This window comes from Agromyces sp. CF514, assembly GCF_900113185.1.
Classification (GTDB): Bacteria; Actinomycetota; Actinomycetes; order Actinomycetales; family Microbacteriaceae; genus Agromyces.
On record NZ_FOZD01000002.1, the window covers coordinates 57,117 to 516,198 of the forward strand.

At 70.9% G+C, this 459,082-nt stretch carries 401 protein-coding genes, 5 tRNA genes, 1 pseudogene and 2 riboswitches (2 of these 409 only partly in view); of the genes and pseudogenes, 234 read left to right on the forward strand and 173 right to left on the reverse strand.

The features are described from left to right. The 10 genes from BM342_RS13145 to BM342_RS13190 all read right to left on the reverse strand — a co-directional run. Positions 1-594, reverse strand: the 5' end (the start) of a protein-coding gene (locus BM342_RS13145; protein ID WP_092966976.1) for an MFS transporter. 1,035 nt of this gene lie to the left of the window's left edge; 594 of the gene's 1,629 nt are visible here — the first part of the coding sequence; its start codon is at positions 592-594; its stop codon lies off the left edge, out of view. Between the two features lie 90 nt (positions 595-684). Further along, positions 685-1,524 carry an anti-sigma factor gene (locus BM342_RS13150; protein WP_092966978.1) on the reverse strand — a complete coding sequence of 280 codons (840 nt, stop codon included), beginning with the start codon at positions 1,522-1,524 and terminating at the stop codon, positions 685-687. Continuing rightward, entirely contained in the window at positions 1,521-2,111 is a 591-nt protein-coding gene (gene sigK / locus BM342_RS13155; RefSeq protein ID WP_092968566.1) for an ECF RNA polymerase sigma factor SigK, read from the reverse strand. Before sigK ends, BM342_RS13150 begins: the two co-directional genes overlap by 4 nt. Before the next feature lie 241 nt (positions 2,112-2,352). After that, complete coding sequence (locus BM342_RS13160; RefSeq protein WP_092966980.1) at positions 2,353-2,982, reverse strand: response regulator; 630 nt, start codon at positions 2,980-2,982, stop codon at positions 2,353-2,355. Further along, entirely contained in the window at positions 2,975-4,231 is a 1,257-nt protein-coding gene (locus tag BM342_RS13165; RefSeq protein WP_218154940.1) for a sensor histidine kinase, read from the reverse strand. Before BM342_RS13165 ends, BM342_RS13160 begins: the two co-directional genes overlap by 8 nt. Further along, the gene (locus BM342_RS13170; RefSeq protein WP_218154941.1) at positions 4,228-4,947 is read right to left on the reverse strand and encodes an ABC transporter permease; all 720 of its coding nucleotides are present in this window, start codon (positions 4,945-4,947) and stop codon (positions 4,228-4,230) included. The genes BM342_RS13165 and BM342_RS13170 overlap by 4 nt, the downstream gene beginning before the upstream one ends. Before the next feature lie 38 nt (positions 4,948-4,985). Further along, positions 4,986-5,903, reverse strand: coding sequence for an ABC transporter ATP-binding protein (locus tag BM342_RS13175; RefSeq protein ID WP_092966982.1), 918 nt, complete (start codon positions 5,901-5,903; stop codon positions 4,986-4,988). A gap of 159 nt (positions 5,904-6,062) precedes the next feature. Continuing rightward, positions 6,063-6,719 carry a DUF305 domain-containing protein gene (locus tag BM342_RS13180; RefSeq protein WP_255368793.1) on the reverse strand — a complete coding sequence of 219 codons (657 nt, stop codon included), beginning with the start codon at positions 6,717-6,719 and terminating at the stop codon, positions 6,063-6,065. After that, entirely contained in the window at positions 6,716-7,399 is a 684-nt protein-coding gene (locus tag BM342_RS13185) for a DUF3105 domain-containing protein (RefSeq protein WP_255368794.1), read from the reverse strand. Before BM342_RS13185 ends, BM342_RS13180 begins: the two co-directional genes overlap by 4 nt. 107 nt (positions 7,400-7,506) lie before the next feature. After that, complete coding sequence (locus BM342_RS13190; protein WP_092966986.1) at positions 7,507-7,776, reverse strand: hypothetical protein; 270 nt, start codon at positions 7,774-7,776, stop codon at positions 7,507-7,509. Between the two features lie 180 nt (positions 7,777-7,956). Here BM342_RS13190 and BM342_RS13195 point away from each other — a divergent pair, with 180 nt between their 5' ends. The 8 genes from BM342_RS13195 (at position 7,957) to BM342_RS13230 (ending at position 16,234) form a co-directional block, all read left to right on the forward strand. After that, positions 7,957-8,619 carry a fasciclin domain-containing protein gene (locus BM342_RS13195; RefSeq protein ID WP_092966988.1) on the forward strand — a complete coding sequence of 221 codons (663 nt, stop codon included), beginning with the start codon at positions 7,957-7,959 and terminating at the stop codon, positions 8,617-8,619. Between the two features lie 101 nt (positions 8,620-8,720). Then, positions 8,721-9,137, forward strand: coding sequence for a DUF4383 domain-containing protein (locus BM342_RS13200; RefSeq protein ID WP_092966990.1), 417 nt, complete (start codon positions 8,721-8,723; stop codon positions 9,135-9,137). Between the two features lie 10 nt (positions 9,138-9,147). Further along, the gene (locus BM342_RS13205; protein ID WP_092966993.1) at positions 9,148-9,774 is read left to right on the forward strand and encodes a hypothetical protein; all 627 of its coding nucleotides are present in this window, start codon (positions 9,148-9,150) and stop codon (positions 9,772-9,774) included. Between the two features lie 338 nt (positions 9,775-10,112). Beyond that, positions 10,113-11,438 carry an extracellular solute-binding protein gene (locus tag BM342_RS13210; protein ID WP_092966995.1) on the forward strand — a complete coding sequence of 442 codons (1,326 nt, stop codon included), beginning with the start codon at positions 10,113-10,115 and terminating at the stop codon, positions 11,436-11,438. Between the two features lie 50 nt (positions 11,439-11,488). Then, the gene (locus BM342_RS13215; protein WP_218154942.1) at positions 11,489-12,463 is read left to right on the forward strand and encodes a carbohydrate ABC transporter permease; all 975 of its coding nucleotides are present in this window, start codon (positions 11,489-11,491) and stop codon (positions 12,461-12,463) included. Then, positions 12,460-13,365 carry a carbohydrate ABC transporter permease gene (locus tag BM342_RS13220; RefSeq protein WP_218154943.1) on the forward strand — a complete coding sequence of 302 codons (906 nt, stop codon included), beginning with the start codon at positions 12,460-12,462 and terminating at the stop codon, positions 13,363-13,365. The genes BM342_RS13215 and BM342_RS13220 overlap by 4 nt, the downstream gene beginning before the upstream one ends. A 5-nt stretch (positions 13,366-13,370) precedes the next feature. Continuing rightward, positions 13,371-15,044: a beta-N-acetylhexosaminidase gene (locus tag BM342_RS13225; RefSeq protein WP_092966999.1), complete on the forward strand. Its 1,674-nt coding sequence runs from the start codon at positions 13,371-13,373 to the stop codon at positions 15,042-15,044. Between the two features lie 65 nt (positions 15,045-15,109). Continuing rightward, positions 15,110-16,234: an ROK family protein gene (locus tag BM342_RS13230; RefSeq protein WP_177232188.1), complete on the forward strand. Its 1,125-nt coding sequence runs from the start codon at positions 15,110-15,112 to the stop codon at positions 16,232-16,234. A gap of 74 nt (positions 16,235-16,308) precedes the next feature. Here the strand turns inward: BM342_RS13230 and BM342_RS13235 are convergent, their stop codons facing one another. Beyond that, complete coding sequence (locus BM342_RS13235) at positions 16,309-17,316, reverse strand: YihY/virulence factor BrkB family protein (protein ID WP_092967003.1); 1,008 nt, start codon at positions 17,314-17,316, stop codon at positions 16,309-16,311. 82 nt (positions 17,317-17,398) lie between these two features. Beyond that, on the reverse strand, positions 17,399-18,436 hold the full coding sequence (locus BM342_RS13240) for an alpha/beta hydrolase (protein WP_092967005.1): 1,038 nt from the start codon (positions 18,434-18,436) through the stop codon (positions 17,399-17,401). Positions 18,437-18,756: 320 nt separating this feature from the next. Between BM342_RS13240 and BM342_RS13245 the strand changes: the two genes are divergently transcribed. The 6 genes from BM342_RS13245 (at position 18,757) to BM342_RS13275 (ending at position 29,700) form a co-directional block, all read left to right on the forward strand. Next, the gene (locus BM342_RS13245; RefSeq protein ID WP_092967007.1) at positions 18,757-21,039 is read left to right on the forward strand and encodes a DEAD/DEAH box helicase; all 2,283 of its coding nucleotides are present in this window, start codon (positions 18,757-18,759) and stop codon (positions 21,037-21,039) included. 140 nt (positions 21,040-21,179) lie between these two features. Beyond that, entirely contained in the window at positions 21,180-21,587 is a 408-nt protein-coding gene (locus BM342_RS13250; protein ID WP_092967009.1) for a DUF5684 domain-containing protein, read from the forward strand. A 188-nt stretch (positions 21,588-21,775) separates the two neighbouring features. Next, positions 21,776-22,615 (forward strand): hypothetical protein, encoded by an 840-nt coding sequence (locus BM342_RS19630; RefSeq protein ID WP_143109878.1) that lies wholly within the window; start codon positions 21,776-21,778, stop codon positions 22,613-22,615. 361 nt (positions 22,616-22,976) lie between these two features. Then, the gene (locus BM342_RS13265) at positions 22,977-27,944 is read left to right on the forward strand and encodes a family 43 glycosylhydrolase (protein ID WP_143109879.1); all 4,968 of its coding nucleotides are present in this window, start codon (positions 22,977-22,979) and stop codon (positions 27,942-27,944) included. 56 nt (positions 27,945-28,000) lie between these two features. Beyond that, on the forward strand, positions 28,001-28,636 hold the full coding sequence (locus BM342_RS13270) for a hypothetical protein (RefSeq protein WP_092967017.1): 636 nt from the start codon (positions 28,001-28,003) through the stop codon (positions 28,634-28,636). Between the two features lie 8 nt (positions 28,637-28,644). Next, a complete protein-coding gene (locus BM342_RS13275; RefSeq protein ID WP_092967019.1) occupies positions 28,645-29,700 on the forward strand; it encodes a DUF916 domain-containing protein in 1,056 nt (351 codons plus the stop codon). A 73-nt stretch (positions 29,701-29,773) separates the two neighbouring features. On the opposite strand, the gene BM342_RS13280 is transcribed toward BM342_RS13275, so the two are convergent. Continuing rightward, the gene (locus BM342_RS13280) at positions 29,774-32,020 is read right to left on the reverse strand and encodes a RecQ family ATP-dependent DNA helicase (protein ID WP_092967021.1); all 2,247 of its coding nucleotides are present in this window, start codon (positions 32,018-32,020) and stop codon (positions 29,774-29,776) included. 142 nt (positions 32,021-32,162) lie between these two features. On the opposite strand from BM342_RS13280, the gene BM342_RS13285 reads away from it, so the two are divergent. From BM342_RS13285 to paaZ, 7 genes are all read left to right on the forward strand, one after another. Continuing rightward, positions 32,163-32,978 carry a GDSL-type esterase/lipase family protein gene (locus BM342_RS13285; RefSeq protein WP_177232189.1) on the forward strand — a complete coding sequence of 272 codons (816 nt, stop codon included), beginning with the start codon at positions 32,163-32,165 and terminating at the stop codon, positions 32,976-32,978. A gap of 178 nt (positions 32,979-33,156) precedes the next feature. Further along, positions 33,157-33,387 (forward strand): hypothetical protein, encoded by a 231-nt coding sequence (locus BM342_RS13290; protein ID WP_092967025.1) that lies wholly within the window; start codon positions 33,157-33,159, stop codon positions 33,385-33,387. A gap of 219 nt (positions 33,388-33,606) precedes the next feature. Beyond that, complete coding sequence (locus BM342_RS13295) at positions 33,607-34,926, forward strand: MFS transporter (RefSeq protein ID WP_092967027.1); 1,320 nt, start codon at positions 33,607-33,609, stop codon at positions 34,924-34,926. A 220-nt stretch (positions 34,927-35,146) separates the two neighbouring features. Then, on the forward strand, positions 35,147-36,352 hold the full coding sequence (locus tag BM342_RS13300; protein WP_092967029.1) for a thiolase family protein: 1,206 nt from the start codon (positions 35,147-35,149) through the stop codon (positions 36,350-36,352). Then, complete coding sequence (locus BM342_RS13305; protein ID WP_092967031.1) at positions 36,349-37,131, forward strand: enoyl-CoA hydratase/isomerase family protein; 783 nt, start codon at positions 36,349-36,351, stop codon at positions 37,129-37,131. The genes BM342_RS13300 and BM342_RS13305 overlap by 4 nt, the downstream gene beginning before the upstream one ends. Next, a complete protein-coding gene (locus tag BM342_RS13310; RefSeq protein WP_092967033.1) occupies positions 37,128-38,015 on the forward strand; it encodes a 3-hydroxyacyl-CoA dehydrogenase family protein in 888 nt (295 codons plus the stop codon). The genes BM342_RS13305 and BM342_RS13310 overlap by 4 nt, the downstream gene beginning before the upstream one ends. Positions 38,016-38,160: 145 nt before the next feature. Then, positions 38,161-40,287: a phenylacetic acid degradation bifunctional protein PaaZ gene (gene paaZ / locus BM342_RS13315; RefSeq protein ID WP_092968588.1), complete on the forward strand. Its 2,127-nt coding sequence runs from the start codon at positions 38,161-38,163 to the stop codon at positions 40,285-40,287. A 35-nt stretch (positions 40,288-40,322) separates the two neighbouring features. On the opposite strand, the gene BM342_RS13320 is transcribed toward paaZ, so the two are convergent. After that, positions 40,323-41,165 carry an SGNH/GDSL hydrolase family protein gene (locus BM342_RS13320; protein WP_177232190.1) on the reverse strand — a complete coding sequence of 281 codons (843 nt, stop codon included), beginning with the start codon at positions 41,163-41,165 and terminating at the stop codon, positions 40,323-40,325. A 123-nt stretch (positions 41,166-41,288) separates the two neighbouring features. On the opposite strand from BM342_RS13320, the gene BM342_RS13325 reads away from it, so the two are divergent. From BM342_RS13325 to BM342_RS13335, 3 genes are read left to right on the forward strand one after another with little or no spacing between them, the layout of a single operon-like run. Next, positions 41,289-42,470, forward strand: coding sequence for an acyltransferase family protein (locus tag BM342_RS13325; protein ID WP_177232191.1), 1,182 nt, complete (start codon positions 41,289-41,291; stop codon positions 42,468-42,470). 31 nt (positions 42,471-42,501) lie between these two features. Beyond that, the gene (locus BM342_RS19960) at positions 42,502-42,888 is read left to right on the forward strand and encodes a hypothetical protein (RefSeq protein WP_177232192.1); all 387 of its coding nucleotides are present in this window, start codon (positions 42,502-42,504) and stop codon (positions 42,886-42,888) included. A gap of 8 nt (positions 42,889-42,896) precedes the next feature. Then, positions 42,897-43,529 carry a hypothetical protein gene (locus tag BM342_RS13335; RefSeq protein WP_092967037.1) on the forward strand — a complete coding sequence of 211 codons (633 nt, stop codon included), beginning with the start codon at positions 42,897-42,899 and terminating at the stop codon, positions 43,527-43,529. Positions 43,530-43,688: 159 nt separating this feature from the next. Here the strand turns inward: BM342_RS13335 and BM342_RS13340 are convergent, their stop codons facing one another. Beyond that, on the reverse strand, positions 43,689-44,318 hold the full coding sequence (locus BM342_RS13340; RefSeq protein WP_092968592.1) for a TetR/AcrR family transcriptional regulator: 630 nt from the start codon (positions 44,316-44,318) through the stop codon (positions 43,689-43,691). A 119-nt stretch (positions 44,319-44,437) separates the two neighbouring features. On the opposite strand from BM342_RS13340, the gene BM342_RS13345 reads away from it, so the two are divergent. Next, positions 44,438-45,115 carry a YdeI/OmpD-associated family protein gene (locus tag BM342_RS13345; protein WP_255368799.1) on the forward strand — a complete coding sequence of 226 codons (678 nt, stop codon included), beginning with the start codon at positions 44,438-44,440 and terminating at the stop codon, positions 45,113-45,115. Between the two features lie 69 nt (positions 45,116-45,184). Here BM342_RS13345 and paaK read toward each other — a convergent pair whose 3' ends face one another. Both paaK and paaI read right to left on the reverse strand, forming a co-directional pair. Continuing rightward, positions 45,185-46,516, reverse strand: coding sequence for a phenylacetate--CoA ligase PaaK (gene paaK / locus BM342_RS13350; protein WP_092967041.1), 1,332 nt, complete (start codon positions 46,514-46,516; stop codon positions 45,185-45,187). A 25-nt stretch (positions 46,517-46,541) separates the two neighbouring features. Further along, a complete protein-coding gene (gene paaI / locus BM342_RS13355) occupies positions 46,542-46,958 on the reverse strand; it encodes a hydroxyphenylacetyl-CoA thioesterase PaaI (protein WP_092967043.1) in 417 nt (138 codons plus the stop codon). A gap of 158 nt (positions 46,959-47,116) precedes the next feature. Between paaI and paaA the strand changes: the two genes are divergently transcribed. From paaA to BM342_RS13385, 6 genes are read left to right on the forward strand one after another with little or no spacing between them, the layout of a single operon-like run. Continuing rightward, a complete protein-coding gene (paaA, locus tag BM342_RS13360) occupies positions 47,117-48,106 on the forward strand; it encodes a 1,2-phenylacetyl-CoA epoxidase subunit PaaA (protein WP_092967045.1) in 990 nt (329 codons plus the stop codon). Next, entirely contained in the window at positions 48,106-48,411 is a 306-nt protein-coding gene (gene paaB, locus BM342_RS13365) for a 1,2-phenylacetyl-CoA epoxidase subunit PaaB (RefSeq protein ID WP_092967047.1), read from the forward strand. Before paaA ends, paaB begins: the two co-directional genes overlap by 1 nt. Further along, complete coding sequence (gene paaC / locus BM342_RS20070) at positions 48,408-49,283, forward strand: 1,2-phenylacetyl-CoA epoxidase subunit PaaC (protein WP_092967049.1); 876 nt, start codon at positions 48,408-48,410, stop codon at positions 49,281-49,283. The genes paaB and paaC overlap by 4 nt, the downstream gene beginning before the upstream one ends. Before the next feature lie 5 nt (positions 49,284-49,288). Further along, entirely contained in the window at positions 49,289-49,822 is a 534-nt protein-coding gene (gene paaD, locus BM342_RS20075; RefSeq protein WP_092968594.1) for a 1,2-phenylacetyl-CoA epoxidase subunit PaaD, read from the forward strand. Beyond that, positions 49,822-51,051 carry a 1,2-phenylacetyl-CoA epoxidase subunit PaaE gene (gene paaE / locus BM342_RS13380; RefSeq protein WP_092967051.1) on the forward strand — a complete coding sequence of 410 codons (1,230 nt, stop codon included), beginning with the start codon at positions 49,822-49,824 and terminating at the stop codon, positions 51,049-51,051. Before paaD ends, paaE begins: the two co-directional genes overlap by 1 nt. Before the next feature lie 52 nt (positions 51,052-51,103). Next, positions 51,104-51,889, forward strand: coding sequence for an enoyl-CoA hydratase/isomerase family protein (locus tag BM342_RS13385; protein WP_092967053.1), 786 nt, complete (start codon positions 51,104-51,106; stop codon positions 51,887-51,889). A 331-nt stretch (positions 51,890-52,220) separates the two neighbouring features. Here the strand turns inward: BM342_RS13385 and BM342_RS19635 are convergent, their stop codons facing one another. Then, the gene (locus BM342_RS19635; protein WP_143109881.1) at positions 52,221-52,805 is read right to left on the reverse strand and encodes a hypothetical protein; all 585 of its coding nucleotides are present in this window, start codon (positions 52,803-52,805) and stop codon (positions 52,221-52,223) included. Between the two features lie 161 nt (positions 52,806-52,966). On the opposite strand from BM342_RS19635, the gene BM342_RS13390 reads away from it, so the two are divergent. Further along, positions 52,967-53,464 (forward strand): DUF6882 domain-containing protein, encoded by a 498-nt coding sequence (locus tag BM342_RS13390; protein ID WP_092967055.1) that lies wholly within the window; start codon positions 52,967-52,969, stop codon positions 53,462-53,464. A 698-nt stretch (positions 53,465-54,162) separates the two neighbouring features. On the opposite strand, the gene BM342_RS13400 is transcribed toward BM342_RS13390, so the two are convergent. The 7 genes from BM342_RS13400 to BM342_RS13430 all read right to left on the reverse strand — a co-directional run bounded on the left by BM342_RS13400 (position 54,163) and on the right by BM342_RS13430 (position 61,293). Next, positions 54,163-54,597 carry a DUF4304 domain-containing protein gene (locus BM342_RS13400; protein WP_092967059.1) on the reverse strand — a complete coding sequence of 145 codons (435 nt, stop codon included), beginning with the start codon at positions 54,595-54,597 and terminating at the stop codon, positions 54,163-54,165. A 323-nt stretch (positions 54,598-54,920) separates the two neighbouring features. Further along, a complete protein-coding gene (gene mnhG, locus BM342_RS13405; RefSeq protein ID WP_092968596.1) occupies positions 54,921-55,301 on the reverse strand; it encodes a monovalent cation/H(+) antiporter subunit G in 381 nt (126 codons plus the stop codon). Continuing rightward, positions 55,298-55,570 carry an MrpF/PhaF family protein gene (locus BM342_RS13410; protein WP_092968598.1) on the reverse strand — a complete coding sequence of 91 codons (273 nt, stop codon included), beginning with the start codon at positions 55,568-55,570 and terminating at the stop codon, positions 55,298-55,300. The genes mnhG and BM342_RS13410 overlap by 4 nt, the downstream gene beginning before the upstream one ends. Beyond that, positions 55,567-56,232 (reverse strand): Na+/H+ antiporter subunit E, encoded by a 666-nt coding sequence (locus tag BM342_RS13415; RefSeq protein ID WP_255368800.1) that lies wholly within the window; start codon positions 56,230-56,232, stop codon positions 55,567-55,569. Before BM342_RS13415 ends, BM342_RS13410 begins: the two co-directional genes overlap by 4 nt. After that, positions 56,229-57,812, reverse strand: coding sequence for a Na+/H+ antiporter subunit D (locus BM342_RS13420; protein WP_092967061.1), 1,584 nt, complete (start codon positions 57,810-57,812; stop codon positions 56,229-56,231). The genes BM342_RS13415 and BM342_RS13420 overlap by 4 nt, the downstream gene beginning before the upstream one ends. Continuing rightward, positions 57,809-58,324, reverse strand: coding sequence for a sodium:proton antiporter (locus BM342_RS13425; protein ID WP_092967063.1), 516 nt, complete (start codon positions 58,322-58,324; stop codon positions 57,809-57,811). Before BM342_RS13425 ends, BM342_RS13420 begins: the two co-directional genes overlap by 4 nt. Further along, a complete protein-coding gene (locus BM342_RS13430) occupies positions 58,321-61,293 on the reverse strand; it encodes a Na+/H+ antiporter subunit A (protein ID WP_092967065.1) in 2,973 nt (990 codons plus the stop codon). Before BM342_RS13430 ends, BM342_RS13425 begins: the two co-directional genes overlap by 4 nt. A 139-nt stretch (positions 61,294-61,432) precedes the next feature. Here BM342_RS13430 and BM342_RS13435 point away from each other — a divergent pair, with 139 nt between their 5' ends. Continuing rightward, positions 61,433-62,281, forward strand: coding sequence for a sulfurtransferase (locus BM342_RS13435; RefSeq protein WP_092967067.1), 849 nt, complete (start codon positions 61,433-61,435; stop codon positions 62,279-62,281). Positions 62,282-62,330: 49 nt separating this feature from the next. On the opposite strand, the gene BM342_RS19970 is transcribed toward BM342_RS13435, so the two are convergent. Further along, on the reverse strand, positions 62,331-63,125 hold the full coding sequence (locus BM342_RS19970) for a class I SAM-dependent methyltransferase (RefSeq protein WP_218154945.1): 795 nt from the start codon (positions 63,123-63,125) through the stop codon (positions 62,331-62,333). Positions 63,126-63,279: 154 nt separating this feature from the next. On the opposite strand from BM342_RS19970, the gene BM342_RS13445 reads away from it, so the two are divergent. Continuing rightward, complete coding sequence (locus BM342_RS13445; protein WP_143109883.1) at positions 63,280-64,230, forward strand: FKBP-type peptidyl-prolyl cis-trans isomerase; 951 nt, start codon at positions 63,280-63,282, stop codon at positions 64,228-64,230. Positions 64,231-64,324: 94 nt separating this feature from the next. Here the strand turns inward: BM342_RS13445 and BM342_RS13450 are convergent, their stop codons facing one another. The 5 genes from BM342_RS13450 to BM342_RS13470 all read right to left on the reverse strand — a co-directional run bounded on the left by BM342_RS13450 (position 64,325) and on the right by BM342_RS13470 (position 70,324). After that, entirely contained in the window at positions 64,325-64,921 is a 597-nt protein-coding gene (locus BM342_RS13450) for an ECF transporter S component (protein ID WP_092968602.1), read from the reverse strand. A 24-nt stretch (positions 64,922-64,945) separates the two neighbouring features. Continuing rightward, a complete protein-coding gene (locus tag BM342_RS13455) occupies positions 64,946-65,815 on the reverse strand; it encodes a siderophore-interacting protein (RefSeq protein ID WP_092967071.1) in 870 nt (289 codons plus the stop codon). Between the two features lie 168 nt (positions 65,816-65,983). After that, positions 65,984-66,949 carry an energy-coupling factor transporter transmembrane component T family protein gene (locus tag BM342_RS13460; RefSeq protein WP_092967073.1) on the reverse strand — a complete coding sequence of 322 codons (966 nt, stop codon included), beginning with the start codon at positions 66,947-66,949 and terminating at the stop codon, positions 65,984-65,986. Beyond that, positions 66,946-68,781, reverse strand: coding sequence for an ABC transporter ATP-binding protein (locus BM342_RS13465; RefSeq protein WP_369823163.1), 1,836 nt, complete (start codon positions 68,779-68,781; stop codon positions 66,946-66,948). Before BM342_RS13465 ends, BM342_RS13460 begins: the two co-directional genes overlap by 4 nt. Before the next feature lie 151 nt (positions 68,782-68,932). Then, positions 68,933-70,324 (reverse strand): glycosyltransferase, encoded by a 1,392-nt coding sequence (locus BM342_RS13470; RefSeq protein ID WP_143109884.1) that lies wholly within the window; start codon positions 70,322-70,324, stop codon positions 68,933-68,935. Between the two features lie 194 nt (positions 70,325-70,518). Here BM342_RS13470 and BM342_RS13475 point away from each other — a divergent pair, with 194 nt between their 5' ends. Beyond that, positions 70,519-70,935, forward strand: a complete 417-nt coding sequence (locus BM342_RS13475) for a hypothetical protein (protein WP_092967079.1) — start codon at positions 70,519-70,521, stop codon at positions 70,933-70,935. A gap of 123 nt (positions 70,936-71,058) precedes the next feature. Here BM342_RS13475 and BM342_RS13480 read toward each other — a convergent pair whose 3' ends face one another. The 4 genes from BM342_RS13480 to BM342_RS13495 form a co-directional block, all read right to left on the reverse strand. Continuing rightward, positions 71,059-72,846 carry a carbohydrate-binding domain-containing protein gene (locus BM342_RS13480; RefSeq protein ID WP_092967081.1) on the reverse strand — a complete coding sequence of 596 codons (1,788 nt, stop codon included), beginning with the start codon at positions 72,844-72,846 and terminating at the stop codon, positions 71,059-71,061. Then, positions 72,843-73,736 carry a polyphosphate polymerase domain-containing protein gene (locus BM342_RS13485; RefSeq protein WP_092967083.1) on the reverse strand — a complete coding sequence of 298 codons (894 nt, stop codon included), beginning with the start codon at positions 73,734-73,736 and terminating at the stop codon, positions 72,843-72,845. The genes BM342_RS13480 and BM342_RS13485 overlap by 4 nt, the downstream gene beginning before the upstream one ends. Beyond that, positions 73,733-74,329: a DUF4956 domain-containing protein gene (locus BM342_RS13490; protein WP_092967085.1), complete on the reverse strand. Its 597-nt coding sequence runs from the start codon at positions 74,327-74,329 to the stop codon at positions 73,733-73,735. Before BM342_RS13490 ends, BM342_RS13485 begins: the two co-directional genes overlap by 4 nt. A gap of 120 nt (positions 74,330-74,449) precedes the next feature. After that, a complete protein-coding gene (locus tag BM342_RS13495; RefSeq protein WP_092967087.1) occupies positions 74,450-75,496 on the reverse strand; it encodes an LLM class flavin-dependent oxidoreductase in 1,047 nt (348 codons plus the stop codon). Between the two features lie 309 nt (positions 75,497-75,805). Here BM342_RS13495 and BM342_RS13500 point away from each other — a divergent pair, with 309 nt between their 5' ends. From BM342_RS13500 to BM342_RS13510, 3 genes are all read left to right on the forward strand, one after another. Then, on the forward strand, positions 75,806-77,374 hold the full coding sequence (locus BM342_RS13500) for an FAD-binding oxidoreductase (protein WP_218154946.1): 1,569 nt from the start codon (positions 75,806-75,808) through the stop codon (positions 77,372-77,374). Positions 77,375-77,626: 252 nt separating this feature from the next. Continuing rightward, complete coding sequence (locus tag BM342_RS13505) at positions 77,627-78,979, forward strand: DUF4407 domain-containing protein (protein ID WP_177232193.1); 1,353 nt, start codon at positions 77,627-77,629, stop codon at positions 78,977-78,979. Positions 78,980-79,077: 98 nt separating this feature from the next. Beyond that, positions 79,078-80,256 carry a baeRF3 domain-containing protein gene (locus tag BM342_RS13510; protein ID WP_092967093.1) on the forward strand — a complete coding sequence of 393 codons (1,179 nt, stop codon included), beginning with the start codon at positions 79,078-79,080 and terminating at the stop codon, positions 80,254-80,256. Between the two features lie 60 nt (positions 80,257-80,316). On the opposite strand, the gene BM342_RS13515 is transcribed toward BM342_RS13510, so the two are convergent. Next, entirely contained in the window at positions 80,317-80,709 is a 393-nt protein-coding gene (locus BM342_RS13515; RefSeq protein WP_143109885.1) for a hypothetical protein, read from the reverse strand. A gap of 127 nt (positions 80,710-80,836) precedes the next feature. On the opposite strand from BM342_RS13515, the gene BM342_RS13520 reads away from it, so the two are divergent. Further along, positions 80,837-81,838, forward strand: coding sequence for a TIGR03560 family F420-dependent LLM class oxidoreductase (locus BM342_RS13520; protein ID WP_092967097.1), 1,002 nt, complete (start codon positions 80,837-80,839; stop codon positions 81,836-81,838). A gap of 220 nt (positions 81,839-82,058) precedes the next feature. Here BM342_RS13520 and BM342_RS13525 read toward each other — a convergent pair whose 3' ends face one another. Continuing rightward, the gene (locus tag BM342_RS13525) at positions 82,059-82,334 is read right to left on the reverse strand and encodes a glutaredoxin family protein (RefSeq protein WP_092967099.1); all 276 of its coding nucleotides are present in this window, start codon (positions 82,332-82,334) and stop codon (positions 82,059-82,061) included. Positions 82,335-82,578: 244 nt separating this feature from the next. On the opposite strand from BM342_RS13525, the gene BM342_RS13530 reads away from it, so the two are divergent. Then, on the forward strand, positions 82,579-83,007 hold the full coding sequence (locus BM342_RS13530) for a YdeI/OmpD-associated family protein (RefSeq protein WP_092967101.1): 429 nt from the start codon (positions 82,579-82,581) through the stop codon (positions 83,005-83,007). Between the two features lie 168 nt (positions 83,008-83,175). Here the strand turns inward: BM342_RS13530 and BM342_RS13535 are convergent, their stop codons facing one another. The 3 genes from BM342_RS13535 to BM342_RS13545 form a co-directional block, all read right to left on the reverse strand. Continuing rightward, a complete protein-coding gene (locus BM342_RS13535) occupies positions 83,176-86,778 on the reverse strand; it encodes a TM0106 family RecB-like putative nuclease (protein WP_092967103.1) in 3,603 nt (1,200 codons plus the stop codon). Between the two features lie 82 nt (positions 86,779-86,860). Next, complete coding sequence (locus BM342_RS13540; RefSeq protein ID WP_177232194.1) at positions 86,861-87,877, reverse strand: zinc-binding alcohol dehydrogenase family protein; 1,017 nt, start codon at positions 87,875-87,877, stop codon at positions 86,861-86,863. 2 nt (positions 87,878-87,879) lie between these two features. After that, a complete protein-coding gene (locus BM342_RS13545; protein WP_092967105.1) occupies positions 87,880-88,533 on the reverse strand; it encodes a TetR/AcrR family transcriptional regulator in 654 nt (217 codons plus the stop codon). Positions 88,534-88,639: 106 nt separating this feature from the next. Here BM342_RS13545 and BM342_RS13550 point away from each other — a divergent pair, with 106 nt between their 5' ends. The 4 genes from BM342_RS13550 (at position 88,640) to BM342_RS13565 (ending at position 93,341) form a co-directional block, all read left to right on the forward strand. After that, positions 88,640-90,229: a purine-cytosine permease family protein gene (locus BM342_RS13550; RefSeq protein ID WP_092967107.1), complete on the forward strand. Its 1,590-nt coding sequence runs from the start codon at positions 88,640-88,642 to the stop codon at positions 90,227-90,229. Next, positions 90,226-91,260 (forward strand): agmatine deiminase family protein, encoded by a 1,035-nt coding sequence (locus BM342_RS13555; RefSeq protein WP_092967109.1) that lies wholly within the window; start codon positions 90,226-90,228, stop codon positions 91,258-91,260. The genes BM342_RS13550 and BM342_RS13555 overlap by 4 nt, the downstream gene beginning before the upstream one ends. Continuing rightward, positions 91,257-93,002, forward strand: a complete 1,746-nt coding sequence (locus BM342_RS13560; RefSeq protein ID WP_092967111.1) for an amidase — start codon at positions 91,257-91,259, stop codon at positions 93,000-93,002. Before BM342_RS13555 ends, BM342_RS13560 begins: the two co-directional genes overlap by 4 nt. A 111-nt stretch (positions 93,003-93,113) precedes the next feature. Further along, positions 93,114-93,341 carry an RNA-binding S4 domain-containing protein gene (locus tag BM342_RS13565; protein WP_092967113.1) on the forward strand — a complete coding sequence of 76 codons (228 nt, stop codon included), beginning with the start codon at positions 93,114-93,116 and terminating at the stop codon, positions 93,339-93,341. Positions 93,342-93,361: 20 nt separating this feature from the next. On the opposite strand, the gene BM342_RS13570 is transcribed toward BM342_RS13565, so the two are convergent. Further along, entirely contained in the window at positions 93,362-94,975 is a 1,614-nt protein-coding gene (locus BM342_RS13570) for a molybdopterin-dependent oxidoreductase (protein ID WP_177232195.1), read from the reverse strand. 94 nt (positions 94,976-95,069) lie between these two features. On the opposite strand from BM342_RS13570, the gene BM342_RS13575 reads away from it, so the two are divergent. Then, positions 95,070-97,346 carry an ATP-binding cassette domain-containing protein gene (locus BM342_RS13575; protein ID WP_092967115.1) on the forward strand — a complete coding sequence of 759 codons (2,277 nt, stop codon included), beginning with the start codon at positions 95,070-95,072 and terminating at the stop codon, positions 97,344-97,346. Positions 97,347-97,448: 102 nt separating this feature from the next. After that, positions 97,449-98,249, forward strand: coding sequence for an SDR family oxidoreductase (locus BM342_RS13580; protein ID WP_092967117.1), 801 nt, complete (start codon positions 97,449-97,451; stop codon positions 98,247-98,249). An 82-nt stretch (positions 98,250-98,331) separates the two neighbouring features. Here the strand turns inward: BM342_RS13580 and BM342_RS13585 are convergent, their stop codons facing one another. From BM342_RS13585 to thiM, 10 genes are all read right to left on the reverse strand, one after another. Then, positions 98,332-99,081 (reverse strand): alpha/beta hydrolase family protein, encoded by a 750-nt coding sequence (locus BM342_RS13585; RefSeq protein ID WP_092967119.1) that lies wholly within the window; start codon positions 99,079-99,081, stop codon positions 98,332-98,334. Further along, the gene (locus tag BM342_RS13590) at positions 99,078-100,199 is read right to left on the reverse strand and encodes a DUF2207 domain-containing protein (protein WP_092967121.1); all 1,122 of its coding nucleotides are present in this window, start codon (positions 100,197-100,199) and stop codon (positions 99,078-99,080) included. The genes BM342_RS13585 and BM342_RS13590 overlap by 4 nt, the downstream gene beginning before the upstream one ends. 9 nt (positions 100,200-100,208) lie before the next feature. Continuing rightward, positions 100,209-101,840 (reverse strand): alpha/beta hydrolase, encoded by a 1,632-nt coding sequence (locus BM342_RS13595; protein ID WP_092967123.1) that lies wholly within the window; start codon positions 101,838-101,840, stop codon positions 100,209-100,211. A gap of 9 nt (positions 101,841-101,849) precedes the next feature. Then, positions 101,850-102,776: a TspO/MBR family protein gene (locus BM342_RS13600; protein ID WP_255368803.1), complete on the reverse strand. Its 927-nt coding sequence runs from the start codon at positions 102,774-102,776 to the stop codon at positions 101,850-101,852. A gap of 125 nt (positions 102,777-102,901) precedes the next feature. Beyond that, positions 102,902-105,862 (reverse strand): aminotransferase, encoded by a 2,961-nt coding sequence (locus tag BM342_RS13605; protein ID WP_092967125.1) that lies wholly within the window; start codon positions 105,860-105,862, stop codon positions 102,902-102,904. Beyond that, complete coding sequence (locus tag BM342_RS13610; RefSeq protein ID WP_092967127.1) at positions 105,862-106,893, reverse strand: FUSC family protein; 1,032 nt, start codon at positions 106,891-106,893, stop codon at positions 105,862-105,864. Before BM342_RS13610 ends, BM342_RS13605 begins: the two co-directional genes overlap by 1 nt. 4 nt (positions 106,894-106,897) lie before the next feature. After that, positions 106,898-107,557, reverse strand: a complete 660-nt coding sequence (locus tag BM342_RS13615) for an NAD(P)H-binding protein (RefSeq protein ID WP_092967129.1) — start codon at positions 107,555-107,557, stop codon at positions 106,898-106,900. Between the two features lie 118 nt (positions 107,558-107,675). Beyond that, complete coding sequence (locus tag BM342_RS13620) at positions 107,676-109,205, reverse strand: bifunctional hydroxymethylpyrimidine kinase/phosphomethylpyrimidine kinase (RefSeq protein ID WP_369823164.1); 1,530 nt, start codon at positions 109,203-109,205, stop codon at positions 107,676-107,678. 107 nt (positions 109,206-109,312) lie between these two features. Next, positions 109,313-110,011 (reverse strand): thiamine phosphate synthase, encoded by a 699-nt coding sequence (gene thiE / locus BM342_RS20310; protein WP_092967133.1) that lies wholly within the window; start codon positions 110,009-110,011, stop codon positions 109,313-109,315. Next, positions 110,008-110,982 (reverse strand): hydroxyethylthiazole kinase, encoded by a 975-nt coding sequence (gene thiM, locus BM342_RS13630; protein WP_092967135.1) that lies wholly within the window; start codon positions 110,980-110,982, stop codon positions 110,008-110,010. The genes thiE and thiM overlap by 4 nt, the downstream gene beginning before the upstream one ends. Beyond that, positions 110,972-111,083: riboswitch (TPP riboswitch) on the reverse strand. Its footprint overlaps the gene before it by 11 nt. Positions 111,084-111,468: 385 nt before the next feature. Here thiM and BM342_RS13635 point away from each other — a divergent pair. The 7 genes from BM342_RS13635 (at position 111,469) to yicI (ending at position 120,734) form a co-directional block, all read left to right on the forward strand. After that, entirely contained in the window at positions 111,469-112,458 is a 990-nt protein-coding gene (locus BM342_RS13635) for a GlxA family transcriptional regulator (RefSeq protein ID WP_255368804.1), read from the forward strand. A gap of 134 nt (positions 112,459-112,592) precedes the next feature. Then, the gene (locus tag BM342_RS13640; RefSeq protein ID WP_092967137.1) at positions 112,593-113,612 is read left to right on the forward strand and encodes a GNAT family N-acetyltransferase; all 1,020 of its coding nucleotides are present in this window, start codon (positions 112,593-112,595) and stop codon (positions 113,610-113,612) included. A gap of 236 nt (positions 113,613-113,848) precedes the next feature. After that, complete coding sequence (locus tag BM342_RS13645; RefSeq protein WP_177232196.1) at positions 113,849-114,877, forward strand: LacI family DNA-binding transcriptional regulator; 1,029 nt, start codon at positions 113,849-113,851, stop codon at positions 114,875-114,877. A 135-nt stretch (positions 114,878-115,012) separates the two neighbouring features. After that, complete coding sequence (locus BM342_RS13650; RefSeq protein ID WP_092967141.1) at positions 115,013-116,305, forward strand: ABC transporter substrate-binding protein; 1,293 nt, start codon at positions 115,013-115,015, stop codon at positions 116,303-116,305. Positions 116,306-116,504: 199 nt separating this feature from the next. Further along, the gene (locus BM342_RS13655; RefSeq protein ID WP_092968608.1) at positions 116,505-117,416 is read left to right on the forward strand and encodes a carbohydrate ABC transporter permease; all 912 of its coding nucleotides are present in this window, start codon (positions 116,505-116,507) and stop codon (positions 117,414-117,416) included. Then, positions 117,416-118,420: a carbohydrate ABC transporter permease gene (locus BM342_RS13660; RefSeq protein ID WP_092967143.1), complete on the forward strand. Its 1,005-nt coding sequence runs from the start codon at positions 117,416-117,418 to the stop codon at positions 118,418-118,420. Before BM342_RS13655 ends, BM342_RS13660 begins: the two co-directional genes overlap by 1 nt. Positions 118,421-118,469: 49 nt before the next feature. Continuing rightward, positions 118,470-120,734, forward strand: coding sequence for an alpha-xylosidase (yicI, locus tag BM342_RS13665; protein ID WP_092967145.1), 2,265 nt, complete (start codon positions 118,470-118,472; stop codon positions 120,732-120,734). An 88-nt stretch (positions 120,735-120,822) separates the two neighbouring features. Here the strand turns inward: yicI and BM342_RS13670 are convergent, their stop codons facing one another. Beyond that, positions 120,823-121,851 carry a LacI family DNA-binding transcriptional regulator gene (locus BM342_RS13670; protein ID WP_092967147.1) on the reverse strand — a complete coding sequence of 343 codons (1,029 nt, stop codon included), beginning with the start codon at positions 121,849-121,851 and terminating at the stop codon, positions 120,823-120,825. Positions 121,852-122,016: 165 nt separating this feature from the next. On the opposite strand from BM342_RS13670, the gene BM342_RS13675 reads away from it, so the two are divergent. From BM342_RS13675 to BM342_RS13690, 4 genes are read left to right on the forward strand one after another with little or no spacing between them, the layout of a single operon-like run. Then, the gene (locus tag BM342_RS13675; protein WP_092967149.1) at positions 122,017-123,315 is read left to right on the forward strand and encodes an ABC transporter substrate-binding protein; all 1,299 of its coding nucleotides are present in this window, start codon (positions 122,017-122,019) and stop codon (positions 123,313-123,315) included. Continuing rightward, the gene (locus BM342_RS13680) at positions 123,312-124,214 is read left to right on the forward strand and encodes a carbohydrate ABC transporter permease (protein WP_092967151.1); all 903 of its coding nucleotides are present in this window, start codon (positions 123,312-123,314) and stop codon (positions 124,212-124,214) included. The genes BM342_RS13675 and BM342_RS13680 overlap by 4 nt, the downstream gene beginning before the upstream one ends. Beyond that, positions 124,214-125,188 (forward strand): carbohydrate ABC transporter permease, encoded by a 975-nt coding sequence (locus tag BM342_RS13685; RefSeq protein ID WP_369823165.1) that lies wholly within the window; start codon positions 124,214-124,216, stop codon positions 125,186-125,188. The genes BM342_RS13680 and BM342_RS13685 overlap by 1 nt, the downstream gene beginning before the upstream one ends. Then, the gene (locus BM342_RS13690; protein ID WP_092967153.1) at positions 125,185-127,185 is read left to right on the forward strand and encodes a glycoside hydrolase family 127 protein; all 2,001 of its coding nucleotides are present in this window, start codon (positions 125,185-125,187) and stop codon (positions 127,183-127,185) included. The genes BM342_RS13685 and BM342_RS13690 overlap by 4 nt, the downstream gene beginning before the upstream one ends. Positions 127,186-127,306: 121 nt before the next feature. On the opposite strand, the gene BM342_RS13695 is transcribed toward BM342_RS13690, so the two are convergent. Beyond that, positions 127,307-127,726 (reverse strand): MerR family transcriptional regulator, encoded by a 420-nt coding sequence (locus tag BM342_RS13695; protein WP_092967155.1) that lies wholly within the window; start codon positions 127,724-127,726, stop codon positions 127,307-127,309. A gap of 67 nt (positions 127,727-127,793) precedes the next feature. On the opposite strand from BM342_RS13695, the gene BM342_RS13700 reads away from it, so the two are divergent. Beyond that, positions 127,794-129,059 carry an MFS transporter gene (locus tag BM342_RS13700; RefSeq protein WP_092967157.1) on the forward strand — a complete coding sequence of 422 codons (1,266 nt, stop codon included), beginning with the start codon at positions 127,794-127,796 and terminating at the stop codon, positions 129,057-129,059. On the opposite strand, the gene BM342_RS13705 is transcribed toward BM342_RS13700, so the two are convergent. After that, on the reverse strand, positions 129,056-129,568 hold the full coding sequence (locus BM342_RS13705) for a GNAT family N-acetyltransferase (RefSeq protein ID WP_092967159.1): 513 nt from the start codon (positions 129,566-129,568) through the stop codon (positions 129,056-129,058). The two genes, BM342_RS13700 and BM342_RS13705, sit on opposite strands and share 4 nt — an antisense overlap. Before the next feature lie 128 nt (positions 129,569-129,696). On the opposite strand from BM342_RS13705, the gene gap reads away from it, so the two are divergent. After that, positions 129,697-130,692, forward strand: a complete 996-nt coding sequence (gene gap, locus BM342_RS13710) for a type I glyceraldehyde-3-phosphate dehydrogenase (RefSeq protein ID WP_092967161.1) — start codon at positions 129,697-129,699, stop codon at positions 130,690-130,692. An 85-nt stretch (positions 130,693-130,777) separates the two neighbouring features. Here gap and BM342_RS13715 read toward each other — a convergent pair whose 3' ends face one another. Together BM342_RS13715 and BM342_RS13720 are read right to left on the reverse strand one after the other, a co-directional pair. Then, positions 130,778-132,118, reverse strand: coding sequence for an MFS transporter (locus tag BM342_RS13715; protein WP_092968612.1), 1,341 nt, complete (start codon positions 132,116-132,118; stop codon positions 130,778-130,780). Then, positions 132,109-132,216, reverse strand: a riboswitch (TPP riboswitch). (Overlaps the previous gene by 10 nt.) 100 nt (positions 132,217-132,316) lie before the next feature. Further along, positions 132,317-132,700 (reverse strand): hypothetical protein, encoded by a 384-nt coding sequence (locus BM342_RS13720; protein WP_143109886.1) that lies wholly within the window; start codon positions 132,698-132,700, stop codon positions 132,317-132,319. A 122-nt stretch (positions 132,701-132,822) separates the two neighbouring features. Between BM342_RS13720 and BM342_RS13725 the strand changes: the two genes are divergently transcribed. The 3 genes from BM342_RS13725 to BM342_RS13735 all read left to right on the forward strand — a co-directional run bounded on the left by BM342_RS13725 (position 132,823) and on the right by BM342_RS13735 (position 134,608). Next, on the forward strand, positions 132,823-133,740 hold the full coding sequence (locus BM342_RS13725) for a DMT family transporter (protein ID WP_177232197.1): 918 nt from the start codon (positions 132,823-132,825) through the stop codon (positions 133,738-133,740). A 119-nt stretch (positions 133,741-133,859) separates the two neighbouring features. After that, positions 133,860-134,045 (forward strand): hypothetical protein, encoded by a 186-nt coding sequence (locus BM342_RS13730; RefSeq protein WP_092967167.1) that lies wholly within the window; start codon positions 133,860-133,862, stop codon positions 134,043-134,045. 140 nt (positions 134,046-134,185) lie between these two features. Then, on the forward strand, positions 134,186-134,608 hold the full coding sequence (locus tag BM342_RS13735) for a helix-turn-helix domain-containing protein (protein ID WP_255368807.1): 423 nt from the start codon (positions 134,186-134,188) through the stop codon (positions 134,606-134,608). Positions 134,609-134,623: 15 nt separating this feature from the next. Here the strand turns inward: BM342_RS13735 and BM342_RS13740 are convergent, their stop codons facing one another. Together BM342_RS13740 and BM342_RS13745 are read right to left on the reverse strand one after the other, a co-directional pair. After that, complete coding sequence (locus tag BM342_RS13740; protein ID WP_092967169.1) at positions 134,624-135,238, reverse strand: ClpP family protease; 615 nt, start codon at positions 135,236-135,238, stop codon at positions 134,624-134,626. Further along, the gene (locus BM342_RS13745; protein ID WP_092967171.1) at positions 135,235-135,918 is read right to left on the reverse strand and encodes a ClpP family protease; all 684 of its coding nucleotides are present in this window, start codon (positions 135,916-135,918) and stop codon (positions 135,235-135,237) included. The genes BM342_RS13740 and BM342_RS13745 overlap by 4 nt, the downstream gene beginning before the upstream one ends. 177 nt (positions 135,919-136,095) lie before the next feature. Between BM342_RS13745 and BM342_RS20200 the strand changes: the two genes are divergently transcribed. Continuing rightward, entirely contained in the window at positions 136,096-137,568 is a 1,473-nt protein-coding gene (locus tag BM342_RS20200; RefSeq protein WP_255368809.1) for a hypothetical protein, read from the forward strand. A gap of 36 nt (positions 137,569-137,604) precedes the next feature. Here the strand turns inward: BM342_RS20200 and BM342_RS13755 are convergent, their stop codons facing one another. After that, on the reverse strand, positions 137,605-138,498 hold the full coding sequence (locus BM342_RS13755; RefSeq protein WP_092967173.1) for a LysR family transcriptional regulator: 894 nt from the start codon (positions 138,496-138,498) through the stop codon (positions 137,605-137,607). A 196-nt stretch (positions 138,499-138,694) separates the two neighbouring features. Between BM342_RS13755 and BM342_RS13760 the strand changes: the two genes are divergently transcribed. The 4 genes from BM342_RS13760 to BM342_RS13775 are packed head-to-tail and all read left to right on the forward strand — an operon-like array spanning position 138,695 to position 140,995. Beyond that, positions 138,695-139,048, forward strand: coding sequence for a PadR family transcriptional regulator (locus BM342_RS13760; RefSeq protein ID WP_092967175.1), 354 nt, complete (start codon positions 138,695-138,697; stop codon positions 139,046-139,048). A 2-nt stretch (positions 139,049-139,050) separates the two neighbouring features. Beyond that, positions 139,051-139,434 (forward strand): DUF1048 domain-containing protein, encoded by a 384-nt coding sequence (locus tag BM342_RS13765; RefSeq protein WP_092967177.1) that lies wholly within the window; start codon positions 139,051-139,053, stop codon positions 139,432-139,434. After that, positions 139,431-140,234, forward strand: coding sequence for an ABC transporter ATP-binding protein (locus tag BM342_RS13770; RefSeq protein WP_092967179.1), 804 nt, complete (start codon positions 139,431-139,433; stop codon positions 140,232-140,234). Before BM342_RS13765 ends, BM342_RS13770 begins: the two co-directional genes overlap by 4 nt. Beyond that, positions 140,231-140,995 (forward strand): ABC transporter permease, encoded by a 765-nt coding sequence (locus BM342_RS13775; protein ID WP_092967181.1) that lies wholly within the window; start codon positions 140,231-140,233, stop codon positions 140,993-140,995. Before BM342_RS13770 ends, BM342_RS13775 begins: the two co-directional genes overlap by 4 nt. Positions 140,996-141,087: 92 nt before the next feature. Here BM342_RS13775 and BM342_RS13780 read toward each other — a convergent pair whose 3' ends face one another. The 3 genes from BM342_RS13780 to BM342_RS13790 form a co-directional block, all read right to left on the reverse strand. Continuing rightward, a complete protein-coding gene (locus BM342_RS13780; protein WP_092967183.1) occupies positions 141,088-141,795 on the reverse strand; it encodes a cation efflux transmembrane domain-containing protein in 708 nt (235 codons plus the stop codon). Further along, positions 141,783-142,115, reverse strand: a complete 333-nt coding sequence (locus BM342_RS13785; RefSeq protein ID WP_092967185.1) for an ArsR/SmtB family transcription factor — start codon at positions 142,113-142,115, stop codon at positions 141,783-141,785. Before BM342_RS13785 ends, BM342_RS13780 begins: the two co-directional genes overlap by 13 nt. Before the next feature lie 145 nt (positions 142,116-142,260). Continuing rightward, entirely contained in the window at positions 142,261-144,252 is a 1,992-nt protein-coding gene (locus BM342_RS13790; RefSeq protein WP_369823196.1) for an APC family permease, read from the reverse strand. Between the two features lie 254 nt (positions 144,253-144,506). On the opposite strand from BM342_RS13790, the gene BM342_RS13795 reads away from it, so the two are divergent. Beyond that, complete coding sequence (locus tag BM342_RS13795; protein ID WP_092967187.1) at positions 144,507-145,058, forward strand: dihydrofolate reductase family protein; 552 nt, start codon at positions 144,507-144,509, stop codon at positions 145,056-145,058. A 113-nt stretch (positions 145,059-145,171) separates the two neighbouring features. Continuing rightward, positions 145,172-145,870: a hemerythrin domain-containing protein gene (locus BM342_RS13800; RefSeq protein ID WP_092967189.1), complete on the forward strand. Its 699-nt coding sequence runs from the start codon at positions 145,172-145,174 to the stop codon at positions 145,868-145,870. A gap of 147 nt (positions 145,871-146,017) precedes the next feature. Here BM342_RS13800 and BM342_RS13805 read toward each other — a convergent pair whose 3' ends face one another. The 3 genes from BM342_RS13805 to BM342_RS13815 all read right to left on the reverse strand — a co-directional run bounded on the left by BM342_RS13805 (position 146,018) and on the right by BM342_RS13815 (position 149,912). Further along, a complete protein-coding gene (locus tag BM342_RS13805) occupies positions 146,018-146,827 on the reverse strand; it encodes an MOSC domain-containing protein (protein ID WP_092967191.1) in 810 nt (269 codons plus the stop codon). A 185-nt stretch (positions 146,828-147,012) separates the two neighbouring features. Then, entirely contained in the window at positions 147,013-148,779 is a 1,767-nt protein-coding gene (locus BM342_RS13810) for a S8 family peptidase (RefSeq protein ID WP_092967193.1), read from the reverse strand. A gap of 263 nt (positions 148,780-149,042) precedes the next feature. Continuing rightward, positions 149,043-149,912 carry an SDR family oxidoreductase gene (locus tag BM342_RS13815; protein ID WP_092967195.1) on the reverse strand — a complete coding sequence of 290 codons (870 nt, stop codon included), beginning with the start codon at positions 149,910-149,912 and terminating at the stop codon, positions 149,043-149,045. Positions 149,913-150,011: 99 nt separating this feature from the next. Here BM342_RS13815 and BM342_RS13820 point away from each other — a divergent pair, with 99 nt between their 5' ends. Further along, positions 150,012-150,395 (forward strand): winged helix-turn-helix transcriptional regulator, encoded by a 384-nt coding sequence (locus tag BM342_RS13820; RefSeq protein ID WP_092967197.1) that lies wholly within the window; start codon positions 150,012-150,014, stop codon positions 150,393-150,395. Between the two features lie 27 nt (positions 150,396-150,422). Here the strand turns inward: BM342_RS13820 and BM342_RS13825 are convergent, their stop codons facing one another. Then, positions 150,423-150,995: a TetR/AcrR family transcriptional regulator gene (locus BM342_RS13825; RefSeq protein ID WP_092967199.1), complete on the reverse strand. Its 573-nt coding sequence runs from the start codon at positions 150,993-150,995 to the stop codon at positions 150,423-150,425. Positions 150,996-151,160: 165 nt separating this feature from the next. Here BM342_RS13825 and BM342_RS13830 point away from each other — a divergent pair, with 165 nt between their 5' ends. From BM342_RS13830 to BM342_RS13865, 8 genes are all read left to right on the forward strand, one after another. After that, a complete protein-coding gene (locus tag BM342_RS13830; RefSeq protein WP_255368810.1) occupies positions 151,161-152,825 on the forward strand; it encodes a CocE/NonD family hydrolase in 1,665 nt (554 codons plus the stop codon). After that, a complete protein-coding gene (locus BM342_RS13835; protein WP_255368811.1) occupies positions 152,822-153,295 on the forward strand; it encodes a DUF3237 domain-containing protein in 474 nt (157 codons plus the stop codon). Before BM342_RS13830 ends, BM342_RS13835 begins: the two co-directional genes overlap by 4 nt. 71 nt (positions 153,296-153,366) lie before the next feature. Continuing rightward, a complete protein-coding gene (locus BM342_RS13840) occupies positions 153,367-155,016 on the forward strand; it encodes an ABC transporter substrate-binding protein (protein WP_092967202.1) in 1,650 nt (549 codons plus the stop codon). Positions 155,017-155,032: 16 nt separating this feature from the next. After that, positions 155,033-155,986: an ABC transporter permease gene (locus tag BM342_RS13845; protein WP_255368812.1), complete on the forward strand. Its 954-nt coding sequence runs from the start codon at positions 155,033-155,035 to the stop codon at positions 155,984-155,986. Then, positions 155,983-156,846: an ABC transporter permease gene (locus BM342_RS13850; RefSeq protein ID WP_092967206.1), complete on the forward strand. Its 864-nt coding sequence runs from the start codon at positions 155,983-155,985 to the stop codon at positions 156,844-156,846. Before BM342_RS13845 ends, BM342_RS13850 begins: the two co-directional genes overlap by 4 nt. Continuing rightward, a complete protein-coding gene (gene nikE / locus BM342_RS13855; RefSeq protein ID WP_092967208.1) occupies positions 156,843-158,528 on the forward strand; it encodes a nickel ABC transporter ATP-binding protein NikE in 1,686 nt (561 codons plus the stop codon). The genes BM342_RS13850 and nikE overlap by 4 nt, the downstream gene beginning before the upstream one ends. Before the next feature lie 5 nt (positions 158,529-158,533). Next, positions 158,534-159,016 carry a DUF3237 domain-containing protein gene (locus tag BM342_RS13860; protein ID WP_092968622.1) on the forward strand — a complete coding sequence of 161 codons (483 nt, stop codon included), beginning with the start codon at positions 158,534-158,536 and terminating at the stop codon, positions 159,014-159,016. Positions 159,017-159,060: 44 nt separating this feature from the next. After that, positions 159,061-160,713, forward strand: a complete 1,653-nt coding sequence (locus BM342_RS13865; RefSeq protein ID WP_092967210.1) for an amidohydrolase — start codon at positions 159,061-159,063, stop codon at positions 160,711-160,713. Between the two features lie 131 nt (positions 160,714-160,844). Here the strand turns inward: BM342_RS13865 and BM342_RS13870 are convergent. After that, a tRNA-Gly gene (locus tag BM342_RS13870) sits at positions 160,845-160,916 on the reverse strand. Between the two features lie 102 nt (positions 160,917-161,018). Beyond that, positions 161,019-161,846: a polyphosphate kinase 2 gene (gene ppk2, locus BM342_RS13875; protein WP_092967212.1), complete on the reverse strand. Its 828-nt coding sequence runs from the start codon at positions 161,844-161,846 to the stop codon at positions 161,019-161,021. A gap of 173 nt (positions 161,847-162,019) precedes the next feature. Here ppk2 and BM342_RS19975 point away from each other — a divergent pair, with 173 nt between their 5' ends. Then, on the forward strand, positions 162,020-163,189 hold the full coding sequence (locus BM342_RS19975; RefSeq protein ID WP_177232198.1) for a DUF2207 domain-containing protein: 1,170 nt from the start codon (positions 162,020-162,022) through the stop codon (positions 163,187-163,189). Positions 163,190-163,198: 9 nt separating this feature from the next. Here BM342_RS19975 and BM342_RS13885 read toward each other — a convergent pair whose 3' ends face one another. Further along, positions 163,199-164,806: a glycosyltransferase family 39 protein gene (locus BM342_RS13885; RefSeq protein WP_218154947.1), complete on the reverse strand. Its 1,608-nt coding sequence runs from the start codon at positions 164,804-164,806 to the stop codon at positions 163,199-163,201. A gap of 95 nt (positions 164,807-164,901) precedes the next feature. On the opposite strand from BM342_RS13885, the gene BM342_RS13890 reads away from it, so the two are divergent. Beyond that, a complete protein-coding gene (locus BM342_RS13890; protein WP_092967214.1) occupies positions 164,902-165,615 on the forward strand; it encodes a M23 family metallopeptidase in 714 nt (237 codons plus the stop codon). A 12-nt stretch (positions 165,616-165,627) separates the two neighbouring features. Here BM342_RS13890 and BM342_RS13895 read toward each other — a convergent pair whose 3' ends face one another. Then, complete coding sequence (locus BM342_RS13895) at positions 165,628-166,572, reverse strand: DUF1254 domain-containing protein (RefSeq protein WP_092967216.1); 945 nt, start codon at positions 166,570-166,572, stop codon at positions 165,628-165,630. 103 nt (positions 166,573-166,675) lie between these two features. Here BM342_RS13895 and BM342_RS13900 point away from each other — a divergent pair, with 103 nt between their 5' ends. From BM342_RS13900 to BM342_RS13910, 3 genes are all read left to right on the forward strand, one after another. Then, positions 166,676-167,140 (forward strand): pyridoxamine 5'-phosphate oxidase family protein, encoded by a 465-nt coding sequence (locus BM342_RS13900; RefSeq protein WP_177232199.1) that lies wholly within the window; start codon positions 166,676-166,678, stop codon positions 167,138-167,140. Positions 167,141-167,536: 396 nt separating this feature from the next. Next, positions 167,537-168,703 carry an RtcB family protein gene (locus BM342_RS13905; RefSeq protein WP_092967218.1) on the forward strand — a complete coding sequence of 389 codons (1,167 nt, stop codon included), beginning with the start codon at positions 167,537-167,539 and terminating at the stop codon, positions 168,701-168,703. Positions 168,704-168,843: 140 nt separating this feature from the next. Then, the gene (locus BM342_RS13910) at positions 168,844-169,323 is read left to right on the forward strand and encodes a VOC family protein (RefSeq protein WP_177232200.1); all 480 of its coding nucleotides are present in this window, start codon (positions 168,844-168,846) and stop codon (positions 169,321-169,323) included. 61 nt (positions 169,324-169,384) lie between these two features. Here the strand turns inward: BM342_RS13910 and BM342_RS13915 are convergent, their stop codons facing one another. The 3 genes from BM342_RS13915 to BM342_RS13925 are packed head-to-tail and all read right to left on the reverse strand — an operon-like array spanning position 169,385 to position 172,097. Next, on the reverse strand, positions 169,385-170,257 hold the full coding sequence (locus BM342_RS13915) for an NAD-dependent epimerase/dehydratase family protein (protein ID WP_092968628.1): 873 nt from the start codon (positions 170,255-170,257) through the stop codon (positions 169,385-169,387). A gap of 51 nt (positions 170,258-170,308) precedes the next feature. Continuing rightward, positions 170,309-171,547, reverse strand: a complete 1,239-nt coding sequence (locus BM342_RS13920; protein ID WP_143109887.1) for a hypothetical protein — start codon at positions 171,545-171,547, stop codon at positions 170,309-170,311. Beyond that, on the reverse strand, positions 171,537-172,097 hold the full coding sequence (locus tag BM342_RS13925) for an RNA polymerase sigma factor (RefSeq protein WP_092967224.1): 561 nt from the start codon (positions 172,095-172,097) through the stop codon (positions 171,537-171,539). Before BM342_RS13925 ends, BM342_RS13920 begins: the two co-directional genes overlap by 11 nt. 205 nt (positions 172,098-172,302) lie before the next feature. Between BM342_RS13925 and BM342_RS13930 the strand changes: the two genes are divergently transcribed. Next, a complete protein-coding gene (locus BM342_RS13930) occupies positions 172,303-174,078 on the forward strand; it encodes a hypothetical protein (RefSeq protein WP_092967226.1) in 1,776 nt (591 codons plus the stop codon). Positions 174,079-174,117: 39 nt separating this feature from the next. Here the strand turns inward: BM342_RS13930 and BM342_RS20205 are convergent, their stop codons facing one another. Continuing rightward, positions 174,118-175,218 (reverse strand): DUF2510 domain-containing protein, encoded by a 1,101-nt coding sequence (locus tag BM342_RS20205; protein WP_177232201.1) that lies wholly within the window; start codon positions 175,216-175,218, stop codon positions 174,118-174,120. Positions 175,219-175,630: 412 nt separating this feature from the next. Between BM342_RS20205 and BM342_RS13940 the strand changes: the two genes are divergently transcribed. The 4 genes from BM342_RS13940 (at position 175,631) to BM342_RS13955 (ending at position 179,758) form a co-directional block, all read left to right on the forward strand. Then, a complete protein-coding gene (locus tag BM342_RS13940) occupies positions 175,631-176,032 on the forward strand; it encodes a YciI family protein (protein WP_092967230.1) in 402 nt (133 codons plus the stop codon). Beyond that, positions 176,029-177,324, forward strand: a complete 1,296-nt coding sequence (locus tag BM342_RS13945; protein WP_255368813.1) for an RNA polymerase sigma factor — start codon at positions 176,029-176,031, stop codon at positions 177,322-177,324. The genes BM342_RS13940 and BM342_RS13945 overlap by 4 nt, the downstream gene beginning before the upstream one ends. A gap of 90 nt (positions 177,325-177,414) precedes the next feature. Then, complete coding sequence (locus BM342_RS13950; protein WP_092967232.1) at positions 177,415-178,761, forward strand: hypothetical protein; 1,347 nt, start codon at positions 177,415-177,417, stop codon at positions 178,759-178,761. 124 nt (positions 178,762-178,885) lie between these two features. Next, a complete protein-coding gene (locus tag BM342_RS13955) occupies positions 178,886-179,758 on the forward strand; it encodes a hypothetical protein (RefSeq protein ID WP_092967234.1) in 873 nt (290 codons plus the stop codon). A gap of 109 nt (positions 179,759-179,867) precedes the next feature. On the opposite strand, the gene BM342_RS13960 is transcribed toward BM342_RS13955, so the two are convergent. From BM342_RS13960 to BM342_RS13975, 4 genes are all read right to left on the reverse strand, one after another. Next, positions 179,868-180,239 (reverse strand): PH domain-containing protein, encoded by a 372-nt coding sequence (locus BM342_RS13960; RefSeq protein ID WP_092967236.1) that lies wholly within the window; start codon positions 180,237-180,239, stop codon positions 179,868-179,870. Further along, positions 180,239-181,465: a TM2 domain-containing protein gene (locus tag BM342_RS13965; RefSeq protein ID WP_177232202.1), complete on the reverse strand. Its 1,227-nt coding sequence runs from the start codon at positions 181,463-181,465 to the stop codon at positions 180,239-180,241. The genes BM342_RS13960 and BM342_RS13965 overlap by 1 nt, the downstream gene beginning before the upstream one ends. Positions 181,466-181,745: 280 nt before the next feature. Then, a complete protein-coding gene (locus tag BM342_RS13970) occupies positions 181,746-182,129 on the reverse strand; it encodes a type II toxin-antitoxin system VapC family toxin (protein WP_218154948.1) in 384 nt (127 codons plus the stop codon). A 38-nt stretch (positions 182,130-182,167) separates the two neighbouring features. Further along, positions 182,168-182,401: a FitA-like ribbon-helix-helix domain-containing protein gene (locus tag BM342_RS13975; RefSeq protein ID WP_092967238.1), complete on the reverse strand. Its 234-nt coding sequence runs from the start codon at positions 182,399-182,401 to the stop codon at positions 182,168-182,170. A gap of 209 nt (positions 182,402-182,610) precedes the next feature. Here BM342_RS13975 and BM342_RS13980 point away from each other — a divergent pair, with 209 nt between their 5' ends. The 5 genes from BM342_RS13980 (at position 182,611) to BM342_RS14000 (ending at position 189,298) form a co-directional block, all read left to right on the forward strand. After that, positions 182,611-183,738, forward strand: coding sequence for an ABC transporter substrate-binding protein (locus BM342_RS13980; RefSeq protein WP_092967240.1), 1,128 nt, complete (start codon positions 182,611-182,613; stop codon positions 183,736-183,738). Continuing rightward, positions 183,738-184,682 carry an ABC transporter permease gene (locus BM342_RS13985; protein WP_092968656.1) on the forward strand — a complete coding sequence of 315 codons (945 nt, stop codon included), beginning with the start codon at positions 183,738-183,740 and terminating at the stop codon, positions 184,680-184,682. The genes BM342_RS13980 and BM342_RS13985 overlap by 1 nt, the downstream gene beginning before the upstream one ends. After that, a complete protein-coding gene (locus BM342_RS13990) occupies positions 184,679-185,605 on the forward strand; it encodes an ABC transporter permease (RefSeq protein WP_092968658.1) in 927 nt (308 codons plus the stop codon). Before BM342_RS13985 ends, BM342_RS13990 begins: the two co-directional genes overlap by 4 nt. Next, complete coding sequence (locus tag BM342_RS13995) at positions 185,602-186,681, forward strand: ABC transporter ATP-binding protein (protein WP_092967242.1); 1,080 nt, start codon at positions 185,602-185,604, stop codon at positions 186,679-186,681. Before BM342_RS13990 ends, BM342_RS13995 begins: the two co-directional genes overlap by 4 nt. 184 nt (positions 186,682-186,865) lie before the next feature. Then, a complete protein-coding gene (locus BM342_RS14000; RefSeq protein WP_177232203.1) occupies positions 186,866-189,298 on the forward strand; it encodes a GmrSD restriction endonuclease domain-containing protein in 2,433 nt (810 codons plus the stop codon). A 41-nt stretch (positions 189,299-189,339) separates the two neighbouring features. Here BM342_RS14000 and BM342_RS14005 read toward each other — a convergent pair whose 3' ends face one another. Then, positions 189,340-190,113: a nuclease-related domain-containing protein gene (locus BM342_RS14005; protein ID WP_218154949.1), complete on the reverse strand. Its 774-nt coding sequence runs from the start codon at positions 190,111-190,113 to the stop codon at positions 189,340-189,342. Between the two features lie 103 nt (positions 190,114-190,216). After that, on the reverse strand, positions 190,217-190,720 hold the full coding sequence (locus tag BM342_RS19650; RefSeq protein WP_143109888.1) for a hypothetical protein: 504 nt from the start codon (positions 190,718-190,720) through the stop codon (positions 190,217-190,219). Between the two features lie 236 nt (positions 190,721-190,956). On the opposite strand from BM342_RS19650, the gene BM342_RS14010 reads away from it, so the two are divergent. Further along, positions 190,957-191,388: a DUF1761 domain-containing protein gene (locus tag BM342_RS14010; protein ID WP_092967248.1), complete on the forward strand. Its 432-nt coding sequence runs from the start codon at positions 190,957-190,959 to the stop codon at positions 191,386-191,388. A 144-nt stretch (positions 191,389-191,532) separates the two neighbouring features. Here the strand turns inward: BM342_RS14010 and BM342_RS14015 are convergent, their stop codons facing one another. The 4 genes from BM342_RS14015 to BM342_RS14030 form a co-directional block, all read right to left on the reverse strand. After that, positions 191,533-192,582: an Eco57I restriction-modification methylase domain-containing protein gene (locus BM342_RS14015; protein ID WP_092967250.1), complete on the reverse strand. Its 1,050-nt coding sequence runs from the start codon at positions 192,580-192,582 to the stop codon at positions 191,533-191,535. Then, positions 192,579-195,836, reverse strand: coding sequence for a DEAD/DEAH box helicase (locus tag BM342_RS14020; RefSeq protein WP_255368815.1), 3,258 nt, complete (start codon positions 195,834-195,836; stop codon positions 192,579-192,581). Before BM342_RS14020 ends, BM342_RS14015 begins: the two co-directional genes overlap by 4 nt. Positions 195,837-195,864: 28 nt before the next feature. Further along, the gene (locus tag BM342_RS14025; protein WP_143109889.1) at positions 195,865-196,515 is read right to left on the reverse strand and encodes a DNA methyltransferase family protein; all 651 of its coding nucleotides are present in this window, start codon (positions 196,513-196,515) and stop codon (positions 195,865-195,867) included. Positions 196,516-196,859: 344 nt separating this feature from the next. Further along, the gene (locus BM342_RS14030) at positions 196,860-197,450 is read right to left on the reverse strand and encodes an HNH endonuclease signature motif containing protein (protein ID WP_177232204.1); all 591 of its coding nucleotides are present in this window, start codon (positions 197,448-197,450) and stop codon (positions 196,860-196,862) included. A 183-nt stretch (positions 197,451-197,633) separates the two neighbouring features. Between BM342_RS14030 and BM342_RS14035 the strand changes: the two genes are divergently transcribed. The 9 genes from BM342_RS14035 (at position 197,634) to BM342_RS14075 (ending at position 207,321) form a co-directional block, all read left to right on the forward strand. After that, positions 197,634-198,722 (forward strand): C-terminal binding protein, encoded by a 1,089-nt coding sequence (locus BM342_RS14035; protein ID WP_177232205.1) that lies wholly within the window; start codon positions 197,634-197,636, stop codon positions 198,720-198,722. Beyond that, a complete protein-coding gene (locus BM342_RS14040) occupies positions 198,719-199,192 on the forward strand; it encodes a cupin domain-containing protein (RefSeq protein ID WP_092967258.1) in 474 nt (157 codons plus the stop codon). Before BM342_RS14035 ends, BM342_RS14040 begins: the two co-directional genes overlap by 4 nt. A 132-nt stretch (positions 199,193-199,324) precedes the next feature. Beyond that, positions 199,325-201,115 carry an ABC transporter permease subunit gene (locus tag BM342_RS14045; protein WP_092967260.1) on the forward strand — a complete coding sequence of 597 codons (1,791 nt, stop codon included), beginning with the start codon at positions 199,325-199,327 and terminating at the stop codon, positions 201,113-201,115. After that, positions 201,112-202,260 (forward strand): ABC transporter ATP-binding protein, encoded by a 1,149-nt coding sequence (locus BM342_RS14050; protein ID WP_092967262.1) that lies wholly within the window; start codon positions 201,112-201,114, stop codon positions 202,258-202,260. Before BM342_RS14045 ends, BM342_RS14050 begins: the two co-directional genes overlap by 4 nt. Positions 202,261-202,433: 173 nt before the next feature. Continuing rightward, positions 202,434-203,531 (forward strand): extracellular solute-binding protein, encoded by a 1,098-nt coding sequence (locus tag BM342_RS14055; protein ID WP_092967264.1) that lies wholly within the window; start codon positions 202,434-202,436, stop codon positions 203,529-203,531. Positions 203,532-203,687: 156 nt separating this feature from the next. Further along, on the forward strand, positions 203,688-204,650 hold the full coding sequence (locus BM342_RS14060) for a 2-hydroxyacid dehydrogenase (RefSeq protein ID WP_177232206.1): 963 nt from the start codon (positions 203,688-203,690) through the stop codon (positions 204,648-204,650). Positions 204,651-204,717: 67 nt separating this feature from the next. After that, complete coding sequence (kduI, locus tag BM342_RS14065; protein WP_092967268.1) at positions 204,718-205,551, forward strand: 5-dehydro-4-deoxy-D-glucuronate isomerase; 834 nt, start codon at positions 204,718-204,720, stop codon at positions 205,549-205,551. A gap of 106 nt (positions 205,552-205,657) precedes the next feature. Beyond that, positions 205,658-206,464 carry an IclR family transcriptional regulator gene (locus BM342_RS14070; RefSeq protein ID WP_092967270.1) on the forward strand — a complete coding sequence of 269 codons (807 nt, stop codon included), beginning with the start codon at positions 205,658-205,660 and terminating at the stop codon, positions 206,462-206,464. A 134-nt stretch (positions 206,465-206,598) separates the two neighbouring features. Next, positions 206,599-207,321, forward strand: a complete 723-nt coding sequence (locus tag BM342_RS14075; protein WP_304528494.1) for an SDR family oxidoreductase — start codon at positions 206,599-206,601, stop codon at positions 207,319-207,321. A 59-nt stretch (positions 207,322-207,380) separates the two neighbouring features. Here BM342_RS14075 and BM342_RS14080 read toward each other — a convergent pair whose 3' ends face one another. Next, a complete protein-coding gene (locus BM342_RS14080) occupies positions 207,381-207,719 on the reverse strand; it encodes a nuclear transport factor 2 family protein (RefSeq protein WP_092967274.1) in 339 nt (112 codons plus the stop codon). 101 nt (positions 207,720-207,820) lie between these two features. On the opposite strand from BM342_RS14080, the gene BM342_RS14085 reads away from it, so the two are divergent. Further along, the gene (locus tag BM342_RS14085; protein ID WP_143109890.1) at positions 207,821-208,441 is read left to right on the forward strand and encodes a hypothetical protein; all 621 of its coding nucleotides are present in this window, start codon (positions 207,821-207,823) and stop codon (positions 208,439-208,441) included. Positions 208,442-208,761: 320 nt separating this feature from the next. Beyond that, positions 208,762-209,244 carry a hypothetical protein gene (locus tag BM342_RS14090; RefSeq protein WP_143109891.1) on the forward strand — a complete coding sequence of 161 codons (483 nt, stop codon included), beginning with the start codon at positions 208,762-208,764 and terminating at the stop codon, positions 209,242-209,244. A gap of 84 nt (positions 209,245-209,328) precedes the next feature. Here BM342_RS14090 and BM342_RS14095 read toward each other — a convergent pair whose 3' ends face one another. Next, positions 209,329-209,721, reverse strand: a complete 393-nt coding sequence (locus BM342_RS14095; protein WP_092968660.1) for a DoxX family protein — start codon at positions 209,719-209,721, stop codon at positions 209,329-209,331. Between the two features lie 270 nt (positions 209,722-209,991). Between BM342_RS14095 and BM342_RS14100 the strand changes: the two genes are divergently transcribed. Next, entirely contained in the window at positions 209,992-210,375 is a 384-nt protein-coding gene (locus tag BM342_RS14100; protein ID WP_092967280.1) for a DUF2834 domain-containing protein, read from the forward strand. Between the two features lie 9 nt (positions 210,376-210,384). On the opposite strand, the gene BM342_RS14105 is transcribed toward BM342_RS14100, so the two are convergent. Next, the gene (locus BM342_RS14105; protein ID WP_092967282.1) at positions 210,385-211,434 is read right to left on the reverse strand and encodes a LacI family DNA-binding transcriptional regulator; all 1,050 of its coding nucleotides are present in this window, start codon (positions 211,432-211,434) and stop codon (positions 210,385-210,387) included. Between the two features lie 155 nt (positions 211,435-211,589). On the opposite strand from BM342_RS14105, the gene BM342_RS14110 reads away from it, so the two are divergent. Then, positions 211,590-213,563 (forward strand): discoidin domain-containing protein, encoded by a 1,974-nt coding sequence (locus BM342_RS14110; RefSeq protein ID WP_092967284.1) that lies wholly within the window; start codon positions 211,590-211,592, stop codon positions 213,561-213,563. A gap of 147 nt (positions 213,564-213,710) precedes the next feature. Then, a complete protein-coding gene (locus tag BM342_RS14115; RefSeq protein ID WP_092967286.1) occupies positions 213,711-214,235 on the forward strand; it encodes a methylated-DNA--[protein]-cysteine S-methyltransferase in 525 nt (174 codons plus the stop codon). Positions 214,236-214,275: 40 nt separating this feature from the next. Here BM342_RS14115 and BM342_RS14120 read toward each other — a convergent pair whose 3' ends face one another. Further along, on the reverse strand, positions 214,276-214,722 hold the full coding sequence (locus tag BM342_RS14120; RefSeq protein WP_092967288.1) for a GNAT family N-acetyltransferase: 447 nt from the start codon (positions 214,720-214,722) through the stop codon (positions 214,276-214,278). A 55-nt stretch (positions 214,723-214,777) separates the two neighbouring features. Then, complete coding sequence (locus BM342_RS14125; protein ID WP_092967290.1) at positions 214,778-215,047, reverse strand: hypothetical protein; 270 nt, start codon at positions 215,045-215,047, stop codon at positions 214,778-214,780. Positions 215,048-215,233: 186 nt separating this feature from the next. Here BM342_RS14125 and BM342_RS14130 point away from each other — a divergent pair, with 186 nt between their 5' ends. From BM342_RS14130 to BM342_RS14140, 3 genes are all read left to right on the forward strand, one after another. Next, complete coding sequence (locus BM342_RS14130; protein ID WP_092967292.1) at positions 215,234-216,685, forward strand: O-acetylhomoserine aminocarboxypropyltransferase/cysteine synthase family protein; 1,452 nt, start codon at positions 215,234-215,236, stop codon at positions 216,683-216,685. After that, positions 216,682-218,004, forward strand: a complete 1,323-nt coding sequence (locus BM342_RS14135; RefSeq protein WP_092967294.1) for an LLM class flavin-dependent oxidoreductase — start codon at positions 216,682-216,684, stop codon at positions 218,002-218,004. The genes BM342_RS14130 and BM342_RS14135 overlap by 4 nt, the downstream gene beginning before the upstream one ends. A gap of 78 nt (positions 218,005-218,082) precedes the next feature. Next, positions 218,083-218,769, forward strand: coding sequence for an NADPH-dependent F420 reductase (locus BM342_RS14140; RefSeq protein WP_092967296.1), 687 nt, complete (start codon positions 218,083-218,085; stop codon positions 218,767-218,769). A 10-nt stretch (positions 218,770-218,779) separates the two neighbouring features. On the opposite strand, the gene BM342_RS14145 is transcribed toward BM342_RS14140, so the two are convergent. The 4 genes from BM342_RS14145 to BM342_RS14160 all read right to left on the reverse strand — a co-directional run bounded on the left by BM342_RS14145 (position 218,780) and on the right by BM342_RS14160 (position 225,265). Then, positions 218,780-219,901, reverse strand: a complete 1,122-nt coding sequence (locus tag BM342_RS14145) for an epoxide hydrolase family protein (RefSeq protein WP_092967298.1) — start codon at positions 219,899-219,901, stop codon at positions 218,780-218,782. Positions 219,902-219,954: 53 nt separating this feature from the next. After that, on the reverse strand, positions 219,955-220,434 hold the full coding sequence (locus tag BM342_RS14150; protein ID WP_092967300.1) for a pyridoxamine 5'-phosphate oxidase family protein: 480 nt from the start codon (positions 220,432-220,434) through the stop codon (positions 219,955-219,957). A 90-nt stretch (positions 220,435-220,524) separates the two neighbouring features. Next, positions 220,525-222,726, reverse strand: coding sequence for a glycosyl hydrolase 53 family protein (locus BM342_RS14155; RefSeq protein ID WP_092967302.1), 2,202 nt, complete (start codon positions 222,724-222,726; stop codon positions 220,525-220,527). A 133-nt stretch (positions 222,727-222,859) separates the two neighbouring features. Next, entirely contained in the window at positions 222,860-225,265 is a 2,406-nt protein-coding gene (locus BM342_RS14160) for a beta-galactosidase (RefSeq protein WP_092968662.1), read from the reverse strand. A 262-nt stretch (positions 225,266-225,527) separates the two neighbouring features. Between BM342_RS14160 and BM342_RS14165 the strand changes: the two genes are divergently transcribed. The 7 genes from BM342_RS14165 to BM342_RS14195 all read left to right on the forward strand — a co-directional run bounded on the left by BM342_RS14165 (position 225,528) and on the right by BM342_RS14195 (position 233,915). Then, complete coding sequence (locus BM342_RS14165) at positions 225,528-226,838, forward strand: ABC transporter substrate-binding protein (RefSeq protein ID WP_092967304.1); 1,311 nt, start codon at positions 225,528-225,530, stop codon at positions 226,836-226,838. An 83-nt stretch (positions 226,839-226,921) separates the two neighbouring features. Further along, positions 226,922-227,896 (forward strand): carbohydrate ABC transporter permease, encoded by a 975-nt coding sequence (locus tag BM342_RS14170; RefSeq protein ID WP_092967306.1) that lies wholly within the window; start codon positions 226,922-226,924, stop codon positions 227,894-227,896. A gap of 3 nt (positions 227,897-227,899) precedes the next feature. Then, positions 227,900-228,844 carry a carbohydrate ABC transporter permease gene (locus BM342_RS14175; RefSeq protein WP_092967308.1) on the forward strand — a complete coding sequence of 315 codons (945 nt, stop codon included), beginning with the start codon at positions 227,900-227,902 and terminating at the stop codon, positions 228,842-228,844. Between the two features lie 158 nt (positions 228,845-229,002). After that, positions 229,003-230,019: a LacI family DNA-binding transcriptional regulator gene (locus BM342_RS14180; RefSeq protein ID WP_092967310.1), complete on the forward strand. Its 1,017-nt coding sequence runs from the start codon at positions 229,003-229,005 to the stop codon at positions 230,017-230,019. 236 nt (positions 230,020-230,255) lie between these two features. Further along, a complete protein-coding gene (locus BM342_RS14185; RefSeq protein ID WP_092967312.1) occupies positions 230,256-232,493 on the forward strand; it encodes a hypothetical protein in 2,238 nt (745 codons plus the stop codon). A 96-nt stretch (positions 232,494-232,589) separates the two neighbouring features. Continuing rightward, entirely contained in the window at positions 232,590-233,021 is a 432-nt protein-coding gene (locus tag BM342_RS14190; RefSeq protein ID WP_092967314.1) for a YybH family protein, read from the forward strand. A 51-nt stretch (positions 233,022-233,072) separates the two neighbouring features. Beyond that, positions 233,073-233,915: an SDR family NAD(P)-dependent oxidoreductase gene (locus BM342_RS14195; protein ID WP_092967316.1), complete on the forward strand. Its 843-nt coding sequence runs from the start codon at positions 233,073-233,075 to the stop codon at positions 233,913-233,915. 94 nt (positions 233,916-234,009) lie between these two features. On the opposite strand, the gene BM342_RS14200 is transcribed toward BM342_RS14195, so the two are convergent. Beyond that, positions 234,010-234,384, reverse strand: coding sequence for a DUF4406 domain-containing protein (locus tag BM342_RS14200; protein ID WP_255368817.1), 375 nt, complete (start codon positions 234,382-234,384; stop codon positions 234,010-234,012). Positions 234,385-234,440: 56 nt separating this feature from the next. Between BM342_RS14200 and BM342_RS14205 the strand changes: the two genes are divergently transcribed. Continuing rightward, complete coding sequence (locus BM342_RS14205; RefSeq protein WP_092967318.1) at positions 234,441-235,196, forward strand: DeoR/GlpR family DNA-binding transcription regulator; 756 nt, start codon at positions 234,441-234,443, stop codon at positions 235,194-235,196. A gap of 106 nt (positions 235,197-235,302) precedes the next feature. Further along, complete coding sequence (locus tag BM342_RS14210; protein ID WP_092967320.1) at positions 235,303-238,386, forward strand: DEAD/DEAH box helicase; 3,084 nt, start codon at positions 235,303-235,305, stop codon at positions 238,384-238,386. A gap of 81 nt (positions 238,387-238,467) precedes the next feature. Here BM342_RS14210 and BM342_RS14215 read toward each other — a convergent pair whose 3' ends face one another. Then, the gene (locus tag BM342_RS14215) at positions 238,468-239,895 is read right to left on the reverse strand and encodes a choice-of-anchor A family protein (RefSeq protein WP_092967322.1); all 1,428 of its coding nucleotides are present in this window, start codon (positions 239,893-239,895) and stop codon (positions 238,468-238,470) included. Between the two features lie 344 nt (positions 239,896-240,239). On the opposite strand from BM342_RS14215, the gene BM342_RS14220 reads away from it, so the two are divergent. Then, positions 240,240-240,758 carry a MarR family winged helix-turn-helix transcriptional regulator gene (locus tag BM342_RS14220; RefSeq protein WP_092967324.1) on the forward strand — a complete coding sequence of 173 codons (519 nt, stop codon included), beginning with the start codon at positions 240,240-240,242 and terminating at the stop codon, positions 240,756-240,758. After that, positions 240,755-241,615, forward strand: a complete 861-nt coding sequence (locus BM342_RS14225; RefSeq protein ID WP_092967326.1) for a 3-hydroxyacyl-CoA dehydrogenase — start codon at positions 240,755-240,757, stop codon at positions 241,613-241,615. Before BM342_RS14220 ends, BM342_RS14225 begins: the two co-directional genes overlap by 4 nt. A 133-nt stretch (positions 241,616-241,748) precedes the next feature. On the opposite strand, the gene BM342_RS14230 is transcribed toward BM342_RS14225, so the two are convergent. Then, entirely contained in the window at positions 241,749-242,765 is a 1,017-nt protein-coding gene (locus tag BM342_RS14230; protein ID WP_255368818.1) for a transcriptional regulator TrmB, read from the reverse strand. A gap of 83 nt (positions 242,766-242,848) precedes the next feature. Between BM342_RS14230 and BM342_RS14235 the strand changes: the two genes are divergently transcribed. Continuing rightward, a complete protein-coding gene (locus BM342_RS14235) occupies positions 242,849-246,805 on the forward strand; it encodes a S8 family peptidase (protein ID WP_092967328.1) in 3,957 nt (1,318 codons plus the stop codon). Positions 246,806-246,893: 88 nt separating this feature from the next. Here BM342_RS14235 and BM342_RS14240 read toward each other — a convergent pair whose 3' ends face one another. The 5 genes from BM342_RS14240 to BM342_RS14260 all read right to left on the reverse strand — a co-directional run bounded on the left by BM342_RS14240 (position 246,894) and on the right by BM342_RS14260 (position 253,563). Then, positions 246,894-248,285, reverse strand: a complete 1,392-nt coding sequence (locus BM342_RS14240; RefSeq protein WP_255368819.1) for an MFS transporter — start codon at positions 248,283-248,285, stop codon at positions 246,894-246,896. 93 nt (positions 248,286-248,378) lie between these two features. Next, positions 248,379-248,690: a hypothetical protein gene (locus BM342_RS14245; protein WP_092967330.1), complete on the reverse strand. Its 312-nt coding sequence runs from the start codon at positions 248,688-248,690 to the stop codon at positions 248,379-248,381. A 135-nt stretch (positions 248,691-248,825) separates the two neighbouring features. Further along, a complete protein-coding gene (locus BM342_RS14250) occupies positions 248,826-250,910 on the reverse strand; it encodes an ABC transporter ATP-binding protein (RefSeq protein WP_092967332.1) in 2,085 nt (694 codons plus the stop codon). Next, positions 250,907-252,640, reverse strand: coding sequence for an ABC transporter ATP-binding protein (locus tag BM342_RS14255; RefSeq protein WP_092967334.1), 1,734 nt, complete (start codon positions 252,638-252,640; stop codon positions 250,907-250,909). Before BM342_RS14255 ends, BM342_RS14250 begins: the two co-directional genes overlap by 4 nt. A gap of 242 nt (positions 252,641-252,882) precedes the next feature. After that, the gene (locus tag BM342_RS14260) at positions 252,883-253,563 is read right to left on the reverse strand and encodes a DUF998 domain-containing protein (protein WP_092967336.1); all 681 of its coding nucleotides are present in this window, start codon (positions 253,561-253,563) and stop codon (positions 252,883-252,885) included. Between the two features lie 135 nt (positions 253,564-253,698). On the opposite strand from BM342_RS14260, the gene BM342_RS14265 reads away from it, so the two are divergent. Beyond that, a complete protein-coding gene (locus tag BM342_RS14265; RefSeq protein WP_092967338.1) occupies positions 253,699-254,391 on the forward strand; it encodes a TetR/AcrR family transcriptional regulator in 693 nt (230 codons plus the stop codon). 12 nt (positions 254,392-254,403) lie between these two features. Here BM342_RS14265 and BM342_RS14270 read toward each other — a convergent pair whose 3' ends face one another. Continuing rightward, the gene (locus BM342_RS14270; protein WP_092967340.1) at positions 254,404-254,877 is read right to left on the reverse strand and encodes an NUDIX hydrolase; all 474 of its coding nucleotides are present in this window, start codon (positions 254,875-254,877) and stop codon (positions 254,404-254,406) included. Positions 254,878-254,997: 120 nt separating this feature from the next. Here BM342_RS14270 and BM342_RS14275 point away from each other — a divergent pair, with 120 nt between their 5' ends. Continuing rightward, positions 254,998-256,659 carry an acyl-CoA dehydrogenase family protein gene (locus tag BM342_RS14275; protein WP_092967342.1) on the forward strand — a complete coding sequence of 554 codons (1,662 nt, stop codon included), beginning with the start codon at positions 254,998-255,000 and terminating at the stop codon, positions 256,657-256,659. A 135-nt stretch (positions 256,660-256,794) separates the two neighbouring features. Beyond that, entirely contained in the window at positions 256,795-256,971 is a 177-nt protein-coding gene (locus BM342_RS19980) for a hypothetical protein (RefSeq protein WP_177232207.1), read from the forward strand. A gap of 85 nt (positions 256,972-257,056) precedes the next feature. Here the strand turns inward: BM342_RS19980 and BM342_RS14280 are convergent, their stop codons facing one another. From BM342_RS14280 to BM342_RS14300, 5 genes are all read right to left on the reverse strand, one after another. After that, positions 257,057-257,350: a DUF1905 domain-containing protein gene (locus tag BM342_RS14280; RefSeq protein ID WP_092967344.1), complete on the reverse strand. Its 294-nt coding sequence runs from the start codon at positions 257,348-257,350 to the stop codon at positions 257,057-257,059. Continuing rightward, the gene (locus tag BM342_RS14285) at positions 257,347-258,246 is read right to left on the reverse strand and encodes a CPBP family intramembrane glutamic endopeptidase (protein ID WP_092967346.1); all 900 of its coding nucleotides are present in this window, start codon (positions 258,244-258,246) and stop codon (positions 257,347-257,349) included. Before BM342_RS14285 ends, BM342_RS14280 begins: the two co-directional genes overlap by 4 nt. Before the next feature lie 81 nt (positions 258,247-258,327). Continuing rightward, the gene (locus BM342_RS14290) at positions 258,328-259,026 is read right to left on the reverse strand and encodes an NINE protein (RefSeq protein ID WP_092967348.1); all 699 of its coding nucleotides are present in this window, start codon (positions 259,024-259,026) and stop codon (positions 258,328-258,330) included. Beyond that, positions 259,013-259,885, reverse strand: coding sequence for a sulfite exporter TauE/SafE family protein (locus BM342_RS19985; protein ID WP_177232208.1), 873 nt, complete (start codon positions 259,883-259,885; stop codon positions 259,013-259,015). Before BM342_RS19985 ends, BM342_RS14290 begins: the two co-directional genes overlap by 14 nt. Before the next feature lie 20 nt (positions 259,886-259,905). Beyond that, positions 259,906-260,451 (reverse strand): VanZ family protein, encoded by a 546-nt coding sequence (locus tag BM342_RS14300; protein ID WP_092967350.1) that lies wholly within the window; start codon positions 260,449-260,451, stop codon positions 259,906-259,908. A 359-nt stretch (positions 260,452-260,810) separates the two neighbouring features. On the opposite strand from BM342_RS14300, the gene BM342_RS14305 reads away from it, so the two are divergent. After that, positions 260,811-261,014 (forward strand): cold-shock protein, encoded by a 204-nt coding sequence (locus BM342_RS14305; protein ID WP_055862240.1) that lies wholly within the window; start codon positions 260,811-260,813, stop codon positions 261,012-261,014. 78 nt (positions 261,015-261,092) lie between these two features. Here the strand turns inward: BM342_RS14305 and BM342_RS14310 are convergent, their stop codons facing one another. Both BM342_RS14310 and BM342_RS14315 read right to left on the reverse strand, forming a co-directional pair. After that, entirely contained in the window at positions 261,093-262,790 is a 1,698-nt protein-coding gene (locus tag BM342_RS14310) for a glycerol-3-phosphate dehydrogenase/oxidase (RefSeq protein WP_255368820.1), read from the reverse strand. Continuing rightward, the gene (locus BM342_RS14315) at positions 262,757-263,356 is read right to left on the reverse strand and encodes a TetR/AcrR family transcriptional regulator (protein WP_092967352.1); all 600 of its coding nucleotides are present in this window, start codon (positions 263,354-263,356) and stop codon (positions 262,757-262,759) included. Before BM342_RS14315 ends, BM342_RS14310 begins: the two co-directional genes overlap by 34 nt. 20 nt (positions 263,357-263,376) lie before the next feature. Here BM342_RS14315 and BM342_RS14320 point away from each other — a divergent pair, with 20 nt between their 5' ends. From BM342_RS14320 to BM342_RS14330, 3 genes are read left to right on the forward strand one after another with little or no spacing between them, the layout of a single operon-like run. After that, positions 263,377-265,098 (forward strand): FAD-binding oxidoreductase, encoded by a 1,722-nt coding sequence (locus tag BM342_RS14320; RefSeq protein ID WP_255368821.1) that lies wholly within the window; start codon positions 263,377-263,379, stop codon positions 265,096-265,098. Position 265,099: 1 nt separating this feature from the next. Then, positions 265,100-266,077, forward strand: a complete 978-nt coding sequence (locus tag BM342_RS14325) for a diacylglycerol kinase (protein WP_092967354.1) — start codon at positions 265,100-265,102, stop codon at positions 266,075-266,077. Continuing rightward, positions 266,074-267,726, forward strand: coding sequence for a GMC oxidoreductase (locus tag BM342_RS14330; RefSeq protein WP_092967356.1), 1,653 nt, complete (start codon positions 266,074-266,076; stop codon positions 267,724-267,726). Before BM342_RS14325 ends, BM342_RS14330 begins: the two co-directional genes overlap by 4 nt. Before the next feature lie 116 nt (positions 267,727-267,842). Here BM342_RS14330 and BM342_RS14335 read toward each other — a convergent pair whose 3' ends face one another. Further along, positions 267,843-269,960 (reverse strand): PhoX family protein, encoded by a 2,118-nt coding sequence (locus BM342_RS14335; RefSeq protein WP_369823166.1) that lies wholly within the window; start codon positions 269,958-269,960, stop codon positions 267,843-267,845. 186 nt (positions 269,961-270,146) lie between these two features. Further along, a complete protein-coding gene (locus BM342_RS14340; RefSeq protein ID WP_092967358.1) occupies positions 270,147-271,013 on the reverse strand; it encodes an NAD-dependent epimerase/dehydratase family protein in 867 nt (288 codons plus the stop codon). 211 nt (positions 271,014-271,224) lie between these two features. On the opposite strand from BM342_RS14340, the gene BM342_RS14345 reads away from it, so the two are divergent. The 3 genes from BM342_RS14345 (at position 271,225) to BM342_RS14355 (ending at position 273,193) form a co-directional block, all read left to right on the forward strand. Then, positions 271,225-272,292, forward strand: coding sequence for a fatty acid desaturase family protein (locus tag BM342_RS14345; protein WP_255368921.1), 1,068 nt, complete (start codon positions 271,225-271,227; stop codon positions 272,290-272,292). A 104-nt stretch (positions 272,293-272,396) separates the two neighbouring features. Continuing rightward, positions 272,397-272,603, forward strand: a complete 207-nt coding sequence (locus BM342_RS14350) for a cold-shock protein (RefSeq protein WP_055862244.1) — start codon at positions 272,397-272,399, stop codon at positions 272,601-272,603. A 239-nt stretch (positions 272,604-272,842) separates the two neighbouring features. Further along, positions 272,843-273,193: a TFIIB-type zinc ribbon-containing protein gene (locus BM342_RS14355; RefSeq protein WP_092967362.1), complete on the forward strand. Its 351-nt coding sequence runs from the start codon at positions 272,843-272,845 to the stop codon at positions 273,191-273,193. 283 nt (positions 273,194-273,476) lie between these two features. Here the strand turns inward: BM342_RS14355 and BM342_RS14360 are convergent, their stop codons facing one another. The 3 genes from BM342_RS14360 to BM342_RS14370 form a co-directional block, all read right to left on the reverse strand. Then, positions 273,477-274,184 carry a type 1 glutamine amidotransferase domain-containing protein gene (locus tag BM342_RS14360; protein WP_092967364.1) on the reverse strand — a complete coding sequence of 236 codons (708 nt, stop codon included), beginning with the start codon at positions 274,182-274,184 and terminating at the stop codon, positions 273,477-273,479. 81 nt (positions 274,185-274,265) lie between these two features. After that, a complete protein-coding gene (locus tag BM342_RS14365; protein ID WP_092967366.1) occupies positions 274,266-275,111 on the reverse strand; it encodes an aldo/keto reductase in 846 nt (281 codons plus the stop codon). Between the two features lie 41 nt (positions 275,112-275,152). Beyond that, the gene (locus BM342_RS14370; RefSeq protein ID WP_092967368.1) at positions 275,153-276,385 is read right to left on the reverse strand and encodes an MFS transporter; all 1,233 of its coding nucleotides are present in this window, start codon (positions 276,383-276,385) and stop codon (positions 275,153-275,155) included. A gap of 199 nt (positions 276,386-276,584) precedes the next feature. Here BM342_RS14370 and BM342_RS14375 point away from each other — a divergent pair, with 199 nt between their 5' ends. Further along, entirely contained in the window at positions 276,585-277,043 is a 459-nt protein-coding gene (locus tag BM342_RS14375) for a MarR family winged helix-turn-helix transcriptional regulator (protein WP_092967370.1), read from the forward strand. Positions 277,044-277,081: 38 nt separating this feature from the next. Here the strand turns inward: BM342_RS14375 and BM342_RS14380 are convergent, their stop codons facing one another. Then, a complete protein-coding gene (locus tag BM342_RS14380) occupies positions 277,082-277,495 on the reverse strand; it encodes a VOC family protein (protein ID WP_092967372.1) in 414 nt (137 codons plus the stop codon). 138 nt (positions 277,496-277,633) lie between these two features. On the opposite strand from BM342_RS14380, the gene BM342_RS14385 reads away from it, so the two are divergent. From BM342_RS14385 to BM342_RS14415, 7 genes are all read left to right on the forward strand, one after another. Continuing rightward, positions 277,634-278,053: an ArsR/SmtB family transcription factor gene (locus BM342_RS14385; protein WP_369823167.1), complete on the forward strand. Its 420-nt coding sequence runs from the start codon at positions 277,634-277,636 to the stop codon at positions 278,051-278,053. Beyond that, positions 278,050-278,532: an SRPBCC family protein gene (locus BM342_RS14390; RefSeq protein ID WP_092967376.1), complete on the forward strand. Its 483-nt coding sequence runs from the start codon at positions 278,050-278,052 to the stop codon at positions 278,530-278,532. The genes BM342_RS14385 and BM342_RS14390 overlap by 4 nt, the downstream gene beginning before the upstream one ends. 68 nt (positions 278,533-278,600) lie before the next feature. Next, a complete protein-coding gene (locus BM342_RS14395; protein ID WP_092967378.1) occupies positions 278,601-279,041 on the forward strand; it encodes a VOC family protein in 441 nt (146 codons plus the stop codon). Between the two features lie 167 nt (positions 279,042-279,208). Next, positions 279,209-280,114 carry a PhzF family phenazine biosynthesis protein gene (locus BM342_RS14400; RefSeq protein ID WP_092967380.1) on the forward strand — a complete coding sequence of 302 codons (906 nt, stop codon included), beginning with the start codon at positions 279,209-279,211 and terminating at the stop codon, positions 280,112-280,114. A gap of 96 nt (positions 280,115-280,210) precedes the next feature. Beyond that, complete coding sequence (locus BM342_RS14405) at positions 280,211-280,813, forward strand: hypothetical protein (protein WP_092967382.1); 603 nt, start codon at positions 280,211-280,213, stop codon at positions 280,811-280,813. A 187-nt stretch (positions 280,814-281,000) separates the two neighbouring features. Beyond that, positions 281,001-281,990 carry an aldo/keto reductase gene (locus BM342_RS14410; protein WP_092967384.1) on the forward strand — a complete coding sequence of 330 codons (990 nt, stop codon included), beginning with the start codon at positions 281,001-281,003 and terminating at the stop codon, positions 281,988-281,990. Positions 281,991-282,000: 10 nt separating this feature from the next. Next, a complete protein-coding gene (locus tag BM342_RS14415; RefSeq protein WP_092967386.1) occupies positions 282,001-282,921 on the forward strand; it encodes an AEC family transporter in 921 nt (306 codons plus the stop codon). Positions 282,922-282,924: 3 nt separating this feature from the next. Here the strand turns inward: BM342_RS14415 and BM342_RS14420 are convergent, their stop codons facing one another. Next, a complete protein-coding gene (locus tag BM342_RS14420) occupies positions 282,925-284,193 on the reverse strand; it encodes an MFS transporter (protein WP_092967388.1) in 1,269 nt (422 codons plus the stop codon). 50 nt (positions 284,194-284,243) lie between these two features. Between BM342_RS14420 and BM342_RS14425 the strand changes: the two genes are divergently transcribed. Then, positions 284,244-284,765: a gluconokinase gene (locus BM342_RS14425; RefSeq protein WP_092967390.1), complete on the forward strand. Its 522-nt coding sequence runs from the start codon at positions 284,244-284,246 to the stop codon at positions 284,763-284,765. 45 nt (positions 284,766-284,810) lie between these two features. On the opposite strand, the gene BM342_RS14430 is transcribed toward BM342_RS14425, so the two are convergent. Beyond that, complete coding sequence (locus BM342_RS14430) at positions 284,811-286,880, reverse strand: hypothetical protein (RefSeq protein ID WP_092967392.1); 2,070 nt, start codon at positions 286,878-286,880, stop codon at positions 284,811-284,813. Positions 286,881-287,021: 141 nt separating this feature from the next. Next, on the reverse strand, positions 287,022-287,315 hold the full coding sequence (locus BM342_RS14435; RefSeq protein WP_177232209.1) for a putative antibiotic biosynthesis monooxygenase: 294 nt from the start codon (positions 287,313-287,315) through the stop codon (positions 287,022-287,024). Positions 287,316-287,422: 107 nt separating this feature from the next. On the opposite strand from BM342_RS14435, the gene BM342_RS14440 reads away from it, so the two are divergent. Both BM342_RS14440 and BM342_RS14445 read left to right on the forward strand, forming a co-directional pair. After that, the gene (locus tag BM342_RS14440; protein ID WP_092967394.1) at positions 287,423-288,049 is read left to right on the forward strand and encodes a TetR/AcrR family transcriptional regulator; all 627 of its coding nucleotides are present in this window, start codon (positions 287,423-287,425) and stop codon (positions 288,047-288,049) included. A 215-nt stretch (positions 288,050-288,264) separates the two neighbouring features. Beyond that, a complete protein-coding gene (locus tag BM342_RS14445; protein ID WP_092967396.1) occupies positions 288,265-290,805 on the forward strand; it encodes a DEAD/DEAH box helicase in 2,541 nt (846 codons plus the stop codon). A gap of 30 nt (positions 290,806-290,835) precedes the next feature. Here BM342_RS14445 and BM342_RS14450 read toward each other — a convergent pair whose 3' ends face one another. Both BM342_RS14450 and BM342_RS14455 read right to left on the reverse strand, forming a co-directional pair. Beyond that, on the reverse strand, positions 290,836-291,414 hold the full coding sequence (locus tag BM342_RS14450; RefSeq protein ID WP_092967398.1) for a sugar O-acetyltransferase: 579 nt from the start codon (positions 291,412-291,414) through the stop codon (positions 290,836-290,838). Between the two features lie 24 nt (positions 291,415-291,438). Further along, positions 291,439-292,389 (reverse strand): EamA family transporter, encoded by a 951-nt coding sequence (locus tag BM342_RS14455; RefSeq protein WP_092967400.1) that lies wholly within the window; start codon positions 292,387-292,389, stop codon positions 291,439-291,441. Between the two features lie 149 nt (positions 292,390-292,538). Here BM342_RS14455 and BM342_RS14460 point away from each other — a divergent pair, with 149 nt between their 5' ends. The 8 genes from BM342_RS14460 to BM342_RS14495 all read left to right on the forward strand — a co-directional run bounded on the left by BM342_RS14460 (position 292,539) and on the right by BM342_RS14495 (position 305,934). After that, positions 292,539-293,891 (forward strand): DUF1254 domain-containing protein, encoded by a 1,353-nt coding sequence (locus BM342_RS14460; protein WP_092967402.1) that lies wholly within the window; start codon positions 292,539-292,541, stop codon positions 293,889-293,891. A 277-nt stretch (positions 293,892-294,168) separates the two neighbouring features. After that, entirely contained in the window at positions 294,169-298,758 is a 4,590-nt protein-coding gene (locus BM342_RS14465) for an ExeM/NucH family extracellular endonuclease (RefSeq protein ID WP_255368824.1), read from the forward strand. An 89-nt stretch (positions 298,759-298,847) separates the two neighbouring features. Then, complete coding sequence (locus BM342_RS14470) at positions 298,848-299,474, forward strand: hypothetical protein (protein WP_092967406.1); 627 nt, start codon at positions 298,848-298,850, stop codon at positions 299,472-299,474. Positions 299,475-299,609: 135 nt separating this feature from the next. Further along, positions 299,610-300,299 carry a YcnI family copper-binding membrane protein gene (locus tag BM342_RS14475; protein WP_092967408.1) on the forward strand — a complete coding sequence of 230 codons (690 nt, stop codon included), beginning with the start codon at positions 299,610-299,612 and terminating at the stop codon, positions 300,297-300,299. Beyond that, positions 300,299-300,913: a copper resistance CopC family protein gene (locus BM342_RS14480; protein WP_092967410.1), complete on the forward strand. Its 615-nt coding sequence runs from the start codon at positions 300,299-300,301 to the stop codon at positions 300,911-300,913. Before BM342_RS14475 ends, BM342_RS14480 begins: the two co-directional genes overlap by 1 nt. 191 nt (positions 300,914-301,104) lie before the next feature. Beyond that, a complete protein-coding gene (gene recQ / locus BM342_RS14485; protein ID WP_092968688.1) occupies positions 301,105-303,054 on the forward strand; it encodes a DNA helicase RecQ in 1,950 nt (649 codons plus the stop codon). A 116-nt stretch (positions 303,055-303,170) separates the two neighbouring features. Further along, complete coding sequence (locus BM342_RS14490; RefSeq protein ID WP_092967412.1) at positions 303,171-303,572, forward strand: DUF7144 family membrane protein; 402 nt, start codon at positions 303,171-303,173, stop codon at positions 303,570-303,572. A 232-nt stretch (positions 303,573-303,804) separates the two neighbouring features. Continuing rightward, positions 303,805-305,934, forward strand: a complete 2,130-nt coding sequence (locus BM342_RS14495) for an acyl-CoA dehydrogenase family protein (RefSeq protein ID WP_092967414.1) — start codon at positions 303,805-303,807, stop codon at positions 305,932-305,934. Positions 305,935-306,012: 78 nt separating this feature from the next. Here the strand turns inward: BM342_RS14495 and BM342_RS19655 are convergent, their stop codons facing one another. Both BM342_RS19655 and BM342_RS14500 read right to left on the reverse strand, forming a co-directional pair. Continuing rightward, entirely contained in the window at positions 306,013-306,183 is a 171-nt protein-coding gene (locus BM342_RS19655) for an HPP family protein (protein WP_143109892.1), read from the reverse strand. Between the two features lie 65 nt (positions 306,184-306,248). Beyond that, complete coding sequence (locus tag BM342_RS14500) at positions 306,249-307,259, reverse strand: malate dehydrogenase (protein WP_092967416.1); 1,011 nt, start codon at positions 307,257-307,259, stop codon at positions 306,249-306,251. Between the two features lie 48 nt (positions 307,260-307,307). Here BM342_RS14500 and pip point away from each other — a divergent pair. From pip to BM342_RS14515, 3 genes and pseudogenes are all read left to right on the forward strand, one after another. Continuing rightward, positions 307,308-308,258: pseudogene (gene pip / locus BM342_RS14505) on the forward strand (prolyl aminopeptidase); the annotation flags it as partial. Positions 308,259-308,642: 384 nt separating this feature from the next. Next, positions 308,643-308,852 (forward strand): hypothetical protein, encoded by a 210-nt coding sequence (locus BM342_RS14510; RefSeq protein ID WP_143109893.1) that lies wholly within the window; start codon positions 308,643-308,645, stop codon positions 308,850-308,852. A 145-nt stretch (positions 308,853-308,997) separates the two neighbouring features. Continuing rightward, positions 308,998-310,224, forward strand: a complete 1,227-nt coding sequence (locus tag BM342_RS14515) for a CDP-glycerol glycerophosphotransferase family protein (protein ID WP_092967420.1) — start codon at positions 308,998-309,000, stop codon at positions 310,222-310,224. A 10-nt stretch (positions 310,225-310,234) separates the two neighbouring features. Here BM342_RS14515 and BM342_RS14520 read toward each other — a convergent pair whose 3' ends face one another. After that, positions 310,235-311,503 carry an O-antigen ligase family protein gene (locus BM342_RS14520; RefSeq protein WP_092967422.1) on the reverse strand — a complete coding sequence of 423 codons (1,269 nt, stop codon included), beginning with the start codon at positions 311,501-311,503 and terminating at the stop codon, positions 310,235-310,237. Between the two features lie 4 nt (positions 311,504-311,507). Beyond that, positions 311,508-312,965 (reverse strand): Wzz/FepE/Etk N-terminal domain-containing protein, encoded by a 1,458-nt coding sequence (locus tag BM342_RS14525; protein WP_092967424.1) that lies wholly within the window; start codon positions 312,963-312,965, stop codon positions 311,508-311,510. Positions 312,966-313,098: 133 nt separating this feature from the next. On the opposite strand from BM342_RS14525, the gene BM342_RS14530 reads away from it, so the two are divergent. Next, on the forward strand, positions 313,099-314,922 hold the full coding sequence (locus BM342_RS14530; RefSeq protein WP_092967426.1) for a right-handed parallel beta-helix repeat-containing protein: 1,824 nt from the start codon (positions 313,099-313,101) through the stop codon (positions 314,920-314,922). Here BM342_RS14530 and BM342_RS14535 read toward each other — a convergent pair. The 6 genes from BM342_RS14535 to BM342_RS14560 all read right to left on the reverse strand — a co-directional run bounded on the left by BM342_RS14535 (position 314,873) and on the right by BM342_RS14560 (position 330,258). Beyond that, positions 314,873-316,093 carry an MATE family efflux transporter gene (locus BM342_RS14535; RefSeq protein ID WP_092967428.1) on the reverse strand — a complete coding sequence of 407 codons (1,221 nt, stop codon included), beginning with the start codon at positions 316,091-316,093 and terminating at the stop codon, positions 314,873-314,875. The two genes, BM342_RS14530 and BM342_RS14535, sit on opposite strands and share 50 nt — an antisense overlap. A 137-nt stretch (positions 316,094-316,230) precedes the next feature. After that, positions 316,231-320,103, reverse strand: a complete 3,873-nt coding sequence (locus BM342_RS14540; protein ID WP_255368825.1) for a LamG-like jellyroll fold domain-containing protein — start codon at positions 320,101-320,103, stop codon at positions 316,231-316,233. A 328-nt stretch (positions 320,104-320,431) separates the two neighbouring features. Beyond that, the gene (locus BM342_RS14545) at positions 320,432-325,441 is read right to left on the reverse strand and encodes a PKD domain-containing protein (RefSeq protein WP_255368826.1); all 5,010 of its coding nucleotides are present in this window, start codon (positions 325,439-325,441) and stop codon (positions 320,432-320,434) included. A 206-nt stretch (positions 325,442-325,647) separates the two neighbouring features. Next, positions 325,648-328,914 carry a LamG-like jellyroll fold domain-containing protein gene (locus BM342_RS14550; RefSeq protein ID WP_092967434.1) on the reverse strand — a complete coding sequence of 1,089 codons (3,267 nt, stop codon included), beginning with the start codon at positions 328,912-328,914 and terminating at the stop codon, positions 325,648-325,650. 122 nt (positions 328,915-329,036) lie between these two features. Beyond that, a complete protein-coding gene (locus BM342_RS14555; protein ID WP_092967436.1) occupies positions 329,037-329,729 on the reverse strand; it encodes a hypothetical protein in 693 nt (230 codons plus the stop codon). Between the two features lie 76 nt (positions 329,730-329,805). After that, on the reverse strand, positions 329,806-330,258 hold the full coding sequence (locus BM342_RS14560; RefSeq protein ID WP_092967438.1) for an FAD synthase family protein: 453 nt from the start codon (positions 330,256-330,258) through the stop codon (positions 329,806-329,808). A gap of 254 nt (positions 330,259-330,512) precedes the next feature. On the opposite strand from BM342_RS14560, the gene BM342_RS14565 reads away from it, so the two are divergent. The 4 genes from BM342_RS14565 to BM342_RS14580 are packed head-to-tail and all read left to right on the forward strand — an operon-like array spanning position 330,513 to position 334,788. Next, positions 330,513-331,688: a DUF1972 domain-containing protein gene (locus BM342_RS14565; protein WP_092967440.1), complete on the forward strand. Its 1,176-nt coding sequence runs from the start codon at positions 330,513-330,515 to the stop codon at positions 331,686-331,688. After that, positions 331,685-332,782 carry a Gfo/Idh/MocA family protein gene (locus tag BM342_RS14570; RefSeq protein WP_092967442.1) on the forward strand — a complete coding sequence of 366 codons (1,098 nt, stop codon included), beginning with the start codon at positions 331,685-331,687 and terminating at the stop codon, positions 332,780-332,782. Before BM342_RS14565 ends, BM342_RS14570 begins: the two co-directional genes overlap by 4 nt. Further along, on the forward strand, positions 332,779-333,684 hold the full coding sequence (locus BM342_RS14575) for a hypothetical protein (RefSeq protein ID WP_218154950.1): 906 nt from the start codon (positions 332,779-332,781) through the stop codon (positions 333,682-333,684). The genes BM342_RS14570 and BM342_RS14575 overlap by 4 nt, the downstream gene beginning before the upstream one ends. A 6-nt stretch (positions 333,685-333,690) precedes the next feature. Next, entirely contained in the window at positions 333,691-334,788 is a 1,098-nt protein-coding gene (locus BM342_RS14580; protein ID WP_092967444.1) for a glycosyltransferase family 4 protein, read from the forward strand. Between the two features lie 54 nt (positions 334,789-334,842). Here the strand turns inward: BM342_RS14580 and BM342_RS14585 are convergent, their stop codons facing one another. The 3 genes from BM342_RS14585 to BM342_RS14595 form a co-directional block, all read right to left on the reverse strand. Continuing rightward, positions 334,843-336,210, reverse strand: a complete 1,368-nt coding sequence (locus BM342_RS14585; protein WP_177232210.1) for a sugar transferase — start codon at positions 336,208-336,210, stop codon at positions 334,843-334,845. Between the two features lie 580 nt (positions 336,211-336,790). Beyond that, positions 336,791-337,486: an alpha/beta fold hydrolase gene (locus BM342_RS14590; RefSeq protein ID WP_092967448.1), complete on the reverse strand. Its 696-nt coding sequence runs from the start codon at positions 337,484-337,486 to the stop codon at positions 336,791-336,793. Then, positions 337,387-338,490 (reverse strand): EamA family transporter, encoded by a 1,104-nt coding sequence (locus BM342_RS14595; RefSeq protein ID WP_092967450.1) that lies wholly within the window; start codon positions 338,488-338,490, stop codon positions 337,387-337,389. The genes BM342_RS14590 and BM342_RS14595 overlap by 100 nt, the downstream gene beginning before the upstream one ends. 241 nt (positions 338,491-338,731) lie before the next feature. On the opposite strand from BM342_RS14595, the gene BM342_RS14600 reads away from it, so the two are divergent. Then, positions 338,732-339,775, forward strand: a complete 1,044-nt coding sequence (locus BM342_RS14600; protein ID WP_092967452.1) for a zinc-dependent alcohol dehydrogenase family protein — start codon at positions 338,732-338,734, stop codon at positions 339,773-339,775. A gap of 55 nt (positions 339,776-339,830) precedes the next feature. Here BM342_RS14600 and BM342_RS14605 read toward each other — a convergent pair whose 3' ends face one another. Beyond that, complete coding sequence (locus tag BM342_RS14605) at positions 339,831-340,709, reverse strand: KPN_02809 family neutral zinc metallopeptidase (RefSeq protein WP_092967454.1); 879 nt, start codon at positions 340,707-340,709, stop codon at positions 339,831-339,833. A gap of 87 nt (positions 340,710-340,796) precedes the next feature. Between BM342_RS14605 and BM342_RS14610 the strand changes: the two genes are divergently transcribed. Continuing rightward, entirely contained in the window at positions 340,797-341,810 is a 1,014-nt protein-coding gene (locus tag BM342_RS14610) for a PHP domain-containing protein (protein ID WP_092967456.1), read from the forward strand. 52 nt (positions 341,811-341,862) lie between these two features. Here BM342_RS14610 and BM342_RS20210 read toward each other — a convergent pair whose 3' ends face one another. The 7 genes from BM342_RS20210 to BM342_RS14645 form a co-directional block, all read right to left on the reverse strand. Next, the gene (locus BM342_RS20210) at positions 341,863-342,297 is read right to left on the reverse strand and encodes a DUF7882 family protein (protein ID WP_255368827.1); all 435 of its coding nucleotides are present in this window, start codon (positions 342,295-342,297) and stop codon (positions 341,863-341,865) included. Between the two features lie 168 nt (positions 342,298-342,465). Then, positions 342,466-343,302 carry an alpha/beta fold hydrolase gene (locus BM342_RS14620; protein WP_092967458.1) on the reverse strand — a complete coding sequence of 279 codons (837 nt, stop codon included), beginning with the start codon at positions 343,300-343,302 and terminating at the stop codon, positions 342,466-342,468. 98 nt (positions 343,303-343,400) lie between these two features. Further along, positions 343,401-343,736 (reverse strand): DUF3467 domain-containing protein, encoded by a 336-nt coding sequence (locus BM342_RS14625; protein WP_092967460.1) that lies wholly within the window; start codon positions 343,734-343,736, stop codon positions 343,401-343,403. A 79-nt stretch (positions 343,737-343,815) separates the two neighbouring features. Beyond that, complete coding sequence (gene nhaA / locus BM342_RS14630; protein WP_092967462.1) at positions 343,816-345,699, reverse strand: Na+/H+ antiporter NhaA; 1,884 nt, start codon at positions 345,697-345,699, stop codon at positions 343,816-343,818. A gap of 81 nt (positions 345,700-345,780) precedes the next feature. Next, entirely contained in the window at positions 345,781-346,770 is a 990-nt protein-coding gene (locus BM342_RS14635) for a hypothetical protein (protein WP_092967464.1), read from the reverse strand. Further along, positions 346,770-347,660 carry a hypothetical protein gene (locus tag BM342_RS14640; protein ID WP_092967466.1) on the reverse strand — a complete coding sequence of 297 codons (891 nt, stop codon included), beginning with the start codon at positions 347,658-347,660 and terminating at the stop codon, positions 346,770-346,772. Before BM342_RS14640 ends, BM342_RS14635 begins: the two co-directional genes overlap by 1 nt. Positions 347,661-348,034: 374 nt before the next feature. Next, positions 348,035-349,219 (reverse strand): DGQHR domain-containing protein, encoded by a 1,185-nt coding sequence (locus BM342_RS14645; RefSeq protein WP_177232211.1) that lies wholly within the window; start codon positions 349,217-349,219, stop codon positions 348,035-348,037. 762 nt (positions 349,220-349,981) lie between these two features. Here BM342_RS14645 and BM342_RS14650 point away from each other — a divergent pair. From BM342_RS14650 to BM342_RS14655, 3 genes are all read left to right on the forward strand, one after another. Continuing rightward, positions 349,982-350,710, forward strand: coding sequence for a DUF6338 family protein (locus tag BM342_RS14650; protein WP_143109894.1), 729 nt, complete (start codon positions 349,982-349,984; stop codon positions 350,708-350,710). 333 nt (positions 350,711-351,043) lie between these two features. Then, the gene (locus BM342_RS19660; protein ID WP_143109895.1) at positions 351,044-351,694 is read left to right on the forward strand and encodes a hypothetical protein; all 651 of its coding nucleotides are present in this window, start codon (positions 351,044-351,046) and stop codon (positions 351,692-351,694) included. Between the two features lie 141 nt (positions 351,695-351,835). Then, a complete protein-coding gene (locus BM342_RS14655; protein ID WP_092967472.1) occupies positions 351,836-352,639 on the forward strand; it encodes a tyrosine-type recombinase/integrase in 804 nt (267 codons plus the stop codon). Between the two features lie 37 nt (positions 352,640-352,676). Here BM342_RS14655 and BM342_RS14660 read toward each other — a convergent pair. The 3 genes from BM342_RS14660 to BM342_RS14670 form a co-directional block, all read right to left on the reverse strand. After that, positions 352,677-352,749, reverse strand: a tRNA-Phe gene (locus tag BM342_RS14660). A 68-nt stretch (positions 352,750-352,817) separates the two neighbouring features. Further along, positions 352,818-352,891 (reverse strand) — tRNA-Asp (locus BM342_RS14665). Between the two features lie 84 nt (positions 352,892-352,975). Continuing rightward, positions 352,976-353,048 (reverse strand) — tRNA-Glu (locus BM342_RS14670). Between the two features lie 251 nt (positions 353,049-353,299). Between BM342_RS14670 and BM342_RS14675 the strand changes: the two genes are divergently transcribed. Both BM342_RS14675 and BM342_RS14680 read left to right on the forward strand, forming a co-directional pair. Next, a complete protein-coding gene (locus BM342_RS14675; RefSeq protein ID WP_092967474.1) occupies positions 353,300-354,592 on the forward strand; it encodes a M23 family metallopeptidase in 1,293 nt (430 codons plus the stop codon). 25 nt (positions 354,593-354,617) lie between these two features. Then, on the forward strand, positions 354,618-355,904 hold the full coding sequence (locus tag BM342_RS14680; protein ID WP_255368828.1) for a C40 family peptidase: 1,287 nt from the start codon (positions 354,618-354,620) through the stop codon (positions 355,902-355,904). Positions 355,905-356,170: 266 nt separating this feature from the next. Here BM342_RS14680 and ppa read toward each other — a convergent pair whose 3' ends face one another. Then, positions 356,171-356,656, reverse strand: a complete 486-nt coding sequence (gene ppa / locus BM342_RS14685; RefSeq protein ID WP_092967476.1) for an inorganic diphosphatase — start codon at positions 356,654-356,656, stop codon at positions 356,171-356,173. A 119-nt stretch (positions 356,657-356,775) separates the two neighbouring features. Here ppa and tilS point away from each other — a divergent pair, with 119 nt between their 5' ends. The 17 genes from tilS to BM342_RS14765 all read left to right on the forward strand — a co-directional run bounded on the left by tilS (position 356,776) and on the right by BM342_RS14765 (position 374,476). Continuing rightward, complete coding sequence (gene tilS, locus BM342_RS14690; protein ID WP_092967478.1) at positions 356,776-357,825, forward strand: tRNA lysidine(34) synthetase TilS; 1,050 nt, start codon at positions 356,776-356,778, stop codon at positions 357,823-357,825. Positions 357,826-357,980: 155 nt separating this feature from the next. Beyond that, positions 357,981-358,532, forward strand: a complete 552-nt coding sequence (hpt, locus tag BM342_RS14695; protein WP_092967480.1) for a hypoxanthine phosphoribosyltransferase — start codon at positions 357,981-357,983, stop codon at positions 358,530-358,532. Positions 358,533-358,608: 76 nt separating this feature from the next. Next, complete coding sequence (gene ftsH / locus BM342_RS14700; RefSeq protein ID WP_092967482.1) at positions 358,609-360,627, forward strand: ATP-dependent zinc metalloprotease FtsH; 2,019 nt, start codon at positions 358,609-358,611, stop codon at positions 360,625-360,627. A 37-nt stretch (positions 360,628-360,664) separates the two neighbouring features. Next, a complete protein-coding gene (folE, locus tag BM342_RS14705) occupies positions 360,665-361,258 on the forward strand; it encodes a GTP cyclohydrolase I (RefSeq protein ID WP_092967484.1) in 594 nt (197 codons plus the stop codon). Positions 361,259-361,278: 20 nt separating this feature from the next. Beyond that, a complete protein-coding gene (gene folP / locus BM342_RS14710) occupies positions 361,279-362,070 on the forward strand; it encodes a dihydropteroate synthase (protein WP_092968696.1) in 792 nt (263 codons plus the stop codon). Beyond that, positions 362,063-362,449, forward strand: a complete 387-nt coding sequence (gene folB / locus BM342_RS14715) for a dihydroneopterin aldolase (protein ID WP_255368829.1) — start codon at positions 362,063-362,065, stop codon at positions 362,447-362,449. Before folP ends, folB begins: the two co-directional genes overlap by 8 nt. Further along, positions 362,446-362,931 carry a 2-amino-4-hydroxy-6-hydroxymethyldihydropteridine diphosphokinase gene (gene folK / locus BM342_RS14720; RefSeq protein WP_092967486.1) on the forward strand — a complete coding sequence of 162 codons (486 nt, stop codon included), beginning with the start codon at positions 362,446-362,448 and terminating at the stop codon, positions 362,929-362,931. The genes folB and folK overlap by 4 nt, the downstream gene beginning before the upstream one ends. After that, complete coding sequence (locus BM342_RS19990) at positions 362,928-363,401, forward strand: DUF3180 domain-containing protein (protein ID WP_092967488.1); 474 nt, start codon at positions 362,928-362,930, stop codon at positions 363,399-363,401. The genes folK and BM342_RS19990 overlap by 4 nt, the downstream gene beginning before the upstream one ends. After that, positions 363,394-364,083, forward strand: a complete 690-nt coding sequence (locus tag BM342_RS19995) for a PH domain-containing protein (protein ID WP_177232212.1) — start codon at positions 363,394-363,396, stop codon at positions 364,081-364,083. The genes BM342_RS19990 and BM342_RS19995 overlap by 8 nt, the downstream gene beginning before the upstream one ends. Continuing rightward, entirely contained in the window at positions 364,080-365,813 is a 1,734-nt protein-coding gene (locus BM342_RS14735; protein ID WP_092967490.1) for a PH domain-containing protein, read from the forward strand. The genes BM342_RS19995 and BM342_RS14735 overlap by 4 nt, the downstream gene beginning before the upstream one ends. Further along, on the forward strand, positions 365,810-366,565 hold the full coding sequence (locus tag BM342_RS14740) for a Rossmann-like and DUF2520 domain-containing protein (RefSeq protein ID WP_092967492.1): 756 nt from the start codon (positions 365,810-365,812) through the stop codon (positions 366,563-366,565). Before BM342_RS14735 ends, BM342_RS14740 begins: the two co-directional genes overlap by 4 nt. Before the next feature lie 5 nt (positions 366,566-366,570). Further along, the gene (panC, locus tag BM342_RS14745; RefSeq protein WP_369823197.1) at positions 366,571-367,494 is read left to right on the forward strand and encodes a pantoate--beta-alanine ligase; all 924 of its coding nucleotides are present in this window, start codon (positions 366,571-366,573) and stop codon (positions 367,492-367,494) included. Positions 367,495-367,530: 36 nt separating this feature from the next. After that, positions 367,531-369,057, forward strand: coding sequence for a lysine--tRNA ligase (lysS, locus tag BM342_RS14750; RefSeq protein WP_092967494.1), 1,527 nt, complete (start codon positions 367,531-367,533; stop codon positions 369,055-369,057). Positions 369,058-369,100: 43 nt separating this feature from the next. Then, positions 369,101-369,244: a hypothetical protein gene (locus BM342_RS20000; RefSeq protein ID WP_157415013.1), complete on the forward strand. Its 144-nt coding sequence runs from the start codon at positions 369,101-369,103 to the stop codon at positions 369,242-369,244. Between the two features lie 89 nt (positions 369,245-369,333). After that, entirely contained in the window at positions 369,334-369,531 is a 198-nt protein-coding gene (locus tag BM342_RS14755) for a hypothetical protein (protein ID WP_092967496.1), read from the forward strand. 4 nt (positions 369,532-369,535) lie between these two features. Further along, complete coding sequence (gene cls / locus BM342_RS14760) at positions 369,536-371,011, forward strand: cardiolipin synthase (RefSeq protein WP_092967498.1); 1,476 nt, start codon at positions 369,536-369,538, stop codon at positions 371,009-371,011. Between the two features lie 387 nt (positions 371,012-371,398). Continuing rightward, complete coding sequence (locus BM342_RS14765; RefSeq protein WP_092967500.1) at positions 371,399-374,476, forward strand: M14 family zinc carboxypeptidase; 3,078 nt, start codon at positions 371,399-371,401, stop codon at positions 374,474-374,476. A 100-nt stretch (positions 374,477-374,576) separates the two neighbouring features. On the opposite strand, the gene BM342_RS14770 is transcribed toward BM342_RS14765, so the two are convergent. Next, the gene (locus BM342_RS14770; RefSeq protein WP_092967502.1) at positions 374,577-375,632 is read right to left on the reverse strand and encodes a pirin family protein; all 1,056 of its coding nucleotides are present in this window, start codon (positions 375,630-375,632) and stop codon (positions 374,577-374,579) included. Positions 375,633-375,703: 71 nt separating this feature from the next. On the opposite strand from BM342_RS14770, the gene BM342_RS14775 reads away from it, so the two are divergent. After that, a complete protein-coding gene (locus BM342_RS14775; RefSeq protein WP_092967503.1) occupies positions 375,704-376,159 on the forward strand; it encodes a hypothetical protein in 456 nt (151 codons plus the stop codon). Here the strand turns inward: BM342_RS14775 and BM342_RS14780 are convergent. Further along, complete coding sequence (locus tag BM342_RS14780; RefSeq protein WP_092967505.1) at positions 376,152-376,394, reverse strand: helix-turn-helix domain-containing protein; 243 nt, start codon at positions 376,392-376,394, stop codon at positions 376,152-376,154. The two genes, BM342_RS14775 and BM342_RS14780, sit on opposite strands and share 8 nt — an antisense overlap. Then, on the reverse strand, positions 376,394-377,014 hold the full coding sequence (locus BM342_RS14785) for a hypothetical protein (protein ID WP_143109896.1): 621 nt from the start codon (positions 377,012-377,014) through the stop codon (positions 376,394-376,396). Before BM342_RS14785 ends, BM342_RS14780 begins: the two co-directional genes overlap by 1 nt. Before the next feature lie 234 nt (positions 377,015-377,248). Between BM342_RS14785 and BM342_RS14790 the strand changes: the two genes are divergently transcribed. From BM342_RS14790 to BM342_RS14810, 5 genes are all read left to right on the forward strand, one after another. After that, positions 377,249-379,774, forward strand: a complete 2,526-nt coding sequence (locus BM342_RS14790; protein ID WP_092967509.1) for an ATP-dependent Clp protease ATP-binding subunit — start codon at positions 377,249-377,251, stop codon at positions 379,772-379,774. Positions 379,775-379,923: 149 nt separating this feature from the next. Further along, on the forward strand, positions 379,924-380,133 hold the full coding sequence (locus BM342_RS14795) for a three-helix bundle dimerization domain-containing protein (RefSeq protein ID WP_092967511.1): 210 nt from the start codon (positions 379,924-379,926) through the stop codon (positions 380,131-380,133). A 95-nt stretch (positions 380,134-380,228) separates the two neighbouring features. Then, positions 380,229-380,741 carry an amino-acid N-acetyltransferase gene (locus tag BM342_RS14800; RefSeq protein ID WP_092967513.1) on the forward strand — a complete coding sequence of 171 codons (513 nt, stop codon included), beginning with the start codon at positions 380,229-380,231 and terminating at the stop codon, positions 380,739-380,741. Between the two features lie 76 nt (positions 380,742-380,817). Further along, entirely contained in the window at positions 380,818-381,450 is a 633-nt protein-coding gene (locus BM342_RS14805; protein ID WP_092967515.1) for a hypothetical protein, read from the forward strand. A gap of 275 nt (positions 381,451-381,725) precedes the next feature. Next, entirely contained in the window at positions 381,726-382,178 is a 453-nt protein-coding gene (locus BM342_RS14810) for a hypothetical protein (RefSeq protein WP_092967517.1), read from the forward strand. A 68-nt stretch (positions 382,179-382,246) separates the two neighbouring features. On the opposite strand, the gene BM342_RS14815 is transcribed toward BM342_RS14810, so the two are convergent. Beyond that, a complete protein-coding gene (locus BM342_RS14815; RefSeq protein ID WP_092967519.1) occupies positions 382,247-383,392 on the reverse strand; it encodes a fatty acid desaturase family protein in 1,146 nt (381 codons plus the stop codon). 49 nt (positions 383,393-383,441) lie between these two features. Further along, a complete protein-coding gene (locus BM342_RS20005) occupies positions 383,442-383,603 on the reverse strand; it encodes a hypothetical protein (protein WP_177232213.1) in 162 nt (53 codons plus the stop codon). 155 nt (positions 383,604-383,758) lie between these two features. On the opposite strand from BM342_RS20005, the gene BM342_RS14820 reads away from it, so the two are divergent. Next, positions 383,759-384,178, forward strand: a complete 420-nt coding sequence (locus BM342_RS14820) for an SseB family protein (protein ID WP_092967521.1) — start codon at positions 383,759-383,761, stop codon at positions 384,176-384,178. 131 nt (positions 384,179-384,309) lie between these two features. Here BM342_RS14820 and radA read toward each other — a convergent pair whose 3' ends face one another. Next, entirely contained in the window at positions 384,310-385,671 is a 1,362-nt protein-coding gene (radA, locus tag BM342_RS14825) for a DNA repair protein RadA (protein ID WP_092967523.1), read from the reverse strand. Positions 385,672-385,741: 70 nt separating this feature from the next. Between radA and BM342_RS14830 the strand changes: the two genes are divergently transcribed. Then, complete coding sequence (locus BM342_RS14830; protein ID WP_092967525.1) at positions 385,742-386,944, forward strand: flavin-containing monooxygenase; 1,203 nt, start codon at positions 385,742-385,744, stop codon at positions 386,942-386,944. Between the two features lie 101 nt (positions 386,945-387,045). Next, positions 387,046-387,135, forward strand: a tRNA-Ser gene (locus BM342_RS14835). A gap of 73 nt (positions 387,136-387,208) precedes the next feature. On the opposite strand, the gene BM342_RS14840 is transcribed toward BM342_RS14835, so the two are convergent. Next, complete coding sequence (locus BM342_RS14840) at positions 387,209-388,045, reverse strand: alpha/beta fold hydrolase (protein ID WP_092967527.1); 837 nt, start codon at positions 388,043-388,045, stop codon at positions 387,209-387,211. Between the two features lie 259 nt (positions 388,046-388,304). On the opposite strand from BM342_RS14840, the gene BM342_RS14845 reads away from it, so the two are divergent. Further along, a complete protein-coding gene (locus BM342_RS14845) occupies positions 388,305-389,069 on the forward strand; it encodes a YqjF family protein (RefSeq protein ID WP_092967529.1) in 765 nt (254 codons plus the stop codon). A 12-nt stretch (positions 389,070-389,081) separates the two neighbouring features. Here BM342_RS14845 and BM342_RS14850 read toward each other — a convergent pair whose 3' ends face one another. Continuing rightward, on the reverse strand, positions 389,082-390,530 hold the full coding sequence (locus BM342_RS14850) for an MFS transporter (RefSeq protein ID WP_092967531.1): 1,449 nt from the start codon (positions 390,528-390,530) through the stop codon (positions 389,082-389,084). A gap of 188 nt (positions 390,531-390,718) precedes the next feature. Between BM342_RS14850 and BM342_RS14855 the strand changes: the two genes are divergently transcribed. From BM342_RS14855 to BM342_RS14870, 4 genes are all read left to right on the forward strand, one after another. Next, positions 390,719-391,363, forward strand: a complete 645-nt coding sequence (locus BM342_RS14855; RefSeq protein WP_177232214.1) for a TetR/AcrR family transcriptional regulator — start codon at positions 390,719-390,721, stop codon at positions 391,361-391,363. Positions 391,364-391,412: 49 nt separating this feature from the next. Next, on the forward strand, positions 391,413-393,419 hold the full coding sequence (locus BM342_RS14860; RefSeq protein WP_092967536.1) for a hypothetical protein: 2,007 nt from the start codon (positions 391,413-391,415) through the stop codon (positions 393,417-393,419). Positions 393,420-393,422: 3 nt separating this feature from the next. Next, positions 393,423-394,889, forward strand: a complete 1,467-nt coding sequence (locus BM342_RS14865; protein ID WP_092967538.1) for a glycoside hydrolase family 43 protein — start codon at positions 393,423-393,425, stop codon at positions 394,887-394,889. Between the two features lie 95 nt (positions 394,890-394,984). Next, a complete protein-coding gene (locus BM342_RS14870) occupies positions 394,985-397,162 on the forward strand; it encodes an alpha-L-rhamnosidase (protein WP_255368833.1) in 2,178 nt (725 codons plus the stop codon). Positions 397,163-397,267: 105 nt separating this feature from the next. Here BM342_RS14870 and BM342_RS14875 read toward each other — a convergent pair whose 3' ends face one another. Then, positions 397,268-398,227, reverse strand: coding sequence for a LacI family DNA-binding transcriptional regulator (locus BM342_RS14875; protein ID WP_177232215.1), 960 nt, complete (start codon positions 398,225-398,227; stop codon positions 397,268-397,270). A gap of 179 nt (positions 398,228-398,406) precedes the next feature. On the opposite strand from BM342_RS14875, the gene BM342_RS14880 reads away from it, so the two are divergent. The 9 genes from BM342_RS14880 to BM342_RS14920 all read left to right on the forward strand — a co-directional run bounded on the left by BM342_RS14880 (position 398,407) and on the right by BM342_RS14920 (position 413,641). Next, positions 398,407-400,917 carry a glycoside hydrolase family 2 TIM barrel-domain containing protein gene (locus tag BM342_RS14880; protein ID WP_092967544.1) on the forward strand — a complete coding sequence of 837 codons (2,511 nt, stop codon included), beginning with the start codon at positions 398,407-398,409 and terminating at the stop codon, positions 400,915-400,917. Between the two features lie 89 nt (positions 400,918-401,006). After that, positions 401,007-402,404 (forward strand): MFS transporter, encoded by a 1,398-nt coding sequence (locus BM342_RS14885; RefSeq protein WP_255368834.1) that lies wholly within the window; start codon positions 401,007-401,009, stop codon positions 402,402-402,404. 114 nt (positions 402,405-402,518) lie between these two features. Continuing rightward, positions 402,519-403,754, forward strand: coding sequence for a glycoside hydrolase family 1 protein (locus BM342_RS14890; protein WP_092967546.1), 1,236 nt, complete (start codon positions 402,519-402,521; stop codon positions 403,752-403,754). Further along, complete coding sequence (locus BM342_RS14895; protein ID WP_177232216.1) at positions 403,751-404,728, forward strand: Gfo/Idh/MocA family protein; 978 nt, start codon at positions 403,751-403,753, stop codon at positions 404,726-404,728. The genes BM342_RS14890 and BM342_RS14895 overlap by 4 nt, the downstream gene beginning before the upstream one ends. A gap of 67 nt (positions 404,729-404,795) precedes the next feature. Next, a complete protein-coding gene (locus BM342_RS14900) occupies positions 404,796-407,093 on the forward strand; it encodes a glycoside hydrolase family 3 N-terminal domain-containing protein (RefSeq protein WP_092967548.1) in 2,298 nt (765 codons plus the stop codon). A gap of 20 nt (positions 407,094-407,113) precedes the next feature. Continuing rightward, positions 407,114-408,247: a family 43 glycosylhydrolase gene (locus BM342_RS14905; protein ID WP_092968717.1), complete on the forward strand. Its 1,134-nt coding sequence runs from the start codon at positions 407,114-407,116 to the stop codon at positions 408,245-408,247. Further along, the gene (locus BM342_RS14910) at positions 408,244-410,880 is read left to right on the forward strand and encodes a family 78 glycoside hydrolase catalytic domain (protein ID WP_092967550.1); all 2,637 of its coding nucleotides are present in this window, start codon (positions 408,244-408,246) and stop codon (positions 410,878-410,880) included. Before BM342_RS14905 ends, BM342_RS14910 begins: the two co-directional genes overlap by 4 nt. Before the next feature lie 182 nt (positions 410,881-411,062). Next, positions 411,063-412,205, forward strand: a complete 1,143-nt coding sequence (locus BM342_RS14915; RefSeq protein ID WP_092967552.1) for a DUF998 domain-containing protein — start codon at positions 411,063-411,065, stop codon at positions 412,203-412,205. Further along, on the forward strand, positions 412,202-413,641 hold the full coding sequence (locus BM342_RS14920) for a DUF2252 domain-containing protein (protein ID WP_092967554.1): 1,440 nt from the start codon (positions 412,202-412,204) through the stop codon (positions 413,639-413,641). The genes BM342_RS14915 and BM342_RS14920 overlap by 4 nt, the downstream gene beginning before the upstream one ends. A 39-nt stretch (positions 413,642-413,680) precedes the next feature. On the opposite strand, the gene BM342_RS14925 is transcribed toward BM342_RS14920, so the two are convergent. Then, positions 413,681-414,046, reverse strand: coding sequence for a DUF2255 family protein (locus tag BM342_RS14925; RefSeq protein WP_177232217.1), 366 nt, complete (start codon positions 414,044-414,046; stop codon positions 413,681-413,683). A 126-nt stretch (positions 414,047-414,172) separates the two neighbouring features. Here BM342_RS14925 and BM342_RS14930 point away from each other — a divergent pair, with 126 nt between their 5' ends. The 4 genes from BM342_RS14930 to BM342_RS14945 are packed head-to-tail and all read left to right on the forward strand — an operon-like array spanning position 414,173 to position 418,238. Further along, on the forward strand, positions 414,173-415,219 hold the full coding sequence (locus BM342_RS14930; RefSeq protein WP_218154951.1) for a zinc-binding dehydrogenase: 1,047 nt from the start codon (positions 414,173-414,175) through the stop codon (positions 415,217-415,219). Between the two features lie 8 nt (positions 415,220-415,227). Next, positions 415,228-416,742 (forward strand): MFS transporter, encoded by a 1,515-nt coding sequence (locus BM342_RS14935; RefSeq protein WP_255368835.1) that lies wholly within the window; start codon positions 415,228-415,230, stop codon positions 416,740-416,742. A gap of 58 nt (positions 416,743-416,800) precedes the next feature. Further along, positions 416,801-417,787 (forward strand): aldo/keto reductase, encoded by a 987-nt coding sequence (locus BM342_RS14940; protein ID WP_092967562.1) that lies wholly within the window; start codon positions 416,801-416,803, stop codon positions 417,785-417,787. 46 nt (positions 417,788-417,833) lie between these two features. Continuing rightward, complete coding sequence (locus tag BM342_RS14945) at positions 417,834-418,238, forward strand: (R)-mandelonitrile lyase (RefSeq protein WP_092967564.1); 405 nt, start codon at positions 417,834-417,836, stop codon at positions 418,236-418,238. 182 nt (positions 418,239-418,420) lie between these two features. Here BM342_RS14945 and BM342_RS14950 read toward each other — a convergent pair whose 3' ends face one another. Then, the gene (locus BM342_RS14950; protein WP_092967566.1) at positions 418,421-419,317 is read right to left on the reverse strand and encodes a helix-turn-helix transcriptional regulator; all 897 of its coding nucleotides are present in this window, start codon (positions 419,315-419,317) and stop codon (positions 418,421-418,423) included. A gap of 198 nt (positions 419,318-419,515) precedes the next feature. Between BM342_RS14950 and BM342_RS14955 the strand changes: the two genes are divergently transcribed. The 3 genes from BM342_RS14955 (at position 419,516) to BM342_RS14965 (ending at position 422,275) form a co-directional block, all read left to right on the forward strand. Continuing rightward, positions 419,516-420,055, forward strand: a complete 540-nt coding sequence (locus BM342_RS14955; RefSeq protein WP_255368836.1) for a GNAT family N-acetyltransferase — start codon at positions 419,516-419,518, stop codon at positions 420,053-420,055. Positions 420,056-420,140: 85 nt separating this feature from the next. Beyond that, positions 420,141-421,613, forward strand: a complete 1,473-nt coding sequence (locus BM342_RS14960) for an aminopeptidase P family protein (RefSeq protein WP_255368837.1) — start codon at positions 420,141-420,143, stop codon at positions 421,611-421,613. Beyond that, positions 421,610-422,275: a GntR family transcriptional regulator gene (locus BM342_RS14965; protein ID WP_255368838.1), complete on the forward strand. Its 666-nt coding sequence runs from the start codon at positions 421,610-421,612 to the stop codon at positions 422,273-422,275. Before BM342_RS14960 ends, BM342_RS14965 begins: the two co-directional genes overlap by 4 nt. Positions 422,276-422,412: 137 nt before the next feature. On the opposite strand, the gene BM342_RS14970 is transcribed toward BM342_RS14965, so the two are convergent. The 7 genes from BM342_RS14970 to BM342_RS15000 all read right to left on the reverse strand — a co-directional run bounded on the left by BM342_RS14970 (position 422,413) and on the right by BM342_RS15000 (position 427,081). After that, on the reverse strand, positions 422,413-422,895 hold the full coding sequence (locus tag BM342_RS14970; protein ID WP_143109897.1) for a hypothetical protein: 483 nt from the start codon (positions 422,893-422,895) through the stop codon (positions 422,413-422,415). Between the two features lie 114 nt (positions 422,896-423,009). After that, positions 423,010-423,543, reverse strand: a complete 534-nt coding sequence (locus BM342_RS14975; protein WP_143109898.1) for a hypothetical protein — start codon at positions 423,541-423,543, stop codon at positions 423,010-423,012. Positions 423,544-423,635: 92 nt separating this feature from the next. Continuing rightward, on the reverse strand, positions 423,636-423,962 hold the full coding sequence (locus tag BM342_RS14980; RefSeq protein ID WP_092967576.1) for a hypothetical protein: 327 nt from the start codon (positions 423,960-423,962) through the stop codon (positions 423,636-423,638). 98 nt (positions 423,963-424,060) lie between these two features. After that, a complete protein-coding gene (locus BM342_RS14985) occupies positions 424,061-424,546 on the reverse strand; it encodes a DUF1801 domain-containing protein (protein ID WP_092968719.1) in 486 nt (161 codons plus the stop codon). A gap of 149 nt (positions 424,547-424,695) precedes the next feature. After that, on the reverse strand, positions 424,696-425,796 hold the full coding sequence (locus BM342_RS14990) for a class I SAM-dependent methyltransferase (RefSeq protein ID WP_092967578.1): 1,101 nt from the start codon (positions 425,794-425,796) through the stop codon (positions 424,696-424,698). Between the two features lie 194 nt (positions 425,797-425,990). Next, positions 425,991-426,491 (reverse strand): hypothetical protein, encoded by a 501-nt coding sequence (locus BM342_RS14995; protein ID WP_092967580.1) that lies wholly within the window; start codon positions 426,489-426,491, stop codon positions 425,991-425,993. 134 nt (positions 426,492-426,625) lie between these two features. After that, positions 426,626-427,081, reverse strand: coding sequence for a GNAT family N-acetyltransferase (locus BM342_RS15000; protein WP_255368839.1), 456 nt, complete (start codon positions 427,079-427,081; stop codon positions 426,626-426,628). Between the two features lie 396 nt (positions 427,082-427,477). Here BM342_RS15000 and BM342_RS15005 point away from each other — a divergent pair, with 396 nt between their 5' ends. Further along, the gene (locus BM342_RS15005; RefSeq protein ID WP_092967584.1) at positions 427,478-428,023 is read left to right on the forward strand and encodes a hypothetical protein; all 546 of its coding nucleotides are present in this window, start codon (positions 427,478-427,480) and stop codon (positions 428,021-428,023) included. A 77-nt stretch (positions 428,024-428,100) separates the two neighbouring features. Continuing rightward, the gene (locus tag BM342_RS15010; RefSeq protein WP_143109899.1) at positions 428,101-428,421 is read left to right on the forward strand and encodes a hypothetical protein; all 321 of its coding nucleotides are present in this window, start codon (positions 428,101-428,103) and stop codon (positions 428,419-428,421) included. A gap of 70 nt (positions 428,422-428,491) precedes the next feature. Here BM342_RS15010 and BM342_RS15015 read toward each other — a convergent pair whose 3' ends face one another. Next, positions 428,492-429,232 carry an endonuclease/exonuclease/phosphatase family protein gene (locus BM342_RS15015; RefSeq protein WP_092967588.1) on the reverse strand — a complete coding sequence of 247 codons (741 nt, stop codon included), beginning with the start codon at positions 429,230-429,232 and terminating at the stop codon, positions 428,492-428,494. Between the two features lie 245 nt (positions 429,233-429,477). On the opposite strand from BM342_RS15015, the gene BM342_RS19670 reads away from it, so the two are divergent. Further along, complete coding sequence (locus BM342_RS19670; protein ID WP_143109900.1) at positions 429,478-430,272, forward strand: hypothetical protein; 795 nt, start codon at positions 429,478-429,480, stop codon at positions 430,270-430,272. Between the two features lie 88 nt (positions 430,273-430,360). On the opposite strand, the gene BM342_RS19675 is transcribed toward BM342_RS19670, so the two are convergent. Then, positions 430,361-430,696, reverse strand: a complete 336-nt coding sequence (locus BM342_RS19675) for a hypothetical protein (protein ID WP_143109901.1) — start codon at positions 430,694-430,696, stop codon at positions 430,361-430,363. A gap of 206 nt (positions 430,697-430,902) precedes the next feature. Here BM342_RS19675 and BM342_RS15030 point away from each other — a divergent pair, with 206 nt between their 5' ends. Further along, positions 430,903-431,331: a hypothetical protein gene (locus BM342_RS15030; protein ID WP_092967594.1), complete on the forward strand. Its 429-nt coding sequence runs from the start codon at positions 430,903-430,905 to the stop codon at positions 431,329-431,331. Between the two features lie 91 nt (positions 431,332-431,422). On the opposite strand, the gene glsA is transcribed toward BM342_RS15030, so the two are convergent. Beyond that, the gene (gene glsA, locus BM342_RS15035) at positions 431,423-432,694 is read right to left on the reverse strand and encodes a glutaminase A (protein WP_092967596.1); all 1,272 of its coding nucleotides are present in this window, start codon (positions 432,692-432,694) and stop codon (positions 431,423-431,425) included. A gap of 131 nt (positions 432,695-432,825) precedes the next feature. On the opposite strand from glsA, the gene BM342_RS15040 reads away from it, so the two are divergent. The 9 genes from BM342_RS15040 (at position 432,826) to BM342_RS15080 (ending at position 441,147) form a co-directional block, all read left to right on the forward strand. Then, positions 432,826-434,025 carry an NAD(P)/FAD-dependent oxidoreductase gene (locus BM342_RS15040; RefSeq protein ID WP_092967598.1) on the forward strand — a complete coding sequence of 400 codons (1,200 nt, stop codon included), beginning with the start codon at positions 432,826-432,828 and terminating at the stop codon, positions 434,023-434,025. After that, positions 434,022-434,345 (forward strand): (2Fe-2S)-binding protein, encoded by a 324-nt coding sequence (locus tag BM342_RS15045; RefSeq protein ID WP_092967600.1) that lies wholly within the window; start codon positions 434,022-434,024, stop codon positions 434,343-434,345. The genes BM342_RS15040 and BM342_RS15045 overlap by 4 nt, the downstream gene beginning before the upstream one ends. Next, on the forward strand, positions 434,342-435,952 hold the full coding sequence (locus BM342_RS15050; protein ID WP_092967602.1) for an FAD-dependent oxidoreductase: 1,611 nt from the start codon (positions 434,342-434,344) through the stop codon (positions 435,950-435,952). The genes BM342_RS15045 and BM342_RS15050 overlap by 4 nt, the downstream gene beginning before the upstream one ends. Beyond that, positions 435,949-436,866, forward strand: coding sequence for a dihydrodipicolinate synthase family protein (locus BM342_RS15055; RefSeq protein ID WP_092967604.1), 918 nt, complete (start codon positions 435,949-435,951; stop codon positions 436,864-436,866). Before BM342_RS15050 ends, BM342_RS15055 begins: the two co-directional genes overlap by 4 nt. A 28-nt stretch (positions 436,867-436,894) precedes the next feature. Next, a complete protein-coding gene (locus BM342_RS15060; protein ID WP_092967606.1) occupies positions 436,895-437,896 on the forward strand; it encodes a proline racemase family protein in 1,002 nt (333 codons plus the stop codon). A gap of 49 nt (positions 437,897-437,945) precedes the next feature. Continuing rightward, a complete protein-coding gene (locus BM342_RS15065) occupies positions 437,946-439,430 on the forward strand; it encodes an aldehyde dehydrogenase (NADP(+)) (RefSeq protein WP_092967608.1) in 1,485 nt (494 codons plus the stop codon). A 72-nt stretch (positions 439,431-439,502) separates the two neighbouring features. Continuing rightward, on the forward strand, positions 439,503-439,769 hold the full coding sequence (locus BM342_RS15070) for a GlsB/YeaQ/YmgE family stress response membrane protein (RefSeq protein WP_092967610.1): 267 nt from the start codon (positions 439,503-439,505) through the stop codon (positions 439,767-439,769). Positions 439,770-439,923: 154 nt separating this feature from the next. Further along, positions 439,924-440,214, forward strand: a complete 291-nt coding sequence (locus BM342_RS15075) for a DUF6412 domain-containing protein (protein WP_092967612.1) — start codon at positions 439,924-439,926, stop codon at positions 440,212-440,214. A gap of 102 nt (positions 440,215-440,316) precedes the next feature. Next, positions 440,317-441,147: a YidC/Oxa1 family membrane protein insertase gene (locus tag BM342_RS15080; protein ID WP_092967614.1), complete on the forward strand. Its 831-nt coding sequence runs from the start codon at positions 440,317-440,319 to the stop codon at positions 441,145-441,147. On the opposite strand, the gene BM342_RS15085 is transcribed toward BM342_RS15080, so the two are convergent. Together BM342_RS15085 and tatA are read right to left on the reverse strand one after the other, a co-directional pair. Further along, positions 441,078-441,707 (reverse strand): twin-arginine translocase TatA/TatE family subunit, encoded by a 630-nt coding sequence (locus BM342_RS15085; protein WP_092967616.1) that lies wholly within the window; start codon positions 441,705-441,707, stop codon positions 441,078-441,080. The two genes, BM342_RS15080 and BM342_RS15085, sit on opposite strands and share 70 nt — an antisense overlap. Before the next feature lie 10 nt (positions 441,708-441,717). Then, entirely contained in the window at positions 441,718-442,074 is a 357-nt protein-coding gene (tatA, locus tag BM342_RS15090; RefSeq protein ID WP_092967618.1) for a Sec-independent protein translocase subunit TatA, read from the reverse strand. 466 nt (positions 442,075-442,540) lie between these two features. Between tatA and BM342_RS15095 the strand changes: the two genes are divergently transcribed. The 4 genes from BM342_RS15095 to BM342_RS15110 all read left to right on the forward strand — a co-directional run bounded on the left by BM342_RS15095 (position 442,541) and on the right by BM342_RS15110 (position 449,854). Continuing rightward, positions 442,541-446,014 (forward strand): PQQ-dependent sugar dehydrogenase, encoded by a 3,474-nt coding sequence (locus BM342_RS15095; protein ID WP_143109902.1) that lies wholly within the window; start codon positions 442,541-442,543, stop codon positions 446,012-446,014. 84 nt (positions 446,015-446,098) lie between these two features. Next, positions 446,099-447,142 (forward strand): sugar phosphate isomerase/epimerase family protein, encoded by a 1,044-nt coding sequence (locus tag BM342_RS15100; protein ID WP_255368840.1) that lies wholly within the window; start codon positions 446,099-446,101, stop codon positions 447,140-447,142. A 29-nt stretch (positions 447,143-447,171) separates the two neighbouring features. Beyond that, a complete protein-coding gene (locus BM342_RS20010) occupies positions 447,172-448,443 on the forward strand; it encodes a hypothetical protein (RefSeq protein WP_092967620.1) in 1,272 nt (423 codons plus the stop codon). 76 nt (positions 448,444-448,519) lie between these two features. Continuing rightward, on the forward strand, positions 448,520-449,854 hold the full coding sequence (locus BM342_RS15110; protein ID WP_092967622.1) for a COG1361 family protein: 1,335 nt from the start codon (positions 448,520-448,522) through the stop codon (positions 449,852-449,854). Between the two features lie 822 nt (positions 449,855-450,676). On the opposite strand, the gene BM342_RS15115 is transcribed toward BM342_RS15110, so the two are convergent. The 3 genes from BM342_RS15115 to BM342_RS15125 all read right to left on the reverse strand — a co-directional run bounded on the left by BM342_RS15115 (position 450,677) and on the right by BM342_RS15125 (position 454,498). Further along, the gene (locus BM342_RS15115) at positions 450,677-451,858 is read right to left on the reverse strand and encodes an ROK family transcriptional regulator (RefSeq protein ID WP_092967624.1); all 1,182 of its coding nucleotides are present in this window, start codon (positions 451,856-451,858) and stop codon (positions 450,677-450,679) included. 106 nt (positions 451,859-451,964) lie between these two features. Next, entirely contained in the window at positions 451,965-453,026 is a 1,062-nt protein-coding gene (locus BM342_RS15120; protein WP_092967626.1) for an ABC transporter permease, read from the reverse strand. Continuing rightward, on the reverse strand, positions 453,023-454,498 hold the full coding sequence (locus tag BM342_RS15125; protein ID WP_092967628.1) for a sugar ABC transporter ATP-binding protein: 1,476 nt from the start codon (positions 454,496-454,498) through the stop codon (positions 453,023-453,025). The genes BM342_RS15120 and BM342_RS15125 overlap by 4 nt, the downstream gene beginning before the upstream one ends. A 320-nt stretch (positions 454,499-454,818) precedes the next feature. On the opposite strand from BM342_RS15125, the gene BM342_RS15130 reads away from it, so the two are divergent. The 3 genes from BM342_RS15130 (at position 454,819) to BM342_RS15140 (ending at position 458,153) form a co-directional block, all read left to right on the forward strand. Continuing rightward, entirely contained in the window at positions 454,819-455,865 is a 1,047-nt protein-coding gene (locus tag BM342_RS15130; RefSeq protein ID WP_092967630.1) for a substrate-binding domain-containing protein, read from the forward strand. A gap of 89 nt (positions 455,866-455,954) precedes the next feature. Further along, entirely contained in the window at positions 455,955-457,100 is a 1,146-nt protein-coding gene (locus BM342_RS15135; protein ID WP_092967632.1) for a Gfo/Idh/MocA family protein, read from the forward strand. Positions 457,101-457,148: 48 nt separating this feature from the next. Continuing rightward, positions 457,149-458,153: a sugar phosphate isomerase/epimerase family protein gene (locus BM342_RS15140; protein WP_092967634.1), complete on the forward strand. Its 1,005-nt coding sequence runs from the start codon at positions 457,149-457,151 to the stop codon at positions 458,151-458,153. A 108-nt stretch (positions 458,154-458,261) separates the two neighbouring features. Here BM342_RS15140 and BM342_RS15145 read toward each other — a convergent pair whose 3' ends face one another. Together BM342_RS15145 and BM342_RS15150 are read right to left on the reverse strand one after the other, a co-directional pair. Then, the gene (locus tag BM342_RS15145) at positions 458,262-459,005 is read right to left on the reverse strand and encodes a glutamine amidotransferase (protein ID WP_177232218.1); all 744 of its coding nucleotides are present in this window, start codon (positions 459,003-459,005) and stop codon (positions 458,262-458,264) included. Continuing rightward, positions 459,002-459,082, reverse strand: the 3' portion of a protein-coding gene (locus BM342_RS15150) for a LysR family transcriptional regulator substrate-binding protein (protein WP_092967636.1). 639 nt of this gene lie beyond the right edge of the window; only the last 81 of its 720 coding nucleotides appear in the window; its start codon lies off the right edge, out of view; its stop codon occupies positions 459,002-459,004. The genes BM342_RS15145 and BM342_RS15150 overlap by 4 nt, the downstream gene beginning before the upstream one ends.

A 459,082-nucleotide genomic window follows, 5' to 3' on the forward strand; every position in this document is an offset into this window, starting at 1 on the left:
GTCGCCGCGGTCCGAACGAAGCCCGAAGCTCAGCGCGAAGACCGCGATCGCGAGGGCGAGCGTGATGAAGAAGATCGGACGCCAGCCGACGAGCGTTCCGAGCGTGCCGCCGATGAGGAAGGCGCTGATGCCCGAGAACGCGCGCGCCGAGCCGAGCGAGCCCACGGCGGTGGCCTGCTGCGTGCCCCGGTAGTTCTCGGCGATCAGGGCGACGAGCGACGGAACGATGATGGCCGCGGCCGCACCCGCGAGCACCTGCCCGGCGATGGCCCAGCCGATCGTGGGTGCGAGGATCATGATGAGCGAGGATGCCGCGAACACCACGAGCACGCATCGGAAGATGAGCACCCACCCGATGCGCTGGCCGAGCTTGGCGCCCGTCATGACGAGGGCCGCGACTGCGAGGCCGTAGACGACGATCGTCGTGCTCGCGACGGTGGGCGGCACGCCGAAGTCCTCGACCATGCCGCCGAGCGAGATCGGCAGCGCCGCGACGTTGAACGACATCAGGACCTGGGCGAGGAAGAGGCCCACCATCGGCGCCCAGGAGCGCCGCTCCTCGGTGGCCGTCGTCTCGGGTGCGTGCTCGGTCATCGTGCGGGTCCCCTCGCTCCGGCGCCCCTCGCGCCCGGTGCCAGCATGGCGCACGGCGGCGGGGCGGCGCGGTCACCGCGCCGAAACGGGTCAGGTCTGGATGACCGCGACGGGTTCGGTCGTGGGCTGCGGCGAGCCGCCCGCCGGCTCCACCGTGATGCCGACCGCGAGGCCCTGCGCGAACTCGCCCTCGAGGATTCGCCAGGCCTCGTCGCTGCCCGTCACGTCGAACGTGCCCGCCGACACGGCACCGCTCTCGTCGATGTACCAGAGCTCGTACGTGTGCTCGTCGCCGAGCTCGGAGAGCCCGTCTGCGACGATCGCGCTGCGACCCTGCTCGGCCGACGACACGAGGGTGACCTCGCCGCCGCCGGTCACCTCCGCAGTGGTCTGCTGCGCATCGGATGCCGCGGCCAGCGACGCCATCTCGCGCTGCGCGCCCCAGCCGTTCGGGCCGAACCAGTTCGCGCCGATGAAGGCGCCCGCGACGAGCAGGACCACGGCTGCGGCCGACGACCAGGCGATCGCGATGCGGCGGCGTGCTCGACGTGCGGCGAGATCGACGGCGGGGGCCGCGACGAATTCGGGGGCGGTGTCGGAGGCCGGCGCAACCTCTGGAGCGGCGGCGGGTTCGGACTGCGGAGTGACGGATGCCGCGGCATCCGCCCGCCGTTCCTGCGGAGCCGCATCGAGCTTGTCGAACAGGCTCGCCTTGAGCGAGGCGGGGGGCGCGACGGGTTCGACCCCGTCGCCGAGGCCGGTGGCGATCGCACGGAACGACTCGACCTCGGCCTGCAGTTCGGGGGAGTCCGCGAGCGCGCGCTCGAACCGGGCGCGGTCCGACTCGTCGAGCGCATCGAGCGCATACGCCGCAGCGAGGTCGCGGAGGTCGTCGCCGGCGCCGTTCGCCGCGTCATCCGCTCGGTTCATGTCGTCACCCCCAATACGTCTCGCAATCGGATCATGCCATCTCGAAGCCGCGTCTTCACCGTGCCCAGCGGCACCTCGAGCCTCGCCGCGATCTCGGACTGCGTGCAGCCCCCGTAGTACGCGAGCGAGATGCACTCGCGCTGTGCTGGGCTGAGCTCGGCCAACGCATCGGCGACCCGCTCGTGCTCGATCGCGATCTCGGCCGCCTCGGCGACCTCGTCGACCGGCACGTCGAGATCGCGGATGCCGGTCTTCAGGTCGCGTTCGCGCGAGGCCTGCGACGCACGCACGCGATCGACCGCTCGCCGGTGCGCGAGCGTGAGCAGCCACGGGACCGCCGAGCCCCGCTCGGGGTCGAATCGCGCGGCGGTCTGCCAAGCCTCGAGGAACACGTCCTGCGTCACCTCCTCGGCCTGCGCGGCGTCGACGAGCACGCGCCGGACGAGTCCGAACACCCGTGCCGACGTCGCGTCGTAGAGGAGGCCGAACGCCTCGCGATCGCCAGAGGCGGTGGCCACGAGCAGGTCCTCGAGCGCGCGCGGGTGCTCCCCGGCATGCTCAGCGACGTCGACCACGATCCCAAGCATGTCAGAGCCGTGGCGGGCGAACCGCCCCTTGCGGAGCGGCGCGGTTCGTGGAAGGAGGGCATGGGTCATCCGTCGGGCTCGGAGTTCGGTTCGTGCCGACCGGTGCCCTGGCCGGCACGGAGTCGGGGAGCGGTGGTCACCGGGGCACCTCGTTTCGTGTGTCACCGGGTATTCGGAGCCGACGGGCGATCCGATTGGGTCGCGCGGCGGTCGGGCAGACCCGCCTTCGCGGTCGCTCCCGCTAGTCGAGCAGTCCTCGCTGGAATCCGACGGCGACCGCGGCCGCGCGATCGCCGACGTCGAGCTTGGCGTAGAGGTGCAGGAGGTGGGTCTTCACCGTCGCCTCGCTGATGAAGAGGCGGCCTGCGATGTCGCGGTTCGTCGCACCGGTCGCGATCAGGCGCAACACCTCGCACTCGCGGGTGCTGAGCGGCGAATCGGGCCGGCGAACGCGGCCCATCAGGCGCATCGCGACCGTCGGAGACAGCACCGCCTCACCGCGGGCGGCTGCCTCGACGGCGCTCATGAGCTGGTCGCCGGCGGCGTCCTTCAGCAGGTATCCGGTGGCGCCCGCCTCGATCGCGGGGAGCACCTCGCTGTCGGTGTCGTAGGTGGTCAGCACGAGCACGCGTGTCGCGAGGCCGAGCTCGGCGAGCCGCTTGATCGCGGTGACGCCGTCCATGCGGGGCATCCGGAGGTCCATGAGCACGACGGCGGGTTCGAGCGCACGGGCGAGGGCGACGGCCTCCGCGCCGTCGGCTGCCTCGCCGACCACCTCGAATCGGGGATCGCCCGTGAACATGCCGCGGAGCCCGTCCCTGACGATGGGGTGATCGTCGGCGATGAGGATGCGGATGGCGGTCTCAGTCACTCGTGCTCCTCGGTGAGGTCGTGATCTCCTGCGGCAGGATCGGTACGCTCGCCGACACGGCCGTGCCGACGCCCGGCTCGGATTCGATCTCGAGCACGCCGGCGATGCGCTCGACGCGCTGACGCATGGACGTCAGGCCGAATCCCCCGCCGTCGGCCGCCAGCGCGGGGTCGAAGCCGGTTCCGTCGTCGCGGACGTCGAGGGTCGCCAGGTCGTCCATGTACGAGAGCGTGATGCCCACGCGGTTCGGGGAGGCGTGCTTGCCCGAGTTCGCGAGCGCCTCCTGCGCGACGCGCAGGAAGGTCACTTCGACCTCGGGATGCAGTGGGCGCACGTCGCCCGTCGTCGAGACCTCGACGGCGACGTCGTGCAGGCGGCCCCATTCGGTCGCGACGGCCGCGATCGCGTCGGGCAGCCGGTCGGCGTCGAGCTGCGACGGCCCGATGGCGTGCACCGAGCGCCGCGCCTCGGCGAGGCTCTCGCGGGCGAGCTTGGCGGCGTTGCCGAGGTGACGGCGGCGGACCTCGTCGCTGCCGAGCTCGTCGGCGCGTTCGGCCGCCTGGAGCTGGGTGATGATGCCGGCCAGTCCCTGGGCGATGGTGTCGTGGATCTCGCGGGCGATGCGCTGCCGCTCGTCGAGCACCCCGGCCTCGCGGGCCTGCACGAGCAGCTGGGCGTGGAGCCCGGCGTTCTCCCGGATCGTCTCCTCGAGCTGGGTCACCATGCGCTTGCGCTCGGCGCTGTGCGCACTCGGGGTGTCGCCGATGCTGCTGAACAGGCCGACGGCGGCCACGATGGCGCCGATGAAGAACAGGTACGTGAACACGGCGACCGGCGTCGGATCCGGGAGGCCGCCCATGAACGTGGTGATGCTGATCGTGGCCGTCGCGGTCAGCCCGACGAAACGCCAGCCGGAGCGGAGGTACTGCCAGGAGTGCAGGTATCCGACGAAGCCGAAGAATCCCGCGAACCACACGTCGCGGGTGCAGAGCACGGCGATGAGCAGGATGAGGCCGGTGACGTACACCGCGCCCGGCGGGCGGCGGCGGCCCATGAACCACATCCATGCCGCGGTGAGCAGCACGAGCCACAGGGTGATCAGCCGATCGATCCACGTGTGCGCCCCGGTGAGCAGCGAAAGCAGGGCCGAGGTCGCGAGGAGCAGGTAGGGTGCGACGGCCATCACGCGCAGCAGCCGCTGCTCGCGCAGCTCGAGCTGCCTCGCCGTCGTCCCCGAGATGCTGCTCACTCCCAACGGAAGAACTTGGCTGCCGCGAGGCCCACGACCACCGAGTAGGCGGCCATGACCCCGAGCAGCAGCGGGTCGGGCGCGGCTCCGGTCCAGACATCCTGCAGGCTCTGGCGGAAGGCGCCGAGCGGGGTGAACTCCCCGATCCTGACCAAGATAGCGGGCATCTGCGAGGCCGGCTGCATGAGCCCTGCGAGATAGGCCATCGGGAAGTACAGGAGCACGCCGATGCCGTTGGCGGCGCGACCGCTCGGCGCGAGTGCGGCGATCAGGAGGCCGATGGAGAACATCGAAGCCGTGCCCAGCAGGAACACGGCGGCGAAGCCCATGGCGTTCGCCGGAAGGGGTGCGCCGAGCACCGCCGCGGCCACGACGAGCAGTGCGCCGCAGCTCACGAGCACGAGCACGAACTGCAGGATCAGCTGTACGGCCAGGAGGCTCACCGGCCGCACCGGTGTGGTGGAGAGCCTGCGCAGGATCCCCTTCTCCCGGTAGGTCGCGAGTGCCGTGGGCATGAGGTAGAGCCCGACGAGGCCGATGGCGATCGCGATCGCCATCGGGAGCAGCGTCGTGTCGTCGGGGCCGATCGAACTGCCGAAGACGATGAGGATGAACAGCGGGATCAGCACGGTGAAGAGCGAGCCCGGCTCGCGTACGAGCAGCTTGGACTCGACCGCGGTGAGCTTGACGGTCGCGGGCATGGCGATTGCGGACATGACGGTCTCCTGAGATGTGGTGGGCGGATGCTTCGTGGTCAGACGTCGGACTCGCGCCCGGTGAGGGCGGCGAAGGCGTCGTCGAGGGTTCGCTTGTCGATGCGCAGATCGGTGACGAGCACCTGCTCGCGGGCCAGCATCGACGTGACGGCCATGGCGAAGTCGCCCCTGCCCGACACGGTCACCGCCGCACCGGCGCGTTGCACCGTGGCGACCCCGGGAAGGTCGCGGATGGCCTCGAGGCGCCCGTCGGAGGCATCCGAAGCCAGGGTGAACCGCATCGCGTGCTCGGCGTCCACGCCGTCGATCAGTCGGGCGGGCGAGTCGATCGCCACGATGCGACCCTGGCTGAAGACCGCGACCCGGTCGCACAGCTCCTCGACCTCGTCCATGAAGTGGCTCACGAGCACGACGGTGACTCCGGTGTCGCGGATCTGCTTGATGAGCGCCCACGTCGCTCGGCGCGCCTGCGGATCGAGCCCGGTGGTCAGTTCGTCGAGGAACGCGACCCGAGGATCGCCGACGAGCGCGAGCGCGATGATGAGTCGCTGCTTCTGGCCGCCCGAGAGCTTGGCGAACCGCACGTTGCGCTGCTCCGAGAGTCCCCATTCCACGAGGAGCTCACGCCAGTCGCGCGGGCGGCGGTAGAACGAGGCGTAGAGGTCGAGCGCCTCCCAGACCTTGAGGTTGTCGGGCAGGTCGGTGTGCTGCAACTGCACGCCGATGAATTCGTGCAGTTCCCGGCCGTCGACGACGGGATCGAGACCGAGCACGCGGACCGACCCGGAATCGGCGGTGCGCAGTCCTTCGATGATCTCGACCGTGGTGGTCTTGCCGGTGCCGTTCGGCCCGAGGATGCCGAAGATCTCGCCCTCCTCGACCGAGAAGGAGACCCCGTCGAGCACGGTGCGGCCGGAGTAGCGCTTGGAGAGTTCGGTGACGTCGATGACTGGCATGACTCGAGCCTCGCCGGTATCCGCTCGCCGCCCATCGACTGGGCGGGCGCCGTTCGGTCGGCTCCGGTGGATTCCGGAATCCACCGATCGGTTGATGCGGGCGGCTCGACCCGGTCCGCCTCGCGGCAGGCCGGCGCCCTTCGGTGGGGCCAGACGCGGTCAGGCGCGAGCGGCGAGCAGCTCCTCCATGAGGGCGATCTCCGCGTTCTGGCTCTTCACGACCGACGTGGCGAACGGGGTGACCAGCGTGTTCGTCGAACGGTCGAGCACCGCCTCGGCCATCTCGACCGCACCCTGGTGGTGCGCGATCATCAGCTCGAGGAAGATCCGCTCGGCGTCGACCCCGGTGGCGGCCTGGAGTTCGGCGATCTGCTGCGGGGTCGCGAGGCCGGGCATGGGCTCGCCGGGCTCGTGCGCGCCGCTGCCGTGCGCGTCGTGCGCTGCTGCGCCCGCCGGCGCCGTGGTCATCCAGGTCATCGAGGGCTCGGACGCCGCCTGCGGGAGACCCCACGCTCGCAGCCACCCGTACAGCTGACCCGCCTGCTGCGACTGGGTGTTGGCGATGTCGTACGCCAAGAGGCGGATGTCGGGGTCATCGGTCTCGTCGCGGACGATCATCGCCAGCTCGGCGCCCTGGAGGTGGTGCACCTGCATGTCGCGGGAGAAGCCCGCCTCGGCGCTCGAGTCGGTCGGCGTGGGCTCGGCGAGCGTGCTGAGCCGACCGATCGAGAAGGCGACGACCGCGACGACCACCAGGGCGACGGATGCCGCGATGAGCACCGACATCCGCGCGACGGAGCCGTTCCGAGCGGTCATGCGACCTTGCCGGGGCCGTCCACGGCACCCGTGCACGGCGCGCCGGGCTCGGGCACGTCGCCGCTCTGCCAGTACTCCTCGATGAACGACTCGATGCGCGAATCGGCGACGTCGTCGACGGCCAGCTGCGTGTTCCATCCGCTCAGCACGATCGGTGCGGGCAGGCTCGCGAACGGCGAGAGGATCACGTAGGTGGACGGGAGCTTCGCCCGCAGCGCGGCGACGTCCGACTCCGACAGCGATCGGTCGTAGGTGACCCAGAGCGCTCCGTGCTCGAGCGAGTGCACGGCGTTCTCACTCGGCACCTGCTCGGTGTAGACGCCGCAGTTCAGCCAGGCCGGGTTGTGCGCTCCGCCGACCGGAGGGGTCTGGTCGTAGACCACGCGGCCGTCGACGTGCGCCGATTCGTTCTCGAACGTCGCGACGCCCTCGATCTCGGCACCGTCGCCACCGGCTGTGTAGGTCTTCGGCTGCGGGGTCAGCACGATCGCCGTGATGACGAGGGCGACGACCACGGCGCCGCCGACCGCAGCGGACCAGATTCCGATCCGGCGGTTGCGCTTCGAGCGGGCTTCGCGTCGCCGGTGCTCCTCGAGCTTCCTGGCGCGTTCCTCCGCCCGTTCCTGCTTGAGGCGTGCTGCCTGCTTGATCTTCGGGGGAACGGGCGGGGTCGCGCTCACGCGGGGGCCTCTCTCGTAGGGTCGGGAGTTCCATCCGACCGCACGTCGCTGGGAGAACGCCCCGGCCGGACGGTCACCCGCCGAGACGGTGCCTCGGGCCGGCCGGGCTACCAGACGATTCCGCCGCCGACCGAGATGCCGGCCCACGTGAGCGCGATGAAGATCGCGGCGAACACGACGGGCGCGATGCCCTTTCCGCTGCGCGCGAGTCCCTTGAGGAGCGCGATGACGGCGAGGATCGCGGCGACGATCGAGAGGCCGCCGCCGAGGATCAGCCCGATGAAGAGCGGGATGGGCATGAGCAGCAGGCCGGCCAGCGCGAACCAGAACGCGGCCCAGGCAGTCGGGTTGGAGCGGCGTTCCACGGAGGATGTCATGCCTCCAGTATTTCGTGCCGGCGGGCCGCGGTCCGCCGCCCGGTGCCGGCGGGCCACGGCCGGCGGCCGTCGGCGCATCGCACGGAATCGGATGCGACATCCGTCCAATCCGATCCCGCGCGGCCTCCGAACCCCCCGTGTCGACCCGCTCAGGGCCGGCCCCTACGAAGGAGGAGATCCATGCGATCGATCCGCAGCACCCGTACCGCGCTCGCCGTGTTCTCGATCACGGCCGTCGCCATGCTCGGCCTGGCAGGCTGCAGCTCGGGCGACAGCAGCTCGTCGGAATCCGACGAGCCCACCACGTCCGAGGAATCGATGGCGCCCAGTGACGAGGCCATGGACCCGGCAGCCGACCTCGTCGGCCCCGGTTGCGCCGCCTATGCCGAGGCCGTGCCCGACGGCGCAGGCTCGGTCGCCGGAATGGCCGAGGACCCGGTCGCCGTCGCGGCATCCAACAACCCGATGCTGACCACGCTCACCGCGGCCGTCTCGGGTCAGCTGAACCCCGACGTGAACCTGGTCGACACGCTGAACGGCGACGAGTTCACCGTCTTCGCGCCGGTCGACGAGGCGTTCGCGAAGATCGACCCGGCCACGATCGAGTCGCTGAAGACCGACTCCGACACGCTGACGTCGATCCTCACGTACCACGTCGTGCCCGGCCAGCTCTCGCCCGACGAGGTCGTCGGAACGCAGACGACCGTGCAGGGGGGAACCGTCGAGGTGACCGGTTCCGGCGATGACCTCATGGTCAACGACGCGAAGGTCATCTGCGGTGGCGTGCACACGGCCAACGCGACCGTGTACCTCATCGACACGGTGCTCATGCCCTCGATGTAGTCCCACCGACGCGGGGCGCCGCGCGGCCGATCCGGCCCACGGCGCCCCCGCATCGAACGACCCGAGTCGCGGCATCCGCCGCGCAACCTGAGGAGGACCCCATGTTCAGCACTGTCAATCGCGCCGTCGCGACCATCTTCGGCGCCGTCTACCTGCTCGTCGGCCTGCTCGGCTTCGCCGTCACCGGCGGCGTGGGCTTCATCGCGACCGAGGGCGGCCTGCTGCTCGGGCTGTTCGCCGTGAACCCGCTGCACAACATCGCGCACCTGCTGATCGGCGGAGCGCTGCTCATCGCCGGCCTCGCGAACGTGCGCGCCGCGAAGACGGTCAACACCGTCGTCGGCGCCGCCTACCTGCTGCTCGGCATCGTGGGCTTCTTCCTGGTCGGGACCGCGGCCAACATCCTGGCGCTCAACACGGCCGATCACTTCCTGCACCTGGCGAGCGCGCTCGTGCTCCTGGGCGTGGGGCTCGGGGCCGATCGCACGGTGCCCGCGAACCGCACGGCGATGGCGTAGGGAGCCGGCCGTGTCGGCACTGGCGCACCTCACGCGGACCTGGCCCGTGTTCGCCGCGCTCGGCGCGGGGCTCGTGCTGCTCGCGGTGGGCGCCGGTGCCCTGGGCGACCAGGCCTGGGGGAACGCAGCCGGAGCCGTGCTGATCGGGAGCGGCGTCGCCGCACTCGGCTGGGCGGTCGCGGCACTGCGGACCGGCCGGGCGCCCGCCCCGGGTGCCGTGCTCGCTGCGGCCCTGGTGCTCATCGCGGCGTCCGGGGCGGTCTTCGCCTCGGGCGCCGCTCAAGCCGTGGGCATCGCGGTGCTGCCGCTGCTGACGGCCGACGCCTTCGCGCTCGTCGTCGCGTTCGGCGCAGCGGCGGCGGTACGCGCGCGGCGCGACGTGCGAGCAGGGCGGGCAGGGCTCGCAGGGCGAGCGGATGCCGCGGGCGACCGCGTCCGGCAAGGCGCCGCCGTCGCGCGACCCGTAGAGCGGTCCTCCGCTCGCCGCCCCGCCGTCTCGGCCGTCGGCCTGGCGATCGGCGCCGCACTGGTCGCCGCAATCGCGACGCCGGCGCTCGCCGGCACCCGGGCGGGAGATGCGGCCGTGCCGCACGGGGAGCTGCACGGCGTGGTGTCCGACACCGGGCACCGCCACTGACTCCGTCTCGCCGCGTGCCGGCGACGCGCGCGGCGAGGCGGACCCAGAAGGCGGCCCCGGGCTCGGCCCCCGACCCGGGGCCGCCGCATATTCGAAGAGAGATTTCGTAACCAACGCCTCTCTGGCTCGCAAAGCGAGTCGGAGGGGCGTTCGTCATGCCCGGAATTGACCCTTGACGGATATTTCCGAAAAGGCTTTACTAAATCAACTCCAGATCCGGCACCGTGCGCAGCCGCGCGGTCACGGTCGGGAGCCGCACCACGCTCTTCCACCCACGGCGTCCGCCGTCACATCCGCGGTCGGTCCTCCCTGCCGCCCGCCCCCACAGAGGAGATCACATGCGAACCACCCGCTTCGCGGCAGCAGGGGCCCTCGGCCTCGCCGCCGCGCTGACCTTCACGGCCTGCTCCGGCAATGCCGGCGCGACCGGCGCCGACTCGGGGCCGCAGCCCGTTCCCACGACCGACGGCTCGGGCAAGACCCTGACCGTCTGGGTCATGGAGGGCGACTACCAGGACGCGACGCTCGAGGCGATCAACGACGCGTTCACCGAGCAGACCGGCGCCGACGTCGACCTCCAGATCCAGCAGTGGGACGGCATCACGACGAAGGTCAGCACCGCGCTCGCGACCGCCACGCCGCCCGACATCATCGACATCGGCAACACCCAGGTGCCGGGATACGCCGCGAACGGCGGGCTGCTCGACCTCACCTCGTACGAAGACGACCTCATGCAGGGCGCGACCTGGCTCACGGGCCTCGAAGAGCCGTCGCGCATCGACGGTTCGCTCTACGCGGTGCCCGGCTTCGCCGGAACCCGTGCAGTCATCTACAACGCGAAGATGTGGGCGGATGCCGGCGTGACCGAGATCCCCACGACGTACGAGGAGCTCACCGCAGCCCTCGACGCCGTCGCGGCCGCGCACACCGAGGCCGACTTCTCGCCGTTCTACTTCCCGGGCCAGTACTGGCAGTCGAGCATGCAGTTCGTCTGGGACGCGGGCGCCGAGATCGCGACCTCCGACGACGGCACGTGGACCGGCGGGTTCTCGACCCCCGAGGGCATCGCCGGACTCGAGCAGTTCGCCGAGTTCCAGAACACCTACTCGACCGGCGCATCCGCGACGCTCGACAACATCACGCCCGACCAGAACCAGATCTTCGCCGACGGCAAGACCTCGGCGATCCTGAACACGGGCGGCGGCATCGCGGGCATCAAGAAGGCGAACCCCGAGATCACCGACGACATGCTCGGCACGTTCCCGCTGCCCGGCCTCTCGGGCGACCAGCAGCCCGCGATGCTCGGCGGATCGGTCTGGGGCATCGCCGCCAAGACGCAGAACCACGACCTCGCCCTCCAGTGGGCGAAGATCGCGGGCAGCCCCGAGATCCAGGAGGACTACGTCTACGGCGTCGACGGCTGGATCCCGAACAGCGTCGAGGGCATCGAGGCAGCGCAGGCCGACGGGCTCTCCCCGTTGCAGGCGGGCTTCTTCCAGGCGGCCCTCGTCTCGAAGGCCACGCCCGGCGCCGCGAACTGGCCGACGATCGAGGGCGACAAGTCCATCGCCGAGCTCTTCGGTGCGATCGCCTCCGGCGCGAAGACGGCCGAAGAGGCCGCCGAGGAGTTCGACGCCCACCTCGCCGACGTGCTGAACGACTGAGCAGGCCGACGGATGAGCACGAGACGCGACCCGCGGGCGACGGCATGACCGTGACCGCCGAACCGATCACGGTCGAACAGGGCGCCGCCGCGGTGGGGGATTCACCGCGGCGGCGCCCGCCCCGGGGCAGCCGTCGGCGCCCGACGAAGGCGCCGCTCTGGCTGCTCTCGCCCGCCGGACTCGTGATGGCCGTCGTGACGTTGACGCCCATCGTGCTGCTCGTGCTCATCTCGTTCACCGACTACGACCAGCGCTCGCTCTTCACCGGCGAGTTCTCGTTCGTCGGCGCCGCCCAGTACGGCGCGATCTTCACCGACCCCGACTTCTGGTGGTCGCTCGTGCGCACGATCGGCTTCACGCTGGCCATGGTGCTCGGCAGCGTGGTCATCGGCATGGGCGTCGCACAGCTCATGACCCGCCTCGGCACGGTGATGCGGTACGTCGTGACCGTGGTGCTCATCTGCGCCTGGGCCATGCCGAACGTCGCCTCGTCGCTCGTGTGGAACTGGCTGTTCCAGCCGGGCTACGGGGTCGTGAACTGGCTGGTCACGCAGCTCGGCGTGTTCGGCGACCTGACCGACGTCGCCTGGTCGCGGCATCCGGTGCTCGCAGCCGTGAGCATCTGGGCGCTCATCGTGTGGCAGGCGGTGCCGTTCATCGCGCTCACGCTCTACGCGGCGCAGGTGCAGGTGCCGCCCGAGTACTTCGAGGCGGCCAGGCTCGACGGCGCGAGCGAGTGGACGATCTACCGCTCGATCACGCTCGTGTTCCTGCGGCCGACGCTCGGACTCATCACCATCCTCTCGATCATCTGGGACTACAACGTGTTCAACCAGATCTGGCTCATCTCCCAGGGCGGGCCCGACGACCTCACCACGACGCTCGGCATCTTCACGTACAAGACCGCGTTCGTCGGGTTCGACCTCGGCGGGGGAGCGGCCGTGTCGGTCGTGACGACGCTGATCCTGCTCGGCCTCACGGCGCTGTACATCCGCAATCTCGTGCGATCGGGGGAGGAGCTGTGAGCGCGGTCGCCGAGACCGGTGCGCCCGGCGCCACCGCGGCCGCACGCGGCATCCGCACGCCCGACCGGCGACGGAGGCGACGGCGGCCGCGCTGGGCGGGCAACCTCATCGCGACCGTGTTCTGCCTGATCTGGATCTTCCCGGTCTACTGGATGGTGAACACCGCGTTCAAGCCGCGCGAGGAGATCCTCACGCCGACCCCGCTCTTCTGGCCGCGCAACCCGTCCATCGAGAACTTCGTCGTCGCGGTGACCCAGACCGGGTTCCTCGTCGACCTCGGGAACAGCCTCGTCGTGGTCGCGGGCACCGTGCTCATGTCGATCGTGCTGGGCTTCTTCGCGGCGGCGGCGCTCTCGCGGTTCCGCTTCGGCGGGCGGCGCGCGATCCTCGTCGTGATCCTCGCGGTGCAGATGCTGCCGGGCACCGCGCTGCTCATCCCGACCTTCCTGATGTTCAACTCGATCGGGCTGCTCGGCACGTTCTTCGGGCTCATGCTCGCGTACGTCGCGGCCGTGCTGCCGTTCTCGATCTGGGTGATGCGCGGGTTCTTCCTCGCGATCCCCGACGAGATCGAGGAGGCCGCGCGCATGGACGGCGCCGGCACGTGGCGGATCCTCGTGAGCGTCTGGTTCCCGCTCGTCGGCCCGGGCGTCATCGCGACGAGCATCTTCGCGTTCATCGCCGCATGGAACGACTACCTCGTCGCCTACACCTTCATGAAGGACCAGGCGATGTACACGCTGCCGGTCTGGCTCGCCTCGTTCACGACGCCGACCGCGGGAACGGACTTCGGCGGCCAGATGGCCGGCTCGGTGCTGTTCTCGCTGCCCGTGATCGTCTTCTTCCTCTTCATCCAACGCAACCTCGTCGCGGGCATGTCTGCCGGCGCCGTGAAGGGCTGACCTGCATGACCACGACCCGCGCATTCCTCCCACGCCCGCAGCACGTCGCCATGCCGGAACCGCTCGACGCCGAGGCCTTCGTGCTCGACCGGTCGACCTCGATCGCCGCCCCGAGGGCCGTCCTCGGCGTCGCCGAATGGCTGGCCGCCGAGGTGCGCCCCGCGACCGGGCTGCCGATGCCGGTCGTCGAGATCGGGTCGACGACGGATGCCTCCGCCTCCGGCGGCATCCGGCTCTCGCTCGACGCCGGGCTGGCCGAGGAGGCCTACCGGGTGCGCGTCACCCGCGGTCGGGTCGAGATCGCGGGCGGCGGACCGGCGGGCGTCTTCCGCGGCGCGACGACCCTGCTGCAACTGCTGCCGGCCGACATCCACCGCCGTGCGCGGGTCGACCGCGCATCGTGGGCGCTCGCCGCCGTCGAGGTGGCCGACGCGCCCCGGTTCGGCTGGCGCGGCACGATGCTGGACGTCGTGCGGCACTTCATGCCCAAGCACGACCTGATGCGCTTCATCGACCTGATGGCCAGGCACAAGCTCAACGTGCTGCACCTGCACCTCACCGACGACCAGGGTTGGCGCATGCAGATCCACCGGTACCCGCGGCTCACCGAGGTCGGCGGGTGGCGGCACGAGAGCCAGGTCGGCGCCGACCCCGACGGTCCCGGCGACGGGCGACCGCACGGCGGCTTCTACACGCAGGACGACCTGCGCGAGATCGTCGCGTACGCCGCCGAGCGGTTCGTGACGATCGTGCCCGAGATCGAGTCCCCCGGGCATGTGCAGGCCGCGCTCGCCGCCTACCCCGAGCTCGGCGTGCGCGATGTGGAGCCCGGGCCGCTCGAGGTCTGGCCGCGGTGGGGCATCGACGAGAACGTGCTCAACGCCGAGGAGTCGACCGTGCAGTTCTTCCTCGACGTCTTCGACGAGGTCATGGAGGTCTTCCCGAGCACGATCCTCGGGGTCGGGGGCGACGAGTGCCCGCGCGACCAGTGGCGGGAGAGCCCCCGCGTGCAGCAGCGCATGCGGGAGCTCGGGCTCGCCGACGAGGCATCCGTGCAGTCGTGGTTCATCGGCCGCATCGCGGCGCACCTCGCCGCGCACGGACGCCGGGTCTTCGGATGGGAGGAGCTGCTCGAGGGCGAACTCGCGGGCGATGCCGTCATCGCATCGTGGCGCGGAGCCTCGGCCGCCGCGATCGCAGCCCGGCTCGGGTACGACCTGATCGCCTGCCCCGACGACGTCGTCTACCTCGACTACCGGCAGTCGGATGCCGCGGACGAGCCGATTCCCGTGTCGATCCCGATCACGGTGCTCGACGCGTACCGGTTCGACCCCGTGCCGCCCGGCCTCGACGACGAGGGCGCGCGTCACGTGCTCGGTGGGCAGGCGAACATCTGGACCGAGTACATGGACTCGTCGCGCACCGTCGACTTCTTCGCGTTCCCGCGCCTCTGCGCGATCGCCGAGGTGCTCTGGTCGGGGCCTGGCGGCGACGAGACCGACTTCACCGCTCGCCTCGAGCAGCACCTCGACCGGCTCGCCGCGCTCGGCGTCGAGTACCGACGCGCGACCGGGCCGATGCCCTGGCAGCGGCGGCCCGGCATCCCGGGCCGACCCGAGACCCGTGAGGAGCGCAGCCGACACGTGGCGTCGCTTCTCGCCGGACTTCCGGGCGCGTGAGCGCCGCGCACGCGAAGATGGAGGAATCCGCCCCGCCCGGGGAGCGGGCCGAGAGGAGCACCCGCATGAGCCGCACACCCGGCAGCGGCGGCGCCGACCTGCGCAGCATGAACGCGCGCCAGGTGCTCGGCGCGCTGCACGGCGAGACCCGCCCGCAGACCGTGGCCGAGCTCGCCGGTGCCGTGCGCCTCACCCGCCCGACGGTCGAGGCGGCGCTCGCCGAGCTCGCGGGCATGGGCTGGGTCGAGGAACTCGAGCCCGAGGCATCCCCGAACCGGGTCGGCCGGCGTGCCCGCCGATACCGTTTCAACGCCGACGCCGGAGTGCTCATGGGCGTCGACGTCGGCCCGCACGCCGTGACCTGCCTGATCGCCGACCTGCGCGGCGAGGTGCTGCACTCCGAGGAGGAGCGGTACGACGACCACGGCGATGCGGCGACCGCCTGGGCGGTGATCCGCGCCGTCGTCGACCGGGCGATCGCGGCGGTCCCCGAACGGCGGCTGCTCGCGACGACCGTCGGCGTGCCCGCGGTCGTCGGCCCCGACGGCGTGATCGCCTACTCGGTGGTCGTGCCGGGCTGGCTGCGCGCCGACATCCCCTCGCTCATCACCACGTCGTTCCCGTCGGAGGCCACCTACTTCGACAACGACGTGAAGCTCGCCACGCTCGCCGAGGCGGAATGGGGTCGTCTCGCGGGCGTCGAGCATGCGATCTTCCTGCTCGCCGGACGCCAGATCGGTGCGGGCGTGATCGTGAACGGGCGGCTCACGCGCGGTGCGAACGGCGCCGCAGGCGAGATCGGCGGACTCGACTCGGTCGACTGGGCCTCGGCGCCGCTGCGCCTCAGCGACTCGTTCGAACCGCGCATCGCGATCGAGGAGATCTTCGAGCGCGCCGCCGGGGGCGACCCCGAGGCGGTCGGCGCCGTCGCCGTCTTCGCGAGGGACCTCGCGGAGGGCGTCGCGGCGCTCGCGCTCACGGTCGACCCCGAGGTCGTGGTGGTCTCGGGCGAGGCCGCCCTCGCCGGAGACGCGTTCCTCGTGCCGTTGCGTCGCGCGCTCTCGTCGCTCGCGCTTTCGACGCCGCGCGTGGAGCGGTCGTCGCTCGACACCAGGGCCGTCGCGCTCGGCGCCGTCGCCCGCTCGCTCGACCACCTGCGCGCCTCGGTGCTCGAGCTGCCGACGGCCTGAGCGGCGGTCAGCGGCTGCTGGCGGCTGGCGGTCGGCGGCTGCTGGCTGTCGGCGGTCGGCGGTCGGCGGTCGGCTCAGACGAAGGTTTCGACGTCGACCGGTGCGCGCAGGTCGGCCGAGGCCCGCCGGTCGGCCTCGCGCTGATCGCGGTTCTTGCGGATCATCCGGTCGTCGCGCAGCGGCAGGTGCAGGTGTTCCTCGGCGGGGAGCCCCGCGTGCAACTGCCTGACCCGCTCCATCTCGGTGTCGAGCACCGCGCCGAACACGATCGCGAGGTTCGACAGCCAGCCCCAGAGCAGGAACGCGACCGCGCCGCCGAGCACGCCGTAGTTGCGCTCGTAGGTGTCGAAGCCGAGCACGTACCACCCGAACAGCAGCGTGGTCGCGATCCACGCCAGCACCGCGGCGCCCGCGCCGACGCTGAACCAGCGCAGGTTGCGGCGCTTCACGTTGGGCGTCGCCCAGTACAGCAGCGCGATGGTCAGGGCCAGGAGCGCGATCGCGACGGGCACCTTGGCGAGGTCCCACCAGAAGACGACGCCCTCGTCGAGCCCGAGGGTGCGCGCCGCGCCGTCAGCGACGGGCCCGCTCAGCAGCACGAGCAGCCCGACCGATGCGGCGAGCACGAGCACCGCAGCCGCCGCGAGGATCATGCGCGGGCGGGACTCCCAGAACGGGCGCCCCTCCTCGACGTGCAGGATGCGGTTCATGCCGCGCCCGAAGACGCCGAGGTACCCCGACGTCGACCAGAGCGCGCCGACCGAGCCCACGATGATCGCCGTCCACTGGTGCGAGGCGTCGAGCAGCTGGTCGACCGGCTCCTTCAGCGCGCCCGCGAACGAGTCGCCCCCGAGATCGCCGATGACGCGGAGGACCTCGCGGGCGACCTCTTCGGCCGTGCCGAACAGCCCGAGGATCGAGAGTCCGGCGAGCACCGCCGGGAAGACCGCCAGCACCGCGTAGTACGTGAGCGACGCCGCAATGTCGGCGCTCTGGTTGATGCGGAACTCGTGCCACGTCCGCACCGCGATGATGCGCCACTCGTGCCGTGAGACCCGGACCGGGGAATCATCGTGGGTCATCGGTGTCCTCCTGCGGCCGTCGTGCGGGATGCGGCGGCCTCCTCGATGATCGCAGTTCCGGTGCGCCGGTGCATGACGGGTCTCAGCCGAGCTGCTGGTGCAGGAAGGCGGCGACCCTGGCTCGCATCGCCTCGTCGAGGATGCCGATCGAGTGCTCTGCGCCCGCGCTCACTGCGAGCTCGACCGACACGCCCGCCTCGTCGAGCTCGGCGGCGAACCGCTGCGACTGGCCGAGCGGTACGACCTCGTCCTCGGCGTGCACGACGAGGAACGGCGGGTCGCTCGGGTCGACGAAGGTCGCGGGCGAGGCATCCGCCGACTGCGGGCACGCGTCGTCGTCATCCGTGCCGGCCTCGCAGCCGAGGTACTCCGCGACGATGCCGCGCAGCCAGGGCGAGGCGCCGTCGGCCGCGAGGTCGGCCGCACCGAGACCGACCGGACCGGAGATCTCGGCGACCGCGGCGACGCGTGCGCCCGTGTCGAGTGCACCCTCGCCGCGCGTGCCGAGCAGGGCGGCGAGGTTGCCGCCCGCCGAGCCTCCGAACGCGCCGATGCGTGTCGGATCGAGCTCGAAGCGCTCCAGCTGCTCGGGCGCGCGCAGCCACTCCACGGCGAGCGAGACGTCGTCGATCGCCGCGGGGAACCGCGCTTCGGGCACGAGCCGGTAGTTCACCGAGACCGCGACGAAACCCTCGCTCGCGAGCCAGGCGCACACGTTGCGCCAGTCGGCGTTCGCCTTGTCGCCACGGGCCCAACTGCCGCCGTGGATCGACACGACCGCGGGCAGCAGGCCGGCTTCGTCGGCCTCGAGCACCGAAGCCGTCGGCGACGGCCGGCAGACGTCGAGGGTCAGCACGGTGCCGTCGTCCTGCACGCCGTACTCGAGGTCCTCGTCGATGCGGATGCCGGTGGGAGCGTCGAACGTGCGGATGCCGACCTGCGCGATGGTGCCCGAGAGCTCGCTCGCGGCATCCGCCCCGCTCGGATCGATCTCGCGCAGTTCGCGGTGGAATCCGGAGAGCGCGGCCACGCCGAGGACCGCCACGAGGGCGGCTGCGGCGGCGACCAGGATGCGCCGTGCGCGCCTGCGGTGGCCACCTGCGGTTCGGGTCGAGGTCACGGCGGGCTCCGGTCAGCGGTGGAGTGATGCTACCCCCGACTCGCCCGGCGACCGAATCGAAGGCGAGCGCGCCTCGGAATCCGCGAGGGAACACCCGGTGCACGGCGGTTTCCCAGCGGTATCCGCTAGTCTTCTGAAGTCGGTTCTGGACACCGCACATGTCGTGCGGATGGGTTTGTGAGTCCAAAGGGCCGGTTTCGCGTCATCAGGTCGCGAATAGTCACCGTATGTGAACGGCCCCGGTCGACGATGTTCCGGGTTCTCAGCGCGCGCCTTCAGCGGCGCTGCCATGTACTTGAAGTAACCCAGGAAGCACATCCATGCCCAAGAACAAGAAGCCCGCCGGCGGACGCCCGGCCAAGAACTTCGATCCCTCGTATGCGAGCGGCGGCAAGGGCCGTCCGGCACGTGCCGGCGGCACCAAGCCCGGCTCGCGCAGCGCCGGCCACCGCGGCTACCGCCCCGAAGAGACCGAGGCCCCCCGCGCCAAGGACCGCTGGTCGCGCGACGAGCGCGTCGCCTCGGGCCGCGCGCCGCACCGAGCCGACCGCGACGGCCGGCCGGGCCGCGACGACCGTTCGGACCGCGCGCCCCGCGAGGGCGACCGCGGCGCTCGGCACTACCGCGAGGACCGCGCCCCCCGCTCGTTCGACCGCAATGACCGCAACGACCGTCCGGCCCGCGATGACCGCGCCCCCGGCTCGTTCGACCGCAATGACCGTCCCGCGCGTTCGTACGACCGTGACGACCGTGCGCCGCGTCGTGAGTTCGATCGGAACGACCGGGCTCCCCGCTCGTTCGACCGCAACGACCGTCCCGCGCGTTCGTACGACCGTGACGACCGTGCGCCGCGTCGTGAGTTCGACCGCAACGACCGGGCTCCCCGCTCGTTCGACCGCAACGACCGTCCCGCGCGCTCGTTCGACCGTGACGACCGTGCGCCGCGTCGTGAGTTCGACCGGAACGACCGCGCCCCCCGCTCGTTCGACCGTGATGACCGTGCACCCCGTCGCGAGTTCGACCGCAACGACCGTCCGGCGCGTTCGTTCGACCGCGACGCCCGCCCGGCCCGTCGCGAGTTCGACCGGAACGACCGTCCGGCGCGTTCGTTCGATCGTGACGACCGTGCGCCCCGCCGTGACTTCGACCGCAACGACCGTCCGGCCCGCCGTGACTTCGACCGTCCCGGGTTCCAGGACTCCGAGCGTCGCCCGTCGAGCTTCTACCCGGCCAAGGACGCCGGCAGCCGCTTCACGCCGAACGACGACGTCGTGCTCGAGCGCCTCGAGGCCGAGGCGATCCAGGCTGGCGACGTCGACGGCGTGAGTTTCGGCGACCTCGGCCTCGGCAACAACGTGGTTCGCGCGCTCGCCGACCTCGGCGCCGCCTCGCCGTTCCCGATCCAGGCTGCGACGATCCCCGTCGTGCTCGAGGGTCGCGACGTGCTCGGCCGCGGCCGGACCGGCTCGGGCAAGACCATCGCGTTCGGCGCTCCCACGGTCGAGCGCCTCATGAAGCTCTGGGCCGAGTCGGGCAAGGCCGGAGGCAAGCGCCAGATGGGCCGTCGCCCCCGCGCCCTCATCCTCGCGCCGACCCGCGAACTGGCCCTCCAGATCGACCGCACGGTGCAGCCGATCGCGCAGAGCGTCGGCCTCTTCACCACCCAGATCTACGGCGGTGTGCCCCAGGGTCGCCAGGTCGGCGCGCTGCAGCGCGGCGTCGACATCGTGATCGGCACGCCCGGTCGCATCGAGGACCTCATCGAGCAGGGCCGCCTCGACCTCAGCGAGATCGCCGTGACCGTGCTCGACGAGGCCGACCACATGTGCGACCTCGGATTCCTCGAGCCCGTGCAGCGGATCCTCCGTCGTACCGCGAAGGGCAGCCAGAAGCTCCTCTTCTCGGCGACCCTCGACACCGGCGTGGCTGCACTCGTCGACGAGTTCCTCGTCGACCCGGCCGTGCACGAGGTCGCCGGCGAGGACCAGGCGTCCTCGACGATCGAGCACCGCGTGTTCGTCATCGAGAACCGCGAGAAGCGCGACATCGTCGCCCAGCTCGCGAACCGCAAGGGCAAGACGCTCGTCTTCAGCCGCACCCGTGCGTTCGCCGAAGACCTGACGAACCACCTCGAGGACTACGGCATCCGTGCCGTCGCCCTGCACGGCGACCTCAACCAGTCGCGCCGTACGCGCAACCTGCAGCAGCTCACCTCGGGCCGGGTCGACGTGCTCGTCGCCACGGATGTCGCGGCACGCGGCATCCACGTCGACGACATCGACCTCGTGATCCAGGCCGACGCGCCCGACGAGTACAAGACGTACCTGCACCGCTCCGGCCGAACCGGCCGTGCCGGCAAGGAGGGTCGCGTCGTCACGCTCATCCCCCGCAACCGCCAGCGCCGTATGACCGAGCTGCTCGACCGCGCCGAGATCGACGTCGACTTCGAATTCCTCGCGTTCGGCGAAGAGGCGTTCCCCGAGGACCACGCCCCGGTCGCGCCCGCGGCGGGCGAGGTCGAGATCACGGATGCCGCGGCCGACGCCGCGGACGAGGCCGGCACACCCGAAGCCGAGCCGTCCGACGAGCCGACGGCCGTCTGAGGCATCCGTCACCCGAGAACGAACGGGCCCGCGTCGTCATGACGCGGGCCCGTTCCGCGTGCCGGGGCCGACTTCGATGTGCCGCTCGCTAGGCTCGCGACGGGCACGGTGCCTGCTCCACGATGCAGAGGCGGTACACGATGGATGTCTCAACGCTGGTCGCCGCGAGCGATGACCTGGTCGCCACGCAGGACTACTCCGGCTCGTTCTGGGGCGGGCTGATCGGGTACGTGATCTGGGCGATCGCCCTGTGGCTGGTCTTCGCGAAGACGGACTATCCCGGATGGGCGGCGATCGTCCCGATCTACAACATCTACGTGCTGGTCAAGATCGCCGGCTACCACGGTGCGACGGTGCTCCTGTACTTCATCCCGATCGTGAACTTCATCTTCGCGATCTTCGTCGCGTTCCGACTCGGCGCCGCATTCGGCAAGGGCGGCGCGTTCAGCTTCTTCCTGCTCTGGCTGTTCTCGCTGATCGGATACCTGATCATCGGCCTCGGATCGGCGAAGTACGTCGGCCCGGGCGGGCGCGCCGCGGTGGCCTGAGCCTCCACGACACATTCGATTCACCACGAGAGGCCCGCGTCGCGCGACGCGGGCCTCTCGCATCGCCGCGACACTCCCGAGCGCTCGCGGACGTCCGGGTGCGAGACCCGCCACTAGCATGAGCGCGACACGCCCCGTCGCCGTGCACTCACGGCCGAGTCCGGGCGCGAGACGTGGAGGGGCACGACATGGTCGACGACGGCAACCCGCAGCAGACGCCTTCCGAAGGGCGGACGCCGCCGGATCCGGCCGCGAGCGCTTCGACGACCGGGTCGACGGGCGTGGATCCCGCGAGCGCCCCGGCCACGCCGACGGACGCGACCGCGACGACCGACACGTCGGCGACCGGCAGCGCTCCGCAGGCGGCGGAAACCGTGGAAACGGCGAAGAAGCCCGCCGGCGTGACCGCGCCGACCCTCATCTGGGTCGGCGTCGCCGTCGTGCTGCTCTCGTTCGTCGCGGCGTTCCTCGGTTCGTGGCTCGCGGGTTCGGCGAGCACCGAGGCGGTCGCGACGCCGACGCCGACGCCGGTCGTGGTCGACGAGGCGGCCTACGAGGAGGCCCTCGAGGAGATCCTGCCGGCGGGATCGGCGGTTCGCGCGGGCACCGGGGCGCCGGAGGCGGGCAAGGGGTACGAGGGAGACGTCTACATCGATCTCTCCACCTCGGACGTCTATCTCTTCCAGGACGGGGACTGGGAGCTCGTGGGGAACATCCGCACCTCCGCCGCCGAGAACCTCACCGGGGCGACCGGCGCGACCGGAGAGACCGGAGCCACCGGAGCGACCGGTGCAACGGGCGCGACCGGCGCCACGGGGGAGACCGGCGCCGCCGGTGCGCCCGGAACGCAGGTGCTGCTCGGCATGGGAGCGCCGAAACCGGAGACCTGCGTCACCGACGGCGACGTGTACATCGACACCGAGACGGCGTCGTACTACCTGTGCTCCTCGGGCGCATGGACCCTGTTCGGCCCGCCGGCCGACGCCGCGCCGACCCCCGAGCCCACCGAGGACTCCGCCAAGGGGTGATTCCGCAGAAGTCGGAGCGGCATCGCCGGGCCTCAGGTCTCGGGGCACGCGCCGCTGCCGTCTGCGGGCATTCGTCGGCAGTGTGAACCGGAGCCGGATCGGGTCGACGTCCGTGGTGTCGGCACCGTGGCGCGGGCGCAGGCACGGCCTCTCCGCGAGACCGCGGCAGGGTTACAACGTTTACCTTCGACGATCTCTCGAATTCCCTCGACAACGAGTCGTGATGTCCGATATGTTGACGTCAACATCTGAATGTTTACGTCAACATTCCTGATCGAAAGAGACAACGGTGTCCCATTTGACCTCACGCTCGCGCCGAGCGGCGGCCGTCGCCGTCGCCGCAGCCGCCATCGTCGGCTCCGTGCAACTCACCGCCTTCCCCGCTGCGGCGGCCGAGCCGGACGCGGTGCTCACGCCCAACCCGGCCGTCACCGGTCCGGAGTTCGAGGGCTGGGGAACCAGCCTGGTCTGGATGGCCAATGCGACCGGCGGGTACCCGGCCGAGCTGCGTACCGAGCTCATCGACCAGCTCTTCGGCGAAGACGGCCTGCGCCTGAACATCGCCCGCTACAACGTCGGCGGCGGCAACGCGAGCGACGTCCCCGACTACCTGCGTGCCGGCGGCGCCGTGCCCGGATGGTGGAACGCCGACGCGCCCCTGGTCGACGGCGACGGCGCGATCACCTCGACCTACGCCGACCGCGACCGGTACCTCGCCGCCTGGACGGGCGACGAGGCATCCGACTACGACTTCGAGACGGATGCCGCGCAGCTCGCCTGGGTCGACGAGATCAAGGACCGCGTCACGAAGTGGGAGGCGTTCAGCAATTCGCCGCCCTACTTCATGACCGAGAGCGGCTACGTCTCGGGCGGGTTCGACGCGAACGCCGAGCAGATCAAGCCGGCTGCGATCGGCAAGTTCGCGACCTACCTGAAGACGGTCGTCGAGCACGTCGAAGACGCCTCGGGCATCTCGTTCGACACGATCGATCCGCTCAACGAGCCGAACACGAACTACTGGGGCACGACGCTCGGCGGCGACGGCCGGCCGACCGGGGGCCGCCAGGAGGGGGCGCACGTCGGGCCGGCCCGTCAGGCCGAGGTGCTGACCGCCCTCGCCGCCGAGCTCGCCGAAGCGGAGACGACCACCGACGCCGGCATCTCAGGACCCGACGAGACCAACCCCGGTCGCTTCGTCACCGACTGGGACGGCTGGACGCCCGAGGCGAAGCAGGCCGTCGACCAGCTCAACGTGCACACCTACGGCACCGGCGATCGCCTGCGCGTGCGCGACATCGCGAAGTCCGCCGACAAGCCGCTCTGGATGAGCGAGGTCGAGGGCAACTGGGGCGGCAACTCCTGGAACCCCGCGTCGATCGAGAACGGGCTCGGCATCGCCCAGCACATCACGGGCGACCTGCGAGAGCTCGACCCCTCGGCGTGGGTGCTCTGGCAGCCGGTCGAGGACCTCTACAACATGGAGAAGACCGAGAAGCTCAACTGGGGCTCGGTGTTCATCGACTTCGACTGCAACGCCGACGGCGATTCGGTGCGGCGCATCGCCGACGGCGACGCCGACCCGTCATGCCGTGTGGCGACGAACACGAAGTACGACACCCTGCGCAACTTCACGCACTACATCGAGCCCGGCGACCGCGTCGTGCCGACGAATGACGCGAACACGACCTCCGCGGTCAAGGCCGACGGCTCCGGCGCGGTGCTCGTGCACACCAACACCTCGGGTACCGCGAAGACCGTGCGCGTCGACCTCTCGCGCTTCGCCGAGATCGGCGCCGGCGCGACCGTGACGCCCGTCGTGACGACCCAGTCGCCGACCGACCAGCCGTCGGCGAACGCGCTCGTCGCAGGCGCATCCGTCGCGATCGATGCGGCCACGAAGTCGGCCGTGCTCACCGTGCCGGCCAAGTCCGTGACGACCTTCGTCGTCGACGGCGCGAGCGGCGTCGCCGCCGATGCGCCCGCCCTGCGCGACGGCGAGGAGTTCCGTCTCGTCGGCACGCAGAGCGGCAAGCCCGTCACGGCCACCGCAGGCTCGCCCGCGACCGTGCTCGGCGGCTCGACCGCCGACGCCGCCGCGCAGGTGTGGACGGCGACCCGCCTCGCCGAAGGCGACGGAACGGCACGAGACCGGTTCGTGCTCCGCCTCGCCGATGGCCGGGCCCTCGTGACGAACGGCGACGGCAGCACCGCTCTGCGTGCCGTCAGCGACGAGGTGGCAGCGACGGATGCCTCGGCGCAATGGCTCGCGAGCTCGACGGACGGCACCCGCTTCACGCTGTTGAACGCCGCCCGTGAGCGCGTGCTCGACGTGTCGGGCCAGTCGACCTCTGCGGGTGCCACGGTCGGACTCTGGCAGTCGAACGGCGGGGCGAACCAGCAGTTCACGTTCGACATCCCCGAGACCGAGGACGGCGGGGACTTCCCCGAGGCGACCCTCTCGGAGCTCGTCGCGCACGACTTCACCCTGTACTTCGCGAACAGCGGCGCGGTCACCACCGACGCCGTCGCCGAGAGCGATCGCCTGGGGCTCTACCAGACCCGCTCCGACCAGGCGTTCGGCGCCGACGCCGCGACCGGCGCGAGCTGGGGCTACGTCTCGAGCGGAACGTCGAACCCCGTCCGGGGCAACTCGAGCACCTCGACCGCACGGACCGACACGATCCTCGTCGATCAGGAGCCGGCCGGTGCGACACTCGCGAACCGCGAGGTCGGCTACGGCTTCGACCTGCCCGACGGCGACTACGAGCTCACCTTCGGCTTCGACATGCCGTCCGGCTGGGCGGCACGCGCGGTCGAGCTGCGCGCCGAGGGCCAGACGCTCGCGAGCGTCACCGCCGGCGACTCCCTGCTCGAGCGCACGTTCCCGGTGACCGTGAGCGACGGGCGACTGGATGTCTCGGTGCACAGCGCCTCGGGGCGCACGAACGCCTTCCTCGACCCCGCGGTGAACTACGTGCTGGTCAAGGCGCCCGCCGTCTGGGGCACCGAGGTGCTCGCAGAGAAGCTCGCGCAGTCCGAGGCATCCGACGGGATCGACTACACCGACTCGAGCCTGGAGGAGCTCGTCGCAGCGCGCGCCGAGGCGCAGGAGCTCGTCGACGCGGACTCGACCGACGTCGAAGCGATCGAGGCGGCCTACGACCGGCTCAAGGCGGCGTTCGAGGACCTGCTCGAGGCGATCCCCGCGTACACGAGCTTCCGGCCCGGACAGGAGTGGCGTGACACGAGCGGCAAGCTCATCCAGGCCCACGGCGGACAGGTCGTGCCGTCGACCGACGACGAGGGCGAGACGATCTACTACCTCTACGGCGAGGACCGCACGAACGGCTACCACTCGGCGCCCGGCGTGCACGTCTACAGCTCGTACGACCTCTACAACTGGACCGACCGCGGCCTCGCCCTGCGGGCCCTCTCGTCGAAGGCCCAGTTCGACGAGCCGTACTTCGACGCGCTCTACGGCGACTACAGCCAGGCCCAGCAGGACGCCGTCTATCGCGACCTCGGCACGGTGCCCGTCGCCGGCGTGACGCCGCCGATCATCGAGCGACCGAAGGTGATCCACAACGAGGCCACCGGCAAGTGGGTCATGTGGGCGCACATGGACGGACCCAGCGAGACCTCGACCGCGCAGTACGCGAAGGCCAGGGCCGGCGTCGCAGTGGCCGACTCGCCCTTCGGTCCGTTCCGGTACATCGACAGCTTCGCGCTGAACTCGTCGCCCGACGGATGGGGGGACCCGGGCATGGCCCGGGACATGAACCTCTTCGTCGACGACGACGGCACCGGGTACATCATCTACTCGAGCGAGGACAACGCGACGATGTACATCTCGAAGCTCGACGCCGAGTACACCGCGCTCGCGACGCCGGCCGACGAGGCCGTGGAAGGCGTCGACTTCAACCGCATCTTCGCCGGGAAGTCCCGCGAGGCCCCGGCCCTCTTCAAGCACGACGACCGGTACTTCCTGCTCACCTCGGGCACGAGCGGCTGGTCGCCGAATCCCACGCGGTATGCGAGCACGACCGACATCATGGGCGACTGGACCGAGATCGGCGACCCGTTCCCGTGGTGGGCGCAGTCGAACTCGTGGAACACCCAGCCGACCTCGGTGATCCCGGTCGACCGCGAGCACGGCAAGTACATCTACATGGGCGACCGCTGGAACGGCGGCTCCGACTCGGCGCTCGCGAGCGCACCGCTGGTCTGGCTGCCGCTCAGCCTCGGCGAGGGCGGCGACACGCTGTCGGTCGAGGTGTACGACGAGTGGACCCTCGACCAGCTCGACGGATGGTCGGCGTGGGAGGTCTCCGGAGTGCCGGCGAGCGTGAAGCTCGGGGAGCCGCTCGACGTACCCACCGTGACGGTCACGACGAACGGCGAGACGACGACGCAGCCCGTCACGTGGGCCTTCGACGGCTCCTTCGACCTGCCGGGCACCGTCACTGCGACGGGCACGCTGCCCGACCTCGGCGGTCGGACCTTCACCCGAACGGTCACCGTCGTTCCCGAGAACGTCCGGTACGCGGTGAACGCGGGCGGACAGCGTACGGCCGACTGGCAGACGCTCGTCGACACCGCCGCCGAGCAGGCGCCGCTGCTGAACAGCCGGCCCGACCAGAAGTACGGGGTCGACGCGGGCACGAGCGCGGCCTGGGGCTACCTGGGCGACCAGAACGCGGTGTCGACGCAGAGCGACACGATGTTCGGCACGCTGCGCTACGCGACCGAGGGCGCAGACCTCGCCTACCGCTTCGACGGGCTCGAGCCGGGAACGTACACCGTGTACGCCGGATACTCCGACCCGTGGGCGCAATGGGACGACCGCGGTGCGAAGGTCACCGTGAACGGCGTGGTCGTCGAAGCCGACCACGACTTCGACGCGACGAACCAGACCGCGGCCTACGCGGGAGTGGTGGTCGGCGAAGACGGTCGGGTCGACGTCTCGCTGAGCCCGACGCGCGGCCCCGACGTGCAGCTGAGCTGGCTCATCATCACGTCGGACGCGGCCCCCGAGCCGCCGCTGGACGTGACGGCGACGGCGAGCACGAGGTGCGTGGCGAAGAAGGTCGTCGTGACCGCGACGCTGGCCAACGCGACGGAGGTGCCCGTCAGGGTGGCGTTCGCGTCGGCGTACGGCCAGAAGACGGTCGCCGCGGTCGCGCCCGGCAAGAACACCGCCGCCGCCTTCACGACCCGGCAGGCGAGCGTGTCGGCCGGCGTCGTCACCGTGACGGTCGAGGCGGTCATCGACGGGCGGACGGTGACGCACACCGCGGATGCCGCGTACAGCGGGGTCTCGTGCGAGTGATGCAGACCGGCCGGACCCGCCTGAACCGAACACGATATGAGACGAGGAGCACGAGGATGAGGAACGCGAGAACCACGGCGCGAGTCGGGGCGGTCTGCCTCGGCACGGCGATGCTGGTCGGCATCGCCGGAGTGGCGGCCGCCGAGGAGCAGTACGGCGACGGGACGGTCGACATCGGCGTCGAGATCGCCGAGCTCGCCGAACCCGGCGTGCTGGCCATGACGGTCGCGAACACCGCGACGACGCTCACCGAGCACGGTTCGACGGCCACCCAGCGCCAGTTCGTCGGCCAGTTGCCGACCGTCACCGTGACCGACACCCGAACGGCTGAGGAGATCCCGGCGGGGGCGGGCTGGTACGTGCTCGGAACCTCGAGCGACTTCGTCGGCGACGCCGGGCAGCCGGCGATCGGGGCAGGGCACCTCGGCTGGGCGCCGCACCTGATCGACGGTGGCGATGCCGGGCTGGTCGCCGAGGGCGACGTCGTCGACACGGTGATGGACGAGGACGACCCGGATGCCTCGGCGCCCTTCGGCCTCGTCGACCAGGAGTTGCTCGCCCTCGCGATCGACTCGGGGGCCATCGCGCCCGAAGGGCAGTGGTCGGCGAACGCCGACCTGTTCCTGCGGACCCCGGCGGACGTCGCGCCCGGCGGGTACACGGCCACGATGACCCTCTCGCTGTTCGAGTAGGACCGACCGTGCACCGCCGCACCGTCCTCCGATCCGCTGCCGTGATCGCCGCGGTCACGGCGGCGATCGCGACCGTGCCGGTGTTCGCACCGGCGGCCGCGCACGCGGAGGACGGGGCCTCGGCCGTCACCTGGTCGGTCGCCCCGGCGGACGAGCATGGCGCCGACGGGCGGGCCGGGGTCGACCTCGAACTCGACCCCGGCGCGACCGCGACCGAGCGGCTCGTGGTGCGCAACCTCGGCGAGGAGGAAGTACGGTTCTCGCTCACGGCCGCAGACGGGTACCTCACCCCGGCGGGGCGGTTCAACATGCTCCCGTCGGATCAGGCGTCGGTCGATGCCGGCAGCTGGATCTCGCTCGCCCCCGAGGTCGTGGTGCCGGCCGGCGGGAGCTCCGTGGTGCCCTTCACCGTGACGGTGCCCGAAGACGCCACGCCTGGGAACCACGCCGCCGGCGTCGCCGCGTCGATCACGGCGCTCTCGAGCGGTGACGGGGCGAGGGTCGGCGTCGAGAGTCGGGTCGGCTTGCGTGTGACGACCCGCGTCACGGGCGAGATCGCGCCGGGACTCGCGGTCGTCGGCGACGGCGGATACCGCCTCTCGTGGAACCCGTTCGCGCCCGGCTCGGTCGAGGTCGTCGCGCAGCTCGAGAACACGGGCAACGTGCGGCTCGCGGTCGAACCGTCGCTCGCCACGGGCGGCCGAAGCATTCCGGCGACCGGCCTGGAGCCCGGGCGGACCGTGGAACTCCTGCCGGGTGACCGGAGAACCGTGAGCTTCACGGTGCCAGGTGCCTGGCCGCTCGGGCCGATCACGCTGCCGGTGACCGCGGAGGCGACGACGGTCGGGCCGAACGGAGCCGGCGCCGCACTGGCACCGGTCGTTCGGACGGTGACGGTCTGGGCGCTGCCGATTGCGCAGCTCGCCGCGCTGCTGGCGCTCGTGCTCATCGCCCTCGGCGCGGCGGCCGGTCGCAGCCGCAGGTCGAAGCGGGTCGAGCAGCTCGTCTCCGCAGCGCGCGAGGCCGGGCGCCGCGAGGTGGTCGGCGCGGGCGGGCCGACGTGAACCGGCCGACGTGAACGGGCCGATGTGAACCGGCCCTCGGCCGACCGGCTCGGCGGCGCCGTGCGCCTGAGGCTCAGCCGCGCAGCGCGAGCGTGAACGGCAGCACCGAAGAGGCGCCCGCCAGGCGCAGCTCGCGGGCGGCGACGGTGAGCGACCAGCGGCTGTCTGCGAGGTCGTCGACGAGCAGCACGCCCCCGGCGGGCAGGTCGAGCCGGTCAGCCGCGAACCTCTGCCAGACGCCCGCGAGCCGGAACGCGCTGTTGCCACCGGGCTGCCCGCTCGGGCCGCCGTTCACGAGGGTGAGCTCGCCGACGTAGGGCAGGCGCCCGATGCGGGCGAGGCCCTCGGCGAGCGTGCGCACGAGCTCGGGGTGCGAGCGCGACGGCATCGAGACGACCGCGACCGGCCGTTCGGCCCAGCCCCAGTCGGCGAGCACGCGCACGCACGCGTCGAGCATCTGCGGGGTGACGGGCCGGTCTGGCGCCCCGGAGGCGAACACCTCGCGCAACGTGCCACCCCAGCCGAGGTCGGTCAGGCGGGCGAGCGCTCGCCCCTCGTCTGCCTGCTCGGTCGGCGCGATGCGGCCCTTGACCGGCACGCCGAGTCGATCGGCGCCGGTCGGCCAGGCCTTGCGGGGCTCGATCGGCACGCCGACGCGGTCGAGGGCCCCGGATGCCGCGGCCGCCGCATCGCCGTCGACGTCGCCGGGGAACCAGACCCCGGCGCAGTTGTCGCAGCGGCCGCACGGCGAGGCGGTCTCGTCGTCGAGGGAGCGCTGCAGGAAGGCCATGCGGCACCCGTCGGTCTGCTCGTACTCGACCATGTGCTGCTGCTCGGCCTCGCGCTCGGCGGCGATGCGCGCGTACCGCTCGGCGTCGTAGCTCCACGGCTCGCCCGTGGCGATCCACCCGCCCGAGACGCGGCGCACGGCGCCGTCGACGTCGAGCACCTTGAGCAGCAGCTCGAGCGGCGTGCGCCGGATGTCGACGCGGGCCTCGAGCGCGGGCGTGGAGAGCGGCACATCGGAGAGCTCGTCGATGACCCGGCGCGCTCGATCCTCATCGGGCATCGAGGCGGTCGCGAAGTAGTGCCAGATCGCGCGATCTTCGGAACCGGGCAGGAGCAGCACGTCGGCGCTCTCGCTCGCACGGCCGGCGCGGCCGACCTGCTGGTAGTACGCAACGGGCGACGAGGGGGCGCCGACATGCAGCACGAAGCCGAGGTCGGGCTTGTCGAACCCCATGCCGAGCGCGCTCGTGGCGACGAGCGCCTTGACCTCGTTGCGCTTGAGCAGGCCCTCGGACTCCTCGCGCTCGTCGGGGTCGGTCTGGCCGGTGTAGGCGCGCACGTCGTGGCCGCGCTCGCGCAGCACGCGGGCGATGTCGGTCGCCGCCGAGACCGTGAGCGTGTAGATGATGCCCGACCCCGGAAGGTCGTCGAGGTGGCTCAGCAGCCAGCCGAGCCGGCTCTCGGAATCGGGCAGCCGCAGCACCCCGAGCCGCAGCGACGTGCGCGCGAGCGGCCCGCGGATCGTGAGCACCCCCTCGCCCTGGTCGCCGCCTGGGTCGCCGACGGTCGCGCCCAGCTGTTCCGCGACATCCGCCACGACCCGGCTGTTCGCGGTCGCCGTGGTCGCGAGCACGGGCACCGATGCCGGCATCTGCGCGATGAGGTCGCGCAGGCGCCGGTAGTCGGGCCTGAAGTCGTGCCCCCAGTCGCTGATGCAGTGCGCCTCGTCGACGACGAGCATGCCCATGCGCCGCACGAGGGTCGGCAGTTGCTGCTCGCGGAACGAGGGGTTGTTGAGGCGCTCGGGCGAGACGAGCAGGACGTCGACCTCGTCGGCGTCGAGTCGGGCGAGCACGTCGGCCCACTCGTGGGCGTTGGTCGAGTTGATGGCCACGGCGCGCACGCCTGCCCGTTCGGCGGCCGCGATCTGGTCGCGCATGAGGGCGAGCAGCGGCGAGACGAGCACGGTCGGCCCGGCGCCCTCACGCCTGAGGAGCAGGGTCGCGACGAAGTACACGGCCGACTTGCCCCACCCGGTGCGTTGCACGACGAGCGCGCGCCGGCGCCCCTCGACGAGCGCGCGGATCGCCTCGAACTGCCCGTCGTGGAAGACCGCGTCGTCGCGCCCGACGAGCTCGCGCAGGGCTCCGAGCGCCGCGTCGTGGAGCGCCGAACCGTCGGGCCCCGCATCGGGGGAGGCGGGTGCGGCGGCGTCGGGGGCTTCGGTCACCGTCCCACTCTGGCGGATGCCGCCGACACCCGCACCCGCGATGACGGGCCCGCCCGCGGCATCCGGCTCGGAGTGCCCCATGTTCGGGGACGTTGCCGGCGGTGACCGGGGAGCGTAGATTGCGCGCGCATCCCTGCAACGCGTATCGATCCCGTGCGGCGCGACCCGACCGCGCGGGTCAGCGGAAGGACGTGCCATGCCGAGCCATCGCCGGATCCGGAACATGCTGGGAGCGACCGCCGCGGCGGTCGCGCTCGTCGCGGGAAGCCTCATCGGCGCCGCGGGTGCACAGGCGGCCGCACCCCCGCCGCCTTCGATCGCGGCGCTCGGCGACTCGATCTCGCAGGCGTACGACGCGTGCGGGTACCGGGCGTGTCCGACCTACAGCTGGTCGACCGGCAGCGTCTCCTCGGTGAACTCGCACGCGTCGCGGCTCAGGGCGCTCGGCGCGACGGGCCTCGTCGTGACCAACAACTCGGTCGTGTCGGTGAAGGCCGCCGGCCTCCCGGCCCAGGCGCAGGCCGCCGTGACGCAGAAGGCGCAGTACGTGACCGTGCAGATCGGCGCGAACGACGCGTGCACGCCGACGGTCGCCGAGATGACACCGACCGCGGCGTACGAGGCGTCGGTGCTCGCCGCCGTCACGACGATCAACCAGGGCACGCCGACCGCGAAGATCTTCGTCGCGAGCGTGCCGAACCTCAAGCGCATGTGGGAGGTCAGCAAGTCCAAGGGGGGCGCGAGGCTCATCTGGGCGGCGGCGCGCATCTGCCAGTCGATGCTCGTGAGGCCGACCAGCACGACGGCGGCCGACAACGCCCGTCGCGATCAGGTGCAGGCGAGGGTGAACGAGTACAACGCGGCCCTCGCACGGGTCTGCACGCCCGCCCGCAACTGCACGTTCGACAACAACGCCGTCGCGAACTACGTGTTCGCGGCGAGCCAGATCTCGACGCTCGACTACTTCCACCCGAGCATCGCCGGGCAGGCGAAGCTCGCCGAGATCACCTGGCCGCTGACGCCGTACGGGGCTCCCTGAGCCGGGCCGGTCGCGACACGGCGGGTGGCCGTTCGCGGCGTTCGCGCGCCGACCCGCTGAGGCACCTCAGGGACGGCGGATGCCGGTGGCATCCGCCTCGCCCGAATTAAGGCGGTTGCCCGATACCCGTCGGGTACCTCAGCGACGAACGTCGACTCCAGACGAACAGGGAGTCGACATGATGATCTCGGAACTGAGCTACCTGCACCTGCAGCATGCGGAGGAGGTGCGCATCTCCGCGGAGCTCGAGCGTCGCCGCGAGCAGCAGGAGCGCGACCTCGACGACGACGCCTTCGCCGAGCTGGCACGCGGGCGGGGTGCAGGGCGCGGCTGGTGGGCCTCGGTGCTCCACCCGCACGTGCGCCGGGCGGCAGCGGGCCCGTCGCGCGAGCACGCGCGAGCCGCCTGACGAGCACCGACGACCCGAGGCCCGCATCGACCGCGATGCGGGCCTCGGCGTGCCCGGTCCATCGGATCCGGGTCCCCACATCGTGTCACCCGTTCGGGTTGCGTCGGGGCGAGCCCGTGCGTACCCTCAATTCCTAACCGAACAATCGGTCAGGAAGTCGGGCAGGGTTGCCGACGATGGCCGTCGGTCCCCATCCCACGCCAGAACAACGGAGTTCGCATGTCGACCGATGTCAGAGAGAGCACGAAGACCGGGCGGATGCCCGCAGAGGAACGACGGGTGCTGGCCGGCACCCTCGTCGGCACCTCGATCGAGTGGTACGACTTCTTCATCTACGCGCAGGCCGCCGGGCTCGTGCTCGCGCCCCTCTTCCTCGCGCCGGTGGCCGAGTCGAACCCGGGTCTGGCCCAGGTGCTCTCGCTCGCCACGATCGGCATCTCGTTCCTGTTCCGCCCGCTCGGGGCGATCGTCGCCGGCTACCTCGGCGACAAGCTCGGCCGCAAGAAGATGCTCGTCTTCACGCTCATCATGATGGGGCTCTCGACGGCGCTCATCGGCTTCCTGCCGACGTACGCGGCGATCGGCATCGCCGCTCCCATCCTGCTGATCCTGCTCCGCATCCTGCAGGGCTTCTCGGCGGGCGGCGAATGGGGCGGCGCCGCGCTGATGGCCGTCGAGCACGCACCGAACGGCCGCCGCGGGTTCTTCGGCGCGTTCCCACAGATCGGCGTGCCGGTCGGCATGATCCTCGCCACGTTCACCCTGTGGGTGCTCACGAGCTCGATGTCGCCCGAGGCGTTCATGGAGTGGGGTTGGCGCATCCCGTTCCTGCTCTCGATCGTGCTCATCGTCGTCGGCTACGCGATCCGCCGCGCGGTCGAGGAGAGCCCGGTCTTCGAGGAACTGCTGAAGCGCCGCAAGGAGTCCTCGACCCCGCTGCGCGAGCTCTTCCGGCACAACACGAAGCAGGTCGTGCTCACCGCCGTCATCTTCATCGCGAACAACGCGGCCGGCTACCTGCTCATCGCATACTTCGCCACCTACGCCGTGACGGCGCTCGGCATGGATCGACCGAGCGTGCTGCTCGCGACGACGTTCGCCTCGTTCGGCTGGCTGATCTTCACCCTCTTCGGCGGGCGCATCTCCGATCGCCTCGGTCGCGTGCGCACGTTCCAGATCGGGTACGTGTTCCTCGCCCTGTGGGCGATCCCGATGTGGTTCCTCATCGACACGGGCGAGATCGCCTGGTACTTCGTCGCGCTGTTCGTGATGACGTTCGGCCTCGGCCTGTCGTACGGCCCCCAGGCCGCCCTGTACGCCGAGATGTTCCCGGCGAAGGTGCGGTACTCGGGCGTCTCGATCGGGTACGCGCTCGGCGCGATCCTCGGCGGCGCGTTCGCGCCCATGATCGCCGAGGCCCTGCTCAACTCGACCGGCCAGTCCTGGACCATCGGCCTGTACATCGCGATCGCCAGCGTGATCTCGCTCATCGGCGTCTCGCTCGTGAAGGAGACGAAGGGCCGCGACCTGCTCGAGTGAGCTGCCGGTTCGCGCGTTCTCGGCGCGCTCTCGGCGCGCTGGAGCGAGCGGATGCCGCCGACACGCGGATGCCCCGGGCGAGCCCTCGCCCGGGGCATCCGTCGTCTGCGGCGAGGTCGGATCGTCGCACGTGTGGCCAGGACCCGGATCGCCGTGCCATAATTACTTCCTGAACGGTCGGTCACTAATTCCGACCCGACGATGACGTCAGGAGACACGCATGCCGGAGGCCTACCTCGTCGGAGGCGTGCGCACGCCAGTGGGCCGATACGGCGGTGCGCTCGCGAGCGTGCGACCCGACGACCTCGCCGCGCTGGTGGTCGGCGAGGCCGTGCGCCGAGCCGGCCTCGACCGTGCGACGCTCGACGCCGGCGTGATCGACGAGGTGATCCTCGGCGCGGCCAACCAGGCCGGTGAGGACAACCGCAACGTCGCCCGCATGGCCGTGCTGCTCGCGGGCCTGCCCGATTCGACTCCCGGCATCACGGTGAACCGCCTGTGCGCCTCGGGCATGTCGGCGATCACCATGGCCGCCCAGGCGATCCGCGCGGGCGATGCCGACCTCGTCGTCGCCGGCGGCGTCGAGTCGATGACCAGGGCGCCATGGGTGCAGGCCAAGCCCGACAAGGCCTGGGCGAAGCCCGGCGCCGCCTACGACACCTCGATCGGCTGGCGGTTCCCCAACCCCCGCCTGCTCGCGCGCGACAAGGCCACCTTCTCGATGCCCGAGACGGCCGAAGAGGTCGCGAGGGTCGACGGCATCTCCCGCGAGGCGGCAGATGCGTTCGCGCTGCGCTCGCAACAGCGGGCGGCCGCGGCCATCGCCGCAGGGCGCTTCGAAGCCGAGATCGTGGGCGTGCCGCTCGCCCGCGGCGGCGAGGTGCTCGTCGACGAGGGCCCGCGCCCCGAGACGACGCTCGAGGTGCTCGCCGGACTGCGGCCCGTCGTCGCCGGCGGATCCGTCGTGACCGCAGGCAACTCCAGCGCGCTCAACGACGGCGCCTCGGCGATCGTCGTCGCCAGCGCCGAGGCCGTCGAGCGCTACGGGCTCGTCCCGCGTGCACGCGTGGTGGTCGGCGCATCCGCCGGCATCGCCCCCGAGATCATGGGGCTCGGCCCGGTGCCCGCCACCGAGAAGGCCCTCGCCCGCGCCGGACTCGGCGTCGACGACCTCGGCTCGATCGAGCTCAACGAGGCGTTCGCCACGCAGTCGCTCGCCTCGATGCAGCGCCTCGGCCTCGACCCCGAGCGGGTCAACGTCGACGGCGGGGCGATCGCGCTGGGGCATCCGCTCGGCTCGTCGGGCTCCCGCCTCGTCGTGACCCTGCTCGGCCGCATGGAACGCGAGCGCTCGCGCTACGGCCTCGCGACCATGTGCGTCGGCGTCGGCCAGGGCTCGGCCCTCATCGTGGAGTGCCTGTCATGACGGATGCCGCGACGACCCCCGACCCGACCGACTCGGCCCTGCGCGACTCGCCCCTGCGCGTCGAACGCCTGCCCGACCGCGTGGTCGCGACCCTCGACCGGCCGGGCGTGCGCAACGCGATCGACCAGCGCACGATCGACGCGCTGCACCTGCTGTGCGCCGAGCTCGAGGCGATCCCGCGCATCCTGATCCTCACGGGCGCGGGCGGCGTCTTCGCCTCGGGCGCCGACATCGGCGAACTTCGCGATCGCGGCGCCGACGACGCGCGGATGGGCATCAACGCGAACGCGTTCGTGCGGGTGAGCGAACTGCCGATGCCCGTGATCGCGGCCCTCGACGGCTACGCGCTCGGCGGCGGCGCCGAGCTGGCCTACGCCGCCGACATCCGCATCGCGACTCCGTCGCTCAGGATCGGCAACCCCGAGACCGGACTCGGCATCCTCGCCGCGGCGGGAGCGAGCTGGCGGCTGAAGGAGATCGTCGGCGACGCACGCGCGGCCGAACTGCTGCTCACGGGCCGCACGGTCGAAGCCGACGAGGCCCTGGCCATCGGACTCGTGAGCTCGCTGCACCCGTCGGAGTCCCTGCTCGACGCGGCGCACGCCGTCGCCGATCGCATCGCCCGCAACGACCGCGACGCGACCATCGCGACCAAGCGGGTCTTCCGGGCGCCGCGCGCGGCCCACCCCGCCGTCGACCTCGAGGCCCAGGCGGTGCTGTTCGAGAGCCCCGAGAAGTTCCGACGCATGACCGAGTTCCTCGAACGGAGACGGAAATGAGCCACGAGACGGTGGATGGCCGTACGGCCACCGGTGCGCCCTCCGACGTCGGCGTGCTCGGCGGCGGGCGCATGGGCGCGGGCATCGCGCACGCGTTCCTGCTCGCCGGTTCGCGCGTGACCGTCGTCGAACGCGATGCGGATGCCGCGGCCGCGGCGTCGACGCGCGTGCTCGACTCCGTCGCGGCATCCGTCGCCCGCGGCACCGCCGACCAGGGTGCCGAGGCGATCGGCGCGCGCTTCGCCACGAGCACCGACGTCTCTGCGTTCTCGCGGTGCGGGCTCGTGGTCGAGGCCGTGCCCGAGCACCTCGAACTCAAGATCGACGCGCTGACCCGCGTCGAAGCGGTGCTGGCCGACGACGCCGTGCTCGCCTCGAACACCTCGTCGATCTCGATCGACGAGCTCGCGGCGCTGCTCGAGCGTCCGTCGCGGTTCCTCGGCATGCACTTCTTCAATCCCGTGCCCGCGTCGACCCTCGTCGAGATCGTGCGCGGCGGCGCCACCGACCGCCAGCTCGTCGACGAGGCGCGCGAATGGGTGCACGCCATCGGCAAGACGCCGATCGTCGTGGCCGATGCCCCGGGGTTCGCGTCGTCGCGCCTCGGGGTGGCGATCGGCCTCGAGGCGATCCGCATGCTCGAGGACGGCGTCGCGTCGGCGCAGGACATCGACCTCGCCATGACGCTCGGCTACAAGCATCCGGTCGGACCGCTGCGCCTGACCGACCTCGTCGGCCTCGACGTGCGACTCGGCATCGCCGACTACCTCGCCGCGAACCTCGGCGACCGCTTCACCCCGCCCACCCTCATGCGCCGCATGGTCGCCGAGGGCAAGCTCGGCCGCAAGACGGGCGAGGGCTTCTACGTGTGGGACACCGAATGACCCTCGCCCGCGAACCGGACCGCGATCCGTCGATCCTCGCCCTTCCGAAGGCGCCCTGGGACGAAGGTCGACGGATCGACGATCAGGTGAGGGCGAGATGACGACGAAGACGATGATGAACGCGACACGAACGGGAGATGCGCGCATGAGGTACGAGATCCTGCCGAGCTACGTGAACGGCGGCTGGTGGACTCCGGATGCCGCGGGCATGACAGCCGGCGACGCATCGAGCAGCGCGACGGAGGTGCGCGACGCCTCGACGGGCGAGGTCGTCGCGCGCGTCTCGACCGAGGGCCTCGACCTCGCCGCCGCGCTCGAGTACGCCCGCACGGTCGGGCAGCGCTCGCTCGGCGAGCTGACCTTCCACCAGCGTGCGGTGCTGCTCAAGCAGATGGCCCTCGCCCTCACCGAGCGCAAGCAGGAGCTGTACGAGCTCTCGAGCCGCACGGGCGCGACGAAGCAGGACTCGTGGGTCGACATCGACGGCGGCATCGGCGTGCTGTTCACGTACTCGTCGAAGGGTCGGCGCGAGCTGCCCAACTCGCAGGTCTACGTCGACGGCGGCGTCGAGCAGCTCTCGAAGGACGGCTCGTTCCTCGGCCGCCACATCTTCACGCGCCTGCCGGGCGTGGCGGTGCAGATCAATGCCTTCAACTTCCCGGTGTGGGGCTCGCTCGAGAAGTTCGCACCAGCGTTCCTCGCGGGCGTGCCCTCGCTGGTCAAGCCCGCGACGCCGACCGGATACCTCGCCGAGGCGTTCGTGCGGATCCTCGTCGAGTCGGGGCTGCTGCCCGACGGCTCGCTCCAGCTCGTCTCGGGCAGCGTGCCCGACCTGTTCGACCACCTGCGCCTCGGCGACCTGGTCGCGTTCACGGGGTCGGCGTCGACCGCCGAGCGCCTGCGCGCGAACGACTCCGTGCAGACCGGCGGCGTGCGGTTCACGAGCGAGACGGACTCGATCAACGCCTCCGTGCTCGGCCCCGACGCCGTCGCGGGCACGCCCGAGTTCGACGCGTACGTCAAGCAGCTCGTCGCCGAGATGACGACGAAGGCCGGGCAGAAGTGCACCGCCATCCGCCGGGCGGTCGTGCCCGCGGCATCCGTCGACGGCGTGATCGAGGCCGTGCGCGCGCGCATCGCCGAACGCGTCGTGGTTGGCGACCCCCGCGCCGAGGGCGTGACCATGGGCCCGCTCGCGAGCCTCGAGCAGCGCGACGAGGTGCTGCGCCAGGTTCGACGGCTCGCCGATGCGGGCGGCGAGGTGGTCATCGGCTCGACCGACGAGGCCCCCACCGTGACGCTCGCCGACGGGTCGACCGGCACCGCCGTCGACGGCGCCTTCGTCGCGCCCGTGCTGCTGAGATTCGCGGATGCCGCGAGCGACGCCCTGCACGAGGTCGAGGCGTTCGGCCCGGTCAGCTCGATCGTCGGCTACGACACCGTCGACGAGGCCGTGCGTCTCGTCGCCCGCGGCGGGGGATCGCTCGTCACGAGCGTCGCCACGCACGACCCCGGGGTCGCGGTTGCCCTCGCCACGGGCATCGCCGCGTACAACGGACGACTGCTGCTGCTCGACCGCGACGACGCACGCACCTCGACGGGACACGGATCGCCGCTGCCGAACCTCGTGCACGGCGGCCCCGGCCGGGCCGGCGGCGGCGAGGAGCTCGGCGGCATCCGTGCGGTCCTGCACCACATGCAGCGCACCGCGGTGCAGGGCTCGCCCGAGATGCTCACCGCCCTCACCGGCGTCTGGCACGCGGGCGCCGCCGCCACGCCGTACGCCGAGGCCGGCGAGGCGCACCCGTTCCGCAAGTCGCTCGCCGAACTGCGCATCGGCGATCAGGTCGTCTCGGGCTCGCGCACCGTGACCCTCGACGACATCGAGACCTTCGCCCACTTCACGGGCGACACGTTCTACGCCCACATGGACGAGGCCGCGGCATCCGCGAACCCGTTCTTCCCCGGCCGGGTCGCGCACGGCTACCTGCTCGTGTCCTGGGCCGCCGGCCTCTTCGTCGATGCCGCACCCGGTCCGGTGCTCGCGAACTCGGGCCTCGAGAACCTGCGGTTCGTCACGCCCGTGTCGCCGGGCGACGCGATCCGCGTGGAGCTCACGGCCAAGCAGATCACCCCGCGCGAGACCGACGAGTACGGCGAGGTGCGGTGGGACGCGGTGCTGAAGAACCAGCACGACGAGCTCGTGGCGCAGTACGACGTGCTGACGCTCGTGGCGAAGGAGCTCGCGCCGGTTCCCGCGACCATCGGGTGAACGGACGCGTCGCGATGCCGTGGGCATCGCCCCGGTCAGTCGACCGGCTGCTCCGTCGCGGACGCCGCCTGGATGTCCGCGACGAACCGTGCGGCGAGGTAGGCGTAGCCGGAGTCGTTCAGGTGAAGGCCGTCGCCGAGGTCGAGCAGGTCGGTGTTCGACGCGGTGATCCACGCCAGGGGACTCGAGGGGTCGACGAAGACGACGCCGGATGCCTCGGCCGCCTGCCTGATCGTCGAGAGGTGCACGAGGTGCGAGGTGCCGCCGCCGAGCGGTTCCGCCGGGCCGAAGACGACGATGACCGCGCCCGGCCAGTGGGCGCGCACGCTGTCGATCGTCTTCCGGACCGCCGTGTACTCGGCGGTCGAGTCGGCCGCGATGTCGTTCAGGCCTCCCTGCAGCACGACCACGTCGTAGTCGACGCCGGATTCGGCGAGACCGGGGATGCGCTGCACGAAGGAGCGTCCGGTGCGCTTGTCGGTCGAGACGTCCTTGATGTAGCCGGTGCCGCCGACCCCGTCGAGCGTCGCCTGCCAGCCGAGCGAGGCGGCCGCGATGCGCGCCCAGTTCGCCGCCGGCTTCTTGGTGCCGTACCCCTCGGTGAACGAGTCGCCGACGAAGAGCGCCCGCGGCGTCACCGGGAGGCCGGCCAGGGTGGGACGGATCGGCGACGCGGTCGGCGCCACGGTCTCGGAGGGAAGGGCCGTGGGCGTCGGCCGCTCCGAGGCCCCGGGGTTCTCGAAGGTGCCGGGATCGGCCGAGTTCGAGGCCAGGGCGACCGGAACGGCGACGAGCGCGGCGCAGGTGAGCACACCGGTGGCCGCGAGTGTCGGCCACCGGAGTCGTGAGATCCATCGCTGTTCCCGCGCGGTCGGCATGCCGAGATCGTATCCGTGAGAGCTGTGTGGAGTCTTGCCCGGCTGGGGCGGGCTAAAATGCTGCCTCGTCCCTCGATGCGGAATCCTGCGCCATCGACGAGTCCCCCAACCCACCGAGGTCCCATGTCTCCCCGTTTCCGCCTGCGCTCGCTCGACGGGCTGCGAGGTCTCGCGGCAGTGATCGTGCTCGTGCACCATGCGCTGCTCGTGATCCCTGCGCTCGCCGCGCCGTACTACGGGCAGACGGTCCAGCCCGGGCTCCCATGGCTGCTCGTGCACACGCCGCTGCACCTGCTCTGGGCGGGAACCGAGGCGGTCTACCTGTTCTTCATCCTGTCGGGGCTCGTCCTGACACTGGCCGCGCGATCGGCCTCGTTCACGTGGACCTCGTACTTCCCGTCGCGGATCGTGCGACTGTACGTGCCGGTCATCGCCGCCGTGCTCCTCGCCGCCGTCGTCATCGCGGTGTTCCCCCGCACGTCCGACACGCAGAGCGCCTGGCTGCTGGCGCGTCCCACCGCGTATCCGGTCCGGTCGATGCTCACCGACATCGTGCTCATCGACGGCGTCAGCCGATCGGTGAGCCCGCTCTGGTCGCTGACGTGGGAGGTGCTGTTCTCGCTGCTGCTGCCGGTGTACATCGTGGTGGCCCGTCGCCTGCCCGTGCTGCTGCAGATCGTGATCGCGATCGCGGCCTCCACCGTCGGATTCATGTTCACCATCGGCGCCCTGCAGTACCTGCCGATGTTCGCGATCGGCGTGGCGCTGGCATCCGGCTGGCAGCGCATCGACACCGCCGCACGCCGGCTCACGGGCGTGTGGGGTGCGCTGGCCTGGACCGCCGTCATCGTGGTCGCCTCGCTCATGACGATCTCGTACTGGCTGCTGCTGCCGATCACGGGTGGGCAGACGCGCATGATCGCGCTGCCGACGTCACTCGTCGGCATCACGATGCTGATCGTCGCGGCGGTGCACGCGCCCCTGCTGCGCGCCATCCTCTCGACCAGGGTGCTGGTCTTCCTCGGCACGATCTCGTTCAGCCTCTACCTCGTGCACGAACCGATCGTCATCGCGATCGGCAACATGGTGCCGCACGCCTCCCTGACGTTGGTGCTCGCCGCCCCGATCTCCCTCGCCGTGGCCGTAGCGTTCTACTACGCCATCGAGCGCCCGGCGCACCGCCTGGCCCAGCGGGTGCGCCGTGCCGCCGACCGCGACGAATCCGCATTCGCCGAGAACGGGCTGGTGGTCTCCGGCCCGGAAGCGCGCGTCGAGGCCGACGCGCCGCGCCGCTCCGCTCCTTGACCGCGCGCGGCCCGTCGTCCACGCTGAGCACATGAGCCAATCGCCAACAGGCAGGGTCCGCGGCGCGGCCTTCTGGATCTGCTACGCCGTCACGCTGATCAGCGCGATCACGAGCATCACGTTCGCGATCATCGCGGTCACCGAGGCAGGCACGGGCGCGGAGGGTGCGAACGCGCTCTACGCCGCATCGCGGAGCACCGCGCTCGTCGTGCTCGCACTGGTCGCTCCGCTGTTCCGATCGGATGCCGCGCTGCTGGCGATCGCGGTCGCGATGACGATCGTGCAGGGCATCGACGCGTTCATCGGTGCGATCCAGGGGGATCTCGCGAAGACCATCGGCCCCGCGGTGCTCTGCATCGTGACGATCGTGGCGGCGACGTTCCTCGCGCGCAGCGACCGCATGCGATCGGTCGACTGACGCCCGACATGCCCCACGCGTACCCGCTCCACGTCGACGTCGACGCCACCTGCCTCTGCTGCGGAAGCGTGCAACGCTTCCGGTTCGCCTCGGCGTCCGACCACGTCGTCTGCCCCCACTGCCGCACGCACGGGGGCGACGAGAAGGCCGTGCGCCGCGATCGCGAGCACGTGGCGCTCTGGCGGGGCATCCTCGAGGCGCACGACCACGACGCGCGTGCGGCGGCGTCGGCTGCGGCCGATGCGAAGACGGATGCCGCGGCGACGATCGCCAGGCTGACCGCCGAGGGCGAGCAGTTGCGGGCGGGCGCACTCGACGGCAGCAGCGCGGCCGGTGCGGCCGTGCGCGACGAACTGCAGGGCGACCTCGTGCGACGGGCCGAGCGGGCGACCGAGCTGACGAACCGACGGCTCGACAAGGCGATGGCCGCGCTCTGGCGACTGCAGGCGTTCCATCACCCCGACGCCCGCAAGCCCGGCTCGTGCATCTGCGGGCGCTCGCTCACCGCCTGCGGCGAGAGCCGGGTGCTCGAGGCGAACCGGCAGGACATGCTCGACTGGGAGCGCCGCAACCTCGAGCTGCTGCGCGCGGGCAAGCGCCACGGCCTGCCGCCGGAGCATCCCGAAGTCGCCGGCGGCTGAGCTGCCGGACGCCGGCACCGGCCTCCGCTCGGGAGCAGACGACGGGCAGTCAGGACGACGGCGGCGGATCAGGAGGATCGCGGTGAATCGGTCCTGATCTCGCGACGTTCGCCTGATCCCGGAACTGACCCCGTGCGTCGGCCGTACGGCCGGGCGGGTTCAGCCCAGCAGGTCCTCGATGCGGTTCGACGTGGGCATGCGCAGCCCGTCGAGGGCGACCGCGACGACGTCGTCGGCGAGCCGGTCGGCGTCTTCGGCTCCGCCGGGCCGGTACCACTCGACGAGCGAGTTGATCATGCCGAACGTGAGGCGCGAGACGACGCTCGCGTCGAGATCGCTGCGCAGCGACCCCTCGGCCTGCGCCTCGGACACGAGCGCGGTGACGCGCCGGTCGAACGCGCGCCGGCGCTCCAGCGCACGCCGTTCGACCTCGGTGTTGCCGCGCACGCGCAGCAGCAGGGTCACCGAGGGCAGGCGTTCGACGAGCACGTGCACGGCGCCGCGCAGCACGAGGTCGAGCCGGTCGGCAGCCCGGCCGCCCGCGGCATCCGCCGTCTCGAGCACGCCCTCGAGCGCGCCGAGCGCCGAGTCGAGCGCCCGGTCGAGGATCTCGTCCTTCGAGGCGAAGTGGTGGTAGATCGCCGACTTCGAGAGCCCCAGGCGGTCGGCGAGCACGCCCATCGAGGTCGCGTCGTAGCCGTATTCGTTGAAGGCCGCGACGGCGACGTCGAGGATGCCCTGCTGGTCGTAGCCGGGGCGCCCGCGGCGGAGTGAGGTGTGCTCTGACATCTGCATCAGTCTCCCACCTGAACGGTCGGTCGGGTGGGAACGCGGGCGAGCGGATGCCGCGTGGCGGGCGTCGCGCGGGCACCTGCCCGGGTGTCGGCGGGCGCTGGCAGACTGGGCGCGTGACGACGCAGATCGGTACCCCCGGTGGCACGCCCGAGCGGCCGGCCCTCTTCTTCGCCGACGCCGCGGAGTTCCGCGCGTGGCTCGAGGCCAACCACGAGACGGCCACCGAGCTCTGGATGGGCCTCTACAAGAAGCACGTCGACGAGCCGGGGCTCACCTGGGCCGAGGCCGTACCCGAGGCGCTCTGCTTCGGCTGGATCGACTCGGTCTCCCAGCGCATCGACGACGACGCCAGGCGGCAGCGCTGGTCGCCCCGCAAGTCGACGAGCATCTGGTCCGACGTCAACATCGCGCACGTCGAGCGGCTCACCGCCGAGGGGCGCATGCGCCCGGCCGGGCTGGCCGCGTACGAGAAGCGCAGCCCCGACCGCACGGGCGTCTACTCGCACGAGTCGCGCACGCGGCAGTTGCCGGCAGAGGCCGAGGCCCGCATCGACGCCGCCCCCGCGGCATCCGCCTTCTGGCAGGCCGCAACGGCCACCTACCGCCGCGTCGTCACGCACTGGGTGCTCTCGGCGAAGCAGGAGGCCACGCGCGAACGGCGGCTGGTCCAGCTGATCGAAGACAGCGCGGCGGGTCGCATGGTGTCGTTCCAACGGTACGGCGAGACGCCCGCCTGGGTCGCGCGCGCGGCCGAGGCCGCACGGGCCGCCGGAGGTCCGTCGAACACGTAGCTCCCGACACGTCGAGACCGCCCGCACACGCCGCCTCGGCTCCCGGGCGAGCCGGGGCATCCGCTCGGCTCAGCGCAGGTCGTAGACGCGCTTGTACTTGCCCTCGCTGCGCGGCAGCGTGCCCGGCTCCTCGAGCTGCACCTCGACGGTCGAGCCGATGAGCACCTTGATCTTCTTCGCGAGCACGACCGACGCCGCCTCGCACGTCTCGCGCGAGAGGTCGGGGTGGCGTTCGATGCGCACCTTCATGGTGTCCATGCGGCCGGCCTTCGACAGCTCGAGGATGAAGTGCGGGGTGAGCGTCTCGATGCCGAGCACGATCTCCTCGATCTGCGTCGGGAAGAGGTTCACGCCGCGCAGGATGATCATGTCGTCGTTGCGGCCGGTGATCTTCTCGATGCGGCGCATCGCGGGGCGCGCGGTTCCGGGCAGCAGGCGCGTGAGGTCGCGCGTGCGGTAGCGGATGACCGGGAACGCCTCCTTCGTGAGCGAGGTGAACACGAGCTCGCCCATCTCGCCGTCGGCCAGCACCGCGCCCGTGTCGCCGTCGATGACCTCGGGCAGGAAGTGGTCCTCCCAGATGTGGGGTCCGTCCTTCGTCTCGAGGCACTCGTTGCCGACGCCCGGGCCCATGACCTCGCTGAGGCCGTAGATGTCGAGCGCGTCGACGCCGAGTCGGTCCTCGAGCTCGCGGCGCATCTCGTTCGTCCACGGCTCGGCTCCGAGCACGGCCACCTTGAGCGACGTCGAGCGCGGGTCGATGCCGGCCTCGACCATGGCGTCGGCGATCGTGAGCAGGTAGCTCGGCGTGCAGAGGATCGCGTCGGGCTCGAAGTCCATGATGAGCTGCACCTGGCGGGCCGTCTGGCCGCCCGACATCGGGATGACCGTCGCGCCGAGCGCCTCGATGCCCGCGTGCGCGCCGAGGCCGCCCGTGAACAGGCCGTAGCCGTAGGCGTTGTGCACCTTCATGCCCGGGCGGATGCCGCTCGCGCGGAGCGAGCGGGCGATGAGCGAGGCCCAGCGCTCGAGGTCGCCCTTCGTGTAGCCGACGACCGTGGGTCGGCCGGTGGTGCCGCTCGAGGCGTGGATGCGCGCGACCTGCTCCATCGGCACGGCGAACATGCCGAACGGGTAGGTCTCGCGGAGGTCGGCCTTGGTCGTGAACGGCAGCTTCGCGACATCCGCCAGCGATCGGATGTCGTCGGGGTGCACGCCGGCCTCGTCGAACTTGCGGGTGTAGAGCGGCACGTTCGCGTACGCGTGGCGAACCGTCTGCTGCAGCCGTTCGAGCTGGAGCGCCTCGAGCTCGGGGCGCGTCAGGCGCTCCTCTGCATCGAGCGATTCGGATGCCGCGGGCGCGAGGCCCGAGACGCTGGGGGAGAGGGTCGTCGTCGACACGTGGTGCTCCTGGTTCGCGGTCAGGTCAGAAGGTTCGGTTGGTGGAGATCGAGCGGCCGCGGAACTCGGCGACGGGCTCGCCGTGCTCGTCGACGACCGTGACGTCGTAGATGCCGGTGCGGCCCGATCGGGTGCGGCGCACGGCCGTGGCGGTCAGGGTCTGACCCGCGGTGGTGGACTTCAGGAACGCGATGTCGGCGCCGGCGGCGACCGTGACGTTCTCGTCCTCGTTGCAGGCGATAGCGAAGGCGGTGTCGGCCAGTGCGAAGACGAAGCCGCCGTGGGTGATGGCGAAGCCGTTCGTCATGTCCTCGCGCACGAGCATCGAGACGACGGCGTGGCCAGGGTCGTCGCGCTCGACGACGAGCCCGAGGGAGGCCGCAGCACGGTCGCGCTGCATCATCTCGCGGTTGATCGGGGCGGCGGTCGCGGCATCCGTCATGTGAAGCTCCTCGTCGAGTTCCGGGCGCCGTTGCTGCGGCGCACCTCCGACTATATACTAACTGAACGATCGGTTAGTATTATGTTCAGAGACGAACGGATGCCGCCGGCACCGCGCCCGAGAACACCACAGGCACGTGAACAACACAGGAGTCGACGATGACCTCACCCGCTGACCTCAGCGTGGTCGAACCCGAGCTCTCCCCCGAGGAGGCCAGGTTCGACGACCTCATCGCCGCGGACTCGCGCATCGAGCCCCGCGACTGGATGCCCGAGGCGTACCGCAAGACGCTGATCCGCCAGATCAGCCAGCACGCGCACTCCGAGATCATCGGCATGCAGCCCGAGTCCAACTGGATCACGCGCGCGCCGAGCCTCAAGCGCAAGGCGATCCTCATGGCCAAGGTGCAAGACGAGGCGGGTCACGGCCTCTACCTCTACTCGGCCGCCCAGACGCTCGGCATCACGCGCGACGAGATGATGCAGCAGCTCATCGAGGGCCGCGCGCGCTACTCCTCGATCTTCAACTACCCGACCCCGACCTGGGCCGATATGGGCGCCATCGGCTGGCTCGTCGACGGCGCGGCGATCTGCAACCAGGTACCGCTCTGCCGTGCCTCGTACGGCCCGTACGGCCGCGCGATGGTGCGCATCTGCAAGGAGGAGTCGTTCCACCAGCGGCAGGGCTTCGAGATCCTGCTCGAGCTCATGCAGGGCACCGAGGCGCAGCGGCAGATGGCGCAGGAGGCCGTGAACCGCTGGTACTGGCCCGCGCTGCAGATGTTCGGCCCGCCCGACGACCAGTCGCCGAACTCGGCGCAGTCGATGGCGTGGAACATCAAGCGCTTCTCGAACGACGACCTGCGCCAGCGCTTCGTCGGCATGCTCGTGCCGCAGGCCGAGGTCATGGGCGTCACGCTTCCCGACCCCGCGCTCGCGTGGAATGAGGAGACCGGTCAGTACGACATGAGCGAGATCGACTGGACCGAGTTCAACGAGGTGCTCGCCGGCCGCGGCCCTGCCAACGCCGAACGCCTGCGCCGCCGCCGGGAGGCGCACGACGAAGGAGCGTGGGTGCGCGAAGCCGCAGCCGAGTACGCCCGCAAGCAGTCCGAGCGCGAGCTCGCGGCATCCGGGGCGGTGGCGTGATGTCGACGCCCGGTGAGATGGGAACCGAGCCCTGGCCCCTCTGGGAGGTCTTCGTGCGCGCCAACCGCGGACTCAGCCACGTGCACGTCGGCTCGCTGCACGCGCCCGACGCGGACATGGCCGTGCGCAACGCGCGCGACCTCTACACGCGCCGTAACGAGGGCGTCTCGATCTGGGTCGTGCCCGCCGATGCGGTCACCACGAGCGACCCCGACGCGAAGGGCGCCTTCTTCGAGAGCCCAGCGGGCAAGAACTACCGCCACGCGATCTACTACACGAAGAGCGAAGGGGTGAAGCACCTGTGAGCACGCACGAGACCCATGGCGTTGGGCACGTCGACGTGCACGGCGACGTCTCGGTCGATCAGCTCGAGCTGGCCGAGGAGCTCGCGGGCGCGGGCATCACGGGCACCGGTGCGGTCGCGACGACGGATGCCGCGGAGTACGCGACCCGGCTCGGCGACGACGCCCTCGTGCTCGCCCAGCAGCTCGGCATGTGGATCACGCGCGCGCCCGAGCTCGAAGAGGACGTGGCGCTCGGCAACATCGCCCTCGACCTCATCGGCCATGCACGCTCGCTCCTGCACTACGCGGGCACCGCGACCGGCCGCACCGAAGACGACCTCGCCTACTGGCGCGACGAGCCCGGATGGCGCAACGCCTGGCTCTTCGAGCAGCCGAACGGCGACTTCGCGCACACGATCGCCCGGCAGCTCGTGGCCTCGCTCTACCTGTTCGAGCTCTATCGTGCGCTCGAGGACTCGACCGACGCGACGATCGCCGCGATCGCCGCGAAGTCCGTGAAGGAGGTCGACTACCACCGCGACCACGCCGTGCAGTGGGTGCTCCGGCTCGCCTGCGGCACCGACGAGTCGCGGCGCCGCATGATCGTGGCCGTGACCGACACCTGGCCGTACGTCGACGAGCTGTTCGTCGACGACGCGCTCACCTCGCGCCTCGCTGCGAGCGGCGTCGCCGTGCAGCCGTCGACCCTCCGCCCCGCGTTCGAGGCGGCCATCGACGCCGTGTTCGCCGAGGCGCAGCTCGAACGGCCGACCGGGCGCACGGCGTTCATCGCCTCCGGCGGCGGACGCGAGGGCCGCCACACCGAGCACCTCGGGCCGCTGCTCGCCGAGATGCAGGTGCTCGCCCGCCAGCACCGGGGGGCGTCGTGGTGACCGCGATCGCCCGGCCCGAGGCATCCGCAATCCGACCGCTGCCCGCCGATGAGCGCTCCCGGCGGGCGTGGCAGGTCGCCGCGACCGTCACCGACCCCGAGATCCCCGTGCTGACGATCGAGGACCTCGGTGTGCTGCGCTCGGTGTCGGTCGCCGATGACGGCGCCGTGCAGGTGCAGCTCACCCCGACGTACAGCGGATGCCCCGCGCTCGAGGCCATGCGCGACGACGTGCTGCTCGCGCTCACCCACGCCGGCTACGACGACGTGCGCGTCGACCTCGTGCTCGCCCCGGCCTGGACCACCGACTGGATGACCGAGGAGGGCAAGCAGAAGCTGCGCCGCTACGGCATCCAGGCGCCGACCGGTCGCGCCGCCGCGCGCGACGCCGGGCCGGTGCGCGTGCAGCTGGCGGTCAAGTGCCCCCGCTGCGACTCGCTGAACACCAAGGAGCTGACGCGCTTCGGGTCGACGTCGTGCAAGGCGCTGTACGAGTGCCGCGACTGCCTCGAGCCCTTCGACTACTTCAAGGTGCTCTGATGGTCGCGCGCAACCTGGGGTCGACCGGCCTCTTCGGCACGGCGACGGCGTCGGCTCCGACCGCACCCGAGGAATCGGTCGCGACGGCGTTCCTCGCCTCGACCGTGGGCGGCACCGTGCCGACCAACCAGGGCTTCCCGAAGCGCCGCCGGGCGAGGTTCCACACGCTCGCGGTCGCCGAGGTGCGCCCGCTCACCGCCGACTCGGTCGAGGTCACGTTCGCCGTGCCCGACGAGCTCGCCGACGACTACACGTACCTGCCGGGCCAGTACGTCGCGCTGCGTCGCGACTTCGACGGGCACGAGCTGCGCCGCAGCTACTCGATCTGCCGTCCGCCGGTGCGTGGCAGCGTCTCGGTCGCGATCAAGCGCGACCTCGGCGGCCTGTTCTCGACGTGGGCGAACACCGAACTCGCCGCCGGAGACACTCTCGACGTCATGAGCCCGCAGGGCACGTTCACGTCGACGCTCGACGCGCTCGACGGCAAGCACGTCGTCGGCATCGCGGCGGGCTCGGGCATCACCCCGCTCATGGCGCTCGCCCACACGGTGCTCTCGCGCTCGGAGACCTCGGAGTTCGAGCTCGTCTACACGAACCGCTCGACGCTCGACGTCATGTTCCTCGAGGAGCTCGCCGACCTCAAGGACCGCTACCCGTCGCGGCTCGCGCTGCACCACGTGCTCTCGCGCGAGCAGCGCACGGCGCCCGTGCTCTCTGGCCGGATCGACGGCGAGAAGCTCGAGACCATGCTCGACGTGCTGATCCGGCCCGAGACGGTCGACGAGTGGTTCCTCTGCGGCCCGTTCGAGCTCGTGCAGCTCGCCCGAGACACGCTCGAGTCCCGTGGGGTGGCGTCCGAGCACGTGCGGTACGAGCTCTTCACGACCGACGCCGATCGCGTCGAACCCCGCCACGGGCGGCCCGTCGTGGTCGAGCGCGGCGAGCCCACGATCGCGATCGAGTTCATGCTCGACGGGCAGTCCACGACGGTCGAGAGCCCCGTGAGCGCGAACGAGTCGATCCTGAACGCGGCGCTCCGCGTGCGACCCGACGTGCCGTTCGCCTGCGCGGGCGGCGTCTGCGGCACCTGCCGTGCGCGCGTCATCGACGGCAGCGTCGCGATGACCGAGAACTACGCGCTCGAGCCCGACGAGCTCGAGCGCGGCTACGTGCTCACATGCCAGTCGCACCCCAAGTCCGACCGCGTCGTGGTCGACTACGACGTGTGAACATCGACCGCCCGCGGATGCCGGTGCGGCGCCGCCGATCGAACGGAGCATCATGATCGAGCTCACCGTGGCCGAAGGGGTCGCCGAGATCTCGCTGAACGCCCCCGAGAAGCTCAACGCCCTCGACGAGCAGGCGCTCGACGAACTGGCGGAGGCCTACGCCGAGGCCGAGCGCCTCGTCGGCGCGGGCGAGGTGCGCGCACTCGTGCTGCGCGGCGAGGGCCGAGCGTTCTGCGCCGGCCGCGACATCTCCGGCGTCGATCCGCGTGAAGACGACGTGCTCGGCTACCTCGGCGGGCGCGTGCAGCCGCTGCTCGAGCGCATGGCCGCACTCCCGGCGCCCACGTTCGCCGTCGCGCACGGCGCCTGCCTCGGCGTCGGGCTCGGCCTGCTCGTCGCGAGCGACATCGTCTACGTCGCCGACACCGCGAAGATCGGCTCGCCGTTCGCGAACCTCGGCGCCACGCTCGACTCGGGCGGCCACGCCCTGTTCGTCGAGCGGCTGGGCGCGCACCGCACGATGGACCTCATCGTCACCGGCCGCCTCATGTCGGGCACCGAGGCCGTCGCGGCCGGGCTCTTCTCGCGGGTGTTCCCGGCCGACGAGGTGACGGATGCCACCCGCGCCGCGGCCCGCGCCGCGGCATCCGGGGCGACGCAGGCGTTCGTCGCCTCCAAGGCGCTCGTGGCCTCGCTGCGCGACGACCGGCTCGGACTCTGGGCCTCGATGGCCGACGAGAACCGGGCGCAGGCCGCGCTCTGCGACACCGACGACTACCGCGAGGGCTTCGCGGCGTTCCAGGAGAAGCGCCGGCCGGTCTTCACCCGGCGCGGCTGAGCCGGGCAGTTGCGCGCCCGGGGTATGGAGTTGACCGCTGGATGATGGCGGCATTCTGTGATCGCTATGCGGCGGTGTCTGCCCGTTGTGCGCGGCGGAGTTCGCGGGGGTCGGATACTCGGGCGTGTCCGATCCTCAATCCGGTCACGGAATCGGTGTTGCAGATACGGGGCCGTCATCGGGCAATAAGTCGGGCGGGGTAAACGTGCACCCAGCCCCCAATGACTCCGCGCCGGGCAGTTTGGCGGTTGTGCGCGCGCTGAGCGACCGGCTTACGGGCGCCAGCGACCCACGCGAGCGAGGTTAGCCAAGGACAGAGACGGCATGGACGTCATCTCGTTGTAGTCACTGTGCAGGTCGTGGGTGTGAACTTGACACCGAGCGGGAGATCTTGCTGGACAGCGGGTTCCCCGAGGGCCCACGTCGTTCTCAGTCCCTGTAGGTGGCCGCTTGTCTGCCCTCCGGTGTCAACGACCGCGACGAGGACCCCGGTCACCTCGTCGTCACCGAACCAGGTTTCGTTCTGTTCGGCTTCGTGGGCGATGTGCATGATCTCGGCATCGTCGAGCGCTGAGAGAGGCGGCAGTGAAGAGACGACGCCGACGGCAGCCACTCCCCGGTCGCGCGGATTGATCGGCGATGCGTTCATGAGTGACCCGTCGGACATCGCGGCTAGGTCTGCGGCGATGTACAGCTTTGGTGCGTAGGCATCCTCGCTGAGTCGACAGTCGCGTGGCGACGAAACGACGACTGGAAAGGGTGTGGTGGAGGACAATCGAACGATCAGTCCGCCGAGAACCAGCGTTCCAACCACGACTGTGACGGCCAGTGCGATCACCCAACCGCGCAGCACACGGGCCTTGTGTTGGTAGGCCTGCTCAGGTGGCAGTTGCACCTCACGCAGCGGACTGATCACCGGGACTCCCTTCGAACGGCACGCCACATTGTTTCGAACGCAGAAGGTGACCGAAGGTCAGCATCTGGATCGTCATGCAGTTGTGACCGCGTCGCCATCCCGCTCCTGGCCTCCGATCATCCGGCGCGGTACCGGAAGGCTGGCGCCGCTAGCCTGACCTGATGATCTGGAAGCGGCGCACGAAGTCTGAGCAGGGATGGTTGACTCCTGAACTTGCGCAACTCGTAGTCGAGAGCCACGTCGAGGTTGCCACCAAGCAAGACCGCGCTGCCGAACTCTGGGGCATTGGGTCGGCCGATCGCTGGTCCGCTGATCTCGCCGCCGGAACGATTTCGTTCGAGTTCCCGGACCGCTTGATTACAGGGCAGGTGGAGCTGATCGGTAGCTACGCCCTGGCAGCAGGCACCTGGCTCTGGGGGTGGGCAAACGGATCCGTGCCTGAGTCAGCAACTGGCGCCTCACGAGAAGTGGCGGCGGCCGCGGCGCGGCCGGGATTCGAGTTGCTCGCTCAGGCGAAGCTCGAGATTCCGGTAGAAATGGCGGACGATCTGGCCAATATCACTGTCGAGCTGGCCGGCTTGGATGGCTGGTACCGAGGGCCATCGATGGCCAACTACGTCTACCTCGGCTTCCGCGACCTCGCCCCGTCCCAAAGCTGACGTCGGCAGCAGTCACCGTAGAGGGATCCCGTTCGGACGCCCAGTGAGGATCGGTGCTTGAACCCGTGGCACTCGAGCGTTCGCGGACCGGCATTCGGGCGCCAACTCGTCTCGTGATTGAGTGACCAGGCGCGCGGAGCTGCTAGCGTCAGCGCAACAATATTGCCGGAGGAGGTGGGCGGAATTGCGCATTCGCCTACGCGAGATCTCGCACATTGAGCGCTCGGAATTGATCCTGCTCGCAGGTGGGGCCGGGATCACAACGGCGGTTATCGCGTCCGTCACCCAGCTCCTTGTCGGGGCGTACAACCCGCTGCTCGCGTTGGGATTCCTCCCCTACTCGCTGCTGATCGCAGTACCCATTTGCTTGATTGCGAGCCTCCTCGCCCTTGGCGCGGGACTCGGGTCGCGAGCGCTCACCACGAAACTCGTTCGTTCAGGACAGGCGGCGGCCATCACGGGCGGGCTCGGTGTGGTGGCGACGGGCGTCGCGGTAACCCTCCTAATGGCCGGTCCCCTCGGTGGGTTCGGTCCTGCGTTCTGGACAGGGATGGCAGCATCCGCGATCGGAGGAGTGGCGGTGGTCGTCTGGGCTCTCCGCTGCTCACCAGTGGAGTAGAGCTGCACGACCAAGGATGCATGAACCACGCCAAGCCTTCGTCAGGCTTTGCCGTGAGGATCCATGAGCGGGTGATCGATTAAGCGATGCGTTCTCTGATCGCGGGAAGCGCAAAGTCAATCGCCGCATGGATTACGTCCGAGGCGATCTCGCTCCGGTTCGCGCCGCCCGCATCCAGTGTCCACCATCGATCGGTTGTACCCATGAGCAATCCGACGCGCTCCCACCAGCTCCGCTCCAAGGGATAGCCGACGTTGGGGCTTGGTCTCGCAGGAAGCCCCACACGATCCTGACGCGTCGCCTCCCAATCGGCTTTCCGGATGACTTGCGCGTTCATCGTGAACTTCACGTATTCGCTCGTGCTCGAGACCGACGATTGGATGCCGAGTTGTGCGAAGAACTCGCGGCTCGGTACGGCGAACGTACGCTCGATTCCCGTCAGTCCCGCGGCCCGGAGTCGAGGAGCCAGGTCTTCGCGTAACAGTGCCTTGAGCTGTTCTTGCGCAGTTGCCATCTATTGCTTCCGCGGTACATTTGCGCGAACGTCATCTGCCTGAGCTTCATCCAGCACCCATCGTTGGTTCTTCCGGTGATGCGGGTACTTGGCGCGGAGATAGTCCCGCACCACCTTCCCGGGTCGATCTTCATTTGTATAGCCGAGTTCTCGAGCGAGTTCTGCGGGTTCGTGCGTCGTCATGAGCGAGAGCGTACGCCCCGCCGCGACCGCACTGCAGCGGCCCGCTTAGGTATCCGCTTGCGGGGTCAGCTGATCGCGGTCGCCGTTCCGTTGGGACCTTTCGTTAGGCGTTTGCTCGTCCGTCAGCGGACTGACGCACCTCAGCGCACGTCGTCGGCCCGCGGCATCCGTGCCGCCTGCTGGTCGTGCTCGGCGATGTCGCGGTCGAGCTCGTCCTCGATGAGCAGGTCACGCCGCACGTGGTCGCTGCGGTAGGCCGAGCGGCCGAGCATGTGCGCGGTCATCGGCTGCGTGAGCAGCTGGAACGTCATGATCAGCACGACGGTCGTGAGCACGCCCCAGGTCGGTACCTGCACGACGATCGCGACGAGCACGGCCGCGAGGCCCAGTACCTGCGGCTTGGTCGCCGCGTGCAGCCGGGTGAGCACGTCGGGGAAGCGCAGGATGCCGATGCCCGCGGCCATCGAGAGGAACCCGCTCACCACGATGAGCAGCCCGACGGCGATCTCGGCGGCGCTCACGAGGCATCCTGCTTCGCCATGTACCGGGCGATCGAGATCGACCCGACCACTGCGAACATCGCCAGTACGAGCAGCACCACGAGCGTGTCGGTGTGCTTGTTGACGGCCATCTCGGCGCCGAGCGCGCAGATCGCGATCGCGAGCAGCACGTCGGTCGCGAGGGCGCGATCGAGGATCGACGGGCCCTTGATGATGCGCACCACCGCGGCGATCGCGCCGATGCCGAACATGACGCCCGCGACGATGCTCGCGAGCACGAGGAAGCTCATGTCCCCTCCTTCGAACGGATGTCCCGGTCGGGCGCCGTGCGGGCCTGGGCGCGTCGCTCACGGCGCGCCTCGCGCACCGACTCGGCCTGGGCGTGGGTGCCGATGGCCAGCACGATGCGCTCCTCGGTGCCGAGCACGTCGCGGTGCGTGCGCTCGATGTCGGCCCGCGTGCGCGTGCCGAGCGCGTGCAGGTAGAGCAGCCCGCGCTCGCGGTCGATGTCGACCACGACCGTGCCGGGCACGACCGAGATGGCCTCGGCCGTGAGCGTGGTCACGAGGTCGGAACGTGTCAGCAGCTGCACGGCGATGATCGAGTTCATCGGCTTCCACCACGGGTTGATCGAGAACCACGCGACCTGCAGCGACGCGACGACCACGTCGAACATCATGCGGAGCCCGAGCAGCAGTCCGCGCCACGCGTTGAATCGCCCGCTGAGCAGCACCGGCGGCAGGTACAGCGTGCGCGTCACGAGCACGGCGAGCACGATGCCCGAGACGACGGTGAGCAGGTCGATGTGATCCCAGAGGAAGCACCAGAGCGCCACCAGGGCGACGAGCAGCGGGAGCTGGCGCCAGACCGACCCCCAGCGGGAGACCGCGGGGCGGGCGCCGACGTCGGGCTGCGCGCCGGCAGCGGGACGAGGACTGGGGGTGCCGCTCACTGCACACCTCCCGGGAAGACGAGGGAGACGTAGACCGAGGGGTCGATCAGGTTCTCGGCCGCGCGGTCGGCGAGCCCGAAGATCGGCCCCGCGAAGACCGTGAGCAGCACCGTGACGACGACGAGCACCGTCGTCGCCGCGACCATGAGCCGGGGGGTGGTCTTGGTGGCGGTGACGGTCGCACCCTCGGGCGCCTCCTGCACCGAGCCGAGCAGCACCGACTCGTAACCCTCGAGCTCCTCGCGGCGACGCCAGAACGCCATGTTCCAGAACCGGGTCAGCGCGTAGAGCGTGATGAGCGAGGTGATCGCGCCCGCGGCGATGACGACCCACACGAGCCAGGCGGTCGCGGGGTCTGCGGCGGCCTGCTCGCCGCCCGCGAGGAACAGGCCCGTCTTGCCGAGGAAGCCCGAGAACGGCGGGATGCCGCCGAGGTTCAGGGCCGGGATGAAGAACAGGATCGCGAGGAACGGCGAGGCCTTGAGCAGGCCCGCGAGCCGGTTGATCGAGGTCGCCCCGCCGAAGCGCTCGATCAGCCCCGTCGTGAGGAACAGGGTCGTCTGCACCGTGATGTGGTGCACGACGTAGTAGATCGTCGCGGCCATGCCGAGCTGGGTGCCGAGCGCGATGCCGAAGATCATGTAGCCGATGTGGCTCACGAGCGTGAACGAGAGCAGTCGCTTGATGTCGGCCTGGGTCAGGGCGCCCAGGATGCCGATGACCATGGTCAGCCCGCCGATGACCATGAGCAGCAACGAGAGGTCCTGCTCGGAGAAGATCACCGTCTCGGTGCGGATGATCGCGTAGACGCCGACCTTGGTGAGCAGGCCCGCGAACACCGCCGTGACCGGCGCAGGCGCGGTCGGGTACGAGTCGGGCAGCCAGAACGACAGGGGGAAGACGGCGGCCTTGATGCCGAACGCGATGAGCAGCAGCAGGTGCAGCACGAGCTGCACGCTGTCGGGCAGCGCCCCGATGCGCACCGACAGCTGCGCGATGTTCGCCGTGCCCGTCGCGCCGTAGATGAGCGCGATCGCGCTGAGGAAGAACAGCGACGAGACGAGGCTCACGATGATGTAGGTGACGCCCGCGCGGATGCGCTCGCCCGTGCCGCCGAGGGTCAGCAGCACGTAGCTCGCCGACAGCAGGATCTCGAACCCGACGTAGAGGTTGAAGAGGTCGCCCGCGATGAAGGCGTTGAACACTCCAGCCGACAGGATCAGGTAGCTCGGGTGGAAGATCGACACCGGGGTCTCGCGGTGGCGGTCGGCGACGCCCTGCCCGACCGCGTACACGAGCACCACGAGCAGCACGACGGCCGAGACGAGCAGCATGATGGCCGAGAGCCGGTCGACGACGAGCACGATACCGAACGGCGCCGGCCACCCGCCGACGTTCACCGCGAGCGGGTCGCCGGCGTCGACGACGGCGAGCAGCACCGACGCGATGACCACGACGCTCGCGAGCACCGCGGTGCTGACGATCATCTGGGCGCGACGGTGGCGGCCGAGGATGAGCGCGGTCGCCGCGCCGAGCAGCGGCAGCAGCACTACGAGGGGCACGAGTGCGGCGGGGGTCATCGGTCGGCCTCCCGGTCTGCGTCGCGAGCGGATGCCTCGAGCTCGAGCCGTTCTTCGAGGTCGTCGTCGGGCTCCTCGTCGCTCGCCTCGATGATCTCCTGGATCGCGGCGTCGTCGGCCGCGGAGCTGCGGATGAGGTCGGCCGCCTCTTCGGCGTCGTGCAGGTCTTCGTCCTCGTCGTCGATGAGGTCGCCCTTGGCGCCCAGCTGCGCCAGCCACCACGAACGGTAGATGAGGGCGAGCATGAACGCCGTGATGCCGAGGTTGATGACGATCGCGGTGAGCACGAACGCCTGCGGAAGCGGGTCGGAGATCTCGTCGGGGTCGACGCCCTCACCGAGGAGCGGGGCGAGCCCCGGTGCCCCGCTCATGAGGTAGATGAGCACGTTCACCGCATTGCCCACGAGCAGGAACCCGATGAGCACGCGCGTCAGGCTGCGCTCGAGCATGATCGAGATGCCCGCGCCGAACATGACGGCCATCAGGATCACGAGCGTGAGAGATCCGGTCATGCGCGCACCCCCTCGGTCGGGGCGGACTCGGGGGTCTCGTCTTCGGACGCCTCCTCCTGCTGGCGGTCGACCTCGCCGCCGAGCGAGCGCAGGATGTCGAGCACGAGACCGACGACCACGAGGTACACGCCGATGTCGAACAGCGTCGACGTGCCGATCGAGATCGTGCCGAGCACCGGCACCTCGGCCTCGAACCAGGCCGATTCGAGCGGGATGCCGCTGAAGAACAGCGAGGCCGTCGCGGTTCCGGCGGCGAGCAGGAGGCCCGTGCCGAGCAGGCGCCCGGCGTCGACCGGGGCGGCCTCGCCGAGCTCGTAGCGACCGCCCGCGAGGTAGCGCGCCACGAGCGCGAGGCCGGCCAGCAACCCGCCCGCGAAGCCGCCACCCGGCGCGTTGTGGCCGACGAAGAGCAGGAAGACCGAGACGACGATCGCGGGGTGGAAGAGCAGGCGCACGAGCACCTCGATCAGGATCGATCGGTTGCGTGGCGAGATCGTACGGCCGGCGAGCAGCCACGTCTGCCTCGTCGACGCCGCCTCGGCCGCGGCATCCGTCTCGCCGTCGGTGTTCGCGAGGCTCGTGCGCGGGGCGCGGATGCTCGCCGCCTGCTCGGGCAGCGGACGGATGCGGTCGCGCCGGTCGAGGCCGAGGTCGCCGTCGTCGAGGCGCGGCGCCCCGCCGGTGCGGCCCGAGACGAAGATCAGGCTCGCGACACCCGTCGCCACCGCGACCAGGACCGAGATCTCGCCGAGGGTGTCCCACGCACGGATGTCGACGAGCATGACGTTCACGATGTTCTTGCCGTGCGCCTCGAGCGAGAGGGCAGGCAGGCCGCCGGCGATCGTCGGCTCGATGCGCGCGCCCAGCGCGACCAGGCCGATCACGCCCATGACGACGCCGGACACGGCGCCGATCACGCCGCGCGCGACCTTGTGCACCGGGGGGTTGCGCTGTGCGATCTGCTTCGGGAGCCGGCGCAGCACGAGCACGAACACGACGAGCACGATCGTCTCGACGAGCGCCTGGGTGAGGGCGAGGTCGGGCGCGCCGGACATGCCGAAGAGCAGCACGAGGCCGTAGCCCGTGACGCTCACGAGCAGCACCGCGGTCATGCGCTGCCGCACGAGCACGGCCGCGACGGCGGCGACGCACATGACCGCGGCGATGAACGGCTGCGAGCTGAAGTCCCAGAGCCGGATGTCGGCGGGCCACTCGGAGTTCAGGATCGAGGCCGTGCCGAGCCCGCCGATGAACACCGCGACGATGATCGTGAGGTAGCCGGGCAGGCCACGGGACTGGATCGCGGTCGTGATCGCCGCAGCGGTGCGGTCGACCGCCGACACGATGCCGAGGTACCCGCGACTCGAGTCGACCATGGGCACGACGGCGGCCTGCAGGCGCGCGACCTCGCGCCTGGCCCACACCATGAGACCGCCGACCGCGAAGACGCCGAGCGAGATGAAGAGCGCGGGCTCGAGGCCGTGCCAGAGCGCGAGATGGTACGCGTGCTCGCCCGGAAGGTCGTCGGCGTACGCCGTGAGCAGCGGCTCGACGAACCCGATCGCGAAGGCCGCGACGAGGCTCGCGGCGGCCAGGACGCCCGGAGCGACGGCGATGGCCGCGCCGGTCGCGTGCAGGGGCGTCGGCGCGACGTCGGGCTTCGTCGAGAACGCGCCCCACAGGAACCGCGCCGTGTACGCGAACGTGAGCACCGAGCCGGCCACGGCGCCGACGAGGGCGATCCAGGCCCAGAGCGCGACCTGGCCGCCCGCCTCGGTCGCGTCGAGGAATGCGGTGAACACGCCCTCCTTCGCCACGAAGCCGAGCAGGGGAGGGATCCCGGCCATCGACGCGGCTGCGAGGGCCGCGATCGTCGCGACCACGGGCATGCGCCGCCCGAGGCCGGAGAGCCTGCGCCAGTCGCGCGTGCCCGCGGCGTGGTCGACGATGCCGACGGTGAGGAACAGGGCGGCCTTGAACATGGCGTGCGCGAGCAGCAGCGCGACGCCCGCGAGCGCGGCATCGCGTGTGCCGAAGCCCGTGACGAGCACGAGGAAGCCGAGCTGGCTCACGGTGCCGTAGGCGAGCAGCAGCTTGAGGTCGTACTGGCGCAGCGCGCGCCATCCGCCGACGAGCATGGTGAGCACGCCGAGTCCGATGACGATCGGATGCCACACCGAGAGGTCGGCGTAGCCGGGGGCGAGTCGCGCGACGAGGTAGACGCCGGCCTTGACCATCGCCGCCGCGTGCAGGTACGCGGAGACCGGGGTGGGAGCCGCCATCGCCGCCGGCAGCCAGAAGTGGAACGGCACGAGCGCGCTCTTCGAGATGGCGCCGACGAGCACGAGCGCGATGCCCCACTCGGCCGCGGCCCCCGTGACCGGGTTCGCGATGAGTTCGGAGAGCGAGGTCGTGCCGCCCTCGACCGCGAGCAGCACGAGGCCGACGAGCATCGCGAGTCCGCCGAACGTCGTCACCGTGAGCGCCTGCAGCGCCGCACCGCGACTCTCTTTACGGCCGGTGTAGTGGCCGATGAGGAGGTACGAGAGCACGCTCGTGGCCTCCCAGAACGTGAACAGCACGAACACGTCGTCGGAGGTGACGAGGCCGAGCATCACGCCCGCGAACGCGAGCAGCAGCCCGGCGAAGCGGCCCAGCGCGGGCTCGTCGTCGGCGAAGTACCAGGTGCAGTAGAGCAGCACGAGTGCGCCGATGCCCGTCACGACGAGGGAGAGGATCAGTGCGAGGGCGTCCATGCGGAAGCTCAGCGCGATGTCGAGCTCGGGGATCCACGAGACGGATTCGACGACGGGCGTGCCGGCGAGCACGCCGGGCAGCCAGGTCAGCAGCACCACGAAGACCGCGGCGGGCACGAGGGCGATGACCGCGAAGACCCGACGGCCCAGACGCTTCGCGAGCCACGGGGTGAGCATCGAGACCGCCGCGAAGATCGCGAGGCTGGTGATCATCCACCCTCCTCACGCTTCAGTTTCAGTCACAGTCCGTCCGGACAGTTTACCGGGGCTTCGGGCACTCACGTCCCGGTGACCGCGAAAGACATGAACCGCGAGGGATGCCGCGGGCGGGCGGATGACGCAGGATGGACGGATGCCGATCCTCATCACCGCCGACGAACTCGCACGACGCCTCGCCGACGATGCGCCGGCCGCGCGCACCGTCGTCCTCGACGTCCGCTGGACCCTCGCCCAGCCCGACGGCACCGAGGCATACCGTGCGGGGCATATTCCCGGGGCCGTGTACGTCGACCTCGACACCGAGCTCGCCGACCACGGCGCAGTGGGCGCCGGAAGGCACCCGCTCCCGTCCGAGCAGGCATTCACCGCCGCGATGCGACGGTGGGGCCTGCGCGACGGCGACACGGCGGTCGTGGTCGACGACCTCAGTGGGCAGTCGGCCGCCAGGGCCTGGTGGCTGCTGCGCTACGCGGGATTCGACGACGTGCGCATCCTCGACGGCGCGCTCGGCGCGTGGCGTGCTGCGGGGCATCCGCTCGAGACCGGCGACGTCGTGCCCGATGCCGGTGACGCGACCGCTCGGTACGGAGGCATGCGCGTGGTCGACATCGATGGGGCTGCCGCGCTGTCCGGGCGCGGAGTACTGCTCGACGCGCGTGCGGCCGATCGATACCGCGGCGACGTCGAGCCGATCGACCCGCGCGCCGGACACATCCCGGGCGCCCGATCGGCGCCCACCGGATCCGCGCTCGACGCGGACGGCCGGTTCCTGCCCGCGGACGTGCTGCGCGCCCGATTCGCCGAGGTGGGCGCCGTACCGGGTGCCGAGGTCGCGACCTACTGCGGCTCGGGCGTCACCGGCGCGCACGCCGTCGCCGCGCTCGCCATCGCCGGCGTCGACGCCGCGCTGTTCCCCGGATCGTGGAGCCAGTGGTCGACCGACGCCTCGCGACCCGTGGCGACGGGCGCCGAGCCCGGCTGAGCCGGCGGCGCGGGGTGGCCCGCCGAGTCGGCCGAGCCGCTCGTCGGTCTCAGGCCGGCAGGTGCCCGACGCCGATGATCGTCGAGAGGTCGGCCCGCGTGATGCCGCGCTCGGCCAGGAGTTCGCGGAACCGCGTCGCGACCCGCTCGCGCGTCTCGTCGTTGAGGTCGGCGACGAGCCTCGACCTCGACATGCCCATGACGAGTCGCCACGACAGGTCGTCGTCGAGGTCGACGTGCCGCGGCACCAGTTCGCCGCGCGTCTGCTCGAGCCCGAGGCCGCCCAGCCACTGCGCGAGCGCTCCGGGGGATTCGGGAACGGACGGCACCGCGCGGTCGCGGTACGCGGCGACCGCCTCGGAGCCGGCCTCGCCGCCCTCGGCCTCGACCGCGTCGCACAACGCCTTGGTGAACTCCTCGAACGCGCTCGGAGCCCAGAGGGTGACCGCGAACCTCCCACCGGGCTTCAGCCGCTCGACGAGCCGCCGGGCACCGGCCTCGGGGTCGAGGAAGAAGAACACCCCGAGCACGCACTGCACGAGGTCGTAGCCGGTCGGCTCCCACTCGAGCACGTCGGCGGCGTGCAGCCGGAGCTGCGGCAGCGGGGCCGACTCGCGCTCGGCGCGCTCGCGCGCGAGCTCGATCATCGACTCCGACAGGTCGATCGCGTCGACCGCCCCCGACGGACCCACGAGCTCGGCCGTCGGCACCGCCGATGCGCCGTTCCCGCAGCACGCGTCGAGCACCAGCTCGCCGAACTGCGGCGAGGAGCGCAGCACCGTCGCCATCGAGATCGGATCCCACACCACCTCGTCGAGCTCGGCGAATGCCCGCGCATGCTCCACGAAGTGCCTGACGGTACCCCGAACGTCCCCTTGTTCCCCCATGGCCCCATTCTGGCCGGTGATCGGGCCGGATGTCTGGAATTCAGGCAATCGAAAGCCCGAACGTGCAGACTGGAACCTTCCTGCTTTCCGATCGAATCGAGAAGACCCCCTCATGAATCGTGCCCTGCGCCGCGTCGCGCCCGTCGCGCTCGCCACCGCGGCCGCCGCCCTGCTCCTCGCCGGATGCGCCGGCGGCGGAGACCCCGAAGCCTCGGACACCCCTGCCGCCGCCGATTGCATGGACCTCCCGTCGGGCGAGCTCAGCGACGGCGTGAAGGTCGAGGGCGACTTCGGGTCGGTGCCCACGGTGACCTTCGACACCCCGCTCGAGGCCGATGAGCTGCAGCGCACCATCGTCATCGAGGGCGACGGCGAGACGACGGCCGCCGGCGACAGCGTCAACGCCGTGGTCAGCGCCTACGCCGGATCCAGCGGCACCCAGCTGTTCTCGCAGCCCGCCACCATCGAGGCCGGCGGCGAGGGCGTCTACGAGGCGTTCCTCGCGGGCATCGACTGCGTGCCCACCGGCACCCGCACCGTCACCGTCGCCCCGGCATCGGCACTCTACGACGGCGCCGGCAACGAGAACGTCGGCCTCGCCGCGGGCGAGAGCGTCGTCATCGTCGTCGACGTCAAGGAGCCGCTCACGGCGAAGGAGTGGACCGAAGACGTGCCCGAGGTGAAGTTCGGCGCCGAGGGCGAGGCCCCCACGGTCACCCTGCCCGACACCGAGCCGCCGGCCGACTTCCAGATCAAGGTGCTCGAAGAGGGCGACGGCGACGTCGTCGCGACCGGCGACACCGTGACGCTGAACTACCAGGGCACGAGCTGGGACACCGGCGAGGTCTTCGACCAGAGCTACGGCGGCGACCCCGCGCAGTTCTCGACCGACCAGGTGATCCAGGGCTTCGGCGCAGCGCTCGTCGGCCAGAAGGTCGGCACCAAGCTCATCGTCTCGATCCCGCCGGAGTACGCCTACGGCACCGACGCCGATGCCGCCGAGCTCGGTGGGCAGACCCTGGTGTTCCTCGTCGAGATCCTCGACACGGCACCCGCGGCCTAACCTCCGCAGCACGAACGGCGAACGGGCCGCAGCGAGTGATCGCTGCGGCCCGTTCCGCGTCTGCGAGTTGCCGCAGGAGGGCGTGGCGGAGGGGTCAGGCCTGCGATGCGGGCTGCGCCTGCGCCGCGGCATCCGTCGCCCTGATGCGCCGCACGGGACGCTGCAGGCCGCGAGCGACGCCCGTGCGCTCGAGGCGACGCGCGATGAGCAGTCCGAGCCAGACGCCCGCGAGGTTCGAGAGCACCGAGAGCGTCGGGTACGCGACCTGCGCCCACAACGGCATGCGGTCGACGCCGAGGAACGGCATCGAGTAGAGCGCGTAGGGCAGCGCGAACGCGGCGGCGCCGACGTAGAAGATCCACGGGCGGAACGAGCGGTACAGTCCGAGCGCGAGCGGGATCTCGACCATCGCGCCGATCATGAGGCACGTGAGGATCGCCGAGGGGCCCTGCGGGGTCAGCACCGCGTTGATGAGGCCCGCGATGAGCGAGGTCAGCAGCGCGACGCCCGGCTGGCGCAGCAGTGCGAGCGCGATGACGAACGGGATGCTCCAGATGCCGGCGAACGCGGCGTAGAGCAGCGGGATCGCCGGGGCGACCGTCGTCGAGAGCACGAACGCCGGGATGAGCACGATGCCCGCGGCGGCGCCGATCGCGGCGCACGTGAGCAGCAGGCGGGTGGGGGCCTTCATGCGGGTCGTCTTCGCAGGCACGGCTCAGGCTCCGATCAGCTGGGCGGTCTCGATCGCGGCGGCGCCCTTCGGCAGGCGCCAGTACCCGCAGAAGCTCACGTCGGTCTTCGCCCAGCCGCGTTCGTTCACCAGCAGTCGACGGATGCCGGTGGCGAGCCCCGACTCGCCGACCGCGTATCCGTGGGTCACGACGTCGGCGGGCAGTTCGAGCGTGGCCGCCGCTGCGTACGCGCCCGCGCCCGGCCGATCGTGGTGCTCGCGCACGACCCAGTGGACGACCAGGCCGGCCGGCTTCGGGAACTCCTGCGCGTCGTCGGCGTGCGGGATCTCGACGATCGCGACGCCGCGCGCATCGGCGGACAGCGACGCGGCGATGCCCGCGACGGCCGGCAGGCCCGTCTCGTCGGCGACGAGCAGGAACCACTCGGCCTCGTCGGGGGCGTCGAATCCGTAGCCCTCGTCGAGGACGCCGATGCGGTCGCCGATCAGGCACGACGCGGCCCACGCGGCCGCCACGCCCTCGAGCTCGCCCGTCTCGGGGTGCTCGTGCAGCACGAAGTCGATGTCGAGCTCGGCACCGCGCTCGGCGGTCGCCGCACGGTACTCGCGCACCGTGTAGTTGCGCATCGTCGGGCGCTCCGCCTTCGGGGTGCGGAGCAGCTGCGCGTACCCGAGGTAGCCGTCGCGGTCGGGCAGGCGCACGCCCTCTGCACCCTGGGGCGGCAGGAACAGGCGGAACCACTGGTCGAACCCGCGCGGCGTGAATCGGTCGATCTCGCCGCCGCCCACGGTGATGCGCGTGAACGACGGGCTCACGCGCGCGGTGGCCAGCACCTCGAGCTCGATCGGCGTGGTGCGCTCGGTCTTCACCTGGCGGCTGTGCGTCTTGGCCATCGGGGGTCCTTCCGGGACTCGGGGGTCGTGACTTCGTCGTGGCGGTGCGGGTGGTGCGGGTGGTGCGGGTGGTGCGGGCGGTGCGGGTCGTTCCGGGTCGTGCCGGTGGTGCGGTGGTGCGGTTCGTGCGCCTGGTCGGTCTCGGGCCGTCGACGGGCGGGCCGCCGGTCAGAGCCCGACGTCGGTGCGGTCGCCGGTCACGCCGCCGAGACCCGCCTGGAGCGCCCACCAGTAGACGGCCGCCGACACGGCCCAGAACGCGACGACGAACACCGTGTCGCGCACGCGCCAGCGGCTGATCGTGCGCTCGGTGCGCGTCGGGTGGGCGCCGAAGGCGCGGGCGTCCATCGCGAGGGCGACGCGCTCGGCGTGCCGGATCGCGCTCGCGAGCAGCGGGATCGCCGTGCCGATCGTGCGCCGGACCGCCGCGATCGGGCCGCGACCGGCATCCGTCCCGCGCACGCGATGCGCGGCGCGGATCACCTCGAGCTCGTGCCCGAAGCGCGGCACGAACCGCAGCGCGGCGAGGGCCGTGTAGCCGATGCGGTACGGCACGCGCAGGTTCTGCACGAGCGCGCGCACGAGCTCGGGCCCGCTCGTGGTGAGCCCGGCGATGAGCGAGAGCATGAGCAGCGCGGCGATGCGGAGCGCCGTGGCGAGGCCCACGAGATAGGCCCCGAGCGTGAAGCTCCAGTCGCCGACCGAGAAGAGGACGACGGATGCCGCGGCGCCGGCATCCTCGACGCGGGCCGGGTCGACCCACAGTCCGAAGCTCAGCCCGAGCACTGCGATCGCGACCGGCGTGCCGAGCAGCAGCACGGCCAGGGTGCGGCCGGAGAGCCGTGCGCCGACGAGCAGCAGGCCGAGCGCGAGCACGATGAACGCGGTCGGGATCGCGAGGCCGCGCGTGAAGATGAGCGCGAGCATCACGGGCAGCGGCGCCGCGAACTTCGCCAGCGGGTTGAGGTGGTGCAGGAAGCGGATGCCGGGGGCGGGCGCCTGCTCGGCGTACGGGTCGCGCGGCAGGGCGGCGGTCGCGGCGGCCGGTGCGGCGGCCGGTGCGGCGGGCGCGGCGGAGACGAGCGCGCCCGCCTGCACGTCGGGAGCCGGGGACTCGGGGGTCACGGCGCTCATGCGGCGGCCCGATCGCGAGCGGGCAGCTGCGACATCCGGGTGACCGCATGCCATTCGGGGTGCCGGGCGAGCCCGCGCGTCGCACGTGCGAGGGGCGGATGCCGCAGTCCGGCCGCCTCGATCAGCGGGCCCGCGAGCACCTCGGCCGTCGGGCCGACGCCGAGCAGGCGTCCGTCGCGCATGACGGCGACGTGCGTGGCGTGGTCGGCGACGAGCTGGAGGTCGTGGGTGACGACGAGCACGGTCGTGCCCTCGACGTTGAGCCCGCTCAGGATGTCGAGCAGCTCGGACGCGCGGGCGCGGTCCTGGCCGAACGTGGGCTCGTCGAGTGCGAGCACCGGGGCTCCGGCGACGAGCGCGGTGCCGACCGAGAGCCGCCGTTTCTGCCCGCCCGAGAGCAGGAACGGGTGCCGGTCGCGGTGCTCGGCCAGGTCGAAGCGGGCCAGCATGCGGTCGACCTCGATGCGCCGGGCCGCCTCGTCGACGCCCTGGAGCCGGAGCCCCAGCTCGAGCTCCTCGGCGACGGTGTGCGCGACGAACTGGTGCTCTGGGTTCTGGAACACGAAGCCGATCTGGCGTGCACGGGTGCGCGCGTCGGCGCGCGAGGGATCCATGCCGAGCACGTCGACGCTGCCCTTCGGCGACGCGATGACGCCGGCGATGGCCTGCAGCAGCGTGGTCTTGCCCGCGCCGTTCGTGCCGACGATCGCGAGGAAGTCACCGGATGCCACGTCGAGGTCGACCGCGTCGACGACCACCGGTCCGCGACGGCCGCCTCGGCGCACCGAGCAGTCGCGCACGGTGATCGCGGGCGCGGGCGCTGCCCCCGTGTTCCCGGCCAGGGATCGCGCGGACGCGAATGGTCGCTCCACCGCGCCGGAAGCGGCCATTCGCGTCCGCGCGGGAGTGGCGGCGTCAGCGGTGAAGGTGGCGGGAGTGGACGGGGCGGCGGAGCCGAGGAGCGGTGCCGGCAGCACGTCGACGGCGTCGAGCGCGGCCCCGAGTTCGGCGGGGCTGAGCGGCAGCGGGTCGAGCACGACGCCCGCCTCGCGCAGCCTCAGCGCGGCGAGCGTCGAGACGGGCAGCCACACGCCGAGTTCGAGCAACTGCTCGGCGCGGGTCCGCAGCACCTCGTGCGCCGGGCCGTCGATCACGAGGCGTCCGGCGGCGTCGAGCACGATCACGCGGTCGACGATGTCGACGGCGGCGTCGAGGTTGTGCTCGACGAGCACGATCGCGTGGTCGCGCTCGCTCGCGAGGTCGCGGAGCACCGCGTAGACCTCGTCGATTCCGGCCGGGTCGAGGTTCGCGGTCGGTTCGTCGAGCACGAGCACGGGCGACGCGAGGGCCAGCGCGCACGCGATCGCGAGCCGCTGCCGCCCGCCGCCCGAGAGCACGTCGGGGTTGTCGGCGCGGCGCTCCCACAGGCCCACGAGTTTGAGCGCGCGCTCGGCGCGTTCGAGCACCTCGGATGCCGCGACGAGCTGGTTCTCGGGCCCGAAGCAGACCTCGTCGAGCAGGGTGCCCGTGACGACCTGCGCGTCGGGGTCTTGGAAGACCATCGCGACGTGCTCGCTGAGCTCGGCGACCGTGTGCTCGGCGCTGTCGATCCCGGCGACGCGCACGGTTCCCTCGAGCGTGGCGGGCACGGCGTGCGGCACGAGGCCGTCGAGCGCGAGCGCGAGCGTCGACTTGCCGCATCCGGAGGGCCCGAGCAGCAGCACGACCTCGCCTGGGCGCACCTCGAACGAGACGCCGTCGGGCGTCGGCCGCGCGGCCTCGTCGTGGCGGATGCTCACGGCGTCGAGGGCGATGAGGGGGGCGGCGGTCACGTGGATCCCGGAGATCGGCCGGAGCATCTGCGGGTCCGGGGCGGTGGGTTGGGCTCGCCGAGCGATCGGCTTAGGACAGCCTAACCTTTGCCGTCGGATGCCGCGACACCCGCCGGTCGAGGGTGCCGCGACATCCGCCGGTCGAGGGTGCCTACGCGACGGCCGCCCGGCGCGAAGCGTGCGCGAGCATCGCGGCTTCGAGCTCGGCCTCGATGAGACCGAAGGTGTCGTACTGGGCGATGGCATCGGCCAGGCCTCGGGCGCGAGCGGTGAACGCCGGGTCGGCGAGCACCCGGCCGACGGCGTCGCGGACGGCTTCGGCGGTCGGCGTTCCCGTCCGGAGGTTCACGCCGACGCCCGACCACTCCACGCGCATCGACACCTCGGGCTTGTCCTCGGTGTCGCCCGCGGCGACGAGCGGCACGCCGTGGCTCAGCGCGTACTGCGTGCCGCCGTATCCGGCGTTCGTGACGAAGACGTCGGTCTTCGGCATGAGCTGGTCGTACGGGAGGAACTCGGCTGCACGCGCGTTGGCGGGCAGTTCGCCGAGGTCGGCCACGGGGCATCCGCCGGTCGACACGACGACGAGCACGTCGTGGTCGGCGAGCGCGTCGAGCGTCGGCCGGATGAGCCGGTCGAGGTCCTTGTTGTCGATCGTGCCCTGCGTGACGTGCACGACCGGTCGCGATCCGTCGAGCTCGTGCCACCACTCGGGGAGGGGACCCGCGGCGGGAGCGGGCGGCAGCACGGTGCCGACGAAGCGCACGTTCTCGGAGAGGTCGCGGCGCGGCGGCTCGAAGTCCGACGGGCCGAGCTGCAGGAACCGCTCGTGCAGGCGCGAGAGGTCGAGCACGAACGACGGCAGGCTCGGGCGTCCGAGCTCGTGCAGCAGGTCGTTCGCCAGCTTCTGCGTCGAGCGGAACATGACGCGCTGCACGAGCACGTTGAGCACGCGGTTGCGCACCCGGCCGAGCGCGCCGGGCTTCGGCAGGAGCCCGAGGCCGTACGGCGCGACATCCGTGCTGGACTGGCTGAACGGAAGCACGCCGACGGCGATGATCGGGGGCAGGTCCGCACCGACCCCGCCCTGCCGGTCGAGCAGCAGCGGCAGCACCCCGGCGAACGCGGTCTCGACGAGGATCGCGTCGGGCGCGCACTCGTCGATGGCCGCCTCGACGGCGGCGAACTGGTCGGGCACGGTCTTCACGAAGATCGTCTGCACGTCGTACTGCAGCTTCGCGATGCCGTGGTGGCGGTCGCGGTCCGGCAGGTGCTCCTGCATGACGCGGTCGTCGTAGTCGGCGACCCCGCCCAGCGAGCGGTGGGTCGCGCCGGCGGCCTCGACCGCGGAGCGGAAGCGCGTACCGGTCAGCACGGTGACGGTGTGACCGCGCGACACGAGGTCGTGCGCGATGGCGATCATGGGGGAGACGTGCCCCTGGATGGGGTTGGAGCAGAGCAGGTAGTTCGACATGTGGATCTCTTCGACGGATGCGGCGAACCGGGCGGATGCGTCCGGCGCATGCCGGTGAACACCCGGCACGAGGGGCGACGCTAGCCATGGGCGGATCTCGCCCGCCACCGATTCCCCACGATCTCGGTGCTGGCACCCCGGCGAATCAGGGCAGGCACCGAGAAATGCCGCTCAGGCTGGCCCCACCGCGGGAATGCTCGGCTCATCTGCGGTGTTGTATCAATGTCCGGGTGCGGAAGACCTCGCATCCGAGGGAGGACAACGTGGGAATCAGTTACGTCGAGTTCGAAGACGAAGCCGGGGTCCTGCGCCGCTACCGCAAGCACGCGAACGGCCGTGGCCTCGTCTCGACGACGGCGAAGGTCGATGCGAGCGCCTTCGTCGACCCGACGGCGTACGTCGATCCGGGAGCCGAGGTGCAGCGCGGCGCGCGCATCGAGCACGGCGGATGGGTCGAGGCCGGGGCGATCGTCGCCGAGCGCGCGGTCGTGGGCGTGAACGCCCGGATCGGCCAGCGCGCGGTCATCGGCCGCAGCGCCGTCGTCGGACCGTTCGCCCAGGTGGGCCGGGAGGCGCGCGTGCAGAACGCCGCCCGGGTGCCGCGCGAGTACGTCGTCGAGTCCGGTGCCGAGTTCGAGGCGTCCGGAGACGACCTGCGGCGGCTCGGCCTCGCGGCCTGACGCTCGGAGCCCCGTCGCCGATCCGCTCCACGACGGCGACCACGCGCGAACGACGCCCGCTCGACCATCAGGTCGGGCGGGCGTCGTCGTGCCGGAAGGCGCCGAGGCGGGAGCCGGAGCCGATCAGCCGCGCGGCGGCTGCCCGCCGCCACCGCCCATGCCGCCGGAAACCTGCTCGCCGGCCACGCCCGACCCGACGGTCGACCCGTCCGCGGTGGCCGTGTAGGTCTCGCCGTCCACGAGATCGGGCGAGGAGACCACGATCGACTCGACCTGCTTGAACGTCTCGTAGGTCGCGACGACCGTGCCGTCGGAGGCGACGACCTGCAGCGTCGTTCCCGCTGCTGCCGTCGAGTCGAGCACGATCGCGACCGAGGCCTGCGCCGAGTCGCTGCCCGGTGCGACGAGCATGCCCGAGCTTCCGGCGGCCACGATGGTTCCGCCGGACACGTCGAACGTGCCGTCCACGTCGAGCGCCCCGTTCATCTGCTCGGTCGGTCCGTCGACGACCACCTCGCCGCCCGTGACGGTCGCATCGCCGTTGACGTCGATGCCGTCGCCGTCGGAGTGCACGACCAGGGTGCCTCCCGAGATCGTGAGCGTGCGGCCCGACGAGCTCGACGACTGGGCGTAGGCGTCGGGTGAGCCGCCGCCCGTGCCGTCGGCACCGTCGGCCGCGTCCGCGCCGCCTGCGACGTTGACGCCGTCGTCGCTGCCCGAGACCTCGGTGTCGCCGCCGCTGATCGTGATCGCGGCCGCTTCGAGGGCTTCGTACGACCGTGTCACGAGCACGGTGCCGCCCGACACGGTGAGCGCGACATCCGCGTGCACGCCGTCGTCGCCCGAGGCGAGGGTCACGTCGCCGCTCGCGAGGTGGGCCGTGTTGTCCGTGTGCAGCGCGTCGTCGGCGGCGTCGACGTCGATCGTGCCGCCGTCGACGACGACGTACACGTCGCCCTTCACGCCCTTCATCGAGGTCTCGTCGGATGCCGTAGCATCCGCTCCTCCACCCGCGGTGACGTCGAGCGTGCCGCCCCAGATCACGGCGTCGGTCGCCGCGTCGATGCCGTCGCCGCCCGACACGACCGTGACGTCTCCGCCCGCGATCGCGACGTAGCCGCGCTCGGCCTCTTCGGCGTTGTCGGCCTTGATGCCGTCGCCGCCCGCGGTCACGTCGATCGTGCCGCCCGTGATCATGACGAGGTCCTTGCCGCGGATGCCGTCATCGGCGGCGTCGACCGTCAGGTCGCCGCCCGCGATCGTGAGCGCATCGCTCGACGCGATGCCGTCGTTGCCGTTCCCGTGCACGGTGAGGGCTCCGGATCCCGAGATCACGAGGTCGGCGGCGCTCGCGAGTGCCGCATTCGCCGAGACGTCGTCGGCGTAGCCGGAGGCATCCGACAGTGTGTTCTCACTGCCCGCGGCCAGCACGAGCTGCACCTCGTCGGCGGCGACGATGTCGATCGCGGCGCCGTCGGCGTTCGCGATGTCGACGCCGTCGAGCACGATCGTCACGTCGGCGTCCGCCGCGTCGACGATGAGCTGCCCGGTGGTCGAGCCGCTCACCAGGTAGGTGCCCGCGGCCGTGATCGTGACGACGTCGCCGCTCACGGTCACGCCGTCGGCGGCGGTCGGGCTCGCCAGGTCGATCGAGATCGCGGATGCCGCGTCGTAGCCCTCGATCGCGGTCGGCGCCTCCTCGTTGTCGGCCATGACCTCGGCCGCGCTCGCGCCGGGTGCGACGGCCGCTGCCTGCTCGAGGGTGACGGTCGAGTCGCCCGTCGACGCGGAGGTCTCGGCGTCGGCGGCGCCGGCGCAGCTCGCGAGCAGCAGTGTGCCGGTGAGGGCGAGCGGGGCGAGGCCGGCGGCGATGAACCGGGGGCGGCGGCGGGTGCGCTTCTCGGAGGTCATGAGGGGTCCTTTCGGGGAGTCGTGATCGTCGTGCGGCCGGCGAGAGCCGCAGCCGTGGGAGCCGCAGGCGAGTGCATCGCCTGCGCGAAGTGTGCGCGGAGCACGGGCGCCCACCGGTTGGCGGGCAGTCCGGGTCTGAGTGCCGCGAGGCCTGTGCCGAACTTCGAGACGGTCGTGGGCCGATGGCCGAGCGACCAGAGGGTGCGATCGATCGGTCCGGCGCTGCCGCCGGACTTCGTCTCGACGATGACCGAGCGAGGGGTCGAGAGGGTGCGGGCGTGCGCTCCGTGTTCGATCCACTCGAGGTCGACATCGATCGTCGCGCGGGTCCCGCCCGGAACGAGCAGGGTCGCGCGCCGGTACCGCGTGGTGAGCACGGGCACGAACGGCTCGTGCTCCGGCGGTCGGATGCCGGCCTCGCCGAGCGTGGCCGTCGCGTAGTCGAGGGCGTCGCCCTGCAGGCTCGTCGTGCCCGACGGGTCGATGGAGACGCGTTCCTTCACCGTGACGGCCCGGCCGCCCCTGGTCTTCACCTCGAGGAAGCTCGCGTCGGAGTCGACGTACGACCGCGTGCGGATCTTGTACCGCCGCCGTCGACCGTAGGCGGCCAGGTGGTAGCTCTCGAGGTCGCTCGTGTCGAAGTAGACCGAGTCGTAGCGGGCCGAACGGGTGCCGCCGATCTCGAGGGCGAGGGTTCCCCGCGGCAGGCGCTCCAGCAGCGAGGGCAGCGCGCTCGCCGGCAGCATGTACTTGCGGTCCACGCGGGTCAGCAGTTCGGCCGACGCGTTCAGCTCGTCGAGGGCGATCGGGTCGAGCGCGGCGATCGGTGCGAGGGCGAACGCGGTGGCGGGGGGCTCGAGATGCGGTGTCCCTCGACCCGCGGGGATCATGCGCCGACCGCCTCGTGTCGAAGCGCGGACTCGCGGCGCGGCACCCGAACGCGGTCGAGCTCGTAGCGCACGTCGACCGTCGTGGTGTCGTTCACGAGGTCGAGCCGCTCGACGCGGAGCGCGCGCACCCGGGCGCCGAGCAGCGCCTCGAGTTGCTCCTGCAGTTCGGTCTCGTCGGCGATCGCGCGGTCGACCACGACGAGCTGCTGGCGGTACCGCTGCAGCACGCGGCCGTTGTCGACCGCGGCGAGCACGGCGACGACGAGCGCCATGAGCGCCGGAGCGGCCCAGCCGAGGGCGGCGCCGAGTCCGCCGATGAGGCCGAGGGCGAGCGCCGCGAAGTAGTAGGCGACCTCGTGCTGCTGGATCTCGCTCGAGCGCAGTCGGATGATCGAGAGCACGCCGAACAGGCCGAGCCCGAGTCCGGCACCGACCGCGGTCGACCCGAGCACGAGCGACACGGCGAGCACGCCGATGTTGACCGTCAGGTAGGCGACGAGCAGGTCGCGACGCCGGTGGCGCGGGAAGTACAGGCCGAACACCAGCGCGCCGACGGCGACCAGGTCGATGGCGAGCAGGAGGATGGGGTCCATGTGGATGCTCCGAACGTTGTCGAGGCATCCCATTCCGTCAGGCGCGTCAAGCCGGCCGCTGTGGGCTTCCGATGGCCTTCCTATGCGTCACGGGCGCGTTCACTGAACGCGTGACACGACTCAGAACAGGCGTTCGGCGAGCAGCGCGAGGGTCTGCTCGCGGCCCGGCGAGGCATCCGTCGCCTCTGGCGCATATGCGCCCGAGATGGGCGAGATCATGACCTCGTCGATGCCGTGGCGCGTCGCGAGGGTGCGCAGTTCGGATGCCGCGGCATCCGCATCGCCGATGATCCAGCGTCGCTCCATGCCGGCGATGAGCTCCTCGACCATGGAGTCGGCGGGTGCGGCCTGGGCCTCTTCGACGGTCTCGAGCTCGCGCATCGGGCGGTTCGTGCGCAGGCGGGCCATGGCGCGCAGCTGCGGCAGCGCACGCGCCCGGGCCTCGTCTGCCGTGGGCGCGACCGAGGCGTTCGCGGTGAGGAAGGTCTCGGGCGTCGGGTGCGCCTCGCTCGGCCGGTACTCGGTGCGGTACAGCTCGAGCGCGCGCTCGAGCCCCTCGCCCGAGAAGTGGTTCGCGAACACGTAGGGCAGGCCGAGCGAGGCCGCGAGCTTCGCCGAGTAGTCGCTCGACCCGAGCAGCCACACCTGCGGCGTGCCGGTCGCGGCGGGCGTGGCCGTGATCGCGTACTCGCGCCCGCTCGTGAGGCGCAGCGTCGCGCCGTCGGGCGAGACGAGGCCGAGGATGTCGGCGATGTGATCGGGGAACCGGTCGACGTCGGCCGTCGGCCCCGAGATGCGCAGCAACTGCGTGATGACCGGGTCGCTGCCCGGTGCGCGGCCGAGGCCGAGGTCGATGCGGCCAGGGGCGATGGCCTCGAGCGCGGCGAACTGCTCGGCGACGACGAACGGCGCGTGGTTCGGCAGCATGACCCCGCCGGACCCGACACGGATGCGTTCGGTCTGCGCGACCGTGGCCGCGATGAGCACGGGCGGGGTGGTCGAGGCCACCGACCGCATGTTGTGGTGCTCGGCGAACCAGTAGCGGGTGAACCCCAGCCGGTCGGCGAGCTTCGCCAGGCCGACGGATGCCGCGACGGCCCCCGCACTGGTCTGGCCGCTCCGCACGGGAACGAGGTCGAGCACGGACAGGCGCAGCGTTTCAGACATCGTCAAGGGCAACGGGCGGCGGGCTCCGGGTATTCCGGATGCCGCGGCATCCGCTCTCCCGTCAGGGTTCGCCAGAACCCGATCGTCGACGAAACCGCTGATCAGGGGCGTGGCCGGGCGCTTGCGCGAGGCCTCCGTTCTTCGCGGGATAACCCTGAGCGGCTTGCAGGGATGCCACTGGCGCGCGCACCTCGCCGTCGCCGTTGTATGGGTTCTGCGTTCGTGCGTGCCGATGGGATCCCCCGCGGCCGTCCGCCTCACCGAGTGGGGCCAGGGCCCGCGGCGCGTCCCCATCGAAAGGAACCACCAGTGAACACCCCCGTGTCCGGCGCCGCTTCGAGCGCCGACCGATCCGCACAGGACCTGCCCGTCTCGCCCGTCTCGCCGGTCTCGCCCGTCGTCGACGGCCCCGCCGCCCGCGTCACCGACTTGGCCTCGGTCCGCGCCCGCCACGAGCGCCCGGACTACATCGTGCCGACCAGTCGCGAGGAGGCGCTCGCCGCGTTCGCGACCCGCGTCGACGGGCGCGTGAGCCTTCCCGGCGATGCAGGCTGGGACGCCGATCGCCTCGCCTGGAACCTCGCCGTCGACCAGCGCCCCGCCGCCGTCGTGGTCGCGGCCAGCGCGGACGACGCCGTGAAGACCGTGCGCGTCGCGGCGGCCATGGGCCTCGGCGTCGCCGCCCAGTCGACCGGCCACAACGCCGGCCCCCTCGCCGCGCAGGCCGACTTCGATGACGTCGTGCTGCTGCGCATGCACGAGCTGCGCGGCGTCGAGATCGACGTCGAGGCGCGCATCGCCCGCATCCAGCCCGGCGCCCAGTGGGGCGACGTGGTCGCCGCCGCGACCCCGCACGGCCTGGCCGCGCTCGCCGGATCGTCGCACGACGTCGGCGTCATGGGCTACACGCTCGGCGGCGGCGTGAGCTGGCTCGCCCGCTCGCACGGTCTCGCCGCGAACCAGGTTCTCGCCGCCGAGATCGTCACCGCCGACGGCGAGCTGCGCCGCATCGACGCCGAGCACGACGAAGACCTGTTCTGGGCGATCCGCGGGGGCGGCGGCGACTTCGGAGTCGTCACCGCGCTCGAGTTCCGCCTCTTCCCGATCACCGAGGTCGTCGCGGGCATGATGCTCTGGCCGCTGGAGGCCGCGGAGGACGTGCTGCAGGCCTGGGCCGCCTGGACCGGCGGGCTGCCCGACAGCGTGACCTCGACGGTGCGCGTGCTGCGCCTGCCCCCGCTGCCCGAGCTGCCCCCGTTCCTCGCCGGACGTTCGCTCGTCGTCGTCGAGGCCGTCTGCCAGGAGACCCCCGAGCGAGCGGCGCAGCTGCTCGCCCCGCTGCGCGCGCTGGCACCCGAGATCGACACCGTGCACCCGCAGTCCGTCGCCGAGCTGCTGCAGCTGCACATGGATCCGCCGGTGCCGACTCCCGGGCACGGCGACGGCATGATGCTCTCGGAGTTCTCGCCCGCGACCGTGCGTGCGTTCCTCGACGCCGTCGGGCCGGGTGCCGAGACGGCCCTGCTCTCAGCGGAGATCCGCCACCTGGGCGGCGCGGTCGACCCCGACGCGGCGCTCGCGCTGGCGGCCGAGCACGAGGTGCCCGTGCCGGGAGTGGTCTCGGGGTTCGACGCCCAGTACCTCGTGTACGCGGTCGGCATCCCGATGCCGGGCATCGGCGACGCCCTCGTGAAGTCGCTCGGGCGCCTGTTCTCGCGCATCGAGCCGTGGCGCGCCCCTGTGGAGTACCTGAATTTCGCCGAGCACGCCCGCTCTGCCGAGCAGCTCTGGGGCGATCGCGTGCACCGCCTGCGCGCGGTCAAGCTCGACGTCGACCCTCAGGGGCTGATCCGCTCGAACCACCCGGTCCGCCGCTGAGCTCCCGAACGGCGGATGCCGCGGCCGACACGCCCTCCCCCCGGCGGCGTGGCGGCCTCGGCATCCGCCGTTCCGTTTGTCGCGGCGCGTCGCAGCGCGTCGGGTCGCAGCGCGTCGATGCTCGCGGGTCTCGAGGCCGTTCGCTCAGGGTCGGTTCGGGGGATTCCCCCAGTGACGTCGATCGAGCCGCGGAGTAACGTGGCGAGCCGGACGGACCGGGGTGGGCCGATCCGGCAACGGATCGGGGGACCGATGAGTCGACTCGGCGACAGGCTCGCGACGTTCGGCGGGGCGAGGCCCGATGCGCTCGCGCTCGCTCCGGGCCAGCGGCAGCGATACCTCGCGATGGGACTCGTGCTCATCGCCACCGCGGCGGTCTCGGCCGCCGCGGCGTCGTTCGCGCTCGCGATGGCCCTGCGTGCGCCGGTGTGGGTCGCGATCGTCGTCGGCTTGTGCTGGGGCCTCGTGATCCTCGCCATCGACCGCATGCTCGTCGTCGGCATGCCGAGGCAGCCGAAGGCCCGGGCGAACGTCTGGCTCGCGCTGCCGCGCGTCGCGCTCGCCCTGGTGATCGGCGTGGTCGTCGCGACCCCGCTCACGCTCGCGGTCTTCGAGCGCGAGATCACCGCCGAGACCGAGGTGATGGCGCTCGAGGCGAAGCAGGCCTTCGAGGAGGAGCTCGCGGCCGACCCCCGCTACGACGAGATCCCGGCCCTCACCGCGAGCGTGGCCGCGCAGCGCGCGCTCATCGCCGACGGCGGGCGGGCCGCGCTCGAGGCGGACGCCGACTACGTCGCCGCGCAGGCCGCGACGGCCGCGGCGCAGGCCGCCTACGACGAGGCGAACCGGGTCTGGCTCTCCGAGCTCGACGGCACGGGCGGCACCGGCATCGTCGGCGACGGGCCGATCACGCAGTCGAAGAAGCTCGATCGCGACGGCAAGCTCGCGGCGCTCGAGGCCGCGAAAGCCGCCGAGGCCGATGCCAAGGCGCAGGCCGAAGCGCGCATCGAGTCGGGCTCGGTCGCGGCGGTCGCCCAGGCCGAGCAGACGCTCGACGAGGACAGCGCGAAGCTCGAGCGACTGACCGCGGCGCGCGACCTCGAGGCCGCCCGCTACGACGCGGCCGCCGACGAGAGCGACGGCATGCTCGCCCGCCTCGCCGCCCTCTGGCGCATCGGCGAGCGCAACGGCATGCTCGCATTCGCGCACCTCATGATCGCCCTGCTGTTCGTGTGCATCGAGCTCATGCCCGTGCTCACGAAGACGCTGCAGAACCTCATGGCGCCGACCGCCTACGACGAGGTCGCGAAGATCACCGACGACACGATCGTGGCAGCCGAGCGCGAACGCGCGGCCGAACGGCTCCGCAGCGCGCGCGACGAGTCCGCGCCGCGGCTCGATGTCGCCGAGTACCGTGCCAGCCTCCGCCGCGAGTCCGGTAGACGCGTCGCCGAGGCGTTCGTCGCCAGGCAGGAGGAGGCCGAGCTCGCCGCCGTCGACGAGTGGGCCGACCAGCGGGCCCCGTTCATCGCGACGCGGGCCGTGCGCGAGTGGGAGCAGGAGTCCGACGGCGCCTCCGTGGCGTCCACGCCGAACCGAGCCTGAGCGCCACGTCGCGCACTGGGGGTGTCGCGCGACGGCCGCGCTTCATAGGCTGGGGTGTGCGACATCGTCGTCGCACGATTCCACGGGGGAGGGAACGAATGACGGTCCATCACGAGCTGCCCACGAGCGCCGACTTCGCAACGCTGGCGGGTCCGCATCAGCCTGCGATCACCATCTACGCGTCGACGTCGCCGGTGGTGAACGAGCGCGAACGCGCCGAGGTCGCGGTCAAGAGCGCGTTCGACCACGCGATCGACCAGGTCAAGCAGGGCGGTGCCGCGGCATCCGAACTCGACGCGCTCCGACGCGAGCGCGACGGCGTGCTGGGCGACTTCGCCCTCTGGGGCGGGCTCTCGCGATCGCTCGCGATCTTCGTCGCCCCGGGGTTCACCGAGGTGTTCGTGCTGCCGAACCGGCTCGACGACGCCTGGCATGTCGGCTCGCACTTCACGCTCGGCCAGCTGCTGCGGGCGCCCAGCCAAGATCAGGAGGCGTTCGCGCTCACCCTCTCGTCGAACGAGTGGCACCTCTGGCATGCGACGCCCACCGCGCGCGCCGTGCACCTCGACACCGACCCGTCGCACCCGGCCAACCTAGAGGCCGCGACCAACCGCGAACCCGGCGAGAACAGCCCGCGCGGCGGCCAGCACGGCGACCGCGGCGAGGTCGGAGACGAGCGGGGCAAGAAGCTCCTCGACATCTACGCCAAGCGCATCGCCGATGCGACCCGCCACGAGCTCGCCGCGGTCGACCCCGACTCGCACACGCCGCTGTTCGTGTTCGCGGCCGAACCCCTGCTCAGCGCGTTCCTCGATCGCGCCCGCAATCACCGCCGAGTGGTCGGGGTACCCGGATCCCCTGATCGGCTGGGAGCATCGGAGATCGACGCGGCCCTGCGCGAACAGCTCGCGCGGCTGAACGTCGCCGAGGCGTCGCAGGCGCTGGGCGCGCTCGCCGAGGGCACCGCGGGCAGGGTCGAACGCGACCTCGCGGCGATCGCCAGACTGGCTGCCGACGGCGCGGTGGAGACGCTCTGGTTCGACTTCACGACGTCGGTCAACGGCACGCTCGACCGGTCGTCCGGCGCGGTCGAGTTCGCGGGCGCCAGCGGTGACGGCGAATCACTCGCCGACGGCACCCCCGCCGGCGACCTGCTGCCGCAGCTCGCGCTGCTCGTGCTCTCGAAGGGCGGGAAGGTCGTCACCGTGCGCGGCGACGACCTCGGCGAGGGGTGGAACGAGCCAGCCGTCGCGGAACTGCGGTTCGCGCTCGCCTGAACGGGCTCGCTCCGGGCCGGCTCGTGGGCCGATTCATGAACCGGCTCGTGAGCCCGCTCGCTACGAGCCGGTGACGGATGCCGCGGCGGGCCGCCGCGCGGCATCCGCCCGGCCCTGCTCCGCGAACCGGTCGAACTCGACCACCGGAATCGCGAACGGCTCGCGCCACGAGAACCGCACGACGATCTCGGTCGCCCGCTCGTCTTCGATGATCGCCTCGACGGCCGTGTCGACGAGCACGCGACCGCGCCCGCGCGGGACGCTCTCGCGCAGCTCGAGCCAGAGGCTCTCGGGATGCGGCACGACGCCCGGATTCGTCGAGACGAGGGCGAGCTCCCATCCCGCAGACGGGCAGAGGCCGAAGCCCGAGACGCGGATCACCCGTCCGACGCTGCTCGTGAAGGCGGTGGCGGTGAAGTCCTCGGCGGAGAATTCGCAGTGAAGGTCGCTCATCTCGGGCACGATACGCACGGGCAGCGGCCCCGGCATCAGGGCCAGCGCTGAGAGCCGAGGGGCGCTCGGTGCGAGCGATGCGCCCGAGGCATCCGCTGTCCGTCGGAGGCCCCATAGGCTGGCTCGCATGCGTTTCGGAATGTTCATCCCCCAGGGCTGGCGCCACGACCTCGTCGACATCGACCCGGCCGAGCACTGGCAGACCATGCACGACCTCGCCGCGCACGCCGACGCGGCCGACTCCGGCTGGGAGTCGATCTGGGTCTACGACCACTTCCACACCGTGCCGGTGCCGAGCGAGACCGAGGCCACCCACGAGGCGTGGACCCTCATGGCGGCCTTCGCCGCGTCGACCTCGCGCGTGCGCCTCGGCCAGATGTGCACGTGCGTCGCCTACCGCAACCCCGCCTACCTCGCGAAGGTCGCCGCGACCGTCGACCTCATCTCGGGCGGTCGCACCGAGATGGGCATCGGCGCCGGATGGTACGAGCACGAGTGGCTCGGCTACGGCTACGGGTTCCCCGACGCGCCCGCACGTCTCCGCGCCCTGCGCGAGGGCGTCGAGGTCATGCACCAGGCGTGGACCACCGGCAGCGCCACCCTCGACGGCGAGTTCTGGCAGATCGATGGGGCCGTCGTGCAGCCGAAGCCGCTGCAGGCCGGCGGCATCCCGATGTGGATCGCCGGCGGCGGCGAGAAGGTCACGCTGAAGATCGCGGCGAAGTACGCGAGCTACACGAACTTCAACGGCGGCGCCGAGGTCTTCACCCAGAAGAGCGAGATCCTGCGCGGGCACGCCGACAAGCTCGGTCGCGACTTCGATGCGATCGTGCGGTCGTCGAACTTCAACACGATCGTCGGCACGGATGCCTCCGACGTCGAGCGCCGACTCGCGGCCGTCGAGGCGCGCGTGGCGCCGTACCTCGGTGCGGCAGGCACAGAGCGGTACCTCGCAGGCTTCCACTCCGACGAGTCGCTCGTCGGCACGGTCGCCGAGGTCGTCGCGAAGCTCGAGGATCGGCGTGATCGCGGACTCGGCTACGCGATCCACTACTTCCCCGAGGTCGCCTACGACCGCAGCGGGCTCGAGCTGTTCGAGTCCGAGGTCATCCCGGCGCTCGCCGACTAGCGCGCGCTCCACACGTTTCGCATTCGGTGAATGTCGGATGCTGCGGTGGGCGCGCCGACCGGATGCTGGCGCGCGCGGCGTGTCGCGCGGGGGCTCCGACATTCGCCGAATGTCGGAGGCTCCGCGGCGGCGCGCTCCGAAGCGGCGGACCGAGCCGGTCGAACTCGGCGAGCGGCGCCGAGCAGTCGAGCGGCCCGCGCGGCGGGTCGACCCGGTCGAGCTAGGCGGCGACGGCCTCGTCGAGCTTGGCGCCGAGCTCGGCGTCGGTCGGCTCGGTGAAGTGCGTGCCGTCGGGGAACACGACCACGGGGATCTGGGTGCGGCCCGAGATCGCCTTGGCGCGGTCGGCGCCGTCGAGCTCGACCTCGAGGTCGACGTACTCGTAGTCGACGCCGCGGGCGTCGAGCAGCGCCTTCGAACGGCGGCAGTCGATGCACCATTCGGCGCCGTACATCGTGATGCGGGCAGGGTACAGGTCAGAGGAGGGGGAGGTCATGACATGAACATACGCAATACGGCTGGGTGGTATTCCCAGCAAGGGTTCGGCTCGGCCGCTGCGGAGGAACATCGCACGAGGGGAGGCCTCCCTCGGCGACATCCCACCTCCCTTCATGCGGATCTCCTCCGCTCCGGGCTGGATCGTCCGAACGGTGGCTGATGGGCGCCACGGTGGCTGATGGGCGGCACGGTGGATGGGCGGCACGGTGGCTGGATGGGCGGCACGGTGGCAGACTCGCCGCATGCGATTCGAGACGACGATGTCCCAGACGGGCAACAACACGGGCATCGAGGTGCCGTCCGACGTGATCGAGGCCCTCGGCGCCGGGCGCAAGCCGCCGGTGGTCGTCACGGTCAACGGCTACGAGTACCGCAGCACGGTCGCCGTGATGGGCGGGCGGTACATGATCTCGTTCAGCTCCGACAAGCGCGCCGCGACCGGAATCCAGGGCGGTGACCCGATCGTGGTCGACCTCGAGGTCGACACGGCGCCGCGCACCGTCGAGGTTCCGGCTGACCTGGCCGATGCGCTCGATGCGGCGGGTGCACGTGCCGCGTTCGACGCGCTGTCGCCGAGCGCGCGCAAGGCGCATGTGACGAACGTCGAGTCGGCGAAGGCTCCCGAGACGCGTCAGCGCAGGCTCGAGTCGATCGTCGCCAAGCTGGCCTGACGAGCGGATACCGCGAGCATCCTCCGACGCGCAAGGCGCGAGTCGAGCTGAGCGTGCCGCGCCGCGCGAGACGCGCCGTGCCGCGCCGCGCGAGACGCGCCGTGCGGCGCCACGACGCGAGCGCGAGACGCGCCGTGCCGTGCCGCGCGAGACGCGCCCGGACGCGCCTCAGGCCACCGGCCTGAGCACCGAGTTGCCCGCCGCGCGCTCGCGGTCGGCTCCGACGAGTCGCACGAACGCGCTGAGCTGGGCTACCCCGGCCGGGGTGTGCGGCAGCGTCTCGAGCAGTGCAGGTGAGTAGAGCAGGTACGCCGCCCACTTCGCACGGGAGATCGCGACGTTGAGCCGATTCTTCAGCAGCAGGAACTCGATGCCCCTGGGGGCTGCAGCGGCGCTCGAGGCCGCGAGCGAGACGATCGCGATCGCGGCCTCCTGGCCCTGGAACTTGTCGACCGTGCCGACGGGGACGTCGGGGAACCCGGCGTCGTCGAGTACGGCCCGCACGAGCGTGAGCTGCGCGTTGTAGGGCGTGACCACGATGATGTCGCGTTGTTCGAGCGGGCGGCCGGCCGCGGCATCCGGATCAGTCGGATCGACCCAGGCGAGCCCGAACAGCCTCTCGACGTGCGCGACGACGGCGTCGGCCTCTTCAGCGGATGCGACCGTGTTGCCCTCGTGCACGATCGGCACCGGCAGGAGACCCGGATGCACGCCGTCGAGCGAGCGGGTCTCGGCGACCTCGTGCGAGTGCAGCTCGCCCTCGTACGACAGGCGCGAGACGGGGGCGGCGACGGCCGGGTGCATGCGGCGGCTCTCGGCGAGGAAGAATCCGTACTCGGCGGGCAGCACGTCGTGGCCGTCGGCGATCCACCCGAGGGCCGACGTGTCGACGGGCTCGAGGTGGATGCCCTGGCTCACCTGCGGCAACTGCTGCGGGTCGCCGAGCAGCAGCAAGTTGCGGCCCGCGACCGACGCGGCGATCGTCGAGGCGAGCGAGAACTGGCCGGCCTCGTCGATGACGACCAGGTCGAGCGATCCGCGGGGCACGCGGTCGGCGTTGGCGAAGTCCCAGGCGGTGCCGCCGACCACGAAGCCGGTGGTGGCATGGGCCTCGGCGAACTGCGCGAGCCCGTTGCGCCGCTTGTCGAGCACCGTGTAGGCGTGGTCGCCGGGATCGGACTCGTCTTTGGGCGCCTTACCGACGAGGTCGGGTGCGAGGCCCGCACGGATCGTGGCGTCGAGCACGTTCTCGACGACGGCGTGGGACTGCGCGACGACGCCGACCTTCCAGGCGTGCTGCGAGACGAGGGCCGCGATGACATGCGATGCGACGTAGGTCTTGCCGGTGCCGGGAGGTCCTTGCACGGCGAGGTACGAGTCGTCGAGCCGCTGCAGCTCGGCCGTGACGGCGGCGACGTAGTCGGGGTGCGCCGAGTGCGAGGATTCGGCGCCGAGGCCGAGCCCGTCGCGCGTTCGCGGCGCCGTGCGGCGCAGGATGTCGACGGCCGGGTTCTTCGGCCAGCGCGGCTGGCTGCGGGCGACGTGCTGGGCCCAGTCGGCGATGGCGGTCTTCTGCCGACCGGCGTGCGGCGGCGGCCCGGGCACGATCGCGACGGGGAGCGTCGACCAGAGATCGCCGGCCACGGCGCGCTCTTCGACGACGACGCCGTCGTCGAGCACGTCGACGACCACGACGGAGTTCGGGGTGCGGGCGCCCGGCCGACCGGCCTTCTTCGCGAACGGCGCGGGGGAGTCGTACAGCGCGAAGACCCCGCCGCCGATCGAGAAGCGCGAGCCGGGGCCGATGCGACCACGGAGGCGCACCCTGCGCCGGTCGACCTGCTGCCCGTCTTCACGGAACCAGGGCTGCGCGACTCCGGATGCCGCGGGGTCGACGACGAGCACGTCGCGCTGCTCCTCCCAGGCCTCGAGCGGCTGCTCGAGGCGGAAGAAGTGCGCCCACCAGAAGCTCTTGGCCTCGCGGTCGTGGTAGTCGATCGCGGCCGCGGCGAGGGCGAGCGCCGTGCGGTCGGCGTCTCTCGAGGGGTCGTCGCGCGGTCCGGCGAGTTGCTGCAGGTACAGGGCGACGGGCGACGGCTCGTACACGCGGCCCTCGGCCTTCGCAGCCTCGACGAGCTGCGAGTCGGGCACCGACTGCACGCCGGCCGCGCGTGCGAGGCCGAGCAGCCAGTCGCGCAGTCGCAGCGTCGACACGCAGTCGTAGCGGTTGTAGTCGGCGAGGTCGTCGAGCACGAACTGCGCGGCCGCGTCGCCTGAGAGCCCGGTGTCGGGATCGACGGCGGCGCCCGTCGCCGCGAGCTGACGCGCTCGCACGTACTCGAGGATCGAGTCGCCGCCCGACTTGACCTCGGCCTCGCGCAGCTCGGTGCCCATGTACAGCGGCTCGAGCTTCTTGATCGAGTACGAGCGGCTGCCGACGCGGACCGCGCGCTTGACGATCGGGTACAGGTCGACGAACACGCCGTCGGAGAGGAGCTGGTCGACCTCGGCCTCGCGCACGCCGTGGCGGGCGGCGATCGAGAGCAGGTGCGCCTTCTCGTAGTTCGCGTAGTGGTAGATGTGCAGGTTCGGGTGCGCGGCGCGGCGCGCGGCCACGAGATCGAGGAACCGCTCGAGCGCGATCTTCTCGTCGGCGAAGCTGTGCGCCCACAGGGCGGTGAACTGCTCGTCGACGTCGACCATGCCGAACAGGTAGTCGATGCCCCACTCGCGTGCGGGGCCCTCGGTGTAGAGCGGGTCGCCCTCGAAGTCGAAGAACAGGTCGCCCGCATCGGGCTCGGGGATCGCCGCGAGCGCCGACGGCTCGCGCAGCGCGACGGGCGGAGGCAGCGGCGGGGCTTCGGGCGTGCGCGTGCCCGCGGCGTCGGCCGCCTGCAGTGCCGCCTCGGCCTCGAGCTGCAGACGAGCCTGCAGCCGCAGGTTGGCGAGGGTCGCGTCGAGCACGCCCGGCACCGGGGCGCCGGATGCCGCGAGCTCGTCGATCGTCGTGATGCCGGCCTCGGCGAGGGGCAGGCGCTGCGTCACGCGGAGTCCGGCGACGAGCAGCACGTCGCGGTGCGCCTGCACCTCGAGGTCGCAGGTGGCGCAACGGCCGTCGAGCCCGTAGCGGGGGTCGCCCCATGCGACGGGACCGGTGTCGGCCTGCCGCTCGGCGATGATGCGCTCGAGCCGCTCTCGGCGCAGCCGGTAGACGGGCGCGATGTCGTCGAGGCGATGGGTGCTCGTGGTGCCGTCGCCCAGCAGGAGCTCGACGGTGTCGGCGCAGGGCACGCCGATGCGGTCGAGCTGCTCGGCGTAGGCGGCGAGCTGGAGCAGGGCCGTGACCTTGGCTCGGCGGGCGAGCTTGCTGTCCTGCACCAGGTAGCGGCCGTCGGGTTGCCGCACGATGAAGTCGGCGAAGCCGATGAAGCCGTCGTCGGCGAAGGTGGCCTGGAACACGACGGGCGCCCCGGCCGCGAAGGCGGCGTTGGTCGCCTCGACCGCGGCGGCGACGGCGGCCGCGTCGCGCACCGAGGGGCGCTCGATCTCGACGACGCCGGCTCCGAACTGCTCGCGGTACCGCTCGAGCACGCGCTCCTCGTGCGCGTCGCCCATGCGCCCGGAGCGCTCGAGCATCGCGTCTTCGGGGTCGGGCACGGCCTCGATGCGGCCGAGCTTGGCGTCGAGCGCGCGCAGGAACGCGAACTCGCACTCGGACGCCTTCTTCAGGTCGCTCGCGCTCGTGACCACCGTGCCGTCGACCAGGTACATCGGGCTCCCTTCGACCGTGCTGCCGTGCTCTCACGGTAGCCGCGGCATCCGACATCGCGTCAGGGCCCCGAAGGGGTGCAGGTCAGCGCGCGACGACGACCTTGCCGATGCTCCTGCCCGACGCGACGATCGCGTGCGCCTCACGCAGGCCCGCGGCATCCAGCCCCGAGATCTCGTGCGTGAGCGTGGTGACCAGCGTGCCGTCGTCGAACAGGTCGGCCGCCGCGTTCAGCAGGTCGTGCTGGCCGACCATGTCGGGCGTCTCGTAGACGCCGCGCGTGAACATCGACTCCCACAGCCACGCGATGCTCTTGCCCTTCAGCACCCGCAGGTCCATGTCGGGGTCCTCGTCGATCGCGACAATGCTGCCGAACGGCCGCACGATCTCGGCGAAGAGCGGCACGCGGCCGGTCGTCGAAGGCGTGAAGACCCGGTCGACGCCGCCGGGCGCGAGCTCGAGCACGGATGCCGCGAGGTCGCCGTGGTGGTCGACGACATGGTGCGCGCCCATGCGCCGCGACCAGTCCTGCGTCTCGGGTCGGGACGCCGTCGTGATGACGGTCACGCCGGTGAGCTGCCTGGCGAGCTGGGTGAGGATCGAGCCGACCCCGCCCGCGCCCGCGAGGGCGAGCAGGGTGCCGGTGCTGTCGGCGCGCAGGCCGAACCGGTCGAACAGCGACTCCCACGCGGTGATGGTCGTGAGGGGCATGGCGGCCGCCTCGGCCATCGAGAGCGTCGACGGCTTGCGGCCGACGAGGCGCTCGTCGACGGCGTGGAACTCGGCGTTCGTGCCCTGACGGGTGATGACGCCCGCGTGGAAGACCTCGTCGCCCGGCGCGAAGAGCGACACCTCGGAGCCGACGGCGACGACCGTGCCGGCCGCGTCGTAGCCGAGCACGAACGGCGGCGCATCGGCCGCCCGGCGACCGCGGGTCTTCACGTCGACGGGGTTCACCGACACGGCTGCGACCTCGACGAGCACGTCGCGCGGGCGCAGTTCGGGCAGCGGCAGCTCGACGTCGAGGAGCGCGCGCTCGTCGTCGAGCGGCACCGATCCGGTCGCGGCGACGGCGTGCATGGTCTTCGGCAGCGAGGTCATGCTCAAGCCAACCCCGGGGCCGTCGCCGGGTATTCCCTCGTGAGCGCGCCGCGGGCGAGGCCGAGCAGCCCCTCGACGGCGGTGCCGATCATGGATCCGCGGCGGCCGGAGTCGCCCCAGCGCACGAGGGCCTGCGCGTTCAGGCCGTCGATCATGCCGAGGGTCTGCCAGGCGACACCCGCGGGGTCGTCGGTGGTGAATTCGCCCGCCGCGACGCCCGCCTCGACGATGCCCTGGATGACGGCCTGCCAGTCGTCCATCTCGTCGCGCACGGCGGCGCCGAGCACGTCGTTGCGCCGGCCCATGGCCCATGCCTCGACCCAGACCGTCGTCACGTCGTCGCGCGTGCCGTCGAGGAGGGTCTCGAGCAGCATGGCGAGCTGCTCGCGGGGGCTCGCGAGGGCGAGCACGAGGGCGCCGACCTCGTGGAGCTCGGCGGAGACGACGGCCCGGAAGGTGCGGGCGACGAGGGCGTCCATGTTGGGTTCGTAGTGGGCGACGAGGGCCGGGGCCACGTCGATGCGAGCGGCGACGCTGCGCAGGGTGACCGCGTACAGGCCCTGCTCGAGGGCGACGGATGCCGCGGCATCCGCGATCTCGGCCGATCGTTCGGCCGGGGTCTTGCGGGCGGCCTTCTTGCGGACCGGTCTTGACATGGTGACCTCGTGTGGGTAGCGTCGCTGCAACTTGTTGATCGTGTGATCAATAGTAGATCGTGTCCCCGATCCTGTCGAGAGATCGACGAGCAGAGAGTCCTCAACGATGAGCAACACCACCCCCGCGACCCCGGATGCCGCAACGACGCCGCACCCTCGCGTCGCGCCGCCCGGAGCGGACCCCGCCGCCGTGCACGGCGCACCCGCTGCCGCATCCGACCTCGGGCCCGCGGCCGACCGCGCCGGCCATGTCGAGACGCACGGCGCCGACTTCATCCCCCAGTCCGAGCGCCACGGCAGGCCCCGCGAGCTGTTCTGGGTCTGGATGTCGGCCAACGTCATCTACCTGTACTTCGTCGTCGGCGGCGTGCTCATGCTGCTCGGCCTGCCGCTCTGGGAGGCGCTGCTGGTCACCGTGCTCGGCAACCTCTGGTGGGCGGCCGTGGGCCTGCTCGCGATCAGCGGTCCGGCCTCGGGCACGCCGAGCGTCGCGATCATGCGCGCCATGTTCGGCATCCGCGGCAGCCGAGTGTTCGGCGCCGGGCTCGGCGTGGCCATCGGCATCTTCTACGAGATCATCAACATCGCGTTCGCCACGCTCGCGGCCCTCGCGCTCGTCGTGCAGATCGGCATCGTGCTGCCCGCGGGCGCGGAGTGGGGCGTGCTCGTCGTCGTCGCCGCGCTCAGCTTCGTGATCGGCATCTACGGCCACGCCACGATCCTGAAGCTCGCGCCGTACTTCTCGGCCGCGCTCGCCGTGGTCTTCATCGTGCTCGCCGTCTTCGTGTTCGGCGCGGCCGACTACACCTACGCGCCCGCACCGCTCGAGCCCGGCGAGCACTGGGCGATGCTGCTGCTCGGCTTCGCGATCGTCGCGTCGAGCCCGCTCTCGTGGGGCACCGGAGCCGACTACGCGCGCTACCTGCCGAGCGACGTCTCGAAGACGAAGGTCGCGGTCTGGACCGCGCTCGGCGGCTTCATCCCCGCGATCGTCATCGGCACGCTCGGCGTCATCGCCGGCACCGCGATCGACATGACCGACCCGCAGTTGACGATCTCCGAGATCGTGCCGGGCTGGTTCACGCCGGTGTTCCTCGCGATGATCGTGCTCTCGAGCATCACCAACAACGTGCTCGTCGCGTACTCGACCGGCCTCTACGCGCAGGGCCTCGGGTTCCGGATGCCGCGGGCGCTCACCGTCGTCGTGACGGGCCTGGCCGCGACCGCGGCGGCGGCCTGGCTGCTGTTCATCGCCCCGAGCTTCCTCGACGCGCTGAACTCCTCGCTCGAACTCGCCGTCACAGTGCTCGGACCGCTCGTCGCCGTGTACGCGGTCGACATCGTGCTGCGCCGCAACCGGTACGACGGCCTCGCCCTCACCGACGAACGTCGCGGCAGCCCGTTCTGGTACCGCGGCGGCGTCTTCTGGCCCGGCGTGATCGCCGTGGTCGGCGCGATGACGGTCGCCGTGCTCTCGGCCAACACGACGCTCTACGTCGGCCCGATCGCGACCGCGCTCGGCGGCGCCGACCTCTCGGCGATCGTCGGCCCGCTGCTCGCCGGCGGCCTGTACGCCGTGCTCTGGCTGACCACGAATCCCTATCGCGACCCGGCGAAGCGCCCGGCCGCGGCATCCGCTGTCATCATCGAAACGGATGCCGCGGCATCCGACCGAACCGAAGGAGCCCTCGCATGACCTGGCGCATGCCCGCAGAGACCGCACGGCACGAGCGCACGTGGATGGCGTTCCCGACCGCCGGGACCACGCTCGGCGAGTCCGCCGCCGACCACGAGGAGGCCTACACGGCGTGGACCGCCGTCGCGCACGCGGTCGCCGAGTTCGAGCCGGTGACGATGCTCGTCGACCCGGCCGAGCGCGAGCGCGCCGCGCAGCGGCTCGGCAGCGGCATCACCCAGGTCGAGGCGCCCGTCGACGAGTACTGGATGCGCGACCACGGCCCCACCTTCGTGGTCGACGACGAGCGCCCCGGCGTGCTCGGCGCGGTCGACTGGATCTTCAACGGCTGGGGCGACCACGAGTGGTCGGAGTGGCGCAAGTCGGCCGAGCACGCCCGCATCATCGCCGAGCTCGTCGGCGCCGAGCTGGTGTCGAGCGTGCTCGTGAACGAGGGCGGCGGCATCCACGTCGACGGCGAGGGCACCGTGCTCCTCACCGAGACCGTGCAGCTCGACCCGCGACGCAACCCCTACGCGGACCGCGCACGCGTCGAGGCCGAGATGGCCCGCACCATCGGCGCGACGAAGGCCGTCTGGCTGCCCCGCGGCCTCACGCGCGACTACGACGACTTCGGCACGAGCGGGCACGTCGACATCGTCGCGACGCTCGCCTCGCCCGGTCGCATGCTCCTGCACCGCCAGGACTCGCCCGCGCACCCCGACTTCGAGGTGACGCGCGACCTGCGCGCACTGCTCTCGCAGGAGACGGATGCCGCGGGCCGCACGTTCGAGATCCTCGACCTGCCCGCGCCCGCCGAGATCCGCGACGACGAGGGCTTCGTCGACTGGAGCTACGTGAACCACCTCGTCGTGAACGGCGGCGTCATCGCGTGCGGCTTCGGCGACGAGCGAGCGGATGCCGCGGCGCGCGACATCCTCGAGGCGGCCTACCCGGGCCGCAAGGCCGTGACGGTCGACGCTCGGCCGCTCTTCGCCCGCGGCGGCGGCATCCACTGCATCACGCAGCAGCAGCCGGCGGTGGCTCGATGAGCGACGGTTCGGAAGCCGGCACGGTGACGCTCGGGATCGACGTCGTCGAGGCATCGATCGCCGACCTGCGCGCAGCGCTCGAGTCGGGCCGCGTCACCTCGGTCGGGCTGCTCGACGCGTACCTCGCGCGCATCGACGCGTACGACGGGTCCTCGACCGCGACGGCGCTGAACGCCGTCGTCGTGCGAAACCCCGAAGCGCGCGCCGACGCGGAGGCCTCCGACGCACGCCGGGCGCGGGGCGAAGCGCTCGGCCCGCTCGACGGCATCCCGTACACCGCGAAGGACAGCTACCTGGCCCGCGGCCTCACGGCGGCCGCCGGCTCGCCCGCGTTCGAGCACCTGGTCGCCCAGCGCGACGCGTTCACGATCGAGCGCCTGCGCGCGGCGGGCGCCGTGCTCATCGGCCTCACGAACATGCCGCCCATGGCGAACGGCGGCATGCAGCGTGGCGTCTACGGACGCGCCGAGTCGCCGTACAACGCCGAGTACCTCACGGCGGCGTTCGGGTCGGGATCCTCGAACGGCTCCGGAACCGCGACGGCCGCCTCGTTCGCGGCGTTCGGCCTCGGCGAGGAGACCTGGTCGTCGGGCCGAGCGCCCGCCTCGAACAACGCGCTCTGCGCCTACACGCCCTCGCGCGGCGTCATCTCGGTGCGCGGCAACTGGCCGCTCGTGCCGACCATGGACGTCGTCGTGCCGCACACGCGCACCATGGCCGACCTGCTCGAGGTGCTCGACGTGATCGTGGCCGACGACGCCGACACCCGGGGCGACTTCTGGCGGGTGCAGCCGTGGGTGCCGATCCCGCGCTCCTCCGAGGTGCGCCCGGAGTCGTATGTCGGGCTCGAACCCGCGGACCTCGCGGGCAAGCGATTCGGCGTGCCGCGCATGTACGTCAACGCCGACCCCGAGGCCGGCACCGCCGAGCCCGGTCGGGGGCCCGGCATCGGCGGATCCACCGGGCAGCGCATCGACACCCGCGTCTCGGTGATCGACCTGTGGGAGGCCGCGCGCCGCGACCTCGAGGCCGCGGGCGCCGAGGTCGTGCTCGTCGACTTCCCGGTCGTGTCGAACTACGAGGGCGACCGCATCGGCGCACCGACGATCGACACGCGCGGACTCGTCTCGCCCGAGTACCTGCGCCGCGAGATCGTCGACCTCTCGGCGTGGTCGTGGAACGACTTCCTCGCGGCGAACGGCGACCCCGCCCTCGACACGCTCGCGGGCGTCGACGGCGCGGCGATCTTCCCGCAGCCCGAGGGCGCGCTGCCCGATCGCTACTTCGGCTTCGAGGACGACGTGGTGACGTATCCCACCTGGGTGCGCGAGCACCCCGATGCGACGCTCGCCGACATGCCCGAGCTCGAGCAGGGCCTCCGCGGCCTCGAGGAGACGCGCCGCGTCGACCTCGAGCAGTGGATGGACGGGCTCGGCCTCGACGCCGTCGTCTTCCCGGCCTCGGCCGACGTCGGCCCCGCCGACATGGACGTGAACGAGGCCTCGGCCGACCTCGGCTGGCGCAACGGCGTCTGGGTCGCCAACGGCAACCTCGTGCCGCGCCACCTCGGCATCCCGACGGTCACGGTGCCGATGGGCACGATGGCCGACATCGGCATGCCGGTCGGCCTCACGTTCGCGGGCCGTGCATACGACGACACGGCGCTCCTGCGCCTGGCCGCCGCCTTCGAGGCGACCGGCTCGCGCCGCACCGAGCCGACGCGCACGCCGCGGCTCGGCTGAGCCGCGGCATCCGCTCACGACGAGGGGGAAGGGCATCCGGGCGATGCGCTTCCCCCTCGGCGCATTTCTGACGCTCGGCGGTCGGCCTGCGGCCTCGACTAGCATTCGGGGATGACGAATCCTGGCTCGGTCGAAGACGTATCGATCGGCGGCGAGATGATCCGCCTCGGGCAGTTCCTGAAGTTCGCCGGGCTCCTCGACTCCGGCGGCGAGGTCAAGGAGGTCATCGCCGAGGGCATGGTGACCGTGAACGGCGAGGTCGACCTGCGGCGCGGGCGCCAGCTGCACGACGGCGACGTCGTCGAGTTCGAGGGGCACCGTCGGCGCGTCCGCCCATGAGGTGAGGATGCGTGCGGCCGTCAGCCCACGTTCACGTCGCGGGAGTGCAGGCCGGTGGCACCGTCGGGCACGACGCCCTGCTGCTTCGACGTCTGCACCTCGCCGTCGGCGCCCGTGGCGCGCACGCGGAGCGTGTGCGAGCCCGAGGTCGCCTGCCATTCGAAGCGCCACTGCACCCACGTGTCCGCCGAGATCGGGGTGGCGAGCGTCGCGGCCTGCCACGGGCCGTCGTCGACCTGCACGTCGACCGCGGCGACGCCGACGTGCTGGTGCCAGGCGACCCCTGCCACGACCACGGGACCGGCCGAGAGGCCCTGGCCAGAGCGGGGCACGTCGATGCGGGACTGCAGCTTGATCGGGCCGCGCTCGCTCCAGCCGCGGTCGGTCCAGTAGGCGGATGCCGCGTCGAACCTGGTGACCTCGAGCTCGGTCACCCACTTCGTCGCCGACACGTAGCCGTAGAGCCCGGGCACGACCATGCGCACCGGGAACCCGTGCTCGGAGGGCAGCGGCTCGCCGTTCATGCCGACGGCGAGGATCGCGTTGCGGTCGTCCTGCAGCACCTCGAGCGGCGTCGACGCCGTGAACCCGTCGATGCTGCGCGAGAGCACCATGTCGGCGTCCGCACCCGGAACCGCGCGCGCGAGCAGTTCGCGGATCGGGTAGCCGAGCCAGACCGCATTGCCGATGAGGCCGCCGCCGACCTCGTTCGACACGCAGGCGAGCGTCGTGACCGATTCCTCGAGCGGCAGCGCCAGCAGTTCGTCCCAGGTGAGCACGACCTCGTGCTCGACGTCGCCGTGGATCCGCAGGCTCCAGTCCGCGGGCTCGACGGCCGGCACGGCGAGCGCCGTGTCGATGCGGTAGAACTGCGCGTTCGGGGTCACGACCGGCGTCAGGCCGTCGAGGCCGAGTTCCGCTCCAGCCGGTATCGGGGCCGTGTTCACCGCGGCCGGTAACCGGATCGCCTGGCGCACGGCCGTCACCGCGCGGGATCCGGCCTGCAGGGCGTAACCCCCGATGGCGGCGAGGGCGCCGATCGCGGCGGCTCCGCCCGCCCAGACGAGGAAACGCCTGCGGTCGATCGGGGCCGGGGCCGGGGACGGAGACGCTGCATCCTTTCGCCCATCGCTCGACGCCGGCACCGCGGCATCCGCTCGCGCTGCCGAAACCGAGCCCGGCAGCCGCTGCACGAGCAGCCGCAGCGTCACGACGCCCGCGACGGCGGCGAGGGCGGCGGGCGCGAACGCGAGCATCGACGCGTTCGCGCGGGTCATCGCGGCGAGTACCCCGACTCCGCCGAGCACCCAGAAGAACACTTGCCCCCACGGCGGTCTGCGAGCCTCGAGCACGCCGGCTCCCGCCGCGACGGCGAGCAGCACGATGGCGATGCCGACGAGCAGCGCGGCCTTGTCGGCGGTGCCGAACAGGGCGATCGCGGCATCCTTGGCCCAAGGCGGCGCGAGGTCGATGAGCAGCGAGCCGACGACAGCGAACGGGCTCGACGCCGGCGCGAGCAGTGCGGCGGCGAGTTCGCCGACGCCCGCGGCCGCGATCACGGATGCCACGCCCGCGCTCGCGGGCAGCACCCACCGTGTCACCGCGCCCTCGGTGCGAACCTCCGTCTTCGGCATGCGCACAGCGTACGCGCGCGGCCTGAGCGCAACGCTGGCGTCGCGTGTGCCGCGCCGATGCGGATGTCGGCGGCGACTGCCAGAATCGGATCCCATGAGCGAGCACAGCGCAGACGCCCACGATCTCATCGAGGTGCGCGGCGCGCACGAGAACAACCTGCAGGGCATCTCGCTCGACATCCCGAAGCGGCGCATGAGCGTCTTCACCGGGGTCTCCGGCTCGGGCAAGTCGAGCCTCGTCTTCGGCACCATCGCGGCCGAGTCGCAGCGCCTGATCAACGAGACGTACTCGACGTTCATCCAGTCGTTCATGACCACGCAGCCGCGGCCCGAGGTCGACAGCCTGCGCAACGTCTCGGCGGCGATCATCGTCGACCAGGAGCGCATGGGCGCGAACTCGCGTTCGACCGTCGGCACGGCCACCGATGTGTACGCGCTGCTGCGCATCCTGTTCTCGCGCCTCGGCGACCCGTACGTCGGCCCGAGCTTCCACTTCAGCTTCAACGTGCCCGCCGGCATGTGCCCGCGCTGCGAGGGCGTCGGCCAGGTCAACGACGTCGACCTCGACGAGCTCTTCGACCGCGACAAGTCGCTCGCCGAGGGCGCCATCACGATCCCGGGCTACACGGCCGACGGCTGGATGGTGCGCATCTACTCAGAGGGCGGGTTCCTCGACCCCGACAAGAAGATCCGCGACTACGACGAGACCGAGCTGCACGACTTCCTGCGCAAGGAGCCGACCAAGGTCAAGGTGCAGGGCATCAACATGACCTACGAGGGGCTCGTGCCGAAGCTCCAGAAGAGCATGGGGTCGAAGGATCGCGACTCGCTGCAGCCGCACATCCGTGCCTTCGTCGATCGCGCCTTCACGTTCACGACCTGCCCCGAGTGCGGCGGCGCCCGGCTCAACCGCGAAGCCCTCTCGTCGAAGGTCAACGGCATCAACATCGCCGAGGCCTCGTCGATGCAGATCTCCGACCTCGCCGACTGGGCCTCGGAGATCGACGACCCGAGCGTCGCGCCGCTCATCGCCAACCTCCGCCAGAACGTCGACTCGTTCGTCGAGATCGGCCTCGGCTACCTCAGCCTCGACCGCCCGGCCGGCACGCTCTCGGGCGGCGAGGCCCAGCGCGTCAAGATGATCCGGCACATCGGGTCGGCCCTGACCGACGTCACCTATGTCTTCGACGAGCCCACCGTCGGCCTGCACCCGCACGACATCCAGCGCATGAACCGGCTGCTGCTGCAGCTGCGCGACAAGGGCAACACCGTGCTCGTCGTCGAGCACAAGCCCGAGGTCATCGAGATCGCCGACCACATCGTCGACCTCGGCCCCGGCGCGGGCTCGCGGGGCGGGCAGATCTGCTTCGAGGGGGATGTCGCGGGGCTGCGCGCCTCCGACACGCTCACCGGCCGGCACCTCGATCACCGGGCGAAGCTGCGCGACACGGTGCGCACGGCGTCCGGCGCAATCGAGATCCGCGAAGCCCGTCAGCACAACCTCACCGGAGTCGACGTCGACGTCCCGCTCGGCGTGCTCACGGTCGTCACCGGCGTCGCCGGTTCGGGCAAGTCGTCGCTCATCCATGGCAACGTGCCCCGGCACGAGCAGGTCGTCGTGGTCGACCAGTCGCCGATCCGAGGGTCGATCCGCTCCAACCCGGCGACGTACACGGGCCTGCTCGACACGATCCGCAAGGCCTTCGCGAAGGAGAACGGCGTGAAGCCGGCGCTCTTCAGCGCGAACTCCGAGGGTGCGTGCCCGAACTGCAAGGGCATCGGCCTCGTGTTCGTCGAACTCGGTCCCATGTCGACCGTCTCGAGCGTGTGCGAGGAGTGCGGCGGCAAGCGGTTCACCGCCGAGGTGCTCGAGTACCGGCTCAACGGCCTGAACATCGCCGAGGTGCTCGCGCTCTCGGTCGACGCGGCACTCGAGTACCTCGCCGACAAGACCGCTCGCGTGATCCTGCAGCGGCTCTCCGACGTGGGCCTCGGCTACCTCGGCCTCGGGCAGGCGCTCAACACGCTCTCGGGCGGTGAGCGCCAGCGCCTCAAGCTCGCCATCAACATGGCCAAGAAGGGCACCGTCTACGTGCTCGACGAGCCGACCACCGGCCTGCACCTGGCCGACGTCGATCGCCTGCTCGCGCTGCTCGACCGACTGGTCGACGACGGCAACTCGGTCATCGTCATCGAGCACCACCAGGCCGTCATGGCCCACGCCGACTGGATCATCGACCTCGGCCCCGGTGCCGGACGCGACGGCGGGCGCATCGTGTTCGAGGGCACGCCGGCCGACCTCGTTGCCTCGGCCGCGACCGATGACGCGACGCTCACCGCCACGCATCTGGCGGCGTACGTCGGCGCCTGAGCGTTCCCCACACTCACCCCGTCAGCGCTCGATTCACAGCTGGAAATCAGTTCGATCTGCTCTTCAAGCGGGGCTCTCCCGCATCGGCGTAGCGTCGATGACATGAGCAGAACGTATGTCATCACCGGCGCCGGATCGGGCATCGGAGCGGCCGCTGCGGCCCTCCTCGCCGAGCGCGGCGACCGGGTCATCGGCGTCGACCTCAAGGGCGCCGACATCACCGCAGACCTGTCCACCGCCGAGGGGCGAACGGCGGCCGCAGCGGCGGTCGTCGAGGCTTCCGGCGGCGCCGTCGACGCCGTCATCGCGGCAGCCGGCATCTCGGCGCCCATCCCGTTGACGGTCGCCGTGAACTTCTTCGGCGTCACCGAGTTCCTCGACGCGCTGGCGCCGACCCTGGCGGCATCCGATGCACCTCGCATCGCCGTCGTCAGCTCGATGGCGAGCCTGCAGCCGAACTCGCCCGAGCTCGTCGACGCCCTGCTGGCGGGAGACGAGGCGAAGGCGCTCGAGATCGGCGGGTCGCTCGCCGAGCAGGGCCCAGAGGTCGGATACCTCAACTACCCGTCGTCGAAGCGCGCACTCAGCCGTTGGGTGCGCCGCGAGTCGATCGCGCCTCGGTACGCCGGTGCGGGCATCCCCGTGAACGCGGTTGCCCCCGGCACCGTCGTGACGCCGATGACCGCTCCGCTGCTCGCGACCGAAGAGGGCCGGGCCATGGTCGATGCGGCCGTGCCGATGCCGCTCAACGGGCATTCCGACGCGGTCGTCATCGCGCGCCTGCTCGCCTGGCTCACGAGCGAGGAGAACACGCACGTCACGGGCCAGACGATCTACGTCGACGGCGGCGCCGACGCGACGCTTCGCGGCGACGACATCTGGAGCGCGCTCGACCGCGGCTGATCCCGGCCACGATCACCGACCCGGCCACGATCACGCCGGGCCCTGCCGCTCTCCCCGAGCGGTCGAGGCCCGGCGTCGGCGTTCAGGCGGGCGCGTTCGCGCGCATGAAGGTGACGACGGATGCCGCGAGCGAGGCTCCGATGTCGTGGGCGGTTCGCTTGCGCCCCTTGATCTCGAACGAGTGGTTGGCGTCGTCGATCCACTCGAGCCCGACCGTGCTTCCGCCCGCACGGAGGCGCGCGACGAGGTCGTCGAGCTGCTCGTTCGGCGCGGCGAACGGATCGTTGCGACCCTGGAGGAACAGCATCGGCGCGGCCACGTCGGGCAGGTGCTCGTCGCGCGCCTTCTCGGGGCGTCCGGGCGGATGCAACGGGTAGCCGAGGAAGGCGAGGCCGGCCGCGGGCAGCCCCTCGGCGACGGCCATCGACGCCATGCGCCCGCCGAACGACTTGCCAGAGGCCCAGATCGGCTCGTCGGGCGCTCCGGCTTCGACGGCTCGGGCGCGGGCGAACTCGTACGCCGCCCGCCAGGTCGCGATCGCGACCGGAGGGCGATCGGGGAACTTGCGCCCCGCCTCGCGGTACGGGAAGTCGAAGCGCAGGGTCGCGACGCCCTGCGCCTGCACGGCCGAGCAGAATCCCGCGAGGAACGGATGCTCCATGCCGGTGCCCGCGCCGTGTGCGACGACGAGCGTGGCCCAGGCGCCGTCGGGTCGCGAGAAGAGCCCGGCGACCGACCCGACGCCGCCGACCAGGCCCGCGGAGTCGGCTGCGGGCGAGCCCGCGGCATCCGCTGCTCCGGTGAAGTCGATGCGCACGGCTCGATCGGTCATTCGAGGATCCTGAACAGGTCGCCGAGGCCGTCGGCGAGGTCGATCACGGTGCCCTTCGCATCGACGAGGTCGCCGAGGTCCATCGCGAGCCTCGGCGCGTGCGCGACGAGGAGCTCGAGCGAGTCGAGGTGCAGGGCGAGTTCGGCGGCTTCGGCGGTGCCGTCGACCAGCTCGCCGACCGCATCTCGGTTCGTGCCGCGCAGCGTGCCGAGATCGAGCTGCAGCGCCGCGATCCATGCCCGCTCGAGGCCGAACAGCACGGCGTAGGGCAGAAGCCGCTCGTGCAGGTGGAAACGAGCCCGGGCACCGGATGCCGCGGGGGCGCCGGGCGCGGTGGCGGTCGGGTTCGAGGCATCCGCCGTCTGCGGCACGGGCACGAGTCGGGCGCCGGCCGGCGACTGGAGCACGCGGAGGCGGTCGGCCTCGGCGAGCTCGAGGTACTGGCGCAAACCGTCGAGGTGCTCGCGGGGTCCGTGCGACGGCGGCAGGAACCGGCGCCACGAGGCGGGCGTCACGATGATCGTGGCGATCGTCACGGCGAGGGCGGCGACGGTCGCGATGAGGGCCGGCCAGTCCGCCGAGCCGAGTGCCGCGACGATGAACAGCCCCTCGACGAGCATGCCGAGGTAGGCGAGCACGGTGAGGGTCGTGCCCGGCCACGACATGCGTGCCCCGGCCACGAGCCCGGCGCGGGCCAGCGCGTAGTGTGCGCCGCGCACCACGGCCTTCAGGCGGGATGCCAGTGCGCGCCGATCCGACGAGAACCGGCGCAGGCGCTCGCCGGTGTGCTCGGGGCCGAAGATCGCCTCGAGCACGGCGTACTCGTCATCGGTGAAGACGACGCCGGGCTGGAGTTCGACGCCGATCGGCGCGCGCTTCGTCGTGTTCGCGAGGATGCGGATGCGTCTCGACACCGCCAGGTCGACGAGCACCGCCGCCGCGGCGCGCCGATCGGCCTCGAGGAGCAGCGCGTCGTGCAGCACCGAGGCGCCCCGGGCACGGGTGTACTGCACGACGGGGGAGTGCACGCGCTGCCGCGACGCGAAGCGTGCGACGACTCCGAGAGCGAAGATGACCAGCGCCGGGGCGATGGCGAACACGATGACGGTGGCGAGCACGCGCCCAGTCTAGGGATCGGCGCGGACGCCCCGCGGAAGGGCATCTTCCTGCGTCCGCGTGTGACGGGCGAGCGCGGCGACGGCGTCGATGACCGCGCGATGCGCTGCCGGCGACCCCGTGAGCCGGAAATGCCCGGCTGCGGGCACGATCACATTGGTCGCGCCGGCGAGCGCGCTGCCCTCGGTCACGTGGGCGTCGAGCGTGCCGAAGATCGAGACGATGCGCGCGTTCACGGCGGCATCGCGCTGGAGTTCGAGGATCGTGGCATCGGTCGGGAGGAAGGCCCGCATGCTCGGATCGAGGAACCATCGTGCGCGCGCCGAACCCGAGAACGGCGCGGCGAGCGTCGCGGCGCCCTGCACGTCGAGCAGGTCGGCGCCATCGGCACCGAACGGCCCGGTTCCCCGTTCGAGGTCGGTCAGGAGGTGCTTGCCGATCAGTCCGCCCTTGCTGTGGGCGACGATCACGCGGCCGGCCGGCGGCGCAGGCACGCGCGCGAGCGCTCGTTGCAGCCTGCGCGACGTCTCGGGCACCGGCCGACGGTTCATGCCGAGGCCGTGCACGATCGTGATGCGGTGCCCCGCCTCGTTCAGCGCCTCGGCGAGGTTGGTGAGGAAGCTCCAGTGCTCGTGCACGCCCGGCACGAGCACCACGTCGGGCAGGGCCGGATCGCCGTCGCGCCACTTCGCGGGCGGGTCGCCCGCGACGAGCTGGGCGAGGCGCCAGCGGATGCCGTACCCGTAGTCGCGCAGCACCCAGCCGATGCGCGTCGTGGTGCTGCCGCCGAGCGACCACGACAGGGCGAGCCGTCGTTCGTGCGGGGCGAGCACCCGCCCCGTCGCATCCCCGCGGGCGTGCGCGGCGATGAGGGCGCCGAGCGGGCCGGCATGGCGGGCGACGACCTCGTGTCCGCGGCCGGGCACCTCGGCGTACCGCGCGTGCGGCGCCAGCGATGCGACCGCCTGCGCCCAGGCGCGCGGCACGACCCGGTCGTCCTCACCGCGGATCACGAGCACCTCGGCGCGCACGTGGGGCAGCACGAGCTCCATCCGGTGATCGAGCATGGGGCGCAGGTTCGCGAGCACCCATGGCAGGCCCGCCTCGGCGTAGGCGCGCGCGCCGCGAGCGAGAGCGACCGGGTCGACGACGGCGACGTCCTGCAGGAGGCGCGCGGTCTGGCGGGCCAGGGTCCGTTCGCGGGGGTTCACCGACGGGTCGACGAGCACGATCCGGTCGACGAGTTGCGGATGCCGCGCCGCGAGGTCTGCCACGACCTGCGCGCCTGCGGAGTGGCCGACGAGCACGGGCGAGGGGCCGCCTCCGAAGCCCTCGTGCTCGAGGAGTTCGGCGAGCAGGTCCGCGGTCTCCGCGATCGAGAGCGGTCGCGACGGTTCGGGCGCGTCGCCGAACCCCGGCAGGTCGAGGGCGAGCACCCGTCCGCTCGTCGAGAGCCGTTCGGCGAGGTCGCCCCAGTACTCCGCCGCCATGCCGAGGCCGTGCACGAGCACGAACGCCCGCTCGGACTCCGGACCGCCCTCGAGCCGGCCGGCGGGCGCTGCCCGCGGGGGATGCTCCGAGGCACGCGACGTCTCATGGACGACGATCGTGCGATCGCCGCGGCGGAACGCGCGTGCGGGCATTCCCGCAGCCTACCCGCGCGGTCTCAGCGGGTGCCCGCGCATCGCGACGACGCGCATCGCCACGGTTGCGAGCACGACGGCCACGACCGCGATGATCGCCGCGACCCCCGTGACGACCGAGGCCGGCTCGTCGGTGAGGCGGGCGACCGCGATCCAGGCGAGGCCCCAGCACAGCGAGAGCGCAGGGGCCAGGCGTCCGTGGTCCCAGACGGCGAGGCCGATGCCCAGGAGTCCGCCGACCGTGACGAGGCCGACCGCCCAGGTCTCGGGAGGCAGGCCGAAGCCGTCGAACCCTGCCGCGACGAGCACCGCGGCGATGTTCGCGATGGTCGCGACGCACACCCATCCGAGGTAGAGGCCGATCGTGCCGTCCGTCACGAGCGCATCATTGGTGCTCCCGGGGCGCAGGCTCAGCGTGATCCGGAAGGCCATGACGAGCACGACCAGCAGAGCGACGATGATCGGCACGCTGAGCCACAGCAGGTCGAACTGGATGCTGAGGATCCATGCGGCGTTCAGCAGCAGCGAGGCCGAGACCCACGGGCCGAGCCGGCGATGCCGTTCGGCCGTGCGCTGCGCCGGCAGGAACTGCCACACCGCGTAGGCGAGCAGGCCGAAGTAGATGAGCGACCAGACGGCGAACGCGCCGCCGCCGGGCGCCACCAGCGTCGCGTCGGCGGCGAGGGCGCCGCCCGCGGCATCCTGCACGCGCTGCCCGCCGGCCGCGCCCGATCCGATGAACGAGCCGACGACGGCGATCACTGCGCTGACCGCGACGGCGAGCTGCCGGATCAGGTCGCCCCGGCCCGTCTGGTCCGCGGCGTCGTGCTGCGGCCCGCCGTGCGGCGCACCGCGCTGCGGGGCGCCGTGGCTCCGGGCATCGCCGTCGTGCAGGTCGGCGCCCGGCGCATGGTCCGTGTGTTCGCGATTCGTCATCGTCGCTCCTGCCGTCGTCGTCGTGGGATCCCGGTCGGATATCCCCACCCTAGGCAGACGACCGTCGACGGGCTCCGAACACCGCGATGACTCGCAGGGGTTGACAGGCGCACCCGCGACCTGCGTCACCAGCCTTCGGTGAGCACCCGGTCGAGCATCGCGACGAAGTAGTCGGCGGATTCGTCGTCGAGGCAGAGCGGCGGCTTGGTCTTCAGCACGTTCTGATGGTCGCCGGTCGGCTGCATGATCACCCCGAGCTCGAGCAACCGGTCGCAGATCGCGGCGGTCTCGGCGGTCGCCGGCTCGAGGGTCTCCCGGTCGCGCACGAACTCGACGCCGAGGTACAGGCCGAGACCGTGCACGGCTCCGATGAGCGGATGCCGCGCGGCGAGCCCTTCGAGACGCTGCTTGAGTCGCGTGCCCACGTCGAGCGCGTTGCGCTGCAGGCCCTCGTCGCGGAACGCGTCGAGCACCGCGAGGCCGGCGACGCTCGATGCGGGGCTGCCGCCCGTCGACGAGAAGAAGTAGCCCTGGGTGCGGAACCGCGCCGCGATCTCGCGCGTCGTGATGACCGCGCCGAGCGGGTAGCCGTTGCCGGCCGCCTTGGCCACGGCGATGATGTCGGGCACGACGCCCTGCTGCTCGAAACCCCAGAACCAGTGCCCGAGTCGTCCGAAGCCGGCCTGCACCTCGTCGGCGATCGCGAGGCCGCCGGCGGCGCGCACGGCCGCGTACACCTCGGCGAGGTAGTCGTCGGGCAGCGGGATGCCGCCGGCGTTGCCGAAGAACGTCTCGGCGATGAAGGCGGCGGGTGCCCGCCCGTCGGCGGCGAGCCCGGCGATCACGGCCGCGGCCTCCGGCGCGTAGCGCGCGGCATCCGCCCCACGATGCACCCCGCGGAACGGGTTCGGTGCATCGACCCCGTGCACCCAGTCGGGCCGGGTCGCGAGCGCGTTCGGGTTGTCGGCGACCGAGGTGCTCACGGCATCGGAGGCGTAGGTCCAGCCGTGGTACGCCTCGAGGATCGCGACGATATCGCGTCGTCCGGTCGCGGCGAGGGCCACGCGGATCGCGAGGTCGGCCGCCTCGGAGCCCGAGTTCACGAGGAACACGGTGTCGAGCGGGTCGGGCGCGAGGGCCGCGAGGCGTTCGGCGTACTCGACGACCGCGCCGTAGTGGAAGCGGGAGTTCGTGTTCAGCCGGCGCAGCTGCCGGTTCACCGCGTCGGCGACGCCCACGTGCCCGTGCCCGAGCGGCGTCACGTTGTTCACCATGTCGAGGTAGGTGCGCCCCTCGACATCGACGAGGTGTTCGCGCCACCCGCGCTCGATGCGCGGCGGGGCGTCGTAATAGTGCTCCTGCACCTCGGCGAAGCTCGCGTCGCGGCGGGCGAGGAGCGCGGCGGCGTCGGGCTCCGTGCCGGCCGCCCCGGCGCCCGTCGAGGAAGGCAGGCGAGCGGATGTCGCGAGCCCGAGCATCGGCGCGGGGTCGAGCGTCTGCGCGAGCCACCCTCCGGCGTACTCGGGGCGAACGAGGTGCGGCACGGCCGGTCCGTGGGCGCGCTCGAGGCGGATGCGGACGCGCGTTCGGGCCGGAAGCCCGTCGGCGATCGGCTGGTCGGGTCTGCCCGGGCCCGGAACCTCGACGACCAGGCGCGTGTCGGAGGACCGCGTTTCGACCACCTCGAGGATCGGCGCCTCGGCGAACCACACGTCGACGCCCGTCGGGATCGTGGCGGCCGAGTCGGCCGACCGGATGCGGCTCTCGGTGAGGCGGGGCGTCGCACGCGGAAGCCAGGCCGCGGGCGCGCCGGCGTCGAGCGCCGCGAGCGCGAGGCGCTCCTCGAGCTCGGGGTCGAGCCACGCTCCGGCGTCGACCGCGTCGGACTCGGGGGAGACATCGAGCCGCACGGCCGCCGAGGTGTCGAGGCCGGGCAACTGGACTCCGAACGTGCCCGTCGCGGCCGCGCGTGCCGCACGTTCGACGCCGAGCTCGGCCGCGATCACCGCGGTCATGACCTCACTCGGCACCGACACGGCCTGCTCGAAGATGCGCCACTCGCGCTCGATGCCGTCGGCGGCATATGCGTTCTCGCCGCCGTCGAGCATCACCTGGTGCTCGCCGCTCACGACGAGCACCGCGCCGCGCACGACGACGAGCGGCCAGATCGCCGCGACCTCGGCGGCCGAGAGCGGCCGCAGTGCGTGGAACGCGCGGATCGCGGGCAGCACCGAGACGGGCTCGGCGCCCGCGTGGTGCAGCACCGACGAGACGGTGATCGCGAGCTCGGCGACCGCCCACGAGCGGGTCACATCGCCGAAGTCGATGAGGCCGTCGGGCAGGCCGCCGCCCGCTTTCCCGTCGACCGCGCGCACGACGTTGTCGTCGGTCAGATCGAGGTGCACGGCCTGCATCGGCAGGTCGCCCGCGAGGGCGGCGACCGTGGTCCAGGCGGCCGCCGCGGCATCCGTCACCCGGGCGCGCCGGTCGGCATCCGGGTGGTGCGGGGCGAGCAGGTCGACCACGCGGTCGGCGAAACGCGGGTCCCACTGCAACGCGCGATCGAGGCCGTCGTGCTCGAAGTCGGCGAGGGCGAGGCTCACGTGCGCGGCGAGCTCGCCCATGCGGGCGATCGCATACGGCGAGAGGTATGCGTCGCCGTGCAGGGTTCCGCCGTCGAGGAATTCGATGAGGCGGATGCTGAGCGGCCCCTCGCTCGTGTCGGCGACGATCGAGCGCGGACGGCCCGCGGCATCCGTCGTCGTGGTCGCGATGCGGAGCGTCGGGGCGTGCGCCGCGATGCGCGTCGCGGCGACGTCTTGAGCGGCGAGCTCGGTCGCGGTGAACGCCGGGTTCGTGACCTTCACGACGCCCATCGGGCGCTTCGCCGAGTTCGAGCCCCCCACGGTGGGAACGCGCACCGCGAGGAAGTTCTGGTCCTGCTGGCTGCCGAGCGACCGCACCTCGACGTCGAGGCCCCAGTGCGTGCGCAGGAGCGCGACGACCTCTTCGGCCGGCAGGTTCGGGGCGGGCAGCTCGCCCGCCCCGAAGAAGTCGAACCCGAGGGGGCGGTGCTGGTCGGTCATCAGGATTCGGCTCCGAGTTCTTCGCGGATGCGTCGCAGGTCTTCCATCAGCGATCCGATGAGGATCCAGTGCGACGAGGTCGGGGGGTGCACGACGAGCGCCGAGGTGAGCGCGGGCACGGTCGAGGTCATGGGTTCGGGTTCGGGCTGGGCCACGCGCGCGGCCAGCCGGATGTCGTGGGCGACCCGGTGCAGCTGCTCGGCGATCGCCTTGACCGTCGGCTCGTCGTGCAGCGACGCGTCGTAGTGGTCGGCGAACGCACGGGTCATGCCGATGAGCTGCGTCACGATCGGGCCGAGCTGGTCGAGCAGTTCGCGCAGCTGGGCGAGCTCCTCGCGATGCGCCGACCGGCGCGGGTTCAGCGTGAGCGACTCGGTGCCAGCGGCGATCGCCGCGTCGGCCGCCTCGCGCATCGGCCGCAGCAGGCGCGCCTCGATCATGAGCGCCTCGATGTCGGCGCGCGTCTGCTTGGTCTCGAGGGCCCGAGCGAGACGATCGGCGGATGCCGCGAGCTCGCCGCCGAGCAGGGCGGCCTCGCGCCTCGCCGGGGCGATCGCCACGGGCGGCACGATCGCCGCGTTCACGATGATGCCGATCGCGGCGCCGATGAGGGTCTCGAGCACCCGGTCGAGCGCGTAGTTGGGGGTCGAGGCGCCGAGCGCGAGCGTCAGCATGGCCGAGATCGCGACCTGGTTGCCGGTGGCGGGGCTCACCTTCAGCACCCACGCGATCGCCATCGCCACGAGCACGGCGACGAGCACGATCCACGAGCTGTCGCCGAACGCGAAGGCCAGCGACGAGGCCACGATGACGCCGAGCAGCACGCCGATCGAACGCTCGATGCCCTTGCCGAGCGACTGGTTCACGCTCGGCTGCACGACCAGCAGGGCGGCGATGGCCGCGAACACGGGCAGCTGCGCCGGGATCAGGGCGCCCGCGATGAGCCACGCGGCGATCGTCGCGACCGAGGTCTTCAGGACCTGGAGCACCGGTAGGCGCTTGGACGTCCGCAGGTTGTCGAGGACGGCCATCGGCTCAGGCGGGATCGGGCAGTGCGGCGAGGGCGCCCGCGATCGGCAGTCCGCCCTCGGTGAGCTCGAACTGCCGGCGTGAGGCCGCCCCCGTCGTGAGCACCGCGGCGACGGTCGCCGCGACATCCGCCCGACTGATCGAGCCCCGCGGCAGCGTCGTGTCGGCCACGACGAACCCCGTTGCGGGCGTGTCGGTCAGGGCCCCAGGCCGCACGATCGTGAAGTCGAGGCCGCTCGCGCGCACCGCGGCGTCGGCCTCGCTCTTGGCCCGCAGGTAGATCTGGAACACGTCGTCGGATGCCGCGTCGAAGTCGTCGGCGCGCATCGCCGAGATGACGACGATGCGGGGCACGCCCGCGACCTTCGCGGCATCGGCGAGGAGGATCGCCCCGTCGCGGTCGACCGTGAGCTTGCGCTCGGCGGTGCTGCCCGGCCCGGCTCCCGCCGCGAAGACCACCGCGTCGGCGCCCGCGAGGACCGCGGCGACCTCGTCGACGGAGGCCGCCTCGAGGTCGAGCACGACCGCGGCCGCACCGGCCGCCTCGACGTCGGCCGCGTGGGCGGGGTTGCGGATGAGCGCGACGGGGTCGTGCCCGTCGTCGGCGAGCAGCCGCTCGAGGATGAGGGCGATCTTGCCGTGACCTCCGGCGATGACGACGCGCATGCCACCAGTCAACGCGGATGCCGACCGGGGCGCAACCGCACCCGCCGTGGAGGGCCGCCGTGCTGCGTCACGCGAGCGGCGCCGTCACGCGAGCGGCGCCGTCACGCGAGCGGCGCCGTCAGCCGAGCGGCGCCGCGAAGAACGCGAGCTCGTGCCCGGCCGATGCCCGGAACGCGCGACGCATGGCCTCGCGACGTTCGGGCGTCGCCGCGGCCGCCTCGCGGGTCACGAGCGCGATCGCCTCGCGCGTCGCGCCCGCGAAGGCCGGGTCGGCGTAGGTCTCGAGCCACGACGCGTACGGATGCTCGGGGTCGAGGGCCCGCTGCCCGAACTCCCCGGCCGCGAGGCGTTCGCCGAGGTCGACGTAGATCCAGAAGCACGGCAGCACCGCCGCGGCGAGCACGGCGTAGTCGCCGCGAGCGCCCGTCGCGAGCAGGTGGTCGAGGTACGCCGTCGTCGTGGGGTCGGGCTCGGCGGTGAACGTCTCGGCCTCGAGCCAGCCGGTGTGCAGTTCGAGCTCGCCCACGAGGGACCCGTGCGCGGACTGCGCCCAGAACGCCTGGCCCGCGGCATCCGGAGCCAGTCGCGACGCCTCGGCGAGCACGCGCGCGTAGTCGCGCAGGTACAGGGCGTCCTGCGCGAGGTACCCGAGGAACGGCTCGCGTTCGAGCGTGCCGTCGGCGAGGGCGCGGATGAACGGCAGGTCGTCGATCGCCGCACGCACGTCGGCGATGCCGCTCCACCACTCGGCTTCGATCTCTGCGGGCGTCGGCGCGGTGCGCAGGCCACCACGGGCCCACAGGCCGGCGAAGTGGCTCACGGGGCCGTGTCCGCCGCCGACCTCGAGCGCTTCGCCGTGCCGCAGCGACTCGCGCAGCCAGCGGCGGGCCTCGGTCACCGCCGCCGTCCAGTCGCCGAGCTCGGCCTGCAGGGTCGCGATCGCCGACGAGAGCGAGCATCCGGTGCCGTGCGTCGCGGTGGTCGCGATGCGCTCGCCCGCGAACTCCACGACGGTGGCGGATGCCGCGTGCACGAGCGCGTCGGGTGCCTCCGCGCCCGACAGGTGCCCGCCCTTCGCGAGCACGCGCGCACCGGTCGCCGCCGAGAGCGCCTCGGCCTGTGCGATCGCCTCGGCCCAGGTCGCCGCAGGGCCGACGGGCGGGGAAGCCGGCGCGGATGCCCGCGCACCCGTTGCGGCGTCGCCTGCGGCAGCGGTCGCGAGCACCGCGAGCTCGAGCAGATTCGGCGTGATGAGGTCGGCGAGCGGCAGCAGGTCGCGCAGCGCCCGTTCGGCGTCGGGGGCGAGCAGGCGGTCGCCGCTCGTCGCGACCATCACGGGATCGAGCACGACCACGCGCGGGCGCGTGCGCCGCAGCCAGTCGGCGACCACGCCGATCACCTCGGCGTTCGCGAGCATGCCGATCTTCACGGCGTCGACCGCGATGTCGTCGGAGATCGCGTCGAGCTGCTCGGCGAGGAACTGCGACGGCGGCACGTGCACGCTGCGCACCCCGCGGGTGTTCTGCGCGGTCAACGCGGTGATCGCCGACATGCCGTAGCCGCCGATCGCTGCGATCGACTTCAGGTCGGCCTGCACGCCGGCGCCGCCCGACGGGTCGCTGCCCGCGATGCTGAGAACGCGGGGCACCCGCCGGGTCGGCGCGCTGGAATCCCGGTGCCGTGCCGGGTTCGCGGCCGTGCGGGACTCCGGCGAGAGAACGGGATTCTCCCGCGGGACGGCCGACGCTCCCGCGATCATCGGGCACCCCACGCGGCGACGAAGGCAGCGGCCGCATCGCGCGGTGAGGGTGCGGCGCAGATCGCCGACACCACGGCGACGCCCGCCGCCCCCGACTCACGGAGTGCCGCGACATCCGCCAGCGTGATGCCGCCGATCGCGACGCAGGGCAGCTCGGCGTCGGCGGCGAACCGTGCGAACCCGTCGACGCCGATCGCCGGCGGATGGTCGGCCTTCGTCGTCGTGGGGCGGATCACGCCGACGCCGAGGTAGTCGACCTCGCGACGCGCCTGACGTCGGAGCCTCGCGAGATGCTCGGGCGAGTTGGCGGTGAGGCCGATGATCGCGTCGTCGCCGAGCAGGTCGCGGGCGGCGGATGCCGCGGCGTCGCCCTGTCCGACGTGCACGCCGTCGACCGGCAGGCCCCGCTCGCGTGCGGCGAGCGCGACGTCGACGCGGTCGTTCACGAGCAGCGCGGCCCGCCCGTCGATCGCGGCGGAGAGCGCCTCGAGCTGACGCAGCAGGTCGTCGATGGAGGCCGCCTTGTCGCGCAGCTGCACCGCGCGCACGCCGCCGTCGACCGCCTCCGCGACGACCGACGCGACGCCGCGCGGGCCGCAGAGCGCGGCATCCGTCACGAGGTAGACCGACAGGTCGAGGGACCGACGGGCCCCGTCGGCAGCGCGACCGGTCGTCGATGTCGGGTGCGCGCTCATGCGTTCACCGGCTCGGAGGCGAGGTCGACGGATGCCGCGGCATCCGTCACCGTGATGCTCGCCCGCGCGAGCACCTGGTCGGGCGTGACGAGCGCGAGCGCGTCGAGGAACGCCGGGGCGAACGAGCCCGGACCGGCGGAACGCGCCGCGGCGAGCTCGGCGGCGACCGTGTAGACGACGGTCGCCGCGACGGTCGCGACGAAGGGGTCGGCGAGCAGGGCGTCGTCGGCTCCCGGTCGCGCGGCGTCGGCCGTGCCGGCCGTGCCCGTCGAGCCGGATGCTCCGGGCTGGGCCGATGCATCGGCCGCGCCGCGGCTCGCGGCCAGGAAGGCGGCCGTCACAGCCCCGAGCGCGCAGCCGCCGCCCGTGATGCGGGTGAGCAGGGCGTCGCCGTTCGCGATGCGCGCCGTGCGGTGCCCGTCGGTGATGAGGTCGACCGGGCCGGACACCGCGACGACCGAGCCGTGCGCGAGGGCGAGCGAGGTCGCGGCGTCGGCCGCGGCATCCGTGCTGTCGGCGGCGTCGACCCCGCGCCCGCCGGCCCCGGCACCCGCCAGCGCGATGATCTCGCTCGCGTTGCCGCGGATCGCGGTCGGTCCGGCTGCCACGAGCTCGTGCGCGAGCGCCGTGCGCACGGGCAGTGCGCCGATCGCGACCGGGTCGAGCACCCAGGGCGTGCCGGCGACGGATGCCGCGGCCACCGCCTCGCGCGCGGCGTCGCGCTGCTCCTCGGCGGGCGTGCCGAGGTTCACGAGCAGGCCGCCCGCGATGCCGGCGAACATTCCGGACTCCTCGCGGATGTCGACCATCGCGGGCGCCGCGCCGATCGCGAGCAGTGCGTTCGCGGTGAAGTTGGTGACTACGGCGTTCGTGATGCAGTGCACGAGCGGCGGATGCTCGCGCAACCGGTCGAGCAGGGCGGCGCTCGCCGTGGTGAGGTGGGCAGGGTCGATACGCAGACGTTCGCTCACGCGACATCCCTTCGCTAGTCCGAACTAGATCAGGTTCGACGGGTGTGTTCTCAGCCGCGCTCGCCCCGGTCGGAGCAGGTGCGGCACCCCGTGTCACTGCCCGCCAGCCTAGCCCCGGCCGCGGTGCACGGGGCACGGGGCCGGTCGCCGACGGTCGTGCCGCGTGGCACCCCAGTTCGGGGTGCGCCTTCGGTCGGGGTCTGGTGGTTCGGTGCGCCTCGGGCTAGCTTGCTCGGAACGACCCGCCGGGTGGGCGGTCCGTCGCCGGACGATCTCCGAATGCGCCGGGCTGCACCGTGACGTTCCTCCACGGGCCCGGCGGGTCCGTCACGTCCTCCGCGCGCCATCTCTCACACCGCCGCGCGGACGCAGAAGGTCGCGATGCGAGCGTGGAAGCGACCATATGGGTCCGCGCGATGGCGTGCGATCGGCGGATGCCGCGCCGCGGCGTGGCGAGGAAGTTGCGGGCAGTGGCAGGCTGGCCGTATGAACGCGCAAGCCGACGCCGATCGCACCATGCGGGCCAAGCGCCCGCACCGAGTCGCGGTGCTCGTGCTCGAGGGCGCGAAGCCGCTCGACGTCGGCATCCCGGCGCAGATCTTCACGACCCGCGCGTCGATGCCGTACGAGGTGCGCGTGTGTGGCGCGGCGCCCGGGCCGGTGACCGGCGGTGACGGGCTCTCGTACCACGTGGCCGACGGGCTCGAGGCGTTCGAGTGGGCCGAGACGATCTTCATCCCGGGATACCGGCATCCGGATGTCGAGCCGCCGCCGGCCGCGGTCGTCGAAGCACTCCGGGCCGCGTACGAGCGCGGTGCGCGGCTCGCCGCGATCTCGACGGGGGCGTTCGCGCTCGCGGCCACCGGGCTGCTCGACGGACGCCGCGCCACGACGCACTGGCACTACACGAAGGCGCTCGCCACGCGGCATCCGCTCGTGCAGGTCGACGAGAACGTGCTGTTCGTCGACGAGGGCCGCGTGCTGACCTCGGCGGGTGCGGCGTCCGGCATCGACCTCTGCCTGCACCTCGTGCGCCGCGACCACGGCGTCGCGCTGTCGAACCACGTCGCCCGCAGGCTCGTGGCGGCGCCGTACCGCAGCGGCGGCCAGGCGCAGTACGTGCCGCGTGCGCTGCCCGACGACCTCGGCGAGCTGTTCGCCGCGACGAGGCACTGGGCGCTCGAACGCATCGAGGAGCCCCTGACGCTCGCCGACCTGGCGCGCAACGCGAACGTGTCGACCCGCACGTTCTCGCGTCGGTTCGTCGAGGACACCGGGTACACGCCCATGCAGTGGATCCTGCGGGCGCGCGTCGACCTCGCGCGCGAGCTGCTCGAGCGCACCGACCTCGGCGTCGAGCAGATCGCGGCGCGCGTCGGGCTCGGCACGGGCGCGAACCTGCGACTGCACTTCCACCGCGTGCTCGGCACGTCGCCGATCGAGTACCGCCACACGTTCCGCTCGCCGGTCGAGTAGGGGCCTGCCGCGGTCGGTCCGACGGGCCTCGAGCCGCTTCGCTCGTCGATGGACGGAACCCTCTTCCGCTCGCCATGCAGTGCTTACTAACATGTCAGTAAGTTTCTTGACGACGAGAGCCGGAGGCGCCCCGCATGGCAGCGATGCACATCGAGGAGTTCGCCGACGCGCACGCCTCCGACCTGGCCGACCTGCTGACCGAGTCGTTCGGCACGCCGATCGACGCCGAGGGACTCCTCGCCGCGTTGGCCGGGCTTCCGGCGCGCGATGGCATGACGGCCGACGCCGCCGGCCTCGCGACCGGCGAGGGCAGCCGCCACCTCATCGCGCGCGAGGCCCAGGGCGTGACGGCACGCGCCCTCGTCTGGCGCACGGGGCTGGCGCGACCGGGCGACGTCTTCAGCGACATCCGGGCGGCCGACGGCGAACGCGGCCGGGAGGCGCTCGCACTCGTGCTCGCCGACCAGGTGTCCTGGCTCGCGCTGGTGGGCGGTGCACGCCTGCGCACGACGGTCGACGACCACGAGCGCGATCGCCACGACCTCCTCATCGGGGCGGGATTCCGCGAGGAGGCGCATGTGGTCGCGGGCGAGCGCGCGCTCGCGCGCACGTCGGCGATCGGGGTGCCGGTGCCTGCGGCCCCGACCGTGCCGCCGCCGCACGGGGTCGAGCTCGACACCTACGACCGCATCGAGCGCGACGGCGATCCGCAGTGCATCCGGTACGTGCAGCGCGCCCTGCACGCCCTCGTCGTCGCGACGCTGGTCGACAATCCGGGCCACGTCGAAGCCGTCCCCGACTTCGACGACTGGCGTCGCGAGGTCTTCGATGCCGATGCGTTCCGCGCCGAGTGGCTGGTGCTCGCGTTCGAGGCGGATCGGCTCGTCGGCCTCAGCCACGCGGTGGCCGACGGCGACCCCGACCGGGCCTACCTGGAGTACACCGGCGTGGCCCGCGACATCCGCGGCCGTGGGATCGCGGCGGCGATGAAGTCCCGACTCGATCGCGAGCTCGTGGCCGACGGCGTGCGCATCCTCACGACGGAGTGGGCCGAGTCCAACGCGCCGATCGCGCATCTCAACGCTCGAGCCGGGTACGCCATCGTCGGCGGGCATCGCCGGCTCGTGCTCGACGTGCTGGCCCCGGCGTCCTGACGTCGAGGTCCTGACGTCGGTGCGGCCCCTGCGGAGGCGGGCGGAATCCCGGGCGATCCGAGCCGGCACGCCAACCGAATTGTGGTTTGCTGCAACAAAAGACTTGCGCGCGGCGCGGGGCATCACGTACTCTCACTCTCACGTCGTCGAAGCGCTTCGAATCCGTCGAATCCTGACACCGCTCCGACGAACCGAGGGGTCCAAAGGGGGGTACCGAGATGGCGACGATCAGTGATGTGGCCAAGGTTGCAGGCGTCTCCATTTCGACCGTCTCCTACGCCCTCTCGGGCAAGCGCACGATCGCCGCCTCGACCCGCCAGCGCATCGAGGCCGCCATTCGCGAGCTCGACTACGAGCCCAACGCCGGCGCTCGCATGCTCGCCGGCACGACGACGAACATCCTCGCGCTCTCTGCGCCTATCCACACCGACGGGCACCTGCCGACGCACATGCGATTCGTCACCGCGGTCGTCGACACGGCGCGCAGGCACGACTACGACGTGCTGCTGCTCGCCACCGACGACGACGTCTCCGGAATCCGCCGGGTCGCCGCGTCCTCGCTCGTCGACGGCGTCGTGGCCATGGGCGTCAAGGCCCATGATGAGCGCGTCGACATCGTGCGCCGCGCGAAGCTGCCCGCGGCGTTCATCGGCATCCCCGGCGTGGTCGGCGAGCCCGGAGGATCGGGCGACGGCGACCTGGGCGAGGGCGTCGCGTGCGTCGACCTCGACTTCGAGCACGCGGGTCGGCTCGCCGTCGAGACGCTCGCAGAGGCCGGGCATCGCTCGATCGGGGTCGTCGGCCACCCGCCGACCTACCTCGAGCGGGGCACCGGCTTCGTGCAGCGGTTCAACGCCGGGCTCGAAGCCGAGGCGGCGGCCCGTGGCATCCGCCTCACCGTCGTGTCGCCGACGCTCGCGCGCGGCGCCGCCGAGCGGGCCTTCGACGAACTGCTCGAGGTGTCGCCCGAGCTCACCGCCGTGGTCTTCCACTGCAACGAGCCGGTCGTCGAGGCGGTGCTGCGCCGGGTGCGCGAGCGCGGCCTCGACGTGCCGCGCGACCTGTCCCTGTTCGCCGCGTGCGCGAGCTACGACACGTCGCACCTCGTGATCCCACTCAGTTGCATTCCCCTGCCACTCGACCTGATGTGCCGCATCGCGGTCGAGTCGGCCCTGCGCCAGGTGCGCGGGGCAGACGCCCTCGGCGTCGAACTCATCACCCCCGTCACCGAGCATCGCGGATCGGTCGCACGACCGCGGCTCTGAGACATCCGCTTCACGAAATCCAATCGAACCGAACGACCGAGTCGAACGCTGCGCATCGTCGAAGCGCTTCGACGGTTCTTCGCACGAGCACCACCACACCCCACACCAAGCTGCACCCACGAGAGGAAACGCACCATGGGAATCACCAAGCGCGGCATCGGCGCCGTCGCAGCACTGGCCGCGACGGCCGCACTGCTCACCGGCTGCTCGACGGGCGGCGGGTCCGACCCGAACACCCTGAAGCTCTGGCACTTCGAGGGCACCGACAGCGATGTCGGCATCGCCTGGAACAAGGCCATCGAGATCTTCGAGGAGGAGACCGGCGCCACCGTCGAGTACGAGGACAAGAGCTTCGAGCAGATCCGCTCGACCGCCAGCCAGGTGCTCAACTCCAACGAGGCCCCGGATGTCATGGAGTCGCCCAAGGGCAACGCCACCGCCGGCCTCCTCGCGAGCCAGGGCCTGCTCGCCGACATCACCGACGCCGTCGAGGAGTACGGCTGGGACGACCTGCTCGCCCCGTCGCTGCAGACCACGGCCAAGTACTCCGACGAGGGCATCATGGGCTCGGGCCCCTGGTACGGCGTGCCGAACTACGGCGAGTACGTCACCGTCTACTACAACAAGACCGCCTTCGACGAGAAGGGTCTCGCCGAACCCACGACGTACGCCGAGTTCGAGGAGATCCTCGACGCGTTCGCGAAGGACGGCACGACGCCCCTCGCGCAGGCCGGCGCCGAGTACCCCCTCGGACAGCTCTTCTACCAGCTCGCCCTGTCGAAGGCCGACCGCCAGTTCGTGAACGACTACCAGCTCTACGAGAACCCCGTCGACTGGCAGGGGCCCGAGCTGACCTACGCCGCCGACAAGATCGTCGAGTACGTCGACAACGGCTGGATCTCGAAGGACTCCACCGGCCTCAAGGCCGAGGACATGGGCGTCGGCTTCATGAGCGGCGAGTACCCGATGATGGTGTCGGGCTCCTGGTGGGCCGGCCGCGTCATCAACGAGGCCACGACCTTCGAGTGGGACACGTTCGCGTTCCCCGAGTCGCAGCTCGTGCCCGGCTCGTCGGGCAACATCTGGGTCGTGCCCGAGAACGCGGCCAACAAGGACCTCGCCTACAAGTTCATCGACATCACGATGCGCCCCGAGATCCAGGCGCTGATCGGGAACAACGGCTCGATCCCGGTCGCGGCCGACCCCGCCGACATCACCGATGAGAAGTCCGCCGCGCTCATCACCGAGTTCAACGAGGTCGTCGCCGCCGACGGGCTCGCGTTCTACCCCGACTGGCCCACGCCGAACTTCTACGACCAGCTCGTCGGAGCCCTGCAGGAACTCGTGAACGGCACCCTGACGCCCGAGCAGACGCTCGAGCAGCTCGGCACCGACTACGAGGACGGCGTCGCCGACATCATCGGCTGACCCGCTCACGCCCCCGACCGGCGGGCGTCGTCGATCCGGACACGACGCCCGACGCCCGCCGGCCGGGAGGCACCGGCCGAACCGCGTGACGGTTCAGCCAGCGCTCCACCGAAAGCTCCCACCGAGCTCTCCATCGAAAGGAACCATCGTGGTCTCCACCCTCGCCGCGCGACCTCGTGGGTCGCGGCGCACCGACGGCATGAGTGCCATCTCGGGCGTGCGATCCAGCGGGTTCTGGTTCTTCCTGATCCCGGGCCTGCTGCTGTTCACGTTCATCATCCTGATTCCGCTCGTCTGGAACGTGTACCTCAGCTTCACCGACTGGCGGGGCGTCCGCCCGCCCGAGTTCATCGGCCTCGAGAACTGGATCGAGCTGTTCCAGGACCAGAAGTTCTGGGCCTCGTTCCGCAACTCGCTCTCGATGATCGTCGCCATGGTGATCATCCCGACGCTGCTCGGACTCGTGCTCGCCGCCCTGCTCTTCGATGTCATCGGCCGCAAATTCGGCGGTCGCCTCGCCAGCTTCCTGCGCGCCACCTACTACCTGCCGCAGATCCTGCCGGTCGCCATCGCGGCGATCGTCATCGGCTGGATCCTCCGCCCCGAGAACGGCGCGCTGAACACCATGCTCGAGACCGTCGGTCTCGGTGCTCTCCAGCACAACTGGCTCGGCAGCCCCGACACGGCGATGCTCTCGATCATGGCCGTCATGGTCTGGGTGCAGATCGGCTACCCCGTTGTCATCTTCATGGCCGCCCTGCAGCGCGTCGACCCCGAGCTCTACGAGGCCGCCGAGCTCGACGGCGCCGGCTGGTTCCAGCGGTTCCGCTACATCACGGTGTCGGCGATCCGCCCCGAGATCTTCGTGGTGACGCTGACCTGCACGATCGCCGCCCTCAAGGTGTTCGGCCCCATCTACGCCCTGACCGGCGGCGGGCCGGGCACGGCCACGATCGTGCCGAGCTACTACTCGTACATCCAGTTCTTCCAGAGCCAGCAGGTCGGCTACGGCGCCACGATCGCGACGGCGCTGACCGTCGTCGTGGTGCTCGTCGCGATCGGGTTCATCCGACTGCAGGCCCGCGTCGAACGACAGGAGGGTGAGCGCTGATGTCGCACACCGAAGCCACTGCCCCGCGGGACACCGCACCCGCACCCCTCACGCCGCTGTCGGCCTCCGGCGCCGGCGGGGTGCCGCTCGTCGGCGCCGACCTGATCGAGTCGGGTCGCGACCGAGGCTCGCGCCGCGGCATCCGTCGCTCGAAGCCTCCGCGCGACCGCTCGCCGCAGACGAAGAAGACCGCGAAGGACTGGGTGTGGCTCGGGCTCGCGATCCTGTTCGGCCTGCTCGTCGCGGTGCCGTTCATCCTCATCCTGATCAACTCGTTCAAGTCGCCCGAGGACTACAACACGTCGGGCCCGCTCATGCTGCCGAAGGAGCTCTACTTCGACGGCCTCGTGAACTTCTGGACCCGCGTCGACTTTCCGCAGAAGCTCTGGAACAGCTTCATCATCTCGGGCTCGGTCGCCGTGCTCGCGGTCGCCCTCTCGGTGTTGAACGCGTACGCGCTCGGCATCGGGCGCGTGAAGTACCGCACCTGGATCCTGCTGCTGTTCCTGCTCGCCGACCTCATTCCGCAGGAGGCGCTGCTCTACCCGCTGTACTACATGTTCAAGGCGGTGGGCCTCTACGATACGCAGCTCGCGATCATCATCATCTTCACGGTGATCCAGGCGGCGTTCGGCACCTACCTGCTCTCGAGCGTGTTCGGCACGTTCCCGAAGGAGGTGCTCGAGGCGGCCGCGCTCGACGGAGCCGGCAAGCTGCGCACCCTGATCAAGGTCGTGCTGCCGATCAGCAAGGGCACGCTCTCGGTGCTGCTCATCTTCTTCTTCATCTGGACGTGGAACGAGTTCCTCATCCCGCTGACGTTCCTGATCTCCAACGACAACCAGACCGTTCCGGTGGCGATCACGACGCTGCAGGGCGACCGGCTCATGGACGTCACGACGACGAGCGCCTCGGCGCTGCTCGGCGTGATCCCCACGCTGATCTTCTTCCTCATCTTCCAGCGCACGCTCACGCGCGGCATCACCGCGGGCGCGGTCAAGTAACGAAGCGGATGCCGCAGCTGCGGCCCGCGCGAAAGGAACACCCACTCGCATGAAGTTCACCGACGGGTTCTGGCAGATCAGGCCGGGCATCGAACCGTTGTACGGCCGGGAGGCCTACGACATCTGGGTCGACGGGGATCACCGGCTGCAGGTCTTCGCGACGACGGGCGTCGTCGCCAAGCGCGGCGACACCCTGAACCGACCGCTGCTGACCGTGACGCTCTCGTCGCCGCTGCCCGACGTGATCGGCGTGCGCGTCGAGCACCACGCGGGCGGGCCGAGGCCGCAGGGCTTCGACCTCGTCGGCGCGCAGGACGGGCAGGGCGTGGTCGTGGTCGACGAGACCGGCGGCCTGCTCACCTCGGGGCGACTGTCGGTGCGCGTGGCGCCCGGCGCCCCGTTCGGGCTCGCGTTCGAGGTCGACGGCCGCACGATCGTGACCGCCGGCGACAAGTCGATCGCGAACATGCGCGTGCGGCCCGACGCCCAGCTCGACGGCGTGCCCGTCGGCAACGCCCGCGAGGGCACGGCGCGCGCCGCTGCATCCGCCTACACGTTGCAGCAGCTCTCGCTCGGCGTGGGCGAGCTCGTCTACGGGCTCGGTGAGCGCTTCGGGCCGCTCGTGAAGAACGGGCAGACGGTCGACATCTGGAACGCCGACGGCGGCACCTCGTCGGAGCAGGCCTACAAGAACGTGCCGTTCTACCTGACGAACCGCGGCTACGGAGTGCTCGTGAACGACACGGGGCACGTGTCGTACGAGATCGGCTCCGAGGCGGTCGAGCGCGTGCAGTTCTCGGTGCCGGGCGAGAGCCTCGAGTACTTCGTGATCTACGGCGGCACCCCGGCGGGCGTGCTCGAGCGCTACACCGAGCTCGTCGGAAAGCCCGCCCGGGTTCCGGCCTGGTCGTACGGCCTCTGGCTGTCGACCTCGTTCACGACCGACTACGACGAGGCGACCGTGAACCGGTTCGTCGACGAGATGGCCGCGCGCGAGCTGCCCGTGAGCGTGTTCCACTTCGACTGCTTCTGGATGCGCGAGTTCAACTGGACCGACTTCGAGTGGGACCCGCGCACGTTCCCCGACCCCGAGGGCATGCTCGCGCGCCTGCGCGACAAGGGCCTGCGGGTCTGCGTCTGGCTGAACCCCTACATCGGGCAGCGTTCGAAGCTGTTCGCCGAGGCGGCCGAGCGCGGGTACCTCGTGAAGCGGCCCGACGGCTCGGTGTGGCAGTGGGACCTCTGGCAGGCGGGCATGGGCCTCGTCGACTTCACCAACCCCGAGGCCACCCGCTGGTACCAGGACCACCTGCGCGCGCTCGTCGCGCAGGGCGTGGACTGCTTCAAGACCGACTTCGGCGAGCGGATCCCGCTCGAGGTCGAGTACTTCGACGGCTCGGCCCCCGACCGCATGCACAATCGCTACACGCAGCTCTACAACGAGGCCGTGTTCGAGGTGCTCGAGCAGGAACGAGGCCAGGGCGAGGCGGTCGTGTTCGCGCGTTCGGCGACGACCGGCGGTCAGCGCCTGCCCGTGCACTGGGGCGGCGACTCGACCTCGACGTACGAGTCGATGGCCGAGACCCTGCGAGGGGGCCTCTCGCTCGCGTACTCGGGCTTCGCCTTCTGGAGCCACGACATCGGCGGCTTCGAGGGCACTCCGGATGCCGGCGTGTTCAAGCGCTGGGTCGCGTTCGGCCTGCTCGGCACGCACTCGCGCTTCCACGGGTCGGGGTCGTACCGGGTGCCGTGGGCCTTCGACGAGGAGGCCGTCGAGGTCACGCGGATCTTCACGAAGCTGAAGCTCTCGCTCATGCCGTACCTGTATCAGCAGGGCCTCGACGCGTCGGCGAGCGGCGTGCCGGTCATGCGGCCGATGGCGCTGGAGTTCCCGGGCGACCCGGGCGCCGCGTACCTCGACCGGCAGTACATGCTCGGCTCGTCGCTGCTCGTGGCGCCGGTGTTCTCGGAGTCGGGCGAGGTCGAGTTCTACCTGCCCGCGGGCCGCTGGACGAACTGGTGGACGGGTGAGGTCGTCGCCTCGCACGGCGCCTGGCGTCGAGAGGTGCACGGATTCGACACCGTGCCGCTGTACGTGCGCGAGGGTGCCGTGCTGCCGATCGGCGCTCGCGTCGACCAGCCCGAGTACGACTACTTCGACGGGCTCGAGCTGCGCGTGTTCCCCGGGGCGACGGATGCCTCGGGCGCGACGGTGACGGCACCCGACGGGCGGTCGGCACGGTTCGCCGTGTCGGGGGAGGCCGTCACCGCCGAGGGCGACGCCGGCGATGGCTGGGGGGCCACGTTCGTGTGATCGCCTCGTCGGCGGGTGCGGGCGTCCGGCGGCTTCGGCTGCCGGGCGCCCGTTCGTGCGTGACGTACCGCTTCGCGCCGCAGCGGCGTCAGCGACGCTCGATCGTCGACCCGCGGATCACGAGCCGCACGGGCAGGTGGTGCACGCCGCGGTCGGGCTCGCCGCCGTCGATCGCGTCGAAGATGCGCATGGCCGCGGTGCGGCCGAGTTGCTGGAGGTTGGCGTCGATGCTCGTGAGCTCGGGCCGGGAGTTGAGCGCGAGCACCTCCCAGTTGTCGTAGCCGATGACGGAGACGTCTTCGGGCACGCTCTTGCCGAGGTCGCGCAACGTGTCGATGACGCCTCGCGCGATCTGGTCGGAGCCGGCGACGATGCCGTCGATGTCGGGGTGCTGGGCGAGCAGCATGCCGGCGGCGGCGCGGCCCCAGTGCTCGCTCCAGCTCGACATCATGACGTCGCCGACGAGCTCGAGCCCGGCCTCGGCGAGTGCCGCCCGAACGCCGATCGCGCGATCCTGGGCGGCCGCGTACTCGGGTTCGCCCGTGATGTGCGCGATGCGGCGTCGGCCGGTGGAGAGCAGGTGCTCGACCGCGAGGCGCCCGCCCGCGACGTTGTCGGGCGTGACCGACACGTCGGCCGGGTCATCCGACGGGGCATAGGCGTAGACGACGGGAACCGGGAGCCCCTGGCCCAGCGAGGGGCGGGGGTCGGTCTGCCGCCCCACGACGATGATGCCGTCGACCCGGCGGTTGAGCAGGGCCTTCAGGTGGTGCTGCTCGCGGATGGTGTCGCCGCGCGCGTCGCAGAGGAACACGTTGATCTGCCCCGCGCCGAACGCGTCTTCGGCGCCCATCAGGATCGGGATCACGAAGCGGCCCTCGAGGTCGCTCGTGAGCAGGCCCACGGTGCCGGTGCGGCCCGCGATGAGGCTGCGGGCGAGCGAGTTCGGCGTGAACGAGAGCTGCTCGGCGGCGTCGATCACTCGCTGGCGCGTGGCCGGGGCGACCTGGTCGCGGCCGTTGATGGCCTTCGAGGCGGTGGCGAGCGAGACGCCGGCCATGCGCGCGACGTCGTTGAGCGTCGCGGCCTTCTGGCCCCCCGCACCGCTGCGTGCCATGTTCGCCTCCTCGACTGAAACGCTACCGGTCATCGCTCTTGACGGCCGGGAGATTCACACTGTAGCGTGCCGAAAGGCCTTTCGGGAATTTCGGAAAGCCCGCACCAGCACCCACATTCCCGGGCGCCTCTGGCGCCTTCTCAACGATGAGCAAGGAGTACACGGATGAGATCACGCAATCGCCGGATGACGCGGGTCGGGGCTCTGCTCGCGGCCGGTGCCCTCACGATCGGGCTGGCCGCCTGCTCCGGCGGCGACAGCGGCGGCGGAGGCTCGAGCCTCGCCGATGCGGGCGCCGAGGGCGTCGATGACGGCACCACGCTCACGCTCTGGACCCGTGCGCCGCTCGAGAAGCAGGCCAACCTGCTCGTCGACGCCTACAACGAGAGCCACGAGAACCAGGTCGAGCTCACGGTCGTGCCGAACGACGACTACGTCGCGAAGGTGGGTGCCGCTGCGGGCTCGAACGGACTGCCCGACCTGTTCGCGGCCGACATCGTCTACGTGCCGAACTGGGTGAAGCAGGGCCTCTTCCAGGACATCACGGCGAACATCGACGGCTTCGACTTCAAGGACTCGATCAACCAGGGCCACCTTTCGGCCGGCACGCTCGACGACAAGGAGTACGTGCTCCCGTTCGTGCTCGACCTCTCGATGCTGTTCTGGAACAAGGACCTCGCGACCGAGGCCGGCCTCGACGCAGAGGCAGGCCCCGCGAACCTCGCGGAGTTCGCCGAGTGGGCCAAGGCCATCCAGGGCCTGGACAAGCCCGACACCTACGGCACCGCGACGGGCCTCAACTGCGGCGGATGCCTCGTCTTCACATGGTTCCCGAGCGTGTGGGCCGACGGCGAAGAGGTTATGAACCCCGAGGGCACCGAGTCGCTGCTCGCGAGCGACACCTCGAAGGAGATCTACTCGACCTGGAAGGACCTCTGGGACTCGGGCGCCGTGCTCCCGTCGTCGAAGGACGAGGCGGGCCCGACCTGGACCGCTGCGTTCACCGAGGGCAAGGTCGGCATCATGCCGTACCCGGCTACGCTGCTCAGCTCGACCCCGTTCGACGTGGGCGTCTCGGGTCTCGTCGGCCCCGAGGGCGGCGCGTCGACGTTCGTCGGCGGTGACGGGATCGGCGTCTCGAAGGATTCGAAGAAGGCCGCGCAGGCGTGGAACTTCCTCAGCTGGATGATGAGCGAGGACGCCCAGGTCGGCGTGCTCGCGAAGGACAACGACGTGGTCTCGCGCTCCGACCTCGCCGACAACGAGTACTCGCAGAAGGACCCGCGCCTGATCACGATCAACGAGGTCGCCGGTCAGGGCGACACCCCGGTCGCGATCAACTTCCAGCAGGCGTTCAACGCGCCGAACAGCCCGTGGCTGACGATGGTCCGCAACGCCGTGCTCGGCGACGCCTCGACGATCGACGCCGACAACGACGAGATCACGGCGGTGCTCTCGCAGTGAGCACCGCCCTCCGCGGCGCCGGGCGGGTCTCGCCCGCTCGGCGCCGCCGCGCACTGACCGGCTGGCTCTTCGCCCTGCCGACGGCACTGTTCGTGCTGCTGCTCTTCGGCCTGCCGCTCGCGCTCGTGCTGCAGATGTCGGCGAGCGACTGGCCGCTGCTCGGCGGCAACCAGGGCTGGAACCTGCCGCAGAACTACGTCGACGCGGCCGACAACCGGTTCTTCCTCGACTCGGTCTGGTTCACGCTGAAGTACACCGTGCTCACCACGGTGATCCTGCTCGCGCTGAGCCTCGGACTCGCCATGCTCGTGCAGGAGTCGACGCGCTGGAAGGGGCTGCTGCGCACCTCGTTCCTCGTACCGAGCGCCCTGGGCCTGGCATCCGCATCGCTGCTCTTCTACGTGATCTACTCGCCCATCGCCGGGCCCTTCGCCGGGCTGATGAAGTCGTGGGGGTTCACGTTCCTCGGCACGCCCGACGGTGCGCTTTGGTCGACGATCTTCCTTATTGTGTGGCGGTACGCGGGCTTCTACATGCTGCTCATGCTCGTGGGCCTGCAGGGCATCCCAGACGACGTCTACGAGGCCGCGCGCATCGATGGTGCGTCGCGCTGGCAGACCTTCCGCAGCGTCACGATCCCGCTGCTGCGGCCCACGCTCGCGCTCACGACGGTGCTCTGCGTCACGGGCTCGCTGCTCGCGTTCGAACAGTTCTACATCCTCACCAAGGGCGGACCCGACAATTCGACCATCACGGTCGTGCAGCTCATCTACGGCATCGCGTTCCAGGGTCAGAACGACCTCGGCGTCGCCGGCGCCCTCTCGGTGATCGTGCTGCTCGCGCTCGTCGTGATCAACATCGCGCAGATCCGCGCATTCGGGAAGAAGGCGGAAGACTGATGTCGACGACCATGCCGCGCCGCTCGCGCGATCCGCTCGCGGGCGTGCCGCCCACCGACTCGACCATCGCGATCACCGCACCGAACCACCGCGTGGCGCGTGGCGCCAGGGGTGCTGGCGGTGGCGCGACCGGGCGACGCACGCCTCCGACCTCGTTCGCGGGCATCGCAATGCGCACCCCCTACTGGGTGCTCACGGCCGGCCTCGCGCTGCTGTTCCTCTACCCGCTCATCTGGACCGCGATCTCGTCGGTCTCCCCGCTCGCGGGCACGAACCAGACCGACGGCTGGGGGTTCGGCAACTACGTCACGCTCGCGAACTACCAGGCGGGCATCTGGGTCTACCTGCTGAACTCGACGTTCGTGTCGCTGCTGACCGTGCTGCTCACGCTCGCGGTGTCGCTCCTCGGCGGCTACGCGTTCGCGCGGTTCTCGTTCCCGGGCAAGGACCTGCTGTTCCTGTCGACGCTCGCGATCCTGATGGTGCCGTATGCGACGCTGCTGATTCCGCTGTACGTGCTGCTGAACTCGGTGGGCCTGTCGAACTCGCTCGTGGGCGTCGCGCTCGTGCTCACGATGTTCCAGCTCCCGTTCTCGATGTTCATGATGCGCATCTCGTTCGAGTCGGTTCCGCGCGAGCTCGACGAGGCCGCGATGGTCGACGGATGCTCCGCCTGGACCATGCTCTGGAAGGTGCTCGTTCCTGCGGTGAAGCCCGGGCTCATCACGGTCGGCCTGTTCGCGTTCCTCGCGGCGTGGAACGACTTCATGGCCCCGCTGATCCTCATCAACGACTCGAACCGCATGACGCTGCCGCTCGCGATCTCGAACCTCCGCGGCCAGGTGCAGGGCGTCGTCGACTACGGCGCCACCGAGGCCGGCGTGGTCGTGCTCGCGCTGCCGTGCATCCTGCTGTTCCTCATTCTCCAACGCCACTACGTGCGCGGCTTCATGTCGGGCGCCTTCAAGGGATGACCATGACCACTGCGCCCATCACCTCCGCCACCGCTCCGGCCACTGCCACCGCCACGGCGCATGCCGTGCCCGTCTCGCCGTCGAGGGGTGCGCTGCGCCCGCTCGGCCTCGACGAGGTGCGCATCACGGGCGGCCTCTGGGCCGAGCGCCAGCGCGTGAACGGCACGGCGACGCTCGACCACATCGAGGGCTGGCTCGAACGCGAGGGCTGGTTGGCCAACTACGACCTCGCCGTCGCGGGCGTGCTGCCCGAGGGGCGTCGCGGCCGGGAGTTCAGCGACTCCGAGGTCTACAAGTACCTCGAGGCGCTGTCGTGGGAGATCGGGCGGCTGCAGGCCGAGGCGGATGCCGCGGGCCGGCGTGCAACGGACGGCGGAGCGGATGCCGCGGCATCCGTCGCCCGTCTCGAAGCCCGCCTGCGCGCGATCGTCGCCAGGGTCGCCGCTGCGCAGGAGCCCGACGGCTACCTGAACACGCGGTTCGGCCGGCCGGGGCAGGAGCCGCGCTGGAGCGACCTCGAGTGGGGGCACGAGCTGTACTGCCTCGGGCACCTGTTCCAGGCGGCGGTCGCCCGCGTGCGCACGCGGCCCGATGCCGACGACGGCCTCGTCGAGGTCGCGCGTCGTGCCGCCGACCTCGTGTGCGAGGTGTTCGGCGAGGGCAGCGACGAGCGCATCTGCGGGCACGCCGAGGTCGAGGTGGGCCTGGCCGAGCTGGGTCGCGCGCTGGGGGAACCGCGGTACCTCGACCAGGCCCGCCTCTTCGTCGAGCGCCACGGTCGGGGAACGCTCGCCGACATCGAGTGGGGCCGCTCGTACTACCAGGACGACGTGGCCGTGCGCGAGGCCGAGGCCCTGCGCGGACACTCGGTGCGGGCGAACTACCTGGCCGCAGGGGCGACCGACGTCGCCATCGAGACGGGCGACCGAGAGCTCTTCGCCGCACTCGACCGGCAGTGGGCGCGCACGCGCGAGCGCCGCACCTACGTCACGGGCGGGCAGGGCTCGCACCACCAGGACGAGGCGTTCGGCGAGGACTGGGAGCTGCCGAGCGACCGCGCCTATTCGGAGACCTGCGCGGGCGTGGCATCCGTCATGTTCAGTTGGCGCCTGCTGCTCGCGAACGGCGAGGCGAAGTACGCCGACCTGATCGAGCGCACGCTCTTCAACGTGATCGAGACGTCGCCGGATGCCTCGGGCACCGCGTTCTACTACGCGAACACGTTGCACCAGCGCGTGCCGGGCGCGCCCGCCGACCCCGACGTCGTGTCGCCCCGTGCGCACTCGTCGCTGCGGGCTCCCTGGTTCGACGTGTCGTGCTGCCCGCCGAACACGGCGCGCACCTTCGCGAGCCTCGCCGCGTACCTCGCGACGGCGGATGCCGCGGGCGTGCAGCTGCACCAGTACGCGCCGTCGGTCGTGCGCACCGTGCTCGAAGGCGGTCGGGATGCGGCGTTCGAGGTCGAGACGTCGTACCCGCGCTCGGGCTCGGTCGTCATGCGGATGCTCGAGGACTCGGCCGAGCCGTGGCAGCTCTCGCTGCGCGTGCCGGCGTGGGCGGCGGGCGCGGCGCTGACGCTGCGTCCCGCCGACGACGGGCCGACGCAGGAGTGGTCGGCGGCACCCGGCATGGTCTCGGTGTCGCGGGCCTGGCGCGTGGGCGACGAGGTCGTGCTCGACCTGCCGACCGATCCTCGGTTCGTCGCGCCCGACTCCCGGGTCGACGCGGTGCGCGGATGCCTCGTGGTCGAGCGCGGGCCCGAGGTGTTCGCCCTCGAGTCGGTCGACCTCGACGGAACGCCGCTCGCGGCATCCGACTTCGCCGACCTGCGCGTGGATGCGTCGGTTGCGCCGGTCGACGGGGCATCGGGTGCGGGCGTCGTCGTGCGACTGGTCGATGCGCGAACGGATGCCGCGGCCGACGTGCCCCTCGTGCCGTACCACGCGTGGGCGGAGCGGGGTCCGTCGACCATGCGCGTCTGGATCCCGTCCCGCTGATCGGGCTCCCGATCGTTCGGTCGGTCGTGGTCGCGAACATCCGTGTGAACCGGCCGGAAGCGACCGAACGATCACTCCTGGATCGATGGCGGCGTCGCGCCTCGCGCGAACGCCCGTCGCGTCAGCCCGCAGCGGGTGCGTGCGCGAGGGTGACTTCGCGCTCGTGTTCGGCCTCCGACAGCACCGCGGCGTGCTCGGTGCGCGCGAGGTAGTCGCGGATCGTGTCGCGGCTCCGGGTGAGGCACGCGATGCGCGCCTCGATGCCGACGAGCTCGGCCGCGAGCTTCTCGGCGACGTCGCGCGGGCAGCTCGGGCGGGCCTCGGCCGCGGCATCCTCGAGGCCCATGAGCTCCTTCACGAGCTTGGTGGTGACGCCCGACTGCACGAGGCTCGCGATGCGCTGCACTCGCTCGACGTCGCTCTCGTCGTAGTCGCGGTAGCCGTTGGCGCCGCGCTCGGAGGTGAGCAGCTCCTGCTGCTCGTAGTACCGCACGAGGCGCGTCGACACGCCCGCCCGGGTCGCGACTTCTCCGATGCGCATGATCCTCCGAACCGAGTTCGCCAGGTCGCTTGACCTTGACATTGATGTCAAAGTTTAGCGTCGAAGCATGAACGACACCACGACCCTCTCGAGGCGGTCCCGGGCCGGCCGGGCACCGGCATCCGCCCTGCCCTGGCCGGCCCTCATCGTGCTCGGCGCCGCGACGTTCGTCATGGTCACCGCCGAGATGCTGCCGACGGCGGTGCTGCCGCAGATGTCCGCGGGGCTCGGCGTGAGCGCGGCGCAGACCGGCCTGCTCGTCTCGATCTGGGCCGGCGTGGTCGTCGTCGGGAGCCTGCCGCTCGTGCGGCTCACCCGCCGTCTCGACCGGCGCACGGTCGTCGTCTGGAGCCTCGTCGCGCTCGCTCTGTCGGCCGTGGCGACCGCGCTCGCGCCCTTCTACGCGCTCGTCGTGGCGGCTCGCATCGTCGGGGCGCTCGCGGTCGGCCTGCTCTGGGCGACGACGAACGCGCTCACGGCCGACCTCGTCGACGACCGCGACCTCGCGCGCGGCGTCGCGGTCGTGCTCGGCGGCGCGACGCTGGGCATGGTGATCGGCACGCCGCTCGCGAACCTCGTCGCGCAGGGAGTGGGCTGGCGGGCGACCTTCGCGGGGCTCGCCGTCGCGACGCTCGTGGCCGCCGTGGCCGTGCGGTGGGTGGTGCGCCCGGCAGCGCGCGCGACGACGGCGACCGCGTCGGGGGTGACGGATGCCGCGGCGCGGCCGGCGGGGCGGGCACGCCGGGCACGCGGCATCCGCCCGATGCTCGCCGTGGTCGCCCTCGTCGGGCTGCTCCTCGTCGGCCACTACGGCGTGTACACGTTCATCACCCGGATGCTCGCCGCCGCCGCCGACCCGCTGCCCGGCGGCGTCGGCACCCTGCTGCTCGTGTTCGGACTCGCCTCGGCCGGCGGCGTCGCGCTCGCCGGACGCTTCGGCGCCCGCACCGAACGCGCACTCGTGATCGCGGCCGTCGCGACCGGGCTCGCGCTCGCGGCACTGGCCCTCGTCGGTGGGAGCCCGGTGCTCGGCGTGGTCGTCGTCGTGGTGTGGGGCGTGGCCTCGGGCGCCGTGCCTCCGCTCGCGCAGACGCTCATGCTGCGCCTCGCGGGTGCCGAGCACCGCGACCTGGCGGGCGCGCTGATCCCCGTCGTGTTCAACCTCGGCATCGCGGTCGGGGCGGCCGTCGCGTCGGGGCTGGTCGATGCGTCGGGCGTCGCCTCGCTTCCCGCGTTCGGGGCGACGGTCGTGGCGGCATCCGTCGTCGGCCTGCTGCTCGCGTTCGGTCGTGGTCGTGGTCGCGCGGCTGCGACGAAGGGCGCCCGCGCCTAAAGATCCAGCACGTACCAGAGGATGTCGCCGTGCTCGTCAGCGGTCGTGCGGTCGTGGCGGAACCCGAGCTTGTCGAGCACGCGCTGCGAGGCCGTGTTCGAGGGCCGCGTGGTCGACCGGAGCCTGGCGCGACCGGTCGCCCTCGCCGCAGTGACGACCGCGTCGGCGGCCTCGGTCGCGTAGCCGTGCCCGTGCGCGCTGCGCAGCAGTTCGTAGGCGATCTCGGGCTCGTCGAGGTTCGTTCGGCCGACGACGAGGCCGCAGTACCCGAGGAACTCGTCGGTTCCCCGCACCCGCAGCGTGAGCAGGTGGATGCCGCGTTCCGGCGCGCGCTCGCGTGCATCGCGGATCTCGGCGCGTGCCTCGTCTAGCGTGGGCGGCTCGTCGCCGCGCTCGCCGACGAGGGCGCGGTATCCGGCGGCGTCGGACTCCTCCCAGAGTTGAAGCCTCAGCCGTTCGGTCTCGAGCGAGAAGGGCAGGGGGCCGTATGGCTTCGTCAGGCGGGTCATCGCATTCAGGCTAACGGGGCGGGGTTCCGAGACGTGGCGCGATCCTTTCGTGCAATGGCGTTCAGGCCACTTCCGCGAACCGACGGACGCGCGCATGGTTGAGGAGTATCCACGAAAGGACCCCACGCATGACCCGCATCGCGATCAACGGCTTCGGACGCATCGGACGCAACGTCGTCCGCGCACTCATCGAGCGCGACGCCGACCTCGAGCTCGTCGCCGTCAACGACCTGACGTCCCCGGCCGAGCTCGCGCGCCTGCTCAAGTACGACACCGCCGGCGGCCGCTTCGGTCGCTCCGTCGAGGTCGACGGCGACGTGCTCGTCATCGACGGCCGCCGCGTGAAGGTGCTCGCCGAGCGCGACCCCGCGAAGCTCCCCTGGGACGAGCTCGGCGTCGACCTCGTGCTCGAGTCGACCGGCCGCTTCACCGACGCCGAGGCCGCGAAGGCGCACATCACCGCGGGCGCCAAGAAGGTGCTCGTCTCGGCTCCCGCCAAGGGCGCAGACTCCACGCTCGTCTACGGCGTGAACACCGACGCCTACAACCCCGAGACCGACGTCATCGTGTCGAACGCCTCGTGCACCACGAACGCGCTCGCGCCGCTCGCGAAGGTGCTCGACGACCTCGCCGGCATCGAGCACGGCTTCATGACGACCGTGCACGCCTACACGCAGGACCAGAACCTGCAGGACGCCCCCCACTCCGACCCGCGCCGCGCACGCGCCGCCGCCGAGAACATCGTCCCGTCGTCGACCGGTGCGGCGAAGGCCATCGGCCTCGTGCTCCCGAACCTCGACGGCAAGCTCTCGGGCGACGCCATGCGCGTGCCGATCCCCGTGGGCTCGATCGTCGAGCTCAACGCGACCGTCGCCAAGGACGTCACGCGCGACGAGGTGCTCGCCGCCTACCGGGCCGCCGCCGAGGGACCGCTGCTCGGCGTGCTCGAGTACTCCGACGAGCCGCTCGTGTCGAGCGACATCGTCGGCAACCCGCACTCGTCGATCTTCGACTCCGAGCTCACGCGCGTCGACGGCAAGCACGTCAAGGTCGTCGCCTGGTACGACAACGAGTGGGGCTTCTCGAACCGCGTGATCGACTCGCTCACGCTGCTCGGGGCCTGACACCCAGGCCGATCGCCTGATCGGCCGCACCCGGCTCCGAAGGGCCCTCCGTCGACGCGGAGGGCCCTTCGGCATGTCCGGCGGGTCAGGCAGTCGCCGCGACCGGCCGCGCGAGCGCCGCACCCGCGATCGCGAGCGCTGCGGCGACGATCATCAGAGCCGCCACGGGCCACCAGTGCCCGGTGGCCGAGACCAGTGCCGCGGCGAGCAGCGGCGCGATCCCGCCGCCCACGATCGCGCCGGCCTCGCGGCCGAGGGTGAGGCCCGAGTAGCGCACGCCGGGCTCGAAGAGCGAGGCGAACCACATCGGCTGCACGCCGTCGGCGGCCGTGTTCACGACGCCGATCGCGAGGGCGACGACGCCGATCACGAGCGCCGCCGATCCCGAGTCGAGGGCGAGGAACAGCGGGACGGCGAGCGCCGCGAGCCCGACGAGCGCCGCGGCCGTGAGCCGGGCGGGGTCGATGCGCTCGCCGATCGCACCCCACCACGGGCAGAGCACGACGGCGAGTCCCGCGCCGACGAGCAACGCCGTGAGCGCGACCCATCGCTCGAACCCGAGGGTCGACACCGCGTAGCCCAGGCAGAACACCGAGACGACGTAGAAGGTCGTGTTCTGGCCGGCGCGCACGAGGAACACCGCGAACACGTTGCGAGGCGTGCGCAGGGCGTCGACGAGCGGATGCCGCGAGGTGCGGCGCCCGTCGACCAGCGCCGCGAACTCGGGGCTCTCCTCGACGCGCCGGCGCAGCACGATGCCCACGGCGACGAGCACGATGCTGCCGACGAACGGCACGCGCCAGCCCCACGCGAGGAACTGCGCCTCGTCGAGCACGGCCACGAGCACCGTGAACGCGAGGTTGGCGAGGACCAGGCCCGCGTAGAGCGCGCTCTGCACGAGGCCGCCGCGGCGCCCCGCGCCGCCGGTCGCGCTCTCGACCGCGAGGAGTGCGGCGCCGCCCCATTCGCCGCCGGTCGCGGCGCCCTGCACGAGCCGGAGCAGCACGCGCAGCGCGGGTGCGACGACGCCGATTTGGGCGTAGGTCGGCAGCACGCCGATGAGCGTCGTCGCCGCGCCCATGGCCACGAGCGTGCCGAGCAGCACGGGCTTTCGGCCGAACCGGTCGCCGAGGTACCCCGACGCGAGGCCTCCGATCGGGCGTGCGAGGAACCCGGTCGCGAAGACCGCGAAGGACAGGAGCACGCCGGTCGCGGGGTCCTCGGCCGGGAAGAACACGGCAGGGAACACGAGTGCGGCCGCTGCGCCGTAGAGGAAGAAGTCGTACCATTCGAGCGCCGTGCCGATCGAGGCGGCGGCGACCGCGCGCCTCGCTCTGGCCCTCGCGGCCGGTTCGAGCGCCGACGACGGGTCGGGGCCGGTGGGCACCGGCGGATGGGCAGGGTCGATGCGGGCGCGATCCATCATCGCGACATCCCTTCGCTAGTCCGAACTAGATCAGGTTCGACGGGTGTGATCTCAGCCGCTCGCCCGACGGGCGGTGCGCGGCACCCCGTGTCACTGCCCGCCAGCATAGCCAAGCGTGCGGACCCGCCGTCGTCGTCGGCTGCCGGCCGTGACGACGAACGGAGGCCCGGGGCGCGAACCGCACCGGCCCAGCCGGGGTCAGACGTTCCGCCCCGGCACCACGCCGGCGTTCGAGACGCCCTCGATCCAGTTCGGCGCCACCGGCAGCACGAAGCCGACGGAAGGCGCCAGGAGGATCGCGAGCATCGCGTAGGCCATGAGGGCGAACGTGACCACGCCGAGCACGAGTCCGGCGGTCGCGACCCACGATCGCGGCTGCTCCGCCTCGCGGAACCGCTGCGCGCCCATGAGCGCGAACCACACGGCGAAGCCGCCGAAGAACGCGACGCCCGCGACGCGCCCGGGCTCGGCCGCGAGGGGCACGGTGAACGCGACGATGAGGGATGCCGCGCCGAGGCCGAGGCCGACCCAGCTGAAGAAGCGCGCCCATCCGACGCCTGCGGTGTGCTCGTAGGGGATCATCGCCACTGATTCTGCCGTGGCCGGGGCCGCCCGCGCGACGATGGGGGCTGCGAGGATCGCCGCGGCCGCGGCATCCGTCGTCGGCTCGTGACGATGTCGGCCCCATGCGCCAGACTGAGCCGGTGACGCGTCGTGGCTTCTTCCTGTTCGCCGCGCTCGGCATCGCGTGGGGCATCCCCTACCTCTTCATCAAGATCGCGGTGAGCGAGCTCGAGCCGGCGATGGTCGTGCTCGGGCGCTCCGCACTCGCGGCCGTGCTGCTGCTGCCGCTCGCGCTGTTCCGACGCGAGGTGGTCGCCGTCGTGCGCCGGTGGAGGCCGATGCTCGCGTACACACTCGTCGAGATCGTGCTGCCGTGGTACTTCCTGAGCTCGGCCGAGCAGCAGCTGCCGAGTTCGACCGCCGGGCTCCTGCTGGCCGCGGTGCCGTTGGCGGGCGTCGCGATCGCGTTCGTCATGGGCCGGCCCGAACGGCTGACGGGGTCGAACTGGCTGGGCATCGCCGTGGGCATGCTCGGCGTCGCCGCCCTGGTCGGGCTCGATGTGGCGGGCTCCGACCTCGGTGCGGTCGCCGAGATGTCCGTCGTGGTCGTCGGCTACGCGCTCGGCCCAGCGATCCTCGCGCGGTGGATGCCCGACCTGCCCGGCATCGGCGTGGTCGCGCTGTCGCTGGCCGCTGCCGCGGTCATCTACGTGCCGGTCGTGTTCGCGACCTCGGCCTGGCCGACCGCGTGGCCGTCGACCTCGGTCATCGTCTCGATCGTCGTGCTCGCGGTCGTGTGCAGCGCCCTCGCGTTCGTGCTCATGGTCGCCCTCATCGGCGAGATCGGGCCGGTCAAGGCCACGGCCATCACCTACGTGAACCCGGCCGTCGCGATCGCCGCTGGCGTGCTCGTGCTCGGCGAGCGCGTCACGGTCTGGACCGTCGTCGGCTTCGTGCTCGTGCTCGCCGGGTCGTACCTCGTCACGCGTCGACGGCGCGAGCCCGATCCGGCACCGGGCCCTGAAGGCGCGTCGGTCGAGCGGGCCACGCCTGGCTGAAGGCGGTGCGCGAAAGCGTGGACCATGGCGCATCCGACGACATCGTTGCGGCGCCATCACCTCCGGAATACCGTGTTGCGCATCCGGCGCCACGGGCGCCGCGCACGAGGAGGTGCGACGTGGATGTCCTCTGGTGGATCATCGGTCTCGGCGTCATCGCCATGATCGTCGTCTTGTCGGTCAGGGCCCGCGGCAATTCGCGGACGCCGCCGGAAGACCCGGCGGCCGAGCGGGCCGCCCAGGAACAGGCGAGGCTCGAGCAGGAGGCTCGCGACCGGATCGGGCCGGGTGAAGGCAGCGTCTGACGCTCGCCTCCGTTCTCAACCGCCTCCGCACCGTCGCGGGCGCCGCAGGCGCGCGAGCCGGCGCCCATCGAGTAGTTTCGGGCGTTCTGCTCTCAGCGGATCCGCGCGACATCCGATCGCCCGCTGGGTAGCCTCGCGACATGGACGCGATCCGGCTGCAGACGACCGAGCGGATGCCGCGGCGCGGCGCCGAACGCGAGCGCTCCCCGCTCTGGCGAGAGGCGCTCGGTGCGTTCCTCCGGCGCGAACGGCTCGAGCAGCGCCGCATCCTGTCCGATGTGGCCGGAGCGGCCGACGTGTCGACGCAGTACCTCTCCGAGATCGAGCGGGGGCGCAAGGAACCCTCGAGCGAGATCCTCGCCGCCGTGGCCGACGCGCTCGGCCTGACCCTGCTCGACATCGCCGCCGGCGTCGCGGGCGAGCTCGCACGCGACGAGGTGGCCGCAGCACCGAGGCCGCTCGTGCTGCTCGACCTCACGGCACGCGGCGGGCACTGGCCGGCGCATCACGAGACGTCGGCGCCCGTCGCGGGCTCGATCCACGACGTCGCCCTCGTCGCCTAGCCCGCGACCGACGACCTAGCCTGCGATCGCCCGGGCCTCGGGCCGCTGCGCTGCGACCACGCGGTCGACGAGCCCATACTCGACGGCGCCCGCCGCGTCGAGGATGAGCTCGCGGTCGGTGTCGTGCCGCACCTGCTCGGGCGAGCGCCCGGTGTCGTGGGCGAGCACCTGCTCGAGCTCACCGCGCACGCGCAGCACCTCGTCGGCGTGGATGATGAGGTCGGGGATCGACCCGCGCCCCTGCGTCGAGGGCTGGTGCAGCACCGCCCGGCCGTGCCGCAGGATGCCGCGCAGGCCCGGCGCCCCACCCGCGAGCAGCACCGCGGCCGGCCCGCCCGCCTGGCCCACGCACGTCGTCGCGACCGCGGGCCGGATGTGCTGCATGGTGTCGTAGACCGCGAGCGCCGCCTGCGGCGAGCCGCCGGGGGAGTTGATGTAGAGGTGCACGGGCGACTCCTGGCTGTCGGCCTCGAGGTGCAGCAGTTGGGCGATCAGCACGTTCGCGACGCCGTCGTCGATCTCGGTGCCGAGCGTGATGATGCGCTCGCCGAGCAGGCGGCTGTACACGTCGACCGTGCGCTCGGAGTTTCCACGTCGTTCGGTCACGTACGGGATCGTGTAGCCGCTCATGCGAGCACCCCCTGGGCCGCAGCGGCTGCCGGATCCGCGAGGCGGTGCGCCGCGGCATCCGTCTGGAAGCCCGGACCGAGCATGCGACCGCGCGCGCCGGGATAGATGTCGACCGCGTCGTGGACGATCCGGTCGATGAAGCCGTACGCGACGGCCTCCTCGGCCGAGACCCACCGGTCGCGCAGCGAGTCCTCGGTGATGCGCTCGATCGGCTGTCCGGTGTGCTCGGCGAGGAGGCCGAGCATGGTGTCGCGCGTCTCGCGGAGGTCGTCGGCCTGCAGCTCGACGTCGACCGCGGTGCCGCCGATGCCGGCCGAGCCCTGGTGCATGAGGATGCGCGCGTGCGGCAGCGCGACGCGCTTGCCCGGTGTTCCGGCCGAGAGCAGGAACTGGCCGGCGCTCGCGGCCATGCCGATCGCGACGGTCGCGACGTCGTTCGGGATCGCCTTCATGACGTCCATGATCGCGAGCATCGCGGTCACCGAGCCGCCGGGGGAGTTGATCCAGAAGGCGATGTCGCGTTCGGGATCCTCGGCCGAGAGCAGGAGCAGCTGGCTCGTGAGCCGGTTGCCGAGGTTCTGGTCGAGCTCGGTGCCGAGCACGACGACGCGCTGGCGGAACAGCTGGGTCGAGAGGTCCGCATCGATCGGATGCAGCGGGGCCTGGGTGTCTTCGCTCATGCCTCCAGCGTGCGCCGGGCGGATGCCGCGGGCGAGCGTTTCCTCCGTGGGCAGTGCTGCCCTGGGCGGAACGACGCGTTCGGTGCGTGGGGGATGCCGCTCGGGCGACCCTCTCGTAGGATCGGTGGTGCGCTTCGGCGCCGCCCCCAACCCGATACCCGACGGCCAGGAGTCCGAGTGACGACACCCGTTGACGACCCGACCCCCGGTCGTCGTGCGGCAGCACGTGCGCCTTCGGCGATCCATCGTCGAGAATCCGACGGCGGTCGGTTCCGGTACCACGTGTGCTCGTTGGAGCCCGGCGGCGAGTACGAGGAGACCATCGTCGAGGTCGTTGGCGACCAGGGCTCCCGCTACTTCGCGACCGATGACGGCGCTCGCATGACCGAGGTCTCCGAGCGGTACGTCGCCGTGCGGCGCATGAGCGAGATCCGGTCGATGCACGAGCTCGACCTCGACGAGATGGCCGAGCTCGAAGACGAGCTCGGGTTCGAGCGCCAGGTCGCCGGGCACGATCCGCTCGCCGACCCCGCGTGGACCGAGTTCCTCGACGAGGCGGATCCCGCCCGCCCGACCGGGCCCGTGACGCCGCTCGCAGCGACCGCGCCGCAGGTGCCGCACACTCCGCACCACGCGTCGGGGCCCGTCGCGCCGATTCGTGCGGTGCCCGTGTTCGTGCCGCCGGTGGTGACCCGGCGCGAGCCGGCGCCCGAGCCGCCCGCACCCGAGCAGCCGGCGCCCGAGCAGCCGGCGCCCGAGCAGCCGGCGCCCGAACATCCGGCGGCCGACCGACGCGAGCCCGACCTGCTCGAGCCCGACCTGCTCGAGCCCGACGAGCGCATCACGCTCGAAGACCTCACCGAGACGCCCGAACCGGCCCGCGCCGCTCGGGCCGAGACCGACCCTGCACGCAGTACGAGAGACGAGCACATGACGATGGATTCCGAAGCCGACTGGACCTTCGAGCAGTTCGAGGCGGTGGTCGCGGGTTCCGCGCCGGCTCCCGCGCCGGCTCGCCAGGCTCCGACGGCACCGGTCGCTCCCGTGGCGCCCGTCACCCCGATCACGCCCGCGGCCGCAGTGCAGCCCGCGGCGCCGACCCCCGTGGCATCGGCTCCAGTGGCATCGGCGCCCGTAGCCCCGACTCCCGTGGCCCCGGCTCCCGTCGTCGCCCCGGCGGAGGCATCCGCTCGTCCGGCTGCGTCGGGCGCGACCGCTGCGGCCCTGCAGATCGGGCTCGCGCAGGGCATCGCGTTCGTCGCGCACCGCGGGCAGACCGATCAGCTCGGTGCCGAGTACATCGACCACCCCGGCCGCGTGGCCGAGACGTTCGACCCGGTCACGCAGTCCGTCGAGGTGGCAGTCGCCTGGCTGCACGACGTGCTCGAAGACACAGACCTCAGCGCTCAGCGCCTTCGCGAGGCCGGCGTCTCGCCCGAGGTGATCGCCGCCGTGCAGCTGCTCACGCGCACGCCCGACGTCCCAGAGGCCGACTACTACGCGCGCATCCGCACCAATGCGGTCGCGCGCAGCGTGAAGCTCGCCGACATCGCCGACAACTCGGCGCCCTGGCGGCTGCGCAAGCTCGACCATGAGACGCAGGCTCGCCTGACCGAGAAGTACGAGAAGGCGCGCGCCGCGCTCTCCTGACCCCGCGGCCGGCTCGGCCCGCTCCACCGTTCCCGATCAGGCGTCGGCGAGCTCGCGTCGCACCTGCTCGGCGGTCGCGATGAACGAGCGGGCGATGGGCCGGGGCGTGCGCGCAGTGCGACGGAGCAGTGCCCAGCGCACCGGCGGCGCGTCGTGGAACGGCACGTACGTCACGCCGGGCCACGGAAAGTAGCGCCGACCCTCGTCGGGCACGGGGCAGACGACGCCGCCCTCGGCGACGACGGCGAGCACCTCGGAGAACGTGAAGACCGGCGAACCGCGCCGGATCGGGCGCCCGGACGGCGTCTCGGTCGGCATCGCGCCGGCCAGCCAGGTGTCGGGTGCCGCGATGGCCGGGACGACGAGGTCGCCGAGCTCCTCGAGCGAGACCGAGTCGCGTCCGGCGAGCGGATGCCGCGTGGAGACGATCAGGTTGAGGGGTTCCTCGCGCAGCACGCAGCCGACCGAGAGGTCGGGCTCGTCGACCGGGAGCCAGTTGATCATCAGGTCGACCTCGTCGTGCCGCAGCGGGCCGAACGGGTCGGCGAAGAACACCTCGCGGAAACGCACCTCCGCGAGCGGATGCGTCGCGCGGAAGGCCTCGAGCACGGGAGCCAGGTCGTGCGCCTGTGCGCCCATGAGCCCGATCGTGAGCTGCTGCGAGTCATCACGTGCTGCAGCCCGCGCCGCGGCGATCGTCGCCTCGATGCCGTCGAAGGCGGGGCGGAGCCCGGAGCGCAGCGTCTCGCCGACCCGGGTGAGCGTGACCCGCCGGCTCGTGCGGGTGAAGAGCGGCGCCCCGATCTCGGTCTCCTGGGCGCGGATCGCCTGGCTCACGCGCGAGACCGAGACGTGCAGCCGTTCGGCCGTGCGACCGAAGTGCAGCTCCTCGGCGAGCGTGAGGAAGATCTCGATGTCGCGGAGTTCCATGGGGCCTCTCGACCGTGAGTGCAGGGCTCAACGATCGTAGTGCGATCGCCCGTTGATCGCCCCTGCGCACGCTCGGAGGATTGAGCACGCATCGGACAGGCGGGAAATTCTTTGGTATTCAGTGTTGCTATCTACCGGTACTCATGCTTACTATGTACCAGTAGTCAGCAACACCGAGTAGCAGAAGGAGGATTCCATGGGCAAGCAGACGACCGAGATGCTGAAGGGCACGCTCGAGGGCATCGTCCTCGCCATCCTGGCCAAGCAGCCGGCGTACGGGTACGAGATCACGGCCCGGCTCCGCGACCAGGGCTTCTCCGACATCGCCGAGGGCACCATCTACGCCCTGCTGGTCCGCATCGAGCAGCGCGGCCTCGTCGACGTCGAGAAGGTCCCGTCCGAGAAGGGCCCGCCGCGCAAGGTCTACGCGTTGAACGCGACGGGCGGCGAGTACCTCGAAGAGTTCTGGAGGACCTGGAGCTTCCTCGCAGAACGCATCGAACAGCTCCACCACGACATCCAGCCGAAGCACGACACAGAAGGAGCATGACCATGGCCGCGAAGTGGATCGAAGCCCTCACCGGCTCGCTCGAGCAGAAGAAGCAGTACAAGCAGTACAAGGCCCGCATCGCAGCGCTGCCCGAGCCGTACCGCACGGCCGCGAACGCGTTCGAACGGTACTTCATGTACCAGGGCGGCATCACCGACGGCGACCCCGCCGTGATGATGACGATGCTCGGCGACTTCGCCGACCTGTGGGAGCGCGCCGCGGTCGACGAGACGCCCGTCAGCGCCATCGTCGGCGATGACTCGGTCGCGTTCGCCGAGGCCTTCAGTGAGGCCTACGTGGGCAAGCGCTGGGTCGACAAGGAGCGCAACCGCCTCACCAAGACGATCGAGGGCCTCGAAGGGGCCGAACGGAAGGACGAGCGATGACCACCGCAACCCAGCCCGCACCCGCGATCCGGGTGCAGGGCATCGAGAAGTCCTTCAAGGACCTCCAGGTGCTGAAGGGCGTCGACTTCGACGTGCAGCAGGGCAGCATCTTCGCCCTGCTCGGCTCGAACGGCGCCGGCAAGACGACGCTCGTGCGCATTCTGTCGACGCTCATCAAGGCCGACGCGGGCAACGCGACGGTGCACGGCTTCGACGTCGCGGCCAAGCCGGGCGACGTGCGCGAGTCGATCAGCCTGACCGGGCAGTTCGCCGCGGTCGACGAGGTGCTGAGCGGTCGAGAGAACCTCGTGCTCGTCGCGAAGCTGCGCCACCTGAAGAACCCGGGTGCCATCGCCGACGACCTGCTCGCACGGTTCTCGCTGACCGAGGCGGGCGGCCGCAGGGCCGCCACGTACTCGGGTGGCATGCGCCGTCGACTCGACATCGCGATGAGCCTCATCGGCGACCCGTCGATCATCTTCCTCGACGAGCCGACCACGGGTCTCGACCCGCAGGCGCGCATCGAGGTGTGGCAGACCGTCAAGCAGCTCGCCCAGGGCGGCACGACCGTGCTGCTCACGACGCAGTACCTCGACGAGGCCGAGCAGTTGGCCGACCGCATCGCGATCCTGCACGAGGGTCGCATCATCCAGAACGGCACGCTCGCCGAGCTCAAGCAGCTCCTGCCGGCCGCGAAGGTCGAGTACGTCGAGAAGCAGCCCTCTCTCGAGGACGTGTTCCTCACCCTGGTCGGCGCACCGAGCGCCGGCACCGCCTCGAACGGAAAGGACGCATCATGACTACGCACGTCCTCGGCGACACCCGTGTGCTCACGGGCCGCTCGCTGACGCACATCCTCCGCAGCCCCGACACGATCATCACGACCGCGGTCACCCCGATCGCGCTCATGCTGCTCTTCGTCTACGTGCTGGGCGGGGCCATCAACACCGGGTCCGACGAGTCGTACATCAACTACATGCTCCCGGGCATCCTGCTGATCACGATCGCGTCGGGCATCGCCTACACGGCGTACCGGCTCTTCCTCGACCTGCAGGGCGGCATCTTCGAGCGGTTCCAGTCCATGCCGATCGCGAGGTCGAGCGTGCTCTGGGCCCACGTGCTCACCTCGGTGGTCGCGAACCTCGTCTCGGTGGCGATCGTCATCGGCGTCGCACTGCTCATGGGCTTCCGCACCGGGGCATCCGTGGGCGCATGGCTCGCCGTCGCCGGCATCCTCGCCCTCTTCACGGTGGCCCTGACCTGGCTCGCCGTGGTCGCCGGGCTCTCGGCGAAGACGGTCGACGGTGCGAGCGCGTTCAGCTACCCGCTGATCTTCCTGCCGTTCATCAGCTCGGCGTTCGTGCCGACCGACAGCATGCCCGCCCCGGTCGCCTGGTTCGCCGAGAACCAGCCGGTGACCTCGATCGTCGACTCGCTCCGTGCGCTGTTCGCCGGTCAGCCGGTCGGCGGCGACATCTGGGTCGCCCTCGCCTGGCTCGTGGGCATCCTCGTGGCCGCCTACATCTGGGCGATCGCGATCTACCGCCGCAAGTTCAGCTGAGCGGATGTCTCACCGCCGGCCTTCGCGTCGGACGCCCGAATCGCCCCGACCTCCCACTGCGGAGGCGGGGCGATTCGGCGTTCGGCGCTCGATCATCCGTCGTGGTCGTGGTCGTGGTCGTGGTCGTGGTCGTGGTCGTGGTCGTGGTCGTGATCCTCGTCCTCGAGGAGCATGCCCACGGAGGTGGCGCAGGCATCGCCCTTCCACGCCTCGATGCCCTCGCGGATCGCGAAGACGGCGATGACGAGACCTGCTGCCGGGTCCGCCCACCACCAGCCCAGTGCGGTGTTCAGCAGGAGCCCGATCAGCACGGCCGCCGAGAGGTAGGCGCAGATGAGCGTCTGCTTGGAGTCCGCGACGGCGGTCGCCGAGCCGAGTTCCCGGCCGGCCCGGCGTTCGGCGTACGAGAGCATCGGCATCAGTGCGACGCTGATCGCGGTGAGGACGATGCCGATCGGGCTGTGCTCGGCCTCGCCGCCGCCGATGAGGGCGACCACCGCGGAACCGGTCACGTACGCCGCGAGGGCGAAGAACGCGATCGCGATGACCCGGAGGGTGGGCTGCTCCCATCGTTCGGGCTCGCGCCGCGTGAACTGCCAGGCGACCGCCGCGGCGGAGAGGACCTCGATCACCGAATCGAGCCCGAACCCGATCAGGGCGATCGAGGATGCCGCGGTTCCGGCTGCGAGCGCGACGATCGCCTCGAGCACGTTGTAGGCGATCGTGATCGTGACGATCAGCCGGATCCGGCGATGCAGGAGCGCGCGACGTTCGGCATCCAGCGCGGTCAGCATGTGCATGTCTCCCCGTCGCAGCAGTCGGGTTCGACGTGCAGCACGACGCGCAGGAGCTCGTCGAGCGCAGGGGCGAGATGCGGGTCGGCGAGGCGGTACCAGGTGCGGCGTCCGTCGGGGACCGCTTCGACCAGGCCGCAGCCGCGCAGGCAAGCCAGCTGGTTCGACATCACCTGTCGTGAGACGTCGAACGCGTCGGCCAGTTCCGACGGGGTCGCGGGCGCCTCGCGCAGTGCGAGCAGCACGCGCGTGCGGGTCGGATCCGCGAGGGCGTGTCCGAAGCGCGCGAGCGCCGCGGTGTGGGTCAGGCCGGCAGTCGAGGGCATGGCCAAATAGTACAGCGATTCGTGTATCAATTTCGGGTGCCCCGCTTGGGGCCACTGCTCTGCGGTCGACCGCCGCTGGATCCGCGCTCGGCGCTGATCCGTCGGCGGCTTCGGGCAGGCTCCGTCCCTCCGCCGGACGGCGCGATCAGACGACGTGCACGGCCGGGCGTCGCTTGAGGTCGGATTCCGCCTCGCGGAGCACCTCGCGCGTCACGGGTGCCACCTCGCCCACGCCCGTGATGAGGTACCGGAACATGTTCGAGATCGGGTTCCCCTCGGTCCACTCGCAGTACACGGTCGGCACCACGCCGGTCGCGTCGCGCGCGGCGAGCATCACCGCCGCGATGGTGTTCGGCACGTTGCCGCTGCGGACGCGGAGCACGCGGTAGCCGTCCTGCTCGGAGCCGACCACGCGCAGGTCCTCCTCGAAGTCGGAGGAATCCGACGGGTGCACCTCGAGGAAGACGGTCCGCGCCCGCGACGGGATGTTGCTGTACCGCCGCTCGTCTCGATCCTTCTCGGCGTAGGCGTCCCGCCCGTCGGAATGCGGTTCGTGCGCGATGAAGAGCAGTTCGCCTCGATCCGCGTCGTCGGCGATGAAGGTCATCGCCAGTTCGTCGAACGCGACGGTGGGTGCGCGCAGCTCGAAGGATCGCCCGATGCGCGAGACGGTCGAGATCACGAGGATGCCGAGGATGAACAGCGCGGCGATGCGCAGGCCGTCGGGTCGTTCGACGACGTTGAGCACGGTCGTGTACGTGAAGACGAGCGTGATCGCGCCGAAGCCGATGACCTGCGGGCGCTGACGCCGCTGCCAGGCGGAGATCGTCACCGCGACCGAGGCCGAGGTGATGAGCACCAGGACGCCTGTGGCGTACGCGCCGCCCTGTGCGTCGACGTCGGCTTCGAACACGATCGTGATGAGGAAGGCGATGAGGGTGAAGACGAGCACGAGCGGGCGCACGGCCCGCGCCCATTGGGGCGCCATGCCGTACTTCGGCAGGTACCGGGGCACGAGGTTCAGCAATCCCGCCATCGCCGAGGCGCCGGCGAACCACAGGATCAGGATGGTGCTGACGTCGTAGACGGTGCCGAACCCTTCGCCGAGGTACTCGTGGGCGAGGTACGCGAGTGCTCGCCCGTTCGCCTCGCCGCCGGGCTGGAACTCGGCCTGCGGAATGAGCAGGGTCGTCGCGAAGCTCGACGTGATGAGGAAGGTGCTCATGATGACGGCCGCGGTCGTGAGGAGCCGCCGGGCGCCGCGGATCCGCGTGACCGGGCGATCAGGGGGATCGGAGGGCGAACCGTGGATCTGCGGCATGACCGCGACACCGGTCTCGAAGCCCGAGAGGCCGAGCGCGAGCTTCGGGAACACGATGAGCGCGACGCCGACGACCAGCCACGGGTTGCCGTGCTGCGTGAACAGTGCGGACCACCAGTCCTCGACCACGAGCGGGTGCTCGAACACGTGCCAGAACGAGACCGCGATCACGACGAGGTTCAGCGCGAGGAACACGGCGACGAGTATCACGGCGACCCGGATCGCCTCCCGGAAGCCCTTCAGGAACACGAGCCCGAGCAGCGAGATGAGCACGAGCGTGAGCCACACCTGGGCGCCGTCGAAGAAGTCGGGTGCGAACGGGTTGGCGATCGCGTGGGCCGATGCGTCGGCCGCCGAGAGCGTGATCGTGATCATGAAGTCGGTCGCGGCGAAGCCGAGGAGCACGAGCACGAAGAGCTTGCCCGCCCACCAGGGCAGGAGCCGCTCGAGCATGGCGATCGAGCCGGACCCCTTGAAGCTCTCGTTCGCCACCCGGCGGTACACCGGGAGCGCGCCGAGCAGGGTGAGCGCGACGAGCACGATCGTGGCGAACGGCGAGACGAGCCCGGCGGCCAGTGCGGCGATGGCGGGCTGATAGCCGAGCGTCGAGAAGTAGTCGAGACCGGTGAGGCACATGACCCGCCACCACGAGTGCGTCTGCTCGACCTGCTTGGCGTGCGGCCCCTGGTGGGCGCCACGGTCGTCGACGAGTCCGGTCATGAGCCAGCGCCCGAGCCGGGATCGAGGTGCCGGTGCGTGCGCGACCGGCACGACGGTGGTCGTCGGCCCGGTGTCCTGCGCTTCAGCCGATTCCATCGCTGCTCGGCCGTCGTTCTCGGTCACGGATCGAGCGTAGTTCGCCCGTGCTCTCCGCCCCGGCTCATCGCGTTAGGAAACCGTTAGGATTTCGGACCGGCTCCTGATCGCTCGTCGCCTGCGCCGCCGGCGGCCGCGTGCGCTGCGGTTCGAGACGAGCGGATGTCGATTCCGCCCGAGCCCGTTCGACGCTTGAATGAGAGCGGATGTCGCGTCTCACCCAGAACGAACCTCGACCGGAAGCGAGCAGCACCATGCGTCCCATCATCATCACCGCGTTCGTCAGCCTCGACGGCGTCATGGACTCCCCTGGCGGCGGCGACCACCCTCGTGCGGGCTGGACCTTCAAGGAGGTGCCGTTCGTCGCCGAGGCGTACGAGCTAAAGGGAACCGAGCAGCTCGAGGCATCCGCGATGCTGCTGGGCCGGCAGAGCTACGACGAGTTCGCGCCGATCTGGCCGACCATGGACGAGTTCGCGGAGTACAACGCGATGCCGAAGTACGTCGTCTCGTCGACGCTCGAAGACCCGGAGTGGAACAACACGCAGGTGCTGCGCTCGCTCGACGAGGTCGCGGCACTGCGGCAGGGCGAGGGCGGGCCGATCATCGTGCACGGCAGCGCGAAGCTCGGGCAGGGCCTCGCGGCGGCCGGCCTCGTCGACCGCTACCACCTGCTGATCTTCCCGGTCACGCTCGGCTCGGGCAAGCGCCTCTTCGACGGCAACGCGACCGGCACGCTGAAGCTCGTCGACCAGGCCGCCTACGACAACGGCATCATCAAGGCCGTCTACGACGTCGAGCACTGAGCGACGGCAGGGCGAGCGGATGCCGCCGGCGGGCGACGAGCTTCCGTTGCCGCCGGGCGGCAGGCCGAGTAGCCTCCGATCGCCCGCTCGTCGTCGACCGGATCGGAGCCACCGTGCCTGCAGCAGCCCTTCCCCCGAGCGGTGACGTGCCCGCGTCGGGGTCCGCGAAGACGTGCGACGCCCGCGGCATGGCCGAGATCCACCGCCTGTTCAAGGTCGGCTTCGGCGAGGCGCCCTCGCTCGTCGGACACGTGAGCGACGGCGACGCCGCACACGCCGAGGTCGTCGGCGACCACCTCGCGATGCTCTCGACGAGCCTGCATGCGCATCACGAGGGTGAGGACGCCATGCTCTGGAACCGTCTCGAGCAGCGGGCGCCCGGGTGCGCGATGCACGTCGAACGCATGAAGCGGCACCATGCGCAACTGCTCGTGCACCTGACGGCGCTCGACGCCGCGCTGCCGGCCTGGCGTGCGAGCGGGCGACGTGCGGATGCGGCATCCGTGCTCTCGGCGATCGAGGGGGTGAACGAGGCGCTCGACGTGCACCTTCCCGACGAGGAGGCGAACATCGTGCCCGTGATGGAGCGCACCTTCACCCAGAAGGAGGTCGAGTGGTTCGGCGAGCACGGGCGGGCCGCGACGCCCAAGGGCAAGACGTTCGTCATGCTCGGCTCGATCCTGGCCGCGCAGCCCGACGGCGGCGACGAGTGGATGCGTCGCAACCTGCCTGCGCCCGTGCGGGGCATCTGGCGGGCGTTCGGCCGGCGCACCTACGAGAGGAACCGCGCAGAGCTGCTCGGAACGCGCTGACCGCTCCGGAGGCGCCGGGCCGCGGGCCGGCGCGACGGGAGGAGATCCCGAGCTCGGGAGGGCGATTCGCGAACTTCGGTCCTCCTGAGCTCGGGATCTCCTCCCATCGTGTCGACGTCGTCGACGGTAGGGATGCCGCGGCGGGCGTCAACCGATCGCGACCGTGTCGCCGACGGCGACGCCACCCCGGTTCTGCGGCACCAGCAGCACGCCGAACCAGGTCTTGCCGTCGCGGCGGCGGAACTTCGAGAGCGTGCGGATCGGCTCGAATCCGCGTTGCAGCGTGTAGGGGTCGATGCCCGTCATCATGCAGCGGTCGCAACCGCCGGTCACGCGGAACCGCACATCGCCGATGGTCACGAACCCCCACTCGTCTTCGGCGAACGGCTCGTCGCCGTCGACGACGAGGTTCGGCCGGAACCGCAGCATGTCGAGCTCGGGTGCGCCCTCGTCGGTCCAGGCGTTGAGGGCGGCGAGCGAGGCCTCGGTCGTGAGCAGCAGCGGGGCCGCGTCGGCGAGCGACATGCGGTCGCCGTCGAGGCCGCCGTGCTCGTCCTTCACGGGGCGCACGGTCGGGTCGGGCTGCCAGACGAGTCGCACCGACTGCCCGATGCGCGAACTCAGCCAGTCGTCGGCCTCAGGGCCGGCGGGCAGGGCGGTCGCCTGGCGGGAGATGCCCACGGCGACGGGTTCGGCGTCGGTCGGCACGTCGACGCGCAGCGGGTCGGATGCGGGTTCGGACGCCGCGCCGCTCAGCAGCACGCCGCCGTCGGCGAGCAGCTCGGACCGCAGCCCGAGCATGACGTTGCGCTCTCGCGCCGTGACGTTGCGCCCGTTCTCGTCGACGACGGCCCACCGACGATCGCCTGCGAGGCCCCACGGCTCGACCTGCGCCGAGGCGACGTCGAGGCCGCCGAGCGACTTCACGGGGTAGAGGCGAACGCGGGTGAGTTGCATGCGAACACGCTACCCGCCCGCCGGCGCCCCGCCGCGCCGAGCGAGACCCCGGCCGTGGGTCGGGCCGCGACGGTCCGGCGACCGCTGCCGACGCACGAGCAGCGGGGCCGGTCTCCTCGGAGACCGGCCCCGCCGGTGCTGTCGTGCTGTCGTGCTGGATGTCGCCGCCTAGCGGCGTGCGCGGGCTACTTGCCCACCGCCTTCAGGGCGTTGACGATGCCGTTGCCGTAGAACCCGTTCTGCGAGAGCTTGCCCTCGCAGGTGTGGGTCGCGGTGAGCGTCGCTCCGGCGGGCGTGATGCGCGTGTACGTGAACGCCGCCGGGGTCGGGCATGCCGTGTCGACCGCGGTCTGGCGCAGGCGCGCGTCGACGATGGCCGGGGGCAGGTACTTGCCGCCGCGGATCACGTCGGGGATGCCGTACTTGCTCACGATGAGCGCGGCGACGCCCGTGGCGTGCGGAGAGGCCATCGACGTGCCCTGCAGGTACTGGTAGTACCCGCAGGTGGTGCCCGCCGCGTCGCAGCTCTTCACGACGCCAGGGATGAGCACGTTGCCGGCTTCGTCGATCGCGCCCGACTCGAGCGCGAGCGCCTTCGGGTACGCCGCGAGGATCGCCTTGCTGATGTCGCGCGTGTTCGTCGGGGTGTCGTAGACGTCGCCGCCGGGAGCCGCGACATCCACGTAGCCGTTGCCGTAGTCGGAGTAGTACGCCTTGCGCTTCGAGACGCCGGTGCTGCTCACCGAGATGACGCCCTTGCCTTCGCTCGGCATCGAGGTGCAGGTCGCGGGGTCGAGCAGGTCGCGCGTGTACGCGATCTCACCGGGGGTGTCGGCGAAGTCGGGGCTGCCGGTGTCGCTGATGACCTTCGTGTAGTCGGTCGCGCCGTTGCCCGCTGCCGAGACGAGGGTCACGCCGCGGGCGCGGGCGAAGTCGAGCGCGCGCTGCATGGCCTTCACGATCGTCTGCTGCTCCTGCTGGTCCGCAGCGGAGTCGGCCGGGTGGCTCGCGCAGTTGAACAGCCACGGGTCGACGTAGTAGCTCATGTTCACCACGTCGACGCCGATCTTGCCCGCGTACGTGAGGGCGTCGACCGAGGGCTGCAGGAAGAAGTAGCCCGAGTCCTGGCCGGCCCGCAGGTTCACGAGCGTGACGTTCGGCGCGACGCCCGCGATGCCGATGCCGTTGATCGGCGAGCCGATCGTCGACGCGACGTGCGTGCCGTGTCCGTCTTCGTCGACGTTCGCGGCGTCGTTGCACGAGCCGTCGGCCTCGTCTTCGCACGGGCCGTCGATGACGTCGCCGTTCGCGTCGAACGGGATGTCGACCGTGAAGTTGCGGCTCTTCGCGTTGTCGAAGTTCGGGGCGATGTCGGGGTGGGTGCCGTCGACGCCGGTGTCGAGGATGCCGACGAGCACCTTCTTGTTGCCGGGTTCGACCTTGTACGAGCCGTCGACCGTGGCGCCGATCTGCTGCATGTCCCACTGGAGCGAGGCGAGCGGCTCGGCGGTGAGCGTCTTGCCGTTGCCCTTCTTCGCGGCAGCGCCTGCGGGCGTCTTGCCGCCGTTCTGGCGGACCTCGGCCTCGGCGGCGTCGAGCTTCTTCGCCTGCTCGCCGCTGACGGCGTCGTCGGGCACGTCGGCGATGACGCGATTCTGGGCCGTGCCCTCGATGGCGCCCTGCGCGAGCGCCTGCGCCTCGAAGTCCGACTCCGTGGTGCGCACCGTTGCGACCCCGACGTCGGTGTTCTCGTTGACGATCGTGCCGCCGGCCGCGGTGACCGCGGCCTTCGCGGCGGCCGACGAGGTGCCGGCGGTGAAGAGCACGACGAACTCCTGTTCGCCCGTCTCGTCGCCGACGGCGGTCGTGAACGCGCTCGCCGGTGCGGCGGCCAGGGCCGTCAGGGCGAGCGCGAATGCGGATGTTACGGCGATGGTGCGGAATCTACGCATGGTTCTCCTTCACATCGAGCGTGATTTCGAGAGCCTCCCACCCGCGGTGGTCGCAGATCAAGGGAACGCACGGATGTCGCGCGCGACGCGCAGATCCTGCATCGAAACGCGGTTCGGGTCGCGTTTCCCTCGCGAAGCCGCTCCGCCGAGAGCAGCATCGCCCGCTGGTCGTGGAGCGGAGCGGCTCGAGACCGATGGGGTCCCGAGCCGGCGCCTGCGCGCCTCCTCGACCGGCGGGCGATGCGGTGGTTGCGCGGCGACCGTTACGCGGCGACCGGCGCGAGCGCCGCGCGAAGGCCGTCGACGAGCGTCGTCGTCGGGCGGCCCGTGAGGCGCGAGACGCCACCGGTCGGCACGTCGAGCACGCCCTGGGCGATGCCCGCGTCGATGCCGGCGACGAAGCCCGCGAGCCCTGCGTCGAGACCGGCGGCTTCGAGTGCGGCGACATGCTGCTCGGTCGTGAGCGGCGTGTACGCGACGTCGCGCCCGAGCACCTCGGATGCCGCCGCCGCGAGGTCTGCGGAGGTCCACGCCTGGTCGCCCGAGAGCTCGTACACCTCGCCGAGGTGGCCGTCCTCGAGCAGCACGACGGCTGCCGCGTCGGCGAGGTCGGCGCGCGTGGCGCCCACGATGACGCCGTCGCCCGACGAGGCGGCGATCACGCCGGAGTCCGCGGCGCGCGCGACATCCGTTGCGAAGTTCTCGATGTACCAGTTGTTGCGCACGATCACGGAGGGCACACCCGACGCGGCGATGAGTTCCTCGGTGGCCTTGTGCTCGGGGGCGAGTGGGTAGTCGGCCGTGCTCGCCTTGGGCGCGCTCGTGTAGACGAGCTTGGCGACGCCGGCCGCCTTGGCCGCGTCGATGACGTTGCCGTGCTGGGGCACGCGCTGCCCGACCTCGGATCCCGAGATGAGCAGCACGGCGTCGACGCCCTCGAGGGCGGGTGCGAGGGTCTCGGGCTTGGAGTAGTCGAGCTCGACCGTCTGCACGCCGCGAGCCGCGACATCCGCGAGCTTGGAGGTGTCGCGTGCTCCGGCGACGATGCTCGAGGGCTCGGCGCCGCGGGTGAGGAGGGCGTCGACGACGAGGCGGCCGAGCTGGCCCGAGGCGGCGGTGACGAGGATGGTCATGAGGAGCGGTTCCTTCCGATTGGGTACGCCGGGTGCAACGGGCTCGAACCCGCGGTACATTCCCGATCGGAGGTACCCACTTTGAAGTAAGCTACCCACATGACGGTAAGTCTTGCGGAGATCCGGCGATCGTCCGGAGAGGTCTTCACCGAGGGCTGCCCGACTCGGGTGGTGCTCGATCACATCATGAGCAAGTGGGGCGTGCTCGTCTTGCTCGCGCTCACCGACGGCACGCATCGCTGGGGCGAGCTGCGTCGAGAGGTGCAGGGCATCAGCGAGAAGATGCTCGCCTCGACGCTGCGCACGCTCGAGTCCGACGGCCTGGTCGTGCGCACCTCGTACCCCGAGGTGCCGCCGCGCGTCGAGTACGCGCTGACCGATCTCGGCCACGAGCTCATGCAGCAGATGCTGCCGCTCGTGCAGTGGGTCGCCGTGCATGCGGGCGACATCGTGCCCGAGGGCGGGGTCCGTCCGGTCGCGTAGGTCGGTCGGGCGCGCGCTCGGCGAGGCTCAGAGCGTCGCGAGCAATGCGTCGACCGCTGCACGCGAGCGGACCACCCGCGACGGGTCTGCGTCGAAGTCGCCGAGGAAGACGGTGCCCAGCGCCGAGCTGAGGATGCCGTAGGCCGCGGTCGTGCACGCGTCGGTCGCGGCGTCGGGCCTCGCCCGTGCGACCAGTCCTGCGAGTTGCACGCGCGTGGCCGTATACGCGGTGGTCAGGACCGCGGCGATCTCGGGCGTGACGCGCGCGAGTTCGACGAGGCCGAGCACGACGGCGTTCTCCCGGTCAGGCGAGCTGAACACGGGGCCGAAGAGGTAGTCGAGCGCTCCGGTCAGGTCGTCGACCCCGCCCGGCAGTATCGAGCCGACCTCGCCGCTCTCGTCGGCGAAGACGGCGGTCGCGGTGTCGAGGAGGAGCCGGTCGCGGTTGCCGACGAAGTGCCGCACGTGGCCGCGCGACATGCCGGCTGCATCGGCGATGCGGTCGAGCGTCGTGCCGTGGATGCCGTGCTCGGCGATCGTCGTCATCGTCGCATCGATGATCTGCTCGCGGCGTTCTGCGGCGACGGACGGTCGTGCCAACGCGGCTCCTCTCGTGCGGTCGGCTGGGCGGTCGGGCCGACTGCAGCCGAGTGTAACGGTCCGATTAATTCTAGTCTAGTCAGACTTGACTAACTACTGAACGGAACCGTAGCGTGACCGTCACGTCGCACCCGAGCCGGGTCCGGCGCCGTGAGAGGAGCGATCTTGCCCGACATCCTGCGCGTCCCGCCCGCGCCCGAGAGCCCGGCCTCGTTCCCGGCGCGCGTCCGCATGCGCGATGGCGTCCGGCTGGCCGCCGACGTCTACCTGCCAGGTGCGCCGGACGGCGGCGACGATTCGCCGGGCGACACGATCCTGATCCGCCTGCCCTACGACAAGTCGGGTGAGTACACGTTCATCCCCGCCATCGCCCGGTACTTCTCGCAGCACGGCTACCGCGTGGTCGCGCAGGACGTGCGCGGCAAGTTCCGCTCCGAAGGCGACGCCCTGCTCTTCGTGAACGAGGTCGACGACGGCTACGACACGATCGAGTGGATCACCCGGCAGGCGTGGTCGAACGGCCGCGTCGCGATGTGGGGCGACAGCTACTACGGCTACACGCAGTGGGCGGCCGCCGCGAGCGGTCATCCGGCCCTCAAGGCGATCTCGCCGCGGGTGACGGGCACGGGGCTCGGCGAGCCGGTGCGCACCGAACCGAGCGGGCGCTCGCGCCGGGTCGAGTGGGGCGTGACGTACCTGTACCCGCTCACGCAGTTCTTCGAGAACGACGCCCTGCACTGGGAACCCGACTGGTCGCGCCGCGACTTCGCCGCGCAGGCCGAGGAGTTCATGGCCGAGGTCGGCGCCCGCGGACTCTCCTACGACCAGTGGTACCCCAACCCAGTGCTGCTGCCCCGGTTCCCGAACGGCGACCCGTTCGCCGGTCGCTCGGTGCCGGTGCTGCACACCATCGGCTGGTGGGACAACTGCGCGCCGCTCTCGTGGGCCGACGTCGACGAGATCACCCGGCATCCGAACTGGGATGCCCACCATCACCTGCGCATCGAGTCGATCGACCACGAGAGCTTCCGGCTCGACGAGCCCGACGAGGATCGCAGCTTCGACCGCAGCGACGCCCAGATCGTGGAGCTGCTGCCGCGCACCCTCGACCCCGCGATCGCGTTCTTCGAGGTGTTCGTGCGCGGCAACGGCCAGGCCGCCGACCTGCCGAAGGTGGAGTGGAACCTCGCCGGCACCGACCAGATGCGCACGAGCGCGAGCTGGCCCCCGGCGGGGGTGCGCAGCGTCACCCTCCGTGCGACCGCCGACGGTGCGCTCGGCGACCGCCCCGAGTCGGAGACGACCCTCGAGTGGACGCACGACCCGGCCGACCTCGTGCCCTCGAGCGTCGACGACGCGTTCGCGTTCCTGCTCACCCGCCCCGACGAGGCCCCGCTCGGCGAGCGCGGCGACGTGCTGCGCTTCGACTCGGCGGTGCTCTCGGCCGACGTCGACCTCGTCGGCCCGGTCTCGGCACGGGCGCTCGTGGCATCCGACGGCCCGGTCATGGACCTGTTCGTTCGGCTGCTCGACGTCGCGCCCGACGGCACGGCGCTGCGGATCGCACGGGGCCAGCGCCAGCTGCTCGATGCGACCGAGCCCGGCGTGCTCGACGTCGACCTGGGGCAGCTCGGCTACCGCCTGCGCGCGGGACACCGGCTGAGGGTGCACGTGTCGAGCAGCGACTACCCCGAGTTCCTGCCGCAGCCGGGCACCGGAGCCGACCCGTGGACCTGGGGCGAGACCCGCTCCAATCGCCAGCGCCTCGTCGTCGGCGGTGCCGACGGCCTCGCGATCACCCTCACCGTCCTCGAAGGAGACCTGCCGTGACAAACGCACCCATGCAACCGCGACTCGAGTTCGTCTTCGAGATCCGCGCGACCGTCGACCCCGACCTGCACATCGGCCGCGGCGGCGACGAACGGCTCTCGTTCACCCCGATCTCCGGCGGCAGCGTCGCCGGCCCGCGCCTGAACGGCGAGGTGCTCGCTGGCGGCGGCGACTGGGCCGTCGAACGCTCCGGCACCGCGCAGCTCGAGGCGAGGTACCTGGTCCGCGCGGGCGACGGCGCGGTCATCGACATCCTGAACCGCGGGTACTTCCGGGCGACGCCCGACATCCTGCGTCGGATGGATGCGGGCGAGGACGTCCCGGAGGACGAGCCTGGCCTCTACTTCCGAACCGCACCCGTGTTCCAGACGGATGCCCCGCAGCACCGCTGGCTCGCCGAGCACCAGTTCGTCGGGCTCGCCCGCGACGAGGACGGCCAGGTCTGCATCCGCGTGTTCCTCCTCGCCTGAGCCGGAGCGCACCCCCAACCCACCCCCGCACCATCTCACCCCGACGCACCACCGACGAACGGAACATCACCATGAAACGAACTGGACTCGCAGCGGGCGCCGTCGCCTGCGCGGCGATGCTCGCACTGTCCGGCTGCACTCCCCGCGACGGGGCCGACGTCGACGCGGAGGCCTCGGCGATCACGCTCGTCGACTCGCTGCCCGCGGCGACCACGACCGTCGACGAGGTCACCTGGGCCATCGTCGAAGGAGAACCCGCGACGCTCAACCCCGCGGCATCCGCGAACCTCATCATCCCGAACCTCTGCGACAACCTGCTGTCGCTGCAGCCCGACTTCTCGGTGCAGGCCGGCGTCGCCGAGAGCGCGGAGTTCGTCGATCCCGTCACCTTCGTGATCACGCTGCGCGACGACGTGACGTTCTGGGACGGCAGCCCCGTGACCGCCGACGACGTCGCCTACAGCCTGCAGCAGAACCTGGACCCGGCATCGCAGTGGTACGGGGCGTTCGCGCTGGTCGTGCCCGACCCCGCCGCGGGCATCGTCGCGACCGCGCCGAACGAGGTCACCGTGCACTTCATCGCGCCCGACTCGACGTTCCGCGACGCGCTCGCAGGGCAGGGCGGCGCCGTGATGCAGCGGGCGTTCGGCGAGGCCGCGGGCGATGCGCTCGGCACGCCCGAGGGCGGACTCATGTGCTCGGGCCCGTACGAGCTCGCGCCCGGCGGATGGAAGCCGGGCAGCGAGATCACGACCACCGCGAACGAGCAGTACTGGAACGGCGCCCCGCTCGTGAAGACCCTGACGTACACGTTCGTGAACGACAGCTCCACGCTCGCCACGGCGCTCACCCAGGGCGAGATCGACGGCGCCATCAACGTCTCGCCGGGCTCCCGGGCCGTCTACGAGGGCGACGGCGCCGGAACCCTGACGGTCGGGCATTCGACCGCGTCGTACAGCTTCGGCCCGGCCTCCGACACCGGAGCGGGCGCGAACCCGAAGATCCGCGAGGCGCTGAGCCTCGCCATCGACCGCGACCAGTACCTCGCGACCGTCGCCAACGGCCTCGGATACGTGCAGAAGACGATCGTGCCCGAGTTCTCGTTCCAGTCGATGACGGAGGCGTCGATCTACCAGGCGGGCTACGACGCCCTCCCCGCGCCGAAGGTCGACCTCGAGGCCGCGAAGGCGCTCGTCGCCGAGAGCGGCGAAGACGTGAGCGAGCCGCTCGTCGTCGCGGTGCCCGCCGGCGCCAAGGAGTTCCAGCAGACGGCGGCCATCATGCAGAGCGCCGCGAAGCAGATCGGCCTCGACCTCGAGATCGACGAGATGCAGGCGTCGGACTTCGGCGCGCTGTTCTACGACCCGAGCAAGCGCGACGGCATCGACTTCGTCGCGACGCAGGGCTACCTCGAGACCCCGGGCGTGCTCGGCTACCCGTCGCTGTTCATGCTGCCGCCCGACCGGGGAGGCGTCTTCAACTGGAGCGGATACGACGACCCCGACGTGACCGAGCACCTGCTCGCCGCGCGCAACGCGACCGACCCTGCGACCGCCGCCGACGAGTTCGTCGCCGCGCAGGAGATCTTCGCGCAGGACTTCCTGCAGGTCACGCTCGCGGGCACCTACCAGTTGACCTACCTGAACGACGCCCTCACCGGGGTCACGACCTCGGTCGCCGCGTACAGCAGCCCCTGGGCTCTGCACCTCGGCGGCAAGTGAGACGAAGGACCGACCCGTGAGCCCCCTCACCCGAATGCTGCTCGAGCGGCTCGGCGGCATGCTGCTGACGCTGTTCCTGGCGAGCGTCGTGATCTACTCGGCCGTGCTGCTCACGGGCGACCCGATCGCGGCGCTCGCCGGCGGAGCGAAGCCGACCCCCGAGCTCCTCGAGCAGATCCGGGCCGAGTACCACCTCGACGATCCCGTCTGGGCGCGGTACTGGCAGTGGCTGACCTCGGCGGTGCAGGGCGACTTCGGCCGGTCCTTCGTCTACAAGACCGACGTCATGACGCTCGTCGGCCCGCGGTTCGGCATCACGCTGCAACTCGTGCTGCTCACGGTGCTCGTCATCCTCGTCTTCGGGGTCGGATCGGGCGTCATCGCCGCCATGCGAGGGGGAGCCGTCGACCGCACGGTCGCCGTGCTCACCTCGCTCGGCATGGCCCTGCCCACGTTCGTCGTCGCGATCCTCCTGATCTGGATCTTCGCGAAGACGCTCGGGTGGTTCCCGGTCTACGGCGAGGGCGACGAGGGCTGGGATCGCTTCTGGCACCTCGTGCTCCCGGCGATCTCGCTCGCGGTGCTGTTCATCGCCTACATCAGCCGGGTCACGCGCAGCTCGCTGGTCGCGCAGCTGCAGTCGGAGCACGTCGACACGGCGAGGGTGCGCGGCATCCCGCGGTCCCGCATCTTCGGCGTGCACGTGTTCCGCAACGCCTCGCCGCAGATCCTCGCGATCACGGGCACCACGGTCGCGGGACTGTTCGCGGCGTCGGCGATCGCCGAGGTGGCGTTCGGGCTCGGCGGCATCGGGTCGCTGCTCGTGCAGGCGGCCGCCAGGGCCGACCTCCCGGTCGTGCAGATCGTGTCGCTGCTGCTCGTCACGATCTTCGTCGTGCTGAACGCGGCCACCGACCTCTGGAGCGCACTCATCGACCCGACCAGCGTCGGCGGAAGGAGCAGGGCATGAGCGTCGTGCAGCTCGCGAACGGCTCGGTGCCCATCGCGGCCAGGCGTGCGGCGAAGCGGGACGGGGTGTTCCTCGGCGCCCTCGTCGTGTTCGGCCTCGTCGCAATCGCGTCGGCCATCGGGCCGTGGATCGCCCCCTACGACGCGACCGAGCTCTACGTCGGGCCGGTGAACGGCCCATCGAGCCTCGCCCACCCCTTCGGCACCGACGACGTGGGCCGCGACATCCTGTCGCGCGTGCTCGTGGGCGGCGCGGCGAGCGTCTTCGCGCCGATCGCGGTCGTGCTGCTCTCGACGATCGCGGGGCTCGGGCTGGCGCTCGCCGCGGCCTGGTTCGGCGGCTGGGTGAGCGGCGGCATCGCCCGGCTCGTCGACGTGATCTTCGCCATTCCGGGCATCGTCATCGCGGTGCTCGCCGTGGCGGTGTTCGGCAAGGGGCTGCTCGCCCCGGTCGTCGCGCTGTCGATCGCGTACATCCCGATCGTCGCGCGGCTGACCCGCACGGCGGCGTCGCGCGAGCTCGGCAAGCCGTACATGGCGGCCCTCCAGGTGCAGGGCGTCTCGAGCCTCGCGATGTGCTTCCGTCACCTCGTGCCGGCGATCGTGCCCGTCGTCGCGGCGCAGACCGCGGTCGGGTTCGGCTACGCGATGCTCGACCTGTCGGCCATCTCGTACCTGGGCCTCGGGCAGCAGCCGCCCGCGCCCGACTGGGGGTCGATGATCGCCGCAGGCCAGGCGGGCATCCTCGCGGGTGCGCCCGAGCAGTCCGTCTACCCGGCGATCCTGGTCGTCGTCACCGTGCTCGCCGTCGGCATCATCGGGGCGAGAGTCACCACCTGGGCCGAGGAGAAGGAACGATGACCCACCCGATTCTCGAGATCGACGGTCTCGACGTCTTCGCGCCCGCGCCGACCGGGCCGCGGCAGCTCGTCTTCGCGAGCTCGCTCGAGGTCGCGAGAGGCGAGGCCGTCGGTCTCGTGGGCGAGTCCGGCTCGGGCAAGACGCTCACCGTGCGCGCCGTGGCCGGGCTGCTGCCCGACGGCTTCACGACGGGTGGCACCATCCGCATCGACGGGCAGGATGTCGCGGCGATGGGCCGGCGCGAGGTGCGCGACCTTCGGGCGCGCCGACTCGGCATGGTGTTCCAGACGCCGCGGGCCCACCTCAACCCGCTCCGCACGATCGGCGACTTCATGACCGAGGCGCTCGTGCACGTCGCGGGTGCGACGCCCGCCGCTGCGAACCGTCGGGCGCTCGAACTGCTCGACGAGGTCGGCATCGGCGACCCCGCGCGTCGACTGCGCCAGTACCCGGCCGAACTCTCGGGCGGGCTGTTGCAGCGCGTGATGATCGCGGCGACGCTCGCCATGGACCCAGAGATCCTGCTGGCCGACGAGATCACCACTGCGCTCGACGTGACCACCCAGGAGGAGGTCATGGCGGTCATCGCCGACCTGCGACGGCATCGCGAGCTCTCGATGCTGTTCATCACGCACGACCTCGCGCTCGCGGGTGCCGTATGCGACCGGGTGAACGTCATGCAGCACGGCCGCATCGTCGAGACCCTCGGCGCGAAGACGATGCGAACCGAGGCCCGTGAGGAATACACGAAGGTGCTCATGGCGGCCTCGCTCGCCGAGGCCGCACCGATCGCCCCGACGGCCGAGACGGGGCATCCGATGGTGCGCATCGAGCACGTGCGCAAGACCTACCGGGTGCGCAGCGCGGGGCGGGGCAAGGAGACCCTCGTCGCGGTCGACGACCTCTCGCTCGAGCTCCGCCCCGGCGGATCGCTCGGCATCGTGGGGGAGTCGGGGTCGGGCAAGACGACCGCCGCGCGCATCCTGGTCGGACTGGAGCGGGCCGACGCCGGGGTCGTGACGGTCGACGGCGAGGACTGGAGCCGCCCTGCGCGGAGCGGCACGGAACGCCGCGCCCGGGCGAAGCTCGCGCAGATGGTCTTCCAGGACCCGTACCAGTCGCTCGACCGCCGGCAGACCGTGCGGCAGTGCCTCGTCGAGGCGATCCGCGTGCACCGGCCGCGCGAGTCCAGGGCCGACCTCGACCGTCGCGTCCGTGAGCTCATGGGGCACGTGCGGCTCGCCGAGGCGCTCCTCGACCAGCGGCCGCGCGCCCTGTCGGGCGGGCAGCGGCAGCGCGTGGCCATCGCCCGGGCGTTGGCGGCCGATCCCGCCCTGCTCGTGCTCGACGAGGCGGTCTCGGCGCTCGACGTCACGACGCAGGTCGAGATCCTGACGCTCCTCGACGGCATCCGCCGCGAGACCGGCGTCGCCCTGCTCATGATCACGCACGACCTCACGGTCATCCGTCGGCTCTGCGACCACGTCATCGTGATGCGCCAGGGCCGCATCGAAGAGCAGGGCACCGCCGAGACCATCCTCGATGCACCCCAGGCCGAGTACACGCGATTGCTCCTCGACTCGATCCCGCGGGCAGGATGGAGTCCTCGCCGCCGTCGGCTGGGGCGCACGGCGTCGCTGGCGACGGTCACCCGCAGCACCCAGACCCCGAACGGACGGTGAACGACATGACAGCCGAACCGCTGATGCAGCCCGAGTTCGAGTACTGCTTCGAACTGCGGTGCCGGGTCGAGGACCCGGTGCCGCTGGGCGGGCGCGAACCCGGCGAGGGCCTGCACTTCGCCCGGGTCTCGGGCGGCACGTTCGACGGCCCCCTGCTGCGGGGCACCGTGCTCGACGGCGGCGGCGACTGGTGGGACGCCCGCGGCCTCACGGTGAAGCTCGACGCCCGCTACGTGATCGGGGCGGAGGTGTCGGATGGCGCTGCCGGCGTCGAGGTCGTCAACCGCGGCGTCTGGCGCACCGACCCCGAGACGTACGAGCGGATGCTGGCGGGCGAGCCGGTCGACGAACGCGAGCTCTACTACCGCACGGCGTTCCGGTTCCGCACCGGGCATCCCGAGCTGGAGTGGCTGACCGCCTCGCAGTTCATCGGATACGCCAGGGCCGAGCCCGGCTTCGTGGTCATCCGGGTGTTCCGGTTGATCTGACCCGCATCCGACAAGCCGACCCCTATACGAGAAGAAGGAACCCCATGACCCAGACCACCGAACTCGTCATCGTGAACGGCCGGGTCTTCGACGGCAAGGTGCGCACCGACCACACCGCGGTCGCGATCTCGGATGGTCGCATCGTGCGCGTCGGCTCCGACGACCTGGTGCTCGCGCTGCGAGGTGCAGGCACCCGCGTGGTCGACGCCGCCGGCGGTGCCATCCATCCCGGCTTCGTCGACGCCCACGCGCACGCGGTGTTCGCCGGCGTCGAGCGCCTGAGCATCGACCTGACCCCGGCGGCGAGCGTCGACGAGACGCTCGACCTCATCCGCGCCGGCGCCGCGCGCACCTCGGCCGAGTGGATCACGGGCGGCGGCTGGAGCCACGAGCTCTTCCCGGCACCGACCCGGCAGCAGCTCGACGCGATCGTGCCCGACCGCCCCGTGGCGCTCAGCGATGCCGGGCACCACACGCTGTGGGTGAACTCGAGGGCGCTCGAGCTCGCCGGCATCGACCGGCTCACGCCCCAGCCGCACAACGGGCACATCCACGTCGACGAGCACGGCGACCCCACCGGATACCTCAACGAGACGGCCGCCGAACTCGTGGGGCGGGTCGTCCCTCCGTCGACTGACGACGAGATGTACGCCGGGCTCCTGAATGCGCAGGACTACCTGTGGTCGATCGGCGTGACCGGCTGGCACGAGGCCATCCTGGGCGAGTACAACGGCAAGGCAGACGGCACGCCGGCGTACCTCCGCGCCATCGCCGACGGCACCCTGCCGAGTGAGGCGTCCGGCGCGCTCTGGGTCGCGCCGGGGCTGCGCGTCGACGAGGTGCCGGCCCTCGTGGAGCGGTTCGTCGACCTCCGCGAGCGCAACGCCGCGGCGGGATTCGCCACCTCGACCGCCAAGGCCATGATCGACGGCGTGCCGCACGGCGAGACGGCCGCGCTCCTCGAGCCGTACTGCACGCACGCCGACGACGGGTTCGCCGGCGAGCTGCACTTCGAGGAGGACGCCATCCGTGCGTTCGTCGGTGCACTGGATGCCGCGGGCTTCGCCCTGCACCTGCACATCATGGGGGACCGCGGCATCCGCGTCGCCCTCGATGCGATCGAGCAGGCACGTGCGACGAACGGGCATGGGCCGCGGCACCACATCGCCCACCTCTCGATGGTGCAGCCCGACGACGCGAGGCGGTTCGGCCCGCTGGGCGTCACCGCGAACATCCAGGGGCTGTGGGCCGCTCCCGACCCGTACGTCGTCTCGATGATCGGCGAGGAGCGCATGCTCGGCGGCTACCCGTTCAGGACGATGGTCGACGGCGGCGCCGAGCTCGCCATGGGATCCGACTGGCCGGTCTCGCCCGCCGACCCGTGGCTGGCGATCCACGTGGTCGTGAACCGGTGGGCTCCGCTGCCTCCGGGTGTCGAGGTGCCGCCCCTCCCGGCGGGCGCGATGCCGCCGACGCTCGATGCCGAGCACCAGTCGCTGAGCCTCCAGCAGGCGTTCGCGGCCTACACGAGCGGGTCGAGCTCGCTCGTGCTCGGGCGCGCGGGTCGCATCCGCGTGGGCGAGCGCGCCGACCTGGCGGTCGCGACCGCCGATCCGTTCGACCTGCCCGTCGGCGAGCTCGCCTCGGTGCAGACGGCCGTGACCGTCGTCGGCGGCGGGGTCGTCTTCGAGCGCTGAGCGGATGCCGCGTCGGTGCGTCTGCCCGACCGGCGCACCGCCGCGTCGGCGCGACCGCCGCGCCGGCGTGACCGCGCGCCGAGAACGACGAAGGCGGGCTCCCGACCGGGAGCCCGCCTTCGCGTGTACTGAGCGGATGACGAGATTCGAACTCGCGACCCTCACCTTGGCAAGGTGATGCGCTACCACTGCGCCACATCCGCGTTGCCCGCGTTTCCGCTTGCTCTACGAGACTACCCCACTGCGGGCGGACTCGTTGACAGGTGCGATGCCCGGCCGGGCGCGACCGGGTGATCCGGCGGGAATCAGTCCGCCTTCGCGCGCCGTTCCGCGATCTCGACCTGGTGGCTCTGCACGACCTCGGCCGCGTAGTCGGGCACGAGGTTCGCCCACTCGCGGGGAGGCCGCTCGTAGCCGCCGGCGTCGGGCCGCGGCGGGATCGTGATCGTCTCGCGCTCGACCGGCTGGTACGGGATCTTCGAGAGCAGGTGGTGGATCATGTTGATGCGCGAGGTGCGCTTGTCGTCGCTCTCGATCTCGAACCAGGGGGCTTCGGAGATGTCGGTGTTCGCGAACATCGCGTCCTTCGCGCGCGAGTAGTCCTCCCACTTCGTGATCGAGAGCACGTCGTTCGGGCTGAGCTTCCAGCGGCGCATGGGGTCTTCGAGGCGGGAGCGGAACCGTTCCTCCTGCACGACATCCGACACGCTGAACCAGTACTTCAGCAGGATGATGCCGTCTTCGACGAGCATGCGCTCGAAGATCGGCGCCTGGTGCAGGAACCGGTGGTACTCCTCGTTCGTGCAGTAGCCCATGACGCGCTCGACGCCGGCCCGGTTGTACCAGGAGCGGTCCATGAGCACGATCTCGCCCGCCGCGGGCAGGTGCGGCACGTACCGCTGGAAGTACCAGCGCGTCTTGTCGCGCACGCTCGGCGTGGGCAGTGCGACGATGCGCGTGACGCGCGGGTTGAGGTACTCGGAGACGCGCTTGATCGTCGAACCCTTACCCGCGGCATCCCGCCCCTCGAAGATCACGACGATGCGCGCGCCGGACGCCTGCACCCAGGCCTGCATGTCGACGAGCTTCGCCTGCAGGTCCTTCAGCTCGCGTTCGTAGAGTTTCTTGGGCATCCGCTTGGTCATCGTCGAACCTCCTGCGCTGAAGCCTATGTCGACGGATGCCGCGGCGCGCCGAACCGCCGTTGCTCGCAGCCCGAACCATCCGAAGCCGCGTCATCTGCACCGCGCCTGTCGCGCGTCGGCCGGATCTGTCGGCCGAGTGTTCCCGGGAGTACCCTGCGCGCATGGGATTCGCCGCCATCGCGCTGCCGCTCCTCTCGTTCGTCGCCGCACTGACCGCGGCGCTGGCCGTGGGCTCGATCGTGATCGCCTGGCTTCGCCCGCCCAGCGAGGACCTGTTCACCGCGACCGATCCGCTCACGGTCGGCCTCGGCGCCGTCGCGTTCGTGTCGGGCGCAACGGCGGTGCGCTGGCTGGCGGCAGCGGTCGTGCAGCTGGCCGTCGAGGGCATGCTCGTCATCCGCGACGAGCGCGGGGCAGGCGAGCACGGGCATCCGTCGGCGCGCCGGGTGCACCTCGGACTGGTGTCCGGCGATCCGCGCGTCGCCGGAGCGGTCGGCGACGAACGCGCCTTCGCCGACGGCCTGATCATCGCGGTCTTCTCTCCGGGGAACACCGGCGGCTCGACGCAGTTGCATCCGGGCGCCATGGTCGACATCGACCGGGTCGTCGAGGGGAACTCCCTGTTGCGTTCCGTCACGCGCGACCGCTTCGACGATGCGGCCCTCACCTATCGCGAGCCGCGTCCCGGCCTGCGACTGCGCGTGGCGACGATCGCCGGTGTGCTCGGCCTCGTGTTCGGCCTGCTCGCGCTGACCACCGACGAGACGGCGCAGTCCCTCGCGTGGAGCTCGATCGGCATCGCGGTGCTCGCGCTCGCCGTGCGAGCGGTGCTGCCGAGGTTCATCCCGTTGAATGCGGCCGGCATTCGGCTGCGCGAACGTTCGAACGAACTGCGGGCGTCGGTCGGCGAGGCGAAGGGTTCGGCCGAGGAGCTGCTGCCATGGGCCGTGCTGTTCGACGAGGCATCCCCCATCGAGGGCTACGCCGAGCGAGCCGCTGCCCTTGGCCGTCCGCCGGCCTGGTATCACAGCACCGTCTCCTTCTCGGCCGAGCGCTTCACGTCGTGCCTGGGCGTGCTCGCCGCGGAGCTCTCGCAGCCGATCCGCATCGCCGGAGGCCTGCTCGCCCGCGGTGACGACTCCAGGTTCGGGCTGCCGCTCATGCAGGACACGAAGGGGTTCGGCGGCGGCTACCTCGCGGGCGGCGAGCCCGGCGGGTGGGGAAGCGGCGGGTACGACGGGGGCGGAGGGTTCGACGGCGGAGGATTCGACGGAGGGGGCGGCTTCGACGGGGGCGGCTTCGGCGGTGGCGACGGGGGCGGCGGCAACTGACGCGACCTCTCAGCTGAGGTGCGCGAGCCGCGGCCAGAGCTCGTCCCAGCCGGTGATGCGGTCCGTGCAGAGCGTGATCGGCACGTCCTGCTCCTCGTTGTCGACGTCGAGCCCGTTGTCGAGGCGCGCGAGGGTCGTGCACGCGGCGAAGTCGCCGGCCACCCGACGCCACAGCTCGCCGACGAAGACGACATCGGTCGCGGCATCCGACGTCCTGGCCTGGAACCAGAGGGCGTTGTGCCCGCTGTAGACGGCATCCGGGTCGAGTCCGTGGTCGGGCCCGTAGCGCGCGACGGCGCCGGCCTCGCCGTAGTTCGAGGTGATGACGACCGGGTCGGCCGCGGCATCCTGGATCGTGCCGTCGCGCGCGCCGTCGACGACGACCGCGACCTGCGCGACGTAGGTCGGCCAGCCGATCGTGTCGCCGACGGTCTGGTTCATGGCGGCGAACGGGCTCGCGCCCACGAGGGCGAGTGGCAGCAGCGGCAGCGCGATGAGTGCCGAGACGACCCCGTTCAGTGCGATTCCGGCCCAGACGAGCGCGGCCCGGCCGCGGGTGCGCATCCACTCGGCGGTGGGCACGGCGCCGAGCGCCAGCAGCACCTCGACCAGGCCCACGGGATAGTACGGCTGCGCGCCGCCGACGATGGTCGCGAGCACGACGACGGCGAACGCCACGGCGAACAGGCGGATCGGCCACCACGCCGGGCGCCGGAACAACCCGACGAGCCCGGCGATCCAGATCGGCACGAGCGGCGGCCCTGCGAGCAGCAACAGGAACGGCAGGGTGAGCAGGCGTCCCTCGCCGTCCGAGTCGGCTGCGAGCGCGGCGCCCATGCGCAGCTGCGGCAGGTCGTTCATCGCCTGGTACGCGAGGTTCGGCAGGGCCACGACGACGGCGATGCCGACCCCGGCCCAGAGCCACCCCGAGTGCAGCACCCGCCACGGCCCGACCGCGAGCAGCCCGATGCCGATGCCGGCGACGAGCAGCACGACCAGCAGCTTGTTGTACGTGGCAAGACCCGTGACGAGGCCGACGGCGAGCCACCACCGGCCGGCACCACGAGCGTCGTCGCGCAGCAGCGCCCGCATCGCGAACAGCGCGACGAGCGGCCAGACCACGAGGTCGATCGACGCCGTGAGCAGCACGTGCCCGAACACCATCGGGAACGAGGCGGATGCCGCGGCCCACGCCGCGACCGCCTGCGCGCGCCTGCCGCCGCCCGCCTCCCGGGCGATGAGCGCGAGCACGAGCACCGCGGCGACCGCGGCGAGGATCGCCGGAATGCGCAGCGCCCAGGGTTCGTCGACGACCGACGTGATCGTGCGCGCGAGCCACGGCGTGAACGGCGGCTGGTCGACGTAGCCCCACGCCGGATCGAGCATGCGGAAGTACAGCTCGTCGCGGTGGAACCCGTACCACTGGCTCGTCGCCGCAAGCAGCACCGCGAGCGCGGCCATGGCGGCGAAGACGGGTGCGCGCGCGAGCGGTTCGAGGGCGTCGACCCGAGGGCGGTCGGCGCGGGCGCGAGGCTCGTCAGGGGCATCGCTGATGCCGCGAGCCGGCGCCCCGCCCGACGGTCGCGTCGGTGCGTGCCCGCCCGCGGCATCCGACATGCGGCTCACCCTAGCGGCGACTCCGCCTGCCCGCGAGGTGCGGATCCGCCCCGCGGCGGAGGCGGCCCGCTGCCCGCACCGGTAGCGTGCCGCGCATGCATGACGAGTTGCGCGACGCGATCGTGGTCGACTTCCCGCTGCGGGGTGAGGGCTGGATGGCCGTCACCACGCCCGCGCACCGGGTGCCGAGCCACGGCACAGACATGCTCGGGCAGCGGTTCGCGTACGACTTCGTCAAGGTCGACGGTCGACGCGGGGTGCACGTGCATCCGGCGTCGGCATGGCAGACCGAGACCGTCGGCGGACGCGCTCGTGATTGCTACGCGTGGGGCCAGCCGGTGCACGCGCCGTTCGCGGGCGAGGTCGTCGCGACCTCCGACGGCCTGGCCGAGCGCGAGTGGGTGAACCCGTTCCGGGAGTTCTTCCTCGCGACGCGCAATGCGTTCACGTTCACGCCCGAGAAGCTCGGGTCGATCCTCGGCAACCACGTGCTGATCCGCGGCGAGGTCGACCTCGTCGGCGGTCGCGGCAGGCGCGAGGTCTTCGCGGGCTTCGCGCACCTCGTGCCAGGGTCGGTGGCCGTGACATCCGGTCAGCGGGTCGATGTCGGCGACGTGCTCGGCCGCGTCGGGCACACGGGCAACTCGACGTCGCCGCACCTGCACTTCCAGCTCATGGACGGGCCCGACCTCATGACGGCGAAGGGCCTGCCCTGCGCGTTCCGGGCGTACGAGGTCGAGCGCGACGGCGCGTGGCATCCGGTGGCCGACGGCGTGCCCGGGCGGCGCGAGCGGGTGCGCTCGGTCTGAGCGCCGCTCGACCTACGCGACCGGCGCGACCGCCGGGAACGTCCAGCTGCCGTCGACGACCTCGGGGTGCGGGCGGTAGTACCGCACGAGGTAGTTCCAGCCCTCGGCGATGCCGAGGCGGTTCGGGCGGCCGTCATCGGGCCCGCCGAAGTGGATCGTCACGGTGCCGTCGTCGTTGCGATCGGCGGTGACGCTGTTGACGTTGACCAGGCCGCCGTCGACCTCCTCGAAGTAGCCGTCGGCGTTGTAGAGCGACACCGACCAGAAGGCGTCGGTCGGCACGTCGCCCACGGTGAGCGCGTACGCGCCGACGGGCAGGCCGGGTTCGACGTTCGCGTAGAAGGCCTCGGACTCGGGCAGTCCGCCCCAGCCCGCGGCCGTGCCGATGAGGTGGCGCACGGGGTCGACCTCGTCGGCCGCGCCGAACGCGTGGGCGAAGCCGCCGATGCCGCGCGCGAGGGTGAGCAGCGCGGTGCGCGTCTCGTCGAAGCTCGCGGTGTCGTAGTCGGGCAGCACGAACGGCTCGGATGCGCCCGCCTCGACGGCGAACCCGTCCTGCACGGCGTTGGCTGCGGCGACATCCGCTCGGTCGGCGGGGTCGACGAGCACGCGCGCCGCGAGCAGCACGTACCGCGAGCCGAGATCGTCGGCGTGCAACCGGTGGTCGCCGGCCTCGTGCAGCACGAGCGGGATGTAGTGGTCCTGGTTGACGACCATGACCGACAGGTAGCGGTCGCCCGCCTCGGGGATCGTGAGGGTCGCGCCGGCCGATGCGTCGAGCAGGTACGTGCTGTAGAGCGTGTCGCGGTTCTGCCGGATCACGGGCTGCTGGTCGAGCGGCGTCGGTTCGCGGAAGTGCTTCCAGAGGCCGACGCCTCCGGCGTTCGCGGCGAGGGCCGCGAACATGCGGCTCGTCTCGGCGTGTGCGAAGTTGTCGACGTCGACGTGCTCGGCCATCGGTGGTTCCCCCCGGATCGTGAACGGTAGCGAGGATCAGCCTATTGCCGCCGCGCCGGTCGTGCCCCGAGCGCTCGCGACGCCGTCTGGTAGCCATGGAGGCATGGCCACCGATGCAGCTTCGTCGCCCGTGGCGACCTCCGCCCAGCGGATCCTCGATTCGAACGCCTACCTGACCCTCGCCACGGCTGATGCCGACGGCCGTCCTTGGGCCACACCCGTCTGGTTCGCCGTGCGCGACCTGCGCGAGTTCGTCTGGGTGTCGCGCCCCACGCGCCGGCACTCCGAGAACATCGGCGCGCGGGCCGAGGTCGCGCTCGCCGTGTACGACTCGACGACGCCCGTCGGCGAGGCCACCGCGGTGTATGCCGAGGCGCTCGCCGAGCCCGTTCCCGAGGATGCGCTCGACGACGCGCTGGCGGTCCTGAACGCCGGCTGCGAGGCGTCGGGCCTTCGGCCGTGGGCCATCGGCAGCGTCACCGGGGCCGCGCCGCATCGCCTGTTCCACGCGATCGCGTCGAAGGTGTGGGTGCTCGACGAGCGCGAGGACCGCGTTCCGGTCTTCTGAGCGAGCGGATGCCGCGCCTCGGCGTCCGCCCGCGAAGTCGCCGCTCGATGCGGCTGCGAAGAAGATCATTGACCCCGCGGCATCCGCACCACTAGTGTCCGAAGGCTGCGCAGTCCGCGCGGCATCCCCGCAGCCTGGAAGGAAGGTCGGCCATGAGCACGCAGCTGCAGCGCCTGAGCAAGCCCGCCTTCGTCGAGCCCGCATACGGGCCGCGCATCACGCGCGACCTGAATCGCGAACTCGACCAGGCTCTCGAGCCGGCACCCTGACGCCGCGGCATCCGCCGTTCTCCGTCACCCCGTGCCGCTCGAGGCCCGGGGTGTTTTCTTGTCCGCGCGCGCGACGAGACCCTCGGGCCCTCGGAATCACGCAGTGCAACCAGACAAGGAAAGGACCATGGAGAAGTACTCCGACCGGCTCGTCTCATGGGCGAGCCTGATCGATGAGAAGACCGTCGAGCAGGCCCGCACGTCGTCGACCATGCCGTTCATCTACCCGCACCTCGCGCTCATGCCCGACGCCCACCTGGGTCTCGGCGCGACCGTGGGGTCGGTCATCCCGACGCTCGGGGCGATCATCCCCGCGGCCGTCGGCGTCGACATCGGCTGCGGCATGATCGCCGTGCAGACGCAGTTCGAGGCATCCGACCTCCCGACCGACCGGCGGGAGGTGCGGGAGCAGATCGAGCGCGCCATCCCGCTCTCGGCCGGACGCCAGAACCGCAAGGTCGTCGCGACCGCCGCGCCCAGGGTGGCCGAGCTCGAGGCGCTCGCCGAGGCGAAGGGCTTCGACCCCTCGAAGTACGCGGGCAACTGGCGCGAGCAGCTCGGCACGCTCGGCAGCGGCAACCACTTCATCGAGGTCTCGCTCGACGAGGAGGGCCGGGTGTGGCTGTTCCTGCACTCGGGCAGCCGGGGCGTGGGCAACAAGATCGCGCAGCACCACATCGGAGTCGCCAGGCGGCTCGCGAAGCAGTGGTGGATCGACCTGCCCCACCCTGACCTCGCCTACCTCGTCGAGGGTTCGCCCGAGTTCACGACGTACATCCGGGAGCTGCGCTGGGCGCAGCACTTCGCGCTCCTCAACCGCGAGGAGATGATGGACCGCGTGATCCGGCAGGTGTCGGAGTGGGTCGGCACGCCCGTCGAGGAGCGGGCGCGCATCAACTGCCACCACAACTTCACCGAGAGCGAGGAGCACTTCGGCAAGCGGGTGTGGGTGTCGCGCAAGGGCGCCATCCAGGCGGATGTCGGTCGGCTCGGCCTCGTGCCGGGGTCGATGGGCACGGCGTCGTACGTCGTCGAGGGTCTCGGCGACCCGATGTCGCTGAACTCGTCGCCGCACGGCGCCGGGCGGGAGTACTCGCGCACGAAGGCCCGGCAGACCTTCACGCACGAGCAGCTGCGCGAGGCGATGGTCGGCATCGAGTTCCGCGACACCGACGCGTTCCTCGACGAGATCCCGCAGGCCTACAAGCCCATCGACCGGGTCATGGCCGACGCCGCGTCGCTCGTGAAGGTGCGGCACACGCTGCGCCAGATCGTGAACGTGAAGGGCGACTAGGCCGTTCGGGTCGGGCCGGCTCGGCTCGGGTCAGCTCGGTTCGGCGGATGTCGCGGCTCGCACGCTCCGGGAGTGTGCGAGCCGTGGCATCCGCCCGTGCGTGGCGGTACCGTCGAGGCACCGTAAGCGAAGGAGCACTCATGCCCACGACTGCCATGACCTGCCTGCTCATCGAGGGGCCGCTCGACGAGATGGCCGAGTTCTACGCCTCGCTGGTGCCCGACTCGGCCGTGCTGAGCGTCGAGCGGTGGCCCGAGGGCTCCGAGCGGGAGGGCGAGCCGCTCGCCGTCGACTTCACGGTGGCGGGCGCCCGGTTCCAACTCATCGCGGGCGGCCCGGATGTCGCGCTCACGCGGGTCGTCTCGATCAAGCTCGAGGTCGACACCCAGGCCGAGGTCGATCGGCTGTGGGATGCGCTGCTCGCCGACGGCGGCGAACCCAGTCAGTGCGGCTGGCTCACCGACCGCTACGGCCTTTCGTGGCAGCTCATCCCGCGCGGCTTCACCGAGCTCATGTCCACGACGGATGCCGCGCTGAAGCAGGAGCTCTTCGCCGCCATGCTCACGATGAGCAAGCTCGAGATGCCGGTCTTCGACGCGATCGCCGCCGGTCGCAGCTGACGTCGGATGCAGAGCCCGGTCTGCTCGTGCGACCGGGCTCGATCGCGCGGCCGCCCTGCCGCTACCAGGTGCCGCCGAGCGGATGCGCCTCGTCGGTGAAGGCGCCGCCGACCGGCCCGCTCGACGCGGGCGGCGAAGCCTCGAAGCCGCGCGCGCGGACGATCGCGAACGCGTCGTCGCGCGGTTCGAAGCCGATGGCGCGGCCGGCCGTGAGGTCGCAGACGCCGGGGGAGTTCGCCGAGACGCCCCAGACGATGTGGTGCCGGCCGTCGTCGAGCGCGAGCGCGGCCTCGACGAGTCGGGCCGCATCGCCGGGTGAGAACCAGTGCGCGAGCCCATGGCTCGGATCGGGCTCGGCCGCGAACGCGCAGATGCGCGCCGACACGATGCTGAGTCCGTACCGATCCGCGTAGACGCTGCCGAGCGCCTCGACGGCGGCCTTGCTCACGCCGTAGAACGTGTCGGGTCGCGGCACGAGCACGGGGGTCACGGCGACGTCGGCGACATCCGCGAATCCGACCGCGTGCACGCTGCTCGCGAGCAGCACCCGCGTCGCACCGCCGAGCCGCGCGGCCTCGAGCACGCGCTGGGTGCCGTCGATGTTGGCGTGCAGGATCTCGGCCCACGGGCGCTCCGACGACTGCGCGGCGAGGTGCACCGCGGCGTCGACCCCGTCGAGCGCCGAGCGGATGCCGCGCTCATCGTCGATGGACACCCGCCGCAGTTCGACGCGGTCGGCGAGGTCGGCCAAGCCGGCCGGGTCCGTACCGCGGGACGCCTTGCCCCACGGCCCGTCGGCGACCCGGTCGGGCAGCTCGGTGTCGATGAGTCGCAGCACCCGGCCGGGGCGGTCGAGCAGCGGCACGAGGTGTCGGCCGATTCGTCCGGACGCGCCGGTGATCGCCACGATGTCGGGTTGGGCGGGCTGAGGCATACCGACGATCATGGAGCGCCGCCGGAGGTTTGTCGACGGTCTCGTCGAACGTCAGGGCGCGAGGTGCGCGACGGCCGCCTCGGCGAGGCCGACGGCCGTCGCCTCGTCCTCGCCGCGGATGCTGATCCAGTCCGGGCCGATCCGCAGGTCGATGGCGCAGGCCGTGCCGAACATGGGGTCGCAGCGTAGGACGGCTTCGTCTTCGGGGCCGAGACCGACGAGCTCGGTCGCCTCGGACTCGCCGGCCTGCAGCATCCGGTCGAATGCCCATCGCCCTTCGGACACGACCTCCATCCAGGCCACCGCATCGTCGTCGAACGTCGGAGCCCAGAAGCACAGGTCGTAGCCGGTGTGCTCCCGAGCCTCGGCCCACTCGCTCCATCCGCCGCCCGCACCGGAGACGATCGCCTCGGGGTACCCGAGCACGGCCTGAGCCGTCTCGAGGGGAATGACGTCGTCGCACGTGAGCGGCAGGCGTCCGGAATCATCCTCTGCTGCCGCGGGTCCCGCCGCGGCGACGGCGGCGACGATCTCGTCGACGAATGCCTGCCAGGCCGATGCGGCCACCACGTTGGGGTCGCCCGGTTGGGCTTCGATCGCGATCCACGCGTCGCCGACCGCTGCACTCGCCGTGCAGACGGTGGTGCATCCGCTGTAGTCCTGCGGCATCCCCATGCGCGTCGCTTCGTCGCTCCACCCGTCGACGGGCCGCGGCACGATCGAGACGGTCACGCCGAGGTACTGGTCGTTCGACCCGACGACCGAGTTGTAGCCCATTCCGTTGGACCACTCGCAGACCGTGCCGCCCACGGCGAGCACCGAGGTGATCCTCGGGATCCCTGAGCTGACCTTCGAGGCCGTGACGATCGGATCGACCGGTCCGACCTCGACCGGGAAGAGCGCCGCGACGGTCGAGGGATCGACCATGCCGTCGCAGCTCAGGTCGTAGCGCGCTGCCGGCTGGGTGCCGATCACGGGTGGTGCGACGGTCGGCGCCGCCGGCGTCGGGGTGGCCGTCTCGGTCGGCGTCGGAGCCGGGGCGCTGGTCTGCACCGGCGCGGGCGCCGTGATCGGATCGATCACGAAGCTCGGCACGACCCCGAACGCGAAGGCCGCACCGGCCCCGAGCCCGAGGAGGATCGCGATGCCGATGGCGAGCGCGACCACGCGGTCGCCGAGGCCGACGGGCCGCTGGGGCCGGGGCTCCTGGGCGACCTGCTCGACCACGTTCTGCTTCACGGTCACGAGCATGCGGGTCAGCTCGTCTCCGGTCGGGGGTTCAGACCTCATCGAAAGTCACCGCCTTCTTCAGTCGGGCCCGGCTTCGGGACACGCGTTGCTTGACGGCCCCGACGCTCAGGCCGAGCTGCTCGGCCGCCTCGGCGTACGGCAGGCCGTCGACGAGGCAGAGCTCGCAGACTCGCCGATCGATCGGGTCGAGCCGGCTGATCTCGTCGAGCACCCAGCGCAGGTCGTCGCGAGCCGCCTCCGCATCGCGCTGGTCGCGAACGGATGCCACGGGCTCGACCCGGTTCTCGTCGAGTTCGTCCGCCCGGTTGCGGGCGGCCTTGCGGAGGAGGTTCCTCGAGAGGTTGCGGCAGGTGACGAGCAGCCACGGGAGGAGCGAGGTCTCCGAGATCGTGATCTCGGCCGCCTTGCGCCACATCGTGACGAAGGTGTCCTGCACGATCTCCTCGACGTCCATGCGGCTCGGGGCCATGGCCCACGCGTAGCGCGTGACCGCCGCCGCATGGCGATCGAACACGATCGCCAGCGCCGCCTGGTCGCCTGACGCCAACCGCGCCAGGAGCTCGGCGTCGGTGCCTCCACTGTCGTCCACGTGCACCTCCTCAGCTTAGGAATGTCGCGAATCGCGCAGAGGTCACAGAATCGTCGACGCGGATGTCGCGCCCCGGCGTTCTCGCACGGAGGGCGCCGGCTCGGTGCACGATCGGGCAGACCTCGGGTCGCCCGGTGATCCGAGGGTTAGCGTCTGAGTGAGAAGGAGTGAGCGAGCGCGCCCCGGTTCGCCCGCCTGCATACGGATGCGGCATCGCAAGGTCACCGACGAAGACCCGGACGACGCCGGACGGCACCCCGTACACGGCCGACCGGCGCAGGCCGTGCTGCCCGTGGCATCCGTCGTCCAGGCGGCGGACCATGCGCCCGTGACCCTCGCCGACGTGCAGCGCACGGCAGGCAATCGAGCGGCGGCGGGGCTCGTGGCATCCGAGGGCCTGATGAACGGGCTGGTGCGCCTGCAGCGGCAGCCGCACGATGCCGGGGTCGAGGAGGATGCCGGCACGGGTGCGGACGCGGGCGTCACGCAGACTCCCCAGACGCAGACGACGCCGCAGACTCCGGGCCCGCAGGGCGGGCAGACGCAGGGCGGGCAGACGCAGGGCACGCAGACGCCGCAGACCGCGCCCGGGCAGGCCGCACCGCAGCGGGCAGGCCAGCCGCAGGCCGCGCCGGTCGACACCGACACGACGGATGTCGCCTACCCGCCCGCGCGGCCGAGCCTCACGGTGACGCGTGGCACCCCGGTCGTCGTCGCGGGAGCCGCACCGCCCGCGGCCGAGGTCGCGCCCGCGCACGGCATCGACACGACGGTCGAGTTCTGGGGCGTCGCCGGGGTCGCGACGTACGTCGACGTGCTGGTCGACGGCTGGCGCGCGCGTCGTGCCGCGGCCGGGCAGACGACGGATGTCGCGTCGACCCGCGCGTCGTTCGTCACCGACTTCGACGAGACCATGCAGGGCTGGTACACCCGCAGCAGCTTCGGCGCTCCGTTCGCGGACATCGACGCCGCGATGCTGCGCAAGCTCAACGCCGAGAAGGCGAAGCTCACCCGGGCGATCGCGAACCGGCGGGTGGTCGAGAACGGCAAGCGCCGCGTGCTCACGCCCGCCGAGCGCAGCGCCGCACTCGAGGCGGAGCTCGTGGTCTACCGGCAGTACCTCATCGACAGCGTGAACTCGCACCTCACCCAGGGCGCGTGGGGGTGGATGCTCGAACGCCGCGAGCACCTCGACTTTGTCACGAGCACGCAGCGCGGGGTGCGCGAGCTGCGCAACTTCGCGCCCGGCGCGCTGCCGAACGTCGACGCGGTCGCCCTCGTGCGCGGGCAGCTCGCGGCCCGCAACCGGGCGCTCTCCGACCGCGAGCGCGCTCAGGCCATCGCCCAGGCCGAGTCGGCGTTGCGCCGGCGCCTGCGCGATCCGAAGGCGACGCTCGATGCCGCGGCCGAGGAGCAGGCGGTCGTCGCCGCCGAGACGCGCAAGTTCGGCGGGCAGGGTGCGGTCGACGCCGCGGTGCGCACGGCGGCGATCGCGATCGAGGAACGCGGATGGGAGAACGTGCACGAGCTCGACCAGAACGGCCGGCCCGCCTGGGGCCCGGTGTGGGACCGCAGCAGCCTCGGCGCCATGACGACCACGGCGATCTTCGTGCTCTGGCTCATCGACGCCTACGGCACGGGATTCACGGCGAGCAACTACGGCGGTCACGGCGGCGGCAGCTTCGAGGGGCGCGGGCGTTCGCTCGACCTCACGATCCCGCAGCGCCGGGCCGATGGCTTCTTCGACGGCGCGCAGGCGATCTCGTTCGCGCTGGCGATCGATCGGGCCGCCTCGGCGATCGGCGTCGAGTGGCGCGTGATCTACGACGACTTCTCGGTCGCCCGCGCCGTGAACGAGCGCCTCGGCCAGCGCCGCATCATCGAGGTCGCCAATACCAGCCGCAATCGCGCCGGCGACATCACCAACATCAACTGGCACGGCCCGCTCGTGACGCACTTCCACCTCGACCTGGCGTTCTGAGCGCGCCACTGGCCATTCGCCAAGTCGGCGGGGTTCGCCTCATTGCAGGTTCGTGAAGATCGCGTCCGCGTAGTCGAAGTTCGGCGTGATCTGCATGGTCAGCGAGTTCGGGTCGGCGACCGACCACGCTTCCTGCCAGGTCACCGATTCGCCCGGCAGCACGACGGTCGTCGGCGGGATGCCGATCTGCGTCCCGTCCGCCGGCATGTCGAAGATCTGGCTGCCCTCCTGTCCGGCCGATGAGAGGCGCGAGTACACGGCGGGCTCGAAGTTCTCGGTCGTGTTGTTCGTGATCGTGAGGGTGAACACGAGGTTCGCGGCAAGGTCGGCGCCTGCGGCGAACTCGGTCGGGGTGTACGTCTCGGGCGCGCTGACGGTCAGTTCGAGTCCGTCCTCCCACGCCATCGTGTCGCCGAATGCGAGCGTCTCCACCGCAGGCGGCGGCTCCTCGTCGGCGGGTTCCTCCGAGGCATCCGCCTCTTCTGATGCCTCGGCGATCTCGCTCGGCAGCGTGTCGATGGCGTCGTTGACGGTCGTCGAGATGAACGCGAAGAACACGACGAACCCGACGACCGTGCCGACCACCGAGACGATGAGCGCCGTGATCGCGGCCCATTTCGCCCCGTGCATGAACAGGGCGACGATCGCCAGGATGAACGCGATCGGCAGCAGCACCCACCCCACGATGAGCGCGCCCGGAATGCATGCGAAGACGAACCCGACCGCCGCCACGACGAGGGCGATGATGCCGAGCACGTGCGGCCTGCCCTTCGGCGCGGGCGGCGTTGTTCCGGGTGGCATCTGAGTTCCGGATGCCGCGGCCGCGCCGGGTTGGGCGAACGCGGGCGAGGTGGCGGCGGCCCCGTAGGCGGGTGCGGCAGGTGCGGTGCCGTACGGCGTCGTCGGTGCGGTGCCGTACGGCGTCGTCGGTGCGGTGCCGTACGGCGTCGTCGGTGCGGCTGCCTCGGCTGCCTCGGGTGGAACGACCGGCTCCGGAATGCTCGGAGCCTCGGGCGGCGTCTCGGCCGCCTCGGCCGGCGCGAACTGGTCGGTCCACTGCTGCCCGTCCCAGTAGCGTTGACGCCCGCTGCCGTCGTCGTACCAGCCGGCCGGCGTGCCGTTGTTCGTCGGATCGCTCATCGGTTCCCCCTCGAGGTGCGCCGCCGTCCGCGACGCGCGCGTCTGCTTCCGCAGCCCGGCGTTACGCGCATCGTAGGGCCGGCGTGAGGCCGCGCGCCGGGCCGATCGGCTGCCCGAAGGGGCCGACGCCGCTGCCTCCGCCTGCGCTTGCACTAGCGCCTGCGCTTGCGACCTCGCGGAACGCGAACCTGTTCTGGTGCCCTGCGCCGTTCGCGTCGACTTTGCCTCGCGGGCCCGCCTGCACAAGCACGCCGACGTTGTCGATCGAGCTCCGACTGAGTCGTCATCGGAGTGAGGGCCGATCTCCGGCCCGACTCGCTCGGTCAGCACCGGGGGAGATGACGAGAACGACCCGGGCGGCACGAACGGTACGCGAGTACCCTGTCGCTGGTCGGGCCGGAAGGGGAACGCCATGCGGTACACACTGCTGCTCCACTATCCCGAGATGACGGCCGACGAGCTCGGCCCCGAGGCGCTCGAGCAGGGTCAGGAGGCCTTCACGAGTTACGCGGCGACGCTGCACTCCGCGGGCGTGCTCATCGGCGCCGAGGTGCTGCAACCGTCGTCGAACACGACGACCCTCCGCAGCGAGGGCGATGGTCGCGGCGGAGCCACCGGCATCCGGATCCAGGACGGACCGTTCGCCGACACGAAGGACCAGCTCGGCGGCACGTTCGTGATCGACGTGCCCGATCTCGACACCGCGATCGAGTGGGCGAAGCAGGCGCCGTCGATGGACTACGGCGCGGGCGGTGTCGAGGTGCGGCCGGGCGCCGTCTACACGGTCGACGGCGTGTGGAACGCCAACGCGTGAGCCCTGACGACGCACTGGCGGCCGCGGCATCCGCTTCGGCATTCGTCGAGCTGGCCGCTCGTGCGTCGTACGGCCGGTTGGTCGCGCTGCTCGCGTCGTCGACCGGTGATCTCGCGCTCGCCGAGGACGCGCTTTCGATTGCATTCGAGCAGGCGCTCAGGGCATGGCCGCGCAGCGGGGTGCCCGACAATCCGGAGGGGTGGCTGTTGACAGTGGCCCGCAATCGCCAGCGCGACGCGTGGAAGTCGGGGGAGCGCCGTTTCACGACGCCGCTCGAGACGCCGCGCGCGAGGTCGGCCGCCGACGACGGCGACGAGTTCGCGGATGCGCCGGCCGCGGCATCCGTCGACCCGCTGGCCGACCTCGACCCGTTCGCGATCGGCGACAAGCGGCTCGAGCTGCTGTTCGTGTGCGCACACCCGGCGATCGACCCCGCCGTGCGCACGCCGCTCATGCTGCAGGTCGTGCTCGGCTTCGAGGCCGCGCAGATCGCGACGGCGTTCGCGGTGCCGCCGGCGGCCATGGCGCAGCGGCTCGTGCGGGCGAAGCGCCGCATCCGCGACGCGCGCATCGCCTTCGAGGTGCCCGACCGGCGCGCCATGCCCGACCGCCTCGACGCCGTGCTCGAGGCGGTCTACGGATGTCACGCTCTCACGTGGCGTGCCCCGCGCGACGCTCCCGGCTCGCTCGCGGGTGAGGCCCAATACCTCGCGGTGACCCTCGCCGCGCTGCTCGGCAACGAGACCGAGGCCTGGGGACTTGCATCGCTCGTGACGCTGTCGCTCGCGCGGCGGGGTGCGACCGATCCGCGCGAGTACGTGCCGCTCGACGAGCAGGAGCCGGCGACGTGGGATGCCGCGCTGATCGCCGAGGGTGAGGAGTACCTGCGCCGCGCCTCCGCACCGGGGCGTCCCCCGGGTCGATTCCAGCTCGAGGCCGCGATCGAGGCCGTGCACTGCGACCGCTGCCGCACTGGCGTCACCGACTGGGCGGCGCTCCGCACCCTCTACGTCGCACTCGACGCCGTGGCCCCGAGCCTCGGCGCGAAGGTCGCGCTCGCCGCGGTGATCGGCCGCCTCGACGGCGCGGACGCGGGCCTCGCGGCCCTCCCCTCTGCTTCGCCCGAGACCGAGCGCTTCCAGCCGTGGTGGGCGACCCGCGCCGACCTGCTCGCCCGCGCCGGGCGCCGTGCCGAGGCATCCGACGCGTTCGAGCGGGCCGCCGAGCTCGCCGACGACGAGGCCGTGCGGGCCTATCTGCTCGCCCGCCGCGGTGCCGAAGTGCCGGAGTGACGAGCGAGTCTGTTCGAGGACTCGTGCCCGAGGCATCCGTTCGTCGAATCTCACGGCAAGCGCGAAGCGTCACGCCCATAAGATCGAGGAATGGCCGGATTCTGGGGCAAACGCAAACGTGACGCGCTCGAACTGCAAGCCCAAGACGCCGATCTGGCGCAGCGGGCGGGCAAGGCGCTGGTCGCGGCCGACGAGCGCGTGCGCGTCACCTCCGACGAGCTGCTCTTCGCCGAGGCCGAGCTCGGGCACGACGCGACCGCCGAGCTGGGCGCTGCGTTGGCCGCGGTGAGGCAGCACCTGGGCGAGGCGTTCCGGCTGAACCAGTTGAACTTCGACGAGATCCCCGACACCGCCGAAGAGCTGCGCACCCGCAACGCGCGCATCGTGCAGCTGAGCGAGTGGGCCGAAGACCTGCTCGACGACCAGACCGCCGCGCTCGCCGACCGCATCGCGAAGGCGCGCCGGGCCCCCGAGATCATCGCCGGTGTGCGAGCGGATGTCGCGCGCCTGCGCGGTCGCATCCCCCACGCCCGCGACACCATCGAGCGGCTCGCGGCCCGCTACGCGCCCGAGGCGCTGACCCAGGTCGACGCCAACCCGGCCGAGGCAGACCAGCTGCTTGGATTCGCCGAGCACGGTGCCGGCGTGGCCGAGCGTCGCCGCGAGGCCGGACAGCGCGAGCAGGCCAACCTCGCGCTCGAGGCCGCGACCGAGTCCGTACGCCGCGCGGCGACCCTGCTCGACGCCGTCGAGACGTTCGAGGTCGAGGCCCTGCGCGCCGAGTCGACGCTCGCGGCGATCGTCGAAGACAGTCGCGGCGACCTCGTTGTCGCCCAGCAGGAGCCGCCGTCGCCGGGCGTCACGACCGCTATGGCCGACCTGCGGGTCGCCCTCGCGGCGCTGCCGGCGGCGGGCATCAACACCGACCCGTTCGCCCTGCTCACGCGCCTGCGCGACGCGAACACGGCACTGGATGCCGCCATCGCCGCCGCCCGCGAGCGCGCGGCTCGCCCGATCCCGCCGATCGAGCACGTGCACCACGCGATCGACGACGCCGACCGCCAGCTCGCGGTCGCCCGCGACGTGATCGCCGGCCACCGCGGATGGATCGGCGCCGACGCCCGCACCCGCCTCGCCGAGGCAGAGCGCGTGCGCATCGACCTCGACCACTTCCTCGGCTCCTCTGCCGCGACCGTCTCCGTCATCGGCGAAGACCACCGCGAGCAGGCCATGGCCATGGCCCGCCGCGCGGCCTCCCTCGCGGGCGAGGCGCTGCAGCTCGCGAAGCGCGACATCGACTCCTCGCGTCCGCCGCAGGGCCCCGACCAGTGGGGCGGCGGCTACGGCGGCGGTCGCCGCGGCGGCGGCAACGACCTCATGGGCGGCATCCTCGGCGGCCTCGTCATCGGCAGCGTGCTCGACGGCATCTTCGACTGACGCTTTCGCTGGTCGAGGAGCGACGCCCGATCGCCGGTCGGGTGGCGCAGCGTATCGAGACCCGCCCGCGGCATCCGTCGATCTGTCCGTAGCGCCCGCGGAGCGGCGAACCTAGGATCGACGCATGGCTGGGTTCTTGGTCAGGCGCACGCAGGCTGCGCGGGAACTCCAAGCCCATGACGCCGAGCTGGCGAAGCGGGCTGCTTCCGCCCTGCTCGCGGTCGACGAAGGCATCCGCATCGCGTCCGACGAGATCGCGTTCGCCGAGGCCGAGCTGGGTTCCGAGTCGATCGACGGGGCGTGGGCATTGATCGCCGTGGTGCGCCGAGACCTGAGCGACGCGTTCCGCCTGAACCGGCTCAACCACGACGCGATGCCCGGCACGCCCGACGAAGTGCGGGCGCGCTACGTGCTCATCCTGCGGCTGTGCGAATGGGCCGAGCAGGTGCTCGGCGCGCTGACCTCGACGCTCGCCGACCGGGTCGCGCGGGCGCGGTGGGTGCCCGCCGTCGTCCCGCAGAGCCGAGCGGATGCCGCCGGCGGACCGCCGCCGATCGTCATCGACGGCATGCAGGCTCACCTCGTTCGGCTGCGCGCGGCGCGATCAGCGCTGGATGCCGCGACGACCGCGGCTCACCAAGGCGCCTCGAGCGCGGGGCTGGCGATGCGAGCGATGCGCCCGCGGCCGTCGCTCGTGAAACCGCTACAGCGCGCGCTCGCGGATGCGGACCGATCGCTCGATGCAGCCCGCGAAGCTGTCACCAGCCATCGCGGATGGATCGGCGCGGAGGCCCTCACCCGGCTCGCCGAGGCCGAGCACGTGCGCATCGATCTCCGACATTGCCTGGGTGGCGGGCTCGCCGGATCCTTCGTCTCGGAGGAGTATCGAACGCTGGCGACGGCGATGGCTCAGAACATCGCGGCCCTCGCGGGTGAAGCGCTGCTCCTCGCGCGGCGAGACCTCGACGCGTCGCGCCGAGCACTCGCTCGAATGTGAAGGCCCGCCGCGAGCCCTGAGACGACGAATGGGCACGAGCCGAAGCCCGTGCCCACCCGTGGTCAGCTCGCCGATCGAGATGCGCGAGTTCCGCGCCTCGATGCCTGCGTCAGTGCTGCAGCACCGCCCAGGCGAGCAGGCTGTCGATCCGCCGGATGTCGGCACCCCGCTTCAGCTTCACCTTGATGTGCCCGGCCTTCGTCCAGAGTTCGATCTCGGCATCGCGGTCGAGCACGCCGCCCGCATTCTCGCTCGACCACATGTGGATCGAGCTGTACGGCAGCGAGGTGATCTCCACCTTCTTGCCGGTGATGCCCTGCGCGTCGCGCACGATCAGGCGCTTCGTGGTGAACGTCGCCGAGTCGCGGAACGTCTTGAACGACGCGACGGCCTGCTCGCCCTCGACGAGCAGCGACTGCACGTCGGCGGGCACGGGGATCTCGGTCTGCAGGGTCCAGGCGAGGATGGGGGAGGTTTCCATCAGTTCACCGCCAGCGTCCACGCGCCGTCGGCCTGCACGCTGATCGCCGACGGTCCGGCGCTCAGCGGCACGGTGCCCGAGTAGGCGCCGATCTCGTTGACGAGCAGGCCCATGCTGAACGCCTCGCCGGACTCTTCGAGGATCACGAAGTTCGCCGAACCCGAGTGGGTCGCGGTGAGCGCTGCGGCGCCGCCGTCGTAGAGGAAGACGGCGTCGCCCGTGCCCGACGGGGCCAGCAGAGGTGCCGTGGAGACGGGGGAGATCGTGATCGTCCAGTCGCCGTCGGCCATGACCTGCAGGGTGGCGGGCTCCGAGAAGGAGTTGAACCCGTAGACCGTCGTGCCCGAGTAGGCGCCGATCGTGTTCACGAGCAGCTCGCCGGTCGACGTGTTCGTGGCGTCGAGCACGGAGAGGGCGAAGTTCGCCGACCCGTTGTGCGTCGCGGTGACGATTCCGGCGGTGCCGGGCAGGGTGATGATGCTGTCGCCGGTGCCCGACTGCTGGGCCGGAGCGAAGGTGCCGAACGTCTCGTCGGCCCACGCCTGCACCGTTGCCTCGGGCGCCGGCGCAGCGGCATCCGAATCGGTGGCGGGCGCTTCATCGGTCGTGCCCGACTCGACGACGACGGCCGGGGTGTCGGGCAGCTCGGACGCCACGCGTGCGCCGGCCGCGGCACCGCTGATGATGTTGATGATGATGCCGAGTGCGACGACCGAGCCGGTGACGATCCACGCGATCTTCTTGTACTGGTCGTATCCGGCGAGCTTGAAGCCGCGGCTGTCGCGCTGCGAGCCGGTGAGCACGAGGATCAGGTCGATCAGCACCCAGACGCCGAGGCCGCCGAAGGTGAAGAGCTTCGCGAGGCCGGTGCCGACCTTGCCGAGGTAGAAGCGGTCGACGCCCCAGAATCCGACGAGCCAGGCGAGCAGCCACGTCGCGATGAACGACTTCTCGCCGACGGGTGCGTCAGCGGCCGAGTACGGCTGGGGCGCTGCGCCGTAAGGAGCGGGCGGCACGGGCGGGGCGCCGTAGGGCTGCGGCGGAGCGCCGTAGGGTGCGGGCGCGGCGGGTGCCGCGCCGGAGGGAGCGGGCGGCGGCGGCACGGGCGCGCCGACCGTCGGCGCAGCGGGCGGCGGCGGAGGCACGGGTGCTCCGGCGGTCGGGGCCGCGGGCGGCGTCGTCGGAACGGAGGGGAACGGCGGAATCGTCGAGCCGTTTTCGGTCATGGGGGTCCTCTCGGAAACGTGGGGGGCCTTGGCCACATGCCGCGGGTCGGCAGTCGTTCAGCCTATGAGTCGGCAATGACACCGGATGTCGCGCGCCACCCTCCGAGGCCGCTCTGGCAGTGCGTCGCGCCCCGCGATCCCAGTGCTGGCGCGGATGAATCGACATCCGCCCCACTTCGGGGGGTCAGGGTGACGGATGTCGCGAACCGGCCGCGTCGCGCCCGACCGATACGGTCGTCGGGCGGTCAGGTCAACACCGAGAACGTGCCCGTCTGTCCGCTCACACGACGACGAGCTCGCAGCGGATGCCGGGCGCCGCAACCAAGCGTGCGTCGCGGGTGACGAGCGTGGCACCGACCTGCTCGGCGAGCGCGACGTACGCGGCGTCGTAGCTCGAGAGGTTCGGGCCGAGTTGCCATGCTCGAGCGGCCAGCGTCTCCCACGGCCAGAGCTCGATCGGCAGGTCGAGCAGGTGCGCATGGGCAAGGCTCGCTTCGCCGTCGGAGAGCAGGCCGGCGTTGCGGCGCCGCCGCAACAGGTTCGCGACCTCGTACGGCAGCAGCGCTGGCGCGAGCATCCGTGCGTTCGCCAGGTGTGCGGCGATCGCCTCGCCCGCGTCGGACGGATCGATGAGCAGCGACACGACCGCAGACGCGTCGAGCACGACAAGCTGCTCGGGCCTTCGCACGGCCGGGAGCGCGCTCACCGGCGGTCGGCGTCGAGGTCGGCGATGAGGTCTGCCGGTCCGATCGGCGGATAGTGCGCCGCATCGCGCCGGGCACGCAACACGGCTTCGGCAAGGCTCGGACGCGACGCGAGCGCCGCCAGCTCGGCGCTCAGGAACTCCTGCAGCGACTGCCCGGCGCGCGCCGCCCGCGCCGCGAGTTCATCGCGCACATCGTCGGGGACCGCTCGTACGGTGATCGTGACTGGCATGGCAGCACTCTAGTCGCACTGCATGCAGAATGCATGCGCAGGTCGGGATGTGCCGAACAGGCCCGCGCCGCCCATCACACGTCGTTCATTCCGGGTTCACCGGCGGGGTGCCGGCCGGTCGGATCGGGTGTCTAGCGTTCGATGCGGTTCCCCCAGTTCTCACGCTCGCTCACAGCCGGGCGGCTGCCGGGGTGCCCATCGGAGGACACGTGTTCACGAAGAAGACCACCCTGGCGGTGCTCAGCATCACCGCCGCGGCCGTGCTCGGCCTGACCGGCTGCGCGAGCGGCGCATCGGGCGCGTCGGAAGACGGGGCGACGGATGCCGCGACGGCCACGAGCCTCGCCGCCTTCGGCGACCTGGCGGCGCTCGAGGAGGCCGCGAAGGCCGAGGGCCAGCTCAACGTCGTCGCGCTGCCGCGCGACTGGGCCAATTACGGCGAGGTGCTCGACGCTTTCGCCGAGAAGTACCCCGAGATCACGATCAACGAGGCGTCGCCCGATGCGTCGAGCGCCGAGGAGATCCAGGCCGCCGAGACGAACGCCGGCCTCGACACCGCGCCCGACGTGTTCGACCTCGGCCTCACGGTCGCCCTGCAGAACACCGACCAGTTCGCGCCCTACCAGGTCGCCACGTGGGATGACATCCCCGACGCTCTCAAGGAGTCGACCGGCCTGTTCGTGGGCGACTACGGCGGGTACATGTCGATCGGCTACGACTCGTCGAAGTTCGACGAGCCGACCTCGCTCGACGACCTGCTCGGCGCCGACTTCAAGGGTGCCGTCGCGATCAACGGCGACCCGACGCAGGCGGGTGCGGCGTTCGCCGCCGTCGGCCTCGCGACCGTGCAGTCTGGCGGCACGCTCGACGACTTCACCCCCGGCATCGACTTCTTCGGCAAGCTCGACGACGCGGGCAACATGCTGAAGGTCGACGTGACCACGGCGACCGTCGCCTCGGGCGAGACGCCCGTCGTCTTCGACTGGGACTACCTGAACGCCGCGCACACCGCCGACAACCCGGATTGGAAGACCGTGATCCTCCCGGGCACGGGCTACGCCGGATACTACAACCAGGCCATCAACGTCGACGCACCGCACCCCGCGGCCGCGCGCCTCTGGCAGGAGTTCCTCTACAGCGACGAGGCGCAGAACCTCTGGCTGAAGGGCGGCGCCCGCCCCGTGCGCGCCGACGCCATGGCCGAGGCCGGCACCATCGACACCGAGCTGTTCGACGCGCTGCCCGCGACGCCCGACGAGACCGTCGTGCCGACCGAGGAGCAGTCGACGAACGCCGGCACGCTCCTCGGCGAGAAGTGGGCCTCGGCGGTCGGTTGATGACCGTCGCGACCACCGCGACGCCCGCACGGGGTGCGGGGCAGGCCGACGAGCCTGCCCCGCACCCCGCGGCGTCTCGCCCTAAGACGTCGCGGCGCGCGACATCCGCCCCCTCCTGGTTGGGGCTGGTGCCGTTCGCCGCCTACGTGCTGCTGTTCCTCGCGCTGCCGACGTTCCTCGCCGTCGCGAGCGGGTTCTTCGACGACGACGGCGCGTTCACGCTCGCGAACGTCGCCGCGCTCGTCGACCCCGTGATCCTCACCACGTTCTGGAACTCGGCCTGGCTGTCGGCGCTCACCGCGGTCGTCGGCGCCGTGCTCGGGGCGTTCGCCTGCTACGCCCTGCTCGGCCTCGAGGGCAGCCGAATTCGCGGGGCGGTGGATGCCGCGGCCGGCGTGCTCGCGCAGTTCGGCGGCGTCATGCTCGCGTTCGCGTTCATCGCGACGATCGGCCTGCAAGGCGTCGTGACGCTGTGGCTGAAGGACTCGCTCGGCGTCGACCTCTATGCCGAGGGCGCGTGGATCTACGCCCTGCCGGGCCTGATCCTGCCGTACATCTACTTCCAGGTGCCGCTCATGATCATCACGTTCATGCCCGCGATGGCGGCCCTCAAGCCGCAGTGGGCCGAGGCGAACCTCACGCTCGGCGGTACGCGCGCCGGATTCTGGCGGCACATCGGCGCACCCGTGCTCGCGCCGTCGTTCTTCGCGAGCCTGCTGCTGCTCTTCGCGAACGCGTTCTCGTCGTATGCGACCGCCGCGGCCCTCGCGAGCCAGGGCTCGCAGATCGTGCCCCTGCAGATCCGCACCGCGCTCACGAGCGAGACGCTGCTCGGCCGCGAGAACCTCGCGGGCGCCCTCGCGCTCGGCATGGTGCTCGTCATGGCGCTCACGATGTGGGCGTACTCCGCGATCCAGCGCCGCGCGGCGAGGTGGCAGCGATGAGCGCGGCAGGCGCTGCGGGCGGCGCACCCGCCGCCCGCCCGGCCCGCCCTGCGCGCACCGGCGGCGCCTCGCGCCCCGCGTTCGCGCCCTCGCCCGCCGCGCGAACCGTGATCGGCGTCGTGCTCGTCGCGTTCTTCGCGATCCCGATCGTGTCGATGCTGCTCTACACGCTGCGCGACGCCGACGGCGGCACGACCCTCGCGAACTGGGCGGCCCTCGTCGACCCCGCGAACGCCGGCCGCTACCGCCCGATCTGGATCGGCCTCGGCAACTCGCTCGTGCTCGCCCTCGTGACGGTCGCGATCGTGCTCGTGCTGCTCGCGCCCACGATGGTGCTCGTGGGGCTCAAGTTCCCGAAGCTGCGCCGCCCGTTCGAGTTCGTCGTGCTGCTGCCGATCACGATCCCCGCGATCGTGCTCGTCGTGGGCCTCGCGCCCGTGTACCTCGTGATCGGCCGCACGTTCGGCACCGGCATCTGGGCGCTCGCCTTCGCGTACGGGGTCACCGTGCTGCCGTTCGCGTACCGCGCGATCCAGTCGTCGATCGACGCCGTTGACCTCGCCACGCTCTCCGAGGCGGCCCGTTCGCTCGGCGCGAGCTGGCTGCAGGTGCTCTGGCGGGTGCTGGCGCCGAACCTGCGCCCGGGGCTCGTCGCGGCATCCCTCATCTCGATCGCCGTGGTGCTGGGGGAGTTCACGATCGCCTCGCTGCTGGGGCGGCAGAACCTGCAGACCGCGCTCGTCGTGGTGGGCAAGCAGGACCCGTACGCCGCCGTCATCCTCTCGCTCTGCTCGCTCGCGTTCGCGTTCCTGCTGCTCGTCGTCATCGGCCGGGCCGGCTCCCGGCGCCCCCGACCAGCGCCCCGCACCTCGGCCCAGCGCGCCCGCTCAGCCTCGCGCACCTCTCGAAAGGCCCGCCCATGACCGATTCCGCCTTCATCGCCACTGCCGACAACGCGGTGCTCGCCGCCCGCGGCGACGGAACCCCCGTCGCGTTCGAGGGCGTCGTGAAGGAGTACGGCGCGACGCGCGTGCTGCACGGCGTCGACCTCGCGATCGAGCCGGGGGAGTTCGTGTCGCTGCTCGGCCCGTCGGGCTGCGGCAAGACGACCGCGCTGCGCGTGCTCGCGGGCCTCGAACGCGCCGACGGCGGCGTCGTACGCATCGGCGGGGCGGATGTCTCGGCCGTGCCGACCAACAAGCGCGACCTCGGCATGGTGTTCCAGGCGTACTCGCTCTTCCCACACCTCGACGTCGCCGCGAACACCGCGTTCGGCCTGCGCATGCGCAAGGTCTCGAAGGCGGATGCCGCGGATCGCGTCGCCGACGCCCTCGACCTCGTCGGGCTCGGCCACCTCGCCGCCCGGTTCCCGCATGAGCTCTCGGGCGGGCAGCAGCAGCGCGTGGCGCTCGCCCGCGCCCTCGTCACGGAGCCGCGCGTGCTGCTGCTCGACGAGCCGCTCTCGGCGCTCGACGCGAAGGTGCGCGTGAGCCTGCGCGACGAGATCCGCCGCATCCAGCTGCGCCTCGGCATCACGACCGTGTTCGTCACGCACGACCAGGAGGAGGCGCTCGCCGTCTCCGACCGCATCGCCGTGATGAACGCGGGCCGCATCGACCAGGTCGGCACCCCCGAGGAGCTCTACCTGCGCCCCGCGACCGCCCACGTCGCCGAGTTCGTCGGCCTCTCGAGCGTCGTGCCCGCCGTCATCATCGGCGGACGAGCCGAGGTGCTCGGGATGTCGCTGCCCACCCTCGGCGCCCACCCCGACGGTCCCGCCCAGGTGTTCGTGCGCCCCGAGAACGTGCGCCTCGGCGGCCCCATCGCCGCCGTCGTGCAGGAGAGCACGTTCCTCGGCAGCCTCCGCCGCACCCTGCTGCGGACTGATGGGGGAGAGTTGCTGCGCATGCAGCATCCCGTGGGCGAGCGCGTTGAGTTCGGCGAGCGGGTCGGGGTGGCGATCGAAGGGGTGCCGGTAGCGGTTCGGGAGGTCGGGTAGGGGCGCGCCTGCGCCGCGAGTGGCGGGTGCGGAAGCTGTCGCGAGCCCGATGGCGATGACCTCATGGCCGACGTCAGGGTTGCGTGGCATGTCGAGTTTTCCGGCACGGCGTCGTTGCATTCGGCTCGATTGGAACAAACACGAGGAGGTGCCAAGTTGAGGCGCCGTGGTGCAGGATCTTCCTGTGAAGACTGAAGTCCGTTCGCCCATGGAGGTGTTCCACCTTCCCCAGCATCTCGTCATCCCCCTCTTTCAACGGCCGTACGTTTGGGATGAGGCGGATCAGTGGGCGCCGCTCTGGCAGGACGTTCGACGTCTGACCGAACTCAGGCTGCGCGAGGTTTTCGCCAACCCGACCCACTTCCTGGGGGCTGTGGTTGTGCAGGCCCATGAGATTCAACAAGGGCACATTCCAGCCAGCAACATCATCGACGGTCAACAGAGATTGACTACGCTGCAACTCCTCATGGATGCGACCGCCGCCGTGCTCGACGAGGCCGGGCTGGATGCGCTTGTCGGTCAACTTGAGGCGCTGACTCACAACCAGGCGAACTTTGTTGTTCCGGGCGAGAGCCGCTTGAAACTACGCCACACGAATCGTGATCAAGCGGCATTCGCTGAGGTGATGAGCACCGAGCCGCCCATCGATCACTCCACTCTGAAGCACTCAGGCTCGCTGATTGTTCGTGCGCACAAATACTTCATGGCCGCCGTAGCAGAGTGGCTTGGCGAGCCGGAGACAGAAGGTTTCGCATCGCGAGCTGACGCTCTTGTCATTGTCCTTACGCGAGGACTCCAGCTCGTAAAGATCGACCTCACCGCGGAGGAGAACTCGCAGGAGATTTTTGAAACCCTCAACGCAAGAGGTACTCCGCTGACTGCCGCTGACCTCATCAAGAATTTCGTGTTCCAGCGGCTAGCTGCCGAAGGGGTCGACACCAAACGTGCCTACGCCGACGATTGGCCGTTCGACACCAAGTTTTGGGAATCTGAGATTAGTGTGGGTCGCTATCTCGTTAGCCGCAGTTCGTTGTTTCTCAACCAATGGCTGGTTGCGCGAACGGGAGAGGAGATCGGTCCACAATCGACATTTACGCGGTTCAAGTCGTACGTGGAGCACGACGGCGGCCAGCGGATGAGCGAACTCTTGCCCGTCATCAAGGAACAAGCTGATCTCTACGAGGCGTGGACCGACGCCGCTGGAGATTCGAACCGGCAGTTGACGCCCGTCGAGATGGCCGTTTATCGGATGCAGGCGAACGGCATAGAGATCCTGAAGCCGATGCTGATCTGGCTCCATACGCCCGAAAGGAACCTTTCGGCTACCGTCATCAACGACGTCGTGGGCGCGGCGGAGAGCTGGGTTGTGCGCCGCCAGATGCTCCGTCTCACAGGTTCAGACCTTGGCCGCATTGTGGCGGATATTATCCGGGTGAACAACGAAGCTGACCCGGCAGAGCTCGCCGAGCGAGTCCGCGTCCACCTTTCTCGGCTGAACGTATCGAGCACGTATTGGCCTGGAGATGACGAGGTCCGTTCTGCGCTTTCCGTTGAAGCGGTGTATCGCCGGTTCAAGCGAGGTCGTCTGCGCATGATGCTCGAAGCTATCGAGGACGGGTACCGATCCCACACACAGCAACCTCAGGTGTCTCGTCGCGGGTATCCGATTGAGCACGTTCTTCCTCAGAAATGGGAAACGAGCTGGCCTGCCAACGGGCTTGAGGCTGAACAGGAGCGCGCTGCTCACATTCATCGGCTCGGTAACCTCACTCTCCTCTCGGCGCAGTTGAACTCCAAGGTGTCCAATGGGCCATGGGGGGACAAACGGGAAGCGTTCCGTGAGCACGACACGATGCTGTTGACGAGTCGGCTCCTCACCACAACTGCGGGTGGCGATTGGGACGAGGACGCGATTGACGCGCGAACACAGGTCATGATCGAAGAACTGTTGCGCATATGGCCGGTACCCGTCGGGCATGTCGGCGAGGTTGTGGACCCCATCGCCAAGGAGGCCGACACGACCGATCTCAAGGACCTCCTCGTCGCAGGGGTCCTGGCGCCCGGCACAAGGCTGGCGCCACGGCCAGGCGCGTATGCGGAAACTGAGGCAGTGCTTCGTAGCGACGGTTCGCTCGAAGTCGATGGCAAGAAGTTCGACACGCCATCCGGTGCTGCGAAGCACGTGCGAGGGGGCGCAACCAACGGGTGGTATTTCTGGCGGCTAGCCGACGGACGAACGTTGCAGGATATTCGCGCCACGCATCGAGGTAGACCGGATGCGTCGAGCGGCGCGTCCTTCGATTGGTCGCCGTTGCATGAAATCCTCGAATCGCTACCCGCGGGTCGCTGGACCTCCTACGGCAACCTTGCTGACGTCATAGGAACTGCAGCACAGCCGCTCGGGGCTCACATCTCGAGTTGCAGGCAATGCACCAACGCGCATCGAGTGCTCAAGGGCGATGGTGCGGTTGCTGCCAAGTTTGCGTGGAGTGATCCTCGAGACACCCGTAGCCCAGTGGACTTGCTTCTCAGTGAGGGTGTTCGAGTCGTCGGGGGCAAGGCTGCACCTGGCCAAATGTTGGGTAGCGACGAACTCGCTGCGCTAATGGTTAAGTAGCGCCTCGACTTCCCCCCCCGAACATTCGGGAACGCCCACGCCTACGAGGATGGGCCGCTGAGCAGGGTCGCGAGCGGCATCCATGAAGCGACCACCAGCCCGAGGAGGAGTGCCGCGATCCAGAGCCGACGACGGAGCCGCGCCTGCCCGACCGCGGCGCGCAACGCGTCGAACGCGGCGAGATCGACGGGCTCGAGCACGGGTGCGTCGTGCCAGGTCTCGGGGCGAGCCGCGGCATCTGTCATCGCATCAATCTCAGATGGCGTGAGCACGACCGGGCCCGTGGTGAGCCGATCCACGAGCTGCGACTCGGCGAGTACGCACACGGTCGCCGGCTGCTCGCGGATCGTCAGACGCCGCGCCGCGACGATGACGATCATTGGCATGACCGCCACCGGAGTTCCCGTCGCCGCGGAGAGGCGCTGCGCAGCCCGCTTCGCCTCGAACTCGGCGTTGCGCAGGTGGTCGGTGCGCTGCCCGTTCACGAGCAGGCGCTTGGCGCCGACCCACACCTCCTTGCCCTCGTGGTGCTTGGTGTTCATCGTGAAGACGCCTGACGGACCGATCACCACATGATCGATGTCGCTCGTGCCCTTGCCGACAGGCACCGCGTGCAGCACGCGCCAAGACGGACCGAGCCGTTCGAGACGTCGGGCGACTTCGAGCTCGCCGATCGCCCCCAGGTACCACGACTGCGACTCGCTCGACAGCGGCGATCGGCCGAACGCCCGGGCGAGTGTCGAGCGCAGCGGCACGAGCGTCTGCTCGCGCAGGCATTCCGCGATGACGGATGCCGCGGCCGGGCGATCCGCCAAGGAGACCGCGTTCGTTTGGCTCGAGTCGTTCACGTTCGGGTTAGGGGTTGCGTTCAAATCGCTGGTCTCAGAGACCTCAGTGATCTGCGGCCGCTTGCACTGTTCATGCTTCCGCTTTTCTAGAGCTTCCGCGGCTTCCAGGTTCTGGCAATGCGAACTTCGTCTGGATCGACAGCGAGGCCAGTGAATCAATCCACCGGGTGCGAAGCTCGTTGAGATGCAGCCAGTATCCGTTCGGGTCGCGCCGAGCCTGGTCGAGGTAACGATTGGTCGCGCGCGCCATGTCGTCGAGCGGCTGCTGCATTGGCGAACCAGGCCGAACCGCGCGAGAGGCGTCAATGATGGCTTCCCGAGCGTACGTGACGGATGCACGGCAGGCCTCTAGGTCGTCGGCCCGATACTGCTCGGAGGTGTCAACACGAACAGGGTTCGCCTCCATGAACGCTCTCCGACTGGCGATGATGTTCGCGAGATGGCGGATCGCGTCCCGTTCGCGAGTTCGAAGCTCGTACCGATAGGTGCCGAATGCGATCCAGACTGTCAGGAGGGCGCCAAGTGTCGTGGCGATGAGCACCACCAGCAGGTCAGGCCAGAAGGTATTCGGCAAGGCGTCTCCACGTGTGATTGATTGCGAGAATGCTGCTCGATACTCTCAGCCGCTCCGGTGACGCGGCATGCCCCAATCGAGGGTGAGATGCGTTTCGGAGTACGGATCGAGCTGCTCTGCGCCGGGCGGCGCGCTGCTGGGCGGCGATGCCGCGGCGCGAGTACGCTCGAGCAGTATCCGTTCGCATTGACCTGACTGATCGATGAGCGCGGCACGACCGCGGCGAGGAGGTGGAGATGGTCCCCGAGATCAACTACTGGGCTGTGCTGCTGGCGACGCTGTCGAGCATGCTGGTCGGCTCGATCTGGTATGCCCGCGGCGTGTTCGGCACTCGCTGGGCCAAGCTCGCGAACGTCGACATGGACCGCCCGGGCGCGAGCGCCGTCGGCCCCATCATCGTCACCGTGCTCGTCAGCTTCGTGACCGCCTGGGTGCTTGCCGGCGCCACGACCATCGCATGGCACTTCTACGGCGGCAGCTACCTCGGCTCGGCCCTGTTCACAGCCGTCATCCTCTGGGCCGGTCTGACCGCTGCGCGCTTCATCACGCATGATGCGTTCGAAGGGCGTCCGTCGTCGCTGACGATCATGAACATCGCGCATGAGCTGGTGACGCTCGTGGTGATGGGGCTGATCATCGGGGTATGGCCGCCCGCGGGGACGGTCTAGGCGAGTCGGTGGCGGGTAGTGCCGCTGGTGGGCAAGCGGCTCATACCCGAACGAGCTGTCCATTGGTGTGAGTTCATCGCCGCCGGGGTTCCGAACGAAGCTTTTCCGGCGCAACGGCGTACCGCGTGATCAGAGGGGCCATCGCTATTCCATCGGCTTCACTTTCCCGTCGATGAACGCGATCTCATCGGGCTCGAGACCGAATTTGGCGAAGAGCTGTCGATCAATCTGAGCGATCGACTTCGACCAGTCGATGTCGGACGCTGCGGTGAAGTCGATCTGAGGCACGAACTTCCATGTGCTCGCTGGGTTGTGCTGGGTGACCTTGAGAACACCGAGCATGGTGCGTGCGAACTTGGATTTCACGTACTTCAAACAAGCCTCGGCCTCGGCCTTCGTCTCGAATGCCCCGATCGTGATGAAGGTCTGCGTAACCGCGACATGCGGTTCACCAAGCATGGGTTCACCGAGAATCAGGGCTGGCGCGTCGCCGAACTTTCCGAGGTGCCCCCGAGATGCTGGCGCAACAACCTTGTACGTGTCGAAGTTGCCAGGCCCTGTGATGTAGTCGCTCCGGATCCAGCGGGTGGCCCGCTTCTTCCCATCGAGCCCGAGCACACGAACATAGGACCCGCCGTCTTCAGGTCGTTCGCCGTAGAACGCGAATTCAAACTGATCAAACGCGTTAGTGCTGATCAGAGCTTCATTGCCTGCGGGCCGGAGGGCGCGAGCACTGGGGTTCTCGTCGTAGAGCTTTGTGGAGTACCTGTAGGAGCGGGAACTCGTGATGGTTGACTCCATGGAACGGATGCCTGACCCAGCAACCTTGTGGACGATTGTGTTGAGCTCGGGGTAGTGCGTAAAGGTGCCAATCGGTTCGCCTTCACGCTCGGCGTCCCGGTAGGTCACCGCGATACCGCCGTTGATGATCGTGCCCGGAAAAAGGTCATCGCTGTTCGGCACGTAGTAAGGGACGCTGAGGTGCGGGTCGGCGAGCATCTGGGCGTTCCACGCCTTGGGCGTGAAGCCAGCATTGAATAGGAAGCGTGCCGGCGTGATGAGCACGACCTTCCGACCGACCTTGTACGCCTCTTGCATGAACAGGTGGTACACGGGGGTGTCCCGAGTCCCACCGCCCTGTGCTTCCTCCTGGTAAGGCGGGTTCCCGATTACGACGTCGAACTTCTTGCTCATAGTTGCGGCCCTTCCGTCAGCATGGCGTCTAGGGTTTTCACGCGCTCCGAGTCGGACATGCGGGCAAGATCGCCGACTTCAAAGTGACCTGATTCTTCGATCCAGATCCTGCGTTCCCCGACACCGCCGGAGACGGCCTCGAGTGTGATGCGGTGCAGGATCTCGTTGTGGCTCATCTCGAACACCTGAGTGGTCAGGATATGGTGCAGCCGCTCATCTTGGTCGGGGATAACTTCGGCGAGGCCCGTGTCGAGGCGCCGCACTAGCTCCATTAGAAAGAGGCCCGCGGTGGAGAACAGGTCTGCGAAGGTCTTGGTCGGGTCGCTGAAGATGCCTGGGTTCTCGGTCTCGAGGGTGTCGACCATCATCTTCACAACTGGCTGCGGGGTGAAGACCAGTGAGGTCTTCTGGTGCGGGATGTAAGCGAAGATGTTCTCGGTCTGCGCCTCGTCGAAGTAGTCAGCCAAGGCCTCCTTCTTGTCCAGGAACTCCTGGACGGCCTGATCGAAGACCGACTGGTCGAACATGCCTGGAATCCTGGTGATCGTGCCGTCTTCTTCGGTGATTTCCTGGCCGTCGCGCAGGAGTCGGAACTCAGCTTCGGTGATCCCGGTGATCTCTTCGAAGACGTCATCTGGAGTATTTTCGTCGAAGTTCGAGAGCCGCATGTCGCGATCGCCGTACGCCATGAGGAACATTGGGATAGTTCGAGCGAACCCGCGCAGGTGGGAGCGGGCGTCGTCCATGGTCTGGTTCGCCCGCTTCTGCTCCTTCTTGGTCTCCTCGCGCGTGACGACGTCGGGCACGATCGCGTCCATGGTCGTCTCGACAATGGTCAGGATGCTCGCCTTGAAGGTCTCATCCTGCTCGACGAGTTTGGACTCGACGACCTTGGCTTCCGCTTCAGTGGGCGCGATCGCCCGTTCGTGCTCAAGGTGATGAGTGGCGATCCGGTGCTCGGTGTATGCGCGCTCGACCTGGTTCTTGACGGCCTGCTCGGTGCGCTGCACGTCGCGCTGGACCTGCGCGACAGTGAGCCCGTAGGTGTTCTTCAGTTCCTCGCGCTTCTGCTCGCTTTGGTCGGTAATCGCCTTCGCGATCTGCATCGCAGCCCTGTGCGCCGGCATCTCGGGCGTGACGGTCGGGATGCTCTCGATGCTGTAGACCGGTTTGCCGAGCTCTGCGATCTTCGGATTTATGACAGTGTTCACATCCACCTGTACCTGTCCCGCCCCATCGGTGACGGGAGGCGGGTTTGGGATCTCGAGGGGTTGCCCGTGAACGACCTTGCCCTGCTTGGCGGTCGGCAGCTTGTCGAGGATCTCTTTAACGTGCTCGGTGTACCGGAAGATGCCGGCGACGTTGGCGAACAGGAGATTCGACAAGAAGCCCCGCCGCACCACCTCGCGGGCCTTGAAGACCTGCGGGAAAGTAAGCACTTGAGTTGCGTCGAGCTCGACCATCCGCCCCTCGGAATCCTCGCCGAGCACCGGGAAGAAGTTCAGCAGCCGGCGGATGCTTTCCTGCCGGGCCTCCTGGTCCTGCGGTGGGCTTGGGTTCAGGTTGTTGGCGAACGCGTCGAAGATCGTCAGCGTGCGTTCCGGGGCGAAATCGAAGACGTACGCGTTTTGCTTCTGGAAGACACTTCCGGCGCGCTCGAACGTGCAGGGGTTCTGCGCGCGGAACGCCGCCTGCATGTACAACGCCGGCGAGGACAGGTTGGACAGCATGATGACTGCGGTCCATTCGGGAACCGTGACGCCCGTGGTCAGCTGTCCCACCGAGAGTGTGATGCTCTTGCCGCCCGCTTTCTCGGCCTCTGCGATGGCCGTCCGCACCCGATCCAACGACTTGGCCGAAGCGATCGGGTCCGCGTCATCATCTGAGCGACCGTCGCCGGCGGCGAGGACAATCCTGTAGTCCTTGAAGACGTCATGGCTATTGAGCAGCCTCTCCAGCGCCTTCGCCGACGCGACACGGTTGAGCAGCCAGAACGAGTGTCGGATTTCGTTGCGCAGCTCCGGCGTGGAGAACGGGTACTTCTCGTTGGTGGTCAGGCAGTCGAGGAACTTCTTGACCTCTGTCTCGTGCTCAAAGAAGCCGTTTTCCTTGGTGGCGAAGAACTCGTTGAGATCGAAGGCGTAGTCAATGTTCGCCTTGTCCTCGTCGATCGCGACACCCTCGCTCAATCGGTCGGAAATCATCCTTGAGAGCTGGTAGGTCAGGAGGTTGAGCTTGGGCAGCGAGGCGTACGGGTTCTCCTGGCCATCCTCGGCCCAGTTCTCGCGCGCACTGTGTTCGTCCTCGTACGTCCAGTTGAAGATCTGGTCCTGCTCGAACTTCCCGGCCGCAAGCGCCTTGAACGGGGTGCCAGACAGGTGCAGCGTCCATGTGCGCTTGATGTGATCGAACGCGACATCCGTCTTGACAGTGTCGACTCCCTCGTGGGCTTCGTCGACCACGAGGAGGTCCCAGTCGTACTGGGATATGTGCCGGAGCTTGTCGTACGAGCCACCGTGGTATTTCGAGCCCTTCAGGTCCTGCAAGGAGAGGAACTCCACGATGCGCGGGTCCTCACCGGCATGCTGCGTCACGAACGTACGCCACTGTTCACGCTTCATTGGGTTCCGGCCTTCCAACGAGGGAGAGTCCGAGACGAACTGGAATGTTGTCTGGTGGGCGATGAACCGGGTGAAGTCGTCGAACCAGGAGTTCGCGATCGCCGGGCGGTTGGTAACGATGAGGACTTTCTGAACGTCGAGGGTCAGCATCAGGTCGTAGGTAGTCAGGGTCTTGCCGAAGCGCGGCTTCGCGTTCCAGAGGACCTCGTCCTTGCCGGTGTGGAAGGCGGCGACAGCTTGGTCGATCGCTGCCTGCTGCTCGGGCCGGAGGATGTAGTCATCCTGCTCGGGGCTCTGCGGAACACCGCCGGTTTCGCTCGCGTATTCCTGGAAGTATTGCAGCGAGGTTTTCGGCGCCGGCTCGAAGTGATGCCACTCGGTGCGCTTGGGTTGGGTCTCCCGCTCCACGCCCTGCTGCTTTAGGTAGGCGTGTAGGTCCTTGTCGGTGAATCGACCGCCGGCTTCCGAAGTGAAGAACGCACGCTGGGACCAGAGCTTCTTTTTCTCTACTGCGAGCTGCGAGGCCTGCTGCGCGATGCGCGCGTCGGCGCTCTCTTGCTCCGTGTAGCCGATCTTCTCCCACCCTTGGTACTTCGGGATGTCCGGGGTCGTCCAGGAGTAAATGAGCGGCACGATCTCACGGAATGTGCGAATCTCCGGACTAGGCACTCGCCCTCATTTCCTTGTGGACCTCATCGATCCTGCAGGCCTGATAACTCTCGTACAAGGTGAAATCGAAGAGGTGCTGCTCCCGCAGCGAAGCGAGCGTGAAGGGCTCGCGCTGCACCATCCCCGGCGACGCGGGGATCCGATTCCACCAAGAGAACTGGATGTCCTGGCCCTGCGCGTCGCGGCCGGCCAACGTGTCACCTCGAACGATGTTTGTGGCTATGAGAAAGTTTGCAGCGCCCCGCAGGCTCGTTCCCGGGTCGCAAGGGATACCGTGGCGCTCGTGGAAGTGCACGAACTCGGCGAGCATTGCCTCATGCGCATCCAGGTGGTTGTCCTCGAGCAGCTCGACTCCGTAGACAGAGGCGACCGCGAACAGGGACTCCGTCGGCCACTGGTCGTCGGGGAGGTTCCGCTCAATCGCGCGAAGCTTGCGACGCAGGATCGCGACGAGGAAGTTACCGTCGCCGGCGGCAGGCTCGAAGAACGTCTTATCGACGAATCCGGGCCCGGCCTCCAGATCATCCCGGACCAGGTCGAGCATTTGCTCGACCATCTGGCGCGGCGTGAACACCTCGCCATAGGCCTTTACGCGATGTCGCGATTTCACAACCGATGGTTCGTCGGCACTTGAATCCGCCACGCACGTCACTCCTCTACCTGCCCCGATGGGAGCAAGACCGATCTCGTTTGCCGGCGCTCCGACGTGGGGCGATACACCGGCGCGAATCAGGCTACCGCGAGCGCGAGTCCGACCCAGGCGGGATGGGCGCGACGTAGCGCCCGAGATAGCCCGAGCCGTTCCAAGTTTGTGCATCAGGGAACACAGTTCCACAATCTCTGGCGTTCGTAGGCTTATACCTGCGTCCCCAATTTAGGGGTGGTGTGACCTTTCAGCTGCAAGAGCCGAGGACTCGGACGTCGAGGTTTGCCACTTGCGGCCTCGGAGTACATGCGGACGCATTTCGAAGTTGGATGCCTCGTGGGCTAGTGCGCTTGAGTAGTGGTCGCCCGGCTTGCCTCGGTGACGCGCGCCCGAATCAACTCGACCGTTTCTTCCGCGTTTCGCATGGCGGCGATGATCGCGGCGTGGTTTCGCCAGTGCTGCTCCCAGAGGTCGTGGCCAGCCACGTCCCGAAAGTCGATTCGCGTCGGCACTTCCCATCGCTCGTAGTCATCCAAGCGTGCTGCGCGCTGCTCGAGGTTCGGTATCCCGCGCGTCGCGGGAGAGAGTCGCGCTGAGCTGAACATCCACGCCCGCCACGGCTTGTTGCCCTTGCTTTGGTTGCACTTGCCGCAGGCCGGCACGAGATTGTGGATTTCCGAGATAAATCCGGTCGGCTGTTTGTCGACGACGAGGGGACGAAGATGGTCCCACTCGGTCGGAGTGTCGCCGCAGTAGGCGCAACTCACGACTTCTGACATGTCGAGGATCTGCAGCGCCTCATCGACTTGTGCTTCGGTCGGCGCGATCACGGGGATGATCCCGTTCACGAACGAGTTCGTGATGCTCGACGAGCGCCCTGTGATCCGAACAGGTTTAGGCATCGCGAAGCGGAAGAGAGCGGCAGCGGTCACAGTTCCCACCATATGAGCCAGGGCTGGCGCTGGGCCGCGTAAACGCTCATGCCAAGTCCGACGCGGCGCCGCGAACCGGACCATTTGTCCTGTCTTCATCTGACGACTCTTGTGCCTTGCGAAGATTTTGGAATACCATTCCAAAAATTGCAACGACGAAGGAGTGGTGGTCGAGTGGCCGGGATGCAGGACGTGAACAGCGGGCAGCCGCTGCTCGAGGTGCTCGACTCGTCGTACGGGAGTGTCGACGTCGAGGCGGGGGCCGCGGCATCCGTCGATGTGCGCGTTCGCGACGCCCGCGACGCGCGCGCCGCCGGCAACGGCGACACCAACACCAACCCCACCCCCGCCGACGGCGTGCTCGTGCAGTACGCCGACATCACGGCCGAGGTCATGGACGCGAACCCCACGTGGAAGGTCATCGGCCGGTACGGCGTGGGCGTCGACACGATCGATCTGGCCGCGGCATCCGCTCGGGGGGTCGCCGTGGTGAACGTGCCCGACTACTGCGAGGAGGAGGTCGCGACGCATGCGGTCGCCCTCATGCTCGACGCGAACCGGCGCATCACCGCTGCCGACGCGCTCGTGCGCCGCGGCGAGTGGGCCGACTGGGCGCAGCTGCGGCCCATCGCACCGCTGTCGACGGCGACGCTCTCGCTCATCGGGGTGGGGCGCATCGGGCGCGAGGTCATCCGGATGATGACGCCGTTCGTCGGGCGCATCATCGCGCACGACCCGTACGCCGGCGCGAGCGAGGGTATCGAGCTCGTCGACCTCGACACCGCGCTCGCCGAGGGCGACGTCGTGAGCCTGCACCTTCCGCTGACGGCCGAGACGCATCACCTCATCGGCGCCGACGCCATTGCGCGCATGAAGCCGACCGCGACGCTCGTGAACGTCTCGCGCGGCGGGCTCGTCGACGGCGCCGTGCTCGCCGCGGCCCTGCACGACGGGCGCCTCGCGTTCGCCGCCCTCGACGTGCTCGAGACCGAGCCGCCCACGGCCGACGACCCGCTGCTCGCCGCGCCCAACACGATCATCACGAACCACCTCGCGTGGTACTCCGAGGCCTCCGAGCAGCGCCTGCGCGCGCGCCTCGCCGAACGCTGCGCGGCGGTGCTGCGCGGGCGCGACATCCCCTCGCTCGTCAATCGCCAGGGACTCGCGGATGCCGCGGCCGCCGCATCATCCGAAGCAGGCCGCCACGCGGTATCCGTCACCACCGAAGCCGTCACCGCCCCCACCGCTGTCCCCACACTGGAGCACTCATGAGCCTCGCCGCCGACTACACGCCCGCAGAACTGCGCGACCTCGCGCTCGAGCCGACCGGGGCGCCCGCCCGGGTGCTCGCCGGTGACCCGCAGACGGCCGAGCACGTGCTCGCCGTGCGCGACGGGCTCGAGATCGGCGTCTGGGAGGTCACCCCCGGGGAGTTCGCCTCGGCCAAGCCCACGAGCGGCGAGGTCATGCAGTTCCTCTCGGGGGAGGGCTCGATCACGCACGCCGACGGTTCGGTCACGCGCATCGCGCCCGGCTCGGTGCTCGTGCTCGAGCCCGCCTGGACCGGCACCTGGCGGGTCTCCGCGACGGTGCGCAAGGTCTACACGATCTTCGACGCGGCGCCCGTGGCGGCGACCGCGACGACCGCGGCGACCGATGAGGCGGCCGCCGGCACGACGGCGACCCAGGTCGCAGCCCCCTCCGAGGCATCCGAAACCCGGGGGAACACCGCCGACATCTGACCGAAATGCAATTTCGGTACGGTGTTTCAAAATCCAAGGAACAGCCCGAACGGCCGCAACGGCCCGAACAAGCTGACCCGATCCTGACTCCACAACCTGAACACGAACCGAACAGAAACGAGAGGAGCTGATATGACCGCGACCGACGCCCCCACCCCGACGACCCCCCTGGCGATCAACGCCGACCCGGTCATCAAGCGACGCATCGGGGCCATCGCGGCCCGTGTCGCACTGCTCGCCCCCGTCGTCGCGATCTACCTGGTCTTCTTCGTCTGGCCCATCGTCAGCGTGCTGCTGCGATCGCTGAGCCCCGACGGCAAGTTCGACGCGGCTGCGCCCGTGATCGACTTCTCGAACTACCAGAAGATCTTCGTCGACGATTTCCTGCTGCGCATCGAGTGGCGCACGGTGCTGCTCGCGATCAACTCGACGTTGTTCACGGTGCTGCTCGCGTTCCCGACCGCGTACTTCATCTCGCGGCTCTCGAAGCGCACCGCGGGCCTGCTGCTTCTGCTGATCCTCGTGCCGTTCTGGGTCTCGATCGTCGTGCGACTCTTCGCGGTCACCTCGATCCTGAGCCCCAACGGCATCGTCAACCAGCTGAGCCTCGCGCTCGGCTTCGGCGAGACCTCGCTCCTCTATACCCAGGCCGGCACGCTCGTCGGCACGGTCATGTACCTGCTGCCGTACATGGTGCTCGTGCTCTACGCGGGCATGACCTCGGTCGACGACAACCTCGTGCTCGCGGCCCGCACCCTCGGGGCGTCGTCGGTGCGTACCTTCTTCACCGTGTACCTGCCCATGGTGCGCGGATCGATCGTGAGCGGCGCGCTGCTCGTGTTCATCCTCGGGCTGAGCTTCTTCCTCGTGCCGGCGATTCTCGGCGGCCCGCAGGAGCAGACCATCTCGGTCTACATCCAGCAGCAGATCGACGTCTACCAGTGGGGCATCGCGAGTGCCATGGGCATCCTCCTGCTCATCGCCACGATCATCTGCTACGTCGGCGTCGTGAAGGTGGCCGGCAGCTTCCAACCGGGCGGCATCGGCCCGGCGCAGGCCAAGGGCGTCAGCACCTCGCTGCCGTTCAAGTGGTCGCCGTGGATGGCGGTGTCGGCCGTCGTGAGCCTCATCACGATCGCGTTCCTCGTGATTCCGGTGCTCTTCGTCTTCCCGCTCGCCGTCGGCGAGACCGGCACGGTCGTGTTCCCGCCGCGCGGGTTCACGCTGCGCTGGTTCGCCGAGGTCTTCACGAGCCAGACCTGGCTCGGCCCGATCTGGCAGAGCATCATCGTCGCGATCGGCACCGCGGTGCTCTCGGTCGGCATGGCGCTGATCCTGGCCCGCACGACGAGCCGCATGACCTCGACGACAGGCAAGGCGCTCATCGGCGGGCTCGCGTTCGCGCCCATCGTGACCCCGGCGATCCTGCTCGCGATCGGCATGTTCGACGTGCAGCTGAAGCTCGGCCTCACGGGCTCGGTGTTCGGCCTGATCCTCGCCCACACGATCATCGCGTTCCCGCTCAGCTACGCCCTGATCAGCGCGGCGATGAGCTCGGCCGACCGTGGCATCGAGTCAGCGGCCTGGACCCTCGGCGCCTCGCGCACCCGCGCCTTCTGGACCATCGTCGTGCGCGGCATCATGCCGAGCGTCGTCGGCGCGTTCGCGATCGCGTTCGTCACCTCGTGGGACGAGGTCGTGCTCGCGCTGTTCATCCAGACAGGCCCCACCAAGACCCTGCCCGTGACCATCTACAAGTACCTCGAGAGCGGCATCGTGCCCACGGTGCCCGCCGTCGCCTCGCTGCTCGTGCTCGTCGTCGTGCTCATCGTCGTCGTGCGCAGCGTGACGAATCGTGCGACCGGCCGCCGCGCGGCCGCCCGGAACTCGGCCCAACCCCCGGCCCGACAGGAGAAGCCATGACCCTCTCGACCGCCCGCCGCGCCCGCGGCGCCGACGCCACCACCGCACCCGCAACGGGCGAACGCCGCGGCGAGGTCGTCGTCTCCGACATCGGCCTCGACTACAACGGCGTGCCCGCGCTCGCCGACACCGACCTGCACGTGCACGCCGGCGAGTTCTTCACCCTGCTCGGCCCCAGCGGCTCGGGCAAGACGACCCTGCTCCGCATCATCGCGGGCCTGCTCGACCCCGCGCGCGGCACCCTCCACATCGATGGCACGGATGTCACGCGCACGCCGACCCAGAAGCGCGACATCGGGTTCGTCTTCCAGAACTACGCCCTCTTTCCGCACCTGACGGTCGCCGAGAACATCGAGTACGGACTCAAGGTGCGCAAGCTCCCGGCCGCGAAGCGGGCGAAGCGCGTCGCCGAGATGGTCGACCTCGTCGCCCTCGGCGGGTTCGCCGACCGCTACCCCGCCCAGCTCAGCGGCGGCCAGCAGCAGCGCGTCGCCCTCGGCCGCGCGCTCGCGCAGAACCCGCGCGTGCTGCTGCTCGACGAGCCGCTCGGCGCCCTCGACCGCGGACTCCGCGAGGAGCTCGGCGCCGAGGTGCGCCGCATCCAGCAGGAGTCGAACACGACCGCCGTCTACGTCACGCACGACCAGGAGGAGGCGTTCATCCTCTCCGACCGCATGGGCGTCATGCGCGACGGCCGCATCTGCCAGCTCGGCACGCCCGAGCAGCTCTACCGCGAGCCGAAGGACCTCTTCGTCGCGAAGTTCCTCGGCAAGACGAACCTCTTTCCGGGACACCTCGTCGGCGGCGACGGCGCGACCGCGACCGTGCGCGTCGGCGACCACGATCTCGTCGCACGCGCCAACCCGGCGATCACGGGTGACGACGTCGTGTGCTCGGTGCGCCCCGAGCAGCTCGTGCTCGGGGCGGCCGGCAGCGGCGCGGCCGTGCCCGCCGGGCTCAGCCGGCTCGCGGGCGCGGTCGTCACCGAGGTGCGCTTCCTCGGCCAGCGCCGCAGCATCCACCTCGACGCCTCGGGCATCGCGTGCTCGGTCGACCTCGACCCGGCCCTCCCGGCGCCCGCGGTCGGCGACCACGTGTCGCTGCTCGTGCGGCCCGGCGAGGTCGCGCTCGTGGCGGCCGAGTAGCCCGCGCCGACCCACGAGGCCGGCCCGCGGCATCCGACCCACCTGCATCACCTTTCTCAACACCGCACCAACACGGCACGCATCACCGCAAGGACCGCACCACAACAGCACGCACCACCCAAAACCACAGCACGCACCACACCCCAGCACCACGAGAACCCCAAGGAGCAGCAATGAGAACCATCCGTCGTCACCGCCTCCTGCTCGCAGGAGCCGCGACGATCGCCTCGGCGATCGCCCTCACCTCGTGTTCTTCCGCCGGAAGCGACGCCCCCGCCGAGGACGGCGCCATCAGCGGCGACATCCTCTTCTACGACACCAGCGGCGGCCAGGTGTGGGAGGAGCTGAACTCGACCCTCTTCGCCGACTTCACCGCCGACACCGGCGTGACCGTGACCGACGACTACAACGAGGCCGCGACGAAGTTCTTCGCCGCCGCTGAAGCCGGCCAGGTGCCGTGGAGCCTCGCGTTCCTGCCGACCGTGAACGACGCCGAGAAGGCCGCCGACGAGGGATACCTCGCGAAGATCGACACGTCGATCGTGCCCGTCGACAAGCTCGTCGAGGGCACCTACAGCGACTACGGCATCGAGGTCGGCACGTTCGGCATGGTGCTCACGTGGGACGACGAGGCCTACCCCGACGAGAAGCCCTCCGAGATGGCCGACCTGTGGGACCTCGAGAAGTTCCCGGGCAAGCGCTGCTTCTTCAACAACCCCCAGTACGGCTGGACCCTCGAGGCCGCCCTGCTCGCCGACGGCGTCGCGCCCGACGAGCTCTACCCGCTCGACGTCGACCGCGCGCTCGGCAAGCTCGACGAGATCAAGAGCGACATCACCTGGTGGACCAGCGGCGCCCAGTCGATCGAGTCGTTCGAGAACGGGTCGTGCGACATCGGCATCCTCTGGGCGAACCGCGCGTTCGTCGCCGCCTCCGAGAACGGCTTCCCGGCCTCGATCACGTGGAACCAGGCCGGCTACTCGAACTCGGTCTGGTCGATCCCGGCCGACGCGCCGAATGCGGCCGCCGCGCAGCAGCTGCTCGCCCACGTCATCGAGAACACCGAGGGCCAGATCGCCTTCGCGAGCAAGGTGCCGACGCCCATCCCGGCCTCGGTCATCGGCCTCGAGCCCTCGTCGTTCCCCGACGACGTGCAGCAGTTCCTGCCCATCGGCGACAACGTCACGAACTCGATCAAGCAGGACGTCGGCTACTACTCCGAGAACATCGACGCCGTGCTCGACCAGTTCAACCGCTGGCTGGGGGAGTGATCAACGGCTGAGCGGATGCCGCGGCCGGCCGCTCGTCGGCCGCGGCACCCGCTCGGCTGAACCCCGTCTTCACGAGACATCCGCACGACTGCACCACTGAACCACTGAATGACCCGAACCACCAGAACCACCGCCGGAACCGAAGGAGCCGCCCTGATGCGCATCGTCTGCATCGACACCGAAGCCCAGTACCGCGAGATCGTCGAGCGAGACGTCGTGGCGCCGCTGCGCGCCGCAGGCCACGAGTTCGCATGGATCGAGGGCGGTCGGTTCGACCGCCCCGAGGAGGCCATCGCGGCCGCCCGCGGCTTCGACGCGCTCTACGTCATCGGCGACCAGGGGCCGCTGCCCGCTGGTCTGCTCGAGCGGTCGTCGGCCATGAAGCTCGTGAGCTTCGTCGGCACGGGCGCGCGTCGCTTCGTCGACATGGCGGAGGCCGAGCGTGCGGGCGTGACCGTGACGAACGTGCCGGACTTCGCGAGCCAGAGCGTCGCCGAGCACGCGATCGCGCTCATGTTCGCGGTCGCGCGTCGCGTGGTCGAGGGCGACGGCATCGTGCGCTCGGGCGGCTGGGCGAAGCACCAGGGCGTGAAGCTGTCGGGTGAGCGCATCGGCGTGATCGGCGCGGGCGCGATCGGCGGCCGCGTCATCCGGCTCGCGAAGGGCCTCGGCATGGAACCCGTGTACTGGAGCCGCACCGTCGACCCCGAGCGCAGCGCCGAGCTGGGCGCCGAGCAAGTGAGCCTCGAGGAGCTCGTCGAGACCTCGCGCGTCGTCTCGGTGCACCTGACCCACTCGCCCGAGACCGACCGGCTCGTCAGCCGCGACCTGCTCGAGCGTCTGCGCAGCGACGCGATCTTCGTCAACACCGCACGCGCCGAGGTCGTCGACGGCGAGGCGCTCGACGAACTGCTCGCCGCGGGCCGCATCTTCGGCGCGGGCATCGACGTGTTCACCGAGGAGCCGCCGGCCGTCGACGGCCTGCCCTCGGTCGCGAGCAACGCCGTGCTCACGCCGCACATCGGGTTCCACACCAACGAGGCCGACGACGTCTTCCGGCTCGCCGCCGAGAACATCGTCGCGTTCGCCGCGGGACGACCGACCAACGTCATCCACTGAGCCGGCGCCGACCGAGCCGGCACCGAGCCATCACCGACCGAGCACCACGGAACCAGGAGCACCACACATGCAGATCCGACACGCCTCACACCCCGCCGACGTCGCGGGGCTGCCCAAGGCCGCACTGCGCGAGCGCTTCGTCGCCGACTCGCTCTTCGTGCCCGGCGAGCAGGTGCTCGTCTACACGCACGAGGACCGCATGGTCATCGGCGGCGTCGTGCCGCTCGCGGGTTCGCCGATCGAGCTCGAGGCCCCCGCCGAGCTGCGCAGCGAGCGCTTCTGCGACCGCCGCGAGCTCGCCATCGTGCAGATCGGCACGTCGGGCACCGTCACGGTCGACGGCGTCGAGTACACGCTCGAGCACCGCGACGTGCTCTACGTCGGACAGGGCACGCTGAGCGTCACCTTCGCGGCCGGCGCCGACGGCGCGGAGGCCGCGTTCTACCTCGCGTCGGCGCTCTCGTTCAGCGGCTACCCGACGAAGCTCGTGCGCCTCCAGGACTCGCTGACCACGCAGACCGGGGATGCCGCGACGGCGAACCGCCGCACGGTGCACAAGCACATCCACGCCGACGGCGTGCGCAGCGACCAGCTCGTGCTGGGCATCACGTCGCTCGAGCCCGGCAGCGTGTGGAACAGCATGCCGCCGCACACGCACGACCGCCGCACCGAGATCTACCTGTACTTCGGCCTGCCCGAGGGGCACCGCATCCAGCACGTCATGGGCGAGCCCGACGACACGCGCACGCTCGTGCTCCAGGATCGCGACGCCGTGATCTCGCCGAGCTGGTCGGTGCACTTCGGCTCGGGCACCACGAACTACGCGTTCGTGTGGGTGATGGCCGGCGAGAACCAGGCCTTCGCCGACATGGACCAGATCCCGGTCACCGCACTCGCCTGACCCGCCTGCGAGCGGGCGAGCGCCCCGCCACGGGCTGGCGCTAGCGTAGGGGCACCACCCACCCTGCGACATCCGCTCACCACTGAATACCGAAAGGGATGCCTCGATGGTCGACACGTCGGAGGGCCGGCGCGACGCCGGCGCCACGGCCGGCACGCAGAGCGTGGACCGCGCACTCCAGGTGCTGCTGCAGATCGCCGAGAGCCCGCCGCCCGGGCTCACGCTCGCGGCGTGCAGCGCCATTCTCGGGTACTCGAAGCCCACGACGCTGCGCATCCTCCGCACGCTCGAGGCGCGGCAGTTCCTGCGGTACGACGACGAGCTCGGCGTCTACACGCTCGGCATGGCGACCGTGCAGCTCGGGTCGGAGTACCTCAACCGACTCGACCTGCGCCGGGCGGCGCTGCCGTCGATGCGCGCGCTCGTCGACCAGACGCAGGAGACCGCGCACCTCGGCGTGCTGAGCGGCACCGACGTCGTCTACATCGAGCTCGTCGACAGCCCGCACCCGGTGCGCGTGTTCAGCCGGGTCGGCGCGGCCGTGCCCGCCTATGCGACGGCGATCGGCAAGGCGATCCTCGCCTGGACGCCCGAGGGTGCGCGGGCCGCGCACGTCACGCAGCCGCTCGAGGCGCGCACGCCGTTCACGCTGCGCACCGAGTCCGAGCTCGCCGACGACCTCGTCGCGACGCGCGAGCGCGGGTTCGCGATCGACAACCAGGAGAACCGCGAGGGCATCAGGGGCTTCGCGGCGCCCGTGTTCGACTTCCAGGGCCGTGCGATCGCGGCAGTCAGCATCGCGGGCCCCGCGACGCGCATCCTGCCCGAGTCGGCCGGCGAGCTCGGCGCCCGCATCGTCGACACCGCGGCCGAGATCTCCGCCTCGATGGGGGCGCCGCGGAGCGGATCATGAGCGGTGCAGCTGTTGCGGCCGGCTCGGCTGTTGGCGCTGCCGCCGGTGCTGCGGCCGGTGCTGCCGTTGACCCCGCGGACGGTGCTGACCCTGCGGTCGGCGCAAGCGCGGCCGGGATCGCGCGTCTCGCGGTCGTGACGGGCGCGAGCCGCGGCATCGGGCGCGCGATCGCCCTGCGGCTCGCCCGCGACGGCGCCGACGTCGTCGGCGTGGGCTCGTCGATCGAGGGGCTCACGGATGTCGCGGCCGAGGCCGCCGCGCTCGGCCGTCGCTTCGATCCGCTCGCCGCCGACCTCGCCGATCCGGATGCCGCGCTCGCCCTGGCTGCGCAGATCACGGAGCGCCACGGCACGCCCGACGTGCTCGTGCAGGCCGCGGGCATCAACCGCCGGGCGCCCGCCGCGGAGCATCCGACCGACGACTGGGACGCCGTGCTCGGCGTGAACCTGCGCTCGCCGTTCATCGTCGCGCGCGAGCTCGGACGAGGCATGCTCGCGCGCGGATCGGGCAAGGTCGTGTTCGTCGCGTCGCTGCTGAGCTTCCAGGGCGGACTCACCGTGCCGGGCTACGCCGCGAGCAAGGGCGGCATCGCGCAGCTCACGAAGGCGCTCGCGAACGAGTGGGCGGCATCGGGCGTGAACGTCAACGCCGTGGCGCCCGGCTACGTGGCGACCGACATGAACGAGGCGCTCCAGGCCGACCCGGTGCGGTTCCGCCAGATCTCGGAACGCATCCCCGCCGGGCGCTGGGCGACGCCCGACGACATCGCCGGCGCGGTGGCGTTCCTCGCCTCACCCGATGCCGCATACGTGCACGGCGTCGTGCTGCCGGTCGACGGGGGCTGGCTCGGGCGCTGAGCGGCTCGGGGAGTGCCGCGCAGAGCGGGGGCGTACTACTCCCGCCGACGCGCTCCGCCTCAGTCGGTCGGGGCGATGACCACCCGGCGCAGCTTGTCGCCCGCGACGGTGAACGTGATCGGGCCGGTGCCGTTGTACCCGCCGCCTGAGACGGCGAGCGTCGCGATGACGGTGTCTGCGGCATCCGTCGCCTCGATGCCGACGAGCTCGAAGTGCGCGCGCTTGCCGATGTTGTCGGTCTCGTTCCACGAAGCGATGCCGTCGCGGCCGTGGAAGACCCGGCCCCAGTCGTCGAGGCTCGCGTCGTCGGTGAACCCGTCGAGGAATGCCTCGGTGTCGCCGCGGTTCGTGCTGTCGATGAACGCGCGGAGCGCGGCGGGCACGTGGTCGTCGGTCATGGCGGCTCCTGTCGGTCGGTGCATCCAGTGTGCGCGCGTGCGCGTCGAATCGCACGGGATCGGCGGATGTCGGCCCGCCCGGCCAGGCCTGTGGAAAGCGGATGTCGGTCGTCGCCGCATCACCTACGGTGGACCGCATGCCCGGCGCTCCTCGAAAGTCCTCCCTCCCCATGATTGCGGGGATCGCCGTGGTGCTCGCGGTCGGGCTCGCCGGGTGCAGCGGCGAGCCCGACCCCTCCGGGGAGGAGGCGACCTCGTCGCCGTCGCCGACCGCGGTTGCGCCGGTCTTCGGGTCCGACGAGGAGGCGCTGGCGGCGGCGGTTGAGGCGTATGAGCGATACCTTCGCGCTCTTGACGCGGTCGCATCGGGCGCACAGGATGCGCCTTACGTTCTCGAAACGGTCACGGAAGAGTATGGGGTTGAAATCTCTGATTCCCTCCAGAATCTGAGGGATCAGGGGCTTCGACTGATCGGCGACACCTCGTTCGACTCCGTGGAATTGGCGGAGCTGGCTCAGGGGGCTGAGGGCGTCACGATGACGCTCTACGTCTGTCTCGATTCGAGCGGCACGGAAGTCATTGACGCTAACGACGCAGTGGTGACACCCGCCAATAGGCAGGCGCGCACCCCGCTGATTGTGTCGATCACTTCCGCCGAGGAAACGCCGGAGAAACTGCTCCCGAATGGATCTGACGAGTGGCGTGGCGACGACTTCTGCTGAGGGGCGCGGTGGTCGCGATTGTCGGCGTCGCGATTTGGTCCCCGACACTAGCGTCTGCTGACGAGCTCGACTTTGCGACGGGGCATCTGACTTCATCGGCTGCGGAACTCGAGGCCGGACAAGGTACCACTGGCCGTCCCCCGCATCCCCCGACTGCTGTGGATCCCGGGGCCGAGATACCGAATGCCGAGTCGGAGTCAGTGGTCGTCGAAGTACCTCCTCCCCCTCCAGTCCCCGTCAACTGCAGCCCGCTCGATCCGACGGATCCGTGCCGGGTCGACGTGGGGGAGCCGGTGCCCGAGGTTCCAGGGGAGCCGACCGTGACGCTTCGCGACATCGCGTCGTTCCGACCGAGCATCGGCGGTGATGTGATGGAGCCGAACGGCTGGGCGGTCGTCGGGCTCCCGGCGAACTTCGTGTCGAGCACGTCCGGGCCGCAGACCCGCGCGGGCAGCCTGCTCGGCAGGCCGGCCGCCGTGCGATTCACGCCGGTCGGGTACGCGTGGGCGTCGAGCGATGGCGGGCGCGCGGCATCCGCTGGTCCTGGTGCGACGTGGAGTCAGCTCGGGCTTCGCGAGTTCACCGCGACCGATACGAGCCTGGTGTTCGAACGGTCGGGAACGTTCGAGGTGCGGCCGACGATCACGTTCGCGGCCGAGTACCGGTTCGACGGGTCGGCCTGGCGTGCGATCGACGGCACGCTCGAGGTACCGGCTGCGCCACGGTCGGTGTTGGTGGGCGAGTTCGACACCGTGCTCGTGGCGGGCGACTGCCATGCGCGGCCTGACGGCCCAGGCTGCTGAGCCCCGGTCGGAGGCACGACGCCGAGCCGGACCGAGACCCACCGCGGCCGAGCCGGACCGAGCGCCCCACCGTGACGGGCGACTTCAGCGGTGCGAGTCGGGCGCGGTGCTCCACAGCGCCCACGCGACGAGCACGGGCTGCAGGAACAACCGCACGAGCCTGGCGCGATCGGTGCGCAGCATCGGCGCCGAGCGCCCCGTGCGCCACTGGTGCACGTTGCCCGGGAACACCGCGACGAAGAACGCCGCGATGATCGCGCCCATGCGGCGCCGCTCGCGGGGCAGGCCGATGACGGCGGCGCCCATGAGCACCTCGGCCGCTCCGGATGCCACGACGACCGCATCCTTGTCGATCGGCGCGTGGTCGACCACCCAGTCGGGCACCACGATGCGATAGCCCTTGCGGGCCCAGAACAGGTGCGAGAGTCCGGCGGCGACGAGCAGTGCGGCCAGTGCCCACCGCGCGATCGCGCGCAGCACGGCGAGCGGGCCCGGTCGCGCCGACGAACCGATCCGCCCCGCAGAGCTGGCCGACCGATTCGAACGGGCGGGCAGACGGGGTCGGGTGCGACGCGGCATCCGGTCAGTCTCGCATCGGATGCCGCGGCCCGGAGCCCGTTGACACCGCGGCCGCCCCGGGTTACGCACGCGGCTGCCGCCGGGTTACGCACGCGGCCGCATCCGTCGCACTCGCACTCCCGCGCACTCGCGCTGGCCGCGGCCAGAGCCACGCAGCAGACTGGCGTCATGACTCCGCGCTGGACGCCCCTCGCCGTGACCTACCTCGTGATCGCCGTCGCCGGGCTGATCGCGGCCATGACCTTCAACGCGCTCGCCGTCGTGCAGATGCAGGACTTCCTCGGCGCCTGGTTCGACGGCGGGCCGGCCGTGTCGTCGCTCACCGTCGACCTGCTCGGCGTGGCGGTGGCGGGCAGCATCCTGATCATCGTCGAGGCGCGCCGGCTCGGCATGCGGTTCGGTTGGCTGTACGTCGTCGGCGCGCTGCTGACCGCCTTCACATTCACGTTCCCGCTGTTCCTCGCGATGCGCGAACGGCATCTCGCCCGAATAGCCACCGCCGGCGACCGGTCCGACCGCGTCGCCGGAAGCGCTCCGGCCGACGAGGTCTGAGCGGGCGCGTCAGCGCGGGCCGCGCACGGGCGCGGTCGACTCCCGCACCACGAGCCGGGTGCCGAGCTCGACGTGCAGCGCGTCGACGCGCTCGTGCGAGATGAGGCGCAGCAGCTGGGTGACGGCGAGCCGGCCCATGTCGGCGAGCGGCTGCCACACCGTCGTGAGGCCGGGGGTGGTGGCGCGGCTCAGGTCGCTGTCGTCGAAGCCGACGACCGAGACATCTTCGGGCACGCGGAGCCCGGCATCCTGCACGGCGCGCATCGCGCCGACGGCGACCTTGTCGTTGAAGCACACGAGCGCGGTCGGGCGGTCGGCCCGCGTGAGCAGCTCGGCCGCTGCGACACGGCCGCTCTCGACATCCGCCGAGACCGACGAGACGAGCGCCGGATCCTGCAGCACCCCGACCTCCGCGAGGGCGGCGGTGTGCCCCGCGAGGCGCTCGCGGCTGACCAGCCACTCGTCGGGGCCGGCGAGCACGCCGATGCGCCGATGCCCGAGCTCGAGCAGGTGCGTGGTCAGTGCCCGGGCGCCCTGGTGGTGCGCCGCCGACACGACGACCGAGCCCTCGGGCGCGCGCGTGCGCGGATCGACGATCACGAACGGGAATCCGTGACGGCGCAGCGCGCCGAGCTCGGCGGCGTCTTCGGGCGGCAGGATGAGGATCGCCCCCGAGGTCTCGGCTCGCATGGGCATCTGGCCGAGCGGATGCCGCGACTGCGACGATTCCCCCGCGTCGAGCAGCATGGGGCGGGCGTTGGCCGCGAGCTCCTCGGCGATCGACGAGACGATGAGGCCGAAGTAGTCGGTGAGTACGTACGGGCAGCGCACGAACACCGGGCCCCCGGTCTGGCGGCTGTGGCCGCGGGCGATGGGCGCCGCAGAGCCCAGTCCCTCGAGCGCGCCGAGCACGAGCTCGCGGGTGGCCGGCGCGACCTGCGCGTTGCCGTTGAGCACGCGCGACACGGTCGCGATCGAGAGGCCGGTCGCCTCGGCGACGTCGCGCACCGACGCGCGGGCGCGCGGTGGGAGGGGCGCGGATGTCGCGGCACCGGCCATGCGTTCACCACCCCTTGACGCGCGTGCGGGCGGCGAGCAGGATTGCAGCGCAACGTTACACGAACGTTCCAATTGTTACATCCCGAACCACCGAACGCAAGACCCCGCGCGCACGACCGGTGCGCGATCCGAAGCACTCGACGAGGAGGCTTTCCATGAAGACGACGACCAGGCTGTGGGCGGGGGCCGCGATCGGCGCCCTGCTCGCGGCATCCGTCACCGCGGGCGCAGCGGGCGCCGCGCCCGCGACCGGCGCCGCACCCGCGACCGCGACCGCCGCGCGACAGGGCAACGGCGACACCCCGCAGGCCCAGGTGTGGCTCACGACACTCGACCGGGCGAACCTGCTCACGCCGCAGGCTCCGCTGACGTTCGGCGACACGCGATCGGCCGATCCGACGATCGTGATCGACCCCGAGACGACCTATCAGAGCATGGACGGGTTCGGGGCGTCGATCACCGACTCGTCTGCGGCCGTGCTCTTCGCGCTCAGCAAGTCCGAGCGCGACGCGACCATGACGAAGCTGTTCGACCCGGTCAAGGGCATCGGCGTGAGCCTGCTGCGACAGCCCATCGGGTCGAGCGACTTCACCGCGGCATCCGCTCATTACACCTACGACGACGTGGCGCCCGGCAAGAACGACTACCTGCTGCGCAAGTTCAGCATCGCGCACGACGAGGCGCAGATCCTGCCGTTGCTGCGCCAGGCCAAGAAGCTCAACCCGGCGCTGAAGATCGTCGCGACGCCGTGGAGCCCGCCCGCGTGGCTCAAGACCAACGACGCGCTCGTCGGCGGGCAGCTCGAGCCGGGCACGATCAACGCCGCGGCCTATGCCGCCTACCTCGTGCGCTACGTCGTCGCCTACAAGCAGGCCGGCATCCCGATCGACTACCTGACGATCCAGAACGAGCCGCAGAACCGCGCGCCCGACGGCTACCCGGGCATGGACATGCCGGTCGCCGACCAGGCGCGCGTCATCACGATCCTCGGGCCGCTGCTCAAGGTCGCGAGCCCGAAGACGAAGATCCTCGGCTACGACCACAACTGGGCGACGCACCCGAACGACCTCGCGAACACTCCGCCAGGGCAGGACCCCGAGCCCGACTACCCGGCGAAGCTTCTGCAGACGAAGGCCGCGAAGTGGATCGCCGGCACCGCGTTCCACTGCTACTACGGCGACCCGAGCGCGCAGACCGCGCTGCACGAGCAGTTCCCCGACAAGGGCATCTGGTTCACCGAGTGCTCCGGGTCGCACGGCGTCGACGACCCGCCCGCCAAGGTGTTCAGCGACACGCTCAAGTGGCACGCGCGCACCATCACGGTCGGCGTCACGCGCAACTGGGCGAAGTCGACCGTCAACTGGAACATCGCGCTCGACGAGAACGGCGGCCCCCACCTCGGTGGCTGCGGCACGTGCACCGGCCTCGTCACCACGCACCCCGACGGCACGGTCACGACGGATGCCGAGTACTACACGATCGGCCACCTCTCGAAGTTCGTGAAGCCCGGCGCCGTGCGCGTCGCGAGCACTTCGTTCGGCACCACCGGGTGGAACGGGCAGATCACGGATGTCGCGTTCCGCAACCCCGACGGCTCGTACGTGCTCGTGGCGCACAACGAGAACGACGACCCGCGGGGCATGTCGGTGAAGGTCGGCTCGAAGTCGTTCGACTACACGATGCCGGGCGGATCGCTCGCGACGTTCACTTGGCCGGCATCCGGCGCCTTCGACGACGGACTCACGCCCGTGTCGATCGACGGGGCCACCGCCACGGCGACCTCGGCGGCGGCCGACGCACCGCTTGCCGTCGACGGCGATGCGTCGACCCGCTGGTCGAGCGAGCAGGCGCAGACCGCGGGCCAGAACCTCACGGTCGACTTCGGCGCGGCGAAGACCTTCAGCCGCGTGGCGGTCGACTCGGGCGGCAACCTCGGCGACTACGCCCGCAGCTGGTCGCTCGAGGTCTCGAGCGACGGGTCGACGTGGACGACCCTCGCCAGCGGGGCCGGCACAGGGCAGCTCACCGAGGTCGACGTGCCCCCGACCACGGCGCGCTACCTCCGCGTCGCCTCGACCGGGGCCGCGGGCAACTGGTGGTCGATCTCGGACGTGCGCCTGTACGGCTGACCGGTCGCGCAGTACTGACGGATGCCCCGTCGCCCGCCGTTTCGTCGTCGGGTCGGCGGGGCATCCGGGTGTCAGTGCCGGTGGTGAAGTCCGATTCCCGCTGTCCGTTCCGGGTGCGAGCCGCTGCCCAGGGGAGATCATGGAGGCATGACACGTCGACACGCGACCCTGCCGACGGCGCTCGGCGACCTGCTCGTCGTCGTCGAGCAGACGGCCGACGGCGACGCGCTCGCCGGGGTCACGTTTCCGGGGCACTGGCATCCGCTTCCGGCCGACAGTCTCGGAGCCGAGGTCGACGCCGCGACCGACCCGGTCGTGCACGCGTTCGGCGCGCAGCTCGTCGAGTACCTCGCGGGCGAGCGCACGACGTTCGACCTGCCGCTCGCGCCGAGCGGCGACGAGTTCCAGCACGCGGTGTGGGCGATGCTGCGCGAGATCCCGTTCGGCGAGACCGTGACCTACGGCGAACTGGCGGTGCGGCTCGGCGACCGCAACCTCGCGCGCCGGGTCGGCAACGCCGTCGGACGCAATCCGATCAGCATCGTCGTGCCGTGCCACCGCGTGGTCGGGGCCGACGGCTCGCTCACCGGGTACGCGGGCGGGCTCGAGCGCAAGCGGTTCCTGCTCGAGCTCGAAGGTGCGCCGGTTGTGGCGCAGGGCCGGCTGTTCTGACGGGCGCGGGAGAGAGGCGGATGCCGCGGCATCCGCTCGCTCAGGCGGCGGGCCGCCGCACGAGGAAGACGTCGATCTCGTCTTCGGAGTCGAACACGAACCCGTGGCGCTCGTAGAGGCTCCGCGCGCGGCTGCCCTGCAGCACGTCGAGCCGGACCGTCGCACCCGTGGCGTCCGTCTCGGCGAGCAGGCGCTCGAGCACCGCTGACCCCACACCCCGGCCCTGCGTCGACGGCTCGAGGTAGAAGAGCTCGAGCCACCACGCCTCATCGGTCGGCCGCAGCGAGACGCTGCCGACGGGTTCGCCGTCGAGCTCGATGATGCGCGTGTGCTCGATCGAGAAGGCGGCGAGCACCCGTGTGCGCGAGCGCTCGGCGTGCCAGCGTCCGAGTCGTTCGAGGTCGGGGCGCATCGTGCGCTCCTTCAACGCGACGACGTACTCGGCGTCGGCGGGCAGGCAGGGGCGGATCGTGAGCGAGGCGTGCATCGGTGCAAGCCTCGCAGTCAGCGCCGCGTGGGCGAAATCCTCTCGAAGGTGCGGCCTAGTCGGCGGCCCGGTGCTTGCCGTGGTCGCTCTCGGTGTACTCGCCTTCGCCGGGCTCCGTCGTCTCGACGCCGTCGGGGAACTCGGTCTCGGTGTACTCGCCCTTGCCCGGTTCGGTCGTCTCGACGCCGTCGGGGAACTCCGTCTCGGTGTACTCGCCCTCGCCCGGCACGGTGCGCTCGTCGGTTCCTGCGCCGAAGTCGGACTCGGTGTACTCGCCGGAATCCTCGTCAGGATCGATGGGCTGGGTGTTCGACGGGTCGGTCATGTTCGCTCCCTCCGCTGGGCAGCCCGGAGCCGCGCTGCTGCTCCCACTCTCTCGCGTGCGCGCGCGGTCCGCGAGGGTTTGACACAAGATCGGCGGCGTCCCCGGATGTGACGGCCCGTGACCGACGGTGACTTCACGCGTCACGCTTGGTTTCACGGCGGGCGGGCGCGCGTCGAAGATGTCCGCATGCCTTTCCGACCAGCGCACGACGAGCAGGGTTCCGCCCCGTACGACGACGGGTTCGCCGTGCCCGAGCCGGGCTTCGCCACGCGTCAGGTGCACGCCGGTGAGCACGACGAGCCCGCGTTCGGCGCCCGCATCACGCCGATCTACCTGAGCGCCGGGTTCCGCTTCGACGACTTCGCGCAGGCGCGCGACCGCTTCGCCGGCGACGACCAGGGCTACGTGTACACGCGAGCGGGCAACCCGACGAACTCGGCGCTCGAGCGCAAGCTCGCCGAACTCGAACGCGGGCGCGACGCCGTGGTCGTCGCCAGCGGACAGGCCGCGCTCACGGTCGCCGTGCTCGCCATCGCGAAGGCGGGCGACCACATCCTCTCGGCGCAGAGCGTCTACTCGGGCACCCGTTCGCTCTTCACGCAGGGCTTCGGTCGGTTCGGCATCGAGGTCGAGTTCGTCGAAGACGCCCGCGACCTCGACGAGTGGCGCCGCCGCATCCGCCCGAACACGCGAGCCATCTACGCCGAGTCGATCGCGAACCCGACCAACGACGTCATCGATCTCGCGGGGGTCTCCGAGGTCGCGCAGGCGGCGGGCGTACCCTTCATCGTCGACAACACGCTCGCCACGCCGTACCTCGTGCGCCCGATCGAGCACGGTGCCGACCTCGTCGTGCACTCGGCGAGCAAGTTCCTCTCGGGGCACGGCGCCGCGCTCGGCGGCGTGGTCATCGACGCCGGCACGTTCGACTGGGCCGCGACGCCCGGCGCGTTCCCGCACCTGACCGAGCCCGACACGGGCCTGCAGGGTGCGAGCTACCTAGAAGCCCACGGCGCGGGCGCCTACACGGCGTACATCCGCGGCGTTACCGGAGCCCTCTTCGGGCCGGTGCTCTCGCCGTTCAACGCATTCCTGATCCAGCAGGGCATCGAGACGCTCTCGCTCCGCGTCGGGCGCCAGTCCTCGACGGCCGCATCGCTCGCCGCCTGGCTCGAAGACCAGCCCGAGGTGCTCTCAGTCAACTACGCAGGCCTGCCCTCGAACCCGTCGCACGACCTCGCCGAGCGCTACCTGCCGCGTGGCCAGGGCGCCGTGCTCTCGTTCGTGCTCGACGGCGGCGAGCCGAGCGCCGAGGCGTTCTACGACGCGGTCGAGCTGTTCAGCCGCATGAGCCACATCGGCGACACGCGCTCGCTGATCCTGCATCCGGCGACGACCACGCACGCCCACCTCGATGCCGAGACCCGCGCGCGCGGACGCATCTCGGGCGGACTGCTGCGGCTCTCGGTCGGGCTCGAGGAGCCCGAGGACCTCGTGCGCGACCTCGAGCGCGGGCTCGCCGCCGTGCGCGCGGCGCGCGCCGCAGACCCGCAGCGCCAGCCCGCGGCATCCGCTCGAATTCCGGACCAGGTGACGGATGCCGCGGCAACCGCACTGCTCGAAGCGAGCACCCGATGACCCGACTGCAGCACTTCGGCTGGTTCTTCTCGCGCGGCTTCGGCCCGCAGGGCTGGGGGCACGAGTACCACCGCTGGAACTACCGTTGGACCGAGCCCAAGCTCTACCAGCAGTCGGTGCGCGAGCTCGAGCAGGCGGGCCTCGACCTCGTCATCATCGAGGACGGCCCCTCGATCGGCACCCCCGAGACCATCGAGCTGCGCGTGCGCAAGGCCTACGGCGGTCCCAAGCACGACCCCGTCGCGCTCACGCCCTACCTGCTCGGCGCGACCGAGCACATCGGCATCGCGCCGACCGTCAACGCTGGCATCTGGCCGCCCTACCTCGCGGCCCGCCAGTTCGCGTCGCTGCACCACCTGAGCGGGCACCGCGTCGGCATCAACGTGGTGACGGATGTCTCGAGCACCCGCCACAACGGCCTGCCGCCCGTGACGCACGACCAGGCCTACGACCGCGCGAGCGAATGGCTCACCGCGGTGCGCGGGCTCTGGCACAGCTGGGACGAGGGTGCGCTCATCGAGGACACCGAGACGTGGCGCTTCGCCGACGGCTCGAAGATCCGCGAGAACCGATTCACCGGCGAGTACTTCGACGTGCCCGGGCCGCTTAACGCCATTCCGTTCACCGACGGCGACCCGGCGATCGTCTCGCCGGGCGGCTCGCCCAAGGGGCTCGCGTTCGCGGGCACGCACTCCGACGTGCAGCTCGCCTACGCGCCGCTCGACCTCGACGTCGTGCGCGCCTATCGGCAGAAGATCATCGACGCGTCGCTCGCGCACGGCCGACCGGCGAACGCGGTGAAGACGCTGTTCGTGTTCAAGCCCGAGATCGTCTCGAGTCAAGAGGAGGTCGACCGCGTCGTGCAGGCGTCGCTCGATCCGAGCGACGAGGTGCTCGCCGCGATCCTCGAGGGCCAGTCGAGCGACCTCGAGACCGACCTCACGGGGCTGCCGCTCGACCGGCCGCTCGACCCGTCGATCTTCGGCGACCACGTGTCGCAGGGCACGATCAAGGGGCTGCTCGGCAAGACCGCGTCGAGCTTCGCGGATGCCACGCTGCGCGAACTGCTCGTCGCGAAGGCCCGCAAGGGCCGCATCGCCGACCACGCCGGGTTCGTCGGCACCGCCGAGCAGGTCGCCGACTTCATCGAGGAGTTCGGCGAGGAGGCCGACAACGACGGCTTCATCTTCTCGGGCGACCTGCACCCCGTCACGGTGCACAAGTACCTCGACGAGCTCGTGCCGATCCTGCGCCGACGCGGCGTGCTGCGCAACGAGTTCGGCGGCGGCGGCATCCAGGGCAACCTGCGCGACTTCTAGGGCTGCGGCCTCGAAGCCGGGCGGATGCCGAAGCCGGGCTTTTGCGAGAAATGTTGCACTTTGCAACGCGAATCGGGAATGCCTGCGGCGAGGCATCCGTTGGCCCTGAGCATGACCACGATCGGAATCATCGGAGCAGGACACATCGGCAGCCAGGTCGCGCGCGCGGCCGTGGCGAACGGGTACGAGGTCGTCATCTCGAACTCGCGCGGCCCTGAGACCCTCGCCGAGCTCGTCGACGAGCTCGGTCCCAATGCGCGCGCAGCCACCCCGGAGGAAGCCGCTGAAGCGGCCGACTTCGCGGTCGTCACCGTACCCTTCAAGGCCTACGAGGCCGTGCCGGTCGAGCCGCTCGCCGGCAAGATCGTCATCGACACGAACAACTACTACTGGGAGCGCGACGGCCACTTCACCGTGCTCGACGAGGGCCTCGACACCGTCAGCGGACTGCTGCAGAAGCACCTGCCCACGAGCCGTGTCGCCAAGGGCTTCAACCACATCGCGTCGGCCGACATCACCACCGGCGGTTCGCCCGCCGGCACGCCCGGCCGTCGTGCGCTGGCGACCTCGAGCGACTTCGCGGAGGCCGCGCAGCTCGTCACCGACCTGTACGACGCGTTCGGCTTCGACACCGTGAACGTGGGCCCCCTCGCCGAGAGCTGGCGCGTCGAGCGCGACCAGCCCGCCTACGTCGTGGCGCAGAACCGTGACGAGCTCGTCGCGAACCTCGCGAAGGCCGAGCGCGTGGAGGCGTCAGCCGCGTAGTCACGCGGATTCAACCCAGCAGCCCGAGCGAGCTCGCGAACGACCTGAGTCGCTTCGCGAGCTCGTTCGGCACTTCGGCAGCCGTGAAGTGCCCGCCCTCGTCGAGGCGGCCGAACTCGCGCAAGTCGAGGTAGTGCCGACGCGCGAGCGACTCGGGGTAGGCCGCCTCGTGCCGCTGGATGAACACCGCCGCGGGCACGGACGTCGGCGGGATCGGGTCGGGGGTGTCGGCGCCCTCGTGGTACGGCCGGAACGACGTGCCGATGGACTGCGTCACCCAGTAGAGCATCGCCTCGGTGAGGATGCGATCGCGGCTGATGCGCCGCTCGACCGCGGACGGGTCGCCCGTTGGGGTGTCGCTCCACTCGACGAGCTTCTCGGCCAGCCACGCGAGCAGCCCGGCGGGGGAGTCGTTGAGGGCGACCGCGAGGGTGTCGGGTCGGGTCGACTGCACGTGCCCGTACGCGCCGTTCGTCTCGTGGAAGGCGGCGATGCCCGCGAAGAACGCGCGCTCGTCGGGGTCGGTGAGCCCCGCGCGCTCGTCGCCGTTCGGGAAGTGCGCGTGCGTGGCCAGGATGCCGGCCACGTGCGGGGGATAGGTCGCCGCGATGAGGTCGCTGACGTTCGCCGTGACGTCTTCGCCATAGGTGAGGAACCGGTCGTAGCCGAGCACGTCAGTCATGAGCGCGTGCATGGTCGCGGCGATGCGGGTCTCGCTCATCGGCCCGTCGGCGTAGGGCGACGAGAACGCGAAGCCGGGCAGGCTCGCCACGACGACGTCGAAGTCGGGCAGGAGATCGGCGAAGTCGAGCTGCAGCGCGAACGTGTGCGGCCAGCCGTGCATGACGAGCAGGGCGGGGGCGCCGGCTCGCGACGAGCGCAGGTGCGCGAAGTGCAGTGCGGTGTCGCCGACCTGCGCGACGAACTGCGGATGCGCGTTGAGCCAGGCCTCGCGGGCACGCCAATCCCAGTGGATCCAGCTGTCGACGAGCTCGCTCAGGTAGGCCGCCCGCATGCCGGATGCGGGCGCGCGGGGTGAGTCGTCGAGCAGCCTGCTGCGCGCCAGGCGAGCGCGCAGGTCGTCGAGCACGTCGTCGGAGACGTGCAGCTCGAACGGCCGAACCGAACTCATGGGGTGAAGCTACCCGGCGCCACCGACACACCGCCGGCGGCGGCGGCGCAGGCTTACCAGGCGATGAGCTTCTCGGGCGTCACGCGCAGGATCGTGCTGTACTTCGCCGCCATGCCCTCGAGCGTGAGCTTCAGCGGGGGCAGGTCGTGCTCGTACTTCTCGAGGTAGGCGTCGCCGATCGCGGGCAGCCAGGCGGTCGCAGCGTCGTTCAGCACCTCGACGGTGCCCTGCAGCACCGTGAGCTGCTCTTCGTCGTGGCCGGACTCGAGGTGCACGAGCACGCGCGGATCGCGGCTCGCATTGCGCACCTTGACCGCGCCCGGCTCGCTCAGGATGACCACGGCACCCTCGTGCCAGAGGAACCACACCGGCACGCTGTGCGGATAGCCGTTGCGGCTCGTCGAGCCGAACCAGGCGATGCGCTCGTTCGTGAGACGCACCAGGGCGCGCGCGTGCACCTCGTTCTCGGGGTCGAACGCGAACGGCGTGGCGGCGGTCGTGGCGGATGCGGCGGGTGCCTCGGTGTCGGTCATCGGTGTCCTTCCGTGGGGTTTCGAGCCTACGGTCTCCCGGTGACATGCCGGCCGAGGAGCGTGCAGCGCCCGCTCCTCGACCGGCGGCCGCTACTTGGCACGCTTGAGCTGCAGCACCGCCTTCGCGATGAGCGCCGTGGCGGCGATCACGTCGCGCTGCGTCGCCCGCGAGCCGTCGAGCACGACCTCGCCCACGGCGACCGCGTCGTCGAGTCGGGCGACGGATGCCGCGGTGAACCGCTCGCGGTCGATGCGCGCCGCGGCGGCGAGTGCGACGTCGAGCAGCTTCGTCTTCACGGTGCTCGGCGGCTCGACGGCGACGAGCCGCACGTCGTCGAACACGCCCCACGCTCCGCCGCTCAACGAGAACGCCGCGGACACGGTGACCACGCCGTCGGCGCCGACCACGACCGAGGGCACGGTCGCGGTGTGGAACTCGTTCCACGCGGTGAACTCCATCGGCGCGCTCCACGTGCCCTTCGAGGTCGTGGCGCTCAGCACGCGCGAGTCGGTCGCCGGGCTGTTCGTGCCCTGCGTGGTCGCCCGCAGCGAGTAGGTGCCGGCGGGCACCCCGGTGATCGTCTGCGTGGCCGAGGCCTGGTAGGCCGAGCCGTTCCAGAAGGTCACGGCCGTGCCGCCGTCGGAGGCATCCGACGTCGGGTTGGGCCAGGCGTAGCCGCCGAATGCCCAGGCGCTGTGCGAGGCGTCCTCGAAGCTGTGGTCGACGACGAAGTTCTTCGCGAGCACGGTGACCGACGCCGTCACGGCGAGCCCCGAGGCGGTCGAGCCCGGGATCTCGTACTCGCCGGGCCCGCGGATCCACGAGACGGCGCTGCTCCACGTCACGGCCGGGTGCTCGACCGTGCCGTCGTTGTACGAGACGTCGAGCGTGCCCGGCAGCACGACGGGCGTGCCGTCGGTCACCGTCACGGCGACGGCGCCGACCTGGGTGATGACGCGAGGCGCCACCGCACCCGTGCGGGCGTACTCGAACGTGCGCAGCGACTCGAGCGCCGTGCCGTCGAAGCCGAAGAGCGCCTGGTTGTCCCACGCCGATCCGCCGTAGAACTCGCCGACGTGCACCGGGTCGTAGCCGGATGCCGCCGAGGTCGCCCAGCCCGAGCCGTCGCGCTCCCACAGCACGGCGTTCGCGGCGGCATCCGTCGCCGGTCCGACCGGAAGCCACGCGGGCTCCCAGTAGAAGACGCCGACGCCGGCCGAGCCCACGGCCGAGACGGCGGCGATGACGTCGCGCAGCTCGGTGGCCTGGCCCTGCACGCTCGCCGGGTACTGGGAGGTGTCGGTGCCCGAGCCGATGACGTTGGAGTACCCGTCGCCGTCGTCGAGGGTGTGCGCCCACGAGGTCTCGGCGACCATGACCTGCTTGCCGTACGTCGTCGCGACCTGCGAGAGCACCGAGGTGAGGTTCGCCGTCGAGCCGTGCCAGTACGGGTAGTACGAGCTCGCGAACACGTCGTAGTCGACGCCGAACTGCGCGAGGCCCGCGGCGTACGTCGCGTAGCGGTTCGGGGTCTCGGGGTTCGTGAAGTGCACGGCCACGAGCGCGTCGGGCAGCACCTCGCGCACGGCGCTGCTGCCCGCCTGGATCAGGTCGGCGAACGTCTCGTCGATCGGCGTGCCCGCGCGCGTGTACCCGGCGATCGCGTTGTTCGTCTCGTTGCCGACCTGCACCATCGTCACGTCGACGCCGGCGTCTTCGAAGGACTGCAGCGTCTCGGCCGTGTAGTCGTGCAGGGCGGTCTCGAGCTCGGAGATGCCGAGACCCGCCCACGCCTTCGGCGCGAGCTGGCGGCCGGGGTCTGCCCAGAAGTCGGAGTAGTGGAAGTCGACGAGCGCGCCCAGCCCCGCCGCGGTCGCGCGCTCGCCGATCTCGACGGCGCGCGCCGCGTCGACGTTACCGCCGCCGTACCCGCGGCCCGAGGCGTCGAACGGGTCGTTCCACACGCGGATGCGCACGGTGTTCACGCCGTTGTCGGCGAGCACGGCGAACAGGTCGGCCGGCTGGCCGGCGGCATCCCGGAACACGACCCCGCTCTCCTCGAGCGAGAGCACCGACGACACGTCGACGCCGTTCACGAAGTCGGGCGAGAGGCCGTCGACCTTCTTAACGAAGATGCCGGCGTCGACCTGGCTGTCGGCCGGGCCGGCGGGGTCGGCCGGGTCGGCCGCCCAGGCCGCGGGCGTCAGTGCCGCGCCGGTCAGGGCCGTGGCGAGTGCCGCGCCCGTCGCGACGGCGCCCCACCTCGCTCGTGTCGTTCGTCGGTTCTGCATGGTGCCACTCCCTCTCGTTCGGCGCCGCGGGCGAACGATCGGAGGACCGACGGATGCCGCGGCGCTGCGGTGTCGCGCTCCGGCAGGGTGCCGGTGCGCGGGTGGTGCTGGCATTGCGGGGCGGGTGGTCAGCTCACGGCTGCTCCCGCCAGAGTCCGGCGTCGGTGACGGCGACCTCGTCGAGCGCGATGAGCGGGCCGTCGACGAGGGCGCGTCGGGCGGCCGCCGCCTCGGGCAGGCGCACGACGGCGTCGGGGCGCAGGGGCACGATGCGAAGCACGACCCGCGCGTCGTTCCGGACCCCGTCGGGGCCGCCGAGCGCATCGAGCCCGACCGTCCACGTGGTGCCGTCCCAGAACCGGTCGGCCACGACCTCGCCGTCGATCTCGAGCCTGGCGACGTCGCCCGCCCAGTCGATCTCGAGCGTGCGCCGGCCGCCCGACGAGGCGGGCAGGGCCAGCGGGTAGGCGATGCCGAAGCGCGCGACGTCGTCTCGCGAGGGCGCCGACGCACGGCCGTGGCGGTCGCCGAAACCGGCCGGCGGCTCGGTACCGGGCGCGGGTTCGCCGACCGCGACCGGGAACCGGCCGCCGTCCGGCGCCTCGGCGGCGACGACGAGCGGCTCGAACCGCCCGAGCAGCGGCAGGTACTCGCGCACGTCGGGGCGGGCCGCGGCGCGCGCCGCGATCCAGCCGTCGGCGTCCTCGAACACGGGGTCGGCCGAGAGCACGAGCCGGCGATCGCCGCTCGCCTCGAGCACCCACACGTCGTCGGCCGAGGCCGCGGGCAGCACGAGCACCGACAGCCGACCGTCGCCCTGCGCGAGCTCCACGCGGAGCGGGCGAGGGGCCTCGACGACCAGGATGCCGGGGGCGGGCGAGGTCACAGCGGACCCGAGGTCCGCGGCATCCGATGCCGGTTCGGCGGCGAACGCGCCGAGCAGCTCGGCCGAGGTCGCGAGTTCGACCGGGATGCCGGACTCGGCCACGAGCACGAGGGTCGGCACGGCCGCATCGGCCGCATCGGCCGCGTCGTCCGCCGCGTGCAGCACCGTGAGCGGCGATGCCGTCGCCCAGTCGAGGTGCACGCCGCCGAGCTCGAGGTGCAGCGGCCAGTGGGCGATCGTGCCGGGCGCGACGTCGACCGGGGCGTGCGGCAGCACGAGCGGCTCAGCCGAGGCATCCGGAAGCCCGACCTCGAACTGCACGTCGGTGACCGTGTCGAGCGGCACGTGCGGCTGCTGCCAGGTGATGAAGAGCCAGCCGGATGCCCCGTCGCTGCGCAGCGCCCACCGCAACGTCGAGACGTCGTCGACGTCGGTCGGGTGGTGCGCGGGCAGCGTCGAGGGCATGGGCGCGAGTCGGTCGCCGAACGCCGAGAGGAACGCGTGCTGGCGGCGGAGCGGCGCGTGGCCGGCGCCGAGACGCCCGGCCGCGCCGATCGGCGCGTGGAAGTCGTAGTCGAACTCGGGCAGGTCGTTGGGGTAGCCCGTGGCGTGCGATTCCTGCAGTGCGGGGCGCGGGTTCGTGCCGCCCGCGTACATGTAGTAGCCCTGCCAGCCCGACCCGTTGCCGATCTTGTTGTGCGCGACCGCGGCGACATCCGCCCCGCTGAGCAGCGGACGCCGGTGGTAGGCCGTGGCCATGCCGCCGCCGAGCTCGCACGTGGCGGCCGGGAATGACGCCGAGGGCAGGCGCGGCGTCTCGGGCCGGCGTCCGATGCCGGGGTGCGCGCGCAGGTCTGCGCCGATGCCGGGGTCGTCCCACGTGTGCGAGAAGAAGAAGTGCTCGCGGAACGTCGTGTCCCAGGCGTGGTCGGCGTCGACCCAGAAGCCGTCGCCGTAACCGCCGTAGAGCGGGAGCACCTCGCCGTCTGGCAGCTCGGCGCCGCCCCACGCGGTCGCGGTGTAGATCGGCGCGACGATGCCGTGACGGCGGGCGAGCCGCTTCAGCGTCACGAGGTGGTCGGGCTGGTCGTAGAGCTCGTTGTCGAGCTGCACGGCGATGACATTGCTCGTCGGCCCGCACAGGTCGGCGACCTGTGCGCCGATCGCCGCGAACCAGGGCTCGACGAGTGCGAGGTAGGCGGGGTCGTCGGTGCGGTGCGCCACCGGCGCCTGCTGCACCCAGTCGGGGAACCCGCCGTTGCGGGTCTCGCCGTGGATCCACGGGCCGACGCGCAGCACCACGTCGAGTCCGGCGGCCGCCGCCTCGCGCACGAACGCGGCGACGTCGAGGTCGCCCTCGAAGCTCGGCGCGTCGGGCGTCGGCTGGTGGTGGTTCCAGATGAGGTACGACGCCACGACGGTGACGCCACCCGAGCGCATGAGGCGCAGGCGCTCGCTCCACTCGGCGCGGGGCACGCGGCTGTAGTGCAGCTCGCCCGACACGGGGATCACGGGCACGCCGCGCTGCTCGACGTAGCGGTTCGTGAGCGAGATGCGCTCGTGCCGGTCGATCGCGGTGCCCATGGCCGGCCGCGCGAGCGGCTCGGCCCACGGCTCGTGCGCCACCGTGAACCGCGCGGTCTGCAAAGGCATGGGCATTCTCCCTCGAATCTGTGTGCGCTCACAGTTCTAGCACAGCAATCGCTGAACGTGACAACTCGATCGGATGTCGCGTGAAACGCCGTGAACACGGGGAATGCAGCACAAGGTCACGATTCCCGCTGATCTGTGCGCAGGAGTTGACAGTCGAGCTGTGCTGTGTATTACTGGGATCGCTCACAGGCACGCTGTCGTCCTCCAGGTCGCGCGGGCCCCACGGGGCATCCGCAATCACAGCTTTCGACAAGGAGGACGAATGCGTTCTGCAATCCGTACGGGTGCGATCGCGGCGATCGCCGCCGCAGCGCTCATCATGACCGGCTGCTCGGCCGACGCCGGCTCGGAGGGCACCGCCGACGATCCGGTGGAACTCACCTACTGGGCCTGGGCGCCGAACCTCGACAAGGTCGTCGACATCTGGAACGAAGAGCACCCCGAGATCCAGGTCACCGTCAACAAGCAGGACGGCGGCGACCCCGCCATCACGAAGCTCCTCACCGCCATCAAGGCCGGCAGCGGCGCGCCCGACCTGATCCAGGCCGAGTACCAGAAGATCCCGACGCTCGTCGCCTCCGACGCGCTCGCCGACATCTCGGGCTCGATCGGCGACGACGTCGCCGGCCAGTTCCCCGACGGCGTGTGGCAGTCGGTCACGCTCGGCGGCGACGCGCTCTACGCCGTGCCGCAGGACACCGGCCCCATGATGTTCTACTACCGCGCCGACCTCTTCGAGCAGTACGGCCTCACCGTGCCCACCACGTGGGACGAGTACGCCGAGACCGCCCGTGCGCTGCACGCCGCAGACCCCACCAAGTACCTCGGCACGTTCTCGGCCAACGACGCCGGCTGGTTCGCCGGCCTCGCGCAGCAGGCGGAGGCCGAGTGGTGGTCGATCGACGGCGACAGCTGGGGCGTCGGCATCGACGAGGAGCCCACGCAGAAGGTCGCCGAGTACTGGGGCGGCCTCGTCGCCGAGGGCGCCATCGACAACAAGCCGATGTACACGCCCGAGTGGAACGCCGCGCTCAACGACGGCAGCCAGGCCGGCTGGCTCGGCGCCGTCTGGGGCCCCGGCGTGCTGAGCGGCAACGCCGCCGACACCGCGGGCCTCTGGAAGGCCGCCGCGCTGCCGAACTGGGACGCCTCGTCGCCGAGCAACGGCAACTGGGGCGGCTCGTCGACGGCCGTGACCTCGCAGTCGAAGCACGTCGAGGCCGCGACCGAGTTCGCGACCTGGCTGAACACCGACCCCGAGGCGGTCGCCGCGCTCGTCGAGCAGACCGGCATCTACCCGGCAGCGACGGATGCCGCGGCATCCATCCTCACCGAGGCGCCCGAGTTCTTCAGCAACCAGCCCGACTTCTACGACGTCGCCGCCGAGGCCGCCCAGGCCGTGGCACCGTTCACCTACGGCCCGAACGTGAACGTCGCGTTCAGCGCGTACAACGACGAGTTCGCCAAGGCCGCAGAGGCCAAGACGGTCGACGCCTTCCTCGCCGCGGTCACCGCGATGCAGAAGACCACGATCGACGACCTGAAGGCCGGGGGCTTCTCGGTCTCCGAGTAGCCGACACCGAGCCGCCGGTCGAGGCGATACGCTCCTCGACCGGCGGCTCCGCCGCCCCGATCCACCCCTCGGAAGGACCGAACATGACCGCCACGGTCGAAGCCCCAGCCGGGCCCGTCACGCCGGCCCCGCGGCATCCGCGAACCGGAAGGCGCCGCGCCAAGGGCGCGCTCACGCCCTGGATGATGCTCATGCCCGGCATCGTGCTCTTCACGGTGTTCATGGCCGCGCCGATCGTCTACACGCTGTTCCTGTCGTTCCAGAAGGAGCAGGTCAAGGGCCTCGGCCTCGGCGGCGACTCGCGCACCCGCGAGTTCGCCGGCCTCGAGAACTACGTCTCGACCTTCACCGACCCCGAGTTCCTCGCGAGCGTGGGGCGGGTGCTGATCTACGGGCTCATCCTCGTGCCGACCATGCTCGGCCTCGCGCTGCTGTTCGCGCTGCTGCTCGACGCCCGCCGCACGGGTGCGAAGGGCTTCAGCCGGGTCTCGATCTTCCTGCCGTACGCGGTACCCGCAGTGATCTCGTCGCTGCTCTGGGGCTTCCTCTACCTGCCCGCCGTGAGCCCGTTCTACTGGATCTTCGAGCAGCTCGGGTGGGACGACGTGCCCTCGCTGCTCTCACCCGGGCTCGTGATGTTCGCCATCGCGAACATCGGCCTCTGGGGCGGCGTCGGCTTCAACATGATCGTCATGTACACCTCGCTCAAGGCCGTGCCGAGCGACATCTACGAGGCCGCGCGCATCGACGGGGCGTCGGAGGTGCAGATCGCCTGGCGCATCAAGGTGCCGATCATCATGCCCGCGCTCATCATGACCGCGCTGTTCTCGATGATCGCGACGCTGCAGGTCTTCGCCGAGCCGATGACGCTGCGGCCCCTCACGAACAGCCTCTCGACGAGCTGGTCGCCGCTCATGCTCGTGTACCGCGACGCGTTCACGCGCGACGACATCTACTCCGCGGCCGCCACGTCGATCATCATCGCGCTCGCGACCTTCGCGATCTCGTTCTTCTTCCTCCGCGTCGTGCAGCGACGCGCCTTCGGTCAGGAGGACTGAGCCATGTCCGTCACCACAGAGACCCGCGCCGCCACGGTGCCCGAGCTGTCCGGCGCCGAAGGCCGCGTCGCCCGCCGCGCCGCGCGCACTGCCGGGCGCAGCGCGTCGAAGGACCGGCGCGTGCCCCTCTCCGTCGGCTCGACCGGCGTGCTGATCCTCGGCGCGCTCTACTGCCTGCTGCCCGTCGCGTGGGTCGTGGTCGCCTCGACGAAGGACGCCTCCGAGCTGTTCTCGACGTTCACGTTCGCGCCGTCGACCCACCTCTGGGACAACATCGTCGAGCTCACGGCCTACCGCGACGGCCTCTACTGGCGGTGGATGCTGAACACCGCCCTCTACGCGGGCGTCGGCGCCGTGATCTCGACGTACGTCTCGGCGCTGTCGGGCTTCGCGCTGGCGAAGTACGTGTTCCCGGGCAAGGCGACGGTGTTCCGCATCCTGCTCATGGGCGTGCTCGTGCCCGGCGTCATCCTCGCCATCCCGCAGTACCTGCTGCTCGCGCAGGTGGGCCTCACGAACACCTACTGGTCGGTGCTGCTGCCGCAGCTCATCAGCCCCTACGGCATCTACCTCGCGCGCATCTACGCGGCCGCGGCCGTGCCGACCGAGATCGTCGAGTCGGCCCGCACCGAGGGCGCCCGCGAGCTGTACATCTTCCACCGCATCGCGCTGCCGATGATGGGCCCGGGCCTCGTGACGATCTTCCTGTTCCAGTTCGTCGCGGTGTGGAACAACTTCATGCTGCCGTACATCATGCTGGGCGACGACCGGCTGTTCCCCATCACGGTCGGCCTCTCCGGCCTGCTGAACCAGGGCGCGTCGCTGCCCGCCATGTACACGCTCGTCATCACCGGTGCGCTGCTGTCGATCGTGCCGCTCATCGTGCTCTTCCTCGTGCTGCAGCGGTACTGGCGGGTCGACCTCGCCGCGGGCGCGGTCAAGGCGTGAGCCGAGCGGATGCCGCGGGGTCGCCCGGTTCGCCCGGTCCGAGCGAGCCAGCGGATGCCGCGGGCTCTGCGTCGACCGACGGGCGAGCGGATGCCGCGGGGCGGGCGACCGCGGGCGGCTCCGCCCGGGCGAGGGCCGGCCGCACCTACACTGGCCACGTGAGCGAGCACGCGCCGAAGCGGCGACCGACGATCGAGGATGTCGCGCGCGAGTCGGGCGTCTCGCGGGGCACCGTGTCGCGCGTGCTGAACGGCGGGCACTGGGTCAGCCCGCCCGCGCGCGAGGCCGTCGAGCGGGCCATCAAGAAGACGGGCTACCGCATCAACCCGCACGCCCGCAATCTCGCGACGGCCCGTGCGAACTCGGTCGCGTTCCTGCTCACCGAGTCGCACGACCGCCTCTTCGAGGACCCGAACTTCTCGGCGCTCATGCGGTCGGCCGCCGACGCGCTCGCCGAGCGCGACCTGCCGCTGGTGCTGCTCATGGCGGGCTCCGACGACGAGCAGCGCCGCGCCACCGACTTCATCATGGGCGGCCACGTCGACGGCGCCCTGCTCGTGTCGTCGCACCGCGGGCGCGAGGGGTTCCTGAAGCGGCTCGTCGAGGCCGAGGTGCCGGTCGTCTCGTGCGGCGTGCCGCTCGGGTACGAACGGCGCATCGGGTTCGTGACGGCCGACGACGACGAGGGCGCGCGCGACGTCGTCGCCTACCTGCGCGGGCAGGGGCGAGAGCGCGTCGCCACGATCACCGGCCCGCAGGACACCTCGGGCGGCGTCGGGAGACTCGAGGGCTACCGCGCCGAGCTCGGCGACGACTACGACGAGCGCTACGTCGCGTTCGGCGACTACTCGCGGTCGAGCGGCGCGCGGGCCATGGAGCAACTGCTCGAGCAGGCTCCCGACCTCGACGCCGTGTTCGCCGCGAACGACATGATGGCGGCGGGCGCGCTCGACGTGCTCCGCGCCCGCGGGCGCCGGGTGCCCGACGACGTCGCCGTCGCCGGCTTCGACGACGCGCCCATCGCCACGCGACTCGACCCGCAGCTGACGACCATGCGCCAGCCGTTCGACCGCATCGCGCACGAGATGGTGCGCATGCTGCTCGACGTGTTCGACGGCCAGCCCGCCGGGCGCATGACGCTGCCCACCGAGCTCGTGGTGCGCGAGTCGGCGTAGCGCCGCTGCTCTCCCGCCGCCCGCGCCTGCCGCGACGCGCCGTCGCCAGCCCGCGACCGGTCACGTTGTGCCGCCTCCGGATGCCGTGAAGCGGCACATCCTGACCGGTCGGCGAGGGCTCCTCGGCGCGCCGGGAAGGGTCGCCGTCGGCGGGCACACCTCGATACCCGTTCGGGCAGCCCCCTAGCCGCGCGGATGTCGCGGGGCTAGCGTTCGGACAGGCGAGGGGAGCGTCGATGGCGGTGCGCGTCTGCGAGGTATGCGGCGAGACGAATGAGGCGTCCGCCCGATTCTGCACGAACTGCGACGCCTACCTGGGCTGGGATTCCGGCGCCGCGACGCTCGACGGCGAGCCGCTGACGGGCATCGTGCCGACGGTGGTCGACTCGGTCGGCCCTGCGGCCGCGAGCGCGGACGCCGAGTCCGGTGCGTCTCCTGGGACCATGCCCGCTGCGGCGGAGCACGAGCCGGGCGATCCCGCGCCGGCTTCCGGGCCGACGGATGCCGCGGCATCCGTCAGCGCGCACGAACCCGTCGGCGCGACCGAACCCGTCGGCGCGACCGGTGCTGCGGCGACCGGATACGCGGCCTCCGCGCCCGGTCCGACCGCGCCGACGGCGACTGCGCCGACCGCACCCGCACCGACCGCACCGACCGCACCTGGAGCGACCGCGCCCGGTGCCGCCGCCGCGGCGGGAACGCAGCAGCCGCACCCCGCGGCATCCGCCCGCATCGAGGCGCCCGACGCCGTGCTCGACGTCGCGGAGGCGACCATGGGCCCGGGTGCGCCGGTGACCATCGTGCTGCGGCTGACGAACCCGTCGTCGATCGTCGACGGCTACGCGATCGAGCCGGTCGCCGCGCCCGACTGGCTCGTGTTCTCGCACGGCGACACGCACCTGATGCCCGCCCAGGAGCTCGGCGTGCCGCTCGAGTTCGCGATCCGCGACGACGCCCTCGTGCTCGCGCAGCGCGTGACGGTGACGCTCCGCGTGGCCTCGCTCGCCGACGAGAGCCGCAACGTCGAGGTCTCGGTGCAGCTCACCGTGCCCCCGCTTGGGCCGAGCGCGACGCTCGAGGTGCGCCCGAGCCTCATCCGGCTCGAGGATCACGCCGCCGGCGACTTCACGGTGCGCCTCGACAACCGGGCGGCGAACTTCGCGCAGACGGTTCGCCTGACGGCATCCGACTCCGAGGGGCTCGTGCGCTTCGCCTTCGCGCCCGACGTCGTCACCGTGCCTGCGGGGCAGGCGGTCGAGCTCGAGGTCTCGTTCAGCGCGCCCGAGCCGGAGCCCGGGCGCGAGCTCACCCGCCAGATCACCGTGGAGGCCGGCAACGACGCCGGGCGCGCCGCGGCGCCGCTCACGCTCGTGCAGCGCACCGCGCCCGAGCCCGTCGACCAGCCCGTGCGCGTGCGCGTCGAGCCGAGCTCGCTGCGCGTCGAGCACGGCAACACCGCCGACTTCGACGTGCTGCTCGACCATCGCGGCGGGCATCAGCGCGCCACGCTGGCGCTCTCGGGTCGCGATCCGGCCGGGGTGATCGGCTTCTCGTTCAGCTCGGCGCAGGTCGTGCTCGAGCCTGGCGCGGTCGCGCACGTGCGCGGACGGCTCGCGGCTCCGGCCCCCGCCCGCGGGGAGACCGCCCAGTACGCCTTCTCGGTCGTCGCCTCCGACGGGGTGCAGGATGTCGAGGCATCCGGAACCGTGCAGCTCGCGTCGCCGCCCGAGGCGATCCTCACGGCGGTCGTGCGCATCGACCCGCCCTCGCAGCTCGTGGTGAACGAACGGCAGGCGAGCTTCCAGGTCTCGGTCGACAACCGCAGCGGCGTCGAACCCCTCGGCGTGCGGTTCGAGGGCGCGTCCGAAGACGGCACCGCGCGGCTCTCGTTCACGCCCGGTGAGCTCATGGTGCCGCCGGGGCAGGCCGGCAGCGTACGCCTCGTCGTCGATGCGGCCCGCCCGGCACCGTCGGAGTCGGCCACTCGCCGGTTCCGGGTGACGGCGACCGACGGCGTGCGCTCGATCACGGCAGACGGCGCACTCACCCAGGCCTCCGCCGACCGCCGACCGATCGCCAGCCGCGTGCTCGTCACGATCGGCGGCCTGCTCGTCATCATCGGGGCGCTCGCCGAGTGGTTCGCCGGGTTCCCGCCGTTCCTGCCGTCGGTCGACCTCATCAGCATGCTCGTGCGCGCGCAGGTGAACCTCGGCGACCCGTTCCTCACGGAACCGGCGATTCGCGTGCTCGTCGTGCTGTTCGGCGCGCTCATGCTGCTCGGCATGATCGGCAAGTCGGGTCGCCTCACCCGGGTGAGCGCTGTGCTCGTCGTGATCCTGACGGCGGCCTGGCTGCTGTTCCTCGCGGTGGCCGCGTTCGTGCCGGCGCTCGGGCTCGGACTCGTGCTCGTCTGGATCGGCGCGGTGGTCGGCTTCATCGGGGGCGTGCTCGCGCGGCCGCGGCCCGAGGGCTGAGCCCGCGGGAGGGCGACACGCGCCGACACGCGCAGTCGCGCGCCGCGCGACGATGCGCGGATGTCGATCCGGGCGCCGTCGGTTCGTCGTGAGGGTATGACGAAGCACACCGAACCGCCGCCCGACCTCGCGCACGAGGTGCGCGTCGACCATGCCGAGATCACCTGGATCGTCACGAAGCGCGGCGCGGCCATGCGCGCCCGGGACGCCGACTGGCTCGCCGCGCGCTACGCACCCGGCGCACCCGTCGTCGGGCCGATGCCCCCGGTCACGCGAGTGGCCGACCCCGCCCGCGACGCCGCATCCATCTGGGGGTGGTTCGAGCTGCTGCAGGGGCGCATCCGATGGTCGGTGCAGGTCGAGTCCGTGCGCCTCCTGGGCGACCGCGCCGAGTGCCGCACGCTCGAGCGCGTGTCGTACCGGGTGCTCGGCGGGCGACGCCTGCACCTGGTGCTCCGGACGACGGTCGGGCTGCGGCGCGAAGCCGATCGCTGGCTCATCGCCAACGAGTTCGCCGTCGACGAGTGAGCCGCCCGGCGGCGCGCGCCTAGGCTGGGGCTCTCACCCCCAGGAGGCAGCGTGGCGCAGAAGGTCATCGTCATCACCGGCGCGAGCGACGGCATCGGCCGGGCCGCCGCGCGCAGGCTCCACGCCGACGGCCACGAGGTCGTCGTCGTCGGGCGCTCGCCGCAGAAGACGCGATCGCTCGCCGACGAGCTCGGCGTCGAGCACCACGTCGCGGACTTCGCCGACCTGGCCTCGGCGCGGTCGCTGGCTGCGGACCTCGTGGCGCGGCATCCGAGGATCGACGTGCTCGCCAACAACGCCGGCGGGATCTTCGGCAGGCAGCGCGCCGTCACGGTCGACGGCCACGAGATGACGTTCCAGGTCGACTACCTGGCGCCGTTCCTGCTGACGCAACACCTCATGCCGACGCTCGTCGCCTCGAAGGCGACCGTGATCAACACGTCGAGCCTCGCGAACCGCATCTTCTCGCGATTCGACCTCGACGACCTCGAGTCCGAGCGTCGATACCGCCCGATCCGCGCCTACGGCAACGCCAAGCTCGCGCAGGTGCTCTTCACGAAGGAGCTCGAGCGGCGGTACGGCGCCGAGGGCGTGACCTCGACCGCGTTCCACCCGGGCGCGATCGCGACGAACTTCTCGGTCGACGAGGGCACGGGCATGGCCGGCCTGTACCGCTGGCGCCTGCGCGACCTGGTGATGCAGTCGCCCGAGCAGGGTGCGTCGACGCTCGTCTTCCTCGCCGAGGGCGAGCCGGGCGTCGACTACCCGACCGGGCTCTACTACACGCGGTCACGCCCGGCCCGCGCGAGCCGCCTGGCCGACGACGCCGACCTCGCCCGCGACCTCTGGGACCGCTCGGTCGCGATGCTCGAGGCCGCGCCCGCCGGGCGCTGAGCCGACGGAGCGCTGAGTCGACGGAGCGCTGAGCATCGGAGCGCTGAGCCGACGGATGCCGGTGGCGCGCCATGCGGGCGGCCGCGCGTCCGTGTCACGCGGCGACGACGCCCGGCACCTCGTCGAGGCTGAAGTACACGGGCAGGTTGCGCGACCGTGCGATCGCGACATCCTGATCCGCGCCCTTCGAAGCGCCGGGCAGGCGCAGCACGGCGTCGCAGCGCTGGAGCAGGCGTTCGGCGGTCGGATACATCACGTCTGCGGCGAGCGGGTCGGTCGGGCCGCTCGCTCCGGCGCTCGCGAGCACCGGCAGGGCGACCCACTCGCCGATCATCGGCACGTGGCCGGCGCGGAAGATGGGCCAGGCGGCTGCTTCGAGCCGCGCGAGGTTCTGCTGCATGCGGGCGGGGTCGCCGTCGGTGCCCGAGGCGTAGGGGCCGGCGATCAGGATCATCATCGAGGTGGTCATGTCCTGCAGAGTAGTGCAGAATATGTAGAAACGTGAAACAACGTGAAGGAGTGCGAATGCTGACCGCGACCCGACGGGCGCTGCTGCTCGAACGACTCGACCGCGATCGGCGCATCGTCGCGAAGGAGATCGCCGCCGAGCTCGACCTGTCCGAAGACAGCATCCGGCGCGACCTGCGCGAACTCGCGGCCGAGGGCCTGCTGACCCGGGTCTACGGCGGTGCCGTGCCCGCGTCGCCCGCCGTCGCCGACTACGGCGCACGCACCGCGATCGCCTCCGACAGCAAGTCGCGCGTGGCGGCCGCGGCAGCGGCGCTCGTGCAGCCGGGCCTCACCGTGATCCTCGACGGCGGCACGACCACCCTCGCGGTGGTGCAGCACCTGCCGCGATCGCTCGAGTGCACCATCGTCACGCACAGCCCCACGATCGCCGTCGCGCTGCTCGAGCATGCCGCCGAGGTGATCCTCATCGGCGGCCGGCTGTTCCGGCACTCGATGGTCGCGTCGGGCGCTGCGGCGGTCGAGGCGGCGAACCGCGTCAACGCCGACCTGTTCCTGCTCGGCGTCACCGGAATCCACCCGACCGCCGGACTCACCACGGGCGACGCCGACGAGGCAGCCATGAAGCGGGTGCTCGCCTCGCGCGCCGCCGAGACGTTCGCGCTCGGCAGCGTCGAGAAGGTCGGCGCCGCCTCGCCGCACCAGGTGCTGCCACTCGACGCCGTCGCCGGGCTCGTGCTCGACGCCGAGTCCGACGCCGTCTCGCTCGAGCGCCTGCGCGAGACGGGCACGCGCATCGTCGAGGCGCGCTAGCCGGGGCATCCGGTGCTTCGGGCGCCGCGGCGACGTGCAGTGCTGAGGCGGCACGGATGTCGCAGGCAGGCGGCACCGCGTCGGCGGCTCGTGCGAGCATGAACGGGTGACCGATCAGCCGCCGCCCGCAGCCGCGAAGGCCGTGGGCGACTGGAGGTCGGTGCTCGGCACGACCCTGGGCGGTCGAGACGTCGACTCGGGCTCCACCGGGGCGCGCGATCCGCGACTGCGGGCCGCGGGGCCGCCGGCGTCCAAGCGCCTCGGGCTGCAGTTCGAGCTCCGCCGTCGCGTGCAGCGCCGCAGCGGGCAATGGCAGGGCCCGCGCGACGAGCCGGCCAAACGCGCCAACTCGGTCGACCGCCTCGCGGTGCGCCCGGTCACGCAGGGCGCGCGCGGTGCATGGATCAAGTCGGGCCTCACCTGGCAGAACATCGCGTACCAGGGCGAGGCCGGCGGCTTCGATCCCGCGCAGGCGCGCTGGTTCGCGCAGTTCGCGCTGCTGAAGGGCAGCTCGCCGAGCGTCTTCACGACCTACGGCTCCGAGTGGGTGACCCTCGACGAGTTCGAGAGCCCGCTGCTGTGGGCCCTGTTCGCCGAGGCGGGGCGGCTCGGCATCGCGCTCGTCGGCTCGGACGTCACGCCCGACGTGGTCGTGCACGGTGCGGCGGCGATCGCGCTCGACGTGCACGAGGCCGCCGACGGCGGGCTGACCCTCACCCCCGAGCTCGCACTCGACGGCCTGGCGCCCGGTCCGCTCGTCGACGTGCGCGCGGTCGGCACCCACGGCGTCTACCGCTTCGACTTCGACGACGGATGCCTCGAGCTCGCGCCGTTCTCGACGCCGCCGACCGACGCGGCTCGGGCACTGCTCGAGGCCCCGGCGACGGTGCGAGTGCCGAGCGCCGACGTGCCGGAGTTCCTGCGGGCGTTCCCGGCGCTCGAGCGGTCCGTCGCCATCACGAGCCGCGACGATTCGTTCACCCCGCCGCCGCCCGTGCCGACGACCCTCGTGCTCGACCTGCGGTTCGAGCCGCGCGACGTGCTGCGCCTCGCGTGGCGCTGGGAGCACGCCGACGGTCGCACGACGCAGGTCGGCGCCGCCTCGCCGAACGACGGCGGGAGCCGGGAACGCGGCGAACGCGAGGCGCTCGCGGCCACGATCGCGGCAGCCGCGGCCGACCCTGACCTCGACGACGACCTGCTCGGCCGCGTCGCCGACGTGCTCGGCTGGGTGCCGCTCGACACCGTGCTCATCCGCGGGGTCGACGCCGCGGAGTTCGTCGCCGAGCGCCTGCCGAAGCTCGAGGCGCTCGCCACGCGGCATCCGCTGCGCATCGACGTCGAGGGCGAACGGCCTGATTATCGGCTGCTCACCGAACCGCCCAAGGTGCGCGTCACCACCGTCGAGTCCCGCAAGACCGACTGGTTCGACCTCGGCGTCGTCATCACGATCGACGGAAAGACGGTGCCGTTCATGCCGCTGTTCCGGGCGCTCGCCCAGGGCAAGCGACGGCTGCTGCTCGTCGACAAGAGCTACCTCATGCTCAACCAGCCGATCTTCGATCCGCTGCGCGACCTCATCGAAGAGGCCGGCACGCTCGACGAGTGGCAGACCGGCGTGCGCATCCACGCGAGCCGCACGAGCCTCTGGTCCGACTTCGAAGACCTCGCGCACGAGGCCGAGCCGGCGGTGTCGTGGCGCGAGACCGTCGCGGCGCTCGAACACGGTCGCGTCGAGGAGCTGCCCGAGCCCGCGGCGCTCGCACTGCCGCTGCGGCCTTACCAGCTCGCCGGATTCCGCTGGCTCGCCTACCTCTGGGCGAACCGCCTCGGCGGCATCCTCGCCGACGACATGGGGCTCGGCAAGACCGCGCAGACGCTCGCGCTCATCGCGCATTCGCGCGAGGTCGGTGCTCCAGGTGCGGCGGCGCCGTTCCTGGTCGTCGCACCGACGTCGGTCGCGTCGAACTGGGTGCGCGAGGCGGCCAGGTTCACGCCCGGCCTGCGGGTGGCGTCCGTCACCGCGACCCAGGCGAAGCGCCGGGGCAGCATCGCGGATGCCGCGGCCGACGCCGACCTCGTCGTCACCACGTACGCCGTGCTGCGCCTCGAGGCCGAGGCGTTCGGCGCACTCGAGTGGGGCGGGCTCGTGCTCGACGAGGCGCAGTTCGTGAAGAACGCGGCGACCAAGGTGCATGCGGCCGCCCGCGGCATCCGTGCCCCGTTCCGGCTCGCCGTCACCGGCACGCCCATCGAGAACGACCTCGGCGAGCTCTGGGCGATCCTGCAGCTCGTGGCGCCCGGGCTGTTCCCGTCGCGTCGCCGCTTCGACGAGCAGTACCGGCGGCCCATCGAGCTCGACCGCAACCTCGAGCGGCGCGATCGGCTGCGCCGTCGCATCCGGCCGCTCATGCTGCGCCGCACCAAGGAGCAGGTCGAGCCCGAGCTGCCCGCCAAGCAGGAGCAAGTGCTCGAGGTCGCCCTCGCGCCGACCCACCGGCGGCTCTACGACACGATGCTCCAGCGCGAGCGGCAGAAGCTGCTCGGCCTCATCGACGACCTCGACCGCAACCGCTTCATCGTCTACCGGTCGCTCACGCTGCTGCGCATGCTCGCGCTCGACGCGACGCTCATCGACGACGAGGCCTACGCCAGCGTGCCGTCGGCCAAGCTCGACGCGCTGTTCGAGCAGCTCGACGACGTGCTCGCCGAGGGGCACCGGGCGCTCGTGTTCAGCCAGTTCACGTCGTTCCTCGACCGCGCGCGCTCGCGGCTCGACGCGGCCGGAGTGCCCTACGCCTACCTCGACGGCTCGACCCCGGTGCGCCGCCGCGACGGCGAGATCGCGAGGTTCCGCTCGGGCGAGGCATCCGTGTTCCTCATCAGCCTGAAGGCCGGCGGCTTCGGCCTGAACCTCACCGAGGCCGATTACGTCTTCCTGCTCGACCCCTGGTGGAACCCCGCGAGCGAGGCGCAGGCCATCGACCGCGCGCACCGCATCGGCCAGACGAAGCAGGTCATGGTCTACCGGCTCGTCGCGGCCGACACCATCGAGCAGAAGGTCATGGCGCTCAAGGCCCGCAAGGGCGAGCTCGTCGCGTCGATCCTCGACGAGGGCACCGATGCTGCAGACCCCCGCGCCGCCGAGGCGCTCACCGCCGACGATCTCAGGGGGCTGCTCGAGGCGTGAGCCCCGGGCGCGTCGGGCGAAGCCCTCGAACGACGGATGCCCCGAGCCGAAGCCCGGGGCATCCGTCGAGGCGCGAGCCGATCAGGCGCGGCGGCGGCGCGCGATCACGAGCAGGGTTCCGGCGGCCGCGACGAGCGCACCAGCGCCGATGGCGAGGGGGAGCGCGTCGACGCCGGTCGAGGCGAGGCCGTGCCCGGCTTCATCCGAACCGCCGGTGTTCGCGAGGGGAACGCCGGGTCGCTCGGTCGGGCTCGGGTCGGTTCCGGGCTCGACGGGGTCGGGCGTCGGCGTGGTCTCGGGGTCGGTGGGATCCGTCGGGTCGACCGGATCGGTCGGGTCGACCGGGTCCGTGGGGTCGATCGGGTCGGTCGGGTCGGTCGGGTCCGTCGGGTCGACGGGGTCGGTCGGGTCGGTCGGCTCGCCGGGCTCGGGCGTGCAGTCGAGGTCGGCGTGCCCCGTCCACGGGTAGTTGTGGTGCTCGACACCGCTGCCGCTCACGGTGAGGTCGCCGCCCACGAGGAGTCGCCCGTTCGTCGAGGTCGTGACGTTCGCGTCGGCCCCGGGAGCGAGCACCGATCCGAGCAGCTGGCCGTTCGTGCCGAGCGAGAGCGTGGTCGCGTCGGGCAGGTTCCACGCGATGCGCGAGGCCCAGGCGCCGAACTCCGCGCTCGAGGGGCCGTCGAACCGCACGCCGCCGTCGGCGAAGTAGTTCGGCGCCCAGCTCAGGCTCGAGCCGGTGACATTGATGAGCACGGGTGCGGTGTCGGAGGCGAGGTCGAACACGATCTCGGGCTTCGAGCCGAGCGTCGCGGCAGGGATCGTGAAGACGTAGAGGTCGCGGTCGGCGCTGCTCGCGAAGTGCACCTGGTTGCCGCTCGTGCTGGTCATGTCGGTGGGGGCGAGGCCGGCGAGGTCGTCGGAGGCATCATCGAGCACCGTGGCGAAACCGGCGTTGGGGGCCATGGCGGCCGCCGCGCCGAGCTCATCGACGGCGGTCCCGCCGAAGAGGTCGAACGTCGTGCCCGAGGCGATCGAGCCGCCGACGTCGACGTTGCCGCCGCCGGCGAGGTTCGCGCCGACGTGCACCTGCGTGCCGTTCGCGGTCGAGAGGTCGCCGCCGACGGCGAGCATCTGCGTGCCCCCCGCGGGCGTGATGCCCGAACCGTAGCCGGCGGAGCCGACGTTGAACACGCCGCCGCCGGCTTTCGCGAAGGTCGCATCGCCGGTGACGAGCAGCAGGCCCTCGGACTCGGCTGCGCCGCCCTCGACGCGGTAGTCGCCGCCGGCGAAGACGGCCACGTTCGAGTCGGTGAAGACGGGCAGGTGGCCGAGCGGAGGCATCTCGCCCGAAGGCGGGCAGGTCGCCGATGGCGAGCCGGTCGCGGCCGTCGCGGGCGCGGCGGCTCCGGCGACGGTCAGCGCGGCGGCGCCGGTCGCGGCGAGGCCGGTGATCGCGAGCAGGCTGAGGTTCCTGCGCAGGCGGGTGCGTCGGGGCGCGGGCGTGGGCACGTGGTACTCCGTTCGGGTCGGGGCGGTACGCCGCGACGGGGGTCTCCGTGCAGCCGCACGGCCATCGCGGTGGAGCACCTTCGTGCTCCGCGAGCGGCGAGCTCGGTGCGAGATCGCCTTCACTTCGAGAGACGCACGAATCCGCGAATCATGACGCGGGTTCGGCAGGTTTCTTTACTATCACGGCGGAATGACCATCGCCTGTGTGCTGCGGGTCATTCGCGATGTTCGCGGGTCGCCGACGCACCCGTCGCTCGTGCTGTTTTTTTTGTGTTGCGGAATGCAACACGCCGACGTAGCGTTGTCATAAGCAACAGCAGTTCGAGCACACGCAGGAGGCGGACATGACCGGGTCACCGCGCGAGACCGCGACCGCCGACATCCTCGGCGCGCTCATCGTCATCAGCCGCCGCGGCGTCGCCGACGCGCGCACCGCGAACCTCAGCCTGAGCATGACCGACCAGTCGATCCTCGGCTTCATCGTCGACCACCCCGGCTGCCGCTCGGTCGACATCGCGCAGGCCTACCGCCTCAACCGCTCAACCGTCTCCCGGCAGCTCGCCGGCCTCATGGCGCTCGGCGTCGTGCGCGAATCGACGGACGCCGCGGGCCGAGGCCGCCCCCTCGAGCTCACCGAGACTGGCCGCGCCGCATACGACGAGGCCATCGGCATCCTGCACGGCATCGTCAGCTCGCAGCTCGACGGATGGAGCGACGCCGAGGTCGCCCGCTTCGCCCGCGACCTGCAGCGATTCAACGTCGGACGAGCGAGCGAGACCCGCCCGCGGCATCCGATCGACGACCCCGACGGGTCGCCGGAGAACGCCCCACAAGGGACACCCGAAGAGAAGGAACAGCAATGACCGCCATCGCGAACGTCACCGTGCTGGGCACCGGAGTGCTCGGCTCGCAGATCGCCTACCAGACCGCGTTCAGCGGATTCGACGTCGTCGCCTACGACATCAGCGACGCCGCGCTCGAGACCGCGAAGCAGCGCTTCGCCGGGCTCGCCGAGACCTACGTGCGCGAGGGCGTCGCCGGCGCCGTCGACGGCGCCCAGGCGGCGCTCGCCCGCATCACCTACTCGGCCGACCTCGGCGAGGCCGTCGCGAACGCCGACCTCGTCATCGAGGCGATCCCCGAGCAGCTCGCCCTCAAGCAGTCGACGTACGAGCAGCTCGCGACGCTCGCCCCCGAGCGCACGATCTTCGCCACGAACTCGTCGACCCTGCTGCCGAGCGACCTCGCGCCGTTCACCGGTCGCGCCGACCGGTTCCTCGCCCTGCACTTCGCCAACCGCGTCTGGGCGCACAACACCGCCGAGGTCATGGGCACCGAGGCCACCGACCCAGCCGTCTACGCCACGGTCGCCGACTTCGCCGGCAAGATCGGCATGGTCCCGATCGAGATCAAGAAGGAGAAGGCCGGCTACCTGCTGAACTCGCTGCTCGTGCCGTTCCTCTCGGCCGCGGGCGAGCTGCTCGTCGACGGCATCGCCGAGCCCGACGCCATCGACAAGACCTGGCGCATCGGCACGGGCGCGCCCATGGGCCCGTTCCAGATCTACGACATCGTCGGACTCACGACCGCCTACAACATCTCGAAGGCCGGCGGCCCGAAGCAGCAGGCGTTCGCCGACCTCATCAAGGAGCGCTACATCGACCAGGGCAAGCTCGGCGTCGCCACGGGCGAGGGGTTCTACACCTACCCGAAGGCCTGAGCCGGCCTGCCGGTCGAGGAGCGGAAGCGCCTCGACCCGCCCGACGGACCGCGGATGCCGCGTCGACACGTCTCGACGCGGCATCCGCCGTCTGCGGAGGACGAGCTCGCGACCCGTTCGACCTGCTGCGTGCCTAGACCCACGACCGTCGCACGGCCTCGGCGCCGAGCTGCAGCCGGGTGGTCACCCCGGCCGTCTCCATGAGCTCGGCCACTCGCCGTTGCACGGTGCGCACCGAGATGCCGAGCTGCCCGCCCGCGGCGGCATCGGTGAGCCCGAGCAGGAGCAGCTTCAGCAGGTCGCGGTCGACCGCGTCGTGCGCGCCGGGCAGGTCTCCGGCGGTGATGAACTCGGTCGCGGTCCTCCAATGCCCCTCGAACGTCGCGATCATGAGGTCGAGCAGGCCGCTCGGATGCACGAGCAGCGCCCCGGACGATCGCTCTTCGCCATGCGAGTGCATGGGCAGCATCGCCACGTCGTCATCGGCGATGATCAGCCGCGTCGGCAGGGTCGGCAGCACGCGGATCTCCTCGCCGTACGCGGCCGCCTCGCGGGCCGAGTCGATGAAGCCAGGTCGCTCGAGCACCGCCTTCTCGACGATGACCCGATAGGCCACACCGCGTTCGAGCGCCGCATCTTCGGCCTCGTTCTCGTCGGCGTCGAGGAAGGCGATGTCGCTCAGCACGAACACCCTGACCTCGCGGGTCGCCGACGCCTGCAACTGCGCGAACCGCTGTCGCACCGCCCCCGCCCCGAGCACCACGTCGACGACATCGGGGGCATCCCGTTGCGCGGCACCGCGGCGGTAGATCTCGCTCAGCTGCACGAGCGCCTCGTGGGCCTGCGTGAGCCGCCGCTCCCGGTCGAGCAGCATCGGCTGCAGGGCCAGCGACGGCGGTGAGGCCACCACCCGGTCTGGCGCGGACGCCTGCCGGGCGAGCAACCCGAGCCGCTCGAGCTCGGCCACGATCGCGCGCACCTCGGCGGTGGACTTCGCGGCGGATGCGGCGAGCTCGTCGACGCTCGCGGACGGCGCCTGCAGGATCAACCGGTACAGGCCGGTGTGCTCGTCGTCCAGTCCGATCGCGTCGAGCACCGGCGCCTTCCGTTCCTGGTCGCGTCGACCGCCGTCGTGGCGGATCGAAGCCATGGCATCTCTCCGCCACCACCCTAGCCAACGCGGTGTGGGAGGTTGCTTGGCAAGCCAGTTCGAACGCGTGAGAGGTATCCCTAATGCCACGAAGCCAGAGACCATCCGCAGCCCGCCGTCGATCGATCGCCGCCGCCATCAGCGGCCTCGCGATCGGCCTCGCCGGAGTCGGGGCCGCCGCACTCCCGGCGGGCGCCGACCCGGCGGATCCCGGCGGTCCGCCGTCCGGCGCCTCGAGCGGGGCGCTCGGTTCGCACACCGTCACCCTCATCACGGGCGACCGCGTGACCGTGACCGAGGTCGCCGGCGGCGGGCACGCGGTCGAGATCGACCCCGTCGACCCGGGCGAGGCGTTCCAGACCGTCGAGGTCGCCGGCGAACTGCACGTGCTGCCGAAGTCGGCGATGCCGTTCGTCACGGCCGACGTCGTCGATGAAGACCTGTTCAACGTCTCCCGGCTCATCGAGTTCGGCTACGACGACGACTCGGTCGACGCGACCCCGGTGATCCTCGAGCTCGACGACGCGCCGACGGCACGCGGCTTCTCGGCCCCCGTGCCCGGCGTCGACGTTGGTGAGCCGCTCGCGAGCATCGGCGGAGCCGCGGCGACCGCGACGCACGCCGACGCCGAAGCGACGTGGGCTGCGCTGACGGATGCCGCGGCCTCCGACGCCCGTGCCTTCTCGGCCGCCGCGCCGGTGCGCCTCGGCGGGGGCATCGCGGCGATCCACCTCGACGGCAAGGTGCAGGCCACCCTCGACTCGAGCGTGCCGTACATCGGTGCGCCCGAAGCCTGGGCCGCCGGTTACACGGGCGACGGCGTCACCGTCGCCGTGCTCGACACCGGATACGACGACACGCACCCCGACCTCGCGGGCCGCGTGCTCGCCGAGTCGACGAGCTTCGTGCCCGACGAGTCCGTGGCCGACGACCCCAACGGACACGGCACGCACGTCGCATCGACGATCGCGGGCACCGGCGCGGCGAGCGGCGGCACCCACCGGGGCGTCGCCGACGGGGCGGACCTGCTGGTCGGCAAGGTCCTGAGCGCCGCCGGCGAGGGTCAGGACTCGTGGATCATCTCGGCCATGGAGTGGGCGGCCCAGCGCGCCGACATCGTCTCGATGAGCCTCGGCACCCAGTACGGCGACGACGGCACCGACCTCATGTCGCAGGCGCTGAACGAGATCTCGGCCGAGACCGACGCCCTGTTCATCGTCGCCGCGGGCAACTCGTCGTCGCCCGAGACGATCGGCTCGCCCGGCTCGGCCTCGAGCGCGCTCACGATCGGGTCCGTCGACGACCCCACCGGGGCGCTCTCGTGGTTCTCGAGCCAGGGGCCGCTCGTGCGCTCCGGCGCGCTGAAGCCCGATCTGGCCGGTCCCGGCAACGACGTGACGGCCGCGCGATCCGCCGACAGCCCCGGCGAGGGGTCGTACATCGGCATGAGCGGCACGTCGATGGCCACCCCGCACGTCGCGGGCGCCGCCGCGATCGTGAAGCAGCAGCATCCGGAGTACACGGGTGCGCAGCTGCGTGCAGCGCTCACGAGCACCGCGACGGATGTCGGGCTCACGCCCTATCAGGTCGGCGCGGGCGTGGTCGACGTCGCAGCGGCGATCACCGCCGACGTCGTGGCCTCAGGATCGGGCGACTTCGGCATGCTCTCGTGGGGCGAGGACCCGACGCCGGCCACCCGCTCCATCGAGTACGCCAACCGCGGCGACGCCGAGGTCGCGATCGACCTGACGGCGACCCTCGTCGACACGACGCCCGGCACGGGAGGCGGCATCGAGCCGATGCGCGCCGCCGAGGCATCCGACGTGCTCGCCATGGACGTCGACTCGCTCACGGTCCCTGCGGGCGAGACGCGCTCGGTCGTGCTGACCGCGGATCCCTCGAAGGTCCCGGCGGGCGTGCAGCTCTCCGGAGCGCTCACGGCGACCGTCGACGGAGAGTCGGTCGCCCGCACGCCGCTCGGCATCATCGCCGAAGCCGAGCGCTATGACCTCACCGTCACGGCGACCGACTTCGACGGCGAACCGCTCGAGACCTCCGGCTGGATCTGGAACGCCGCGACCGGTTGGTACGCGCCGTTCGGCGTACCGGGGGAGACCACCCTGCGCCTGCCCGCCGGACTCTACTCGGTCATGTCGTTCATGGACGTCGCCCGCGACGCGGACACCCAGGCCATCGCGCTGGTCGGCGACCCCGACGTCGTGCTCGACGGTGCGGCCACGGTCGCGTTCGACGCCCGCAAGGCGAAGCCCGTGACGGTCGACGTCGGCGAGCGTGGCCTCGAGTCCACGGTGCGCCGCATGGACTACACGGTGGACGGTTTCAGCGGCAGCGCGCTCGCCCCGGTCTGGGTCGACGAGCTGTACGCGCAGCCGATGACCGCGCCCGAGGCGGAGAGCTTCGCGTTCACGACGCGTTGGCGCCTGCAGGAGCCGACCCTGTCGCTCACCGCGGGCCGGGAACAGCTCGACCTCATCGCGCAGGCGGGCTCGACGCTGCTCGACGGGCGCATCCGAGCCGGCGCGGTCGATGTCGGGTTCGGCAGCGCCGAGGAGTTCGCCGCGGTCGACGTGCGGGGCAAGGTCGCGGTCGTGACCCGTTCCGACACGGTTCCGGCGCCCGTGCGCTCGGCGAACGCGGTCGACGCGGGTGCAGCACTGCTGCTGACCGTCAACGACGGCGACGGCGAGTTGAGCGAGTGGGTCGGTTCCGACGACTACACCGCGAACACGCCGATCCCGGTGGCCTCGATCAGCGGCGTGCAGGGCCGCCGAGTGCTCGACGCGATCGCGAAGAAGCCGGTCAGCGTGACCGGCGCCGGCATCGTCGACGCCGACGAGATCTGGGACGTCGCCCGCTTCAGCGACGGCTCGGTGCCAGAGAAGCTCGCCTACCGGCCGAAGAAGCTCGCTCGCATCGACACGACCTACTTCGGCGACCCCGGCCTCGTCGGTGAGTACCGGTACGACTTCGTGCCGGGCACCGAGTACGGGTCCGGGTTCCCGATGCGCACCACGCGCGGGCTCGAGCGCACGGAGTGGGTGAGCACCGATCAGGTCGAGTGGTACCAGGACGCGACGGTCGTCGACGCGGGTTGGCAGGTGCGCGACATCCGCCGCGCCTACGAGCCGGGCCAGAAGGTCGAGACGGGCTACTTCGGCGCGATCGTGCGACCGTACGTCGGCCCGGGGTACTGGGCGCCGAACCGCACGGGCGACTACGCGCAGATCAACGTGCCGTCCTGGGCCGACGGGGCGAACGCCGAGCACACCGGGGCGTTCGACACCTACTCCGGAGCGGCCGATCGCGCGCAGGTCACCGAGGTCTACATCGACGGCGAGCTCGCCGCATCGTCGCCGTATCAGGGTGCGACCGTGTGGGACCTTCCCGACGGCGAGACGGAATGGCGCGTGGTGAACACCGCGACGCACGACGGCACGTACCTCGCGTCGTCGACGGCGACCACGACCGAATGGACCTTCCGTTCGACGGGAACCGCGACCGACCCGAGTCGGCAACTGCTGCCCATGCTCCAGGCCTCCTACGACGTCGACCTCGACGCCGCGGGCAAGGTGGGTGCCGGGCGCAAGAAGGGCGCCTCGGTCGAGCTCGGGCTGGAGCTCGGGCACATCGCGGAGGCATCCGGCATCGCAGCCGTGAACGGCGCGACGCTCGAGATGCGGGTCGACGGCGGCGCCTGGAGCAAGGTCAGGCTCGAGAAGACCGCGTCCGACACCACCGTCGATGAGCCCTCGCAAGACGGCCCGCCCATGTTCTCCGAGGGGCGCGATGTCGTCACGGCGTACTCGGCGAAGCTGTCGGTGCCCGACGCCGGTGGCTGGGTCGACCTGCGCGTGACGGCGACGGATGCCGCGGGCTCGACCTTCAGCCAGGAGATCGAGCGGGCGTTCGAGGCCACGGCCGCGAAGGGCGGCGGTCACGGGCACGGCGGCGGACACGGCGGCGGTGGACACGGCGGGCCCGGGCGGCCCGGCGGCTCCGGGAGCGGCAACCAACCCTGATCCGACTCCCAGCATGACGGATGCCGCGTCGCGACGAGCCTGCGAGACAGGCCTGCGATGCGGCATCCGTCGTCTCCGAACCGGGAGGTCAGTCCAGCGGCAGGTCGTCGCCGGGCGAGTCGCCCGCCGCGGCGATGCCCTTGCGGGTGCGTCGGCTGCGCTTCGGGCGGGGCTCGTCGAGCCCGATGTGCACGCGCGTGCGTCGGCGCTCGATGACGATGAACGCCGAGCCGAGCACCCAGAGCGGCACCTGCGTGAGGAAGGCGACCCGGAACGCGTCGAGCGAGTACGTGGAGGGGGATCCCGCGCCCTGCAGGTCCATCGCGAGGCCGATGAAGAAGATCGCGAGCAGGGCCGCGAGGAACCCGCCCACGTTCACGATGCCCGTCGCCGTGCTGAGCCGGTGCGCAGGGTTGAACGTGCGGGCGTGGTCGAAGCCGATCATCGAGGCGGGGCCGCCGGTGCTCATCGCGAACGCGAGCACGAACAGCAGCCAGAGCGGCGCCTGCCCCGGCCAGAAGATCACGACGAGCCACACGAACGCCTGCAGGCCGATGATGGGCAGCACCAGCATCCGTGACCTGCGCTGGGGATGCCGGCTCGAGAGCGCACCGATCACCGGTCCGGAGGCCATGCCGAACACGACGTAGACGCTGAAGACGAGCGACGCCATCGGCGGCGTCAGGCCCTGCCCGACCGTGAGGAACGGGAAGCCCCAGAGCAGCATGAACGCGGTGCCCGAGAACGGCGTCGTGAAGTGCGACCAGAACGCGAGCCGGGTCGCGGGGTGCGCCCACGACTCCTTGAAGCCCTGGCGCAGGTCGACCGACGAGCGCACGATCTGGATCGCGCCCGTCTCGGTGTCGACCGAGACGTCCTCGGAGCGGTCGGGCGGCCGGTTGCGGATGACGGCGAAGGTCAGCACGGTGAACAGCACGCCGAGGCCCGCCAGGCTGCCGAAGGCGATCGACCAGCTCGTCGCGTGCAGCAGCGCTGCGAGCGGCACGATCGAGATGAGCTGCCCGGCCTGGCCGAGCAGGCCCGTCATCTGCACGAGGAACGGCGCCTGCCTCGGCGGGAACCAGACCGCGACCACGCGCAGCACGCTCGGGAAGATCGCCGCGTCGCCCGCGCCGAGCAGCACGCGGGCCACGAGGGCCGTGCCGACATCCGGCGCGAAGGCCATGACCAGCTGGCCCACAGCCATGGTCGCCATGCCCATCGTGATGATCGGGCGTGCGCCGAACCGGTCGAGGAGCAGCCCGACGGGCACCTGCATCGTCGCGTAGACCGCGAGCTGCACGACCGCGAACAGCGACAGCACGGATGCGTCGGCGTCGAACCTGACGGCGGCGTCGACGCCGACGGCCGAGAGCGACGTGCGGTTCGTGATCGAGACGATGTACGCGGCGACGCCGACGCCCCAGATCAGCCACAGCCGCCACGACGGGGTGTTGATGGCCGGAAGGGGAGTCGTCACCGTTCCATCTTCGTCGCTCGGCACGCGGAGGGCGCAATCGGCGGGTGCGATCGACTGCGCGATCGGCGGCCGGGGTCCCGCTGGTGCGCCGACTCAGGCTCCGGACGCGAGCCGTTCGACCGGGAAGAGCTCGGTGCGCACGACGACGCGATCTCGCTCGCCAGCGAGTGCGACCCGCTCGGGATCGACCAGGTAAGCGTCGAGTGCGGCCTGCGACGGGAAGCGGTACGACTGCACCTCGTGCGGGGTGCCGTGCTGCCCCGACCCGCGCAGTCGCTCGAGCACCTCGCCGCCGTGGGTCGCGAGCAGTGCGAGCACGCGATCCTCGTACGCGGTCATCTCGGTTTCGAGGCCCGGCTTCGCCCAGAGGAGGCAGCAGAGCAGCAGCGGTTCGTCTGCGGACATACGCCGCAGCCTAGCGCCGGGTGCGTGCGCGATCGAGCGGTCCGTGCGGGGCCGCCGCCCGGGTGGAACGCGAGAGCCCGGGTGCGGCATCCGAAGATGTCGCACCCGGGCTCTCGGTGTCGGCGTGCTCCGGGATCAGAGCTCGGGCTCGAGCGCTTCGGCGGCCGCCTCGACCCGCTCCTCGAGCGGGTTCGGGCCCTGCTCGGAGGCACCGCCGGCGAGGGCGGCAGCCTCGGCGTCGAGGTCGGCCGCGGCCTGCTCGAACTGCGAGTTGTACAGGCGCCAGTACGCACCCTCACGGGCGATCAGCTCGTCGTGACTGCCCTGCTCGACGATGTCGCCGTGCTCCATCACGAGGATGAGGTCGGCGTCGCGGATCGTCGAGAGGCGGTGCGCGATCACGAACGACGTGCGCCCCTCGCGGAGCGCCGCCATCGCGTGCTGCAGCAGCAGCTCGGTGCGGGTATCGACCGACGAGGTCGCCTCGTCGAGGATCAGCACCGAGGGCTGGGCGACGAACGCGCGGGCGATCGTGATGAGCTGCTTCTCGCCGGCCGAGACGTTGGACGCCTCTTCGTCGAGCTTCGTGTCGTACCCGTCGGGCAGGGAGTGCACGAACCGATCGACGTAGGTCGCGCGGGCGGCCTCGAGGATCTCGTCGTCGGTCGCCGACTCGCGGCCGTACCGGATGTTCTCGCGGATCGTGCCCGCGAACAGCCACGGGTCCTGCAGCACCATGCCGGTCTTCGCGCGCAGGTCGCGACGGCTGAGCTCGGCGACGTCTTGGCCGTTGAGCAGGATGCGCCCGCTGTCGAGCTCGTAGAACCGCATGATGAGGTTCACCAGCGTGGTCTTGCCCGCACCGGTCGGCCCGACGATCGCGACCGTCTGCCCGGGCTCGACCCGGAACGACAGATCGCGGATGAGCGGGTGCTCGGGGTTGTACGAGAACGAGACGTGGTCGAACTCGATGGTGCCGTCGCCGTCGGTCGGCTTCGGGGCGTCGGCCGCGTCGGGCTCCTGCTCGTCGGCGTCGAGCAGTTCGAAGACGCGCTCGGCCGACGCGGTGCCGGACTGCACGACCGCGGCCATGCCGCCCAGCTCGGAGAGCGGCTGCGTGAACTGCTGCGAGTACTGGATGAACGCCTGCACGTCGCCGAGACGCAGCTGGCCGCTCGCGACCATGAGCCCGCCGAGCACCGCGATGCCGACATAGGTCAGGTTTCCGATGAACATCATGCCCGGCATGATGATGCCCGAGAGGAACTGCGCCTTGAACGACGCCTGGTAGAGCTCCTCGTTCTCGGCCTTGAACTTCTCGTGGGCGTCCTGCTCGCGGCCGAAGACCTTGACGAGCGCGTGGCCCGAGAAGGACTCCTCGACGCGGGCGTTCAGCCGGCCGACCTTGCGCCACTGGATGCCGAAGGCTTTCTGCGACTTGGGCCCGATGACGCCGAAGATCACGCCCATGAGCGGCAGCGACACGAGCGCGACGAGCGCGAGCTGCCACGAGATCGAGAACATCATGATGAGCACGCCCACGACGGTGAGCACGGCGGTGATGGCGCCGGACAGCGACTGCTGCATGGCCTGCGTGATGTTGTCGATGTCGTTGGTCACGCGCGAGATGAGCTCGCCGCGCTGCACCTTGTCGAAGTGGCTGAGCGGCAGGCGGTTGAGCTTGGCCTCGACGTCTTCGCGCAGGCGCCACATCGTGCGCACCATGATCACGTTGACGACGTATCCCTGCACCCAGGTGAGGAACGCCGAGAACACGTAGAGCATCAGCACCAGGATGAGGATCTGGCTGAGCTTGACGAAGTCGACGCCCTCGCCGGGCACGACGCCCGCGGTCTGCACGATGTTCGCGAGGTCGTCTTGGCCTGCGGCGCGCAACTGCTCGACGGCCTCCGCGGTGGTGGTGCCCGCGGGCAGCTGCGACCCGATGACGCCGGCGAACAGCACGTTCGTGGCCTCGCCGAGCACCTTCGGGGCGATGACGGCGAGCACGACGCCGGCCGCGCCGAGCATCGACACGAAGGTGAAGGCGACGGCGTGCGGCTTCAGCAGCCCGATGAGCCGCTTGAAGCTCTTGCCGAAGTTCGCAGCCTTGCCCGGTGCGACGCTGTCCCAGTCGCCGGAGTTCACCCGGGCCTGCTCGGCGAGCTCGAGCTCGTACTGCTCCTCTTCGGAGATCGTGGTGTTGGGTTCGGTGGTCATCGGGCTGCCTCCGCTCCGAGCTGGGATTCGACGATCTCTCGGTAGGTGTCGGAGGTCTCGAGCAACTGCTCGTGGGTTCCGACCCCGACCATCGCCCCGTCGTCGAGCACGACGATGCGGTCGGCGTCGGTGATCGTGGAGATGCGCTGGGCGACGACGATCTTCGTGACGTCGGGCAGTTCGCGCCACAGCGCGTGCCTGAGGTTGGCGTCGGTCGTCAGGTCGAGTGCCGAGAACGAGTCGTCGAACACGAGGATGTCGGGTCGGTGCACGATCGCCCTGGCGATCGCGAGCCGCTGGCGCTGGCCGCCCGACACGTTGGTGCCGCCCTGCGCGATGCGCGCGTTCAGGCCGCCGTCCATCTCGGCGACGAAGTCCTTGCCCTGCGCGATCTGGAGAGCGTGCCAGAGCTCCTCGTCGGTGGCCTCCTCGCGACCGAACCGCAGGTTCGAGGCGACGGTGCCGGTGAAGAGGAACGGACGCTGCGGCACGAGGCCGATCGAGTTCCAGAGCACGTCGAGGTCGGCCCGCCGCACGTCGACGCCGCCGACGGCCACGGAGCCGCCGGTCGCGTCGAAGAGGCGGGGGATGAGCGAGACGAGGGTGGTCTTGCCCGCACCGGTCGATCCGACGATCGCGACGGTCTCGCCGGGCTCGGCCCGGAACGAGATGCCGTCGAGCACGGGGTGCTCGGCGCCGGGGTAGGTGAACGAGACATCCGCGAGCTCGACCGCGCCGGGCTCGGGCAGCACGTGCACCGGGTCGGCGGGGCGCTCGAGGGTCGACTCGCTGTCGAGCACCTCGGCGATGCGATCGGCCGAGACCGCGGCGCGCGGGATCATGATCGTCATGAAGCTCGCCATGAGCACGCCCGTGAGGATGAGCATGACGTACTGCATGAAGGCGAACAGCGTGCCGATCTCGACATCGCCGGCGTCGACGGCGAAGGCGCCGAACCAGACGACGCCCACGATCGTGACGTTCAGCACGAGCATGAAGAGCGGGAAGAGCAGCACGAAGAGCGAGCCGACCTTGCGGCCGACCACCATGATGTCGGTGTTCGCGCCGCGGAATCGCTCCTCTTCGATCGGCTCGCGCACGAACGCTCGCACGACGCGCACGCCCGTGAGCTGCTCGCGCATGATGAGGTTCACGTTGTCGAGCTTGTGCTGGTAGCTGCGGAAGAGCGGCACCATGCGGCTGATGATGAGCACCGCGATCACGAGCAGCGTCGGCACGGCCACCGCGATGATCCAGCCGAGGCCCACGTCCTGCTGGAGGGCGAACCAGATGCCGCCGATCGCGAGGATCGGGGCCGTGACGAGCATGGTGGCGCCCATCATGGCGAGCATCTGCACCTGCTGCACGTCGTTCGTGTTGCGCGTGATGAGCGAGCCGGGGCCGAACTTCGACACCTCTCGCTCGGAGAACGCGCTGACCTTCTCGAACACGTCGTTGCGGATGTCGCGGCCCGCCCGCATGGCGGCCTTCGCGGCGAAGTAGGTGGCGATGATCGATGCGGTGATCTGCCCGAGGGAGATCAGCAGCATGACGCCGCCGGTCGACCAGATGTAGGCGGTGTCGCCCTTGGCCACGCCGTTGTTGATGATGTCGGCGTTGAGGTCGGGCAGGTTGAAGGTCGCGATCGCGGAGAGGATCTGGAAGACCAGGACTCCTGCGAGCAACCAGCTGTATGGCTTCAGATATCGGACGAGCAGTTTTCCGAGCATGATTCTCCGAGAGGAAGAGGTGAGCGGGTGGCGATGGCCCGCGTGCGCGCACTCCTGGTGCTGTTCGGGAGGGCGTCGCAATATTCTGCATCTTCCCAGGGACCGCCGACATCACCCGTGCGGCCGATATCGCTGCCAGCGCAACCCATGCGTCTGCATGCCACGCCGCGACGGCATCCGTCGGCGAGCGGATGCCGCGGCTCGGGCCAGGTGCGCCGGCAACGCGCGGGCGTCGGTGCCGTTCAGCAGTCGGGCCTCGGCGCCATGCGGTACGCGGCGAGGGACGCGACGGCGAGCCACGCCCACCCCGCGACGACCGCGAGCCAGAGCAGCCCCACGCCGGCCGACGTCGTCGAGAGCGCACCGCCGCCCACGAAGCCGAGCACGACGACGGCCGCGGCGATCCACGAGGCCGCGGCGAGGCCGGGCCGGTCCTCTCGGCGGAACCATCCGCCGACGACGACGGCCGCGACGGCGAGGCTGAGGAACCCGACGGCGCCCGCCACGAGGTGCAGCAGGCCGCTCGTCGATGCAGCCGTGGCATCCGCCGACCCCACCGGGAAGCCGTGCATCGGGTCGGGCGGGAAGAGCGCGGCGGCGAACAGGCTCACGCCGTAGACGCCGAGGAGCACGGCTGCCCACGTGCCGCGAGGCGCAGGCAGGAGCCGGGCGAACCCGACGGCCGCGGCGAGCACCATGAGGCCGCTGAGCACGAGGTTGGCGGCCTGGATCCAGCCGAGCGGACCGAGCAGCAGGAGGCTCAGCGCGTGCTGCGAGAGGTCGAACCCCGGCACGAGCAGGGCCTGGGTCGCTCCGACGACGAGGTAGAAGGGGCCCGCGACGACACCCCACCCGAGGAGGGATTTCGTGACGGCGCGTCCGCGATCGAAGGTCGGGCGCGTGGATTCTGCGGTGGTGGACATCGTGTTCGCCTTCCTTGTGTTCTGCGGGACACCGAGGTTCTGCGGAATGTCGAGGACGATTCTGCCCTCATGCGTGTAGTATTGCACTTGTCAGTACAGAAGTAAACGGATGAGTGCAAAAGCATCGGAGCCTCCATGTCACTGAACCCCGAGCCGAGCCAGGTGGCGATCCCGGTCGCGAATGCGAACCCGGGTCGCGTGCGCTCCGAGGACCCCCGCATCACGAGGTCGCGCGCTCTGATCATGGCCGCCGCGGAACGGGTCTTCCTCGAGCGCGGATTCCCCGGCACGAGCGTCGACGACATCGCGGCCGAGGCCGGCGTCTCCAAGCGAACGGTGTACAACGTCTTCGTCGACAAGGAGCAGCTGTTCCGCGCGATCCTCGGCGAGGCCATCGCCACGGCCGAGCGGTACGCGCGCGAGGTCGCGACCACGACCGCAGATGCCCAAGACCTCGAACCGGCACTCCGCGAGCTCGCGCGGGAGCTCGCGGCCTCGGTGCTCGGCGGGCGCGTGGTGCCGCTCCGACGCCTGCTCATCGGCGAGGCCTCGCGGTTCCCCGAGTTCGCCCGCGAGTACTACGAGCGGGCGCCCGGCCGGGTGATGACCGCGATCGCCGCGGCCTTCGACGCGCTCGCCGCCCGGGGCCTGCTGCGGGTCGACGACGCCGAGCTCGCGGCCGAGCACTTCGCGTTCCTGGCCATCGGGCCGTCGCTCGACCGAGCGCTCTTCGAGCCGGCCGCCGACGGCGACGGTGCGGGCCTCGAGGCTGCGATCGCCCGCGCCGAGCACGGTGCGGCCGTGTTCCTCCGTGCCTATCGCGCCTGAATCGCGGCGGCGTCAGCCGAGGTGCTGCAGCAGGGCGTCGAGCGCCGGCCGCTGCCCCTTCACGAGCCGGGCACGGGCATCGGCGATCGGCACCCAGGCCGCGGCGTCGAGCTCGGGGAACGACTGCCGCCGCCCCGAGCGCGGCGGCCACTCGAGCTCGAACGTGTTGCTCGTGATCGCCGTCGCGTCGAAGTCCGCCTCGCCGGCGAACACGACCACGGCCTTGCCCGACGTGTAGCGGAACACCCCGAGCTCGATGTACGCGACCTCGGGCGCCGGGCTGCCGAGCTCCTCGGCGAACTCGCGCCTCGCGGCCTCGAGCGGTGCCTCGTCGGTGAAGGTGCCCTTCGGGATCGACCACGCCGCCTCGTCTCGGCCGCGCCAGAACGGCCCGCCCATGTGGCCGAGCAGCACCTCGACGTCGCGGGGGTCGGATGCCGCGCCGCGTCGTCGATGCAGCAGGATCCCCGCACTCGTCTCGGCCATGCGCCAACGCTAGTCCCCGCCGCCGACCGCGTGCCGCCGACCGAGTGACGCGAACCGCCTCCACCGACCGGGTGGATGCACGCGTTGCCCCGTCGGCGAGAATGGGCGCGGAGGTCGAAGATGATCAGCACCCAAGAGGTCGCCAACCAGGTTCCGCCCCGCACCGACGTCGACGAGTACGCCGAGCACGCGCCGCTCGTCGAGGCGGTCGCCCGTTGGGGGCGTCGGGGGCCCGACGGGTCCGCCGCGGCATCCGCCGACCTGCATGCGATCGGACGCACGGTCGGCTCGGCCGCGTTCCAGCGCGACGCAGAGCTGGCGAACGTGCGCCCGCCGGTGCTCACCGCGTTCGATCGCTGGGGGCGCCGCATCGACGAGGTCGAGTACGACGACGCGTACCACCGCATCCTCTCGGCCGCGGTCGCGGCGGGCGCGCACACCTCGGCCGCAGCCGATCCGGGCCCGGGGGCCAACGTCGACCGGGCCGCGGCCTTCCTCCTCTTCGCGCAGGTCGAGCCCGGGCACGCGTGCCCGGTGTCGATGACGCACGCCGCGGTGCCGGTGCTCGAGCATGCGTCGCCCGGCCTCCGAGACGCCTGGAGGCCGCGCCTCCTGAGCCGCGCGTACGAGCCGGCGCTCGTGCCGGGCAAGGCGAGCGCGCTCGTCGGCATGGCGATGACCGAGAAGCAAGGCGGCTCCGACGTGCGGGCGAACACGACCCTTGCCGAACGGCGCGATCGAGGCTCGCAGTGGGGCGACGAGTTCGCGCTCACGGGGCACAAGTGGTTCTGCAGCGCGCCGATGAGCGACGCGTTCCTCGTGCTCGCCCAGGCGCCGGCGGGGCTCAGCTGCTTCCTCGTGCCGCGCGTGCTCCCCGACGGCGACCGCAACGGGTTCCGCATCCAGCGGTTGAAGGACAAGCTCGGCAACCGGTCGAACGCGTCGAGCGAGGTCGAGTTCGCCGACACCCGCGGCTGGCTCGTCGGCGAGGAGGGGCGCGGGGTCGCGACGATCGTGCAGATGGTGACGCGAACCCGGCTGGACTGCGTGATCGGCACTGCGGCGGGCATGCGCCAGGCCGTGGCCGAGGCGGCCTGGCACGTGCGGCACCGGAGGGCGTTCGGCGCGAAGCTCGTCGACCAGCCGGCGATGGCCGCCGTCGTCGCCGACCTGGCGCTCGAGTCCGAGGCCGCGACGGTCACCGCGATGCGCCTCGCGCGCGCCTACGACGACGATGCGGACGAGGGCCAGCAGGCGTTCCGCCGGCTGGCGACGGCGGTCGCCAAGTACCAGATCTGCAAGCGCGGGCCCGGGCATGCCGCGGAGGCGCTTGAGTGCCTCGGCGGCAACGGGTACACCGAGGCGTTCCCGCTCGCGCGCCGCTATCGCGAGCAGCCGCTGCTCGCGATCTGGGAGGGGTCGGGCAACGTCATCGCGCTCGACGTGCTGCGCGTGCTCGAGCGGGAGCCCGATGCGTTCGCGGCGTTCTTCGACGAGGTCGGCGTCGCGACCGGCGCGAGCGCGGCGTTCGACCTGGCGCTCGCCGAGACGGTCGCACTGGTCGGCGAGGTCGCGGGCTCGGACCGGGACGCCGCGGCATCCGTCGCCCGTGTGCTCGCCGAGCGGCTGGCGCTCGTGCTTCAAGCGTCGCTGCTGCTGCGGTTCTCGCCGGCACCCGTCGCGGAGGCGTTCGTGCGCTCTCGGCTCGGGCGGGAGGGAGGCTCGCAGTACGGGGCGCTGCCGCGCGGGGTCGACGTACGGGCGATCCTCGCGAGGGCCTGAGACCGGCGCGCGGGGCGGCACCGCCCGCCGAGGGTCGCGGCAGGACCTGGGAACCCGCGAGTCGCGCTCCGGCCGGGACCGGCGAGATGGCGTGTGCGCCGGGCGATGTCGGATGCCGCGCGTACCGTGTGCTCCATGACGAAGCAGACGACGCAGACCCTCGAGCCGCTCATGGCCGACGAACTCTGCCCGCGCTGCGGCTCGGCCGCAGTCCGCGTGGCCGACGTCACTCTGAGCGACGACGCACTTCTCTTCGACTGCCGCGAGTGCGGCTTCGAGTGGGGCGAGCTGCTGCGCGACCTCATGGCCTGATCCGCCAGAGCGGCCTGATCTGCCCGAGCGGGGTCGGGCGTGCCCGGGCGTGCCCGGGCGTCGGCCCGGTTCGGCGCCGGTTCGGTCAGAGGTCGAGCAGGCTCAACGCGACCCGCACGTCGCCGCCCTCGACCAGCCCCTCGGCGACGCGCACGGCCTTCTTGATCGGCAGTACGTAGGAGCCGGCCGACGAGTCCGGGAAGACCGACGTGGTCCAGGTCGAACCGCCGACGGTGACCCGAACGCGCACGGACCCGAATCCGCGGGGCGGCAGCGGGATCTCGCGGATGTCGGCCGATGCCTCGTCGGGCACCGTGACGAAGTACCACTCGGCACGCGCCGCCCATTCCCAGAGCTGGGCCGTGAACTCGAACCTCATGCGTCCGACGCCATGGTCGAGCCCTGCTCGGGTGCGGCGCCGCGGCGACGCCTGCGCGCCCGCGCGTCTTCGAGGACGAAGCTGACCACGACCGCGACCATGAGCCCCCACAGCACGAACTGGGCGCCGATCGCGACCGGTCCCGGATCGGGAACGGCGTGGCCGGTCGCCGCTCCCCATTCGTCGCTCTGGAGGTAGAGCGTGCAGTCGGTGAGGGCGTGGATCAGCACCGGCACCCACAGTCGGCCGGTCGCGCGGAACGCCGCGTAGTACAGCGCGCCGTCGAACGAGGTCACCGCGACCTGGAAGGCGATGCTGCCGGCCGGAACCCCGTGGAACATGCTGCCGACCGTGTGGCTGAGGCCGAACAGCACCGAGGTGACCAGCAGCGTGACGAGTTCGCCGTGGTGCGCGCGCAGGCTGACGCGCAGGATGCCGCGGTAGAACAGCTCCTCGCCGAGGCCAACGAGCAGGCAGCCGAGGGCGAGGAGCAGCACGATGCCGACCGATCGCTCGCTCCACGGCACGTCGAAGAGCCCGAGCACCGGTCCGACGAGCAGCAGCACCGGGATGGCGAGCATCCAGCGTCGCCGTGGCGGTTCCGCGGTGACCGGGGTCTGGGCCCAGACATCGCTCCACCAGCCCGACCATCGGGCGAACCAGAGTCCGAGCGCGATCCCGATCGGCAGCGGGACGAGGTGGGACAGCGCGAACTCGACCTCGGGCGACGCCGTCGGCACGAGCACGTCCATGAGGTTGCCGAGCCCGGCCGCGAGCAGCACGTACACGGCGGCGGCCGCGAGACCCACCCAGAAGTTGCGGGGCACCCGATCGCCTGCGCGACCCGCCGGAGCGGGGCCGGCCGGTTCGGGTGTCGTGGTCGGTTCGGTCGTCATGCTCGCTCCTCGGGGACGTGCGGGCCCGCGGCGTTCGGCCGGTGGTGCATCATGGTCGAGTCTCGCAGACGTCGGAGCCGTTCAGCCGGCGCCGATCGTCCGGAGCGTCGCCGCGAGGTCGGCGACGATGAGGCTCGTCGCGATGCCCGAGCACACGCCGAGCACGACGACGACGCCCGAGACGATCCACGCCAGGCGGCGGTGCGCTCCGGATCCGGCGAGTCGGTTGCCCTCGCCGTCCCGCTGCACGCCCGTGAGCACGAGCACGAGATCGACGAGGGCCCATACGCCGAGTCCGCCGGCGGTGAGCAGTTTCGCGATCGCCGTGCCGGGCCGGCCGAGCGCGAAGCGATCGACGCCCAGCGAGCCGAGGAACAGCGCGAACAGCCAGATGAGCAGGAACGAGCGGCCGGCGGGTGCGTAGTCGCGGTCGCCCGAGGCGACGAGCGGGGCGGATGCCGCGGCAGCCCTCTTCGGCGGCAGCGGCACGGTCGTGTGGTCGCTGGGGGTGCCCGGGCCTCGCACGAACGCAGGCAGGGCGATCACGCCACGGGACGCGGTCTGCGTGGCGGTCTCGACGCCTTGGCCCCTGGTCGGCGCGGAGAAGGCCGGGGCATCGGCCGGGACCCCGGTGAGGACCGCAGTCGACGCAGCATCCTCCGAACGCGGCCGTGCGACGGTGTGCGGCGTCCAGGAGGCGCCGTCCCAGTAGCGCTGCGTCGCGGCATCCTGCTCGTCGTCGTACCAGCCCGCGGCGCGTCCGGGCTCAGCCGTCCGCACGATCGGGATCCTCGGGGCGCGGCGCGGCGTCCGCGCTCGATCTGCGTTGCGCGCGTACCGCCCGAACGGCGAGCTGGGCTGCGGCGATCACGATGAACGCGGCGAACAGCCGTGCCGACCATTCCGGTGAGAGCAGGAAGGCGACGGCGACGCCCGCGAACGAGGCGACGGTGGCCGCGATGCCGACGACGAGCGCCTCGCGCAGGTCGACGAGCTTCGCGCGGGTGTTCGACACGGTGCCGCTGATGGCGGTGGGGATCATGACCGCGAGCGAGGTGCCCTTGGCCATGAGGTCGCCCATGCCGAAGAACGCGATGAACGCGGGGACCATGATCGTGCCGCCGCCGATGCCGAAGAGTCCGGATGCGACGCCCACGACGATGCCGATCGCGAACAGCGCGAGGTTCGGCAGCAGGTCGAAGCCGACGTGGCCGCCGCCCCGCTCGGGCACGACGAGCAGCATGCGCACGGCCACGAGCACGAGGAGCGCGATGAACATCCATCGAAGCCAGGTGATGGGCAGCCGACGCAGCAGCCAGGCGCCGACCCACGAGCCGATGATGCCGCCGAGCGCCATGAAGAGCGCGGCGACGAGGTCGACCTGGCCGTTCGCGAGGTACGTGATCGACCCGGCGATCGACGCGGGGACGATCGCCGCGAGCGAGGTCGCCGTCGCACGGCGTTGGTCCATGCCGGCGGCGACGATGAGCAGGGGCACCATCAGGATGCCGCCTCCGACGCCGAACGCCCCCGAGAGCAGCCCCCCGGCCGCCCCGACGAGAGCGAGCGCCCAGTAGCGTCGGGCCGGTACGGTCGCGCGCGTGCCGACGGGCGCGTCGGGCGGGGTGGGCGTGGGCACCAGCCCACTGTAGTCGGCGGTCAGGCCGCGCGATCGCCCGATCCGACGAGCTCGTCGAAGGGGATCTTCGAGGCCGGTCGAGCGGCGGTCGCGGGTGCGTCGCTCGCGTCGGCCGACCCGCTGCTGGGCGCGACGACCAGGGGTGCGGATGCCACGACGACCGAACGCCGGACACCGCGCGCGGCCATGACGAGCACGACGCCGAGGCTCGCGCCGAGCGAGTTCATCACGAGGTCGCGCGGATCGGAGACGCGATCGGGCAGCACGAGCTGCACGAGTTCGATGAACAGCGTGAGCGCGAATCCCGCGGCGAACGCGAGGGGCCAGTGCCGGCGGTGGAGGAGCAGGGCGGCCAGCACGCCGACGGGTACGAACATCGCCACGTTGAACGCGATCTCGCTGAAGTACCCCGTCGACCAGGTCATGGTGGAGGTCCAGGCGTCGGGGTTCAGGACGCCGCCTTCGAACTCGTGCCCGCTGGTGCGCCACGGTGCGGGACCGATCGTCAGCCAGAGCACCCCGATCGTCAGGGCGATGGCGGCGAATCGCAGGGGGCGGCGGTCCATGCCCCGATTCTCCACCCGTTCGAGCCCCTCGGCGCGCCATCCGGAGCATGTTCACAGATCCCGCTCGGCTCGAGTCCGGTTACCGCGTATATCACGAAGTGGTCTCGCGCTCTGTACTCTCGGGGAGAACCCGGTAGGCTGAACCCACGATTCCTCCATCAAGCGGGCGCTCGCCCGTGATTTGAACTGATTGCCCGGAGGCGGTTTTCCGCGTGGCATGACCCGATAGACAGAGAGCGGATGCCGCAGCGCATCCGTCCCTCGCCCCAACTTCGACGGCACCGAGTCGTCGGGGTCGCGATCGACCGTCGATCGCATCGGGTCCGCACGTGCGGCCCGCAAGACAGAAGGACAGCAGTATGGCAACCGGAACCGTCAAGTGGTTCAACGCCGAAAAGGGCTTCGGCTTCATCGCTCCCGACGACGGCTCGGCCGACGTCTTCGCGCACTTCAGCGCCATCACGGGCAACGGCTACCGTTCGCTCGATGAGGGCCAGAAGGTCGAGTTCGAGGTCGCTCAGGGCCCGAAGGGCCTGCAGGCGGAGAACATCCGCGGACTCTGATCCGCGACGTTCGCAACACGAACGCCGCCGTTCCACTCAGGTGGAACGGCGGCGTTCGTCGTTTCCGGCCCCCACGGTTCAGGCCAGGTGCGCGAGCGAGGCGGTGACGATCTCGGCGACCGCGGCCTCGGCACGGGCCCGGTCGGCGTCGACGAGGCCGATGCGGGTGCGCCGGTCGAGCACGTCGTCGGCGTCGAGGGCGCCTTCGGCACGCACCGCGAACTCGACCTCCGCGCGGGTCACGTCGAGGCCCGGGACGATCGGCAGGTCGGGACCGGCGCAGCGCGCGAGCGCGAGCACGGTCGGTGCCTCGGCGCCGAAGCGGGCGACGAGGGAGGCCGGCACCTCGGCGTCGCCGTCGTGGCGTCCGGCGGCGGTCGTGGACGCCCTTCCGGCCGATCCGCTCGAGCCCGACGCGACGGCATCGGATGCACTGGCGAAGCCGACCTCCGAGCCCGGCGCGCCGATGAGCGGCAGCCTCGCGGTGCGGCATCCGCTGTCGGGCAGGCGCGCATGCCGGCACGCGAGATCGACGGCGTCGCGCGCCATCGCCCGATAGGTCGTGAGCTTGCCGCCGAGCACGTTGACGAATCCCGATGCCGAGACCGCGACGTGGTGCCGGCGCGAGAGGTCGGCCGTCGAGCCGTCGGCGCCGGTGTCGATGAGCGGGCGCAGTCCCGAGAAGGCGCCGAGCACGTCGTCGCGCCCGAGCGGGCGTTCGAGCGCGGTCGACACGGTGCACAGCAGGAAATCGATCTCGTCGTGCCCGGGTCGCGGGACGTCGGGCACCGGGCCCGGGGCATCCTCGTCGGTGAGGCCGACGACGACCCGCCCGAGCTGTTGCGGCAGCGCGAAGACGAAGCGGCTGATCGATCCGGGGTGCGGCACGGTGAGCGCCGCAGACGGGTTGCCGAGCGCTGCGGCGTCGAGCACCAGGTGGGTGCCACGGCTCGGCCGCATGCGGATGTCGGGATCGAGCGTGCCGGCCCACACGCCGGCCGCGTTCACGACGGCACGGGCGTCGACACGGAGCGAACCGCCCCCGAGCGCGTCGACGAGCGTGGCGCCGCCGCCGTCGGCATCGGAGACGCGCACGCGCGTCAGCACCGTCGCGCCGTAGGCCGCAGCCGTGCGCGCGAGGGCGACGACCAGGCGCGCGTCGTCGACGAGTTGCCCGTCGTGTGCGATCACGCCGCCGCGCAGGCGGTCGCGGCGCAGTGCGGGCGCGAGGCGCAGCGCCTCGTCGGGGCCGACCAGGCGCGGGTGCGCGAGCACCGAGGTCGGGGTGCGTGCGAGCATGCGCAGCCCGTCTCCGAGCCCCATGCCGATCGTGCCGAACACGCGCTGCCTCGTCGAGACCGACGGTGCGAACGGCAGCAGCTGGGGCAGGCTCCGCACGAGGTGAGGAGCGATGCGGGTCATCAGCAGGTGGCGTTCGTCGGCGCTCTCGCGCGCGACGGCGAGGTCTCCTGTCGCGAGGTAGCGCAGGCCCCCGTGCACGAGCTTCGAACTCCACCGGCTCGTGCCGAAGGCGAGGTCTTGCGCCTCGGCCAGCACGACCGAGAGACCGCGGCTCGCGGCGTCGAGCGCGACGCCGGCGCCGGTGACGCCGCCGCCGATCACGAGCACGTCGATCGGCGCGGTGCGCGCCGCGAGGGCATCGAGCTCGCGGCCGCGCCGAGCGCCGTCGAGCGCCGAGGAGTGCGTCGGCCTCGCGGGTGCCGCGTCGTGTTGGGGAGCGGTCAGGGACGCAGGTGTCCGTCGAGTGCGTGCCAAAGTTCGGTGCTCCAATGCGGCTCGTCGATGAGGGCGGAGACGGTGTCGTACGAGAGGATCGCCGACTGGGCGATGAGCAGGAGCATGACCGCGAGGTCGCTCGGGTTGCCGGGGCGGACGGTGCCGCCCTGCTGGGCGAGGGAGATCGCCGAGGCGAGCCACTGCAGGATCACCCGCTGGCTCGAGCCGATGCGTTGCAGCGTGTACCGCGTGAAGACCTCCGGCTCGCGTTCGAGCAGGCTGCCGTAGAGCGGGTCGGTGCGGAACAGTTCCGAGAAGTGCAGCACGTCGCGCACGATCTCCTCGCGCGAGTGCGCAGGTTCGGGGAACTGCGCGATCAGCGAGACGGTGGCGCGGTGCAGGGCGGCGCGCACGATCTCGTCGGCACTCGCCCAGCGGCGGTACACGGTCGGTCGACTCACGCCGGCGTTGCGCGCGACCTCGGCGACGGTGACGCCGCCGACGCCGCGGACGGCGATGAGCTCGACGGCGGCGTCGAGCATGCGGGTCTCGGACTCGGTCCAGACGGGCTGCCGGTCGAGCTCGTTCGCTTGACGATCTTCCATGATGTGTCACACTGTAACGCATGGTCGATGACGACGGCACCCCCTCCGCCACCATGCCGGGCGACGAGACATCCGCCCCCATGAGATGGAACGGCTGGGGCGATCCCGCGAAGGCGAAGGACCTGCCGCTCGCCGTGCGCACCATGCTGCCGATGCTGCTCGGGCGCGTTCCGAAGCCGGCGCCGGCCGCGCCGATCGACGACGTGGAGCTCGAACCGTCGCGGCTCGCCGAGGCCGACCGCGCCGCGCTCGCCGCGGTCGTCGGAGCGGAGCACGTCTGTGACGACCACGCGGCCCGCCTCGAGCATGCGGGCGGCAAGTCGACGCCAGACCTGCTGCGACGCCGGGCGCGCCGGCAGGAAGCACCCGACCTCGTCGTCGCGCCGGGCGACCACGGCCAGGTGCTCGCGGTGCTGCGGCTCGCGAGCCGGGGCCGCATCGCCGTCGTGCCCTTCGGCGGCGGCACGAGCGTCGTCGGCGGCCTCGACCCCGAGCGCGGGCCGAACCAGGCGGTGATCGCCCTCGACCTGCGCCGGCTCACGGGGCTCATCGCGCTCGACGCGGTCAGCGGCGAAGCCCGGCTCGGCGCGGGCACCACCGGTCCCGAGGCCGAACGCCTGCTCGGCGAGCACGGCTTCGAGCTCGGGCACTTCCCCCAGAGCTTCCGGTACGCGACCCTCGGCGGATTCGCCGCCGCCCGATCGTCCGGGCAGAACTCGGCCGGCAACGGCCGCTTCGACGCGATGGTCACGGGTCTGCGCGTCGCGACGCCGACCGGTGAGCTCGAACTCGGCCGAGCACCGGGATCGGCGGCCGGACCGGACCTGCTGCGCGTCTTCCTCGGCTCGGAGGGCGCCTTCGGCGTGATCACCGAGGTGCGGCTCCGCGTGCACCCCGTGCCGGCCGCCCAGCTCGCCGAGGCCTGGTCCTTCCCCGACTTCGCCACGGGCGTCGAGGCCCTGCGTCGAGTCGCCCAGCTCGGCACCGGCCCCACAGTGATCCGGCTCTCCGACGAGGCAGAGACCGGCGTCTCGCTCGCCCAGGTCGGGCGCATCGGCAAGGCGCTCGCGAAGGGTGCGAGCGCGGTCACGGTCTTCGAGGGCGAGGCCGAGCAAGCCGCGGAACGTCGAACCCGCACCGCCGAGGTGCTGCGCGAGGCCGGAGGCACCTCGAACGGGGCCGCCGCCGCGGAGGAGTGGGTGCACGGTCGGTTCAATGCGCCCTACCTGCGCGACGCGCTGCTCGACCACGGTGTCTTCTGCGAGACGCTCGAAACCGCGACCACGTGGTCGAACCTCGAACGCCTGAAGCGCGAGGTCACCGCTGCGATCAGCTACGGGTTCGCCGAGCACGGTGCGAAGTCGCTCGTGCTCTGCCACGTTTCGCACGTCTACCCGACGGGTGCCGCCCTGTACTTCACGATCATCGCCGGGGTGAGGGGCGAACAGCTCGACGTCTGGCATTCGGTCAAGTCGGCGGTCAACGACACGATCCTGGCCGGCGGCGGCACGATCAGCCACCACCACGGCGTCGGCCGCGACCACGCACCGTGGCTCGAGCGCGAGGTCGGGCCGGTCGGTATCCGCCTGCTGCGCGCGATCAAGGCCGAGCTCGACCCGGCCGGCATCATGAACCCGGGGGTGCTCGTCTCGGCAGCCGGGGGCGACCGCGGCGAACCCGCCGGCCTTGCCGCAGCGCCCGGAGCGTCTGCGGGCGAGCACCGCGAAGCCGGGAGCTTCTGAGGTGGGCGGGCACATCGTCGTGCTCGTGAACCCGAGCTCGGGCCGAGGCCGCGGCGCCGAGGCGGCGCGGCGCGCGGTGCACCGCCTCGGCGAGATCGCCGGGAGTGCCCGGGTGCACGTGCTCGCGGGCGACTCGGTCGACGACACGCGGCGCCTCGCCCGGGAAGCCGTCGCGACGGATCCCCGCGCGCTCGTGATCGTGGGCGGCGACGGCACGCTCTCGTCGGTGCTCGACGCCGTCGTGGGAACGGGAGTGCCCATCGCACTCGTGCCCGCGGGCACCGGCAACGACCTCGCCCGTGCGCTCGGCCTGCCGTTCGAGGGCGACGAGGCCGCAGCAGCCGCGGCCGAGCTCGCGCTGCTCGGCACGGCGCGGGCGATCGACGTGGGCGAGGTGGAGTCGGATGCCGGCCTCCGGCGGTTCCTCACCGTCGCCGCCCTCGGCTTCGACGCGCACGTGAGCGAACGCACGAATCGGCTGCGCTGGCCCCGCGGTCGAGCCCGCTACTACGTGGCACTGCTCGTCGAGCTCGTGCGCCTGCGCCCCATGCGCTTCGAGTTCGCCGTCGACGGCGGCACCCGGCGCGTCCTGCCCGGCACGCTCATCGCCGTCGGCAGCACGCGCAGCTACGGTGGCGGCATGCCCGTGTGCCCCGCTGCCGAGCCCGACGACGGACTGCTCGACGTCACGCACGTCGGCCCCCTCGGGCGTGCGAAGCTCGTCCGCCTCTTCCCCCTGCTGCTCCGCGGCACGCACGTCGCACGCCCCGAGGTGACGACGACACGCGCTCGCTCGATCGAGGTCGACGCCCCAGGACTCGTCGTGTACGCCGACGGCGAGCGGGTCGGTGCCGGGAGGGCGAGCATCCGCGTCGTCCCCAGCGCCCTCTCCATGCTCGTGCCCGGCTCGAACGGCTCCGGGAACGCCGGGGCCGGTGTCGCCGTCGCCGCACAGGCGGGCCGCGAGGCATCCGAATGACCGCCCCCGCCTTCGACCACGACGTCGTCATCGTCGGCTCGGGCTTCGGCGGCTCGGTCGCGGCCCTCCGACTCGCGACCAAGGGCTACGGCGTGCACGTCTACGAGGCCGGGCGCCGCTTCGCCGACGACGACTTCGCGAAGACCAGCTGGAACCTGCGCCGCTACCTCTGGGCGCCGGCGATCGGATGCTTCGGGGTGCAGCGCATCCACCGGCTGCCGCACGTGATGATCCTCGCCGGGGCGGGCGTCGGCGGCGGGTCCCTGAACTACGCGAACACGCTCTACGAACCCGGCCCGGCGTTCTTCTCGGACCCGCAGTGGGGCGGGCTCGCCGAATGGCAGACCGAGCTCGCGCCGCACTACGCGACCGCGAAGCGCATGCTCGGCGTCGTGCCCGAGTATCCGCATCGCGGACCCGTCGAGCGGATCATGCAGGGCGCCGCCGACGACCTCGGGGTCGGCGACACGTTCCGGCGCGCGCCCGTCGGCGTGTACTTCGGCAAGCCGGGCGAGACCGTGCCCGACCCGTTCTTCGGCGGAGACGGCCCAGACCGCACGGGCTGCACGCTCTGCGGCAACTGCATGGTCGGCTGCCGCGTCGGCGCGAAGAACACGCTCGCGAAGAACTACCTGCCGCTCGCCGAGCGGCTCGGCGCGACCATCGAGCCGTTGCGCACCGTGACCGAGGTGCGCGCCATCGACGGCGGCGGCTTCGCCGTGACGAGCGTGCGCACCGGCGCGAGGCTGCGCCGCGACCGCCGCACCGTCACCGCCGAGCAGGTCGTGCTGGCCGCGGGCACCTGGGGTACCCAGCAACTCCTGCACCGCATGAAGGACTCGGGCGCCCTTCCCGGACTCTCCGACGCGCTCGGCCGGCTCACGCGCACGAACTCCGAGGCGCTCGACGGCGCGGTCGCCGTCTCGGTGCCCGAGTCGCTCGGCCTCGCGAGCGGCGTGGCCATCACCACCTCGTTCCACGTCGACGAGCGAACGCATGTCGAGAACGTGCGCTACGGTCCCGGGTCCAACCTCATGGGCGCGCTCGCGACCGGACTCGTGCCGGGCGGGCGGCCGCTGCTCGCCCGGCTCGGCGCGCTGATCGGCGGTGCGCTGCGGCATCCGATCTCGACCCTTCGACTGAGCTCGCTCAGGCGCTGGAGCGAACGCGGCATCATCGCGCTCGTCATGCAGACGGCCGACAACTCGCTGACGCTCTCGCTGCGGCGACGGCTCGGCCGTCGGGTGCTCACGAGCGCGCAGGGCGAGGGCGATCCGAACCCGAGCCACCTCCCCGGTGCGCACCTGGCGGCGCAGGCGATCGCGGCGCGCATGCAGGCGGCGGGCGGCGTGCCGGCGTCGGCGCGCGGGTCGTGGCCCGAGGTCTTCGGCATCCCGCTGACGGCGCACTTCCTGGGCGGGGCGGTCGTGTCGGGCTCACCCGAGCACGGCGTCGTCGACCCGTTCCACCGGGTCTGGGGTCACCCGGGGCTGCACGTCGTCGACGGGGCCGCCGTGCCTGCGAACCCCGGCGTGAACCCGTCGCTCACCATCACGGCGATGGCCGAGCGGGCGCTCTCGTACTGGCCGCGTCGCGCCGCGGTCGACGAGCGGCCGACGCAGGCCGAGCTCGTGCACCCGGTCGCCTGACCCGAGCGGATGTCTCGCGCGACGCGGGTCGTGATGCGAACGGGCCCCTCCGACGGTTCGCCGTCCGAGGGGCCCGTTCGCGGTGCTCGCCCGCTGTGCGCCCGCGGTGCTCCCGTCTAGCCCTTCCAGACCTGCACGACCGCCGGACGAGGCCCGCCCCACGCGCCGTTCGCGACCGAGCCGGGCGCGACGTAGTCGGGGAACATCGAGCGCTGCGCCGCCCACGTGCCGTTCTCGCCCGGGTGCTGCACGGCGACGTAGACCATGTTCTGCTGGTCGCGGATCACCGGGCCGCAGGTCTCGGCCTCGGCCGGCACCGAGAGGAACTGCTGCACGCGTCCGCGCTCCGGCCCTTCGAGCGGCACCTTGAACAGGCCGTCGCCGTACGCGATCGTGCTCGGCGCGCCGTCCGTCGAGATCCAGAGGTTGCCCTCGGAATCGAACGCGACGTTGTCGGGGCACGAGATCGGCGAGACCCGCTCGGGCGGGAAGCCCGCGAAGTAGGTGTTCGGGTTCTTCACCGGGTCGCCGCAGAGCAGCAGGATGCTCCAGCCGAAGGTCGTCGCGGTCGCATCGTTGCCGGTCTCGGTGATCTCGATGATGTGCCCGTCGCGGTTGACGTTGCGGGGGTTCACCTCGGTCGCGGTCTCGTTGGCGCCCGTGCCGCGCGACGTGTTGTTCGTGCATGCGACGTAGATCCGCCCGGTCTTGGGGTTGGGCTCCACGTCTTCGCAGCGGTCCATCTTGGTCGCGCCGACGGCGTCTGCCGCGAGGCGCGTGTTGATGAGCACCTCTTCGGCCGTGAACCCGGCGACCTGGCTCACGCCGTCGATCACGAGGGGGACCCACGTACCGGTGCCGTCGAACGCGCCGTCGGAGGGCAGGGCGCCGGTGCCGGTGATCTCGGCCACGGGGGAGTCGCCGGTGAACTTCGCGACGTAGAGGCTGCCGGCGGTGAGCAGCGTCTTGTTGTGCTTGCGCGCGCCGCCGCCGATGCCCTTCTTGAACTTGTCCTTCGACACGAACTTGTACAGGTAGTCGAAGCGCTCGTCGTCGCCCATGTATGCGGCGACGTGCCCGGTGCGGCCCACGATGACGTTCGCGCCCTCGTGCTTGAAGCGGCCGAGCGCGGTGTGCTTCACGGGCGGGTCGTTCGGGGCGAGCGGGTCGACCTCGACGATCCAGCCGAAGCGGTTCGGCTCGTTGCGGTAGCCCGGGTTGGCGACGGCGTCGAAGCGGGGGTCGACGTTCCGCCATCCGCGGGAATCGCCGCTGCCGCCGACGCCGTAGCGCTTCTCGGCGGGCGTGGTGCCGGGGCTCACGAAGTACTGGTTGAAGTTCTCCTCGCCCGAGAGCACCGTGCCCCACGGGGTCGTGCCCCCGGCGCAGTTGCCGAGCGTGCCCAGCGCGGTGCGGCCGGTGGGGTCGTCCTGGGTCTGCAGCAGCGCGTGGCCGGCGGCGGGCCCCGAGAACGTGAACGGGGTGTGCGCCGTGATGCGCCGGTTGAGGGGCGCACCCACGAGGTACTTCCACGGACCGCTGCGTCGGGTGCGGTACAGCTGCACGACGGCCATGCCGTGCGCGGCCTGGCCGATCCGGCGCTGCTCGTCGAGCGCTGCGGCGTCGGCGGCGGGCGGGAACATGATGTTCTCGTTCGTGTACTCCTGATTGGCCACGAGCACGGCGGTGAGTCCGAGCGGCCCCTCGATGATGTCGAGGTAGTCGTTGTTGTAGCCGAACTGGCGCTCCTGCAGCGCAGCGGTCTGCGCGTTCGGGTCGAAGCGGTCGTTCTTCGAGAAGAGCGGGTCGCCCCAGCGGATGATCGGCGACCACTTGTATCCGACCGGCACGGTGAAGGCGTCGACGGATGCCGCGACGGGGGCGATCGGCGCGAACGGCAGTGTCCGGCCGATCTTCGTCCCGAGCGTGGCCGCGGAGGCCGAGGGCGCATCGCCGCCGACGGAGGAGCCGATGACGATCGCCGCGGCCGCGGCGACACCGCCGCCGAGCAGCGCGCGACGGCTGAGCCCGGCGCTCGCGATGTCGCGGAAGTACTCGTTCGAGCTCGTGTTGGGCACCGGGTGGAAGCAGGCGTCGCCGCACTTGAGGTGGCAGGTCACGGCGCTGCGCTTGCCGAACGTGTGCCCGTCCATGGGCAGCAGCGGCAGCATGGGACGGGCGGCAGGCGACACGCGGTCTTCGCGGCTGGTCGCAGGCTCGTGGATCAGGGTCATCGTCGAGTCCTCTCGTGGGCGCGCCTCGGATCCGGCGCGCATCGCCACGATGTCAGCGGGCACGATCACCTGTGCGGCCTGCGAGTGACCGTTCGATGAACCTCTCCTGAACCCGAGCCGGATGCGGTCGGACGGCGGGCACCCGAGCGCGGGCCGAACCCGGGCCCGCAGGGCGTCGCCGTCGGGTCAGCGCCCGCCGGCGGCATCCGCTTCGACGTGGTCCCGCCAGGAGTGTCGGGGCTCGAAGCCGAGCAGGCGTCGGGCCTTGTCGATCGAGAGCAGCGTGTCGTTGACGCCGAGGTCGCCGCGCAGTTCGACGCCGGGGAACACCTCGGCGACGAGCTCGGCGTTCGGCCGCGACATCACGGTGTCGGCCGCGGCGATGACGAACCGGTCGAAGCCGGGCCGGGCGGCGGCCAGTGCGCGGCTCACGGCCTGCGCGCCGTCGCGGGCGTCGATGTAGCCCCAGAGGTTCCACTTGCGCAGCGTCGCGTCGGCGTCGAAGGCGGGGAACGCGGCGTAGTCGTCGGGGTCCATGACGTTCGAGAAGCGCAGCGCCGTGATCGACAGCTCTGGGTTCCATCGCACGAGCTCGATCGCCATGGTCTCCTCGAGGTGCTTCACGAGGGAGTAGGTCGACTCGGGTCGCGCGGGGTACTCCTCGTCGACAGGGATGTACGGCGGCGGCACGTCGAACGGCAGGCCGAGCACGGTCTCGCTCGACGCCGTGACGATGCGCGTGATGCCGAGCCGCTTGGCCGCCTGGAGCACATTGAACGTGGCGAGCATGTTGTTGCGGAAGGTCGCGACGTCGCTCAGGAGACCGGGCGCCGGCACCGCCGCGAGATGCACGATGGCGTCGGCGCCGGTGTGCTGGTCGTCGACTCCCGCGATCGCGTCGATCACCTGGCCGTAGTCGGTCAGGTCGACGCGCACGAGCGTACCGCGCTCGCCCTGCTGGTCGAGGTTGACGACCTCGTGACCCTCGTCGCGGAGTGTTGCGACGACCGTGCGGCCGAGTTTCCCGGATCCTCCGGTGACGATGATGCGCATCGGAACAGTCTTGCAGGCGAGGATCGGGCCGAAGATGGTACGCGATAGATTCCGCGTCGGGAATATGTCGACGTCGTATTCCCAGCCGGTTCACATGCGCAGGCCATAGCGTTCGACCCATCTTCAACGGGTGATCGCCCGTGACCCACGGCTGGGAAGTCGACGACCAGCTGGGACCCCCATCATCTCTCACGCCGATTCCCTCGGTGCGATTCGGGCCACCAAGCCTCGCACCGGCTCTGTTGACATCACCCGCAGCTTCACCGCCCTCTCCCGGGTCGTGCGCGAATCCGGGCTCCTGGCCCGCACGCGCTGGTTCTACGCCGCGCTCGTGACCACGCTCGCGCTCGCCCTCGGCGGCGTGATCACCGGGTTCATCCTGCTCGGCGACTCGTGGTTCCAGCTGCTCATGGCCGGTGCACTCGGCCTGATCCTCACGCAGTTCGCGTTCCTCGCGCACGAGGCCTCGCACCGGCAGGTGCTCGAGTCGGGGCCGGGCAACGACCGGGTCGGCCGCATCCTGGCAGCCGGCGTCGTCGGCATCAGCTACTCGTGGTGGATGACCAAGCACACGCGTCACCACGCGAACCCGAACAAGATCGGCAAGGACCCCGACATCGAGTGGGACACGATCTCGTTCACCGAGACCGATGCCGCGAAGCAGAAGGGCCTGCTCGCCGCGATCACGCGCAAGCAGGGCTACCTGTTCTTCCCGCTGCTGACGCTCGAGGGCCTCAACCTCCACATGCGCTCGATCGCGACCCTCATGGAGCGCCGCCCGGTCAAGGGCCGCTGGATCGAGCTCGGCCTCATCGCCGTGCACTTCATCGTCTACTTCGGCGCCCTGTTCTGGGTGCTGCCCCTCGGCATGGCGTTCGCCTTCATCGGCGTGCAGATGGCCGTGTTCGGCGTCTACATGGGCGCCTCGTTCGCGCCGAACCACAAGGGCATGGCGCTCATCCCCGCCGACACGAAGCTCGATTTCTTCTCGAAGCAGGTGCTCACCTCGCGCAACATCTCGGGCGGGCTGTGGGCGAGTGCCCTGCTGGGCGGGCTCAACTACCAGGTCGAGCACCACCTGTTCCCGAACATGCCTCGCCCCCACCTCGCGAAGGCCCGCGAGATCGTGCGCGAGCACTGCGCGACGCTCGACGTGCCCTACACCGAGACCACGCTCGTGCAGTCGTACGGCATCGTGATCCGGTACCTCAACCAGGTCGGCCTCTCGGCCCGCGACCCATTCGACTGCCCGATGGTGAACCAATTCCGTCGGGTCTGACGACCCAGAACCTCCGGTCGCGGATTTCGCGACCGGAACACGCACGGCCAGGCCGTGCACACCGCGCCCACCACGGTGGGGCGGAATGAATGAAGGAATACAACATGGCTACCGGAACCGTCAAGTGGTTCAACGCCGACAAGGGCTTCGGCTTCATCGCTCCCGACGACGGCACCGCCGATGTCTTCGCGCACTTCAGCGCGATCGCATCCGACGGCTACCGCTCGCTCGACGAGAACCAGAAGGTCGAATTCGACACCGCCCGCGGCCCCAAGGGCCCGCAGGCAGAGAACATCCGCGTCATCGCGTAGTTCTCCGACACCCTGATCGGCGCCCCGCGCCGGTCGACGAGCGGATGTCACGGTCGCCCGCCTCCTCGAGGGGCGTGCGCCGAGGCATCCGCTCGTCCTGTTCCGGGCCTGAGATCGCCGCACGCGGCCGATTGCGCGCACGGGCAGCCTGCCGCGGCGATGCCGGGTCAAGGCGTCTTCGGAGCTTGGCTGCCTAGGCTCGCCCCGAGACCCCTTGCAACCCCGAACGAGGAGCCCCCATGCACTGCCCCAACGACGGAGCCGTGCTCGTGATGAGCGAGCGCAGCGGCATCGAGATCGACTACTGCCCGACCTGCCGCGGCGTGTGGCTCGACCGCGGAGAACTCGACAAGATCATCGAGCGGTCGTCGACCGAGTTCGGGCGGCCCGCCGCCGTTGCGCCGCCCGCGGTTGCGCCGACACCGCCCCCGGCCGCGGCGGTCGCACCGCCCGCCGCCGCACCCACGCAACCGGGCTACCAGTACGGCCAGCAGTCGTACGACTCGCGCGTCTACGACACCCGCGGCTACGGCGATCAGGGCTCCCGCAAGAAGAAGAAGGACAACTGGCTCTCCGACCTCTTCGACTGAGGAGCCGGCCGGTCGCGGTCGACCAGACGAACGGATGCCGCGGCGCGGCGCTCATGACGAGCGCGGCGCCGCGGCATCCGTCGTCTCCGGTGCAGTGTGTTCGCGCTCCTCAGCGACCGGTGCCGGTAGACCGACAACGACGTCGGCGTGCACGTGTACGTGGACGAGCGACGCCGGGTCGGGCGAACGGCCGCGGGTCAGGACGATCGCGTGGATCGCGTCCTGAGGTGCGGCCGTTCGCCTGAGTCCGGTGCCCCCGCGATGCCGCGCGGATGGACCGACGTCAGCCGCGCGCCGCGAGCGCGTCGAGCACGCGGCGGGCGACCGAGGCGCTGGACTGCGGGTTCTGGCCGGTGATGAGGTTGCCGTCGACGACGACGTGGTCGCTCCAGGGGGCGCCCGAGTCGACGACCGCGCCGCGTTCGCGCAGGCGGCTCTCGACCCACCACGGCGTGTTCTCGCCCGTGCCGCCGGTGCGCTCCTCCTCGTCGGTGAAGACCGTGAGGCGGCGGCCGGCGAACGCGAACGAGCCGTCGGCGAGGTTCGCCGAGAGCAGCGCGGCGGGTCCGTGGCAGAACGGCGCGATGATCGCGCCGGCCTCGTTCGCGGCCACGAGCACGCGCCCGGTGTCGGGGTCGAACGCGAGGTCGCTCATCGGGCCGTGACCGCCGGGCAGCACGATCGCGGCGTAGTCGGCCGCATCGAGGTCGGCGACGGCACGCGGCGCCGCGAGCTCGTGCGAGATCGCCTCGAGGTAGTCGGCGAACTCGCGGGCTCGCTCCTCGCCGCCGGTCTGCGACGGGTCGAGGCTGCCGGGGTCGACGGTGGGCGCGACGCCGCCGGGCGTGGCGACGGTCACGGTGTGGCCGGCGGCGACGAGGTCGCGATGGGCGGTGACGAGTTCCTCGGCCCAGAACCCGGTGGGGTGCTCGCTGCCGTCCTTCATGGTGAGGCTCGTGGCGGCGGTGACGATCATCAGGATGTCGCTCATGCGTGTTTCCGTTCGGTGCGGGTGTTCAGTCGGTGTGGGTGTTCAGTCGGTGCGGGTGCAGCGGGTCGGTCGCGGTGCCGGTCAGGCCGCGTGGAACTCGGCGGGATGCGGCCCGATGCGTCCGCCGGAGTCGAGGGCGTCGATCGCGAGCAGTTCGTCGGCGCTCAGTTCGAAGCCGAAGACGTCGAAGTTCTCGGCGATGCGGGCTGGGGTGACCGACTTCGGGATCACGATGCGCCCCTGCTGGAGGTGCCAGCGCAGCACGACCTGTGCGGGGGTGCGGTCGTGCCGACCGGCGATCTCGACGACGGATGCCTGGCCGAGCACGGCGCCCTGCGCGAGCGGGCTCCACGCCTCGGTCGCGAGGCCGTGGCGCTCGTCGGCGGCGATGACGGCGCGGTTGGACATCGCGGGGTGCAGCTCGACCTGGTTCACCGCCGGAACGACGCTGCCCGAGTCGATGAGGCGTTCGAGGTGCTCGGGCTCGAAGTTCGAGACGCCGATCGCCCTCGTGCGGCCATCGGCGAGCAGCCGCTCGAGGGCCCGCCACGTGTCGAGGTAGCGGCCGCGGTCGGGCGTCGGCCAGTGGATCAGGTAGAGGTCGAGCTGCTCGAGCCCGAGCTTCGCGGCGCTCGCGTCGAACGCGCGGAGCGTCTCGTCGTAGCCCTGGTCGGAGTTCCACACCTTCGTCGTGACGAACAGCTCGTCCCGGGCGATGCCCGACTCGGCGAGGGCGCGGCCGACGCCGGCCTCGTTGCCGTAGACGGCGGCCGTGTCGATGCTGCGGTAGCCGACCTCGAGCGCGGTGGCGACGGCCGCGGCGGTCTCGTCGTCGGGCACCTGGAAGACGCCGAAGCCGAGCTGCGGCATCCGCACGCCGTTGTTCAGGGTGATGGTGGGCACGGTGTCGGTGGGAGCGATGGTCATCTGGGTCCTTTCGGGATCCGGTCGGTGGTGGCGGTTCGGGTTCAGGCGGCGGATGTCGCGACGGAGCCGGTCGCGGTCGTGGCCCGCGCCGCGGCATCCGCTCGCTCGGAGACCGGTGCGCCGGACCGGGCCGAGGCCCATGCGACGACCATGACGACGAGCGCGGCCGCGGTGATGATCGCGCCGACCCAGATGGGCGACGTGTAGCCGAGGCCGGCCGAGATGGCGAGGCCGCCGGCGAATGCGCCGAGGGCGTTGCCGAGGTTGAACGCGGCGATGTTCGCGCCCGAGGCGAGGGTGGGCGCGCCCTCGGCGTACCGCATGACGCGGCTCTGCAGGGCGGGCACGGTGCCGAAGCCGAATCCGCCCATGAGCACGAGCAGCACGACGACGGCGATCGGGAACGCGGCGAGCCACGCGAGCAGGGCGAGCACGACGACGAGCGTCGCGATGAAGCCGAGCAGGGTGCCGTCGATCGAGCGGTCGGCGAGGCGGCCGCCGATCCAGTTGCCGACGACGAGCCCGGCGCCGAAGAGCACGAGCAGCCAGGGCACGTCGGAGGCGGCGAACCCGCTGACCTCGGTGAGCGTGTAGGCGATGTAAGTGAAGGCGCCGAACATGCCGCCGAAGCCGAGCACCGTCACGGTGAGCGAGAGCCAGACCTGGCCGGAGCGGAACGCCCCCAGCTCGCGGCGGAGGCTCGGGGCTTCGCCGTCGCCATCCGCAGTGCGAGTGACCGGCACGAGCACCGCGATGCCGATGAGCGCGACGACGCCGATCGCCGAGATGACCCAGAACGTCGAGCGCCAGCCGTACTGCTGCCCGAGGAAGGTGCCGAACGGCACGCCGAGCACGTTCGCGGCGGTGAGACCGGTGAACATGATCGCGATGGCGCCCGCGCGCTTGGCGGGAGCGACGAGGTCGGCGGCGAGCACCGCGCCGATGCCGAAGAAGGCCCCGTGGCAGAGTGCGGCGACGATGCGCCCGGCGAGCATGGCCTCGTAGGTCGGTGCCAGCGCCGAGATGGCGTTGCCGGCGATGAAGAGCCCGAGCAGGCCCATGAGCACGGGCTTGCGGGGGAGCCGGGTGACGGCTGCGGTCAGGCCGATGGCGCCGACCGCGACGGCCAGGGCGTAGCCCGAGATGAACCAGCCGGCCGCGGCCTCGGTGACGGCGTAGTCGGCGGCGAGGTCGGGCAGCAGGCCCATGATGACGAATTCGGTCAGGCCGATGCCGAACGCCCCGATCGCGAGGGCGAGCAGTCCGAGTGGCATGCGAGGTTCTCCTGTACACTGGGGGAAGTAGTTGCAAGCGCCGACTATTGCGAACGCAGGGTCAATAGTTGCACACGCAATTACCTAGCGCAAGCAACTACTTTTCCGGCGCGCGTCGTCGTGACCGATCGGGCCCCGTCGAATCGGGCCCGAAGTCAGGCCGAACGAGGCGCCGGAGACCGCGAGATCAGGAGACGACATGGGCATCGCCGACGACGCCGTCGAGGTGCGCGCGCACGGCTGGCGCACCCTGGCTGCGCTGCACGGACTGATCGAGAGCGAGCTCGAGCGCGCGCTCTCGGCATCCGTCGACCTCTCAGTCGTCGAGTACACCGTGCTCGACGCCCTGAGCCGCCAGGACGGCTGGCACATGCGCATGCAGCAGCTCGCCCGCGCGACCGCGCTCAGCCCCAGTGCGACCACCCGGCTCGTGAATCGCCTCGAAGACCGGGCGCTCCTCACGCGCGTGCTCTGCGCCGACGACCGTCGCGGCATCTACACCGAGCTCACGCACGCCGGCCGTGCGCTCTACGACCGGGCGCGGCCGATCCACGATGAGACGCTCGAACGCGTGCTCGCCGAGGCCCAGGGGCAACCCGAACTCGCGCCCGTCGTCGAGGCGCTCCACGCGGTCGCGCTGCCGGTCGCTGCAGGCTGACGCCGCCCGCGAGCTGACGTCGCCCGCGAGGCGGCCGGCTACGCCGCGGTGCCGGAGATGTTGACGAGCCAGCTTGCGCCGAAGCGGTCGACGAGCATGCCGAACGCGTCGCCCCAGGGCGCGACCTCGAGCGGCTGGACCACGGTGCCGCCCTCGGCGAGGCCGTCCCAGTAGCCGCGGATCGTCGCGTCGTCATCGCCCGAGATCGACACCGAGACGCCCGAGATGCCCTGGTAGTCCATGTGCGCCGGCACGTCGGCGGCCATGATCGTGAGTCCGGGGCCGTCGATCTGCCCGTGCATGACGAGGTCGGCTTCGGCGGGATCCTCCGAGGCCTGGTAGTCGGCGAACGTGCTGATGTTCAGCGTGCCCCCGAAGATCGCGTGGTAGAACTCGAGCGCCTCGCGGGCGGTGCCGCGGAAGTTCAGGTACGGGTTGAGCGTGATCGGCATGGCGTCCTCCGGGTCGTCGTCGGTCGTGGTCCACCCTCGATTCTGCTCCGGAAGCCATGACGATGCGAGGAATTCTCGAAGAACCCTTGACCCCTTGACGTTCGCGGCGTACCTTGTAATCAATCAAATGGTTGATCAATGAATTGGTTGGTTACGATGCTCCTCGATCCGAATGCCGATGACCGGCTCGACCGGGCCTTCATGGCCCTGGCCGACCCGGTGCGCCGCGGCATCATCGCGAGGCTCAGCCGTGGCCCGGCGACGGTCAACGAGCTCGCCGAGCCGTTCCAGATCACCAAGCAGGCCGTGTCCAAGCACATCCAGGTCCTCGAACAGGCGGGCCTCGTCACGCGAACGCGCGACGCGCAACGCCGACCCGTGCACCTCGCGCCTGCGCAGCTCGAAGCACTCACCGCGTGGATCGACCGGTTCCGGCTGATCCACGAGCAGCAGTTCCGTTCACTCGATGCGCTGCTCGCCACCGACCGCGGCACGGACGCCGCACCACTCGAGGCCGACCACGAGAGCGGCCCCGCACGCAAGGCAGAGAGATCATGACCACGACCACCAACTCCGTCACCATCACGGCCCCCGAGGGCCTGCCGTTCATCGACATCGAGCGCGAGTTCGACGCTCCCGTGAGCGCGGTGTTCAACGCGCACCGCGACCCCGAGCTCGTCAAGCAGTGGCTCGGACCGAACGGCTACGACATGCAGATCGAGCGCTGGGAGTTCGTGCCGAAGGGCGGCTACCGCTACCTGCACGTCGACCCCGCCGGCGAGGCCTACGCCTTCAACGGCACCTTCCACACCGTGCGCGAGAACGAGTTCGCGATCCAGACCTTCGAGTACGAGGGGTTCCCCGACGTCGTCGCCGTCGAGTCGATCGCGTTCGAAGACCTCGGCGACGGTCGCACGCTCCTGCGCATCCACTCGACCTACCCCACCCTCGAGGCCCGCGACGGCATGATCGCCTCGAACATGGAGCTCGGCGTGCGCGAGGGCTTCGAGCGGCTCGAGGCCCTGCTCGTCGACTGAGCCGCCGCGGCACCTGCCACCGGCATCCGCCACCGAATCCGCAGACTGCACATCGCAAGGAGCACATCATGGACTGGACCCTCGAAGTCGTCATCGTGCCGGTCGCCGACCTCGACCGCTCGATCGCCTTCTACCGCGACCAGGTCGGGTTCGACCTCGACCACGACACCACCAACGAGCACATGCACGTCGCACAGCTCACCCCGCGCGGCTCCGGCTGCTCGATCGTCATCGGCAGCCTGCCGTCGCAGAACGAGATGGCGCCGGGCTCGCTGCACGGACTGCAACTCGTGGTCGCCGATGCCGAGGCGGCCCGCGCCGAGCTGCTCGAACGCGGCGTCGACGTCGGCGAGATCATGGTGTTCAGCGAGCAGGACGGCGGCACGTTCTTCGGGTTCGCCGACCCCGACGGCAACACCTGGGCCGTGCAGCAGATCAAGGCCAGGGCCGAGCGGCCGCTCATCCCGGTCGAGGCGCGGCAGCGGTTCGGCGCCGAGCAGGAGGTCTGACCCGCCCCGCGGGCGACCGCCGACGCGAGCGAGCGGATGCCGCGGCGCGAGCCCTTCGCAGAGGGGCCGCCCGCGGCATCCGCTCGTCCCTGCGCGCCCGCCTGCCCGCGCCCGCCTGCCGCGCTCGCCTGCTCACCGTCGCCCCGGTCGCGTGCGACGATCGAGGGATGACCGAGTCGCCCGAGATCCTGCGCTACGCCGCGTTCACCGACCGCCCGACCGGCGGCAACCCGGCGGGCGTCGTGCTCGACGCGTCGGGCCTCGACGACGAGCAGATGCAGCGGATCGCCGCCGAGGTCGACTTCGCCGAGACCGCCTTCGTCACGGGGCGCGACGGCGACGACTACCTGCTCAGGTACTTCTCGCCGATCGCCGAGGTGCCGTTCTGCGGGCACGCGACGGTCGCGACGGCCGTGGCGATCGCCGAGCGCTCGGCGCCAGGACCCCTGCGGTTCCGGACGCCGGTCGGGCCGATCGAGATCGTCACGACGCCGGGCGATGCCGGCGGCGCCGGCGATGCGGGCGGCGGCATCATCGCAGCCTTCACGAGCGTCGGCACCGACCTCGCCGAGTTCGACCCGCTCGTGCTCGAGCGCGTGCTCGGGCTGCTCGGCCTCGGAGCGGCTGCGCTCTCCGCCGCGCTGCCGCCGCGGCTCGCGTTCGCCGGCAACTGGCATCCGGTGCTCGTGGTCGACGATGCCGAGACGTTCGACGGATTCACCTTCGACGCGGGGGCCGTGCGCGCCTTCATGGACGAGCAGGGGTGGCCGGCGACGATCACGGTGCTGCACCCGATCGAGTCGGATGCCGCGGAGCCCCGCCGCTTCGAGGCGCGCAACCTCTTCCCGGTCGGCCGCATCACGGAGGATCCGGCGACGGGGTCCGCCGCCGCCGCGGTCGGAGGCTACCTGCGGGCGATCGGCGTGGTCGAGGCACCTGTGCGGGTGGTCATCGAGCAGGGGCGGCACGTGGGCCGTCCCGGAGAACTCACCGTGGACATCCCCGTCACGGGCGGCATCACGGTGAGCGGCGGCGCGACCCTGATCCCGACCCGCGCGGACCTGCGCGGCTGACCGCTCGAGACGCATTCGCCCGATCGGGGTCACATCCGTTCGGGGGCATTGCGCCGAGCCGTCAGGGCGACGATCATGAACCGGGGGGATGACTGCATGGGACGACAAGCGCGAGCGACCTGGATCGGCGACGACGGGCTCGCCGCCGTCACGCTCCACCTCGAATCGGGTGGGCTCCAGGTCTCCGGCGAGCGCCGGGCGCGCCTTCCGCGCGCGGCCCTAACGCAGGTGCAGGCGACCGACGGGGTCGTCTCGTTCGTCGCGCAGGGCGACACGTATCGCTTCCGGCTGGGCGCCGCGGCGTCGGCGTGGGCCGCAGCGCTGACGACACCGCCGCCCACGCTCGCCGAGAAGCTCGGCGTCGCCGCGGGGCGCACCATCGCGGTGCACGGCGAGTTACCTGTCGCCGAGCTCGAAGACGCCCTGGCCGAGGCGACGCGCGTTCCGCCCTTCGAGGCCGAGCTCGTGGTCGTGGTCGTGCGCGACCAGCACGAGCTCGCGTCGCTGCCCGTGTGGTTCCGCGAGTGCGGCGTCGCCGCGCCCGTCTGGGTCGTGCACGGCAAGGGCCGGCTCACCACGGCGCCCGGCGACACGGCCGTGCGCAGCGCCCTCCGCGAGAGCGGGTGGCGCGACACCAAGGTCAGTGCGATCGCCGACACGTGGTCGGCCACGCGCTTCCATCCGGCCAAGGCGTCCTGAGGGGCGAACGGGGGCGAACGGGCCGTTCCCGTGCCGTCACCGCAGAGGCGTCTGCTTCGACGGCCGAGCGGATGCCGCGGGGCGGCGTAGGCTCGGAACGCGGCCCGGTCACAGTCGCTCGACGGCGGGCCGCGGCATCCGTCATCGCACCGTGCGCACCCGCGTCACCGCAACCCTGGAGGATCTCATGCAGCGTCGAACCCTCGGACGCACCGGCCGCCCGGTCTCGGTGATCGGCCTCGGCACCTGGCAGCTCGGCGCCGACTGGGGCGACGTCGACGAGGCCGACGCGCTCGCGGTGCTCGATGCCGCGCACGGCGCGGGCGTCACGTTCTTCGACACGGCCGACGTGTACGGCGACGGCCGCAGCGAGACCCTCATCGGCACGTGGCTGCGCGCCAACCCAGACTCCGGCGTCACCGTCGCGACGAAGATGGGCCGCCGCCTGCCGCAGGAGCACGCGAACTACTCGCCGGAGCACTTCCGCGCGTGGGTCGACCGCTCGCGCGCGAACCTGGGGGTCGACACGCTCGACCTGGTGCAGCTGCACTGCCCGCCCACGTCGGTCTACGGCGACGACGCGGTGTTCGACGCGCTCGACGCGCTCGTGGCCGACGGCTCGATCGCCGCCTACGGCGTGAGCGTCGAGCGGGTCGACGAGGCGCTCACCGCGATCGCCCGCCCCGACGTGGCGACCGTGCAGATCATCCTCAACGCGTTCCGACTGAAGCCGCTCGACGCCGTGCTGCCCGCCGCCGTCGAGGCCGGCGTCGGCATCATCGCGCGCGTGCCGCTCGCGAGCGGACTGCTCTCGGGGCGTTACACGAAGGACACCGTGTTCGCCGCGAACGACCACCGCACCTTCAACCGGCACGGGGAGTCGTTCGACGTGGGCGAGACGTTCTCGGGAGTGGACTACGAGACCGGCGTCGCCGCCGCGGCCGAGTTCACCGAGCTCGCGAAGGCGGCCGCTCCCGATGCCACCGCGGCCCAGGTCGCGCTCGCGTGGATCGCCGCGCAGCCGGGCGTCAGCTCGGTGATCCCCGGTGCGCGCAACGTCGACCAGGCGCGCGCGAACGCGGCCGCCGGCTCGCTCGAGCTCCCCGCGTCGTTCGGCGACTCGGTGCGCGAGCTCTACGACCGCCGCATCCGCGCTCAGGTGCACGCGCGCTGGTGAGCCGTCCCGCGTGATCGGCATCTTCACCGGCTTCGCGGTCATCGCCCTCGCGGTCTTCGTCGGATGGCTCGCCGGGCGCCTCGGCGTGCTCGGCCCGAGCGCGCGCCCGGTGCTCGCGCAGCTGAACTTCAACGTGCTCGCGCCGTTCCTGCTGTTCTCGGTGCTCGCGACGGCCGACGTGAAGTCGTTGTTCTCGGTGCTGCTGCCGGTGTCGGCCATCGTCGCGGTCGCGATCATGGCCGTGTTCGCGATCGTGTCGCTCTTCGTCTGGCGGCGGGGCGCGGCGCGCACGGTCATCGGCTCGCTCGCCTCCGGCTACGTCAACGGCAACAACTTCGGCATCCCGATCGCGGTCTACATGCTGGGGAACGCCGCGTACTCGGCGCCCATCGTGCTGCTGCAGCTGCTCGTGTTCGTGCCGATCGCCCTCTCGGTGCTCGGGGCGAGCGTCGAGGGCCGCACCTCGGTCGGGATGATCGTCCGGACGACGTTCGGCAACCCGATCATCATCGGATCCCTGCTCGGCCTGCTCGTCGCGATCTCGGGCATCGAGCTGCCGCCCGTCGTGCTCGACCCGATCGAGCTCATCGGGCATGCGGCCGTGCCACTCATGCTCATCGCGTACGGGCTGTCACTGCACGGGCAGCGCCTGCTCGAGCCGGGCACGGGTCGCCGCGACGTGCTGCTCGCCTCGGCGCTGAAGCTCGTGGCCATGCCGCTCGCCGCGTGGGCGCTCGGCCGCTTCGTCTTCGGGCTCGACGGCATCGACCTCTACGCGGTCACGGTGCTCGCGGCCCTGCCGACGGCGCAGAACGTGTTCGTCTTCGCGCAGCGGTACGACACGGCCGAGATCGTCGCGCGCGACACCGTGTTCATCACGACGATCGGGTCGGTCCCGGTGCTGCTCGCGGTGGCGCTGCTGCTCGGCTGAGGCTCAGTCCGCTGAGGCTCGGTCGACGGAGGCCGGCGTCGCGGCCGGCGCCTCGTCGCTCACCGGCACCGGTCGTCGACGCGCCTGCGAGGCGACCGAGAAGCTCACGACGGCGACGGCCGCGACCACCAGGATCGCGTGGCGCGCGCCGACCTCGCTCGCGAGCAGCCCGAGCAGCGGGGGAGCGGCGAGCGACGAGACCGTCGAGAACGACGTGACGACGGCCACGCGAGGGCCGGCGTGCACCGGGTCGTCGGATGCCGCGGAGATCGCGATCGGGTTGCCGAGCGCCGCGCCGCAGCCCCAGAGCAGCACGCCGATCCACGCCGTCGCGAGGCTCGGCGAGAAGACGAAGAGCAGCACGCCCGAGAACGTCGCGAGCCCCGAGACGCGCAGGACCGCGACCCGGCCGAAGCGGTCGATGAGCGGCGTGCCGAGAAAGCGGAACACGGTCATCGCGGCCACGAACGTGCCGTAGGCGAGCGCACCCGCAGCCTCGGCGGTCGCGAAGCCGTCGACGACCGCGAGCGAGAGCCACGTCGTCGCGGTGCCCTCGGCGAGCGAGGCCGCGAGCAGCACGACGCCGAGCAGCAGGGTGCGCGGCTCGCGCCAGGCGCCGAGCGCCTGCCTCATCGCCCCGCGGCGGTGCGCGGCCGTCGCGTCGTGCGAGATCGAGCCGGTCTCGGTCGTGATCGGCACGTGCAGCGTGAGCGCGGTGGCGGGCCGGTACAGGGCGAGGCGTGCGACCGTCACGGCCGTCAGCACCACGAGGATCTGCACGGTGATCGACACGTGCAGGGCCGCGAAGCCGGCCCCGACGAGGGCGCCGAGCGCCGCGCCGATCGAGAAGCACGCGTGGAAGTGCGGCAGGATCGCCTTGCCGATGCGGCGTTCGACCTCGGCGGCGTTCGTGTTGATGGGCACGTTGACGAGCGAACCGCAGAAGCCGTTGACGAACGCCCCCGCGATGAAGAACCGCACGTCGCCCGTCGCGGTCGCGAAGGCGATCGAGCCGAAGCCGACGACGTTGCCGATCGTGCCGGCGAGCAGCGCTCGACGGCTGCCGAACCTCGCCACGACCACGCCGATCGTGAGTGCGCCGGTGAGCGACCCGAGGCCGCCGACCACGAGGAGCCCGCCGAGCTGGGCCGCATTCACGTCGAGCGCTTCGCGGATCGAGGGCATGCGACTGAGCCAGGACGACATGACGAGCCCGAACAGCGCGAACTGCACCAGCAGCGACCAGCGGGCGGCCCGCACTTCGTTCGACATGGTAAAGAATCCTGCCAGTAATTCGGATGCTTCGCAGGCAAGATGGTGGGATGACCCACACCGCGCCCCTCATCGTCGTCATGGGCGTGTCCGCCGTCGGCAAGTCCACGATCGGCTCCGGCATCGCCGAACGACTCGGCGTGCCGTTCCGCGACGCCGACGACCTGCACCCCGCGGCGAACGTCGAGAAGATGCGCGCGGGCAGCCCGCTCGACGACGACGACCGGTGGCCCTGGCTCGACATCGTCGGCGGCGAGATGCAGGCCTCCGCGGCATCCGGGCTGGTAATGGCGTGCTCGGCGCTGCGCCGGGTCTACCGCGACCGACTGCGCGCGCAGGCGCCCGCGATCGCGTTCGTGCACCTGCATGCCGACGACGCCGTGCTCACCGCTCGGGCAGCAGGCCGCAGCGGGCACTTCATGCCCCCGAGCCTGCTCGCCTCGCAGCTCGCGACGCTCGAGCCGCTCGGCGGCGACGAGCTCGGACTCGTGGTCGACGTCGACGCGACCGTCGAGGACATCGTCGACCGTGCGGTCGCCGGGCTCGCGGGCATCGGGGTCGTCTCGGCGTAGCCGGCCGAGGGAGCGCGCGGGCCGAGCGGCCCGCGCGATCGTGCGTCAGGCCCGGCTCGGGGCGGGTGCGACCGCGGACTTCGGCTTCGGCCGCCAGCCGTGGAACAGGTACGCCCACGACACCGCCCACGGCCCGACCGGATCCAGGAACGTCCGGCGCTGCGCGAGCAGGTCGGTGTAGGCCGTGCTGCGGCGGGCGAAGCTCAGCGACAGCGGCTCCGAGGCGGCCTCGATGATGGCCTTGACCTCGGCGACGCTCGTGCGTGCGGGAACCACGACCGGCGCCGGTGCGAACCGCGCCTCGAGGAACGCGAACGCCGCGACGATGACGAATCCCACGATGAGCAGCAGCTGCCACTCCGGAGCGACCGGCATCCACTGGTACAGGGCGAACCAGACGACGAACGCGGCGCCGACGACGTAGATCAGCCTCGGCAGGCTCGTCAGCCCGAGCCACCATCCGACCGACAGCGGGCATCGGTCCCAGAGCAGCGTGCGTTCGACGTAGCCCGTGATCACCTGGTTGAGCCAGATCAGGAGGGCGGCGACGAGGGCCGACGAGATGACCCAGCCCCAGCCCGTGAGGTGGCCGCCGTCGTGGAGGAAGCCCATGCCGCCCGCGACGTCGGGCGCCGCATCCGATCCGTTGAACCGGTCGCCGATCCACGCGATCGGGCTCGCGATCGCGATGATCGCGCTCGTGAAGAACGCCGAGACGGCGACGATGCCCGGGAGCAGCACCGCGATCACGACGGCGGCGATCATGTTCGTGCCGAGGGACTTCTTGTTGATGACGTTGAGGCGGTTCTCGATGTAGGCGACCTCCGGGCCCGGCCCGGGCAGGTCGGGGCCGAGCAGGTTCCGGATCGTCGGCTCGACGACCTGCAGCGTGTTCTTGTAGTAGTACGAGTGGTCGAGGAACGGCTGGCTCACGTTGTGCACGGCGTGCTCCTCGGGCCCGAGGGCATCGCTCGCCATGCGCGGGAAGTACGACGCGCGCCACCGCTCCCTGGCCCGGCCTGAGGTGTCGGCGATCGGCCCGGCCGAGAAGGGGTCCCAGATCGCCCAGTGGTTGGCCCATGCGACCGGCTGCGCCTGGCCTTCGCGACGATCGAGCCAGTTCTGCACCGGCGTGTACACGTCGCTGCGCCCGCGCCACTGCTCGCGCCCGAGCAGGCTGACCGCCGCGCCGACGGTCGTGAGCTGTCGCACGTTGTAGGCGTTCGGGTCCATCTCCTCGAAGAGCGTGAACGTCGAGACCGCCGCGCCCTGCGAATGCGCGAAGACGTGCACGTCGCCGTCGCCGACGAGTTGCTTGGCCCGGCCGACGGCATCGCGCACGACGAGCCGCATCGCGCTCGCCCGCACGGGCGTCTCCTTCCAGGCCGTGACGTCGCCGATCGACCCGGCGAGTCCCTGGATGACGTCGCCTGCGGCCTTCTTGAACGCCGGGATCAGCAGCAGCGGACTGATCAAGGGCAGGATCGGCGTGAGCACGACGGCCAGCAGCGTGACGAACACGGCGACCGGCAGGTACACGGCGAATCCGACGACGAGCCGAACGAGGTCGAACACGAAGGTGAGCGCCTTCGAGCGCAGGGCGAGGCGCTTGCGGGGCATCCGGGGGTGCTCGATCAGCGTGTACCAGGGCAGCAGCACCATCGTCGCCCAGAACAGGCGCAGCATGCGGGTGATCGCGCGCCACATGAACGGCGCCGCCCACCGGAAGATCTGGGCCGTGCCCAGCGGCACGAAGGCCTCGGACCAGCGGGCCTCGATGATCGCGACGCGTTTCGTGATCGACTCGACCGGTGCACCGGGCTGCGCGTCCGGGGCGCGACGCTTCGGGAACGTCACGGTCGCGCTGATGAGCGGAGCGTCGCCTGCGAGGTCCGACGAGTCGAGGCGCACGCCCGACGCGTCGTCGGCACCGTAGACCTGGTCGCGGGTCATCCAGTCCATGCGCGCGAGGATCGGCTCCGCCCATTCGAGCAGGATCTGGCTGCGGGTCGCCTCGCCCATGCCGTGCACGAGCACCAGTGCGACGTCGTAGGAGCCCTCGGACTGCTGGGCGGCGGTGGCGTCGCGGGCTTCGGTGGCGGGGGAGAGACGCATGGCAGCCTCCTGGGCTCGCGGACGCGATCGGTGCAGGTCGATCCGACGGTAGCGCTGCGGGCGAGCCCTCGACAAGGGAGATCCCCGGAATTCCGGGCCTGCACTGACCTCTATGCGCGTGACGGATGCCGCGGGCGGGCGTCAGGCTCGGCGCGAAGCAAATCGGCGGGCGAGGCCGCCGTGCACCTTGAGCAGCTGCGGGACCACGAGGTACACGGCGAGCGGCACGACGACGATCGTGAGCGCGAATGCCCGGAGCGCCGGGGGCCAGGTCTCGGCGAACGGGGCGATCGCCGTGAGGCCGAGCGTCACGAGCGGGAAGATCGCGATCCAGGTGAGCAGCGCGCGCACGTGGATCGACGGCGGCCGGACGGTCGACGCGCTCGGGGCCGTCGTGGCGGTCGCGACGGGCGTGGGGTTTTGCGTGGTGGTCATGAGGTCTCCTTTGCCAACTGTTCGGTTGGTTCCAACTGAACGGTTGCTATTGAAGCACTCCCACGGGCTTTCTGCAACCACGCAGTTGGAATTGCTAGACTCGCGCCATGGCGTGGGACACCGAACGGACGAAGCGGCTGCTGCTCGACGCGGCGACGGCCGAGTTCAGCGAGCACGGACTCGCGGGCGGGCGCATCGATCGCATCGCCACGGCCGCCGGGGTGAACAAGGAACGCATCTACCAGTACTTCGGCAAGAAGGACGACCTGTTCGCCGCCGTGCTCAATGCGCAACTGCGCGACTCGATGGACGCCGTCGCCATGGACGGCGAGGGGCCCGAAGCTGCGGGCGACTACGCCGGCCGGCTCTTCGACCACCACCTCGCCGACGGCGTCATCCCCCGTCTCGTGTTCTGGGAGGGACTCGAACGTGCCGAACTCGCGGCCGTCGACACCACCCGCGCCGAGTACCACCGCACCAAGGTCGACCGATTTCGGCAGATGCTGCCCGGCCTCGACCACGCGGCCGCGGGCGAGCTCCTGCTGACCCTCGTGTCGTTGGTGAATGCGTGGCCGGTGCTCTCGCACCTCGACGTGCTCATCGCCGGCGGCGACCGCGGCCCCGATGACCGCAGCACGGCAGCCCGCACGGCCGCCCGGCGAGCCGCGCTCGTGCGCACGATCGAGGTGCTGGCGCGCGACGCCCAGCTCGCTGCGGCCTCCGCACACGCGTGAGCGCGACGGACCCAGCGCCCGCCCAGCCGGATCTCAGGGTTGTCCCTGAGGTGCGGCATCCGTCGTCGCTCGTAGAGTGAACTCGATCGCACGACGCGGACCGCAGGGGGAACTGTCACCGCCGGTGCGATCGTGAGCCGGCCGGCTCCCCGCCCGAAACGCGGAGCAGGCCGGCTCCCCCATTTTCCGGGCCGATCATGCGGCAGACTCGAGGGATGACCCAGTCCCTTCTCGAGCGAGCGCCCCGTCCCTACGACGCCGACGAGATGTACGTCGCCTTCGTGGATTGGGCCGAGAGCCGGGGTCTCGCGCTCTACCCCGCGCAGGACGAGGCGGTCATCGAGATCGTCTCGGGCGCGAACCTGATCCTGTCGACGCCGACCGGCACGGGCAAGTCGCTCGTCGCGGTCGCCGCCCACGCGGCATCCGTCGCCGCCGGAGGCCGCACCTACTACACGGCACCGATCAAGGCGCTCGTGAGCGAGAAGTTCTTCCAGCTCGCCGACATCTTCGGGGCGGCGAACGTCGGCATGGTCACGGGCGACAGCTCGGTGAACCCCGACGCCCCGATCATCTGCTGCACGGCCGAGATCCTCGCGAACCTCGCGCTGCGGCACGGCGCCGACGCCGACGTCGACCAGGTCGTGATGGACGAGTTCCACTACTACGGCGACCCCGACCGCGGCTGGGCGTGGCAGGTGCCGCTGCTGCTGCTGCCGAAGGCCCAGTTCGTGCTCATGTCGGCCACGCTCGGCGACGTCACGGCCATCGCCGAGGACCTGACCCGGCGCACGGGCCGGCCGACCGCACGCGTGACGGGCGTCGAGCGCCCGGTTCCGCTGCACTACTCCTACGCGAAGACGCCCGTGCAGGAGACCGTCGAAGAGCTGCTCGACACCCGCCAGGCGCCCGTCTACATCGTGCACTTCTCGCAGGCCGCCGCCATGGAGCGTGCTCAGGCGCTGTCGTCGATCCGCGTCGTCACGCGCGAGCAGCGCGGCGAGATCGCCGAGGCCATCGGCGGGTTCCGCTTCACGACCGCGTTCGGCAAGACGCTCTCGCGCCTCGTGCGGGCGGGCATCGGGGTGCACCACGCGGGCATGCTGCCGCGCTACCGACGCCTCGTCGAGACGCTCGCCCAGCGCGGCCTGCTGCGCGTGATCTGCGGCACCGACACGCTCGGCGTCGGCATCAACGTGCCCATCCGATCGGTGCTCATCACGGCGCTCACGAAGTTCGACGGCCAGAAGATGCGCCAGCTCAGCGCGCGCGAGTTCCATCAGATCGCCGGTCGCGCCGGGCGCGCGGGCTACGACACCGCGGGCACGGTCGTCGTGCTCGCCCCCGAGCACGAGATCGAGAACGAGGTCGCCGTGCGCAAGGCCGGCGACGACGCGAAGAAGCTCAAGCGCATCGTGCGCAAGAAGGCGCCGGCCGGGCAGATCACGTGGGGCGAGGCCTCCTACGACCGGCTCGTCGTCGCCGAGCCCGAGCCGCTCGTGCCGCAGCTGAAGCTCACCGCGGCGATGCTCATCAACGTCATCGGCCGCGGCGGCGACGTCGTCGGCGACATCCGCTCGCTCGTCTTCGACAACCACGAGACCCGCACGCGCCGGTTCGAGCTCGCACGTCGGGCGCTCGAGATCCTGCGCACCCTCGCCGATGCGGGCGTGGTCGAGCTGACACCGGATGCCGCGGCCGGGCCGCTCGGCGTGCGCGTGGCCCTCACGGTCGACCTGCAGCCTAACTTCGCGCTGAACCAGCCGCTCTCGCCGTTCGCGCTCGCCGCGATCGACCTGCTCGACCCCGAAGCCGAGCCCGGAACCGGCATCGGCACGGGCCACTACGCGCTCGACGTCGTGAGCATCATCGAGTCGACCCTCGACGACCCGCGCCCGATCCTCTCGCAGCAGCAGTTCAAGGCGCGCGGCGAGGCCGTGGCCGCCATGAAGCAGGAGGGCATCGAGTACGACCAGCGCATGGAACTGCTCGAGGAGGTCACCTGGCCGAAGCCGCTCGACGAGCTGCTCGCGCAGGCGTTCGAGACCTTCGCGTCGAGCCAGCCGTGGGTGCGCGACTTCGAGCTCTCGCCGAAGTCCGTGGTGCGAGACATGTTCGAGCGCAGCATGTCCTTCGGCGAGTACGTGTCGTTCTACCAGCTCGCCCGCAGCGAGGGCCTCGTGCTGCGCTATCTCTCCGACGCGTTCCGCGCCGTGCGCCAGACCGTGCCGAACGACGCGAAGACCGAGGAGCTGCTCGACCTCATCGAGTGGCTCGGCGAGCTCGTGCGCCAGGTCGACTCGAGCCTCGTCGACGAGTGGAACGAACTCGTCGACCCGAACGCCCACCTGCCCGAAGACGAGGCGGCCGTCGTGCCGCCCGCGCCGCCGTCGGTCGTGACGAACCGTCGCGCGTTCACCGTGCTCGTGCGCAACGAGCTGTTCCGCCGCGTGCAGCTGGCCGCCCTCCAGCGCGACGACGAGCTCGCCGCGCTCGACCCCGACGTCGACTGGCCCGAGGTGCTCGACCGCTACTACGACGACCACGACGAGCTCGGCACGGGCGCCGCCGCGCGCTCGCCCCAGCTCGTCGTCATCGACGAGTCGGATGCCGCGGCCGGCCTCTGGCGCGTCGAGCAGATCCTCGACGACCCGGCCGGCGACCACGACTGGCGCATCCGGGCCGAGGTCGACCTCGAGGCGTCGGCCGAGGAGGGCACGGCCGTCGTGCGCGTGACCGAGGTCGTGCGGCTCTAGCCCTGCCGTCGTCGACCGTCGGACGGAGACCTACCAGCGGCGGCGCACCGTGCCCTTCGGCCCGGCGACGAGGCTCGCCGCCGGAACGTCGTCGGCCACGACCGTGCCCGCCGCGATCACCGAGTCGCGGCCGATGCTGACGCCGGGCAGGATCGTCGCGCCTGCGCCGATCCACACGTTCTCGGCGACGTCGATGGGCGCGCCGCTGAGGAAGTGGCGGCGCTCGTCGGGGTCGACCGGATGTCCGACCGTGATGAACGCGGCCTTCGGCCCGACCATGACGCCCTCGCCCAGGCGGATGCCGGCGTAGTCGAGGAACGTGCAGTTCTGGTTGATGAAGACGCGCTCGGCGAGCTCGAGCCGCAGGCCGTGGTCGGTGAAGAACGGCGGGAGGATCGTGACCCGCGGCGCAAGCGGGCGACCGAGGATCTGCTCGAGCAGTCGCGCCCTGCCCGCCTCGTCGTCGAACGGCAGCACGTTCAGGCGCGAGGTCAACCCGGTCACCTCCAGCACCCGTCGGTTCATGGCCGTGAACTCCTCGCCGAGCACGCGCTCGCCCTGCGCGAGCATCGCGGCGTCGTGGATCGGCATCAAGCGGTCGGCGTCCATCCGACGATTCTCGCGCAGCGGCCCTCAGGCCAGGGCGAGCATCGCCGCCGCCGCGAGGGCGAGCACGAGCCCCGCCCACTGCACCGGGGCGATGCGCTCGCGCAGCACGAGCGCGGCGAGCAGGATCGTGCCCGCCGGGTACATCGCGCCGAGCACGGCGGCGATCGAGAGGTCTCCGGCGCGGATGCCGAAGAGCAGCAGCGCGTTCGCCGTGGCGTCGACCACGCCGCAGGCCACGGCGAGTCGGATGCCGGCGGCGAGGGCCGGGCGGGCCGCACGCGGCATCCGCCCGCCCGAAGCGTCGGCGGTGAGGCCGGCGGACGGCCTGGTGACGGCACCCGCATCGACCACCGCGCGGACACGCCGTGCCCGAGCCGCCGCGACGACGGCCACGATCGCGACCGCCGCGAACATGAGCGCCGCGTTGACCCCCCGATTCAGGATCAGGGGCACGATGCCGCTCTCGTCGCTCGTCTGGTCGATCGCGATGTAGAAGCCGCCGATCGCGGCGCCCGAGCCGACCGCCATGAGGATGCCGCGGAGCGACGGCCGCACCGCGCCGCGTTCGGGCACGAAGCCCACGAGCACGACGGCGACGAGCGCGAGACCGAGACCCCAGTACCCGATCGGGCCGAACCGCTCGCCGCCGACCACGAGCCCGTAGAGCACCGGCACGATCGCCGAGACCACGGCCGTCGTGGGCGACAGGATGCTCATCGGGCCGATCGCGAGGCAGGCGTAGAGCAGGGCGATGCCGATGCAGCCGACCACGCCGGAGATCGCACCCCAGAGCACGTCGTGCGCGGTCCACTCGCCGCCGAGCAGCGGCAGCGCGAGCAGCAGCAGCACGACCCCCGACAGGGCGGCGACGGCGGTCGCGAGGAGCGCGCTGATGCGCTTCGCGGCGAGCCCGCCCAGGAAGTCGGCTGCGCCGAACACGAGCGCGCCCGTGAGCGAGAAGACGGCGGTGAGCATGAGGCCCAATCGTAGCGACGAGGGGCTCGCCAGACCGCGGTGCGGACTGCCGGCCCACGGCACGCCGACGATGCGACGGTCGACCGATCCCGCCGTCGGCACGGGTAGCGTCGGACGAGGCTCGACGACGCTCTGGGGGATGGAACGACATGACCGATTCGCACGAGGCCGTGGTGCCCGCCGCCGCACAGGTGATCGAGGCGTACCTGTACGGGTTCCCGCTGGTGTTCAACCTCGACCAGGTCGCCCGGTACGTCGCGACCGGCGTCGGGGGGAATCCGGCCGCGCCGTTCAACACCTTCAGCCACGCGCGCGTGCTCGCCGGGCCCGAGGACACGTTCGTCACGATCAACAACGACACGGTCTACTCGATGGCGCAGCTCGACCTCGGAGTCGGCCCCGTCGCCCTGCATGTGCCGGACACCGCCGGCCGTTACTACGTCCTGCAGTTCGTGGACGCCTGGACCGACAACTTCGCCTACGTGGGGCACCGGGCCACCGGCACTGGCGCCGGGGACTTCCTGCTCGTCCCGCCCGGGTGGCAGGGCGACGCGCCGACGGGGCACACGGTCATCCGGTTCCCGACCGTGGTCGCCTCGATCGTCGGCCGCTGGGCCGTGGCCGGCGACGACGACCTCCCCGCAGTGCACGCGCTCCAGGACGCGACGACGCTCACGCCGCTCGACCCCACGGCCACGCCGGTCGGCCTGGCCCGGCTCGACCCCGGCGTGCCCGAGGAGCTCGCGTTCCTCGAGAAGCTCCGCGTGTGGTCCCAGCAGTTCCCGCCCGCGGAACGGGATCGGCCGCTGCTCGCGTCGCTCGCGCCCCTCGGCGTGACGCAGGCGGGCGCGTCGCCGTTCCGGTCGCTCGGGGCCGAGGCAGTCGCCGAGCTCGCCACGGCCCTCGAGCACGCCGCCGGGGTGCTCCGCGAGGGGTTGCAGTCGGGAAGCAGTCCGGAGCAGAACGGGTGGAAGCTCACGTTCCACGCCTTCGACTACAACCTCGACTACTTCGAGGTCGGTGCACTCGACGATGCGCGGTTCAAGATCTCCGACCCGAAGCAGCGCATCGTCGAGCGCGCGGCCGCGGCGCTCGCCGGGCTGTGGGGAAACCACGCGTACGAGGCGGCGTACATCATGACCTATCTCGATGATCGGGGAGCGAAGCTGACCGGCGCGAACACGTACACGCTCCGGCTCCTCCCGACGCCACCCGTCTCGGCCTTCTGGTCGCTCACGATGTACTCGGTGCCCGACTTCTTCCTGGTCGCGAACCCGATCGATCGCTACTCGATCGGCGATCGCACGCCGGGCGTCGTGCTCGACGACGACGGGGGCCTCACGATCACCATCAGCCACGAGCGGCCGACCGACGAGCAGGCGGCTGCGAACTGGCTTCCGAGCCCGGCCGGCGAGTTCCGGCCGGTCATGCGCATGTACGAGCCCGATCCGGTGATCCTCGAGGGCGGCTACGAGTTCCCGCCGATCACCAGGATCTCCTAGGCGTCGGTCGCCCGAGCCGCGACGTGCAGCCGGCCATCATACTCTGCCGAATCGCACAAGGTTCACCGGTGAATCTGCTCATCTGAGCACCGGAAATCGGTGCCGGCGCTCGCGTGCGCGGCGAATCGTAAACGCTGCATGAAATCGGGTCTCCGATTCGCGGCAACCCCTTGGCAGGGGCACAGGGCGCTCATAGGCTGACGCCCGAATGCCCCCTCACGGGGCACACGGCCGTGCCGCGGTTCGAGCGGTGCGACACGAGACTCAGGGGAGTGTCATGCAGGGTGGTCGAAGGATCCATCGCCTGTCTGCCGCAGCGGTCACAGCCGCAGCGGCACTGACCGTCGGATTGCTGGGAGCGCCACCGGCGTTCGCCGCGACCGACGGTTCGGGCGTCGTCATCAACGAGGTCTACGCGCGAGGCGGCAGTGCCGGCCAGCCGTTCACGAACAAGTTCGTCGAGCTCTACAACCCGACGAACTCGGCGGTCTCGCTCGCGGGCTGGTCGCTCCAGTACCGCTCGGCCACCGGCACGGGTGCAGCATCGGGTGTGGGAGCGCTCAGCGGCTCGATCCCGGCCAAGGGCTACTACCTCGTCTCGATGGGCACCAACGGCCCGGCCGGTGCAGCGCTTCCGACGCCCGACGCCACGACGGGGCTGAACCCGAGCGGCACGACCGGCTCGATCTTCCTGGCGAACGTCGCGACCGCGGTGAACCCGGGCACCGGCTCGATCGTGAACGCCCCGAACGTGGTCGACTTCGTCGGCTACGGGGCGTCCAACAGCTTCGAGGGCGCGCTCGCCGTGTACGGCGACGGCGTCGTCACGCCGGGGAACGGCGTGCCCGGCAGCCTCAACCGCGCCGGCGGCGTCGACACCGACGTCAACTCGGCCGACCTGAAGTTCAACGCGACCCCCACCCCGCAGAACTCCGGCGGCGGCTCGGTCGACCCCGAGCCCGAGCCCGAGCTCAAGACCATCGCCGAGGTCCAGGGCGACGGCGCCGCGAGCCCGCTCGTCGGCTCCACCGTGACCGTCGAGGGCGTCATCACCGCCGACTACCGCACGGGCGGCTACAACGGCGTGACCATCCAGACCCCCGGCCCCGACACGACGCCCGGCGCCTCCGACGGCGTCTTCGTCTTCGGCATGCCCGCCGTCGGCGCGGTCGGCGACCTCGTGCAGATCACCGGCGCCGTGAGCGAGTACTTCGGGCTCACCGAGATCACGGTGACGGATGCCGCGAACGCCGAGGTCGTGACCGCAGGCGTCGGCGTGCCCGATGCCCAGCCGCTGCCCGACACCCTCGTCGGCAACGCTCGCGAGGCGCTCGAGAGCATGCTCGTCGCACCGACCGGCACCTACCTGCTCTCGAGCACGCACGAGGTCTACAACTACGGCTCGCTGTGGATGGCCGCAGGCGGCTCGCTGCCCGTCAAGAGCACCGAGCAGGTCGACGCCGGAGCCGACGCGAACGCCATCGCCGCGGCCAACCGCGGCAAGCTGCTGATCCTCGACGACGGCTGGAACGCAGCCGTGACCTCCGCAGGGCACCCGGCCGAGCAGCCCTACCTGACGAAGGACCAGGTCGTGCGCAACGGCGACCGCGTGATCCTGCCCGCCACGCCCTACGTGCTGAGCTACGGCTTCGACGCGTGGCGCCTGCAGCCGACGGCTCCGATCGACAGCACGAGCCCCGCATCCGTGAAGCCCACGTTCGAGACGCTGAACCCGCGGGTCGAGACCGCGCCCGAGGTGGGCGGCGACATCCAGGTCGGCGTCTTCAACGTGCTGAACTACTTCACGACCCTCTCGAGCGAGAACTCGAACGCACGCGGCGCCGCCACGGCTGAGGAGTTCGCCCTCCAGGAGACGAAGATCGTGAAGGCCATCAAGGCACTGAACGCCGAGGTCGTCGCCCTCCAGGAGATCGAGAACTCGTTCAAGCTGGGCGAGGAGCGCGACGAGGCGACCGCGACGCTCGTGGCCGCCCTGAACGAGGCCGAGGGCTCCGACGTCTGGGCGTTCGTCCCGACGCCCGCCGTGCTCACCGCAGCGACGACCGACTTCATCCAGAGCGCGATCATCTACCGCACCGACGCCGTCACCCCCAAGGGCGACGCGCAGACCGTGGTCGACGAGAGCGTCTGGGGCAACGCCCGCGAGCCGATCGGCCAGGTCTTCGAGCTGCCGAACGGCAACGACTTCTCGGTCGTCGCCAACCACTTCAAGTCGAAGAGCGGAACGGGCACCCAGCCCGCAGACGGCCAGGGGTTCTTCAACGCCGACCGCGTCGCGCAGGCGCAGTCGCTCCTGACGCTCGCCGACTCGCTCGCCGACGAGGCCGGCGAGGTGTTCCTGCTCGGCGACTTCAACTCGTACGCCGAAGAGGACCCGATCCAGGTGCTCACCGAGGCCGGCTACAGCGACCTGCTGCCCGACCTCACCGACGACCAGTACACCTACACGTTCGACGGCGAGCTCGGCTCGCTCGACCACGCGCTCGGCAACGCCGCGGCCGTGCAGGGCGTGACGGGCATCGGCCGCTGGGCGATCAACTCGCCCGAGTGGAGCGACCGCCAGTACGAGAACGGCTCGCCCGACGACTCGGTCTTCCGCTCGAGCGACCACGACCCCCAGGTCATCGGTCTCGACAGCTCGAAGCTCACCGACGTGGTCGACATCAGCGTGATGACGATCAACGACTTCCACGGCCGCATCGAGCAGTCCGCGCCCGCCGCGGGCGCCGCGGTGCTCGCGGGAGCCGCCGACGCCGTCCGCGCCGAGAACCCGAACACGGTCTTCGCCGCGGCGGGCGACCTCATCGGCGCCTCGACGTTCACGTCCTTCATCCAGAAGGACTCGCCGACGATCGCCGCGCTGAACGCGGCCGGTCTCGACGTGAGCGCCGCGGGCAACCACGAGTTCGACCAGGGCTGGGCCGACCTGCGCGACCGCGTGCAGAACGAGGCCGACTTCGAGTACATCAGCTCGAACGTCTTCCTCAAGGGCACCGACGAGACGGCCCTCGCGCCGTACTACACGCAGACCTTCGAGGGCGTCACGGTGGGCTTCATCGGCGCCGTCACCGAAGAGCTGCCGTCGCTCGTCAGCCCGGCCGGCATCGCCGACCTCGACGTTCGCCCGATCGTCGAGTCGGTCAACGCGCAGGCCGACAACCTCACCGACGGCGACCCCGCCAACGGCGAGGCCGACGTGCTGATCCTGCTCGTGCACGAGGGCGCGGCCACGGCCGCGAAGGAGGCCGTCACCGACGGCTCGGTGTTCGGCAAGATCGTCGCCGGCGTCGACCCCGAGGTCGACGCGATCGTCTCTGCGCACACGCACCTGCCGTACAACCACGTCGTCGACGGCCGCCCGGTCGTCTCGGCCGGCCAGTACGGCGAGCAGTTCGGCCTCATGAAGCTCGAGGTCGACGGCAAGACGAAGGAACTCGTCTCGATCACCAATGAGCTCAAGCCGCTCATGACGGTCGCGACGACGAACCCGCCGGTGCCCGCCAAGGCGCTCTACCCGGCCGACCCCGAGGTCGCGGCGATCGTCGCCGCTGCCACGGTGAAGGCCAACGAGCTCGGCGGCGTCAAGGTCGGCGACATCACGGCCGACTTCAACCGCGGCCAGATGCCCGGCAAGGACGCGAACGGCAACCCGATCACCGTCGAGGCGCGCGGTGCCGAGTCGACGATCGGCAACTTCGTCGCCGACGTGCAGCTCTGGGCCGCCAAGCAGGACGGCACGGCCGACATCGCGTTCATGAACCCCGGCGGCATGCGCACCGACCTGAAGTTCAAGAGCAGCGGTGCCGCCGACCCCGACGGCAACGTCACGTACCGCGAGGCCGCCAACGTGCAGCCGTTCGCGAACACCCTCTTCACCCAGACGCTCACGGGCGCCCAGGTCAAGCAGGTGCTCGAAGAGCAGTGGCAGCCCGCCGGCGCATCGCGTCCGTTCCTGAAGCTCGGCGTCAGCGCCGGACTCGAGGTCGTCTACGACCCGACCGCTGCGGCCGGATCGCACGTGACCCACGTCTCGCTGAACGGCGTCGAGCTCGACCCCGCAGCGAACTACAAGGTCGTGGCGAACTCGTTCCTCGCGGCCGGCGGTGACAACTTCTTCACCCTCGGCAAGGGAACCGGCCGCGCCGACACCGGCAAGGTCGACCTGCAGGCGATGGTGGACTGGTTCACTGCGAACAAGACGGCGACGCCCGACCTGGCGCAGCGCTCGGTGGGCCTGGTGCTGCCGGCTCCGGCCAACGGCACCGCCTACGTGCCCGGCGAGACGCTGACCCTCGCGCTCAGCTCGCTCGACTTCAGCACCACCGAGGTCGCCGCGGGCGAGGTCACCGTCTCGATCGGCGGCATCCCCGTCGGCACGGCGGCGGTCGACCGCACCGCGGTCGCCACCACCGACGAGGGCGGCCGCGCGTCGCTCACGATCACGATCCCCGAGGGCATCGACGGCGCGACCGCGCTCGAGATCGCCGTGGCCTCCACGAAGACCAGCGTGAGCGTGCCGATCACGGTCGACGCGCCCGAGCCGCAGGCTCCGGTCGCGACGATCACGGTCGGTGCGCCGAGCTCGCTGCTCGTGCGTGCCGGCAGCTCGGTCACCTACAAGGCGCAGGTGTTCGCGACCGACGGCTCCAAGCCGGTCGGCACGGTCCGGGTGTACGACGGGTCGAAGCTCGTCGGCACCGTCGAACTCACGGCAGCCCAGAACGGTCGCGTGAGCGTCAGCGTTCCGAAGCTGTCGCGCGGCCTGCACCTGCTGCGCGCCGAGTTCGACGGCACCGAGCCGTACACCGACTCGCGCATGTTCCAGATCCCCGTTCTGGCCTGGTGAATCGACGGAGGGCGGCGGGCCTCGTGCCCGCCGCCCTTCGGCGTATCCGGGGCCGTGCCGAGCGCCCGCCCTCGTCTAGGCTGGTGCGCATGACTTCGAGGTGGGGCCGCGTCGCGCGCGGCGGCGTGATCGCCGCGTTCGCGACGTTCGTGGCCGCCGTCTCGCACACCGTCGGCGGCGGAGAGGCGCCGGGGGCACTCGCGGTCGGCCTGTCGTTCGCCTTCTCGCTCCTGCTCTGCATCGGGGTCGTGGGTGCGCGACTCTCGGCCGTTCGCACGGTCGTCGCCGTCTCGATCGCGCAGTTCGCGCTGCACGCGCTGTACTCGGTGCATGGTGCCGCCGGCGCCGCTGCCGCCCCGGGCTCCGGCACGCCGGTCGGCGCGGCGCACCACCACATGACCCTCGGGCTGACGCCAGGTGCGGCATCCGCCTCGCCCTTCTCCTACGACCTCTCGATGCTGGCCACGCACGTGGCCGCCGTGGTGGTCACGGTGCTCGCGATCCGCCACGGCGACGCCGCGCTGCGCGCCGCCTTCCGCGCGGGCGCACTCGCCGCGGCATCCGTGCTGCCGTCGATGCCGACGCTCGAGGTGCACGCGCCCCGACCGGTCCTCGTCCCGACGGCGCGCTTCGCGGCCCTGCGGCCGCTTTCCGGCCTGCTCCTCCTCTCCATGATGCGGCACCGTGGTCCGCCGCAGGGGTTCGCCGTCGCCTGACGTCACCCGACGTCGCGCGACGCCATCGGACGGCCCGCACCCGCATCCGCCGGTCCGACGGTTCCGAACCACCTGTACCGCGCCCGCCGAGTCCCGGCGAATCGGCGCACCCCCACGAAGAGGAATCTCCCTGCCATGACCATCCGCACCGCACGCACCGTCGCCGTGACCTCGACCGCCCTCGCCGCGGGCGCCCTGCTCGCGCTCGGCGCGCCGCTCGCCGCGAGCGCCCACGTCACGGTGACGCCGACCGAAACCGCCGCCGGCAGTTACAGCGTGCTGACCTTCTCGGTCGGCCACGGCTGCGACGGCTCGCCGACGACGAGCCTCACGGTCGACATCCCCGACGAGATCGAGTCGGTCACGCCCACCGTCAACCCGAACTGGACCATCGAGAAGGTCGCCGACGGCGAGCGCACGAGCCAGGTCGTCTACACGGCCGTCACCCCGCTCGCCGACGGGTACCGCGACACGATCGCACTCCAGATGCCGCTGCCCGAGGACGCCGCGGGCACGACCCTCGAGTTCCCCGTGCTGCAGACCTGCGAGACCGGCGAGACGAATTGGAACGAGCCCATGGCCGAGGGCGAGGCAGAGCCCGAGCATCCGGCGCCGAGCATCACCGTGACCGAGGCCGTCGCGGGCGGCCACCACGGCGGCTCGACCGACGAGGCGGCCGAGGGCGAGGAGCACGAGGCGGATGCCGCGGCCGACGCCGACTCGAGCGACACCGTCGCGCGCGTGCTCGGCATCGGCGGTCTCGCGGTCGGCGTCGTCGGCCTCGTCGTGGCCCTCGCCGCCCGCCGCCCCCGCAAGGACGCGTGATGCGGGCCGGGCGCCGCATGCGCGGCGTGCTCGGCGCGGCACTCGTCGTCGCGGCGTCTGCGCTGCTCGTGACGGCGCCGGCCCTGTCGGCGTCGGCGCACAACTCGGTCGTCTCGACGACGCCCGCCGAGGGCGAGGTCGTGACGGCGCAGCCCGGCGAGGTCTCGCTCACGACGAACGACGCGCTGCTCGATCTCGGCACGGGCGCGGCGCTGCTCGTCGAGGGGCCCGACGGGCTCTTCTACGGCGACGGATGCGCCGTGATCGACGGTGCGACCGCCTCATCGGCGGTCGAACTCGGCGAGGCGGGCACGTACACGGTGATCTGGCAGGTCGTCTCGACCGACGGCCACCCGATCTCGGGGGAGTGGACCTTCGACTGGCAGCCGGCCGAGGGCACCGACCTCGGCACGGGCACCGACGCGCCCGCGTGCGGCGGAGACGCCTCGGGGGCGGCTCAGCCCGGTGCGGGCGACGCGTCCGACGGCGCGCAGGACGGCGGGGCGGATGCCGCGGCATCCGGCTCCACCGACCTGCTCTGGCTCGGGGCGGGCGTCGTCGTCGCACTCGTGGCGGGCGTCGCGACCTGGCTCGTCGTGCGCCGTCGCGGCTGAGCCGCAGCGTCGCGCGGGCCCGGCGGGCTCCGCCGGCCTGAGGATGGATCGGCTCGCCCGTCGGGGGCGCTCGTTACACTCGACGGGTGAGCCGCAACCCCGAACCCGACCCCTACGACGGCGTGCCCTGGCCGCTCGACGAGTTCGCTCCGCCGGCCGACGAGTGGGCGCCTCCGGTCGATGACGGGTGGATGCCTCCGGCCGACGCCGGGCTCCGTGCCGGCGGCGGCTCCGCCCCGGCATCCGCTCGGCCGGCATCCGCTCCTGCCTCATCGGTCGTGGCGGGTCCGCGGGGTGCCGCGCCGGCGCGGTTCGCGAGCGCCGAGGCGGCGCTGCACACGGTCTTCGGGTACGACGCGTTCCGCGGCGAGCAGGCCGACATCATCGCCCAGGTCGCCGGCGGCGGCGATGCGGTCGTGCTCATGCCGACCGGCGGCGGCAAGAGCCTCTGCTACCAGATTCCCGCCTTGCTCCGCGAGGGCACCGGCATCGTGGTCTCGCCGCTCATCGCCCTCATGCACGACCAGGTCGACGCCCTGCAGCGCAACGGCGTGCGTGCGGCGTACATCAACTCGAGCCAGCAGTCCTTCGAGCGTGCCGAGGTCGAGCGCGCCTATCTCGCGGGCGAGCTCGACCTGCTCTACATCGCACCCGAGCGGCTCAGCTCCGAGCCGGTCAAGCGGTTCCTGCAGCAGGGCACCGTGGCGCTGTTCGCCATCGACGAGGCGCACTGCGTGGCCCAGTGGGGGCACGACTTCCGGCCCGATTACCTCGCACTCTCCGAGCTCGCCGAGCGCTGGCCCGACGTGCCGCGCATCGCGCTCACCGCGACCGCGACCGAGGCCACGCACCGCGAGATCACGACCCGGCTGTCGCTCGAGGGTGCGAAGCACTTCGTCTCGAGCTTCGACCGCCCGAACATCCAGTACCGCATCGTGCCCAAGTCCGAGGTGCGCAAGCAGCTGCTCGACTTCGTGCGCACCGAGGGCGTCGATGCCGACGGCACGCCGGTCGCGGGCATCGTCTACGCCCTCTCGCGGGCGAGCACCGAGAAGATCGCCGGGTTCCTCGCGCAGAACGGCGTGAACGCGCTGCCGTACCACGCGGGGCTCGACGCCGACGTGCGCCGCCGAACGCAGGAGCGGTTCCTGCGTGAAGACGGTGTGGTCGTGGTCGCGACCATCGCCTTCGGCATGGGCATCGACAAGCCCGACGTGCGCTTCGTCGCCCACGTCGACCTGCCGAAGTCGGTCGAGGGCTATTACCAGGAGACGGGGCGCGCAGGCCGCGACGGCCGCCCGGCCACGACCTGGCTCGCCTACGGGCTGCAAGACGTCGTGCAGCAGCGGCGCATGATCGATGAGAGCCCGGGCGACCTCGCGCACCGACGCCGCATGGCGTCGCACCTCGACGCGATGCTCGCGCTCTGCGAGACCGTGCAGTGCCGCAGGCAGAACCTGCTCGCCTACTTCGGCGAGCCGAGCTCGCCGTGCGGCAACTGCGATACGTGCCTCGAACCGCCTACCGCGCTCGACGGCACGGTTCCCGCTCAGAAGCTCATGTCGACGATCGTGCGCCTCGAGCGCGAACGACGCCAGCGCTACGGCGCCGGGCATCTCATCGACATCCTCCGCGGCAAGCAGACGCCCCGCGTCACGCAGTACGGCCACGACTCGCTCACGACCTGGGGCATCGGCGCCGACGTCTCCGAGCAGCAGTGGCGCGGCATCGTGCGACAGGTGCTCGCGCAGGGCCTGCTCGCGACGCACGGCGAGTACGGCACGCTCACGGTGACCGAGGCCGGCAACGAGGTGCTCGCCGGCAGGCGCACGGTCATGCTGCGTGCCGAGCCCGAGCGCTCGTCGACGCGACGCGGCCCCAAGGCCGCATCGGCCGCCGCCGACCTCAGCCCCGACGACGCCGAGCTCTTCGAGGCGCTGCGCGCCTGGCGCGGTGCCGAGGCGCGCGAGCAGGGCGTGCCCGCGTACATCGTCTTCGGCGATGCGACGCTCCGGGCCGTCGCGACCGAGCGGCCGCGTTCCGTCGCCGGCCTCGACGGTATCTCGGGCATCGGTGCGAAGAAGCGCGAGGCCTACGGCGACGCGCTCGTCGCGGTGGTCGACGCGCACCTCGCGCGCTGACCGTGGCGGATGTCGCGGGCGGCTCGTCTGCGACATCCGCCCGTTCAAGGCGTCCGCTCGCTACGATCATCGTGGAGCCGGGTCCTCGACCTGCGGCCTGGCGGAGGGGATCCACCATGTCGCAGCACACCGCCCGACCGGCCGGCGTCACGATCGTCGCCGTCATCGCCTGGATCTCGGGGGCGATCGACATCGTCGTCGGCACCATCCTGTTCTTCCAGGCCAGCGCCATCGCCATCGCTCCGCAGTGGGGCGGCGCGGGCACCGTCTACACGTCGGCCATCGTGTCGATCGTCCTCGGCCTGATCACGGTGATCGTCGCCGGGGGCCTGCTCCGGGGCAACACGGCCGCCCGACTCATCATCACGGTCGTGCAGGTGCTCTCGATCATCTCCTCGCTGTTCGTCGCGGTCGCCAACATGGGCAACCCGGTCGGCGAATGGCTGAGCATCCTCGTGTCGTTCATCGCCCTGATGTTCCTCTGGTCGAAGCGGGCGAGCGCGTTCTTCAACAGCTGAGCTCGTCCGAGCGGATGCCGGGGGCGGGCCGTGCTCGGACGGCCGTCGGCTCGAGCGCGGCCATTGTTGCGATCGCATAGGCCCGTGGCATCCGATTTGTAGCAATCGCACATGCGGCGTCGAGCCGTCTCGACGCCGCTTTGTCGCCGTCAGCAGCCTCGCTTCTCCCGTTCGAGACCCGGTCATACCGTGGAATGAGCTGATCCGCCGCGAATGAAGGACGTAACCGACGATGGTTGACACGGCATCCCGCACCACGAAGACCGAGGGCACGAAGCCCGCCGCGACCGTGCCGGCAACGCCTGCGCGCGAGGCGGCCGCTGCCCCGATCCCGGCTCCCGCCGCGGCGGGCCGACCGGCCGGCCCCCGCATCGACGTCGAGTCGCTCGGTCGCCAGCTGCTCGGCACCTGGGCCGACATCCGACTCGAGGCTCGCAAGCGAGCCGGGCATCCCGATCTGCAGCGCATCGAGGGCCAGCCGATGGACGAGCACCGCGAGCGCGTGCTCGGGCAGCTGAAGATCCTGGTCGAGCAGGGCGCCGTGCACCGCGCGTTCCCGAAGTCCGTCGGCGGACACGACGACCACGGCGGCAACATCGCGGCGTTCGAGGAGCTCGTGCTCGCGGACCCGAGCCTGCAGATCAAGTCGGGCGTGCAGTGGGGCCTGTTCGGAGCGGCGGTCCTGCACCTCGGCACCGAGTACCACCACGAGACGTTCCTGCCGGCGATCATGTCGCTCGAGGTGCCCGGCGCGTTCGCGATGACCGAGACCGGTCACGGGTCGGATGTCGCGGCGATCGGCACGACCGCGACCTACGACGAGGCGACCCGCGAGTTCGTCATCGATACCCCGTTCCGCGGCGCATGGAAGGACTACCTCGGCAATGCGGCCGTGCACGGCACGGCGGCGGTCGTGTTCGCGCAGCTCGTCACGAAGGGCGTCAACCACGGCGTGCACGCGCTCTACGTGCCCCTCCGAGACGCCGACGGCGCGTTCCTCCCCGGCATCGGCGGCGAGGACGACGGCCTCAAGGGCGGCCTGAACGGCATCGACAACGGGCGCCTGCACTTCACGGGCGTGCGCGTGCCGCGCGAGAACCTGCTGAACCGCTACGGCGCGGTCGCCGAGGACGGCACCTACTCGAGCTCGATCTCGAGCCCCGGACGCCGCTTCTTCACGATGCTCGGCACCCTCGTGCAGGGTCGTGTCTCGCTCGACGGCGCCGCGACCGCGGCATCCGCGGCGGCCCTCGCGATCGCCGTGACCTACGGCAACCAGCGCCGCCAGTTCAACGCGGCCAGCGAGACCGACGAGGAGGTGCTGCTCGACTACCAGCGCCACCAGCGCCGCCTGCTGCCGAAGCTCGCCACGACCTATGCGCAGATCTTCGCGCACGACGAGTTCCTCGTGAAGTTCGACGCCGTGTTCTCGGGCAAGGCCGACACCGACGACGACCGCCAGGACCTCGAGACGATCGCGGCCTCGCTGAAGCCGCTCTCGACCTGGCACGCGCTCGAGACCCTGCAGGAGGCCCGCGAGGCCTGCGGCGGTTCCGGCTTCCTCGCCGAGAACCGACTCGTCGGCCTGCGCCAGGACCTCGACGTCTACGTCACCTTCGAGGGCGACAACAACGTCCTGCTCCAGCTCGTCGCCAAGCGCCTGCTCACCGACTACTCGAAGCAGTTCGCGAAGGCGGATGTCGGGGCCATGGCCCGCTACGTCGTGACCCAGACGGCCGAGCGCGCCTACCACGGCACGGGCCTGCGCCGCCTCGGCCAGAACATCGCCGACCTCGGCTCGACGGCCCGCTCGGTCGCCGAGCTCCGCGACGCCGACACCCAGCGTTCGCTGCTGACCGACCGCGTCGAGACGATGATCGCCGAGATCGCCGGTCGCCTTCGCGAGGCCCGCAAGCTCTCGAAGGTCGAGGGCGCCGCGCTGTTCAACCGCAACCAGAACGAGCTCATCGAGGCCGCCCGTGCGCACGCCGAGCTGCTGCAGTGGGAGGCGTTCACGCGAGGCCTCACGCAGGTCACCGACCCCGGCACCAAGCAGGTGCTCACCTGGGTGCGCGACCTGTTCGGGCTCGGCCTGATCGAGCAGCACGCCGCCTGGTACCTCATCAACGGCCGCCTCTCGCCGAAGCGCGCGCAGTCGGTGACGGCGTACATCGACCGGCTCATCGAGCGGCTGCGCCCGCACGCGCAGGACCTGGTCGACGCATTCGGCTACGGCCCCGAGCACCTGCGCGCGAAGATCGCGTCGGGCGCCGAGCAGGAGCGACAGGACGAGGCGCGCGCCTACTACGCGGGCAAGCGCGCAGACGGCACGCTGCCCGTCCCGGAGAAGAGCAAGAAGTAGTCCGCCCTCGCGGTGAACACGGCCGGGGTCCTTCGGGGCTCCGGCCGTTCGCGTCGCCGGCCTGCGCGGTGCGGGACGCTACTCGGTGGGCGGCTTCATGATCGCGCCCGTGGCGAGGCCCATCACCACGCCGGCGGCCAGCCAGAGCCAGAAGCCCGTGATGAAGCTGATCACGACGCCGACGATGACGCCCATGACGAGTCCGACGATGAGCTGCTTGCGACGCGCGGGCGTGATCGGCTTGGCCATGCCGTCAAGCCTACGTCGGTCGTCGCGTCCGCCTCACCGCGAGGAGGGCTCACGACCGGGCACGGTCAGATGAGGCCGAGCGCCCGCACCGCCTCGCGCTCCTCGACGAGTTCGGCGACGGATGCCGCGATGCGGCGTTCCGCGAAGGCGTCGGGTTCGAGCCCCTGCACGATGCGCCATGAGCCGTCGACCGACTCGACCGGGAACGACGACACGAGCCCCTCGGGAACGCCGTAGGAGCCGTCGGAGACGACGGCCGCGCTCGTCCACCCGCCGTCGGTGCCGTGCACCCAGTCGCGCACGTGGTCGATGGCCGCGCTCGCCGCGGAGGCGACCGACGAGGATCCGCGCACCTCGATGATCTCGGCGCCGCGCTTGGCGACCCGGGGGATGAAGGTGTCGACCAGCCACTCCTTGGCCGTGTCCACCCCGCCGAGGCGAGCGGCGAGCAGGTGCGGCACGGGCTCGCCGTCGATCGTCGCGTGCGAGACATCCGGGAACTGCGTCGCCGAGTGATTGCCCCAGATCGTGACGTTGCGGAGCGACCCGACCTGGGCGCCGAGGGTCGCGGCGAGCTGGCCCAACGCACGGTTGTGGTCGAGGCGGGTGAGCGCCGTGAACCGGTCGACCGGGACATCCGGAGCATGCGAGGCCGCGATGAGCGCGTTCGTGTTGGCCGGATTGCCGACCACGACCACGCGGATGTCGTCGGCCGCGCCCGCGTTGATGGCCGCGCCCTGCGGACCGAAGATGCCGCCGTTCGCGGCGAGCAGGTCGCCGCGCTCCATGCCGGCGGTGCGCGGGCGGGCTCCGACGAGCATCGCCACCTGTGCGCCGTCGAACGCGGGCGTCGGCTGGTCGAAGACCTCGACGCCGTGCAGCAGGGGGAACGCGGCATCCTGCAACTCGAGCGCCGCGCCCTCGGCGGCGCGCACGCCCTGCGGGATCTCGAGCAGGTGCAGCCGCACGGGGGTGTCGGCGCCGAGCATGGCGCCCGAGGCGATGCGGAACAGGAGGGCGTAGCCGATCTGGCCACCCGCCCCCGTGATGGTGATGGTGACCGGTTTCACGCTCATGTGCCGAGCCTACGCCGCGCGCGGGCGGGTGCTCGCTACCGTGAGGTCATGAGAGACCTGTATCCGGAGATCGAGCCGCTCGAGACGGGCATGCTCGACGTGGGGGACGGACAGCACATCTACTGGGAGATCTCGGGCAACCGGGAGGGCAAGCCCGTGGTGTTCCTGCACGGCGGCCCCGGCGGCGGCACGAGCCCCGCCCACCGACGGATGTTCGACCCCGAGAAGTACCGGATCGTGCTCTTCGACCAGCGTGGATGCGGCCTCTCGATCCCCCACGCGAGCGAACCCGATGCCGATCTCTCGGCGAACACGACGTGGCATCTCGTCGCGGACATGGAGCGCCTGCGCGTGCACCTCGGCGTCGACCGCTGGCAGGTGTTCGGCGGCTCGTGGGGGAGCGCCCTCGCGCTGGCCTACGCCGAGACGCACCCCGAACGCGTCACCGAGCTCGTGCTGCGCGGAATCTTCACGTTGCGGCGACAGGAGCTCGACTGGTTCTACGAGGGCGGCGCGTCGGCGATCTTCCCCGACCTGTGGGAGGACTTCCTCGCGCCCGTGCCGCCGGTCGAACGCGCGCACCTCATCGAGGCCTACGGACGCCTGCTCGCCGACCCCGACCCCGGGGTGCACCAGCCGGCCGCGATCGCGTGGTCGCGCTGGGAGGGCACCACGATCACGCTGCTGCCGCAGATCGAGACCATCGCGAAGTTCGTCTCGCCCGAGTACGCGACCGCGTTCGCGCGCATCGAGAACCACTACTTCCGACACGGCGGATGGTGGGAGGAAGGCCAGCTGATCCGCGACGCCCATCGGCTGGCCGGCATTCCGACGGTCATCGTGCAGGGGCGCTACGACATGTGCACGCCCGTCATGACGGCGTGGGACCTGCATCGGGCGCTGCCCGGCGCCGAACTGCGCATCATCGGCGACGCCGGCCACGCGTTCGACGAACCCGGAATCCTCGATGCGCTCATCGACGCGACCGACCGGTTCGCCGGCGGCGGGTACTCCGGCGAACGGTATCCGGGCGGTCTCGCCGACGGCGACCTCATCGACGACGTCGACGAGGACGTGTTCGGCGACGCGGAGCAGGAGGCCGACGACGCCGAGTCGGGGGCCGGCGACGAGACGGGCGACGATGACGAGTCGGGCGACGATGACGAGTCGGGCGACGATGCCGAGTCGGGCGACCGCTCGGAGGCGAAGGACGAGGACGACGGCTCGGCCGAGGACTCGGCCGACGGCGACGGCGACGGCGACGGCGAGAGCGACGGCGGATCGGGCGAAGAACCGGCGTCATGATCGGGCGGTGGTCGCGTCTCTTGTGTGAAGGGCACGCGGTGGGCGTGCCGCGACCGGCAGGAGCCGCTGATGCGTCCGATGACCTCCCTCCCCCCGACCATGCACCGCGAGCTCTTCCAGGCCGTGGGCCTGCAGGAGACCGTCGAGATGGCGTGCAGTTGCAGCCGAGGCGCCGACCACTGGTACTCCCGGCCCGGCGGACGGATCACGACGCCGGGCGCGGACGCCCGTGCTCAGACGGCGCGCGTCGGGACGATCGGCACGTCCACGCCCTTCCCGACGATCTGACCGGGCGCCGATCTCGCCCCTCGGACGTGGGACGGCAGCGACCGGACGGGTGTGGCAGCATGGCACCACCGCCTCCAGCCCGCCACGAGAGGACGTCCCCGTTGGACCCGACCTTCCCGACTCCTGGCCCGTCGCAGCACACGGCATGAACGCCCGACTGTCCAAGATCGCGCGACGTCTGCAGCGGATGATCGTCCGCGGCGTCATGGCGGTCACCCCGAAGCGCCCGCACCTCGTCATCAACGGGTTCCCCGTCGACGAGGGCAACGCGGTCGAGATGCTCCGCGCGAGCGCCGAGCGTTACCCGGGAACGGTCTACTGGCTGGTGCCCGACGTCGAGGAGGCGTATGGCGTGCTCGAGGCGTCCGGCGCCGACCCCGAGCGCCGCGTCGAGGTGGTGCCGCATCGTTCGCTCACCGGCCTCTGGCGCTTCGCCACGGCGGAGGTGTCGATGTTCACGCACGGCCTCTTCGGCAACCCCGGCAGGGTTCCCCGCAAGACCATGGTCAACCTCTGGCACGGCGGCGGGTTCAAGGGCAACATCATGAGCGACGAGCGCGGTCGACCCACGATCTCCTCGGACTACCTCGTGGCCAGCACGCAGAAGTACGGAGCCGCGCGGGCGCGCGAGTGCCGCCTGCCGGCCGGCGGGCTCCTCGTGACCGGCAACCCTCGGATCGATCAGTTCGCCCGATCGGAGTCCGCCGCCCTCGACCGGCTCGGCATCGACCGCGCGCGTCCGTTCGTGCTCTGGATGCCGACCTTCCGGCGGAACAAGGGCCGCGGGCTCACCGCCGGGTGGTCGGACGTCGCCGACGGCCCCACCGTCGACGTCAATGCCGTCATGGCCGGATGCGTCGAGCTCCTGGCCCGGGAGTACGGGCTCGCGGTCGTCGTCAAGCCGCATCCCCAAGACGGCGAGAGCCGCTCGATCCCGGGTGCGGTCGTCGTCACCAACGAGCGGCTCCGCGAGGCCGGCGTGCAACTGTACGAGCTCATCGGCGAGGCATCCGGGCTCCTGACCGACTACTCGAGCGTCTGGATCGACTATCTCGCGCTCGATCGCCCGATCGCATTCGTCGTCCCCGACGAAGCCGGATATGCGGCCGGGCGCGGATTCGATCCACCCGACGCGCTCGACTGGCTTCCCGGACCCAAGATCACCGACGAGACGGCCGTCCGGGCGTTCGCCGAAGACGTGCTGGCCGGCGGCCGCGCCTCAGCAGACCGCCGCCGCGAGGTCGCCCGCGAGATCGGGCACGTCGGCGGACCCGGCGTCGCGCACCGCATCCTCGATGAGCTGCAGGCCCGAGGCGTCTTCGCCCGCCCGATCCGGCCGAGGGCGTCGACCGGGGTCGTCGGCGGGAGCTGACCGGGCGGGGTCAGCGCGTCGTGGCCGCGCTCGCCGGTACCGGGGCAGGCGCATCCCGCTGCTCGAGCGCCCGGAGCAACTGGTACCTCGGTGGACGCGGAGGTCGCGGGTACATCGTGCCGGGCTCCAGGACGAGCGAGATCGTCAGGAAGAGGGCGAAGATCGCGCTGGACTCGATCAGCCCGTTCTCGAGGAAGCTCCGGGCGATCACGAGCACCAGGAGCGGGATGGTGAGGGTCCGCAGCATCCGGTCGGAGCGGATGGCATCGACCGACGTCGACAGCACCCAGGCGCCGAGCAGCAGCGTGCCGATGATGCCGGCCTGCGCAAGCACCGAGACCCAACTGCTGTCGAGCACCTGGGAGTCCCACCAACGCTGGTTCACGGCGACGGTCTTCTGGGCGAGTCCGTCTCCGATCCATTTCGCCCACGTGTCGAACGGCACGTTCAGGACGGCCGTCCACGCGATCGTCCTCGAACTCAGGCTCGCGAGCTCGGATGCGCTCTGTCCGCGGATCGCGACCTGCTCGATGAAATCGGTGAAGGTCGCGATGACGTACACCAGCGGCATCAGCGCCAGGAGCCCGATCGAGGTCGAGCGCGGGAGCGGCGACGCGAGCAGGAGCGCGAGGACCACCGCGATCCCGACCACGAGCAGGGTGGTGCGCGATCCGGTGGCGAACACGATGGCCGCGAACGTCACGAAGCCGATCGTGTTGCCGGCCCTGAGCCCGCGCCGGCCCACGTCGACGGCGAGCGCGACCGCTGCAGGGCCGGCGAGCCCGGCCACCTCGTTCGGCGCCATGTCGGGGATGCCTCCGCCCAGGCGGCCGTCGGCGATGAACTCGGGGATGCCGGTGAGCGCCGCGAGCAGGCCGACCGCGCCGAGCGCGAAGAGGAGGGTCGAGAGCACCAGCATCGGCGGGCCCGACGACACCAGGATCACCACTGTCGTGGCCACCAGGATGATCCGCGCCGTCAGCACGAGCGACGGCGTCGCGTCTCCGGCGGCCACGGCGCCGACGCTCGACGCGCCGACCAGGAGGAACAGGAGCAGGAGGGAACGCGCGCCGACCCGACCGTGCCGACGTGAGGCCTTGGCGAGGACGACCGCTCCGATGAAGGCGGCGAGCCCGACGAGGGCCTTGGAGATCACCACCGGGTCGACGCCTCCGGTGAAGAGCACTCCAGGCCGCCAGGAGACGACGCTGAAGACGAGGAGCACCCAGACCGCGAAGAACGCCGCCTGCCTCCCGCTCACCGGTGCGCGGACGCGCATGGCCTCAGACCCGTGCCCGGTCCTGGGGGGCCTGCGTGTCGCGGGGCGGCTGCGGGTTCGACGGTTCGGGCCGGATCGCCTGCGGCGGCTCGGCCTCGGGACGCATCGGCACCCGGCGCGGACCGCTCGCGAAGTCGTCCGCGTGCCAGTCCGCGGCGAGATCCGCGTGGTGGCGACGGGGCACGTCTGCGAAGACGACGCCGATCGGGGGAACCCCCTCGAGTCGGAGGTCGGTGACCATCCGGGCGAGGTCCGCTTCGGTCGTCTTGCCGTGGCGGGCCACGATGACGACCACGTCGGCCACGGGCACGACCGCGTGCAGCGTGAGCGGACGGCTCTGCGAAGTCATCTGGATGATCGCGAGATCGGTGCGGTCGGCGATCGCGAACGCGAGCGGCGGGAAGTGCGCTTCGGCGACCAATTCAGACGGCGCGTCGATGCCGCTCGGGATCGCCCACACCTCGCCCGGCCCCTCGACGTGCACCGGACGGAGGAGGTTGGTCAGGTCGGTGCGGCCCGATGCGAGGAGATCGCCCAAGCCGGGTCGTTCGGCGAGATCGGAGATGCCCGCTACGGCCGAACCGGGCTCCGCAGCGGTCTCGAGGAGGACGACCTCACGGCCTGCCTCCGCGTACGCCTGTGCGAGCCCGACGCGGACGTGATCGGGTGCGGACCCGGGGGAGGGCGTGGCGAGCAGCAGGAGCGTCGGCACGACGCCGCCGTTCGCCTGACGCAGGTTCAGCACGGCTTCGACGTAGCCGTCGCCCTCTGGGTCGATCACGGGAGCGCCGCCGACCCGACGCGGTCGACGGAGGCGTCCGAAGACGGGGAGGCCGGCGACGCGACGCACGTCCTGCCCGGTTCGCAGTCGGGTGTCGAGCTGGGCGAGGAGCAGGGCCAGCGCTGCACCGATCGCGAGGCCGCCGACGAGACCGAGTCCGAGGATGACGACGCGCTGCGGTGCGCTCGGCGACGCCGGCGGGTCGGCGGGGATCCGCAGGTCCAGATCGACCGTGTAGGTGGAACCCGGCGAATTCTCGATGTCGGCCACCTCGGTGGACAGGCCCGCCGCGACCGCATTGGCGAGATCGGCCGCCGCCGTCGCGGTGCGAGCCTCTGCCGTGACCTCGACCAGCACGGTGCCGTTCGGATTGGCCGCCGACACCTGCGAAGCCACCTGGCCCTTGGTGGCGTCGGTGCCGAGGATCTCGATCGCGTCGGTGAGCACGTCGTCGCTGTAGACGAGATCGGGATACGAGCCGACGCGGGCGAGGCTGAACTGCGAGAGCTCGGCGAGCGAGGCGGTCGGGGACTTCACGCTCAGGAACAGCGTCGCCTTCGCCGTGTACGTCGACGGGAGGACGACCGAGACGACCGCGGCGAGCAGGAGGCATCCGATCACCGAGGTCGCGATGACGACCCAGCGCTGCTGGAACACCTGGAGATAGCCCGGAGCCGCCATTCGGGTCCTTCTGTCAGTGGAAATCGAAGATCAGTCGAATCTACCAGCGCGTGCACGTGGCGGCCCCTCGAATCGTCCGGGAGAATCGATCGGGCGGGGCGCACGACGGCCGCTCCAAGACGAGGAGACGCCCATGGTCCCGGCCGATGAGGAGCCGCCCGGGAGCCGTCGTCGACGCACCCGCGGGTGGGTCCTCGGCATCGCCGGCCCGGTCGGGCTGCTCGTGGTCGGCGCCGTCGTGGTCGCGACCGTGGTCGCCCTCGCCCCTCCCGACGCCGGGCCGCTGCAGACGATCCCCGCGGAGGCGGAGGCCGGGGCGCCCGCGCAACCGCACGACCTCGGACCGCAGGCCGGGGCGGTCGAACCCGGGGGGACCGACTATCCGATCCCCCGTGACGCGGTCTATGTGGACGCGGATGCGCGGAGCTCGGGCGTCGGCACCGTTCGCCACCCGTTCCGCACCATCCAGATGGCGGTCGACGCGGCATCCGAGGACGACACGATCGTGATCCGTGCCGGCGAGTACCACGAGTCGGTCGTGGTGGCCGACACCGACGGGCTCACGCTGCAGGCCTACCCCCACGAGGCCGTCTGGCTCGACGGCAGCGTGGTCGTCGAAGGCTGGGTCCGTGAAGGTTCCCGGTGGCGCCACGACGGCTGGACGGTCGCGCTCGACGCGAGCCCGACGTACGAACGGGGCGCGCCGGACAACGACGAGGAGCGGTGGGCCTTCATCGACGATCGGTATCCGATGGCGGCGCATCCGGACCAGGTCTGGGTCGGCGGAGAGCGTCTCCGGCAGGTCGCTCGGCCGAGTGACGTCGGGGCCGGCAGTTTCGCCGTCGACCCTCAGACGCAGTCGCTCGTCATCGGGACGGATCCGACGGATCACGAGGTGCGTGCGAGCGTGCTCACTCGTGCGATGCAGCTGCAGAGCGAGGGGGTGACCGTCCGGGGGCTCGGCGTTCGCCGGTATGCGACCTCCGTGCCCGACATGGGAGCCGTCACCATCGAACGTGACGGGGCGCTGCTCGAACAGGTCGTGGTCCGCGACGTGGCGACCGGGGGGATCTTCGTCGGCGCGGCCGACGCGACCTTGCGGTCGGTTTCGGCCGAACGGAACGGCATGATCGGCGTGGCCGCCAACTTCGCGGACGACCTGCTGGTCGATCGGCTCCTGTCGCGCGACAACAACACCGAGCACTTCAACCGGGCACCGGTCGCCGGCGGCATGAAGCTCACCCGCTCGCGTGGGGTGACCATCACCTCGTCGGCGTTCGCCGACAACCTCGGCACCGGCCTCTGGTTCGACCAGTCATGCCTCGGGATCCGGGTGACTGCGAGCAGGCTCGACCGCAACACCGGGCACGGGCTCTTCCTCGAACTCTCGGGACAGGCGGTGGTCGACGACAACGTCATCACGCAGAACGACCGGTACGGCATCAAGGTCAACGACACCAGCGAGGTCGTGCTGCGGGGCAACGTGCTCAACGCGAACGCCTCCGGCATCGCCGTCCTGCAGGACGAACGCCGACCGGATGCCGCGGACGCGCGCGGTCTCGACCTCCGGATGCCACAGCCCGACCCCGACCTGCCATGGGTCGTCTCGGACGTCGTCGTCGTCGAGAACACGTTGGCGGGCGGCGGCAGCGACGAGCTGCTCACGGTGGAGGACTACACGGGCACCCGCGACGCCGAGTCGCTCGGAACGGTCGCGGACGGGAACCTCTACGTTCGCGACGACGAACAGGTTCCCGAGACGCTGGCGCGCTGGCAGGTCGCTCCGGGCCGGGTGGCGTCGTTCGCCGCACTCGCGGAACTGCGGGAGGAGACCGGCCAGGAGGTGCACGGCGTCGAGGTCGCAGCCGGGAAGACGATCGGCGCTCCGCCCACGGGCCTCGGGAGCTTCAGCTGGCCGGACTGGGCGCGTCGGATGTGGCCTGACCTGCCGCGATAGGCGGCGAGTCGGCGGCTTTCCGGATCGCGGGCACCAGGAGGAACCGGCGGACGACGAGGCCTCCGAGCACCGGCGCGATCGCGATGACCGCCGGGACGTAGGCAGGCTCCCCACCTGCGACGAGGAGGCCGACGGCCAGCACCACGGCGAGGAGCGTGTCGGCCGCGCGGACCGCGAACAGCCGCCCCTGGGCGCCCGCCACCGAAGCGAGGGACCCGTACGGCGCGACCGCGGCGATCGCGGTGGAGAACGCGATCCAACCCGCCACGGCGATGAGGTCGAGCGGCGCGCCGAACAGCAGCGGGCCGAGCCAGGGCGCGAGCGCCAGCATCACCCCGCCCACGACCACGACGAGGCCCACGAGGGCGAGCACGGCACGGTCGGCGCTGCGCAGCTTTCCCGCGAGACTGGCTTCGCGGTCGTGCGCGAAGTGCACGAACAGGAACGAGCCGAGCCCGCTCACCATGAGGGTCGCCGGGGCGACGTAGGTCCGGGCTGCCTCGATCATGCCGACGGCGGCGAGCGACGCGGTCATCACGACCACCACGCGGATCACCGTGAGCATCGCGGGCCGGAGCACCTGCTGGGCGGCGCGCCAGAATCCGTACCGGAACACGACGCCGTGACCGCCCCGCATGATCCCGACCAGGCCGCGTTCCGACGCCGGCAGGAGCGCGAGACCGACCGCAGCGCCGACGAGTTGCCCGGCGGCGACCGCGGCGATGAAGCCGACCAGGCTGGGCGTCGACCAGAGCCAGACACCGACCACCACGGCGATCGAGACGGCGAACGCCGACGCATCGACCGTCACCACCCGCCAGAACTTCAGCGAGGCCATCAGCATCCGCCGGACCACCTCCTCGACGGCGAACAGGAAGGTCGCGAGGGCGAGGGCGATCGTCTCTGGCCCGTCGACGAGACCGGTGAGCGCGAAGGCCCCGGCCGTCGTGGCGCCGAGCAGGAACGGGATCAGCACGCCGAACTGCTCGAGCGCCGAACGGACACGGGGGGTGTGACGATCGAGCACGGCATAGGCGTCCCCGACGAATCCGCCCGTCACGGCGGAGACGATCTGCATCGTCCCGTAGACCACGGCGAACGCGCCGAGCCCATCCAGTCCGAGCGTCCGGGCGACGAGGACCTGGATCGTGAAGCTGGCGAGCGCCTGCATGCCCTGGGACGCGACAGCGCCGACCGCTGACGACCGCCGCGACCTGCTGCGGTCGACCTGTGGAGCGATGGAACGGCCGTGACCGCGCTCCCCGAGGGCAGCGCGGTCACGGCTGGTGGAACGGCTCACGGAACCGCCTACTCGGACGCGCGACTGACGAAGTCGTCGTACCTGACCGAGATCGGGATGTTGGTCGCCGATGCCGAGATGTAGCTCTCGAGGCCGATCGACCCGGCCGCCTGGAGCCCGGCGGTCGCGTCGGTCGTGGTCGACTGCCAGGCGGCGGGCTCCGTCGTGCCCGCCTTCCAGATCTTCCCGGAGATCGTCGTCGGGTTCGTGCCGGTGACCGCGACCTTGACCAGGAACGTGTCGCCCGCCGCGAACGAGACGCCGCCGAGGGTCGTGTTGGTGAGGATCACGGAGGAGCCGCGCACCAGCTGCAGGCCGACGGATCCGCCCGGCTGGAGCCGGATGCGCCCCTGGTAGAAGTCGCTGCCGACCTGCCGGCCGACGACGCCGGCGACGATCTGGCCCGCCGAGACATCCTTGTCGACCGTGACCGCCACATGCGTGACCGAGCTGGTGACGCTGACGCCGCCGAGCAGGGCCCGACGCGTCGAGCCGGTCGCCCCGTGGAGGAACAGGCCCTTGCCGCCCGAGACCGTGTAGTTCGCGTTCGCCGTCGACTGCCAGGCGCCGCCGGTCGTCGCGTTGCCCCAACCGGCGCCGACCGTCCGTTCGAAGTCATCGGTGGCGATCGCCGCGGGGACGACCGGAGGCGCCGTGACCGTGACGACGGCCGACTTGGTCGCCGTGGCGCCGTCGTCGTCGGTCACCGTGAGGGAGACGGTGAAGTCGCCCGCGGCCGTGTACGAGTGGCTCGCCGTGACGCCGCTGCCGGTCGCCCCGTCGCCGAAGTTCCAGGCGTATCCGGCGATGGTGCCGTCGGAGTCCGCCGAGGCGCTCGCATCGAAGTCGACGTCGAGGTGATCGATCGCGCTCGTGAACGAGGCCGTCGGCGTCGCGTTGGGGATCTCGGGGACCTCCTGCACGCCCAGCGTGTAGTGGGACTGGACCGTGGCTGCGTCGAGGGCCGAACCGTAGACGGCGAACTCGTCGATCAGCCCGTCGAACCACGGGCTCGAGGAGCCCCAGGTCACGTCGCCGCCGGCCTTCCAGTAGCCGTCGTACCCCTGCGCCTGCGTCTGCGGGTTGGTGCCCGCGAGCACGCCGTCGACGTAGAGCTTCATGCCCGCCGACGACTGGGTGGCGACGACCTGGTGCCAGTTCCCGTCGTTGTAGGGCTGGGCCGTGGTGATCGTGTTGGTGAACCCGGTCCACGTGCCGAAGACGAGCCTGCCGTCATCCTGCATGTAGACGTGGCGGTCGTAGTTGCTCGAGAGGCCGTCGCGGTTGTTGCCGAACCCGGTGATCTTCCCGCCGTGCGTGGTCGTCGTCTTGAACCACGCCTCCGTCGAATAGGTGGTCGGGCCCGAGACCGGCGTCGGCGTCGTGACGAAGCCCGAGGTGAACCCTGCCGCGGTGTTCGCGACGTCGACCAGTGCGCCGGCTGCCCCGGTCGTGTACCCGCCGACGTAGCTGCCGTCGGCGGCTGCCGCGCTCGAGTCCTTCGCCACCGCGCTGCCGACCGCGTCGCCGAGTCGGTAGTACACCACGGGGTCCTTCGAGAACACGGCCGCACCGTACGCGTCGGCCGGCGGGGTCGGGAGCGCCGCGGGTTCGCGACCGGACTCGGTGTAGTGCTCGACGACCTGCGCCTCGGTCAGCGGGGCCGGGTAGACGGCGACCTCGTCGACGGCACCTCGGAAGTTCTTGTCGCCGTCCCAGGTGTTGTCACCGCCGATGCGCCAGTAGCCCCAGTACGGCTGCGCCCACGTGACGTCGGGGTTGGAGCCGGCCCGGCGGCCGTCGACGTAGAGCTTCATGCCGTCCGTTCCGAGGCTGCCGACGACGTGGTGCCACTCGCCGTCGTTGAAGCTCTTCGACGTCTGGAGCGTCTGCATGCCGCCCGGGTACACGCCGAACGTCACCTTGCCCTGCGGCGTCATGTAGATGTGGCGGTCGTAGGAGCCGGAGTCGCCGGAGGCCTCCGAACCGAATCCGACGATCTTCCCGCCCGACGTCGACGTGGTCTTGAACCAGGCCTCGACGGCGAACGTGTCGTCCCGCCAGACCCGCTCCTGCGAGATCGCGCGCCCGGAGTCGGTGCCGTCGAAGTTCGCCGCGGTGTCGGCGTCGCCGATAACGGCCCCGGACGTGCCGAAGGTCACACCCGAGCCCTTCGAGGCGTTCGAGCGGCCCACGCTGTCACGCGTGCTCGTCGCCGCTGCGGTGTCGCCGAGCCGCCAGTAGTACGTCGGCTCGTCGTCCATGACGGTCGCGGCGTAGTCGCTGAGCGTTCCGGTCGTGGCCGCGGTGACCGAGAGCGTCGAGCCCCATCCGCTGTTGCCGAGCGGGTCGATCGCGCGGAGCCGGTAGGTGTAGGTCTGCCCGGGCGTGAGCCCCGTGTCGACGAACGTCATCGTCGGCCGGTCGTAGAACCGCGAGTCCTGCTCGGTGACGTAGACCGGAGTGGCCGTGCGGCCGTCGCGGATCACCTGGTACGTGAGCCGCTCGTTGTCGCGGTCGTAGTTCGCGGGCCAGCTCGCCGTGACGACGCCGCGTGCCGGCGACGCCAGCGTCGGAACGAAGTTGTCACCCGTCAGGCGCGGGCCGTCGAGGTTCGGGGCGATCGATCGCGTCGCGAACCGCACGATGCCCTGGAACGCCTTGTTGTTCACCGTGGTGAACTCGCCGCCGTAGACGACGTAGCGGCTGTCGGCCGCGACATCCCACGGTCCCTGACCCTGACCGGTGAACGTGCCGGCGTTGATCGAGGGGAAGAAGTTGAGCAGTTCGGGCGCCGGAGTGCCGGACCACGACGGGTACCCGTAGGGGTCGGGCCGGTTGGTGCCCGTCGCCGCCTTGCTGTAGGCGATGCCGCGGTAGAAGGTCCACGGGTCGGTCTGGGGGTATCCGCCCATGTTGCCGCAGTAGTGCGCGTGACCCGCGGTGTAGACGCTGCCCGCGGTCGCCGCGACCGAGTAGGTGTCGCCGTGGCAGTCCGCGACCCACTGCACGTTGCCGGTGGCCCAGTCGCCGCGGAACGTGCCCTCGAGGTTGCCGCCCGAGCCGAACACGTAACCGGTGCCGTAGAAGCTGTCGGCGTCGGAGTCGAGGCTGTAGATGGCCGCGTCGAGGCCGCCGTTGCGCACCTGTCCGTTCGCGCCCCACGGCAGGATCGTCGCTCCGGCCCCGGTGTCGAACGCCGCGAGGCCGTAGCCCGGGTTGTCGGAGCCGTTGGCCGTCGTGAAGTCGCCGCCGATGATGACCTTCGTGGCGTCGGGCGCGACCACCAGGTCGTATGCGCGACCGCCAGCGAGTGCGGGCGCCCACGGCAGGATGGCGCCGTTCGAGGCGTTCGCCGCTGCGGCGAAGCCCGGGCGCGAGTTGCCGCTCACCGAGTTGAAGTGCCCGCTGAAGTACACCGTCGAGTTCGTCGCGTCGAGGGCGTAGACCCGGTTGTTCGCGCTGACCCCGAAGGCCGTGGCGACGTTGCCGCTGGCCGTGTCGAAGGCGACGATGCGGTTGCGGGTCGCGCCGTTCACCTGGGTGAAGTCACCGCCCGCGTAGAGGCGGGTGCCGTCGGGAGAGGCCGCGATGGTGCGGACCTGCGCGTTCACGGTCGGCGCCCACGGGAGCAGGTTGCCGGTGGTGACGTCGAAGGCGAGCAGGTAGCTGCGGTTCACCTCGCTCGTTCCCGCGGCGGCACCGGCCGGCCTGGCCTTCGTGAAGTTGCCGGCGACGTACACGGTGTTGCCGACGATCTCCTGGTCCCACACGACGCCGTTGATCTGCGGGGCGGGCAGGGGATCGGTCGACACCGTCGTCGACGTGGCCGGGTTCCCCGGCGCGGTGTCCGCCGCGGCGGGACCGGCGATGGTCGCCACGGAGAGTCCTGAAGCAATGACGGCGGCGATCGCAGCGCTCGCAAGGAGACGCAGACGAGACGTCGCGGGGTCGGGTGCACCCATCGGGTCCTCATTCGATCTGGTGAATGGGCCGGCCGGGCTGCCGCCCCTCTGTCGGAAAGGCTAAGTCCGAGGATGCCTCGACTGCGGCCCCAGTGAGGGGGGTACCTGCCTCCCAGTTCAGGGGCCAGCAGAGGTGCGGGAGCGCCGCGGAGGGCAGGACCTCACGGATGCCCCGCTGCGCGCGAAGAGGTCCGGGCGCCTGGGGGGCGGTACCCGGACCTCTTCGTCGTCCCGGACGAGCCGGTCAGTGCGCCTCTCGCGTGATGAAGTCGTCGAAGGCCACCGTGATCGGCACGTTCGTCGCCGACGCGGAGATGTAGCTCTCGAGCCCGACGCTGCCCGCCGCCTGCATCGCGGCCGTGGCATCGGTGACGGTGCTCTGCCAGTCGATCGGCTCGGGCGTGCCGGCCTTCCAGATCCGTCCGGAGATGGTCGTCGGGTTGGTGCCGACCACGGTGACCTTGAGCATCAGGGTGTCGCCGGCCGCGAAGGTCAGGCCGCTGACGGTCGCGTTGCTGAGCACCGTCGAGGCCCCCCGCATGAGCTGCAGGGAGACGGCTCCACCGGGCTGCACGCGGATGCGTCCCTGGTAGAAGTCGGTGCCGACCTGGCGTCCGACGATGCCGGCGACGGTCTGGCCGACCGCGACGTCCTTGTCGATCGTGACCGCGACCTGCGACGTGGTGCCCGTCGCGGAGACCCCGGGCAGCACCGCATGCCGCGTGGTGCCCGCGGTGCCGTGCAGGAAGATCCCGCGCCCGCCGGTCACGTTGTAGCTCGAGTTCACCGTCGACTGCCAGGCGCCGCCGATCACGGCCGAGCCCCACCCGGTCGCGACCGACCGGGAGAAGTCGTCGGAGGCGAGCACGATCGGCTCGGGAGCACTCGTGGTGACGGTCGCCGACTTCGTCGCGGTCGCGCCGTCGTCGTCGGTCACGGTGAGCTTGACCACGTAGTCGCCGGGGTTGGCGTAGGTGTGCGACGCGGTCGCCCCGGATCCGGTCTGCCCGTCGCCGAAGTCCCACGCGTAGGTCGCGATGGTCCCGTCGGCGTCGGACGACGTCGAGGCGTCGAACTGCACGCCCAGGTGGTCGACGGCGCTCGTGAACGCGGCCGTCGGCGGCGTGTTCGGCGGCGGCACGTTGCCGTCGCCGGTCGCCACGCGGTAGTGGTCGAGCGAGATGGCGAGCGGCACGCTCGTGACGGCGCTCGACACGTACCCGGTGATGCCGACCTTGCCCGCAGCCTGCAGGCCCGCGGCCTGCGAGGTGGTCGTGATCGACCAGGTGGCGGGTTCGGCGGTTCCGGCCGTCCAGGCCTTCGCCTGGATCGTGGTCGGCGACGTTCCGCTGATCTGCGCCTTCAACGTCACGGCCTGCCCGGCCGTGTAGGTGAGCGGCAGGTTCGCGTTCGCGATCAACGTCGAGTCCCCCTGCATGACCTGGAGGGCGAGAACACCGCCGGCCTGGAACCGCAGCCGTGCCTGGTAGTAATCGGTGCCGACCTGGCGGACGTTCAGGCCCGCGTAGGCGCTGCCGCCGACGACCGCCTTGTCGACGGCGAAGTCGCCCGTGACGGTCACGTCCTTCACGCTCAGGCCGTCGAGGGTGGTCTTGCGCGTCGCGTTCGCACCGTGGACCAGGATCGCGGTGCCGCCGCTCACCGAGGAGTTCGCGGCGCTGGAGACCGTCCATGCGCCGCCCACCGGAGCCGTGCCCCAGCCACCGGTGACGGACCGCTCGAACTCGTCGCTCGCGAGCTCGATCGAGACCGGCGACGCGGTGACGGTGACCTGCGCGGTCTTCGTCGCGACCGCACCCCGGTTGTCGGTGACGGTGAGGGTCACGTCGTACGTGCCCGCCGCTCCGTACAGGTGCGAGACGTTCGCGCCGCTCCCGGTCTTGCCGTCGCCGAAGTTCCAGGCCGAGTCGACGATCGTGCCGTCGGAGTCGGTCGACGACGACGAGTCGAAGGTGACGGTCTGCGCGGCGACCGTGGCCGTGAAGCCCGCCACGGGCGGCACGTTCGCGTTCACCGCGATGACGGAATGGGCAGCCGTCGCCGTCGCCCCGTCGTTGTCGGTGACCGTCAGCGTCACCAGGTACGAACCGGCTGCCGCGTACTCGTGCGTCGGGTTGACGCCGGTGCCGGCCTGCCCGTCGCCGAAGTCCCACGCGAACGAGCTGATCGTGCCGTCGGAGTCACCGGAGGCGGAGGCGTCGAACGAGGAGGTCCGGTCGACCGAGGACGCCGTGAACGAGGCCGTCGGTGCGATGTTCGGCACGATGTCGAGCCCGACCTGGTAGTGCGAGCGCACCGCCGTCGCGCTGAGCGCGTACTGGTACACGGCGAACTCGTCGACGGTTCCGTCGAGGTACGAGTTCGTCGAACCTCCGGTGCGGTCGCCGCCGGCCCGCCAGTACCCGTTGTACGACTGCGCCGCGGCCATCGGATCGGTGCCGGCGAGCTCGCCGTCGACGTAGAGGCGCATGCCCGCGGTCGACTGGGTGGCGACGACGTGGTGCCAGTTGCCGTCGTTGTAGGCGACCGCGGTCTTGATCGTCGTCGTCGTGCCGCCGTTCTTCGTGCCGAACACGAGCAGGCCGTTGTCCTGCATGTAGACGTGCCGGTCGTACGTCGTCGACAGCCCCGTTCGGCTGTCGCCGAATCCGGTGATCTTGCCGCCCTTCGTGGTCGAGGTCTTGAACCAGGCCTCGGTCGAGTAGGTCGTCACCGACGCCTGCTGCGTCGACGCCGCGACGAATCCGGCCGTGAACTTCGTGGCGGTGTCGGCCACGCCGACCAGCGCTCCGGCGGCGCCTCGGGTGTACGTGCCGACGATGCCTCCGTTCATGCCCTGCGTACCCGCGTCGACGGCCGTCGTTCCGCTCGCCTCGCCGAGGCGCCAGTACATGAGCGGCCCGGCGCCGTAGACCGCTGCGCCGTAGGCGTCTGCCGGCGCTGCCGGCACGGCCGCGACCGTGCGACCGGAGTCGACGTAGTGCTTCTGTACCTGCGCCGCGGTCAGCGGCTTGGGGTAGACCGCCACGTCGTCGATCGTGCCCGTGAAGTTCTTGGCGGCCGACCACGTGTTGTCGCCGCCGATGCGCCAGTAGCCCCAGAACGACTGCGCAGCCGTGACGCCCGGGTTCAGGCCGACGCGGAGGCCGTCGACGTAGAGCGCGGTGCCGCCGGTGCCGAGGGTCGCGACGACGTGGTGCCATTGGTTGTCGTTGTAGGCCTTCGGCGACTGCAGCGTCTGCCGGCTGTCGGGATTGACGCCGAAGAGCACGCGGCCCGCGGTGTCCATCCAGACGTGCCGGTCGTAGGTCGACGAGTCACCGGATGCCGACGAACCGAAGCCGACGATCTTGCCGCCGAGCGAGGAGTTGGTCTTGAACCACGCCTCCACCGCGAACGACTGGTCGCGCCAGACCTTGTCCTGCGAGATGGCACGGCCGCTGCTGGTGCCGCTGAAGCGGGCTGCCGTGTCGGTGTCGCCGTTGATGGCGCCGGCCTGGGCGAAGGTGACGCCCGAACCTCGCGTCGCGTTCGCACGTCCGAGCGTGTCGGCGACGCTCGTCGCCCCGACCGGCTCGCCCAGACGCCAGAAGTTCGTGGGCTGATCGCCCATCACGGTCGCCGCGTACGGGCTGAAGGTGCCGGATGCCGCTGCGGTGATGGTCAGCGTCGAGCCCCACGCGCTGTTGCCCAGGGGGTCGATCGCGCGCAGCCGGTAGGTGTAAGCCTGACCGGGGGTGAGGCCGGAGTCGACGAACGACATGGTCGGGCGGTCGTAGTAGCGCGACTTCTGCTGCGTCACGTACACCGGCGACGCGGTCTTCCCGTCGCGGATGACCTGGTAGGTGAGGGCCTCGTTGTCGCGATCCCAGTTCGCGATCCAGCTGGCCGTGACCACGCCGGCCGACGGCGAGGTCAGCTTCGGCACGAAGTTGTCTCCGGTCAGTCGAGGGCCGTCGGCGTTCGGCGCGATGGCGCGCGTCGCGAACCGGGCGAGACCCTGGAAGGACTTGTTGTTGATGTTCTGGAACTCGCCGCCGTAGACGACGTACCGGCCGTCGGTGTCGACGTTCCAGGGGCCCTGCCCCTGACCGGTGTAGGTTCCGGCATCCATCGACGGGTACCAGTTGAGTTCGTTCGGGGCGGGCGTGCCCGTCCAGCTGGGGTAGCCGTAGATGTCGGCCGTGTTCGTGCCCGTGGCGGCCTTCGAGAACGCCATCGCGCGCTGGAAGTCCCACGGGTCGGTCTGGGGGAAGCCGCCCATGTTGCCGCAGTAGTGGGAGTGCCCGGCGATGTAGATCACGTCGCCGGCCGCGGCGACCGAGTAGGTGTCGCCATGGCAGTCCGCCACCCACACGATGGCGCCGGTGTCCCAGTTGGCCCGGAACGTGTTCTCGAGCGTTCCGTTGCCGTACACGTACCCCGAACCGTAGAGGCTGTCGCCGTCGGTCTCGAGGCTGTAGATCGCGGAGTCGAGCCCGCCGTTCCTGACGGAGTCGTTCACCGCGAACGGCACGATGCTGCTGCCGACCGTGGAGTCGACCGCGCCGAGACCGTACCCGGGCCGGTCGGATCCGTTGAGGGTCGTGAAGTCGCCGCCGATGGCGACCTTCGTCTCATCGGGCGACACGATCATCGAGTACGCCCTGCCTCCCGCGAGCACCGGGGCCCACGGGAGGACTGCACCGTTCACTGAGCTCGCCGCTGCGGTGAAGCCCGGTCGTGCGTTTCCGCTCACCGACGTGAAGTGACCGCTGAAGTAGACGGTGGAGTTCGTGGCATCCATCGCGTAGACGCGGTTGTTGGCCCCGACGCCGAACGAGGTGGCGACGGCGCCCGTCGCGGTGTCGAACGCGACGATGCGATTGCGGGTCTCGTTGTTCACCAGGGTGAAGTCGCCGCCCGCGTAGAGGCGCGTGCCGTCGGGCGAGGACGCGAGGACCCTGACCTGGGCGTTGACGACCGGAGCCCACGGCAGCAGGTCGCCCGTGGTGACGTCGTACGCCAGCAGGTAGGTGCGGTCGACCTCGCTCACACCCGGTGCGACGCCCGTGGGCCTCGCCTTCGTGAAGTCACCGGCGACGTAGACGACGTTGCCGACGATCTCCTGGTCCCAGACCACGCCGTTGATCTGCGGCGCGGGCAGCGGATCGGTCGAGACGGTCGTCGGGACGCCCGTGTCGACCGGGAGGGTGTCCGCCGCGGCCGGTGCGGCGAACGCACCGATCGACATTCCGGCGGCGAGCAGAGCAAAGGTCGCAATACCGGCGGCGAAGCGCGCTCGCCACGACCTGGGTTCGGGTGTACCCATCGTGTCCTCAATCGGTAGCGGAGGGCTGACATTGTCCCCCGACAGGCACCGAATATACGACTGGAGCGTGCCCGCCGATGCTCCCCAATCCGGGGGGCGATGGGCGGATCGCCCCTCGGAAGGCGCCGTCAGGGCAGGATCGTCGCGACGAGATCGTCGTAGCGAACCGCGTTCGGAGCGTTCGTCGCGGCGCCGGACAGGTAGCCCTCGATGCCGATGACACCGGCCGCCTGGAGCGCCGCGCTGCTCGAGTTCGCGGTGAGCTGCCAGGCCGACGGCTCCGGGGAGCCGGACTGCCACGCCTTCGCACGGAGGGTGGTCGGACCCGTTCCGGTCGCCTGCACCCGGAGCATCACCTGCTGCCCTCCGGCGCAGCTCAACCCGGCGACGTCGACGTTCGCGAGCACGACCGTCGAGCCCTCGTTCAGCTGCAGCGTGCACGCGCCGTTCGTGAGGAACCTGATCCGGGCCTGGTAGAACGACGAGCCCACCTGCCTGACCACCGAGCCCGCCGTGGCCGCGCCCCCGGCAGCCGTCTTCTCGAGCGACATCCGCACGACGAGGTCGACCGACGAGGTCGGGTTGATCGGCAGCGTCGCGTGCCGGGTGAGGCCGGGCGAGTAGCTCGTGATGCCGGAGCCGCCGCCGACCTGGAACCCCGACGAGTCGTTGATCGCCCAGGTGCCGCCGACCGGTGCGACGCCCCAGCTCCCCGTCAGGGTGCGGGCGAAGTCGTCCTGGGCCACGACGCCGGGCGGCGGTGGCGGCACGTCCTCGTCGATCACGACCTGGCGCGTCGTGACCGCGGTGGCGCCGTCATCGTCCGTGACCGTCAACGTGACGGTGTAGGTGCCGGGATTGGCGTACGTCCGCGTCGCGGTCAGGCCGGATGCCGTCGACCCGTCGCCGAACTGCCACGCGTAGGCCTGGATCGTGCCGTCCTGATCGCTGGAGCCCGTCGCGTCGACGTCGACGGTGAACGCATCGATCGTCGTGCTGAAGGAGGCGGTCGGCGATTGGTTGACCGGTCCGCCGCCCCCGCCGGTGCGGCCGACCTGGTAGTGCTGGGCGATGCGCGACGGGGCCAGCACGGTCTTGTACACGGCCACTTCGTCGAGGTCGCCCGAGAAGTTCTGGTTGCCCGCGGGAGTCGCGTCGCCGCCGATCTTCCAGTAGCCGGGGAAGTTCCGGCCGTAGATCGTCTCGACCCGGTTCGCGACCTGCTGGCCGTCGACGTACAAGCGCATCCCGTCCGGGCCGAGCGTCGCGACCGCGTGGTGCCAGTTGCCGTCGTTGTAGCCGGCCCCGCTCTGCAGCGTGCGGTTCTGGGTGTCGAAAACCGTCCAGGACACGCGCCCGCCGTTCAGGTAGAGCGATCGGTTGTGCGTGCCCGAGGTGCCGGTCGCAGACCCGTTGTCGCCGAATCCGAGGATCTTGCCGCTGCTCGAGGTGGTGCGGAACCAGGCTTCCGCGGTCATCGAGTCGTCGGGCCAGACCGGCACGGTCGTCGCCGCCCGCCCGTTCGAGCTTCCGTCGAATCTCGCCGCGGTGTTCGTGTCACCTGCGATGCCGCCGGCGACGCCCTCCGTCACCCCGGAACCGCTCGATGCGTCGAGCTGGTTGGGCGTGCCGAACGAGAGGGTGGTGTTGGCGGTCGGTCCGGCGGAGTTGGCCAGGGTCGAACCCGTGCCATCGCCCATGCGGTAGTACCAGGTGGGACTGTCGGCGAAGACCGCCAGCGCATAGGCGCTCGGAGCGGACCCGGTGCCCGCGGTGGTCGAGACGGATTGCGACCAGGCCACGTTGCCGAACGGATCCGTCGCGCTCACGCGATACGAGACCCCCGAGCCCGGAGGACGATCGGTGTCGACGTACGTCATGGTCGGGCGATCCCAGAACTGCGAGAACCCGGTGAGCGTCACGATCGGGCTCGCGGTGTCGCCGTTGCGATACACGCGGTAGACGAGGCGCTCGTTGTCGCGGTCGTGGTTCGCCGGCCAGCTCACCCGGACGGCACCGGATCCGAACGGTGCGGCGTTCACCGACCACCCGGAGCTCTCGCGAGGCCCGTCGGTGTCCGGCGCGATCGCCGAGATCGCGAATCGAGACAGGCCCTGCTGGCCGACTCCGTTCACCTGCGTGAACTCGCCCGCGTAGGCGACGTACTGGTCGTTCGCCTGCACGGTCCACGGGCCCTGGTACTGGCCGGTGAAGTTGCCGAGGTTGATGTCGGGGAAGAAGGCCAGGGGCCGTGTCGCCGGCTTGCCGTAGTTGATGTTCTCCCTGACCACGCTGAAGGGCGCCTTGGTGAAGGCCAGTGCGCGCTGGAACGTCCGAGGGTCGCGCTCCGGGAAGGAGCCGACCCACTCGCACTGGTGGGGGTGGCCCGCGACGTAGACGACGCCGCCCTGCGAGGCGGACCCGTACTCGTCACCGCGGCAGTCCGCCATCCAGATGAGGTTCAGGGTCGCCCAGTCCATGCGGAAGGTGCCCTCGGTGTTGCCGGTCCCGCTGGAGGAGAGCAGCACGTAGCCCGAGCCGTAGACGCTGTCGCCGTCGGAGCTCATGCCGTAGATCGCGGCCGAGTTCCCGGCGTTCCGGATGATGTTGTTGGCCGGGGTCGAGACCGTGGAGCCGGTGGTCGAGTTCACCCCGACGAGTCCGAAGCCGGGGTTCGCGCTCCCGTTCGCCGAGAGGAAGCTCCCCCCGATCACGACCTTCGCGCCGTCGGGGGACACCTCCATGGCATAGGCGCGGCCGTCGGTCAGCACCGGCGCCCACGCGGTCGTCGCGCCGTCGGAGGCTGCGGCAGCCGCAGCACGGCCGGGGCGGGAGACGCCGCCCGCGCTGGTCAGGTTGCCCGCGAAGAAGACGGTCGTGTTCGACGCCGTCACGGCGAAGAGCTCACCGTTCGCGGAGGCGTTGAACCCCGTGATCACGGCCCCGGTCGCGGTGTCGAACGCGACGATCCGGCTGCGCGCGGCACCGTTCACCGTGGTGAACGCCCCCACGACGTACAGGATGCTCCCGTCGGGCGACGTGTCCATCGCGCGGACCTGGCCGTTCAGGTTTGGCGCCCACGAGGTGAGCTGGCCGGTGCTCAGCCGGTACGAGAGCAGGTGCGTCCGGACGACGGTGCTCGCACCGGGTGCCGCGCCGGCCGGACGTGCGGCGCTGAAGTTGCCGCCGACGAACACCGTGTCGCCGACGATCGCCTGATCCCACGCGACGCCGTTCAGCTGCGCGGTCGGCAGCGAATCGCTGGAGACGGTGGCCGGGAGGCCGGGCTCCGGCGCCGTGTCGGCTCGGGCCGGCGAGGCGATGAACACCGCGGCCAAGGCGGCGATCGTCGCTGCGACCGTGAGTGCTGCTGGAGTTCCGAGCCTGCTTCGCATTGGGCCAACCTCGATCCGTCACGACGGGTCCTCGAGCGTAGGGCGAGTATTCCTCGAATCTAATCTCGCGGTCGCGCAGCCACCTCCCCCCGTATGAGGGGTTCGTGACGGGGACGGGCGGGTCAGCGCGGCACGGAACCGTGGAACTGGAGCGGTGCGTACTCGAGCGCGTAGTCGACCATGATCGTCACGTCGCCCCGTTCGGACTTCGGCACCGAGAAGATGTACACGGCCTCTGCGGTGCCGCCGGCCGGCACCGCGGCAGGGAACGGCTTACCGCCCGGCTCGCGCAGCTCGGGAGCCGGCGTCAGGTCCTCCCCGAAGTAGGCGGTGACCGCCGCGTTCGCGAGCGACGACTGCGCGTCGGTCTCGTTGGCGATCTCCACGGTCACGCGGATCGACGGCGCCGCGACCTCGCCCGGACCCTGCGCCTCGCCCTCCACCGCCTCGATCGAGGTGATCCTGGCGGTCAGGGCGGGTGCGATCTCGGCGGGTTCGTCGATGGGCACCGGGTCGGCGGGCGGCGGCTGCTCGACCGCCGAAGGGGCCACGGACGGCACGGTCGGCAGCGGGGCCTCCGTCGCCGGTGCGGTCGTCGCCGGCGGGGCCGACGGCGAGGCCGAGGCCGATGCATCGGTCGGAGCGCCGACCGACGCCTTCGGCGATCCGCCCGAGAGCAGGGGGATCACGACGAAGGCGATGATGATGATCGCGACGATGATCCCGCTGACGACGAGCACGGTGCGCCGACTGCCGCCACCACTCGGCTCGTCTTCGTCATCGTCGATTCCGATTCGGGGGTCGGTGTTCGGCATCTCGGGCTCCGTGGGTCAGGGGTGAGGTAGGGCTCGTTCGATCCGAGTCGCGGAGCAGGGCCCGCGACGCGGTCGATCACTCGGGTTCGCCGACGGCGGCCGCGGGTCTGGACGAGATGGCATCGAGCGCCAGGCGGAGGGCCGTGCTCGACGTGTGGACGGTGTAGGGGAAGTACACGACCTCGACGCCCACGGCCGCGAACTCGCGCTCGAGCCGGTGGCCCTCGTCGGTGCCGCGCCAGTCGTCGCCCTTGAAGAAGCGGTCGAAGCGGAGCTCGCGCCAGGTGTCGAGCTTGTCGGGCAGCACCTCGGCGTGCACCTGGTCGACGAAATCGATGTGGCGCACGATCTCCATGCGCTCGCGGAGCGGCACGACCGGCGCCCGGCCCTTGCGGAGCTCGAGCAACTCGTCGGAGACGACGCCGGCGATCAGGAAGTCGCACTCGCTGCGCGCGTGCTTCAGGATGTTGAGGTGGCCGACGTGGAACAGGTCGAACGCCCCCGCCGCATACCCGATTCTCGTCGACATCCGACTGCCTCTCCTGGTTCGGAACGGGTCGGCTCCAAGCCGCCGTCCCCCGCGCATGCGACGAATGTAGACGATCCGCGCGGACGGCAGCAGCCCCAGCTCGGGGTACGCCGGAGCTCGTGAACCTCGGTGTTCACGCCCCGGTCACCCTCTGTTTGGGGGTGCGCCGGGCGGGCATCCTGATCTTAGACTCGCAGCACCGATCACCGTAGGTGCCGAACGGCGCCGAACCCGAATGGTGTCAGGAGCCTCCGATGCACGCCGATCAGGTCACCGCCGACCGCCGTCCCGTCGTGCGCATCCTCGGCACGCACGGGATCCCCGCGGCCTACGGCGGGTTCGAGACGGCGGCCGAGAACGTGGCGATCCACCTCCGCGACGGCGGTTGGCGTCCGGTCGTCTACTGCCAGGCCGATGGCGACGGGCCGATCGTCGAAGACGTCTGGAACGGCATCGACCGAGTCACGATCCAGGTCGGCCGCGACGGATGGCTCGGCACCTCGCTCTTCGATCTGCGTTCGATCCGCCATGCCTGCCGGTTCCGTGATCCGTGCATCACGTTCGGATACAACACGGCCGTGTTCAACCTCGCGCAGGCGATGCTGGGCATCACGAACGTCATCAACATGGACGGCATCGAGTGGTCTCGCGCGCGATGGGGATGGCCCAGGCAGGCGATCCTCTACGTCAACGAGCGGATCGCCTGCTGGGTGGGCGACGCGCTCATCGCCGACCATCCGGTGATCGAGGAGTACCTCGCCCGCAAGGCCCGCCGCAGCAAGCTGCACACCATCACGTACGGGGCGAACGCCGTCGGCGAGGCGCCGACCGAGCCGGTGACGGCGCTCGGCCTCGAGCCGGGCTCGTACCTCACGATCATCTGCCGGCCCATCCCCGAGAACTCGATCCTCGAACTCGTGACGGCGTTCTCGCGCCGGACTCGCGGGGTCAAGCTCGCCGTGCTCGGCACGTACGGCGACGACGATCCGTTCCACCGGGCCGTCCGAGAGGCCGCGAGCGACGAGGTCGTCTTCGTGGGATCCGTCTACGACCCCGCCGAGCTCGCCGCGATCCGGTTCCACTCGCTCGCGTACCTCCACGGGCACACGGTGGGAGGCACCAACCCGTCGCTCGTCGAGGCGATGGCCGCCGGCAACCCGGTGCTGGCCCACGACAACCCGTACAACCGGTGGGTCGCGGCCGACGGAGCGCTCTACTTCTCGACGATCGACGAGGCGGCCGATCGGTTGGACGACCTCATCGGTTCGGCGCGACTGCGGTCGACGCTCAGCGCGAGGGTCCGTGCGCGGCATGCCGCCGAGTTCACCTGGCAGCGAGTCGCCGGCCAGTACCAGGCGCTCCTCGAAACCGCATCGGGCATCTCGCCGGAAGACAGCGCCCCGGCAGCACTCACAGGAGGCATCGCATGATCAGGGTCGGCATCGTCGGACTCGGCAAGATGGGGTTGTCGCATCTCGCGATGATCAACGCGCACCCCGACGTCTCCGTCGAGGCGGTCGTCGATTCGACCGGATACATCCTCGACGTGCTCGGCAAGTACACGGGTCTGCCGACCTATGCCGACTACGAACGGATGCTCGACGAGGTCGAGCTCGACGCGGTCCTGATCGCGACGCCCACCAGGTTCCACGCCTCGATGGTCCGTGCGGTCCTGGAGCGCGGCGTGAACGTCTTCTGCGAGAAGCCGCTCTGCCTGACCTCGGCCGAATCCGTCGAGCTCGCGAAGCTCGCCGCCGAGCGCGGCCTCGTCACGCAGGTGGGCTACCACAATCGCTTCGTCGGAGCCTTCCGCGAGGTCAAGCGCCTGCTCGACCTGGGGGCCATCGGCAAGGTCACCCACCTGCAGGCGGAGGCCTACGGCCCGGTCGTGCTCCGCCCGAAGGGGTCGACCTGGCGCACGCAGCGCACCGAGGGCGGAGGTGCGCTCTACGACTACGCGGCGCATCCGCTCGATCTGCTCACGTGGTACGCAGGGGCGCCGATCGGCGTCGGCGGCACCGTGCTCGGCAGCGTGTTCTCGGCCGACACCGAAGACGAGGTGTTCGGCACCCTCTTCTTCGAGGACTCGGTCTCGGCGCAGATCTCCGTGAACTGGTCAGACGAGTCGTTCCGCAAGATGACGACGCGCATCACCGTGATCGGCACCGCAGGGCGCATCCAAGCCGACCGGCAGGAGGTGCAGACGTACCTGCGGTCGACCGCGCCGCACATCGACGGCTACGACCCCGGATGGAACGTCCGCTACACGACCGAACTCACCGAACCGGTCTGGTACTACCTGCGAGGCGAGGAGTACAGCGCGCAGCTGGACCACTTCGTCCGACGCGTGCACGACCGGTCGGTCGAGCCGGCGAACGACTTCGCGAGCGCGGTCGCGACCGACCGGATCATCGAGATGATGACGGCGGATGCTGCGAGAGGACCGCTCATGCTCGCAGCCGAGGCCCCGGCCAGGGCGACCGCGGCCAAACCGTTCCGACAGCTGCTGAGGAGGCGGGCATGACGATCGAACAGTCGGTGGCGATGCCGGAGAAGGTGCGGCGGCTCGACCGCGTGCTCTTCGGCGACAACCAGTTCTTCGGCGTGAATCACATGTCCGAGGAGCGGGCCCGTGCGCAGGCGATGCGATTCCAGACCACGGACTCGATCATGGAGGTCCTCGACGACGCGATCGATGCGGGCATCACGTCGTTCATGTGCACGACGCACGATCGCATCGCGGAGATCGCCGATCGGGTGCGCGCCGACCCGAAGCGGTACGACGGCTTCACCTTCCTGCCCTGCATGCCGTACGCGCACAAGTACGCCGATGCCGTGACGGAACTCGGCATGCTCGGGGCACTGCGACGCTTCCTCCCCGAAGAGGGCGCGCTCAACGCGATGATCCGAGGCGGCACGTCCATCGCCAAGAAAGACGTCGCGGGTCTCGTGACGCTCCTCGTCGACGCGGAGATGGCGATGTTCAAGGGCACGCGGACGCCGGTCGTCTGGTTGCAGAACGTCGTCACCGACCTGCTGCTCGGCCTCGGGTTCGTCGATGCGTTCGCGATGTTCGCGGATCACGTTCGTCGACGCTACGACGCGGAGCCCGGATTCATCACGATGAACCTCCCGATGCTCCTTCCCGTGCTCGACCGAGCCGGCGTCGAGAACCCGCTCGTGTGCTCGAACATCAACAAGCTCGGCTTCCGGATGTCCGGCGGCATGGACGCCTACCGGGATGCGCTCGAGGAACGGCCGTTCCGGGCGGTCGCGATGTCGGTGTTCGCCTCGGGGGCGATCCCCCCGGCCGAGGCCATCGAGTGGATCTTCGAGCAGCCGAACATCGAGTCGATCGTGTTCGGTGCGTCGAGCCGTCGCCACATCGCCGACACCGTCTCGCTCGTCCGCCGATACGCCGGGTGACGTTCGATGCGCGTGCTCTTCGACGGCTTCTGGTGGGGCACGGGGCCGCTCTCGAATCGTCAGGTGCTCCGCGAGTTCGTGTTCGCCTGGATCGCGACCTTCCCAGACGACCAGGTCGCGTTGGCGGTTCGAGCGAGGGATGTCAGGCGCGCGCAGGCCGAACTGCCGGATGGCGTGGTCGTCGTCCCGACGCACTTGGCGCCGCAGGGGGTCAGCGCGATCGCGGAGCTGCCGTTCGTCGCGAAGCGGATCGGGGCCGATGTCACGATCACGCACAACTTCACTCCGGCGTTCGGGCGTTCAGCCGTCTTCATCCACGACTTCATGTTCCTGACGCGGCCGGAGTGGTTCACCTCGCGTGAGCGCTGGTACTACTCGCTCATGCCGGCCACCGTGCACCTGAGCGAGGTGGTCTTCACCTCGTCGGCGACGGAGGCGAGGCGCATCGCCGCCTTCGCCCGCACCCGCCCGGTGGTGCCGGTCGGGCTCGCCGTCGGCGGGAGCCTGCTCGATGCGCCGCTCGTGCGCCCCGAGGGCCTCGACGGCGTGGTGGGGTTCCACCTGACCGTCGGGCGGCTGAACGCGCGCAAGAACCTCGCGAACACCATCATCGGGGCGGTCGAGTCGGGTGTGATCGACCGGCGTGCGCCGCTCATCGTGGTGGGGGAGCCGGGCGGGCGTGCGGCGAAGTTCCCGGCCGCCGTCGACGAGGCGGTCCGTCAGGGCGTGGTCCGGTTCCTCGGTCGCATCGACGACGGCGAGCTCGCGTGGCTCTACGCTCACGCCGACGGGTTGCTCTTCCTGAGCCTCGACGAGGGCTTCGGCATGCCGACGCTCGAGGCGCAGGCGTTCGGCGCACCGATCCTGGCGAGCGACATCCCCGTGTTCCGTGAGATCCTCGGCGACTCGGGCGCGGTGTACGTGGATCCGCGCGATCCTGCTGCGATCGCCGACGGCCTGCGCCGGCTTCCCCACCGGGGCGAGCCGGAGACGGCTCGGCCCTCCCACGAATACTCGTGGGAGCGGAGCGTGCGCGCGATGCGTGACGCGATCCGCGCACCGCAGTCCACGCCGCAGCGCGTGGCGTCGTCGCATCGGCCGTGACCACCCACGTGACCGCCCCTCGACGAGGCGGCGTGCCGCGGACGGCCCGAGCGCTCAGTACGCGCCGTCGGCCTTGACCACGCTGCGGACCGTGCGCCAGATGATCATGAAGTCGCCCGTCATCGACCAGTTCTCGACGTAGTAGAGGTCGAGCCTGACGCTCTCCTCCCAGTCGAGGTCGCTGCGGCCGCTGATCTGCCAGAGTCCGGTCAGGCCGGGCTTGATCATCAGCCGCCGGGAGACGACGCCGTCGTAGGCCGCAGCCTCGACCTGGAGGGGCGGGCGCGGGCCGACGACGCTCATCTCGCCGATCAGGATGTTCCAGAACTGCGGCAGCTCGTCGAGCGAATGCGCCCTGAGGATGCGTCCGATACGGGTCACCCGCGGGTCGTCGCGAACCTTGAAGAGCAGCCCCGCGCCCTCGTTCTGCACCTTCAGCTCGGCGAGCCGGTCCTCCGCGTCGATGCACATGGAGCGGAACTTCAGTATCTCGAAGGTGCGCCCGTCTCGTCCGCACCTGGTCTGCCTGAAGAAGACGGGCCCGCCGTCGTCGAGGCGGATCGCGATCGCGATGACGAGCACGATCGGTGCGATGAGCAGGAGCGCGGCGCCCGCGAAGAGGATGTCGAATCCGCGCTTGGCGACGTGTCGGACGCCGTCGAAGGCGGGGATCTCGACGTGCAGGAGCGGGAGTCCCTCGACCGGTCGGAAGTGGATGCGTGGGCCCGCGACGTCGGTGAGGCGCGACGAGAGCACGAGTTCCGCGTTGGTGCCCTCGAGATCCCAGCCGAGCCTTCGCAGGCGGTCGCCGTCGTCGCCCAGATCTCCGGTGACGATGACCGCGTCGGCACGCGCATGGGTCGCTGCGGGTGCGGCATCGGCCAGGCCGCCGAGCACGGGCAGTTCGCGCGCGCCGAGTTCGAGGCTCGCGCTCGGGGCGTCGTCGGAGATGACGCCGACGACGTCGTAGCCCGCGGCGGCGTTGCGCTCGATCTGTCGTACGACGTAGACGATGTCGGCGAGCGAACCGATCACGATCGCCCGCGAGAGGTACCGGCCGCGGCTGCGTTGGTTGAGCAACCAGCGACGCCAGAGCCATCTGCTGAGGAGGAGGCTCGCGGTTCCGGCGGGGAGCGCCACGATGAAGTACCAGCGAGGCGCCCCGGTGCTGACCAGGAGGAGCACGAACGCGAGGACGCCGAACGCGGCCGCGGTGGCGTTCGCGACCCGCTTGTACTCGAGGGCTCCGGCACCCACGAGATGCAGGTCGCGGGTGCGGAATACCGTCATGGCGATCATCCAGGTCACTGCGATGAGCACGGGAACGCCGACGTACTGCATCGTCGGTTCGTTCGCGACGGCCGTGCCCTCGATGAGCAGACGGATCCAGACGCTGGCGAGCACCGATCCGGCGATCGCCACCGTGTCCGTGAGCCTGACCCGGTCGCGGTAATGCTGGAGGGCTCTCGCGCCGGACGCGTGGGAGGCCGACGACGTCTTCGTCGACGTCGCTGCGGGGGAACCGGCGAGCGTTGCGGGAGTCAGGCGCGCACCGCCGACGGGGTCAGCGGGCGACGGTACCGTACTCATGGGCAGGTGTGGGGGCGAGTCGAAGAAGCGGTGCGATGCGGTGGCACTGGCGCGTCAGGCAATGTGTGGTCATCGGGTCCCACATTCGTTTTCGGGTAACGGATCGCTGGGCGCTGGAAAGACGATCGTGAGGTCCGGGAGCGGGTGCATCGGAGAGGTCACGATCTGCTGAACATCGGGTGAACAGCTGAAGGAATGACTGACTCCGACGCTATTCGTCGCGCGGCTGTCGGGCCTCTCCCAAAAGGGGTGCCACTCTTTCGGGGGGTTCGCGTCGGATCGGAATCGTGGTGCCTTCGAGCGGCATCCGCGCGCGCTCGAAGGCGCGGGCGAAGCGCGCGCTCAGAGGCGCCGGCGACGCGCGCGATCGCAGGCGGCGGCGGCCCGGTCGACCGGGCCGCCGCCCGGCAGTTCAGCGGACGGCCGCGGCGATCGCCTGCCCCAACTGCACCGGTTTCGTGAACTGTGGCCAGTGCCCCGTCGGAAGGTCGACGTAGTCGATGTCGTGCACGGCGGCGAGCTCGCGCGTGAATGGCGCGTCGGCGGCCAGCCACTCGTGCAACGCCGAGCTCGGGAACTCGCACGCGATGACCGTGATGGGCACGTCGTAGCGGCGCTCGTCGCGGAGCACGATCGGGTCGAGGGCCACGCCCGCGGGTTGCGGAACGGCCCGCGCCCGGAAGGCGGCGCGCAGGCCGTCGTCGAGGTCGACGAGATCGGCCTCGTCGAACTCGTGCCACGGGGGCAGCGGGATCTCGCCGTCGACCATGGGCAGCCCGTCGTTGATCGGCAGCCCGTCGGCGAGCGGGCCGGCGTCGACGTAGACCACCCTGGCGATGCGGTCGGGCCGCCGATCGGCGACGCCATGGGCGATGGCCCCGCCGCCCGAGTGGCCGACGAGCACCACGGGTTCGTCGAACCCGTCGACGACGCGCACGACGGCGTCGATGTGCTCGCGGAGCCCGATGCGGGAGCGGTCGGCGTCGACCGACTCGAGCCCGGGCAGGGTCAGCGGATGGGTGCGGTGCCCCTGCTCTTCGAGGATGGGGACGACGTCGTTCCACGACGAGGCGTCGAGCCAGAACCCGGGGATGAGGATGATGTCCATGCCATCGAACGTACGTTCGACCGCCGACATCGGCTCGAGGCGAGCACGAGGATCCCGGCACCCAGGATCACGAGGCCGAGCACCGAGCCCGCGGCGAGCGTCTCGCCGAGCACGAGCACGCCCAGCACGCTCGCGGTGAGGGGCTCGGCGAGCGTGAGCGTCGAGACGACGGCGGGAGCGAGGCCGGCGAGGCCGACGCCGAAGAGCACGTAGGCGAGGGTCGTCGCGACGAGCCCGAGCCAGAGCGCCATGGCGAGGCCGGGGCCGGTCGCCAGCCACGAGGCATCCGTCAGCAGCAGGATCGGCAGGCTCGCGACCGCGGCGACGCCGAACAGTGCGCCCATGCTGCCGGTCGGCGACCAGCCTCGGTCGAGCAGGTGCTTGGCCGCGAGCGTGTAGACGGCGTACGAGGCGCCCGCCGCGACCGAGGCGACGATGCCGAGCGGGTTCGACGAGGCTTGCGACGGATCGGTCGCGACGGCGAGCACCGCGACGCCCGTGGTCGCGATCGCGGTCGCCACGAGCCACCGCCGACCGGGGAATCGCCTCCGCAGCGCCCAGTCGAGCGCACCCGTGATGACGGGCGCAGATCCGAGGGCGACGACGGTGCCCACGGCGACGCCGTTCGAGGCGGTGCCCGCGAAGAAGGCGGGCTGGTAGGCGAGCACTCCGACTGCGCCGATCGCGATCGCGAATGCGATGGAGCGCGGATGCCGGCGGCGAACGCCCGTCGCACGCTCGGCGCGCCCGGCGGCACGCCCGATGGGTCGCCCGGCGGCCACCCCGGTCGCCGGCCCCGTCGCCACGCCGCCCGGCGCCCCGCTCGCGACGACGGAGCGCCGCCGCCACGCCATGAGCCCGGCGACGAGCGCGAGCGCGCCTCCGCCGATGAGGATGCGCGCCGCGCCGATCGAGACGGGGTCGGCGTCGGGGCCGAGCGCCTGTGCTGCGCCCGTCGTGCCGAAGCACACGGACGCGAGGAGGACGGCGACGACGAAACGCATACGGAGATTGTTCCACAATTCATGCGTGGCCGACACCCCATGACGGATTCCGACCGATTCCGGACGATTCGGCCCGTTTCGCCCGTTCCTGCGCGGGTTCGCGGCCTCGCGACGCTCCACGGGCCGGTAGGCTCGCATCCTGTCGCCCGCGATGCCGCGTGGCGGAAGCGCAGCCCCCAGCGCCCCGCCGACCCGACGCGCACGCCTCACCCGCGACATCCGTCGACCCAACGGAGGACCCGTGCGTGCCGTGCTCTTCACCGCGTTCGGCGAGCGACCCGAGCTCGCCGACGTGCCCGAACCCGCCTGCCCGCCGCGCGGCGCCGTGATCCGCGTGCGCGCCACCGGCGTGTGCCGAAGCGACTGGCACGGGTGGATGGGCCACGACGACACGATCTCCCTGCCGCACGTGCCGGGCCACGAGTTCGCCGGCGAGATCGCCGAGCTCGGCTCCGAGATCTCGGCCGACTCCGGGTGGGCCGTCGGCGATCGCGTCACCGCGCCGTTCATCTGCGCGTGCGGCCGCTGCCCCGAATGCCTCGGCGGCAACGAGCAGGTCTGCGACGCGCAGTCCCAGCCCGGCTTCACCCGATGGGGCTCGTTCGCCGAGCTCGTCGTCGTCGACGAGGCCGAGCTCAACCTGATCCGGCTGCCCGACGCGCTCGGCTTCGTCGAGGCCGCCTCGCTCGGATGCCGCTTCGCCACCGCCTACCGCGCGATCATCTCCCGAAGCCGCCTCGCTCCGGGCGAGCAGATCGCGGTGCACGGATGCGGCGGGGTCGGCCTCTCGGCGATCATGATCGCCGTCGCGGCGGGCGTCACGGTCTACGGCGTCGACGTGTCGGACGCCGCACTCGAGGCCGCCGAGAAGCTCGGTGCCGTGCCCGTGCGCGGCGGCGAGGGCGCCGCGGAGCGCATCCTCGAGGCATCCGGCGGCGGGGTCGACGTCTCGGTCGACGCCTTCGGCAGCAGCGAGACTGCGTTCGCCTCGGTGCAGAGCCTCAAGAAGCGTGGGCGGCACGTGCAGATCGGCCTCATGGTCGGCAGCTCGGCGCTCGCCGCGATGCCCATGGACGCCGTCATCGCGGGCGAGCTCGAGATCCTCGGCAGCCACGGCATGGCCGCGCACGAGTACCCGTCGATGCTCGATGCCGTCGCGTCGGAGTACTTCCGCCCGATCGAGCTCGTGGGGCGCCGCATCGGCCTCGACGGGGTGCCCGACGCGCTCGCCGCGATGGGTACGGCCGGCGCAGCGGGCTCGGGCATGACGGTCGTCGAGCTCTAGACGGTCCCCAGCGCCGTCCGGGCCGGCTTCAGGCGGAGACCCGGCCGCGGGTCGTTCAGAGCTGCGAGCCGTCGACGCCGAACGTGTCGCAGGCCGTAGGGCCCTGCTCGTAGCCGGTCGTGAACCACCGCTGGCGCTGCTCGCTCGTGCCGTGCGTGAACGTGTGCGGCGTCACCTGGCCCTGCGCCGCCTGCTGGATGCGGTCGTCGCCGACCGCGGCGGCCGCGCTCAACGCGTCGGCCACCTCTGCGGCCGTCGGCTCCTGCAGGAACGGCACGCCCTGGTCGTCGCGGGTCTGCGCCGCGTCGCCGACCCAGGCGCCCGCGAAGCAGTCGGCCTGGAGCTCGGTGCGGACGCTGTTCGACGTCGGACCCGTCTGGCCGTCCTGCGCGGCCTCGAGGGTGCCCGCGAGGTTCTGCACGTGGTGGCCCCACTCGTGCGCCACGACGTACATCTGCGCGAGCGGGCCGCCGCTCGACCCGAACCGGCTCTCGAGCTCGTCGAAGAACGTCACGTCGACGTAGAGCGTCTGGTCGGGCGGGCAGTAGAAGGGCCCGGTCGCGCTGGTCGCCGCCCCGCACCCGGTGCTCACCGATTGGGTGAAGAGCACGAAGTCCTGCGGGGCCGTGTAGGCGACGCCGAGGTCGGCTGGTGCCGCCTGCTCCCAGTACTCCTCGAGCGAGGCCGAGGCGCCCTGCATGCGGCAGTCGACCCGCTCGTTCGCGTCCTGCCCGGTGAGGCACTGCTCGAGGCTCGAGTCGGTCGTCGGCTCCTCCGCGCCGCCGCCGAGCAGGCCCGTGAGGTCGACGCCCAGCAGCTGGGAGATGATCACGAGGGCGACCACGCCGAGTCCGCCGCCGACCGCGATGCCGGTGTTCCGACCGCGCTTGGAGGTCTTGCCGCCGCTGATGTCGGCATTCGGGTTGAACGTCATCCTCCGAACGTATCCCACGTGGTTTCGTTCCGCGGATCTGGGGGAGGGGGTTGCCCGGCATCCCCCCGAGCGCGTCAGAATGGGCGGATGGACCCGATCGCAGCCCTCGAGGAGATCGCCTTCCTGCTCGAGCGCGATCGGGCGTCGGCGTTCAAGTCGAAGGCGTTCCGCAAGGCCGCGGGTATCATCGGCGAGTTCGACGCCGCGCAGCTCGCCGAGCGCGTGCGCGACGGGCGGTTGAAGCGCACCGCAGGCATCGGCGACACGACGTTCGCGGTCATCGCCGAGGCGGTCGCCGGCGACGTGCCCGCCTACCTCGTCGCCCTCCGCGAGAAGAGCGGCCCGGCCGCGGGCGCCGCGCCCGAGGGGCTCAGGGCGAAGGTCCGCGGCGACCTGCACAGCCACACCGACTGGTCCGACGGCACGACGCCGATCTCGACCATGGCGCGCGCCGCCGAGCTCGTCGGGCTCGAGTACCTCGTCGTGAGCGACCATTCGCCGAACCTCACGATCGCGAACGGGCTCAGCGTCGAACGCCTGCTCGACCAACTCGACGTGCTCGATCGTCTGAACGCCGATCGCGGCATCCGGCTGCTCTCGGGCATCGAGGTCGACATCCTGCTCGACGGCTCGCTCGACCAGACGCCCGAGATGCTCGAGCGGCTCGACGTGGTGGTCGCGAGCATCCACTCCAAGCTCCGCACCGAGTCGAAGGAGCTGACCGAGCGGATGCTGCGCGCGGTGGGCAACCCGCGCACGAACGTGCTCGGGCACTGCACGGGTCGCCTCGTCGAGGGTGCGCGTGGCACGAGACCCCAGTCGACCTTCGACGCGAAGGCGGTGTTCGACGCGTGCGCCGAGCACGACGTGGCGGTCGAGATCAACTCGCGCCCCGAACGTCAGGATCCGCCCGACGACCTGATCCAGCTCGCACTCGATGCCGGATGCCGCTTCTCGATCGACAGCGACGCGCACGCTCCGGGGCACTTCGCGTTCCTCGAACTCGGTGCAGCCCGCGCCGAGGCGAACGGGGTGCCCGCCGAGCGCATCGTGAACACCTGGCCGGTCGAACGCCTGCTCGACTGGGCCGCGGCGCGCTGAGGCATCCGCTCGCCCGTCGCGAAGTGCGACCGCTCTTCGGTCGAAGTGCCCGTCAGACGCCGACGGGCACGCTCGGCTCGACCGGGGTCGCGTCGGGGCCGGGCGCCGGGGCAGCCAACGGCGACCGCGACGGGGGCGCTGTCAACGGCTCGGGCAACGCCGAGAGCCCGGCGTTCGACGAGGCCGCCGCGGCGAGCTGGTTGAGCCAGGCGCGGTTGAGCAGCGGGGAGCGGTTGCCCGCATAGACGAACTCGAGGGCGATCGACGGGCCGAACCATACCGTCGACTCGCGCCCGCCGACCTCCCAGCTGAACGGGAAGGACTCCTGGCGGCGCAGCTTGTCGATGATGACCACCTGCAGGTGCGCGAGCACGCGGTCGTCGATGGGGATGCTGCCGGTGCCGTTGTAGACGAGCGTGCCCACTCGGGCCTCCGGGGTGTCGGGATGATCCGCGAGGCCGGGCGGCCTCGGGATCGGGAGGGCCATGGCTCGGTCAGAGCCTCGGACCCCACCCCCGGGCCCGGTCGTGCGGTCCACCCGCAGGGAGCATCATATGCGTTGCGACGCCTGCTGTGGCGGTTTCTCCACCGCGCGACGGCGTGCGCGACGCCCTGCGCGCACGCCGACGTGCCGGCGTGCGCGCCCCGCGCCGGCTCAGCCCTCGCCCCCGAGGAACGCCAGCAGTGCGGTGTTTACCTCCTCGGCATGCGTCCAGAGCAGGCCGTGCGGGGCGCCCTCGATCTCGACGACGGTCGCGCCGGGCAGCCGCTTGGCGAACTCGCGCGCCGTCGCGTCGATCGGCAGGATCCGGTCGGCGGTGCCGTGCAGGATGAGCGCCGGCACGTCGATGTGCTCGATGTCGCCCCTGAAGTCGGTGAGCCAGGTGTCGACGCAGGCGGATGCCGCGTACCACGACGCTGCGGCGGCGACCTGCCAGCTGCCGCGCACCGCGTCTTCGGAGATGCGCGTGCCGAGGTTCTCGTCGAGGTTGTAGAAGTTCTCGAAGAACCCGGTGAACCACGCGAACCGGTCGCCGGTCGCGGCGGCCTTCAGGTCGTCGAAGTCGGGGGCGGCGCCCGTGGGATTGTCGTCGGTCTTGCGCAGGTACGGCTCGAGGCTGCCGAGGAAGGCCGCCTTCGCGACGCGCCCGCTGCCGTAGGTGCCGAGGTAGCGGCCGACCTCGCCGGTGCCCATCGAGAACCCGACGAGCGCGACATCCGTGAGCTCGAGCGTCTCGAGCACTGCCTCGAGGTCGCCCGCGAACGTGTCGTAGTCGTAGCCCGTCGTGGGCTTGCTCGAGTCGCCGAACCCGCGCCGGTCGTACGTGATCACGCGGTACCCGGCGTCGAGCAGCACGCGCGACTGCTTCTCCCAGGAGGCGCCGCTCAACGGATACCCGTGGATCAGCACGACCGGTGAGCCGGTTCCGTGGTCTTCGTAGTACAGCTCGATCGGTGCCGAGTTCTCGGTTCCGACGGTGATGTACGGCATGAGCGCCCCCTGCTTCTCGTGACGGATGCCGCAAGTCCACCATCCGTGCGGCGGCGGTGCAAGGGGTTGCTTCCGCACGTGCGGCGCGGGGGCGGCGACTACTCCGTCGAGTGCCCGTGGCCGAACAGCGGGCGCTCGGGCGGCTTGCGCCCGGTCTCCTGCTCCCACGCCTCGAGCTGCTGGGTGAGCGCCTTCGCGAGCTCGAACACCTGCTCGGGTGGGATCCGGATGCGGCTCACGATCTGGCCGGGCACGGCGACCGCGCGCGACCCGTCTGCGTCTTCGATCGTCGACGGCGGCTGGGTGAGCGCGACGTAGTCCATGACGAACACGTTCGGCGTGTGCCAGACGCGGGCGAAGTCGGCGAACACGCCCTGGGCGCGATCTGCGGGCAGGTCGATCTGGAATCGGCGCGGAAGATGGTCGTCGCTCACGGTGCCTCCTCGGTCTCCGGATGCCGCGGCGCGGCGGAGAGCGCATCCACCGGGGCGGGTGCCGCCGGTCCTCTCGAAGCTACACGCGCACCGTGCCCGTGTCGGAGGCGTTCGCCCCCAGCGCACGGATCAGCGACTGCGCGTCGTACGGGCCGACATGACGGCGGCCGTTGACGAAGAGCGTCGGCACCGAGCTGATGCCCATCGCCTCCGCGTCGAGCATGTCGTCGCGCACCCGCCCGGTGACCTTCGGTGACGTGAGGTCGGCCTCGAACTTCTCGACGTCGAGTCCGAGGTCCCGCGCGAGGGCGATGATGTCGGAGGGCCGCTGGTTGTCCTGGTCGGCGAACAGCCCGCGCTCGAACTCGAAGAACTTGCCCTGCAGCGAGGCGGCCTCCGACGCCTCGGCGCCCGCGAGCGCGTTGGGGTGCACCTGCTCGAGCGGTGCGTGCCGCCAGACGTAGCGCAGCTGATCGCCGAGCTCGGCCTTGACCTCCTGGATCGATCCCGACGCCTTGAGGCAGAACGGGCACTGGAAGTCGCCGTACTCGACGATCGTGTACGGGGCGTCGTCGGATCCGAACACGTGGTCGCGCTTCGAATCGATCGGCCGGGCGAGCGTCTGGCCGGTGTCGAGGTCGGGGCGCGCGGCATCCGAGATCCTGAAGATGATCGTGGCGAGCACGAAGGCGATGACGGATGCCGCGAGCACGCCCACCCTGGCCTCGTTCTGGGCGGTCTCGTCGTCGATCGCGAGGTCGACGATGAACAGCGAGATCGTGAACCCGATGCCGCAGAGCGCCGCTCCTCCGAGGATGCGGTCGAGCGTGAGGCCCGGGCCGAACTCGCCCAGCTTCAGCACCCGCAGCAGCGCGGTCGACCCGAACACGCCGACGAGCTTGCCCACCACGAGGCCGATGACGATGCCCCAGGTGACGGACGAGCCGACCGCGCCGGCCAGGATCTCGGGGCTGAGCTGCACGCCCGCGTTCGCCAGCGCGAACAGCGGCAGGATCACGTAGGCCACGTACGGGGCGTACGCGGACTGCAGGCGCTCGTTGATCGAGATCGACTCGCGCAGGCTGTTCGCCGCTGCGCGCGCGTACTCGGTGTTCGGCGACTGGCGGAACGTGCGCGCCAGGTCGAGCGCGTGCTCGACGTCGCGGCGGTTGGGGCGGTACACGGGCACGAGCAGTGCGATCGCGACGCCCGCGAGCGTCGGATGCACGCCCGACGCGAGGAACGCCATCCACACGATGATCGACAGCGTCGCGTACACCGGTCCGCGCCCGCCGCGCAGGTAGCGCGTGAAGTACACGCCGACGAGGCCGATGGCCGCGATGATGAGCGGCATCGGGTTGAAGTCCTCGGTGTAGACGAGCGCGATGATGCTGAGCGCGCCGATGTCGTCGACCACCGCGAGCGCCAGCAGGAACACCCGCAGGCGACCCGGCACCCGCGGGCCGATGAGCGCGAGCGCGCCGACGAGGAACGCGGTGTCGGTCGAGATCACGACGCCCCAGGCGTGCTCCTGGCCCGAACCGTTCGCGACGAGCACGAAGAGCACGGCCGGCACCACGAGCCCGGCGATCGCCGCGACCACCGGCACGACGGCGCGCGACCAGCTCGTGAGCTCGCCGATCGCGAACTCGCGCCGCACCTCGAGGCCGACCGTGAAGAAGAAGATCGCCATGAGCGCGTCGTTCACGAGCGCGTGCAGCGTGAAGTCGAGGGTCAGGTCGCCGACGCCGACCGACAGGTGCGTCTCCCAGAAGCTCTCGTACGAACCCGCCGCGACGTTCGCCCAGATGATCGCCGCCGCGGTCGCGATCAGCAGCAGGAGCGCGCCGATGCGGTTCTGCCCCATGTCGCGGATCTTCTCGGCGATCGAGGGGCGCGGTCGCGTGCTCGAGCTGGCCGGCTCGGGGTCGGGCGCCCGCTGCGTGAGCGTGAGATCGGTCATCGATGTATTCTCGTCGACCCCCGTGGGGGCGACAAGCGATCGGACTCGTATCGACTCACGGGCGCAGGCGGCGGGCAGGATTCAGCCGGCTAGGAGGGCCTCAACACTGCACTCGGTGCCGTCCACGGCCTGACAAGTGAATCCGTCAGCCGTCACGAGCAGGAACCGGGCACCGGATGCGACGAGCCCTGGGAGCGCGAAGTCGGAGCCTTCGACGTCGATCGGGGTCGAGTCCTTGCCGCTCTGCGCCGTCAGCTGCAGTGTCCCGGTCACGGCAGTCGCGCTCAGCAGATCGATCACGATCGTGCCGTTCTCGCCCGGAGCCAGGTTCCACGCGACCGGGGAGTCTGGGCGCCCGTCACCGCCGAGCGTGTCTCCGCCGAAGTACGCGGTGGCGGCGGGCTGGTCGACGAACAGTCGCGCAGACTGCACGTCGGGGGTCGGGGTCTCGCATACGACCCGGATGCGCACGTCGCCGGTGGCAGCGGAGGTCACGGCCCGGAACTCGGTGAGCGCGAGCATGGACCCCTCGCTCGCGCGATTCCCCATGTCGACGGCGACCCGGTGTGCGAGCGGCTTCGCGTTGGAGGCGAGCCACGCGAGTTGCTCGGAATCGCAGGCCCCGCCCACGGGGAAACTCGTCAGGTCGGCACCCGGTGACAGCGCGAACTCCTGTGGGCCTGCTTCGAACGGCGCAGCCGAGACCTCGAGGGAGCCGAGCCCGGTCGCATCCCGCAACAGGATCGGCATGACTCCGATGATGCCCGTGGCGAACGACACCGCGGAGACGACGATCGTGATGGCCTTGCCTGTGCGGGTCCAGATGCGCCGCTGGAAGAAGGACAACGGCCTCTCGGCGGTGGTTGCCTCGGGTGCGGCTTCGGGTGAGAGTGCGGGTCCGGGGCTCTCGGGCGTGGGCGCTGGCTGGTCGTCGAGCGGAGCGGGTTTCACTCCGGACAGCTGCTGGTCGTCGTCGACGGCAGCGGATGCTTCGGCGACGCCCGCCTGTTGGTCGGCGACGACGGGTGCCTCTGTGTCGGTTGTCTCATCTGGGGTCGCCTGATCCGTCATCACAGCGCCTGGTATCCGGCGATGAGCTGATTCGCCTGCTCGGGGGTGCAGAACCCCAGCTCGCAGTCGATACCCTCCTCGAACAGCGTGAACGAACCCATGTGCTCGACAGTGTAGAAGTTCAGTCCATCGGCGATCGCCACCGTCTCGGTCGCACCGCCCACCGTCACGTCGGCGACGATCGACCCGGAGAAGCTCCCGGTGAAGCCGTCGTGGTTTGCCGACAGCACCAGCTGCACGAGCTCACCGGGCGACAGGTTCAGCACGACGGGGCTGCCCGCGGGAGCGACGCCGGCCGTCGAATCGCCCCACGGCGGCTCACCGTAGACGGCAGGTCCACCCGCAAGCGGCACGTTGACGAACTGAATGCCGGCGTCGCCACCGTAACCGGCGCACTGGAACGAAACGACGCGTGTGCTCTCGCTCGTGCGCTCCCCTTCGAACCGGATTTGGTCGATCGTCATCGCGGACCCGTCGGTCGCGTCGTTCCGGAGGGTGACGGCCGGCGGGATGGAGTCCTTCAGGTCGTTCTCGACGAACCATTCCATGCGCTCGGGCGTGCACCCGTTCCCGTCGAGGGGCATCGATGCCATCGCATCGAGGGGGACGTACCAGACATCGTCAACGCTGTCGCCGGTCTGGTCGTAGGCGTTGAAGCCTCCGTCGAGTTTGATCCCGACGCTCGTGATCGCCGGTTCCGCTTCGACTGATGCATCGGGTTCACGCGTCTCGACGGTGAGCGTGTCAGCAGAGCTGTCGCGCCGGTTGGCATCGGCGACGATGGGGATGACGATGGTCACCGCCGTGATGACGGTGACCAGCGCGCCTCCGAGGGCGATGAGGGTTCGCGGTAACTTCCGGCGCGGCGAACCTGCGGGGGAATCTGACATTCCTCCACTTTGGTGCAGGCGATCGTCAGTGCCCCAGCCCCCCGTTGAGGGGCGTACCCCCACCACGGCGGCCCAGCGGAATGACCGACAGAAGCAAGAAAACCCTCGGTCGCCCGAGGGATTGGGTTATGACTCCGACCGGCATCGATCCGGTGACCTCTCGATTTTCAGTGAGCCCGGGCGGTTTTCACTCAGTTTCTATGGATGCGATATCGCGCTGATCAGGGATTCTCCGAAACGGTCACAGTTGGGTTTCAGATGGTGTTCGCGCATTTAATGGCACATTAATGGCACAAGATTTGCCCGGACGGTGTCCACAAGCGGGTGCGACTGAGGCCTAGAAGCGATCGCTTCTAGGCCTCAGATGATGGGTGTCAGGCTGTTGGCTTCTTGCCGTAGTAGACCCATGCGTAGAGGGTCTTGTACAAGTCCGCCTGGCCCGCAAATCCGGCCTGTGAGGCCATCCACGGGTTCCGCTCGTCCTTCTCCAGGTTGACCTTCTCCCAGTCGACATCCGAGAGTGCGCCGACGAGGCTCTTCATGCGTTCGTTGAAGTTCGGATGTTCGAGCGCGCTGGTGATGATGTCCTTGCCGAGCTTCGCCAGGGATGCGACACCGACGAGCTCCTTGATGCGATACTTCGGCGAGTACTCCACGGAGTTGCCGTCTTCATCGAGTCGGAGACGGGCCTCGCCATTCCACGCTTCCGCACATGCCTGGGCCACCAGGGCCCAGTACGTGCGAGCGATCCCGTCAACGTCCTTGTCGGCCGCTTCGAGGCGCCCCAAGAGTTCACTCGGGAACATCGATGCTGAGGACCGCCGGAGACCCTCGAACGTCACCGGCTTGTTCGGGTCACGAGCGCCAGTGAGGTTCACCTGTCCATGCCATACGGATTCGTCATGGCGGGCGAGCATGGTCGCAATCAGCCGCACGCGCTGGCTGTGGCTCATCGACCCAACTTCGCGTACGTCGGCCTTAGTGATCTCGATCAGGGCCTTGGGGAGCTTCTTCTGCTCGGTGTTGATGATGTCGAAGAACTCGGCCTCATCAACGAAGTCCAGCCCGAAGTACAGGCTCACAGGAACGAGAGGTGAGAAGGTCGGGTCGCTCTCCCAAGCCTGGACCAGGCCCAGGTAGCGATGCTGGCCGTCTACGACTGACATCACGGCCTCGCCGAACTCCTCCTTGATGCCCTCGATGTCGCTGTCCGCAAACAGGTCGAGAAATCGCTCGATGTCCTTTGAGTCGTTCAGGCGAACAGAAACGATGATCGGCGTCGTTCGGGATGTGCGCGAGCGGGACAGGTAGAAGCGGGCGATCTTCGGGATTCTGTCCCGCATGGGCTCGCGCTGGTAGCCATGCTTGTCAGGGGCGGGGGACTCGGGGTCGGTCTTCTCGAAGTTGCTGATGAACAGCAGTTCGGACATCGCGGATGGGGTCATTGCCGCGGAGGCTTCGCGGTCCGCCTCGAGGACGCCCAGGAGTGCAATGTTGCGCCCCTCAAGCGAGGTTCCGTTATTGGTGGAGGACCCGAAGGTGCTCACGATCTCGGACATTTTCTTGCTCCTATCCCACCGGTGGTGGTTTGAGGTTGTCGCGGTTGGCCCTTTGGGCTGACCGCCTCGTCGCGTCGCGCGACGTAATACAACCATAACTCAGTCGTTCAGTGACCGTCAAGTCTTGCGACCATCCGTTCTCAGTACCGATTTCTGAGAGGGAGTCGCCGTACAGTCGCCTCCGTGGCATGAAAGTTGCGGCCGACGGGGTTCCAACCAAGTTCAGCGATCAGCCACACAAGGCCGATCCGCCGCGCACGTACGTCGGGTGGAGCTTCTACCGAGACGTACGAGCCCATGCCCTGTCTGCCTACTGGAACATCCGCATCACGATGACACTGCACACCGCACACTGCGCACCGCACTCCCGCTGGCAACGCGCTGCCGACCCAGCTGCTCCGCACCTTGATTGGCGCCTTGCTGGGAGCTTGATCCGCAGGTCGCGTCCGAACATCACGCCTCGATCGCTGCGTACGTGGAACCCCAGTGGCTAGCGCCGGGATATGGCACGTCAATGGCACAGATTTCGGCGGCTGTGGCGGAATCAGTTGTGCGCGATACGTGGTGACTCATCAGCCCACCGTGAGGGATTGAAGGTCGGGTTTCGAGCGCACCGCCTCCGGCACTATCGAGGACGCTCGCTAACAGGCAGGAGACCTCCCATCGGCAGGCCGACTGAACGGACTCGATGTGGGTCGGTGTGTCGGACGCGACAGATATGCTCGACGCGGCCATACCTGTCGATAGCTGCGGAAGGGTGACGTGGGAATTCCTGAGGGAAGTCTTGCCATTGCCGCGTTCGTCGTGCTCGCCTTGCCAGGGTTCATCTATTCAGGGGTTGGCCGTTGGGCACGCGGCGAGTCTGCGACAGATCGGGACGCGGGTCTCACGGTCGCTCGTGGAGCAGTTTTTGCTGTTGCGCTGACAGGGTTCTACTTTCTTGTCTTCGGCGGATGGCTCTACAGCGGCTTGCAGCCGGGTGCCAGCGCGGATGCCCTGCTGATCGCAAGCCCTCGGCTTCTCGGTCTAATCGTCCTCGTCTTCTATATCGCCGTTCCCGCCACTGTCAGCTTGTTTCTGCATCGGCGTCAGATCGAGTGGGTGCGCCCCAAATGGGCGGTGGATGTGAGACCGAAGGTGAAGGTCGGCCTCGAGTGGGTGCGGCTGCCCCAGTCCAAGCATGGCTACAACTCCGCTCCTAGCGCGTGGGACTACGCCACGGAACAGAACCACCAGGCGTGGGTGAAGATCAAACGGTCCAACGGTGAGTGGGTTGGCGGTTGGTTCACGAAGGGGTCGTTCGTCACCACCTACCCCGAACCCCGCAGCATCTACATTGCCCATCAATTCCGCATGACTGACGACGGCAAGTATGACGGTGTCGATCCCCTCCCAGGGGCAGGGGTGTTCCTGATGATTAGCGATGACGACTTAGTGTTCTGGACAAACCCCGCGCGAGCGGACCAAGAGAAGGAAGATGGCGATGGCTGAAGGAAACGACCCTCGGATTCAGCAGATGGTTCCGGATCCCGACCGGATGATTGAACACGGTCAGAAGCCGACGAACTACGTTCGGCCGCCGAAGCCCCCTACGCAGGTACCCAATGGCGGTGTCGGCAACGCGACCAAGGACTGAACTGGCGTTTCATCAACGCGCCCACGCGTTTGGCGTGGGCGCGTTGATGAGGCTGTGCACCTTAGGCAACTGAGACGGCCGCTGGGGGCCGAAACTCATTCCCTCAGGCTGACGCAGCACCCTGAGCGCCCGACATCCTGGCCGGTATTGGCGCCCTTCGGGGCGACGTACTGCCAGACTTGGCGTTCATGTATGCCGTGGATTATGTAGCCGGAGCGTACCCTTCCGCGTTCGTTGAAGACCTCGTGATGCGCGGCGCAGGTGAAGTTGAGCTGGTCTTCATTCTGGAATCACCTCACACCGACGAATTACTCTCGAAGCACCCGCTTGCGGGCACAACGGGACGCGATGCATTGGCGATCCTTCGCGAGCAGACGCGAGGCACGGAAAGCCTAGGCGGGATCGTGAAGGCAAACATAAATGCCGGGGACGCGCGGGTAGCGATACTCAATGTTTCGACGGTGCCCCTGCAGGAGAAGGCCTTCAAGCCCAAAACCAAGATCGCCGCGCCGCCTCTGAATGACTGGAGCGTCCTGGTTGACATGCGTGATGCGAAGAGAGCGGCGCGCGTTGCGGTCGATCCAGCAGCGCAGGCCGTCATCGCAGCCCTCCATGCCGACTTGCAGCGCCGATTGCGAGGCGTGCCAATGGGCGCCGACTGCGTCGTGGCCGTATGCGGAGGATTCGCGCATCCATTCGGAAGAGCACTGAGCCTCGCCTCACGCCAGACGTTGATTGAGGTGCGGCATCCCTCCAACGGATGGTGGTTGGAAACGACTGGTCAGTTCGCAACCAATCTGGGCGTCGTCCGCGATCGCTTCCTGACCAGCACCCGATGACTCTCCAGCCGTACCCGAGGCTCGGTCCGACACGACGCTTGCCATCATGGTGGTCCACACGAACGGGACACCACCGCGGAGTGCGATGGGTGGGCGCGTCGCCGGCGGTCTCATGCCTCGAGTTCACCCGAGCCGTCGGCGGTGACCCACCCCGCCCGCGAGGTGAAACGGCCGAGCATGCGCGAGTCGATCTCGCCGGTGTCGCGAGCGCTCACGCTCGAGCAGATCGGCACGCTGCTCGACCTCATCCCTGACGGCGTCTACCGCCGATACTTCGCCGCGCTCGTCTACACGGGTATGCGCGCGGGCGAGGCGACCACGCTGCGCGTCGGCGACGTCGACTTCGGGCGCGGCGTCATCCGGGTCAGCCGATCGCTGAGCCCGGGCATGCGCGGCGAGCTCATTGAGCAGTCGCCCAAGAGCCACAAGTCGAGAGATGTCCCGCTGATCGACGCCCTGCGCCCGTACGCCGAAGCCGCGGCACGAGGCAAGCGGGGGAGCGATCTGCTCTTCGACGGACCCGACGGAGGCCGCCTCACGAATCACAACGCGCGCCGCGCGGTGAACTGGGAGGAGCTGCGCGAGGCGATCGGCCGGCCCGACCTGCGCATCCACGACCTGCGGCACACCTTCGCGACCATCCTGTTCGACGCCGGCGCCACTGCGCCGGACGTGCAGGCGACCCTCGGCCACTCGAGCCTGCAGGTCACCGAGCGCTACTCACGCGCTCGCGAGGGGGTCGCGCTCCGAGCCGGTGCAGCGCTGAACGATGCGCTCAGGCGAGCCGACGAAAGCACCGATGCAAGCGCGCCCAAGACCGCCGCCAACAGCGAAGCCAAGACAACTCATCCAGAACCAGAAATGGCACAACGCCGAACCAGGCGAACCCTTAATGGCACATTAATGGCACAGCCTCACCGGCGGCCTCGCGGAATGACCCGCTGACACGAAAAAACCCCCGGTAAACCGGGGGTTTTGACTGTGGCTCCGACCGGCATCGATCCGGTGACCTTTCGATTTTCAGTCGAACGCTCTACCAACTGAGCTACAGAGCCTCGAGGTGAAACACCCCGAATAAGGAGAAAGCCCCTTCTCTCGTAAGGGAAAGGGCTTGTCGCCTGAGCGACCCTGACGGGACTTGAACCCGCGACCTCCGCCGTGACAGGGCGGCACGCTAACCAACTGCGCTACAGGGCCTCGTTGTGCTCTCGCACGTGAAGCTATTCAATTGTACGTGATGTTCCGAGTGGTTTTTACCGCTTGGAACTTGACCTTCGTGAGTGACCCCAACGGGATTCGAACCCGTGCTGCCGCCGTGAAAGGGCGGTGTCCTAGGCCACTAAACGATGGGGCCGGAGGTCTTGCCTGGGGCATGACCGCCGAGAAGCAAGCATACGAGACGTTTCGCAGAATGGCAAAACGAGCGCCCGGATGCCGCTGCGAACGGTGTGCGAAGCCCCGGCGACGGCCGAACGGCGGTTGCCGGGGCATCCGCCACACGCGCTGCGAAATGCCCGAAACGCGCGCGAGGCGTGCCTAGGGTGAGGCTGCCACCCTGCACGAGAACTGAGGAGCGACAGGCCTCGCACGCCTGCACGACCACCGATGAAACGCACCAGATCACGCACGTCGACCGCCCGCACCCGTCGTCTCGTCGCGGGGCTCGCGGTCATCGCCGCCGCGCTCGTGGGAGCCGTGCAGCCGGTCGCCTCGCCGCAGGTCGCGTTCGCCGCCGACTACCCCACGTGGGACGAGCTGCAGGAGGCGAAGGCCAACACGAAGGCCGGCGCGGCAGCCGTGGTCGAGATCACCGGCCTCATCGCCCAGCTCGAGGACAACGTCGCGGCCACGCGTGCCGAGGCCGAGCGCCGCACCGACGAGCTCATCGTCGCCCAGCAGGCCTACGACGATGCGGTGTACCGCGCCGACCAGATCCAGGCCCAGGCGGATGCCGCGGCGAAGCAGGCGGCCGAGGCCGAGGCCAACGCGGGCCAGGTGGCCGCGCAGCTGTACCGCGCGGGCACGGGCGACGTGGGCGTGAGCCTGTTCCTCGACGCCGGGGACTCGGTCGCGACCGAGACCCTGCTCGGCAAGCTCGGCAGCATGGAGAAGATGGTCGAGCGCACCTCGGCGATCTACGACGGCGCGAATGAGGCGGCGAATACGGCGACCGCGCTCGCGGGGCAGGCCGACGTGGCGCAGGCCGAGCGCGAGAAGCTGCGCATCGCCGCCGAGGAGGCGCTCGCCGCCGCCCAGGCGGCGCAGGCCGCGGCGGAAGCCGCACTCGCCGAGTCCGAGGCGAAGAAGGTCGAGCTCGAGGCGCAGCTGAAGTTCCTGAAGGACACCGAGGCCAAGACCTCGAAGGCCTACGAGGAGGGCGAGCGCATCCGCAAGGAGGAGGAGCGCAAGCGCCGTGAGGCCGAAGAGAAGCGACGTCAGGAGGCGCTGGCGAACGGCTCGCCCGGCACGGTCGCGAGTTCGGGCTGGGCGCTGCCGGCCTGGGGTTCGATCACGGGCAACTACGGCCCGCGCTCCTCGATCTGCACCTCGGGCGGATGCTCGAGCAGCTTCCACTACGCCGTCGACCTCGGTACCGGATGCGGCGCCCCGATCTACGCGGCGAACAGCGGCGTGGTGCGCTACGCCGGCTGGTCGGGCACCTACGGCAACTACGTGCAGATCGACCACGGCGGCGGGGTCTGGACCGGCTACGCGCACATCGTCGAGGGCGGCATCCTCGTGGGCTACGGCCAGTGGGTGTCGGCGGGCCAGCAGATCGCCTGGAGCGGCACGACCGGCGCCTCCACGGGCTGCCACCTGCACTTCGAGGTCTACACCGACGGATACCGCATCGACCCGATCCCGTTCATGGCTGCGAGGGGGGTCGGCCTTGGTTGACAACCGCACCCGACCGGTGTCGCGCGTGAAGCCCGCGACTGTGTTCTCGACCGTCGCGATCGGCGCCGTCGCGGCATCCGTCGCCGCCGCCGGAGGCCCTGCGATGGCGGACCCCGACTACCCGTCGTGGAGCGACATCGAGCAGGCGAAGGCCAACGAGGCGACCAAGCAGGCCGAGATCGATCGCGTCGGCGCGCTGCTCACGGGGCTGCAGGTGGCAGCGGATGCCGCGGCCGAGGCCTCCATGAAGGCCGACGAGGCGTGGCGGGTCGCCGTCGACGAGCGCGATCGCGCGGCGGACCGTGAGCAGAAGCTCGGCGCCCAGGCCGACGAGGCCGACGCCGTGGCCGAGATCTCGAAGATGCGGGCGGGGCTCCTCGCGGCGCACCTGGCGAAGTCCGGCGGGGGAGACCTGTCGGCCGAGCTCATGCTCTCGGGCGACGACGCGAGCAAGCTCCTGCACCAGCTGGGCATGGCGTCCAAGCTCGGCGAGCAGGCGAACGAGGTCTACGAGCAGGCGAAGGTCGACCGCAACACGGCCGATGCGCTTCGAGCGCAGGCAGCGGATGCCGCGGCCGAACGCGAGCGCCTCGCGGCCCTCGCCGAGACGCGAGCCGACGAGGCGGCCGCCGCAGCGGATGCCGCGAACGCCGCGGTCGCCGAACAGCAGCAGCGATCGCAGGAGCTCTACGCGCAGCTCGCGAGCCTGCAGGGCACGACGGCCGAGCTCGAGCGCGAACGTGCGGAGGGCCAGGCGCGCGAGGCGGCCGAGGCCGCGGCGGCAGCCCGGGCGGCGGCCGAGGCCGCTGCCGCAGCGGCTGCCGAGGAGGCCGCGAACGGCGGTGGGGGCGACGGCGGCGGATCCGGTGGCGGAGGCGGCGGAGGCGAAGGCGGCGGCCAGCCCGGCGGCGGTGGCACCCCGGCCCCCGGGCCGCCCAACTCCGGAGCGGTCGAGACGGCGATCTGGTTCGCGAGCCAGCAGCTCGGCGAGCCGTACGTGCTCGGCGGTGCGGGCCCCAACGTCTGGGACTGCTCGGGCCTCACGCAGGCCGCCTACGGCTACGCGGGCATCGGCATCGGCACGCACTCGGCGACGAACCAGTACTACACGCTCGCCGCACGAGGCAAGGCCGTGCCGCTCTCGCAGATCCAGCGCGGCGACCTGCTCTTCTGGGGCGGAGGCGGCGACTACTACCACGTCGCGATCTACCTCGGCGGCGGACGCATCCTCGAGGCGCCCCGCGAGGGCGTGCCCGTGCGCGAGTACTTCATCTGGGGCTCACCCGCGGCGGCCGCCCGGCCGGCTGGCTGACCCCTCGGTCTCGCGGAATCGCCGGCCCGCGGCATCCGCTCGCCCTGCGCTGACTCGACTCGCAGGGCGGGAGAAGTTTTGCCCCGAGCGGAGGACCGATTCGGCGAAACGAACCTCCCGTCACAGGGAGCTCCTCCGCTGAGATGCAGCCACGGCGCCAGCTGCAGCCAATACACGTGAGGAGCGCCGCGCACGCAGAAGGGGCGAGCCGCAGCCCGCCCCTTCGATGTTCGGATGCCGCGGCATCCGTTCGTGCTGCGCGTCGGTCAGTGACCGGGGAACGCCTCGATGCCCGCCTGGATGATGGCGTCGGCTTCGGCCGCGTCGCCCCAGCCCTCGGTCTTGACCCACTTGCCGGGCTCGAGGTCCTTGTAGTGCTCGAAGAAGTGCTCGATCTCCTTGCGCGTGAACTCGGGGATGTCGTTCACGTCCTGGATGTGGTTCCAGCGGGGGTCGCCGGCCGGAACCGCGATGACCTTGGCGTCGCTGCCGCCGTCGTCGGTCATGTTGAAGACGCCGACGGGGCGCACCTTGACGCCCACGCCCGGGAACAGCGGGTAGTCGAGCAGCACGAGCACGTCGACCGGGTCGCCGTCGAGGCCGAGCGTGTTCTCGAAGTAGCCGTAGTCGGTCGGGTAGACGAAGGTCGTGTAGAGCACGCGGTCGAGGAACACCCGGCCGGTCTCGTGGTCGACCTCGTACTTGTTGCGGCTCCCCTTGGGGATCTCGATGACGGCGGCGTACTCGCCCATGTGGGTTCTCCTCGGTTGGTGGGTGCGCTGGTGTTCGCGTGCGCTGGTGTCGCGTGCGCGGTGCGCGTGCGCCGACGCCCGCCCAGGGCGGGCCGCGATCGGCGGAATAAGGTTACTTGATGCCTCCTGCCACCGAACCGGGCGAGTCGACGGATGCCGCGGCCGCCCGTCGCCCGCGCCTGACCCCGCCGATCGCAGACGTCCGCCGGGCGGTGCGAGCCGTGCTGCCGACCGAGGGCCTCGTGCTCGTCGCCCTCTCCGGCGGGCCGGATTCGCTCGCGCTCGCCGCGGCCGCCGCGTTCGAGGCGCCGCGTGCCGGGCTCCGCGTCGGAGCGGTGATCGTCGACCACGGGCTCCAGGCGGGCTCGGCCGAGGTCGCGGCGCGTGCGGCGGCCCAGGCGAGCGACCTCGGGCTCGATCCGGTCATCGTGCAGCGCGTCGAGGTCGACGGCGAGGGCGGGCCCGAGGCATCCGCTCGCCGTGCCCGCTACGCCGCGCTCGACGAGGCTGCGCGGGCGACGGATGCCGCGTGCGTGCTGCTCGGGCACACGCTCGACGACCAGGCCGAGACCGTGCTGCTCGGGCTCGCACGCGGATCGGGGGCCGCGAGCCTCGCCGGCATGCCCGCCCGTGCCGGGCGCTACGCGCGGCCGCTGCTCGGCATCCGCCGTGCGACCACCGCGCAGGCCTGCCTCGACGCCGGGCTCGACCCGTGGCACGACCCGCACAACGTCGACCCCACCTATGCGCGCGTGCGCGTGCGCGAACGGGTGCTGCCCGTGCTCGAGGCCGAGCTCGGCCCGGGCATCGCCGAGGCGCTCGTGCGCACGGCCGAGCAGCTGCGCGAAGACGACGACGCGTTCGAGGCCCAGATCGACGAGCTCATCGAGGAGATCTGCGAGCCCGCGGAGGCCGGCATCGCGGTGTCGGTCGGCGCGCTGGCCGCGAACCCGGCCGCACTCCGCCAGCGCGTCATCCGGCACGTCGTCGGCAGCGAGTTCGGCGTCTCGCTCTCGCGCGTGCAGACCCTCGAGGTCGCCCGGCTCGTCACCGACTGGCACGGGCAGGGGCCGCTCGAGCTTCCCGATGGGGTGCGCGCCACGCGCGCCGGCCGGTACGTCGTGTTCTCGACGACCGGCTCGACCGAGATCCTCCCGCACGACCACTAGGTCGCCGGTCCCTGGTCGACGGTCGGCGTTGGCGCGACGAAGTGCGCTCCGATCAGGGCGGCGCTCGCAGGTGCGTGCGATTAGGCTCGATGCATCCGTTCGCCGCGCACCCACGGCCGACGTGCCCCGACCACCACCGCACCGGAGGAGCGCCCATGTACGCGAGCGAGATCGAAGCCGACCTGACCGAGGTCCTCGTCACCGAAGCCGAGATCCACGCGAAGCTCGCCGAGCTCGCCCGCCGCATCGAGGCCGACTACGAGGGCAAGGACATCCTGCTCGTCGGCGTGCTGAAGGGCGCGGTCATGGTGATGGCCGACCTCGCGCGCGAGCTGCGCTCGCACGTCAGCATGGACTGGATGGCGGTCTCGAGCTACGGCGCCGGCACCAAGTCGTCGGGCGTGGTGAAGATCCTGAAGGACCTCGACACCGACCTCACCGGGCGCCACGTGCTCATCGCAGAAGACATCATCGACTCGGGCCTCACGCTCTCGTGGCTGCTCGAGAACCTCGAGTCGCGCGGCGCCGCCTCGATCGAGATCTGCGCACTGCTGCGCAAGCCCGACGCCGCGAAGGTCGAGATCGACGTCAAGTACCTCGGCTTCGACATCCCGAACCAGTTCGTCGTCGGCTACGGCCTCGACTACGCGGAGCGCTACCGCAACCTGCGCGACGTGGCGATCCTCGCGCCGCACGTCTACTCCTGACGCCTCGCACGCCCGGAACAGCCCACAGCGAACATTCGGCCGACGCTCGGCGACGCCGGGGTAGCCTTGCACCACCATGAACATGAAGAAGATCCTGCGCGGGCCGATCATCTACATCCTGCTGGCGATCGTCGCCGTCTGGATCGGAACCAGCCTGATCACGGCCTCCGGTTTCAAAGAGGTGTCCACGCAGCAGGGCCTCGAGTTCCTGAAGGACGACAAGGTCGCCTCCGCGAAGATGGTCGACGGTGAGAACCGGGTCGACCTCACGCTCACGTCTGCCGACGACGAGTTCGGCAAGCAGGTGCAGTTCTACTACGTGACGCCCCGCGGCGCCGACGTGGTCGCCGCCATCGACGAGGCGAACCCGAAGGACGGCTTCAACGACGAGGTGCCGCAGCCGAACTGGTTCCTCTCGATGCTCGGCATCCTGCTGCCGCTCGTGCTCATCGGCCTCTTCTTCTGGATCATGCTCTCGGGCATGCAGGGCGGCGGCAACCGCGTCATGCAGTTCGGCAAGTCGAAGGCGAAGCTCGTCTCGAAGGAGAGCCCCAAGGTCACCTTCGACGACGTGGCCGGCAGCGACGAGGCCATCGAGGAGCTCGAGGAGATCAAGGACTTCCTCAAGGAGCCCGCGAAGTTCCAGGCCGTCGGCGCGCGCATCCCGAAGGGCGTGCTGCTGTACGGCCCTCCCGGAACCGGCAAGACGCTGCTCGCCCGCGCGGTCGCGGGTGAGGCGGGCGTGCCCTTCTACTCGATCTCGGGTTCCGACTTCGTCGAGATGTTCGTGGGCGTCGGCGCGAGCCGCGTGCGCGACCTCTTCGACCAGGCCAAGCAGAACGCACCGGCGATCATCTTCGTCGACGAGATCGACGCCGTCGGTCGCCACCGCGGCGCAGGACTCGGCGGCGGGCACGACGAGCGCGAGCAGACGCTCAACCAGCTGCTCGTCGAGATGGACGGCTTCGACCCGAAGACCAACGTCATCCTCATCGCGGCGACGAACCGCCCCGACATCCTCGACCCCGCCCTGCTGCGCCCCGGCCGCTTCGACCGCCAGATCGGCGTCGACGCGCCCGACCTCAAGGGCCGCCAGAAGATCCTCGAGGTGCACTCGAAGGGCAAGCCGCTCGCCAAGGGCGTCGACCTCGAGGTGCTCGCGCGCAAGACGCCCGGCTTCACGGGTGCCGACCTCGCGAACGTGCTCAACGAGGCCGCGCTGCTCACGGCGCGCTCGAACGCGCAGCTCATCGACAACCGCGCCCTCGACGAGGCCGTCGACCGCGTGATCGCCGGCCCGCAGCGCCGCTCCCGCGTCATGAAGGACAAGGAGAAGCTCATCACGGCGTACCACGAGGGCGGACACGCGCTCGCGGCGGCGGCGATGAACTACACCGACCCCGTCACGAAGATCACGATCCTGCCGCGCGGCCGCGCCCTCGGTTACACGATGGTGATGCCGCTCGAAGACAAGTACTCGGTCAGCCGCAACGAGCTGCTCGACCAGCTGACGTACGCCATGGGCGGCCGCGTCGCAGAGGAGATCGTGTTCCACGACCCCTCTACCGGTGCGTCGAACGACATCGAGAAGGCCACCTCCACGGCCCGCAAGATGGTCACCGAGTACGGCATGTCGTCGAACGTCGGCGCGGTCAAGCTCGGCCAGTCGCAGGGCGAGGTCTTCCTCGGGCGCGACATGGGCCACCAGCGCGACTACTCCGAGGAGATCGCGATGCGCGTCGACGGCGAGGTACGCACGCTCATCGAGCAGGCGCACGACGAGGCGTGGCAGGTGTTGAACGACAACCGCGACATCCTCGACCGGCTGGCTGCCGAGCTGCTCGAGCACGAGACGCTCGACCACAACCAGATCGCCGAGATCTTCACGAACGTGCGCAAGCTGCCCGAGCGCCCGCTCTGGCTCTCGAGCGACAAGCGGCCCGTCTCGGACATCCCGCCGATCACGTTCCCCGAAGACAAGCTCCCCATCGACGAGGGCATGGTCGACGGAGGCGTCGACTCCCAGGACACCCCGATCGAGGAGCCCACGCCCAAGCGCGCACCGCGTCAGAACCCGCGACCCGCGACGGCCTAGGCCGCCGCGGGCGCCGCGCCGACCTGGGAGGGCGGAAATGGCCGGTGTCGACACCGAGCGCATCGCACGCGCCGTGCACGAGATCCTCCTCGCGATCGGCGAGGATCCCGAGCGTGCGGGCCTGCAGCGCACACCCGCACGGGTCGCCGAAGCCTACGCGGACTTCTTCGGCGGCCTCGGCGTCGACCCGCTGAGCCACCTGGCCGACGCGGTGCCCGTCGGCACGTCGGAGACGGGCGCGCCCGCGACCTCCGACGCCGTGGTGCTGCGCGACCTCGCGTTCCGGTCGGTGTGCGAGCACCACCTGCTGCCGTTCGTCGGCACCGCGCACGTGGCGTACCTGCCGGGCGACCGGGTCGTCGGACTCGGGCGCATCCCGGCCGTGGTCGACACGCTCGCCGCCCGACCGCAGTTGCAGGAACGCCTCGCCGAAGAGATTGCCGACACCCTCGAGGCCGGCCTCGAACCCCGAGGCGTGCTCGTGGTGCTCGATGCGCAGCACCGATGCGTGACCACACGGGGCTCCCGCCAGGAGCGCAGCTCGACGATCACGATCGTCGCGCGCGGCGAGCTCACCGAGCCCGCGGCCCGCGCCGAGATCATCGCCCTCATCGGGGGCGGCGCAGCGTGAACGCCGCGGACACGCTCGTCATGGGCGTCGTCAACGTGACGCCCGACTCGTTCAGCGACGGCGGCGACTGGTTCGACGTCGACCGGGCCGTGGCCCACGGCCTCGACCTCGTCGCCGAGGGCGCCGACATCCTCGACGTGGGCGGCGAGTCGACCAGGCCGGGTGCCGCCCGGGTCGACCCCGCCGAGGAGCTGCGCCGCGTGGTGCCCGTCGTGCGCGAGTTCGCGAGCCGCGGCATCCGCGTGAGCGTCGACACCATGCGCGCCGCGACGGCCGTGGCTGCGATGGAGGCCGGCGCCGAGATCATCAACGACGTCTCGGCCGGCCTCGCCGACGCGGACATGGTGCCGGCCGTCGCCGACACCGGCGCGACGTACGTGGCCATGCACTGGCGCGGCCACTCCGATCGCATGGACGTGCTCAACACGTACGCCGACATCGCCGTCGAGGTGCGCGACGAGCTCGCGCAGCGCGTCGACGTGCTGCACGCCGCGGGCGTCGCGCACGACCGCATCATCGTCGACCCCGGGCTCGGGTTCTCGAAGACCGGCGACCAGAACTGGGAGGTGCTCGCGCGGCTCGACGTGCTCGCCGGGCTCGGCCTGCCGGTGCTCGTCGGCGCCTCGCGCAAGCGGTTCATCGGCGCACTGCTGCCCGACGACGCCTCGATGGCCGATCGCGACCTGCCGACGGCGGTCGTGAGCGTGCTCTCGGCGCAGGCCGGGGCATGGGGCGTGCGCGTGCACGACGTGCTCGCCACGCGCCGCGCCCTCGACGTCGCCGTGGCGTGGCAGAGTGGACGACGTGGCTGAGCAGCGCAACCAACGACCCGGCGATCGCATCACCCTGACCGGTCTCAGGGTCATGGCGCACCACGGCGTCTTCGACTTCGAGCGCGAGCAGGGCCAGGAGTTCGTCATCGACGTCTCCGTCTTGGTCGACCTGCGTGCGGCAGCCTCGGGCGACGATCTCGCCCGTACGGTGCACTACGGCGAACTCGCCGAGGCGGTCGTCGCGGCCGTCGAGCGAGACCCCGTCGACCTCATCGAGACGCTCGCCGAGCGCGTCGCCGGCGTCGCGCTCTCGTACGCGGCGGTCGAGCAGGCCGAGGTCACCGTGCACAAGCCCCAGGCTCCGATCACGGTTCCCTTCGCCGACGTGTCGGTCTCGATCGTGCGGGCACGGCCGTGAGCCGCGCCGTCGTGGCCTTCGGGGCCAACCTCGGCGACCGCGAGGCGACGATCGCGGGTGCCGTGCGCGAACTGGCCGAAGTGCCGGGCGTCGAGCTCAGGGCCGTCTCCCCGGTCTACGAGACCCCCGCGATCACCGACGAGGGCGTCGACCGCGACGCGCCGGGCTACCTGAACGGCGTCGTCATCATCGAGACTTCGATCACCCCGCACGCGCTGCTCGCGGCCCTGCACGAGATCGAGGCCGCGCACGGACGCCAGCGTCTGAAGCACTGGGGCGACCGCACGCTCGACCTCGACCTCATCGACGTCGACGGCCTCGTCATCGACGACACCGGGCTGCAGTTGCCGCATCCCCGCGCCTGGCAGCGGGCCTTCGTGCTGCAACCTTGGCTCGACCTCGAACCCGACGCCGTGCTGCCGGGTCGCGGGCCCGTCTCCGAGCTTCGTGCGGCGGCCCACGACGAGGTGACCAGACGATGAGGCGCACCCACCCGAGCGCGGTCGTCGCGGCCGTGGTCGCCGGCGTCGTCATCGGCTACCTCGTCGACCTCGCGATCGTCTCCGGCGGCGGCAAGGCCCTCGTCCCGCCCATCTCGCTCGCCATCACGCTCGTCGGCATCGCGGCGATCGTCGTCGCCCTGGCGTGGCCCATCCGCAGGGCCGTCAAGCAGCAGTCGACCAAGCACCTCGACCCGTTCCGCGCGGTGCGCACGGCCGTGCTCGCGAAGGCGAGCGCCCTGAGCGGCGCGCTCCTGCTCGGCCTCGGCCTCGGCGTCGCCGCCTTCCTGCTGACGCGCAGCGTGGTGCCGCCGGCCTCCACCGTCTGGCCCGCGTTCGCCACCGCCATCGGCGGTGCGGTGCTGCTCGTCGGCGGCCTCGTCGCCGAGCACTTCTGCGCCCTGCCCCCCGACGACACCGACCCCGAGCACGAGGAGCACGCACATGCCTGAGGCGCCAGAGGCTGCGCACGTTCCCGAGGCCGCGGCTCCCGAGGCCGCAGCTCCTGAGGCGCCGGCTCCCGAAACCGCGTATCCCGAGGCCGCGGCTCTCGAGGCTGCAGGGTCCGAGGCGACGGCCGAGCCCGATCTGGTGACGGATGCCGGCGGCGCACCGGCATCCGATGGTCCCGTCTTCTCACCAGAGGTGGCTCCCGAGCACGCCGTGCCCATCGACGAGGACTGGCGTCGCGTGTCCCCCAAGTACGTCGTCGTCGAGGTCGTCGGATCCCTCATCGGCATGGTCGTCTTCGTGGCCGCGTTCCTCGTGGCCTACTTCTGGTTCGGCTGGTGGTGGGCCGTGTGGGCCGCCGTCGCGGTCGGCGTGGTCTCGCTCGTCACGATCGCGTTCGAGCCGCGCCGCGTGCGCTCGATCGGGTACCGCCTGCGCGCAGACGACCTGCTGTTCCGCCGCGGCATCATGTACCAGCGGCAGGTCGCGGTGCCCTACGGGCGCATGCAGCTCGTCGACGTGACGAGGGGGCCGGTGGCGCGTGCGCTGGGGCTCGCCGACCTGAAGTTCGTCACCGCGGCCGCGGCGACGGCGGTCACCGTGCCCGGGCTGCCGATCGACGACGCCGAGCGGCTTCGCGACGAGCTCGTCGCCCTCGCCGAGACCCGACGGGCGGGGCTGTGACGGCTCCGGCCGCGCCGGTCACCGCGCTCGCCGACGGCGAGTGGCACCGCCTGCACCCTGCGAGCCCGCTGCTGCGCGGAGGCCTCGTGTTCATCGCGGTGCTCGGCTTCGTGCTCGCGAACCTGCGCGAGCGACTCGTCGACATGTTCATCTTCGTGTTCGTGCCCGACGCGGGCGACGAGTTCGACGGCAGGTACGGCGACTGGCAGAACGACTGGGCCAACGACCCGGTCGGCGCGATCGTCGTGAACGGCCAGGTCGGCTGGGCGCTGCTCGCGGTCGCGCTCGTGATCATCGGCGTCATCGTCGGGTTCTGGCTGTCTTGGCGCATGCACACGTTCCGCATCACGCACGAGGCGGTCGAGGTGCGCAGCGGCATCCTGTTCCGATCGCACCGGTCGGCACGGCTCGATCGCGTGCAGGGCGTGAACATCAACCGCCCCGTGTTCGCCCGCCTGTTCGGCACGGCGAAGCTCGACGTGTCGGTCGCGGGGGAGTCGGGCAACGTGCAGCTCGCCTACCTCGGTTCCGCACTCGCCGACGGGCTGCGCGCCGATATCCTGCGCCTGGCGTCGGGGGCTCGCGCCGCGAAGTCCGGCACCGCGGCCTCGGTCGCGCACCGGGCTCCGGATGCCGCGGCCGGCCCGCTCGCCGACCAGCCCGAGGCTGACGCGAGCGGCCCGCCACCGGCATCCGCCACTCGCACCGCCCAGGCGTCGGCCGTGATCGGGCGGCGGGTCGACGAGTTCCTGGCACCCGAGCTGGATCCGAACCTGGCAACGCCCGAGTCGGTCGTGCACCTGTCGGTCGCGAGGGTGATCGGGTCGACGCTGCTCGGCGGCACGACGATCTCGATCATCGTGTTCGTGGCGATCATCGTCACGGGGGTCGCCGCAGGCCAGGAGTGGGTGATCCTGTCGTTCATCCCGGCGGTCATCGGCCTCGTCGGCTACCTGTGGTCGCGCATCACGAAGTCGCTGCGCTACTCGATCGCCGGCACGCCCGACGGCGTGCGCATCGGCCACGGCCTGCTCTCGACCGCGAACCAGACCATTCCGCCGGGTCGGGTGCACGCGGTCGAGGCGACGCAGTGGATCCTGTGGCGACCGTTCGGCTGGTGGTCGGTGCGCGTGAACCTCGCCGGGCAGGGCGCGAGCGCCTCGAGCGAGGCCGTGCAGCGCACGATGGTGCTGCCGGTCGGTCGGGCCGAAGACGTGCGGCGCGTGCTCGAACTGCTGCTGCCCGGGGCGGCGTCCGAGATCGACCCGGTGTTCGCTGCGGGGCTCACGGGCCGTGGAGCCACGGGCGGGTTCTCGACGACGCCGCGCCGTGCCGCCTGGTTGCGCCCGTTCTCGTGGCGGCGCATCGGCTGGTCGGCGACCGGCGGCGTCGCGCTGTTCCGGCGGGGCGCGCTCACCAGGTCGCTCGCGGTGATGCCGCTCGCGCGCGTGCAGTCCGTCGCGCTCAGCCGCGGTCCGGTGCGCCGGATGCTGCGGCTCGCGTCCGTGCGCGTGCACACGCTCGCCGGCCCCGTGACCGTCGAGCTTCCGGTCGTCGATGCCGACGAGGCCGCGCTGCTGTTCGAACGCCTCGCGGCGGACGCCGTGGTCTGGGCCGGCGCCGACGAGAGCCACCACTGGGGCGTCGCGCGCGACCGCGAGACCGAGGTCGCCGTCTCGTCGGGCCTCGGTCCCGACCTGGTGGCGCCGACGATCGAGGCGCGCTCGTGAGCGACCGCACTGGACGTCTCGGGGTCGGAACGATCGGCGCCGGACGCGTCGGCGCCGTGCTCGCCTCCGCCCTCGCAGGCGTCGGGCATGCGCTCACGGGCATCTCGGCGGTGTCCGAGGCGAGCCGCGAGCGCGCGGCGGTGATGCTCCCGCAGGTGCCCGTGCTGCCGGTGCCCGAGATCATCGAACGCAGCGAGCTCGTGCTGCTCGCGGTGCCCGAGGCCGAACTCGGGCCGCTCGTCGCGGGCCTCGCCGACGCGGGCGTCTGGCAACCGGGGCAGCTCGTGCTGCACACCAACGCGCGACTCGGCACGGCCGTGCTCGACCCGGCGCGGCGCGCGGGCGCGATCCCGCTCGCGGTGCACCCGGCGATGACGTTCACGGGCACGAGCATCGACCTCGCCCGCCTGCCGGGCACGTGGTTCGCCGTGACCGCACCGGCGCCCGTGCTGCCGATCGGGCAGGCGCTCGTCGTCGAGATGGGCGGCGAGCCGTTCATCGTCGCCGAGGCCGACCGGGCCGCCTACGGCGAGGCCATCGAGACGGCCGTCTCCTTCTCGAGCGCGATCGTCGACCAGGCCAGCGGCATCCTCGAGGGCATCGGCATGCCCAGGCCGGGCGCGGTCCTCGCGCCGCTCGTGCGCAGCGCCGTCGAGAACGCGCTCGCCCGGCACGACCCCGGCCCGTGGCCCGAGGGTGCGAGTACGATCGACGGGGCCGCAGACGAGCGGCCGCTGGGAGGTGCCACGTGACCGAGGTGGCAGGAGCCGCGGCGACGAAGAACCCGACGCGCGACGCGGTGCCGAGCACCCGCACGGTGAACACCATCGCCGGGCTGCGGGCCGTGCTCGACGAACGACGCCGTGCCGGGGCATCCGTCGCGCTCGTGCCCACGATGGGAGCCCTGCACGACGGCCATCTCGCCCTCGTGCGGCGCGCTCGCGAGCTCGCCGACGTCGTCGTCGTGTCGATCTTCGTGAACCCGCTGCAGTTCGGCCCGACCGAAGACCTCGACCGATACCCGCGCACCCTCGAAGCGGATGTCGCGGCGCTCACGGGCCTCGGCGTCGAGGTCGTGTTCGCACCCGACGTCGCCGAGATGTACCCCAACGGACCGGCCGGCACCAGGGTCGGCGCCGGCCCGGCCGGCGAGCGCTACGAGGGCGCGCACCGCCCCGGTCACTTCGACGGCATGCTCACGGTCGTCGCGAAGCTCTTCTCGATCGCGCAGCCCGACGTGGCCGTGTTCGGCCAGAAGGACGCCCAGCAGGTGTTCCTCGTCGGCCGCATGATCGCCGACCTCGACCTGCGCCTCCGGCTCGAGGTCGTTCCGACCGTGCGCGAAGCCGACGGGCTCGCCCTGTCGAGCCGTAACAGGTTCCTCGACGACGACGAGCGAGTCGCCGCCCTCGTGCTCGCCGAGTCCCTCGACGCCGCGCACACGGCCGCCGCAGACGGCACGTCCGAGCTCCTCGCCGAGGGCGTCGCCGCGTTCGGCGACCACGACGGCGTCGACCTCGACTACCTCGTCGTCGTGGATCCCGCCACGTTCCTCCCGATCGACGAGGCGTTCGCCGGGCAGGCACTCGTGCTCGTCGCCGCACGCGTCGGCGCGACGCGCCTCATCGACAACGCCTTCGTCGAGGTCGGCGCGAAGCAACCCCCCAGCCCGGCTGAGTAGTCTTGACGGGCACGTGCCCCGCGACGAGAGAGAACGATGGCCGAGACCCAGACGGATTCCGCCCTGCCCGCCGACGAGCCCACCGCGGCCGAGATCTCCGAGCAGAAGGCCGTGCGCCTCGCCAAGCGCGAGCGCCTGATCGCGGCATCCGAAGACCTGGGCGGCGGCGCGTACCCGGTCCGCCTGCCGATCACGACGACGATCCCGCAGGTGCGGGCGCAGTTCACCGACCTCGAGGCCGACGTGGCCACGGGCGAGCAGGTCGGCCTCGCCGGCCGTGTCGTGTTCTCGCGCAACACGGGCAAGCTGTGCTTCGCGACGCTGCAGTCGGGCGACGGCAGCCGCATCCAGGCGATGGTCTCGCTCGCCGAGGTGGGCGAGGAGTCGCTGGCCGCCTGGAAGGACCTCGTCGACCTCGGCGACCACGTGTTCGTCGCAGGCGAGGTCATCACGAGCCGTCGCGGCGAGCTCTCGATCATGGTGAACGCGTGGCAGATCGCGGCCAAGGCGATCCTGCCGCTGCCGAATCTGCACAACGACCTCAATGAAGAGACGCGCGTACGCAGCCGGTACCTCGACCTCATCGCGCGCGAGCAGGCGCGCAAGAACGTGCTCGACCGCGCGAAGACCAATGCGAGCCTGCGCGCCACCTTCGCCGGGCTCGACTTCGTCGAGGTCGAGACGCCGATGCTGCAGGTCATGCACGGCGGCGCATCCGCACGCCCGTTCGTGACGCACTCGAACGCGTTCGACACCGAGCTGTACCTGCGCATCGCGCCCGAGCTGTACCTCAAGCGGGCCGTCGTCGGCGGCATCGAGCGCGTGTTCGAGATCAACCGCAACTTCCGCAACGAGGGCGCCGACTCGACGCACAGCCCCGAGTTCGCGATGCTCGAGGCGTACGAGGCCTACGGCGACTACACCACGATGGCCGACCTCACCCAGCGGCTCATCCAAGACGCGGCGCTCGCGACGAGCGGCTCGCACGTCGTGACCTGGGCCGACGGCACCGAGTTCGACCTCGGCGGCGAGTGGGATCGCATCTCGATGTACGGCACCCTCTCAGAGGCGGTCGGCGAGCAGATCACGGCCGAGACGCCGATCGAGCGGTTGAAGCAGCTCGCCGACGAGGCGGGCATCGAGATCGAGCATCCGCTGCCCGGCAAGTACGTCGAAGAGCTGTGGGAGCACCACATCAAGGGCGGCCTCGTGCGCCCGACCTTCGTCATGGACTTCCCGCTCGACACGTCGCCCCTCGTGCGCGCGCACCGAAGCACCCCCGGCGTCGTCGAGAAGTGGGACCTCTACGTGCGCGGCTTCGAGCTGGCCACGGGCTACTCCGAGCTCGTCGACCCGGTCGTGCAGCGCGAGCGCTTCGTCGAGCAGGCCAAGCTCGCCGCCGGCGGCGACCCCGAGGCCATGCGCCTCGACGAAGAATTCCTGCGCGCGCTCGAGTTCGGCATGCCGCCGTCGGGCGGCATGGGCATGGGCATCGACCGGCTGCTCATGGCGCTCACGGGCCTCGGCATCCGCGAGACCATCCTGTTCCCGCTGGTCAAGTAGCGACGCCCCCGTCGCACCCCGAGCCGAAGAGCGGATGCCGCACATGAACGACTACCTCCCCAAGAGCGAGCTCGAGCCCGACCCCGACCCCAAACGCCCGTCGAACACGCGCGTCGCCATCTGGATCATCGTGGGCGCGGTCGGCGCCTACCTCCTCGGATCGGGCATTTGGGGCCTGCTGACCTGAGACGTACGGATGCCGCGGCCGGCCGCCCCCGAACGGGCGCCGCGCCGTGGCATCCGCTTTCCCAGCCGGACCACGTATCCTGAAGGCCTATGGACGATTTCTGGGCCAACGCGATCTGGTCGCTCGCACCGACCGTGCTCATCGGACTCATCTTCTGGTTCGTGATGCGCGCGATCCTGCGTGCTGACCGCACCGAGCGTGCCGCGTACGCCCAGATCGAGGCCGAGGAGCGTGCGAAGCTCGGCCTGCCCCGGCGCGACCGCGGCATCGAGCGCTCCGCCGACTGACCCGATGACGGCGGAGGAGACCGCGACGGTCACGGCGATCGTGACCTTCACGCTGCTCGCCGTCGACCTGGTCATCCGCGTCATCGCGATCATCGTGGTGCCGCGCAACCGTCGCCCGACCGCGGGCATGGCCTGGTTGCTCGCGATCTTCTTCATCCCGTACCTCGGGGTGCTCTTCTTCATCCTCATCGGCAATCCGAAGCTGCCGAAGCGGCGTCGTGAGAAGCAGGCCGAGGTCGACAAGGTCATCCGCGAGGCCACGCACGGCGTCGAGCGCGTCAGCGACTCGAGCGCGTGGCCGTCATGGTTCGAGGGCGTCGTGCGCCTGAACCGCAACCTCGGGGCGATGCCGCTCATCGGGTCGAACAGCGCGAGCCTCATCGGCGGCTATCAGGACTCGCTCGACGCGATGACCGAGGCGGTGGCGGGTGCGGAGCGATACGTGCACGTCGAGTTCTACATCCTCGCCCTCGACAAGACCACCGAGCCGTTCTTCGCGGCGCTCGGCGACGCGGTCGCGCGCGGGGTGCAGGTGCGCGTGCTGCTCGACCACATCGCGTCGCTGCGTTCGAAGGGCTACCGGCGCACGCTGCGGCGCCTGACCGCCATCGGCGCGAACTGGGAACTCATGCTGCCGGTGCAGCCGTTGAAGGGCCGATACCAGCGCCCCGACCTGCGCAACCACCGCAAGATCCTCGTGATCGACGGCGAGGTGGCCTTCATGGGGTCGCAGAACATGATCGACCGCAGCTACAACAAGGGCGGCAACATCCGTCGCGGGCTCAAGTGGAAAGAGCTGGTGACGCGGCTCGAGGGGCCGATCGTGTCGGGGCTCGACGTGATCTTCCGCACCGACTGGTACCTCGAGACGGGCGACGAGCTCACCGACGACATCGCGGACTCGTTCGACCAGCCGGCCGAGGCCCAGGACCTCGACTGCCAGGTCGTGCCGAGCGGCCCCGGATTCTCGACGCAGAACAACCTGAAGCTGTTCCTCGCGCTGCTCTACGCGGCCAAGGAGAAGCTCATCATCACGAGCCCGTACTTCGTGCCCGACGAGTCCATGCTCGTCGCGATCAGCGGCGCGACGCAGCGTGGCGTGCACGTCGAGCTCTTCGTGTCCGAGATCGGCGACCAGGCCCTCGTGTACCACGCGCAGCGCTCGTACTACGAGGCGCTGCTGCGCGCGGGCGTGAAGATCTACATGTACAAGGCGCCGTACATCCTGCACGCGAAGCACTTCACGATCGACGACGACGTCGCCGTGATCGGCTCGAGCAACATGGACATCCGCTCGTTCGAGCTGAACATGGAGGTCTCGCTGCTCGTTCGGGGCCGTTCGTTCGTGCAGGAGATGCGTGCGGTCGAAGACGGCTATCGCGCCGACAGCCGCGAGCTCACACTCGAGGAGTGGCTGCGGCAGCCGATCCGCTCGACGGTGCTCGACAACCTCGCGCGCCTCACCTCGGCGCTGCAGTAGTCGCCGACCTCGGGAGCGGGCGGATGTCGCGGGCCGGCGACGCGACGCGACCCCATGCGGGTCGACCGCCCTTTCGCCCTGCGCGCGAACGACTTCCGCCTGTCACAGTCGCGAAACACGGCGACCGTAGCGTGCAGGAGAGTGCTCGCCGAAACCCTTCGCACGGCGATCCCATCGTCGCGCCTACGTGCTACAAGCCCTGCAACAAAACGCACTGACCATGCGTGGAATTGCAAGAATCATGCGCAGGAATGCACCATATGCACCTTTGGTGCGTGATTGACTCGTTCACACGCACGATCATTGCCACCCTGATGAGTGCGAGTTCCACCGGGCGACTGCGATCCAGCGCCGTGTCTTCGACCATCGCACTCGAACTGGAGCACCATGACGTTCAGACACGTCCTCTCCGGTGTCGGGGTGGCCGCCATCGTCGGCGCGACCCTCGTCACCGCATCGGCACCGGCAGCGGCCGCCACGCCGACACCCGGCGCACTGCCGATCACCTATCCCATCTCGTCGCTCGTCGACGCGCCGGCGTCGTACCCCAGCCAGCCGGCGCTCGCCGTGCCCGACGACAACCCGGCCGACGCCTCGATCGCCCGCGGCGCCGTGCCGTACGACGAGATCGCGCCCCGGCTGAACTCGCTCATGGCCGCCAGCGACCGCATCTCGGTGCAGGTCGTCGGGCAGTCCGTGCTCGGCCGCGACATCCACCTCGTCACGATCACCGCACCCGAGACCGCGGCAGAGACCGCACAGCAGGCCGAGTGGCGCGACGAGATCAAGCACGATGCCGCGGGCGCAGCATCCGACGACGCGCTCATGGCCGGGTACAAGGTGCCCATCTGGTTCAACGCGAACATCCACGGCAACGAGTGGGAGGGCACTGACGGGGTGCTGCCCTACATCGAGCACCTCGCGACCGCGCCGATCGAGGAGGTCGCCGACGTGCTCGACGGCTACCGCCTCTACTTCACCGTCACGAACAACCCCGACGGGCGCGCGCTGGGCCAGCGGGCGAACGGCGACGGATTCGACGCGAACCGCGACATGATCACGGGCGTGACCCCCGAGGCGCGCATCATCCGCGACCTGTCGGGCGTCATCCAGCCCACCTTCTACGTCGACCTGCACGGCTACACCAACGTGCTGCAGATCGAACCGTGCGGCCCGCCCCACGGCGAGAACTACGAGTACGACCTGTTCCTGCCGCACGCATACGAGGCCGCCCTCGCCATCGAGGAGGCCGTCGTCGACGCGAACATCCCCGGCAACACCTACCTCACGGAGAACGGCTCGGCGACCACGACCAACACGGGCAAGGTGAAGATCCCCTACCGCGACATCCGCTCGGGATGGGACGACTGGCCCCCGATCTTCACGCCCCAGTTCATCGCCTACCAGGGCGCGATCACGAACACCGTCGAGCTGCCCCTCGGCCGCACGAACAACGCCGCGCAGAACCAGGCGAACACGCTCGTGAACGTCGCCGTCGCCGAACTCGTCATCGAGACCTCGGTCGACTACGTGGTCGGCAACGCCGAGGCGCTGCTCGAGAACCAGATCGAGATCTTCCGCCGCGGCGACGCGGGCGAGGAGCTGCGCACCATCGCAGCCGATGCCGATCCGACGACGATCCCCGGCCCCGACCAGTGGGCCGACATCTGGGACGAGACCGACGTGTACCGTGCCGAGTTCCCCCGTGGCTACGTGATCCCCATGGGTGCCGCCCAGCGCTCGACGACCGATGCCGCACGCCTGGTCGACCAGCTCATCGCCAACGGCGTCGAGGTGTCCCGTGCCACCGCGGCGTTCACGATCGACGGCGTCGAGTACCCGGCCGGCAGCTACGTCGTCGACATGCACCAGCCGTTGCGCGGCATGGCGAACGTGCTCCTCGACGAGGGCTCCGACATCTCCGAGCGCGTGCCCGACATGTACGACATCTCGGCGTGGAGCCTCGCGCTGCTCTGGGGTGCCGACGTGGTCGACGTCGGTTCCACGACCGACGCCGAACTGCCGATGCCCGTCGAGGCGATCGAGGAGGCCGCGCCGACCGGTGCGGTGCCCGCCGAGGGCGCCTACCTCGAACTCGCGACGGCAGGCGCGGCCGAGTACCAGGCCGTCAACGCCCTGCTCGACGCGGGCGTGCCGGTGTCGGAGTTCGAGGACGGCAGCGTCATCGTCGCCGGCTCGTCTCGTGACGCCGCGCAGGTCGTGGCCGATGCCTACGGCGTGACGTTCACCGCATCCGACGGACTGCGCCTCCGCGAGGAGCCGAGCCGCGGCCTCGACCGCCTCACCGTGGCCTACTCGGGCACCCAGGACGATCGCGTCACCCTGCAGCGACTCGGGTTCACCGACATCCGTCTCGTGACCGCCGCCACCATCACCTCGGGTGCGGTCGATCTCGCCACGGCCGACGTGCTCTGGGTCGGCGGAAACCTCGCCTTCACGGGGGCGAACGCCGCGGGCGCCGCCAAGGTGCAGGAGTTCCTCGCCGCGGGCAAGGGCGTGGCGGGCAAGGGCACCGCGGTCGCGGCCTTCGCGAACGCGTTCGGGCTCACGACCGTGACCGCCACGAGCGGCACGAGCGGCTCGAACGGCATCGTGCACGTCGCCGACGCCGAGGGCGGACTGCTGGCCTCGTACACGCAGGACACCGCCTTCGTCTACCCGGCCGTCTGGTACACCGGGCTGGGCGAGAACGCCGAGGTCGAGCAGACCTACGCAGGCGACGACACCTTCGTCGCCGGTCACTGGGCCGACAGCGCAGGGCGTTCGACGACGGATGCCGCGGGCCAGGCCTCGGTGGTCACCGCGACCGCCGCGGGCGGCGCGCGTCTCGCGATGCTCGGCACCTCGGTCAACTTCCGCACGCACCCGGTGGGGTCCTACCCCTCGATCGCCCGCAGCCTGTACTGGGTCGCAGGCGAGGGCGCAGCCGTGGTCGGACCGGTCATCGAGGAGGACCTCACCGAGGAGACGCGAGGCGGCGTGACCCTGCCCGACTCCGTCGAGGCGGGCAAGACCGCGCACGTGGTCGTGACCGGCGACCATGAGGGCACCGCGTTCCAGACGGTGCTCTTCTCGACGCCGGTGCCGCTCGGCACGCAGACGGTGGTCGACGGCGGCTTCGACGTGCTGATCCCCGCGGACACCGCGCCGGGCACGCACCGGCTCGCACTCGTGACCGAGTCGGGCGAGCTCTTCGGCTGGGACGACTTCACCGTGACCGCAGCGGTCGACGGCGAGACGCCCGGCGGCGAGACGCCCGTCGAGACCGAGGCGCCGACCGATGGCTCGGGCTCGGGCACGGCGGGCAGTGCATCGGGCGACGGACTGGCCGACACGGGGTTCCCGGTGGCCCTGCCGCTCGGCATCGGCGCAGGCGTGCTGCTCCTCGGAGCCGCGGCCGTGCTCTTCGCACGCCGACGCAGGATCGGGGTCTCCGCCGAGTAGGGCCGACCTGGGTCGACCGAACCGGGCGCCGCGGGCGCGATGCGCGAGCATCGCCGCCCGCGGCGTTCTCGCGTGCTCGGCGGGGGAGTGCTGCGAGCGGTCAGGCGCGCGGCTTCAGCCGCACGGTCGGCAGCTCGGGCGCGGGCAGCGGGTCGCCGTCGAAACCGGCGACCGTGCCGAAACGCCCGTCGGTATCGCCGCGCGCGATGACGTCGGCCTGCCAGGCGCGCCGGAACTCGGCGACCTCGTCGTGGCTGCGCCCGATGAAGTTCCACCACATCACGAGTTCCTCGCCGAACGGCACGCCGCCGATGAGGATCACGCGGGCCGGCCCATGATCGTCGGCCCGCAGCCGCACGCCCTCGTGGCCGGTCGCGACGTGCCCGAGCTCGTTCGCCGCGAGGTGCGACGTGTGCCCGGCGACGGCCAGCGGATCGGCGTCGGCCGCGCCGTCGTCGTGCTCGCTCTCGAGCGCGGCGATCGTCGCGGTCACCGGCCCTCGATCGACGAGCAGTCCGTGCTCGAACGCGGGGTCGAGCTCGATCCACGCCTCGCCGCCCGGAGGGAGCTCGATCTGCGCTCCGACGAGCGGCGAGAACAGGGTCACGGATGCCTCGTCGTCGAGGCCCGGAAGCGCGCCGGCGAACACGCGCACGACCGCGTCGTCGACCTGCACCGGCACCGTGTCGGCGTGCTCGAAGAAGGGCGCGACGTCGCGCGAGGCGCTCGGGAGCGCGACCCACAGCTGCACGCCGTGCAGGCGCGTCGTGCCGGGCGTGGACACCTCGGAGTGGGCGATGCCGCGGCCCGCGGTCATGAGGTTCACGGCGCCCGGGCGCACGAACTCGGCGCTGCCCGTGCTGTCGTGGTGCTCGATCTCGCCCTCGAAGAGCCAGCTCACCGTCTGCAGGCCGGTGTGCGGATGCGGCGGCACGACCATGCCGCCGGAGGTCGCGACCTCGTCGGGACCGTAGTGGTCGACGAAGCACCAGGCGCCGATCGTCGTGCGGCCGCGCTGGGGGAGCGTGCGTCGGACGTTCATCGCGCGGGGACCGCCGAGGGGCACGTCGCGGGGCTCGAGCACCGTGATCGAGGCGGCGCCGGAGCGCTCGGGCGGGCACACGAGCTCGACGGGATCGCGTTCGAGATTGCTCATGCCCGCATGGTAGCCCCAGCCCGCCGGGTCGCGACGCGCGCCGGACGCGGTCGAACCGATACCATTACGGCATGCACTCCTCCCTCACTCTCCGTCGTGCTGGCCTCGCGGCCGTGGCCGTGGCATCCGTGTTCCTGCTCTCCGCGTGCAACCCCAGCCCGCGTGCGATCGAGAACTTCGACGGGCTGCCGGTGAGCGATCACGAGGGCGATGCAGACGGCCACACCGACGAGGGTGCTTCAGACGAGGGCCTCTCGGCCGCGTGGGTCGGCCAGGGCGGCCAGATCGCCATCACGATCTCGGGCAGCTCGACCTGCCCGGTCGTCGGAACGCGCATCAACGTCGTCGACGACGCCGACAGCGGCAACCGCGTGTCGGTCGACGTGCAGGGTCCGGCCGACGACGAGGTCTGCACCATGGACTTCGTGCCGCACACCACCGTGTTCTGGACGCCGGTCTTCGTGACCACGACCCAGCCGCTGGTCGTCGAGGTCGGCGACCAGTCGTTCACGCTCCCGATCAAGTAGCCGCCCGAGGGCGCCGCACCAGCAGCTCTCCGATCTCGCAGTCGAGGGCCTCGCAGATCGCCTGGAGCGTCGAGAAGCGGATGGCGCGCGCCCGGTCGTTCTTCAGCACGCTGAGGTTCACGACCGAGACCCCGACGAGCTCGCTCAGCCTCGTGAGCGTCATGCCCCTGAGGGCGAGCAGCTCGTCGAGCCGGCAATGCACATCGGATGCCTCGTCGGGCTCGGCGGGTGCCATCAGACGAGCCCCTCGGTGTCGCGGCGCAGCCGGTCGCCGATCGAGAACACCACGGTCGCGAGTGCGGCCACGAACGCGAGCAGCAGGTACGGCGCGAGGTCGACGGACATGACCACGTTGTCGAAGGTGCGCTCGCTCACCACGGCGAAGGCGCCGTTCGCCGCCATGTTGCCGAAGAACGGCACGGCGGCATAGCCCAGCAGCCCGGTGAAGCCCGCGATCGTGACGAGGCGCGTGTTCCGTCGGCTGAAGACGCGGCCTCGCATGACCGACCAGCTGAGCGCCACGAGGCAGGCGACGACCACGACGACCGTGGTCGCGGCGATCGCCTGCTCGATGACGAGCGAGGCGAGCGAGAGTGCCGGCAGCGAGTCCGCGGTGACGGCCGCCCGGTCGAGGACCACGGGCAGGGAGGCGCCGTCGGGTCCGATCGGCGCCTCGGCCACCGTGCCGACGAACTCGGCGGGCACCTGCACGTCGCGATTCGGGAGGACCTCGATGATGCGCAGGACCGCTGCGACGACCGCCCAGACGGCGATGACCGTACCTGCGACGAGGAACGCCCCCATGCCGACGAGGTCGGCCCGGCTCGGTCGGTACTGCTGGGTCGTGCTGCTCATCACGCGCTCCATAACGAATATCGATAACAACGAATATCGATACGGTACGTCGCGCCTCGGGCCGTCGTCAAGCCGTTCGCGCGATCCGGGCGCCCTGCTCCGCTCGGCGAGGACGGCAGGACGTCGGATGCCGCGGCGGTGCGCCCACGGCGAACACCGGCCCATGCGGCATCCGTGCTGGTTACGCTCGATGTATCGGCGCCCCCTGCCCTGAGGGGTCGAGAGGAGTAGAGCATGTTCGAGAGATTCACCGACCGAGCCCGTCGTGTCGTCGTCCTGGCCCAAGAAGAGGCCAAGATGCTCAACCACAACTACATCGGCACCGAGCACATCCTGCTCGGGCTCATCCACGAGGGTGAAGGCGTCGCCGCCAAGGCGCTCGAGTCGCTCGGCATCTCGCTCGACGCGGTGCGCGAGCAGGTGCAGGACATCATCGGCCAGGGCCAGCAGCAGCCGACCGGCCACATCCCGTTCACGCCGCGCGCCAAGAAGGTGCTCGAGCTCTCGCTCCGCGAGGCGCTCCAGCTGGGCCACAACTACATCGGCACCGAGCACATCCTCCTCGGCCTGATCCGCGAGGGCGAGGGCGTCGCCGCCCAGGTGCTCGTCAAGCTCGGCGCAGACCTCAACCGCGTGCGCCAGCAGGTCATCCAGCTCCTCTCGGGCTACCAGGGCAAGGAGCAGGTGCAGGTCGGCGCGAATGACCAGCAGCAGCCCCAGGGCGGCTCGCAGATCCTCGACCAGTTCGGCCGCAACCTCACGCAGGCCGCTCGCGAGTCCAAGCTCGACCCCGTGATCGGCCGCGAGAAGGAGATCGAGCGGGTCATGCAGATCCTCTCGCGCCGCTCGAAGAACAACCCCGTGCTCATCGGCGAGCCCGGCGTCGGCAAGACCGCCGTCGTCGAGGGCCTCGCCCAGGCGATCGTCAAGGGCGAGGTGCCCGAGACGCTGAAGGACAAGCAGCTCTACTCGCTCGACCTCGGCTCGCTCATCGCCGGTTCGCGCTACCGCGGCGACTTCGAGGAGCGCCTGAAGAAGGTCACCAAAGAGATCCGCACGCGCGGCGACATCATCGTCTTCATCGACGAGATCCACACGCTCGTGGGCGCCGGTGCCGCCGAGGGCGCGATCGACGCAGCCTCGATCCTGAAGCCGCTCCTCGCGCGCGGCGAGCTGCAGACCATCGGCGCCACCACGCTCGACGAGTACCGCAAGCACTTCGAGAAGGACGCCGCGCTCGAGCGCCGCTTCCAGCCGATCCAGGTGCAGGAGCCCTCGCTGCCCCACGCGATCAACATCCTCAAGGGGCTGCGCGACCGCTACGAGGCGCACCACAAGGTGTCCATCACCGACGGCGCCATCGTGGCTGCGGCGAACCTCGCCGACCGCTACATCAGCGACCGGTTCCTGCCCGACAAGGCCATCGACCTGATCGACGAGGCCGGCGCGCGCCTGCGCCTGTCGATCCTCTCGTCGCCGCCCGAGCTGCGCGAGTTCGACGAGAAGATCGCCGTGGTCCGCGCCGCGAAGGAGACCGCGATCGAGGAGCAGGACTTCGAGAAGGCCGCCTCGCTCCGCGACGAGGAGAAGAACCTCCTCGGCGAGCGTCTGCGTCTCGAGAAGCAGTGGAAGGCGGGCGACGTCAAGACCACCGCGGTCGTCGACGAGGGCCTGATCGCCGAAGTGCTGGCGCAGGCCACCGGCATCCCGGTCTTCAAGCTCACCGAAGAGGAGTCCTCGCGCCTCGTCTTCATGGAGAAGGCGCTGCACGAGCGCGTCATCGGCCAGGAGGAGGCGATCTCCGCCCTGTCGAAGACGATCCGCCGCACCCGCGCCGGCCTGAAGGACCCGCACCGCCCCTCGGGCTCGTTCATCTTCGCCGGCCCCACCGGCGTCGGCAAGACCGAGCTCGCCAAGGCGCTCGCGGAGTTCCTCTTCGACGACGAGGCCGCGATGATCTCGCTCGACATGTCGGAGTACGGCGAGAAGCACACCGTCTCCCGCCTCTTCGGCGCCCCTCCCGGATTCGTCGGATTCGAAGAGGGCGGCCAGCTCACCGAGAAGGTGCGCCGCAAGCCGTTCAGCGTCGTGCTCTTCGACGAGATCGAGAAGGCGCACCCCGACATCTTCAACTCGCTGCTGCAGATCCTCGAAGAGGGTCGCCTGACCGACGGTCAGGGACGCGTGGTCGACTTCAAGAACACGGTCATCATCATGACGACCAACCTCGGCACGAAGGACATCTCGAGCGGGCCCGTCGGCTTCGCCCTCGAGGGCGACACCCGCACCGGGTACGACCTCATGCGCGGCAAGGTGAAGGAGGAGCTGAAGAAGCACTTCAAGCCCGAGTTCCTGAACCGCGTCGACGAGATCATCGTGTTCCCGCAGCTCAGCAAGCCCGAGCTGCTGCAGATCGTCGACCTGTTCCTGAAGCGACTCGGCGACCGCATGCTCGACCGCGACATGACCGTCGAGCTCACGGTCCCCGCGAAGGAGCGACTCATCGAGCTGGGCTACGACCCCGCGCTCGGTGCGCGTCCGTTGCGACGTGCCGTGCAGCGCGAGATCGAGGACGCGCTGTCCGAGAAGATCCTGCACGGCGAGCTCAACGCGGGCGACCACGTGCACGTCGACTTCCAGGACGGCCAGTTCGTGTTCACGACGACCCAGCGGGCGCTCCCCGTCGGCGTCGGCATCAACACGGGCGCGGCGATCGGCACCGGGCCCGCGACGCCCGACCTCGCCGTCACGTCGGACTAGGCACGTCGGACTAGGCACGGCGGCCGAACGCGGCATCCGTCCGCGTCTCGTCAGCTCATGAAAGGGTCGGACCTTCGGGTCCGGCCCTTTCGCCGTTTCTGCACGAGATGTTCAGGGTCGCGATCCATGGTTTGGCATAGGCTCCAGACATGGAGCAGAAGAAGGCGACCGAGCAGCACGCCGTCACCGAAGTGGTCGACCGTCTCGCCGAGAAGTACCCCTCGGTGGACCGCGACGAGATCGCCCGCATCGTCGCCGACGAGTACACCAACCTCGACGGCAAGCCCGTGCGCGACTTCGTTCCCGTGCTCGTCGAGAAGAGCGCCAAGAAGCGCGTGAAGCAGGTCGCCAAGGCCTGAACGGCGCGGCGCCAGCCTGCCCCGCCCTTGCGTCGGCCCCTGAGTCGTCCATCGAGCCTCGGGGCTGCCGTGTCGTCGCGGCTCGATAGGGTTGCATGGTGAACAACCGGGTCAGCGTGCGCGCCGCACGCACCAGCGACGTGCCGCACATCCTCGCACTCGTGGAGCCGCTCGTCTCGCGACGCATCCTGCTCGGCAAGGAACGCGTCGACCTCTACGGCGCGATCCAGGAGTTCCGGGTCGCCGAGCTCGCAGAGACGGGCGAGATCATCGGCGCCGGCGCCCTGCACGCCATGTGGGAAGACCTGGGCGAGGTGCGCACGCTCGTCGTCGCCGATGCCTGGCTCGGCCACGGCGTCGGTCACGCGATCGTCGACCGCCTCGTCGACGACGCCCGTGCGCTCGGCCTCAGCCGACTGTTCTGCCTCACGTTCGAGGTCGACTTCTTCGCCCGGCATGGATTCGAGGACATGGGCGAAGAGACCGTCGCTCCCGAGGTCTACGCCGAGCTCGTGCGCTCGCACGACGACGGTGTCGCCGAGTTCCTCGACCTCGCGCGCGTGAAGCAGAACACCCTCGGAAACACGCGCATGCTCAAGAGCCTCTGAACGGCGCGTTGATCGGGCATTTCGGCACGCCGGGCGCGCGCCACCGGCATCCGTCGCCCGGTCGTACCCTGTGAGCATGTCGACGAACCAGACACCGGCACGACGGCAATCGCCGCAGGTGTACCGTCGGCGACGGCTGGTCGTGATGCTCGGGCTCGTCGCGGTGATCGTGGCCGTCGTGCTCATCATCGTGCGCCCCGGCGGCGCGCAGGGCGACAGCGACACGAAGTCGCCGGCGAGCACGGCACCCGCCTCGCCGCCCACGACGACGATCCCGACCGAGGCGGTCGCGGCCGACGGCGACCCCTGCTCGCCCGAGCAGATCACGGTCGAGCCGGTGACCGACAAGAGCGTGTACGAGGCAGGCGAGCAGCCCCAGTTGACGGTCACCATCACGAACACGGGCCGGAACGTCTGCGTGCTGAACGCAGGCACCGCCGCCCAGGTGTTCACGATCAAGAGCGGGGACGAGCAGTACTGGACCTCGACCGACTGCCAGACCGAGCAGGTCGACGCGGAGGTGTCGCTGACGCCCGGCACGCCCGTGAGCTCGGCCGCACCGCTCGTCTGGGACCGCACGCGCTCCGCGCCCGACACCTGCGACGGCGCACGAGAGGCCGTGCCGGCCGGCGGCGCGTCGTACCACCTCTCGGTCTCGGTCGACGGGTTCTCGAACGAGGACCTGACGAAGCAGTTCCAGCTGTACTGACGTGGCTTCCGACGTGCACGGCTCGGCGAGACCGCCGACGACGGCACGGCGCAACCTGTGAACGCGCACATGTCGGGCGACCATACTCCGGAAATGAAGCTCATTCAGGAAGTCCGGGCGCAGCGCAGACCCGCCATCCACCGAGTCGGCGCACCGACCGGGACCCGCGACGGCAGGTTCCGGGCGCACTTCGGCGATCATCCCGCGAGCGAAGCCAGCTGGGCGGTCGGCGTTCGCCCGTCCTGGGCGGCCGGGACGCTGAGGACCCGGCCCTGATGAGCGCGCCGGAGTCGGTCGGCGACGGCTCGTTCGCGGTCTCGCATGTCCTGGTCAACGAGTTGCCGGCGACCCTCGGCACCTCTGAGGAGCCCGACCGCTACAGCGTCTCCGCGGTCTTCACGCGGCGTCCGACGCCAGAGGAGCTGCGGCTGCTCGAGTCCCCGGCGGTCGAGACCCGCCTCCATGACGCCGGATATGCACAGGCAGCCCTGAAGGCCGTCGACCGCCGTCTCGTCATCGAGCACACCAACCTCGCGGAACTCGCAGGCGGACTCGCGGAGCTCGTCGGCGAGGTCCTGCTCGAGATCGGGACTCGGGCCGGCGAGCAGCAGCGTGAGCGGGATGCCTCGTCGGCCGCGCGCGCACGCGATGAGGCGGAACGCGCAGCGCTCGTCCTGGATGCCGCCAAGCGCATCGACTTCCGACCCCACCGCTCGATGTACGAGTAGCAGACGACCGCCAGGCGTCGACGGCGCGCGCTCCGGAGGGCGGGCTGCGCGACGCGCCGATCACGCCGCTACGCCGGCCGGATGCCGGTCGACAGAGGCGCTGTGCCGGGGGTCTCCCGCTGCGCCAGGAGCGGGCACTCGAACGGATCCCGATCGCCGAGACCGACCCGGTTGATGTACCTGAAGACGATTCCGTACGAGTGCCAGAGCGTCGTCTGCGTGTACGGCACGTCTCGCTCGCGCAGGTAGCTCGCGATCAGCGGCGCTGCGCGCCGCAGATGCGGACGCGGCATCGACGGGAAGAGGTGGTGCTCGATCTGGTAGTTGAGCCCGCCCATGGCGAAGTCGAGCAGTCGGTTGCCTCGGATGTTGCGGCTCATGATCGCCTGCCGGCGCAGGAAATCGAGGCGCAGCTCGGCCGGTACGAGCGGCATGCCCTTGTGGTTCGGCGCAAACGAGATGCCCATGTAGAACCCGAACAGGCCGAGCTGGATCGCCAGGAAGACGAAGGCCCGATCCGGTGACAGCACCAGGAAGACGAGCGCCAGGTAACCGATGATGCGGACTGCGAGGAACCCGATCTCGATCGGGCGTCGCGCGACGTGTTCGCGCTGAAAGACCCGGTGCACGCTCGAGACGTGCAGCGAGAGCCCTTCGAGCAGCAGGATCGGGTAGAAGAAGGCGCCCTGATGTGCGATGGTCCAGCGCAGCAGGGCAGGTCGGTGCCGTGCCGCCTGCGCGGGCGTGAACGCGATGACCGGAAGGTCGATGTCGGGGTCGGAACCGATCCGATTGGGATTCGCGTGATGGCGGGTGTGCTTGTGCTGCCACCATCCGTAGCTCATGCCCACGAAGAGGTCTCCGAGGACCAGGCTCGTCCAGTCGTTCCACCTGCCCGATCGGAAGATCTGGCGGTGCGCGGCGTCATGACCCAGGAAGGCGATCTGCGTGAAGAGGAAAGCGAAGGCAGCGGCGGTGAACATCTGCCACCACGTGTCGCCGATCCAGATGAACACCGCGATCGCCGTGCCGATCAGCAGCGGCACCGTCGAGAGCTTCGTCCAGTAGTAGCCGTAGCGCCGACGCATCAGCCCCTCCGACCTGACGAGCCGCGCGAGGTCGGTGAAGTCGCTGTTCGGGCCCGCCTCTGCCGTGCCGCGCGGTGCGGCCGATCTGGCGTGGGTCTTGATCACTCGTCCTGCGTCGCCGGACATGACGCACCTCCTCCGATGCCCCGGTGCGGGGCATCCGTGGAGCCGTGACCTACACCGATGGTCGGACGCGCTGTCTCAGGATGCCGACGACGAGCGTGCCGATGAAGAGGACGATCCCGATCACTGCGAGCCAGAGGAGGCCTTCGAAGACGAACCCGACGATCGCCAGCACCGCCCATGCGACGAGGAGAATGACGATCGCGGTCCACATGTCATCAGGCTACGCCGGAGATGAGGAATCCTCGTCAACTTGCAGCAAGCTCACATGCGGGGAGCCGGAGCGGCGGCGGCTCGTGCACGTGTACTCCGGCCGACGCGACGGGGCCGCGCAGCATCCGCTCGGGAACGGCTCGGTACGCTGGGGGAATGGCGCAGCGCAGGAAGTCGAGCAAGTCGGGCAAGGGCGGCGAGCCGATGGAGTTCCGTTCCGAGGCCCTCGCGGCGGCCCTCGAGAAGCAGGATATCGCCGCGGTGGCGCTCGCGCTCCGGCACGGCAACACGGTGGTTCCGCTCATCAAGCCCGGACCGCGCGACAAGCCGCTCGACGGCGGCGAGGTGTGGACCTACCGCGACCCGAACTCGGGAGAGGTCGCGCTGCTGCTCTTCAGCGACGCCGAGCACAAGCCCGCGAACCTGCCTCCGGCCGTCGGCCTGCAGAGCCCCGCGTGGCTCCGAACCTTCCTGAAGCGGCACGAGTCGACGATCACGACCGTCTTCCTCGACATCGCGGGCCCGCACCCGATGCAGGCCCCGCCCGCCGAACTGTTGAAGGCGCTCGAGGCCTGAGGTGACGGGGCCGAGCCGGCTCACTTGAGCCGCACGCCTGAGCCGGTACGCCTGAGCCGACACGCCTGAGCCGACACGCCTGAGCCGACACGCCTGAGCCGACACGCCTGATTCGGCAGGCTCGACCGTCGCTAGAACGCGGCGTCGAGTTCGCGTTCGCGCTCGGTCGTGGCAGCGACGAGCGCCCGCCCGACGGCCGCCTGCACGCTGCCGGCCTCGACGTCGAGGATCGTCGTGTACCCGAGCCTGCGCGCCTCGCTGCCTCGCTGCTTGGCCGAGCTGACCGGGCGAACCTCACCGGCGAGGCTGATCTCGCCGAAGGCGGCGAGGTCGTGCGGCACGGCGCGGTCGCGCATGGCCGACGCGATGGCGATCGCGATGGCGAGATCGGCGCCCGGTTCGACGAGCCGTACGCCGCCGACCGTCGAGACGTAGACGTCGTGCTCGCCGATCTGGCGCAGGCCCGCTCGGCGTTCGAGCACCGCGAGGATCATCGCGACGCGCGAGGGATCGACGCCGTTGACCACCCGGCGCGGCTGCGGGGCCTTGGTGGCCACGACGAGCGCCTGCACCTCGACCGGAAGTGCACGGCGCCCCTCGAGCGCGACCGTGACGCAGGTGCCGCTGACGGCCGCGCCGCGGCTCAGGAACAGCCCGCTCGGGTCGGGCACCTCGGCGATGCCGTCGCCGGTCATCTCGAAGCAGCCGACCTCGTCGGTGGGCCCGAAGCGGTTCTTGAGCGCCCGCACGAAGCGCAGCGCCGTCTGCCGGTCGCCCTCGAACTGGCACACGACGTCGACGAGGTGCTCGAGCAGGCGGGGGCCCGCGATCGTGCCGTCTTTCGTGACGTGGCCGACGAGCAGCACGGGCAGTTCGCGCTCTTTCGCAAGGCGGATGAGCGTCGAGGCGACCTCGCGCACCTGACCGGGCTGGCCGGCGATGCCGTCGTTCATCGAGCTCGACACGGTCTGCACCGAGTCGACGATGAGGAGTTCGGGCTGCACCGCGTCGACCTGCCCGATGACCGTCGCGAGGTCGGTCTCGGCGGCGAGGAACAGCTCGGGCTGCAGAGCGCCCGTGCGGCCGGCGCGCAGGCGAACCTGGGCGACGGACTCTTCGGCGCTCACGTAGAGCACGCGACGACCGGACGCGGCGACGCGTGCCGCGACATCCAGCAACAGGGTGGACTTGCCCACGCCCGGCTCGCCGCTCAGCAGGATGGCGGCGCCCGGCACGATGCCGCCGCCGAGCACGCGGTCGAACTCGCCGACGCCGCTCGCCCAGTGGCCGCGCTCTTCGGTCGTGACCTCGGTGATCGACCGCGCGACCTGCGAGGCACCGATCGCGACGGGCTTCAGCGTGCGCGAGATGCCGGTCTGCTCGCCCGCCTCGACGACCGTGCCCCACTGCTGGCACTCGGCGCACCGGCCGACCCACTTGACGGTGCTCCAACCGCATTCGGTGCAACGGTGTGCGGACGCGGGTTTGGCCATGCTGCGAGGGTACGGGCGGCCGCCGACATCGGCGCGTGCGGACGTCATGGCGGAGGGTTAGCCTGTGCGCATGTCCGCAGACGTGGACGTGCTCGTCATCGGAGCCGGCCAGGCCGGACTCGCCGTCAGCCATGAGTTGTCGGTGCGCGGGCTCGAGCACGTGGTGCTCGAGCGCGACCGCATGGGGTCCGCGTGGGCGAGTCGGTGGGACTCCTTCTGTCTCGTGACGCCGAACAGCGCGATCCGTCTCCCGGGCGGCGCGTACCGCGGCGGCGACGGCGACGGGTACCTTCCGCGCGACGAGATCGTCGACCACCTGACCGGTTATGCGGCGTCGTTCGGGGCCCCCGTGGCCGAGCGGCACGAGGTCGACCTGGTCGAGCCCGACGAGACGGGGTTCGTCGCCAGGTCTGCGGCCGGCGACATCCGTGCGCGTCGCGTCGTCGTCTGCACGGGTGCGTACCAACGGCCTCACCGACCGGCCTTCGTGGACGAGCTCGCTCGTCGGGTGCCGGTCGTCGTGTCGGCCGAGTACCGCTCGCCCGGTGCGCTTCCGGACGGGCCGGTGCTCGTCATCGGCGGCGGGCAGAGCGCGTGCCAGATCGCGGAGGAGCTGCACCGGGCCGGTCGTGAGGTCACCCTCGCGCCCGGGCGGGCGCCGACCATGCCGCGGCGCATCGACGGTCGGGACACGTTCGAATGGCTCGAGGAGGCGGGCTTCTTCGAGCAGGTGCTGGCCGACCAGCCGTCGCCCACGGTGCGGCTCGCCGCCAACCCGCTCGCCACGGGGGCGGGCGGCGGGCACGACCTCAGCCTCCGCACGCTCGCGGCCGACGGCGTGGGGCTCATCGGGCGGGTGATCGGCGTGGACGACGGGCGGCTGGTCGTCGCCGACGACCTCGCACAGACCCTCGCGGTCGGGGACGACGGGTTCCGGATCATCTGCGACCTCGCGAAGCAGGCGGCAGCGTCGCGCGGGATGCCCGCCCCGAACACCCCCGAACCGCTCGACGCGCCGGTCGACGCGGCCGAGGTGCCGCGTCTCGGCGACCTCGGCGTCGTGCTGGTCGCGTGCGGGTTCCGGCCGGCCTACGACTGGATCGACGTGCCCGGCGCGTTCGACGGGGGCGGCTTTCCGGTGACGGATGCCGATGGCAGCCCAGCCGTCGACGGCCTCTGGTTCGTCGGGGTGCCGTGGCTCCGCCGGCGCAAGTCGCCGCTGCTCATCGGGGTCGGCGAGGATGCCGCGATCGTGGCCGATCGGCTCGCGTGAGGGGTGCTCGACGTGCGGTCGATACGCACTCGGAGCGAGCTCGATCGTGCGCCGGATCGCTCGTTTTGGTCGATTCGGCAGTCTCGCCTACTATTGACCTCGGTACCGTGTCCGAGCGGCCGAAGGTGCAACTCTCGAAAAGTTGTGTGCGTGAAAGCGCACCGTGGGTTCAAATCCCACCGGTACCGCCAGAGAACGCCCCGATCCCCTGAATACAGGGAATCGGGGCGTTCGTCGTTTCCTCCGCCGGCTGGAATGCCGGGGTCACCCTGCAGCGTCGAGGATGACGTCGGCGACCTCGCCGGGGTGGCTCATCATGACCACGTGCGAGCTGCGGATCTCGACGGTCTCGGATCCGGCGCGTTCGGCCATCGCCCGTTCGGCCTCGGGCGGGATGGTGTGGTCCTGCGAGGCCACGATGTACCAGCTCGGGATCGTCTTCCAGGCCGGTTCGCCGGAGGGCGTGAACAGGGCTTGGAGCGCGGCGGGCCGCTGCGAGGCGGCCATCACGGCGGTCTGCTTCTTGGGGAGGTCCGCGGCGAACAGCTCCCGGAAGAACGCCGGGTCGATGTAGCCGTCGGCATCGCCCTCGGGTGCGCCGGGATACGGGCGGATGACGAGGTGGTCGCCGAGCGCCGAGTGGCCGCCGCCGAGCTCGTTCGCGTCGATGAGGCGCTCCCCGGCGTCGAGCGCGTACGCGGCGACGTAGACGAGCGAGACCACGTTCGGGTTGCCGGTCGCCGCGTTCGTGATGACCGCTCCGCCGTAGGAGTGGCCGACCAGGACGATCGGTCCCTCGATCGTCGCGAGGATCGACTTCACGTACTCGGCATCCGCGGTGAGACCGCGAAGCGGGTTGGACGCCGCCAGCACGGTGTAGCCGCGCTTCTGCAGGCGTTCGGTCACGTCGTTCCATCCGCTCGAATCGGCGAACGCGCCGTGCACGAGCACGACGGTCGGCTTCGGGGTCGTCGGGCGATGGGCGGGTTCGACGGCTGCGGCCGGCAGCGCGACCGCGACGGCCGCCAGTGCGGCGGCCGCGGCGACGGCGAGCGTGATGCGCAGGGGGCGTCGGCGCCCTCGTGCGTGCGGGGTGGACATGGTCGTTCTCCTCGTCTCGATGGACGACGGCGATGGATGCCCGGGGAACGGGCTCAGCCGTCACGCACATGCTCCTGCTGCCAGGCGGGTCACCGCACCACGTGCAGCGCGTAGTCGTGGCGCCGACGGCCCGCCGATCCGTGCCGTTCGAGGCGAAGGAGGCCGGCCTCGGCATCCGTGAAGGCAGCGCCTCTCGTCGCCGCATCCGTGCGCGGATGTCGCGTCGACGCGCAGCTGGCGCAGCCGTACGCTGTGGCGTGTGATCGAGCCGATCAGCGTCACCCCGCCGCACCGCATCGAGCGCGTGATCGCGAGCCAGCGCTGGAGCGACGCGCTGTTCGTGCACTGGCGGGTCGAGGCCGAACGCGTGGCGCCGTTGCTCCCCGCCGGAACGCGTCCCGACGAGCACGACGGCAGCAGCTGGGTCGGGCTCATCGCGTTCCGGCTGGGCGAGGCGCGGCTCGGCCCGATCGGACCGGTGCCGCTCATCAGCGACTTCGTCGAGATCAACGTGCGCCTGTACGCCGTCGACGGAGCGGGGCGCCGCGGCGTCGTGTTCCGGTCGCTCGAGGCGTCCCGGCTGGCGGCCGTCGTCGCGGCACGGGCGACGTTCTCGCTGCCGTACGTCTGGGCGAGCACGTCGGGTGGCGTCGACGGCGACCGGGTCGCCTATCGGTCGCGTCGCCACGGCAGCGGCGCGTCCGCCGCGATGGAGGCGACCGTCGATCGTTCCCGCACCGTGCAGGACGCGTCCGCGGACTTCCTGACCGCTCGCTGGGCCATGTTCACCCGACGACTCGGCCGCACGCGGTGGCATCCGAACGCCCATGAGCCGTGGGTGCTGCACCCCGCGACCCTCACGTCGCTGACGGATGACCTGGTCGCGGCGGCGGGCCTGCCGGGCGTCGTCGGGGCGCCGCCCGACTCCGTGCTGTTCAGCCCGGGCGTGTTCGCGCGGTTCGGTGCGGGAGGCCGCGGTGACGCGAACGGAGGCCCCGGCGTGCAGACGCCGAGGCCTTCGTGAAGATCCGGGGGCCTACTTGGCGCCCTTCACGGGCACGATCGCGAGTGCCGCGAGGCCGACGAGCACGACGGCCACGATCCAGATGCCGAGGTATCCGCCGGTCACCACGACGACGAGGCTCGCGAGCAGCGGGCCGAGCGCCTGCCCGAGGCTGCTGCCGAGGTTCGCGACGCCGAGGTCGCGCCCGGCGCGACGCGGGTCTGGGAGGACATCGATGAAGAGCGCCTGGTCGACGGGGATGTAGATGCCGAAGGCGAGGCCGGCCAGCGCGACCTGGATGAACAGGCCGGGCAGGGTCGGAGAGATGATCGGCACGAGGAAGCTCGCGGCCATGATGATCGACGCGACGATGACGAAGGGCTTGCGCTTGCCGACCTTGTCGGAGATGCGGCCCGAGAGCAGCATCGCGATGAGCGTCAGCGGCAGGCCGACGAGGGTCAGCAGCGGCGCCATCGTGGTCGCCTCCGATGCGCTCAGCGCCGGCCGGACGTACGACTGCAGCAGGTACAGGCCGAGGGCCGTGGACACCGTGTAGCCGAACGTCAGGAGCAGGCGCGCGATGAACACCCAGCGGAAGTCCGCGTCGCGCACGGCGACGGTGAAGCCGACGAAGAACTGCTTCCAGTTGAAGGCGTCGACCGCGAGGTCCAGCGACGAACGGTCGCGTGCGAGGAGCACGAAGAGCGTGGCGGTGAAGGCGGCGCTCAGGGCGACGACGAGGTAGATGTCGAGGCCGACGGACGAGAAGAACACCCCGGCGAGGATGCCGCCGAGCAGGCCGCCCAGGAAGTTCCCGAAGCCGCCGAGGCCCGAGGCGAGTCCGCGGCGCTCCTCGGTGACGCGGTCCGCGACGGTGGTCTGCAGCGGCGCGAGCGCCATGTTGAGGAAGCCCTGTGCGAGCGCGATGGCGAGGCCGAGCACGGCGAGCGTGGGCGAGAACCGTGCCACGACGAGCAGCGCCGAGCCGATGATCGCACCCGACAGGATCCAGGGTGCGCGGCGGCCGAACCGCGAGCGCGTGCGGTCGGAGAGCACGCCCACGATCGGCTGCACGAACATTGTGACGACGGCGCCGATCGAGGTGATGACGGCGAGCGCGCCGGCCTTCGACGATTCGTACGCCGAGAGGATGTCGAGCTGACGCTGCTGGTCGGCCGTCGCGGTGGCGGTGCCGTCGTCGATCGACTGCTTGAGGAGGGTGAGCTGCTGCAGGTCGACGCCCGCGTCGGCTCCGGTGAAGAAGTTCGCGAACTCGAAGAGCTGGACATGGTTCGGCAGCACGATGCCGAGCACGGCACCCCAGACGGCGCTGATGCCGATGTAGACGAGCGTGTACACCGTCAGGTACCGGCGGAAGCCCGGACCCTTCAGGTAGAAGCCCGACGTGCCGGTCTCGATCGGCTCGGTCGTCGTCGGCACCTTGTCGCGAGGCGCCTTCGGTGAGGCGGTGCGTGCGCTCATGGTTGTCCCATCGTCTTCGATGTCGGGCCGGTGTCGGGGGAGGGGATCCGGACTACGCGGACGCCTGACTGCTGAAAACGGAGTAAACCATCAAATCGAGATGGATGCAACCCCAGAAGGTCTCGACTCTCTCGGTAAACCCGGCTCCAAATATAGAGTTCACTCAAGTTTGGTGTTACCTTCGTCGCGTGAGCACAATTGCGACGAAGCGCGGACCGTACGCCAGGACCCAACAGCGGCGGGAGCAGATCGCGCGCGCCGTGCTGGACATCGTCGAAGAGCTCGGGCACGAGGCGGTCACCATCGCCCTCGTCGCCGAACGCAGCGACACCAGCGAGGCGACGGTGCTGTACCACTTCCCGTCGCGCGATCACCTGCTGGTGGCGGCGCTCGCGTACTCCGACCGCATGAGCGACGAGAAGACGCACGCGTCGGAGTCCGACGAGCCGTTCTCGCTCGAGGAGTTCCACGCGTCGATCGAGGCGGGCGGGTACGACGGCAACCTGGTCCGCCTCCTCCTCGTCATGAAGGGGCAGACCGCGACGGCCGACCACCCGGCCGCAGCGTACTTCGCGGGCCGGTACGAGACCCAGATCGGGATCTTCACGCGCCTCATCGCGGGCCGGCAGCGCGACGGATACGCCCTCGCGGCACTCGACGCGCGCCAGATCGCAGTCCAGCTCGTCGCCGTCTGGGACGGCCTCACCAACCTCTGGCTCACCGACCCCGGCTTCAGCATCGCCGACCTCGTGATCGACGCCTACCGGCGCCTGGCCGGCGAGAACATCGTCGAGGCCCGAGCGCTCATCAACCGCACCGACTTCGGTCTCTGATCGGCTCGCGCCCTCTCCGACACGAACCCCCATCGAAGGATCACCAGCAATGACGCAGCAGACTCCCGTTTCCGTCGACTCCGGTATCGGCGCCGGCTTCGAGACCCCGTACGTCGACATCGACGAGGAGCGACGGCTTCCCGTGCCGCACCGGTACGTGCACGGCGGGTTCGAGGGCACCGAGACGCGGTTCTCGTTCGCCTTCCCGCCGGCCGACCGGTACGAGCAGCGGTTCTTCCAGCACGTCACGCCGGTGCCCGACAGCGAGAACCTGGCCCAGACGGCCGTCGGTCGCGAGGGCAAGATCGACTTCGCGATCTCGAGCGGCGCCTACTTCGTCGAGACGAACGGCGGCGGCGCGAACTTCGCGCGCCCCGAGCTCGGCGGTGACATGACGATCGCCGCGTTCCGCGCGAACGCGGCATCGGCCGAGTACTCGAGGGTCATCGCACGGCAGATCTACGGCGAGCACCGCCCGTACGGCTACCTCTACGGCGGCAGCGGCGGCGGCTTCCGCGCGATGGGTGCGGCCGAGAACACCAGCGGCGTCTGGGACGGCTTCGTGCCCTACGTCATCGGCAGCCCGCTCGCGATCCCGAACGTCTTCACCGTGCGCATGCACGCGATGCGCATCCTCCGCGACAAGTTCGAGGTGATCGACGACGCGTACGCTCCCGGCGGCAGCGGCGATCCGTTCCCGCTGCTGAACGCCGAGGAGCAGGCGGCCCTCGCCGAGGTCACGAGGATGGGATTCCCGCCCCGGTCATGGTTCGGCTGGCGCACGATGGGCGCGCATGCGTTCAGCGTGCTGTACGGCGGCCTGGCCATGATCGACCCCGACTACTTCGAGACCTTCTGGACCACCGAGGGCTACCTCGGCGCGGACCCGACCGCGTCGGTGCACCGCGACCGGCTCCAATGGGAGGTCGAGGTCGCCGAGCTCGTCCGCGGCGACGACCACGGGACCTCGCACGGTCCTCGCGGCGGCGTCGACCAGGCGTTCCGCGAGCCGTCGCTCGCCGCCGGGCAGATCATCGGTGTGCGGTTGCGCACGTCGGCGCCCATCGACGCACAGCTCGCCGACCTCGTCGTGACATCCGGTGCGGCCGAGGGGGCGAGGCTCGTCCTCAGCAGCGTCATCGGCGACGTGGCCATGATCGACATCCCCGGTGCCGGGGCAGCGCTCGAAGGGCTGCAGCCCGGCGATCTCGTCACGATCGACAACAGCAACGTGCTCGCGGCGCAGACCTACCACCGGCACCAGGTTCCGAGCCCCGACTTCGCGGTCTGGGACCAGTTCCGGGGCGCCGACGGCGAGCCGACCCTGCCCCAGCGCCCGATGCTGGTCGGGCCGCTCATGGCGATGGGGGCGTCCGGCACGATCCAGAACGGCGCGTTCGACGGCCGGATGATCGTGGTCGCCTGCCTGAACGACCGGGAGGCGTTCCCGTGGCAGGCCGACTGGTACGCGGGCAAGGTTCGCGAGCACCTCGGCGCCGACACGGATGACCGCTTCCGGCTCTGGTACGTCGATCACGCCCTGCACGGCGACGACGAGGCGCAGGAGCACCCCACGCGCTCCGTCTCGTACCTCGGCGCGCTGCACGAGGCCCTGCGCCAGCTCGCGGCCTGGGTCGAGCGCGGCGTCGAGCCGGCGGCCAGCACGGCCTACGAGATCACGGATGGTCAGGTCGTCGTTCCGGATGCCGCGGCGGCCCGCCACGGCGTGCAGCCCGTCGCACGGCTGACCGTCGACGGCGGTGAGCGGGCGGAGGTCTCGGCCGGCGCCACGGTGCTGCTGCGACTCGACGCGAGGATGCCGTCGCGAGCCGGCAGGATCGTCGGCATCGAGTGGGACCTCGACGGCGACGGCGAGTACGACGCGATCGAGGGCGTCGAGGTCGGCGAGGTCGTGCAGGTCGAACGCCGCATCGCCTTCGAGGCACCGGGCACGTATTTCGTCACGGCGCGCGTCGCCGCACAGGGCGAGGGCGACCCCGAGTCGATCTGGGCCCGGATCGAGACGCTCGCACGCGTTCGCGTCGTCGTCGTCTGAGCCATGAGCGCTCCGATCATCCCGGGGTTCTTCCCCGACCCGACGGTGTGCCGCGTTGGAACGGACTACTACCTCGCGACCTCGAGTTTCGAGTACTTCCCGGCGGTGCCGATCTTCCACAGCACCGACCTGCTGACGTGGACGCAGATCGGCCACGCGTTCGATCGTGAGAGCCAGCTCGACCTCCAGTCGAGCGGGTCGGGGGTCGGCGGCATCTACGCGCCCACGCTCCGGTACCACGACGGGACGTACTTCCTGATCACGACGAACGTCTCCACGGCCGACCAGGGGCACATGATCGTGACGAGCACGGACCCGGCGGGTCCGTGGTCGGATCCGGTGTTCGCGCCGGGCTTCGACGGCATCGACCCCGATCTGACCTGGGACGCCGACGGCATGTGCCACCTGACCTGGTCGTCGTACGCGCCCGGACTCGAGGGCATCGCGCAGGTGCCGTTCGACGTGCGGACCGGCACGGCGCTCGGCCCGGCGCGCGTGATCTGGAAGGGCACCGGCCTCGCGTGGCCGGAGTCGCCGCACCTGTACCTCGTCGACGGACGGTGGATCCTCACGATCGCCGAGGGCGGCACCGAGCGGGGGCACTGCATCACCGTCGCCCGCTCGCGGAACATCGACGGGCCGTACGAATCGGCAGCGCAGAATCCGATCTTCACGCACCGCAGCACCCCGTCGCCGATCCAGAACGTCGGGCACGGAGACCTCGTGCAGACCCCGACCGGCGAATGGGCGATGGTCTACCTCGCGGTGCGGGTCGCGGGCATCACCCCCGGATTCCACGTCAACGGGCGCGAGACCTTCCTGGCCGGCATCGACTGGGCCGACGGCTGGCCGGTGGTCGACGAGCACCGGTACGAGGTCCCGCCGACCGAGACGGGCTTCTCCGACGAGTTCGCCGGGGCCCTCGACCTGCGGTGGATCTCGCCCGGCTCCGCGGCATCCGGCTGGACCGAGCCGTCCGCGAGCGGAGGACTCGACCTCCACGCCGACCCGACCGGCGGCACCCGCCTGCTCGCGGTCCGCGCGCGCGACCCCGAATGGTCGGTGTCGGCGGACGTCGACGCCGCTCGAGGAACCGGCGGCCTCGTCATCCGCCTCGATGACGACCACTGGTGCTCCGTCGAGGTCGGCAGGGCGGAGATCGTTGCACGGCTGAGCCTCAGGGCGGGGGTCATCGAGCTCGGACGGACGTCTCGTGTCGGCGACGAGATATCGCTGTGGCTGCGCGTGACCGTGCCGGAGGCGGGGCACAACGCGCCGGTCGGCCCCGACGTCATCGAGCTCGGCGCGATCACGGCGGGGGAGTCGGCCTCGCTCGGGTCGTTCGACGGCCGCTACCTCTCGACCGAGGTCGCCGGCGGGTTCACGGGCCGGGTCGTCGGGGTCGCGCCGTCGTCCGGCACGCTCCGCGTCTCGTCGTTCTCATACCGCCCGGGTCGAGCCGGGTCATGACGTTCTCTCCCCATGCGCGCATGATCACGTCCGACCGGCGCACCGGGTCGGCCCCCGCGCTACGGCGGCGATTCGCGCGCTCGGGCGAGCACGGAATGCTCACTGCTGCCGTGCTGCGGGCAACCGCGCTCGGCGTCTGCGAGGTGTTCCTCAACGGCTCGCCCGTCTCGGCCGATGTGCTGACGCCCGGGTGGAGCAGCTACGAGTGGCGGCTCAGGTACGCGCGATGGGATGTCACCCCGCTCATCGCCGCGACGAACACCATCGGCATCCTCGTCGGCAACGGCTGGTATGCGGGCAACCTCGGGTTCGCCGGAGGTCATGCGATCTACGGCGACCGGCGGGCGGCGCTCGTACAGCTCGACCTGACCTACGCCGACGGATTCATCGAGACGATCGTCAGCGACGAGTCGTGGTCGTCGGGCCCGAGCGCGATCCTCGCCGACGACCTGTACGACGGGCAGACCATCGACGGGCGCGCGGTCGATCCCGAGTGGGCGACCGATCATGGATCCGAGGACGGATGGGGCGGCGTGCGCGTGGTCGACTTCGATCACGCCGTGCTCACGCCGTACGTCGGCCCGCCGGTGCGACGCCAGGAATCGATGGAGCCGACCGCGGTCTGGACCTCGCCCTCCGGGCGGACGCTGATCGACTTCGGCCAGAACCTCGCGGGCTGGATCCGCCTTGAGGTGACGGGCGACGCAGGCCGGCAGATCACGATCCGGCATGCCGAGGTGCTCGAGCACGAGGAGCTCGGCGTGCGCCCACTCCGCAACGCGGAGGCGACGGATCGATTCATCCTGAGCGGTGGCGCGGACGTGTTCGAGCCGACGTTCACCTTCCACGGCTTCCGGTACGCCGAGGTCGATGGGTGGCCGGGCACACACGACGAGCTCGCGTCCGCCGCTCGTGCGATCGTCGTCCACTCGGAGCTGACGCGAACCGGTACGTTCGAGTGCTCCGACCCGCTGCTGAACCGGCTGCACGCGAACGTCGTCTGGACGATGCGCGGGAACTTCGTCGACGTTCCCACCGACTGCCCCCAGCGCGATGAGCGCCTGGGCTGGACCGGTGATCTCTCGGCGTTCGCGCCGACCGCCGCGTACCTCTTCGACGTCGAGGCGTTCCTGCGCGACTGGCTCCTCGACCTGGCCGAGGAGCAGCGGCACGCCGACGGGGTGATCCCGCTCGTGGTGCCCGACAACATCAAGTACGACTGGCTCGACGAGACCGCCGCGGCGCTCCACCGAGGATCGAGGGTCATGGCGCTCTGGAGCGATGCGGCCTGCTGGGTGCCGTGGGCCCTCTGGCAGGCCTACGGGGACCGCACGGTGCTCGAGCAGCAGTACGACTCGATGGTCGCGTACGCCCGACTCGTCGACTCGGTGGTCGGCACACGCGGACTGCTCGACGAGGGCCACCAGTTCGGCGACTGGCTCGACCCCACGGCGCCGCCCGACGCACCCCTCGAGGCGAAGGCGGACAGCTCGGTCGTGGCCACGGCTTGCGTGTACCGATCGGCGGTCATCGCCGCGGAGGCGGCCGCGGCGCTCGGCCGGGGTGACGACGCCGCCGAGTTCGGCCGACTCGCCGGCCGCATCCGCGAGGCGTTCACCGACGCCTACGTCGACGGCGGCCGGATCACGAGCGATGCGACGGCGGTCTACGCCCTCGCGATCGCATTCGACCTGCTCGAGGGCGATGCTCTGGATGCTGCGGGCAGCCGCCTCGCGGAACTCGCCGAGGAGGCGGGCTTCACGGTGACCACCGGGTTCGCGGGCACGCCGTTCATCCTCGGTGCGCTCACGAAGACCGGGCACCTCGACGTCGCCTACCGCCTGCTGTTGGAGCAGGAGTGCCCGTCGTGGCTCTACCCCGTGACGATGGGCGCGACGACGACCTGGGAGCGGTGGGACTCGATGCTGCCCGACGGGTCGATCAACCCGGGCGAGATGACGAGCTTCAACCACTACGCGTTCGGGGCCGTGGCCGACTGGATGCACACGACGGTCGCCGGGCTGTCGCCGCTCGCGCCGGGGTACGAGCAGGTGCTGTTCGCACCACGCCCCGGCGGCGGGCTCACGTGGGCGAAGGGTGCGCTCGAGACGAGGCACGGCCGGGTCGCGATCTCGTGGAACGTCGATGGCGGTCGACTGGCCGTCGACGTCGAGGTGCCCCAGGGGTGTCGGGCCGTCATCCGGATTCCGGGCCGGGACGACGAGGCGGTCGGCTCCGGACGGCACTCGCGCGGGGTGCGCTTCGTCGACTGAGCAGTCGGCCGAGTCGGCCGAGTCGGCCGAGTCGGCCGAGTCGGTCGCGCGGCACGGGGCCCAGTGCTGATCGACGCACTCCCGCCGTCGAAGCGGGCAGCGGGACTAGATCGAGCCGCCGGGCACGACCCTCAGCGAGGCCTGGCGTTCGGGCGCGCGGGCGGTGTCGGCGTGGCCGGTGATCGCGAGGATGCCGTGGATCGCGGCCTCGGCGGCGATCTCGAGGTCGTAGTCGACGGTCGTGAGCGGCGGCAGCGTGAGTCGGCCGAGCGTGGTGTGGTCCATGCCGATGAGGGCGAGGTCTTCTGGGACCCGCCAGCCGCGGCGCGTCGCCGCCGAGAGCAGCGCGGTGGCGACGTCGTCGTTGTAGCAGGCCACGGCGAAGCCGGTGCCGCCGAGCTCGTCGAGGGCGCGGTCGGCGTCGTCGGGCGTCACGTCGAGTCCGACCGACTCGGGCTCGGGAAGGCCGGCTTCGCGGCACGCCTCACGAAGTCCGTTCTCGCGGTCGGCGCCGAACGGGTCTTGGCGGGCGTCGGCCAGGTGGGCGAACGCGAGTCGCCGGTGGCCATGGGCGATGAGCGTGCGCCCCTGCAGGAGCCCGATGGCGTGGTTGTAGTCGAAGAAGTTCGTCGAACTCGGGTCGAGCCCGGTCACGCCGCGATCGCCGATCAGGGCGCGCTCCTCGTCGGTGAAGCGGGTGAGCGAGAACACCGCGGCGGGCTTCATGCTCGAGATGACGCGCCCGAGCGAGGCGGTCGACGGCGTCGCGAGTCGGAGCACGAGCGTGAGGCCGTGTGCGGCGAGCTCGTCGGTCATGCGGCTGAAGAAGTCCTGCAGGGTGGCGCCGAACGTGGTGTGGGGGATCAGCGCGATGACGAAGTCGCTCGATCCGCGCGCGAGCGTGCGGCCCGCCGACGACGGTTCGTAGCCGAGCTCGAGGGCAGCCTGGTTGACGCGATCGCGGGTGGCCTCGGCGAATCTCTGGCCGCGGCCGTTCAGGATCTGGCTCACCGTCGCGCGCGAGACGCCGGCGTGCTTGGCGACGTCTTCGCTGGTGGTGATCATGCGCGAAAGCCTATCGCGGTTGACGCGCGTAACCGAGGAACGCCGGAGAACCGGCATCCGAGTGTCGGCCTGCTGTTGACGCGCGTTACCTGGTGTGGTTTACTCCTCGAAGTAACGCGCGATACCTGATCCATCGATCCGGCCTCCGCACCACCCGCCGATGAAGTTGGAGCCCCTCGATGACGAGTACCGAGACCGTGACCGCCCCGGATCGCGTCGACCCCTCGCGGGTGGCGTTCAACACGGGCTGGAGCTTCCGCACGAAGGTGACCGCCTTCCAGGAGCTCGGCGGCGCCGGCGCCACCGGCTGGACCGAGGTGCTGCTGCCGCACGACGCGCTCATCGGCACCGAGCGTTCGGCCGACGCACCGCGCGGCGACACCACGGCGTACTTCGCCGGCGGCTCGTTCGAGTACCGCAAGACCTTCACCGTGCCCGCCGAGGCTCGCGGCTCCCGCATGCTGCTCGAGTTCGACGGCGTCTACCGCGACGCGATGGTCTACGTGAACGGCGCCCTCGCCGGGCAGCACGCGTTCGGCACCTCGCGTTTCGCCGTGCGCATCGACCCCTATGTCGACTTCGGCGCCGAGAACGAGGTGCGGGTCGAGTGCCGCACCCACCTCGACAGCCGCTGGTACGCGGGTGCCGGCATCCACCGCGACGTGCACCTGATCACCAAGGCGCCGCTGCACATCGCGCACGACGGCGTTCGCGTGACGACCCCGGATGTCGATGCCGACCGCGCGATCGTCGAGGTCGCCGTGACGGTCGAGAACGACGGCCCCGTCACCGCGACGGTGCGCCTGAGCGCGGCCGTCGTCGAGGAGGACATCGCCGAGGTCGCCTCGGGCAGCACGCCGGTCACGCTCCTCCCCGGTGAGCGTCAGGTCGCGCGACTCCGGCTCCCGGTTCCGAGCCCCGCGCTCTGGAGCGTCGAGGACCCGTCGCTGTACGCGCTGCGCCTGCAGCTCACCGAGGTCGGGAGGGCGGATGTCGCGGACGGCCCCATCGACGAGGAACGGGTGAGCTTCGGCATCCGCACCCTGCAGCTCGACCCGCAGAAGGGCCTGCGCATCAACGGGCGCGAGGTGAAGCTGCGCGGCGCGTGCATCCACTCCGACAACGGCCCGCTCGGCGCCGTCTCGATCGCCCGCGCCGAGGAGCGCCGGGTGCAGGCGCTGAAGGACGCCGGGTTCAACGCGATCCGCAGCGCCCACAACCCCGCCAGCAGCGCCCTGCTCGCGGCCTGCGACCGGCTCGGCATGCTCGTCATGGACGAGAGCTTCGACATGTGGACCTCCGGCAAGAGCGACTTCGACACCGCCTCCGACTTCTCCCAGTGGTGGGAGCGCGACCTCGAGGCGCTCGTCGCCAAGGACTTCAACCACCCCAGCGTCATCATGTACTCGATCGGCAACGAGATCCCCGAGACGGGCAACCGCTTCGGCGCCGCGATCGGGCGCAGGCTGGCCGAGAAGATCCGCTCGCTCGACGACACCCGGTACATCACCAACGGCATCAACGGGTTCGTCTCGATGCTCGACACGATCATCCCGATGATGCAGGCGAACCGGGCCGCGGCCGCGGACGCCGGCCCCGCGGGCGTGAACGGCATGATGGCCGGGTTCGGGCAGATGATGAGCCGCATCCAGGCCTCGCCGCAGGCCACCGAACGCGTCGAGGAGTCGTTCGCGGTGCTCGACATCGCGGGCATGAACTACGGCGATGCGCGCTACGAGCTCGACCGCGAGCTGTTCCCGAACCGCATCATCGTGGGCGCCGAGACCTGGCCGACCGACATCGACAAGAACTGGGCGCTCGTCACGGCGAACAGCCACGTGCTCGGCGACTTCACCTGGACCGGCTGGGACTACCTCGGCGAGACGGGCATCGGCGTCGTCAAGTACGCCGACGACGGCGCCCGCGGCCAGGCCTCGTTCGCGACCGGGTTCCCGGGCCTGACCGCCTGGTGCGGCGACCTCGACATCACGGGCTTCCGCCGCCCGGCGTCGTACTACCGCGAGATCGTGTTCGGCCTGCGCTCCGAGCCCTACATCGCCGTGCAGCGGCCCGAGCACCACGGCAAGGACATCGCCGTCGCCACGCCGTGGGCCTGGACCGACTCGATCGGCAGTTGGTCGTGGGCCGGCTTCGAGGGCCGCCCCATCCACGTCGAGGTCTACGCCGACGCCGACGAGGTCGAGCTGCGGCTCGACGGGGCGCCCCTCGGCCGCGCGACGGTGGGGGAGTCGCGGAAGTTCCGCGCCGACTTCGAGACGGTCTACCGGCCGGGCGAGCTCGTCGCGGTCGCCTACCGCGACGGCGTCGAGACCGGCCGCACCGCGCTGGCTGCGGCATCCGAGGCCTTCGACCTGCGCGTGCTCGCCGACCGCACGAGCCTGCGCGCCGACGGCACCGACCTCGCCTACCTCGCGATCGAACTGACCGACGAGCACGGCACCGTGCACGCCACGCACGACCGCACCGTGACCGTGACCGTGGTCGGCCCGGCCGTGCTCGCGCTCGGCAGCGGCGCACCGATCACCGAGGAGGGCTTCACCGCTCCGCAGCACCGCACCTTCGACGGGCGGGCGCTCGCGATCGTCCGCCCGACGGGCGCCGGCGAGATCACCGTCACCGTGACGGCGGACGGGTGCGCACCGGCATCCGTCGCCCTGAGCGTGGACTAGCCGCCCGACCGGCGGCCCGCCCGGTCGGCCGGACCACCACCCACCAGCCCCCGCACCACCCCAGCCCCACCTGACAAAGGAGTCCCATCATGAACAACGACCTCGACACCGGCACCCCCCAGCCGGGCGCCGACCCGCTGGGCGCCGCGCTCGCCGACGCCGAAGGCGGCCCCCTCGGCCGCATGGTCGGCGCAGGCGAACCCGACTTCGACGACGTGACCCCGACCGGCTCGGTCATCGTGCGCGAGCGGGTCAGCGCCGGCTACATCTGGCTGCTGATCATCGCGACGCTCGGCTCGTACGCCGCGCTCGTCGCCCCGATCGGCATCTCGCTGTCGCTCCGCGTGCAGGAGCTCGCGCCCGAGAACATCGAACTGCTCGGCTACGTGGTCGGCGTCGGAGCCATCGCCGCCGCGATCTCGCAGCCGCTGGTCGGCATGTGGAGCGACCGCACGCGGTCGCGCCTCGGCCGCCGTCGCCCCTTCGCGATCGGCGGCACGATCGTCGGCCTGATCGGCCTGGCCCTGATGGCGGCGGCTCCGAGCGTGCCGGTGCTCGCCCTGGCCTGGGTCGTCACCCAGCTCGGCTGGGCGACCGTGCTCAGCTCGCTGCTGCTCTCGCAGGCCGACCGCCTGCCCGAGGAGCAGCGCGGAAAGGTCGCCGGCCTCAGCGGCTTCACGCAGATGATCGCGTCGGTGCTCGGCGTCGGGATCGCCAGCGCGTTCATCGGCAACAGCTTCCTGGTCTTCCTCGTGCCCGGTCTGATCGGCGCCGTCGCGCTGACCCTCTGGGTCACGCTCGTCAAGGAGCCGAGCAGTCGCGACCTCGTCGTCGAGCAGAAGCTCACGCTCGGCCGCGCCCTCAAGGACATGGTCTTCAACCCGAAGCAGCACCCCGACTTCGCGTGGAACTGGCTCGGCCGCCTCTTCTTCATGTTCGGCGTCACGTTCGCGACCACGTTCACGACGCTGTTCTTCGCGTCGCGCCTCAGCGAGGGCGGCCAGGTCGCCGACATCGGCGGGCTCATCACGATCCTGTCGCTGTTCGGCGTGGTCGCCACGGCCGGTGGCGCCATCCTCGGCGGATTCCTGTCGGACAAGCTCAAGCGTCGCCGCTTCTTCGTACTCCTCGCGGGTCTCGCGTTCACCGCGGGTGCCATCGTCATGGCCTTCGGCGGCTCGAACGCGACCGTGCTCATCGTCGGATCGGTGGTCACCAGCATCGGCCTCGGCGTGTTCTCGGCGGTGGACCAGGCGATCGTGCTCGACGTGCTGCCCGAGCGCGACACCGAGGCCGGCCGCTACATGGGCATCAACGGGTACTCCACGACCATCGCCCAGGCGATCGCGCCGATCGTCGCGGCCCCGCTGCTGCTGATCGGCGTCGAGGGCGCCGACAAGAACTTCGGGCTGCTGTTCATCGTCGCGGCGGCCTGCACGCTCATCGGCGGCAACATCGTCATGATCTTCGTGCGCAGCGCGAAATAGGCGAGCGGATGCCGGTGGCCGGCCGTTCACGCGATCGGCCGGCCCGCGGCATCCGAGGTCCGCGAAGGCAACCTGCTCCCGCACACCCTGGAACCGCACGAAAGGCACGACGACATGACCGGATTCCCGACCCCGTTCCTCTGGGGCGCTTCGACGGCCCCGCACCAGATCGAGGGCGGCAACGTCAACAGCGACTGGTGGGCGCGCGAGGGCCTGATGCCCGGGATGGAGCTCAGCGGCGACGCGGTCGACGGCTATCACCGATACGCGGAGGACATCGGCCTGCTCGCGGACGCCGGCCTGACCGCCTACCGGTTCGGCCTCGAGTGGGCGCGGATCGAGCCGCGCGAGGGCCAGTTCTCGAATGCGGAACTCGCGCACTACCGACGTGTGATCGATGCGTGCCTCGACGCCGGCGTGGCGCCGGTCGTCACGCTCAACCACTTCAGCGTGCCGCGCTGGTTCGCCGAAGCGGGCGGATGGTCCGCGCCCGAGTCGACGGAGCGGTTCGCCGCCTACGTGGCCCGGGTGACCGACATCCTCGACGATGTCGAGTGGGTCGTCACGATCAACGAGCCGAACATGATGGCCATGATGGTCATGCTCCAGGAAGCGGCGCGCGCCGGCCAGATGTCGGAGTGGCAGAGCCCGACCGTCGGTTCCGACGGCGCCGAGCCGTCGCGCGACGCGATCGCGCAGAGCCTGCCCGTGCCGAAGCCCGAGTACGCCGCGCCGTTCATCGCCGCCCACCACGCGGCGCGCGCCGTCCTTCGCGAGCGCACGACGGCCAAGATCGGCTGGTCGATCGCGAACGGCGCCTTCTGGGCGGAGACCGAGCATGCGGCGAAGCTCGCCCAGGTGCGCCGCGACTACGAGGACCTCTACCTCGAGGCATCCGCGGGCGACGACTTCGTCGGCGTGCAGTCGTACTCGACACAGGAGGTCGACGACAACGGGCTCGTCCCGCACCCGCCGCACCCCGACAACACGCTCGTCGGCACCGCCTACCGCCCCGATGCACTCGGTATCGCCGTGCGCCACGCGGCGGAGGTCACCGGCCTGCCGGTGCTCGTCACCGAGAACGGCATCGCGACCGCCGACGACGCGCGCCGGATCGCCTACACGACCGACGCCCTCGAGGGCCTCGCAAACGCGATCACCGACGGCGTCGACGTGCGCGGCTACCTGCACTGGACGCTGCTCGACAACTACGAGTGGGGTCACTGGGGCCCGACCTTCGGATTGATCGCGGCCGACCGCACGACCTTCGTCCGCACCCCGAAGCCCAGCCTCGCGTGGCTCGGCGGCATCGCACGCAGCAACGGGGCCGACCTGCCGGAGCGATCGTGACCGTGCAGCGCTGGGCCGCGATCGGCACAGGAACCATCTCGCGCAGCGTCGTGCCCGACCTGCAGTCCTGCGAGGGCGCCGAGGTCGTCATCGTGCAGAGCCGCGACGCCGCGAAGGCCGCCGCGTTCGCCGAGGAGTTCGGCATCCCGACCGCCACAGGCGATTACGAGGCCGTGCTCGCCGACCCCGAAATCGACGCGATCTACCTCGCGACCCCGTTCGCGACGCACCACGCGATGGCCCGCGCGGCGCTGCTCGCCGGCAAGCACGTGCTCGTCGAGAAGCCCATGACGATGGACGCCGCTGAGGCAGCCGACCTGTTCGCGCTCGCCGCAGAGCGCGGCCTCTTCCTCATGGAGGCCATGTGGATGAAGTTCAGCCCGGTCTTCATCCGCCTGCACGAGGAGCTCGCGAACGGCACGATCGGCGTGCCCCGCAACCTGCGGGCGACCTTCGGCATCCCGTTCCCGAACGAGGGCGACAGTAGCAAATGGGATGTCGCGCGCAGCGGCGGCGCCCTGCTCGACCAGGGCATCTACCCGATCACGCTCGCCCACTCGGTGTTCGGCGAGCCCACGAGCATCCACGCCTCCGGAACCGTGCGCGACGACGGGCTCGACATCGCCGAGCACTTCACGCTCGAGTACGCCGACGGTCGGTACGCCCAGTGCGCGAGCTCGATGTCGGAGTTCGCCGAGCTCACGGCATCCGTCGGCGGGCCGAAGGGCTGGCTGACCCTCACGCCGCCGTTCTGGGCGACCACCGACCTCGAGGTGCACGCGGGCGGCATGCGGCAGATCTTCCGCACGCCCGACCTCGTCGAGTTCCCGCGCGAGGGCAGCGGCTACGTGCCGATGCTGCGCGCCGTGATCGCGGCCATCGCCGAGGGCGCCACCGAGCACCCCGTGCACACCGCCGCCGACACGCTCGCCGTGTTCCGCACCATCGACGTGATCTTCGCGCAGATCCGCTGAGCGCACCCGCCGATCACGAGACCGATCCCGTACTTCGACCCGATCCACGATTGAGAGACCAGACACCATGACCGACCTCCGCGTCCTCCCGTACCGCGACACCGCGCTGCCCGTGGCCGAGCGCGTCGACGACCTGCTCTCGCGCCTCAGCCTCGAGGAGAAGGCCGGCCAGCTGAGCCAGTACTTCTACTTCGGCTCGGTCGGCGAACTGCCCGCCGACTTCGACCTCAGTACGGTGCCGCCGGAGCACCAGGCGTTCATCCGCCAGCCGCAGATGGTCGAGGCGGCGATCGCGAACGGCACCGCCGGCTCGGCGCTCTTCGTCACGAACGCGGCCACGGCGAACCGGCTGCAGCGCCTGGCGGTCGAGCAGACCCGCCACGGCATTCCGCTCATCTTCGGATTCGACGTGATCCACGGCCTCCGCACGATCTTCCCGGTGCCGATCGCGCAGGCGGCGTCGTGGAACCCTGCGGTCATCGAGCGCTCGCAGGCGGTCGCCGCCCGCGAGGCCAGGGCGATCGGCATCAACTGGAGCTTCGCGCCCATGATCGACATCGCGCGCGACCCACGGTGGGGTCGCATCATCGAGGGCGCGGGCGAGGACCCGTACCTCGGCTCGGCGGTCGCCGCGGCGCAGGTGCGCGGCTTCCAGGGCGATCTCGGCACCGAGAGCGTGCTCGCGACGCCCAAGCACTTCGCGGGCTACGGCGCCGCCCGCGGCGGCCGCGACTACGACGACGCCGAGATCTCCGACTCGGAGCTGCGCAACGTCTACCTCCCGCCGTTCCAGGCGGCCGTCGCCGCGGGTGCCGCGACCGTCATGAGCGCCTACATGGACCTCAACGGCGTGCCCGCGAGCGGCAGCCCATGGCTGCTCAACCAGGTGCTGCGCGACGAGCTGGGCTTCGACGGCTTCGTGGTCTCCGACGCGAACGCGGTCAAGTCGCTCGAGACCCAGCACTTCGCGGCGTCGGCGACGGATGCCGCGGCTCGCGCCCTGACATCCGGCCTCGACATGGAGATGTGCATGTTCGACCCGGCCTTCGGCACCCTGCCGGATGCCGTTGCGCGGGGTCTCGTCGACGAGGCCGTGCTCGACACCGCCGTGCGTCGCGTGCTCGAGGCGAAGTTCCGCCTCGGGCTCTTCGAGAACCCGTACGTCGACGAGGAGGCCGTCGCGGCGGTGCTCGACGCCCCGTCGCATCGCGACCTGGCGCAGGCCGCGGCCGAGCAGACCGCCGTGCTGCTGAAGAACGAGGCCGCGCTGCCGCTCGACGCTGCCGGGCTCGGCTCGATCGCCGTCATCGGGCAGCTCGCCGACAGCAAGCGCGACACGCTCGGACCGTGGGTCTTCGTGCACGACACCGCCGAGACCGTGAGCATCGTCGAGGGCATCCGGGCCCGCGTCGGCGACTCGGTGCGGGTCGAGCACGCGGCCGGCGCCGGCATCCCCTCGCGCGAGTTCCCGTCGATGTTCGACCGGCAGGACCCGACCGTCGTGAACACGCCGGACGACTACGACGACGACGCCGAGATCGAGCGCGCGGTCGCCGTGGCGGCCGAGGCCGACGTGGCCGTGGTCGTCGTGGGCGAGCGCCAGAACCAGATCGGCGAGAACGCGTCGCGCTCTACGCTCGAACTCGCCGGCCGCCAGCTCGAGCAGCTGCAGCGCATCGCCGCGACCGGCACCCCGGTCGTGCTCGTCGTCATGTCGGGCCGTCCGCTCGACCTGCGGTGGGCCGACGCGAACGTGCCGGCCATCCTGCAGGCCTGGTACCCGGGCACACGCGGCGGCGACGCGGTCGCGGCCGTGCTGTTCGGTGACGCCTCGCCGGCCGGGCGCCTGCCCTTCACCTGGCCGCGCCACGTGGGCCAGGTGCCGATGGTGTACGCGCACCTGCGCACGTTCGAGCCGCAGAACCAGGGCAAGCGCTACTGGGATGAGGAGTCCACACCGCTCTACCCCTTCGGCCACGGTCTGAGCTACGCGACGTTCGCCTACGACGCGCTGCGCCTCGACCGCGACGAGATCGCCGTCGGCGAGACCGCCACCGTGTCGGTCGACGTCACGAACATGTCTGGCCTCGAGGCCGACGAGGTCGTGCAGCTCTACATCCACCAGCGGTACGGCACCTCGTCGCGCCCCGTGCGCGAACTCAAGGGCTTCGAGCGCCTCACGCTCGCCGCCGGGGAGACCCGCACCGTGACCTTCGACCTCGGCCCCGCCGAGCTCCGCCACTGGAGCGCCGCGACCCGCGACTGGGTGCAGGACGCGACCACGCTCGACGTGTGGGTCGGCGGCAGCTCGGCGGCCGACCTCGCCACCGTGCTCACGGTCGCCGCGGCATCCGACCACCGATGACCGACCGAGGAGACGCCGAGATGACGATCGAACAGCAGGCCGAGCAGGCCGAGCAGGCCGAGCAGGCCGAGCAGGCCGAGCAACTCGACCGGCAGGCCACGATCCGGCCCGGGCAGGTGTGGCTCGACACGAAGGGCGAGCGCATCCAGGCGCATGGCGGGTCGGTCTTCGCCGGCGACGACGGCACGTTCACCTGGTACGGCGAGAACAAGGAGCACACCACTCCGGGCAGCGGCAACTGGCACTGGGGCGTGCGCGCGTACACGTCGACCGACCTCGTCAACTGGGAGGACCGCGGGTTGATCATCCCGCCCGTGCTCGACGACCCGGCCTCGCCGCTGCATCCGGCGCAGAAGATGGACCGGCCGCACATCCTCTTCAACGAGGCCACCGGCAAGTTCGTCTGCTGGCTGAAGATCATGGGCGAGGACGAGCAGGCGACGCAGGCCTCCACGGTGCTCGTCGCCGACGACCTGCTCGGCCCCTACGAGATCGTGCGCACGGGCCTGCGCCCCCTCGGCATGGACGCCGGCGACTTCGACCTCACGGTCGACCCCGCCACCGGCACCGCGTACTACGTCTTCGAGAAGGTGCACACCGACCTCGTCGTCGCCGAGCTCACCGACGAGTACACGGATGTCTCGGGGGAGTACAGCGTGCACTTCCACCACTCCGGGCCGCCGTTCAACCGCGAGGCGCCCGCGCACTTCACGCGCGACGGCCGGCACTACCTCGTGACCTCGAGCACGACCGGGTACTTCCCGAACCCGTCGGAGTTCGCGAGCGCCGAGGCGATGCACGGACCGTGGACCGTGCTCGGCGACGCCCACCCGGGCGACGAGACCCGCACGTCGTACCGGTCGCAGATCAGCTCGGTGTTCAAGCACCCCGGCAAACAGGACCTCTACATCGCGCTCGCCGACCGCTGGCTGCCCGATCTCCCCGACGACCTGCCGAACGTGTTCGACGCGATCGCCGCGCGCATGCAGGGCGCCCCGCGCCCGCCCGGAGCCGAGAACCTCGCAGCCGTCATGTCGCTCGCCAACGGCGAGAACACGGCCATCGCCGACTACGTGTGGCTGCCGATCCGCTTCGACGGCGACATCCCGACCATCGACTGGCTCGACGAGTGGAGCCCGGAGGACTACGCATGAGAGCCGTCCGACTCCGCACCGAGTACCTCGACCGGCCGCTCGGACTCGGCATCGCGCGCCCGCGCCTGTCGTGGAACTGCGAGGGCGGCCTCGAGCAGACCGCCTACCGCGTGCAGGCGACGCGCGACGGCGAGACGGTGTGGGACTCCGGCAGGGTCGACTCGAACCGCATGGCGCACATCGCGTACGACGGCGCCGAGCTCACGAGCCGCGACCGCGTCGAGTGGTCGGTCGAGCTCTGGGACGAGACGGGTGCCGCGGGCGAGCCGTCGTCGACGTGGTTCGAGCTCGGACTGCTCGCCCCGCAGGACTGGACGGCGACGTGGATCGCGGGCGACGTGAAGCTCAAGAAGCATGCGCGGCATCCGATCGACTGCTTCCGCACGGGATTCCGCACGCGCGGGCCGGTGGCGCGTGCACGTCTCTACGCAACGGCCTGCGGTGTCTACGACGCCCACCTGAACGGCCGGCGGGTGGGGGAGTTCCGCCTCGCGCCGGGCAGCACCGACTACCGGAAGCGCCTGCAGTATCAGACGTACGACGTGACGGACCTGCTCGCAGGGGAACAGGGCGCGAACCGGCTCGAGTTCCGTCTCGCCGACGGGTGGTACCGCGGATCGGTCGGCGCCTATGGCATCACGAACCTGTTCGGGCGTCAGACGAAACTGCTGGCCCAGCTCGAGATCACGTACGTCGACGGCCGGCGCGAAGTCGTGAACAGCGACGGCTCGTTCGCGTGGAGCAACGACGGCCCGCTGCGGTTCGCCGACCTCAAGGACGGCGAGATCGTCGATGCGAACCTCGAGCCCACCTACGCCGGCAGGGCTCGTGCGGCGAAGCCCGGCATCGTGCCCACGGCGTCCGACAATGTCGAGCCGCGCGAGCAGGAGGTCTTCACGCCGACGTCGATCACGACCCCGTCGGGGGCCCGCGTGCTCGACTTCGGGCAGAACATCGCGGGCTTCGTCGGCTTCACCGTGACGGCCGAACGAGGGCAGCGGCTGACGCTGCGGCTCGGCGAAACGCTCGACGAGGCGGGCGAGTTCACGCAGGGCAACTTCCAGCTCGAGAAGCCCGCCACGGAGTTCGGGCGGGCGACCGAGATGCTCCTCCTCACCGAGAAGAAGAGCCTCGTCCGTGGCGAGCTGCAGCCGACGCCCAAGCAGGAGATCGACTTCACGTGCGCCGACGGCGAGAACCGGTACAAGACCGAGTTCGCGGTGTTCGGGTTCCGCTACGCGCTCGTCGAGACCGACGTCGCGTTCGAGGCATCCGACTTCCGTGCGATCGCCGTGTACTCCGACCTGGAGCAGACCGGCGAGTTCGAGTGCTCGAACCCGGCCGTGAACCGGTTCCTCGAGAACACCCGGTGGAGCATGAAGGGCAACTTCCTCGACGTGCCCACCGACTGCCCGACCCGCGAACGCCTCGGTTGGACCGGTGACGCGCAGGTGTTCTTCGACACCGCGGCATCGCTGATGGACGTCGCGGCCTTCTTCCGCAAGTGGCTGCGAGACCTGGCCGACAACCAGGCGAAGTCGGGCAAGCTGTCGGCGGTCGTGCCGAACAGCGGTCTCGCGATGATGTACGACACCACGGGTGGTTCCGTGGGCTGGGCGGATGCCGCGGTGCTGGTGCCCTACCGGTTCTGGAAGCGCTACGGCGACGAGCAGCTCATCCGCGAGTTCTACCCGATGATGCGCGCGTACGCGAACTTCATGATCGGCCGCACGGGCCACAAGGACCGCGCGGCAGCACGCGCGAACCCGTACAACCGGTTCGTCTACGAGAAGGGGCTGCACCTCGGCGAGTGGCTCGAGCCCGCGGAGTTCCTCGACCCGGTGACCGCTCGATCCCAGCCCAGCAGGCCAGAGGAGGCGACCGCCTACCTGCACTACACGATGACCCACCTCGCCGAGATCGCGACCGCGCTGGGCGAGACCTCCGACGCCGCGCGCTTCACCGAGTACGCCGACGGCGCGAAGCAGGCGTATGCCCACCTCTTCCTCGCCGACGGCACGATCGACACCGACCGGCAGGCCAAGCTCGTGCGGCCTCTCGCGCTGGGCCTCGTCGACGGCGAGGTGCGCGAGCGCCTCGAACGCCGACTCGTGCAGGCCGTCGAGAGCCGCGGCTACACCATCGGCACGGGCTTCCTCTCGACGCCGTTCGTGCTGCCCGTGCTGACCGAGGCCGGGCGGGCGGATGTCGCGTACCGCATGCTCGAGAACACGCGGGCGCCGAGCTGGCTCGCCGAGGTCGAGGCCGGCGCGACCACCGTGTGGGAGCACTGGGAGGGCACCGAGAGCCTGAACCACTACTCGCCGGGCGCCGTCTGCCAGTGGCTCTTCGACACCGTCGCGGGCATCCGCGTCGACGGGGCGCAGCACTTCACGATCGAACCCGTGCCGGGCGGCAGCCTGACGTCCGCGTCGGCGCGGTACGCGAGCCCCTCTGGCGAGGTGCGCAGTGCGTGGGAGCTCGTCGACGGCGAGCTGCTCGTGACGGTCGCCGTGCCCTCGAACACGAGCGCCGACATCCGCCTCCCGAACGGCGACGTGCACGCGGTCGGTGCGGGAGCCTTCGAGTACCGGCTGGGCCACACCCAGCACGCCGGGCGGAGCATCGCATGATGATGGCCTCGCGATCGAACGACCTCGCGACGGTCGGAGAGGGCGGCAGGAACCGGTGCGAGCGCTGCGAGACCAGGCGATGAGGACATGCTGAGAAAATCTCGCCACGAGAGCCGTGTCGGAGGTACGCTCCGATCGTGGGCACGCGGTGAGTCGCGTGCGTGAGCCCGACGGAGGTTCCCTTGACGCATTCGACCTCGCTCGCCGGCATCGTCCGTCGCCCCATCGGCGATGCCGAGGCCCGCGAATCCACGGCGCTGCTCGTCGGTGCCGGCGCATTCGTGCTCGGCGCGGTGCCCGGGCTGTTCCTGTTCTGGGGCCGGGACCTGCCGATCTCCGGCCGGGGGTCGTTCGGCGACGCTGCGGCGATCGGCGCGGCGATCGCCGCGCTGCTCGCCTTCCTCTTCGGCTGCCTGCTGCGACGGTCTCAGCGGCCCGGCCCTGATGGGTCGCAGCAGTCGGCTCCCGCCCTGCGGCGCCTGCACTGGTTCGACATCGCCGCGCTGAGCCTCGCGCACGCGATCATCGCCCTGCTCGGCTGGGTCGGACTCGCCGCCGTGTTCGCCGCGGGGTTCGAAGGCGCGCTGCTCTACTCGGTGACCGCGGCGATCCTCGTCGGCGCGGTCATGGCGATCACCGCATACGCCTCGTTCCTGTCCGCGGTCAACATCACGCCCATGGTGCTGTCGATCGTGCTGGCCGCGTTCCTGGTCGTCGGCACGCTGGCGAGCACGCTCAGCGCGAGCGACCCGCTCTGGTGGCAGAAGAACCTCAGCACGCTCGGCATCAGCGACGACATCTCGTCGCTGACGTTCAACCTCACGCTGATCATCGCCGGCGTCATGGTCACCACGGTCGCCCACTACGCGACGGCCTGGCTGCCGACGAGGACGCCCGCCGAGACGCGCGGGCGAAACCTCGTTCGGCTGGCGCTCATCGTCATGGGCGTCATGCTCGCGTGCGTGGGCATCTTCCCGGTCGACGAGTTCCTCGAGATCCACAACCTCTCGGCGACGGGCATGGCGATCGTCTACGTGGTGCTCGTGATCGCGCTGCGGTCGCTCGTGCCGTCGATGCCGCGGGTGTTCCTCCTGCTCGGCTACGTGTTCGTGGCGGTCATCGTCGTGCTGGCGACCTTCTTCATCTCGGGCTACTACAACCTCACGGCGGTCGAGCTCGTCGCGTTCGCGCTCATCTTCGCCTGGCTCATCGTGTTCCTCCGCACCGCGGGTTCGATGGCCTCGAGGGATGCCGCATCCGCCGCCCAGGCGGTGCGGGCAGGCGCCCCGGCCGACCGGCCCGCGCCCGAGGCGGTGGAATCGTGAGCGATCGGGGCGTGCTGCCGCCCGCGCGCTTGCAGCCGAAGTCCGAGGACTTCGAGGCGCGCAGGGAGTCCGGTCGCGCCGCCCGCGCCCACACGCCGCGCCGGAGCCACGCGACCTGGGCTCCGACGTCGACGCGGCCCGACCCGGTCGCGTTGCTCGAAGGACAGGCCGAGTCGCGCGACCCCCTGCTGATCCCGCTGCGGCACGCGCGCATGAGCGTCTCGCCGTTCACGTTCTACCGCGGTGCGGCCGTGATCATGGCGGCCGACCTCCATGCCGCGACCGACAGCGGCATCGTCGTGCAGCTCTGCGGCGACGCCCACCTGTCGAACTTCGGCGTGTTCGGGTCGGCGGAGCGTCGGCTCGTGTTCGACATCAACGACTTCGACGAGACCCTGCCCGGCCCCTTCGAATGGGACGTCAAGCGACTCGTCGCGAGCATCGAGATCGCGGCCAGGCACCGCGGCTTCGATGACGACGAACGCCGCGAGGCCCGCCTCGCGGCGGTGCGCGGGTATCGGGAGCAGATCCTGCGATCCGCCGACGCCTCGGTGCTCGACGCCTGGTACGACACCGTCCCGGTCGAGCACGTGCAGGAGCTCGTTCGGCGTGCGGTCGACGAGGACCGCCTCGGCAAGAAGCAGATGAAGCGGTTCGAGTCGGTGGTCGCCAAGGCGCTCACGCAGGACCGCATGAAGGTCTTCTCGAAGCTCGTCACGAACGAGGGCGGTCGCATGCGGATCGCCGCGGACCCGCCGCTCGTGGTGCCGGTCGAGGACATCGCGACCGTCGACCACGAGCAGACCGAGGCGAAGATGCAGGCGGCCCTGCACGCATACCAGGGCACCCTGACGACCGAGCGGCATCCGATCGCGGAGTACAGCTACGTGCACATGGCGCGCACGGTACCGGGGGTCGGCAGCGTCGGCACCCGCACCTGGGTGGTGCTGCTGCGGGGGCGCGACGACGCGGACCCGATCTTCCTGCAGGCCAAGGAGGCGCAGCCCTCGGTGCTCGAGCGCTTCCTCGGGCCGAGCGAGTACGAGGAGCACGGCGAGCGCGTCGTGCGCGGCCAGCGGGTGATGCAGGCGACGAGCGACATCTTCCTCGGATGGCAGCGCGGGTACCCCGACGACACCGGGGTGCAGCGAGACTTCTACATCCGCCAGCTCAAGGACTGGAAGGGCTCGCTCGACCCCGAGGTCATGGTTCCGCGCGGGGCCGTGCTCTACGCGAGGGTGTGCGGCGAGACCCTCGCACGAGCGCACGGACGAAGCGGTGACCGAGTTCAGCTCGCCGCCTACCTCGGCACGTCGGACGTGTTCGACGAGTCGATCTCGGACTTCGCCGAGGCGTACGCCGACCAGAACGACCTCGACTACCGCGCCTTCACGGACGCGATCGCCGAAGGTCGGATCGAGGCCGCGCAGGCCTGAACCCGGGCGGCGCCGCGCTGGTGGAGGAGCCGCGCGAGCCTACTTCGGGTCGATGCGCAGCGTGGTGGCCCGCACCTCGGGCTTCATGAGCGACTGGGTCGCCGAACCGCGCCCGTACATCGCGAAGTAGGCGTCGTCGAGGTCGTCGTCGTGCGTGTCGTCGCGCGTGTACGTGACCTCGCGGGTCTGCCCGCCCCAGCTCACGGTGCCCTCGGAGTTGCGCGTGACGCCGCGGTACCAGCCGCCTTCCGGCCCCCGCACGGATCGTGCGTACAGGGCGCCGTCGACGACGGCGTGCCAGATGATCACGGGCGTGCGCAGGGTTCCGTCGTCGCGTCGGCCCGCGACGCGGATCTCCCCGGCGCGGTCGAGGGAGGCGAGTTCTTCGGCGGTCCACGTGCTCATGAGGGTCCCTTCGTGACATCCGTTCTCCTCCATCTTCGTCGCGGGCCGCCCAGCGAGGCAGGGTCTGGGAGTACCGGTCTCGGCAGTGACTCCCGTGCGCTCGCACGTGGGCGTTCGATGGAGACCATGAAGGCAACACTCATGTACGGCGCCGGCGATGTTCGCGTCGAGACCGTTCCCGACCCCGTCCTCCGCCACGACACCGACGCGATCGTGCGCGCCGTCCGCGCCTGCGTGTGCGGCAGCGACCTGCACCCCTTCCACTCCATGCCCCACGGCGAGCACGGCACGGCCATGGGCCACGAGCTCATCGCCGTCGTCGAGCGGGTGGGCACGGCCGTCACGACCGTGAGGCCCGGCGACTTCGTGATCGCGCCGTTCGCGTTCCAGGACAACACGTGCGTGTTCTGCCGGGAGGGATTCCAGACCTCGTGCGTGCACGGCGGATGGTACGGCGGCGCGAACGGCGGACTGCAGGCCGAGCTCGCGCGCATCCCGCAGGCTGACGGCAGCCTCGTCGTCGTGCCCGGCGTCGACCCCGCGACCGCCGACGAGTCGCTGCTCGCCTCGCTGCTCGCGCTGTCGGACGTCTACCTCACCGGCTACCACGCGGCCCACATGGGCCGGGTGGAACCCGGCAAGACGGTCACCGTGATCGGCGACGGCGCGGTCGGCCTCTCGGCCGTGCTCGCCTCGAAGCTGCTGGGCGCCGAGCGCATCATCCTCATGGGCCACCACACCGCGCGCACCGACCTCGGGGTCGAATGGGGCGCGACCGATGTCGTCGCCGAGCGCGGCGCCGAGGGCGTCGCGAAGGTCATGGAGCTCACCGGCGGCGAGGGCAGCCACGTCGTGCTCGAGGCGGTCGGTCACATGCCCGCCTACGAGCAGGCGTACGGCATCGTGCGCCCCGGTGGCGTCATCTCGCGGGTCGGCGTGCCCCAGTACGAGGAGGCGCCGATCGGGTTCGGCTCGCTGTTCGGCAGGAACGCGACGCTGACCGGCGGACCGGCGCCCGTGCGCGCCTACCTCGAGGCGGCGATCCACCAGGTGCTCGACGGTGTGATCGAGCCCGGCCGCGTGTTCGACCGCACGGTCTCGATCGACGAGGTGCCGTCGGCGTATGCCGCCATGGACGCGCGCGAGGCCCTGAAGGTCATGGTCGCGTTCTGATGTCGCGCGTGCAGCAGGCCGAGACGGGGTCGGTTCCGGTGACGGATGCCGCGGCATCCGGTTCGCGTCGGGTGACGGATGCCGCGGCATCCGCAGCTCCGACCCCGCGGCGTACGGGCGCGATCCTCGCGATCATCCTGCTCAGCTACTTCATGATCCTGCTCGACAACTCGGTGATCTTCACCGCGCTGCCGAGCCTCGAAGCGGATCTCGGGCTGAGCGCCGGCGAGCTGTCGTGGGTGCAGGACGCCTACACGCTCGTGTTCGGAGGCCTGCTGCTGCTCGGCGCGCGCGCCGGCGACCTCCTCGGCCGTCGCCGGGTGTTCGTGTTCGGCCTCGTCGTCTTCTCGGCGGCGTCGCTGCTCGTCGGCCTCGCGACCACCGACTGGTGGATCATCGGCGCGCGTGCGCTGCAGGGCGTGGGCGCGGCGATCGTCGCGCCCTCGTCGCTGTCGCTCATCACCGCGAGCTTCCCGGCGGGCCGCGAGCGCGCGAGGGCCGTCGCCCTCTACGGCGCGACCGCGGGCATCGGCGCGAGCCTCGGCCTCGTCGTGGGCGGCGCGTTCGCGACGTGGATCTCGTGGCGCGCCGGGTTCTTCATCAACGTGCCGATCGGGCTGGCGATGATCCTGCTCGCACCGCGGTTCCTGCCCGAGACCGAGCGAGCCCGCGGCCGCTTCGACGTGATCGGCGCGCTCACGGCGACGCTCGGCATCGGGGCGATCGTCTTCGGCGTGATCCACGCCGCCGAGACGTCGTGGGGATCGCCGGTCACGGCCGCCTCGCTCGTGGTCGGCGCGATGCTGCTCGTCGTGCTCGTGCTGACCGAGGCCCGCGTCGCGCAGCCGATCATGCCGCTGCGGCTCTTCGCCAGCCGCGTGCGCACGGGCGCCTACGTCGGCCGCATGCTCTACATGGGCGCCATGATCGGCTTCTTCTACTTCACGACCCAGTTCCTGCAGGGCGTGCTCGGCATGAGCCCGATCCAGGCGGGTGTCGCGTTCCTGCCGATGACCGTGGTCAACTTCGCCGTCGCGATGCTGATCCCGCACCTCACGCGCCGCTTCGGCGAGGGGCTGCCGCTCGTGGTCGGCGTCGCGCTCACGGCCGCCGGCATGCTCTGGCTCAGCCGCCTGGCGCCTGACACCGCCTACCTCACGGGCGTCGCGCTGCCGATGGTCGTCATCGGCGCCGGCCAGGGGCTCGTCTTCGCGCCGCTCACCTCTGCGGGCATCGTCGGGGCCACCGCTCGGGATGCCGGTGCCGCGTCGGGGCTCGTCAACACGTTCCACCAGGTCGGGATGTCGCTCGGCCTCGGCGTGCTCGTCGCGGTGGCTGCGGCATCCGGAACCGGAACCGGCGTCGCGGACCTCGCGAACCAGGTGTCGGCGGCGTTGACTGGGGGCAGCGCGATGCTCGGGCTCTGCCTCGTCGTCTGCGCGGCACTGATCCTGCCCCGGATGCCCCGGGCGGCCGCCGTGCCCGAAGCGGGCGTCGGGACACCCGCTCGCCCCACCCCCTGACGCCGAAACCGGTCAGCGAACCGAACACCGAACTCCCAACCGAACGAAGGAGCAACTGATGCACACGCGAACACTCGGACAGGGACTCGAGGTCTCGGCCGTCGGACTCGGCGCCATGGGCATGTCGCAGAGCTACGGGCCGAATCCGGGCGACCGCGACGACATGATCGGCGTGCTGCGGTACGCCGTCGAGCACGGCGTGACGTTCATCGACACCGCCGAGGTCTACGGGCCGTGGGTCAACGAAGAGCTCGTCGGCGAGGGGATCGCCCCCATTCGTGACCAGGTCGTCGTCGCCACGAAGTTCGGCTTCGACATCCGCGACGGGCAGATGCACGGCGTCGACTCGCGTCCCGAGCAGATCCGTCGGGTGGCGGATGCCTCGCTCCACCGTCTCGGCGTCGACGTGCTCGACCTCTTCTACCAGCACCGGGTCGACCCGAAGGTGCCCATCGAGGACGTCGCCGGAACCGTCGGCGAGCTCATCGCCGAGGGAAAGGTGCGCCACTTCGGGCTCTCGGAGGCCGCCGCGGCGACGATCCGACGGGCGCACGCCGTGCAGCCCGTCACCGCGGTGCAGAGCGAGTACTCCCTCTGGACCCGCGACCCCGAGGCCGAGGTGCTGCCGACCTGCGCCGAGCTCGGCATCGGGTTCGTGCCGTTCAGCCCGCTCGGCAAGGGCTTCCTGACCGGCACGGTGACTGCGGACTCGACGTTCGGCGCCGGGGAGATCCGCGCCCGGGTGCCGCGCTTCGAGCGCGAGAACCTGCTCGCCAACCAGGCGCTCGTCGACCACGTGCGCGCGCTCGCCGATGCCCGCGGTGCCACGCCGGGGCAGGTCGCGCTCGCCTGGTTGCTCGCGCAGCACCCGTTCATCGTGCCGATCCCCGGCACGCGCCGCCGCGAACGCGTCGACGAGAACGCCGCCGCAACGGCCGTCGCGCTCTCCGCCGACGACATGGCCGACCTCGACGGGCTCGCCGACCGCATCGGCGTCGCCGGCAACCGCTACGACGAGGCCGGCATGGCCGCCGTCGGGCTCTGACCTGCGGCCACCGACATCCGCTGACACCGAACGAAGGAGAACGACGATGAGCACGCGACTGCAGCTCAAGGCACCGACCGTGAAAGGCCCCGAGGCCTGGTTCACGGGTGACGTGTACTTCAACGCCTACTACGCGGGCGAGGAGCCGTCGCGCACGCGACTGAACCTCGTGCGCTTCACGCCCGGCGCGCACACCGCCTGGCACCGGCATGCCGTCGGGCAGACCCTGCACGTGACCGAGGGGCTCGGTTACGTGCAGAGCCGCGGCGAGGAGCTCATCGAGCTGCACCCCGGCGACACGGTCTACACGCCCGCCGGCGAGTGGCACTGGCACGGCGCGACCGCCGACCAGTTCATGTGCCACCTCGCGCTCTGGGAGGCGCCCGGCGGCGGCGAGCCCGAGACGGAGTGGGGCGCGCTGCTGACCTCGGACGAGTACCCGGGCCACTAGGTCACGGCCGCCGCCCGCGGCATCCGCTCCGACCCTGACGGGAGGAGTTCGCGCGCTCGGGAGGATCGTTTCGGCCGAGACGTCCTCCGCTCGTGCGGATCTCCTCCCGCCGGTGGTGCGGGCTGGCGTGCATGACGTGTGAGCGGGCTGCGCGCCGGACGATGTCGCTGCGGCGCGGGCGGTTACTCGACGGGCGTCGCAGGGGCGGCCGGCGCGGAGTCGGCGAGCGCCTCGGCATTCGTCGCGGCCCACGAGGCGAGCAGCTTCAGCGCGTCGGCCGACGCCGAGTCGGCGGGGGCCGTGTAGACGTTGAGCACGAGCCCGGGTTCGCTCGGCAGGTCCATCGACTCGTAGTTCAGGTCGAGGTCGCCGACGACGGGGTGGTGCAGGCGCTTCAGCCCGCTGCGGTGGAACTTCACGTCGCGAGAGGCCCAGCGCTCGCGGAACAGCTCGCTCTGCGTCGAGAGCTCGCCGACGAGCTTGATGAGCTCTGGGTCATGGGGGTTGCGCCCGGCCTCCAGTCGCAGCATCGCCGCGGCGTCGTGCGTGATCTGGTCGTAGTCGCGCCAGAACTCGCGGGCCGCGGGGTTCAGGTATGCGAAGCGCGTGGTGTTGACGGGCCGCCGCGGGTCGTCGAAGACGGGGGAGTAGAGCGCGCGCGCCAGCCGGTTCGCGGCGAGGATGTCGTGCCGCCCGTTGCGCACCCACGCGGGCGCGTCGCCGATGGCGTCGAGCACCTGCTGCACGGCCGGTCGCACCGAGGTCTTCGGCTTCGACACCCGTCTCGGGGCGGGCCCGGCCGCCCGCGCGAGGTCGAACAGGTACTCGCGTTCGGCGTCGTCGAGCTGCAGCGTGCGGGCGAGCGAGTCGAGCACGCTCTCGGATGCCCCGGCGAGGTCGCCGCGCTCGAGCCGCACGTAGTAGTCGACCGAGACGCCCGCGAGCATCGCGACCTCTTCGCGCCGCAGGCCGGGCACGCGCCGGTTGCCGCCGTAGGCCGGGAGCCCGGCCTGGTCGGGCGTGATGCGGGCGCGCCTCGAACTCAGGAACTCCCGGATGTCGGCGCGCACGTCTCCCATGCCTCCACGGTACGTCCGGGCACGCCGTCGTGGGAGGTCCTGCGGGTACCGGTCTCGGGCCGGGCTCTTCACGGTCGACGGATGCCTCGGCAACCGCCGAACCCGGCCCGGTCGGGAACGGCTGCTAGCGTGGTTCGCTGCCACGCGGCATCCGCTCGATCGGATCGTCGAGATGACCGTGGCCGACGGAGGTGGCACGTGCTCGAACCGGTCGAACTCGACGGGGGAGTCGTGGTGCGTGCGCTCGCCGCGGGCGACGGACCCGCGCTCGCCGCGGCCTACCGCCGCAACCGCGAGCACCTCGCGCCATGGGAGCCCGAGCGTGCCGAGTCGTTCTTCAAGTCTGCGACGCACGAGCGCGAGGTGGCCGCGCTGCTGCGCCAGGTCGATGCCGGCACGGCGATCCCGCTCGTGCTCGTCGACGGCGACGAGATCATCGGGCGGGTCAACCTCTCTGACCTCGTGCGCGGCGCGTTCCAGAACGCGCACCTCGGCTACTGGATCGACGGCGAGCGCACCGGCGAGGGGCTGGCGACGATGGCCGTCGGGGTGGCGCTGCACGCGGCTCGCGACGCCGGGCTGCACCGGGTACAGGCCGGCACCCTCGTGCACAACGAGGCGTCGCAGGCGGTGCTCGCGCGCAACGGGTTCGAGCGCTTCGGGCTCGCCCCGCGGTACCTGCGCATCGCGGGCCGGTGGCAGGACCACGTGCTCTTCCAGCGCCTGCTCGAGGACTGATCGGCGCCGAAGCACTCGACCACGGCGTTCGCAGCAGCGTAATATGTCACCCATTACATAGTGGAGCCGAAGGAGAATCCCCACGATGAACGAACCGGGCACGCTCACGCACGAGCACGCCGACGCCGCGCCAGCAGCAGCCTCCATGCCGACGCCCGAGGCGCGCGATCCGCGCCTGCCGCGCCTGCGCGAGGTGCCCGCGTTCCTCGAGTACATGGCGACCGGGTGGGAGGCTCCCGACCGCACGCCACCCGTCGAACCCGGCGTCGCCGCGGCAACCGCCGCCCATCGGGCGCGCCTGAGCGCCGCGCTGCCCGGCCGCACCATCGTCGTCGAGTCCGGCCGCGCGCCCGTGCGCGCGAACGACACGTACTACGGCTTCCGGCCCGACAGCGACTTCTTCTGGCTGAGCGGATGCGACGCCGAAGACGCCGTCGTCGTGCTGACGCCCGCGGGGTCGGGCCACGACGCCACCCTGTTCGTGCCGTCGCCCGCCTACCCTGGCGACCCCGACTTCTTCGCGAACGCCGCGCACGGCGAGCTCTGGGTCGGATCCGCGCCCGGCGCGTCAGACTGGGCCGCCGCCCTCGACGTCGAGGTGCAGCCGCTCGAGCGGCTGGCCGACCTCGTGCGGCCGAGCGACGACGTGCTGCGGTTCGGCACGGCGAACTCGGAGCATGCGGCCCTCCGCGGTATCCGCCGCTCACCTGAGCTCGGCCGAGTGCTCGCCGAGCTCCGCATGATCAAGGACGACTGGGAGGTCGGCGAGCTGCGCCGCGCGGTCGACGCGACGGTCGAGGGGTTCCGCAGCGTCATCCGCGAGATCCCGAACGCGATCGAGTGGGGCGGCGAGCGCTGGCTGCAGGGCACGTTCGACCGGCACGCCCGCACGTTCGGCAACGGCCCGGGCTACTCGACGATCGTCGGATCGGCCGAGCACGCGCCGACCCTGCACTGGGTGCGCTGCGACGGCCCGGTGAAGCGCGACGAGCTGCTGCTGCTCGACATGGGCGTGGAGGCGCGCAGCCTCTACACGGCCGACGTCACGCGCACGTTCCCGGCCTCCGGAACGTTCAGCACCGCCCAGCGCGAGGTGCACGACCTGGTCGAGCGTTCGCACCGCGCCGGGCTCGCCGCCGTCGGCCCGGGCCGCCAGTGGAGCGACTTCCACACCGCCTCGATGGAGGTCATCGCGCATGGCCTCGCCGACTGGGGGCTGCTGCCAGTGTCGGTCGACGAGGCGCTCTCGCCCGAGGGGCAGCACCACCGCCGCTACCTGGTGTGCGGCGTCGGCCACCACCTCGGGCTCGACGTGCACGACTGCGCGCACTCGAGCTACGAGGCGTACCAGCAGGCCCCGATGGCACCCGGCATGGTGCTGACCGTCGAGCCCGGCCTCTACTTCCACGCGTTCGACACGACCCTGCCGCCCGAGCTGCGCGGCATCGGTGTTCGCCTCGAGGACGACATCCTGGTCACGGCCACCGGTTCCGAGGTGCTGTCGGCGGCGCTGCCGATCGACGCGGCCGGCATTGAGCAGTGGATGCGGACGCAGTGACCGAGATCCGCCCCGTCGAGCAGCAGCTGAGCCTTCGCGCACGCGTCGAGCAGGCGCTGTCGGCGGCGATCATCTCAGGCGAGCTCGCGCCCGGCGAACTGCTCACGGTGCCGACGCTCGCCGCACGGTTCGACGTGTCGGCCACGCCCGTGCGCGAGGCGATGCTCGATCTCGAGAGCCGCGGATTCGTCGAGCCCGTGCGCAACAAGGGCTTCCGCGTCACGACCGTGAGCCCCGAGGTGCTGCGCGAGATCGTCGAGGTGCGCCAACTGCTCGAGCCACCCGCAATGGAGGAGCTCGCGCGACGGTTCCCGGCCGACGAGCTGCCCGCCCTGACGGCGCTCGCCGAGCGCATCGTCGACGGTGCCCGCACCGGCGACCTGCGCACGTACCTCGAGTCCGACCTCGAGTTCCACCTCGCGCTCACCAGGCTGCTCGGCAACCGGCTGCTCGTCGAGACGGTCGCCGACCTGCGCTCGCGCACCCGGCTGGTCGGGCTCTCGGACATGCTCGAGACGAAGGCGCTCGACGAATCCGCGGCCGAGCACCTCGAGCTGCTGCGGCACCTCGCCGACGGCGACGCCGCGGCCGCGCGCGACCTCATGCACCGTCACATCCACCACACGCTGGGCTGGTGGGCGGGTAACCCCGAAGGGGAGTAGGCGCGGTCGGCGCGTCGCGATGAAGCGGTATGCGGATGCCGCGGCACGGCCATTCGCGTCAGGTCGCCGGTCGTGGCGACACCGCGTGAACCTGTTGCCCCTGCGGTCGTTCGCTCGTTCGCTCGTTCGCTCGTTCGCTAGGAGCCGCTGATCGCTCGGGCCAACGCTTCGGGATCTGCGCCCGGAGGAAGGGCGATCACAGCGGTGTCGCCCTGCATCGGCTCCACCACGGTGACGGCCGACAGCACGTCGTCGCCGACCTTGATCACCAAGCGTGCGGTGCCGGCGGATTCGGCGGCCTCGGCCGTCAGCGCCTCGAAGACCTGTGCGCCGTCCTCGTCGAACTTCACGTCGACCGCATCGGTGCTGCCATCCGAAACAGCTTCTGCCGTTTCGACGCCGGCTCGTACGAAGTCTGCATCGACGATCAGGACGTACTCGCCGTTCACCGAAACGCACTCCGGCGCGGATCCCGAGGTGCAGGTCTGCGCGACGGCCATCTCGAGCCCGCCTTCGCCGCCCGCTGGGCTGCCCTCTCCCGAACCGTCGCCTGCGGAGCATCCGCTCATCGCCAGAATGAGGAGCCCGACGGCTGACAGCCTGCAGACCTGGGAACCCATCGACGCTCCTTCTCGAGCCCTGTTCCGAGCTCTCTCGCTGAAAGAGCAAGGCTACCGTCGCGGCCGCGTCGGGGCTCGATTGTCGCAGAGCGGGATCCGTCTGCCGCGGTGTCGTCAGCCGTCGAAGACCTCACCGCTCGCGAATGCTGCATCCTCTGGCAGCTGGTCGACGAGAGCGTCGGGGCACTCCGTGAAGATGGTGCGGGTCGCTGACTTCTGCGCGGGGTCGAGTTCGGACGTGATGCCGTAACAGGTGTACACCTGGCTCGGGCCGTCGTAAGTACGTCCGTCCTCGGTCGGGACATCGGGGCGCGGTCCCGACGTGATGAACACGGAGAACCGTGCCGTGGAGTCGGTCCATGACATGTCGTACAGCGCGACTCCACCCGACCTCAGGTCGGGGATCGTTTCGGCCGTTCCGTCCCAGCGGCTACCGCCGAGGCCGGCAAGGTACTCCTCGGGGTCGTGGCTTGATGGGGCATGGAACGCCAGCGGATCCTCGAAGTCGGCGACTTGCCGCCAGAGTACGCCGTCTATCCCGCTGTCAGCGCCCCGGTACTCGACGGGGTCACTACACCCGCAGAGCGCCGCGACGGTTGCGACAGCGCCTATGACCGACATCGTCCGAGCAGCCCTGTGGTTCGTCACGCGAGCGGACTCCCAACTCCTCGTGGCCGTGCTTTCGGCGGCCCAGTCCCGATGGCCTCGGAAGCCGATCAGCTTCGGGCACGTGCGTGCCGTCAGTCCGATCGGGTCATGCGGATGGTAAGTGCGGTGCTGCCCGGACGGAAATCGCCAGCCAGACGGATGAAGTTTCGGTGGCTGATCCAGCCATGCTCGCGCGATTCGGCGTGGCTGACCGTTTCGACGAACAGTTCGAACCTCCGCTCGCCCCTCTCTCGGGCCAGCCATGCAAGTACTTCCTCGACTGAATCCGCTCCACTGATTCGCTGCGGATCATGCTGGGCCGCCTGCTCGACGTCATCTCCAGTCCAGAAGCAGACCCAGTACACCGATGCGTCTTGCTGCTGCGCTTCGAAGAACGACTCGTCCCATTCGGCCCGCATGCGACTCCTCTCCTGCAGGCTACGACGCTATCGCCGAGCGCATGTTTCGGCCACACATGAGCAGGCACACCCGGCTCCGCGGTTCGGATCGGTGCGGACTACCGTCTCCTGCTGCCGCCCATGCCCGGAACGGAGGTGACCTGTCTCATCCATGCGGCGATCTGACCCCGGTCCATGTCTGCTTTCGTGCGGAATTCCACGCCCCGCGTCGCCTTGCCCATTCCCACCGGGACCACCGGCGGCACCGGATCGAGCAGCGTCGCTCCGTTGATGAACATGAGCTTCACGTCGCCGGCGAAGCCGCCACAGCTGAAGCACCACCCCTCGCCGACTCCGTAGTAGGCCATCCCCCACTTCACCGCCCTGTGGAGGTTGGGCAGCGTCTCGGCAGCCAGCACATCGACGGCCTCGGCGATGCCACGCTGTGGTTGCGGGAGACTGGCGATGTAGGCGAACACCGGCTCATCTCCCACGGCCGCCTTCGCGGGGCTCGCCCTCCCGGTCATGGCCTCCGGCAACTCGAAGTCCGGCCGGACTTCCGTTGCGTCGTCTGGAACGCCTGCGCCCTTCTCGCTGCTGGCCATTTCGAACCCCGCCTCGCTCCGGATCTCCCATCCGATACGTGACAAGGTACAGATGCGGCGGAAGGCGCACCACCGAATGGTGGGAACGCGCCAGAGCACATGTCGGGTTCATGGCCTGTGACGTGCGACTCAGGCTGGGGAAACTCGCCTCACCGCTCGAGGAGGGTGAACCTGAACGCGGCGAACCCGTCGATCGGCAGGATGCTGACTGCTGAGAAGCCTGCTTCGCGCGCATAGCGTTCGAGGGTCGCGCGTCGCATGACGGTGCCGGTCGCCACGGAGCCCGGTGTCGACATCGAGTCGGGGAGGCAGATCAGCAGGCTGTATCCGTACATCACCCGCTCGGTTGCGTCACCGGGAGGCGAGAACGTCTCGGCGACGGCTTCGTCCATCACGACGACGACCCCATCAGGTCGGACCGCGCGCCTGATCGAGGAGAGCACGGCCACGGGGTCCGGCATGTCGTGCAATGCCTCGAACACGAACGCGGCGTCGTAGCGGTCTTCGCCCTCGTCGGCGAGCTGCTCTCCTCGGAGCTCGGAGAATGTCACGTTCTCGAGCCCTGCGGCATGTTCGTGCGCCGCCTCGATGGAGGGGGCATCGATGTCGAACCCGTCGACGATCGCGTCGGGGTATGCCCTGGCGAGCGCGATCGTCGACCATCCGTGCCCACACGCGACGTCGGCGATTCCGGCATCCGGTCGGGAGAGCACCTCATGCACGCGTGGGACGGATGCGAGCGCGTTCGCAAGCTCATTCTCGAACCACGGGCGATTGATATCGCCCTGACCGTCGCGCACGGCAGCGCCGAACGCCGCCCACGGAACCCCTCGACCCGACCGGTAGGCGTCCGCGAGGTCGGGCATGCGCAGCGCGACCGCGGCGAACATGTCCGCCAGCGGCGCGGAGTACCCGAGCGAAGCGCGGTCGGTGAGCACCTCGGCCTGCGCGGCCGGCAGACGAAACTTCAGGTCGTCGTCCTCGCCGCCGCCTTCGACGTCGAGGATGCCCGCAGTCGCCTGCTGCTCGAGCCACTCGCGCGCGTACCGCTGATCGATGCCCGTTCGCGCGGAGAGCTCGGCCGCCGTGGCCGGCGCACCCCGGAGCGCCGCGTAGAGCCCGAGGCTGGAACCGATGTGGATGGACAGCGTCTCCATCCCACCGAGGAACCGGTCGAACACCCACCCCGCGAATTCCTCGACCTGCTGCTCATCGGCCGTGTCGTCGTCGCGATCCACCGTGTCGTCCATCGCGCACCCCCTGGTCGATATGACGGCATCGACCAGCGACATGCTAGAACTCGCACTCTCCATCCACCAGACATTCGGTGCCAGCCCACCCACGGGCGTCGACCAGGCGGCCCGGATGCGGATCCCTTACCGCGAACTCACATCGATGCTGACTCCCGCCAGCGGCGATACCCGGGAAGAGCCTTGGCACGCCCCTACTGATCGGATAAGCGATGGCTCCCTGCAAGATACGTCGCAGCGGCTTCCTCCTCGAGCTGGCGCATTTCTTCGTTTGAGAGCGGAGCGAACTCATCGCTCTTCACACCACTAATCGACACGCCAGTGGAGGTTCTTGCAGCCAAGACCCCGCCCTCCATCCATTCAGACGTAAACAGATTTGGCGGGTCCGCAAAGGGAAGGCCTTCACTGCCGAGCCAAGCAACCCTCGCGCCAGCCGACAAAAGTGCTTGAAGCCAGCGATCAATCTCCGCCAACGTGGCGCGATAGACATGTTCTTCATCGAACGCGCATTCGACGCAGAGAATCTCCCAGCTGTCGCCGGACAAACGAAAGTAGCGCAGGTCCGTCGTGTGCATGGCCAGGCCCTCCAGGCCCATCGTGCCGTCTGGTGTGACTGATTCAGGCCACAGTCCGTAGAGGATGAACCCGAACTGCTCAGCGCCATCAACGAACACGGACGTTGCACGCATCGTCATTCGAGACCTCAATTCACGTCGCACAGGGCTGGTCGCGTCCGAAGTCGTGACCTGACCTGCGGTCTTGGCCTTTCACACCATAACGAAGACGTCCTCCCACCGATCTGGTCGGTGAATCTCCGCAGGTGGATCCGTTAGCGCGAAGCGGTCTCGTCAATCGGCTGAGGGGTGAAGCGCAACACGTTGGTGTCCCTGCGGACGAATCCCACAGCCTCGTATAGGCGCAGTGCTGACTCGCGCGATGGGCGTGAGGTGAGATCGAGCGTCCGAAGTTCACGCTCAGAAGCGAGGCTCGTCAATCGCTCGAGAAGGAGCCGCGCGACACCTCGGCCTCTTATCGTCGCGTCGACCACCACATCCTCGACGTGACCGCGCCAACCTGTCGGCAACGGCACGGTGACCAATGTGGCCATCCCGACGATGCGGCGGCCGTCACGAGCGACGAACAACTCGATGCAATCGCGATCGAGCATCGCCACGATGCGCGATCGGTCGAACGCTGCCGTGGAGAGCTGGCCGAGCAGCTTCTCAAGCTCGGTGGCATCGGGGTCGCTCAACTCCGAAAGCAGCTCTATCTGCACGCTCGCCACGCTTATGTCGGAAGGCTACCGGGCAGCGTGCCATCACGTCGTTCTAGGATCCGCAAGAGACGCGTCGGGTGGGAGTCATCGCTGACCTACTACCGCCGTGGCCGCTTACGGCGCTGGACAAACCAGTCGATGAGAACGACCGAGGCCACGAGCACAATGCCAACGAAGGCGATTAGCCCTGCCTCTGGACCGCCGAGAGACAGAGGCGGGCGGGCCACCGCAAGCAAGGTCATTCGCCAAGGCTACGTGCCTACGCCGAAGCGGACTTCCTGCAGGCCGCTTACGCGCACCCCTCCAGACCACTACCCAGTCAACGAACCGTCTCGCACGCGGATGGTGAAGCGATCAGGCCGATTCCTGCTGAATGACCTCGGTCGCATCCAATAGATTCGCCGCATGACGAAGACCCGAACCGGCCGCGCCGCCCTCACCGCGCTGCTCACCATTTCTGCGTTCACGCTGGTCGGCTGCAGCGCTGCGGTCGCGGGTGAACTCGCATCCTCGGCCGCTCCGAATGTGGCCGCGACGGTTGCACCGCCGACCGCGGAGGTGACCGCGCAAGCTTCGGAGGCGCAGACGCCGGATGTGACGGAGGCCGCGGCGGCTTCGATCGCGTATGGGGCTGACATCGACCTCGACGCCGTGTTGTATCCGGACAGCCTGCAGGGAGACGAGCTCGCCAACGCACGCGAATGGATGCAGACCAACGCGATCACGGCCCAGTGCATGAAGGAACAGGGGTACGACTACACGTTCACCCCGTACTGGGCCTTCACGCTGAATCCGGAACCGAGCTGGATCGCGAAGCTACCCGAGGATCAGCAGGCAGCCGCAAGAGTCGCGCTCGATGGATCGGGCCAAACTCCTGGTGAGTACCGCTGGGAGGACGCCGGATGCTGGGGATACGCCGTCCACGTCATGGGCAACGACGATGAGCACTGATCATGCCCTCTGAGTTGCGAGTGAAGTCCGTTCCGATGGGTCAGAAGTCCTCGACGCGGGGCACCGGCTGGCTCATCGTGCTCGCCTTCGTGTCGATCTTCGCCACGTTCTTCTTGTCGGCGCTGCTCGCGTTGAGCCTGGACGAGCACGGGGGGTATATCGCGGCCTTCCAAGAGAACGGCGAACGGCAGGCTGCGATGAATGCCGATGAGGAGCTGTTCGGTGTCGGATTTGCTTCGTTCCTGCTCGTCGCCCTGTGGCTGGCGGTCACGGGTGCCGCGTTCGCGATCGCCGTCGGCACCGGGCTGCCGGTGCTTCGGACGACGGTGACCGCCTCGATCGTGTTCGTGGTGATCGCAGGCGTGTTTCTCTGCGCCTGGCTGCTGTTCGCCGTCTAGGGCGTGTCTGCCTGTGCGCGTGGCCAGCCGAGGATCCATGAGTGAGGCGCGAGCACGACGTCTCGTTTGATCAGCCGGTTCTCGGCAGATGCGGCTTCGACCGGAACTCCTCACTGAACTCCAGAATCAACGCTGCGTGGTCCGTTGCTTTTTCCGCGAGTGGAATCTGGTCATAGAAAGCGTTGAGCACGTCGTCGAGAAGCGAGGGGTGGACGTAGGCATGGTCGACCCGGAACCCGTTACCCCTGGTGCTGAACCAGGAGTACTCCCGTCTGTCAGGATGCGAACGCCGCCACGGATCGACATACCCGGTTGCTTCGAGCGCGGCGAGTCGATTGGCGCCATCGAACCCGGCTCCTGCCGGAGCTTTGTCCAAGGTGTTCGTGCCTGTGTTCCAGTCGCCGATCAACACTCCTGCGTTGAGATGGCCGCTGGCGGCCGCTGAGATGACGGCATCCCAGTAGGGCAGCTTGAGCTTCCTCTGGGGAAGGTAGACCCCGACGAGATTCAGCCCCATTGTCTCCACTGCCCAAAGCCGATGTGGATCCAGGTCGGGGTCCAAGTCCTGAGCCAACGACCATGAGCGGTCGATCGTCGAACGCGATGCGAGGGCGATCCCATTGGACGAATCCGGTGGGAGTGATGTCGTTGTCTCATATCCGAACGAATGCAGCCCGTCGATGAGGGCTACGCCAGAAGATCGGAACTCGGTGAGCACGAGGACGTCTGCGTCGATCCGCTCGATCTGCGCGAGAAGCGAGGGGATGCGTGGGCCGCCACCATGCCGCAGGTTCAGCGTCGCGATCCGCATCCAATCGTTCCCTTCCTGATGGAGGACACATGGTCAACACTCAGGGGTGAGCCTACTCAGGCGATCCGCGGCCGGCTCCGGGCCCCAGTCATCGCCCATACCTCCGCACCTGCCAGCAGGCGGATCCGCTTCCGGCTGCCCGGACTGACTGGCTGACCGTTGGTCACGCTCTACGTCATGCTCTGGGATGAACGGATGTCGGTTGCTTCACTGTGCCTGGGTCGGCGACACATATCCTTTTCGTCATGCCGTCCGCCGAGTTCATAGGTCGTAGTCAGGGCGCCGTGATCTTGTTCCCAGCGATCGATGATCGATCTGCAATCGCGATACGCACCCTCGTGCCGGCATACCCGCGACTTGGTGGCAGTTCATTCCCAGTGGTGCTCGGCACCGCGAACGGCCTCGAGTTCTGGAATGACCGAAACAAGGATCGGCCAGCGGCCGAGCTCTCGTGGCGAGAGGTCGTCGGCGTCAGCGGCCCCGGGCCGGCCGGGAGGGCCGGCGGCTTGAGGGTTCGAGTGCGTCGGGGCGACCGCGCCCAGACAGCTGAGATTCCGCTCCGCCCGGGCGGCGTTGGACCTCAAACCTTGCCTGCGGCCACCGTTGACGTCATCGCGAACCGGCTCCGCTTGATGGGCAGTGCCGCCGGCTTCGCGACGGACGTCCCCGAGGAACGAACCTCCATGGTGACGCTCCTGCCTGGGCGCGACTCACAGAGCTTCGCAGGAAGAGCATTTCGTGCGACGCTCGCAGCACTGGCTTGCATCGCCGGGTTCTTTCTCATCATGCTCGCACCGGTCGAACTCCGCAGAGAGCCATTCATCTTCGTCCCGGCGATCGTGATTCTGGCGCTGTTCTTCGTACTTTTATTCATCTCCTACGCACAGCGGCAGTACGCCCGCGACCGCTCCATTCAGGAGGAGCAAGCCGGCTATCGAATCACCGGAGCACCATGGCCAGTCGGCACACCGCTCGTAGACCGACGCACGGGAGAACGAGTGCATGTGCCCGACGGGACGGCACCGCGCCACACCGTGTGAACGAACCCGCCCTCCGGTCGATTGAGAGGAGATGATCGGACGCCGCGCAAGCGGATCCGCCTATGCCCATGGGGCCGACGGGCCCTATCTAGATCCCGCTCCTCACGTTGAAGGTCAGTCGTGCCATTCGGATGAGCCGCTCGAAATAAGGCTGAGCGTCTTCCGGCAGCTGGACCAGCACGGCCTCGAGCTCGCGGACCGTGGCATGGAGCCGATCGCGCTCGTCAGGACGCAGAGACCGCGCGCGCGTTGCGAATCCGTAGATATCTGCATCAACCATCACAGGATCGATCCCGCCGTATTCGCTACCGCGCTCCACTGCTTCCGGCCAGGGAGCAGCCAAGTGCTCATGCATCAAGGTCCGAAGTCCACGCCGAATCACGCTGCCGAGATTACCGGTGAGCACAGGTTTGCCGTGGGTCACTAGCCGGTCCGCCTGCGGCGCTTGGTCGCGCCACCGCTTCCGAGGATTCCGCCGCGGGGCTAGCCCTGCTGTGCTGCCTTCCAACGCCGGAACAACGAATTCCAGGCAACCCCACACCGCCGCAATCGTTCCGACGGCTTGGCGGAGTTGGCGCAGCTGGAACCGGGTGGAAGTCCTCTCACTCGGCGAGTCGTATCATCGCCCTGATGGTTGGCGATGAGAGTGCAGGGGCCCAGGGCCCGTTCATTCTCTATGGGCGAGTGGACGCTATTCAGGGCTGGCCGTTCGCGAAACACTTCCGCTTGGTTCGGTTCCTGTTGGTTTGCATTGCTGGTTTCGGCGGTGCCGCGCTGATGTGGTTCTGGCTGAGAGTTCCACTTCTCTGGCCGGGCCTGTCCTTCATCTGCCTCAGCGGTGTTGCGTTGCTGGTGGGCCTCGCCAACATCCCAGCGCAGACGAAGGCATCGACCGCGGAACGCGCCAAGGGGTACACGACAAGCACTCGTGGTTTCGTGGAGTACGCGGAAGTCGACCCGAAATCTGGTCGGGTCATCAGAATTCCAGGTGAGCCGTTACTCGAGGACGATGAGCGAGACCGCCGCCTCGAGATCATCAGCGAGTTGGCCATCGACTGAAGGCAGGGTCACCCTAGATAGGGGCCAACCGCATTGGAATGGCACCGAGGCCGTGCAGGCGCGAAACGGGCTCGCGAAGATGAACGGGCCGTCAGTCGTCGAGGTCGACGTCGAGCACGCCGTCGGGGTCGCGCAGCTCGACGCGGGGGCGACCGTCGGGCGCCCGGCCCGAGGCATCCACCGCCCAGCGCAGCAGCCGGACGGCGGGACCGCCTACGCGCGTGACGGCGCCGAAGTCGAGCACGAGGCGGCCCTCGGACTCGAGCAGGGGCATGAGGCGTGCGAGCACCTCCTCGGCCGCGGCGAAGTTGAGGTCGCCGCGCAGCATGGCCACGACCTCGTCGCCGGCGACCTCGCGGTCGGACCCGGCGCCGCCGACCGAGATCTCGTCGATGGGTGAGAGCGGCGGGTCTCGGTGTTCGAGCATATGCAGCCCATGGCGTTCGCTCAGCTCCTCGAGCACCGCGATGCCGCGCACGCTGTTGCCGCGCGGGTCGAGCCTGGGGCTGAAGGTGCCGATGCCGAACTGCTCGGGCTGGAGTGCGGCGATGCCGCCTCCCACGCCGCTCTTGGCGGGCAGGCCGACCCGCACGAGCCATTCGCCCGACGCGTCGTACATGCCGCAGCTGGTCATGACGGCGGTGGTCCACCTGGCGGCGTCCTCGCCCACGACGCGTTCGCGGGTGACGGGGTTCACACCTCCGTTCGCGAGGGTCGCGGCCATGATCGCGAGGTCGCGGGCGGTGACGACGAGCGAGCACTGCCGGAAGTAGGCGGTCGTCGCGACCTCGGCGGTCGAGGCGAGCGTGCCGGCCGATCTGGCGAGGTAGGCGAGCGCGCGGTTGCGGTCGCCGGTCGACTGCTCTGACGCGTACACGGCTTCATCGACGTCGAGCGTGCGACCGGCGAACGCTGAGAGCCCCGCAGAGATGACGGCGAACTTGTCGTCGGCGCGGTCACCACGAACGAGGGAGCTCGTGACGATCGCGCCCGCGTTGATCATCGGGTTCAGGGGCCGGCCGGTGTGTTCGTCGAGGCTGATGGCGTTGAACGGCTCGCCGCTGGGTTCGAGGCCGACGTGCCTGGTCACGTGCGCGAGTCCGAGCTGCTCGAGGGTGAGGGCGAAGACGAACGGCTTCGAGACCGACTGGATGGTGAACCGAGCGTCGCTGTCGCCGGCCTCGTGCACGGTGCCTCGCACACTCGCGAGGGCGATGCCGAGCTGCTCGGGATCCTCGAGGGCGAGCTCGGGGATGTACGACGCGACTGCGCCGGAGGTCTTCGGCCTGGCCCGATCGAGCACCGAGGCGAGCGCGATGCTCAGCGGTGACGGCGTGCTCGGATCCGACTCGTCGGCGCTCATGGGCACAGCCTAGGGCTGAGCAGGCGCGGCGCCGGGCTGAGCACGCGGGAGGCCGCGGACCCACCCGTTGTGCCGGCAGTGGATATGTGACATATTACTGTCAGATCAAGTCGACGACGAGAGGAGCGCCCGTGATCGCCGACGTCGTCATCGTGGGCGCCGGCATCGTCGGCGCGGCGTGCGCGCGGGCGCTCTCCATCGCCGGAGTCCGCGTCACGGTGCTCGAACGCGGCGCCGCGGCATCCGGAACCAGTGCCATGGGCGAGGGCAACCTGCTCGTCTCCGACAAGGGCCCCGGCGCCGAGCTCGATCTCGCCGTGTACGCCGCATCGCTCTGGCCGAACCTCGTCGCGGAGCTCGCCGACGAGCTCGGGTCGGCGTTCCCCTCACTCGAGTACGAGCGCAAGGGCGGACTGGTCGTCGCGACGACGGATGCCGGTGCCGCGCCGTTGCTGGCCTTCGCGGCGAGCCAGCGCGCGGCCGGCGTCGACGCGCGGGCCGTGTCGGTCGGCGACGCGCTCGCGCTCGAACCGTGGCTCAACCCCGCGATCACCGCGGGCGTGCACTACCCCGACGACGCGCAGGTGCAGCCCGTCATCGCGACCGAGGCGCTGCTCGCCTCGGCCCGCCGCCACGGCGCCGTCGTGCGCACGGGGGTCGCCGTCACCGGCGCGACGCGCGACGCGACCGGCGGCGCGCAGGACCGAATCACGGGCGTCACGACCTCCGAGGGCGATGTGCACGGGGACGCCGTGCTCATCGCGGCCGGCCCGTGGTCGGGCGAGGTCGCGAGCACGATGGGCGTGCGCCTGCCCGTGAAGCCCCGCCGCGGCATGGTCCTCGTCACGACGCGCATGCCCCACCGCGTGTTCCACAAGGTCTACGACGGCGACTACTTCGGCGCCACGCAGTCGTCGGACGCGGCATTGCAGACCTCGAGCGTGGTCGAGTCGACCGCCGCCGGCACCGTGCTGCTCGGCTCGAGCCGCGAGCAGGTCGGGTTCGACGACCGGCTGCGCGTCGACGTGATCCGCGAGGTCGCGGGCAAGGCGTTGCGACTGTTTCCGTTCCTCGCCGACGCGTCGATCATGCGCACGTACGGCGGGTTCCGCCCCTTCATGCCCGACCACCTGCCGGTGATCGGCGAAGACCACCGGGCGCCCGGCCTCTGGCACGCGAGCGGACACGAGGGCGCCGGAATCGGGCTCTCGCTCGCGACGGCCGAGCTCATCGTCGCCGGCATGCTCGGCACGCCCGCGCCGCTCGACCCGACCCCGTTCGGCGTCGACCGCGCGTCGCTCGCGCCGCACCTCGAGGAGGCCGCACGATGACCGCGCGCATGGTGCCGTCGAAGCGCGACCCGATCCGCCCTTCCGCTGCGGCGCCGGTCGGCATCACGGTCGACGGCGAGCCCGTCGCCGGTGTCGAGGGCCAGACCATCGCAGGCGTCGTGCTCGCGACCGGCCGCCTCTCGTGGCGCACGACCTCGGCCGAAGGTCGCCCCCGCGGGTTGTTCTGCGGCATCGGCGTGTGCTTCGACTGCATCGTGACGGTCAACGGCGAACGCGACGTACGGGCCTGCCAGCGCCGCGCGACCGACGGCGACGTCGTCGAGACGCAGCACGACGAGCTCCCCGAGGCGACGCCATGAGCCCCGCAGTCGGCACGTCCGCCGTGACCGCCGCTTCCCGCACCGTGCTCGTCGTCGGCGCCGGCCCCGCCGGGCTCGCGGCGGCAACGGCGGCACGTGAGCGCGGGGCATCCGTGACCCTGCTCGATGCGGCCGACGCCACGGGCGGACAGTACTGGCGGCACCTGCCCGCCGCGCGCCCCTCGGCGAACGAGCGCGCGCTGCACCACGGCTGGTCGACCTACACGGTCCTGCGCGATGCGCTCGAACGCGATCCCGGGTGCGAGATCGTGCTCGGCGCGCAGGTCTGGGCCGTCGAGCAGCTCGGCACGCCACCGGGAGCAGAGCAGCCGAGCAACGAGCGGCCGAGCAGCGAGCAGCCGGGCGGCGAGCATCCGAGCGCCGAGCACGAGCCAGCGGATGCCGCGGGCGCCCCTGCGTCCGTCGCGGTGCACGTGCTCGTGGGCCCGCCCGACGGCACCGCCAGGCGTGGCCGCACGTTCCGGCCCGACGCAGTCGTGCTCGCGACGGGCGCCCACGACCGCACGCTGCCGTTCCCCGGATGGGACCTGCCGGGCGTCTTCACGGCCGGCGCCGCGCAGGCGTTCGCGAAGGGCGAGCGGGTGGCCCTCGGCGAGCGCGTCGTCATCGCGGGCGCCGGGCCGTTCCTGCTGCCGGTCGCCGCATCGGTCGCCGCGACCGGCGCGAGAGTGCTCGGCGTCTACGAGGCGAGCCGGGTCGCCGGACTCGTGCGCGGCTGGCTGCCGAAGCCCTGGCAGCTCGTGGGAGCCGCGAAGAAGGGCGGCGAGCTCGCCGGGTACGTAGGCACGCACCTGCGGCATCGCATCCCGTACCTGACGGGCCGGGCGGTCGTCGCCGCGCACGGCACCGACCGCGTCGAGGCCGTCACGATCGCCGACGTCGACGCCGACTGGCGCCCGATCGCCGGAACCGCGCGACGCGTCGAGGCCGACGCCGTGTGTGTGAGCCACGGGTTCACGCCGAGGCTCGAGCTGCCGATCGCCGCAGGCTGCGAGCTCACGCCCGAGCGGTTCGTGCGCGTCGACGAGGGTCAGGCCACGAGCGTGCCGGGCGTCTTCGCCGCGGGGGAGATCACGGGCATCGGGGGCGTCGATGCCGCGCTCGCCGAGGGCGAGATCGCGGGCCACGTCGCCGCAGGCGGATCGCCGCGCGACGGCGACCTCGCCGAGGCCGTCGGCGCGCGCCGCACGTTCACGGGCTTCGCGGCGCGCATCGAGGCGGCGCACGGCATCCGTGCTGGGTGGACCGCCTGGCTCGACGACGACACGATCGTCTGCCGCTGCGAGGAGGTGCCCTACGGGCGCCTGCGCGAGACCCGCGAGGCGACCTGCGCGAGCGGCCTGCGCTCGATGAAGCTCACGACCCGTGCCGGCCTCGGCATCTGCCAGGGACGCATCTGCGGGCGCACGGTCGAGGAGCTGATCGGCACCGCCTCCGCACCCGGCGCGCCCGCGGCATCCGTCACCACCGACCGAAGGCCGATCGCGTCGCCGCTCCGCATCGGCGAGCTCGCTGCGCGCGACCACCCGCACGACGAGCACCAGACCACCACCACGCACCACGCGTCCGAGAAGGGACACCCATGACCACCCAGAAGTTCGACCTCGGCGGCGTCGTCGTCGCGACCACGCTCGCTTTCAAGGAGGACGCGTCGGCGCCCGCCGGCCTCGCCGTCGACTACGACCGGTTCGCCGCGCACTGCGACTTCCTCATCGAGAACGGATGCCGCGGCGTCGGCCCGAACGGATCGCTCGGCGAGTACTCGAGCCTCACCGACGCCGAACGTCGCAAGGTGATCCAGGTCGCCGTCGAGACCGTCGCCGGACGCGGACTCGTCGTCGCGGGCGTGCACGGCGTCGGCTGGCACCAGGCCGTGCAGTGGGCCGAGTACGCCAAGGCCGACGGCGCCGACGGCGTGCTCGCGCTGCCGCCGACGATCTACCGCGCGAACCGCAGCGAGGTCGTCGAGCACTACACGCGCCTGAACGAGGTCGGACTGCCGATCATGCTCTACAACAACCCGTTCGACACGAAGGTCGACCTCGTGCCCGATCTCGTCGCCGAGCTCGCGCAGCTCGAGAACGTCGTCGCGATCAAGGAGTTCACGGCCGACATCCGCCGCGTGCTCGAGATCAAGGAGCTGTGCGACATCGACGTCATCGCGGGCGCCGACGACCTGCTCTTCGAGTCGCTCGTCGTCGGCGCGACCGGTTGGTTCGCGGGCTACCCGAACGCGTTCCCGAAGGAGGCCGTCGAGATCTACGACCTGGTCACGGCCGGTCGCATCGACGAGGCGCGCGAGCTGTACACGCACCTCGTGCCCGTGTTCCGCTGGGACTCGAAGACCGAGTTCGTGCAGGCCATCAAGCTGTCGATCGACCTCGCCGGGCAGAGCTACGGTGGACCCACGCGCCCGCCGCGCGGCCCGCTCTCGGCCGAGCACGACGCGCAGGTGCGCCGCGACACGCAGAAGGCGCTCGACCACATCGCGAGCCGCTGAGTCGGGCGGGCCGGAGGAGGAACACCGCATGCGCACGAACCGGGTCATCTCGGCGGTCGACTCGCACACCGAGGGCATGCCCACGCGGGTCGTGACCGGCGGCGTCGGCGTCATCCCCGGCGCGACGATGAACGAGAAGCGGCTCCATTTCATGGAGCACCTCGACGACCTGCGGCTGTTCCTCATGAACGAGCCGCGCGGGCACGCCGCGATGAGCGGGGCGATCCTCCAGCCGTCGACCCGGCCGGACTGCGACTGGGGCGTCGTCTACATCGAGGTCAGCGGCTGCCTGCCGATGTGCGGGCACGGCACCATCGGCGTGGCCACGGTGCTCGTCGAGACGGGCATGGTCGAGGTCGTCGAGCCGGTCACCGAGATCCGGCTCGACACCCCGGCCGGGATCGTGATCGCGCGGGTCGCGGTGACCGACGGCCACGCCGACTCGGTCACCATCGAGAACGTGCCGAGCTACGTCGACGTGCTCGACGCGAGCATCGACGTGCCGGGCTACGGCACGATCCCGTACTCGATGGCGTTCGGCGGCAACTTCTACGCCATGGTCGACCTCGACGCGGTCGGGCTCCCGTTCGACCGCGCCCACCAGCAGGAGATCGTCACGGCCGGCCTCGCGATCATGGCGGCGATCAACGAGACCGCGCCGCCGCGGCATCCGTTCATCGACGGGGTCGACCACTGCCACCACGTCGAGTTCATCGCGCCGGGGTCGGATGCCGCGCTGTCGCGCCACGCCATGGCCATCTTCCCCGGCTGGTTCGACCGGTCGCCCTGCGGTACGGGCACCTCGGCGCGCATGGCCGAGCTCTGGGCCAGGGGAGAGCTCGCGCTCGACACCGACTTCGTCAACGAGTCGTTCATCGGCAGCCGCTTCGTCGGGCGCCTCATCGGCGAGACCGAGGTCGACGGCAGGCCCGCCGTGATCCCCACGATCACGGGCCGGGCTTGGGTGACCGGCACCGCCCAGTACATGCTGGATCCGAGCGACCCGTTCCCGACCGGCTTCCAGTTCTGACCCGCACCCACCAGTCCCCGACCCGAACCGCACCACGCAGGAGTACCGCATGACCCCCGAGCTCGAGACCATCGCGGCGAACGCGGCCGCGGCCGCACAGCCCTTCGCCGACACGAACCCGCGCGACCGCGCGAGGGCGCTCGTCGCCGTCGCCGATGCCCTCGAGGCGAACGCCGACGACCTCGTCGCGATCGGCATGGCCGAGACCGGGCTCGCCGAGGCGCGCCTGCGGGGCGAGCTCCGCCGCACGGCCGTGCAGCTGCGCATGTTCGCCGAGGCCGTCGCCGACGGCGGCTACCTCGACGTGCGCATCGACGCCGCCGACCCGGCGTTCGCGCTCGGGCCCCGCCCCGACGTGCGCCGCTACCTCGTGCCGCTCGGCCCGGTCGTGAACTTCGCGGCCTCGAACTTCCCGTTCGCGTTCTCGGTCGCGGGCGGCGACACCGCGTCGGCGCTCGCCGCGGGCTGCCCCGTGATCCTCAAGGGCCACCCGGGCCACCCCGAGCTGACCGCGCGCACCGGCGCGATCGTGGCCGAGGCGCTCGCCGCCGCGGGCATGCCCGACGGCGTGTTCCAGGTCGTCATGGGGCAGGAGGAGGGCGTCGAGATCCTCAAGGACCCGCGCGTGAAGGCGGGCGCGTTCACGGGGTCGATCCCGGCGGGCCAGTTCCTCGCGGGCATCGCGGCCTCGCGCCCGGTGCCGATCCCGTTCTACGGCGAACTCGGCAGCCTCAACCCCGTGTTCGTCACGCAGGCCGCGCTCGACGAGCGCGCCGACGAGATCGTCTCGGGCTACGTCACGAGCGTCAGCGGCTCGGCCGGACAGCTCTGCACCAAGCCCGGGTTCGTGTTCGTGCCCGCCGGCCACGGACTCGAGCAGCGCATCGCGGATGCCGCGGCATCCGTCACCCCGCACCGGCTGCTGAACCCGCGCATCGCCGCGGGCTACGCCGACCGCCGTGCCGCCGTGCTCGCCGCGGCCGGCGTGCGCCCCGTCGTCGAGGGCCGCGTCGAGTTCGACGGCGCCGACCAGGGATGGGTCACCCCGACCGTCGTCGCGGTCTCGCTCGACGACCTGCTCGCCGGGCGCGATGAGATCCTCGAGGAGTCGTTCGGCCCGCTCTCGGTGCTCGTCGAGGTCGAACCCGGAACCGACCTCGCGGCCCTGGTGCCGACGCTGCTCGACGGCAACCTCACGGCGACCGTGCATGCCGCCGCGGATGAGGACGCTCCTGCACTCCGAGCCCTCGTGCGCGTGCTCACCGAGCACGCCGGTCGCGTGCTCTTCGGCGGCTGGCCCACGGGCGTCGCCGTGACGCCCGCGATGCAGCACGGCGGACCGTGGCCCGCGACCACGAACGACTCGTCGACCTCGGTCGGCACGGCCGCGATCACCCGGTTCCTGCGGCCCGTCGCCTACCAGGGCGCCCCCGAGGCGCTGCTGCCCGAGCCGCTGCAGACGGCGAACCCGTGGGGCGTGCCGCAGGCGATCTCGGCCGCGGGCGAGTCGACCGGCTGGGGCGAACACCTCTGACGCGCCGCGCGGTGCTTGCGTACGAGCCCCGCGAGTGGTTGGTTGAGGAACAACGGCAGTAAGGAGCACATCATGGGTTTCTTCGCATTCCTCATCCTCGGCCTCATCGCCGGAGCGATCGCCAAGCTGATCCTCCCCGGCAAGCAGGGCGGGGGCTGGTTCATCACGCTGCTGCTCGGAGTCGTCGGGGCGTTCCTCGGCGGCTGGCTCGGCAGCCTCATCTTCGGCGTCGGGCTCAACGAGTTCTGGTCCTGGAGCACGTGGCTCCTCGCCATCGCGGGCTCCATCGTCGTGCTGCTCATCTATGGACTCCTCACGCGCAACCGGAAGGCGGCCTGACCGACGCGGCTCGAGTCGAGACGGACGGATGCCGGGGCGACCCGACATCCGCCCGTTCGCGTTCGGCGTGATCATCGGTCGCTCTCGCACGGCGGCCCGGTGCTAGCGTGAACTGCGGCGCGCGCTCGCGCGTCCGATGACGAGCGGAGGCGGCGTGGACCACATCGCGGCCCTCCTGCGCCTCATCCAGGGCGTGCTCGAACCGCAGCTCGCAGGCGACGCCCACCTCACGGCCATCGTCATCGGCGCGCTCTCGATCGCGGCCGTCGCGGTCATCGTCACGTCGTACCGCGCGGTTCCCGCGCTCGTCGGCGCCGACCCGTCCAGCGCATCGCTGCGACACCGGCAGACCGTCGACCCCGGGCGGCTCATCGCGCAGAGCGATCCCGATGCGGCCGGTCGCCCGCGCCCCAGGGCGCCCGGGCGAGGCATCGCGGCCGCCTAGCGACATCCGCCCTGCTGCTCCCGCGATCGCGGGCGCCTCGGCGACCCCGCTCCCCGCGGCCAGACGGAACCCTCGTTTCGCTCCGACCGTGAGGACGTACCCATGGATCTCTACGCCTTCCCTCCCATCGCCGCCGTGCTCGACGGCGCCTACGCCCTGCTCATGGGCCTCTCCGACCTGCTCCAACCGCTCGCGGGCGCGTCGAGTGCGGCGTTCGCGATCGTGCTCGTCACGCTCGCGGTGCGCGCTGCCCTCATTCCCGTGGGCATCGCCCAGGCCAAGGCCGAGCGCACGCGCGCACGCCTCGCCCCACGCCTTGCCGAGCTGCAGCGCACGCACCAGGACAACCCCGAACGCCTGCAGCGCGAGATGATGGCGCTCTACGCCGAGGAGGGCACGACGCCCTTCGCGGGATGCCTGCCGATGCTCGTGCAGATCCCCGTGGTCAGCGTGATCTACGCGCTGTTCATCCTGCCTGTGATCGCCGGGCACCCCAACGAACTGCTCACGCACACGCTGTTCGGGGTGCCGCTCGGCTCGAGCCTCGCCGGATCCATCGCGGCCGGCACCGTGACCCCCGCGACGATCGCGGTGTTCGGCGCCGTGGTGCTGCTCATCGCGCTCGTCGGCGAGGTGACGCGACGCGCGTTCAGGCCGGTCGCGGCGGCGGGCGCAGCATCGGCTCCTACCGGTTCGGGCACCGCGGATGTCGCGGGCACGACCGGTTCGCCGGCGCAGGTGCCGGGCATCGCGGGCATGCAGCACGTGCTCGGCCTGCTGCAGTTCGTGACCGCGGTCGTGGCGATGTTCGTGCCGCTCGCGGCCGGGATCTACCTGCTCGTGACCGTGGCCTGGACCCTCGGTCAGCGGCTCGTGCTGCGTCGGAGGTACCCGGCCGCGCCGTCGACCATGCCGCCCGCGCTGCCCGCCTGAGCGTCGAGCCCGGGGTCGTGCTCGGGGACTTCGGGCTCGGTCGGCTCCGGGTGCCGGTCGAGCCCGAGGTCGTGCTCGGGCTCGAGTCCGGGGTCGTGCTCGGGGACTTCGGGCTCGGTCGGCTCTAGGTGCTCGGCCTGCTCGAGGCGCGCGGGATGCCCGGGCGGGGCGGGCTCGGTCCGATCGGTCCGCTCGGCGGGCTCCGGGGCCGTGCTGGCTCCGTCGGGTGACCCCGCATCGGGCGGGACGGGCGGCAGCGCCCGCGACGGCCTCGACGCCGAGACCGCGGCCGGCCCCGGGGCGTCGTCGTCGTTCAGGGCCGCCCGCATGATGCTGCGCGGGTCGTACCTCCGCGGATCGAGCGCTCGCCAGTCCTCGTCGGAGAACTCCGGCCCCAGTTCCTCCCGTACGCGCTCGGTGGTCGAGGACGCGAACTCGCGCACGCGCTTGACGAACCGCGCCAGTGACGCGGCGTAGCCCGGAAGTCGGGTCGGGCCCACCAGGAACGCGGCGATGACGCCGATGAGGAGGAGCTTCTCGAAGGTGAGCCCGAAGGTCATCGCCCTGGGGTCATCGCCCGGGCGCGGGCTGCGCGACCGGCGGTGAGGACGGCGACGACTCGACGGTCGACGGTTCGGCGGCGGCGTGGGCGATGCCCGGCGCGACCTCCGAGGTCGCCGTGACGGTCGCCGCAGCGGTGGCGGGAACGGGAACGGGAACAGCGGTCGGCGCGGGCGTCGACGGTGCGGGCGCGGCAGCCGCGGCATCCGCTTCGTCGTCTTCGCGCATCGCCTTGATCTCGCCCTTGAAGGCACGGGCCGACTGGCCCAGGCTTCTGGCGAGCGCCGGCAGCTTCGCGCTGCCGAAGAGGAGCACGATCACCGCGACCACGATGAGCAGGTGCCAGCCGGTCAGTCCTTGGAGCATCTGGGCCCTCCTCTGGGCTCGGATGCGGCGGCCTCGATGCCCCCGCGTCGATTGGATCGGGAGGACGGCGTGGGCCGGTGACGACCGCGCTGTCCGTTGCGGTGGATCATATAGGTGCGCGGCGACCAAAGACAAGCCTGCGCACCCAAGTAACTATCTTGAAAGTTAATCCGGCATCTTTTGATTGACCCGCGGCGAAACTTCGGACATGATGACGCCTGAGCGATACCGGAGAAGCGTGCGACCGGTACTCGCGATCAGCGGGAGCCACGGCCCCGCGACGAGACGACGAAGTCCGGAGAACGACCGCGACTCGATGACGAGCGAAGGGGGAGCGAGCACGCACCCGTGGCCCGAGGGAGGCCACCTACTCAGAACCGGGCCACCACCTGAAACCGATCGAAGCGGCGGTGATGACCCGGCGAGACAACCCTGACAGGCAAGAACCGACAGGAGCTGTTCAACGATGAATTCTACCCGCAGGCGCTCGCGCAGACGAGGACTCCTGGTCCCCGTCGTCGCGCTCACCGCCGGAGCGCTCATGATCACCGGTACGCCGGCGTTCGCGCACGACGGTGTCGACCACGGATCCGAGGGGGGCGCCACCGAGGCGCTCGACTGGGGCAACTACGAGAAGATCCTCCTCACGAAGAACGTGGGCGAGCCGATCGACCTGGCCGTGCTGCCCGACAGCACCGTGCTGCACACGGCGCGCAATGGCGACATCCGCCTCACCGACCCGTCGACGGGCACGACCACGGTGACCAACACGCTGCCCGTGTACGCGAACTCCGAAGACGGACTGCAGACGGTCGCGATCGACCCCGACTTCGAGGAGAACGGCTGGGTCTACCTGGTCTACGCGCCCCGCGACGCCAACGGCGACGGCGTGGCCGACACCCCGACCGGCTCAGCGCCGAACTCGCTGCCGGCCGGCGCAGACGAGAGCTACTGGAACCAGTGGGTCGGCGTCAACCGACTCGCCCGCTTCCAGTGGACCGGCGACGCCATCGACCTCGCGAGCGAGCAGGTCATCCTCGACGTGCCCGTGCAGCGCGGCCAGTGCTGCCACGTCGGCGCCGACATCGACTTCGATGGCGACGGCAACCTCTACCTGAGCACGGGTGACAACACCCCGGCCAGCGCGCCCGGAGCGAACGGCTTCGCCCCGAACAACGACGCGCCCGGCATGAACCCCGGCTTCGACTCGCGCCGCGGTGCAGGCAACACGAACGACCTGCGCGGCAAGATCCTCCGCATCCACGTCGAGGAGAACGGCACCTACACGATCCCCGAGGGGAACCTGTTCGCGCCCGGAACCGAGAAGACCAGGCCCGAGATCTTCGTCATGGGCGTGCGCAACCCGTTCCGCATCGAGGTCGACCCCGAGACGAACTCGCTCTCGTGGGGCGACTACGGGCCGGATGCCACCAAGGCGGTCGCCTCGACCGCCGGTCGTGGCCCGATGGGCCTCGTCGAGTGGAACACCACGAGCCTCGACGACCCGCACAACTCGGGCTGGCCGTACGTGACGGGCGACAACTTCGCCTACAACGACTGGAACTTCGCGACGTCGACGCCCGGTGCGTTCTTCGACCCGGCGAACCTGGTCAACGAATCGCGCTGGAACACCGGCCTCACCGAGCTCCCCGACGCGCGTCCCGCCACGCTCTACTACGGCGACAACCCCGGCGACCAGCCGCGGGACGAGCTCGTCAACTTCGGCACCGGCTCCGGCCAGGGACCGATGGGCGGCCCGGTCTACCACTACGACGCCGACAACCCCTCGACCGCGAAGTTCCCGGAGTACTGGGACGGCAAGGCGTTCATGGGCGAGTTCTCGCAGGACTACATCGCGGCCTTCACGGTCGACTGGGATGCCGATGAGGTGACGCACATCCAGGACTTCCTGCCGAACACCGCGCTCACCGCGGCCGCGCAGCCGATCCACGACAACCCGATGGACATCGAGTTCGGCCCCGACGGGTCGATGTACGTGCTCGACTACGGCGACGGCTTCTTCCGCGCGAACCCCGACGCGGGGCTGTACCGGATCGACTACGCCGAGGGCAACAAGGCACCGCAGGCCCGCTTCACGGCGACGCCCGGCTCCTCGTCGGCTGCACCGGTCACGGTCGCGCTCGACGCGTCGTCGAGCACCGACCCCGAGGGCGCGGCACTCACCTACGCGTGGGACATCGACGGCAACGGCACGTTCGAGTACGAGGGCGCCACGGCGACCCACACGTACACCGAGCTCGGCGCCTACACGGTCCGACTGCGCGTCACCGACGCCGGTGGCAAGTACAGCCTGACCAGCAAGGTCGTCTCCGTCGGCAACCAGGCCCCCGCGGTCACGGTGCAGTACCCCGAGAACGGCGGCTTCTTCGACTGGGGCCAGGCGGTGCCCTACAAGGTGACCACGACCGATGCCGAAGACGGCAACGAGGTCGTGTCGAACCGCGTGGCCTGGACCTACGGCCTCGGACACGACGAGCACGCCCACCCCGAGGTGACCGGCACCGGCGCGACCGGCGCATGGAAGACGGACCCCAACTCGCCCGAGCACGGCGCAGGGGCCAACCTCTACGGCGCGGTCGTCGTGACCTACACGGATGCGGGCGCCAACGGGCTCCCCGCGGCATCCGGTGAGGCCACGGTGCGACTGAACCCGCGCACGCAGGAGGCCGAGTACGCCACCCAGCGCAAGGGCGTCGTCGTCTACGAGGACGAGACCGCGTCGGGCGGCACCGCCATCCGGGGCCTCGGCACCGACGGCGGCGTGGCCGACTTCCTCCGCTACGACCCCGTGAGCTTCTCGGGGATCACCGGAGCGGTCGTGCGCGCCAACGGCGCCGGCAAGGTCGACCTCCGTTGGGGCAGCGCCACCGCGGCGCCGTTCGCATCGGCGACCATCCCCGGCGGCGCCGGCTGGAAGGACGTCACGGTGAACTTCACCGCGCCGACCGGCTCCGGCCAGCTGTTCGTGACCTCGGCGAACGAACTCGCCCTCGACTCGATCAAGATGGTCGGTCCGGGCGTGGCGGACGTCAAGGCCCCGACGGTCGCGCACACCCTCACCCCCGCAACGCCCAAGGGCGTCGGCGGCGTGTTCAACGAGCCCGTGCGGTTCGCCGTGCAGCCCGCCGACAACGGTGCACTCGCCAGCGTGCAGTACTCCGCCAACGGCGGCCAGACCTGGACGGCCCTCGCTGCGAACCAGCAGTACGGCGTGACCTTCCAGACGAAGGGCACGTACAACCTGCAGTACCGGGCGACGGACACGGGCGGCAACGTCTCGACGATCGGAAGCGTCAGCTTCAAGGTCGACCTCGACGCGCCGAACGAGCCCACGGTCGACAGCCGCACGCTCGTGACGCTCGGCTCGCCGCGCGCCTCGTACGGCGACGAGACCCCGGTCTCGGTGCAGGTCACCGGAGAGGGCGGAGTGCCGAGTGGCGAGGTCGCCCTCACCATCGGCGATGACGAGGTCGGTCGCGGCACGCTCGACGCCGAGGGTCGGGTCACCATCGCCCTGCCCGCCGACCTCGCGGTCGGCACGCACACCCTGCGGGCGAGCTACCTCGCCGACGAGGTCTTCAAGACCTCCGCAGGCACGGCGCGACTCACGGTCTCGCAGACGAAGTCGGTCACCGACGTCTCCGTCTCGCCCGACCCGGTCAAGCCCGCCGTCGCCGCCAAGGCGACGATCCAGGTCGAGTCGACGACGGGCATCGTCCCCGTCGGCGGCGTCACGGTCACGGTGCGCAAGGGCACCGCGACGGTCGCGACCGTGACCGGAACGCTCGACGCGTCCGGCCACGTCGTGGTCACCCTGCCGAAGCTCGCAGTCGGCACCTACCAGGTCCAGGCGGCCTACGACGGATCCTCCGGCGTGGCCAAGAGCACGGACACGGCCACCCTGACCGTGCGCCAGTAATCCTGCGGGGCCCGCGCACCCGCGCGGGCCCCGCACCCCCCGACCGACCCGGTCCCCGGTTCGGTCTCACCTCGAAGGAGAGAGATGAGTCACCACACTCACGGCCACCCGACGGTGTCGGCCAAGCCGATGAGCCGCCGGAACCTGCTGCAGGCGCTGGCCGCATCATCCGTCGCCGTCGGACTCGGGGCCTTCGCCGCCCCGACCGCCGCGTCCGCACTCGCCGCACCCGCGGTGCTTCCCGGAGCGCTCCCCACCGCCAGCGGCGGGGCTCGCCTGGTGCCGGTCAACCGAATCGGCATCCAGTTGTTCACGGTCCGCGACAAGCTCAGCGGCGCGGGCTCGATCGGCTTCCGCCGGTTGTTCGAGGAGCTCAGCGCGATCGGCTACTCCGAGGTCGAGTTCGCCGGGTACACGCAGGGCGGCGCGGGTGCGATCACGCCCGCCGAGATCCGGCAGCTGCTCGACGACAACGGCCTCCGCGCCGTGGGCTCGCACGCCACGCTCAACCCGGGCAACATCGATGCGCAGCTCGAGATCGCGAACACCCTGGGCATGCAGTTCCTCGGCCAGGGCGGTCCGATCGCCTCCGGGCGCACGGATGCGGCGTGGGTCACCGCGGCGCAGACGTGGAACCAGATGGGCGTCAAGGCCCAGGCGGCCGGCATCAAGCTCTACACGCACACCCACCAGGGCGAGTGGAACTGGACGACCGACGCGAGCGGCGCCAACACCAACCGCCGCGTGTACGACCTGCTCTGGACCGAGTTCGACCCCGACCTGGTGACGTTCGAGATGGACATCTACTGGGCGTACGTCGGACGGCACCTGTTCCCCGGGTTCGAGCCGATCGAGTACCTCAAGCGCGACCCGCGACGCTTCCCGCTCGTGCACCTCAAGGACGGCAAGCTCAACCCGGCCAACGGCAACGGCTACGACATCATCGAGTTCGGCGCGGGCGACATCCCCTACGCGCAGATCCTCTCGGAGTTGCAGCGCAACCGCGGCCAGCGCTTCGGCATGTACGAGCAGGACAACGCCGGTTCGACCGCCGCGGGCGGCAACCCCGTGAACTCGCTCGGCAACGCCGACCGCAGCTACGAGAAGATCGCCGCCCTCCGCGGCTGACCCCGACCACTCGAAGGAGACACACACCAATGAGAACCATCTGGAAGGCCACCGCCATCGCGGCGCTCGTGGCCGGCGGCAGCCTCGTCGCAGTTCCGGCCTGGGCTGCCGACCTCAGCTGCTCCGGCGACCTGGGCGACCAGGTCGTGGCGGGCAACCTCACGGTCGGCGACGGCGTCGACTGCGTGCTCGGCGGAGCGACCGTGCAGGGCGACATCATCGTCGAGCCGGGCGGCTGGCTCGACGCGACGTCGGTCGTCGTCGAGGGCGACGTCATCGCCACCGACGCGTACGGCGTGCTGCTCGACGGCACCAGCGTCGCCGGCGACATCAGCGCCTACTCGGCGGACAGCGAGGTCGGATTCCTCTACCTCAACGACCTCGAGGTCGGCGGCTCGGTTGCCGCCGGCGGTCTCGACGTCGAGGTGGTCGACACGACCATCGGCGGCTCGCTCACGACCCAGGACGGCAACTACGTCGACCTCGTGCGCACCTCGGTCGTCGGCGACGTCTCGATCGACGGCTCCCCGTGGGGCGTCTCGATCGCCGGCGCCATCGTGCAGGGCAGCGTGACCGTGAGCGGCAGCGCCCGCGACGTGCTCATCGGCGCCGACGCCGACGGTGCTGCCGACGCGTTCGGCAACTCGATCGGCGGCGACCTGGTGCTGAGCGACAACTCGGCGAACCTCCGGGTCGCGGCGACGACCGTGCACGGCACGATCGAGCTGTCGGGCAACACCCCGCTCGCCGCGTTCGGCACCGGCGTGGCCGCCGGCGACGTCGTCGGCGACTACACCGGCACCGCTCCCGGCGCACCTGCGGCCGGCGACCAGGCGATCGCCGTCACGGTGCCCGCCCAGGCGCCGGGCGAGCTGATCTGGTCGCTCGAGGGCAGCTCGGCCCTCGTCGACCTCGGCGTGGCCGACGAGCAGCTCGACCACTTCGCCGCCGACGGCGAGATCGTGCCGATCCGGGTGCAGGACACGCGCGCAGGCAACCCCGAGTGGTCGCTCACCGCGCAGGTGTCCGACTTCTCGGCGGGCGGCACGCCGGTGTCGAGCAAGTACCTCGGCTGGACCCCTGAGGTGACGGATGCCGCGGGCGGCGCCGTCGCGGGCAGCGCGGTGCAGTCGGGCTTCGACGGCGGCGACGGCCTGTCGGTCGCACGCACCCTCGCCGGCGCACCCGACGGCCACGCGCGCAGCGCGTCGGTGGTCGGCGCCGACCTCGAGCTGAAGCTCCCGCTCGAGACGCCTCGCGGCACCTACACCGCGACGATCACGCTGACGGCACTCAGCTGATCATCCGTCCGGGCCCCGGTTCGCCGGGGCCCGGACACCCCGCACCGTTCGATCCCACGAAAGCGAGAACGCGCCCATGTCCCAGGCCGTCATCTCAGACGCTCCCGCCTCACCGCGCACCACTGAACTGGCCCGCCGCGGTCGACACGTCGCGGACCGCCGCCGTGGGCCGCGTCGCGGCAGCCGACCCGAGGCCCTCCGACCGCTCCTCGGCGTCGCGATCGCGATCGCGATCGCCCTCTCGACCTGGCTCGGCGCCGTCGCCGGCGTCGGCGCGGCCAATGCCGCCGAGAAGGAACCGAGTGACACGACCGTCTCCTGGAGCGTCCGCCCGGCGGACACCGCGCAGGGCACCGGTCGCCCCAACTTCGCGTACGAGGCGCTTCCCGGGAAATCGGTCGCCGACGCCCTCCTCGTGACCAACCGCAGCGCCGAGGGCATCGAGCTCGAGGTCTACGCCGCCGACGGCTTCCTCACCCCCGACGGCTCGCTCGACATCCTACCGAAGGGCGAGGAGTCGGTCGAGCTCGGCAGCTGGGTCGAGGTCGCGTCTCCCCGCATCTCGCTCGCGAGCGGGCAGACCGCCGAGATCCCGTTCGAGATCACCGTGCCCGCGGACGCCCCTCCCGGCGATTACGCCGCCGGCGTGGTCGCCTCGATGACCGTCGACGCCGAGGGCGTCGTGACCGAGCGCCGACTCGGCTCCCGCGTGCACCTGCGCGTACTCGGCGACCTCGCCCCCGCCTTCTCGGTGACCGACGTGACCGTCGCGTACACCGGAACGCCCGTGCCGTTCGCCCCGGGCGACGGAAGCGTGACGTTCACGCTCACGAACACCGGCAACACGAGGCTCGCACCCGACGCCGTCGTACAGGTCGCGGGCCCCTTCGGCCTCGCACCCGTGACGGTGCGCGGCTCCGACCTTCCGGAGCTCCTGCCCGGCAGCACGATCGAGCACACGGTGCAGGTCGCCGGCATCGCCCCGCTCGGCGTCGTCACGGCGGATGTCGCCGCGAGCGGCGAGGTCGTCTCGAGGCCCGGCGAGTCGCGGGTTCCGCCCGCCGTCGCCGATGTGTCCGCCTCGGCGACGACGTGGGCCGTGCCGTGGACCTCGCTGGCCGTCGTCCTGCTCGTCGCCGGACTCGTCACGTGGTGGCTCCTCGCCAGGCGCCGCGCGAAGGCCTCGAAGGAGCAGGCCATCGCAGCGGCCGTCGCTGCAGCGCTCGCTGAGCGCGATGCGGCAGAGGCTGAAGCCTCCACAGGCTCGACCGACACAGGCTCGACCGACCCCGACTCGGCCGACACCGACCCGACCCCGACCCGCTCGACCTCCGGGGCGCCCAGCGCTGCAGTCGACGAAGAACCCGGCAGCGGCGGCGACGACGCGAGGGAGCGCGTCCCCGCCGGCTGACCGCACGAACCGCCGGCGGCGCGAGGAGGGACACCCTGCGCCGTCGGCGTGCCACGCCCACCGCCCCCTGCACGCCCGATCGGCGCCGTGCAGGGGGCGCTGGCCTACTCGGCCGCGGCTCGTTCCTGTGCCCGGCGACCTCCCACGGCAGCGCGGTCAACCGGCACCGCGGCACGCTGGTCAGTCGGGCTCCGGCGCTTCCGGCACCTCGCTGCTTCGGCGTTCCGGCACTTCTGCATGCCGGAACGCCGGCACTTCGATACGCCGGCCCTCCGGTACTTCGGTGCCTCGGCACGCCGCCACGTCGGCCTTCGGCACGCCGGCCCTCCTGCACGGGTACCCGGTATTCAGGGATCGGAGTCGCGTACGCGGGTATTCAGGCCCCGGGCATTCGAGCCCACCCGCACGCAGGCACTTCGCCACCTCGGCTCGGCACTTGCCAGGCAAGCGGTCCGCTTTTCCGACGCGATGACCCACCGGCCGCGGATGACGCTGAAGGATCCGGGGTGCGTGATCCTGGGGCCTCGGGTGCAGGCACGGGCGGCGAGTCGGGCGACGTTGCCGGCAGTGCGCACGTGCGTCGCATGGCGTTGGAGCTTGAGTCGATGCCCACCGCAGCACGCATGGCGGCAGAGGTCACGCGCGAGGGCGCAGAGCAAGGTACGCAGGCGCGGGATGCTGAGCGAGGTACGCAGGCGCGGCGCGCAGAGCGACGCACGTAGCCGCGACGCTCATGGAGCGATGCCCGGATCAGGTGTGCGGATCCGGGCATCGTGGCGACGTGGTGGGCCGGCTACCGGCAGCCAGGAGGCCGTCAGGCCGCTAGGCGCGGATGAACCCCGAGCTCAGCGACTCGGGCGAGAGCGCGTGTTCGACGGCCAGCATGCTCGCGCCGATGATGGCGGCCTTCTCGGCGGCCTGCGATTGGACGATCGAGAGGTACTCGGTCGCCAGGGGCGTGGACCGCGTGTAGACGACCTCTCGGACGCCTGCGATGAGGTGCTCGCCGACGCGGGCCATGCCGCCGCCGATGGCGATGACCGACGGGTTCATGAGGCTCACGCAGGCCGTGAGCACCTCGCCGATGTCGCGGCCCGCCTGGCGCACGGCCTGGATCGCGTCGATGTTGCCGCGCTTGACGAGGTCGACGACGTCGGTGCCGGTGTGCGCCTCGACGCCCTGCTCGCGGAGCGCACGTGCGATCGCGGGACCCGAGGCGAGCGCCTCGATGCAGCCGCGGTTGCCGCACTGGCAGGGCACGTTGGCGCCGCGTGCGACCTGCACGTGCCCGATGTCGCCGGCGATGCCCTGCGCGCCTCGCTGGAGGGCTCCGCCCGAGATGAGTCCGGCGCCGATGCCCGTCGCGATCTTCACGAACATGAGGTGCTGCACGTTCGGCCAGGCGACGGCGCGTTCGCCGAGCGCCATGATGTTCACGTCGTTGTCGACGAGCACGGGAACGGGCAGGTGCTGCTGCACCCAGCCGGGGATGTCGAAGCGGTCCCATCCCGGCATGATCGGCGGGTTCACCGGCTGGCCGGTCGAGTGCTCGACGGGTCCGGGCACGCCGATGCCGACGGCGGCGACGTGGGAGCGGTCGCGGTCGGTGCGTTCCAGCAGGAGCGCTGCGCTCTGCACGAGCCAGGTGAGCACGGGTTCGGGCCCGAGGGCGACGTCGACGGGTTCGCTGTGCTCGGCGAGCACGCTGCCCGTGAGGTCGGTGATCGCGACCGTCGCGTGCGAAGCGCCGATGTCGGCGGCGACCACGACCTTGGCCGCGGGGTTGAGCGCGAACTGCGACGGCGGGCGCCCGCCGGTCGACACTGCATCTGCGACGGGCGTGATCAGGCCCATGCGCATGAGCTCGTCGACCCGCGCGGCGATGGTCGAGCGGGCCAGGCCGGTGGACTTCGCCAGTTCGGCTCGGGTGCGGGGCACACCGTCACGGAGCAGCTGGAAGAGCTGACTCACTCCCGTGACGGTCTGCGGAGAATCGGTCGTCATTGGTGTCACGCTCTCGGTATATCACTACTTACGTCGAGGTAAGGCCGACTTCTGCGCAACCGACCCCCGAAGACGGGGGCCGGTCGCGGAGAATTCGGCCAGGGCCTCAGGAACTGGATCGGCCTCCCTGGCGCGCGAAGCGCTGCTGGAGCAGCACCGCGACGATGATGATGACGCCCTTCGCGACGGCCTGCACCGACGACGAGAGGTTGTTCTGCACGAACACGTTCGTCAGGGTCGCGAAGATGAGCACGCCGAGCACGGTGCCGGTGATGGTACCGCGTCCTCCGACGAGCAGGGTGCCGCCGACGACGACCGCGGCGATCGCATCGAGCTCGTAGAGCTGGCCGTGCGTCGAGGTGCCGGCGGTGGTGCGGCCGAGGATCATGACGGCGGCGATGCCGGCCGACAGGCCCGCGAGGGCGTACAGCCACACGGTGTGCCGCTTGACGTTGATGCCGGCGAGCCGCGATGCCTCCTTGTTGCCGCCGATGGCGACCGTGCGACGTCCGAAGGTGGTGCGGTTGAGGAGGACCCAGCCGCCGACCGCGACGAGCGCGAAGATCCAGATGAGGATGTCCACGCCGAGGAAGTCCGCGTTGAAGAAGTTGATGAAGTCGCGCGAGCCGATCGTGAGGGTGCGGCGCTCGGCGAGGATCTCCGCGAGGCCGCGCGCTGCCACGAGCATCGCGAGGGTCGCCATGAACGCCACGACATTGCCGTAGGCGATGACGATGCCGTTGATCAGGCCGGCGGCGAGACCGGTGGCGAGCGCGAAGATCACCATGACGATCCAGTGGAAGTTCTCGGCCAGGTCCTGCGTCACCGCGAGCGTGGCGGCGATCGAGGCGAGGCCCATCACGGATCCGACCGAGAGGTCGATGCCGCCGGCGATGATGACGAAGGTCATGCCGACGCTGATGACGCCGATGATCGACGCCTGTCGCAGGATCGTCAGCATGTTGCTCGTGGTGGTGAACGTGTCGGGCGCGGTGATCGCGCCCACGACCACGATGAGGAGCAGCGCGAGGATGAGCCCGAGGTTGCGCCCGGCCGAACCCGAGAGGAGTCGGCGGATGGGGGAGACGGGTGCTTCGACGGCGACCGCGGAGGTCGTGGGGTTCGCCTCGGCGACGGCGTCGCGGCTGGGGGTGGTCTGCTCGCTCACGCGGCAGCTCCTTTCATGACGAGGTCGAGCACGCCGTGCTCGTCGATCTCGGTTGCGGGAACGGTGGTCAGGATCCGGCCGTCGGCGATGACGAGGACGGTGTCGGCGAGGCCGAGGACTTCTTCGATCTCGCTGGAGACGATCACGATGGCGTTGCCTGCGGCTGCGAGGCGGCGGATGAGGGCGTAGATCTCGGTGCGGGCGCCGACGTCGACGCCTCGGGTGGGTTCGTCGAGCAGGAGCACTCGGGTGCCGTGCACGAGCCAGCGGGCGAGGAGGATCTTCTGCTGGTTGCCGCCGGAGAGGGTGATGGCGGCGCGGTCGGGGTCGGCGGGGCGCAGCTCGAGCGCCTCGATCTGCTCGCGGGCGCTCGCACGTGCGGCGCGTTCGTCGAGGAAGCCGCCCTTGGCGAAGCGCGACATCGACGCGAGCGTGACGTTGACGTAGATGGGCTCGTCGAGCACGAGGCCCTGGCTCTTGCGCTCCTCGGGCGAGAGGCCGACGCCGGATGCCACCGCGTCGACGACCGAGCCGCGCCGCAGCGCCTTGCCGCCGACCGTGACCGAGCCTGAGGTGGCCCGGCGTGCGCCGTAGATCGTCTCGAGGATCTCGGATCGGCCGGAGCCGACGAGTCCCGCGAGTCCGACGATCTCGCCCGAACGCACCGAGAACGACACCTCGTCGAACGCGCCGGCGAGCGCGAGGCCGTCGACATCGAGCACGGTCGGCGCGTCGTCGGCGATCGGGGTCGCCGGCGGGAAGACGTTCTCGACCGTGCGCCCGGTCATGAGGCGGATGAGCTCGGCCGTAGGCGTCTCGGCGACGGAGAGGCCGTTCGCGGTGCTGCGGCCGTCCTTCAGCACGGTGATCCGGTCGCCGATCTGGCGGATCTCCTCGAGGCGGTGGGTGATGTAGACGACCGCGATGCCCGCGTTCGTGAGCTCGCCGACGACGTGGAAGAGGTTCTTGACCTCTTCGGAGTCGAGCACGGCGCTCGGCTCGTCCATGATGATGAGCTTGATGTCGTGCGAGAGCGCGCGCGCCATGCTCACGATCTGCTTGTTGGCCGCACTCAGCGAGCCGACCTCGGTGTGGGGCGAGAGTCCGGAGTGGCCCAGTCGGGCGAGCAGTTCGCGCGTGCGCTTGGCCGCCTCACTGCGCCGACTGAAGCCGCCGCGCGCCAGCTCGTGGCCGAGGTACACGTTCTCGGCGACCGTGAGGCCGTCGACGACGTCGAGCTCCTGGTACATGGTCGCGATGCCGAGGTCGATCGCCGCCTGCGGGTCGTTGATGACGACCGACTCGCCGAGCCAGGCGATCTCTCCCTCGTCGGGACGGTGCACGCCCGCGAGCATCTTGATGAGCGTCGACTTGCCCGCGCCGTTCTGGCCGAGGATGCAGTGCACCTCGCCCGGGCGGATGTCGAGGTCTACGCCCTTGAGGGCGCGAACGCCGGCGAAGGACTTGGTCACCCCCCGCACGGAGAGTAATGACGATGAATGGTCAACTTTGATCACGGGGCGAACATAACACGCTCATGCGGCGGCACGCGACCCCCAAACCAGAGATCCGAAGTGCCACCCGAACGGGGCTCTTGTGCAGGGATCGCCGAGTTCCCGCCTGATTCGGGGGTGTTTTCGTACTTCTGCCAACAGAAAAACAAAAGTTGCAAAATCGACTTCCACTTCTGCTACGGTTGGCCCATCGGCGTGGATACCCCTCGATGTGGCTGCACCACCTCAGGTCCTGCCCTCGCCGTTCGGAGCAGCATCACATTCAAGGAGGAAACGACATGCGCTCGATTCGGAACGCGCGAATGCGGACGATCATCACCGGCACCGCTCTTCTGGCGGCCGTGGGTCTGCTCACCGGCTGCACCAGCAGCGGCGAGACGGAAGACGTCGTCGACCAGGGCACCAGCAGTGAAGAGAACGCCTCGACCGGCGACAACGTCGTCATCGGCTTCTCGGGCCCGGCAGCCGACCACGGCTGGCTCGGCGCCATCAACTCGGGCGCCCAGGCGGCCGCAGCGAGCTTCCCCGACGTCGAACTGAAGGTCGCCGAGGGCACGAACGACGCCAACGCGCAGATCGCGGCCGTCGAGACCTTCATCAACGAGGGCGTCGACGCGATCGTGCTGCTCCCGACCGACGGTGCGGCGCTGACCGAGGTCGCGATCAAGGCGATGGATGCCGGCATCCCGGTCATCAACGTCGACCGCGAGTTCTCCAGCCCGTTCGCCGCACGCACCACCGTGCTCGGCGACAACTACGGCATGGGCGTCTCGGCCGGCACCTACATCTGCGAGCAGCTCGACGGTCAGGACGACGCGGTCGTCGCCGAGATCGCCGGCATCGACTCGCTGCCGCTCACGCAAGACCGCTCGCAGGGCTTCGCCGACGCCCTGGCCGACTGCGGCCTCGAGGTGGGCGCCCGCGTGGCCGCCGACTTCACCGTCGCCGGCGGCGAGGCGGCAGCCTCGCAGCTGCTCGCCGCGAACCCGAAGATCGACGCGCTGTGGAACCACGACGACGACCAGGGCGTCGGCGTGCTCGCGGCCATCAACTCGGCCGGTCGCGACGAGTTCTTCATGGTCGGCGGCGCCGGCTCGAAGAACGCGATGGAGGCCATCGAGGCCGACGACAGCGTGCTCAAGGCGACGGTCATCTACCCGTCGACGCAGGCCGCCGACGGTGTGGCGCTCGCGCGTCTCATCGCGCAGGGCAAGACGATGAGCGACCTGATCACGCCCAGCGTGCCCAACCGCATCGTCCTCGACGCACCGGTGGTCACCAAGGACAACGTCTCCGAGTACATCGATCTCGCCTTCGAGTCCTGAAGTCCCGCGGGGCGCTCGGCCATCGCGGCCGGGCGCCCCGCATCACTCCTGAGAGGAGCACCCCGTTGACACATGAACTTCGCGTCGCGATGATCGGCCACGGTTTCATGGGCGCCGCGCATTCGCAGGGATGGCGGGTCGCCCCGCGGTTCTTCGACCTTCCGCTCGCCCCGGCGATGCAGGTGGTCGTCGGCCGCGACGCCGCGACGACCGAGGCCGCGGCCGCCCGGTGGGGGTGGGCCGAGTCCGCGACCGACTGGCGCGAGGTGATCGCCCGCGACGACATCGACCTCGTCGACATCGTCACTCCCGGAGACACCCATGCGGAGATCGCGATCGCCGCACTCGCAGCGGGCAAGCACGTGCTCTGCGAGAAGCCGCTCGCGAACACGGTCGACGAGGCGTCGGCCATGGCCGACGCGGCGGCCCGGGCGGCCGAGCGCGGCATCCGTTCGATGGTGGGATTCACCTATCGGCGCGTGCCCGCGGTCGTGTTCGCGCGGCAGCTCATCGCCGAGGGGCGGCTCGGCGACATCCGGCAGGTGCGGGCGGAATACCTGCAGGACTGGCTCATGGACGCCGAGGCGCCGCTGACCTGGCGCATGAAGAAGGAGCTCGCGGGCTCGGGTGCGCTCGGGGACATCGGGGCGCACGCGATCGACCTGACCGAGTTCATCACGGGCCAGCACGTCGAGCGCGTGAGCGGCCTCATCGAGACGATCGTCGCCGAACGCCCACTGCTCGAGCATGCCTCCGGGCTGACCGGCAGCGCGTCGAGCGAACGCGGAGCGGTCACGGTCGACGACCTCGCCCTGTTCACCGGCCGTCTCACGTCGGGTGCGCTCGCCTCGTTCGAGGCCACCAGGTTCCGCACGGGGCGCAAGAACGCCCTGCGCATCGAGGTCTCCGGGTCGAAGGGGGCCCTCGCATTCGACCTCGAGCGCCTGAACGAACTCGAGTTCTACGACGCGACGCAGCCCGCCACCGAGCAGGGCTTCCGCCGCATCCTCGTGACCGAACCCGACCACCCCTACGCGGGGGCGTGGTGGCCGACCGGTCATATGCTCGGGTACGAGCACGGGTTCTCGCACCAGGTGCGCGACCTCGTGGTCGCCATCGCCGGGGGCACCGCGCCCGAACCGTCGTTCGCCGACGGACTGCACGTGCAGCGCGTCCTCGACGCGGTCGAGCAGAGCTCGGCGGCCGAGGGCGTCTGGGTCACCGCCGCGGGCTGAGCCGCGGCCCCGCACGACGACACGAAACCGACACGAAGGGGTATCGCGATGGCGCGACCGATCACGCTGTTCACCGGCCAGTGGGCCGACCTGCCGTTCGAGGAGGTGGCACGACTGGCCGGCGAATGGGGGTACGACGGCCTCGAGATCGCCTGCTGGGGGGACCACCTCGACGTCTCGCGGTGGGACGACGACGCGTACGTGGCGAACCGGCTCGAGATCCTCGAGCGCAACGGCCTGAAGGTGTGGACCATCTCCAATCACCTCGGCGGCCAGGCGGTGTGCGACGACCCGATCGACCAGCGCCATCGCGACATCCTGAACGACCGCATCTGGGGCGACGGCGATCCCGAGGGGGTGCGGCAGCGCGCGGCCGAGGAGCTGAAGCTCACGGCGCGCATGGCCGCGAAGCTCGGCGTGAAGACCGTGACGGGCTTCACGGGCTCGTCGATCTGGAAGTACGTGGCGATGTTCCCGCCCGCGACGGCCGAGATGGTCGATGCCGGCTACGACGACTTCGCGGCGCGCTGGAACCCGATCCTCGACGTCTTCGACGAGGTCGGCGTGCGGTTCGCGCACGAGGTGCACCCGTCGGAGATCGCGTACGACTACTGGACCACGGTGCGCACGCTCGAGGCGATCGGGCACCGCGAGGCGTTCGGCCTCAACTGGGACCCGAGCCACATGGTCTGGCAGGACATCGACCCGGTCGCATTCCTGTGGGACTTCAAGGACCGCATCTACCACGTGCACTGCAAGGACACGAAGAAGCGCCTCGACAACGGCCGCAACGGCCGCCTGTCTTCGCACCTGGCATGGGCCGACCCGCGGCGCGGGTGGGACTTCATCTCGACCGGTCACGGCGACGTGCCGTGGGAGAACGCGTTCCGCATGCTGAACGCGATCGGCTACGACGGGCCCACCTCGGTCGAGTGGGAGGATGCCGGCATGGATCGGCTCGTGGGTGCGCCCGAGGCGCTCGGCTTCGTGCGCCGCCTCGCCTCCTACGTGCCGTCCGACGCGGCGTTCGACGCGGCGTTCAGCTCCAGGTAGCGGGGCTCGCCGCACGCTTCGACGGTCGCACGGGACGCCGTGCGGCCGTCGTCGTCTGCGTCCACGCGGCCGGTTCAGGCGTCCGCGTCTTCGTCGAGACGACCGGGTTCAGGCGTCGGCGAACTCGGCGAAGCGTCGGAGCAGTCGCTGCGGTTCGGCGACGGATGCCGCGGCGAGCCGCTCGCTCACGGCGCGCAGCTCGCTCGCCGGGAAGTAGCCGTGATGGCGGTAGACGTTCGCGCGCGCGACGAAGTCGTGCGCGGTCACCTCGGGGTGGAACTGCGTCGCGTAGACGCTGCTGCCCCCGACGCGATACACCTGCACCGGGCACGCCGCAGAGGAGGCGAGCAGCACGGCGCCCTCCGGCAGGCGCTCGGTGGCCTCCTTGTGGCCGACGAGCGCCTGGAAGGTGCGGGGCAGCACGCTCGTGAGCGGGTCGTCGACCCCGGCATCGGTGAGCGTGATCTCGACGGCCGCGGCGTCTTCGCCGTACCGGGTGCCGACCTCGCCGCCGAGCAGGCGCGTGAGCACGCCGATGCCGTAGCAGGTGAACAGCAGCGGGCGCCCGCCGTCGAGCGCGGCCTCGGCCACCCTCGCCAGGTCGTCTTCGACGCGACGCTGCACGGGGTGCTTGTGCTCGTCTGGCGTGGTGACGTTGTAGGGGCTGCCGCCCACGACCACGCCCGCGTAGGCGGCGAGGTCGACCGAGGGCAGCGACTCGACGTCGAGCCGCACATGCTCGAGCCGGTCGGCGTCGAGGCCCATGGCCCGCCTCACCGACTCGTACTCGGGCCCGACGGCCTCGATCTCGGGGCGAGCCGCGAGGAAGAGGAACGGGCGGATGCCGGTCATCGGCCCCTCCTGCGGCTGCGCTGCTTCGCGCCGGAGCCCGTGCGGGGCGCGGGTCGAGCGGACTTGGCGGACTTCGC

Excerpts from the sequence above, each read along its gene's own strand:
- BM342_RS13930 (WP_092967226.1), top strand. The coding sequence starts at position 172,303 with ATGCGGCATCGCAAGGTCACCGACGAAGACCCGGACGACGCCGGACGG.
- BM342_RS14890 (WP_092967546.1), top strand. The coding sequence starts at position 402,519 with ATGACCGGATTCCCGACCCCGTTCCTCTGGGGCGCTTCGACGGCCCCG.
- BM342_RS13575 (WP_092967115.1), top strand. The coding sequence starts at position 95,070 with ATGAGCGAGCACAGCGCAGACGCCCACGATCTCATCGAGGTGCGCGGC.
- BM342_RS14280 (WP_092967344.1), bottom strand. The coding sequence starts at position 257,350 with ATGAGGTTCGAGTTCACGGCCCAGCTCTGGGAATGGGCGGCGCGTGCC.
- BM342_RS19995 (WP_177232212.1), top strand. The coding sequence starts at position 363,394 with ATGCCTGAGGCGCCAGAGGCTGCGCACGTTCCCGAGGCCGCGGCTCCC.
- nhaA (WP_092967462.1), bottom strand. The coding sequence starts at position 345,699 with ATGACCGATCTCACGCTCACGCAGCGGGCGCCCGACCCCGAGCCGGCC.
- BM342_RS14130 (WP_092967292.1), top strand. The coding sequence starts at position 215,234 with ATGCCTTTCCGACCAGCGCACGACGAGCAGGGTTCCGCCCCGTACGAC.
- BM342_RS14465 (WP_255368824.1), top strand. The coding sequence starts at position 294,169 with ATGCAGGGTGGTCGAAGGATCCATCGCCTGTCTGCCGCAGCGGTCACA.
- BM342_RS13890 (WP_092967214.1), top strand. The coding sequence starts at position 164,902 with ATGCATGACGAGTTGCGCGACGCGATCGTGGTCGACTTCCCGCTGCGG.
- BM342_RS14085 (WP_143109890.1), top strand. The coding sequence starts at position 207,821 with ATGTCGGTCGTCGCCGCATCACCTACGGTGGACCGCATGCCCGGCGCT.
- BM342_RS14925 (WP_177232217.1), bottom strand. The coding sequence starts at position 414,046 with ATGAGCACGTGGACCGCCGAAGAACTCGCCTCCCTCGACCGCGCCGGG.
- thiE (WP_092967133.1), bottom strand. The coding sequence starts at position 110,011 with ATGAGCGCGCACCCGACATCGACGACCGGTCGCGCTGCCGACGGGGCC.
- BM342_RS13420 (WP_092967061.1), bottom strand. The coding sequence starts at position 57,812 with ATGACCCCCGCCGCACTCGTGCCCCTCGTAGTGCTGCTGCCGCTGCTC.
- BM342_RS13960 (WP_092967236.1), bottom strand. The coding sequence starts at position 180,239 with ATGGAAACCTCCCCCATCCTCGCCTGGACCCTGCAGACCGAGATCCCC.
- BM342_RS14490 (WP_092967412.1), top strand. The coding sequence starts at position 303,171 with ATGTCGCAGCACACCGCCCGACCGGCCGGCGTCACGATCGTCGCCGTC.
- BM342_RS13660 (WP_092967143.1), top strand. The coding sequence starts at position 117,416 with ATGTCGCACACCGAAGCCACTGCCCCGCGGGACACCGCACCCGCACCC.
- BM342_RS14575 (WP_218154950.1), top strand. The coding sequence starts at position 332,779 with ATGACGATCGAACAGTCGGTGGCGATGCCGGAGAAGGTGCGGCGGCTC.
- BM342_RS13650 (WP_092967141.1), top strand. The coding sequence starts at position 115,013 with ATGGGAATCACCAAGCGCGGCATCGGCGCCGTCGCAGCACTGGCCGCG.
- BM342_RS14185 (WP_092967312.1), top strand. The coding sequence starts at position 230,256 with ATGGCGGTGCGCGTCTGCGAGGTATGCGGCGAGACGAATGAGGCGTCC.
- BM342_RS14220 (WP_092967324.1), top strand. The coding sequence starts at position 240,240 with ATGACCGGGTCACCGCGCGAGACCGCGACCGCCGACATCCTCGGCGCG.
- BM342_RS14525 (WP_092967424.1), bottom strand. The coding sequence starts at position 312,965 with ATGGCGGCTCCGGGCTATCTCCAGGTGTTCCAGCAGCGCTGGGTCGTC.
- BM342_RS19980 (WP_177232207.1), top strand. The coding sequence starts at position 256,795 with ATGACGAAGCAGACGACGCAGACCCTCGAGCCGCTCATGGCCGACGAA.
- BM342_RS14550 (WP_092967434.1), bottom strand. The coding sequence starts at position 328,914 with ATGCGAAGCAGGCTCGGAACTCCAGCAGCACTCACGGTCGCAGCGACG.
- BM342_RS13920 (WP_143109887.1), bottom strand. The coding sequence starts at position 171,547 with ATGAGGTCTGAACCCCCGACCGGAGACGAGCTGACCCGCATGCTCGTG.
- BM342_RS13700 (WP_092967157.1), top strand. The coding sequence starts at position 127,794 with ATGAACGACACCACGACCCTCTCGAGGCGGTCCCGGGCCGGCCGGGCA.
- BM342_RS14230 (WP_255368818.1), bottom strand. The coding sequence starts at position 242,765 with ATGGCTTCGATCCGCCACGACGGCGGTCGACGCGACCAGGAACGGAAG.
- folP (WP_092968696.1), top strand. The coding sequence starts at position 361,279 with ATGGGCGTCGTCAACGTGACGCCCGACTCGTTCAGCGACGGCGGCGAC.
- BM342_RS13755 (WP_092967173.1), bottom strand. The coding sequence starts at position 138,498 with ATGGAACTCCGCGACATCGAGATCTTCCTCACGCTCGCCGAGGAGCTG.
- BM342_RS15005 (WP_092967584.1), top strand. The coding sequence starts at position 427,478 with ATGACGAAGACCCGAACCGGCCGCGCCGCCCTCACCGCGCTGCTCACC.
- BM342_RS14910 (WP_092967550.1), top strand. The coding sequence starts at position 408,244 with ATGAGAGCCGTCCGACTCCGCACCGAGTACCTCGACCGGCCGCTCGGA.
- BM342_RS13170 (WP_218154941.1), bottom strand. The coding sequence starts at position 4,947 with ATGTCCGCAATCGCCATGCCCGCGACCGTCAAGCTCACCGCGGTCGAG.
- BM342_RS15100 (WP_255368840.1), top strand. The coding sequence starts at position 446,099 with ATGAGTCACCACACTCACGGCCACCCGACGGTGTCGGCCAAGCCGATG.
- BM342_RS14380 (WP_092967372.1), bottom strand. The coding sequence starts at position 277,495 with ATGCCGATCACGCTCAACCCGTACCTGAACTTCCGCGGCACCGCCCGC.
- BM342_RS14800 (WP_092967513.1), top strand. The coding sequence starts at position 380,229 with ATGGTGAACAACCGGGTCAGCGTGCGCGCCGCACGCACCAGCGACGTG.
- BM342_RS14940 (WP_092967562.1), top strand. The coding sequence starts at position 416,801 with ATGCACACGCGAACACTCGGACAGGGACTCGAGGTCTCGGCCGTCGGA.
- BM342_RS13950 (WP_092967232.1), top strand. The coding sequence starts at position 177,415 with ATGGCCGGATTCTGGGGCAAACGCAAACGTGACGCGCTCGAACTGCAA.
- BM342_RS14530 (WP_092967426.1), top strand. The coding sequence starts at position 313,099 with ATGGTCCCGGCCGATGAGGAGCCGCCCGGGAGCCGTCGTCGACGCACC.
- BM342_RS14610 (WP_092967456.1), top strand. The coding sequence starts at position 340,797 with ATGGACCCGATCGCAGCCCTCGAGGAGATCGCCTTCCTGCTCGAGCGC.
- BM342_RS14930 (WP_218154951.1), top strand. The coding sequence starts at position 414,173 with ATGAAGGCAACACTCATGTACGGCGCCGGCGATGTTCGCGTCGAGACC.
- BM342_RS13200 (WP_092966990.1), top strand. The coding sequence starts at position 8,721 with ATGTTCAGCACTGTCAATCGCGCCGTCGCGACCATCTTCGGCGCCGTC.
- BM342_RS14170 (WP_092967306.1), top strand. The coding sequence starts at position 226,922 with ATGACCGCCACGGTCGAAGCCCCAGCCGGGCCCGTCACGCCGGCCCCG.
- BM342_RS14875 (WP_177232215.1), bottom strand. The coding sequence starts at position 398,227 with ATGATCACCACCAGCGAAGACGTCGCCAAGCACGCCGGCGTCTCGCGC.
- BM342_RS14105 (WP_092967282.1), bottom strand. The coding sequence starts at position 211,434 with ATGGCCGGTGCCGCGACATCCGCGCCCCTCCCACCGCGCGCCCGCGCG.
- BM342_RS14035 (WP_177232205.1), top strand. The coding sequence starts at position 197,634 with ATGCAGGACGTGAACAGCGGGCAGCCGCTGCTCGAGGTGCTCGACTCG.
- BM342_RS14320 (WP_255368821.1), top strand. The coding sequence starts at position 263,377 with ATGGTCGATGACGACGGCACCCCCTCCGCCACCATGCCGGGCGACGAG.
- ppk2 (WP_092967212.1), bottom strand. The coding sequence starts at position 161,846 with ATGCCCAAGAAACTCTACGAACGCGAGCTGAAGGACCTGCAGGCGAAG.
- BM342_RS15130 (WP_092967630.1), top strand. The coding sequence starts at position 454,819 with ATGCGCTCGATTCGGAACGCGCGAATGCGGACGATCATCACCGGCACC.
- BM342_RS13895 (WP_092967216.1), bottom strand. The coding sequence starts at position 166,572 with ATGGCCGAGCACGTCGACGTCGACAACTTCGCACACGCCGAGACGAGC.
- gap (WP_092967161.1), top strand. The coding sequence starts at position 129,697 with ATGACCCGCATCGCGATCAACGGCTTCGGACGCATCGGACGCAACGTC.
- BM342_RS13485 (WP_092967083.1), bottom strand. The coding sequence starts at position 73,736 with ATGATCCCCGCGGGTCGAGGGACACCGCATCTCGAGCCCCCCGCCACC.
- BM342_RS13605 (WP_092967125.1), bottom strand. The coding sequence starts at position 105,862 with ATGACCGACCAGCACCGCCCCCTCGGGTTCGACTTCTTCGGGGCGGGC.
- BM342_RS13340 (WP_092968592.1), bottom strand. The coding sequence starts at position 44,318 with ATGTCAGAGCACACCTCACTCCGCCGCGGGCGCCCCGGCTACGACCAG.
- kduI (WP_092967268.1), top strand. The coding sequence starts at position 204,718 with ATGCAGATCCGACACGCCTCACACCCCGCCGACGTCGCGGGGCTGCCC.
- BM342_RS14455 (WP_092967400.1), bottom strand. The coding sequence starts at position 292,389 with ATGCTCACCGCCGTCTTCTCGCTCACGGGCGCGCTCGTGTTCGGCGCA.
- BM342_RS14860 (WP_092967536.1), top strand. The coding sequence starts at position 391,413 with ATGACGCAGCAGACTCCCGTTTCCGTCGACTCCGGTATCGGCGCCGGC.
- BM342_RS13695 (WP_092967155.1), bottom strand. The coding sequence starts at position 127,726 with ATGCGCATCGGAGAAGTCGCGACCCGGGCGGGCGTGTCGACGCGCCTC.
- BM342_RS13245 (WP_092967007.1), top strand. The coding sequence starts at position 18,757 with ATGCCCAAGAACAAGAAGCCCGCCGGCGGACGCCCGGCCAAGAACTTC.
- BM342_RS13640 (WP_092967137.1), top strand. The coding sequence starts at position 112,593 with ATGGCAGCGATGCACATCGAGGAGTTCGCCGACGCGCACGCCTCCGAC.
- BM342_RS14385 (WP_369823167.1), top strand. The coding sequence starts at position 277,634 with ATGAATTGGTTGGTTACGATGCTCCTCGATCCGAATGCCGATGACCGG.
- BM342_RS13820 (WP_092967197.1), top strand. The coding sequence starts at position 150,012 with ATGACGGTAAGTCTTGCGGAGATCCGGCGATCGTCCGGAGAGGTCTTC.
- BM342_RS14010 (WP_092967248.1), top strand. The coding sequence starts at position 190,957 with ATGGTCCCCGAGATCAACTACTGGGCTGTGCTGCTGGCGACGCTGTCG.
- BM342_RS13540 (WP_177232194.1), bottom strand. The coding sequence starts at position 87,877 with ATGACCTCGCTGCCGAAGACCATGCACGCCGTCGCCGCGACCGGATCG.
- BM342_RS14545 (WP_255368826.1), bottom strand. The coding sequence starts at position 325,441 with ATGTCGATCGGTGCGTTCGCCGCACCGGCCGCGGCGGACACCCTCCCG.
- BM342_RS13905 (WP_092967218.1), top strand. The coding sequence starts at position 167,537 with ATGGAGAAGTACTCCGACCGGCTCGTCTCATGGGCGAGCCTGATCGAT.
- BM342_RS13635 (WP_255368804.1), top strand. The coding sequence starts at position 111,469 with ATGAACGCGCAAGCCGACGCCGATCGCACCATGCGGGCCAAGCGCCCG.
- BM342_RS13230 (WP_177232188.1), top strand. The coding sequence starts at position 15,110 with ATGAGCCGCACACCCGGCAGCGGCGGCGCCGACCTGCGCAGCATGAAC.
- BM342_RS14810 (WP_092967517.1), top strand. The coding sequence starts at position 381,726 with ATGAGCGCGCCGGAGTCGGTCGGCGACGGCTCGTTCGCGGTCTCGCAT.
- BM342_RS13775 (WP_092967181.1), top strand. The coding sequence starts at position 140,231 with ATGACTACGCACGTCCTCGGCGACACCCGTGTGCTCACGGGCCGCTCG.
- BM342_RS14785 (WP_143109896.1), bottom strand. The coding sequence starts at position 377,014 with ATGAGCAGCACGACCCAGCAGTACCGACCGAGCCGGGCCGACCTCGTC.
- BM342_RS19975 (WP_177232198.1), top strand. The coding sequence starts at position 162,020 with ATGGGATTCGCCGCCATCGCGCTGCCGCTCCTCTCGTTCGTCGCCGCA.
- BM342_RS14980 (WP_092967576.1), bottom strand. The coding sequence starts at position 423,962 with ATGCGGGCCGAATGGGACGAGTCGTTCTTCGAAGCGCAGCAGCAAGAC.
- BM342_RS13850 (WP_092967206.1), top strand. The coding sequence starts at position 155,983 with ATGAGCGTCGTGCAGCTCGCGAACGGCTCGGTGCCCATCGCGGCCAGG.
- BM342_RS13745 (WP_092967171.1), bottom strand. The coding sequence starts at position 135,918 with ATGAGCGAAGACACCCAGGCCCCGCTGCATCCGATCGATGCGGACCTC.
- BM342_RS14360 (WP_092967364.1), bottom strand. The coding sequence starts at position 274,184 with ATGAGCGACATCCTGATGATCGTCACCGCCGCCACGAGCCTCACCATG.
- BM342_RS13280 (WP_092967021.1), bottom strand. The coding sequence starts at position 32,020 with ATGGGGCACTCCGAGCCGGATGCCGCGGGCGGGCCCGTCATCGCGGGT.
- BM342_RS14300 (WP_092967350.1), bottom strand. The coding sequence starts at position 260,451 with ATGGACCGCCGCCCCCTGCGATTCGCCGCCATCGCCCTGACGATCGGG.
- BM342_RS13900 (WP_177232199.1), top strand. The coding sequence starts at position 166,676 with ATGGCCACCGATGCAGCTTCGTCGCCCGTGGCGACCTCCGCCCAGCGG.
- BM342_RS13180 (WP_255368793.1), bottom strand. The coding sequence starts at position 6,719 with ATGACCGCTCGGAACGGCTCCGTCGCGCGGATGTCGGTGCTCATCGCG.
- BM342_RS14140 (WP_092967296.1), top strand. The coding sequence starts at position 218,083 with ATGCCTGCGGCGAGGCATCCGTTGGCCCTGAGCATGACCACGATCGGA.
- BM342_RS13990 (WP_092968658.1), top strand. The coding sequence starts at position 184,679 with ATGAGCGCGGCAGGCGCTGCGGGCGGCGCACCCGCCGCCCGCCCGGCC.
- BM342_RS14580 (WP_092967444.1), top strand. The coding sequence starts at position 333,691 with ATGCGCGTGCTCTTCGACGGCTTCTGGTGGGGCACGGGGCCGCTCTCG.
- BM342_RS20000 (WP_157415013.1), top strand. The coding sequence starts at position 369,101 with ATGAACGACTACCTCCCCAAGAGCGAGCTCGAGCCCGACCCCGACCCC.
- BM342_RS14795 (WP_092967511.1), top strand. The coding sequence starts at position 379,924 with ATGGAGCAGAAGAAGGCGACCGAGCAGCACGCCGTCACCGAAGTGGTC.
- BM342_RS13600 (WP_255368803.1), bottom strand. The coding sequence starts at position 102,776 with ATGACGAATCGCGAACACACGGACCATGCGCCGGGCGCCGACCTGCAC.
- BM342_RS14905 (WP_092968717.1), top strand. The coding sequence starts at position 407,114 with ATGACGATCGAACAGCAGGCCGAGCAGGCCGAGCAGGCCGAGCAGGCC.
- BM342_RS19670 (WP_143109900.1), top strand. The coding sequence starts at position 429,478 with ATGCCGTCCGCCGAGTTCATAGGTCGTAGTCAGGGCGCCGTGATCTTG.
- BM342_RS13335 (WP_092967037.1), top strand. The coding sequence starts at position 42,897 with ATGCCCCACGCGTACCCGCTCCACGTCGACGTCGACGCCACCTGCCTC.
- BM342_RS13655 (WP_092968608.1), top strand. The coding sequence starts at position 116,505 with ATGAGTGCCATCTCGGGCGTGCGATCCAGCGGGTTCTGGTTCTTCCTG.
- BM342_RS14840 (WP_092967527.1), bottom strand. The coding sequence starts at position 388,045 with ATGTCCACCCCGCACGCACGAGGGCGCCGACGCCCCCTGCGCATCACG.
- BM342_RS14675 (WP_092967474.1), top strand. The coding sequence starts at position 353,300 with ATGAAACGCACCAGATCACGCACGTCGACCGCCCGCACCCGTCGTCTC.
- BM342_RS14445 (WP_092967396.1), top strand. The coding sequence starts at position 288,265 with ATGACCCAGTCCCTTCTCGAGCGAGCGCCCCGTCCCTACGACGCCGAC.
- BM342_RS14435 (WP_177232209.1), bottom strand. The coding sequence starts at position 287,315 with ATGACCACCACGCAAAACCCCACGCCCGTCGCGACCGCCACGACGGCC.
- BM342_RS14245 (WP_092967330.1), bottom strand. The coding sequence starts at position 248,690 with ATGTCCGCAGACGAACCGCTGCTGCTCTGCTGCCTCCTCTGGGCGAAG.
- BM342_RS14780 (WP_092967505.1), bottom strand. The coding sequence starts at position 376,394 with ATGGCACCCGCCGAGCCCGACGAGGCATCCGATGTGCATTGCCGGCTC.
- cls (WP_092967498.1), top strand. The coding sequence starts at position 369,536 with ATGACGGCGGAGGAGACCGCGACGGTCACGGCGATCGTGACCTTCACG.
- BM342_RS13615 (WP_092967129.1), bottom strand. The coding sequence starts at position 107,557 with ATGCGCGTCGTCATCGCCGGAGGTCACGGCAAGATCGCCCTCATCCTC.
- BM342_RS14535 (WP_092967428.1), bottom strand. The coding sequence starts at position 316,093 with ATGCAGGCGCTCGCCAGCTTCACGATCCAGGTCCTCGTCGCCCGGACG.
- BM342_RS14410 (WP_092967384.1), top strand. The coding sequence starts at position 281,001 with ATGCAGCGTCGAACCCTCGGACGCACCGGCCGCCCGGTCTCGGTGATC.
- BM342_RS13595 (WP_092967123.1), bottom strand. The coding sequence starts at position 101,840 with ATGCCCGCACGCGCGTTCCGCCGCGGCGATCGCACGATCGTCGTCCAT.
- BM342_RS14990 (WP_092967578.1), bottom strand. The coding sequence starts at position 425,796 with ATGGACGACACGGTGGATCGCGACGACGACACGGCCGATGAGCAGCAG.
- BM342_RS14315 (WP_092967352.1), bottom strand. The coding sequence starts at position 263,356 with ATGGAAGATCGTCAAGCGAACGAGCTCGACCGGCAGCCCGTCTGGACC.
- BM342_RS13150 (WP_092966978.1), bottom strand. The coding sequence starts at position 1,524 with ATGAACCGAGCGGATGACGCGGCGAACGGCGCCGGCGACGACCTCCGC.
- BM342_RS19660 (WP_143109895.1), top strand. The coding sequence starts at position 351,044 with ATGTATGCCGTGGATTATGTAGCCGGAGCGTACCCTTCCGCGTTCGTT.
- BM342_RS14815 (WP_092967519.1), bottom strand. The coding sequence starts at position 383,392 with ATGTCCGGCGACGCAGGACGAGTGATCAAGACCCACGCCAGATCGGCC.
- BM342_RS13385 (WP_092967053.1), top strand. The coding sequence starts at position 51,104 with ATGATCGAGCTCACCGTGGCCGAAGGGGTCGCCGAGATCTCGCTGAAC.
- BM342_RS14160 (WP_092968662.1), bottom strand. The coding sequence starts at position 225,265 with ATGCCTTTGCAGACCGCGCGGTTCACGGTGGCGCACGAGCCGTGGGCC.
- BM342_RS13460 (WP_092967073.1), bottom strand. The coding sequence starts at position 66,949 with ATGAGCGCCGTGACCCCCGAGTCCCCGGCTCCCGACGTGCAGGCGGGC.
- BM342_RS14045 (WP_092967260.1), top strand. The coding sequence starts at position 199,325 with ATGACCGCGACCGACGCCCCCACCCCGACGACCCCCCTGGCGATCAAC.
- BM342_RS13270 (WP_092967017.1), top strand. The coding sequence starts at position 28,001 with ATGAGGAACGCGAGAACCACGGCGCGAGTCGGGGCGGTCTGCCTCGGC.
- BM342_RS14400 (WP_092967380.1), top strand. The coding sequence starts at position 279,209 with ATGACCGAGTCGCCCGAGATCCTGCGCTACGCCGCGTTCACCGACCGC.
- BM342_RS14225 (WP_092967326.1), top strand. The coding sequence starts at position 240,755 with ATGACCGCCATCGCGAACGTCACCGTGCTGGGCACCGGAGTGCTCGGC.
- BM342_RS13390 (WP_092967055.1), top strand. The coding sequence starts at position 52,967 with ATGATCTGGAAGCGGCGCACGAAGTCTGAGCAGGGATGGTTGACTCCT.
- BM342_RS13430 (WP_092967065.1), bottom strand. The coding sequence starts at position 61,293 with ATGATCACCAGCCTCGCGATCTTCGCGGCGGTCTCGATGCTCACCCCG.
- BM342_RS14440 (WP_092967394.1), top strand. The coding sequence starts at position 287,423 with ATGGCGTGGGACACCGAACGGACGAAGCGGCTGCTGCTCGACGCGGCG.
- paaB (WP_092967047.1), top strand. The coding sequence starts at position 48,106 with ATGTCGACGCCCGGTGAGATGGGAACCGAGCCCTGGCCCCTCTGGGAG.
- BM342_RS13675 (WP_092967149.1), top strand. The coding sequence starts at position 122,017 with ATGAGATCACGCAATCGCCGGATGACGCGGGTCGGGGCTCTGCTCGCG.
- hpt (WP_092967480.1), top strand. The coding sequence starts at position 357,981 with ATGTACGCGAGCGAGATCGAAGCCGACCTGACCGAGGTCCTCGTCACC.
- BM342_RS15060 (WP_092967606.1), top strand. The coding sequence starts at position 436,895 with ATGCGCACGAACCGGGTCATCTCGGCGGTCGACTCGCACACCGAGGGC.
- BM342_RS14145 (WP_092967298.1), bottom strand. The coding sequence starts at position 219,901 with ATGAGTTCGGTTCGGCCGTTCGAGCTGCACGTCTCCGACGACGTGCTC.
- BM342_RS14285 (WP_092967346.1), bottom strand. The coding sequence starts at position 258,246 with ATGACGACCGAACCGACCACGACACCCGAACCGGCCGGCCCCGCTCCG.
- BM342_RS13975 (WP_092967238.1), bottom strand. The coding sequence starts at position 182,401 with ATGCCAGTCACGATCACCGTACGAGCGGTCCCCGACGATGTGCGCGAT.
- BM342_RS14150 (WP_092967300.1), bottom strand. The coding sequence starts at position 220,434 with ATGACCGACACCGAGGCACCCGCCGCATCCGCCACGACCGCCGCCACG.
- BM342_RS13715 (WP_092968612.1), bottom strand. The coding sequence starts at position 132,118 with ATGATGGATCGCGCCCGCATCGACCCTGCCCATCCGCCGGTGCCCACC.
- BM342_RS13815 (WP_092967195.1), bottom strand. The coding sequence starts at position 149,912 with ATGACCATCCTCGTCACCGCCGCCTCGGGCCAGCTCGGCCGCCTCGTC.
- BM342_RS14265 (WP_092967338.1), top strand. The coding sequence starts at position 253,699 with ATGTCACTGAACCCCGAGCCGAGCCAGGTGGCGATCCCGGTCGCGAAT.
- BM342_RS14405 (WP_092967382.1), top strand. The coding sequence starts at position 280,211 with ATGGGACGACAAGCGCGAGCGACCTGGATCGGCGACGACGGGCTCGCC.
- BM342_RS13995 (WP_092967242.1), top strand. The coding sequence starts at position 185,602 with ATGACCGATTCCGCCTTCATCGCCACTGCCGACAACGCGGTGCTCGCC.
- BM342_RS13965 (WP_177232202.1), bottom strand. The coding sequence starts at position 181,465 with ATGACCGAAAACGGCTCGACGATTCCGCCGTTCCCCTCCGTTCCGACG.
- tilS (WP_092967478.1), top strand. The coding sequence starts at position 356,776 with ATGCCTCCTGCCACCGAACCGGGCGAGTCGACGGATGCCGCGGCCGCC.
- BM342_RS13210 (WP_092966995.1), top strand. The coding sequence starts at position 10,113 with ATGCGAACCACCCGCTTCGCGGCAGCAGGGGCCCTCGGCCTCGCCGCC.
- BM342_RS14495 (WP_092967414.1), top strand. The coding sequence starts at position 303,805 with ATGGTTGACACGGCATCCCGCACCACGAAGACCGAGGGCACGAAGCCC.
- BM342_RS13580 (WP_092967117.1), top strand. The coding sequence starts at position 97,449 with ATGAGCAGAACGTATGTCATCACCGGCGCCGGATCGGGCATCGGAGCG.
- BM342_RS15055 (WP_092967604.1), top strand. The coding sequence starts at position 435,949 with ATGACCACCCAGAAGTTCGACCTCGGCGGCGTCGTCGTCGCGACCACG.
- BM342_RS14475 (WP_092967408.1), top strand. The coding sequence starts at position 299,610 with ATGACCATCCGCACCGCACGCACCGTCGCCGTGACCTCGACCGCCCTC.
- BM342_RS14060 (WP_177232206.1), top strand. The coding sequence starts at position 203,688 with ATGCGCATCGTCTGCATCGACACCGAAGCCCAGTACCGCGAGATCGTC.
- BM342_RS13955 (WP_092967234.1), top strand. The coding sequence starts at position 178,886 with ATGGCTGGGTTCTTGGTCAGGCGCACGCAGGCTGCGCGGGAACTCCAA.
- BM342_RS13505 (WP_177232193.1), top strand. The coding sequence starts at position 77,627 with ATGAGTCGACTCGGCGACAGGCTCGCGACGTTCGGCGGGGCGAGGCCC.
- BM342_RS14790 (WP_092967509.1), top strand. The coding sequence starts at position 377,249 with ATGTTCGAGAGATTCACCGACCGAGCCCGTCGTGTCGTCGTCCTGGCC.
- BM342_RS14820 (WP_092967521.1), top strand. The coding sequence starts at position 383,759 with ATGGCGCAGCGCAGGAAGTCGAGCAAGTCGGGCAAGGGCGGCGAGCCG.
- BM342_RS14190 (WP_092967314.1), top strand. The coding sequence starts at position 232,590 with ATGACGAAGCACACCGAACCGCCGCCCGACCTCGCGCACGAGGTGCGC.
- BM342_RS14050 (WP_092967262.1), top strand. The coding sequence starts at position 201,112 with ATGACCCTCTCGACCGCCCGCCGCGCCCGCGGCGCCGACGCCACCACC.
- BM342_RS15015 (WP_092967588.1), bottom strand. The coding sequence starts at position 429,232 with ATGCGGATCGCGACGCTGAACCTGCGGCATGGTGGCGGCCCACGCATC.
- BM342_RS20205 (WP_177232201.1), bottom strand. The coding sequence starts at position 175,218 with ATGAGCGATCCGACGAACAACGGCACGCCGGCCGGCTGGTACGACGAC.
- paaA (WP_092967045.1), top strand. The coding sequence starts at position 47,117 with ATGACCTCACCCGCTGACCTCAGCGTGGTCGAACCCGAGCTCTCCCCC.
- BM342_RS14135 (WP_092967294.1), top strand. The coding sequence starts at position 216,682 with ATGACCCGACTGCAGCACTTCGGCTGGTTCTTCTCGCGCGGCTTCGGC.
- BM342_RS20010 (WP_092967620.1), top strand. The coding sequence starts at position 447,172 with ATGAGAACCATCTGGAAGGCCACCGCCATCGCGGCGCTCGTGGCCGGC.
- glsA (WP_092967596.1), bottom strand. The coding sequence starts at position 432,694 with ATGAGCGCCGACGAGTCGGATCCGAGCACGCCGTCACCGCTGAGCATC.
- BM342_RS15135 (WP_092967632.1), top strand. The coding sequence starts at position 455,955 with ATGATCGGCCACGGTTTCATGGGCGCCGCGCATTCGCAGGGATGGCGG.
- BM342_RS13910 (WP_177232200.1), top strand. The coding sequence starts at position 168,844 with ATGCCCACGACTGCCATGACCTGCCTGCTCATCGAGGGGCCGCTCGAC.
- ftsH (WP_092967482.1), top strand. The coding sequence starts at position 358,609 with ATGAACATGAAGAAGATCCTGCGCGGGCCGATCATCTACATCCTGCTG.
- BM342_RS14390 (WP_092967376.1), top strand. The coding sequence starts at position 278,050 with ATGACCACGACCACCAACTCCGTCACCATCACGGCCCCCGAGGGCCTG.
- paaZ (WP_092968588.1), top strand. The coding sequence starts at position 38,161 with ATGAGGTACGAGATCCTGCCGAGCTACGTGAACGGCGGCTGGTGGACT.
- BM342_RS15050 (WP_092967602.1), top strand. The coding sequence starts at position 434,342 with ATGAGCCCCGCAGTCGGCACGTCCGCCGTGACCGCCGCTTCCCGCACC.
- BM342_RS13455 (WP_092967071.1), bottom strand. The coding sequence starts at position 65,815 with ATGGCCAAGACGCACAGCCGCCAGGTGAAGACCGAGCGCACCACGCCG.
- BM342_RS15030 (WP_092967594.1), top strand. The coding sequence starts at position 430,903 with ATGGTTGGCGATGAGAGTGCAGGGGCCCAGGGCCCGTTCATTCTCTAT.
- BM342_RS13535 (WP_092967103.1), bottom strand. The coding sequence starts at position 86,778 with ATGTACCTGGTCGACGGCACGGTGGTCACGAGCGCGAGCGACCTGAAG.
- BM342_RS15140 (WP_092967634.1), top strand. The coding sequence starts at position 457,149 with ATGGCGCGACCGATCACGCTGTTCACCGGCCAGTGGGCCGACCTGCCG.
- BM342_RS14460 (WP_092967402.1), top strand. The coding sequence starts at position 292,539 with ATGACCGATTCGCACGAGGCCGTGGTGCCCGCCGCCGCACAGGTGATC.
- BM342_RS13410 (WP_092968598.1), bottom strand. The coding sequence starts at position 55,570 with ATGAGCTTCCTCGTGCTCGCGAGCATCGTCGCGGGCGTCATGTTCGGC.
- BM342_RS13780 (WP_092967183.1), bottom strand. The coding sequence starts at position 141,795 with ATGCACATGCTGACCGCGCTGGATGCCGAACGTCGCGCGCTCCTGCAT.
- BM342_RS13175 (WP_092966982.1), bottom strand. The coding sequence starts at position 5,903 with ATGCCAGTCATCGACGTCACCGAACTCTCCAAGCGCTACTCCGGCCGC.
- BM342_RS13795 (WP_092967187.1), top strand. The coding sequence starts at position 144,507 with ATGCGTCCCATCATCATCACCGCGTTCGTCAGCCTCGACGGCGTCATG.
- lysS (WP_092967494.1), top strand. The coding sequence starts at position 367,531 with ATGGCCGAGACCCAGACGGATTCCGCCCTGCCCGCCGACGAGCCCACC.
- BM342_RS13670 (WP_092967147.1), bottom strand. The coding sequence starts at position 121,851 with ATGGCACGCAGCGGTGCGGGGGGCCAGAAGGCCGCGACGCTCAACGAC.
- BM342_RS14805 (WP_092967515.1), top strand. The coding sequence starts at position 380,818 with ATGTCGACGAACCAGACACCGGCACGACGGCAATCGCCGCAGGTGTAC.
- BM342_RS19960 (WP_177232192.1), top strand. The coding sequence starts at position 42,502 with ATGAGCCAATCGCCAACAGGCAGGGTCCGCGGCGCGGCCTTCTGGATC.
- BM342_RS15095 (WP_143109902.1), top strand. The coding sequence starts at position 442,541 with ATGAATTCTACCCGCAGGCGCTCGCGCAGACGAGGACTCCTGGTCCCC.
- BM342_RS14200 (WP_255368817.1), bottom strand. The coding sequence starts at position 234,384 with ATGACCACCTCGATGATGATCCTGATCGCCGGCCCCTACGCCTCGGGC.
- BM342_RS13915 (WP_092968628.1), bottom strand. The coding sequence starts at position 170,257 with ATGCCTCAGCCCGCCCAACCCGACATCGTGGCGATCACCGGCGCGTCC.
- BM342_RS19655 (WP_143109892.1), bottom strand. The coding sequence starts at position 306,183 with ATGGCCAAGCCGATCACGCCCGCGCGTCGCAAGCAGCTCATCGTCGGA.
- BM342_RS13610 (WP_092967127.1), bottom strand. The coding sequence starts at position 106,893 with ATGGCCGTCCTCGACAACCTGCGGACGTCCAAGCGCCTACCGGTGCTC.
- BM342_RS13525 (WP_092967099.1), bottom strand. The coding sequence starts at position 82,334 with ATGACCTCCCCCTCCTCTGACCTGTACCCTGCCCGCATCACGATGTAC.
- BM342_RS15080 (WP_092967614.1), top strand. The coding sequence starts at position 440,317 with ATGGATCTCTACGCCTTCCCTCCCATCGCCGCCGTGCTCGACGGCGCC.
- BM342_RS14995 (WP_092967580.1), bottom strand. The coding sequence starts at position 426,491 with ATGACGATGCGTGCAACGTCCGTGTTCGTTGATGGCGCTGAGCAGTTC.
- BM342_RS14520 (WP_092967422.1), bottom strand. The coding sequence starts at position 311,503 with ATGCGCGTCCGCGCACCGGTGAGCGGGAGGCAGGCGGCGTTCTTCGCG.
- BM342_RS14510 (WP_143109893.1), top strand. The coding sequence starts at position 308,643 with ATGACCTCCCTCCCCCCGACCATGCACCGCGAGCTCTTCCAGGCCGTG.
- BM342_RS13720 (WP_143109886.1), bottom strand. The coding sequence starts at position 132,700 with ATGATCCCCTACGAGCACACCGCAGGCGTCGGATGGGCGCGCTTCTTC.
- BM342_RS13510 (WP_092967093.1), top strand. The coding sequence starts at position 79,078 with ATGACGGTCCATCACGAGCTGCCCACGAGCGCCGACTTCGCAACGCTG.
- BM342_RS14515 (WP_092967420.1), top strand. The coding sequence starts at position 308,998 with ATGAACGCCCGACTGTCCAAGATCGCGCGACGTCTGCAGCGGATGATC.
- BM342_RS14255 (WP_092967334.1), bottom strand. The coding sequence starts at position 252,640 with ATGCTCGGAAAACTGCTCGTCCGATATCTGAAGCCATACAGCTGGTTG.
- BM342_RS14500 (WP_092967416.1), bottom strand. The coding sequence starts at position 307,259 with ATGAGCGTGAAACCGGTCACCATCACCATCACGGGGGCGGGTGGCCAG.
- BM342_RS14755 (WP_092967496.1), top strand. The coding sequence starts at position 369,334 with ATGGACGATTTCTGGGCCAACGCGATCTGGTCGCTCGCACCGACCGTG.
- tatA (WP_092967618.1), bottom strand. The coding sequence starts at position 442,074 with ATGCTCCAAGGACTGACCGGCTGGCACCTGCTCATCGTGGTCGCGGTG.
- BM342_RS13765 (WP_092967177.1), top strand. The coding sequence starts at position 139,051 with ATGGCCGCGAAGTGGATCGAAGCCCTCACCGGCTCGCTCGAGCAGAAG.
- BM342_RS13690 (WP_092967153.1), top strand. The coding sequence starts at position 125,185 with ATGACCATGACCACTGCGCCCATCACCTCCGCCACCGCTCCGGCCACT.
- nikE (WP_092967208.1), top strand. The coding sequence starts at position 156,843 with ATGACCCACCCGATTCTCGAGATCGACGGTCTCGACGTCTTCGCGCCC.
- BM342_RS13810 (WP_092967193.1), bottom strand. The coding sequence starts at position 148,779 with ATGCGTAGATTCCGCACCATCGCCGTAACATCCGCATTCGCGCTCGCC.
- BM342_RS13250 (WP_092967009.1), top strand. The coding sequence starts at position 21,180 with ATGGATGTCTCAACGCTGGTCGCCGCGAGCGATGACCTGGTCGCCACG.
- radA (WP_092967523.1), bottom strand. The coding sequence starts at position 385,671 with ATGGCCAAACCCGCGTCCGCACACCGTTGCACCGAATGCGGTTGGAGC.
- BM342_RS14775 (WP_092967503.1), top strand. The coding sequence starts at position 375,704 with ATGCACTCCTCCCTCACTCTCCGTCGTGCTGGCCTCGCGGCCGTGGCC.
- BM342_RS13985 (WP_092968656.1), top strand. The coding sequence starts at position 183,738 with ATGACCGTCGCGACCACCGCGACGCCCGCACGGGGTGCGGGGCAGGCC.
- BM342_RS14110 (WP_092967284.1), top strand. The coding sequence starts at position 211,590 with ATGAAGACGACGACCAGGCTGTGGGCGGGGGCCGCGATCGGCGCCCTG.
- BM342_RS14365 (WP_092967366.1), bottom strand. The coding sequence starts at position 275,111 with ATGACCATCGCTCCCACCGACACCGTGCCCACCATCACCCTGAACAAC.
- BM342_RS13435 (WP_092967067.1), top strand. The coding sequence starts at position 61,433 with ATGCCGATCCTCATCACCGCCGACGAACTCGCACGACGCCTCGCCGAC.
- folE (WP_092967484.1), top strand. The coding sequence starts at position 360,665 with ATGGCCGGTGTCGACACCGAGCGCATCGCACGCGCCGTGCACGAGATC.
- ppa (WP_092967476.1), bottom strand. The coding sequence starts at position 356,656 with ATGGGCGAGTACGCCGCCGTCATCGAGATCCCCAAGGGGAGCCGCAAC.
- paaE (WP_092967051.1), top strand. The coding sequence starts at position 49,822 with ATGGTCGCGCGCAACCTGGGGTCGACCGGCCTCTTCGGCACGGCGACG.
- BM342_RS14155 (WP_092967302.1), bottom strand. The coding sequence starts at position 222,726 with ATGCAGAACCGACGAACGACACGAGCGAGGTGGGGCGCCGTCGCGACG.
- BM342_RS14450 (WP_092967398.1), bottom strand. The coding sequence starts at position 291,414 with ATGGACGCCGACCGCTTGATGCCGATCCACGACGCCGCGATGCTCGCG.
- BM342_RS14620 (WP_092967458.1), bottom strand. The coding sequence starts at position 343,302 with ATGCCGTACATCACCGTCGGAACCGAGAACTCGGCACCGATCGAGCTG.
- BM342_RS14950 (WP_092967566.1), bottom strand. The coding sequence starts at position 419,317 with ATGGGAGACGTGCGCGCCGACATCCGGGAGTTCCTGAGTTCGAGGCGC.
- BM342_RS14275 (WP_092967342.1), top strand. The coding sequence starts at position 254,998 with ATGATCAGCACCCAAGAGGTCGCCAACCAGGTTCCGCCCCGCACCGAC.
- BM342_RS15115 (WP_092967624.1), bottom strand. The coding sequence starts at position 451,858 with ATGACGACCGATTCTCCGCAGACCGTCACGGGAGTGAGTCAGCTCTTC.
- BM342_RS13560 (WP_092967111.1), top strand. The coding sequence starts at position 91,257 with ATGAGCGACGGTTCGGAAGCCGGCACGGTGACGCTCGGGATCGACGTC.
- BM342_RS14395 (WP_092967378.1), top strand. The coding sequence starts at position 278,601 with ATGGACTGGACCCTCGAAGTCGTCATCGTGCCGGTCGCCGACCTCGAC.
- BM342_RS14375 (WP_092967370.1), top strand. The coding sequence starts at position 276,585 with ATGGGCATCGCCGACGACGCCGTCGAGGTGCGCGCGCACGGCTGGCGC.
- BM342_RS13400 (WP_092967059.1), bottom strand. The coding sequence starts at position 54,597 with ATGGCAACTGCGCAAGAACAGCTCAAGGCACTGTTACGCGAAGACCTG.
- BM342_RS14120 (WP_092967288.1), bottom strand. The coding sequence starts at position 214,722 with ATGCACGCCTCGCTCACGATCCGCCCCTGCCTGCCCGCCGACGCCGAG.
- BM342_RS14765 (WP_092967500.1), top strand. The coding sequence starts at position 371,399 with ATGACGTTCAGACACGTCCTCTCCGGTGTCGGGGTGGCCGCCATCGTC.
- BM342_RS13235 (WP_092967003.1), bottom strand. The coding sequence starts at position 17,316 with ATGACCCACGATGATTCCCCGGTCCGGGTCTCACGGCACGAGTGGCGC.
- BM342_RS20210 (WP_255368827.1), bottom strand. The coding sequence starts at position 342,297 with ATGGCCCTCCCGATCCCGAGGCCGCCCGGCCTCGCGGATCATCCCGAC.
- BM342_RS14055 (WP_092967264.1), top strand. The coding sequence starts at position 202,434 with ATGAGAACCATCCGTCGTCACCGCCTCCTGCTCGCAGGAGCCGCGACG.
- sigK (WP_092968566.1), bottom strand. The coding sequence starts at position 2,111 with ATGCTTGGGATCGTGGTCGACGTCGCTGAGCATGCCGGGGAGCACCCG.
- BM342_RS14640 (WP_092967466.1), bottom strand. The coding sequence starts at position 347,660 with ATGTCAGATTCCCCCGCAGGTTCGCCGCGCCGGAAGTTACCGCGAACC.
- BM342_RS14175 (WP_092967308.1), top strand. The coding sequence starts at position 227,900 with ATGTCCGTCACCACAGAGACCCGCGCCGCCACGGTGCCCGAGCTGTCC.
- BM342_RS14565 (WP_092967440.1), top strand. The coding sequence starts at position 330,513 with ATGCACGCCGATCAGGTCACCGCCGACCGCCGTCCCGTCGTGCGCATC.
- BM342_RS14885 (WP_255368834.1), top strand. The coding sequence starts at position 401,007 with ATGAACAACGACCTCGACACCGGCACCCCCCAGCCGGGCGCCGACCCG.
- BM342_RS13785 (WP_092967185.1), bottom strand. The coding sequence starts at position 142,115 with ATGCCCTCGACTGCCGGCCTGACCCACACCGCGGCGCTCGCGCGCTTC.
- BM342_RS19990 (WP_092967488.1), top strand. The coding sequence starts at position 362,928 with ATGAGGCGCACCCACCCGAGCGCGGTCGTCGCGGCCGTGGTCGCCGGC.
- BM342_RS13285 (WP_177232189.1), top strand. The coding sequence starts at position 32,163 with ATGCTGGGAGCGACCGCCGCGGCGGTCGCGCTCGTCGCGGGAAGCCTC.
- BM342_RS14250 (WP_092967332.1), bottom strand. The coding sequence starts at position 250,910 with ATGACCACCGAACCCAACACCACGATCTCCGAAGAGGAGCAGTACGAG.
- BM342_RS13805 (WP_092967191.1), bottom strand. The coding sequence starts at position 146,827 with ATGCAACTCACCCGCGTTCGCCTCTACCCCGTGAAGTCGCTCGGCGGC.
- BM342_RS14560 (WP_092967438.1), bottom strand. The coding sequence starts at position 330,258 with ATGTCGACGAGAATCGGGTATGCGGCGGGGGCGTTCGACCTGTTCCAC.
- BM342_RS14830 (WP_092967525.1), top strand. The coding sequence starts at position 385,742 with ATGTCCGCAGACGTGGACGTGCTCGTCATCGGAGCCGGCCAGGCCGGA.
- BM342_RS13480 (WP_092967081.1), bottom strand. The coding sequence starts at position 72,846 with ATGACCTCCGAGAAGCGCACCCGCCGCCGCCCCCGGTTCATCGCCGCC.
- BM342_RS14355 (WP_092967362.1), top strand. The coding sequence starts at position 272,843 with ATGCACTGCCCCAACGACGGAGCCGTGCTCGTGATGAGCGAGCGCAGC.
- BM342_RS14260 (WP_092967336.1), bottom strand. The coding sequence starts at position 253,563 with ATGTCCACCACCGCAGAATCCACGCGCCCGACCTTCGATCGCGGACGC.
- BM342_RS14595 (WP_092967450.1), bottom strand. The coding sequence starts at position 338,490 with ATGCGTTTCGTCGTCGCCGTCCTCCTCGCGTCCGTGTGCTTCGGCACG.
- BM342_RS13860 (WP_092968622.1), top strand. The coding sequence starts at position 158,534 with ATGACAGCCGAACCGCTGATGCAGCCCGAGTTCGAGTACTGCTTCGAA.
- BM342_RS14115 (WP_092967286.1), top strand. The coding sequence starts at position 213,711 with ATGACACGTCGACACGCGACCCTGCCGACGGCGCTCGGCGACCTGCTC.
- BM342_RS15085 (WP_092967616.1), bottom strand. The coding sequence starts at position 441,707 with ATGACCTTCGGGCTCACCTTCGAGAAGCTCCTCCTCATCGGCGTCATC.
- BM342_RS14605 (WP_092967454.1), bottom strand. The coding sequence starts at position 340,709 with ATGACGTTCAACCCGAATGCCGACATCAGCGGCGGCAAGACCTCCAAG.
- BM342_RS13425 (WP_092967063.1), bottom strand. The coding sequence starts at position 58,324 with ATGACCGGATCTCTCACGCTCGTGATCCTGATGGCCGTCATGTTCGGC.
- BM342_RS14425 (WP_092967390.1), top strand. The coding sequence starts at position 284,244 with ATGACCCACACCGCGCCCCTCATCGTCGTCATGGGCGTGTCCGCCGTC.
- BM342_RS13195 (WP_092966988.1), top strand. The coding sequence starts at position 7,957 with ATGCGATCGATCCGCAGCACCCGTACCGCGCTCGCCGTGTTCTCGATC.
- BM342_RS13545 (WP_092967105.1), bottom strand. The coding sequence starts at position 88,533 with ATGTCAAGACCGGTCCGCAAGAAGGCCGCCCGCAAGACCCCGGCCGAA.
- BM342_RS14335 (WP_369823166.1), bottom strand. The coding sequence starts at position 269,960 with ATGACCCTGATCCACGAGCCTGCGACCAGCCGCGAAGACCGCGTGTCG.
- paaI (WP_092967043.1), bottom strand. The coding sequence starts at position 46,958 with ATGACGGATGCCGCGACCGCCGCCCCGATCAACCGCGAGATGATGCAG.
- BM342_RS14480 (WP_092967410.1), top strand. The coding sequence starts at position 300,299 with ATGCGGGCCGGGCGCCGCATGCGCGGCGTGCTCGGCGCGGCACTCGTC.
- BM342_RS13705 (WP_092967159.1), bottom strand. The coding sequence starts at position 129,568 with ATGACCCGCCTGACGAAGCCATACGGCCCCCTGCCCTTCTCGCTCGAG.
- BM342_RS19630 (WP_143109878.1), top strand. The coding sequence starts at position 21,776 with ATGGTCGACGACGGCAACCCGCAGCAGACGCCTTCCGAAGGGCGGACG.
- BM342_RS13515 (WP_143109885.1), bottom strand. The coding sequence starts at position 80,709 with ATGAGCGACCTTCACTGCGAATTCTCCGCCGAGGACTTCACCGCCACC.
- BM342_RS14850 (WP_092967531.1), bottom strand. The coding sequence starts at position 390,530 with ATGAGCGCACGCACCGCCTCACCGAAGGCGCCTCGCGACAAGGTGCCG.
- BM342_RS13555 (WP_092967109.1), top strand. The coding sequence starts at position 90,226 with ATGACCTGGCGCATGCCCGCAGAGACCGCACGGCACGAGCGCACGTGG.
- BM342_RS13735 (WP_255368807.1), top strand. The coding sequence starts at position 134,186 with ATGGACGCGATCCGGCTGCAGACGACCGAGCGGATGCCGCGGCGCGGC.
- BM342_RS14970 (WP_143109897.1), bottom strand. The coding sequence starts at position 422,895 with ATGGGTTCCCAGGTCTGCAGGCTGTCAGCCGTCGGGCTCCTCATTCTG.
- BM342_RS14470 (WP_092967406.1), top strand. The coding sequence starts at position 298,848 with ATGACTTCGAGGTGGGGCCGCGTCGCGCGCGGCGGCGTGATCGCCGCG.
- BM342_RS14125 (WP_092967290.1), bottom strand. The coding sequence starts at position 215,047 with ATGACCGACCCGTCGAACACCCAGCCCATCGATCCTGACGAGGATTCC.
- BM342_RS13565 (WP_092967113.1), top strand. The coding sequence starts at position 93,114 with ATGACGAATCCTGGCTCGGTCGAAGACGTATCGATCGGCGGCGAGATG.
- BM342_RS14340 (WP_092967358.1), bottom strand. The coding sequence starts at position 271,013 with ATGCGCATCATCGTCACCGGAGGATCCGGGAAACTCGGCCGCACGGTC.
- BM342_RS13685 (WP_369823165.1), top strand. The coding sequence starts at position 124,214 with ATGTCGACGACCATGCCGCGCCGCTCGCGCGATCCGCTCGCGGGCGTG.
- BM342_RS13495 (WP_092967087.1), bottom strand. The coding sequence starts at position 75,496 with ATGTCTGAAACGCTGCGCCTGTCCGTGCTCGACCTCGTTCCCGTGCGG.
- BM342_RS14100 (WP_092967280.1), top strand. The coding sequence starts at position 209,992 with ATGACTCCGCGCTGGACGCCCCTCGCCGTGACCTACCTCGTGATCGCC.
- BM342_RS14770 (WP_092967502.1), bottom strand. The coding sequence starts at position 375,632 with ATGAGCAATCTCGAACGCGATCCCGTCGAGCTCGTGTGCCCGCCCGAG.
- recQ (WP_092968688.1), top strand. The coding sequence starts at position 301,105 with ATGCCTCCGGCCGACGCCGGGCTCCGTGCCGGCGGCGGCTCCGCCCCG.
- BM342_RS14645 (WP_177232211.1), bottom strand. The coding sequence starts at position 349,219 with ATGTCCGAGATCGTGAGCACCTTCGGGTCCTCCACCAATAACGGAACC.
- BM342_RS13840 (WP_092967202.1), top strand. The coding sequence starts at position 153,367 with ATGAAACGAACTGGACTCGCAGCGGGCGCCGTCGCCTGCGCGGCGATG.
- BM342_RS13865 (WP_092967210.1), top strand. The coding sequence starts at position 159,061 with ATGACCCAGACCACCGAACTCGTCATCGTGAACGGCCGGGTCTTCGAC.
- BM342_RS14270 (WP_092967340.1), bottom strand. The coding sequence starts at position 254,877 with ATGGCCGAGACGAGTGCGGGGATCCTGCTGCATCGACGACGCGGCGCG.
- BM342_RS13585 (WP_092967119.1), bottom strand. The coding sequence starts at position 99,081 with ATGACCGATCGAGCCGTGCGCATCGACTTCACCGGAGCAGCGGATGCC.
- BM342_RS14570 (WP_092967442.1), top strand. The coding sequence starts at position 331,685 with ATGATCAGGGTCGGCATCGTCGGACTCGGCAAGATGGGGTTGTCGCAT.
- BM342_RS14420 (WP_092967388.1), bottom strand. The coding sequence starts at position 284,193 with ATGTCGAACGAAGTGCGGGCCGCCCGCTGGTCGCTGCTGGTGCAGTTC.
- BM342_RS13520 (WP_092967097.1), top strand. The coding sequence starts at position 80,837 with ATGCGTTTCGGAATGTTCATCCCCCAGGGCTGGCGCCACGACCTCGTC.
- BM342_RS14430 (WP_092967392.1), bottom strand. The coding sequence starts at position 286,880 with ATGCGTCTCTCCCCCGCCACCGAAGCCCGCGACGCCACCGCCGCCCAG.
- BM342_RS13290 (WP_092967025.1), top strand. The coding sequence starts at position 33,157 with ATGATGATCTCGGAACTGAGCTACCTGCACCTGCAGCATGCGGAGGAG.
- yicI (WP_092967145.1), top strand. The coding sequence starts at position 118,470 with ATGAAGTTCACCGACGGGTTCTGGCAGATCAGGCCGGGCATCGAACCG.
- BM342_RS14080 (WP_092967274.1), bottom strand. The coding sequence starts at position 207,719 with ATGACCGACGACCACGTGCCCGCCGCGCTCCGCGCGTTCATCGACAGC.
- BM342_RS20005 (WP_177232213.1), bottom strand. The coding sequence starts at position 383,603 with ATGTGGACCGCGATCGTCATTCTCCTCGTCGCATGGGCGGTGCTGGCG.
- BM342_RS14870 (WP_255368833.1), top strand. The coding sequence starts at position 394,985 with ATGCTCACTGCTGCCGTGCTGCGGGCAACCGCGCTCGGCGTCTGCGAG.
- BM342_RS14960 (WP_255368837.1), top strand. The coding sequence starts at position 420,141 with ATGAACGAACCGGGCACGCTCACGCACGAGCACGCCGACGCCGCGCCA.
- BM342_RS13445 (WP_143109883.1), top strand. The coding sequence starts at position 63,280 with ATGAATCGTGCCCTGCGCCGCGTCGCGCCCGTCGCGCTCGCCACCGCG.
- BM342_RS14165 (WP_092967304.1), top strand. The coding sequence starts at position 225,528 with ATGCGTTCTGCAATCCGTACGGGTGCGATCGCGGCGATCGCCGCCGCA.
- BM342_RS14040 (WP_092967258.1), top strand. The coding sequence starts at position 198,719 with ATGAGCCTCGCCGCCGACTACACGCCCGCAGAACTGCGCGACCTCGCG.
- BM342_RS13790 (WP_369823196.1), bottom strand. The coding sequence starts at position 144,252 with ATGGAATCGGCTGAAGCGCAGGACACCGGGCCGACGACCACCGTCGTG.
- BM342_RS14330 (WP_092967356.1), top strand. The coding sequence starts at position 266,074 with ATGACCGCCCCCGCCTTCGACCACGACGTCGTCATCGTCGGCTCGGGC.
- BM342_RS13305 (WP_092967031.1), top strand. The coding sequence starts at position 36,349 with ATGACGGATGCCGCGACGACCCCCGACCCGACCGACTCGGCCCTGCGC.
- BM342_RS15065 (WP_092967608.1), top strand. The coding sequence starts at position 437,946 with ATGACCCCCGAGCTCGAGACCATCGCGGCGAACGCGGCCGCGGCCGCA.
- BM342_RS14945 (WP_092967564.1), top strand. The coding sequence starts at position 417,834 with ATGAGCACGCGACTGCAGCTCAAGGCACCGACCGTGAAAGGCCCCGAG.
- BM342_RS15145 (WP_177232218.1), bottom strand. The coding sequence starts at position 459,005 with ATGACCGGCATCCGCCCGTTCCTCTTCCTCGCGGCTCGCCCCGAGATC.
- BM342_RS14880 (WP_092967544.1), top strand. The coding sequence starts at position 398,407 with ATGACGAGTACCGAGACCGTGACCGCCCCGGATCGCGTCGACCCCTCG.
- BM342_RS14865 (WP_092967538.1), top strand. The coding sequence starts at position 393,423 with ATGAGCGCTCCGATCATCCCGGGGTTCTTCCCCGACCCGACGGTGTGC.
- BM342_RS13295 (WP_092967027.1), top strand. The coding sequence starts at position 33,607 with ATGTCGACCGATGTCAGAGAGAGCACGAAGACCGGGCGGATGCCCGCA.
- BM342_RS13550 (WP_092967107.1), top strand. The coding sequence starts at position 88,640 with ATGAGCAACACCACCCCCGCGACCCCGGATGCCGCAACGACGCCGCAC.
- BM342_RS14070 (WP_092967270.1), top strand. The coding sequence starts at position 205,658 with ATGGTCGACACGTCGGAGGGCCGGCGCGACGCCGGCGCCACGGCCGGC.
- BM342_RS13325 (WP_177232191.1), top strand. The coding sequence starts at position 41,289 with ATGTCTCCCCGTTTCCGCCTGCGCTCGCTCGACGGGCTGCGAGGTCTC.
- BM342_RS14985 (WP_092968719.1), bottom strand. The coding sequence starts at position 424,546 with ATGGCCAGCAGCGAGAAGGGCGCAGGCGTTCCAGACGACGCAACGGAA.
- BM342_RS13450 (WP_092968602.1), bottom strand. The coding sequence starts at position 64,921 with ATGAAGGCCCCCACCCGCCTGCTGCTCACGTGCGCCGCGATCGGCGCC.
- BM342_RS13225 (WP_092966999.1), top strand. The coding sequence starts at position 13,371 with ATGACCACGACCCGCGCATTCCTCCCACGCCCGCAGCACGTCGCCATG.
- BM342_RS14015 (WP_092967250.1), bottom strand. The coding sequence starts at position 192,582 with ATGAGCAAGAAGTTCGACGTCGTAATCGGGAACCCGCCTTACCAGGAG.
- BM342_RS13940 (WP_092967230.1), top strand. The coding sequence starts at position 175,631 with ATGCGGTACACACTGCTGCTCCACTATCCCGAGATGACGGCCGACGAG.
- BM342_RS13300 (WP_092967029.1), top strand. The coding sequence starts at position 35,147 with ATGCCGGAGGCCTACCTCGTCGGAGGCGTGCGCACGCCAGTGGGCCGA.
- BM342_RS13770 (WP_092967179.1), top strand. The coding sequence starts at position 139,431 with ATGACCACCGCAACCCAGCCCGCACCCGCGATCCGGGTGCAGGGCATC.
- BM342_RS13320 (WP_177232190.1), bottom strand. The coding sequence starts at position 41,165 with ATGCCGACCGCGCGGGAACAGCGATGGATCTCACGACTCCGGTGGCCG.
- BM342_RS14205 (WP_092967318.1), top strand. The coding sequence starts at position 234,441 with ATGCTGACCGCGACCCGACGGGCGCTGCTGCTCGAACGACTCGACCGC.
- BM342_RS14635 (WP_092967464.1), bottom strand. The coding sequence starts at position 346,770 with ATGACGGATCAGGCGACCCCAGATGAGACAACCGACACAGAGGCACCC.
- BM342_RS15045 (WP_092967600.1), top strand. The coding sequence starts at position 434,022 with ATGACCGCGCGCATGGTGCCGTCGAAGCGCGACCCGATCCGCCCTTCC.
- BM342_RS13490 (WP_092967085.1), bottom strand. The coding sequence starts at position 74,329 with ATGGACCCCATCCTCCTGCTCGCCATCGACCTGGTCGCCGTCGGCGCG.
- BM342_RS15070 (WP_092967610.1), top strand. The coding sequence starts at position 439,503 with ATGGGTTTCTTCGCATTCCTCATCCTCGGCCTCATCGCCGGAGCGATC.
- BM342_RS14590 (WP_092967448.1), bottom strand. The coding sequence starts at position 337,486 with ATGGACATCATCCTCATCCCCGGGTTCTGGCTCGACGCCTCGTCGTGG.
- BM342_RS13310 (WP_092967033.1), top strand. The coding sequence starts at position 37,128 with ATGAGCCACGAGACGGTGGATGGCCGTACGGCCACCGGTGCGCCCTCC.
- BM342_RS14370 (WP_092967368.1), bottom strand. The coding sequence starts at position 276,385 with ATGCCACTCGGACTGCTCGCCCTCGCGATCGGGGCGTTCGGCATCGGC.
- BM342_RS13760 (WP_092967175.1), top strand. The coding sequence starts at position 138,695 with ATGGGCAAGCAGACGACCGAGATGCTGAAGGGCACGCTCGAGGGCATC.
- BM342_RS14900 (WP_092967548.1), top strand. The coding sequence starts at position 404,796 with ATGACCGACCTCCGCGTCCTCCCGTACCGCGACACCGCGCTGCCCGTG.
- BM342_RS13740 (WP_092967169.1), bottom strand. The coding sequence starts at position 135,238 with ATGAGCGGCTACACGATCCCGTACGTGACCGAACGACGTGGAAACTCC.
- BM342_RS14305 (WP_055862240.1), top strand. The coding sequence starts at position 260,811 with ATGGCAACCGGAACCGTCAAGTGGTTCAACGCCGAAAAGGGCTTCGGC.
- BM342_RS14350 (WP_055862244.1), top strand. The coding sequence starts at position 272,397 with ATGGCTACCGGAACCGTCAAGTGGTTCAACGCCGACAAGGGCTTCGGC.
- BM342_RS15110 (WP_092967622.1), top strand. The coding sequence starts at position 448,520 with ATGTCCCAGGCCGTCATCTCAGACGCTCCCGCCTCACCGCGCACCACT.
- BM342_RS13190 (WP_092966986.1), bottom strand. The coding sequence starts at position 7,776 with ATGACATCCTCCGTGGAACGCCGCTCCAACCCGACTGCCTGGGCCGCG.
- BM342_RS13570 (WP_177232195.1), bottom strand. The coding sequence starts at position 94,975 with ATGCCGAAGACGGAGGTTCGCACCGAGGGCGCGGTGACACGGTGGGTG.
- BM342_RS13530 (WP_092967101.1), top strand. The coding sequence starts at position 82,579 with ATGCGATTCGAGACGACGATGTCCCAGACGGGCAACAACACGGGCATC.
- BM342_RS14235 (WP_092967328.1), top strand. The coding sequence starts at position 242,849 with ATGCCACGAAGCCAGAGACCATCCGCAGCCCGCCGTCGATCGATCGCC.
- BM342_RS13885 (WP_218154947.1), bottom strand. The coding sequence starts at position 164,806 with ATGTCGGATGCCGCGGGCGGGCACGCACCGACGCGACCGTCGGGCGGG.
- BM342_RS14555 (WP_092967436.1), bottom strand. The coding sequence starts at position 329,729 with ATGCCGAACACCGACCCCCGAATCGGAATCGACGATGACGAAGACGAG.